A 451384-nucleotide genomic window follows, 5' to 3' on the forward strand; every position below is an offset into this window, starting at 1 on the left:
CGCATTACCGTGAGACACGAGGACCTCCTTGGGTCAGAGCGAAGTGGTAGCAGCTCCACTCTGCCGAGGAGGTCCTCGTCACATCACGAAACCCAGATCAAACAACGTCCCTGGGCACTACAGCTAGACCGGCATTCTCACGGTCAGTTGTGGAGGTAGTGGTGGGAAGCATCGAGGGATACGAATCTCGCAGTGGCCGTCGGTACCGGGTTCGTTATCGCAAGCCCGACCGTAGCCAGACCGACAAACGTGGGTTCCGGTCTAAGCGGGAGGCAGAGCTCTTCCTCGCCTCGGTCGAGGTCGCCAAGCAAACCGGCCGTTACATCGACCTGAGCCGGTCGCGGGTCACGATCGGCCAGTGGACGATTTCGTGGCTCGCCACGCGAACCGACCTTCGAGCTTCGACCCTCGATCGTGTGAGCGGCGTCGTCCGCAACCACATCGTCCCGACGCTCGGCCCGATCCCTCTCGCTGACTTCGGCCGGCTCCGCGCCCAGCAGTGGGCGTCGCAGCTGAGCGCGACGCAGAGCCCGGGATCCGTCCGCAAGATCGTCAACGTCTTGTCGAGCGCGCTGCAGCTCGCCGTTGACGACGGGCGCATCCCGGCGAACCCGGCGGCTCGACTCAAGCTCCCGAGGCAGATCAAGTCGCAGAAGCGCTTCCTCACCCACCAGCAGGTCGCCGAGCTTGCGGCGGCAGTCGACGCGAAGGAAGCCGGCGACGGCTTCGGGCTCCTCGTCCTGGTTCTCGCGTACACGGGCTTGCGATGGGGAGAGTTGGCCGGCCTCCGGGTGCGCGACCTCGACTTCCGTCGAGGACGCCTCGAAGTGTCGAGCACCATGATCGAGGTCAACGGCTACATGGAGGAGTCGACGCCCAAGGACTACGAGGCGCGCAGCATCCCGGTTCCCGCTTTCGTCCTCAGCCAGCTCGCCGAGCATGTCGACGTAAAGACCCCGAGCGAGTTCGTCTTCGTCAGCTCGAAGGCCGGCGCAGTACTCCGCAACCGGACGTTCAGGCGTGGATGGTTCGACGAGGCCGCCACGAGCATCGGCGTTCCTGGCCTGACGCCGCACGAACTGCGCCACACGTGCGCGAGCCTCGCGGTCTCGGCCGGCGCCAACGTGAAGGCCCTTCAGCGGATGCTTGGACACAGTTCTGCCAAGGAAACCCTCGACACTTACAGCGACCTCTTCGACGATGACTTGGATGCCGTTGCCACCGTTCTGAATGACATGGCGGCGGTTTCAGTTGTGGGCAAATCGTGGGCAAAACGGCCAGAGCGGGCCGTGCGGCAGTCGCTTCGTTCGAAGAAGCAGGCCTCTGACCGGCCATTCTCAACGAGCCCCGTGTCGGATTCGAACCGACGACCCCCGCTTTACAAGAGCGGTGCTCTGGCCAACTGAGCTAACAGGGCGGGCCCCGGAATCCCGGGCTTTCAGACTACTTTGCCCCGCCTTCCGAGGAGAACCGCGATGCGATCAGGGGCGTAGCCGTTAAGACCGTAGGAGCCCAATCCGCCACCGGTGCTGACCGTCGCGGCCAGTTCGACGGAGGAGAGCCCGCCGAACGGCCCGAGGAGGATGGGGGACTCGATGCCGAGTCGACTGGCGGCTCGATGGGTCATGCGTCCTCCGGCGATCGGCTGATTCCGCAGCGCCAGCAGGTGGCGGCATCGTTCTCGTTGAGGGCACCATGACTAATCCGTCCGATCGCCGTGCGGCAGGAGGTAGTCGCGGAGCACCGCGGCGTGGTTCACGTGCGGGTCGCGTGCCGCGTACACCAAGGTCACCCGCGGATGCTGCAGCAGCGATTCCCGCAACTGGTCGACGGCAGGATTGCCGTTCAGCTCGGCGCGATAGCGGCGGGCGAACTCATCCAGTTCGGCCGGGTCGTGTCCCCACCACGTGCGCAGTTGCGGACTCGGCGCGACATCCTTGAGCCAGGCGTCCAGCTCGGCACGGTCACGGGAGACCCCGCGCGGCCAGAGCCGGTCGACGAGTACCCGGTACCCGTCGTCCGGCGACGGCGGGTCGTAGGCCCGCTTGATCAGGACTTCCCCCACCTTCGCCACCTCCTGGTGATAAACCGGACAATACTCCTGTTAAGTGATCGGCGGTCCGACGGATGCCGGGTGTGCGTGCAGCGCGACCATGCAGAGTTCCGGCTCGACGAACGGGAGGAGCCGGACATCGGACGCAGCGCCGGCGAGCTGTTCGATGAGGCCGCGGTGGACAGCGCACACGACTTCGGGATGTTCGCGGGCCGCATCGCGGAACGGGCAGGCTCGCAGCATGATCGCGTCGGAGTCCGCGGCGGTTTCGGGTTCGAATCCGAGTCGTTCGAACACCTCGACCAGCCCCGGCACCGGGTCGTCCGGGTCGGGCAGTGCGAAGGCCTCGGCCCAGCGCCGCCCCGCGCGGGACGCGTCGGACTCGGCCTCGTCCTCGAGCGCCAGGGCCGCCGCGAGGACGTGGATGAGCTGCTCGCGGGCATCCTCGTCACGCACTCGGCCGGCGGGGGCGTAGAGCAGGCGGGGACGACCGCGGCGCTTCTCCACCCCGACCCGGCGTTGCGCGAGGCCCGCCGCAGCGAGCTGGTCGAGGTGGAAGCGGGCGGTAGTCACATGCAGCCCGAGACGGTCGGCGACGGCGGATGCGTCCAGCGGCTCGGACGAGGCGAGGAGGGAATCCAGAACCTGCCGGCGGCTGGTCGATGCCAGCGCGGCGTGGTATTCCTCGCTGCGGTCGATCATCACGCGCCGACTCTACTCGAATAAACAGGATGATGATACTTTCTATGCATGGACGACGCCACCGTGAATCCGGGCTACGAGGTGCTGATCGCGGACGCGGAGGCACTGCTGCGTGCCCTGCCGATCGAATCGGGGCGGGTGCGATCGCATCGGCTGTTCAAGTCCGCGGCGGTCACCGTGCTGGGGGTGGCGATCGATGGCGGTGCCGTCATGCACGAGCATGTCGTGGCGGTGCCGATCCTCATCCAGGTCGTCGAGGGCCGGGTCGCGCTCGAACTGCAGCAGCAACGGATCGAGCTGTCTGCCGGTGCCATCGTCCACGTCGACGGCAATGTTCGGCACGAGGTCGAGGGGCTGGAGCCCACCCGGTTCCTGCTCCTGTTGTTGGGAGGATCGGCGGACGCGTCGCATCCCTCGGGAACCGAGTGACAGCCGACCGCGCCACGACCACCGCACATCGGGGACGGCACACGCGACCCGCGCGCTAGCGTTGCGGTGATGCCCACTCCCGCCGATGACCTTCCGCCGGTGGTGGAGACGCAGCCCAAACCCGACGGGGATGCGGCAGAGGACTCCGCGCTCGTCCCGGTCGAGGCCGCCGCGCATCCGCTGCGCACCGCGCTCCTGCTGCTGGCGGCGTTCGGCACGGGGGTGCTGGTCGCCCTGCAGTCACGCATCAACGGCGAGCTCGGGCAGCGGCTCGGAGACGGCTTCGTATCTGCGCTCATCTCCTTCGGGTCGGGCCTCGTCATCCTCGCCGTTGCGAGCCTGTTCTGGCGGCCGGGCCGCCGGGGCATCGTGCGGGTCGCGACCGCGGTGCGGACCCGTCGGATCCCCTGGTGGTACGTGGTCGGTGGCTCAGCCGGTGCGTTCTTCGTGCTCTCGCAGTCGCTCGTCGTCGGGCTGGTCGGCGTCGCCCTGTTCACGGTCGGGGTGGTGGCGGGGCAGACCGTCAGCTCGCTGCTCGTCGACCGGCGCGGCCTGGGAACCGCGCGGCCGAAGCCGGTGACCCCGCAGCGCCTGCTCGGCGCGGTGCTCGCGCTCGTCGCCGTCGTGCTCGCGGCCTCGTCGGAGTTGCGTCCCGGCATCCCGCTGTGGGTTCTGCTCGTGCCGTTCGGCGCGGGGCTCGCCGTCGGTTGGCAGCAGGCGGTCAACGGCCAGGTCAAGGCGGTCGCCGGCTCGGCCTTCACCGCGACCTTCGGCAACTTCCTGGTCGGCGCGATCGTCCTGCTGGTCGCGGCCGTCATCCACACCGCGATCGTCGGATGGCCCACCCACTTCCCGGTGACGCCCTGGCTCTACCTGGGCGGCACGGTCGGCACGGTCTTCATCGCCGGGCAGGCGGCCATCGTCCGCAGCACCGGGGTGCTGCTCATGGGCCTCGCGGTGCTCTCGGGTCAGTTGGTGACGGCGGTGCTCTTCGACCTGCTGGCGCCGGTGCAGTCGCATGCGGTCGCGCCGGTCACGATCGCGGGGGCGGCCCTGACCCTGCTGGCCGTCGTGATCGCGGCGATCCCGCGCCGCCGTCGCAGCGCGCCGTTCACAACGAGCTCAGGTGATCCCGCGCCTTGACCGGTTCGCGGCGTCCGCTCTTGCCGTCGGGCTTGGCCCCCACGTAGAGCCAGCCCATCAGCCGCTCGCCGGGAGCCAGCTCGTGCGCCCGCGCGACGGCATCCGACCGCAGCTGCAGCCCCGTGCGCCACATGACGCCCCAGCCGGCCTCGTCGAGCAGCAGGCTCAGGGCGTGGGCGACACCGGATGCCGCGGCCTCCTGCTCCCACTCCGGCACCTTGATGCTCGGCTTCGGCGAGAACACGATCGCGAGCAGCAGCGGAGCCCGCAGCGGCTTGGCGGCCAGCTTCTCGGCGGCCGGCCCGGTCAGTCCCGAGGCCTCGGCGATCGCCGCACCGACCCGCTCGCGCGCCGGGCCGCGCACCGCGATGATCCGCCACGGGCGCAGCGAGGCGTGGTCGGCGAGCGATCCGGCGCTCGCGATCAGCGGCAGCAACTCGCGGGTGGTCGGTGCCGCATCCCCGACCGCGGGATACGAGCGGCGTGCGCGCAGAGCCGCCGCGACCGGACCGCGGGGCGAGGTCACCTGCAGACGCCGGTCACTCGCGGGCGCTCGTCATTCGGCCGCGGCATCCTGCTGAAACCCCAGCGACAGCGAGTTCATGCAGTAGCGCAGGCCGGTGGGCGTGCCGAAGCCGTCGTCGAACACGTGGCCGAGGTGCGAGCCGCAGTTCGCGCAGCGCACCTCGGTGCGCACCACCCCGAGCGAACGGTCCTCGATGAGCTCGACGGCATCCGGGTTCACCGAGTCGTAGAAGCTCGGCCAGCCGCAGCCGGAGTCGAACTTCGTGCCGCTCTTGAACAGCTCGGCCCCGCAGGCCGCACAGGTATAGAGGCCGGCGCGGCTCTCGTCGAGCAGTTCCCCGGTCCAGGCGCGTTCGGTCGCCGAACGGCGCAGCACCTCGAAGCGTTCGGGGCCGAGCTCGGCCTGCCACTCGGCATCGGTCTTCTCGACCGCGTAGTGCGAGGCGGCCGGGCTGCCGGGACCGGCCTCGGCCGGCGGGGTGGCGGGGGTGCTCATGAGGATCTCCGTTCGGGAGGATGTCGTGTTCCCCTATTCAACCCGAGTCGCGTCGCGAACGTTCCCACGCGGGTCGCCGCGACCGGGGAGGATGGCCCCATGAGCGCAACAGCGGACTGGTACCGACGTGCCGCCGTCGAACTCGCCGTCACCTCGGAGCGTCAGGTCGACTGGGCGCTGGGTGTCACGGGCGACCCCGAACTGCTCGCGCTCATCGAGGCGCTGCCGCGCGAGCACCGGCAGCCCTCGCTGCTGTTCGCGGCGGCGGCGTGGTGCGGCGCACCCGCCGCCGACTATCCGCGATGGCGCGACTGGGTCGTGGCTCATTGGGACGACGTCGCGGATGTCGCACGCACCCGTCGCACGCAGACCAACGAGGTCGGCCGCTGCATCCCGCTGCTGGTCGCGCTCGACCGCATCCCGGGGCCGATCGCCCTGCTCGAGCTCGGTGCGGCGGCGGGGCTCTGCCTCGCCCTCGACCGCTACTCCTACCGCTTCGACGACGACCCGCCGCTCGGGTCGGGCGAGCCCCTGCTCGCGACCACAACGACGGGCGTCGGCACCGCCCCGACCCGGATGCCCGAGATCGTCTGGCGCCGCGGTATCGACCTCCATCCGCTGTCGCCGACCGCGCCCGACGATCGGCGCTGGCTCGAGGCCCTGCTCCCGCCGGACCGTCCCGCTCGCCTCGCCCGGCTGCGCGCCGCGCTCGCGGCGGTGGCCGACGATCCTCCGCTCGTGGTGGCGGGCGATGCGCTGAGCGCCCTGCCCTCCGTCGCGGCGGTCGCGGCGGAGGAAGCCCCGGGGGCGAGCCTGGTCGTCGCCTCGCTCGGCACCCTGGTCTACCTTCCCCCGGCGGATCGCGCGGCGCTGGCCCCTGCGGTCCGGGAAGCGGGCGGGCGACTGGTCACCTTCGAAGCGGCGGGCGCCCTGCCCGGGGTGCTTGAGCGGATGCGCGGGCTGAGCGCGCCGCATCCGACCCCGTTCGTCCTGGCCCTCGACGGCGAGCCACTCGCCCACGCCGCGGCGCACGGCGACCGGATCTCGTGGTTGTCTCAGATCGGCCCCGCGGGGCAACCGGAACTCCCAGCCACGGGCACCTAGGATCGGCGGGACGCCGGAAGACCGGTGGGATGCGCCGGCTCGGCGCTCAACGGAAACGACGGAGGTGACCCGTGTCGGCTGTGCAGCACCACGTGGACGCCCCGCTCGACGAGCTCGAACTGCGCGTGCTCGACTTCGAGCGCGCCTGGGCCTCCCGTGTCGGCGCCAAGGAGGCCGCGATCCGCGCGGAGTTCGGCCTTCCCGCCGCCCGGTACTATCAGATGCTGTACGCGCTGATCGATTCGCCCGCCGCGCTGCAGCAGGATCCTCTGCTCGTGCGTCGTCTGCAGCGTCTGCGTGACGCTCGCGCGCGATCCCGTGCCGCTCGAACCTTCCGCTCCGACACCGCGACGACTCAGGACACGACCGACTAGATGGCCAGTTTTCCTCCCGATCAGTTCGACGAGATCCCCGGCGACCTCGCGCGCGTCGGCGCACATCGCGCCCCGCCCAAGGCCGGCCGCGGCTGGATCCGCGTCGGCTGGGCGGCGCTCGCCACGGTCGTGCTCGTCGTGGTCGGCCTCTTCGTGCTGTCGCGCCTGTACCCGGCGTTCAAGCTCGACCTTCCATTCGCCGGAACGTCGGCATCGGCCACCCCGACGCCCACGCCGAGCAAGACGGCCGATGCGGTGACCGACCCGACGAAGGTCGACCCCAAGCTCAAGCTGTCGATCTCGGTGCTCAACGGCTCGCCGACCGACGGTCTGCAGAACAAGGCCGGCGACGTCATCAAGGCGGCCGGCTGGCCGGATCCGGCGCGTGCCGACGCGTCGACCCGCGCCGAGAAGACGACGGTGGTCTACTACCGCTCCGCCGATTTCGAAGGCATCGCGCGCGGACTCGCCCAGTTGATCGGCGCCAAGCAGGTGCAGTTGTCGGATGCCTACCTCGGCGCGCCCGTGACGATCGTCCTCGGGTCCGACTACAAGCCCGCCGGCTGACCCCGCGTCCGTCGTCCCCCTCGGTCGCCGGGCCGCCGCCAGGACGCCCGCCGTTCCGCACCCCTCATGGCCCCCGAAAAGACGAACGTGTTACGCCCGCGTTTAATCTTTGTTGAAAGGCCGTCATCTGCCGCTCTGAGCGTGGCCTGGCGACGTTTTCGGGCTTTTCGCGACAGTACGATCGCGTCAGTCGTTTGCGCGACGGGTCGACACAGCGAGGAGCAACACCATGACGAACGGCACCGTCAAATGGTTCAACGCGGAGAAGGGCTACGGCTTCATCACGATCGACGGTGAGGGTCAGGACGTCTTCGTTCACTACTCCGCGATCGACATGACGGGCTACAAGGTCCTCGAGGAGGGTCAGGCCGTCACCTTCGAGGTGGGCACGGGAAGCAAGGGGCCGCAGGCCGAGGGCGTCCGACCCGCCTGACCCCCGTGGCGAGTCCGGGCACGCCCCTGCGCGCCGTCCGCGGCCTCTCGCTACCCGCCCGGTAGTCTCGCCGGCAGACGGCCCGTGGGCGGGGCGGTTCATCGTCAGGCTGCGGGCGCGGCATCCGGATCATGCGCTCGACGGATGCCGCACCGCAGCCGCCTTCTCGTCGCACCGCGGCTCACGATGGCTCTCCTCGTTCTGCCGAGGAGGTGCGCGACCCTGGTCGGCTCGCGCAGCTTGCACTCCCTCATGTCGAGTGCCAGAATGAGCTCTGGCACTCACACGTCGTGAGTGCTAAAGAACGCGTGGCGCGATCGAACGATCCGGGTCGCCGCGTTCGACTCTGCTTGGAACACGTCCGGGAGGGACGACACACACTTATGGCTAAGATCATCGCTTTCGACGAAGAGGCCCGTCGCGGCCTCGAGCGCGGCCTCAACATCCTGGCTGACGCCGTGCGCGTCACGCTCGGCCCGCGCGGTCGCAACGTCGTGCTGGAGAAGAAGTGGGGCGCCCCCACGATCACCAACGACGGCGTCTCCATCGCCAAGGAGATCGAACTCGACGACCCCTTCGAGAAGATCGGCGCCGAGCTGGTCAAGGAGGTCGCGAAGAAGACGGATGACGTCGCCGGTGACGGAACGACCACCTCGGTCGTGCTCGCCCAGGCGCTCGTCCGCGAGGGCCTGCGCAACGTCGCGGCCGGCGCCGACCCGATCAGCCTGAAGCGCGGCATCGAGAAGGCCGTCGAGGCCGTCATCAAGGAGCTCGTCGCCAACGCCAAGGAGATCGAGACCAAGGAGGAGATCGCGGCCACCGCCTCCATCTCCGCCGGCGACACCGAGATCGGTGCGCTCATCGCCGAGGCCATCGACAAGGTCGGCAAGGAGGGCGTCGTCACCGTCGAGGAGTCGAACACCTTCGGCACCACGCTCGAGCTCACCGAGGGCATGCGCTTCGACAAGGGCTTCCTGTCGCAGTACTTCGTGACCGACCCCGAGCGTCAGGAAGCGGTCTTCGAAGACCCGTACATCCTGATCGTCAACTCGAAGATCTCGAACATCAAGGACCTGCTGCCCGTCGTCGACAAGGTCATCCAGGCCGGCAAGCAGCTGCTCATCATCGCCGAGGACGTGGATGGCGAGGCTCTCGCGACCCTCGTCGTCAACAAGATCCGTGGCATCTTCAAGTCGGTCGCCGTCAAGGCCCCCGGCTTCGGAGACCGTCGCAAGGCGCAGCTGCAGGACATCGCGATCCTCACCGGCGGCCAGGTCATCAGCGAGGAGGTCGGTCTCAAGCTCGAGAACGCCACCCTCGACCTGCTCGGCCAGGCCCGCAAGGTCATCGTCACCAAGGACGAGACCACGATCATCGAGGGCGCCGGTGAGGCTTCGGCCATCGCCGGTCGCGTGAAGCAGATCCGTGCCGAGATCGAGAACACCGACAGCGACTACGACCGTGAGAAGCTCCAGGAGCGCCTCGCGAAGCTCGCCGGAGGTGTCGCGGTCATCAAGGCCGGTGCCGCAACGGAGGTCGAGCTCAAGGAGCGCAAGCACCGCATCGAGGACGCCGTGCGCAACGCGAAGGCCGCCGTCGAAGAGGGCATCGTCGCCGGTGGTGGCGTCGCGCTCATCCAGGCGGGCAAGAACGCCTTCGAGGGCAAGATCATCAAGGGTCTGACGGGAGACGAGGCGACCGGTGCGAACATCGTGCGCGTCGCGATCGACTCGCCGCTCAAGCAGATCGCGCTCAACGCCGGCATGGAGCCGGGCGTCGTCGTCGATAAGGTGCGTCACCTCCCCGTCGGTCAGGGCCTCAACGCCGCGACCGGCGAGTACGTCGACATGCTGGCCGCCGGCATCAACGACCCGGTGAAGGTCACCCGCTCCGCGCTGCTCAACGCCGCGTCGATCGCCGGGCTGTTCCTCACCACCGAGGCCGTCGTCGCCGACAAGCCGGAGAAGTCCGCGGCTCCCGCGGGCGACCCGACGGGCGGCATGGACTTCTAATCGCCGATGGCGATTCGACGTCGCATGCCGGCGTGAGCGCGGCAGCGTCCTGCGAACACTGAGCGCCGACATCACCGCCGAAATCGCAAGCGGGCGGTTCCTCTTCGGAGGGGCCGCCCGCTTCGCCGTGTTCGGGGTGCGCGTCGCGACTCGAACCGGATGGCGGGGGCCTCGAACCGGCCCGGTGGGCAGCCGGGGCGACCCGGCTCAGAGCGCGGGAGCCGGCGCGGTCGTCGCCATGACCCGAGTGCCCGCGACCCGGTCGTGCAGGGCGCGACCGGTCACGACGAGCAGCACGATCGAGACGGCCGGCACGGTGTACGCCCCGACGAGCGCGACCGTGGCCCAGATGGGCGGGCCGGCCGGTGCTCCCCAGAGCGCGAAGACGGCGGTGTGCGCGAGTTCCCACGGCAGCGCGTACTTGACCGCGTTGCGCGCCAGAGCCCGGGCGAATCCCGTTGCAGGTTCGCCGGGGCGCGGTCTCACCTCGAGTCGAAGCAGTCGCTTGCCCGGAGTCGCATGGCGGGCGGCGCTCTCGAACCCCGCGGCCACGATCGTGATCGGGGCGATCAGGGCGATGAACCCGACCAGGTTGCCCGCCACGGGGCCGACCGCGTGGGTGACTCCGCTGACCCACAGCACGGCGCCGGCGGCGGCGACCACTCCGATCCACGGGAGCATGCAGGCGATGTCGACCAGGGTCGCCAGCACTCGGGCCCCCGCCGTCCGCCTGGTCATGTCGCGATGCTATCGGCGCCGCGTCGCTCAGCAGGCGCCCGCGCCGCGCGGCTCGGCGACTCAGCCGTGGAACAGTCGTGCGTTCTGCTGCTCGACGTCGGCGTAGAGCTGACCCGCCTGAGCGAGCGCGGCGTTGATGTGCGCGAGGCTCTCTTCCACCCGCTGCTGCGTCGCCTTCCAGTCGCCCACGACCCCCTGGAAGGCGGTCGCCGCTTGACCGGACCAGCTCGACTGGAGGTTGACGAGCTGGCTGTGCAAGCCGCTCACCTCGGCCTGGATGCGGCCGACGGCCGCTCGCACGTTGCCGGTCGCCGCGACGACCGCTTCACTGTCCACCTGATATCGCGTCATGCCAGTCAGGCTAGGAGCGCGGCGCCTTCTCCTCGGCGGCCGCGGGCGCATCCGTTGACGACTCGGTGTCGGGCTCGCGGGGGAGGAGGGGAATGCTGACCCGGAAGGTCGCGCCGCCGCCCGGCGTCTCGACGACCTCGACGTGCCCATGGTGGTTCGCCACGATGCCGGCCACGATCGCGAGGCCCAACCCGCTGCCGCCGGTGTCGCGCGTGCGCGAGGTGTCGGCGCGCCAGAAGCGCTGGAAGATCTTCTCGCGCAGCTGGGGCGGGATGCCCTCGCCGTGGTCGACCACCGAGATCGCGCCGTAACCGCCCACGCGATCCACCTCGACCGCGAGCTCGATCGGGCTGTCGGGCGGGGTGAAGCGCATCGCGTTGCCGATCAGGTTGGTGATGACCTGACGGATCTTGTCCTCTTCGGCGAGCACGATCGGGCCGACATCGGGAATCGGCAGCGAGGCGGGGGCCGCGGTCTCGACCGAATTCGCTGCGGGCCGGCGTCGGCGCAGACGGGCAAGGGTGGCCCCGGCGAACGAGATCGGTCGCGGGGCGGCGGTGCCAGCCGGCGCGGGCGGCGCACCCTCCGACGGGGGCGTCTGCTCGGCGGGTGCCGGCGCGTCGAGCGACTCGGGCACGACGACCGTGATGCGGCGCAGCGGCGCCGAGGCGGTCGCGTCGAGGGCGGCATCCCGGGCGATCGGCAACAGGTCGACGGGGGCGAGTCGCAGCGGCTTCGCCTCATCGAGCCGGGCGAGCTCGAGCAGGTCTTCGACGAGGGTGCCCATGCGGATCGCCTCGCGCTCGATGCGATCCATCGCCTGGGCGACCTCTTCGGGGGTCTGGAGGGCGCCCATCCGGTACAGCTCGGCGTAGCCGCGCAACGAGACGAGCGGGGTGCGCAGCTCATGGCTGGCATCGCCGACGAAGCGCCGCATCTGCTCGACCGTGCGCTGCCGATCGGCGAACGCCCGATCGATGCGCGCCAGCATCGTGTTGAGGGAACGGTTCAACCGCCCGACCTCGGTATTCGGCGTGGCGCCGCCCAGCCGTTGGGTGTAGTCGCCCGCGGCGAAGCGCGCGGCCGTGGCTTCGACCTCGCGCAGGGGGGTGAAGGTGCTCGTCACGAGCAGCTGGGTCGTCGCGGCACCGAACACGATCACGGCGAGGGCGAAGCCGAAGAAGATCAGGATGAAGCGGGCGACTGAGGAGTCGACGTTGCTGAGGCTGAGTCCGATCAGCAGCGTCGCCGCCGCCGATCCGTTGTCGACGCGGATGGGGTAGGTGATCACCCGCCACTCCTGGGTGTGGCTGGCGTTGCTCAGGGTGATCGCGCCGTCGAGGTCGATCACATGGCTGAGCGTGAGCGACGAGGTCACCGGGCGCAGGCTCGCCTGGCTGGTGGTGAGGTTGTCGTCGATGATCTTGCCCGAGGCGTCCACGGCCGCGACGTAGTACGGGATCAGTCCCGCGCTCTGGTCGCCGAAGGTCTGGATGTCATCGATGCTGATGTTCGCCGGGAGGGCCTTGTAGGCGGCCGCGATCTGGGCATCCGTCTGATCGATGAGGTAGCCGCGCAGCACGCTCATCGTCCCGGCACCGGCGACGGCGAGCCCGAAGGTGAGCAGCAGCACCGTGACACCGGTGATCTTGGCGCGCAGCGAGATGCCGTTCCACCAGCGATCGAACGAGGCAGGCATGGTCGCCACGGGGAGCCTCCGGATCGGGCGTCGAGTGCGGCGCGTCAGGTGAGCCGCGTCAGACCTTCGCGGCCTTGAGCATGTACCCGAATCCGCGCTTGGTCTGGATCATCGGCTCGCTCGAGTGCTGATCGAGCTTGCGGCGCAGGTACGAGATGTAGCTCTCGACGATACCTGCGTCGCCATTGAAGTCGTACTCCCAGACGTGGTCGAGGATCTGCGCCTTCGAGAGCACGCGGTTCGGGTTCAGCATCAGGTAACGCAGCAGCTTGAACTCGGTGGGGCTGAGCTCCACCTGCTCGTCGCCGACGGTGACCTCGTGGGTGTCCTGGTCCATGGTGAGTTCGCCGGCGCGGATGACCGCGTCCTCCTCGTCGTGCATCGTGCGGCGCAGGATGGCCTTGATGCGGGCGACGATCTCGTCGAGGCTGAACGGCTTGGTCACGTAGTCGTCGCCGCCGACGGTGAGGCCGGTGATCTTGTCCTCGGTGTCGTCCTTGGCGGTGAGGAAGAGGATGGGCGCCGTATAGCCGGATGCCCGCAGCCGCTTGGTCACGCCGAATCCGTTCATGTCGGGCAGCATGACGTCGAGGATGATGAGGTCGGGTTCTTCTTCGAGCACGGCCGAGATGGCCTGAGCGCCGTTGCCGACCGCACGGACGGCGAAGCCGGCGAAACGCAGGCTGGTCGTGAGCAGGTCGCGGATGTTGGGTTCGTCGTCGACGATGAGGATCTTCGGGCCGTCGGTCATGGCACTAGTGTCTGCGCGTTCGCTGGGTGAATCCTGGGAACAACGGCTCGTGCGCTTCGAAAGTCGTCCGCGGGTACCGTCATCGCGACATGACGATATGATGGAAACGTGAATCCGCAAGATGCGCAACGTCCCCTCTACGAGGTCAAGGCGAACCTCTTCAAGGGGCTCGCGCATCCGGTGCGGGTCCGCGTGCTCGAGGTGCTCTCGGCCGCCGGCGAGGTCTCGGTGACCGAGTTGCTCGCCGACACCGGGCTGGAGCCCTCGCATCTCTCCCAGCACCTCGCGGTGCTCCGCCGCCACAACCTCGTCGTGGCCGAGCGCCGCGCCAGCCAGGTCTACTACCGGCTGGCATACCCGCAGGTCGCCGAGATGCTGCGGTCGGCCCGCTCGCTGCTGCTCGACATCCTCGAGCACACCCACCGACAGCTGGTCTCGACCACGAGCCTGCCCGAGCTATGAGCATCCGCAGTTACCTCCAGCCCCTGCTGCCGAGCACGCAGGACTATCGGCCCGTGGCACGCACCTGGCGCGGCGATCTGATCGCGGGCGTCACGGTCGGCATCGTGGCGCTGCCGCTCGCGCTCGCCTTCGGGGTGAGTTCGGGTGCCGGCGCCGAGAGCGGACTGATCACGGCCATCGTCGCCGGGATCGTGGCGGCCGTCTTCGGCGGCTCCAACATCCAGGTCTCGGGTCCCACCGGAGCCATGGTCGTCGTGCTCGGCCCGATCGTCGCGGCGCACGGCCCCGGTGTGGTCGCGGTCGTGAGCGGGCTCGCCGGCGTCGTCGTGCTGCTGGCGGGGGTGTTCAAGATCGGGCGGGTGGTGTCGTACATCCCCTGGCCGGTGATCGAGGGCTTCACCCTCGGCATCGCCGTGATCATCTTCCTGCAGCAGGTGCCCTCCGCGATCGGGGCGAAGGCCGGGCCGAGCACCAACGCCTTCGTCTCGGCGATCCAGTCGTTCTCGACGGTGTCGTGGCCCTCGGCGGGCTGGGCGCTGCTGACGGTCGCCGTCGTCGCGGCCATCATGCTGCTGGCACCGCGCATCCACCGGCTGGTGCCCGGGTCGATCATCGCGATCATCGTCGTGACGGTTCTCGCCTCGCTCCTTGCTTTGCCGTTGAGCCGCATCGGGCGGCTGCCCTCATCGCTGCCGGCGCCCCACCTGCCCTCGGTGGCCTGGGATGCCCTGCCCGGGCTGGCCGGCGCCATCTTCACGGTCGCCGCGCTCGCCGCCATCGAGTCGCTGCTGTCGGCGCGGGTCGGGTCCACGCTGGCCGACACCGGACCGTATGAACCGGATCGCGAACTGGTCGGGCAGGGCCTCGCCTCGATCGCCTCCGGCTTCTTCGGCGGGATGCCGGCCACCGGCGCGATCGCCCGCACCGCCGTGAACGTGCGCTCGGGCGGTCGCACGCGGGTGGCCGCGATCGTGCACGCGCTCGTGCTGCTCGGGATCGTCTACCTCGCGGCGAGCATCGTCTCGCTCATCCCGCTGGCCGCGCTCTCGGGCGTGCTGATGGTCACGGCGACCCGCATGGTCTCGGTGGCGACCGTGCGCAGCGTGGTCGGGTCGACCCGCTCCGACACGATCGTGTTCCTCATCACCGCACTGATCACGGTGTCGTTCGACCTCATCATCGCGGTGGGCATCGGCATCGTGGTCGCCGGGTTCTTCGCCCTGCGGGCACTGTCGCGCTCCGGCGGCGTGATCCGCGAGACGCTCCCCGGCACCACGCGGCCGGGAGACGAGCACATCGCGCTGTTCCGGCTCGACGGCTCGCTCTTCTTCGGCGCGGCCGAGCGCATGCTCGCCGCCATGAGCGGGGTGCGCGACGTCGACGTCGTGATCATCCGGATGTCGCAGCTCCAAGCCCTCGATGCGACGGGTGCCCGGGTCATCGCCGAGCTCGTCAACGCGCTCGAGCGGCGGGGGATCACGGTGCTCGTGAAGGGCATCCAGCCTCGTCACCTGCAACTGGTCACCAGGGTCGGGGTCATCGACTCGCTGCGGCACCAGAAGCATCTCTTCACCGACCTGGATGCCGCGGTCGAGCACGCGCGCGACCACGTGCGCCGAGCTGCCGAGTCCGCCGGCCGCACCGCGCCGTCGGCGCCTCCCGCCGCGTCGCCGGAGTAAGTCCCGGACCCGCACTCCGGGCGGAGCCCCCTAGGCGTCGCGGCGCTTGACCAGGATCGCGCCCACCACGAACGCCACCGCGAACCACCCCAGGAGCACGAGCAGGCCCTGCCACGAGTCGAGCGTGATGTTCTGGATCGCGGTTCCCGCCGCGCCCCCCGCACCGCTCCGTGACGTGACGGTCTGGGCGGCCGCCGGGTACGCGTACAACTTGCTGCCCGCGTCGCTCGGCAGGAAGGCCGCGATGTTGCCCGGCCATTCGGCCTGGGTGACCCGGGCGAGCACCTGCAGGATGATCGGCACCACCAGCACGAGGCCGAGCGAGGCCGCGATGCTGCCCGCGCTGTTGCGCAGGATGAGGCCGATCCCGAGCGAGAGCACGCCGATCAGGGCGAGGTACCCGGCGCCGCCGATCAGGGCGAGCCAGACCGCGCCGTCGCCGAAGTCGGGATGGACCCCCTTGGCGGGCAGCAGCGGGGCGGTGACCAGGGCGGCGGCGATCAACGACACCAGCCCGACGACGAAGGTGCTGACCCCGAACACGAGCACCTTGGCGATGATCGCGGGCAGGCGCTTGGGCACCGCCGCGAAGGTCGAGCGGATCATCCCGGTTCCGTACTCGCCCGTGATCACCAACGCGCCGAGCACGGCGCTCACCAGCTGACCGAACCCGATGCCGAGCGTCGCCGCGGTCACCCACGTGCTCTGCTGCGAGTCGTGACTCGCGACTCCCTTGATCGCGGGGACCGCCGCGGCGATCAGCAGGCCCAACCCGACCGTGAGCAGCACGATGATGATGTAGCACCACATCGTCGAGCGCAGGCTGCGCAGCTTGATCCACTCCGAGCGCAGCACGCCGGCGAAGGTCAGCCCTGACGCACCGGTGCTCTTCGCCGTGGCCGCCGCGTTCGTGGTCATCGTAGTCATGACTGCACCGCCCCTGCGTGGTATTCGACTTCGTCCTGGGTGAGGGCGAGGTAGGCGTCTTCGAGCGATCCGGAAACCGGCGAGAGCTCGTGCAGCACGACGCGTTCCTGGGCCGCGAGTTCGCCGATGCGCGGCGCCGGAAGCCCGGTCACCTCGAGCAGCTCGGGTTCGGGGTGCTCGACGGTCGCCCCGTTCTGCGTGAGCAGCGGGGCGAGGCGTGCGACGTCGGGGGTGCGGACGCGGACCGCGGTGCCGGTGGCCATCGCCTCGATGGTGGCCACCGGGGCGTCGGCGATCACCCGACCGCGACCGAGCACGATGATGTGGTCGGCGGTCTGCGCCATCTCGCTCATCAGGTGGGAGGAGAGGAAGATGGTGCGGCCCTGCTCGGCGAGATGCCGGGTGAGCTGGCGGACCCAGATCACGCCCTCGGGGTCGAGGCCGTTGACCGGCTCGTCGAGGATGAGCACCGCGGGGTCGCCCAGCAGCGCCGCGGCGATCCCGAGCCGCTGCCCCATCCCGAGCGAGAAGCCGCCGACCCGCTTGCGCGCCACCGATTCGAGCCCGGTGAGGGCGATCACCTCATCGACGCGCTGTCGCCGGATGCCGTGAGTCGCCGCCAGCGCGAGCAGATGGTTCTCGGCGGTGCGCCCGGTGTGCACGGCCTTCGCGTCGAGCAGAACGCCGACCTCGCGCAGCGGGGCCCGCAGCTCGGAGTATTCCCGGCCGTTCACCGTGACGCGGCCGGCCGTCGGGCGGTCGAGCGCCACGATGAGCCGCATCGTCGTCGACTTGCCCGCGCCGTTCGGACCGAGGAACCCGGTGACCATCCCGGGCTTGACGGTGAAGGTCACCTCGTCGACGGCGGTCTTGGTGCCGTACCGCTTGCTCAGACCAACGGCCTCGATCATGACATCTTCCTCATGATCTCAACGCTATGCCGTGGATCGCGCCGGGTCGTCATCCCGAAGGAGTACGCGCGATGTCTCCGAGCCGCCCTCCGCGTCAGGCTGCCGCGAGCGCGTGGGCGTCGAGGATCGTGTAGCTGTAGCCCTGCTCGGCGAGGAAGCGCTGTCGGTTCTGGGCGAAGTCCTGATCGACCGTGTCGCGGGCGACGAGCGTGTAGAAGTTGGCGGGCAGCCCGCTCTCCTTCGGGCGCAGCAGCCGGCCGAGGCGCTGGGCCTCCTCCTGGCGGGAGCCGAACGAGCCGGAGACCTGGATGGCGACCGTCGCCTCGGGCAGGTCGATCGAGAAGTTGGCGACCTTCGAGACGACCAGCACCGTGGTCTTCCCCTCGCGGAAGTCCTGGTACAGCCGCTCGCGCTCGTCGATCGGGGTGGCACCGGTGAGCTTGGGGGCGTCCAAGGCGAGCGCCAGTTCGTCGATCTGGTCGAGGTACTGGCCGATCACCAGGATGCGCTCGCCGGCGTGCTTGGCGACGAGTTCCTTCACCACGCCGAGCTTCGCCGGCGCGGTCGCCGCGAGCCGGTAGCGCTCGTCGTCGGCGGATGCCGCGTACTCCAGTCGCTCCTGCTGCGGCAGGTCGATGCGCACCTCGTAGCACGAGGCGGGGGAGATGAAGCCCTGCGCCTCGATCTCCTTCCAGGGCGCGTCGAAGCGCTTGGGGCCGATGAGCGAGAACACGTCCGACTCCCGCCCGTCTTCGCGCACCAGGGTCGCGGTCAGCCCGAGGCGGCGGCGGGCCTGTAGATCGGCGGTCAGCTTGAACACGGGGGCGGGCAGCAGGTGCACCTCGTCGTAGACGATGAGTCCCCAGTCGAGCGCGTCGAGCAGCGCGAGGTGGGCGTACTCGCCCTTCCGCTTCGCGGTGAGGATCTGATAGGTCGCGATGGTGACCGGCCTGATCTCCTTCACCTGGCCGGAGTACTCGCCGATCTCGTCCTCGGTGAGGCTGGTCCGCTTGAGCAGCTCGGCCCGCCACTGCCGCGCGCTGACCGTGTTGGTCACGAGGATGAGCGTGGTGGTGTCGGCGCGCGCCATCGCCCCGGCGCCGACGAGGGTCTTGCCCGCGCCGCAGGGCAGCACGACGACGCCCGAGCCGCCCGTGAAGAAGTTGTCGATCGCCTGCACCTGATACGGGCGCAGGCCCCAGCCGTCGGCCGCATTGAGGTCGATCTGATGCGGGGTGCCGGGGGTGTACCCCGCGTGGTCCTCGGCGGGCCAGCCGAGCTTGAGCAGCTCCTGCTTGACCTGGCCACGGGCCCACGGCAGCAGGGTCCACTCCGTGGAGCTGCGTCGCACGCCCAGGAACTGGCCGACCTTGGGGCTGCGGGTGATCTCGGCGAGCACCGCGGGATCCGTCGCCGTGATGATCAGCTCGCCGCTCTGACCGTCGGGGCTCGCGTCGCGCTCGATGACGAGCCGACCGTAGCGGCCGACCGTCTCGGCGATGTCGATCGAGACCGACTGCGGCACCGGGAACTTGGCGTAGTCCTCGAGGGTCGCGAGCATCTGCTCGGCGGTGTGCCCGGCCGCGCGCGCGTTCCACAGTCCCAGCCGCGTGATGCGGTAGGTGTGCACGAACTCGGGAGCCCGCTCCAGTTCGGCGAAGACCGCCAGCTCGTGCCGGGCCTCCTCGGCCTGCGGGTGCGCCACCTCGAGCAGCACGGTGCGGTCGCTCTGCACGATGAGGGGGCCGTTCATGCGGTGCCTTTCCTGCGGTCGGGTTCTGCTGCCGATCCTGTTGCCGGGGATGCTGCACCGCGACAACGGGCGACCTGCAAGCCTAGCGGCCCCGCCTGTGGGCCGCCGCGTCGGCTCAGGCCGGACGGACCGCCGTGATCGACGACAGGGGGAGGGTGCGCTCGATGTCCGCGCGGCGGTCGCGAGCGCGAAGGCGTCCGCTCGCCATCGAGGCGGGCTCGAGGTGGTAGTCGACGTCCGAGCCATCGGGCAGCCGCACGCTCACGACCACCGCCATCTTGTTCTTCACCGCGGTCTCGAGTTGGCGCGCGAGCCAGGCCTGCCCGGTCTCCTCGGGGGTGACAGCCGACCCCGAGCGCACTCGCGCCACGAGGATCGCCGCCGTGTCGTCGCTCAGCGCGCCGCCGGCGCCGACCCGACGCTCGCGACGCAGTTCGATGATCCGGCCCTCCGCGTCTTCCGCCACGACCGGGTACCGCGCATCCGCGAGCGCCCAGTAGACCGGCGCCATGTCGATGCGGCTGAGCAGCCGATGCTCGTCGTCGGCCCGCAGCGCGAGCGGGGCGAGGTTCTGGTCGACCGCGAGCTGGTGCAGCAGGGCGGTGTCGTTCGAGTGCACGTAGCTGGCCATGCCGAAGCCGCCGCCCGACGTCGCCCCCGGGTCGAGCGCACCGACCCGCAGGGTGCCGAAGCGGGCCGCCGTGTCGGCCAGCAGGTAGTCGAGGGGCTGCGGGATGCCGGTGAGCGAGATCCCGGTCAAGAACTCGGTGATGCTGGCGGAGGTCTCGCCCGCGATCATCGCGCGGGTCAGGCTCGCGCCGGTGACCCGGTAGGTGGATGCCACCCCCCGCGCCTCGACGTCGGCCAGGCCCCGCAGGCGGTTGTCGACCGCCGCGACGAGCGGACCGGGCGCGATGATCGACAGGTCGTGCTGCACGTACACCTGCTCCACCTCGGCCGGAAACAGGTCCGCCATCGCGGTGGATGCCGCCTCCACCCCGTCCACGAGCAGCGCGGTCCCCGGAGTGGACGGGGTCGCCCCGCCGACCAGCCCGAGCAGCTCGGCTTCGTGCCCGACCGTGCTGAGCCGCTGGCGGATCCAGTCTCCGCCGGCCGGGTACAGCCAGGTCACGAAGTCGGCCAGCCGCTCGCCCCAGACGGCGTGCGCGAGTTGGCGCAGCACCAACCGCAGCTCGTCGGGCAGGCGCTCGAGCCAGCCGGAGGCGAGCGCCGCCCAGCGCTCGAGGCGGGCTCCGGCGAGCCAGGCTGCGGCTGCCCCGCTCGGCGACCAGCTGCCGCCCTCGAGCGTGGCCAACCCGGCCCGGCTCGCGATGTCGAGCAGCACGTCCACCTGGTCGCTCTCGACTCCCGCGAGGGCGGCGAGCCGCCGACCGTCGGGTAGCGCGACACCGCCGCGGGCGAGCTGTCGAGCCGGCTCGTCCCGCAGGGCGAGCAGCAGCTCGGTCACGGCGGTGACGGTCGCGAAGGCGCGGTCGCCGGCTCCGCGGTCGACGAAGCGGGCATCCGACTCGCTCACCGGCTCGAGGGCGGGTGGCGGGGTGCCTCCGACCAACTCGGTGCGGGAGGGCAGGCCGAAGGCCGGCCAGGCGGTCAGCTGCTCGACGACGGCATCCCAGGGGGCCACGCGCCCGGACTCCTCGCCCAGCAGGCCGGCGGCGACGCCGGTCGCGATCCGCTCGTCGACCTCCTGCCGCGTCGCGCCGAGGGCGTCGGCGAGCTGGCCGGCGGTCGGGGCGCCGGTCGTCGCGGCGAGTTCGCCGGCGACCGCGAGCAGGGCGAGCGTCGGCCGATCGAGACGCTGCAGCGCCGTCTGCACCGACGCACGGTCGAGCAGGGCCTCCGCCAGGTCGAAGAAGTCGCGGATGCCCTGCTGCCGCACCCCGCGATCCGTCACCAGGCGGGTCAGGGCGTCGTCGTCGAGCGCGCGCAGCCGGGCCGCGAGCGCGAGAGCGGAACCGCTAGTTGCCGGCATCCCGCGCGAGTCGAGCGCGCCGCGTGACCGTCAGCACCAGGAAGATCAGCAGCAGAACGACGGCGAGGGGCAGACCGATCAGGGGCAGCGCCGCCGCTGCGGGCCAGACACCCACCGTGAAGTCGGCGCGCATCGCGCGACCCACGAAGATCGCAGCGATCGCCACGATCGAAATGCCCGCGACAGAACCGATGACGAACGCCAGGATGCGTTCGATACGATTGAGGGGCACACGGGTGTTCTCTGCCACGACACCAGGATAGGGCCAGCGGACCGGCCCCACGCCCCATGCATCACGAGGAAGAGGTCCCCATGCCCACCGGCAAGGTCAAGTTCTACGACGAAGACAAAGGCTTCGGCTTCATCGCATCCGATGACGGCACGGAGGTGTTCCTGCACGCCTCCGCCCTCCCGGCGGGCACCGTCGTGCGCGCGGGCAGCCGGCTCGAGTTCGGCATCGCCGACGGCAAGAAGGGCGCGCAGGCGCTCTCGGTGCGCGTGCTCGACGCTCCGCCGAGCCTCAGCAAGCTCACCCGGCGCTCCGCCGACGACATGGCGATCGTGGTCGAAGACCTCGTGAAGCTGCTCGACGGCATCGGGGCGGGTCTGCGGCGCGGCCGCTACCCCGACAAGCAGCACGGCTCGAAGATCGCCGCCGTGCTTCGCAAGGTCGCCGACGACCTGGATGCGTGAGCTCGTGAGCGACACCGAGCTGGTCGATCTGGCGCGGGCGGGGTTGCTCGAGGTGACCCCGGCATCCACGGTGGGCGAGATGCTCGAGCAGTCGACCGACGACCAGGGCGTCACGACCGTGCTGTTCGCGGCGACGATGCTCGGCTATCCGGGCTGGCACTGGACGGTCAGCCTCGCCCGGGTTCCGGGCGAGAGCCCGACCGTGCTCGAGGCGGAACTGCTGCCCGGCGAGGGCGCCCTGCTGGCCCCGGACTGGGTTCCGTGGTCGGAGCGGCTCGACGACTACAAGGCCGCGCAGGCGGCGATCGCCGCGGGCGAGCTGGCGGCGGGCGGAGCGTCCGACGAGAGCGCCGAGCTCGACGACGAGGACGATGACCTCGGCGACGACCTCGACGAGCTCGACGATGATGATGACGACCACGACGAGCACGGCGACGACGATCTGGGCGACGACCCGGACGACGGCATCGACTTCGAGTCGGATGCCGTGCTGGCCGAACTCCCGATCGAGGAGTTCATCGAGGGCGAGCTAGCTGTGCCGGCGTCGATGGGTGACGACGAGCAGGATGAGGCCGATCCCGAGTCCGACGAGGACGGTCCAGAGCCACCAGCCGCGCCCGTCCGCAAGCAGCGGGCGAAGAAAGAGCAGTAGGCCACCGAGGGCCACAAGCCAGAGCACCAGCCCGACCAGCACGGCCTTGCGGTCATCCGTCTTCACGGGTGCTGGATCGGGGCGACGCTCCGAGTCCTTCAGCCACAGGCGCATGCTGCCAGCCTAGCGACGCCGTCATCGCGCCGAGAGCGCACAAACGGTCGCTTTGGCGGCGGGTATTGCGACGCTTTGTGGACTTTCGGCGGCGGGCGTCAGGCGGCGGTGTGCTCGACGACGAAGTCGATCGCGCGCGTCAGGGTGCGCACGTCCTCCGGTTCGATCGCCACGAAGGTCGCGATGCGCAACTGGTTGCGGCCGAGCTTGCGGTACGGCTCGGTGTCGACGATGCCGTTGGCGCGCAGCGTCTTGGCGACCGCGGCCGCGTCGATGCTGTCGTCGAAGTCGATCGTGACGACGACCTGCGAGCGGTGCTCCGGCACGGCGACGAACGGCGTCGTGAACGCGGTGCTCTCGGCCCAGTCGTAGAGGATGCCCGACGACTGCTTCGTGCGGGCGTCGGCCCAGGCGAGCCCGCCGTTGCCATTGATCCAGTCGATCTGGTTCTCCATGAGCAGCAGCGTCGACACCGCGGGGGTGTTGAGGGTCTGCTCGAGGCGCGAGTTGTCGACCGCGTTCTTGAGGCTCAGGAACTCGGGGATGTAGCGGTCCCCGGCGGCGATGCGCTCGATCCGCTCGATCGCCGCGGGCGACACCAGCGCGAACCAGAGGCCGCCGTCGCTGGCGAAGTTCTTCTGCGGGGCGAAGTAATAGACGTCCATCTCGGCCGGATCGAAGTCGACCCCGCCCGCGGCGCTCGTCGCGTCGATCACGGTGAGCGCTCCCTCGTCGCCGTGCACGCGGGTCACCGGAGCCATGACGCCGGTCGAGGTCTCGTTCTGGGGCCACGCGTAGACGTCGATGCCGGGGAGCACCTCGATCGCGCTGCGCGATCCGCCCGGCGCCGAGATGACGTGAGGCGCCTCGAGGAACGGCGCCGCGGCCGCGCCGGCGAACTTCGAGCCGAACTCGCCGAAGGTCAGGTGCTCGCTGCGGCGTTCGATCAGCGAGAAGGCCGCGGCATCCCAGAATGCGGTCGATCCGCCGTTGCCGAGCAGGATCTCGTAGCCGTCGGGCGCGTGGAACAGCTCGCCGAGTCCGGCGCGCACCCGGCCGACCAGGTTCTTCACCGGGGCCTGCCGATGGGAGGTGCCCAGCAGCTCCGCGTGTGCGGAGAGGTGCGCGAGTTGCTCGGGGCGGACCTTGGAGGGCCCACAACCGAACCGGCCGTCGACGGGAAGCAGGTCGCGGGGGATCTCGAGCGTCACGGGTCAATCGTACCGACTGCGGGGCGCCCCTCCGCGCGGCCGGATCCGTCGTCCGATGCGCTCCGCCCGGCCCAGCGAGGCCCGGCGAACGGGAGGTGGCCCCGGTAGGCTTGGCCGGTCCGCTGCCACCCGGGGAGTCCACGATGACAGATCTCGTCGACACGACAGAGATGTACCTGCGCACGATCCTCGACCTCGAAGAAGAGGGGATCGTTCCGCTGCGGGCACGCATCTCGGAACGGCTCGGTCACTCCGGCCCGACCGTGTCGCAGACCATCGGACGGATGGAGCGCGACGGCCTCGTCACCGTCGAGGGCGATCGGCACCTGGCTCTCACCACGCAGGGGCGCTCCCGCGCGGTGCACGTCATGCGCAAGCACCGCCTCGCCGAGCGACTGCTCGCCGACGTGATCGGGCTCGACTGGGCCTATGTGCACGACGAGGCATGCCGCTGGGAGCACGTCATGAGCGAGCAGGTCGAGCGCCGGCTGCTGGTGCTGCTCGACCACCCGACCGAGTCGCCGTACGGCAACCCGATCCCCGCCCTCGACGAGCTGGGCGATCCGCTCGCGGCCCCGTTCCTGCACGGCGTCGTCAACCTGGTGAAGCGCGTCGAGGGGGTCGAGGGCCCCGTCAGCGGCGTGATCCGCCGCCTCGGCGAGCCCGTGCAGTTCGAGCCGGAGTTGCTGCAGCAGCTGCTCTCGGCCGGGGTCGTGCCGGGAGCTCAGGTCACCATCTCGGCGGCCGGATCGTACGTGCTCGTGCAGGTCGACGGCCACGGCGAGGGGCTCGAACTGCCCGTCGAGGTCGCGACGCACGTGTACGTCGCGAGCTGAGCATCCGCGTCTCCTCCCCAGGCCGACGCGCCACAGGATCCCGCCTAGACGGCGCGGTCGACTGGCGGCACGGCATCCCGTCGCGTACAGTTGCGAAGTCCTCTCGGCCACGCAAACCGGTCGGAGGCCGCACTGCAGGGCGTCTCGTTCACCCATCCTCTGCCGCGCGACGTGACATACGACAGGGATGGGGCGGCACACCTAGCCGGCCGAGACGCAGGAGATTACCTCTTGTTCTCAGGTACCACCCGCCGCTCGGCGAACCCGACAGAAGTTCCCTCGACTGACCTCTCGCCCGTTGACGCCTCGCGCCGCCGCCGGCCGAACGGGCGCAGGCCCGCCTTCGTGAACCTGGCCGTCATGGCCATCGCGGTTCCCGCGATCTTCTGCACCGTCGCCTTGCCGGCCTACGCCGCCCGCCCCGCGCCCTCGACAGCGGGAGCGGATGCCACGGCCGAGCTGCAGCACATGAAGTCGACCGACGCGCAGGCCGTCGCCGTCGCGAGCGACGTGCAGGTCGACGTGTCGACCCGTGACTCGTTCACCGCCACATCGGTCGCCGAATTGAAGCGCGCCCAGCTGCGGGCCGCGCTCGCCACCTACAGCGGCCCCTCGGTGCGCGCCCTGCTGGCCAACCCGCCCTACCCCAACTTCAGCCTCGACCAGGTCGTCGCGGTCGCCAAGCAGTACGTGGGCGTTCCCTATGTCTATGGCGGCAACACTCCCGCCGGTTTCGACTGCTCGGGCTTCACCCAGTACGTCTACGCCCAGTTCGGCGTCTCGCTGCCGCACTCCGCGTCGCATCAGGGCTCGGGCGGAACCGCGATCGCGCCATCCGCTGCGCTGCCGGGCGACCTCGTGGTCATGGATGGCGGCGGGCACGTCGGCATCTACCTGGGTGGCAACATGATGATCGATGCCCCGTACCCGGGCCTCAACGTCGAAATCCGCGCGATCTACACACCGAGCCACTGGTTCGTCCGCTACGGAATCTGAGCGTCGCAGACTCGTCGCCCCGCCCGTTTTCCGTGTCGTCACCGCACGGTGCCAGAACTGTGCTCGTTTTCGGGTTAACCTGGTGCTCTCGGTATCAACGGATTTCGGGAGAGCCCATGTGGAACTCGAGCAGCATCCCCACCACGGATGCGCGCGCGATCTTCCGCATACGGCACAGCATTCGTCCGGTCGTGCACTGTCACGTCCGGAGTGACTAGGCGCTGTCGTTCGCGACGGCGCCTTTTTCGTGTGCTTCTCCTGAAATCCGGCGAACCGGGGGATCGAATGCCCGCAAGCCGTGCGGGCGTCTTCGAGAGGAGCCCCTGTGCGAACCCTGGTACTCAACGCCGGCTATGAGCCGCTGGCCGTCGTGTCTTTCAAGCGGGCCATCGTGCTCGTGCTCGACGGCAAGGCGTCGATCGTGGCGAGCGATGACGAGCACCCCGTGCTGAGCGCATCGGGGGAGTGGGAGCGGCCGTCGGTCATCCTGTTGCGCCGCTATGTGCGCATCCCCAGCGGGCGGGCCGTGCCGGTCTCGCGTCGTGGGGTGCTGCGCCGCGATTCGCAGCGGTGCGCCTACTGCGGCAACTCCGCCTCGACGATCGATCACGTCATCCCGCGTTCACGCGGAGGCGCCGATAGCTGGGAGAACCTGGTCGCGTGCTGCCTGCGCTGCAACAACATCAAGGGCGACCGGACGCCGCACGAGATGGGTTGGTCGCTGCGCTACGTGCCACGGCCCCCGCACGGCACGGCCTGGCTGGTGCGCGGGGTCGAGCGTACCGAGCCGAAGTGGGAAGAGTTCCTGGCGCCTGCCGCGTGAATCCGGGTCTCCAGGCGCCTCGGTACCGCACCCAGGTTGCGGGTCGTTATCTCAACGTGACATTCGGCATGAACTCGCGTAACCTCGATCGGGTCGCTTACCCGGAGGATTTATGACGGAACGCGAGATCCCGGACGGATTGGGATTTCTCTTCAGCGGTATGACGGACGAATCTTCTCCCTCGTCTGCACCGCCCGCCGTCAGGGGACCCGAAACCGTGAGCCCTGTCTTTCCCTCACGTCGTGAGCTTCGCGCCGCCGGCGCCTACCGGGTCGAGGCGGATGTCGCGGCTCCCGTCGTTCCCGTCAACACCGTTCCGCCCGTGCCCCGGCCGACCCCGGAGCTCGAGGCCACGCAGGCGTTCGACGTCGTGGCCGCCTTCGGTCTCACTCCGAAGACTTCGAAGACCCCGACGACCGCGGGTTCCCCGAACTCGGCGAACTCGGCCGTGCTCGGCTCCGGCGTCACCGGTGCTGCCCCGACGCGACGGGACCTGCGCCCCTCCGCCCAGCTCCCGTCGGCTCGCGAGGCGCACCGCAACCGTGAGAAGCGCGCTCACCAGGACTCCGCACGGCGCACACCTCGGTTGTCCGACGAGCGCAAGTCGCTCCGCCAGCGCCTCACCGGTGTCGGCGTCATGGTTCTCGTCGGCGGTCTGTTCGCCGTTCTCGCGCTGCCGGCGTACGCCGACAACAACGCGACGTCGCTGACCACGGCCGCGCAGCTGTCATCCCAGAAGCTCTCGGTCAACTCCGCCGCCGCCGCCGAGGTCACGGCCGACGTGAAGCGCGATGGCTACACCGCCACGAGCGCAACGGATCTCAAGAAGCTGTACGCCGACGCGATCCGCCAGCGCAACCTGGCCGACTACCTGCAGTCGGGCGCGAAGGCGCAGGGTGACGACTACCCCTGGTTCGCCGAGCTCTCGCGCAACCAGGGCGGCGGGCTTTCGCCGCTCAACTACTACTACCGCGAGTGCGTCGACTTCGTCGCCTGGCGCATCAACCGCGACCAGGGCTCGACCTCCGCCCCGTTCAAGTGGACCTGGAGCAACCTGACCCCGAGCGGCGGCAACGCCAGCCAGTGGAAGTCGGCATGGCTCAACCACGGCTGGGCCACTGGTTCGACTCCGGTCGTCGGGTCGGTCGCCTGGTTCCCCTACAACCATGTGGCGTACGTCAGCGGCATCCTCAACAACGGTCAGGTCATGATCGAGGAGTACAACTGGCAGGGCCAGCACGTCTACGGCACTCGCGTGATCAACGCCGACGACGCGTACTACCTCTACGCCCCGCCCGCCTGATCCGGCGGTCGTAGAGTCGGAGGCGTGGACCTCCAACTGAACGGCAAGCGCGCGATCGTCTCCGGCGGCAGCAAGGGCATCGGGCTCGAGATCGCCCGGGCGTTGACCCGTGAGGGGGCGGATGTCGCCCTCTCCGCCCGGGGCGCCGAGGTGGCCGAGGTGGCGGCGCAGTTGGCGTCCGAGTCGGGGCGTCGGGTGATCGGGGTGCAAGTCGACACGGGCGACGACGCAAGCGTGCACGCCATGGTCGCCCGGGTGGTCGCCGAACTGGGAGGCGTCGACATCCTGGTCAACACCGCTGCGACCCCGTGGTCGCCCGACAAGAACGTTCCGACGATCGAGACCAGCGACGAGCTGATGCGCGGCGAGTTCGAGATCAAGGTGCTCGGCTACCTGCGCACCGCCCGCGCGACCGCCCCGCACATGGTCGAGCAGGGCTGGGGCCGCATCATCAACATCAGCGGACTGGGTGCCCGCTCCGCGGGCTCGGCCGCCCAGACCGTGCGGAACGTGGCGGTCTCGGCCATCACGAAGAACCTGGCCGACGAGCTGGGACCGCAGGGAGTCAACGTGACGGTCGTGCATCCGGGACTCACCCGCACGCCGGCCCTCACTGCACGCCTGGCCGAGCGCGCCGCAGCGGAGGGCACGACGGTCGACGCGCTCGAAGCGGCTCTCGTGCGCAACTCGATCCACCGCATCGTCGACGCCTCCGAGGTCGCGGATGTCGTGGCCTTCCTGGCTTCGCCCCGCAGCATCGCGATCACCGGCGATGCGATCGCCGTCGGCGGCGGCGTGCCGGGGCCGATCTACTACTGAGGCGCGGCGGGGGCGGCGGCCGGATCGGCGCGGCACCCGTGCTGCCGCCGCGACGTCGCGCGCTCGTTAGACTCGATCGGTCAGCCTCTGTAGCTCAATGGAAGAGCAGTTCCGTCCTAAGGAAAGGGTTGGGGGTTCGAGTCCCTCCAGGGGCACCATGAGGGTGCGACGGAACTGAAACCGGCCCTTCCCGCTGTCGGCGACGCAACAGGGTCCGCGACTCATGCGTATCGCGGGCGACCGCCGACTCGGTAGGTCAGCCCCACGATCCCGGTGGGGAAGACGCGAGAGTCCTCCAGGTCCAGGGCGAAGTCGCGGCCTTCGCGCGGGAGGAACGGCTCGCCCTGGCCCACGATGACCGGGAACTGGATCAGGTTCAGCTCGTCCACCAGTTCGTTCTCGAGAAGCCAGCGCGCGAGGGCGACACTGCCCACGAGGAGGAGGTCCCCATCGGAACCGGCCTTGAGCGCACCAAGACGTGTTGCGAGGTCACCCGAGATCACGGTCGAGTGCTCCCAGGCCGGCTCGGTCACGGTGTTCGATACGACGTACTTCGGTTTCGAACTGATCGCCTCCCCGAACCCGCCATCGTCGTGACGCGCGCCCCAGTACGTTTCAAACAAGTCGAACGTCTTGCGCCCGAGCAGGAATGCGTCGGGCCGTCGCCACGTGTCGAGGATGTAGCCGGCGCACTCGGGGTCGCCCATCCCTATCGCCCAGCCGCCGCGCGTGAAGCCGGGGTCCATCTCTTCGTTGTTGCCACCGTTCGCCTGGGCGACGCCGTCGAGGGTGACCTGCAAACTGACGGTCAGTTTCATGCCGCGTTCCTTTCGACTAGATCAGTTCAGCTAGATCAGTTCACCTGGATCAGTTCACCCAGATCAGTTCACCCTGATCAGTTCACCCTGATCAGTTCAACCAGATCGGGGGAAGTGTTTCAGTTCAGTTCGACGAGTCAGCGGGTACCACCGGCTTCCGGACGAAGAGGGCGAGAACGATGACCGCCAGTGACAGGATGCCGCCCGCCACGAACGCGAGGTGGGCGCCCGACGCGGCGGCGGCGGGCGAAGGCAGGTCGGGGTTCGCCGCACCGGTCGATGCCACGCCTGTCGCGTAGAGGGCGACGAAGATCGCCGTGCCCGCAGCGCCGGCGACCTGTTGCAGTGTGGCGATGGTGGCGCTGCCGTGCGAGTACAGACGCGGAGTCAGCGAGCCGAGCGAGGCGCTGAATGCCGGCGTGAAGAGGAACGCGAGCGACAGCATGAGCACGATGTGGGCGGAGAGCAGGACCACCCAGGACGAGTCCTCGCCGAGGCTGAGCGCCATGGTCCACAGCGCCACGGTCAGCGCGATCGCGCCGGGGACCACCAGGGGTCGCGGACCGAAGCGGTCGAAGAGCCGGCCGACGGTCGGCCCGGCGAGACCCATGAGCAGGCCGCCCGGCAGAAGGATCGCTCCGACCCAGAGCGGGTCGAGTCCGAGCGTGTAGCGGGCGAACTGGGGCAGCACGATGAAGGTGCCGAACAGGGCGACCATCGCCATTGTCATCATCGCGACCGAAACCGCGAAGTCGCGCGAGAGGAAGGTGCGCAGGTCGAGCAGTGCCGAGTCCTTGCGCTGCAGGACGAGCTGCCGCCAGATGAAGAAGCCGAGCGTTACGAGCCCGACGGCGATGGCAATCCACGGCCGGACGGCCACCTCACCGACCGCGGCTGCGCCGATCTGGCTGAGCCCGAAGACGAGGGCGGAGAACGCGAGAGCGGACAAGACGACGGACAGGGTGTCCAGCGGGACGTTGCGGGTCTCCGACACGTTCGGCACCCGACGCATCCCGATGACGAGCATCGTGAGCCCGATCGGCAACATCACCCAGAACAGCCCCTGCCACGGCAGCACCTGGATGAGCGCACCCGAGACGATGGGGCCGACGGCGGGTGCCAACGACATGACGATCGAGACTCGTCCCATTACTCGCCCGCGCTTCTCCATGGGGATGGTGGTCATCACCGTCGTCATCATGAGGGGCATCATGATCGCGGTGCCGACGGCCTGGACCACGCGTCCAGCGACCAACACCTCGAACATCGGCGACAACGCGGCGATGAGCGTGCCGGCGACGAAGCTTGACATCGCGATGGTGAAGACCGTGCGGGTGCGCAGACGCTGCATCAGCCACCCGGTGATCGGGATGACGACCGCCATCGTGAGCGCGAACGCCGTCGTCAGCCACTGCCCCTTGGTCGCATCGATGTGAAGCGACTCCTGGATGCGCGGCAGCGCCACGGCCATCATGGTCTCGTTCAGGAACACGACGAAGACGGCCGCGAGCAGGAGCCGAAGGGCGGTGCGGTTGCGAGGTGCGAGGTCGTCTACCGGCTGGCCTGCGGTCTGCTGGGCGGGGGCCGGGGCGGCATCCGTCTCGGTACGTGCGATGGTGTCGGTCATGTCCTTCTCCCTCGGCTGCGCGCTGCATAAAATGAAGTGGCCTGCTTCACAAAATAAAGCACACTGCAATTAATGAAGTCAAGTGCTAATCTGAGGTTCATGACGAACCAGCACTACGACCAGTTCTGCGGGCTGGCGCGCGCGGCCGAGATCGTCGGCCAGCGTTGGACGCTTCTGATCCTGCGCGATCTGAGCGTGGGTCCCCGGCGCTACACGGAGCTGGTAGCCGGACTGCCCGGCATCCCGACGAACACCCTGGCTTCTCGACTCAAGGAACTCGAGGACGAGGGAATCGTCGAGCGGACGGCGCCGAGCGGAGCGGAGCGCTCGATCGTCTACGCGCTCACGCCGCGCGGCGAGGAGCTCCGCCCGGCGCTCGACGCCCTCTCCCGGTGGGGCGCAGGTGGAATGCGTATGCCCCGTGACGGCGAGATCGTCACCACGGCATCCATCACCGCGGCGCTGCGGGTGGCCGCGGGCGACGGCGTCGTGCCGAGAGAATGGGACTCGACGTACGAAGTGCACGTCGGCGAGGTGACGGCGCACGTGATCATGCGCGACGGCGTCATCGTGGTCGGTTCGGGTCCGGTCGAGAACCCGCAGCTGGTCATCACGGCGGGTCCGCAGATTCGCGACGTGCTGGCGGGCGAGCTGGATGCGGCGACCGCGATCGCGACGGGCGCCGTGCAAATCGAGGGCGACCCCGCGCTGTTCGAACGGTTCGCCGACACGCTACGCGTCCCGTTCAGCGTCAACGTGCCCGCCATCGCCTGATCCGGGCGTCCCGGGCGTCCCGGGCGTCCCAGGCAGCGCAGCAGGGATGGGCGATTGGTCGGATGAGGCCGCCCCGATTTCTCGTTGGGGGTCCGTCTCAGGAGCGGAGGCTCCTCAGCCCGGTGCGGATCTCGCTGACCATGATCTCGGGCTGTTCGAAGGCCGCGAAGTGCCCGCCCTTGTCGGCCTCACCGTAGTGGATCAGCTCGCGGTAGGTGTCGTCGATCCAGCTTCGGGGCAGGCGGGGGATGTCGGCGGGGAACACCGTCACCGCGACCGGGAGCGACAGCTTCGGGCCGGCCATGCTGCTCCCTTTGTTCTCCCAGTAGATGCGGGCGGACGACGCGGCGCTGTTGGTGAACCAGTAGGTCGAGATCGCGTCCAGGATCTCGTCGGTCGTGAGGGTGTCCTCGGCGAGGCCGTGATTGTCTGTCTTGGACTGGAACTTGTCGTAGATCCAGGCGGCCTGGCCGGCCGGCGAGTCCGCCAGAGCGATTCCGATGGTCTCCGGCTTCGTTCCCTGAAGGTGATTGGCTCCCCCCAGCTCGCCGGCGTAGAGCGCGAGGCCGTCCACGGCGCGACGCTCTTCGGGCGACAGCGTCTCGGGGATCTGCTCGGGGAAGGCGTACGGGCTGTTCAGGTGGATTCCGAGCAGGCCGTCGGGCCGCATCGCCCCGAGAACGGTGGTGACGACGGAGCCCCAGTCACCGCCGTGGGCGGCCCACTTCTCGTAACCCAGTCGCCTCATGAGCTCCACCCAGACGGTCGCGATCCGGGTCACGTTCCAGCCGGTCTCGGTCGGTTTGCCGGAGAAGCCGAATCCCGGGAGCGACGGGACGACGACGTCGAAGGAGTCCTCGGCGTCTCCGCCGAAGGCGACCGGGTCGGTGAGCGGCCCGATCAGCTTCAGGAACTCCACGATCGACCCAGGCCACCCGTGCGTCAGGATGAGCGGCATCGCATTCGGATTCCGGGACCTGACATGGATGAAGTGGATGTCGACTCCGTCGATCCGCGTCAGGAACTGCGGGAAGCGGTTGAGCTCCGACTCGAATCGGCGCCAGTCGTATTCGCGCTCCCAGTAGCCGATGAGCGCCTCGGCGTTCTCCCGACGGACGCCCTGCGACCAGTCGGTGACCGTCTCCCGATCCGGCCAGCGAGTTCTCGCCAGTCGCAGCTTCAGGTCGTCGATCTCGGAGTCCGGGATCGCGACGGTGAAGGGGCGGATCAGGGGGGAGGCTTCGGGCGCGGATGCGGTCATGGTCGTGTTCTCCTGAGCAGTGAAAGTGCAACGATCGATTGCACAGTCGTGTGCAATGCACACAGCTGTGCAATCTACTTCATTGCACACTGTTGTGCAATGATCTAGTCATGCCGATCGAATCCGCCCGGGCGCGCTCCATGAACGAGACACGCGATCGCATCCTCGATGTGGCGCTCGAGGTCCTGGGGCAGAACCGTGACGCAGGGATGGGCGACATCGCCGCCGCCGCGGGCGTCGTCCGCCGTACCGTCTACGGGCACTTCCCGGCCCGGGCCGACCTCGTGCGATCGCTCACGCAACGTGCGGTCGACGAGATCGCCGCCGTGCTCACCGAGGTCGACACCCCCGAGGGTGCAGCCGATGCGGCGTGGGTCGATTTCGTCCGCCGGCTGTGGCCGTTGACTCGTCGCTACCGGGTCATCCTGGCGTTGCGGCGCGGCGAGTACGGCCGAGAGATCCACGCTCTGCTCGGCCCGGTCGACACGACCCTCGCCGACCTCGTGCGACGGGGTCAGGACAGCGGCGTGTTCGGGCGGCACCTGCCCGCGGAGGTCCTCAGCCAAGTCGCTTTTGCCGCGGTCTTCTCCATCGCCGACAACGACCTCTCGAGCGGGAGTCTCGGCGCTCGGGCAGCTGCCATGACGAGTCTGCTCATGCTGGGGGTCCCCGAGGCGCGCGCCACGACTCTGGTGGAGGGCCGACCGTGACGTTGGGACGCTGACGTACGGACACTGACCTTCGGACACTGACGTTCGGACACCGAGGCTCGGCCTTGGGGTGAGGCACGGCGAGGACCTGCTGGGCTGCGAGGGTGTCGCCCGAGGGTTCCATGGGGTCGGGCTGTTCTTGTCGCGCGCCGCTACGACGACAGGAACCCGCCGTCGACCGGGATCGCGGCGCCCTGGACGTAGCTGGCCAGGTCGCTCGAGAGGAAGAGCACGACCTTGGCCACGTCATCCGGGTACCCCCAACGGCGGTTGGCGAGGCGCTGCTGAAAGGCGTACCCGGTCTGGGCGAGCTTGAAGCTCAGCCGCAGCACGGCGTTGCGCACGAGGGCCTGGGTGCCGGGGGTCGTGATCGCGCCGGGGATGACCACGTTGGTACGGAACCCCTTGCTGCCGTAGTCGCGCGCGAGCGAGCGGGTCAGCGCGAGCACTCCGGCTTTGCTGATCGAGTAGTGCACCATGTCCTCTTTGAACGGGAGGATCGCCTCGACCGAGGAGGTGTTGACGATGACGCCGCCGCGTGAGCCACGCCGTTCGATGAATCGCTGGCACATCCAGAACGTCGCGTTGAGGTTGATGTCGAGCGTGCGGCGCAGGTAGGCCTCGTCGACTTCGAGAAAGTCCCTCATCGGGTAGATCCCCGCGTTGTTGACGAGCACGTCGGGCAGTTCGTCCCGTTCGAAGTGCCGCCAGAGGGTGTCGATGTTGAGCTTGTGCTCCAGGTCGACCACCTGCAGCTCGTGTTCGGTGCCGGTCAGGGTGGCGAGGGTCGCGTCGAGGCCCCGGCTGTCGGAGTCGACCATCACCAGCCTGGCGCCCGCCTCGTCGAACCGGGCGCAGATCGCCCGTCCGATTCCCGAGCCGGCGCCGGTGACCATGACCTTCTTGCCCGTGAACAGGAGTTGATCGATCAAGGGTGTCTGTCTGCGAACCATCAGATGCCCACGACGCAACTCATCTGGAGACTCCCGCTCATATCGAGGATGCCGAACTCGAGGTCGATGCTAGGTCGCGGTGGGTGGCGGGCGAGAGGGTCTTTGGTCGCGTCTGGTCGCGTCGATGGTCGCATCGATGGTCGCGGCGCTGGTCGCGGCGCTCGGATGAGCGCGATCATGGGGCGAGCCCGGTCAGGCGCCTGAGGTCACGCGCACCCTCGTGAGCCTTGAGCTGAGCCCCGTCGTCCGGATACTGGGTGCATGCGAAAGATCGTCGTCATCTCCATGATCAGTCTGGACGGCGTGCTGCAGGCGCCCGGCGCCCCGGACGAGGACCCCTCGGGCGGTTTCGAGTACGGCGGGTGGAGCGCCCCCTACGGCGACGACGCGTTCAACGAGCTGTTCGCGCCGCTGATGGAGCCGAGCGACCTGCTGCTCGGCCGCAAGACCTTCGACATCTTCGCCGGCTACTGGCCCCAGCACGCCGACAACTGGCCCGGCATCAACGAGGTCACGAAGAACGTCGTGTCGCGCACCACGACGGCGCGATCGGCGCGATCGGCGTGGTCGGCGCGATCAGTGCGTGTGATCGCGTGGTCGCGCGGTTGTTAGAGGCGCGTCGCGACGTAGACCGTGTTGGATGACGTGCCGCCGGTGAGCGGGTTGTCGAAATCGACGACGTGCGCCTCAACCCGAGCGAACGCGGAGCCCGCGATCGCGACGAACTCGTCGTCGGGGGGATCGTCCGACCAGAGGGCGAACACGCCCTCGTCCGCGAGGTGCCGGGTCAGCGCTCGCAGCCCGGATGGGGTGTACAGGTCTGCGTGACTGGGGTCGAGCTGGTGGCGTGGGGAGTGATCCACGTCGAGCAGGATCGCGTCGTAGCGGATGTCGGACGGTTCGGGTGCGCGTCGCATGACGGCGAAGAAGTCGTCCAGCACGAGGCGCGTTCGCGGGTCGCCGGTGAGCGACTCGGAGACGGGCAGCAGGCCACGCTCGTGCCAGTCGATGACGGCCGGCATCGTGTCGATCACCGTCATCACGCTCACTCGCGGGTCGCGCAGGGCGGCGATCGCCGTGTAGCCGAGTCCGAGGCCCCCGACCAGGACCTGCAGATGGTCGCCCCGGACTGCCGCGAGGCCGAGGCGGGCCAGCTCCTCCTCCGCCACGGTGAACAGGCTCGACATCAGGAACTCGTCGCCCAGCTTCACTTCGAAGATCTCGACGCCGAGCGACGCGTCGGTGCGCCGCCGCAGTGTGAGGTCGCCCATGGGGGTGGGCTGCCAGTCCAGCTCTTCGAATCGCGCGCTCACCGGCTGCAACTTGTCATGCCCCCACGGTAGGCCGGATGCCTGCCGCCGACGACCAGTTTCTGGCGCGGTGGTGCGTGGCGGCCCTGGTCAGGCGTGCTGCGGCGAGCCAGCGTGACGTGGCGAGCCGACGTTGAGCGGTGACCGCACAGGTGCTCAGTTCGTGCCGGCGCGCCCGCGACGGTAGACGGCGTTCTTCGGGATCAACGGGTGCGCCTCGCGATGCAGCCCGTCGCCGGGCGGCGGCTCGAAGCGATAGTCGCCGCCGAGCCGTCGGATGCGCCAGCCATTGTTGTGCACGAGGAGATGATGATGGCGGCACAAGAGGATCCCGTTGCTCACGTCGGTGGCTCCGTGATTTCGCTGCCACTCTTCGATGTGGTGGGCTTCGGTCCACGACGGTGGCCGGTCGCAGCCGCCGACCGCGCATCCGCCCCAGATCGCCGCGAGAGCGGTGCGCTGAGCGTCGGAGAAGGTGCGGCGGCTTCGTCCGAGCCGGAGCGCCGACCCTGCGACGTCGAACTCGATCGCGAGAAAACCGTCGGCGCACGCGAGGCGCTCGACCGTGGCGATGGAGACGGCCTCGGTCTGACCCTCGATCCGCCCCGCGCCGGCACCCCGGGCCAGGTCGGAGGCGGTGACGTGCACGCGCACCGCGGGCTTGCGGGTGCCGAAGACACGGCCGGAGTCTGCGCACGCGGCGATCCGGACCATCTCGACCAGGGCATCCACTGCCAGCTGTTCGGTGGTGCGCTCGTCGCGGATCACGGCGTCGGCACGTGCTGCAACCTCCGGGTCGACGAAGCGCGGCCCGCCGCGGCGCGGCGAGGTCACGGCATCGACGGCGTCGGTGACGAGAGCCGCCGATTCCGGGTCGAGGAGGCCGACCAGCCGCGTCATGCCGTCGGGCTGGCGAGTCAATCGCAGGAAGCGCTTGTCGCGCAGCGCCGCCTCGCGATCGATGATGCCCGCCTCATCGAGTTCGTCGCGCAGCTCGCGAGCCTGTCGGGCGACCTTCTCGGGCGGCAGGGAGGCCGCGGATTCCAGCAGCGAGTGGGCGGCATCCGCGAGGTCGTCGGCCGCGACGGTGGGGGAGGGCGCGCCGAGCCCGGTCTGAATGGCGGCGGCCGCTCCGATCGAGAGGGAGCCGGTGGTGACGTGGGTGGCGACCTCGCCGAGCCAGGGCGCCGGGTCGCTCATCATGGTGCCAACGGCGGTGATCGCGCGGGCCTCGGTGCCCGAGGTGCCGGTGAGCTGCGACACCAGCGCGTCGGCCGTGCGCGCTCCCGCCCGCTGCGCGAGTCCGTCGTAGCCGAGCTCGAGGGTGGACCGCGCGGCCACCACACCTGCCAACATTGCCAGCCCGGCATCCACCTCGCGGCGCGCCTGCGCCCACGCCCGCATCACCTCGATGAGTTCGAGATCGTCGGCGCGCGCGATGCCCTCGAGGGCGGGAACCTCGAGGGAGACGGTCGCGGTGATGGTCACGAGATCATTCTCCCAGAGAGAGAACAAAGATTCTAGAGGTTACGCCATAGTAGTGGATAAGTATAGAAGAAATATTCTATGAAGGAATCGAGACGAGCCACCATCGGTAGCGTCATCCACATGAATGCCCTGCCCGCAGCCCCGAGCGCCGAACCGCTGCAGGTCGTGGCCGCGGTCCTCATCCGCGATGCCGCGGTCCTGGCCTGCCGCCGTCGCCCCGGCACGTCGGCGGCAGGCCTCTGGGAGTTCCCCGGCGGCAAGGTCGAAGCCGCCGAGTCGCCCGAGCAGGCGCTGCGCCGCGAGCTTCGCGAGGAGCTCGGCATCGACGTCGACGTGCTCGAGCTGATGCATCGCGAAACCACTCGCGTGGGCGAGCTGGATGTCGATCTCGCCTGCTACGCGTGCAGCACCGTTGCGCTGGGTCCGATCGCGAGCACCGACCACGACCGAGTCGTGTGGCATCCGCTGGACCGACTCGACGAGCTGAACTGGGCCCTGCCGGACCTCCCCACGGTCACCCTGCTGAGCCGGCTGATGTGATGGTCGGCGGGCAGCGCGCCTCGAACGCTTGAACACTCGAACACTCGAACACTCGAACACTCGAACGCTCAAGCGCTCAAGCGCTCAAGCGCGGGCGCCCACCCGCCCCAGCTCGTCGAGACGGGCGACGATCTCGTCATCCAGGCGGATGTCGCCCGCGGCCACGTTCTCGACCAGGTGATCGAGGTTGCTGGTCCCGGTGATCAGCAGGATGCCGGGCGCGTGCTGCAACAGCCAGGCGAGCCCGATCTGGGCGGGCGTCGAGCCGAGGGCGGCCGCGGCATCCTGCACCACCCGCTGATCCGCCACCTTCGCGAATCCGTCGAACGCCGAGCCGAGAGGGAAGTACGGCACCCACGCGATGCCCTCGCGCGCGCAGAGCCCGAGCAGATCCTCGTGCTCGCGGTTGAGCAGGTTGTAGTAGTTCTGCACGCAGACGATCGCCGCCGGCAGCGCCTGCTGCAGCTGGTCGAGCCGGACGTTGCTGAGCCCGATCCCGTCGAGCTTGCCCTCGTCGCGCAGGGTGATGAGCTCGGCGAGCTGGTCGTCGAGGTCGACGATCTGGTCGCCTGTGGCGATGATGCCCGGCGCGTTGTCGGTTCGGCGCAGGTTGACGACACCGAGGCGGTCGACCCCCAGTTGCGCGAGGTTGCTCTCGACCTGCGCGCGCAGTTCCGCGGGCTTCTGGGCGGGCACGAGTCGCGCGCTCGCCTCGTCGTCGACCGCGCCGATCTTGGTGGCGAGCACGATGTCATCGCGGTCGGCGTAGGGAACGAGCGCCTCCCGCAGCCGCCGGTTCGCCTCGCCGTCGCCGTAGAAGCTAGCGGTGTCGAAGTGGGTGATCCCCAGGTCCACCGCGTGGCGCACGATCGCGATCGCGTCGTCGGCGGGGATGGCGGGCCGCCCGCCCCGCTCGGCCAGCTGCATGACGCCGAAGCCGATGCGCGCCACGGGGGTGCCCGCGAGCGTCCAGGTGCCGCCGGGCCGGGGGATCGTGGTGTCGGTCATGCGCGTCTTCTCTCTGCCATACTCTTCAAAAGCGGAGGTTCCTCCGCATCTCGACGATAGCAGAAACGGAGGTGCCTCCGCATGGCCCGAGTGGATGCCGAGCGCAACCGCGAGCGCATCCTCGAGATCGCGACGCGCGCCTTCACGACCGGCGACGGTTCGGCACCGGTCCCGCTCGAGGCGATCGCCCGCGACGCCGGGGTCGGCATCGGCACCCTGTACCGGCACTTTCCGACCCGCGACGCCCTCGTGCAGGCGGTGCATGCGACCGAGCTCGCCGCCCTGCTGGCGAAGGCCGACGAGCTGCTGGCGCGGCACGAACCCGACCGCGCCCTGCGACTCTGGATGGACGACTACGCCGCGTTCGTCGCCGGCAAACGCGGCATGGCCGAGAGCCTGCGCGCCCTGACGCAATCCGGCGCGGTGTCACCGATGGACACGCGAGCCCGGGTGACGAGCACGATCGGGCAGCTGCTGGATGCGGGCATCCGGGCGGGCACGCTGCGCGACGACGTGCGGGCCGAGGATGTCGCGGCGAGCCTGGTCGGCACCTTCCTCTCGCTCGACCGCTCGGCGCCGACCGCCGAACGCGATGCCCAGGCGACGCGGATGCTCGACCTGCTGTTCGACGGCATCCGCGTGCGCGGCTAGCCGGGCGCCAGCGCAGACCCGACCTCCTCGCGGTACTGCGGCGCTAAGCGCAGATCGACGTCGCGCTCTTCACTCCGGTCAGCCCCAGTCCACGCACATGGACGCCGCTTCGCTAGAACCACACCGCCACACCGCCGTGATGGGAGCAGGTGCCCTGCCGATGCGCCGAGTAAGAGAGGGAGCCATCCTTGCACTGAGCGGTCGCCCCGCCATGGTCGGCGGGTGCCGCGGGTGCCGCGGGTGCGGCGGGTGCCGCAGGCGCAGCCGGCGGCGCGACCGGTGGCGGCGAGAGGTAGAGCACCACGGTCGAACCCGCGTAGAGGGGCGTCCCCGCCGCCGGGCTCTCTCGGCTCACCGTCCATCCCGTCCAGTCGGCCGGAGCCGGCTGGCCATCGGCGGTCTGCAGGGTGACGGCGAATCCCGCCGCTTGAAGCGCGGCTTGAGCGGTCGCGGCGGCGGAGGTCGAAAAGTCGGTCAGCTGCGCGATGACCGGTGTGGGTGTGGGGGTGGGTGTGGGAGTCGGCGTGGGACTGGCCGTCTCAGGCTCGCTCGTCTCGCTGCTGGCCGGCGCTGAACTGCGGGTGTCGCTCGCCGACTCTGTGCTCGGGCTGTGCGGGACGATCGCACCTCCGACGATCAGAAGCACCACCGACGCGGCGATGACGAGAGCGCGGATGCCCGACGACGCCGGGATGTTCAGCCAGGTTCGACGCTTGGTTGCGACGGCGATGATCCCGGTGATGAGCCCGGCCAGGCTGACGACGAGCAGGAAGCCTCCGAAACCGGCGCTCAGTCCGATGAGTGCAGCCAGCAGAACGAGGCTGCCGACGATCCAGAAGAGGGTGGTCGGACGCCAGGCGTTGCCAGAAGGGGCGGGGGCTGGGTCCACCGCGACAACCACAGCCGGCGCCGCATCCGCGACCGCCGCCGCGCCCGCGGCCGGAGTCGCACCCGCAGCCGCCGCGGCACCCACCCCGGCTTCGCTGAGCGGCACGCTCATCTGGCTCCACCGGGCTCCGTCCCACCAACGAAGTCGGGTCGGGTCGTTCGGGTCTGCGAGCCAGCCTGCAGAGGGAAGGGACATGGTCAGCTCGATTCGTCGAGGTCGATGGCTGCGACCAGATCGGCCACGTCCGGCTCTTTGCTGAGGTCGATCGGCGCGACCGTGAGAGCGGCGCCTCGGTAGTTGACGACGAGATCGGTCGAGGCGTCGTGCAGGATCGACGTCGCCGACGCCTGATCCCACGCGACCCCGTTCAAGGTCGTCCGGTCGAACGCGGCTGCGGCCAGTGCCTCCGCGGCGACGGCACCGAACCCGTTCGGGGCAGCGGTGCGAACCGCCACGATCCGCGCGGAGGTCAGGCCGGGCGCCACCGCCAAGGCTTCGCGAACCGTCACCAGCAGATCCCCCGCGACGAGCTCGCGGTAGTAGGCGTCGCGATCCTTCTTGGTCATCTTGCGGATGCTGAGGTTGCCGGCATCCGTCGTGGTCGGAAAGCGGTCGGGTACGACGGTGTCGTCGGGCACCATGACCACGAGGGAGGCCTCGGGCCCGTCGATCGAGAGCACCGCGGCGGCGGCGTCGTTGTCTTCGAATGCCCGAGTGAGCAGCTCCTCGGTGACATCGGGGTCGTTGCGCAGCAGCTTGGCCCACCAGTCGCTGAGAAACGCGGCACGCTCATCCCGCTGCCGCACCCTCTCCCGCGAACTGCAGAGCGGCGAGCGCCTCGGCGGCCCGATCGGCTTCCGCCTTGGCGGCTTTGCGCTCCGTTCGCGCGAAGACGCGGATGCCGACGAGGTTCTGCTTGCGCAACTGCACACGAAGCGGCGCCACGTCGATCGGTTGAGGGTCCGGCTCGGTGGGTTCGGTCATCTCGGCGAACGAGTGACGATGCAGGGAGAGGATGCCGTTCAGCGTCGCCCGCAGCTCCTGGGCCGTCTGCAGTTTGCTCGCCTGCAACGGTGTCATTCCGGTGACCGATCTGACGCCGCGGGACGAGGCCGAGCCTCGCCCCCCGCTCAGGCTGGAGTAGTAGCTGACCGGCCCGAGTCCCGTCGAGAAGCCGGCCCGGCCGCCACCCACATGGACTCTGGCGATTCGCGGCCCCACGCTGGTTCGTATGCCGCGGCTCGACGCGCGGACCCTGATCCCGGGCGCAACACGAATTGAGAACCCCATGACGACGACGTCCTCTCGGAAGGGGCGGTGTGCACCTCGGTGCAGCACCGAGGCTAACGAGAACGGTCGTTGGCCGCGTCCCCCGGTGTACCCCGCGACGTTCTGATCGACCTGATCGACGACGTCGAGGTCCTACGGCCGAAGAGCGGGCGCAGGATGAGCGACGTCACCGAGTAGCGGGATGCCGCGGGTGCGAACGCGGCGACGGCCACCGAGAGAGCCATCATGATCGGGTACTGGGTGATCAGCTGGTCGGCGAACCAGTAGTTGCAGAGTTCGGCCACCGAGACGAGCGCGACCGGGAGGGTCAGGATGCCGAGCACGAGCGCCACCCCGAGGGCGGTCTCCACGAGCGGCACCGCGAACCCGAACAGGTCGGGGACCCGGCCGAGGGCGTTTGCGGTGAAGAACCTGTAGAAGTCCGGAACCCGCGGGTTCTGGGCCGTCGACTGCACGACGAGAAGGATGTCGGCCCTGCCGAATCCGGCGTGATATTTCAGGACGCCCTCGTTGATCCACAATGCACCGAGCGCGACCCGGGCGAGGGTGGCGACGATCGCCGCCACCCTCGCCCCTCTCATCGAGGCCGCCATCACGACAGCGGCGCGGCACCGAAGACGGCGAGGGCCTTGTCGCAGTGCTCGACGAGGTCCGTGTACTTCGAGGCGTCCACACCGGAGGGAAGGGTGAAGGTCTGTGTGGGCTTGTCCCACGCCACGGTCGCGATCTCGATCCCGGCTGTGGTGTCGGATTCGCTGGTCCCGTTGGCGAGGTAGAGGTGAAGGTCGGGTCCCTGATCGGAGGAGAAGCCGGTCAGCGTGATCGTGTCGCCGGTGATGGTCACGGTTCCCGAGGCCTTCTTGCCGTTGAGCCCGGCGAAGGTTCCGGTGAGGTTCACCGTGGAGTTCGCCGCGGCGGTCGAGGAGTCGGCCGAGCCGGCCGCCGGAGCGCTGGACGGGCTGCTGCAGCCCGCAAGGGCCGAGACCAGGGCGATTGCGATGGCGCCGGTGGCGAGAAGGGTCTTGGTACGCATGAGGAAGATGTCCTGTTCTGGTGTCGTCTGGCTGCCGCGGCTGCGGCGACAACCGCAAGACAATCAACCGGAGCGGGGCCGCCGGCCGAAACTTTCAACGACGTAATCGCACATTTCAGAGCCGTAATATCCATCCGCGGAATCGATCGGGGTTCGCGTCTACGCTCGAAGTCATGCGCGCCGGAGCCCGGATCATGGTCATCGAGGATGACGCCACCGTGCGCACGGTCGTTGCCGATCATCTTCGTGCCGCGGGATGCGAAATCGCGCAGTATGCGGATGGCGCGAGCGCCCTCGCCGCTGTTCGGGCACGGATCCCGGACCTGATGATCCTCGATCGCATGCTGCCCGTGCTGGACGGGGACGAGGTGTGCCGCCAGGTGCGGGCGTTCTCCGACGTGCCGATCATCATGTTGACCGCGCTCGACAGTGTCGACGACCGAATCGCCGGCCTCGAGGACGGCGCGGACGACTATCTCTCCAAACCGTTCTCCCTGCGCGAGCTGCAACTGCGGGTCAACGCCCAGCTGCGTCGCGCAACGGCGGCAACAGCCCCCCTGGAGTTCACGGCCGGCCGCTTTCGCGTCGACCCCGCCCATCGCCGCGTCTGGGTGGGAGGGCGGGAAGTGGCACTCACGGCCCGCGAGTACGAGCTGTTCCTCTACCTGGTCCGCAACGCCGAGCGCGTCGTCAGCCGCGAGGAGATCCTTCGCGAGGTGTGGCAGTGGGCGTTCGGTGACGAATCCACCGTCACGGTCCACGTGCGAAGGCTCCGCGAGAAGATCGAGACCGACCCCCGTTTCCCGTGCTTCCTCACCACCGAGTGGGGTGCCGGGTACCGGCTGACCGTCGCGGAAGGTGTCCGATGCTGAACGCATCCGAACTGGTCCTCGTCGCGGTGACCACCCTGACAACGACCGCCGTGGTGGCGACCTTGACTTTCGTGCTGCTGCGCGTGCTGCACCGGGCGGGTGCTGCGGCCAAGCTGGCCATGGTGCTCAGCGGTGCCGTGATCTCCATCGCCGCGTCGACGGTCGCCGTCGCGCTCGAGATGTACCTCTCCGGCCACGATGTGATCGTGCTCGCCTGGGTGATCGGAATCTCCGCCGTCATGAGCACCGCAGCGGCATGGCTGATCGCCCGCTCGGCCGTGAGGTCATCGGTCGCCACCCTCGTCGCGTCCACCCGCCGAGTGGGCCACGGCGACGTCGTGGAACCGTCGACCACCGGTCTGCCCGAACTCGACGCTGTCTCGGCGGAGCTGGCCGAAAGCTCCCAGCGCCTGGCCGAGGCGCGCGCCCAGGTGGCCGAGCTCGACAACGCACGCACGCAGTTGTTCGCGTGGATCTCGCACGATCTGCGAACCCCCCTCGCCGGGATGCGCGCCATGGCCGAGGCGATCGAGGAAGGCACGGCAGGCGACCCCGATGAGTACATCCGCCTGATCCGCGCGAAGATCGACACGGTCACCCAGATGGTCGGCGACCTCTTCGAGCTCTCGAGACTCCAGAGCGGCACTCTCGAACTGCATCCCGAACCCGTCATCCTTCTCGACCTGGTCTCTGACGCAGTGTCAGACGTGCACGCCATCGCCTCCTCGCGCGGGATCGCGATCGCACAAGACGGCGTCGATGGCCACATCATCTGGGCCGACGCGAGAGAACTCACCCGCGCGATCGGAAACCTGCTGGCCAACGGGGTGCGACACGCGCCCGACCACAGCACCATCCTGATCCGCGCCGACACCCTCGAGAACGACCAGCTCATCCTCAGCGTCATCGACCAGGGCGAAGGCGTGACGGCCGAGAACCTGGGTCACATGTTCGACGTCGGGTGGCGGGCGGACGCCTCCCGCACGACCCACACCGGCGGAGCGGGGCTGGGTCTCGCCATCGTGCGCGGCATCGTCGAAGCCCACGGCGGTCATGTGCAAGCGCGACGCACGGATGAGGGGTTCCAACTCGACCTCATCCTCCCCGCAGCCGGCTAGGGTTCTGCTCCAGCAACCGCCGATTCGTCACCCGGACCCGCGCCGCAGCCTCGCCACCGGCGTCGCCGCGATCCCTGCATCCCCCCGCCGGCCTCGCCCCGCCGGCCGCACGGCAACCCCTTACTGCAACCCCGCGCTCGCCTCCCGCAGCTGCTCGAGCTCCTCCAGTGCCAGCCGCGCGAACTCCTCCGAGGTCGCGCGGTCGCCCTCCAGCCAGCGGGTGAAGCCGCGCCCGAAGGCGAGCACGCCCAGTCCGCCGGCGACGGTCGCGGTCGGTTCCGGCACCCCGCGGCTCACGAGGGAGCCCGTGATCGCCGCGGCGAGGCCGAGGCTCTTCGCGGCATCCCGTTGCTGCAGTTCGGCGCTGGCCGCGATGACCGCCCGCACCTTCGGGCCGAGCTCGCGGTTGACCGGGCCGAGCGCCGTCGACATCTTGACGAGACCCGCGGCGACCGCCTCCATCGCGGTGGCGCCGGCGGGCGCCTCGGCGACCCCCTCGGTGAGCAGCCGGCTCAGGGTCTCTTGCCCGGCGGCCAGCACCTCGCGCTTGTCGGAGAAGTAGCGGAAGAAGGTGCTGCGCGTGACCCCGGCACGCTCGGCGATCTGCGCCACGGTGGTGTCGTCGTAGCCGTGCTCGGTGAAGAGGTCGACGGCGGCGAGCACGAGGCGTTCGCGCGCGCCCTCTTCCCATCGACCCATGCGATCAGTCTAGGTGATGCGACACGTGTCTCATCAGGATGCTATGGTGATGAGACACGAGTCCCATCACTCAGGCAACGGCCTCGACACGCGACCGTCCGACATCGAAAGAAGCACCCATGCACGTCTTCATCACCGGCGGCAGTGGCTGCATCGGCTCCGCCGTCGTTCCCGAACTGCTGGCTCACGGTCACAGCGTTCTGGCGCTGGCCCGCTCCGACGCATCCGCCTCGGCGCTCGAGGCTGCGGGCGCGCAGACGATCCGCGGCAGCCTGACCGAGCTGGATGCCATCCGTGAGGGCGTCGCGCAGGCCGAGGGCGTCATCCATCTGGCGTTCGGCAACGACTTCAGCAGCGCCGAGGCCCTCGCCGGCAACATCGCCGACGAGACCGCCGCCGTGACGACCACCGCCGCCGAGCTGGTGGGCAGCGACCGCCCGTTCGTCGTCGTCTCTGGCACCCCGCTCGCCCAGGGCCGGCCGTCGACGGAGGAGGATCCGCTTCCGCTCGAAGGCCCGGTGGCGGGGCGCGGCGTGACGCTCACCGAGGTGCTCGGGATGGCATCCCAGGGTCTGCGTGTCAGTGCGGTGCGCCTGCCGCGCACGGTCCACAGCGACGGGGACGGCGGATTCGCCGGCCTGCTGACCCGGATCGCGCGCCAGAGCGGCGTCTCGGGGTACATCGGCGACGGGTCGCAGCGCTGGCCCGCGGTGCACGCGGCCGATGCCGCGGTGCTCTTCCGCCTCGCGCTCGAGCAGGCGCCCGCCGGCACCTCGTGGCACGCGGTCGCCGACGAGGGCGATGCGGTGCGCGACATCGCCGAGGTGATCGGACGGCGGCTGGGCGTGCCGGTGCAGTCGGTGCCGCCTGAGACCTACGGCCCGCTCGGCCCGGTCTTCGCCGCCGATCAGCCCGCGTCGAGCGCCCTCACGCGCGCCCGGCTGGGCTGGCAGCCGACGCATCCGAGCCTGCTCGAGGATCTGGAGAGCATCCAGCCCTGAGCCGCGGCGTCATCCCGCGAGGAGTTCTCGCAGAGCGAGGCTCTTGCTCGCCAACAACCGTGGGGTGTCATCGGGCGCATCGGGCGGGGGAATCAGCCAGTACTCGGAGCGCGCCGGCCCGCGACGCTCGATCTCCCAATGATGGTCGTGCAGCAGCAGGTGATGGTGCTTGCACAAGAGGATTCCGTCGGCGATGTCGGTGCGGCCGCCATCGCGCGCCCAGTGCTCGATGTGGTGGGCCTCGCACCAGGACGGTGGGCGCTCGCAGCCGGCCCAGCGGCATCCACCGTCGCGTTCGGCGAGGGCGATGCGCTGGCGGAGGGTGAAGAGGCGCTGCTCGCGGCCGACGTCGAGCGGCTGGCCGTGCTTGTCGAAGACGACGGTCACGGTGCCCTGGGTGCACGCGAGGCGCTCGACGGTCTCGATCGAGACCGGCTGCTGGGTGCGCTGCAGGCGGCCGTGACCCGAGCGGGCGATCAGCTGCTTCTCGGTGATCGTGACGCGCACCGCGGGGGCCCCGTGCCCAAGCAGACGGGAGGGCTCGACCTCCGCCCCGGCGGTGACCAACTCGAAGAACACATCGGACGCGAGCTGTTCGGTGGTGCCCGGATCGTCGACGATGCGCTGCGCCCGTTCGGAGTCGCTCACGAAACGCGGCCCGCCACGCCGCGGCGAGGTGGCTCGATCGTAGATCTCGTTGACGACGGACCCCTCGATCGGGTCGAGCTGCCAGACGATGCGCACGCTGCCGTCGCGCAGCCGCTGCAGCCGCAACTCACGCGCCTGCCTGGCCGCGCGTTCGCGGTCGACGATGCCGGCGGCATCCAACTCGTCGCGTGCCTCGCGAGCGAGGACGAACAGGCGATCTGCGTCGACGTCGGCAGACTCGGCGAGCAGTCGTTCGGCGACGTCGGCGAGCGCCCCGCTCGAGACGTCGTCACTGGGCGCCCCGAGCCCGGCGCGGATCGAATCGGCCGCGTCGGTCGACAGCTGCTGATCGGCGACCGCGCGCGCGACCGAGCCGAGCCAGGGATGGGTCTCGGCGAGCCCACCGATGCGCACGGCTGCCGCCGCCTCGCGAGAGGTGACGCCGGTCGTCGCCTGGATCAGCTTCTGCGGCGTGCGGTGCCCGCTCTTCTGTGCCATGCCGTCATGGCCGAGCTCGGGCGCCGAACGCCGCACCAGCTCACCGGCGAGCAGAGCGGAATGCGCACGCGCGAGGCGTTCATTCCGGGCCGACGCCGCGATGAGTTCGAGCAGCTGCGCGTCGCTCGCGTGCCCCAGATCTTGCACCCGGACGGCCTCGAGGGCACGCGCCGCAGCGGCGAGGTGCGCCGCGAGCTGCTGATCGAGGGGGGCCATGCATCCATTTTCCCGGATCGAACACACATTCGAAAGTAGAAGATCTTTGGATTCTGACGGCTGTGGAGGAAGGGATGCGCCGCACGCGCCCCAGCATCCGCTGAGAGCCGCCTCCCGATGGCAGTCCTCGCGAATCGACGGCGCGAGATGGCAGGCATCATGGACCCATGAAGATCTTCACGCCACCGCAGACCGCCCTGAACGCTTCCGACGTCATCCTCGGCCTGATGCGCATCTCCGAGCTCGACGACGAGCAGATCCGCACCCTCGTCGGCGCGGCCCGAGACGCGGGCATCAACTACTTCGATCATGCCGATGTCTACGGCGGCGATCACGGATGCGAGCGCCGCTTCGGCGACGCGATCACGTTCAGCCCGGCCGAGCGCGAGTCGGTGATCATTCAGAGCAAGGTGGGCATTCGCGACGGCTTCTGGGATTTCTCGAAGGAGCACATCCTCGAATCGGTCGATGAGAGCCTGGCCGCCCTGCGAATGGACTACCTCGACGTGATCCTGCTGCACCGTCCCGACACCCTGATGGAGCCGGACGAGATCGCCGCCGCCTTCGATGAGCTCGAGACGGCCGGCAAGGTGCGCAACTTCGGCGTCTCGAATCAGACTCCCGGCCAGGTGGAGCTGCTGAAGCGCTCCGTGCGTCAGCCGCTGGCCTTCAACCAGGTGCAGCTCAGCATCACGCACGCCCCGATGCTCGCGCAGGGCGTGGCCGCCAACATGGCGGGGCTCGACCAGTCGATCGACCGGGACAACGGCATCCTCGACTACGCCCGCCTGCACGACATGACGCTGCAGGCGTGGTCGCCGTTCCAGAAGGGATTCTTCGACGGCGTCTTCATCGGCGACCGCGAGAACTACGCCGAGCTGAACGACGCGCTCGACGAGATCGCGGCCGCGCACGGCGTCACCCCCACCGGCATCGCGGTGGCCTGGATCACGCGGCACCCGGCCCGGATGCAGGTGGTGCTCGGCACCACCAAGCCCGAGCGCGTGGCCGAGTCGGCGGCGGGGTCGGATGTCGTGCTCTCGCGCGAGGAGTGGTACCGGCTCTTCACGGCGGCCGGGCACCTGCTGCCGTAGCCGCGCCGGTACGATCGGCGACCGAGGGGGACATGATGTTCCCGTGACTGACCCGCGTCGTGGTCACGCTCGGTCATCGAAAAGACGTCTACGACGCCTGAGTCGACCGGGCGCTCACCCCAACTCATGCACGTGGATGGCGCTGCTCACCGACGTCCCGTTGATGTCCAGGTAGAGCTGCCCATCCGTCCGCGTCACCGTCATCACATTGCGCCGCTCGAGCGCCGCGACCGCGGCATCCACGAAGCCCGGGTCGAAGCTTTGCACGGTGATCTGCTCGAGCTGATGGATGCGCTTGCCGGCCCACGCCGCGATCACCTTCTCGGGATCGCGGTGCGTGTAGACCGTCGTGCGGTCGGCCAGCTTGCTGCCGTAGTGCAGCCGGTCTGCGTCGGGGGCGCCCACCTCGATCCACGTGGTCAGCCTGCCGGTGAGGTCGCGGACGAGCACGGCCGGCTCGGTCGCCGTCGACGAGATCCCCTCGCTGAACGCGATCCCCGCCACATATTCGAGGCAGTACGCGAGCACGCGCGTCATCATGTACGCGTCGGTCTCGGAGGGATGCCGCGCGGCCCGCAGCGTGACCTCTTCGTAGACGCCGCGATCGACATCGGCGAGCTGCACGGCGAAGTTGTACATCACTGCGCCGGTTGCCATGGGGGTGAGCTTATGGTGCGGGAGCTGGTCGAGTAGCGCGAAGTGCGTATCGAGACTCCGGATGCTGCGCGCCCCTGGCATGGAACGGTCGCCGCTCCGCAATCGACCTTCTGTCATGATGACTCGACGGATGGCGGACTCGATGCGGAGAGATTCTTGACCGAGTTGGATGACTCAACCCCGCTGAGCAGGGGTGTTCTCGACCCACCCGAGGTCACTCTTGTCGCCGAGCTCCCCGGCGCGAACGCTGATCAGGAAATCGACAAAGCTGTCCGCGGCCGTCGAGGGGTTGCTCGCAAATACGTGAAGTGGGTTCGTCGGCGCAATCCCACGGCGACCCCGGCCCAGGTCATCACGATCCTCGAACGTCACTACGTGACCGCGATCAGCACAGCAGGCGGGGCGATCACGGTGGGGACCATCGCGGCCGAGATCGGCATCGCGATGATCCCGGTCGTCGGGCCGGCGGCCGCAGGAGGAAAGGCGATCGCGAAGGAAGCTGCGAAGTCCGTCGCACTGAGCGGCGCGAAGATCGCGTCGCAGCGAGCCGTATCTTTGTTGCCTGCTGGCGACCAGCAACTTCAGTTCGAGATCACAGCGATCTTCGCGCTCGCTCTCGCCGAGATCCACGGGATGGATCTCGATCAGAATCAGGCCCATGCCCTCGTCTACGGTTTGTCGAACGATCGAGTCAGCCAGGTCCAGATCGCAACGATGGCGAAAGACCTGGCTCGGTCCTCCGACTCAGAGGTCGTTAGTATCGGCCACAAGATCGCCAGCGGGAGCAACGACTGGGCTCACTGGGCGAATACCCTCGCTGATTCACTTCCCGGGGGAGCCGCGCAAACCCTCGTGCGGGGCGTACAGACGGGCGTTCTCGAGGACGTTCGTGGAACGCTCGGAAGCAAGCAGCAGAAGGCAGTCGAGTACGGGGTCGGAGCTGTGGTGGGCGGCGTCACCCGATTCGCTTTCGGCCGACAGGTGGTCGACGCCTCGCGAACAGCCTTCGCGGAGGCCCCGAACGAGTTCCCTGAACACCTGACCGTCAAAACGGAACTCAGGGCCCAGAAGAAGGACGCTCAGCCGAATCGCGCTCTTGAGGCTCTTCAAGATGCGGGTAACAAGGTCAGTGCAGGGCTGGCCACAGGGGCCTCGGCGGTGGGTGCAGGTGTCGCGACAGCTGCCGGCGTCGCCTCCCGCCCGTTCCGGAGTGTCGATCTCGACGGCGACGGGATTCCCGACGAGGCCCAGGCGCTCACAGCGGCGAAGAGCGTTGGTCACGGGATCACCCGCGTTGCTCGAGGGCTCAAGGCGAAGCTGGCGCGCGGCGACAAGCCGAAGAGCTGAGCGGCTGTTGTGACCGGGCGCGACCGTAGGGCCCCCATCGATGTGACCTTTGACGTTAGGACCGACGCAGGGGCAGGCGATCCTGACACTACGAGTGCGACCCTCCGTCGTTACCACCAGCTGCTGTGGAGCAAGGAGCTTCCGATTGGAGGTCGCTTCGACTTGGTCACCACGAAAACCAGGACCTACTTGCACCACAGTTCGGGCCTCGGCGAGTTCTTTCCCACGAGTGACACGGTCATTCCTGGATTCTTCCGATACAAGCGGATGACTCACATCATCGATCAGCTCTCGCGGCGAGAGATCGACCGATTCCTCGTCGCCAATCACACCATCGGCGCAATGATGATCTTCCCGGGCGATCGTCGGCCCGGTGTCGTCACGATCAACGGCGCGCGAGGATTCAATCCGAACATCGCCGATCGATTCGACTTCACCGTCGAAGCGATCAGGAGGCACTACCTAGATCTGCCCAGCCCTCTGTCGAGCACCATCGCCGCCTACGGCGACTTCTTCCGCCTGTTCGTCGACTTTCGTGGCTATGCCGATTTCTTTCTCTTGCAGGACATGATCTCGACAAGCTACGAATCGGTCCGGCTCTTTAATCCCTTCGAGGACTTCGGCGTCACGTCCCCGCTCCCGAGGACCGTCCAGGAGTGGAGGTCATATCGAGACCGAGCGCTCCATTTCATAAAGCTTCGCAACCGCCGAATCGACGCATGGGTGCGAGCCAACATCGCGGCCTCGAAGGTGTGAAGAAGGTCCTTACATCGTTCCTGGTAAGCCCAGCATCTCGTGCCATGCCTCGTCGAAACGTGCCGTGAGATCCACGCCTAGAGACCGCCGCCGGATCTGCCCGATTCGCAGGACGGTGCCGTTGGTGTGTTCGCGGTACTTGCCGACCTCTTGAACCTCCGCCGCGGACAGTTCCATTGCAGTTTCGACCCTTCCGGACTCGTCGTTCACGAGCAGAAAGACGGCGGCGTCGAAACGAAACGAGCGAAGGGGCGAGAACGCCGCGGTCGGGCGGGTGTCAGATCGAATCACTCGCACCTTGACCTGGATCCGGCGGCCGTCCTCGGCGACAAGGTCGTATGACTTCTCGGAGTTGGGAGCGAGGAGACCGTCGTAGACGATCGCGGCGCAGTACTCTGCGAGGTCTCCGATCGGCGCGTTGTTCGTTCGGACCATTCCCCGAGCCCGCAAGGACGCGAGGACATGACGATAGGTCGTCAAGAGCTCGCCGATCGACAAACCGGGCAGTGGGTCGCCGTCCGCGACCGCGAGGACGATTTCATCGTCAGCGGCCTCAAGGGCGAACCGGCCCCTCAGCTCCCGTACCTGACTCGGAGAAAGCAGCCAAGGTTGCCCGTGCTCGACAACGGAGCGCCAGTTCTGTTTCCTCATCCATGCCCGGATGCTCTTTGGTGATACGGCCAGTTCGTCAGCGAGTTCGCGAACCGAAATAGAGGCGGGATTCACAAGCGCCACCCTAAGGCTGGCCGCCGTCCGTCGGCGCCTTGTTGCGGCCGAGTTAGTTCGAGTTCATCCCGTGCGCGCGACTGTCGAGGGCCAGCTTCCAGAACGATTCGCGGAGGAGAACGGCCTCGGCCTTCGTCTTGGGATCGAAGATCTCGAGGATTGAGTACTGAAAGTTGTCAATGATGTGCTCACTACCGAGGTCGATTCTCAGCCTTTCGAGTTCCTGGTTGCCGCCGGTCAGATTTCGGAGATGTGCGTATCCGGACCATCTCTGCCATAGCCCGCTTGCTTCACCCGATGCGGACCCAACCTAGACGTGCCCATCGCTGAGGTCGGTGATCACGTAGACACCTTTCACGCGGGAGAGGGCGTCCTTCCAACTGGGTTCCTCGTTCGCGATGATGCGTTGAAGATCCCGGTGGCGAAGCCTAACGTTCTGATATCCAGGAAATGTGCCGAGCTTCACGTCGGGCGCCAGTTCGTACACCTCAGGGCGGAGGCTGCTTTCTTGCAGCTTGTCGTATTTCCTCAGATACAGGTCGCGACCAACTGGCTTGTTGAGTTTGATGATGAGCCGCTTGATGTAGTCGGAGTACTGCTCCATTGGCTCCAGCCCATAGCCGACTCCGCCCAACACCTCGGGCACGATTGTGCTGACACGAAATGGTCCGCCGTAAATGAAGTACTGAGGGCCGTAGGGGTAGTACTGGGCGAAAGCCATGAGATATCTGGCGTTGCCGAGGTTGTTGTTCTGATGCCGCTCGCGATGGCGGCTCATGTTGAGCCACTCTTCCGGATCATCGGCCAGCAGAAGGTCCCAGGCCGCTGCACCCTCTCGACCCGCCCTAATGTTGAATTTCACTTTCGTCAGAGCTGGTTCGGGGGCAGGCATGAAATCGGTGAATGTGATCAACTTTGCTGCCTAAGCGCGAAGGCATGTCGAACCTACCTAACCCTCCGGCGCGCATTGGCTCTTCAGTAGAATCACCCAGTCAGCCTCTGTAGCTCGATGGAAGAGCAGTTCCGGTTAAGGAAAGGGTTGAGGTTCGAATCCCTCCCGCGGCCCGGCAAAGGACTTGCGGGATCTCCAGCTTCAGTTGACGTGGTTTCTATTGATGTCTCGACGTTCCGCCAAGATAAGAGAACTTCACCGTTGGTGATTGAACGCGATCGGCGAAAGGGTTGCTCGATGTCGATGGACGCTCTCGCCGATCCGGTGATCAACTCTCCGTACGATGAGCCGACTCGCCATTTTGCGCTCGACGAGCAGGGTCGGCCTACGGGCACGATCACCGAATCACGGCGCGCGAGCGAGTTCTTCGTCCCGATTCCAAAGCCCAAGAAAGGCGGCCAGAAGGCCGCAGCGCCGACTCTCGATTTCGGCAGTCTGACTGACGAACGCGTCACGAAGAACGACACGATCGATCAGCTCCGCGACGCGCTTCGCACTTGGCGCCTACAGGAATACCCGGGCGCAACGGCGATCAGCCGCAAGCTCCTGCTGTACTGGTCTGCCAAGGATCGCGAGGATCGCATCCTCTTCGCACAACGAGAGGCGGCCGAGACCGCGATCTATCTCGCGGAAATCGCCGGCCGCGACAAGTACGAGAGCCGGGTCACGATCGACTGGCGTGAGACGCTCTCGCAAGCCAATGCCGAGCACAACGCAGGGCTCCCTCGTGTGGCTCTCAAGATGGCGACGGGTGCCGGCAAGACCATCGTCATGTCAATGCTGATCGCCTGGCAGACACTCAACAAGGTCGCTTCCCCCCAGGACTCCCGGTTCGTGAAGCGGTTTCTCATCGTGACGCCGGGTATCACGATCAAGGATCGCCTCCGCGTCCTGCAGCCGACCGAGCCGCGCGATATCAACTATTACGACGTACGTGGGGTGGTGCCGCAGGATCTTCGCGTCCAGCTCAATCAGGCCGAGATCCACATCGTCAACTACCACCAGTTCCAGCCGCGCACGACTGCGCAGGGGAAGGGGATCAGCGCGAACACTCGCAAGCTCCTCCTCCAGGGTCGACCTGATCAAGGCGCCTTTTCCGAGACACCCCAAATGGTCATCACCCGAGTGCTCGACAAGCTGGGTAGGGACAAGGGGGAGATCGTCGTCTTCAACGACGAGGCCCACCACTGCTACCAGCCCAAGACGATGGATGAGAAGGAGACTGCCGAGGAGAAGGAGGCCAACGAGGACGCCCGGGTCTGGTTCAAAGGACTCGTCGACCTCCGCAGGTTCGGCAACAAGAACAAGGACGGAGTCAAGACCGTTTACGACCTCTCGGCGACGCCGTTCTACCTCTCCGGCACGGGTTACGGTGCGGGCACGATCTTCCCGTGGGTTGTCAGCGACTTCGGGCTGATGGACGCCATCGAATCGGGGATCGTGAAGGTGCCGCGCCTTCCCGTCGACGACAACGCTCAGGGCAAGGAAGTCACCTACCTGCACCTCTACGACGCCCTCCAGTCCGACGACAACTGGCCGCGCAACGCCCGTGCGGCGGCGCTCATAGAACCCGGTTGGAAGAACATCCCCGGCATCCTTCAGGGTGCGCTCGAGTCGCTCTACGCGAGCTACGAGAAGTCCTACGTCGAGTGGGAGCAAGGACTACGGGATCTAGGCGAGCCGCCGCCTGTGATGATCGTGGTCACCGCAAACACCTCAGTCTCCAAGCTCATCTACGAGTGGATCGCCGGCCACGAAGTTGAACGCGAGGGCGCCACACGCCAGATCGCCGGCAACCTTCGGCTGTTCAGCAACGTTGTCGACGACCACCCAGTCGCGATCCCCCGAACGATCATCGTCGATTCCCGCCAGCTCGAGTCGGGCTCGACGATGAAGGACGATTTCAAGAAGGCCGCAGCCGATGAGATCGCGGCGTTTAAGCAGGCCTACCGCCGCTCGAACCCTGGGGCTGACGTTGACCAGCTCGATGACTCCGATTTGCTTCGCGAAGTCATGAACACGGTCGGCAAGAAGGGAATGCTCGGCGCAGAGGTCCGCTGCGTGGTCTCAGTCGCGATGCTCACCGAAGGGTGGGACGCGAACACGGTCACCCACATCCTCGGGGTGCGCGCCTTCGGCTCGCAGTTGCTCTGCGAGCAGGTCATCGGCCGCGGGCTCCGCCGGCGCAGCTACGCACCCGACGACCGCGGATTCTTCCCCGCGGAATACGCCAACGTCTACGGCATCCCCTTCTCGTTCATCCCGAGCGACGTCACCGGGCCGCCGCCGACCGCGCCCGAGCCGAGCATCCGCGTTAAGGCTCTCGACGAGCGCCGGCATCTCCGAATCGAGTTCCCTCGTGTCACCGGATATCGGATGGAGTGGCCAGAGTCGCCGATCGATTTCGATCTCGAGAACACAAAGTCGTTCACGCTCAACGGTGAGACGGTTCCCAGCCGTGTTGAAATCGAGGGCATCGTCGGCGCATCTGAGACGATCCGGGCGATCGAAGATGCTCGTCCGCGATCGATCGCTTTCGCGATCTCGAAGCGGATCATGGACACCTACGTCAACATCGATGACAACTGGCGCCCCTGGGTCTTCCCCCAGTTGGTCGCAGCCGTCGGGCAATGGATTGCGCATCGCGTTCACGTGGAGCCGGGCTTCTCGCTCGGGCACCTGCGCATCGCGGAACTGCAGCAGAAGGCGGCCGAGCACGTGTGGCATGCAGTGCAGCAGATCACCGGCGACGAGTCCGGCTCGCCGCTCATTCGCCCGATCCTTAACGTGGGCAACCCCATTGGTAGCACCGACGAGGTCTTCTTCGATACTCGCAAGAAGGTATGGGAGACAACGAACTCGCACGTCTCGCACGTGACGCTTGACGGCAAGGATGGCAACTCCTGGGAACGGCGGGTCGCGCAGGTGTGCGACGCCCTCGCAGCCGAAGGCACCATAGATAGCTATGTGAAGAACGACCACCTCGGACTGACGATCCCGTACGTCCACAAGGGAAGGCGGCACGAGTACTGGCCCGACTTCGTTGTCCACTTCGACGACGACCGCTACCTCATCGTCGAGGTCTCCGGCAGCCAGAAGAGCCCCGGGCCGACGATTGAGAAGGCGCGGACGGCACGCGACTCGTGGTGCGCGAGTGTCAACAACCACGGTGCCTTCGGGCGCTGGGGCTACCTCGAACTCGGCAAAGCAGGCGTCGAGAACGCGGATTACGAGATCCGCCAGGCGCTCGACCAGCATCGCGCCGGCGCGCCCATCATCGGCGACCCCGACCTCCTGTCCCACTTCATCACCGAGGGAGCCTAATGGCCCGCGTTGCCAAGCCGAAGGGCCCGACCGAGGTCACGGCCTACGACCACGAGGAAACTCGCCGGAACATCCCGACAGCGGATGCAGCCGCAGCCTTCTACGACGAGACCAGGGATGTGCTGCCCCCGCTCCGGTACGCTCGCAACCCGGACCTTGACCCGCAACTTGTCTGGAAGGGTAAAGACGAGCAGGACGGGGATGACCTCATCGTCGACGCACCGCCCATCTACATCCAGGAGAAGATCGCGCCGCAGGTCCTCATCGAGAATCTTCGGCGTGAGACTTCCGGGCGCGGAGGCGTGACTGGAACCCTCGACGCCCCGTCGCTCTTCGACTTCGAAGACTTCGACACGCTCGACGACCTGAGCCAGGTGGAGTTTTACCAGCACGAGGAGTCTTGGAAGAACCGGATGATCCTCGGCGACTCGCTTCAGGTCATGGGCTCGCTGGCGGAACGCGAGGCACTCCGCGGGAAAGTCCAAATGATCTACATCGACCCGCCGTACGGAATCAAGTTTGGTTCAAACTGGCAGGCGCGCACGAACAAGCGGGACGTGCGGGACGGCAATCTCCAGGATGCCGCTCGAGAAGCCGAGCAAATCCGTGCGTTCCGCGATACTTGGGAGCTCGGCATCCATTCCTACCTGAGTTACCTCCGCGACCGACTTCAACTGGCGCGAGATCTCCTGACGGATTCTGGCAGTGTCTTTGTGCAAATCGGTGACGAAAACGTCCATCTCGTGCGAAGCGTGATGGATGAGGTGTTGGGCGCCGAGAACTTCGTCAGCCAAATCGTTCTCAAAACCACAAGCGGGGCCGGAAGCCCCTCTGGCGGAACGCTGACATTGGCCGGAGTCAACGACTATGCACTCTGGTTCGCCAAGGATCGAGGCCGTGTTAAGTATCGACAACTGTTTGCCGACAAGTCTGAATCGTCGAGCGCCGCTCTTTATCGACGAGTCCTGCTGACTGATGGATCCGAGCGTCTCGCAACTTCGGAAGAAATGGCGGATCCAGCGCTCCTGCCCACGGGAGCCCGCCTGTTTCGGCCCGACAATCTGACAAGCCAAAGCTCGCCCGACTCGGCCACCTACCCGGTAGAAATCAATGGAAGGAACATAACGCCTGGCAAAGGCGGCTGGAAAACGAATCCCTCGGGGATGGCAAAGCTGAAACTGGCAGGGAGGCTCTACGAGACGCGAAATCATTCGCTTCAGTACGTGCGCTTCATGGATGACTTTCCAGCGATGCCGTTGAACAACGTCTGGACGGATGTCGGGACCGGCTCGTTCACCGAGGACAAGGTCTACGTCGTCCAGACAAACACCAAGATTGTTCAAAGATGTGTGCTGATGACGACGGACCCGGGCGACCTGGTGCTCGACCCGACCTGCGGGTCCGGCACCACGGCACACGTAGCGGAAGCATGGGGACGCCGTTGGATCACCATTGACACATCGCGAGTCTCGCTCGCGCTGGCGCGACAGCGGATTATGGGTGCTCGGTACAGCTATTACCTTCTCCGGGACAGCGATGAGGGGAGACGGGCTGACCGGCTCCCGCCGGCGCCGACTTTCGGCGACGTGCGCCAGGGCTTTCTGTATCAGCGGGTACCGCACGTGATGTTGAAGTCGATTGCGAATAACCCCGACATCCGAGCGGGAATGACTCGCGACCAGATCGACGCCGCGATCAAGCTGCATGCCGATTTCGAATTTCTCTACGACCAGCCGCTGGAGGACAAGAGCAAGGTGCGGGTCGCCGGTCCGTTCACGGTCGAGTCGCTCTCTCCGCACCGCAGCGTCTCGTTCGAACACGCAGACGATCTCCGCCCGGGCGCGGTCGATGCGGAGCAGCCTTCCTTTGATCAGTCGATCCTCGCCAACTTGCGCGCTGCGGGCATCCAGAACGGACGCAAGTCCGAACGGCTCGAGTTCGGATCCATCGACGACTACCCCGGGGTGTACGTCCAGGCGATTGGTACTCAGAAAGACACGGACGATCAACCGATCGCGATCTCGATTGGCCCGCAGTACGGCACGGTGTCGGCAGCCTTTATCAAGTCGGCTGCGAGGGAGGCCATCGAGACCGGAGCCCCGCTCGTCGCGGTCCTCGGCTTCGCTTTCGATCCGCAGCTCGGTGTCGAGACGGACGAGGAGGGCTTCGCGGTCGTCGCGGGCGTACACGATCTCGGCCGTATCAAGGTGCTTGTCGTCCGGATGAACGTCGACCTGCTGATGGGCGAGGAGCTGAAGAAGACCGGGTCAGGCAATCTGTTCACTGTCTTCGGCGAGCCGGATCTGGCGATCGAGCGGAGTGGCGACCAGTGGACCGTGAAGGTGAGCGGTGTCGACGTGTACGACCCAACATCAGGTGAGGTGCGGTCGAACTCAACGGCCGAGATCGCGCTATGGATGGTCGACACCGACTACGACGGTGAATCTTTTTTCGTCCGTCATGCCTACTTCCTCGGCGACAATGACCCATATAAGTCGCTCAAGACTGCCCTCAAAGCAGAGATTGACGCGGAGGCATGGCAGACGCTTTACCGCTCGACCTCGGTGCCATTCGACACCCCCGCTTCGGGACGCATCGCGGTGAAGGTGATCAATGATTACGGTGACGAGGTCATGAAGGTGCTCGAGGTCAGATAGGCGGCGCGCATGTCGATGTACACGGTGGCTCAGCAGGCCGCGATCGAGGAGCTGGATGCACCGCTACAACTAATCGCGTGCGCCGGCTCCGGCAAGACGCAGGTGATCTCTCAGCGCATATCGCGCATTCTCGGGCGTCCCGACGTCGCGCCCGGAAACATTGTGGCTTTCACATTCACAGAGAAGGCAGCGGCGGAGCTGAAGGAGCGTATCCACCGGATCGTGCGCGAGGAGCACGGTGACGTGACGGGCCTCGCAGAGATGTACATCGGCACGATGCACGGATACGCATTGAACCTTTTGCAAACGTATGTGCCCGAGGCTTTCAAGTACGGGGTGCTGACCGATGTGACTCAGCGACTTCTGATCGACCGTGAGAGCACGAAGTCGGGGCTGACGACTTGCCCGACGACCGCACCTAGCCGGCCGACGCTCTGGAGATACGTCGACTCGAAGCTGTACATGCAGGTTCTCTCGATCTTGCAGGAGGATCAGGTCGACTTCGACCTCGTTCCCGAGGGCGTCAGCGACAGCCTCCAGTCGTACGTTGAGCTTCTGACACGTCGTAAGTACTTCGACTACACCGCGATGATCGCGAACGCGGTCGCGTTTCTAGAATCCGATCCCGACGACGATGACTTGACCATCCCGGAGCGCGAGCTACTCCGTCATATTCGTACCGATATCAAGTACGTCGTCGTCGACGAGTACCAGGACGTGAACCCACTCCAGGAGAAGCTCATCGCGGGACTGGTCCGGTGGGGCGCAAATCTGTGCGTGGTCGGCGACGACGATCAGACGATCTACCAGTGGCGGGGGTCCGAGGTGTCGAATATCTTGACCTTTGCGAACCGTCACGAGGCCGTGCGCACGATTGAACTTTCTGACAACTTCCGGTCGTCGAAGGGCATTGTTCGGCTCGGCCGGACCATCGCGGAATGGCTGCCAGACGCCGAGCGGCTACCAAAGGCGATGGAGTACGCGTCGCACCAGCAATGGGCGCTCGGCGACATCCTCGCCCTCGAGTTTCAGGACCCTGACGCAGAGGCGAATTGGATCGCCGATCGCATTCATGCGCTGAGAGGGATGCCGTTCACGGATACACCCGACGCCTCGCCGCGAGGGCTGTCGTGGTCTGACTGCGCCGTGCTGTTCCGCACCGTCAAGGATGCCGAGCCGCTCGTCGACGAGCTCCGACGGCGAGGGGTTCCGTACATCATCAAAGGGCTTGCGCGCCTCTTCGAGGCTCCGGAGATCCAGGCCTTGGTCGGCATGTTCCGATTCATGGTGGGCGAGATTACGGAGGCGGACCTTGTCGGCTTTTTTGACACCGCGGATCTGCTCGCGGACAAGAATCTGCTTCGTCGCGGGATCCGAATCCTGACGGAAGGCGCCAACTTTGACCGCGGCGGCCGCTGGGGCACTTACAACATCCAGCGTCTTTACCTGGACGTGCTCGAGGCGCTCGATGTCAACGAGGCGACCATCCCTGGCGCTCCCGCCCGGGCCGAGCTTGTGATGTATCAGCTCGGTAAGTTCTCGCAGGCAATCTCGGACTTTGAGGCGATCTACTTTGCCTCAGATCCGGCCCGCAAATACGAGGCCTTCGTCCGATTCCTGACCGACGAGCGCCAAGCGCCCTCCTACTACGAGGAAGCGGACGACGACTCCGGATATGCGACGCCCGACGCTGTCACCATTACGACAGTGCATCGTTCCAAGGGAATGCAGTGGCCAGCAGTCTTCGTTCCCTGCCTGCGGAAGAACCGTTTCCCGATGCGGACTATGGGGGGCATCAATCCATTCCACGTCATCCCTGTCGAGGCCGTCCCGAATGGAGCCCGCTACAGAGGTGGGCTGTCCGAAGAGACTCGCCTCTTCTATGTGGCGGTAACTCGCGCGCAGAAGTACCTGGCGCTTTCCTGGGCGCCGATCGCGGCGAACCAACAGGCGCGCCGGCAGTCCGACTTCTTCCGCGATATTTCTGGATCCGATTGGGTCGTGACAGCCGACCCTGGGCTACCAGATCGAGAACGCCTGGAACCCTCCCCTAAGTCCGAGACTCCCGCGATCACGATCTCGTTCTCGGAGCTCAAGTACCTGCTCGAGTGCCCGTATTCGTTCAAGCTCCGCTTCATGTATGGGTTCAATCCGCCCATTCATGAGGCCCTTGGATATGGCAAGGGCCTCCACGATGCGCTCGCCGAGATGCACAAACGTGCGCTCGCTGGTGACCTCCCCTCGAAGGCGGAGGTGGTAGATCTGGTCGATCGTCACCTCCACACTCCGTACGCGTATCCCGCGCTTCGCGAGCAGCTGCATGCTGCCGCGGTGAAAGCGCTAGATCGCTACTTCGACGAGCACGGCGAGGATCTGACCCGTACGGAACATTCCGAGAAGCAGATCGAGGTCGTAGTCGCTCCGGGAGTCACCATCGACGGTCGCATCGATTTGATCAAACGACTTGAGACGGATGAGATCGCGATCGTCGATTTCAAATCGACGGAGGACGCGCAGAAGACCTCGATGACCCGAGACCAGCTCAGCGTGTATGCCCTTGGTTATGAGGAACTGACCGGCCATTCAGCCGACCGGATTCAGGTCTTGAATCTGGACGACAAAGGCGATCATCTGAATGAGGCCGTTAGCCCTGCGCTGCTGGCAGCGATTCAGTCGAAAATAGAGATTGTCGCGTCCGACATTCGGGGCAATCACTTCGCGTGCGGACACGATCACTCGCGAGACACGGCTTATAACGACCTGGCCTGGCTTGCTACGGGAGCGCCTGCGGAAGCCTGACGAGCGTCTGGCAATCTCGAGCGCGTCGCAGCTCCGAAATTGGCAAAGCATCTTCGTGCTTGGGGTACGCATCCCCGCTTGTGGGGGATTGTCACCATCGGTGCGATGTGGGAGCCTGCGGCGAGCGCGCTGGGAGCTAACCAATGGACGATCGCATATTTTCGATGGACGGGTGGCTAGTTCCTGGCCGCCACGAAGTCGAGATGGACGACATCTTTGAGGAGTTCGCTCCTGCAAGTGATAACCGTCGCGTGGAGATCTGGAAGGCGCTCGAGATCCTCCGTTCTGTGTGCAATGAGTACTTCGAAGGCGGGGTGCTGCTCCTCGCCGGAAGTTTTGTCTCGCGCGCAGCAGGTCCGGTGTTTCTCCCGACCATCGCAATAGTTCCCGAGAATCAAAGCGACCTGACGAATTGGTCCGACGCGATGGAAGAGCGCTTCATGGGCTTCCTCTCGTTACACGACATCATCGTCGGCGCCTTAGGCCCCACTTATGTCCCAGTGCTCCATCCTCTGTCTGGATGCATCGAGGTTCTGTACTGTGAGCCTCAAGACGCTGACCAGCTGGTCTTGTGGATGGGCACGGTAACGATGTCGTCGGGCGAGGATATTGTCGGGGCCCGCGGAGTCCTGGAGGTGGCGTGGTGATCCTCGAAGATATCGACGCGGCCATCGCAACCAAGGACCTGGCCAGCCGTGCTGGACGACTCGCTCGAAACTCACTGTTGGTGCTGCGGGAGCGCTGGGCCCCGACGATGCCGCCGCTTCGCGTGGAGCTTGGCGAGAGCCGCCGTCTGAGCGCATCCGAGCTGGCGCGCATCACGCAGGCGGTCCAGGATGCCACGGCCAAAATCGCCATGCTGATCATCCGTCCCAGCAAGGATCAAATTCGGGTGACGCAGTCGGCGCGAGAGCGTGCAGAGTTGATTCCGCGTTCGCAATCGGGAAATGTGATGTATTTCGACTTCCCAGCGAACGTCGTCTCGGGCGCGGATACCCCTCTTCCGATGGGCCCAATACCCCACCTCGCAGAGCAGGCTGTGCGCGAGTTGATCGAGAACATGCCCGAGACGACTCAGGATCAGCGAGCACTTAGCCTCCTGCCGAGTCGACGACTCGCGATCCGATCGGCCGTCAGTACCTTGGCCGGAGCCGTCAAGTCGACGAGCAGCCTGACCTTGACGCTTGCAAATCATCAGGGTGAGTTCGATACATCCGTTCTTACGGTTGACCAGGCACGCGAAGTGCCGGATCTTCTGTCTGCGACCTCGGTGGAGACCGAAGTGTTCTCCGTCGACGGAGTAATGGATGGCATGCGTACTCGTCGAAGGCTCTTTTACCTGATCGAGAGCGAGGCCACTGGAGGCCGAGAGTTCGAAGGGTCTGTGAGCCTTGATCAACTCGATGACCTCCAACGGGCCATGGGCCATCCCGTCACAGCGCGCATTCGCAGGACCGTAAACGTTCGTGCCGACGGCGCTCGAACTCAGCCCAGCTACAACCTCGTCGACTTCACGGTCCCGCAGACTCTCGCTTAGTTATCGGTGATGAAACGCGGGTGCACAGTGGCAGGCGCGGTTAGCGCGACCCGAGGCGATCGAGTTGCAGGAGTGTTTCCTCAACGGCGGCGATGTTCGCCGGCACGGCAATTGGTTCGGCAAGCCGGACCGGAGAGTGGGGACTGACGGCCGCGATGCAACTCGCGAACACTCGGTCTGCTGTCACAAAAACATCACTCTCCGGGAGGTAGGTCGCAATCTGGTTATCGACTGGGGTTCCAGCGTTCGTGGCCCGCGTCGACTGCACGTGACCAAATGCCCAGCGCAGCCAGTTGAGTGGCACGCGTTCCTGGTCTACATCGCGCATCCAAAACGTGGCCCAGTCGCTGCGATCAATTTCGTCGACCTTTAGCCAGGCAGCCAGCCAGTCGTTGTCTGGACCCCTTTGCGAGAGCGCTGCGAACCATCGGTTCATCGCCTCACCACGCCAGGACTCGAATGGATCGCCCGCCCACCCCGTTTCTTCGACATACAGACGCGCCGACTGAACGAAATCGATGCGCTCGAAGGTTCGACCGTCTTGCATTGCCTCACTCCGCGCGCGGCGCGTATCAGCTTGGGCTCGCGCCGTCCTCCCTTCGGACAGCTCCTCGTGGACGCGGGCCGCCTCATCCGGGGTTTGTCGGACGAAGTCCCACCACTTGCCCTGCCAATCAAGCTTGTTACGGTTCCAGTCGCGCAAACGAGGCAATGGGTCAATCCATTGGGGACGAAGGCGCGCGACTTCCTGCTGCACCTCTGTTGCCTCTTTGTAGGCCTCCGGCATCAGCCGGACCCATGCCGAGCTTGTCATGGCGGTGATGCGTCGATGCTTCGCATCGAGATCCGGCTTGGTAGTCGGACGTGCTTGTAGCGCCTCGATAACGATCGCGGGCGGCATTACGATGTCCACGCGTTGGCTCCAAGCCTCGAGCCGCAGCTCGTCGACCGAGTTTGCCTCGACCAAGTAGGTCCAGATGTTGTTGTCCAGCATCAAGCGAGGAGCCACCGTCCGATTCTTGCGATGGTTGTCGCCGCGAATCAAGTTGCCCTTTGTCGACCGTCAGAGTGAATGGAGACGCGACAGCTTCTTCGCCGATTAGCGTCGAACCATGGCCACCACCCTGCTTTCGTGTCGCAGCAGTGGGCGTCCGCGTGCTGCATGATCGCCGCATCCCGGGATCGAAGGCGAACATCGACCACATCGCCATCGGGCCGCGCGGGGTGTTCGTCATCGATGCGAAGCACTACAAAGGCGGGCCGACGCTGCGCACGAGTGGCGGGCTGTTCTCGCCGCGGGTCGAGAAGCTCATGATCGGATCGCGTGACCACACCGCGCTGGTCGCCGGCGTCCACAAGCAGGTGCGCCTGGTCCACGCCGCGCTCGAGAGTGCTGGCTTCGCGCACATCCCGACGTTCGGGATGCTGTGCTTCATCGAGGCGGAGTGGCCGCTGCTCGGTGGCGACTTCGTGATCGGCGGCGTCGAGGTGCTCTGGCCGCGCAAGGCGGTCGCGCGCGTGATGAGCCCGGGCTCGCTCGGGGGCGACGAGGTCGAAGCGGTGTTCCGCTCGCTGGCTGTAGCCTTCCCGCCCGCCTGAGCCACCGGTGGCGTTGATATCGCCGCGCTATCATGGCGGCATGACGATCACGCCCATCGCAGACGCGCTACGGAAGCGCCGGCTGAATGCCGGCCTCTCGCAGCGAGTGCTTGCGCTGCGCTCGGGCGTGCCTCAGCCGAATATCGCCGCGTACGAGAGCGGGCGCCGCATCCCATCGGCCACCACACTCGACCGCCTTGCCGCCGTTCTGGACGTGCCCACCTTGGATAGGCTCCGCGCCGCGAGGGTGCCGATCGTCGAGGCCGCGCTCGGCCGGCGGCTCAGCGACGTGCGGGTGTTCGGGTCGGTGGCACGCGGACAGGCCGGCTCCGGCTCCGACGTCGATCTGCTCGTGCACCCGGCTCCGGATGCGTCGGTCTTCGACCTGGCCGGCTTCATGTCCGAAATCGAGCAGTTGCTCGGCGTCAGCGTGGACGTGGTGTCAGACCGCGGCATCGGGCCGGTGATGGATCGGATCCGCGCGGAGGCCGTGCCATTGTGACCGACGAGCTCGGGGCCGACGAGCTCGACCGCACTCCCGCGATCCTCTCCGACATCGCCCGCTTCGCCACCAGCGCACGCCGGGTCGTGAACCGCGGTCACGAAGCCTTCACCGACCCGGATGATGACGACCAGCGTCGCATCGCGCGGTCCCTGATCGTCGACCTCTCGGCCGCCGCCGGCCGGTTGCCCGAGTCGTTCCGCGAGCAGCATCCCGAGGTCGACTGGCGTGGCATCCGGGCTGCACGCAAGTTCATCGCTCACGACTATGACGGCACCGATGAGGAGATCCTGTGGCAGGCGATCGCGGTGCAGTTCCCGGCGATCGCCGCGGCGCTCCTCGCCTGAGTCTGCGCAGCCTGGCGTAACCTCCCGGCACCCACCGCGCCGGTCTTGGCAGACTCGACTCATGCCCCTCACCTCCCTCCCGATCCTCGACATCTCCGAACTCGACGCCGGCGCCGCCGAGGCGGCGGCGTTCCGTGAGCAGCTGCGCCAGGTGACGCACGACGTCGGGTTCTTCTACCTGGTCGGGCACGGCATCCCGCAGCGGCTCATCGACGAGGTGCTCGACGTGTCGCGGCGGTTCTTCGAGCTGCCCGAGGCCGACAAGCTCGCGATCGAGAACATCCACTCGCCGCAGTTCCGCGGCTACACCCGCGTCGGCAAAGAACTCACCAACGGCGACGTCGACTGGCGCGAGCAGATCGACATCGGCGAAGAGCGGCCGACGCGCGAGGTGGATGCCGCGGCCCCCGACTTCTGGAGGCTCGAGGGTCCCAACCTCTGGCCGGCCGCGCTGCCCGAGCTCGAGCTCGCGATCACTGAGTGGAGGGCCCAGCTGGGCGCCCTCGCGCTCAAGCTGCTGCGCACCTGGGCCGTCGCGCTCGGCGCGCCCGAGGACGTGTTCGATGCGGCCTTCGCCGATCGTCCCTTCTCGCTGATCAAGATCGTGCGCTACCCGGGCACGAGCGATGCGGATGCCCCGGAGGCCGCGCAGGGCGTCGGCGCGCACCGTGACGGGGGAGTGCTCACGCTGCTGCTCGTCGAACCGGGCAAGGGCGGGCTCCAGGTGGAGCACGAGGGCGACTGGATCGACGCGCCGTCCCTCCCCGGAGCCTTCGTCGTCAACATCGGCGAGATGCTCGAGCTGGCCACCGACGGCTACCTCAAGGCCACCCTGCACCGCGTGCAGTCGCCGGCGATCGGCACCGACCGCATCTCGATCCCGTTCTTCTTCAACCCCGCCCTCGACGCCCGGATGCCGCGGATCGAGCTCGACCCCGCCCTCGCGCGCGAGCGTCGCGGGTTGTCGGTCGACCCCACCGACGCGCCGATCCTCGAGACCTATGGAGACAACGTGCTGCGCTACCGGCTGCGCGCCCACCCGAACGTGGCGGCGATCCACCACGCCGAGCTGCTGAACGGCTGACCCGGCCGCGCCGCGGAGCACCCCCGCAGTGCGATGATGAACGAATGGATTCTGGGGAGGAGACCACGGCCGACGCACGCGACCCGCTGGTGCTGGTGCTGATGGGGGTCTCCGGATGCGGCAAATCGACCGTGGCCGCGTTGCTCGCCGGCGAGCTGGGCTGGCCGTTCGAAGAGGGCGACTCGCTGCATCCTCAGGCCAACGTCGACAAGATGGCCGCCGGCCATCCGCTCGATGACGACGACCGCTGGCCCTGGTTGGAGAAGGTCGCCGAGTGGGTCGAGGAATGCCTCGATTCCGGGCGCAGCGGTGTCATCACCTGCTCGGCCCTGAAGCGCTCGTATCGTGACGTCATCGATCGTCGCGGTCACGGGGTCGAGTTCGTCTATCTCGCCGGCTCGAAAGAGCTGATCGCCGCCCGGCTGGCGGCCCGGCGGGGCCACTTCATGCCGCCCGAGCTTCTGGACAGTCAGTTCGCCGCGCTGGAGGAGCCGACGCCCGACGAGCCGAGCATCCGGGTCGACGTCGGTCCGTCGGCTCCCGTGATCGCCGACGAGATCCGGCACATGCTTCGGCTCGATCCCACAACCGGAAGGGAAACGTCATGATCACCCTCGCTCAGCTGACGACGATGGCGGCCGCGGCGCCGAACCCGGCGGCCCAGCCGTGGGCGCCGCACGACACCCAGGCGTTGATCGTCGCCGTGATCGGCATCGCCATCGTGGTGACCCTGATCGTCTGGCTCAAGGCGCACGCCTTCCTCGCGCTGACGATCGGCGCGCTCTTCGTGGGAATCGCCTCCGGCATCCCCCTGGACAAGGTGACCGCGTCGTTCGAAACCGGGGTGGGCGGTGTTCTCGGCTACGTCGGGGTGCTGATCGGCCTCGGCGCGATGCTCGGAAAGCTGCTCGCCGATTCGGGTGGAGCCGACCGGGTCGTCGACACCCTCCTTCGCGGGCGACCGGCGACGCTGCCGTGGAAGATGGCGCTGATCGCCGCGATCATCGGCATCCCGATGTTCTTCGAGATCGGCCTGGTGCTGTTGATCCCGGTCGTCATGCTCGCGGTGCATCGTTCGAAGGGTCCCGCGATGCGCCTGGGGATCCCGGCCCTCGCGGGGCTCTCGGTGCTGCACGGCTTCATCCCCCCGCATCCCGGACCGCTCGCCGCGATCGGCATCCTGCACGCGAACGTCGGGATCACTCTCGCGCTCGGGCTCCTCGTCGCGATCCCCGTCGTGATCGTCGCGGGTCCGCTGTTCGGGATGCTCGCGGCCCGCTGGGTGCCGGTCGGCGCGGCCGGTGCCGGTCTGGCCGTGATCGGAGCATCGGCGGATTCCTCCGATCCGAAGGCCGCCAGCGGCAAGGCTCAGGATCCGGATGCGAAGCGCACGCCGTCGTTCGCCATCACCCTCGTCACGCTGCTGTCGCCGCTCGTGCTCATGCTGATCAAGGCCGCCGCCGACATCTGGATGCCGGCCGGCGCCCCCGGGCGAGCGTTCCTGGACTTCATCGGCGACCCCGTGTTCGCGCTCCTGTTCGCGGTGCTTCTCGCCATGGTGACCTTCGGTCTGCGCGTCGGGTTCAACGCCGCGACGCTCAGCAAGAAGATCGGGGCGAGCCTGCTTCCGATCGTGAGCGTGCTCTTCATCGTTGGCGCCGGCGGAGGATTCAAGCAGGTGCTCGTCGACGGCGGCACCGGCACCGCGATCGCCAAGATCGCGATCGCGACCGGCCTGACCGCGATCGCGCTCGGCTGGATCGTCGCCGCCCTCATCCGGCTCGCCACCGGCTCGGCCACCGTCGCCACCGTCACCGCGGCCGGCATCGTCGCGCCCCTGTCGACGCACCTGTCGCCCGTGCACCTGGCGCTGCTCGTGCTGGCGGTCGGGGCCGGCTCGCTGATCTTCTCCCACGTCAACGACGCGGGATTCTGGCTCGTGAAGGAGTACTTCGGGCTCACCGTGGGGCAGACCCTGAAGACCTGGTCGGTCATGGAGACGATCATCTCGGTCATGGGCCTGGCGCTGACGTTGCTGCTGTCGACGTTCCTGAGCTGAGATCGCCGGGGATGCGATTGCGGGACGAAGAGCCGCCACGGTCTCCGTCCCGCAATCAGGTCGATCAGCTCTTCGCTGCGGTGATGGGGGCGAGGGTCGCCTCCGTCGAGCTTCCCGACCCGTCGAACACCACGGTCAGGGTCGTTGTGGCAGAGGGGAATGTCGATGACGGCACGTCCCACTTGTAGAGCCCGCCACTGCTCGAGGTGAGCGGTCCCGAACTGAGCGTGATCGGCGTCCAATCCCAGGCGTTCGCGCCCGAGGTGCTCCGATAGAGGGTGCCGTTCTCGATCAGGTAGTCCGCCCCGATGCCGCCGATCTGGTATCCGGTCGATGTGCTTCCGTCGGTGTCGATGAACACGTTCTGGAAGGTGTAGCTCAGGTTGTACTGGGCTTCGAAGTGGGCGTTCGTGGCCGTGAACGTCACAAGCGCGTTGGTGATCGGCGTCGGCGTCGGCGTCGTCACGCTGACGGTCGACGAGGCGGCCGACGGAGTGTCCGATGTGACCCGGGCGATCACGTAGAACGAGTACGTGGTTCCGGGCGACAGGTAGCCGAGATGCACCGACGTCACGGTGGGCTGCAGGGAGAGGATGCGGGTGCCGTTCTCATAGACGTCATAGAACGCAACGGCGTCGTTGGTGACGGTGGATGCCGTCCACGACAGCTGCACACCGTTGGCCGTCAGATTGGAACTGGCCAACGATCCCGGTGCGCTCGCCGCGGTGCCCCATTCGACATCCGTGGTGATCGTCTTGGCACTGCTCGCCGCCGACAGCACGCCGGCCAGGCTCCTGGCCCGGATGGTGTAGCTGTAGCTGGTCGACGCGGTCAGGCCGACCGGGGTGTAGGTGGTGTCGTTCGGGGTGAAGTTGCCGACCGAGGCGACGTGGAGTCCGTTGCGATACACCTCGTACCCGGCCACCGACGACGACGAGGCCGAGGTCCAGCCGAGGTCGGCCCCGGTGGTGTAGACGCTGATGGCGTACGGCTGGGCGGGGGTCGACGGCACGGTCGTGCTCGTCCCCTGCGATGCCGTCTGCTCGCTCGTCCAGTAGCTGCCGGTCGGGGCGGTGTCATACGGGTTGGGAAGGGTGTCGGCGGTCGCGTAGACGTATCCGGCGTTGTCGGACTTGGACTGGTTCATGACCGAGGTCAGTTGGGCCGAGCTGACGTTGTAGATGATGTTCCAGAACTTGTCGGGGTCGGCATTGAGCTGCCACGGCAGCGGCCCGACACCGGTGGGCGGGCTCAGGTACGTCGTCGCGTCTCCCTCGAAACTCACGATGACATCCGCCGCGTCTTCGTAACACTGCGGCACCGAGATGCCGGGGTTGACGACGGTCAGCGATCCGGCATGGTTGGCGTGGATGTAGTTGTTGAGGTTGATGTACAGGTTCGCGTAGGCGTTGCTGCCGGTCGTCGGACCGCAGGTGTTCATGCCGTCGTCGACGAAGATGCCGTCGATCGACGAACCGTAGAAGCTGTACCAGCGGTTGACATCCTGCTGGGCCTGGACGGTCCAGGATGTCGCGTCGGTGTCGCCGAGCACGGTCGCGCGGGCGGGCGACGACGCCCCGAAGTAGCCGCTGTCGACATACCCGAGCACCTTGGTGCCGTGCGCGTGTGCGGCGTCGATCACGGTCTTCCAGGAGGAGTCGACCGCGGAGCCGGGACCGTTCGACACGTTGACGACGATGAACCCCAGCTGGGAGGTCGAGGAGTTGAGGCTGCTCCACGACGTCGTGTCGGAAGGCGGAATATATGCCGGGACCGCGATGTGCTGACCCAGGTCGGGCACCGTGGCACTGGCGGACTGCGCGCTGAGCGCGACACCCCCCAGGCCGAGAGCGAACGCCGCGAGCACCGCGACGTTCCGGCGAGATGTGTTCTTCATGACGACCTTTCGATGAGAAGAGGAAGCCGGGGGCGACCCCGGTTCGAGCTGATCACCGCGCCGTCGTCGGGTGGCTTGCATCAACGGAACGCTGTCTGGGCGCGAGCTTAGCTGATCGAAACTGATTAATCGAGGGTTAAATACAGCAATATCGATCAATTTGGCTGAGCGAGAAGCTCGAGCAGACGGGCGGTCTCGGTCGCGATCGCGTCTCGGCCCCGGCGGACGTACCGTCGAGGGTCCACGGTCTCGGGCTCCTCGTCGAGGACCTCGCGGATCGAGTTCGTGAACAAGCCGTTCAGGTGGGTTGAGATGTTGATCTTCGTCATGCCGCTGCGCACCGCGGCCCGGATTTCGTCATCGGGCAGACCGGATGACCCGTGCAGCACGAGAGGAACGGGGACGGAGGCGCGAAGCGCCGCGATGAGTCCATGGTCGACGGCCGCGACCCGGTCGCGCATGGCGTGCGAGGTGCCGACCGCGACTGCGAGGGCGTCGACGCCGGTCTGCTCGACGAATCGCGCGGCCTCCGACGGATCGGTGCGGGCTCCGGCGGCGTGAACCCCGTCCTTGCCTCCGACCTCGCCCAGTTCCGCCTCGATCCCGACACCGCGAGCGTGACAGTAGTCGGCCATCTCCCGCGTCGCGACGATGTTGTCGGCGTAGGGGAGCCTCGAGGCGTCGAACATCACGCTCTGCACGCCCAGTTCGATCCCCTCCTTGATCAGCTCGGCATCCTCGATGTGGTCGAGGTGCACGAGCACGTCGACGGAGGCGGCGCGGGCGATCTCCCGTGACGCCAGCGCGATCGGCGCGAGACCGCCGTGATACGCGATGCAGTTCTCGCTGATCTGAAGGATGACCGGGAGCGATACCCGTTCGGCCCCTGTGACGATTGCCTCCGCGTGCTCGAGCAGCACGACGTTGAAGGCGCCGATGCCCTGATGATGGGCCTGGGCGGCGGCGAGCAAGCTGACAAGGCTGACGTCGGTGATCATGTTCCTGCTCCATCGTCGAGTGTGCTGGCATGAAGAAAGCGGTCGAATGCGGCGCGGTCGACCTCGCCCGCGACCGGGCGGAGGACGGCGGCGGCGCCGAGCGCGGCAGCCCAGCGCAGGGCCTCGTGAATCGGTCGGCCGTCGATGAGGGCGGCGGCGAGGCCCGCCGTCGCCGCGTCGCCCGCGCCGGTCGGGTTACCCGAGATGCCGGGGACGGCATCGACGGCATCGTCGCCGTCGGGGCGGTACGCGGTGATCCCCTGGCTGCCATGGGACACCACGACCAGACCCGCGCCGAGATCGAGAAGCAGGCGGCTTCCGCGTTCCGCGGTCGGCTGCCCCGTGGTCTCGAGCACCTCGGAGAGATTGGGTTTCAGGATGTCGGCGCCGGCGCGTGCCGCGGCCAGGAGTGCGTCCCCGGCCGCATCGACGACTACACGGACGCCCGCGTCGCGCGCGGCGTGCACCCAGGTCTCGATCAGACCGGCGGAATCGGCTTCGGGGGGCATCGAGCCGGAGACGACCAGCAGGGCAGCATCCGGGAGCAGACGGCGCAGCTTCTCGGTGAGCAATCGCCATTCGTCAGACGAGACGACGGGGCCGGCCTCGGCGAACAGCGTGGGATGGGTCGTTTCATCCGTCACGGTGATCGTGGTCCTGGTCTCGCCGGACACCTCCACCGCGGCGACGGCGAGGTCGAGCGCGGCCAGCTCGTCGAGCATCCACCGCCCGGTCTCGCCGCCCAGGGGAAGCAGGCTCACGGTCGAGACGCCGAGCGATTCGAGCGCCCGTGCGACGTTCACGCCCTTGCCCCCCGGCTGACGCGTGGCAGTGATGACGCGGTGGGTGAGACCAGGCGTCTGCGAGGCGACCCGGTATGTCACGTCAATGGCCGGGTTCGGGGTGATGACGACTACCTGAGCCATTCGCCCCGCCTCATGACGCGGGTGACGCCGCCGTCGCCCAGCAGGAGAAGGTCGGCAGCCGCGCCCGGATGGATGCCCGAATGCGGAAGGCCGATCGCCTGCGCGGCGGTGGTCGACGTGGCGGCGACGGCCTCTCTCAGGGTCACGCCTGTCGTCGAGAGCAGGATCGCGAGTCCGACGCCGAGCGTCGACGTGCTCCCGGCGAGCGACGAGCCGTCGGCCGTCGTCGCGACTCCGTCGCGCACTCGCACCGGGGAACCCGCGATCGTGAAGGCGCCGTCCGGGCACCCCGTGGCAGACATGGCGTCGGAGACCAGCGCGATCCGGCCCGGCGCCGTTCGCCGAGCGATCTCGACGGCCTCGGGGCCCACATGCTGACCGTCGAGGATGAGTTCCAAGGTGACCCGCTGGTCCACCAGGGCCGCTCCGACGAGTCCCGCCGCGCGATGATGAAGGGGCGCCATGCCGTTGAAGAGATGAGTGACGACGCGTGCCCCCCAGCCGAACGCGGCACGCGCCGTGTCGGCGTCGCACTCGCTGTGGCCGAGCGCGACGGTGACGCCGTTGGCCGCCAGCCACCGCACGACGACCTCCGCCCCGTCCAGCTCGGGTGCGAGGGTCACCATGCGCACCGCACCGCCGCCGGCGCCGACGAGGCGCCGCATCTCACCGAGATCCGGTGAGCGGAGCATCCCGAGGTCGTGGGCGCCGCGTCGGCGGGGAGAGAGGTATGCCCCCTCGAGATGGATGCCGGCCAGCGTGCCGTCCTCGACGAGCGGCCGCAGAGTGCGGATGCCGCGTTCGAGTGCGCCGATCGGCGCCGATGCCAGCGAGGCCAACAGGGTCGTTGTGCCGAGGGAAGCGTGGTGGGCAGCGACGCGACGCGCTGCCAAGGCATCGGCCGCTCCGAAATCCACACCGAGCGCACCGTGAGCATGGATGTCGACGAGCCCCGGAATGAGCGTCCCGCTCAGCCGCTCGAGGCGGGCGGACCCGCGATCTCGGCCGGCGTCAGGGGTGATACCGGATCCGCAGTCGCGGATACGTCCGTCGGCGATGGTGAGCCAGCCCGGCGACCAGTCGCCGGATGCGGAGACGACGCGGTCCGCCGCGAGAGTGAGAACCTCAGCCATCAGGGATCGCCAGCGCCGAGTCGACGCCGGGCCAGGTAGCCCGCGCCGATCATGGCGGCGGCATCGCCGTGGCGTGCCCGGGAGAGCGCGGGAATCCGGGTGGACGGCAGCCGCCGCACGAGGGCGCGTTCGAGCGGGCGGGTCAACAGCTCCCCGGCCTCCGCCAGGCCGCCGCCCAGCACGATCATCTCGGGCGCGACGATCGCATCGATCCAGGCGAGTGCGTCGGCCAGCACATCGATCCCCTCGTCCCACGCCGCGGTGGCGACGGCGTCTCCCGCGGTCACGAGTTCGGCGACAGCGAGCGCGTTCGGCTGTCCCGCTCGCCGGGCGATCCCGGTCGCGGACGCGATCTCTTCGACGCGGTGGCCGGCGTGCGGGCCGGAGTCGAGGATGACCTGCCCGATCTCTCCCGCCCAGCCGCCCGAGCTGATGACCGCGCCATCGATGATGAGCGCGCTGGCCACGCCGGTCCCGATGGGGATGAACACCACGGGACCCACCACCCCCGCGGCGGCACCGGTGAGGGACTCGGCGAGGGCGCCGGCCCGCACGTCATGACCGAAGGCCATCGGCAGGTCGACGCGCCGCTGAAGGATGTCGCGGATCGGGAGGTCGTGCCAGCCCAGATTGACCGAATGGATGCAGACGCCCGCATCGTCGTCGACGATCCCGGGCACGACCACTCCGACCGCGCCGAGGGGAGCGGTGCGGCGCGCCCTCTCGACCATCGCGCCGATGACCTCCGCGGTTGAGGCGCCCGAAGGGTCTTGAGCCGGTGTCGGCTCGCGCCATGTTCCCAGAGTCAGGTCGTCGCCATCCGCCAGACGAGCCTTGATGCTCGTGCCGCCGATGTCGATTCCGAGAACGGGGAGGCTCACGAGGTCAGGATCACCGATCGAGTGAGCGACCGCGGGTTGTCGGGATCCAGGCCGCGGAGTTCCGCCAGCGCGACGGCGTAGCGCTGCGCGACAATGAGCCCCGCGAGCGGGTCGAGATCGTGATGGACGAAGCGGGCACCGGTCAGGGCGACCTCAGCTGCGAGGTGCTCGGGTGCGGGTCCGAGCGACCAGACGAGCCGTCCCGGCTGGGCGATGGCGATGGGGCCGTGCCGGTAGTCCATCGCCGGATAGGACTCCGCCCAGAACTGGGCCGCCTCGCGCGTCTTCAGCGCCGCCTCGGAGCACAAGCCGACCGCGGGCCCCAGGCCGACGAACGTCACCTGCTCCGCATCCATCAGATCGTCGATGGGGATCTGCAGCGCCTTCTCTGCGTCGCGGGCGAGCCCCTCGATATCGTGACCGAGACCGGCCCGGAGAAGCGCGAGGGTGGTCGTCGCGAACCGGGTCTGGACGACGGACTGTTCGTCAGCGAATGGCAAGACGATCTGATGGCTCGCCTTCGCGCCGGCGGGAGAGTCGTGGACGGCGGTGATGACGACCGTGATCGCCGGCGCCAGTTCTGCCAGGAGCGCCACGATCTCGCTGGTCGTTCCCGAACGTGAGATCGCGATGACGCGATCGTACGTTCGGTCGATCGGGTACTCGGAGCCGGCGAACGCGTCGGTGATGCCGTGTCCGGCCCGCTCGCGCAGCACCGCGTAACTCATCGCCATGAACCAGCTCGTTCCACAGCCGACGACGGCGACCGTCTCCCCCTTCTGGGGCAGGACGTTCTCGAAGCTCGGAGCGAGACGGGCGACGGCCCGCCAGGAGACGGGCTGAGAGTTCAGCTCCGCGGCGACAAAAGTGTCTGGCATCAGTGCCTTTCGATTCGCGGAGCCGGCACGGTCTCCGACAGCGAACGTAGAAGATTGGTTCTGATTGATACTAGCCGAAAACGTCAACCTCAATCAACATAGATCACGTTGCTCGATCTAAGATGAGCAGACAAGCGCACTCCTGACAGAAACGCGGGTCGACGTCCCATGACACAGCAACAGCGACTGAACGCCCTGCTGGAGCTGGTGAGCGACCGCGGAAACGTGACGATCGCCGAGATCAGCGATGCACTGAATGTCTCGGCGGCGACGGCGCGCCGCGATCTGACCATGCTCGCCGAGCAGCGTCTCGTCACGCGGACCCACGGTGGAGCCTCGGCGCTCGGCACTGGATACGAGTTGCCCCTGCAGTACAAGATCGCGCGACAGGCCGACGCGAAAGTCGCGATCGCGCGGGCCGCCGCCGAGCTCATCTCCTTGGGCGACACCGTCGGAATCAACGGGGGGACGACCACGAGCGAGGTCGCTCGTACCCTCGGACGCAGCGAGCGCTTCAACCGCGACGACAACGAACCCGGCGTGACGATCGTCACCAATGCGTTGAACATCGCCTACGAACTCTCGGTACGCCCGCACGTCAAGATCGTCGTCACCGGGGGGATCGCGCGCCGCCAGTCCTACGAATTGGTTGGGTCTCTGGTCTCGAGCACGCTCGCGGAGGTCGTTCTCGACGTGGCCATCCTCGGCGTGGACGGGCTGAGCGCCCAGTACGGTGCGACCACCCTGCACGAGGGCGAAGCGGATGTCAGCCGGCAGTTCGCGAGCGTGGCCAAGCGGGTCGTGGTGGTCGCCGATTCCACCAAGATGATGAAGTCCACCTTTGCCCGGATCTGCCCCCTCGACCAGATCGACGTGCTGGTGACCGATGCTCCGCTCTCGCCTGCCTTCGCCGCCGATCTCGCGGCCGCAGCCGTTCAGGTCATCGTCGCCGGTTAGAGGCGTGGCCGGCTGGCCTCGTCATCTGGGTGCCGCGTGATGCGCCGGAGTCATGCTCCACGGAGTCGGTGAACGCTGCGACGTGTTACCGCTGTGTAACAACTCGCGGCGGATTCGTGATTCCAGTTTCGATCATTGCGCGGATCACCTATTGTCAATTCATGATTGATTTGGCATCATATAAATCAAGTTCACGCAAAGAAGCGAGCAGAGCGGTATGACGAATCACGCAGACCACGTCCCCGGGGCATCCCTCCGGGTGGCCGTCGTCGGAGTGGGGCAGCGCTCCGTCATCGCGGGACACGTCACCACGTCGCCGACCGCGGCCGCGCTCGTCGCGGCGGTCGATCCGACCGAGGAGGGACGCTCGCGTGCCACTCAGATGTTCGGAGCCGACATCGAGGTCCACCGATCCGTCACCGAGCTGATTGCGCGGGGCGGCATCGACGCGGCGATCGTGACGACCCCCGACTGGACTCATGCGTCCATCGCCATCGAGTTGCTGCGTGCGGGAGTCGCCGTATATCTCGAGAAGCCCCTCGCGATCACCGTCGAAGAAGCCGACGCCGTTCTGATGGCGGCCGCCGAGACCGAGACCCCTCTGTACGTCGGACACAACTTCCGGCACTCGGGTGTGGTGCGGCTCATGCGCGAGATCATCGCCCGGGGCGAGATCGGCACGGTCAAGACGATCTGGGTCCGTCACTTCGTCGGAAACGGCGGCGATTACTACTACAAGGACTGGCACGCCGACCGCAGCCGCGTCAACTCCCTCCTGCTGCAGAAGGCAGCCCACGACCTCGATGTCATCCACCTCCTCGGCGGCGGCTACACCCGCAGGGTCGTAGGAATGGGGCAGCTCATGGTCTACGGCGACATCACCGACCGTCGCGAGCGCAGCGGGCAGACCATGCCGGACTGGTTCTCGTTCGAGAACTGGCCGCCCGAGAGTCAGACCGGTCTCAACCCCGTCGTCGACGTCGAAGACGTCTCGATGGTCATGATGACGCTCGACAACGGCGTTCTGGCCAGTTATCAGCAATGCCACTTCACTCCCGACTACTGGCGCAACTACACCGTGATCGGCACCCAGGGTCGTCTCGAGAATTTCGGCGACACCGGCGGGGGCGTCGTCAGGGTGTGGAATCGCCGGTCGAACTACCGAGAAGCCGGCGACAAGGAATACCCGATCGCCGGCGTCGAGGTCGGGCACGCCGATGCCGACGAGTTGACGGTGAACGAATTCCTCGACCACGTATCCCGCGGCACGCCCAGTTCGCTGTCGCCTGTTGCCGCGCGTCAGGCCGTCGCGGCCGGCGCGCTGGCGACCACATCGCTTCGAGAGGGCTCGAGACCGCTCGATGTTCCACCGCTCCACCTGAGTGTCGAAAGCTACTTCACTCCCCGTGCTGCCGATGGGCAGCGACCATTCGAAAGGACACAGCTATGAAATTCCTGTCACCACGACCGCAGGCGCGGCGTCGACATGTCGCGGCCGCCGCCGTCAGCACGCTGGCCGTCACGGTCATGCTCGCCGGTTGCGCCTCCGCGAGCACCTCCGCCGGAACCGGCGGATACTCCGCGCCGAGTAAGACCCTGTCGGCGAACATCACCTACGCGCTGTGGGACCAGACGCAGGTGAAGGCCATCAACGCGAACATCGCGGGCTTCAACAAGCTCTACCCCAACATCCACGTCAACGTCGACGTCACTCCGTGGGCGGACTACTGGACCAAGATCCAGACGGAGGCGACGAGCAACACCCTTCCCGACCTCTTCTGGATGAACGGGCCGAACGCCAAACTGTACGAGGCCAACGGCAAGATCGAACCCATCACGGGCGAGGTCGCGGCCGGAGCGATCAACCCGTCGAACTACCCGAAGTCGCTCGACGAGCTGTACTCCCTCAACGGGGTCGCCTACGGCGTGCCCAAGGATTTCGACACCATCGGCCTCTGGTATAACGCGGCGATCTTCAAAGAAGCGGGGGTCGACGTGCCCACCAAGGACTGGACCTGGAGCGACTTCTCCACCGCGGCCACCGCGATCTCGACCAAGCTCGCGTCGAAGGGAATCTACGGGGCGGCCGCCGGCATGGACGGGCAGACCACGTACTATGACACCATCTTCCAGGCCGGCGGCGGCGTGATCAGCGCCGACGGCAAGAAGTCGATGTACGACTCGACCGCCACCGCTGCTGGCATCAAGTTCTGGACCGACCTCATCGCGTCGAAGGCGTCGCCGAGCATCCAGCAGCTCACTGATACCCCGGCGGATCAGTGGTTCGTCTCGGGAAAGGTCGCCATGTACCAGGGCGGTGACTGGGCACGGAGCGAGATCGCCGCAGCGCCGATCGCCAAGGACGTTCAGGTCGCCCCGCTGCCCAAGGGCGTGAAGCGGGCAACGGTCATCCACGGCGTCTCGAATGTCGTCGCCGCTGCCGGCAAGAACAAGCAGGCCGCGCAGGCGTTGCAGGTCTACCTCGCCAGCAAGGCTGCGCAGCTGCAGCAGGGCAACATGGGAGCGATCATCCCCGCGTTCAACGGCACGCAGTCGGCGTTCGCAGCGTCGATGCCGGGAGTGAACCTGCAGACCTTCTTGGATGCGGTCGCCTACTCGGTACCGCTGCCGTCGTCCAAGAACACCGCGGCTTGGAACGCCTTCGAGTCGGCTCTGCTGCCGGCAGCGTTCTCTGGCGAGAAGCCGGTCGACAGTGTCCTGAGCGACCTCGCCACCCAGATGAACGGCGCCCTGGCAAAGGAATGACCATCAAATCGGAACGTGTCCGCTCCGTCTCGCTGACGCCTGCTTCACTCGGGCGTCGGCGGGGCGGGGCGGCCGCTCGCCGTGACGGCATCTGGCCGTGGCTGTTCGTGGGCCCGCTGCTGTGCGGCGTGGGGATGTTCTACATCTGGCCCATTCTGCAGACGGCGTTCTACTCGTTCACGACGTCGGGGGTCTTCGGCGGTTTCACCTGGTCCGGAACGGCGAACTACGCCGAGCTGTTCGCCGACCCGAAGCTCTATCAGGCGCTCGCGAACACTCTCGTCTACACGGTCATCGTGTTGCTCGGGATCCCCCTCGCGGTGTGGCTCGCGAGCCTTCTCAATACGCCGGGCCTGCGGTTCGCCGCGTTCTATCGCGTGCTGTTCTTCCTCCCGTACATCGCGATGCCCACGGCGGTCGCGCTCGTCTGGAGGATCATCTTCAACGGCGACTTCGGCATCCTCAATCACGCGCTCGCGCTCGTCGGAATCAAGGGGCCGTACTGGATCAGCACCCCCGGGTTCGCGCTCCTGGCGGTCTCGATCGTCGGGCTCTGGTCGTCGATCGGATTCGCGATCATCATCCTGAGCGCCGGACTCAAGAACATTCCGGTCGAGCTCTACGAAGCGGCTGAACTCGACGGCGCATCCCGGTCTCGGCAGTTCCGGTCGGTGACGGTTCCCCTGCTCACCCCGAGCATCTTCTTCGTCTTCATCATCACGATCATCTCGAGCTTCCAGCTCTTCGACCTTCTCTACGCGCTTCTGGGAAGCAAGAACCCCGTGCTTCCCCAGACGATGTCGCTCGTCTTCTACTTCTACAGCCAGGGTTTCGTCAGCAACAACAAGGGCTACGCCGCTGCCATCGCCATGTTCATCTTCGTGCTCATCGGGCTGGTCACGATCTGGCAGTTCCGCCTGCAGCGCAGATGGGTGAGAAATGACTAGTGCGAGCAACAGGATCGGTGCGACCCGTGTCGCCGCGGTCGGGGCGGTGCGCCGATCCGAGGTGGCGCGGGCGCGACGGGGCAGCCACGTCGGCGCCCACCTCGTCCTCGGCGTCGGCGGTCTGCTCATGGCGTTCCCGTTCGTGTGGCAGATCATCATGTCGCTCTCGACCAACGTCGAGGTGCAGAGCGTGGTGCCGACCTTCTGGCCGGCGCAGCTCCAGTGGCAGAACTACGCCGAGGTCTTGACCCGGTTGCCGTTCCTCTCCCAGCTCGGCACGTCGATCCTGATCACCGTGATCCGCACCGCGGCGCAGATCGTGCTGTGCACGATGGCCGGCTACGCCTTCGCGAGGATGCGTTTCGCCGGTCGCTCGCCTCTGCTCGCGGTCGTGCTGTCGATCCTGCTGGTGCCCGCGCAGGTGTATCTCATCTCGCAGTATCAGATCATCCAGAGTCTCGGTCTGCTCAACACCTTGCTCGGCCTCGTCGCCCCCGGCCTGTTCAGCGCCTTCGGCACGTTCTTGATGAGGACGGCGTTCCTGAACCTGCCGGCCGAACTCGAAGAAGCCGCCCGCATGGACGGCGCGAATCCGTTCCAGACCTTCTGGCGGATCATGCTCCCCCTGGCGAAGCCGAGCATCAGCGTGCTGGCGATCACCACCGTGCTCTGGTCGTGGAACGAGCTGCTCTGGCCTCTCGTCGTCTCGACCTATTCCAATGCCATGCCGTTGTCGGCGGGGCTCGCCACCATCGCCGGCGACGTGACGGTCAACTACCCCGTGCTCATGGCGGCGAGTCTGATGGCGATGGCGCCCGTGCTGATCCTGTTCATCGCGCTGCAGAGACGGGTCATCGACGGGCTGGCGTCCTCGGGCCTCAAGTAGCGTCGCGCGAGCTTCCGAAGCAGGCGATCAGGCCAGCATCCCCAGTTCGCGCATGCTGTCGACGGTCTCGACGATCGTCTGCTCGGCCGGGCGGTAGCTGAGCCCCAGCTCGCGCTTGCCGCGCTCGTTGTGGATGACGAGCGGCGCCAGCTCCTCACCCTCCACCTCCGCGGTCGGTGCCTTCTCGGCGAACGCGCCGAAGTGCTCGCGCAGCAGCTCGGCGACCCCGAGCCAGCTGATCGTCGGACCGTCGGCGAGGAGCAGGTAGCGCTTGCCCGCCGCGTCGGCAGCGGCCATCGCCGCGATGTGCGCCGCCGCGACATCCCGCACGTCGGCGATGCCGAAGCGCTGTCGCGGCGCGAGCGGCATGTGACCTCCGAGCATCGCCGAGAAGAGCTGCAGCGACGACCGCGCCTCGGATGTCAGGGTCGGCCCCGCGATCCAGGTCGGGTTGAGCACCACCAGCTCGGTGTCGCCGCCCTCCCGCTCGATGAAGTCCCAGGCCGCGCGCTCGGCGACCGCCTTCGACAGCGGGTACACGGGCAGCCCGGGGGTGTCGGGCGAGGTCCAGTCGGTCTCGTCGTATTCCCGCGTCGTGCTCCCCGGGTTGGCGGGTTTGGGGGAGTAGCCGACCGCCGCGAAGGAGGAGGTCAGCACGGCGCGGCGGGCTCCCGCGTCGCGCGCGGCCCGCAGCGCGCGCATGGCGCCGTCGCGGGCGGGGGCCACCACCTCATCCGGGTTCTGGGATTGGATCATCGGCGAGGCCACGTGGTACACCTCGTCGATGCCGGCTGCGGCATCCGCCCAGCCGGCGTCGTCGGTCAGCGTCGCCACGGCGAAGGAGAGGCCGGCGTCGTCGGCTCCGCCGCGCCGCACGGCCGCGCGCACGGCGCCGGCGCGGTCGAGGGAGCGGACGGTCGTGCGCACGGGCGTGCCCTGCTGCAGGAGGTCGGTGATCAGGCGGGTGGCGAGGTATCCCGTGCCGCCGGTGACGAGCGCGGGGGTCGAATTCGTTGTCATGCGATCAGCACAACATCCCTCAAGCGCTTGAGGTCAAGCCCGCATGGCCGCCTCGAGGCTCGGCAGCACCGCGTGCACACGCAGTTGCGCCTCGGCCTCGTCGGCGACGTCGCCGCGATCGCGGGCATCCCAGAGCTCCGCCTTCGCCTGCAGGTAGTCGAGATGCACCCGCAGCGTCTCGATCTCGTCGCGCACCCGGTCGGCATGCCGCAGCAGCAGCTCGCGCTGCTCGCCGGCCGCGATGTTCCCGCGCGCACGGTTGCCCTGGTAGCTGCGCATGTCCTGGATGCCGACCCCCATCGCCCGAAGACACGCCAGCGCCTGCAGGGCGTCGAGGTCGCTCTCGCGGTACCGCCGATGGCCGCTGCTCGCATCGCGGGGGATGGGGCCGATCAGCCCGATCTCCTCGTAGTAGCGCAACGTCGGCTCGCTGAGCCCGGTCTGCCGGGCCACCTGCTGGATGGTGAGCATGGTCATGCGACCAGTCGAGCACACTTCACGCGCTTGAGGTCAAGCGGTCGCCAAGACGTGCCGAGGCTGCTTCCCGTACAGTTCATGCCATGGAAGCTCGACGCAGCCGGAGGCCGGAGGCGATCGTCGCGTTCTCCGATCTCGTGCGGGTCGAGACGCGCCTCTACAACGCGCTGGATGCCGTGCTGCGGGAGGCTCACGGCGTGACGCTCGGCGCATTCGAGTTCCTGCGGTACATCCGCGCGCACGACTCGGCTCGCGTCGCCGACCTCGCCGCCGCGTTCGCCATCGGCGTCGGGGCGACGAGCAAGGGCGTCGACCGGATGGAGGCCAACGGCTGGGTGGAGCGCCTGGCCAACCCCGCCAACCGGCGGTCGTCCCTGCTCGCCGTGACGGCAGCGGGGGAGCGGCTCATCGACCTCGCGACCCCGACCTTCGACACCGAGTTCGCGCGGCTCACCTCGAGTGTCGACCCGGCGGCTCTCGCCGCTCTTGTGCAGACACTCGGGGTTCTGCGCGGTGAGCTGGAGAGCCGCGGGGTCGGTCAACCCGCGGGGTGAGCGGGCTCGGCCCGCCCGCGTTTCAGGCTGCGATCCTCGCTGAGAGGAACTGCGCTGCCCGGTCGAGGGCGGCATCCGCCTCGTCGAGCACCCCCACCAGCGCCTGGAACACGTGGGACGCATCCGCGGTGACGTCGAGGATGACGTCGACCCCGGCCGCCGCGGCGCGCACGGCAAGGCGGGTCGAGTCGTCCAGCAGCACCTCGTTGCTGCCGACCTGCAACAGCATCGGGGGGAACCCGGCGAGGTCGGCGCGCGTCGCGGGGCTCAGCAGCTCCTGGTCGGGATCCTGCCCGGCCAGGTAGAGGCTCCCCGACGCCTCCAACGCCGCGCGAGTGAGGAGCGGATCGGCGTCGGCCTTCGACTCCATGCTCTCGCCGCTGCGGGTTGCGTCGAATCCACCCGAGAACGCGACGATCGCGCCCGGCAGCGGGAGTCCGGCCGCTCGGGCGGCGAGGGCGGTCGTCACGCTGAGCCCGCCCCCGGCGGAGTCGCCGGCGAAGGCGATCTGCGCCGGATCGAGCCCGCTGTCGAGGAGCGCGCGATACGCCTCGACTCCGCTCTCGATCCCCGCGGGGAACGGATGCTCGGGCGCGAGCGCGTAGTCGAGCGAGAACGCCGACATCCCGGTGCGGGCGACCAGCTCCGAGGTCAGCCCGAGCGCGGTGCGCGGCGAGCCGACGATCCACGAGCCGCCGTGGAAGTAGAGGATCGTGCCGCGCCGCTTCCCATCGAGCGGCTCGACGCGAAGGGCGGGAATGCCGGCGAGTTGCTCGTCCGTCACGCTGACGCGATCACTGACGCGCCATCCGCGGCTCATCCGCTCGAATGCGGAGCGCTGCTCCTCGATCGTGGTGCCGCCGAACGACGTCTGCCGCAACTGCTGGTCGATGAGTCTCAATTGCTGCTTGCTCACGGGTGCTCCCTGGTCGTGTTGATTGCTCTGGAAAATCATTCCTGAACATATACTTCCTCAACCCACCGACATCGGACCCGTTGCGGAGCGCGGTCGGCCCCTAGCGGGCCCGCCAGGTCGCGACCACGTGCAGCAACGGCGCCGCCGACGCCGCGATCAGCACCCACCCGAGCACCTCGTCGGTCGGCCGCGTCAGCACGCCCGCGAACAGCAGTCCCGCGAAGACGATCGCCGACACGAGCCGGCCCAAGGACCGTTCGAGCGACCGCAGTCGGCGCTCCACGTCAGGGGCGCGCACGGCGAGTTGACCGCGCTCGATGCGCGTCGTGAGCTCGTCGAGGCGGCGCGGCAGGCGGGCCACGGTCGTCGCGAGAGCGAGCGCCCGCTGGGGGAGGTCGCGCAGGGCGCCCATGCCGCCCGAGCTGAGCACGGTGCGCGCGAAGGGGTCGACGGCATCCCACATGTTGAAGTCGCGATCGAGTGCGCTCGTCACGCCCGAGGTGAGCGAGATGGTGCGGATGAGCAGCAGGAAGCTCTCGGGCATCTGGAACGGCAGCGCGCGCACCGTCTCGCCGAACTGGACGGCGAACCTCTCGAGCTCACGCGGATCGACGCGTTGCAGCTCGGCGATCCCCATGCCGCCGAAGCGATCGAAGAGGGCGGTCATGGCGCGCTCGAGCTCTTCGGTGTCCGACACGGTCAGCAGCACGCCGAGCCGTTCGAGGGAGGTGACCAGGCCGCGCGAGTCGCGGGCGACGGCGGCGAGGATGAAGTCGCGCAATCCGGCCCGAAGGGTGTCGGAGATCTCGCCCATCATGCCGAAGTCGACGTAGGTCAGGCGCCAGCCCGGGTGGGCGCCGGGGGCGGCATCGGCGTCCGAGCTCGGGTCGTCTGCGATCGGCAGCGGGGTCACGAAGATGTTGCCCGGATGCGGGTCGGCGTGGAAGAACCCCGCCACGAAGATCTGCTGGAAGGCCGAACGCGCGAGCGCCTGTGCCACCTGCGCCGGATCGATGCCGGCCGCGTTCAGGCCCGCGACGTCGGTGATCTTGATCGCCGTCACATCCGACAGCGTCAGGGTCCGCAGCGAGGTGCGCTCCCAGACGACGAGGGGCGAGCTCACGCTCGGGTCGTCGGCGAAGTCGGAGGCGAAGCGCTCGGCGTTCGCGGCCTCGTGCAGGTAGTCGATCTCTTGGAGGGTCGTCGTGGCGAACTCCTCGACGAGGGCGGGCGCGTCGACGCGCGACGAGACGACCCGCACCCGCGAGAGCCAGCGCGCGACGCGACGCAGCGCCGAGAGGTCGACCGCGACGACCTGCTCGATGCCGGGGCGCTGCACCTTGACGACGACATCCGCGAATCCGAGATCGCCCGCGACCCCCGGCGAGAGACGGGCGCGATGGGCTTGACCGAGGGATGCCGCGGCGATCGGCACCGGATCGAAGGAGGCGTAGGCCTGCTCCAGCGGCATCCCGAGCTCGGCCTCGGTCTGAGTCCGGATGCCGTCGAACGCCTCGGGGGCGACCTCGTCCTGCAGCCCCTCGAGCTCGTCGGTGATCTCGGGCGGGAGCACGTCGAGACGCGACGACATGAACTGCCCGACCTTGATCATCAGCCCGCCGAGCTCGACCGCGAGATCGTGGAAGCGCCGGGCCAGGCGCCGCAGACGCACGGTCCTGCCGCGCGCCGCGAGGCGACGCAGGCCGATGCGCGGCAGCACGAGCTCGAACCACCAGGCCTGCGCCAGCGCGACCGCGGCGAACCGCATGATGCGCCGGTAGCGCGCGCGGAACACGTGGTCGGCGCGCGGTGCGGTGGTGCCGCTGGTTCGCGGCATCCCCGCCTGCGACATCCGGTCAGTCCTCGGCGAGGATCGCGTAGAGCTTGCGGCGCGTCTCGTCGACGATCGCGACGGCACGCGCGGCCTGCTCGGGCGTGCCGTTGTGCGTCACCTGCATCAGGGCCTGGGCGAGCTTGGCGCCCGCCTTGGGCAGAGCGGCGCGTTCGGCGTCCCAGCCGCGGCGCGACTCCGAGGGGTGGGGCGTGTCGGCGGCCTCGGCGGCGGCCTCGGTGCCGGCTTCGGTCAGCGAGTAGACCTTGCGCTCACCGTCCTGTGTCGCGCTGACGAGCCCCTCGTCGGCGAGCAGCTGGAGGGTGGGGTAGATCGAGCCGGGGCTCGGCCTCCACGTTCCGCCGGAGCGGGTCTCGATGGCCTGGATCAGCTGGTAGCCGTGCATCGGCTTCTCGGCGAGCTCGACCAGGACGGCGGCGCGGATGTCGCCGCGCCCCATGCGACCGCCCATGCGGGCAGCCATATGCCCGGCGAGGTGGGGGGCGAACGCCTCGCGAAGGCCGTCGACGGCCTCTCGCAGGTCGAAGCCGGTGGGGGATGAGTTGTGCATGACGGTGTCCTCTCGCAACGGAGTAGCGATAGCTAACGATACGTCGTTCACGTCTGGACGTCAGCGGGCGGCACCGATCGACGGGATGATTTTTGACTCTGGCTCATCGACGCCATCGGTGTCACCATTGAGGTATCTGAACCGGTGCGGGGCCTGCCCTCAACCGGGGAGTTGGGAGTCGGATGATGGACGCGTTCGCGCCCCTGCAAGACCTTCTCAGTTCGCACCGCCCGCGCACAGGCACGCTCACCCGGGACGGCGAGCGTCTCGCCGTGCTCTGCCAGTACGACTGGGAGTCGGGCACCTGGTGCGCGTGTTTCATCGGCCCCGACGGGTTGGAGCGCGAGCAGTGGAGCGGCCCGCTGATCAGGAGCGAGGTGCTCGACGAACTGGACGACGAGGGGATCGTCTGGACCCCGGTCGGTGAGATCGCCGCGTTCATGGATCGCTGGTTCCCCCTGGCCGAGCTCGAATCGACCGTCTCCTCGATGCCGTCGTCCGGCCTGGGTGCCGGCCGTCGCTAGCGCTCGGGGCGCGGGCGTTACTTCGCCGGAGGGTGAGGCGGCTTCGGATGCACGACCCCGTCGCTCGGGGCGGGCAGGCCCTTGCCGTCTCTCGTGACCAGCGCGGGCATCGGCTGATCGAGGCCCCCTGCCCAGGGCTTCGGCTCGACCGGCTTCGGCCGCGGCGTGGGCGGGGTCGGCTGGGTGACGGTCGAACCCGGCGCCGGTGGCGGAGTGCGCTTCACGGTGGCGTGCACGTGTCGGGCGAGGCTCGGTGCCGTGTCGACTCGGGGGACCCCCATGTCGGGCAGCCCCAGCAGCTCGATGGCAGTCTTGGGAATCGACGCGTGCGAGTGCCACTCGGGATCGATCTGCTGCGCGACCATGCCGCCGAACATGAGCAACGGGATGCGGGAGCCGCCGATCGCCGCGAACCCCTCGGGATGCAGGGCGTCGGGCAGCGTCTCGATCACCGGCGTCCGCACCGAGTCGGCGTAGCCGCCCCAGTCGTCCCAGGTGAGGATGAAGGTGGTGTTCTGCCAGCCGCCGCCGTCGATGACGGCCTGGACGCGATCCCAGACCAGGTTCTGCCCCTTGCTGATGTACTCGGGATCGCTGACGAACGGCGGGTGCTCGTCGTGTCCCGCCGGAGACCAGACGTAGACGAGCCGAGGCAGCAGGCCGGCCTTCGCCATCGGGATGAACTCGTTCGGATGGTGGACGTTGGCCGATCCCGGAGCGGTCGTGAGGCTCTGGTAGAACTTCGTCGGGTAGCCGCCGGCGTCGGGGAACGCCGCCCACGACACCTGCCCGGCGTCTGCCGCGGTGAAGACCGACGGGAGGTCCCACACCGGGTGCGGCCCGACGAACGGCGGGTTCTTCATCGTCGGCATCTGCCCGCCGATGGCGAGCATGTGCCCGGGGGTCGAGTTCGACCCCGAGCCGAAGTGGTGATCCGCGAAGACGAATTCCTTGGCCAGGTAGCTGTAGAAGGGGATCACGCTGTCGTTGTCGATCTGCACGGCGAGGGCCGGGTAGTCACCCATCGAGTAGTGCACCCACGCATTGCGGTCGTGGGGTTGATCGAAGTTGGGCGGCGCCGTCAGCAGGGCGCCGTGGTTCGCGACCGCGGCGCCCCACGCCGCCATGGTCGGAAAGTAGAAGTCGGTGGTCTTGTTCTCTTGCAGGAACACGATCACCCGATGATCCGGAATCGCCGTCACGGTGCACCCCCGTCGAGCGGTCGGTCGCGACCGCCAGGCCCACCCAAGCACGCAGGCTTCGACGAGACAAGACCCCGGCCGGCACGAAAGTGACGGGCCGACGCGGGGCACGCGCCCGCGCCGGCCGAGCGCTTTCGAAGCGGCTCCGGCTAGCGGGCCGCCGTTTCGATGACCGCGGCGACCTGACGCCACTTCGAGATCAACGACAGGTGCGACCCGCCGACGAGCGTGATCTCGGAATGCGCGCGACGGGCCTCCTGCAGTTGGGTCGCCTCGGGCAGTACCAGGTCGTGCGTGCCGATAACGGAATACGTTTTGATCGACTTCCACGCGGGGATTCCGGATGCTTCGGAGACCGCACCGAGGGCGATCGGGAGCTGGTCGGCGATGACGGTCTGCTGCTGCAACGGGGAGAGATCCGCAGCGACGTCCTCTTGCATCACGGTCGGCTTCAGGTACGCCTCCGCGGAGCCGTCGGAGAGACCGACCACGTCGTACACCGAGCTCGGATCGGCTACGTTGAGCGCCGACGTCGACGATCCGACGATCGATCCGACACTCTCGCCGCTGTCCGGCATGAAGGCGTCGACGTAGACCAGCGCCGTCACGTGGGGATCGGAGAGCGCGGCGTTGGTGATCACGGCGCCGCCGTAGGAGTGGCCGACCAGCACGACCGGACCGGTCGTGCGCTGCGCGAGATACGTCGAGAGGTACCCGGCGTCACTGCTCAGCCCGCGAAGCGGGTTCGGCGGCACGAGCACGGCATACCCGTCATGCTGGAGTTGCTGGCGTACCAGGTCCCAACTCGACGAGTCGGCCCACGCGCCGTGCTCGAGCACGATCGTCGGTCGAGACGACGGGTCGGTGGCGTGTGCCGGCGCGCTCGCCAGCGCGGGGGAGGCGAGCGCGGTGGCGGCGACCGCGGCGACGCCGAGGCCGAGCGCAGCCGTGCGGAGGGTTCTGGTGTTCTTCATGATGGGACTCCTTTGATTCTCGGTGTGGTGTATTCGGTACCCGGTCGTGCAACCGGGAGGTCTCTCAGAGCGATTGCGACTTCAGCCAGGCCAGGGAGGCGTTGGCGACGGCGCGCCATCCCGAGTCGAAGACCAGGGAGTGGCCACGGTCGGGGAAGACCCGAAGGTCGGTGACGGCGGTGGACTCGGCGTAGAGCTTGTAGGCGGCCTTCACCACCACCTCCGGGACGGTGTGGTCCTTGCCTCCGGCGATGAAGAGAAGCGGACCGCGATCCGACTTCTTCGTGTCGACGGCTGCGGGTGACGTCGTGTTGAAGTTGGCGGTCGACGCCTCGAACAGTGGACGTCCGGGTCCCGGGATGGTCCATGCGGCGTGGAGCCGATCCGACTCCGTCTGGCTGATGGCGTTGCCGAAGCCGTACCGGAACTGCTTCGCCGTGAGCGAGACCGCCTTCTTCCGATTGGCGGGACTCTTCAACACGGGAAGGCCCGATCGGATCTGAGCGAACGGGACCGGCTTCACCCCCTTGATCTGACCCGGGTCGATCGCGATCGCGGCGATCGCGTCACCGGAGGCGAGCAGCTTCTGGGCGATGAGTCCGCCGAAGGAATGCCCGATGACGATCGGCTTCGACGGCAGCCCCGCGATGAACGAGCGGTAGGCCGCGGTGATGTCGTCGATACCGACACCCGCCAATGCGTCGGCGTTGTGACGCGTCGCTTGGACGGACGGCAGGTCTCCCGGCCAGCCGGGGGCGGATGCCTCGTAGCCGGCTTCGCGGAACAGGTCCTGCCAGGGCTGCCAGGCGGTGGAGTGGATCCACAAACCGTGGATGAACACGACGGGGGTGGACGAGGACATTTCGTTCTCCTAACTCGAAGGTTTGTATGTAGACTGACTAGTAACGCTACCGAGCATGCACCAAGTCCGTCTGCAGCGCAAGCGGGGATTCCGGCGGTGAAGAAACGAGCAGGAAAGTAGGGTGATGAAGACCATGTCGACACCAGAGCCACAGGCACGCGTCACGCGCACGGGACCGGCGACACGGGAGCGGATCCTCGACGCGGCGACCCAGTTGTTCTATGCGAACGGTCTGCGCTCCGTGAGCGCGGACCGGATCGTCGCGCAGGTCGGGATCACCAAGGTCACCTTCTACCGGCACTTCCCCACGAAGGAAGACCTCATCGTGGCCTACCTCGAGCGCCGGGCCCGATGGGAGCGGGACGCCGTCGAAGCGGCTCGCGCGGCGGCCCCGGGCAAGCCCGCAGAAGCCCTGCGGATGATCGTGGATGGAATCGGCCAAGAGAGCTGCTCCCCCGGTTTTCGGGGCTGTCCCTTCATCAACGCGGCGGCCGAATACCCCGACCCCGAGCATCCGGTCCGGGTGGTGGTCGGCGTCCACCGTGCATGGTTCAAGGGCGCGATCGAGGAGTTCCTGATCGAGCTGGGCGTGAGCGACTCGTCACGGATCGCGGATCAGCTCGTCATGCTGCGCGACGGTGCGATGGTCAGCGGATACCTCGGTGATCCCGCGACGGTCGCCGATGCGCTCTACTACGCCGGATTGGCCGTCATCGAGCAACGCAGTCGCACCGAGGACAGCCGCTATGTCTGGGAGAGCACGTTCGTCGACCCCGGGGTCTCGAGGCCCCGACCGCGCTAGCGCGAGCCCAGGGCCTGCGGCCCGTCGGGCGAGGCCTCGTCCTCGATGATCGCGACGGCGGCCTCGGGCTCGGCCGGTATCTCCGCGCTCGCGCGGTGGCGGGTGACCAGGTAGGCGCCGCCGAGCACGAGCACGAATCCGATGACCGTCCACACGGTGACGCGCTCGCCCAGCACGAGCGCACCGGCGATGATCGCGACCGCGGGGTTGAGGTAGGTGATCGTCGTGGTGCGCATGGGCCCGACCTCGGCGACCAAGGCGAACATCAGCAGGAAGGCGACGGCGCTGCAGACCACGGCCAGGGTGACGATCGACGCGATGACCGGGGCTGAGGGCCACCGGGTCGGCCATCCGCCGGTGAGCGAGACGACGGGAACGTAAAGGACGGCGGTGACGGCGAGTGAGAGGGCGACGACGCCGACACCGGGGAGGTCGCTCATCCAGCGTGAGAGGATCGCCGGTCCGAATGCGTAGCCGACCACCACGACAGCCAGTTCCGCGACGCCGAGGAGGTCGGACCCCGCCACGTCGAACCCGACCAGCGCGGCGACTCCGAGCATGCCGGCCAGGATGCCGAGCCAGTTGATGAGCGTGAGCTTCGCCGGCCGGCCGAACAGCACGGCGACCGCGACACCGACGAGCGGGATCGCGGCGAGCAGCAGCCCGGCCGTCGAGCTGGGCAGCCGCTGCTCGGCCGAACTCAAGAAGTACCAGGGCACCACGATCTCGACGAGCGTGTAGGCGAGCAGCGGCACCCATCGGCGCAGCACGGGGAGCACCTGCCGCCGGGCCAGCGCAAGCGGGAGCAGCAGCAGTGCTCCGAGGGCGCTTCGAGCGAAGACGACCATCGCCGGATCGAGTTCACCGACCGCGACCTTGATCAGCAGGTAGGGGATGCCCCACGCGACTCCGAGCGCCGCGAACAGGATGATCGCGCGTCGAGTCACCGGGCGATCTTACCGACTCATCACGCCCGAGCCTCGAGTCGGCAGCCTCCGAGTTGACAGACACACCTGAGCGACTTAGGTTACTTCTAACTCGCGTGACGCCAGTTCTAACATTGAATGTCACATAGCGAAGTTGAGGGCAGGGAGCTCCGCGGGGCGATTGCTCGCCGAAATGATCGAAATCTCACGTGACGGTGAGAACACAAAGGAGTGAGACGCCAGTGCGAGCAGTGGTTTTTGAATCCAAGGGATCCCTCACGCTGGTCGACCGACCCGAGCCGGTTCCCGGCTTCAAGGAGGTTCTGATCGAGACCGCCGCGGTCGGGATCTGCGGCACCGATACCCATGTCCTGGACGGCGAGTTCGAAGGCACGATCTTCCCGCTCGTTCCCGGCCACGAGGCCACGGGCACGGTCGTCGCGCTGGGCGACGGCGTGAGCGACGGGGTCAACTCCTTGGCCGTCGGCGACCATGTCGCCATCAACCCCAGCACGGTCTGCGGTGAGTGCGAGTTCTGTCTCAACGGCAAACAGAACCTGTGCCGCTTCTGGAACGGTCTCGGCGTCGTCGCGTCTGACGGAGCCTCGCAGCAGCGGTTCACCGCTCCGGTCGCCAACGTCTACAAGCTGAAGCCGGAGACCGATGTGTACCTCGCCGCCCTCATCGAGCCGCTGGCCTGCGCCATCCGCGGGTGGGACATCCTTCCCCGGCGCATCGGCGATCACGTGCTCGTGTACGGCTCGGGCACCATGGGGTTGCTGATGGCCCAACTCGCCACGCGGGCGGGCGCGGCATCGGTGACCATCGTCGATCTCAACCAGGAACGCCTGAGGACGGCGGCCGAGGTGGGCGTTCAGCACCGGTTCACCAGCGCCGACCAGTCGGAGCGCTCGAACTGGGATGTCGTGATCGACTGCACGGGCAACGTCCGGGCAATCGAGGACGGGCTCCCGCGCGTGAAGGCGGGCGGCACCTTCCAGCACTTCGGCGTGGCGCCGACCGAGGCGAAGGCGAACTACTCGCCGTTCCGCGTCTACCGAGACGAGATATCCATCGTCGGCACGATGGCGGTGCTCAACTCATTCGGTCGCGCGGTGGAGATGTTCGAGGCGGGTGCGATCAACGCCGAAGCGATGGTGAGTCACTCCTTCACCCTCGACGACTACGTGCAGGCTCTCGACATGTTCCGGGCGGGATCGGGGCGCAAGCTCCAGATTCGTCCCAACGACACCGAGTCGCGGGTCTTCCGCTCATGACCGCCCCGACGACAGCCAGGTCGGCTCGACGTGTGACGCCGCGCATGCGGCAGGTGATCACCGGCGCCGTCATCATCGTGCTGCTGATCGTCATGGCGCTCAGCACCCGAGTGGTCAGCACCGTGTCGGCGGCGGGCCAGCAGACGGGAGCCTTCTCGGCGGACAGCTATGGCAAGACGGAGTTCCCCAAAGTCCAGGCGGCTATCGAGAAGAAGGCGACGGACGCGCGCACCTTGGCGGCCGCCATCGCCGCGGACCGGACTGCCGCGGCCAAGAAGTACGGCGTGCCGGCGGGCACCGGCCCGGAGTTCTCGGTGAAGTTCACCGGCGTCGTCGGCGCGGGGAGCCTGGGGGTCTACCCGGTCACCGTCGCCGGGATGCCGGCGTCGGTCCTCATCCGTATTCAGACCGGGCCGGCAATCAACGGCACCGACCTCCGCGACGCCCCCGGCACGATCCAGTACGGACAGTTCGTCAACCAGATCGACTACCAGAACGCGGCGTCAGCGCTCAACAAGCAGATGAAAGCCAGCGTGCTGGCCTCGGTCGACACCGCCAACCTCGTCGGTAAGACGGTGACGGTGATCGGCGCGTTCCAGTTGATCAACCCGAACGGTTGGCTCGTCACCCCGGCGAAGCTGAGCGTGCAATGAGCGACACGGCACTGCTGACGGCGCGGGACATCGTCAAGACCTACGGCGGCACTCACGCGCTCAAGGGCGTCAATTTCGAGATCCACAAGGGAAAAGTGACGACGCTGTTCGGTGAGAACGGTGCGGGCAAGTCGACGCTGATGAAGATCCTGTCCGGGGTCGAGGCCCCGACGTCGGGCCAGATCATCCTCGACGGCGCTCCCGTGGCGTTCTCGTCGACCGTCGAGGCGCGGGAGCGCGGGATCTCGATCATCCATCAGGAGCTCAGCCTCGCCCCCAACCTCAATGTGCGCGACAACATCTTCATGGGGCGCGAGATCCGCACCCCGTACGGCGTGGACTTCGCTGAAGAGGCACGGCAGGCGAAGGCGATCATGGCGGAGCTCGAAGAGAGCATCGATCCCCTTCGGCTGCTGCAAGACCTCCGCCTCGGCCAGCAGCAGATCGTGGAGATCGCCCGGGCCCTCTCTGTCGACTCGCGCATCCTGATCATGGATGAGCCCACTTCCGCGCTCAGCGCCTCCGAGGTGGAGGTGCTCTTCACGGTGATCCGCGACCTCACCTCGCGGGGCGTCTCGATCGTCTACATCTCGCATCATCTCGAAGAAGCGCTGCAGATCACCGACTACGCGGTCGTGCTGCGCGATGGCTCGATCACCGCGACCGCGGAAGCCTCCGACATCAATCTCGAGTGGATCGTACGGAACATGGTCGGCGAGAACTTCGACCTCGGTTCGCCGCCCCGCGGGTACCCGTTCGGCGATGTCGTGCTTTCGGCGCAGGACGTCAGCGTCGCCGATCAATCGAGTGCCGACCGTTCGGTCGTCGACCACCTCTCCCTCGACGTGCGTGCGGGAGAGATCGTGTGCATCTACGGCCTGATGGGTGCAGGCCGCACCGAGTTGCTCGAAGCAATGGCCGGCCGGGTTCCCGTCTCCGGCGGACGGGTGGTTCTGAAGGGCGTCGACATCTCACGGATGTCGATCGCCGACCGCATCGCTCATGGACTCGGCCTGGTTCCGGAGGATCGGCAGCGGGACGGGCTCGTGCAGTCGATGAGCGTCGGAGCCAACCTGTCCCTCGCCAGCATCGCGGCGTTCCTGCGGGGAGCGTTCCTCTCCCGAGCGCGCGAGCAGGGGCTGGTCGACAAGATGATCGGCGAGGTCCACGTCAAGACCGCGGGCGGGTCCGCGCCGATCGGATCGTTGTCCGGTGGCAACCAGCAGAAGGTCGTCATCGGCAAGATGCTGGCGACTCAGCCCGACGTGATCCTTCTCGACGAGCCCAGCCGCGGTATCGACATCGGCGCGAAGGCCGAGGTCTTCCGGCTGCTGGCCGAGCGCGCGGAGGCCGGTCTCGCGGTCGTGTTCTCGACCTCTGAGGTCTCTGAATGCCTCAGCATCGCCCATCGCATCGTCGTCATGCGGCGCGGAAAGATCTCTGCGGAGCTCGGCCCCGACGTCACCAAAGAAGAGATCATGGCCGCCTCCGGCGAAGCCGTGATTGCCTGAAAGAACGGAAGACCCATCATGACGTCTGCGGCCCCGCAACGACAGAAACCGAAGTCCAGCCCGCTATCGGGTGGCTTCAGCATCACCAAGCTCGTGCTCGAGGGGCGTGCGTTCTTCGCTCTGATCGCCATCATCGTGATCTTCTCGCTGCTGTCGCCCTTCTACTTCTCGGTGAGCAACTTCCTCACGATGTCGTCGCATGTCGCCGTTTACGCGATTCTCTCGGTCGGCATGCTGTTGGTCATCCTGAACGGCGGCATCGACCTCTCGGTCGGGTCGACCCTCGGTCTCTCCGGCGTCGTCGCCGGCTACCTGATGCAGGGCATCCGGATCGACTTCCTGGGAGTCGTGCTGATTCCCCCGGTGTGGGTCGTCGTGGTCATCGCGTGTGCGCTCGGCGCCTTCGTCGGCTTGGTCAACGGTGTCCTGATCTCGAGGTTCAAGGTGCCCCCGTTCGTGGCGACTCTGGGCATGCTCTATGTCGTGCGGGGTGCGGCGCTCCTCATGACGAACGGGCTCACCTACAACGACCTGGGCGGCAAGCCGGAGCTGGGCAATACCGGATTCGATTGGCTGGGTTTCAACCGCATCCTGAATGTGCCGATCGGCGTGCTGGTGATGGTCGTCATCGCGATCATCGGCAGCGTCGTGCTGACACGCACGGTTTTCGGTCGCTGGCTGTATGCATCCGGCGGCAATGAGCGTGCGGCCGATCTCTCGGGCGTGCCGGTGAAACGTGTTCAGCGACGGGTGTACGTGCTCTCGGGCGTGTGCGCGGCCATCGCCGGATTGATCCTCTCCTCCGAGCTCACCTCGGCGAGCCCGACCGCCGGTACCAGCTACGAGCTGACCGCGATCGCCGCCGTCGTCATCGGCGGCGCGGCGCTCACCGGCGGGCGAGGCAACATCCGCGGCACACTGCTCGGCGCGTTCGTCATCGGCTTCCTGTCCGACGGCCTCGTCATCGTCGGGGTGTCTGCCTACTGGCAGACCGTCTTCACCGGCGCGGTGATCGTTCTCGCTGTCCTCCTCAACGCGGTGCAGTACCGCCGCCGTGGCAAGCGCCCCCGTTCCGGAGACGACTCCACTGCTTCCTCGACGCTGTCGGAATCGGCCGGCTCGGCCGAACCGGCTGTCGAGAAGAGCGCCGGCTGACCGGCATCCCTACCGAAAGGAAAATGCACATGTCTCGCAAAGCAATGGCTGCAGCAGCGACGCTCGCGACCTTCGCACTGGCGACAGTGGCTCTCGTTGGCTGCTCGTCGACCGGCTCCGGGGGCTCGACTTCGGGCTCGTCGTCGAAAGGCGGCTTGATCTCGATCATCGTCAACGATCCCGCGAACCCGTACTGGTTGACAGAAGGCAACGTCGCCGCGGCCGAAGCGAAGAAGCTCGGATACACCTCGACCGTCGGCGCATCGAAGGGTGACACCAACACCGAGAGCAACCTCATCGACACGGCGATCACCAAGAAGTCGGTGGCGATCATCCTCGACCCGGCGAACGCGAGCGGCTCGGTCGGCGCGGTGAAGAAGGCCACCGCGGCGGGCATCCCCGTCTTCCTCGTCAATGCCGAGATCAACACGGCCGGCGTGGCCAAGGCGCAGCTGGTCTCGAACAACGCCCAGGGTGCGGCCCTCGGTGCACAGCAGTGGGTTGCCGGCATCGGACAGACTGCGGACTACGTCGAACTCCTCGGAGCGCCCTCCGACAACAACGCCGCAACCCGGTCGAACGGCTACCAGACGGTGATCAGCCAGTACCCCGGCCTCAAAGAGGTCGGTAAGGAGGTCGCCAACTGGGACCGCACCCAGGGTCACGACAAGATGCAGAGTCTGCTTCAGGCTCACCCCGGCATTACCGGCGTGATCAGCGGAAATGACGAGATGGCGCTCGGCGCGATCGCGGCTCTCAAGGAGGCGGGCAAGCTCGCCACCGTGAAGGTCGGCGGATTCGACGGTTCGCCCGACGCGGTGGCCGCGATCAAGGCCGGTGAGCTGCAGTACACCGTGCTTCAGCCCGTTGCGACCTTCGCGGCCAAGGCTGTGGACGAGGCGGACTCGTTCATCCGCACCGGCAAGACCGGGGCGTCGGCCGAGAAGCAGTCGTTCGACTGCATCCTGATCACGAAGGACAACGTGGACAAGTACACCGCGCCCTTCACGCTCTCGCAGTAGTTCAGACGGGGGTGGGAGCCTCGGCGTTCCCACCCCCGCACCACCCGTCAGCACCGTCTGAGAACCCCTGAAAGGAGCGACTCGAGTGAGTTACCTTCTCAACGATCCGGCCGACTTCACCGATGAGATGATCACCGGCTTCGTTGACGCGAACTCCGACATCGTCCGCCGGGTGTCCGGCGGCGTGGTGCGCACCGGTCGCACTCCGGCCGGTCAGGTCGCCGTCGTCATCGGGGGCGGCTCTGGTCACTACCCGGCATTCGGCGGTCTCGTCGGACGCGGCCTCGCACATGGTGCCGCGATGGGGAACGTCTTCGCCTCTCCCTCGGCTCAGCAGGTGTACTCCGTCGCCAAGTCCGTGGCAACCGACGCGGGAGTGCTGTTCAGCTACGGCAATTACGCCGGCGACGTTCTGAACTTTGATCAGGCGCAACAGCGGCTCATCGCCGAAGGCATTCCCTGCCGCACCGTCGTGGTCACCGATGACATCTACAGCGCAGAGGTCAGCGAGATCCACAAGCGGCGCGGGATCGCCGGCGATCTGGCCGTCTTTCGCGCCGCGGCATGGGCGGCGGAGCGGGGCGGCACCCTCGATGAGGTCTTCGAGTTCGCGACTCGTGCGAATGAGCGCACCCGCTCGGTCGGCGTGGCCTTCACCGGGTGCACCCTCCCGGGTGCCGCCGCCCCGCTCTTTACCGTCACGCCGGGCCGAATGGCCGTCGGCATGGGAATCCATGGCGAACCCGGAATCGAGGAGCAGGATCTTCCCACCGCCGAGGCGCTGGGGCGGCAGCTCGTCGATCGACTCCTCGATGCTCGGCCACTCTCGGTCGACCCGTCGCCGACTTCGCGGGTCGCCGTCATCCTGAACGGGCTCGGCTCGGTGAAGTACGAGGAGTTGTTCGTGACGTACGCGACCGTGGCAGCGAGGCTCCGTGAGTCGGGGATGGTCATCGTGCAGCCCGAGGTCGGTGAGCTGGTCACGAGCTTCGAAATGGCCGGAGTCTCGTTGACCCTCGTCTGGTTGGACGACGAGCTCGAACGTGCGTGGCTGTCTGCGTGCGAGACCTCGGCCTATCGCCGGGGCCGGGTGATCGGGGAGCCGGATCCGGTCGGCATTGCGGAGGAGGTGGACGAGAAGTCGGCCGCCCTCTCGCCCGGCACGCCGGAGTCGCGGGCCTGCGCACAGCTCGTGGTCGACGTGCTCGGCGCGATCAAGCGCGTCATCGACGAGAACGTCGACGAGCTCGGCCGCCTCGATGCGATCGCCGGAGACGGCGATCACGGGATCGGGATGCAGCGAGGAGCGACCGCCGCGCTCGCCGCAGCCCGGAAGACCGAACAAGCGGATGCGGGCGCCGGAGCCACGCTCGCTGCGGCCGGAGACGCCTGGGCCGATCGGGCGGGGGGCACGTCGGGCGCCCTCTGGGGTCTCGCGCTCCGCGCCGTCGCCGACTCGATCGGCGATGAGAATGCGCCGGATGCCGCGACCGTCAGTGCGGGGATCTCGGCCGCCGCCGATGCCATCGCCCGAGTCGGCAAGGCGGAGCTCGGCGACAAGACGATGCTCGATGCCCTGATCCCCTTCGCCGAGGCCCTCGCCTCGCGAGTCGTTGCGGGGTCATCGTTGACGGCCGCCTGGAGGCAGGCCGCCGAGGTGGCGACCACCGCGGCACAGGCGAGCGCCGATCTCATCCCCCGCATCGGCCGTGCGCGACCGCACGTCGAGAAGAGTCTCGGCACGCCGGACCCCGGTGCGGTCTCACTCGCTCTGGCGGCGACAGCTGTCGCCGTTCTCCTCGAAGACAAGAAAGAGGTCGCCCCATGACCCGCAAGCTTCGCATCGTCGTCGGGTCCGATGACGCCGGATTCACCTACAAGGAGGCTCTGAAGGCCGACTTCGAAGCCAACCCCGATGTCGAGCTCGTCGCCGATGTCGGGGTCGACGCGAATGGTCACACTCCCTACCCGACGGTGGCCATCGCGGCTGCCGAGCTCATCGCATCCGGGGCGGCGGACCGCGCGCTCCTGGTCTGCGGAACCGGGCTCGGGGTCGCGATCTCGGCCAACAAGGTCGCCGGCATCAGAGCCGTCACGGCCCACGACAGCTACTCGGTCGAGCGTGCTGTGTTGAGCAACAACGCCCAGGTTCTGACTTTCGGCCAGCGGGTCATCGGGCTGGAACTGGCCCGTCGGCTCGCTCAGGAGTGGCTCGGTTATCGATTTGACGAGGCGTCGGCATCGGCCGAGAAGCTGGCCGTGCTGAGCGACTACGAAACGCGGTCATGAGAGCCGGCTCCGGCGCCCGGCGCGAATCGACCTGAGTATGGATTCCTCAGCAAGAAGTTCTGCCATCTTGTTGATGGTGAGCTTCAAGATGTACTTCACCACCGCACAGGCCGTCGCCTGGAGCCGGGCGGTCGGAGAGCTCGCGTCGACCCATTCCGCCGTCGTCGACCGTCGCGTCGAACTGGTCGTCCTGCCGTCGTTCCCTGCACTCGGGGGGGTCATCGATGCCTTGGCGGGGACTTCGCATTCGGTCGGCGCTCAGGACCTGTTCTGGGAGGACAGCGGTCCATACACAGGAGCAGTCAGCGGGCGGGATCTTCGCGGGATGGGCTGTCGGTATGTCGAGATCGGGCATGCGGAGCGCCGGGAACTGTTCGGCGATGACAGTCATGCCGTGCGGCTGAAGGTCGGTGCGGCCATCAGGAACAATCTGATCCCGGTGCTGTGCGTCGGGGAGCCGGAGCACAGGGGCATCGACGCGGCGATCCTCTGGTGCACGGAGCAGCTGGAATCCGCACTCGGCTGGTTGGAATCCACAGGACTGTCGACACCCCTCGTCGTGGCGTACGAGCCTGTCTGGGCGATTGGTGGCGAACAAGCCGCATCATCCGCGCATGTGGTAGCAGTCGCCTCGGCACTTCGAGCGTGGCTCTCGGAGCGCCCAGCCGTCACGAGCGCGTCGATTCTCTATGGCGGGAGCGCGGGGCTGGGAACCCTGACGGAACTCGGGGGTGCTGTTGACGGAGTCTTTCTCGGCAGGTTTGCTCATGATCCGGAAGTATTCGTGTCGATTCTCGATGAGGCAGGAGGGCAATCGTGACGTCCAATGACGTGCGATCCGACCAGGGGTCGGATGGAGGTTTGCTGCAGTCGACGCCTCCGGTGGGTGATAGCAGACAGCTCCGTCAGGTCGCCCGGCAACTCGCGATCAGCGAGGCGGTGATGGCCGAGGGCTCGGTGCGCATCGAGCAGCTGGCGGAACGTTTCGAGACCAGTGTCATGACGATTCACCGGGATCTCGACGAGCTGGAGAGTCGTGGGATCCTGCGGAAGTCGCGGGGGGTCGCCTCCGCGACGTCGACCAGCCTGGTCGAATCGAGCGACGTCTACCGCGCGAACCGGCAGTCCCAGGAGAAGGCCGCGATCGCGGCGGCCGCGATGCGTTTCATCGAACCGGGCCAGGCCATCTTCCTCGACGACTCGACGACCGTCCTTCACCTCGTGAAGCACCTTCCGTCGAAGACGCCGATCACCGTGATCACGAACGTCGTGACCGTGATGAACCAGCTGACGGGCGTGCGTGACCTGACGCTCCTCGGGCTCGGGGGACAGTATTACAGTTGGTGCAGCTCTTTCATGGGGCGGATGACGACCCAGTCGATCTCCCAACTGCGGGCGGACACCGTGATCATGTCCACGTCGGCGATCACCGACGATGTCACCTTCCACCAATTCCCCGAGACCGTTGACACCAAGCGCGCCATGTTCGACGCGTCGAAGACACGCATCCTGCTCGTCGATCACACCAAGTTCGAGCGCAGGGCGCTGCACGCACTCGCACCGCTGTCTGACTTCGACATCGTGATCGTCGATGACAAGACGCCGGAAGGACACGTCACGCGACTTCGGTCGCAGGGGATCAACGTCGTCGTCGCACCCACCGGATCACGGTCGAGCGGCGGCGTCGGACACGAGGAGCACGCATGACCGTACTGCCTGAACACATGACCGCAAGCGTTCTGAAGGGGGTGCGCGAGATGGCCGTCGAGCAACGGCCGCTTCCGGTGCCCGAGCGCGACGAGGTGCTCGTCAGAGTGTCCTCGGTCGGCGTCTGCGGCTCCGACGTGCACTTCTGGGCCGAGGGCAGTCTGGGCGACTGGGTGGTCGACGCACCACTCGTCCTCGGGCACGAGTCCTCGGGCACGATCGTGGCGGTGGGGGCGGATGTCTCCCCGTCTCGCATCGGAAGCAGGGTGTCGATCGAGCCACAGCATCCGGACCCGACGTCGTCGGAGTCCATGGCCGGGCACTACAACCTCGACCCGGGAATGCGATTCTTCGCCACCCCGGGAGTGGATGGGGCGTTCGCCGAGTTCGTCACCATCCAGTCGCATTTCGCCTGGGACGTACCCGACACGATCAGCGATGACGCTGCGGCCCTCATGGAGCCGTTGTCGGTCGCCGTGGCGACGATCCGCAAGGCGGGCATCACGGTGGGAAGCCGGGTGCTCATCACCGGAGCCGGACCGATCGGCGTCGTGATCGCCCAGACGGCGCGTGCCTACGGCGCACGCGAGATCATCGTCTCCGATGTCAGCGCTGCCCGCCGGCAGCAGGCCATGACATTCGGCGCGAGCGAGACGATCGATCCCATGGTCACCGACATCGCGTCGCTTGGCCTCGACGTCGATGCGTTCATCGATGCATCGGGCGCGGCGGCCGCGGTGCAGTCGGGCATCCACGCCGTTCGGCCCGGCGGGAGGGTGGTCCTGGTCGGGATGGGCGCGCCCACCGTCTCGATCCCGGTTCCGCTGATTCAGAACCGCGAGCTGATCGTCACGGGAGTCTTCCGATACGCCAACACCTGGCCGACGGCCATCGAGCTGGTCGCGAGCGGACGTGTCGACCTCGATGCGCTGGTCACCGGGCACTTCGGCATCGACCAGGTCGAAGCTGCCCTCGCGTCGACCACGGAACCCGGCGTGCTCAAGAGCATCGTCAATCCCGGTCGGTAGGAGCGAGCAGCGGTGCATCGCTCGAACGCCATTCTCAACCCCCGACTCCTGGCCGCAGTGGCCGGGCTTGGACACGGCCAGTCCCTGTTCATCGTGGATCCCGGGTTTCCCATCCCCGACGGCCCCGAACTGATCGACCTGTCACTTCACGCAGGCACCCCCTCGTTCGCCGACGTCCTGACCACGATCGTCGCCGAGCTGTCGGTCGAATCGTCGGTGGCGGCCGGCGAGACCGAGGAACACAGCCCGCCTGCCTACGCCGCGATGATCGGAGCGGGTCTCGCTCCGCGGATCGTCGCGCACGATGAGTTGAAGCTGATGGCCGCGAACGCCCGCACGATCGTTCGCACCGGCGACGTGGTTCCCTTCTCGAACATCGCGCTGATCGGCGGAGTCACCTTCTAAGACGAATCCGGAGGCCTCGCCGCAGCATCGGGCTCCAGCGAAGAGTCGCGCTCGAGGGCATGATGAACTCATGGACGAGCCGGCGGACTTCTGGGAGCAGCGTTACGCGAGCAGCGACAGGGTCTGGTCAGGTCACGCCAACCGGGCCCTGGTCGACGTGGCGCTCACCCTGACCCCGGGTCGCGCCCTCGACCTCGGGTGCGGCGAGGGCGGGGACGCCGTCTGGCTCGCCGAGCACGGCTGGCAGGTGACGGGCATCGACATCTCCCCGTCGGCGATCGCGCGCGCCCGCGGGGCGGCCGAGGCGGCCGGCATCGCCGCGGACCGCGTCCGCTTCGTGGTGAGCGACCTCGAAAGCTGGGCGGATGACGGGCCGTACGACCTCGTGAGCGCCTGCTTCCTGCATTCCCCGGTCTCGCTCTCGCGCGAGCAGATCCTCCGGCGCGCCGCCGAACGGGTGAGCTCGGGCGGGCGTCTGCTCATCGTCTCGCACGCGGCCCCGCCGCCCGGGTCGAGGTTCGCGGAGCATCACCCCGAGGGCCTGCCGCAACCCGACGACGAGGTGGCCGCCCTCGACCTGCCCGCGGATCAGTGGGAGGTCGAGATCGCCGAGGTCCGCCGGCGACCGGCGACCGGGCCCGACGGCGAAGAGACCGTGCTCGACGACGGGGTCGTGCTGCTGCGGCGTCGCTGAGTCAGCGGTCGGCGCGCAGCCGCTCCGCGATCCGTGCGACCGCGGCGGTGTAGCCGGGCAGATCCGGTTCGTGCGCGCGCGACTGCAGCAGCACCGTGGTCGCCCCGGCGGCGTACATCTGCCGCACCATCGATTCGACGGCCTCGTCGCTGCCCGTCGCGGCGAAGCGACGCTCACCGCTCAGCTGCCAGTCATCGAACTCGCGCTCGATCCGCTCCGCGGCGCCCGGCCCGAACTCGGCCATGAGGAACACGACGACCTCGAAGGCCTCGGGCAGCCCGGCATCCGCCCGAGCGCGCCGGATGCCGTCCACCGCGGTGCGCACCATCTCTGGCGACGAACCCGTGGTCATGACGAGGCCGTCGGCGACCTCGCCGACCAGCGCGATCGTCTTCGGGCCCTCGCCGGCCGCCAGCACGGGGACGGGACCGGGGGGCGGCCACTCGAGCTGCACCTCGTCGAGGTGCACATAGCGCCCGTCGACGTTCAGGCGCTCGCCCGCGAGCAGCGCACGCAGGGCGGGCACGTATTCGCGCATCAACGTCAAGGGGGAGGCCACCCTGGCCCCGACCTGGCCCATCCAGTCGAGCACGCCGTGGCCGACGCCGAAGCGAGCCCGGCCGGGGAACATCCGCTCGATCGTGGCGAGCTCCATCGCGGTGACGGCCACGTTGCGCAGCGGCATCGGGAGCACTCCCACGCCGACCCGGATCCGTTCGGTGGCGGAGACGGCGCCGAGGAGCGAGGCGAGCCCGCTCTGTTTGAAGCAGTCCTCGAACATCCACAGCTCGTCGATGCCCGCCCGCTCGACCGCGACCGCGGTGTCGCGCAGCTGCTCGGGCGGGAAGGTCGGTTGGAAGATCATTCCGAAGGACGTCATGCGGTCTCCTTAGCTGCCGACCATCAGTGTGCCCCGAACCCCCGACCATGCCGTTCCCCGGCGCGGATCACTGCGATCCGGCGATGACCACCTGGCCGTCGTGGTACACCAGCGGGACGGCGTCCTCGAGGCTGCTGGCGCCGAGCACTTCGAGCACCACGAGGGTGTGATCGCCCAGGGGCTGCTGCGAGACCAGCCGGCACTCGAGCCAGAGCCGGGCGCCGGCGACGAACACGGCGCCGTCGCGCGAGCGGGTGATGCCGACGCCCTCGAAACGGTCGCCGCGGCGCGAGGCGAGGCGTCGCACGGCGGCGGCGTTCGTCTCGGCGAGCACCGAGACGCCGAGCCGGCGGGCGGCGGCCAGGCGGGGCCAGGTGCGTGAGCCGGCGTGCGCCGAGAACAGCACGAGCGGCGGATCGAATGACGCCCCCACCGAGAACGAGGTCGCCACCATCCCGTGGGGACTCCCCTCGGCCTCGGCGCAGATCGCCGCGATCCCGGTCGGATGCTGGGCGAACATTCCCCGCAGGGCAGCCGGATCGAGGGGCGCCGGCGGCACCGACACGAACGGCACCGAGCCGTCGTCGGGCTCGAGTTCGAACTCCGACCAGGGATGGGTCCAGCCGGTCGCGCGCTCGATCATCGGGGGCCGCCGTCCGCGGCATCCGCAGCGGCGGGCCGGCCGACCGCGTCGAGCAGCGGCGCGAGTCGTCGCAGCCCGAGAAGCTGTTCGGACGCCCAGGCTCCCACCAACTCGTCGAGCTCGTCCATCCTGCTGGTCACGAAGTAGAGCGCGCGCGTCGGCACGGTTGCTCCCAGCTCGACCAGGAGGGGGCGCAGCCCCGTCTCGGCACCAAGGGCGTGCCCGGTGTCGGCCCCCGTCATCACAGGGATGGCCGGGACCCCGGCGAGACCGTTGCCAGGGTAGCCGTCGAAGAAGGCTTTGAGCAGACCTGTGTATGTGGCCTTGTACGTGGGCGAGGCGACCACGAGCAGTTCGCTCTCGGCCACGGTGCGCCGCAGGGTCGGCAGCGGCTCCGACGCCGGATCGAACAGCACGCTCGCATGCTCGCAGAGCTCGACCACACTCAGAGAGGGCTCCGTCGGGGCGTCCGCGAGCAGATGCCGCACCGCCGCTTCGGCGACCTCGCGAGTACGGGACGCCGGGCGCGGATTGCCCACCAGGACCGTGACCCTCATCGGGTGCCGCCGACCGAGAGCTCTCCTGGGCGTGCCGTGCCCGCCCGATACTTGGCGCCATGGTGGCTCTCGGGCAGGTGGGCGTTCCCCACCCCGAAGATGCGCTCCCGGAGGGTGTCGCCCACGTACTCGTCGCGAGCCAACCCCCGCGCGCGTAATTCGGGCAGCAGGTGCTCGATGACGTCGTCGTAGGTGCCCGGCGTGAGGTGCGGCTGGATGAGGAAGCCATCGGCATCCGTGATCCGAACGAACTCCTCGACCTGGTCGGCGATCTCGACGCCACTGCCCACGAAGACGCTGCCGTTGATCCCCGTGACGCGGAAGTCCTCGATGATCTCGCGCACGGTGGGCGCCGGCGTGCCGTTGCCGCCGAGGTAACGCTGGAGGTTCGAGAGGCCCTGTTCGGTGTGCTGCTCGGTGAGCGGCTTGTCGGGGTCCATCGACATCAGGTCGACTCCCGTGTTGCCGGCGAAGATCGCGGCCGCCGCCTCGGAGGTCGACATGGCGAGCATCCGCTCGTGGGTGAGGCGGGCGTCCCCGCTCGTGGCCCCGGCGAGGAAGAGCGCCCCCACCAGGATCTTGATCGAGTCGGGGGCGCGCCCCGCCTCGACCGCGGCCTGCCGGATGGCGGCGATGTTGCGTGCTACCCGCTCGGGGTCGCCGCCGGCGACGAAGACCACCTCGGCGTGCTTGCCCGCGAACTGCATGCCGCGCCCGGAGGTGCCGGCCTGCACGAGCAGCGGTGTCCGCTGCCTCGACGGTGGCATCGTGAGCACCCCGTCGGCTCGGAAGTACGGCCCCTCGTGGTGGATCATGTGCACCTTGGCCGGGTCCGCGTACACGTTGCGTTCCTTGTCGAGGACGAGCGCGTCGTCGTCCCACGAACCCTCCCAGAGCTTGAGGCTCAGCTCGACGTAGTCGTCGGCCATGTCGTAGCGCTCGTCATGGGCGATCAACGGCTTGCCCATCAGACGCGCCGCGGTCGCCCCCGACGAGCCGGTGACGATGTTCCAGCCGATCCGGCCGTCGGTGAAGTGGTCGAGAGTGGAGAAGCGACGCGCGTTGGCCGCCGGCGGTTCCACCGTGGTGGATGCTGTGACGATGAAGCCGAGCCTCTCCGTCGCTGCCGCGACGGCGGCGATGACCGCAACCGGGTCGCCCTGCGGGATGCCGCGGCCCTCACGCACCGCCGCAGGGATGAGCTCGTCGTCGATCACGGGGAAGCCGTAGCTGTCGGCGAAGAACAGCAGGTCGAACTTGGCCTGCTCGAAGCGCTGCGCGAGTCTCGTCCAGTGTTTGACGCTGGTGAAGTTCGCGGACTCGTCGTCGGGGTGCTGCCAGGCCGAACCGATCGTGCCGTTCGGGCCGATGTACTGGAAGATGCCGAGGATGAGCGGGTCCATTTGATATTTATTGCATAAATATTGTTACGCTCGCGTGAACACTCCTCGCGTGAACAGGGGTCGGGATGGCACGACGCGCAGCCTCGCCGAAGTCGACGGCGCCGCTCGACGACGAGGCCGTCTTCATGGGGGAGCGGCTGCGCGCCCTCCGCACCGCACGCGGATTGACCATGGTGCAGTTCGCCGAGCTGATCGGGATGTCGCAACCGTTCGTCTCGCTGGTCGAGCGCGGTCATGCCCGGCTCAGCCTCACCTCCATGGCGCGGGTCGCCGCGGCGCTCGGCATCCGCTCGGCAGCGCTGCTCGCGCGCGAACCCGTGCACCGCGAGGTGCGGGAGGGGGCGGATGTCGTGCGCGCGGGGCACCGGATCAGCCCAGTCCCGGGGGCAGCACCGGGATCGCGGATGACGTGGCAACTCGCCCAACTGCCGGGCGGGCTTCTGGGCACCGAGTTCGCCAGCACCGATGTCGAGCCCGAGTTCACTGTGCACGCGGACGAGGACGAGTTCGTCTACGTGCTCGACGGCGAGCTCGAGTTGGAGCTCGACGACGGCACCGCGCAGCGGCTCACCTGCGGCGATTCCTTCGCGCTCGCCGCCGGTCGTTCGCATTCCTGGCGCGCCGTCGATCAACGTGGGTACCGCGTGCTCGCGGTGGTGACGCCGGCACTCGCCCTCGCCGAGGTTCCGCCGCGGATCGGCTAGCATCCGGTCATCACCCGTTCTCGCCCGACGCCGTGCGACCCCCGGCGAAAGGTCGCGCCCATGCCCAAGCAGCTCGTGCTCGGAGCCTTCGAGGAGTTCACGCCCAACTTCATCGGCAACTCGTGGCACCACGAGCGCGGTGACACGAGCGCGTTCGCGACGCTCGGCTTCTGGCAGGAGCTGGTGGGCGCGGTGGAGGCGGCGGGGTTCGACTTCTTCTTCATGGCCGAGGCGATCGGCTACCCGATGAACGACGCGGGCGAGGTGCCCGAGGCGGTCATCCGCGAGGCCGTGCAGTTCCCGGTGCACGACCCGATCGCGATCATGTCGGCGCTCGCCGCCACGGTTCCGCGCATCGGTCTCGTCGTGACGGCGTCGACCACGGCGCAGAAGCCCCTGCTCAACGCGCGCACCTTCACCACGCTCGACCATCTGACCGAGGGCCGGATCGGCTGGAACATCGTCACCAGCGACAACCAGCAGGCGATGGTGCGGCTGCTCGACCTCGGCTCCATCACCCCGCACGACGAACGCTACGCCCGCGCCGAGGAGTTCGTGGAGCTCGAGCTGCAGCTCTGGGAGGGCGCGTGGGATGACGGGGCGGTGCTCGCCGACAAGGCCACGAAGACGTGGGCCGACCCGGCGAAGGTGCATCGCATCCGGCACGACGGCAGGTACTTCCACTTCGACGGCTACTACCAGGCGATCCCCTCGCCGCAGCGCACGCCCACCCTGTTCCAGGCGGGCGCGTCGGCGGCCGGGTCCGCCTTCGCGGCGAAGTACGCCGAGTGCGTCTTCACCCAGGACCGCGACCCGGCGCGGCTCGCCGCGACCGTGGCATCCCTGCGCGAGAAGGCCGTCGCGGCGGGCCGCCCGGCCGCGTCGGTCAAGATCGTGAACGGCGCGAGCTTCGTGATCGCCGAGAGCGAGGCCGAGGCGGCGCGGCTGCGCGACGAGCTCAACCACACCCCGACGCGCGAGGCGGCCGCGGCCCTGTTCCTCGGCTGGTCGGGGGTCGACCTGGGCAAGCTCGATCCCGGGGCGACGCTCGACGACGTCTCGACCGAGGTCGGGCAGACCATGCTCGCCCTCTGGCGCAACCCGGACGGCACCAGCCCGACGATCGGCGAGGTGCTCGACTCGCTGCCCTCGACGATCGGCGGCGTCAAGTTCACCGGGACCCCCGACGCGGTCGCCGCGGAGGTCGAGGCCTTCGTCGAGCAGACGGATGTCGACGGCTTCCTGGTCGAGAACTGGTACGGCGGGGCCGAGGGCTATCGCGACTTCATCGAGCTGCTGATGCCGAAGCTGCGCGAGCGTGGGCTGCTTCCCGAGACCGCCCGGGCGGGCACCCTGCGCGAGATGCTCACGGGCACGCCGACCCCGGCGCTGCCGGACTGGCATCCGGGGCGTCGTTACCGCAACGCCTGACGATTCGTCCTGCATGGACGGGACGAGGGGCGGGATTCCGGGCCCTCGCGGGGGTCGCCGACGGCATGAGTCACGTCGGCGCGCGTTAACGGCATGTTTCAGCTGGGGCGCGCATCTTGACGCACCCCGGCGTCCACCCACTAACGTCTATCGCGTAACGCAATAACGGCGTTGCATATGTTGATAAACGAGGACTCGAAGATGACTGTTACCCCGTCGCGGCACGCTGAGATCTCCGGTGCCGGATTCGCAGGCCTCACCGCCGCCATCGCCCTCGCCCGCCGAGGGTGGTCGGTGAGGGTGCACGAACGGGCGGATCAACTGCGCGAGCAGGGCGCCGGCATCGTGTTGTGGCACAACACCCTCAAGGTGCTCGAGGACTTCGGCCTGATCGACGAGATCAACGCCGGCTCGATGACTCCGCCGTTCTACGAGACCCGGGTGCAGAACAAGATCGTCTCCGACGAGGGGATGCCCGGCATCTGGTGGCGAACGATGACGCGACCGTTCCTTCACTCCGTGCTCGCCGGGGCGGCCCGTCGCGAAGGCGTCGAGATCGTCGCCGGGTCGGAGGTGGTGGGCGCGACGGAGGAGGGCGTCATCCGGCTGGCGAGCGGTGCCGAGCTCGAAGCCGATCTGGTCGTCGGAGCCGACGGCGTCGGCTCGTCGGTGCGTGACTCCCTCGGCATCGACTACGAGCGCCAGCGCAGCCGTGACGGCATCTCGCGCTTCCTGGTGCCGCGGCGCAAGGCCGATCTGCAGAAGATCGAGCCCGGCACCGACTGGGACAACATGATCGACTTCTGGAACTTCGATCCGCGGGTGCTCCGCGTGCTCTACACCCCGGCCAACGACCGCGAGCTCTACCTGGCGCTCATGGCGCCGGCCGACGACGTCGAGGGTTCGGCTGTGCCGATCGACCTGGATGTCTGGACGTCGATCCACCCGCAGCTCACCCCGGTGCTCGAGGAGGCCGCCAAGGTCGAGGGCAAGTACTTCGGCTACCAGACCACGCGCCTGGAGGAGTGGACCCGCGGCCGGGTCGCGCTCGTCGGCGACGCGGCGCACGCCATGTGCCCGGCCCTCGCGCAAGGCGGAGGCTGCGCCATGGCCAACGCCTACACGCTCGCGCAAGCCGCATCCGACGCCCCGTTGAGCGAGCTCCCCGATGCGCTCGTGGAATGGGAGCGCCTCGAGCGGCCCTACACCGACCGCTGCCAGACACGGTCGCAGCACTACGCCGACACGCGTGGCATGTCGCAGGGCAACCAGTTCGTCGGCGAGAACAACGAGACGACCCTGTACGACCCCACCGACCCGCACCGCCACGACGTGGCCGCGCGATAGCAGAAAGAGCGAGGAACAGAAGATGCCAGAGATCGACGCCTTCTACGAGGTCCGGCAGTGGTTCGGTTTCGTGCAGGAGGTCGTGCACGAGGGCGGCCCCGCGCCCGAGCAGCCCCTGCTCAAAGCGGCCGCCGGCGTCGTCATCAAGAACCCGTTCGCCGGCCGGTACGTCGAGGACCTGTCGCCGCTGACCGCGCCGAGCGCGAGCATCGGCACCGCGCTCGGTGCCCGCGTCGCCGCGCTCCTCGGCGGGCGTCCCGTCGAGGGCTACGGCAAGGGCGGCATGGCCGGCACGAACGGCGAGCAGGATCACGTGGTGGCCTGCGTCACGACCGTCTTCGGCGATGCCTTCCGGGCGGCCGTCGGCGGCGGCGCCGCCTGGATCTCGTCGGCGACCAAGACCGTCGGTGCCGGCGCGCAACTCGACATCCCCCTCGCGTTCAAGGACGAGCTGTACGTACGCTCGCACTACGACGCCGTGACGATCGCCATCCCGGACGCGCCCCGGCCGGACGAACTGCTCATCTGCGTCGCCGCATCCACCCGGGGTCGCATCCACCACCGCGTCGGCGGATTGACCCGCGATGAGGCCATCACCCGACTCGGCGAATAAGCCTCCCGCCGAACTCTCGAAAGGCAAGTCATGGCATACACCCCCGGTCAGTTCCATCAGGACCAGTCGATCGCCAACGTGCTCGACGATGTCGCCCGAGCCCACCGCATCCTCGAACTCGAGGGTCACGGCGACATGTCGATGGGGCATCTGTCGTATCGCGACCCCTTCGGACGCGGGCTGTGGCTCAAGCGCGGGAACCTCGCGCTCTCGGAGGTCGTCGGCGACGACTTCATCCTGATCGACTTCGACGGCAACGTGCTCGAGGGCACCGGCCTGCGCCACCTCGAATGGCCGTTGCACGCCGAGATCATGCGGGCCCGACCCGATGTGAACGTCGTAGGGCACTCGCACGCGCACCACTCGACGGTCTTCGCCGCCACGGATCAGGAGCTCGGCCCCTACAACAACCACGGGGTCTGGTTCGCCGAGCACGGCGTTCCGCGCTTCACCGACACCAGCCACATCATCACCACGGTGGAGCTGGGCGTCGAGGTCGCGAAGCAGCTCGGTGACGCCGAGGCGATCCTGCTGCGCAATCACGGCATCGCCTTCGTCGGAGACGACGTGATCGAAGCCACCCTCGCCGGCATCTTCCTCGAGAAGGCCGCGCGGTTCCAGCTCGACCTGCTCTCGGCCGGTGTCGCCTACGAACTGCCGGATCCGGCGGAGAGCATCGAGAAGCGCCGCCGCATCTACCCGCCGAAAGCGCAGCAGAACTACTGGATGTACTTCAACCGCAAGCTCGAGCGCGTCGAGGCCCTGCAGGGCATCGGCATCGCGCAGCTCTGACCCCCTCGCCACCGCACTCAACCCACCCTTCCCTAGAAAGCGAGAACGCCATGAGCACTCTCCCCGCCATCGCCACGGTCATCGGATCGGGCACGATGGGCCCCGGCATCGCCGCCACACTGGTGCGCGCCGGCGCCCAGGTACGCGTCTACGACATCAGCGCCGAGGCCCGCGCCCGCGCCGAGAGCAGCTTCGCCTTCGCCTCGACCGTGCTCGATCAGCTCGACAGCGCGAAGACCGAGGGCGGATCCGTGAGCTTCACGAGCGACATCGCCGAGGCTCTGAGCGGGTCGCTCTTCGTGATCGAGGCCGTTCCGGAGCAGATCGAACTGAAGAAGAAGGTGCTCGCCCAGATCGAGGGCCTGGTGGCCGATGACGTCATCATCGCGACCAACACCTCGGGCATCCCGATCACGGCCATGGCCGAGTCGATGACGGTGCCCGCACGGTTCGTCGGCATGCACTGGTCCAACCCGCCGCACCTCATCCCGATGATCGAGGTCATCCCGGGCGAGTCCACCGACCAGGCCGTCACGGATCAGCTCGTCGAGATCGTGAAGGCCTTCGGCTACCACCCCGTGCTCGAGAAGGAGATCGCCGGGTTCGTCGAGAACCGCGTGCTGTACGCGATCCTGCGCGAATGCGTCGCCCTGCTCGAGGAGGGCATCGTGACCGCCGAGGGGCTCGACACCTGCGTCAAGTGGGGCATCGGCTACAAGCTCTCGGTGATCGGGCCGACCCGCCTGCTCGACATGGCGGGGATGGACATCTACGCCGCCGTCTCGGGCTACCTGAACAAGGAGCTCGACGCCAGCACCGAGACCCCCAAGGTCATCACCGACATGATCGCCGCCGGCAAGCTCGGCTTCAAGAGCGAGGGCGGCATGTACGAGTACGGTCCGGGCGAGGTCGACGCCAAGCGGCGCGACATCGTCGCCGGGCTGGTCGCGGCCCGCAAGACGCTGTCCAGCATCGCATCGGTCTGATGCCGCCGGTCTCGGTCGAGGAGCTGGACGGGCTCGAGCGCACGCGGGGGGCGATGGTCGACATCGCCTTCCGCGTGCGCGGCGACGGCCCCGCCATCGTGCTGCTGCACGGCACCTCGGCCAACCACGCCGTCTGGGAGCCCGTCGCCGAGGCGCTCGCCGGTTCGGCGACGGTGATCTGCCTCGACCAGCGCGGCCACGGCCGCAGCGACAAGCCGGCATCCGGGTACACCGGCAAGGACTTCGCCGGCGACGTGATCACCGTGCTCGACGCGCTGGGCATCGACCGGGCGATCGTCGGAGGTCACTCCCTCGGCGCCCGCAACGCCTGGCTCGTCGGCGCCGCCCACCCCGAACGCACCCGCGCCGTGCTCGCGGTCGACTACACGCCGTACGTCGAGACCGCGGTCATCGACGAGCTCGCGTCGCGTGTCGCCGCGGGCGATCGGGCCTTCTCGACCGTGGGCGAGATCGAGCAGTACCTGCAGGAGCGCTATCCGCGGATGCCGGCGGACGCCGTCGCGCGCCGCGCCCGCTGGGGATACCGGCGCCTCGACGACGGCAGCTGGCGTCCGCTCGCGGACCCGGCCGCGATGGCACAGCTGATCGAGGGACTGCGGACCCCCTGGGCGGAGGAGTTCGCGGCGGTCGCGGTGCCCATGACCGACCTCCGCGGCGCGGACAGCCGGATCGTCAGCGAGGCCGCGTGGAACGCCGCGATCGCTGCGCGCCCGCAGGACCGCTGGGTCGTCGACCCCGGCTCCGACCACTACGTGCCGGAGGAGAATCCCGGCCTGATCATCACCGAACTCGAGCACCTGCTCGCCACTACCGTCTAGCCGTATCCGTCTTCACGACCAGAAAGGCCCGTCATGGCTCTCTTCATCGATCGCCTCGCGATCTCCAGCCCCGACTTCCCCCCGCTCGGAGCGATCCCGCCGCGGCTCACCGCCGACGGCGGAAACGAGACCCCCCGACTGGAGATCTCCGGCGCACCGGAGGGGACCGTCGAGCTCGCGCTCATCTGCCACGATCCCGACGCCCCGCTGCCGCACGGCTTCACGCACTGGGTGGTGTACGGCATCCCCGCCGATGCCACGACGGTCGACCCGACCGCGCCCGGCGTGCGGGTCGCGCCCAACGGCACCGGCGGATCGACGTGGTTCGGTCCCCAGCCGCCGGCCGGGCACCAGCTGCACCACTACTACTTCTGGCTGTACGCGCTGAGCCGCCCGGTCGAGGGCACGCCGACCCGTGAGGAGTTCCTCGCGGACTACGGCGACGCGATCATCGAGCAGGCGCGCACCGTCGGCACCTTCGAGAACTGAGAGTGCCGGCATGATCACGGACGCCCACATGCACGTCGGGGAGTTCCCGCTGTTCGACGTACGCCTCGACCGGCACAGCCTGCCGGAGTACCTGGCCGAGAACGGCATCGACGTCGGCATGATCTTCAACCCCGACAACGCCCTCGTGCGGCAGACGGTGCAGGAGGTCGAGGGCGCCTACGGGCTGTACTGGGCCAACCCCAAGAACCCGGATTGCGTGGCGGAGCTGCGGGACTACCTGGCCGACCCGAAGTTCCGCGGCGTGAAGATGCACCCGCTGCTCGACGGCTACCACCCGGACGAGCCCTTCGTGTGGCCCGTCATCGAGCTGCTGATCGAGCACGATCTACCCGCGCTGATCCACTGCGGGCATCCGATCTTCACTCTGCCGTGGAGCATCGAGGAGCTGGTCATCCGCTTCGAGGAGGCGAAGATCATCCTCGGGCACATGGGCCACGGCAACATCGTCTACATCGACGGGGCGATCGGGGTCGCCGCGCGGCACCCCAACGTCTGGCTCGAGACCTCGGGGATGCCGATGAGCTCCAAGATCCTGGAGGCGGTGCGGCGGGTCGGCAGCGATCGCGTGCTCTACGGCTCCGACGGGCCGTTCCACCAGCCCAAGGTCGAGCAGCTCAAGGTGCAGCTGGCCGGACTCGAGGAGCAGGATCTCGCCGAGGTCATGAGCGGATCGTCGCAGCGGCTGTTCTTCGGAGCCACAGCCTGACGACTGCGTCGCTCAGGCGGTGAAGCGGGCGGAGAACGATTCGGCGATCGCCAGCACCGCGGCGTGCACCGGTCCCGCGGTGATCGCCGGGATGACGGACGCGTCGACGACGAACAGGTTGTCCATGCCGCGCAGCCGTAGTTCCGGGGTGACGGGCGCCTCATCGGATGCGCCCATCCGCAGCGTCCCCACCGGGTGATGGTGGGTGATGACCGATTTCCGGATGAAGTCGTCGATCTCGTCCTCGGTGTCGACCGACGGGCCGGGCAGCAGCTCGGCGGCGCGCCAGGGGGTCATCCCCTCCGAGCCTCCGACCAGGCGGGCGTGCTCCAGGGCGACTCGGAACAGCGAGCGGTCGTGCTCGGTGTCGAGGTAGTTGGGGTCGAAGATCACGGCATCGTCGACCTCCGGCCCGGTGATGCGCAGCGACCCGCGGCTCGTGGGGTTCGTCACGCCGAACAGCATGCTGTATGCCCGCCCGGGTGCCGTCTCGTCCACCTCGGAGCGGAGCGAGTCCGAGACGCTGGGGCCGACCACGCAGCCGACCACGATGTCCGCCGGGCCGGCCGCGGCATCCAACCGGGACGCGGACAGGTAGGTCATCGACTCCGACAGCTGCAGGCGAGTGGGCGGCACCGGCTGCGCGGCCGCGTACAGATTGCTCGCACCGAGCAGGTGATCGTGCAGGTTGCGTCCGACGCCGACCAGCTCATGCCGCGTCTCGACGCCGGCCGCGGCCAGCACGGCCGGGTCGCCGATGCCGGAGCGCATCAGGAGCATCGGATCGGCGAGTGACCCGGCGGCAAGGATGACGACGTCCGCCTCGATGGTCTCGAGTCGGCCCCCGAGCTCGTAGACGGCGCCCCGCACACGATCCCCTTCGAGAAGAAGACGATGCACGGTCACCCCGTCGACGAGGTCGAGGTTCTCGCGGCCGAGGACGGGGTCCAGGTACACGTCGGCGACGGTGACCCGCTGCCCGTCGCGGATGGTGAGCGAGTTCGGGGTGGCGCCCAGCATCTCGCCGCCGTTGTGGTCGGGGATCCGCGGGACGCCGAGCGACTCCCATGCGGCCAGGTAGCTCTGCACGAGCGGGCTCAGCAGCTCGGGACCCGGCAGCAGCACGGGCAGCGGGCCGTCGGTGCCGTGGACCGCGTCCGCCCCTCCCGAGAACGCCTCCATTCCGCGGAAGAACGGCAGCAGTCCGTCCCAGCTCCATCGCGGATCGCCGGTCTCCCGCGCCCAGACCTCGAAGTCGGCTCGGCAGCCCCGCATGTGCGCCATCGCGTGCAGCAGGCTCGAGCCGCCGATGCCCCTGCCGCGCGGCCAATCGAGGCGGCGTCCGTCGAGACCGGATTGCGGCGTCGTCCAGTAGGCCCAGTCGTACGACCTGCCGTAGTTGAGCGGCCACCGTTCCGGCCGGCGCATGTCGGGGTCGGTCACCCGAGTACCGGCTTCGAGCACGGCGACCCGCCTCGCGGGATCGGCACTCAGCCGGTTGGCCAGTACGGATCCGGCCGATCCGGCGCCGATGATCAGGACGTCGTAGCTCGCCACGATTCAGTTGCGGGTGTGGCCGCCGTCGACCACGAGGGTCTGACCCGTGATCCAGCCGGCCTTCTCCGAGGCCAGGAAGGCCACGGCCGGGGCGATGTCGGAGGGCAGCCCCTTGCGGTTGAAGGCCTGGGCCGGCAGCACGTAGCCGAATCCGTCGTTGTGCGGGCTGGCGAGCACGCCTTCGGTCTCGGTGAGGCCGGGCGCGACCGCGTTGATCGTCACCCCGTACTGACCGATCTCGCCGGCGAGCGCACGCACGAAACCGATCGAGCCGCCCTTGCTTGCGACGTAGTGCGCGAAGTTCGGGGTGCCGGCCATGAAGGTGTTGGAGGCGATGTTGACGATGCGCCCGTAGCCCGCCTTCGTCATGAGGTCGCAGAGCGCGCGTGTCATGAGGAACATGCCGTCGAGGTTGACCGACATGATGCGCCGCCACTCCTCGAAGGTGAGGTCGCTCCACGGCACGAAGGGCACCAGCGAGGCGTTGTTCACGAGGATGTCGACCCGGCCGAAGTCCGCGATCAGGCTCTCGGCGAAGGCGGCCACGGCGGCCTGGTCGCTGACGTCGAGCGCCCGGGCGACCCCGCCGATCTCGCCGGCGACCTTCTCCGCTCCCGCGAGGTTCAGATCCGCCACGATCACCTTGTGTCCCTCGGCGGCGAGTTCGCGGGCGATCCCGGCTCCGATGCCCTGTGCTGCGCCGGTGACGACCGCGACACGTTGTTCGCTCATGATGCGTGTTCCTTCGATTCTCTGTGGATGGGGATGGCGGCGTTCAGTTGCCGCCGTAGAACGCCGGCGCGAGGTTCCACTCCTGGTACGAGGCGAGCTCGTGCGAGGGGTAGATGTCGGCGTTCCTGGTCCGTGCGAGGTAGTTGAGGCGTCGGATCGCCTCGACCGATTTGGTGGGGTCGAGGTGGAACCCCGCGATCCACTCCTTCTCGAGGGTGGTGCGGGTGTATCCGGCGTCGCCGCAGAACAGCATGTTGCGCTCGTTCTGGAGCTCGACGAGCAGCGAGTAGTGGCCGATCGTGTGCCCCGGGGTCTCGAACAGCCAGACCCCCGGCACGATCTCGTAGTCACCCGAGATCGGCTTGTAGCTGACGTCGGGGTGGTCGAATGAGAGATCGGAGTAGCCGAGGCGCTCGAACGGCTCGGGGACCTTGGCGTGACGCAGCTCCTCCTTGTGCACGAGGGTGGTCGCCTTGGTGAGGTACTTGTTGCCGCCGACGTGGTCGAAGTGGAAGTGCGAGTTGACGACGATGTCGACGTCCTCCGGCGTGAAGCCGCACAGTGCGAGCTGGGCCGGGATGGTCTGCTCGGGGGTCTGGATCGGCTGCTCGAACGGCAGCACCTTGTTGACGTGATCCAGGTCGAAGCCCGTGTCGTACAGGATCAGGGCGTCCTCGTGCTCGATCAGCACCGAGTAGACGGGGAAGCGCACCGGGGTCCCGGCGTCGATGTGCCAGTGGACGTCCGATGCATCGATGACCAGCGTGCCGCCGTCGAGCAGGTACACCTTCGGATCTGCCATGTCGTCTCCCGAGTTTTTTTACATGACGTGAATTGAAAGTCACGCTATGAGAAGACGACGGGAGACGTCAAGAGTGCGCCGGGAGCGTTTACACGTCCGAAACAGTGCCGTCAGGGTAGCGGGGTCGGCGCCGCCGAGGCGAGACGGTCGCCGTCGCTGAAGCGGGCCTCGTAGCTGTAGTACTCCCAGACGTAGCAGTGGTCGAGCATCGGGGTCGCCGCGAAATCGCCGATGCAGGTCGCGTCCTGATAACGGCTCGTGCCCTTGAGCGTGTAGTAGACCCGGCAGATGACCTTCCAGGTGCCGGCACTCGCGACGGTCGGGTCGTTGAACAGATGCTCCGACGGAGTCCAGCAGGCTGTCGAGGTCACGGTGCCGCCCTCGAGCTTCAGCGCCGTGGGGGCCACGCGCTCGAGCGCGGCGAAGGCCGCGGCATCCTGCGGGACCGCCACCCGATTGCTGGCGATCGGGGAGGGGGAGGCGCTGACCGGCGAGGCCGGGGTGGACGTGACCGCCGCCCCGCTGCACCCGGAGAGGGCCCCCACCGTCATCGCGACGGCGACCCAGCTGAGAATTGCTCTGCCCATCGGCCTTCCCTTCCCTCTCTCACGGGGGTACCCGAAGCAGGTTTCGGCTTTGTAAAACCCGTCGACACCCGTTGACCGAGATCCCATTCTTCTCATAGTGTCGCCTACCACCTGCACATTGTGAGAAAGGCGACGACGCTTCGTGGCCGATCTCCTGCTCGAGAGGAACGCTTAGCGATGCATAGCTCCACATCTGCACCACCTCGCGCCCGCGCGTTTCGCCGCGCGATTCCGGCGGTCGGCGCCCTGACCCTCGCGGTCATGCTCGCCGCCTGCTCCGGTCGTGGCGCGACCACGACGACCGCCAGCGCGAACGGCGACTTCACCACCGTCACCATCGTGACACCTGCGACCGAATCCGATCACGGGTGGAACCAGATGGGTCTGAAGGGCGCCCGCGCCGCCGCCAAGGCGAGCGGGCTCACTCTCACCGAGGACGTCAACGTCGGCTACGACAACACCGAGACGATCCTGACCCAGGCCGCGCAGAAGAAGGGCGTCGGACTCGTCATCGCTCACGCGAGCGGCTTCGCCCAGGCCGCCGACCACGCCAACCAGAGCACCGGCGTTCCGGTGCTGATCACCGACTTCCCCAAGCAGCAGATCAAGGGCAAGATCGGCATCATCACCTTCAACGCGCAAGAGGGCGGATACCTGGCCGGCATCGCAGCCGCGATGAGCTCCAAGAGCGGCAAGCTCGGCGTCGCGATCTCGGCGGATGACATCAACTGGTACACGATGTCCGGTGGATTCGTCGCCGGTGCGCGCAGCGTGAACCCGTCGATCAAGGTCGACGTCGCCTACATCGGCGCCGCGTCGTACGACGACTCGGCCGGTGGCAAGAAGGTCGTGCAGCAGCTCATCGCGAGCGGTGACGACGTGATCTTCGGCATGGGCGATGGCGCGACCATCGGGTACGTGGCCGCGGTCGACGAGGCCAACCAGGCCGGAACCGCGGTCAAGTACATCGCCGACATCGGGGATGTCTCCGACCTGGTCAAGAACAAGGACGAGGTGCTCACCTCGGTGCTCTGGGTGTTCGACAAGACCTACGAGCAGGCCATCAAGGATGTCAAGGCGGGCACCTTCGCCCAGACGCCCTACAACCTCAACCTGAAGAACGGTGGGATCAAGCTCGAGGACACCGCGACGCTGACCTCCGACATGAAGGCCGCGACGAAGAAGGCGGCATCGGGGATCGAGGACGGCAGCATCACGGTGCCGAACACCACGACGAAGGATCTGCTGACAGCCCTGCTGAACCAGTAGTCGATCGCGCGGGTTGGGCGGCATCACCTGGGATGCCGCCCAACCCCGCTTCCCCCCATTCCTTCGAGAGGATCATCACAGCTGCGATGGCGACACACAGCACCCCTCAGCTCACACCCGGTGTGATCTCGCTGAAGGGGATCACCAAGCGATTCCCCGGCGTGATCGCCAACGACGACATCTCGCTCGATGTCTACGACGGACAGGTCCATTGCCTGCTCGGCGAGAACGGCGCGGGCAAATCGACCCTGATCAGCATCCTGGCCGGGATGCAGCAGCCGGATTCCGGCACGATCGAGATCGACGGGACCCCCGTCGTGATCGGCTCGCCGAAGGCGGCGATGAAGCACGGAATCGGCGTCGTGCACCAGCACTCGACCCTCGTGCCGACCCTCACCGTGATCGAGAACCTCATGCTGGGCGAGCGGGGTCTGCTGCTCCAGGAGAAGCGGGCGACGGCGCGCCTGGAGGAGCTCTCGGAGCTGCTCGGCGCCCGGATCGACCCCCACATCATGGCCAGCGATCTCGCCCTCGGGCAGCAGCAGCAGGTCGAGATCGCGAAGGCGATGTGGACGGGGACGCGGCTGCTGATCCTCGACGAGCCCACCTCGATGCTGACGCCCTCGGCGATCGAGAACCTCAGCGAGAGCATGTCGCGGCTGACCGCGCAGGGCCTCGGGATCATCTTCATCACCCACAAGCTGCGTGAGGCCTACTCGATGGGCGACTGCGTCACCGTGCTGCGCGGCGGGCGCCGGGTCGGATTCCTCTCACCCGAGCGCATGAAGGAGTTCACCGAGGAGCAGGCCCAGTCCGAGATCCTCCGGGCGATGTTCGGTGAGGACCTCAGCTCCCGGAGTGCCCTCGAAGACGCCGCGGAGCTCGCTGGCGCCAAGGAGGCCGAACGCGAGACCGAGGCACTCGATCTCTCGTCGCGTCCGATCCGGCTCGAGCTCACCGACGTCTCGAGCGCGCGGGGAGGGATGGAGGTCTCGATCGCCGACATCTCGCTGGCCCTGCACGAGGGCGAGATCTTCGGGATCGCTGGGATCGACGGTCACGGTCAGGCCGGACTCGCCGAGGTGGTCGCCGGTCAGCGGCCCGCGAGCCGCGGCACGATCGCGCTCGACGGCGTCGACCTCAGCAAGCTGGGGGTTCGCGCTCGACAGGAGCGCGGCATCCGCTACGTGACCGATGATCGCCTGCACGAGGGAACCGTGGGCAGCCTGAGCGTCGCCCTCAACCTGCTGCTCAAGCGCATCGGCAAGCGGCCGTTCTGGCGCTTCGGGCAGATCGACAAGGCCGCCGTCAACCAGGAGGCGAAGCGGCTGATCGACCAGTACACGATCCGGACCCCCTCGCCGAGCACGCGGGTCGGAACGCTCTCCGGCGGCAACATCCAGAAGGTCCTCCTGGCCCGGGAACTCGGCGAAGGCGCCCGAGTCGTCGTCGTCAACAAGCCCACGTACGGGCTCGACCTGAAGACGGTCAAGCTCGTGCACGAATTGCTGCGCGAGTTCGCGGAAGGCGGCGGTGCCGTGTTGCTCATCTCGACGGAACTCGACGAGCTCATCGAGCTCTCGCATCGGATCGGCGTGATGTCGCACGGCCGCATCGTGGGGGTCGTCGAGAACCGGGGCTCCGATGTCGCCGAGCGGGTCGGCCAGTACATGATCGGAGGTGCGCCCGATGGCCACTGAACGCACCCCCCAGCGTCGCGCGGTCGACACGGTCATCCGCTCGATCCTGCCGATCGTCTTCGCCCTGATCGTCGCGGCGCTGATCCTGCTGGTGCTCGGCAAGGATCCGCTCAAGTTCTATTCGGGCGTGTTCGAGAACGGCGTCGTCGGGCAGAACTGGCAGCACAGCCTCGTCATGATGACGCCGCTCCTGCTGATCGCGATCGCGCTGATCGTCGTGTTCCGCGGGCAGCTCTGGAACCTCGGCTACGACGGGCAGTTCCTGCTCGGCGCGGTCACGGTCGCGGGCCTCGCCCCCCAGCTGATCCAGGCGACCTCGCCCGGCGTCGCCTACCTGGTGCTCACGATCGCCGCGATCGCGGTGAGCGCGATCTGGACGCTGCTGCCGGCCTGGCTCAAGGCGCGCTTCGGCACCAACGAGATCATCACGACCCTCGTCATGTCGACCATCGGCGTCGGCTTGACGAACATCCTGATCGTCTACGTCTTCCAGGATCCGGCGGTCTCGTCGCCGCAGACCCGCTCGATGAAGCTGAGCGACATGCTCCCCTACATCCCCGGCACGCAGGTGCACATCGGGTTCCTGGTGGCGATCGTGGTGGCGATCGTGTTCCAGTTCATCCTGAGCAGGACCTCGTTCGGGCTCCGGCTGGACGTGTTCGGCTCGAGCCCGAAGAGCGCCCGCCACGTCGGCATCAACTCGCGGGCGATGGTCGTGGTGCTGTTCCTGATCAGCGGCGGCCTGATCGGACTGGCGGCGGCGATGGACATCTTCGGGCAGTTCGGCTACATGCGCACCAACTGGAATCCCGCCTACGGCGACACGATCATGCCCTTCGTCTTCCTCGCCCGGCTGAGCCCGGTGGGGTCGATCCCGTTCATCGCGTTCTACTCGATCTTCGCCACGGGCGGGACGATCGCGGCTCAGGAGTCGGGTCTGTCGGTCGACTTCCTCAAGGTGATCGTCGCGCTGATCCTGATTTTCATGACGATCACGGAATATGTCGGAACCAAGCGCGATCTCGGCCAGAGCTATCTGCCCGACGAACTCAAGGAAGCGATAAGAAGGCCGCTCGCGGCCCTGACCGGAAGGAGTGCCCGGTGACCGATCTGCTGACGCCCGCGTTCATCTCGGCATTCATCGTCGCCTGCATCGCGGGGGCGGTCCCGCTCATGCTGGCCGCGGTGGGGGAGACCATCGGGGAGCAGTCCGGGGTGCTGAACCTCGGCATCGAGGGCATGATGCTCATCGGCGCCTACGTCGGATACGTCGTGGCCCTCGACACCCACTCGGTGTGGCTCGGCATGCTCGGTGGTGCGCTCGGAGGCGCCGTCATCTCACTCGTCCTGCTCGTTCTCAACGTGTGGTTGGGCCTGAACCAGATCGTGCTCGGCATCGCGATCACGCTCGCGGGTGGCGGAGTCACGAGCGTGCTCTACGACCAGAAGTACGGCGCGACCGCCCCTCGCGTCGAGGTCGACCGCTGGAGGATCCCGGGCCTGTCGAGCATTCCGGGCGTAGGCACCTCGCTGTTCAGCCAGTCGGGGCTGTTCTGGATCGCCCTCGCCCTCGCGGCGCTCGTGGCCTGGTTCCTGAGCAAGTCGAACTGGGGGCTCAGCATCCGGGCCGCGGGCCAGAAGCCCTCGTCGCTCGACGCCGCGGGCGGAAGCGTGATGCGCACGCGCTCGCAGGCCGTGCTGTTGGGCGGGCTCTTCTCGGGGCTCGGCGGGGCGTACCTGGCGCTGCTCGGCACGAGCGCCTTCACCCCGTTCATGACCAACGGACTCGGCTACATCGCGATCGTGGTCACGATGCTGGCCCGCGGTCGCATCCTCTGGGTGGGGCTCGTCTCGCTGCTCTACGGCGTCACCGTCGCCGTCGGCACCGTGCTGCAGCTGACCAGCCTCAACATCCCGACCGACATCATCACGATGCTGCCCTACATCGTCGTGATGATCGTGCTGCTGATCTTCGCCCGCAGCGTCTACATCTCGCCGGTCCTCGGCGCTCCATACACCCGCGGCGCGCGCTGACCCGGCGACCGCACGACACGACCGAAAGGCACTGCACCATGGCTCAACTCGATTTCACCCTGTCGGCGGGGCCGACGGTCGCCTCGGCGCGCACGCTGGCGGCGCTCGGCGCCCCGATCACCTACCACTACGACCCCGACTTCCTCGCGCTGTTCCGGCGCACCCAGCAGAAGGTGGCCACGCTCTTCGAGACCACGAACGACGTGGTGTTGATGCAGGGCGAGGCCATCGTCGGCCTCGAGGGCGCCGCCCGCTCGCTGGTCCGGCCGGGAATGCACGTTCTCAACCTCGTGCAAGGTGTCTTCGGCAAGGGGATGGGCTACTGGCTCACCGATTTCGGAGCCGTGCTGCACGAGATCGAGGTGCCCTACGACGAAGCGGTGTCGCCGGAGTCCGTCGAGCAGTACCTCGACGCGCACCCCGAGATCGAGTTGCTGACGGTGGTCGCATCTGAGACACCCTCGGGTACCGTGAGCGACATGTCCCGCATCGGACCGATCTGCCGGTCCCGCGGGGTGCTGACCCTCGTCGACACGGTGTCCGGGGTCGGCGGCATGGAGTTCCGCACCGACGAGTGGGGGCTCGACGTCTGCGTGGCCGGAGCGCAGAAGTGCCTCGGAGGCCCTCCCGGAGTGGCCATGGTCACGGTCAGCCAGGCCGCCTGGGACGCCATAGAGAAGAACGAGCGAGCGCCGCGCGCCTCCTACCTCTCCCTTCTGGACTGGAAGGAGAAGTGGCTCATCGGCGGAGTCTTCCCCTACACGCCCTCGGTCTCCGACATGCACGGGCTGGAGGCCTGCGTCGATGCGATGCTCGAGGAAGGCGTGGATGCCGCGATCGAGCGGCACCGCAAGTCGGCTCTGGTGACCCGCGCGGGAGTGCGTGGTCTCGGCATGGAGATCTGGCCGGCGCGCGACGAGATCGCGGCCTATTGCGTGACATCCGTTCGACTTCCCGACAGTATCGATCATCTGGAACTGCGCAAGTACGTGCGAGAGCGTTACGGTGTCATGCTGTCGAGCGGGCAAGGTGCGGGCAACCTCATCCGGATCGCCCACATGGGACCGACCGCGAGCGGCCTGTATCCGGTGGTCGGCATCGCGGCCCTCGGTCGGGCGCTCGTCGATCTCGGACATCCGGTCGACATCGGAGCCGGTGTCGAGGCGGCGCTCGCGACGATCAGCAGTCAGAGTTGACCGGCCTCGCACCGCACGGTGCGATGGGACCACGAGGAGCACGAGCAGAGGGGGCACGCGATGGCGGTGCAGCGGACTAAGGGGGTCGACAGCGCGCGCCGGGCGCTGCAGATCCTGCTCCAGTTCAACCAGAACAAGCCGGAACTGACGGTCGACGAGATCCTCGAGACGCACGACATCTCGCTGCCGAGCGCCTACCGGTACCTGTCGCTTCTGCGCGAGATGTACCTCATCGAGGAGCGAGGCAAGGGATCGTACGTCCTGTCGCCCGAGATCCTGCAGCTGGCCCAGGCCGCCGAACGCACGCTCGACTACCGGGTGGAAGCGCAGCCGGTGCTCGACCAGTTGCGGGACGCGACCGGCGAGACCGCGCTCTACCTGCGACAGCTCAACGACGCGGCGGTATGCCTCGCGATCTCGGAGCCGGACAGGACCATCAGCATCTCGTTCCAACCCGGTCATGTCATGCCCCTGCACGCCGGAGCCGCGGCCAAGACCCTGCTCGCCGGCTTCGCCAAGGCGCGACGCGCCCAGTATCTCGACCGGGTCGAGCCGCCGCTCTCGGCAGAGGCGCGCGAGCGGCTCTCTGCGGATCTCGACCGGCTTCGCGAGACCGGTTTCGCGGTCAGCGAGGGCGAGGTGGACGAGGGCGTCTGGGCCTGCGCCGCCCCGGTGCGGGTTCGCAGCCATCTCGTGGGCGCGATCTCGGTCGTCGCCCCGGCGTATCGGGTCGACGACGACAAGCGCGAGGCGATCGGCGCGGCCGTCCGGGCTGCCGCGGTCGAACTCGAGACGGTGCTGGCGAAGGCGCGCTGAACGATCGGGTGAGCGATCCGCGGCTAGTCTCGGCTGCGTGACTTCCGCCTCCGAGCGCCGCCCCGGCTGGCCCGCCATGTACGACGGCCAGCGCAGGGTGCTGCGCGACCTGATCGTGCACGGCGATCGATCCAGGGTCGAACTGGCGCGGCGCATGGACGTCTCACGGGCCAGCCTCAGCCGCATCACGCGCGAACTCATCGATCTGGGCCTCGTCGCGGAGGGTGCGATCCAATACAGCGCGACCCGGGGGCGACCGTCGGAGCTGGTGCACGTTCGAGCCGGCGCCGCATCCTTCGCCGGATTCAAGCTCACCGGTACCGATCTGTACGCGGTGGTCACCGACCTGAGCGCCACCGTGATCGCCGAGTACGAAGAGCCGCTGGCCTCGACCGAGCCTGAGGCGGTGGCCGACCAGATCGCCGCCGTGGCCGGGCGCATCCTGGACGGCGTTCCCCTGGCCGCCGCGATCGGTGTCTGCCTGGCCGGCGACGTGTTCGAGCGCGACGGGGTGCAGTTGGTCGAGCGCTCGTCGTTCCTGGGCTGGAGCAGCACCCCCCTTCGCGACCTGGTCGAGTCCCGGGTGGACCTCCCCGTCACCGTCAGCAACGACGTGGTCTCGCTGACCGCAGGCCACCACTGGTTCGGCGCGGGCGTCGGCGCCGAGACGCTCGTGGTCTACGGTCTCGGTGCCGGCATCGGTGCGGGGGTGGTCGTGCACGACGAGGTGCACACCGGCGCGCACGGGCGCTCCGGGCACGTCGGACACTCGCGGGTGGAGGGAGAGGGGCGCCCCTGCGCGCTGGGTCACGTCGACTGCATCCACAGTTTCGTGACGATGGGATCGATCTGTTTCAACGCCGGCGTCGACGACACCGAATACGACGCCGTGCTGGCTCGGGCGCGCGCGGGCGAGCCGACTGCGCTCGCGGCTTTCGCCCTCGCTGCCGAGGCGCTGGGAGTCGTCATCGCCGACGCGGTGAACACGATCGATCCAGAGAAAGTGCTGATCACGGGTGAGGGCGTCGACATGGTCGGGCTCGCGCCGGAACGATTGCGGCAGGGCCTGCGCGCCGAGTTGGAGCAGGTCGACCTGGACTCCGTGGTCATCGAGCTGCCCGGGTTCAGCTTCTCGGACTACGCGCGCGGCGCGGCGGTTTCGGCGATGCGGGAGCTCATCTGACGGCGGAGTCCCGGCGGATCTATTTTGTTGCAGCACTTGACAAAATGGACGAGGGCACGGATTCTGTTATCCGCACGCGTCTTTCGAGCGCGGCATTGCACCCCCGGATTCTCATCAAGGGAGAAGAGAAATGCGTTCACGATTCATCGCGACCGGCGCCGCCCTGGTCGCGGCGGCGCTCGTGCTTGCCGGTTGTTCGACCGGTGGAAGCTCGACTGGTTCCGCTGTCAACACGAAACCCGACGGAAAGGGCCAGACCCTCACGCTCTGGGACTACGAGGGCGACACGAGTGCCATGGGCATCGCCTGGAAGGCCGCCATCGCCGAGTTCGAGAAGGAGACCGGCGCCAAGGTGAAGTTCGAGGCGAAGAGCTTCGAGCAGATCCAGTCGACCGCGAGCCAGGTGCTGAACTCCAATTCCGCACCCGACATCATGGAGTACAACAAGGGCAACGCGACCGCCGGACTGCTCTCGTCGGAGGGTCTGCTCACCAACCTCGACGCGGCCGTCAAGGCCTACGGCTGGGACAAGGACCTCTCGTCCTCTCTCCAGACGACCGCCAAGTACAACGCCAAGGGCGTCATGGGCTCCGGCAACTTCTACGGGATCCCGAACTACGGCGAGTTCGTCATGACCTATTACAACAAGGACATGTTCGACAAGTACGGCGTCAAGGTCCCGACCTCCTTCTCGGAGTTCGAGGATGCCCTCGCCACCTTCAAGAAGGCCGGCATCACGCCGCTGGGCGAGTCCGCCGTCGAGTACCCGCTCGGCCAGCTCTGGTACCAGCTCGCGCTCTCGCACGCGGACCGCACCTGGGTCACCAACTACCAGACCTACGCGGGCAAGGTCGACTTCCACGACTCCGACTTCACCTTCGCCACGCAGACCCTCAAGAGCTGGGTCGACAAGGGGTACATCAGCAAGGACGCCACGGGCATGAAGGCCCAGGACGTCGGCGACGCGTTCCAGGCCGGCACCTACCCGATGTTCTACTCGGGCAGCTGGTGGTACGGAACCTTCACGGCGGGCATCAAGAACTTCCAGTGGGGCACCTTCCTGTTCCCGGGTTCGAAGATGTCGCCTGGCTCCTCGGGCAACCTGTGGGTCGTGCCGAGCAAGTCGAAGAACAAGGATCTGGCCTACAAGTTCATCGACATCACGATGAGCAAGAAGATCCAGAACCTCATGGGCAACAACGGCGGCATCCCGGTCGCGGCCGACGACTCCGCCATCACGGATGCCAAGAGCAAGGAGCTGATCGCCAACTTCAACACGCTCACGGCTCGTGACGGCTTGGCGTTCTACCCCGACTGGCCCACGCCGAGCTTCTACGACCAGATCAACACCGCCCTGCAGAAGCTGGTCAACGGGTCCGAGACGCCGAGCGCGGTGCTCGACGAACTGGGCGGCGAGTACGCCACCGGTGTGAAGTCCATCACCGGCTGACACGCCGCCCGCACCATCCGAGGCCCGGCGCGTGGCCGGGCCTCGGATGTCCCACGAAAGGATCACGCCGATGGCGACCTTGCCTGTGATCGGGCCCCGGCCCCGCACTCGCGACATGGGATCCGAGAGCCTGCTGCCCAGGGCGGGCGGCCGGAGCTTCTGGATCTACCTGCTGCCCGGTTCGGTGCTGCTGACGGTCATCGTGATCATTCCGCTGCTCTGGAACGTGTACCTCAGCTTCACCAGCTGGCGCGGCGTGCTCGCGCCGGTCTGGGTGGGCGGCGACAACTGGGCGCGGCTCATGCAGGACCGCGACTTCTGGACATCGTTCCTCAACAGCATCGCGATGATCGTGGCCATGGTCATCGTGCCGACGCTGCTAGGACTCGTGGTGGCCGCGATCCTGTTCGACCTGATCGGGAAGAAGTTCGGGGCGCGCCTGGCGAGCTTCCTGCGGGCCACCTACTACCTGCCGCAGCTGCTGCCCGTCGCCATCGGCGCGGTCGTGATCGGCTGGATCCTGCGCCCGCAGAACGGGGCGCTCAACACGGTCCTCGAGGCCGTGGGCCTCGGCGCGTGGCGGCACAACTGGCTGGGCGATCCGAGCACCGCCCTGCTCAGCATCATGTTCGTCATGGTCTGGGTGCAGATCGGCTACCCGGTCGTCATCTTCATGGCGGCCCTGCAGCGGGTCGACCCCGAGCTCTACGAGGCGGCCGAACTGGACGGCGCGGGCTGGTTCCAGCGGTTCCGCTCGATCACGGTGCACATCATCCGACCCGAGATCTTCGTCGTCACGCTGACCTGCACGATCGCGGCGCTCAAGGTCTTCGGCCCCATCTTCACGCTGACGCGAGGCGGCCCCGGCAACGCCACGATCGTGCCGAGCTACTACTCGTACAACGAATTCTTCAACGTGCAGCAGGTGGGGTACGGCGCGACGATCGCGACCGCCCTCACGGTCGTGATCGTGCTGCTGACCATCGGCTTCATCAAGGCCCAGCAGCGCGCCGAACAGGAGGACCGCTGATGACCGCGCTCGCCGACAGGGGAGGGGCTCACGAGAGCACCTTCAAGGTGCGCCGTCGGGCCACACGCCGGACCGTCGCCGACTGGGTGCTTCTGATCGGGATCGCGGTCATCGCGTTCCTGGTCGCGGTTCCCTTCCTGATCATCCTGGTCAACTCGTTCAAGTCGCCCAGCGACTACGCGGCGTCGGGGCCGCTCACCCTCCCACGGGCGCTCTACTTCGACGGGCTCGCCAAGTTCTGGAACTACGTCGACTTCCCGCTGAAGCTCTGGAACAGCTTCTTCATCAGCGCCTCGGTGGCGGTGCTCGCGGTGCTCGTGTCGATCCTCAACGCCTTCGCGATCGGCATCGGCCGCGTGCGCGGGCGGACCTGGATCATCGTGCTGTTCCTGCTGGCGAACACGGTGCCGCAGGAGGCACTGCTGTACCCGCTCTATTACATGTTCAAGCAGGTGAACCTCTACGACACCACCTGGGCGGTCATCATCATCTTCACCGTCATCCAGAGCGCGTTCGGCACCTACCTGCTCTCGTCGGTGTTCGGCACCTTCCCGCTGCAGGTGCTCGAGGCGGCGGCCCTCGACGGGGCGAGCCGGTGGCAGATCCTCTGGCGGGTCATCGTGCCGATCAGCAGGCCGACGCTCTCGGTGATGCTCATCTTCTTCTTCATCTGGACCTGGAACGAGTTCCTGATCCCGCTGACCTTCCTGATCAGCAATGACAACCAGACGGTGCCCGTGGCGATCAGCCTGCTGCAGGGCGACAAGATCATGGATGTCACCACCACGAGCGCCTCGGCGCTGCTCGGCCTGCTGCCGACCCTGGTGTTCTTCCTGATCTTCCAACGGACCCTGGCTCGGGGCATCACGGCGGGAGCGGTCAAGTGAAGTTCACCGATGGGTTCTGGCAACTCCGTCCCGGGGTCGACGCGCTGTACGCACAGGAGGCGCGCGACCTCGTCGCGGGCGAGGGGACGCTCTCGATCACGGCGCCGACCAAGGTCATCGAGCGCCGGGGCGACGTGCTCAACCGTCCGGTCATGATGGTCACCCTGAGCTCGCCGCTCGAGGGGGTCGTGCGGGTCCGCATCGAGCACCACCGCGGCTCTGTCGTGCGCGATGGATTCGAGCTGGTCGGCGCGACCGCAGGCGCGGGCGAGGTGATCATCGAGGACGAGGCGGGCGTGCTGCGCAGCGGATCGCTCGAAGCGCGGGTACGGACCGGCGGGCCCTGGAGCCTCGAGTTCCGGCGCGACGGTCGGCTGCTCACCGGCTCCGGACACAAGTCGGTCGGGTACCTGCGACTGGACGCCGACGCCGAGGTCGACCGCGGGATCCCGGCCAACGCGCGCACGGGGTCGCCACCCCCGGCCGGATCCGCCTACCTGCACGAGCAGCTCGAGCTCGGTGTCGGCGAGCTGATCTACGGGCTGGGGGAGAGATTCGGGCCGGTCGTCAAGAACGGTCAGTCGGTCGAGGTCTGGAACGCCGACGGCGGCACCTCGAGCGAACAGGCGTACAAGAACGTGCCCTTCTACCTGAGCAGTCGCGGTTACGGCGTGCTCGTGAACTCGTCGCGCCATGTGTCGTTCGAGGTGGGATCCGAGGCGGTGGAGCGCGTGCAGTTCTCCGTCGCCGGAGAGGCCCTGGAGTACCTCATCATCGATGGGCCGACCCCGGCCGACGTGCTCGAGCGCTACACCCGGCTCACGGGACGGCCCGCCCACGTGCCGGCGTGGTCGTACGGGCTGTGGCTCTCGACCAGCTTCACCACCGACTACGACGAGGCCACCGTCACCTCCTTCGTCGACGCCATGGCCCAGCGGGAGCTGCCACTCAGCGTCTTCCACTTCGACTGCTTCTGGATGCGCGAGTTCAACTGGTGCGACTTCGAATGGGACCCGCGGGTCTTCCCCGATCCACCGGGCATGCTGCGTCGGCTGCATGCCAAGGATCTGCGGATCTGCGTCTGGATCAATCCCTACATCGCCCAGCGGTCGCCGTTGTTCGACGAGGCGGCCGAGGCCGGGTATCTGGTGCGGCGTCCGGACGGAACCGTGTGGCAGTGGGATCTCTGGCAGGCGGGCATGGGCATCGTCGACTTCACCAACCCCGACGCGGTGACCTGGTTCCAGTCGAAGCTCCGCCGGCTGCTCGACCAGGGGGTCGACTGCTTCAAGACGGACTTCGGCGAGCGCATCCCCACCGACGTGGTGTGGCACGACGGCTCGGATCCGGATCGCATGCACAACTGGTACACCCAGCTGTACAACCAGGCGGTGTTCGAGGTGCTCGAGGAGGTCCGCGGCGCCGGTGACGCCGTCCTCTTCGCGCGCTCGGCGACGGTCGGCGGGCAGCGGATGCCCGTGCACTGGGGCGGGGACTCCACCTCGACCTTCGCGTCGATGGCCGAGACCCTGCGGGGCGGGCTCTCGCTCGCGCTCAGCGGGTTCGGTTTCTGGAGCCACGACATCGGGGGCTTCGAGGGCACTCCCGACGCCGGCGTCTACAAGCGATGGACCGCCTTCGGGCTGCTCTCGAGCCATTCCCGTTTCCATGGGTCGGGCTCCTACCGCGTGCCGTGGGCCTTCGATGAGGAGGCCGTCGAGGTCACGCGCCGCTTCACCCGGCTCAAGCTGCGACTCATGCCCTACCTCTACGCCGCGGGCCTCGAAGCGAGCGGCTCGGGTACGCCGGTCATGCGTCCGCTGCAGCTCGTGTTCCCCGAGGACCCGGCGGTCGGTCATCTCGACCGGCAGTACATGCTGGGCTCGGAGCTGCTGGTGGCCCCGGTGATGGACCCGGAGGGCGAGGTCGAGTTCTACCTGCCGGCCGGCCGGTGGACGAGTCTGCTCGATGGTCGCGTGGCAGAGGGCGGACGGTGGCACCGCGAGCGGCATGGCTACCTCTCGCTTCCGCTCTACGTGCGCGAGGGCGCCGTTCTGGCGATGACCGACCGGGTCGACCGCCCCGACCACCCGTATCTCGATGCGCTCGTGCTCGAGGTCTACCCCGGCCCGGCGGGATCGCGGAACATCACGGTCACCGACCCGGACGGCCGCTCGGCCGAGTTCGAGGTCGAGCACAGCGACTCCGGTGTCCGAGTGCATGGTGAGGCCGGTCTCGCCTGGCGGCTGAGGGCGCCGGGTCTGCCCGAGGTCACGGCGGTGGACCGGGTCGCCGAACTCCTCTGGTAGCCGCCGCGGTGCCGGGCCGTCGACCCGCGATGCGGGCCGTCAGCGCGGGCCGTCAGCGCAGGCGGTCAGCGCAGGCGGCTGCGGATCCGGGCCGCGGCGAGGGCCGTGAACACCACGGCCATCGCGGCGAGCACCGCCAGCACGTAGGCCGTCGGAACCTGCCAATCGCCGACGCTCGCGGTGATGCCGTAGACCGCCGAGAGGCGCTCGGTCGCCTGGGGCTGGCCCGCGGTCAGCTTCGCCAGCGTCCCCTCCGACAGCTGCTGGCGGATCAGGGTCGCGAGCTGTCCGAAGGGCAGGGCGTTGATCACATTGCGCACCCCCTCCGGGAAGGCGCCGACCGGCACGTAGGCTCCCGCGATGAATCCGAGCACGGTGCCCACGATCGTCGACAGGGCAGCGAAGGCCCCCTGGGTGCGCACGAACGAGATGCCGAATGCCGACAGCGCCGCGAATGCCAGGCAGCTGAGGGCGATCTCGCCCACGACGATGGCGATCGTCGCCACGCCGAGCAGCAGGCCGTCGACGAAGAACAGGTAGGCGAGGCTCAGCACCAGCACGATGATGCTCATCGTCATGGCGATGACGAAGCTCGAGATCAGGTAGCCGAGGCTCAGCTGGCTGCGCCGGATCGGCGACACCAGGAAGTCGCGGAAGCGCGCCGTGACGGCGTCGTCGACGAAGCTGCTGAAGGCGCCGAGTCCGGTCGTGATCGTGGTGATGCTGATGATGCCGGCGAACATCCAGGTGTCGACGAAGGCCGAGACGCTCGCCGAGCTCGCCGCGGGGAAGCTGTTCGCGAGGTCGCCGGTCTGGAGGGTCCGCAGGAAGAGCATGTAGAGCAGGAAGAGCACGAGGGCGCCGAGCAGGGAGAAGAAGACGCCGAGGCGGTCTCGGAAGTAGATGCGGAGGTTGCGCCCCACGATGTCGGCGATGACCCTCATGCGCGAGGCTCCTCACGGTCCGCGGAGGCGGTCACGGCGAGGAACACGTCGTCCATGGTGCCGTGCCGGAACTCGAAGTCGACGACCTTCGCGCCGTGCTGTTCCAGGATCCGCATGGCGGTGTGCGCGTCGGGCACGGTGATCCGCGCCGGTTCCTCCTCCGTCAGGGAACAGCCGGCCGCCGTCGCCAGGGCCGCGAGCGCCGGCAGGTCGGTCGTGGTCACGCTGAGCACGCTGCTGCTGTACCGCGCCCGCAGCTCGGCCGGGGTACCCGCGGCGACGATGCGGCCGCGATCGATCATGCAGACCTGATCCGCCTCCTCGGTCTCCTCGAGGTAGTGGGTGGTGAGGAAGACCGTGAGACCGTGTCGTTCACGCAGGGTACGGATGGTCGACCAGACGGATGCCCGCCCGGCCGGGTCGAGGCCCGCCGTCGGCTCGTCGAGGAAGATCACCGACGGCGAGGCGAGCAGGGCACGTGCGATGTCGGCGCGTCGGCGCTCGCCGCCCGAGATCCGGCCGTAGCGCCGGGTCAGCAGGTGGCTCAGGCCGATGAGCTCGCCCAGCTCGGTGATGCGCGCGTCGACCGCCTCCGGCGCGCTGCGATAGAAGGCGCCGCGCACCCGGAGGTTCTCGCGCACGCTCAGCAGCGGATCCATGATCGACTCCTGAAAGACGACACCGATGCCGCGCCGGACCTCGTCACCTTCCCTGCGGACGTCGTGGCCGAGCACCGTCACCTCGCCGGCCTCGAACCCGAGCAGGGTCGTGAGGCAGGCGATCGTGGTCGACTTGCCCGCACCGTTGGTGCCGACGAAGGCGAACACGCTGCCGCGTTCCACCTGGAACGAGACGTCGTCGACCGCGACGGTCTGCCCATAGCGCTTGGTCAGGCCGTGAACCTCGATCGCCGTCACCATGACGTCTCCTCGGTCTCTGCTCCGCATCCGGATCACCACGACCCTACCGACCCCTCGGCACGTCGGCGAGCGCCGCTCAATCTTTCGAGCGCCGCGCTCAGCGGGCGCGCGCTCGCGAGAAACGACGGCGCTCGCGCGGGGGAGAGGCGGGAGGGGGTCAGACGGCGGCGAGCGCCTGCTCGGCGGCGACCCAACCGAGCATCGCGCACTTCACGCGAGCCGGATACCGTGAGACCCCGGCGAGCACGGAGGCATCGCCGAACAGCTCCTCGCTCGGCGCGATCGCCCCCCGCGATCGCATCGCGTCGCGGAAGGCGTCGATCCGCGAGGCCAGCTCGTCGACCGTCAAGCCGGATGCCAGATCGCTCAGCAGCGAGGCCGACGCCTGCGAGATCGCGCAGCCGTGTCCCTCCCAGTTCGCCGAGACGACGCGCGCGACTCCGTCGGGGCCCGGCTCGAGATGCAGTTCGACGGTGAGCTCGTCGCCGCAGGTGGGGTTGATCTGGTGCGAGGTCGCGGCGGTTCCGCCGAGTAGGCCGTACCCGTGCGGACGCCGGGAGTGGTCGAGGATGACCTCGCGGTAGAGCTCTTCCAGTTCCGAGGAGGTCATGTGTGCGCTCCGAAGAATGCGGCGGCGCCCTCGACCGCCTCGAACAGGCGATCGATCTCGTCGCGGGTCGTGTAGAGGTAGGTGCTCGCCCGTGTGCTGGCGGTCGTGCCGAGTCGGCGATGCAGGGGCTGGGCACAGTGGTGCCCGACCCGCACCGCGATCCCGCGGTCGTCGAGGAACTGACCGAGGTCGTGCGCGTGCACCCCGTCGAGGGTGAAGGCGGCCAGGCCCACCCGCGGCGCCGACGAGTCCGCGCCGAGCACGCGGATGCCGGGGATCGCCCCGAGGCCGGCGACGAGAGCTGCGCCCAGTTCCGCTTCGTGCAAGGCGATGCGCGGCATCCCGATCGCGTCGAGGTAGTCGATCGCGGCGGCGAGCGCGATCGCCTGCGAGACGGGCTGCGTGCCCGCCTCGAAGCGCTGCGGCGCGGGCAGGAACTCGGCGGACTCCATCGTCACGGTCGTGATCATCGATCCGCCCGTGAGGAACGGCGGCATCGCGTCGAGCAGCGCGCGACGACCGTAGAGCACGCCGATGCCGGTCGGGGCCAGCATCTTGTGACCCGAGAAGAACGCGAAGTCGACGTCGAGGGCCTTCACGTCGAGGGGCAGATGCGGAGCCGACTGACAGGCATCGAGGGCGACGAGGGCGCCGACCTGCCGCCCGCGCCGCACCAGCTCGGCGATCGGCGTGACGGCGCCGAGCACGTTCGAGACGTGCGCGACCGCGATGAGGCGGGTGCGCTCGGTCACGATCGAGTCGAGATCGTCGAGCCGCAGCTCGCCCTGGTCATCGATCGGGATGTAGCGCAGGGTGGCTCCGGTGCGCGCCGCGAGCTGCTGCCACGGAATGAGGTTGGCGTGATGCTCGAGCTCGGTGACGACGATCTCGTCGCCCGACCCGAACGCGAGGGGGGACCCGGCCGGAAGGTTGCCGAGCGAGTACGCGACGAGGTTCGCCGCGGCGGTCGCGTTCGAGGTCCAGACCACCTCGTCGTCGAGGGCACCGATGAACCGGGCGACGCGGGAGCGGGCGTGCTCGAAGAGCTCCGTCGCCTCGGCGGCGAGGGTGTGGGCGCCGCGGTGCACGGCGGCGTTCTGGTGCTCGAGGTAGGTGCGTTCGGCATCCAGCACCTGGACGGGCTTCTCGGATGTCGCCGCCGAGTCGAGGTAGGCGAGCGGATGACCGTTCACCGATTGCGCGAGCGCCGGGAAGTCGCGACGGAACGCGGCGACCTCGTCGTCGGTGAGGGGCTGGACCGTCGCGACCGTTGACATCCCTCCCATGGTACGCAGGGCGCCACCGGACGGCCGGGTCGCTGTTCCGAGCGGGACCCGGGATGACCCATGATGGAGCCACCACGTGAGGAGCCCTCGATGACCGATGCCACCCCGACCCCCGCCGGCTGGTACGCCGACGCGAGCGCTGCCGGCCAACTGCGCTGGTGGGATGGCACGGCGTGGACCGAGCACGTCGCCGCGGCGAACCCGCTCGAGCGACCCACGCTGCCCGCCGGCGCCAAGATCTACAGCCCGTTCATCTGGCTGGTCGTATTCCTGCCGCTGCTGACCCTGCCGCTGCTCTTCACCTGGCAGCCGAGCTTCCGATTCATGACCGGACCGGACGGCACGATGACGGTGGATCGGACCTCGATGTACGGCCCCGGCTACTTCCTGATGGTCGCGGCCGGCTGGATCCTGTACGGCCTCAGCGTCTTCTTCGCGTACCGCGACTGGCGGGCGCTGCACGCCGCGGGCGTGGTGCGGCCGTTCCACTGGGCCTGGACGTTCCTGAACCCGCTGGTCTACATCATCGGCCGATCGGTCATCGTGCGCCGGGTGGCCCGGCCGCGCGGACTGGCGCCGATCTGGGCGTACATCGGCGTGGTCGTCGTCTCGCTCGTCGTGACGTCGATCTGGACCGTGCAGCTCGTGAGTCAGATGCTGAGCAACCTGCCGCAGAGGTAGCACCGAGGTGTGGGGCGGCCGGGTCCGCCCTGATCGCGGACCCGGCCGAAGGTCGCACGGCGGTTACTCGTGCAACGCCTGGTGCAGATTCGAGTAGCTGATGGAATCGGCGGTCGTGCCCACGAGCCCGAGGTTGACGCGCAGGAGCGACGACGGCAGCTCGTTGCCGGGTGGTGGGGTGGCATCCGTTCCCAGGGTCAGGCCGAGCCCACCGAGGGTCGTGCCGGTCAGGGAGTCGAGGTAGACCTGCACGTGCCCCTTGAGCTCCATCCGGTCGGCCGACGACACCAGCGACGGTCCCGTCGCGCGGCGGACGTCGAGCAGGAAGCCCGTGATGGTGACATCGTCGGCGACGAGCTTGATCACCGGGAACCGGCTGCCGTCGATGCGCGACACCGTGACGAGGCCGAGCTGATGGATGCCGCTGATCGAGATCGACGACCCGCCCAGCTGCCCGGCCGGCAGGGTGAAGACCGGGGCACCGTTGTCGGGCCCGATCACGAGCGGGGCCGTGCTCGACGCCGACGGCGTGCCCGGGATCCCCTTCGTCGCCCCGCCGAGCAGGCCGCCGACGAGCCCCCCGAGCGGGCCGCTCGGGCTCGGGCTCGGGGTCGGCGTCGGGCTCGGACTGGGCGTGCTGCAGTTCATCAGCAGCGGAATGCAGAACGCGGTCGGTGCCGCCGGGGCCTTCGCTGCGCCGATTCCGCTGAGCGCCGCGATGAGCAGAAGGGCCGCGGCTGCGGCACCCGGCCTACGCGACGTGCCGACCTTGGTCGGCGCTGCCGAAAAAGGGGGCGGCTCCGCGGGGGAGTCCTCGCGGCCGAGCGGCTCGGTGATCTCGGTGCCCTCGGCCTCGGCACTGCCGACGGCCTCGGCTCTGCGCGCCAGCTCGGCGGTCCATCCGGGGCGCAAGACCTCGAACGGGACCGCTTCGGCGTGGGACCCGCGATCGCCTGTCGCCCCGCCCACCGCGAACACGAGCTCGCGCTGGTGTTCGGGGGCTTCGACCGCGGCGAGCGCCTCGGTCGACTCGGCGGGCGCGGTCGACTTGGGCAGCCATGACACGGCGAGGATCCCCCCCACGGCGCTCAGCAGCATCCCGACGAAGAATCCCCCCAGGTTGACGCCGACGATCGAGTAGATCGACAGGGCAAGGGCGATCACGCCGTAGAAGATCCGATGCTGCGGCATCGCCATGATCAGAGCCCCGAGCAGGGCGAGACCGAGGGGGATGATCGTGGCTTGGAAGCCCTCGATCCCCATCTGGATGTGCAGCTTGCCGAGGTCCAGCTGCGTGGAGAAGAACATCTCCACGCCCGCCAGGATCAGAAGCAGGCCGCCCACGAAGGGTCGTTGTCGGCGCCAGGCGCCGAACCCTCTGCTCTTCACGTTCACGTTCCTCAACTCCTTCACGAGTGCTTCACGACCGATGCGGCGCCGGTCTAGAAGCATTCGTCGCCGTTGGTGAGTTGCACGTGCATGCCGTTGAGGGTGAACACGGCGGCGGTCGTCGACCACGCGGTCTGCTGAAGGCTGGTGATCTTGATGCCCTGGGAGTCCTGCGAGAAGTCGCCGGGCGAGCCCTTCGCGTCGGTGCGCACCGTCGAGGCATCGAGGCCGATGCGGATGTCGGTGAACGTCGCGTCGCCCTTGAGGTCGGTCATGCCGATCTGGAGGCCCTTCGCCTGGACGGGGTTGCCGCCGCCGCCCGCGGTGATCTTGACCCCGACCTTGCCGAGGGGGGTGTCGGACACGACCGACTGGCACATGTTGGTCAGGGTCGCGTCACCGATGTTCGCGATCGCCACCTGGTGCGCGCCGCCCTTGTCGTCTTTCGTCACGCCGGCGTACTGCGAGAAGCTCGTTCCATCGAGTTCGCTCGCGCTGATCTTGAACTGGCTGCCCGAGATCGCGAACGAGACCGGAACGGCTCCGTTGGCGACGCCGCCCAGCACGACGGTCGCGGCGATGGCCACGGGCACCGCGGCGAGCACGATCCGTCCTGCCCGCTTGGCGGTGAATTTGTGCGGATCCGCTGCTGCCGAACCTTGCTTCTTCATTGAATCCTCCTTGATCCAATCCGGTCCCGCGAGCGGGATCCCGGCTGTTCCGAGGAGCGTCATGAGTGACGTCCCACCAGAAGAGACGTGGAGGTGCCCGAGTTATGACGCCGATTCCCGATCTTTTTTGACGGGGCGTCAATAGCGAGCGCCGGGGGTAATCTGCCGGACATGGCCAGCGATCATCGCACTCGCTTGACCCCCGAGAAGCGGCAGGCTCAGCTGACCGCCCTCGGCGTCGCCGCGCTCGTGGATCGCCCTCTCGACGCGCTCACGATCGAGTACCTGGCGGCCCAGGCCGGGGTGTCGCGCGGCCTGCTGTTCTACTACTTCGGCTCGAAGCAGGGTCTGCACCGGGCGGTCGTGCAGGCCGCGCGCGACGGCATGCTGCGGGCGACGGAGCCCGCCCTCGACCTCGCCCCCCTCGACCGGCTGCGTGACACCCTGACCCGGATCGTGCAGTTCGTGCGCGGGCACCGCGGGACGTTCTACTCGCTGGTGCGGGGGGCGGCATCCGGCGACCCGGAGGTGCGCGAGGTCGTCGAGCAGGCGCGCGGACTGCACGCCGACCGGCTCATCGCGGTGTTCCGCGAACTCGGTGCCGCCGACTCCGAGCTGCTGCGCATCGCGCTGCGCTCCTGGGTGGCCTTCGCCGAGGAGGTGCTGGTCGAGAGCGCGCTCAACACCGACATGCCCGATGACGAGATCGTCGCCTTCCTCGAGCGGAGCGCGACCTCGGTCGCGGGATCGGTCGATCCGGCGGGGTCGCGGTCCGGCTGGCTCTGAGCGTCATCCACCGATCGCCTGGGCGAGCAACCAGGCGGCGAGCCCGAATCCCAGCAGCGCGATCGCGATCCGCAGGGCGTTCCTCGGGGCGCGTCGCATCAGGTGCGGTCCGATCAGGCCGCCGCCCAGCGCACCGAGGCCGAGGGGCAGAACCGCTGCCCAGACGACGGGTCCGGCGAGCGCGAACAGCACGGCGGGCAGCAGATCGGCGATGAACAGCAGCACGTTCTTGAGGGCGTTCGCCCTCGCCAGTTCGTGGTCGATCAGGATCAGGATGACGGCGATCATGAGAACGCCCGAGCCGGCTCCGAAGTAGCCGTCGTACACGGCGACCCCGAACACGGCGGCGAGGATCGACCACCCCGCGATCGGGCGGTCCCGCGCCGTGTGCCAGCGCGTGATCCGCGGCTGGAGCAGCAGCAGCGCGGCGGCGGAGGCGACCAGGAACGGCACGACCCAGGCGAACACCCCGGGCGGGGTCGCGAGCAGCAGCACGGCGCCCGCGACGGCACCGATCACCGCGATCGGCGCCCAGCGGCGCACCGTGGCGCCGTGCTCGCGCAGCTCCGGCCGCGATCCGAGGCTCGAGCCGAGTCCGCTGCCCAGCAGGGCGATCGAGTTGGTGACGTTCGCGGAGAGTGGCGGGATGCCGACCGCGAGCAGAGCCGGATACGCGACGAGCGAGGTGATACCGCCGGCCGTTCCGATGATCCCGGCTGCGACGCCGGCCGCGGTGAGGAAGGCGAGGTGCAGGGCGGTCGGGTCCACGCCCCCAGTCTGGCGGGCCCGGACGGGGTGACGTCGCCGGTTCGGGGTCGGGGCTACCGGGTCGTCTCGGCGGTCGGCGTGCGGCCGTTCGCGATCGCGCGCAGCAACGGCGCGGTGCGATACGGGACCATCTCGCGGACCGAGAGCGACACCTCGGTGCGTTCGATGCCGGGAACGGTCAGGATGAGGCCCGCGATCCGGTAGAGGTCGTCGGCATCCCGGGCGACCACCCGGATGATGACGTCGTCCTTGCCGGCGATGCCGTGCACCTCGACGACCTGGGGGATCGCGGCGAGATCGTGCTCGATCGACGCGAGGCGATGTTGATCGGCCCTCGCCGTGACGAAGGCGGTGAGGGGGTAGCCGAGGGCCCGATGATGCACGCGGCGATCCACGGGACCGAGCAGGTCGCTCGACTCGAGGCGAGCGAGCCGGGATTGCACGGTGTTGCGGGAGAGGCCCAGCCGCTGGGCGAGTTCGACCCCCGAGAGGCGGGCGTTCTCGCGCAGCGCGAGCAGGATGCGCGCGTCGGTGCTGTCGAGTTCGGGCATGTGCGCAGTATGGCACGGTTTCGGCGGCGAGTTTTGGGCATTCTGCTCTGTTCCGCGCGTTGGCCTTGTGCGATCGGCCCGTCGGGCGCACGATTGCCAGCGTCGGAGAGGACACGCAATGACGCTCGCCCCCAGCTATTCACCGCAGCTTCCGAACCTGAGCGACCGGCGGATCGCGGAGTCGTTCGCCGTCGAACAGGCTGTTCCGCTTCCCGGCGTCCAGTTGGCGACGGTGGACGTCACCGCTCTCGTCGAGCTGTCGGAGCGCCTCGACCGGCACGCGCGGCGCGACGGGGGGCGCGTGTCGACCCGGGCTCTCGTGGCGCGCGCGTTCCTGGCCGCCGCGGTGCGGCATCCGCGCGCCGATGCGCTGTGGGACGTGCCGGGTCTCGCGGGCGTGTCGGGTGCCGGGCTGCGGGTGAGCGAGCTGACCGCCGCGCTCGATGGGGCGACCGCCGCTCGGGCGGTCAACGCCGGGCGCGCCGGCCAGGCGTCGTCGCTGAGCGTCGGCGAGCTGCGCCGGCAGCCCGCCGAGTTCGAGGGACGCATCGAGTTGCGCTGGCTCCTGACCCTCAGCCTGTCGTTCGCCCCTGACGCGATCGACGCCGTCGAGGTCCGGATGCTGCTCGACGAGCTGGCGGCGATGCTCGCCGATCCGTTCGAGCTGGTCGCCCGGGTCTAGGCGCTCGGGCCTGGGGCGGGTCTAACCGCCCGTGTCGTAGCGCGCGAGGGCGTCCGCGTCGCGGGCGTCGGTCTGCGCCCGCCGGGCGATGTCGAGCGCCGCGACCGGGTCCGCCTCGTTCTGGGCGAGCACGAGCTGGCGTTGGGCCTCGGCGAGCCGGGTGCGCGCCTGCGCTCCGACGCCGCCGCGGTGCCCGTCGATGTAGTCGGTCACGGCGGCGATCTGGCTGCGGGCCGAGACCAGCGCGCCGCCAAGGGCCGAGCGGGCCCCGTCGAGTCGGCGCTGCTGGTTCTGGGCCGACGCGACGGCGATGTCGAGCTTGTCGCTCGCGTCGACGAGGCGGTCGAGCCGGGCGGCCGGATCCACGCGTCCGGATGCGGCCGCAGCGCCCAGCTCGCCCTGAAGCGCCGCGATCGCCGCATTCACCTCGTCCGCCGAGTCCGGGTCGGGCGGGGCATCCCGCAACGACCTGGCCGCCGCGATCGCGTCGGAGGCGTGGCGCACCAGCTCGGCGATGCTCGCCTCGGCGGCCGCGAGTTCGTCGCGGCGATGGTCGATCGCGTCCAGCCGCCGGGTCGCCGTGCCGAGTGCGGCGTGGGCGGCGGCGAGCTGGTCGACGACGTTGGGCACGGTCGAGGCGGCGAGGGCGGCATCCGCCTCGTCCACCGCCGTGGTCGCGGAGGACAGCGCGGCGTCGGCGGCCGCGAGATCGGCGTCGACCGTGCCGATCGCCGAGTCGAGGTATCGGGTGCGCAGCTCGGAGATCGTGTCCGCGCCGGCCGCCCGGCGAGACGCGAGAGCGACCAGGGAGGCGCGCAGCACCGCGAGGGTCTCGGGGGCTCCCGCCTCGCTGCGGCGCAGTTCGTCGAAACTCGCCGTCATGGCGGTGACCGACTCGCGCGCCCCGTCGGCGAGCGACCGGATCTGCCGGGTCCACTCGGTGCGCTGCTGCTCCGAGTCGGGCGTTCCGTCGTCGAGCTGCTGCTGCAGCCGGAAGGCGCGGGTCAGATCCGCTTTCGCGCGGGCGAGCACGGTCGCGAACTCCCGGGTGCGCTCCTCACCGAACTGGGCCAGCGCGAAGTCGAGTTCGTCGTCCCCGGCCTTGATCGCGTCATCCGCCTGCACCAGCGAGACGCCGGCCGAGGTCCGACCAGGAGCGGGCGAGGAGGCCTCGCGGCGCGCGCGTCGGGCGAGCAGGACGAAGCCGGCGACCGTGAGCCCGACGAACGCGACGACGACGATGCCGATCACGAGGCCGACGACGGTCGGCAGATCGGCGCGCATGTCGGTGATCCTAGTTCGCGAAACCCCGCGGGGGTCCGGGGAATACGGAGGCCTGACCCGTAACCTGACCGCGTGTGGCCTGCCAACCGACGGGATGAGGATCTCGTGACCGAGGACGGAACCCCGAGCGCTGAGCGCCCGGTCTCCGCCCCCCGAGTCGTCCCCTCGACCCCGCGAGGCGCCGGGGACATCGCCGATCCGGTGCGTTCCCAGTGGCGCGCCGAGCTCGGGGCCGTCGGCGGACGATCGCCCCTGCTGCACTTCGTCGACGAGGCGAGCACGCGCATCGAACTGAGCACGACGCATCCCGGGGGCCTCGCTCGATTCATCACGGGGCAGACCACCCTGCTCTCGCAGTTGATCCGCGACGACATCGCCCTGCGTTCGGCACGGCTCGCCGCCGACCGGATCGCCGCCAAGGGTCTCGAGCTGTCGACCACCCGCGGGATCGACGCGGTCCGGCTCGGCATCGGCCTGGCGCGATGGAGCTCGGCCGACGAGGAGTACACGGCGCCGATCCTGTTGCGCCCGCTGGCCATCCGTCGGCACGGCCGCGACTTCGAGCTCAAGCTGCGCGGCATCCCCGAGCTGAACCCCGCCTTCGCGCTCGCCCTCGAGCGCCAGTTCGGCATGGTGCTCGACGCGGACAGCTTCGTCGCCCTCGCCGACGCCGACGGCACCTTCAGGCCCAACGCCGTCATCGACCAGCTGCGCGCCCTCACGGGACACCTTCCGGATTTCGCGGTGCAGCCGCGTCTCGTCGTCTCGTCGTTCGCCGAGGTCGCCCCGCGTCTCGTCGCCGACGCCTGGAACCTCGAACATCCCGTGCTCGACGCGCTCGCCGGCAACGCGACCGCCAAGTGGGCCATCGACGAGGCGTTCGCCCCGGTCGAGGCCATCGGCTCGGATCACCGCGACCCGTCGACCGACGTGCTGCTGCTCGACGCGGATGCCGAGCAGGAGCAGGTGATCGCCCAGATCGCCTCGGGCAACTCGCTCGTCGTCCGGACCATGCCGGGAACCGGCGGAACGCAGACCATCGTCAACGCGCTGGGCGCCCTGGTCGGGCAGAACAAGCGCGTGCTCGTCGTCAGCCCCCGGCGGGCGACGCTTCGCGGCATCTCGCAACGCTTCGCCGACATCGGCCTCGCCGGCCTCGCGGTCGCGCCCTCCACGCTGCGCCGTGACGTCGTCCGCGCCATCGCGCGCAACGAGAAGGCGCATCAGCCGCAACTGGCCGAGGTCGACGAGGCGCTCGTCCGGCTGCGCCGCGTGCTGCTCGACTACCGCGAATCCCTGCAGCGCCCCGATGAGAAGCTCGGCGTCTCGGTCGTGGACTGCGTCACGGAACTGTCCCGCCTGGCACTGCTGCCGATCCCGCCGTCGACGACCGCGCGCCTGGACCGCGAGACGGTCGAGCGCATGGCGAACGACCGCGCCTCGGTGGCCGCGACCATGCTGCAGGCCGCGAAGCTCGGCGAGTTCCGCTACGGACCGGGCGACTCGCCCTGGTACGGCGCCCAGTTCGCCGACGGCGAGGAAGCGCACAAGGCGCACGCCCTCGCCCAGAAGCTGCACGGCGAAGAGCTGCCCCGGCTGCTGGTCCGCGCGCAGCAGCTGATCGGGTCGACCCGGATGCGGCCCTTCGAGACCATCGGAGAGCTGGGCATCTACCTCAAGCTGCTCACCGACATCCGCGACACGCTCGACCGCTTCGTGCCCGCGGTCTTCGACCGCTCGCTGAGCGAGCTGATCCTCGCCACCGCGCCCCGCCGCGACGCCCCGGAGATGTCGTCGACGAACCGCCGCCGGCTCAAGAAGCTCGCGAAGGAGTACGTGCGGCCCGGCATGCACGTGGGCGATCTGCACGAGGCGCTCGGCGGCATCCAGCGTCAGCGGATCATGTGGCAGCGCTTCGTCGCCGCCGGCGTCGTGCCCGAGGTGCCCGTCGGAATCTCGGATGTCGCCGTCGCCTGGCAGCAGGTCGCCGCCGATCTCGCCGCGCTCGACGTTCCGCTGGGCCACGTCACGCGCGAGACCCAGTTCGCGTCGCTCCCGCTGCACCGGCTCGGGGAACTGCTGGCCGGGCTCGCGGCCGAGTCCGACGTGCTGCAGAACCTGCAGGAGCGCAGCGAGCTCGTCGCGACGATGCGCACCCTGCACCTCGACCCGCTGCTGACCGACCTGGCGGCCCGGCACATCCCCGACGACCAGATCGCCGCCGAGCTCGAACTCGCCTGGTGGCGGTCGGCGCTCGACTCGCTGCTCGCGGGCGACCGGGCGCTGCTGGGGGCGAAGACCGAGGTGCTCGAGCGGCTCGAGGCCGACTTCCGGCTCGTCGACGAGGCGCACACCTCGGGCAGTGCCCAGCTGCTGGCCTGGCAGCTCGCCGAGAACTGGAAGATCGGGCTGGTCGACTGGCCCGACGAGGCAGCCGAGCTCAAGCGGCTGCTCTCGGTCGAGGGCATCACTTCGACCGCGCTGCAGAGCGTCGCCCCCCACCTGTCGCGTGCCGTGGCTCCGATCTGGTTGGCGTCGCCGTACGAGATCGACGCGGTCACCGACGCGATGGCCTTCGACACCGTGCTGCTGATCGATGCCGGAGCGACCACCGTCGCCGAGAACGCGGGAGCGATCCGCCGGGCCAAGCAGGTGGTCGCGTTCGGCGATCCCGTGACCCAGACGCCGTCGGCGTTCGAGATCGCCGTCTCGGATCCGGATGCCGCGTCCGCCGCCCCGAGTGACGCGGACCTCGCGCTGCAGGGCGCGCGTGCCCTCGACGAGCTGCATTCGCGGTCCGCGCTGGCCCGTCTCGGCGAGCTGCTGCCCGGTCTCAGCCTCACCCGCAGCTACCGCGCGGGTGGGGAGGATCTCGCCGAGCTCGTCAACCGCCGCTTCTACGGGGGGCGCATCGACTCCCTGCCCTGGGCCGGCTCCTTCCTCGGACACGGCAGTCTCGTGCTGGACTACGTGGAGAACGGCACGGGCATGCCCGACGCCGACACGGGAGCGGTCGAAAGCGTCGACGCCGAGGTCAACCGGGTCGTCGAACTCGTGCTCGAACACGCGGCGGCCCGCCCGCACGAGTCGCTCATGGTCGTCACCGCGAGCGAGAAGCACGCCGTGCGGGTGCTGCAGGCGGTGCTCGCCGCGATGACGTCGCGCCCCGAACTCACGGAGTTCGTGCTCGGCGACCGTGCCGAGGCGTTCGCCGTGCTGCCGATCGATCGGGCCGTCGCGCAGAGCCGCGACCGCGTGATCTTCTCGATCGGATACGGACGCACGCCGCATGGACGGGTGCTGGCCGACTTCGGGCCGCTCGGCCAGCCGGGCGGAGAGCGTCTGCTCGCGGTCGCCATGACCCGGGCCCGCCGCTCGCTCGTGATCGTGACCTGCTTCCGGCCCTCCGACATCGACGACGGCCGGCTCAAGCACGGAGCGGTCGCGCTCGCCGAGATCCTCGACGAGGTCGCCGCGCGTCGGGCCGAACCGCCCCTGCCCGACGACAGCGACCCGATGCTCGTCGACCTGTCGCGTCGGCTGGCGACGCGGGGCCTGCGCACGGCGCTGGGTCATCGCGGCAAGCTCGGTCTGGTGGCGGCGAACGGCGGCACCTGCATCGTCGTCGACACCGACAGCGTCTTGGCCGGCCGCAGCCTGCGCGAATCGTTGCGGCTGCGACCCGAGGTGCTGCGCCGGCTCGGCTGGCACTACGCCCGGGTGCACGCCTTCGAGTTGTTCAGCGACCCGGACGCGGTCGCCGATCGGATCGCACGGCTCGGCGGACTCGCCGCCGGTCCGATGACGCAGGAGATCCCCGTCATTGCCTCGGCACAGCGCGGCTGACGACGGGACCGACAGTCCTCGGCGCGAGCCGGAGCGGGACGCGCCCGCGCCGAGGACCCCCGGACGGCATGCCACGGATCCACTGGCCGAGGCGCCGCGCCGTCATCGCCGTGTGACGACGCCGCCGCCGCAGGGCACCGACCCGACGCCCGCGGCCGAGCCGCCGCGGCATCCGCGGGGCGAGAACGACGAGCGCATGCGCGCCGACAAGCCGCCGCACTACTGACGCCGCCCGCGCCGCGCCCGGCGCCGCGTAGGTGAGCCGTGAGCCGTGCCGCTCTGCCTGCGCGTGTCCGGCGCCGACACGATGTCGGGCCAGTGCCGCCCTCGGACGCTCTGCGTGCCCGAGGGGTGCCCCGACCCGACGTTGTGCAGGGTGCCGGGCACCGCGACGCACCCCGCACCGGCGCCCGGCGGGTCAGTCCGCGGGTCGCTGCGCCTTCAGCAGGTCGCGGATCTCGCCGAGCAGCTCGAGCTCGGTGGGAGGAGTGTCGACGTCTTCGACGACCCCCTCCTCCTTCTTCTTGAAGGAGAGGCGCTTGAGGTAGTTGATGGGCACGATCAGCGCGAAATAGACGACGACCGCGACCAGCAGGAACTGGAGGACGGCGGCGATCACCGCGCCGAAGTGCAGCGTCGCCGTCCCGCCGGAGGTGGTGGGGATGGCGACGGGCAAGGCGTCGGCCAGGGTCTTGGCGTTGAAGAGCGCGCCGATCGCGGGGTTGAACACCTGTTCGACGACGGCGTTGACGATCCCGGTGAACGCGGCGCCGATGACCACGGCGACGGCCAGGTCGATCACGTTGCCACGGAGGATGAACTCCTTGAAACCCTTCAGCACGGTTACTCCTTGCTCGTGGTCTTGCTCGGGGGCGACGCTGTCGTCGCGCCGGAGGTCACGGCAGGCGCGGGCGCCCCCGATCCGCCCGACCCCGACCCGCCCGACCCCGACGACTCGGACGACCCCGAGCTCCCCGAGTTCTCCGACGGCGGCGCCGCCCGGCTGTCGTTGCGGTAGAAGCCCGAGCCCGTGAACGACACCCCGACGTTGTTGAACAGCTTGCGCAGCTTTCCGCCGCAGTTCGGGCAGACACTGAGCGCGTCATCCGTGAACGCCTGCTGGATGTCGAAGGCCTCGCCGCACTCGGTGCAGCGGTACGAATATGTGGGCATGGGAAAGCGGATCCTCAGAACGAGACGATGCCGCTCGGAGTCACGACGCCGTTCACCGGCATGTCGTGACGCTCCCGCGGCACGGAGTCGACGAGTTCGTCGTCGAAGATCACAGCATAAACCGGCGGGCACGCTTCCATCGAGCCGAGGGTCTTGTCGAAGTAGCCCATGCCCCAGCCCATGCGCATTCCGCTGTGGTCGACGCAAGCGGCCGGGACCAGGATGAGGTCGACCCCGTTGATCGCGATCGGTCCGAGCAGTTCGCTGGTGGGCGTCGGCATGCCCAGCAGGTCGGCCTCCTCGTCATCGCCGTCGTAGGGCGCCCAGTCGAGCAGGCCGTCCTCGCGCGACACCGGCAACAGCACGCGGATGCCGCGCTCCGCCGTCCAGCGCAGGAACTCACGGGTGGGCGGCTCATCCGGGGTCGAGAGGTAGGCGGCGAGATATCCGACCTTGAGGTCGCTCGTCAGGTCGATCAGATTCTGGGTGATCCCGGCGGCGTCGGCACTGCGCTCGGTCGCGGTACGGATGCGACGGCGCTCGCGGAGTTCGGCCCGCAATGCGCGCTTGCGGTCATCCATATCATCGGCCACGCGACGAGTCTAGGGCGGCGCTTGCACGCTGCCAGGCGAAACCTCAACCGAACCCGGTTAGCCTGAACCATGGCCTCCATGATCACGAAAGCCGTCATTCCCGTCGCGGGTCTCGGCACGCGCTTCCTGCCCGCCACCAAGGCGATGCCGAAGGAGATGCTCCCCGTCGTCGACAAGCCCGCCATCCAGTACGTCGTCGAGGAGGCCGTCGCCGCCGGACTCAGCGACGTGCTGATGGTGACCGGCCGCAACAAGACGGCCCTCGAGAACCATTTCGACCGCGTCGGGGAGCTCGAAGACATCCTGCGCAACAAGGGCGATCTCGAGAAGCTCGAGAAGGTCAAGTACGCCACCGACCTCGCCGACGTGCACTACGTGCGCCAAGGCGACCCGAAGGGGCTGGGCCACGCCGTGCTCCGTGCCAAGATGCACGTCGGACGCGAGCCGTTCGCCGTGCTCCTCGGCGACGACATCATCGACGAACGCGACCCGCTGCTGACCCGGATGCTCGATGTGCAGCTCAGTCGCAACACCACGGTCGTCGCCCTGCTCGAGGTCGATCCCTCGGTGGCGCACCTCTACGGCATCGCGACCGTGGAAGCCACCGACGAGGATGACGTGGTCCGCATCACCGGACTGGTCGAGAAGCCCTCCGCCGGCACCGCTCCGTCGAACCTGGCCATCATCGGGCGCTACGTTCTGCGACCCGAGATCTTCGACATCCTCGAGACCACGGCGCCCGGCAAGGGCGGCGAGATCCAGCTGACCGACGCCCTGCAGAGCCTCGCGACCGGGCCGGCGTGGAGCGGCGGCGTGCACGGGGTGGTGTTCCGCGGCCGCCGGTACGACACGGGCGATCGACTCGACTACCTCAAGGCGATCGTGCAGCTGGCCAGTGATCGCGACGACCTCGGGCCCGACTTCCGCCCGTGGCTGCAGCAGTTCGCCGCTACGCTGGCGAGCAATGAGCATGAGCATTCCGACGCTCCGTGACGGAGCCGTCACGATCCGCCCCATCCGGTTGCGCGACGCGCGCGCGCTCGAGCAGGAGCTCATCTCGAACCGCGCCTGGCTCCGCACCTGGGAGGCCACCAATCCGCACGGTCCGATCGGGTTCGACTCGCGGGCGAGCATCCGGTCGCTGCTGGCCAACTGGCGCTCCGGTTTCGGGGTGCCGTTCGCGATCGAGTACGAGGGCGAGTTCGCGGGCCAGCTGAACGTCTCGGGGATCAGCTACGGCTCGCTGTCGTCGGCATCGATCGGATACTGGGTCGCCGAGCGGTTCGCGGGTCGAAACATCACCCCGACCGCCGTCGCGTTGGCCACCGACCACTCGCTGTTCTCGCTCGGGCTGCACCGCATGGAGATCTGCATCCGACCCGAGAACGCGCCGTCGCTGCGGGTCGTCGAGAAGCTGGGTTTCCGCTACGAGGGGCTGCGTCGGCGGTTCATCCACATCAACGGCGACTGGCGCGACCACTTCTGCTTCGCGCTCACCGTCGAGGAGCTGCCGATGGGCGTGCTGCGCCGCTGGCGGGACGGCCGCGTGCCCGCCGGCGTCGGCTCGGTACCCGAGGCCGACCGGGCGATCGCCGCGCATCCGCTGCGTCTGGGCTGAGACTTCGGGGCCCTCACGGACCCTCGCCAGGCGCGCCTCCGCGTGCTTCGAGTCGGCGTCCGTACCTTAGCGGTATGGAGACGACGGGAGCGGGCACGGTCGTCATGGTCGCGATCGCCGCGGGCCTGTGGTTCTTCTACTTCGTGCCGACCTGGATGCGCCGCCGCGAATACCTCGCCACCGAGCGCACGGCGACCCGGCTTCAGCAGACCCTTCGGATCATGGCCGAGACCGCCGAGCTGCCCGAGCAGGTGCGGGTCGAGGTGAACGCCCGCGATGCGGCGAGGCAGGAACGTGTCCTGCAGGCTCGGGAACGGCGTGCCGACGCCCTCGCGGCGCGGCAGGCCGCGGCGCTGCTCGCCGCGATGCCGCCGGCACCGCCGGTGGTGCCGTCATCCCGATCCGCCGCGGTGCGCGTCGCGTCCGCGGGCGCCCCGGTCTCTGCGCACCTCCGCGCCCGCCGACGACGCGCCCGGGTGCTCGCCAGCACCCTGCTCGCCGCGGGCACCGTCACGATCGGCGTGCAGCTCTGGCTCGTGGTGACCAGCGGAGCGGTGCTCGGCTCATGGTTCGTCGTGGCGGGGGGGGCCGCGATCGGCTTCGCCGGCGTCGGGGTGCGGCGTCGGCTCGACGCCCGGCGGGCTCCGGTCGCCGTGGCGAGCCCGCGCGCGGCGCAGCCGGTCGTCGAACGAGCGCCGCAGGCGGCCGTGGAGCGGTCGTCCGGCTGGACCCCGGTTCCGGTTCCGGCTCCGCTGTACCTGTCGCGGCCGGCGACCCAGCGGCTCGAGCCCGCCCCCGATCTGGTCGCGCAGCTGCGCGCCGCCGCGCTCGCCTCCGAACGTGCGCTGCGCGACGCGCACGACGCGCCCGAGGTCGTGCCGTTCCGGCCGCAGCGTTCGCAGCCCTCTCACGGCCCGGCCGAGACGCCCGCGTCGCGTCCCGCCACCGCGAGCCCGGCCGTGAGCCGCTGGGCCTCGATGGGTCGCGTCGAGGGGTCGGATGCCGCGGCACCCGACCTGGACGAGGTGCTCCGCCGCCGTCGCAGCGCGGGCTGAGTCGCACCCGGTGGCGCCGAGCCGCGCCGGTTGGGAGTGCGCGGTGCCGGGGTGATACCGTTGACAGGTTCACGGGCCCATGGCGCAGTTGGTAGCGCGCTTCGTTCGCAATGAAGAGGTCGGGGGTTCGAATCCCCCTGGGTCCACCGTGTCGTGTTCTCGCCGCAGTCGGCGTCGCGCGCCGTCGTCTTTTGTGGATGGCGCGCGTCAGCTGAGGTCGCGACTCGCCTGAGCGAGTCGCGCTCGCTGCGCGCGGTCCGGCGAAAATCGCCTGTCCCCCGGTTCCGATGAGGATCCGTCCCCCATATGGCGGATACGTGCCCTGTAGTGGGGTACGCGCCGCCCTCCCTTGGGGGTCGCCCATCGTTCGGCGGCCCCGTCAGGCTCGGAGGTGGCGCCGATCGTTCATCGGTGCCGACCGACGACGACCCGATGGTCGCCGGAATCCGTGGGGGAATCATGAACAGCACTACCGCCGCACGTCGCCGTGGGGTCATCGCCGTTGTCGCAACGCTGAGCGCGATCGGCGCCCTGCTCGTCGCTCTGCCGCAGGCGGCAGCGGCCGGGCCGACGACGGTCACGCAGACCTTCTCCTACACCGGGTCGACCTCGACCTTCACCGTGCCGTCGGGCATCTCAGCGCTGACGCTGACCATCGTCGGGGCCGAGGGCGGCAACGGCGGCGCGGACGCCACCCCCGCCCCGCCGCCAGGAGGTTACCGCGGCGTCGTCACCGGTACCATCGCGGTGACCCCGGGGCAGCAGCTCACGGTCGCGGTCGGAAGCCACGGCGCCACCGGCCCGAGTCAGCGCAACTCGGGCAACGCCTCGCGTCCCGTCGGCGGCAGCAACCCGCTCAGCGCGTACCAGGGCGGCCTCGGCGGCGCGGCGGGGGCGAACGGATCCTCCGGATTCGGCGGGGCGGGCGGTGCCGCGAGCGTCGTGCGCGTCTCGGGTTCCGACGTGGTGGCCGCCGGAGGCGGCGGCAACGGCGGCAGCGGTCAGTACGCGTCCACCCAGGGCCACGACGCCACGTCGACGTACACCGGACGCACCGACGTCACCACGACCAAGGGCCAGGACGGCATCAACGCCAACGACATCTGTTCGGCGACCAGCTGCAGCAACAACGACGGCGGCGGCAGCGGCGGCGGCGGTGGTGGCGCCCAGGGCGGTGCCCAGGGCGACATCCAGTTCGGCGCGGGCACCTCGAACGAGTGGTACGGATTCGGCGGGTCGGTCGGCCAGAACTCCACGGCCGCCCTGCCCGGCCTCTCGACCTCGTACCAGTACTACTCCGACAACGTGACCGACGGCTCGGTCGTCATCTCGTACACCACCGGATCGCCCGCCGCGCCGACCGCACTCAGCGGGACCGCGGGCAACGGCTCGGTGAACCTCATCTGGACGGCTCCGACCGACCCGGGTCAGTCGGCGATCAGCGACTACCTCGTGCAGTACAGCAGCAACGGCGGGTCGAGCTGGAGCGTGCCCGTCGACCTGGGATCGACCGACACCGCGGGCACCGTCACGGGGCTGAGCAACGGGACTGCGTACATCTTCCAGGTCGCCGCAGTGAACTCCGTGGGCACCGGCGTGTATTCGTCGTCGTCACCGTCTGTCACGCCCGTCGGACCGCCCTCGGCCCCGACCATCGGCCTCGTGGCCGCCCAGGACGGCGCCCTGGCGTTCACCGTGACGGCCCCGGGTTCCGGTGCCGCCGTGACCGGCTACGACTACCGCGTCGACGGCGGACCGTGGGTGACGGTGGCGTCCCCGTCGACCAGCCTGGTGATCCCCGGCCTGATCAATGGCACCAGTTATTCGATCGAGGTGCGGGCCGAGAGCACCGTCGGTCCCGGCGCGATCTCCGCACCGTCCTCGGGCACGCCGCAGGCGGTTCCCGGCGCACCCACGATCACGGCCCTCGGCGTGGGTAACGGCTCCGTCGATGTGTCGTTCACCCCGGGCTTCAACGGGGGCGGCGCGGTGACCTCGTACCAGTACCGGTTGAACGGCGGGGCGTGGACCACCGCGAGCGGCACGTCCAGCCCGATCACGATCGGCGGTCTCGGCAGCGGCGTCAGCTACGCGATCGAACTCCGCGCCGTGAACTCGGCGGGTCCGGGCGCAGCGTCCACCCCGGCGAACGCCGCGACGCCCGGTGCTCCCGGCGCTCCGTCGGTCTCGTCCGTCACCGCAGGCGATGGCACGGCCACGGTCGTCTTCACCCCGGGAACCACGGGCGGTGCACCGATCGACTCGTATCAGTACCAGACCACCGTCGGCGGAGCATGGTCTCCTGTGGCCGCGACCTCCAGCCCGATCGTGATCTCGGGACTCACCAACGGCACGGGCTACTCGGTGAGCATCCGGGCCGTCAACGCGGTCGGAACCGGCCCGGCGTCGGCCCCCGTCGACGTGACCCCGGCCACGATCCCCGGGGCGCCGACCATCGTGGGCGACACCGTGGCGGGCTCCAACGCCCAGTTGTCGGCCGCGTTCACCGCCCCGAACTCCGACGGCGGAGCGACGATCGCCGGCTACCAGTACTCCACCGATGGCGGGGCCACCTGGCGGAATCGCGCCGACGGCCGCGGCACGGCCAGTCCGCTCGTCATCACCGCGCTCTCCAGCGACGGCGCCACGGCGCTGGTCAACGGGACCACCTACTATGTCGAGTTGCGCGCGGTGAACGCCGTGGGCGCGGGCACCGCGTCCGCGGTCGCGGTCGGGATCGCCACGACGACGCCGAGTGCTCCCGTCATCACCCATGTCAGCGCGGTCCCCACGGCGCTCGCTGTCGAGTTCACACCGGCAGCGAACGGTGGCTCGACGATCACCTCGTACGAGTACAGCCTCGATGGCGGTCACAGCTGGAGCAGCACGGGCACCCTCGGTACCTCGTTCACGATCACCGGACTGATCAACGGCACCGGCTACCCGGTGCAGGTTCGAGCGAGCAACTCGGTGGGCGACGGAGCGGCGTCGGCCGCAGTGAACGGCACACCGGTCGATCTGCCGGGGCAGGCGGTGATCCATTCGGTGGTTCGCAGCGACCGGACCCTGACGGCGTCCGTCGTGGTGACGGACGACGGCGGATCCCCGATCACGGCCTGGCAGTACTCCACCGACGGGGGGGCGACCTGGGCGACGGTCTCCGGTACCGCGAGCCCGCTCGCCCTGACCGTGCAGTCGTCCGACGGAACGACCCGCTTGTCGAACGGCACCGGCTACGCCCTCGCGGTGCGAGCTGTGACCGCGATCGGCACCGGTCCGGCCTCGGCGACCACGACGGTCGCGCCGGCATCCGCCCCGGCGGCTCCGGCGATCGCCCTGACCGCCGGCGACGCCCGCGTCACGGTGGCGTTCACGCTCGGCGCCGACGGGGGGTCGCCGGTCGACCGGATCGAGTACACCCTCGACGCGGGATCGCACTGGATCGACCCGGGCACCCTCTCGAGCCCCTTCACCATCACCGGACTCGGCAACGGCACCGGCTACGGCGTGCAACTCCGCGCCCACAACGCGATCGGCGCGGGCGCCGCGTCGGTGACGGCGTCGACGACCCCGCGCACGGTGCCCGGTGCCCCGGCCGCCGTATCGGCGACCTCGAACAGCGCGTCGGCCGACGTCGCCTGGTCCGCGCCGTCGTCGACGGGCGGGGCCGCGATCAGCGGCTACACCGCGACCGCCTACGCCAGCGGCACGGCGACCACCGCGATCTCGTCGTGCACGACCTCCGGTGCTCTGCTCTGCACGATCCCCGGTCTGAGCAACAACACGGCCTACTACGTCGCGGTCTCGGCGGGCAACGTCGCCGGCACAGGGGCGGAATCCGCGCCGCGCGTGCTCGTCACGCCGCTGGCTCGCCCCGCCGCACCGACCCTGACCGGCCTGACGATGGGCGATGGCTCCATCGGCGTGGCTTTCACGGCGGGCAGTTCGGGCGACCGGGCGATTTCGAGCTACCAGTACTCCGTCGACGGCGGATCCACCTGGGCCGCGGCGAGCGGGACCTCCAGCCCGATCCTGATCACGGGGTTGACCGACGGCACCCGCTATACGGTCGCGCTCCGCGCGGTCAGCGCGGCCGGCACCGGCGTCGCCTCGAACACCCTGAACGGCACGCCGTACACCTACCCGTCCGCGCCGGATGTCTCGACGATCGTCGCGAACGGCGGCAACGGTCAGATCACGGTGAGCTGGGCCGCAGCGAATCTCAACGGCGGAACCCTGCAGAACTACACCGCGACGGCGTTCACCGGACTCACCAGCGGATCGACGGCAGCCACCTGCACGACGACCGGGCTGAGCTGCGTGATCACGGGGCTGAGCAACGGCACGACCTACTACGTCTCGCTGCAGACCCAGAACACCGCCGCGATGTACAGCGTGCGCTCGGCGCCGCGCGTGCCCGCGACACCCTCGCTGCAGCCCGGCGCCCCCACGGCGGTCACTGCCGTCGCGGGTGACGCTCAGGCGACCGTGAGCTGGACCGCGCCCACGAGCACGGGCGCCAGCGCGATCACCGGGTACACCGTGTGGTATTCCGTCGGCGGGGGCAGCTACAGCCAAGTGGCTTCGGTCACCTCGACATCGACCGTGCTGACGGGACTCACGAACGGGTCCGCGTATACCTTCGAGGTCTTCGCGATCAATGGCAACGGGACGGGACCGGCCAGTTCGCCCTCGTCCTCCGTCACGCCGCTCGCACCCGGAACGGTTCCGACGCTGAGCAGCGCCTCCTCGACGGCAAGCGGATTCACCAGCTCCATCACCAACTTCGCCGCCGGCACGAGTTACTCCGCGACGGCGAACAACGGCGCGACCGTGACGCTGAGCGGCGCCACGATCACGGTGACCGGGCTGAGCAATGGGGCGGCCTCCCACGTCACGGTCACGGCGACGAAGGCCGGGCAGACCACGACCTCGGCCGCGCTGGATGGCACCGCCCTCCTGGCCGGTATCGCCCCGACCTTCTCGGGCAACGTGGCGACCTCGACGGGCTTCGTCTTCACGATCACGAACTACGACGCCGCAGCGACGTATGCGCTTTCGGCGAGTGGCGGGGCCTCGGCCACGCGCTCCGGCGCCACGGTCACCGTGACGGGCTTGCCCCTCGGTGGCTCATCGTCGGTCACCGTCGTCGCGTCGAAGGCGGGATCCACGACGGTGTCGGCGATCGATGCCGGCGCTGCCATGGTGTCCGGAACCGCCCCGACCTTCACGGGACTGGTGTCGACCGGCTCGGGGTTCCAGTTCCGGATCGCGAACTACGACGCCGGCCTCAGCTACGAGCTCGGTGCGACCGGAGGTGCGGTGGTCGGCAGGTCCGGTGACACCGTCACGGTGACCGGCCTGATCGACGGTGCGTCGTCTGACGTGACCGTCACGGCGACCGATCCGGGCGTCAGCACCGCGGTGGCGGTCGAGACGGGCGCCGCCCTCTTCCGCGGGACCGCGGCGACGGTCTCGGCGGTGACCGCCACGGTCGACGGTTTCGCCTTCGACATCACCAATCCGGATGCCGGCGCCGACTACTCCGTCGTCGCCTCGGCGGGCACCGTCACCCTCAGCGGTACGACGATCACCGTCAGCGGACTCACCCCCGGCGAGGCGTCGGTCGTGACCGTGACGGTCGCGAAGACGGGGCACGTCTCAATGGCGACCGCGGTGACCGCGAGCGCGCTGCAGACCGGCATCACGCCCGTGTTCGGCGCCGCCACCCGCACCATCGACGGCTACGACTTCGCGATCACGAACTTCGACGCGCTCGCCGGATACGGTTTCGTGGTTCCGGGGGGCACGGCGAGTCTCTCGGGCGACGTCGTGACCGTGACGGGTCTTGCTCCCTCGGCGACCGCCGAGGTGACCGTCACCGTGACGCGCCCCGGGTTCACCGACGCCGTCGCCACCCAGAGCGGCAGCGCCCTCGCGGCGGGAACCGCGCCGGTGTTCAGCGCGGTGACGGCCACGGCCGACGGGTTCACCTTCACGATCTCGAACTACGACGCAGGACTGGTCTACAGCTCCGTGCTCGATCCCGCCTCGGGCGTCGTGGTCATCGCGACCGACGGCACGGGCGTCGTGTCCGGCGAGGCGCCGGGGGTTGCCGTGACCCTGGCCGTGACCGCCACCGATCCGGGCGTGTCGGCGGCCGTGGCCTCCACGGGCGCCACGGTACTGCTGCCGGGCGCCGCACCGATCCTCTCTGCGTCGACTCCTCTGGCAGGTGGGTACCGTTTCACGATCTCGAACTACGACGCCGGAGTGAACTACAGCTTCGCTCAGTCCGTGGGCGGCACGGTTCTGCGCAGCGGCGACACGGTGACCGTGAGCGGGGTGGGCGCGGGCCTGTTCTCCGAGACGGTGGTCACCGCGAGCTCCGCCGGGCGAACCAGCGAGTCGGCCACGGCGGGCGGAACGTCCTTCCCGAGTGGGTCGGCGCCGACTATCTCGGCCGTCACGCGGACGGATGACGGCTTCGTCTTCACGATCGGCCTGCTGCCGTCGACCACCTACCGTGTGAGCTCGGACGCCGGAACGGTGACGCTCGTCGGTTCCACGGTGACCGTGACCGGGCTCGGCGCGGGAGCATCGACGACGGTGCACATCACCGCCTCCGTTCCGGGAGTGCTCGACGAGACGACGGATGTCGCGGGAACCGCCATTGCGAACGGTGTCGCGCCCGTGCTGTCGTCGCCGACGGCGGCACGCGGCGGGTTCGTCACGACGATCGCCAACTACTCCGCCGCGGTGAGCTACCGCCTTGCGAGCTCGGCGGGAACGGTCACGCGCAGCGGCGCCCGGATCACCGTCACGGGACTCGCTGCCGGGGCCTCCGCAACCGTCACCATCACGGCGGGGCGCGGGGGATACCACGACGCCGCGGCGTCCGTGACCGGTCGGGCCTCGAGCCCGGAGCCCGCGGCACCGCCCGCGTCCCCCTCCGCCCCGATCCCCGATGCTCCCAGCGTGACCACGACGCCCATCGCCGGCGGGACCTCGGCGGTACCGCAGGGCCTGACGGACTCGGCACCCGGGTCCGGCTCGGCGACAGCCGGCGGGTCGTCGGTGGCCTCGCACCTGCATGGGGCCGGCAGCACCGTCACGCTCAGCACGGACAGCGGCCAGGCCTTCACGGTCGCGGCGCGTCGCGGCGTCCAGAACCTCCCGATCGGCGCGGACGGGGTCGTCGAGGTGGTTCGCGGCGGCCAGGTGTGGATCACGGTCTCCGGCCTCGCGCCGGGCTCGGGGATCACCCTGTGGAGTCGCTCGGAATCGGCTCGGCTGGCGTCCGGTACGACGGATGTCGCGGGTCACACCGCTCAGCTCGTTCTGCTGCCGGCGTCGCTGAAGCCGGGAGCGCACACGCTGATCGTCACGGGTGTCGATGCCGCCGGCAAGCCGGTGACGCTCCAGATGGGGATCCGCGTACTCGACGCCCGCACGGTGTCGGCGGTCACGCCCGACGACTCCTGGTGGTGGCTGCTGATCGTGCTGGCGATCCTGCTCCTGCTTGCCGGATGGTTCCTGGTGGCGCGTCGGCGTCGCCGTCGCGACGACCGGACGGCCTGAGCCGCACGCCCGCGGGCGCGGGTCGGGTTTCCCGGGATTCCGGCCATGTGACCGTTTCACATCTTTATCGAACTGTTACCGGTCTGGGTGTTCTCGAGGGCGTGCACACGGCAAACTCTGTACGCCACCACTCATAGCCGAGTGTGGACACCGAGGAGTGTTCTCCTTCACCACCACAGAAAGGGAGTGACGTGAAGACTTCTTCATCGATCTCGATCGCCGTCGCTGTGGCCGCGTCAGCATTGCTGCTGGCAGGCTGTTCATCAGGCGGAGGCGGAGGTTCCACCGCTTCGACCCGCGCATGCGTCATCCTTCCCGACTCGGCGTCATCGCCGCGCTGGGAGAGCCTCGACCGTCCGGCTCTCGACAAGGCGTTCACCGACGCGGGCTTCACGGCCGACATCCAGAACGCGCAGGGCGACACCAACAAGTACTCCACGATCGCCGACCAGGAGCTCACCAAGGGCTGCGGCGTCATGGTGCTGACCGACCTCAACGGCGCGGCCCTCGCCGTGACCCAGAAGGCCCAGAAGCAGGGCATCCCGGTCATCGCCTACGACCGCCCGATCACCACCGGTTCGGCCGACTCGCCGAAGATGGTCGCCGACTACTACGTCTCGTTCGACAACGAGAAGGTCGGGGCGCTCGAGGGTCAGATGATCGTCGACGGCCTCAAGAAGGCGGGCAAGGACCCGGCCAAGGCGATCGTCGTCTACATGGGCGGCGACCCGACCGACGGCAACGCCAAGCTGTTCCACGACGGCGCCGTCAAGGTCATGAGCGCGGCGGGCATCAAGCCGGCCGCCGAGCCGACCGGTGTCTGGGACGGCGAGAAGTCCGCGACCAACTTCGAGCAGGCGCTGACCTCGCTCGGTGGCAAGGTCGACGCGGTCTGGGTCGCCAACGACACCAACGCGGCGGGCGTCATCACGGTTCTGGACAAGAACGGCCTGAAGGTCCCCGTCTCCGGACAGGACGCCTCGGTCGCCGGTCTGCAGAACGTGCTGCTCGGCAAGCAGACCGGCACGGTCTACAAGCAGGTCAGCCTCGAGGCCAAGGCCGCGTCGGATCTCGCGATCCAGCTGCTCAAGGGCCAGAAGCCGACCGCGAACAGCTCGCTCTACGGCAAGCCTTTCATCGCGGTGACCCCGGTCTCGGTCGGACCGGAGCAGGTCGAGACGGTCGTCACGAACGGTGACGCGAAGGCGTCGGACATCTGCACCACGGATGTCGCTGCCGCCTGCACGCAGTACGGCGTCAAGTAACCCGATCACCACTGAAGGGGCTCCGCGTTCGGTCCACGACCGACGCGGAGCCTCTTCGTCGCCCGCGAGACCACGCGCGCGTAGTCTGAGGCCACGTGCCGCAACGACGAGGCATCCGGGACCAAGCCGTCCCGGAAGGAAAGGAACCTGGCATGGACATGCCGATCATCGAACTGAATGACGTCAAGAAGAGTTTCGGGCCGGTGAGCGTCCTGAAGGGCGTCGGCCTGAAGGTCTATCCGGGCAAGATCACCGCTCTCGTCGGTGACAACGGAGCCGGCAAGTCGACCCTCATCAAGGGACTCGCCGGAGTTCAGCCCTACGACGAGGGCGAGGTGCGCTTCAACGGCGAACTCGTCAATCTGCACAACCCGCGCGAGGCCTCGCGGCTCGGCATCGAGGTGGTCTACCAGGACCTCGCGCTGTGCGACAACCTCGACATCGTGCAGAACATGTTCCTCGGTCGCGAAGAGACCAAGTGGGGAACGTTCGACGAGGGCGAGATGGAACGTCAGGCATCCGACACGTTGCAGTCGCTCTCCGTGCGCACCGTCAAGTCGGTGCGTCAGAAGGTCTCGTCCCTCTCCGGAGGACAGCGTCAGACGGTCGCGATCGCGCGTTCGGTGCTCAAGTCGGCCAAGGTCGTCATCCTCGACGAGCCGACCGCCGCGCTCGGCGTCGCCCAGACCGAGCAGGTGCTGAATCTCGTCAAGCGCCTCGCCGACCAGGGCGTCGGGGTCATCATGATCAGTCACAACCTGGTCGACGTCTTCCAGGTCGCCGACTACATCAGCGTGCTCTACCTCGGCCAGATGGTCGCCTCGATCGAGACGAAGAACACGAACAGCGACGACGTCGTCGGCTACATCACCGGCAGCAAGACCTACACAGGAGAGGCCGCATGAGTTCCCCCAGAGTCCCCGAGGCGCCCGTGCCCGCTCCCACCGTCGACACCTCGCACCTGCCCGCCCAGGGCGGCGCGATCGGCTCCGGCATGGAGGGCGGCGTCGTCGACCAGACGAAGGCCTACCTGCTCCGCGTGCGCAGCGGCGAGATGGGCGCACTGCCCGCCGTCGCCGGCTTCATCGTCTTGAGCATCCTGTTCACCGCCCTCAGCCAGTACTTCCTCACCGAGCGCAATTTCGCGAACCTGCTGACCCAGGCCGCCCCTCAGGTGATGCTGGCCATGGCGCTGGTGTTCGTCATCCTGCTCGGCGAGATCGACCTCTCGGCCGGTACGACCTCGGGTGTCGCCATGGGCCTGTTCGTCGTGCTGTCCGATCCGGGCGGCATCAACATGAACTGGATCCTCGCACTGCTGATCGCGGTCGTCGCGGGGGTCGCGATCGGCATGTTCATCGGATTCTTCGTCGCGAGGGTCGGCATTCCGTCGTTCGTCGTGACGCTGGGTCTGTTCCTCGGATTCCAGGGCCTCGAGCTGCTCATCATCGGCACCGGCGGACTGTATCGCGTCACCCAGCCGGAGGTTCTGGCGATCCAGAACAACAACCTCCCCACCTGGGGCGGCTGGGTCATGCTCGCCGTCATGCTGCTGATCTCGTTCGGCACCGCGATGCTCGACCGTCGTCGTCGCGCCCGCGCCGGGGTGCCGAATCGCACGATCGTGCTGGTCTGGGCCAAGCTCGCCGTGATCCTCATCATCGGCGGAGTCGTCGTCTACCTGCTCAACCAGAACCGGGGGACCGGCTTCCTGGCGGTCGCCGGGGTCCCCATCGTGGTGCCGATCACGCTGGTGATCCTGTGGGCGGGCACCTTCCTGCTCGACCGCACTCGCTACGGCCGCTACCTCTATGCGATCGGCGGCAACGCCGAGGCCGCTCGTCGCGCGGGCATCAAGGTCATCGGGATCAAGTGGGCGGCGTTCGCGATCTGCTCCACCCTCGCGGTGCTCTCGGGCCTGTTCAGCGCGTCCAAGGTCGGTTCGGTGGATGCCTCGTTCGGCCATGACACCGTGCTGAGCGGTGTCGCGGCGGCGGTCGTCGGCGGCGTGAGCCTCTTCGGTGGACGCGGGCGTCTCATCCACGCCGCCATCGGCGCGCTGGTGATCGCGGTCATCACGAACGGACTCGGACTGCTCAACCTCGGCGGAGGCATCAACCTCCTGGTCACCGGCGGCGTGCTGATCCTCGCGGCCACCGTCGACGCGGTCTCCCGCGTCCGCGGGGGCGGGTCGCTGATCCGAAGGTAGGGCTCTCCACGTGCCCACGACGCGCCCCGCGATGCCCTCGGCTCGCGGGGCGCGTTCTTTCGTCGGTGCTGGGTCGGTGCCGGCGGGGTGTGCGGTCAGCGACCGACGCGCCCCCCGAGTCCGGCGAGCTGGGCGAGGATGACCGGCCGGGCGGCGAACCAACCGCCCACCATGAGCACGAGGGAGCCCGCGAAGAAGGCGAAGCCGACCCAGTTGACATCGTCGCTGCCGCCGTACATGTGATTGAGGTTGCGCAGGGCGCCCGTCGCGAGCACGAGAGCGACGTGCACGATGATGAATGCGACGAAGAAGATCATGATCGGGTAGTGCATCGCCCGCGCGGCCTTGAGCGGGTAGAGCTTCTCGATCGGTCGGAAGCGCGCGGCCAACCCGGGCACCATGCGCAGTCCGGTGAGGATCGCCAGCGGCGCGGCGACGAAGACCACGAGGAAGTAGCTGAGCAACTGCAGGGCGTTGTAGTTGGTCCAGCCGTCCTCCGTGGGCCATTCCAGGGAGGCGTACTGCAGGCCGGCCGAGACGGCGTTGGGGAACACGTCCCAGCGGGTGGGGATGATGCGCACCCACTGTCCGGTGACGAAGATCAGCACGTAGAAGACGATCCCGTTGAGCACCCACAGGCTGTCGACCGTGAGGTGGAACCAGAGGTGCAGCGGGATCCGCACCGGCTGCCCCTTCGTCTTCAGCAGCCCGGCGTTCTTGCGGGTCCAGTACGCCGCGGCGCGCTGAGTGGTGTGCACCTGCCAGCCCGTGCGGATGATGAAGAGCATGAAGAACGAGCTGAGGAAGTGCTGCCACTCGAGCCACGCCGGGAACCCGACCGGCGCCCAGGACGGCAGGGCGGACTGTCCGGGATAGTCGTGCAGGAACGACTGCACGGCCGGCAGCCCGCGGATCCCCTTGGCCGCGAGCACGATCAGGAACGCCCCGACGACCACGATCGGGATGATCCACACCAGCTTGAACCATCTGCTGCGGGTGGGGGTGGTGGTCGCTGCCATCGGATGCCTCTCGCCGTCGTCGGTGTCGCCTCGATCGAGAGTACCGAGTCGAGACGTCGGGTCAGTTCAGGTGGGCCGAGACGGCCGCGCCGACCCGATCCAGGTCGTTCAGCCACGGCGCGTGCCCGCCGTGGATCTCGAGCAGCTCGGCGTGTGGAATCGCCGCGATGTCGGCGTCGGCCCGTTGGGGAACGAGCAGGCTGTCGGCATCGCCCCAGACCAGCAGGGTCGGTGCGCTCAGGGCGCTGAGTTCTTCGCGGCCGATCGCGACTCCCGCGCGAGCGGCGAGGGGAGTCATCATGGCGCGGAACAGGCTCGCCACGCTCGGCCCGAAGGAGGGGCGCTGCGAGCACAGATGGGCGATCTCGATGATCTCGGCGGGGTAGCCGTCGAGGGCGCCGGCTCCGAGGGTGCGGGCGAAGCCGCGTCGTGTGGTGTTCTGCGAGGTCGAGAGCCCGAGCAGGGCGGTGCCCAGTCCCGGAACGGCGACCAGCCGCATCCGGAGGCCGGGTCGGGCCTCCGCGAAGGCGGCGCCCGGCGCCCCCAACAGCACGAGGCGACGCACCCGCTCGGGATGGGCCAGGGCCTCGTACACTGCGAATTGCCCGCCCAGCGAGTGCCCGACGACATCGACGATCGTCAGATCGAGGCCCGCGATGACGGCGTCCAGCACCGCGACGGCGTGGGCGCGCAGATCGCCGCCGCGGGGGAGCACGGCCGCGCCCGACAAGCCGTGACCGGGCCAGTCCACGGCGAGTACGCGGCGTCCCTCCAGCCGGCCGATCAAGGGCACAGCGAGAGCCGTGACCGAGGCGATGCCGTGCAGCAGCAGGACCGGCGGCCCCGAGTGAGCTCCCGCGTAGTCCACGACCCGCACGCGCAGCCCGTCAGTCGTGCGTACCTGGTGCTCGGTGATCGTGCGCCCGTACCGTGCGGCGAGAGCGGCCTCAGCCGATCTGACCCGGGCATCGAGTTCCGCCGGATCGGCGGTCGCCATCAGCCCTTCCGCGCTTTCACAGCCTCGATCAGCTGCGGCACGACCGTGAACAGATCGCCGACGATGCCGAAGTCGGCGACCTCGAAGATGGGCGCGTCGGCGTCCTTGTTGATGGCGACGATCGTCTTGGCGGTCTGCATTCCGGCCTTGTGCTGGATCGCGCCCGAGATGCCCACCGCGATGTAGAGGTTGGGCGAGACCGTCACGCCGGTCTGCCCGACCTGGTAGCTCTGCGGGACGTATCCGGCATCCACGGCGGCGCGCGACGCGCCGACCGCGGCGCCGAACGCGTCGGCCAGCTGCTCGACGAGGGCGAACTTCTCCTGCGAGCCCAGCCCGCGACCGCCGGAGACGACGATCTCGGCGGCTTTGAGGTCGGGGCGGTCGGAGGTGTCGGCCTGCTCGTGGCGTGCCGTGATGGTCGTCGTGGGCGCGGTGTCCCCGCTCACGTCGAGGGGGACGAGCGTGCCGGCCGCGGCGGGGGCGGAGCCCTCGACCGAGTGCGGGCGCAACGAGATCACCGGGATGCCGCGTGCCGCTGTCGAGACGACGGTGTACGCGCCGCCGAACGCCTGCTGGGTCGCGGTGATGCCGTCAGGGTCCGCGCTCAGTCCGACGGCGTCGCTCAGGTAGGCGCCGCCGATCCGGATGGCGAGCCGTGCCGCGGCCTCCCGGCTCTCCACTCCGGTGCCCACGAGCACCGCGGCGACATCGCCGGCGGCGGTCACGGCGGCCGCCAGCGCGGCGACGCGCGGCGTGACCAGCAGCGAGTCCGCACCGGGGACGGTCGCGGCGTAGACGGTTGCGGCGCCGAGCGCGCCGAGTTCGGCGGCGAGTGCGCCGGCATCGGTCTCGCTCACGACCACGGCGGCCGGCTCGCCGAGCACCGCGGCAGCGGTCAGGAGTTCTGCGGTGCTGCTCGCCAGTGCGCCGGCGTTGTGCTCGACGAGCACGAGGACCTTCGACATCGTGTGTTCCCTCTCCAGTTCGCGGTGCCGGCTCAGATGAGCTTCGAGGCGGCGAGGTAGTCGGTGAGCTGGGCGGCGGCGGTGCCGTCGTCCGTGATGATGGTGCCGCCGCTGCGGGGCGGTCGCGGGGTCACTTCGCGCACGATCGACCAGGAGTGCTCGGCCCCGGTCTCGGCGGCATCCAGTCCGAGGGCGGCGACGCCGAGCACCTCGACGGGCTTCTTCTTGGCCCCCATGATCCCCTTGAAGCTGGGGTAGCGCGCCTCGGCGATCTGCTCGTTGACCGAGACGACCGCGGGGAGCTCGGTCGACACCTCGAGGTAGCCGTCGTCGGTGACCCGCTCGCCGGTCACGGTCGAGCCGCTGACCGTCATCGCCCGCAGGAAGCTGAGCTGGGCGACGCCGAGGCGCTCGGCCAGCATCGCCGGCACCGCGGCGGTGCGGCCGTCGGTCGACTCGTTGCCCGCGATGATCAGGTCGTACCCGCGCGGGGCGAGCGCCGCCGCCAGGGCCGCCGAGGTCTGAACCGCATCGGAGCCCACGAGGCCGTCGTCGACGAGGTGGATCGCGTTGTCGGCTCCCATCGCGAGGCCCTTGCGAATGCTGTCGAGGGCCGTCTTGGGCCCCATCGTGACGATGGTCACCTCGCTGCCGGGGTGGGCCTCCCGCGTCTGCAGGGCGACCTCCACGGCCTTCTCGTCGACCTCGTCGACGACCGCATCGGAACGACGGTCGACCCGCTTGGTGGTCGGGTCCAGGTGGCGGTCACCCCAGGTATCGGGGACTTCCTTGACCAGAACGGCGATCTTCATGAGCATCCTCTTCGTCGAGCGGGCCGAGCCCGGTTTGCCCCTCCAGACTACGTCCTTCGTATTGCCTGAAAGTAGTAGGACTTCCTAGTAATTAGTAGGATGTCCACGTATTCTGGTCAGGACACATCCGAGTCCCACAAGGACGAAACCGGAGGTTCCCGATGTCCACCATGACCCAGGATCAAGCCGCCCTCATCGACGCCGTGCGTCACTTCGCCGCCGACGAACTGGCCCCGCACGCCGCCGAATGGGACGAGACCCATCACTTCCCGCTCGAGGTGCTGCGCGACGCCGGCCAGATGGGCCTCGGCGGCATCGTGATCGACGAACGTTTCGGGGGCTCCGGCCTCAGCCGCGCCGACGCGGTGCGGGTCTTCGAGCAGTTGGCGATGGGCGACACGACGATCGCGGCATCCATCTCGATCCACAACATGGTGGTCGGCATGATCGACCGCTTCGGCGACGACCGCCAGCGGGCGCTCTGGGTGCCCGAGCTCGCCGCGCTCGAGACCCTCGGCGCCTACTGCCTCACCGAACCGGGCATGGGGTCGGATGCCGCGGCCCTGCGCACCCGCGCCGAGCGCGTCGGCGACGACTACGTGATCAACGGCGTGAAGCAGTTCATCTCGGGCGCCGGAGCCGCCGCGGTCTACGTCGTGATGGCTCGCACCGCCGAGACCGGCAGTCACGGCATCAGCGCGATCGTGGTGCCCGCCGACGCCGCCGGGCTGGGATTCGGCCCGCTCGAGAAGAAGATGGGCTGGCACGCTCAACCGACCCGCCAGGTCATCTTCGACAACGTGCACGTGCCGGTCGGCAATCGACTGTCGGCCGAGGGCGACGGCTTCGGCATCGCGATGAGCGCGCTCGACGGCGGCCGGCTCAACATCGGCGCCTGTTCGATCGGCGGAGGCCAGGCGGCGCTCGATCAGACCGTCGCCTACCTGAAGACCCGCGAGGCATTCGGTTCGCCGCTCATCGAGAAGGAGGCGCTGCTCTTCCAGCTCGCCGACATGGACACCGAGCTCGAGGCGGCCCGCACCCTGCTGTGGCGCGCCGCCGACGCCCTCGACGATCACGATCCCGGCGCCGTCCGGCTGTGCGCCATGGCGAAGCGGGTCGCGACGGATGCCGGATTCACGGTCGCGAACGCCGCCCTCCAGCTGCACGGCGGCTACGGCTACCTCAGCGACTACGGCATCGAACGCATCGTGCGGGATCTGCGCGTGCACCAGATACTGGAGGGGACGAACGAGATCATGCGACTCATCGTGGGTCGCGAGCTCGCGGGAGCCTGATGGAGCCGATCGACCGCCTCGACGACGAGGTTCTGGTGCGGCGCGACGGCGTGCTCGGCCACGTCCAGCTCAACCGGCCGCGCGCCCTCAACGCGCTCACGCAGGCGATGGTCGAGCGCCTCACCGAGGTGCTCGCCGAGTGGCTCCATGACGACGGCGTGCAGACGGTCGTGCTCTCGGGGGCCGGCGACCGCGGGCTGTGCGCGGGTGGAGACATCGTCGCGATCGCGCACTCGATCCGTTCGGGCGGGGCGGAGGCGGCACGCTTCTGGCGGGACGAGTACGCCCTCGACGCCGTGATCGCCCGGTATCCGAAGCCGTTCGTCGCGCTCATGGACGGACTCGTGCTCGGCGGCGGGGTCGGACTCTCGGCCCACGGCGGCACCCGGGTCGTCACGGAACGCACCCGGATCGGGATGCCCGAGGTGTCGATCGGCTTCTTCCCGGATGTCGGGGGGACCCTCCTACTCGCCCGCGCGCCGGGCGAACTCGGCACCCACCTGGCGCTGACCGGCGGCACGGCGAGTGGCGCCGACGCGATCGCGCTCGGGCTCGCCGATCACCTCGTGCCGAGCGAGCGACTCGCCGAACTGGTCGCTGCTCTGGGCTCGGCGCCGCCCGCCGAGGTGATCGCGCGGCTCGCCGTGGCCGCCGGCGCCTCGGAGCTGGTCGCGCAGCGCGACTGGATCGACGAGGCCTATTCGGGCGACGACCCCCTCGCGATCGTCGAGCGGCTCGAGGCATCGCCCGTTCCCGCGGCCCGCGAGGCGGCGGCGACGATCCGGACGAAGTCGCCGACCTCGGTCGCGGTCACGCTGGCCGCCGTGCGGCGGGCGCGCGAGCTCGCGAGCCTCGAGGCGGTGCTCGAGCGCGACTTCCGCATCGCGATGCATTTCACGCAGGGCCACGAGACCCTCGAGGGGGTTCGGGCGCAGGTGATCGACAAGGACCGCACCCCGCGCTGGGATCCGGCCCGCCTCGACGACGTGACCGCCGAGGCGGTCGAGCGCTACTTCGCGCCCCTCGAGGGGCGCGAACTGGGCCTGGCGCAGGCCGGGCCATCATCACGAGGAGAGTGACATGACGAACATCGCGTTCATCGGCCTGGGGAACATGGGCGGGCCGATGGCAGCCAACCTCGTCAAGGCCGGCCACGCCGTCCACGGCTTCGACCTCGTCCCGGCCGCCCTCGACCATGCCAGGGCGAACGGGGTGACCGTCGCGCCGGATGCCGCGACCGCCGTCGCCGGCAGCGAAGTCGTCATCACCATGCTGGCGAGCGGGCGGCAGGTGCTCGACGCCTATCGCGACGGATTGCTCGCGGCCGCCCGACCCGGCACGTTGTTCATCGACAGCTCGACGATCGACGTCGCGGATGCGGTCGCGGCCCGCGAGCTGGCCGTCGCGGCGGGCCATCGCGGTATGGACGCTCCGGTCTCCGGCGGCGTCGGGGGTGCGTCAGCGGCGACCCTCACCTTCATGGTGGGGGCGGAGGCGGCCGACTTCGAGGCGGCGCGTCCGATCCTCGAGGTCATGGGCGGCCGCATCGTGCACTGCGGCGGGTCCGGAGCCGGCCAGGCCGCGAAGATCTGCAACAACCTGATCCTCGGCGTCTCGATGATCGCGGTGAGCGAGGCGTTCGTGCTCGGCGAGAAGCTGGGGCTCAGCGATCAGGCGCTCTTCGACGTGGCGTCGGCGGCATCCGGTCAGTGCTGGGCGCTCACCACGAACTGCCCGGTGCCGGGGCCGGTTCCCACCAGCCCGGCGAACCACGACTACCAGCCGGGCTTCGCGGGCGCCCTGATGGCGAAGGATCTCGGTCTCGCGCTCAACGCCCTCGAAGCCACGGGGGTCGCGGCCGAACTGGGGCCGCTCGCGGCGCGCATCTACCGGCGTTTCGCCGACGAGGGTGGAGCCGGTCGCGACTTCTCGGGCATCATCACGGTGATTCGCGACAACTCGGCCGGAGCCTCGGGGAGGATGGCGAAGTGACCGACTTCGAGACCATCCTGATCGAGCGCCGCGAACGGGTGGGGCTGATCACCCTGAACCGTCCGGAATCGCTCAACGCGCTCAACACGACCCTCATGACCGAGGTGGTCGCGGCTGCCGGCGAGTTCGATGCCGATCCGGGCATCGGCGCGATCGTCGTGACCGGGTCATCGCGGGCCTTCGCGGCCGGGGCCGACATCAAGGAGATGGCGGAGGCGCGCTACCCGGAGTTCTACCTCGCCGACTGGGGCGCGGGCTGGGATCGCTTCGCCGCCGTGCGCACCCCGACGATCGCGGCGGTGGCCGGGTACGCCCTCGGCGGCGGCTGCGAGCTCGCGCTCATGTGCGACATCGTGCTCGCCGCCGACACCGCCGTGTTCGGGCAGCCCGAGATCAAGCTCGGCACGATCCCCGGGCTCGGCGGTTCGCAGCGGCTCACCCGCGCGGTCGGCAAGGCGCTCGCCATGGACCTCGTCCTCACCGGACGCAACATGCACGCCGACGAGGCGCTGCGGGCCGGGCTCGTGGCGCGGGTGGTCGCCGCCGATGCGCTGCTCGACGAGGCCCTGCGAACCGCGACGACGATCGCGTCGATGTCGCTGCCGATCGCGATGCTCGCGAAAGAGGCCGTGAACGCCGCCTTCGAGACGGAACTGACGGCGGGGCTGCGGTTCGAGCGACGCGTGTTCCACTCGACCTTCGCCACCCGCGATCAGAAGGAGGGGATGCGCGCCTTCATCGAGAAGCGCGCTGCGACGTTCACGAACGACTAGTCGCCCGCCTCCGGCTCGGCGAAGTCGCCGGCATCCCGCCGGAAGCCGTGCAGCAGCTGGTTGAGTTGCGCCACCTCGTCGGGGCTGAACCCGGTCTGCTCGAAGACCGACGCGTTGAGCACCGCGGTCGCCGCCCTCACGCGTTCCCGCCCCTCGTCGGTGATCTCGACGAGGGTGGCGCGGCCGTCGGTGGGATGCGCGACCCGCCGCACGAGCCCGGCGGCCTCCAGCCGGTCCACCGCGTTGGTCACGCTCGTCGGATGCACCTGCAGGCGCGCGCTCGCCTTCGCCATCGGCAGCGACCCGCGTCGGGTGAAGCTCAACAGCGCGAGCAACTCGAAGCGGGCGAAGGTCAGCTCGAAGGGCTTGAGGGCGCTCTCGACGCGGGCCGAGAGGATCTGCTGGGCCCGCATGATCGAGGTCACGGCGGCCATGCCGTCGGCGGCATCCGCCCAGCCGTGCTGCTGCCACTGCCGGTGCGCCTCGGCGATCGGGTCGGAGGCCAGCGGGGTCGGATCGGCCACGGCACCTCCTGTTCGTGACGGCGTGAGCGGTCGTGGGGTCATCATGTCATGCGAGGCGGATCACCGAAGGCGTCGCGCGCGATGATGGAGCGATGATCTCGACGGCACTCGCCCGCGAGCTCCGCGAGGCGGGGCTGCGCTGGACGCCCACCTCGGGTGACGCGTTCCAGATCGCGCTGCCCGACTTCGAGGGCGACCAGTTCACGGTGAGCGACATGACGATCGAGGCGCACGACTACCCGACCGGCGCCGTGCTCGGCTTCAACGGCACGACCGAGTGGGCGCTCGACTCGGTCGCGCTCGGCGCCGCGCTCTGGCTGCCGCGCGAAGACCAGCTGCGCGAACTGCTGCGCGGGACCTTCCGCTCCCTGCTGCGTGCGGTGGACACGGAGGGGCGTGTCAGCTACACCGTCACGGTGCGGATCGGCGAGGTGGATGCCGCCTACAGCCGGGACGACCCCTCGGAGGCCTACGGCGTCGCGGTCCTCGCGCTCATTCGTTCGGCGGCGTAGCGGCCTTTCGCGCGGCCACTCGACGGCGCCGCACTCGGCGGATTCCGAACACGGCCAGCAGGGCGAGACCGGCGAACGCCAGCCAGGGGATCAGCACTCCGAGCACGACGAGCGCGGTCGTCCAGAACGAGACGAACGCGGCCCAGCCGGTGCCGAGTCCGGCCCAGAAGTCGGCCGGCTTCACGGGGGGAGCGGCGGCATCCGAGCGCAGCGTCAGGGTGATCGTCGACATGCTGATCTGGTCGTTCAGGCCGCGCTGCTGCGCCTCGAGGCTCTCGAGTTCACCCTGCCGCTCGCTGAGGGCGTTCTCGATCGCGACGAGGTCGGTCGTGGTCGTCGCCTTCGCCTCGAGTTCGAGCAGCCGAGCCGTCGATGCCTTCAGGGCATCGATGCGGGCGCCCAGATCCTGGGTCTGCGCCGTCACATCGGCCGAGTTGGTCGCGAGCTGATCGACCCGGCCGAGCTTGCGCAGCGCGTCGAGCGTCTGGTTCAGGACCCTCGCCGGGATGCGCAGCACGAGGGTCGCGCTTCCCCGGTCGCCGTTGCTCGCCGCGTTCTCGGTGCGGCCATCGATCCGGCCGCCCGCGCCCTCGACGATCGCGACCGCCTTCGCGGATTCGGTGAGCGGTGCGCCGGTCGTGATGGTCATCGTGCCCGTCACCACGACCGAGCGATCGGCGGTCGCCGCGCTGCCGGACCCCGACGTGCCGCCGGATGCCGCATCCCCGACCGCGGGTGCCTTGCCGATCGTGCCGGACTGCGATCCGCCCGGGGATGCCGAGTTCGAGCCTCCTCCCGCCGAGCATCCCGCGAGGGCGAGACCGGCCGCGAGCAGAACGGCGGCGAGCAGGGCGGGGCGCGACCGCGAGGTCGCCGTCGACATGGTCTTCATGCTGACGACGCTAGGGAACGGCGGGTCGCCGCACATCCCAACGTTCATCACGATTCGAACGTCGTCGATCACGATTCGGACACAGGGGAGCCCTACCCTGGAGGGCATGGGGCGAGGATACGGACTATTTCGGCGGCCGCCCCTGCTGCACGTCGCGGTCGACGAGGGGGTCGGTCCGGCTGTCCTCATGATCCACGGCATCGCCTCGTCATCGGTGACCTTCGAGAACGTCATCCCGCTGCTCACGGGCGCGCACCGGGTCATCGCCATCGACCTGCTGGGGTTCGGCGGCTCCCCGTCGCCCGAGGATGCCGAGTACACCATCGAGGAGCACGTCGCCGCGCTGGCCCGCACGATCTCGTCCCTGCGGCTGCGCGAGCCGTTCGTGCTGGTCGGGCACTCGATGGGCTCCCTGATCGCCGCCCGCTACGCGGCGGCGCGGCCCCGCCTGCTGAGGCGGCTGGTGCTGGTGAGCCCGCCCATCTACCTGCCGCCCGGCGCGATGGGCAACCGGGTCGACCGCACGACGATGGATCTCTACCTGCGCGCCTACGAATACCTGCGAACCAACAAGGAGTTCACGATCCGGACCGCCGCCGGGCTCGCCCGGCTGTCGCCGATCAAGAACCTGCTCGACGTCTCGGAGCAGAACTGGCGCGCCTTCGTGCTGTCACTGCAGAACTCGATCGAGTCGCAGACCTCGGTGAGCGATCTGGCGGCCGTCGAGGTGCCGGTCGTGGTGGTCTACGGATCGCTCGATCCGCTGCTGACGCCGTCCGGTCTGCGGGTGATCGAGAAGCTCCGCGGGGTCGAGGTGCACCGGGTCGACGGCGGCGACCACGTCATCCGCCCCCGCATGGCCCGGGTCATCGCGACCGCGATCGGCCGGGCGTAGGGTCGAGCCATGGAGCATCGCACCCTCGGACGCACCGGCCGGCAGGTCTCGGTCGTCGGACTCGGAACCTGGCAACTCGGCGCCGACTGGGGCGATGTCTCGGAGCTGGAGGCCCACGCGGTTCTCGGCGCCTCGCTCGAGGCCGGGGTGACGATGATCGACACCGCGGACGTCTACGGCGACGGCCGTAGCGAGACGATCATCGGCGGCTGGCGCGCCGCGCTGCCGGAATCCGACCGCGCGCGGATCACGGTGGCGACCAAGATGGGCCGCCGGCTCGAGCAGGTGCCGGGCAACTACACCCTCGAGAACTTCCGGCTGTGGACGGATCGCTCGCGACGCGGCCTGCAGATGGAGACGCTCGACCTCGTCCAGTTGCACTGCCCGCCGAGCGAGGTGTTCGGCAGCGACGCCGTGTTCGACGCTCTGGACACGCTGGTGGCCGAGGAGGCGATCGCCGCCTACGGGGTCAGTGTCGAGACCACCGACCAGGCGCTCACGGCGATCGCGCGTCCGGGCGTCGCGACCGTTCAGATCATCCTCAACGCCTTTCGGCTCAAGCCGCTCGACGCCGTTCTGCCCGCGGCCTCGGCGGCGGGGGTGGGGATCATCGCCCGCGTCCCGCTCGCGAGCGGTCTGCTCTCGGGGCGCTACGACCACTCGACCGCGTTCGCGGCCAACGACCACCGCACGTACAACCGCCAGGGAGAGGCCTTCGACCGGGGCGAGACCTTCTCGGGAGTGGACTTCGACGAGGGCGTCGACGCGGCCCGCGAGTTCTCGGCGCTCGCAGCGACCGTCGGACTCGCTCCCGCGACCGCGGCGCTCGCCTGGGTGGTGCAGCAGCCCGGCGTGAGCACCGTCATCCCCGGCGCGCGCAACATCGAGCAGGCGAAGGCCAACGCGACCGCGGGCTCGGTTCCCCCGCTGGGGGAGGACTTCTTCGCGAGCGTGCGCGAACTCTACGACCGCCGCTTCCGGGCGGCGATCCACTCGCGGTGGTGACGCGGCCGTTCCTCGCGGAATGAGCCGGAGCATCCGGCGGTTGTGGCCTGCGAAGATTGACGTGTCAACTATTTCGCGAGGAGTCCCATGACCACCCGTCTCATGATCATCATCGGCAGTGTCCGCCCCGGTCGGGCCGGCCTTCCGATCGCCACCTGGGTGCGGGGGCGCGCCGAGGCGCACGACGGGTTCGAGGTCGATCTGGTGGACCTGGCCGAGCTCGCCCTGCCGTTCATGGACGAGCCGGCGCATCCGAGGCTTCACCAGTACACCAAGCCGCACACCCTCGCCTGGAGCGCCCGGGTCGCGGCCGCCGACGCCTTCGTCTTCGTCACGCCGGAGTACAACCACAGCTACGCGCCGGCGCTCAAGAACGCGATCGACTTCTTGAACCTGGAGTGGTGGCGCAAGCCCGTCGGCTTCGTCAGCTACGGCGGCGTGTCGGGTGGCACCCGCGGGGTCGTCGCCCTCGACCAGGCGATCAACGGGCTCGGGCTCGTGAAGGTCGGCGCGAACGTCGAACTGAGCTTCGCCGGACGGATGATCGCCGACGGGGTGTTCACCCCGAGCGAGAAGGACCTGGCCGTGCTCGACAAGGAGCTCGCCGAACTGATCGACCTCTCCGAGGTGCTCAAGCCCTCTCGGCTGAAGGGGTGAGCCGCGCCGCGCATTCCGGTCGGCGCGGGCCGCCTCTCGCGCCGGAGCCCTGCGAAATGTGAAGATGGGCAGGTTGCGTGATCAGGCGCGCAATGGAACGAGGCGAACATGTCGATGCTGAGCGCCGCGGGCGGTCCCGACGCGATCCGGACGGCCGTCGACATCTTCGATGCCCGGATGACCTCCGATCCGGTGCTGGCCCACTATCTGGCCTCGATCGACATGTCCCACCTCCGCGCCCACCAGAAGGCGTTCCTGCTCGCCGCACTCGGGGGTCCCGATCTCTACACCGGACGCGACATGCGTGCGGCCCATCAGGGGCTCGGCATCAGCGACACCGAGTTCGACCTCGCGATGGGGCACCTCGCGGTGGCCCTGCGCGAGGCGAACGTCTCGGACGACGTCATCTCGGGAATCGCCCGGCGCCTGGCTTCGCTGCGCCAGCAGATCGTGGTCTGAGACTCAGCTCGGCTGCACCGGGACGGGTTCCGTGTCGGGGAGGGGGCTCGCGTCGCGTCCGCGCAGATCGGGCAGCCGTCGGCGGAAGATCAACGGCACGAGGGTGCCGACGGCGGCGAAGGCGACGGCCACCAGGAAGCCGCCATCGCCGGGCCGACCGCCGTGGCTCGCACTGACGAAGTCGATCAGGAAGCCGGCGACCGCCGAACCGGCGGCGGCGCCGATCAGCTGGCCGGTGCCGACCCAGCCGTAGGCCTCCGCGGTGTCGCTGAAGCGCACGCTCGACGACACGATCGCGAACATGACGGCCAGCGCCGGTGCGATGCAGAGTCCGGCGATCAGCAGGGCCGCGCTGAGCGACCAGAACTCCCAGGCGAGCGCCGCGAGCACCGAGCCCACGAGCACGACCACCATCCTGCGGGCCAGGGCCCACGGCCCCACCGGGAGGTGGCCGAGCAGCAGGCCGCCGACGAGCGAGGCGACCGCCCAGATCGCGAGCACGACCCCCGAGGTGGAGTTGCCCTGGCCGAAGGTCGCCACGACCCCGGCCTCGGTCGCCGCGCAGGTGCCGACGAGCAGAAAGCCGACCAGGGTCGTCAGCAGCACCGGCCCGCGCCTCAGCACGCTGCCGAGCTTGCGCTTGCTGCGCGGGATGCGCACCCGGCCGACCTCGGGGGAGAGCAGGAACCACAGCCCTCCGCCGATCAGGAAGACGACCGAGACGAGGATGCCGACGACGGTGGAGATCTGGGTCGCGACGAAGGTCACGGCGACCGGGCCCGCGATCCAGATGATCTCCTGGGCCGAGGCGTCCAGGGAGAACAGCGGGGTGAGCTGCCGTGAGTTGACCATCTTCGGGTAGATCGTGCGCACGGCCGGTTGCACGGGTGGATAGCTGAGCCCCGCGATCAACCCCGCCACCATGAAGCCGACCAGGGGCAGGGGTGCAAGTGCGACGGTGAGCAGCGAGGCGGCGCAGACGGAGGTCGTCAGGATCAGGACCGGGCGCATGCCCCACTGCCCCATCCACCTGCTGGTCAGCGGGCCCGAGACCGCCTGGCCGACGCTGGTCGCCGCGAGGACGAGGCCGGCCGCGCCGTACGAGCCGAAGATGTGCTGCATGTGCAGCAGGAATCCGAGCGAGAGCATGCCGCTCGGAAAGCGCGCGGTGAGCTGCGCGGCGATGATCCGGGCGACCCCGGGAGTGCGCAGCAGGCTCACATAAGCGTTCACAACCTCACAACTCTAGTGATGACGGATGACGCGCGGTCCCTCGCCGACGCTGTGGAAACTGTGGAGAAGTCGGCGGAGTTATCCACAATTGGGGACGACACGCCCACTAGATGTAGTGGTTGCTCGTCTGTCGGCGCCCCGATATATAGTGGTGAAACTTCCCGGCCGGGGGATGGGACAACGGTCGAAGAACGTTGCATCAATTGGGATTGGAACGCGCCGTCTCCGCAGTCGGAGGGTGTCGTGGGGAACGTGTCGCAGGGCACAGAAGGAGCAGGTCAAGTGGCCATCACGGTCGTGAAGCGCAACGGTGAGCGCGAGGCGTACGACGCCAACAAGATCAACATCGCGATCGAACATGCGAGCCAGGGTCTCGACGAGAACATCACCTGGGTCACCCAGATCGCGAGCGAGCTCGAACTCACCCTCTTCGACGGCATCACGACCCAGCAGCTCGACGAGGCCGTCATCCAGGTCGCCCTGCAGAACGTCAAGGACGACCCGCAGTTCGACACCGTCGCCGCGCGCCTGCTCCTCAAGACCATCTACAAGGGCGTCCTCGGCGACTACACGACGGCCGACGAGCTCAAGACGCTGCACGTGGCGCACTTCCGCTCCTCCGTCGAGCGCGGCGTCGCCGAGAACCTGTTCGACTCGCGCTTCACCGAGCTGTTCGACCTGGAGCGCCTCGCGGGCGCCCTCGAGCCCTCGCGCGACGAGCTGCTCAAGTACATCTCGGTCGTGACGCTCAACAACCGCTACGGCATCAAGGCGCGCAACGGCGAACCGCTCGAGGTGCCGCAGTACTTCTGGATGCGGATCGCCATGGGCCTCTCGCTCAACGAGGCCGACCCCACCGGCGTCGCACTCGGCTTCTACGACAAGATGTCGAAGCTCGAGTACATCGCCGCCGGCTCCACACTGGTGAACGCGGGCACCTCGTACCCGCAGCTGTCGAACTGCTTCGTCATGGAGATGCAGGACGACATCGAGAACATCGCCAAGAGCGTGCGCGACGTCATGTGGCTCACCAAGGGCACGGGCGGCATCGGCCTCAGCGTCACCAAGCTGCGGGCGCAGGGCTCGCCCATCCGCTCCAACAACACCACGAGCACCGGCCCGATCCCGTTCATGCACACCATCGACTCGGTGCTGCGCGCGGTCAGCCGCGGCGGCAAGAAGTTCGGCGCCCTCTGCTTCTACATGGAGAACTGGCACATGGACTTCCCGGAGTTCCTCGACCTGCGTCAGAACTCCGGCGACCCGTACCGCCGCACCCGTACCGCCAACACGGCGGTCTGGATCAGCGACGAGTTCATGAAGCGCGTGCAGAACGACGACGACTGGTACCTCTTCGACCCGCTCGAGGTCAGCGACCTCAACGAGCTGTACGGCAAGGCGTTCTCGGAGCGCTACGCGTTCTACGTGGGCGAGGCCGAGGCCGGCCGCCTGCACATGTTCAAGAAGATCGGCGCGCGCGAGCAGTTCAAGTCGATCCTGATCTCCCTGCAGACCACGAGCCACCCGTGGCTCACCTGGAAGGACACGATCAACAACCGCGCTCTCAACAACAACACGGGCACGATCCACCTCAGCAACCTCTGCACCGAGATCTGCCTGCCGCAGGACGAAGAGAACATCTCGGTCTGCAACCTGGCCTCGATCAACCTCTCCACCCACCTCGCGGTCGACGCCAACGGCACGCTCGGCTTCGACTGGGCCCGGATCGACGAGAGCGCCCGCAGCGCGGTGCGCCAGCTCGACAACCTGATCGACATCACCGTGTCCTCGGTGCCCGAGGCCGACCACGCCAACATCAACAACCGCGCGATCGGGCTCGGCGTGATGGGCTTCACCGACGTGGTCGAGCGCCTCGGCCTCAGCTACGAGAGCGAAGCGGCGGCGGCCCTGATCGACGAGGTCATGGAGCACGTCTCGTACGCCGCGATCGACGAGTCGGCCGATCTCGCCCGCGAGCGCGGCACCTACGCCAACTTCGAGGGCAGCCGCTGGTCGCAGGGCCTCGTGCCCTTCGACTCCATCGCGCTGACCGAGGCCGACCGCGGCATCCCGATCAAGGTCGACCGCACCACCCGGCTCGACTGGGACGCGCTGCGGGCGAAGGTGAAGGGCGGCATGCGCAACGCGACGCTCATGGCGATCGCGCCCACGGCATCCATCGGTCTCGTCGCGGGGACGACGCCCGGGCTCGACCCGCAGTTCTCGCAGATCTTCAGCCGGGCCACGAGCAACGGCAAGTTCCTCGAGGTCAACCGCAACCTGGTGAACGACCTGCAGAAGCTCGGAATCTGGGGCTCGGTCAAGGAGCAGATCCTGCGGTCGCAGGGCGACATCCAGGGCATCGACGCGATCCCCGACTCGGTCAAGGCGATCTACAAGACCAGCTTCCAGCTCTCGCCGTACTCCTTCCTCGAGGTCGCGGCGCGAGCGCAGAAGTGGATCGACCAGTCGATCAGCCGCAACATGTACCTCGAGACGCGCGACCTCGGCGACATGATGGACATCTACTACGCCGCGTGGGAGCGGGGCGTCAAGACGACCTACTACCTGCACATGAAGCCGCGGCACACCGCCGAGCAGTCGACGGTCAAGGTCAACAAGGCCGAGGACATCAACGCGGCAGCCGCAGCTGTGGCGGTCGCGGGCGCGGCGAACGAGTCGGCCGCTGCGGCGCCGGCTCGGCGCGGATTCGGAGGGCTGTCGAAGTGAACCAGAACGCCGACACGATCGACGGCTACGCCGTCCCGGTCGATCCGATGGACGACCTCCAGTGCGAGAGTTGCCAGTAATGGGGATCCTGGGTACCGGCATCGCCGAAGGGCTTCTGCTGAAGCCGGTCCGCTACAAGTGGGCCATGGACCTCTACGACCAGGCCGTCGCCAACACCTGGTTCCCCAACGAGATCCAGCTGGGGGAGGACATCGCCGACTTCAAGAAGATGACCGACGAAGAGCGTCACGCGATCACCTTCCTGATGAGCTACTTCAACCCGAACGAGCTGCTCGTCAACAAGGCGCTGGCCTTCGGCGTCTACCCCTACATCAACGCCCCCGAGGCGCACCTCTATCTCGCGAAGCAGATGTGGGAGGAGGCGAACCACTGCATGTCGTTCGAGTACGTGCTCGAGACCTTCCCGATCGATCGCAACGAGGCCTACAACGCGCATGTCGACATCCCGTCGATGGCGCGCAAGGAGGAGTTCGAAGTCGCCTTCATCAAGCGGATGACCGAGCAGACCCTCGACATCACGACGACCGAGGGCAAGCAGGACTTCATCCGCAACCTGGTGGCGTACAACGTCATCCTCGAGGGGATCTGGTTCTACTCGGGCTTCATGGTCGCCCTGTCGTTCCGGCAGCGCAACCTGCTGCGCAACTTCGGCTCGCTCATGGACTGGGTGGTGCGCGACGAGAGCCTGCACCTCAAGTTCGGCATCAACCTGATCCTCACGGTGCTCGACGAGAACCCCGAGCTGCAGACGCCCGAGTTCGCGGCCGAGATCAAGAAGATGATCACGGACGCCGTGGCGATGGAGGAGGAGTACAACAACGACCTGCTCCCCGGCGGCATCCTCGGCCTCAACGCCAGCTACATCAACCAGTACGTCAAGTACCTGGCCGACCGCCGGCTCGAGGAGCTCGGTTTCGACCCCGAGTACAACGTGACGAACCCGGCCAAGTGGATGGCGACGGCCAACGACACCCTGCAGCTGGTCAACTTCTTCGAGTCGACCAACACCTCGTACGAGTCGAACGCCTCGGCGTCGTCGGGCGGCACGAAGAAGGAGTAGTCCGGCCCGGTTCGCGAACGATTCGGAACCTGCGGCCCAGGCTCTCGGCTGGCGATCCGGGTGGGTTCGTGGACTCCTCCTGCGGATGGGTGTACAACCGAGGGAGGGGTGTGTCGCACATCAGTGCGCACTGATCGCAGTGTGGTCTGGCCCCGGAAGGCAAGGGGCGTTGCCGAATGCACGAGCGGATCACTTCGCGAGCACGACGAACTGCGATCACCTCGGGGGTGGGCCTCGTCGTCTGCTTGACCTTGTTCGTCGCGGGGCGCGCCTCCGCGGCGACCACCATCGACGGGCCGGTGGACCTGGGAACTGCGGCGACTTTCGGGGTGCTCGCCGGGTCCACGGTCACCAACACCGGCACCTCGGTTATCAACAACGGCGACGTGGGCGTCAGCCCCGGCACGAGCATCACCGGGTTTCCGCCGGGAGTGGTGACGCCGCCGGGGGTCGTCCACGCCGCCGATGCGCAGGCCGCGTCGGGTCAGGCGGACCTCACCACGGCGTACGGCGTCGCCGCGAGCCTCACTCCCACGACCACCGGGCTCTCCGACCTCGTGGGCCTGTCGTTGGTGCCCGGTGTCTACTCGGGTGGCGCGCTGTCGCTGTCGGGAACCCTCACTCTTACGGGAAGCGCGTCGTCCGTCTGGGTCTTCCAGGCGGCGAGCACCCTCGTGACGGCCTCCGCCAGCAACATCCTCGTGACGGGCGGGGCGAGCGCCTGCAACGTCTTCTGGCAGGTCGGCTCGTCGGCGACGCTGGGAAGCGGATCGAACTTCGTCGGCACGATCATGGCCGACCAGTCGATCACCGCGACCACGTCCGCCGTGATCACCGGACGCCTCCTGGCCCGTACGGGCGCCGTCACCCTCGACACCAATACGCTGACGGCGCCGACGGGCTGCGGCGCCTCGGGCACCGTCTCGGTCAGCCCGACGATCACCTCGGCGGCGCCGCCGGCCGGTTCCCCCGGGACGCCCTACGCCTTCACGGTGACGAGCACCGGGACCCCACCCGCCAGCTACGCGATCGGCTCGGGAGCGCTGCCGCCCGGGCTCGTGCTGAACTCCGCGACCGGAGTCATCTCGGGCACGCCGACGACCGCGGGGTCGTTCAGCTTCACGATCGTGGCGAGCAACGGAACCGCTCCGTCGGCGACCGCGAGCTACACGATCGTGATCGCGCCGACCCTCGCCGAGAGCGGAACGCAGCCGTTGCCCGCGCTGCTGACCGGGGCCGGGCTGCTCGGGTTCGGCGTCGCCGCCGTCATGATGGCGGCGGTGGGCGGCCGACGCCGCAGGAGGTCGAGCTAGCCGGCGGAGTGCTCGTGCGGTCCGGCGAACTTGAACGCCAGACGGCCATGGGCGAAGCCACCGCCGGCGCGGATCGCGGTGGCGACCCAGGCGGCCTCGGCGAGTTCGGCATCCGTCGCCCCCGCCTTCCTGGCCTGCCTGCTGTGCCAGTCGATGCAGTAGACGCACTGGGTGGTGATGCCCACGGCGACCGCCATGAGCTCGCGGAACTTGAGCGGGATCTCGCGCCCCTCCTCGGCGAACACCAGGTGATCGAACGCGTCGAAGGCCTCGAGGATGTCGGGCGTGTGCTTCTTGTAGTCGGTGGTGTGCTTGCCGTCTTCGGCACGGTCGAAGTAGTGGTCGTGGGCCATGCCTCGACGATATCGGCGCCCGGGGTCGGCCGTGCGCTGGGGCCGGCCGCCGGGCCGCCGCCCGTTGCGCCCGCCACCGAGATGCCAGAAAGTGTCGGTTTGGCCGGGGCTAAGCGACCGAATCTGGCATCTGGAGGCAAGGGAATATATTGGGGTAGACAGATCATTCGCCCAATGACACGCCGTCAGATCACCCCCCATTCGGGGGCGATTCACACGGCATCTCGCCTGTTTACGCGCCGCGTCGATCCAAAACCCCGACATGACGGGCTGAACCTGTCTTGACCTCAGGTCGTTGTCAGGGATATTCTCAGTTCGCCCCGGAAAACCCGCCCGAGGCGTCAGCAGCTACCCAAGCCTTCTCAGCTGGCTCATGTTCCACCTGTCCCCCACAGGCACTCAAAAATGCACACGTTACCCGACGTGTTTCTTGCGCAACCCCGACGCGATGAACACGATTTTTGCTCGTACATGCGAGCGTTCGTTTGTCCTCCATTCGAGACGAGCGAGCAATGAGCGGCGTCGTCCGCGGCGTTCCGCTCGCCTACGGACATGCCCGCGATCTGATTGCGAGCCCCCCCCCGCGAGCCACGGATCGTGTCGCAGGCGTGGACCAAGCCCGCAAAGACGTCTTCCCCAACTGGGCCCGCCGCCAAGTTCTCGCTCGCCGCCTCACTGATCTGGCTGCCGTGACCCTCGCTAGTGCCTCGTCGGTCGGCGTTGCGGTTGTCTTCGGCCTCCGCTCCGACCTACTGTCGACCACCGACGTCGTCGTATCGATCGTGGTCGCCCTCGGTTGGTTCGCCGCCTTGCGGGTACGCAAGGCCTCAGAGCTGCGCACCGCGGGTCGAGGTGCCGAACTCGACCGCGCCATAGTGTCGACGCTGGTCGCCTTCGGACTTCTCGCAGTGATCAACGGTTTCGTTCGGATCGACGGGTTCCAGGCCTATCTCGTCGCCGGTCTGCCGATCGGAGTACTGCTGCTCGTCGTGTCGCGGGTCTTCTGGCAGCGACGGTTGGATGCGGATCGGGCGGCCGGGCTGAGCCTCCCGCGTGCGCTCATCGTGGGCGCGGGCCCAGACATCGACTTCGTCGCCGAGCAACTCGCCCGCGCCGCGGTTCCGAAGTACGTGGTCGCCGGGGTCGTGTTCTCTGATGGCCTGCCCGAATCCGACTCGATGACTGCGGCTGGATTCCCGGCCTTTGATGGAATCGCCGCCGTGACCGACGCGATCGCCATCGCGAACGCCGACGTCGTGATCCTCGCTGGTCAGCCAGGTGATGGCGGGGAGTTCGTGCGAGCACTTTCCTGGCGGCTCGAGACGAGCTCGGCCGAACTCGTGCTCGCGTGGTGCCTGGACTCGATCGACCGTCCGCGCTTGACCTTCGACACGGCGAATGGCATGCCGCTGATGCACGTCGCTGCCCCACGGTTCTCGGGAGCCAAGCATCACGCCAAGCGGGCGATGGACGTCCTGCTTGCTGGAGGCGCTCTTCTTGCTCTGCTGCCTCTCTTCGGCATCATCGCCCTTCTCGTCCGACGCGACAGCGAGGGGCCGGTCTTCTTCCGTCAAGAGCGGGTCGGGCTCGGCGGCCGCACCTTCTCGATGATCAAGTTCCGCTCGATGGTGGTCACTGCCGAGGCTGACCTGGCCGCACTCGCCGACCAGAACGAGGGCAACGGTGTGCTGTTCAAGCTCCGGGCCGATCCCCGGGTGACCCGCATCGGCGCCGTCCTGCGGCGGTACTCGCTCGACGAACTCCCGCAGCTCTGGAACATCTTCGTGGGCGACATGAGCCTTGTCGGGCCTCGTCCCCCGCTGGTCCGTGAAGTCGAGCAGTACGACAGCCCGGCCGAGCGTCGACTCTATGTCAAGCCGGGTCTCACCGGCGCATGGCAGGTCGGGGGACGATCGGACCTGAGCTGGGAGGAGAGCATCCGGCTCGATCTCCACTACGTTGAGAACTGGTCCCTTCTCGGTGACATCCGCATCATGTGGCGCACCGTCGGGGTCATGATCAAGCCCGTCGGGGCGTATTGAACCGGGCGGTACTGGTGCCGACGGATGATGAGGTTCGCGTTGTATCTCATGATCTTCCGCGCGAGATCCGATCGCATCTGCCGGGAACTCGTCGTCGCCGCCTTCCTCGGTCGCGGGGAGGTTGCCCGCGTCACTGAACGGTCGGCGACGACCGGTACGGGCCTAGTCGGAGCCGGCCGCATCGAGACCGTCGTTGCGTCGTCGCGTCAGGAGACCTCCCGATGAGGGACTCGCTCATTCTCGCTGCTCAGCGCGCCGGTCGGCTCCTTCCCGGGCCGCTGCGTCGTTGGGCGGGACGCCTCGTGCGTCCTGGTGACGCTGCGCCCCCGAGGCTGCCGGACTGGTCCACGCCGTTGCTCGGGGACGGGTCGAAAGAGCTCATGTGGCCCGCACGGCGGGTCGAACCACGGGCGGAAGAACGGCCGGATCACGCTCCCGTTGACATCCGTTGCCTCCTCGTCACCGAGTCGCTCGACGCCGGCGGGATGGACGAGTTCGTTGCGTTCCTTGCACGAGGGCTGCGTGAACGCGGTGCTGAGGTCGCGATCCTGCTCGTCCCGGTCGGGGTCGCGCGGGGCGTCGGCCCCATCGGCCAAGATCTGCTCGCCGAGGGGATCGAGGTGGTCGACGGTGACGCCGTGAAGGTGGATGACTGGATCGAGGGCTGGGCACCTGCGGTCATCTCCGTTCACGGCAACGCGCGTTCCCCGATCGACGCAGGACATCGGCTGGGCGTTCCTGTTGTGCTTGTTCTCCACGGAATGCATGACCTGTTCGGACTGTCCGACTCGGAAGTACTCGATCGGTACGCACGCCTGACTGGTGTCATCAGCGTCAGCGAGTTGGTTCGACGGCAGTACCTGTCCCGATCGCCGCTCATCGACCCGGCGCGCGTGCTCACCATCCCGAACGGCATCGATCCGCATCGGACAGTCGGCGTCGATCGTGCCGCAGCTCGAGCGGCGCTGGGGCTTGACGACGAGTTCCTCTTCCTTTCGCTTGCCCGGCACAGCATGCAGAAGAACACTTATGGCCTGGTGAGCGCTTTCGACGAACTCGCTCGATCGCATTCCTCGGCGCAGCTCCTGATCTGCGGCCGGGTGGACGACCCTGCCTACGCGCGTCAGGTGATAGCGCTCCGTGATCGCTCATCGTTCGCGAATCGGATCCATCTGCGTAGCGGCAGCCGCCGTCCTGATGCGCTCCTTGCTTCGGCGGATGCGTTCGTCTTGGATTCGTTCTTCGAGGGCTGGCCCCTTGCGCCCATGGAGGCGCTTCTCGCCGGGGTCCCGGTCATCACGAGCGATGTCGGGGGCGCCCGCGAGCAGCTCGCCGGCGGCCCATCACGGGGGGTCGTCATCGCCAACCCGCTCGGTGACCCGCTTGCCGTCGGGTGGGAGAGCATGGCGCGTGCGAGGTTCGCTCCCCAGGTCAATCGTGCCGAGCTGATCGCTGCGATGAACGCCTTCGCCGGCCACGAGATCGAACTCGCCTCTGCAGAGGAGATCGCGACCGACGCACGTGCGCGCTTCAGCGCTGATCGGTGTCTCGACCTCCACGCGAACGCCATCCGGGTTGTGGCAGCGGGAATGCCCCTGTCGGAGTTGTCGGACTCGAAGTGACCTTCAGGGAGCGACCGGCGGTGGCATCCGGAGCCCGGGTCTTCCTCAGGCGGGCTGGCTCGACGCTGCATGCCCCTCTTCGGCCTGCTCACGCCGTTGGCGGCGTGCCGTCAGCGCGGAGCCGAGGGACACCGAGCCGAAGATCAGGATGACGCCGCAGACGGCGACGATGATCACGGTGCGCAGTCGGCTTGAGATCTTCTCGGTCGCCCGATCCGGGGCGGATGCAACGATTGCCGTGTAGAGGTAGCGGTCGTCCGCCCCATTCACGGTCTGGATCTGCCGCAGCGTCGAAGTGAACATCGACCCGAGTTCCTTGGTCGTCGCGAGAGACTGCGCTGGGGTGTTTCCCGTGCCGGTGATCGTCGCAATGAAGCCGGACCCGCTCACGCTCGGCTCGACGGTATACGTCTTGCCCAGGCCCTTCGCCGCCAAGGCGTCGGCCGTGGAAGGTGCGTTCAACTGAGTCATCACGACACTCGCGACGAGGCTCGGATCCGAGGACCGCAGATACGGATTGTTCGAGTTGAGCTTGCCGAGGGTCGGGTCGGCTTGGATTTGCGCGTCGGTCGGGATGTCCGGGTTGACGACCGCGTAGGACGCGGTTGATTCGTAGTCGCGCGGCCCATATGCGAACACAAGAACGGTGGCGACGATGGCGATCAGGAGTGCGGGGAGCATGAACCACCTCTGCCTCCAGATTCGTTTGAGGACCTCGATTGGATCCATATTCATGCGCCTCTCTCGAAGGGGATGGGGCTTGAGCCGGGGATTCCGGACTCTGCTTTGCAGATCTTCCAGACCGCACCCGCCAGGGCGACCATGAGTGGGTAGGTCAGCGCGAACACCGGGAAGGACAACGAGTCGAAGCCCACGGAGCAGATACCCGCGGCGGCGAGACCGCCCGCCAGCGCGCCGGCGAGAGCCTTCGTGTTCGGATCGCTTGTGTGCCGCGCCGCGACGACGGTCATGACCGCGGGGGCCAGGAGGTAGAACGCGACGCAGATCAGGCCGATGATTCCAGTCGTGACGGCGGAAGTCAGGTACTGGTTGTCGAGGACGTATACCAGGTTGCTGGTGTCGTAGGTGCCGGGGCCCGTGCCCAACAAGGGGCGCTGGTCGATCATCAGCTCGACGCGAGGGTAGTTGTTGAGGCGATTCGCGATCGAAGGGTCCGAGGCGTTGGCGGTCAGCGCACTCGTGAGCGTACCGACGAAGCCGGGGACGAGTGCGAATGCGATGACGATCAGGATCGGCACGATCACGAGCGTCCAACGGCGCACCAGGCGTGGCATGAAAGGAAGAGAGATGATCAGTGCGGTCGCCACGCCCAAGGCGCCGGACCTCGAGACGGTCAAGATCACCGCCGACCCGAGGAAGAGGGTCTGGGCCCAGTGGAACCAACGGGCACCCCGCGGGTCGAACATCGAGCGCCAGATCGAGAGCGGCAGGAGCATCGAACTCGTCACGGCGAACTCGATCGAGTGGAAGGTGCTTCCCGCGACTCGGATCAGGTTGCCTCGTGCCTGGTACGAGTCGACTCCGCCGTTGTAGGTGAACCCGGGCATCGCTGACTGGATCCATGCCATGGGGTCGACGTGGAAGGTGAACTGCACGACGCCGACCAAGCTGCTGAAGAATCCGCCGGCGATGAGCCAGCGGGCCACGCTCAGGACCTCGTCTCGCGTGTTCAGCGCGTCACCGACGCACAGGATCAGCCCGAGGCTGGCGATCACCAGCACCACCCAGCGATCCGCTGCGGCGAGCCCGGTGACAGTCGCCTCTCCGACCCAACCGCCGTACAGCGAGATGTACGAAGCCATGATCCCCAGGGCGAACACTGCTCCGGCGAGGCGACCGGGGTGTCGCAAAGGGATCGGGTCATGAAGGCCCCACAACCATGATGCGAGCCAGAACAGAAACAGCAGGCACGACAGGATCATCGAGACGGTGCCGACGGCTCCAAGCGGCGCGATGATCATGCTGGATGGGAAGAAGAAGATCGCGAAGGCCGTGAAGCGCAGGAGAAGGGGTGCATTCGATCGTCCCGCGGCGTCCAATCGGTGCGTGGTGCGAAGCGGAAGAGGGCGGGGGGCGCTGACGGATGCCTCGGCGGTCACTCCGCGTCCTCTCCGTGATCGGGCAGGGTAGAACGTGACGATTCTACGGTGTCGCATTCGGAGATGGACCTGGGAGGGGCGCCCTCGCGTGTCCTCGCGGCCAACTCCTGGAGGCGTGCAGCGCGCGCGTCCCAGGTATGGTTCCGCGCGAACGCGTGACGCTTGCGGTCGCCGTCGGAGGTGCGGCCCTCCGCGATCCGTCCTCGCACGCGTGCCACGAAGTCCACCGGGGAGTCGGCGATGTCGACTCCTTCGGCATTAAGCCAATGTGCTGCCGGGATGTCAGTCGAGACGACCGGCAGCCCCGCGCCGAGATACTGGAGGGTCTTGAGGGGGAAACTCGAACGGTTGAAGGGCGAGTCCGCATACGGCGTGACGCCCACCGAAGCCGATGCCATCAGGTCGGCCAGGTCGTCGTAAGGACGGGCGCCGAGCCAGTCGACCTTCGGGGCCGCCAGCACGGCGTCGAGGCGACGCCCGAAAGTGGGATCTCGATCGGCACGGGGCCCCACGACCATCAGGGGGACGTCGGCCCGCGCGAGCTCCTCCAGGATCCCGATGTCGAGCCGTTCGTTGAGTTGGCCGATCAGGATGGCAGGTGATCCAGCGGGCGCGGGCGCGAAAAGGTGTTCGACGGGCTCCGTGCCGTTGGCCAGGACGTCGACGCGGCGCGCCCCGGTCTGTGTCGCGACCACGTCCGCGAGGGCGGGCGAGATGGCGAGAATGAGATCGGCTTCGTGGGCGTTCCGCCTCAGGGTCTTCTCGGTATCGGTCGGCGAGAGCCCCATCAGCCCGGCGCCGCCGACCCAGTCATCGGTGACATAGAGCACGCGTAGGCCAGGGACCTCACGGGGGAACCTTCGGTTCGAAGCAGCGAGGACGACGATCTCGGGGATGACGCCCAGGTTGTGGAGCGCGCTGCGGATGCGCCTGGCCACGATCAGCCGGCTGAGAACTCTGACGATCGGTCGTGTCAGTCCAGGCGGGCCGAAGGTCTGGATGCGAGTGACACCATCCTGGGGTTGGGAGATGAAACCGGGAAGAGCGTTCCGGCGCCGCCGTAGCACCGAGACCGGAGGATCGATCCACACCACCCGCCCCTGGCGAGCGAGTGCCGCGACGAGGCGTCGGTCGGTGCCGGGGATGTCGTCCCAGGTTCCGCCCGCGAGGTAGACGACCGGGCCGGAGCCCGCACCCGACCGGACGGCCGTGCCCGTCGGGCCGGGGAGCCGTGCCCACGACCTTTCGCGCATGACCGACCGGAGGGCAAGCGCGTGTCCGGGTATGCCGAGCCGCAACAGCTCTCCTAAGACGACGAGGCCCCGGTAGACGGCGGCGTACGGCCTCGAGTGATGCTTGCGGACATAGCGGATCCGGTTCACAGCCATCAGCGCGTCCAGGCGAGGAGAGGATCCGGATCCGCCTTCCGAATGCCGGATCACCGCTTGGGGCGCGTATGTGACTCGGAAGCCGGCGTCGCGCACACGGCGAAAGTAGTCGGTCTCCTCGGAGTAGAGGAAGAACCGTTCGTCCCATGGACCGACTGCCGCGATCGCGGCGGGACTCAGCAGAAGCGCGGCTCCCGTCGCCCATTCCACAGCCTGGGGCGCTTCGTACCGCGCGGGCTCGAAGACCGTCTCGGCGAACCGCCCGGGGCGAGAGCGGAACCGCGCCCCGACGAGTGCGTCGCCGAGCGCGGTGCTCACGGATGGTTCTCGTCGAAGGGAGAGGGACGTCGTGCCGTCGTCGCCGACGAAACGGGGGACAACGGCACCGACGTCACCCCCGAGTCCACCGAGCATGATTGCGATGGCCCCCGGCGCCACCTCTGTGTCTGGGTTGAGGATCATGACCGGACGAGAGCCGTCGAGCTGCGCCAAGGCCTTGTTGATCGCGGCGGCGTACCCGATGTTTCCCCCGGTACCGAAGACGAGAGCCTCCGGGGCATGCGCGCGCGCCACCGCAACAGTGTCGTCGGCGGAGGAGTTGTCGGCGACCAAGACGGCAACGGAGAGCGTTCCCGCGTCCTCGCGAAGGCTGTCAAGAAGCTCGCCGACATCCTCGGCACTGTTGTAGGTCACGACGACCACCGCGAGGTCGTGCGGGGCGTCGGGCGACGTAAGGGCCAGGACGACCTCCGCTGATCGGATTCGGGCGGAGCCCAACTCAGTTCAGGGCGATCCGGTAGATGTGGTGATTGTATTCGTTGGGAAAGGTGTCAGTGAAGGTCCCGTTTGTGGGGGTGACGGTGCGGTTCTCACCGACAACCTGGATCGTACCGGTGACGCCCTGCGGGAGGGTGAAGGTCTTCGAACCGGTGGAGCCATCGGTCATGGCGAAGATGTAGGCGGAGCCGCTGGAGACCTTCAGGCTGGTCTCCAGCCCAGGCCCGAAGTCCCACTTGTACGAGGGTGTATTGATCACTGGAGCCAGCGACTGCACCTGCTGATCGATCGAGGTGATCTTGGCGGTCAGCGCAACTCCGCACTGCAGGATCGAGTAGGTCCCGCAGGCGCCATTGTTGTTGTGCTGGAAGTACGCGATCCCGGCGGCCCCGTGGATGATCGCGTTCCACACTGCGCCCTCGATCTGGTCCGGGGCGATCGTGCGAGCGCCGGCCTCGGTCAGGAACGGCTTTGCGGTCTCTACGAACACCCAGTTCGGGGTGGCGGCGCCGGAGAACGTCTCCATCCGGTCCTGTAGCCAGCCGTATGCGGACGAGGTGGCCGGATTCTTGCCCTTGGACCAGTTCCACGACTGGGTGATGACGCCGTCCACAGCCGGCGACGTGTAGGCGTACTTGTCCACGCTGGTGACATCCACAGAGCTCACGAATTGCGGCATGGTGTTGGGTGCCCAATACGTGCCCAGTACCCCATTTCCGAAGTTCGATTGAAGAAAACGACCATCGTTCTGACTGCGGAATGTTGCGGCGAGTTGCTGCTGCTCCCGGAGTCGCGCCGTCTCCGTGGTGCCGTCGCAGCCGCTGGAGCCCATCTCGCACTCATCCGACACGTGCCAGCCCACTACCCGGGGATCGTTCCCGATCTCAGCCGGGGTCCACTCGTTCTGGGCGATCACGTTCATTCCCGTACCGGTGATCGTGCTAATCGGCGAGCCGTCATGCTCGGCGCCCATGTAGGTGTTGATGCCCGCGGCCTTCAGCGCGGGCGCATCACTTGGCTTGCCGAAGAAGACCGCAATCGGGAAGAATGATGAGCTCGTCCAACCGGCCGCCGCTGCTTTCGAGAACTTCGCGTAATACGACGGCCCACCCCACCACGCCGTCGTCGACAAGGAGAGACCTTTCGTGGAGCCGCTCGCCGCGGACGTGGACTGAGCGGGTGCCGGAGTCGGAGACGGCGAAGCGGTCGAGTACGAGATGTCAACGAAGTAGTTTGAGTTTTGCCGGACTTGTTTCGGCATCTTTCCCACGGTCCCGGAGTAGACACCGGCTCCGCGAGGGTACGTGACGACGCCGTCGCTCACGGGGCTGTCGAATCCGTAGGCGTCGTCCGCGTAGTGGCCATGGGGCGCGACGTAGGACGCTACCAGCTGGGTGCCTGCGGCCACGCGGAGCGGGGTATCGAGGGTGGCAGTCGACCAGCCGGGATGCCGCACCGTCGGGAACGTGCTCGTCGCGAGAACCCGGCCGCTCGCGTCCCAGATCCGCCCCAGATGCGTGCCGGTGTTCTGGGGGCCCGCGTAGAACCGGATCGCAGTGATCGTGATGTCGACGGAGGCCGAGAGGCGGACGCCGAGTTCTGCAGAGTGCCAATCCGAGCTGGTGGGAACGGTCGGTGTCTCGTCCGCTGCGAAGACGGTCGCGGAGTCCGGTCGCGGAGCACCGAGGGTCATCGCGAGAGAGGCCACCACGGCAACAGCGGCGATGGCCGCGATCGGTGGGAGCATGGTCTTCCAGCGCCCCCGCAACCGAGAAGGTCGTCGCGGTGACGGCACGTCGTCTCTCAGCATTCGTGCCTCCGAACGGATCCGAATCCCCGCGCACAACATAGCAAAACCGACTCAGGGGGCGGCGCTCTCTCGGCATTCTGTGTGCTTCGACGCGAGCTGATGCCTCAGCGCTGGCCGTCGAAGTGCTCCGCCACCCAACGCAGCACATCCTCCGGTGTCGCGGAGTTGGACTGGATGTGGATCGCCAGATCATGGGGGTCCAGCGCCTCGAGGAAGGCCCGGGCAGTTGTGAGATCGAGCGGACGCGGATCCCAGTGGCTGTGGCAGAGGCTGCGATCGGAGGTGAAGGTCCTCCCGTCGTTCTCCGCCGACGCGAACGAGCCGATGAGCATGAACTCCGAGAAGTCCAGGGTGCTGCCCACCGCGCGGCTCCATGGAATGCCCGTGACGTCGGAGACCCGGTCGAGCGCGGCTCGTACCACCACCGGCGACCAACTGTTGAACGGGGCGATGTAGTCGGGTGACTCGGCTTCCGCGCCGGGCAACCCGAGCAGTCGCGCGCTCTCAGCGAGCCAACGACGGTGCCGTGGCATCCCGTCATCGACCCCGTGCGGCAGCCGATACAGCCGAACTGCGTCGCCATGCCGGAACACGGTCTCGTCGAGCGGCGCGATCGCGAGGACGTCGGAATCGATGAGCAGCGTCACGTCGTGATCGAGCTTCGAGACGAGCGCGAGCTTGACGATCTGTTGCAGCATCCAACCGCGGATCGGGGGCCAGGGCCGGCGGGCGTTCACGGCCCCGATCCGGTAGCCGCGCGGGAGACCCTTCAGGCGCGCGAGCCGCGTTGTCTGGAGGAACTCGCGCGGGAGCAGGCCGCGGTACCCGACGACGTCGAGTCGTTGATCGCCGACGGCGCGGAAGAGGGGCACGTCGATCTCGGGGACGGCGACGATGTGACGGACTCCCGGATCGCTCCAACGCAGCACCGACGCGTGGAGCCGACGGAAACTCGCCAGATCAGGGGCGTGAGAGGGCGTGACGACGACGAGACTCATGGGCGCCCGGCCTCATCGGCTCGAGTCATCTCGCCCCCATCGCTCGTCTCGGCGTGCCCCTGGACCCTGGCGGGCCCACACGACGACCGCGGCGTACGCGAACGCGTCGACGGCGGTTCGCGGCCCTCGGATGGTGCGGACGAGCTCCCTTGCCGTTCGGCTCGAGGTCGCCTCGCCCTGCGCTGCCCCCGCGCGCAGCCCCCGGCGTAGGATCCGCAGCAGGCTCCGCAGATTCTTGGGGGTGCGCACGACGACCGGGTCCGTCGGGATGACCGCGCGAGAGGCTGCGGGGAACAGCCCGTCGACGAACAGGTCGTCTGCCAGGTCTGCGGGAAAAGCTGCGAAACGGCGGTGCCCGCGCTCCGTGACCGCATACGCCCCGGCGCCCCAGAGAGCCGTTCGGAATGATGGGATGCGGACACGGGCTCGGTAGTAGGCCCGAACCAGCGCCGAAGCCCCGGTGGTGTCGTATTGAGCCAAAGGTCGCGCGGCCTCAAGGCGCTCGTCATCGTGGACCAGCGCTCCGAGCACCCCCGCGACTGCTGCCGCCGAAGCTTCGATGTCGGCATCGAGATAGATGCGCGGCCACGCGGTCGCGATCCGGTCGCCTTCGTTGAGGGCGGCGGGCTTCGACGCCTCGTCGAGTTCGACAACGCGGACGCCAGGAAACCTCCGAGCCCGATCCACGGTGTCGTCGGTGATCCCGTTGCAGACCACGATGACCTCCACGCCCGGATGCCGCAGGAGCGGCTCGAATCCGGTGAGGGTCCGCTCGATGACGGACGCCTCATTGTGGGCCGGGATGATGACCGCACCTCGGACGCTCGACGGAACGGGCGCCTGGGATCCAGGAAGCATGACCGCGCTTCGTGACGCCAGGTAGGCGAGGGGCCCGTGACCGAGATAGCGCTTGGCCAAGCGCCGGGGCTCGCGAACGAGACGCCACGCCCACTCGAATCCGGCGCGCGAGATCCATTCCGGTGCACGTGACACGCGGCCTGCGAGGAAGTCGACGACCGCACCGAAGGCGAGCAGCACCCGTGCGCCCGTCTCGGGAGCCCAACGATCGATCCAGATCTCTTGGCGCGGCTTGCCGAGGCCGACGACCAGCAGGTCGACAGAGGCGGCTCGGACCTGTTCGGCGAGCATTCTTGCCGCCTCCTCGTCGAGGATCTCGTGGCGGGAGGGCGACCACGACCCCGCGATGGTCAGGCCGGGTCGTTCACGTGCGAGCCTCTTCAGCAGCAGCAGCCTGGTCTCGTCCGACCCGCCGAGGAAGCCGATCCTGATGCCGTCGCGCTCTGCCTGGTCCAACAACGGTTCGATCAGGTCGCTGCCCGCGAGCCGCGGCCAGGCCGAACCGGTCAGGCGCCGCGCGGCAGCGGCGATCGGAGCACCATCGATGAGGTCGAGCCATTCCACCCGGCCCGAGTTGCGCAGCCGATGCGAGGCCCCTGCCGCACCGAAGTGGTGGACATGGTCCAGATTGATGGAGGCGACGCCGAGAGGCGTCTCGTCGTCGCCTCGCCAGCGCCCAGCGATCGTGACGAGGGCATCCTGCTTGTCCAGCAGGTGCACGGAGAAGCCAGCCACGGACATGCGCGGTGGACTCGTCATCGCTTGCGGGCCATGGTGAGCGATTCGAGGGCGTTCGGCACGGTAGTTCCCCGGGTCGGATGCGCCGGTTCCCCGCGATCGGGGGACGGCTAGGACACCCGTAGGCTACGGGAATTCCTCTTGAGGCGGATAGCCACCTGACCTGGAGTCGGTCCCGCTCAGAAGGGTCAGCACCGTGCGTGGTCCCATGAAGTGGGGTTGGCCACCGGATGCCGCCGCCGATAGTGTCGCCGTCAGAAGAAGCAGAGAGAGTTCTGAGGTCCGGAGATGATGGCAGAGCCCGATGTGGAATCGCTTCCGAAACTGGCCTACGTGTACCACTCTCAGTCGTTCGCGCCGCTCTCGATCGCGGAGGCCTCGGACGGGCTGTGCCGCATCATCTGGGTCATCGATTCGTCCGATGCGGCCTCCGCGGCGATGGAGCGTCTCCTCCGACGGCTCGGGCCGGTCGTCGACGCGTCCGGCCTCACCGTTGCGGAGGTCGCGGTGCTGGTAAACCAGCATGATCCCGAGGGTGTGCTCTCGATGCACGACAGTGACCTCGTGTGGACGGCACAGCTCGCTGCCGTGCTGGGCCGGCGGTTCCACAGCATCGACGCGGCGACCAAACTCACCGACAAGTATCAGCAGCGTTCGGCACTCGAGGCAGCGGGCCTTGCGGTGCCGGCCTTCGGCACGATCCCGGCGAACGCAGACGATGCTGCCATCGCGGCGCTCGCCGAGGAGTTCCCCTACCCCGCAGTGCTGAAACCCCGGCGCGGCCAGGCGAGCCGTGACACATTCCCGATCCAGTCGTATGACGAGCTCACGACGGCCATGGCGGAACTGAGGGCGAGGCCGGGCCAGGCGATCGAGGAATACATCCTGGAACAGTTCGTGCCGGACCCGAGCGAACAACTCGGTGGTGAGGGGTTCGCCCCGTTCGTCTCCGTGGAGAGTGTCGTGGAGGGCGGTCGTGTCGCGCACGCCGCGATCAGCGCTCGAACGCCGTTCCGCTGGCCGTTCCGGGAGACCGGGTACTGCACGCCGACGGCGGTCTCGCCTTCGCTGCAGGTCGAGATCCTGCGCGTTGCGGGCGAGGCGGCCCTGGCGCTCGGGGTCACTCAGGCGTGTCTGCACACCGAGATCAAACTCACCGACGACGGACCGGTTGTGATCGAGGTGAACGGCCGCCCGGGCGGGGGCATGTCCGAGATGCTCGAGCGCGCATCGGGTTTCAGCCTCTTGCGGACTGCCTTGCGTCTCGCGTTGGGGATGCCGGTCGAACTCGACGGACCCGTGCCGTGTAACCGGATCGGCTACCTTCTCTACGTGTTCCCCGAATCGGACATGACGTGGATCGATGCTGTCGAGGGGTTGCCCGAACTGCGCGGCGAAGAAGGCGTGGATGAGATCGTGCTCGTACGCGGTCCGGGTCGGCGCATCGACTGGCGCGAGGGTTCCGAAGCCCACGTCTTCCATCTCACGGGGACAACCCGCGACCACGACGAGCTTCGTCGCCTCATCGCGGCGACCACCACGCTCGTCCGCATCGATGGGCATGTCGAGCCGACTCCTGCGCCCGAGAAGGGATAGTGCAGATGGATCTCAGCGTCTTCGAGGAATGGGAGTCGGAGGTGCGCGGCTACATCCGCTCGTTCCCTGTCGCCTTCGATACCGCGCACGGGTCGTTCCTGGTTGCCGAGGACGGGGCCGAATACCTCGACTTCTTCGCCGGGGCAGGCACCCTCAACTACGGGCACAACAACCCGCAGCTCAAGACGGCCCTACTCGACTATCTTGGACGCGACGGCATCGTCCATGGCCTCGATCTCGCCACGACGGCGAAGCGCGAGTTCATCGAGACCTTCCGCGACCTCGTGCTCGAGCCGCGTGGGCTGCGATACAAGCTGCAGTTCACGGGCCCCACCGGAGCGAATGCCGCCGAGGCCGCGATCAAGCTCGCGCGCCAGGTCACGGGGCGCACGAACGTCATCGCGTTCACGCACGGCTACCACGGACTGAGCCTCGGCGCACTCGCGGCGACCGCGGCACGGAAGTACCGCCTCGCCGGAGCGGTACCTCTCGCCGGTGTGACCTTCCTGCCGTACGAGGGGTACTACGGTCCGGACGTCGACACCATCGCCATGCTCGAGAAGCAGCTCGATGATCCCTCGAGCGGCCTGGATCTGCCGGCGGCGGTCATCGTCGAATGCATCCAGGGAGAGGGTGGCGTCAACGCCGCGAGTCCGGAATGGCTCCGCGCGGTCGCCCGACTCGCTGCCGATCGCAACATCCCGCTGATCGTCGACGACATCCAGGCCGGATGCGGTCGTTCGGGCGACTTCTTCAGCTTCGAGGAATCTGGCATCCGGCCTGATCTCGTCCTCCTCTCGAAGTCGCTGTCCGGCTACGGCCTCCCGATGGCGATCGTGCTGATCAGACCGGAGCTGGATGTCTGGGCTCCCGGGGGCCACACTGGCACGTTCCGCGGCAACAATCTGGGGTTCGTCGGAGCGACGGCGGCGCTTCGCAGCTACTGGTCCGACGCCGTGTTCAGCGCCGAGGTGCGACGCAAGGGCGAATTACTGCGCGAGCGCCTTGCGGCGATCGTCGCGCGCCACCCCGCCGAACTCGAAGTGCGCGGTCGCGGACTCTTCCGTGGCCTCGCCTCGACCGTCGATCCGGAGTTCGGCGCTCGGGTCTCCCGCTGGTCGTTCGCGCACGGCCTGGTGGTCGAGACCGCGGGTGCTTACGACGAGGTGGTGAAGTTCCTGCCCGCGCTCACGATCGACGACGCCGATCTGCTGCGCGGCGTCGACCTCGTCGAGCAGGCGGTCGAAGCGGCATTGGTCTCCGCTTGACTGGGAGAGCGCGCCGCTGTGCGACTTTTCATCACACCTACACTTGACTTTGGAGGACGAACAAAAATGTCTGCAATCACCGACGGAATCCGTGAGGTTCTGAACAGCAACGCTCGACTTGCCGTCGACAGCGTCACCCTCAGCGACGACGACAACCTCTATCAGCAGGGACTCACATCGCACGCCGTCGTCAACGTCCTGATGGGCATCGAGGACAAGTTCGATGTCGAGTTCCCCGACGCGCTCCTGCGCCGGGACACCTTCGAGTCGGTCAGTTCGTTGCGGACGGCGCTCGCCTCGGTCGGGGTCACGGACGAGAGCGCCGACGCAGCGTCTTGACATGAGCGACCCCGGCGACAACTTTCAGAACAGCGCCCGTCCGGCCAGAGTCGCGGTGGTGGTGAAACCGCACCACGCGTCCTACGCCGAACTGCGTGCCGCCGCGGTGGCGGCTGATGAGGCGGGTGCCGACGTGATCTTCGGCTGGGATCACTTCTTTCCCCTCACCGGAGATCTCGGCGGTCGGACCCTCGAGGCATGGACTCTTCTCTCGGCGTACGCGGAGGTCACACACCGCGCCGAGCTCGGCATCCTCGTCGCCTCGAATGGGTATAGGAACCCTGATCTGCACGCCAACATGGCGCGCACCGTCGATCACATCAGCGCGCGCGAGGGCGGGACGGGTCGTGTGATCTTCGGGATCGGTGCGGGCTGGAGCGATCTTGACTATGCCGAGTACGGATACGACTTCGGGACGGCACCGGACCGGCTGCGGAAACTCGGCAACGACCTGCCGCGGATCAAGGCCCGCTGGGAGAAGCTGAACCCGCCGCCGACGCGGCGCATTCCGATCCTCATCGGCGGCGGGGGGGAGAAGGTGACACTCCGCCTGGCAGCGCGCCACGCCGACATCTGGCATGCGGGCGGGTCCATCGAGACTCTCGCGCACAAGCATCAGGTGCTGGACGAATGGTGCGCGACGGAGGGGCGGGATCCTTCCGAGATCGAGCGAAGCGCGGACGTTCCATTGCGTGCAATGAGCTATCCCCAGCGACAGGGCGAGGACTACATCGCGAGGGCGACCGCGTTGTACGACATCGGCACGCGCCTGTTCGTCGTCGGTCTCGAGTCGGAGATGCACTGGGATCTCGGCCGAGTCCGCGAGCTCCTCGCCTGGCGCGACGACGTGAACGCTCGGGCCGCGACATGACCCACAGCGGCGGATCCCTCCCGCTGCTCGCGGTCGTGTACGGCCCGCTCGCGCACGAGCAGCCGATCGACCGCATCGCGGAGGCGGCCCGGGGGCTCTGCCGCCTGCTGTGGGTGCTTCCTGACGGCGATCGGTCGACTCGCGCGGCGCTCCGCTACCGGAAGGCGGCGGGCGAGGTCGAGGGCGACGTCCTCGACGCGTCCAAGCTCTCCGTCGCGGAGGCCGCCGACGCCGTCCGATCGCATGCGCCGGATGGCATCACTTGCTTCACCGACGAGAACATCGTCTGGACGGCAGAACTCGCCGAGCTGCTCGGCCTGCCGTACCACAGCCGACGAGCGGCGGTTCAGCTCACCGACAAGCTCGAGCAGCGCAGCGCGTTCGCGGCGCACGGGCTGCCGACCCCCGCGTTCTGGGACGCCGACGACCTCGCCGAGGACGCCGCACTCGCGGCCGTCGCTGCCGCCGGATTCCCGCTCGTGCTCAAGCCCCGGCGCGGCTTCGGCAGCGTCGACACGGAATCGATCCGGTCCATCGAGGCGCTGCGCTCCGCCGTGGCCGCGCGGGTCCCCGGACGGATGGTCCTCGAGGGCTTCATCCCCGATCCAACGGGACCGGCGTTCGGCGTTGGCAGCGCCCCGTACGTATGCGTCGACCTCGTCGTGAGCGGCGGTTCGATCGGGGTCCTCGGCATGACCGGTCGTACCCCGCTCGCCGAGCCGTTCCGCGAGACCGGCTCGTTCTTCCCGGCGGACGTCCCCGAGTCAGCCCGGCCGGGCCTGGTCGACGCCGCGATCGCGGCGGCCCGGGCGCTCGGCGTCGAAGTCGGCGTGCTGCGCGCCGAGGTCAAGTGGACCGACTCCGGTCCGGTGGTCATCGAGGTGAACGGCCGGCCGGATGGCGGTCACACGAGGGAGTTCCTGAAGCGCGCGCTCGGCGTGGATTCGTTCCAGGTGGCGATGCGGGTCGCGCTCGGCGAGCAGTTCGCCCTCGAGGCGCTCCCGGCCTCGCAGGATGTCTATTTTCGCTTCGATCTCCTGCCGGCGGCGCATCTGAAGCGCATCGATTCGGTGCACGGGCTCGACACCGTGCGGGCGATCCCGGGTGTCGAGGACGTCATCCCCGGACTCAGGGCCGGCGACGAGTTCTCGTGGCGCGATGGGGCCTTCGCTCTCGTCGCCACCGTCCTCGGGAGTGCGCCGGATCACCCCGGCGTCCAGCGCATCCGCGACGAGGTGTACGCGGCCGTCGTCGTCTCGGGGACGCCGTAGCCGTGGTCGCGAGCGCGAGGTAGCGCTCCTGGACGCCGCCCGGTCGATGCGTTTTGCCGAGGCCGCCGAGGGCGTCCGCGAGCTGGCGCCGGACGGGATCACCTGCTTCGTCGGCAGGCAGCTTCTCATCCTCGCGAAGCGACAGGGGACGCGTAGCGGGTGCATACTGAGCGCGTGGTGCCCGATACCCCGGATCGAAGCGGTCCCGTGCTCGCCGTCGTGCTCGACAGCCCGTCGAAGGAGTTCTTCCCTCTCGGGTACGTGCAGGCGGCCGCCGGGGTGTGCCGACCGCTGTGGGTGGTGCTGCGGCCTGACGAGGAGACGGCCCACTGGCTCCGACTGCTTCGGCGATCCGGTGACGTCGTCGACGTCGCCGCCCTCACGGCGGCGGCGGCCGCCGCGGCGATAGGGGTATTCGCCCCGGCGGGGATCGTCTGCTTCGGCGAGGCCAATGCGCAGTGGACCGCGCAGGTCGCCAAGGAGCTTGGCATCCGCTACCACAGCCCGCGCACGGCCGCGCTGCTGACCGACAAGCTGCAACAGCGCGCGGCGCTTCGCGATCACGGGCTGCGCACGCCGCAGGCCTGGGATCCGGGCCCGCTGAGGGACGATGCGGCTGCGATCCGCGACGTCGAGGCGGCCGCAGCCTTTCCGCTCGCCGCCAGACCCCGCTTGGGCCGGAGCCGGGGTGGTTGCGATCCGCTGCGCACGCCAGCGCAGCTGCGCGCGGCCGTCGCCGCGGACCGGCTGGAGCCCGTGCTGCTCGAAGAGCTCGTCGCTACCGCGTCGCAGCCCGTCACCGGGGCGGGGAATGCGAGCCGCGTCTCCGTCGAATTCCTCGTGAGCCGCGGGGAGCCCGTCCTGCTCAGCGTGACGGGTCGGTATCACGTGGCGGATCCCGTCCGGTGGGGCGTATTCGTCCCGGCCGAGATCGCGGAGGAGATGCGCGACGAAGTCGTCGCGGCGGCGGCGGCGGCGGTGCCCGCGCTCGGGATCGAGGATGGCCCGCTCCAGGTGGAGGTCGCGATGACGGACGAGGGCCCGGTGCTCATGGACGCGAACCCCTGGCTCGGCAGCAGCGCACTGCCCGTGCTCCTCGACCACGCCCTCGGCATCGACGTGTTTCGGGTGGCGATGCTCGCCGCGATCGGCGAGCATCCCGTGCCGGTTGCCCTTCCCTGGCCGACAGATGTCGCGTTCTCGTTCTGCGTCGCGCCGCCCCCCGACGGGCGGGGGCGCACCGCGACCGATCGGATCGATGCGCTCGGCGGCATTTCTGGGATAGTAGAGGTCATGTCATGTCTGAGTCCCGAGGAGACGTCGACGGCGTCAGTCATTCAGGTCTCCGGCATCGCGCCCGATCACGACGCCCGTCGCCGCATGGAGCAACGGATCCGTTCGGTGATCGCAGCGCCCGAGGCGTCATGAGCCCGCTCGATGACGTCCCCGGGGACGCGCCGGCCGAAAGCGATGCCTCCGCCGGGCGCGGGCGCGTCATCGAGATCGCCGAGCGGATCGCGCACGAGGTCTCCGGTCCGGCCGCCGCCGCGGTCGACGCGGAGGCCCGGTTCCCCGTGGAGTCGGTCGAGGCGTTCAAGCGGGAGCGCCTGCTGTCAGCGCTCGTGCCGGTCGAGCGCGGCGGCCTGGGCGCGACCGTCGCCGAGCTGGCCGATGCGGTGCGCACGATCTCGAAAAAGTGCACCTCAAGCGCGCTGGTGCTCGCGATGCACTCGATCGAGGTGTACAACCTTCTGCGCTACGGCGATACGCCGTGGCTGCGCGGGCTGCTGGCGCGCGTGGTCGACGAGCAGATCCTGTTCGCGAACGGGACCAGCCAGCGCGTCGGCCCCGACGGCGGAGCCTCCCTCATCGACGACGGGGGAGTTCTGCGCATCGACCGACCGACCGTCGCATGCTCGTACGGCCTCGAGGCAGACGCGATCTTCACGAACATGCGCCGGTCGCCCGAGGCGGATCCGGACGACCAGGTGTACCTCGCCGTGCTCGCGACCCAGTCGGAGCTCGAGCTGACCACTACCTGGGACACGCTCGGCCTCCGGGGCACGTGCAGTTACGGCATGCGGATCCTGGCCAAGGTCGATCACGGCGCCGTGTTCCCAACGGGCGCGCCGGCGGTCCTCGGCAACGGCGGGATCCAGGTGCGACACCTGCTCGCCGGGGCGGCATACGTCGGTCTCGCCGAGGCGGCGCTGCGCGAGGCTCACGCGGTCGTCCGCGCCGAGGCGCGGCGTTCCGGGGGAGTGGCGCCCAAGAGCGCGATCCGGCTCGCGGAGCTGCTCCTCGAGGTCGAGAAGGCGCGCGGTCTCGTGGCGATGGCCGCCGCCCGCTTCGAGCGCCTCGAAGCCGCCTCGAAGCTCGACGACCTTTCGTTCATCGTCAGCCTCCGCAACCTCAAGGTCGCCAGCACGGCCATCGCCGTTGAGACGGCGATGAAGGCGCTGCAGATCTGCGGCATCGACGGCATCCGCAAAGACGGGTCGATCGCCATCGAGCGGATCATCCGCGACGCCCACGCGGCCCTGGTCATGTTCGGCAACGACGGCTTGCTGCGGGACAACGCGTCCACGCTCGCCATCCGCAAGAGCATCTGAGCGGCGGTCAGGCCGCGGACGTCGCGCGTCGTCGGGCGAATCAATCGAGGATGCTCCTCGCATGTGCGCGAGATCGGCGCGGTGCACGGTTTGGATGCCGTTCGGCAGATTTCCGGCGTCGATCAGATCATCCCCGGGCTGCAGGTCGGCGATGAGTTCTCTTGGTGGGAGAGGCCGTTCGTCCTGGTCGCCACGGTTCTCGGAGCCGCGCCAGATCACGAGCCCGCCCATCGCGTCCGCGACGGATACGACATGATCGTCGTGTCAGGAAGCCAGCAGCAAGGGACTGAGAGTGAATGGTGATCGAGTGACATGCACACCGGATGAGACGCTTCCCCGGTTGGCGCTCGTGTACGGGGGGTCGGGCGACGATCACTCGCCGATGCGTTTCGCCGAAGCCGCCGAGGGCGTGTGCTCTCTGGTGTGGGTGATCCCTCCGCACGGGGCCCGAGAGGATCGCGCCACCCTCCGGTTCCTAGGACGGCTGGGCGACGTGGTCGACGTCGCGGCCAAGTCGCCGGCGGACGCGGTGACCGCGATTCGCGCCCAGGCGCCCGACGGGATCGTTTGCTTCGTCGACAAGCACTTGCGCTGGACGGCCGAGGCCGCAGAGATGCTCGACCTCGCCTTTCACAGTCGGGCGACCGCCGACCGGCTGACCGACAAACTGGCGCAGCGCACCGCGCTCCGGGACCACGGTCTGCGGACTCCCGGGTTCTGGAACGTCGACGAACTCGCGGAGGAGTCCGTACTACGCGGTGCGATCGACAGCGGATTCCCGCTTGTACTCAAGCCACGGAGCGGAACCAGCAGCCGTGACACCGAGAGCATCGGTGACGAGGATCAGTTGCGCGCCGGAGTCGCAGCGAGCGAACCCGGACGGATGTTGCTCGAGGGCTACATCCCCGACCCGACAACGCCGCAGACGGGCGCGGGCAGCGCACCGTACGTGTCGGTCGAGCTCGTAGTGAGCCGGAGCATCGTGAGCGTGCTCGGGATCACCGGGCGTACCCCGCTGGCGCCGCCGTTTCGCGAGACGGGCTTCCTATTCCCGGCGGACGTTCCTCCGGAACTGGCCGATCAGCTGGCCGCGACCGGTGTGGATGCCGCGGTGGCGCTCGGCGTCAGCGACGGCGCCTTGCACGTTGAGATCAAGTGCACGGATGACGGTCCTGTTGTGATCGAGGTCAATGGTCGCCCGGGCGGCCATGCCGTTCATCCTCTTCTACGACGGGCGCTCGGCATCGACACAGTGCGACTGGCCATGCGTGTCGCAGTTGGCGAGGACGTGGTGCTCGGCGCTTTGCCCTCGCCCGACGAGGTCGTCTTCCGGTTCGATGTGCAACCGGATGTCGGTCTCCGCACGATCACCGCGGTGGAGGGTCTCGATGTGGTCGTCCAGATCCCCGGCGTGGAGCAGGTCATCCAGGGTCTCGGACCCGGCGACGCCTTTTCGTGGCGCAACGGCACACTCGGCTACGCCGCAGCGGTCCTCGGCGCGGCACCCGACCATCAGGCCGCGCGTCGCATCCGGAATGAGGTGCTCGAGAGAGTCGTCATCTCGGGCATGCCCTAGGTCGGTGAGGACGGCCGCCCTCGTGCGCCGGTAGCCTGGCAGGGGAGGGACGGATGATGACCGGTGCGCAGCGAGAGCGTGATTTGCCGCTGCTCGGCGTCGTCTACGAAGGACTGGAGCGCGAAGATCCGCCTCTGCTGTTCGCCGAAGCGGCGGAGGGCGTGTGCCGACTGCTGTGGGTACTTCCGCATCGCGATGAGGCAGGTCGGGCGACGCATCGCTTTCTGAGGGGTCTGGGCACGGTCGTCGACGTATCCGGGCTGACAGTAGCCGAGGCCGCTTCCGCCGTCCGGGAGCATGCGCCGGAGGGGATCGTCTGCTTCAACGACGGGAACCTCGTCTGGACGGCGGGGATCGCGGAGCGACTCGGCCTGAGGTTCTTCAGCGTTTCGACTGCCGAGCGTCTGACTGACAAGCTCCTGCAGCGCACCGCGCTCCGGGACGGCGGGTTGCCGACTCCCGAATTCTGGAACCTCGACGACATCGTCGCAGACCCGTCGTCCGCTGGTTCCCTCGGAACCGCGTCCTATCCGCTTGTCATGAAGCCTCGGACCGGGCGGGGCGCGATCGACACCTTGGCGATCGGCTCGCTCGACGAACTCACGGCGGCAATGACCGATATCACTCAGGGACGCATGTTGCTGGAGCGCTACATCCCCGACCCCACGACACCGATCACCGGCGCAGGCAGCGCCCCGTTCGTGTCTGTCGAGCTCGTCATGAGCGACGGGTTGGTAAGCGTGCTCGGCGTCACCGGCAAGCCGCCGCTCGCCCCCCCGTTCCGCGAAACAGGCCACCTCTTTCCGGCCGATGTGCCGCCCGATGTGGAGGAGCACCTCATCGAGGCCGCCGTGGGGGCGGCACGGGCCCTGGGTGTCGAGACCGGTGTACTGCACGTCGAGGTGAAATGCACGGATGCTGGCCCGGTCATCATCGAGGTCAACGGCTGTATGGGCGGGGGTGCCATCCGCGGACTTATCCTGCGATCGCTGGCGATCGATGAGATCCAGGTGACGATGCGACTCGCGCTCGGCGAGCATGTGGTCTACAGGAGTGTCCCTCGCCCCGCGGACGTCGGCTTCCGTTTCGACATCCAGCCGGATGCGGCCTTCCGCCGCATCACGGCGGTCGAAGGACTGGAGACTGTACCGGACATCCCCGGCGTCGAACGGGTCTTCCGGGGCGTGGGCCCGGGCGATGAGGTCTCGTGGCGGACGGGGAGGCAGGGATTCGTCGCGGCGATTCTGGGTGCTGCGCCGGATCATGCCTCGGCGCGGCGGATCCGGGACGAATTCTTCGCACGCGTCGTGGTGTCCGGAACGCCGTGAGGACAAATGCACCTCGGGGCCAGCAGAATCACGAGGCTCGATCGTGACTGACGAGTTGACGCCCTCCCCGGGAGCCGGCGGCGTTGAGGGTGGTCTCGCACGCACAGCTGCCGCTGGTGCGGTCTGGTCCATAGCGCAGAACCTTCTCACACGTGTCACGGCCTTCGTGACGGTTCTGATCCTCGCTCGATTGCTGTCACCGGCGGATTTCGGCATCGTCACGATCGCGGCCACGCTGATCCCGATCCTGCAGGTCCTCGCCGATCTGGGGATCACGATGTACGTGCTCCAGCACCCGGCTCCGACGAAACTCATCTATCACACCTACTTCTGGGTCTCGTCCTCGATCGCCTTGGTCGGCGGCGGGGTGCTGTTCTTCGCGGCGCCGCTCGTCGCCCAGCTGTTCGGGGAGCCATCTGCCGGTCCAGTGATGCAAGGGCTGGCACCGACGGCGCTCCTCGTGACGCTCGGCGCCGTCCCGCAGACGATCCTTCGCCGGGGCCTTCGCTTCCAGGCGATCGCCGTGCAGGGTGCGATTGCCGCGGTCGTCAGTCAAGCAGTTGCGGTCACGGCGGCCTTCGCCGGACTCGGCGTCTGGTCGCTCGTTCTGCAGACCCTGACGCTGCAGTTCCTCGCCACTCTTCTCGCCTGGGTTGTCGCGCGATACCGACCCTCCTTCCAGTTCTCCGGGGCGGAGCTGAAGCAGATGGTCAGATTCGGTGGCAACTACGTCGTGAGCACCGGAATACAGACAGCTGCCCAGTTGCTCATCAACTTCATCATCACGAGCGTGCTCGGCGTGGCCGCGCTCGGCTATCTGAACATCGTCCAGCGCCTCATCAGGGTGGTCACCGACGTCGTGCTGTCGGCGGTTCTCCAGGTTTCGACTGTGGCCTTCGCGATGATCCGTGATTCGGCCGAGCGGCTGAGGTCGGGCTACTTGCGCTCGTTCTCAACCCTCTACACGCTTCTCGTCCCCGTGATGGTGTTCATCGCCGCGTCCGCCACGCATCTGGTGCCTTTCATGTACGGCAACCAGTGGGGGCCGAGCATCGCTCCCGGAGAGGTACTCGCCGTCACCGCGATCTTCTTCATCGATTCCCTGGATCATGCTCTGTATGCCGGGATCGGACGGCCGGTGCTCTGGACGCGCTACGCGCTCTACTCCTCCGTGGTGCTCGTCGCCGCGACCTGGATCGGATCGTACGGTGGCCTTCTCGGCGTGGTCTGGGCGGGACTCGTGGGGGAAGGGATCGTAACGTTCATCCGCTGGTCCGTGACGTCAGGGCAGATCCGTGCCAGTCGATGGGCGCTCGCTGGAGCGTTTGCACGGGTCGGCGTCCCCGGTGCGATGGCTGCGGGCGCGGGTTATCTGGTGGCCTGGCTCACAGCGGGTCTTCCGGACCTGGTCGGCGTCATCCTGGTCTGGATCGCCGTCGTCGCCGTGTATCTTCCGATCTTCCGATTCACAGCCCGGAGCACCTGGCTCGAGCTCGAGGGACTTCTACGGCACGGAATGCGGCGGATCTTCCGTCGCGGTGCTGCGACCCCCTCCTGAGACGACCGCCGAGGCCTCGGCTCAGGCTAACGTGGCGTCGGCGGGGGCCGTTGGCACTCGCAGCCCGAACTCGCGGTCGAGCAGCTCGAGGTACGACTCGAACCCTGACGCGGACATGAGCGAGTGGTCGGTCCGCGGGTCGTACTCGATGTCGATCCGACGGCCACGGCGGATCAGTCGGCGCATCGAGACGGGTCCGCGCGACGCCTCCCAGTGCTGCTGGTCGCCGCCTGGACCGAGCAGCACGCTGATGCTGGTCTGCTCGGGCATCTGCCGGAGAAGCATCTCCGGCACCTCGTCGAGTCCCAGCGGCGAGAAGATCCGGTAGCGGATCTGGTACGGGGAGCGGAACCGGAGGAGGAGCTTGAGCCGCCGCTTGAACCCGGCCGTCGTCGGCGACATCGTATCGACATCGATGTCGGAGTCCACCACTCCCATCCTTCTCAGGCCGCTCAGGACACGCAGCTGCCGGTCCCAGTAGCGGCGCGACGCGGTCCACGCTTTGTTGTTGACCATGATCACTCGCTGGAACGGGGTGGCGGTCGCGGCGCGTGCGATGAGCCACGCACCTGAGCACAGTCCGATCCCGACGATCGCCTTGCCCGTGCGCTCCGCCAGCCATCGCGCGAACTGCGCGATGTCGTCGCCTCCGGCCTCGACAAGGGTAGGCCCCTCTCCGAGGTCACGTGGGTCTGCGCCGTCGCCGATTCCGCGCCGGTCTGCGCGCAGAGTGGGGATACCTCCGCCCCCGAGGCGGAAGGCGGTCGCCCGGCCGATTCGACCCATGCCCTTCGGATCGTTGGCGAACGTGACGAACAGGGCGGCCGTCGATGCCGACGGGCCCTCGACCGGCTCCGTGAAGATCCCCGGCAGCTGGTCGGGTCCCACAGTGAGCAGTGTCTGGCGGATCCTTCGGCCGCTGTCGAGGTCTACGGAGACCAGTTCCCGTTGTGGATCCCATCCGGGAAGAGCGGCGGCCGGCATCGGATCGAGTGCGTCGAGTATCCTCGCGATGGTGCCGAACGGCACCCGCGCGTCCTGGGGCGAGCGGTCGAAGAGGTCGGCCGACGCCTGCGGGTCGTCTTCGATGATGACTCGCGATGCGTCCATGGCGTCGCCCGATCCCGCCGAGCGGGGGTCGGAGACGGCCCGCAATGAGAGCGCTGCATTCTCGTCGAGCGTGTACCCGCAGAGCTCGACGCGGTCGGCACTGAGGGGGAACCCCACCGGAAGCTGCATCTTGAGCAGGCTCGATTGCATGCGCAGGAACGCCCGTCCGCCGAGCGGTTCCCAGAGCACACGCTTGTGCAGGGGGATGTCGGCCGCCGCGACGACGGCGGCGCCGAATCGGATGCCGATGGCATCGACCTGCTCGATGCCGGACGACACACGAGCGAGTTCGGTTGCTGCTGCTAAATCCTCCTGCCATGCCGTCGCGAGATCGGCCTGCTCCGGCGCCGGTTCGGAGTCGCCGGTGCCGGACCAGCTGAATCGCACTGCGACGAAGCCGCGGCGCGCGGCCTCCACAGCGAGCACTCGGCTCGCTCTGTAGGTGACCAGCGCCTCATGCGCGAACGGGCCGGCGATCACCACGGTGCCGACGGCGTGGCCGTCGTCGGGCCGGTGGACCCAGCCTTCGAGGGAGCGGTCGCCGCTGCGGAACCAGGTCTGCTCACCCAGCGAGCTCATGACCTGATGCCCAGCAGCGTCAGAACCCCCGACGGCCAGTCATCCAATTCGAAGCCGTGGCGATTGGCGAGCGCCAGCACGATGCGTTCCATCCCGAATCCGACGCAGGCACTCTGCGCGACCCCGCCATCAGGGAGCGAAAGGGCGAAGTCGCCACCGAAATGCTCGCCGTGGAAGTTGGCGGACGCGATCGCCGTCTGTGTTCCCTCGTACACGTCAGTCACGACTTCGAACTTCGCTTCTGCCTCGATCTGGTTCGCCGCGAGCAGCACCCCCCCTCTTCCGAAGAACGGGTCGTTCGCCGGGACGATCCTCACCGGCAGGTCAAGTTTCGCGAAGAGTTCCTGATCGATCTCAAGCCAGCGGCGTCGATGTTCCTTCGCTTGCTCTTCGGTGCCCAGCCGGACGTATTCGCGCATTCGGAAGCTGACGAATCGCATCGGATCCTCGGAAGGCTCGTGCCGGAAGCACTCGCCGGTCAGCTCGTAGAGCTTGCCCGCGTCGACCGTCGTGCCCTCGAGGTGCGCGTAGAGCGGGTGGCAGGCCGCGGGGATGAGAGCGAGGCCTGTCGTGTCGAGCATGGCCTGCCACGCGCCGCCCCGATCGAATTCGGCGATGAGCTCACGGTATTCCGATTGGCCTCCGAGGAAGGAGTTGATCGTGCCGAGTAGTTGCGGGAACGACGCGACGTATCCGGTCTGCTCGAGCATTCCGACCGCGAACACTGGCGGAAACCGCACGGGGGTGACCTCGGTAGTGAAGACGTCACGCGCAGCGCCGGCGATGAGTGCCGAGAGTCCGTCATAGACGGCGATGGCCTTCGAGCCCAGGCCTGGGAGCACCGCGGTCTGCGAGGGCAGGAGCCACTCGTGCTCGACGAGTCGTTCGTGGAAGGCGCGGCGCTGCGCCGTGAGCGGGTCGGTGGTCTCGGAACTGGTCATCGGGATCCCTTCAGCGGCGCGCGAGCGGACAAGGTGCGCGACCGGACCTCAACGACCGCATAAGCGAGGCTCGGTCACACCTTTCTATCGGTCGGCTGCAAGGAAACGCTAGCCCACGAGTGGGCTACAGACGGTCGCGGTCGTGCTCCCGCTGGTCGGCCGTCGTCATGCCGGCGTCGCGATCGCGGTCGCCACGGCGAACGCGAACGAGGCAGCGTGACTGATCGAGATCGCGATGTCGTCGATGCCGGCGGCAGCCGACAGCTCGGCCGCCGCGCCGCGAAGGCGCACTCGAGGTGCTCCCGTCTCATCGGCGATGATCTCGATCTGCGGCCACCCGAGCGGCATGTCCGGTCGGCCGCGGAGCGCCTTGTACACCGCCTCCTTCGCGGCGAAACGACCGCTCGCGTAACGCGCGACGAGTTCCGGATTCGGCAGACGCGCTGCTTCGGCGCGTTCGCCGTCGCCCAGGATCCGGCGCAGGTATCGCTCGCCGGCGGCGTCGATCGAGGCACGAACGTCGTCGATCGATTGCACGTCGCAGCCGACGCGCACCTCGAACGCGGTCGTCGTCGATCCCGGCATCTTGCCTACTCACTCTCTTGTGGGAAGGATACCTGGGGTTGCCGTGGCGCGCTTTCGACGGCTAGGCGAGGGCCTTGCGGATGCGGGCGACCGACACCGGACCGGCGGCGCCGATCTGCTGGGCGAAGAGCGACAGGCGCAGCTCCTCCAGCATCCAACGCACCGCGACCAGGGAGGGCGGCGTCTCGCGCGTCAGGGGCAGCCGTCCGCCCGCCGCGCGGTACAACTCGGTCGCCTGCTCCACCTCGGTGAGCCAGACCCGGTCGCGGCCGGGGTTCTCGGCGAGCTTGCCGACGCGGTGCACGATCCCGGCCAGGTAGACCGGCACCCGGCGCAGCTGCCTCACGCCGGTCAGCCGCAGGAAGCCCGGATGCACGAGCGCGTCGAGCTGCGACCGCGCGTCGGCGAGCGGCGCCATCAACCCCAGGCTCGAGTTGTTCGAGATGGCGCGATCGGCCTCCCGCGCCGCACCGAGCACCTTCGCCGCCAGCGCGACCGTCGCGAACAGCCCGTCGACGAGGCCGCCGCTGACCTCGTCGCGCAGGGCCTCGAAGCCCGCGCGGGTGAACGGTGCGTGTTCAGCGGTCGCGGCATCCACCAGCTCGTCGATCGTGGCCAGCAAGGCATCGTCGAGCAGCGCGGCGGTCGAGCGATACGGGCTGGTGGCCAGCTGCAGCTTCTCGGCGCCGGTCAGGTGCTCCTGCACGTACGAGAGCGGGCTCGGCAGCGTCAGGGCGAGCAGGCGGCGCACCCCGAGCGCATGCTCGCGCTGCTGATCGGCCGCCGTGCCGAACACGCGGATCGCGACGCTCGCGCCCTCGTCGACGAGTGACGGATAACCCGTGATCGAGCCGGAGGAGATGCGGGTGTCGAGCGTCGACGGCAGCTCGTCGACGTCCCAGGTGGTCAGGCCCGAGCGTTCGAGGGCGCTCCTGGGGGCGGCCGCGACCGTCACCTTCGCGACACTCTGCCGCGAGCGCTCGCCGAGCCGTGCCTGGAGCTCGGCGAGACTCTTCGAACTCGCCACGCGCCTGCCGCGCTCGTCGACCGCCGCGAAGGTCATGCGCAGGTGCGGGGCGAGGCGCTCCACGTCGAAGTCGGATGGCGCGACGACGGTGTGCGTCGCGGTGCGGATCGCCTGCGCGAGGAGCTCGAGGAGGGGCGAGCCGGCGTGCTCCGGCAGCTCGGACAGCAGCCGCCGCGCCCAGTCGGCCGCGGGGACCACGTTGCGCCGGATCGCCTTCGGCAGCGTCTTGAGCAGGGCGGTGACCAGCTCTTCGCGCAGGCCGGGGACGAGCCAGTCGAAGCCGCGGGGCTCCAGCCGCGCGAGCAGCGCCAGCGGGATCTCGACCGTCACCCCGTCGTCGTCGGCACCGGGTTCGAAGCGGTAGCGCAGCGGCATCCGCTGTTCGCCCTGAATCCACTCGCCCGGAAAGGCGTCGCCGTCGAGCTCGGCGTCGGGCACCTCGTCGAGAAGGTCGTCGCGCGCCATGGTCAGCAGCCCGGGCGTCGCGGCGCGGGCGGCCTTCCACCAGGTCTCGAAGCGGCGCACGTCGGTCACGTCGGCCGGGATCCGCCGGTCGTAGAACTCGACCACGGCCTCGTCGTCGATCAGGATGTCGCGGCGCCGCGTCCGCTCCTCCACCTCGCTCAGCTCATCCCGGAGGGCCCGGTTCGCGCGATCGAAGTCGAACAGGCCGTTCCGTTCGATGGAGTACGGCCAGTCGCCGTCGACCAGGGCGTGCCGGATGAACAGCTCGCGTGCCTGCTCCGGGTCGATGCGTGCCAGCTGCAGGCGTCGCTTCGGCACGATCGGCACCCCGTAGAGGGTGACCTTCTCGTCGGCGACGGCCGAGCCCTGCCGCTTCTCCCAGCGCGGCTCGCCGTAGCTGCGTTTCACCAGGTCCCCGGCGAGCGGCTCCGCCCAGGCCGGGTCGATCGCCGCCGCGGTGCGGGCGTACAGCCGGCTGGTCTCGACGAGCTCGGCGGCCATCACCGCCGGCGGGCCCTTGCGGGCGAGCGCCGAGCCGGGGAAGATCGCGAACCGCTGGTTGCGCGCGCCGAGGTACTCACGGCTCCGCGACTCGCGCCCCTCGCGCGCCTTCTCCTTCGGGTTGGTCTTCGTGACGCGCTCGTCGCGCAGGCCGATGCGGCTGAGCAGCCCGGCGAGCAGCGACTTGTGGATCGCATCCCCGTCCACCTTCGCCTCACCCGGCTTGATGCCCAGATTGTGGCCGGCCCGGATGAGTTGTCGATCGAGATCCTGCCACTCCCGCACGCGCAGGTAGTTGAGGAACTCGGCCTTGCACAGCCGCCGGAACGCGCTGCTCGAGAGCGCGCGTTGCTGTTCCTCGAGATGGTTCCACAGCTTCAACAGCCCGAGGAAGTCGCTCGTCGGGTCGGCGAACCGCGCGTGCAGCTGGTCGGCCTGGGCGCGCTTCTCGAGCGGACGCTCGCGCACGTCCTGGATCGAGAGCCCGGCGACGATCGCGGCCACCTCGCGCACGACGCCGTTCCGCTTGGCCTCCACGAGCATCCGGCCGAAGCGCGGATCGAGCGGGAGGGCGGCGAGGTCGCGACCCACCGGCGTGATGCGAGTGTGCCCTGTGGTGCGATCGACCGAGATCGCGTTCAGCTCGCGCAGCAGGTCGACGCCGTCCTGGATGCCGCGCGAGTCGGGCGGCTGCAGGAACGGGAAGGCCGCGATGTCGCCGAGCCCGATCGAGATCATCTGCAGGATGACGGCGGCCAGATTGGTGCGCAGGATCTCGGGGTCGGTGAAGGCCGGTCGCTTCGTGAAGTCCTCTTCGGAGTACAGCCGGATCGCGATCCCGTCGCTCGTGCGTCCGGCTCGCCCCGAGCGCTGGTTCGCGCTGGCCTGGCTGATCGCCTCGATCGGCAGGCGCTGCACCTTGGCTCGCGCGCTGTAGCGCGAGATGCGCGCCGTGCCCGCGTCGATCACGTACTTGATGCCCGGCACCGTGAGGCTGGTCTCGGCGACGTTGGTCGCGAGCACGACACGTCGGCGGATGCCGGGTGCGCGCCCCGTCTCGAACACCCGGTGCTGGTCGGCGGTGCTCAGCCGTCCGTACAGGGGCAGCACCTCGGTGCCGGTCGCCGGGCCGAAGCGTCCGCGGATCGCGTCTTCGGCATCCCGGATCTCGGTCTCGCCGCTGAGGAACACCAGCACGTCGCCCGGTTCCTCGCGCGCGAGTTCGGCGAGGGCGTCGGTGATGCCGTCGAGGTAGTCGCGGTCGTCGCTCGGCACGTCGTCGGGGTCGTCGGACTCGTCCAGTCGCTCGGCCACGAGGGGTCGGTAGCGGATCTCGACCGGGTAGGTGCGCCCGCTCACCTCGACGATCGGGGCGGGGGTGCCCGCGGCATCCGCGAAGTGCTTCGCGAAGCTCTCGGGGTCGATCGTCGCGCTGGTCACGATGACCTTCAGCTCGGGACGGCGGGGCAGCAGCTGCTTGAGGTAGCCGAGCAGGAAGTCGATCGTGAGGCTGCGCTCGTGCGCCTCGTCGAGGATGATCGTGTCGTAGCGGCGCAGCTCGCGATCGCGGTTCAGCTCGGCCAGCAGCACGCCGTCGGTCATGAGCTTGATGCGGGTGTCGCGCGTGCTGCGGTCGTCGAAGCGCACCTGGTAGCCGACGAGGGCGCCGAGTTCGACGCCCAGCTCCTCGGAGATGCGGGCGGCGATGCTGCGCGCGGCGATGCGGCGCGGCTGGGTGTGACCGATGCGCTCGCGGCCCAGCTCGAGGCAGATCTTGGGCAGCTGGGTGGTCTTGCCCGAGCCGGTCGCCCCGGCGACGATCACGACCTGGTGGTCGCGGATGGCGCGCGCCAGCTCTTCCCGGGCCGCGCTGACGGGCAGCTCGGGCGGGTAGGAGATGGTGATGGGGAGGCCTTGCGACATGAGCCCTCCAGAATACTGGGCCCGCGGAGCGGGCTGCGGGCAGCCGGCAGCGTCAGCCGGCCGGGGGTGCGAACCGCAGGGCCAGCACGGGGCACAGGGCGACCGCGTCGCGGGCCGCCTCGTCGAGATGGGCCGGGATCGCGACATCCGACCCGCCGTCCTTGGCCAGCGGGTAGCCCCACTTGTCCTGACGCAGCAGCTCGGGCAGCAGCTCGGTGCACGAGCCCCGCGCGTCGCAGCGCGTCCAGTCGATGTGCAGCGTCGGTGCCGCCGTCCGGATCGTGGAGCTCATGCGGCGACCTCCTGGCACAGGCCGAGCGCGTGGGCTCGCACGTCGTGGTCGAAGGCGTCGAGGGCGCTCATGACCATGCGCGCCGTGCCGTCCGGATGGTGGCAGGCGCCGCGGCCCGTGACGAGCCCGGCGAGCTCGCGCAGCTGCCGCGGCAGCGAGGCATCGCGATCGCGCCGCGCGACCCGGGCCATGACATCCGAGATCTCGGGGAGCCCGTTGGCGCACGGACCGCACTGCCCGGCGGACTGCCCGGCGAGGTATCGGGCGATCTCGGCCGTGCGGGTCAGCCCGCATTGGCCGCGGGAGAGCACCATCAGGATGCCGGCCCCGGGACCGGCCCCGAACGGTGCGAGCCCCGCGGCCGAGAGGGGCGCATCGAGCGCCTCGCTCGCGACCCAGGCACCGTGGTAGCCGCCGACGAGCAGCGCCCGCACCGTGGTCGGGTCGACGCCGGCGGCCCGCAGCGTCGTGCGCAGGGTCGTGCCGCCCGCCGCCTCGATCACGACGCTTCCGTCGGGGCCCGTCACGGTCAGCAGGCGCGTGCCGGGGTCGTCGTCGCTGCCCGCCGAGCGGAACCAGCTCGCACCGAACCGGAGGATCAGGGCCAGGTGCGCCAGGGTCTCGACGTTGAGCACGAGGGTGGGACGGCGCCCGATCCCCGACACCGTCAGCCGCACGACGTGGTCGCGGGGGATGGCGCGTCCGCGCTCGATCGCGTTGACGACCGCCGACGCCTCGCCCGAGACGAAGCGGTCCTCGGTCTGTCGCAGCCGGATGCCGCCCGCATCACGACGCTCCGAGATGGCGCGTTGCACCGGCGGCAGTTGCGCCGCGGTCGTGACCAGCTGCATCTCGGACGCGCCGAGGGCCCGGGCGACCAGCAGCAGCCCGTCGATCACGAGGTGCGGGGCGTGATGCAGCAGGGTCGCATCCTTGGCGCTGAGCGGTTCGCCCTCGGAGCCGTTGGCCACCACGACGCCGGCGCGGCCCGACTCGGCGGCCGAAGCGATCTTGCGCCAGGTGGGGAAGGCGGCGCCGCCCCGCCCGGCGAGTCCGGAGCGCTCCAGCTCGCCGATGATCGCCTCCGCGTCGCGCACGGCGGGCAGCGGTCCGAACCGCGCGAGATGGGTCGCCAGCGTCGGGTCTCCCGCGGCGAGCAGGCGCGGGAGACCTTCGGGTGGGGCGACGGCGGACTGCTCGCGTCGGGCGGGAACGTCGAGCACGGTCATCGGAGTTCCTTCACGTTCGGGTCGACGGGGATCCGCGCGGGATCGATGCGGCGGTCTGCGGTGGCGCGTTCGCGCAGCTGGAAGCCGGTGGTCAGCCGCCAGATCACCGACCCGGTGACCGCGGCGATGCAGACGACGGCGAGCAGGATGAAGGGGGCGCTGCCGGCATCCGTGCCCGTGCCGATCGAGTGGAACAGGGCGATCGGCCACAGCGCGTAGGTGGCCCAGTGCACGGCGCGGAAGGCGCGCTGACCCAGGCGGTGCCGCAGCAGGGAGGTGACCACGACCGCGATGAGCAGGTCGGCCGCGACGGTGCCCAGTCCGAGCCAGAACGGCCGGTAGCTGCCGAGGAACGGCACGAAGAAGTCGAGGACCTTGAGCTGCGCGTAGGGGTCGAACAGCAGCGAGATCACGTGGATCGCGATGAAGACCGTGCCGATCAGGGCGCTGTTGCGGTGCACCAGGGTCACGGCGAAGCGGGGCATGCCGAAGGCGGGGCGCCCGGAGCGGGTCAGGATGCCGAGCACCACCGTGATCGTCATGAGCACGAGCGCCACGACGCCCGTGCCGCGCCCGAGGGCCCACAACGCCTCGCTCATCGCCAGACCTCCCACTCGGTGGAGCCCTCTTCGGCGGGCCAGCCGCCGAGCACGATCACGCTTCCCTCGGCCGAGACCAGGCGCGCCGGAAGGCGGTGCGCGGCAAGCCGCTGCGGCGCCGAGGAACCCCAGACGATCGCGGCCGTGCTGAGGGCGTTCGCGACCAGGCAGCTGGGCCCGGCGACGGTGGCGCTGCGCCACAACGAGGCGGCCGACATCCCGGTCAGCGGGTCGATGATGTGGTGCAGGGTCGTGGCTCCGCGCCGCCAGGTGCGGCGCTGGGTGCTCGAGGTCGCGACGGCGGTGCCGGCGCCGACCGAGATGCGGCAGGCGGGATCGGCGGGAAGGTCCTGCACGTCGATCTGCCAGTTGCCGCGGGGAGCGGGGCCCGCGGTGGCGATGTCGCCGCCGAGGCTGACGAGCACGCCGATTCCGAGTTCCTGAGCGACCGCGGCGGCCGCGCGGTCGGCGGCGACCGCCTTCGCGGTGGCGCCGAGGTCGAGCGACAGGCCCTCAGGGACCGTGAGGCGCGAGCCGTCGAGCCGGACGTGCTTCCAGCCCGGCCGCTCGGTCGCGACGGCGCGCACCGGTCCATCGTCATCGAGCACGAGGCGGATGTCGCGGTCGTAGCCGAGCGCGTTGATCGCGCGGCCGAGGCTCGGGTCGACGGCGCCCTCGGTGAGCTGGGCCGCCATCAGGGCTGCGCGGATGAGGGAGGCCAGCACGTCGCTGACGACGACGCCCGTCGGCAGCTGCGGCGCGATCCGGGCGAGTTCGGAGTCGTCGCGGAAGCGGCTGCTCGCCTCCTCGACGAGGGCGGTCTCGCGATCGACGATGCGCCGGGCGGCGTCGAGCTGCTCCGCGTCGGTGACGACGAGGCGCCCCGTGGTGCTCCACAGCGACCAGTCGGCCGCCGCGAGCCCGCGGTCACGATCCGTTCGAGTTGCCATGGCTGCCGCCTCCCTGTCCGGGCGCCACGAAGCCGTTCGAGGTGCCGAATCCGTTCGTGCCGCCGTTGACGTTGCCGCCATCGACCGCACCGTCGTCGTCGCCCCTGCCGCCGTCGTCCCCCTGCACGATCGTGGCGTGGGACGAGGCCGCGGCCGTGCCCGCCCAGATCGAGAGCCCCAGGATCGACGCGACGGCCGCGGCGGCGACGCCGATCGTCGCGGTCAGGCGACGGGCGCTGCGTGCCCCTGCTTCGCGGATGTTCATCGGGCTTCCCTTCCGTTCGTCTGATTCGAGTCTTTCGAGGGGCGATTCGTTCTTCCTATGAGGAAAGTCGGAGCCCCCTGGGCAACATCCCGGCGATGATGTGAGAACTCACACCTCGCCGAGCGGGGGAGGTCAGGAACCCGTCGAGGTCGCGTTGCTCGACGAACTCGTGCTGGATTGCACGTTGGTCGACCCGGTGCTCGAGGTGGTCGAGCTCGTCGAGCCCGCCGTCGAGCTCGTCGAGGTCGAGGCCGTCGTGCTCGAGCTCGAGGCGTTGGTGGCGAACAGCGCGCCGAGGGTTCCGGCGCTGATCAGCCCGAGGGCGCCGAGGACGGTGGTGACGCGCCGGGCGCTGACCCGGCCCGCGTGGCGGATGTTCATGGCGAGTCCTTTCGTCGGTGCTGCCAGCCTCGGACCGTCCCCTTGGTGAAATCTATGAACCGGCCGTGAGCCTCCGGCATGGACGCTCGCGCGTAGGCTCGAAACCATGACGGTTCCCACGGTTCGACTGAACGACGGCCACGACATCCCGCAACTCGGCTTCGGAGTCTTCCGGGTCGACCCCGACGAGACCGAACGGATCGTGACCGACGCCCTCGAGGTCGGCTACCGCCACATCGACACGGCCGCCGTCTACGGCAACGAGGTCGGCGTCGGGCGCGCGATCGCCAAGTCCGGAATCCCTCGCGACGAGCTGTTCATCACCACGAAGCTCTGGAACAGCGACCAGGGCACCCGGTCGGCGTTCGACGCGATCGACCTCAGCCTCGAGAAGCTCGGGCTCGACCGGGTCGACCTGTACCTCATCCACTGGCCGCGCCCCGATCTCGACAAGTACGTCGAGACCTGGCGGGCCCTCGAGCAGATCAAGGCGGACGGCAAGACCGCGTCGATCGGGGTCTCGAACTTCCACGTTCCGCACCTCGAGCGCCTGCTCGCCGAGACCGAGACCGTGCCGGCGGTCGACCAGCTCGAACTGCACCCCGCCTTCGCCCAGCGTCCGCTGCGCGCGTTCGGGGCATCCCACGGCATCGCGATCGAGGCCTGGGGTCCGCTCGGGCAGGGAAAGTACCCGCTGTTCGAGATGCTGCCGATCGTGGATGCCGCTCGAGCCCACGGGGTCAGCCCGGCTCAGGTCGTGGTGCGCTGGCACCTGCAGAGCGGCATCATCGTCTTCCCCAAGTCGACCTCGCGGGAACGCATGAGCCAGAACTTCGACGTCTTCGGATTCGAACTCAGCGCCGACGAGATGGCCGCCATCGACGGTCTGGACCAGGGGATGCGGGTCGGCTCGGACCCCGACACCGCGACCTTCTAGAGCTCGACCCGCTCGCCGCGCGGCGTGGGCACCAGCCGGTCGCCGATCCCGGCGCGCTCGAACGCCGACTCGAGGTCGGTGCGATTCTCGCTGAAGTGCTCCCAGTCCTCGACGTGGAGGCCGACGATCTGCGGCGCCCCGAGCAGCTCGGCGGCGCGCGCGGCATCCTCCGAGGTCAGGGTCAGGGCGGCGTCGAGACCGGGAACCCGCGCGGCGCCGGCGAACAGCAGAGCGACGTCGATCGCGGGGAACCGCCCGGCGATCTGCTCGACAAGGGCCAGCGAGGCGTTGTCGCCGCTGACGTAGACCGTCGGCTCGCCGGGCTTCTCGAGCACGAAGCCGACGACCGGTCCGACGAACGGCAGCGAGCCGGGAGGACCGTGCAGCGCGGGAACGATCGTGACCGTCGCGTCGCCGATCGTCTGCTGCTCCCAGTCGTCGAAGCCGAGCACCGATCCGCCCCAGAGCTCGGATGCCGCGAGCTGGGTGCTGAGGGTCATCGGCCCCTGGGCGATGAGCTCGAGGCCCTCCCAATCGAGGTTGTCCTTGTGACCGTGGTGCGAGAGCAGCACGAGATCCACGGGCTCGATGTCACGCCGGGGGATCGCGGGTCCTGCGGTCTTGGTCAGGGTCGACTCGTCCGGATCGTCGTAGCGCTGGGGAGCGTCGAACGTCGGATCGGTGACGATGCGCAGTCCACCCCATTCGAGCAGGGCGGTCGGTCCTCCGAGATACGTCACGGTCGTCGTCGACATACCCTGACCCTATGACGAACCGGCTGGCAGATGCTGCGAGTCCCTACCTGCGTGCTCACGCCGACAATCCGGTCGACTGGTGGCCGTGGAGCGAGCAGGCGCTCGCCGAGGCCGAGGCACGCGACGTGCCCGTGTTCGTCTCGATCGGCTACGCCACCTGCCACTGGTGCCACGTGATGGCCCGCGAGTCGTTCTCCGACCCCGAGCTGGCCGCGTACCTCAACGCGCAGTTCGTGTCGATCAAGGTCGACCGCGAGGAGCATCCCGAGGTGGATGCCAGCTACCTCGCCGCCGCGAGCGCCTTCACCGGCAATCTGGGCTGGCCGCTGTCGGTCTTCGCGACCCCCGACGGCGCGGCGTTCTTCGCGGGCACCTACTTCCCGCCGCGCCCGGTCGGCGACACACCGTCGTTCCGCATGGTGCTCGAGGCGATCGTCGAGGCCTGGCAGCAGCGGCGCGACGAGGTCGAGGGGGCGGCGGAAGCGGTGCTCGACGCCCTCGCGCAGAGCCGGGCGGAGGCGGTGTCGGCGTTGCCGACTCCGGCCGAACTGACCGTCGCCGTCGAACGGCTCGCCTCGCTCGAAGACCCCGAGTTCGGCGGGCTCGGCCGCGGCTCGAAGTTTCCGAACGCCCCCGTGCTCGCGTTCCTGACGGAGCGCGGGGCGGCCGGCGACGCGCGGGCGGCCGGTTTCGCGGCGCGGATGCTGGCCACGCTGGCATCCTCGCCGCTGCGCGACTCCGTGGTAGGCGGCTTCTTCCGCTACGCGGTCGAGCGCGACTGGAGCCAACCGCACTACGAGCGGATGCTGAGCGACAACGCGCAGCTGCTCGCGCTCGCGGCGACGACGCCGGCGGGGCGCGAGTTCGGCACGGGCATCGCCCGGTTCCTGCTCGACGTGCTGAGACTGCCCGCGGGGCCGGCCGCGGGGGCGTTCGCCTCGGCGCTGGACAGCGAGAGCCCGATCGACGGGGTGCGCAGCGAGGGCGGCTACTACGCGCTGGATGCCGCGGGCCGTGCCCGTCAGCCGCGCCCGGCCCTCGACGCGAAGGTGCTCACGGGGCTGAACGGCATGGCGATCGGGGCGCTGGCCGTCGCGGGATCCCGCTGGGGGCAGCGGGAGTGGGTCGATGCGGCGCGCGTCGCGGCGGATGCCGTTCTCGGCATACATCTGCCGGGCGGCGCCGCCGGCCCGATCGCGCGCGCCTCGCTCGACGGTCGCCTCTCGGATGCCGTCGCCACCCTCGAAGACATCGGCGGCCTGGCCGGCGGGTTGCTGCGCCTCGCCCTCGCGACCGGCGAGGCGCGCTACGCCGTCATCGCCCGCACCCTGGTCGAGCGCACCCGCGACGGCGACGCGGTCGCCGCTCCGGGCGGAATCGACCCCGTGCTGGCCCGCCACGGCCTCGCGGTCGCGCCCGACCTGGATGACGGGGCCACGCCATCCGGTGCCGCCCTGCTCGCCGATGCCGCCGTGCTGCTGTGGAGTCTGAGCGGCGACGACGCGCATCGCCGGATCGCGGAGGACGCGATCGCGCCCGCGCTGGCGCGGGCGCTCGACCAGCCGAGCGCGTTCGGGGCGGCGCTCGCGGTCGCCTCCCGGCTCGCCGGGCCGGTGCGGCAGCTGGTGGTGGTCGCCGACGATCCGGCCGATCCGCTCGCGGAACTCGCCCGCCTCGACGGGCCGGAGCCGACGTGCGTCGTCAGCGTCGCCCAGGCGGAGGCGTTCGCGGCATCCGGATTCGGACTGTTCGAGGGCCGTTCACTGCGCGACGGCCGCGCGGCCGCCTACCTCTGCGAGCACTTCGTCTGCCGCCTGCCCGTCACCACCCCGGCTCGCCTCGCCCCGCTCCTCACCCCCTGACCCCGCACCTCTGCCGGCGAAATGCCAGTTGGGGCGAGAATCTCGTGCCGATGCCGCACCAAGTGGCATTTCGGCGGCTGGCGGGCGGGTCAGCGGACGGTTTTGCGGGAGGTGATCACGCCGGTGTCGAAGCCGAGCAGGTGCAGGCCGCCGTGGAAGCGGGCGTGCTCGATCTTGATGCAGCGGTCCATCACGATCGTCAGGCCCTTGGACTCGCCGTAGATCGCGGCATCCTGATTCCAGATGCCGAGCTGCACCCAGACCGTCTTGGCGCCGATCGCGATCGCCTCGTCGATGACCGAGGGAATGTCGCTGGCCTTGCGGAACACGTCGACGATGTCGGGCACGACCGGCAGCGAGGCGAGGTCGGGGTAGGTCTTCTGACCGAGGATCTCGTCGACCATCGGGTTCACGAAGAACAGCTCGTAGTCGCTCGACTGCTGCAGGTAGGTCGCGACGAAATAGCTCGAGCGCGTCGGGTTCGGCGAGGCGCCGACGATCGCGACGGTCTTCGCCTTCTGCAGGATCCTGAGCCGCTCCTTGGCGCTCGGCCCGACCCAGGTGCGCTGCGACTTGAGCAGCTTGGCCAGCGGGGAATCCGCCGGCATCTCGCAGGTGAGGCCGTTCGTCAGGGTGACGGTCTCGAGATCGGGGGTGGCAGAGGATGCGGTCGCGGTCGCCATGGTGCGATTATCCCTTCACGGCCTGGTCGAGTGCTTGGTCGAGATCGTCGATGATGTCGTCGAGGTCTTCGATCCCCACGCTGAGTCGCACCAACCCCGGCAGCACGCCGGCATCGAGCAACTGCTGCTCGCTGAGCTGGGCGTGGGTGGTGGACGCCGGATGGATGACGAGCGTCTTGGCATCGCCGATGTTGGCCAGGTGGCTGGCCAGGTTCACACTCTCGATGAAGCGCTGACCGACCGCGCGGCTGGAGTCGGATGCCGTGCCCTTCACCCCGAAGCTGAACACCGATCCGGGGCCCTTCGGCAGGTACTTCGCGGCACGCTCGTGGTGCGGATGCGAGGCGAGCCCCGCCCAGTTCACGAACTCGATGCGCGGGTCGGCGTCGAGCCACTCCGCGACGGCCTTCGCGTTGTCGACGTGCGCCTGCATGCGGAACGGCAGCGTCTCGACGCCCTGCGCCAGCAGCCACGCCGAGTGCGGCGCCAGGGTCGGGCCGATGTCGCGCAGCTGCTCGGCCCGCAGCCGGGTGAGGAAGGCGTACTCGCCGAAGTTGCCGTGCCAGTTCAGGCCGCCGTAGTGCGGCACCGGCTCGTCGAACAACGGGAAGCGCTCGTTGGCCCAGTGGAACCGGCCCGACTCGATGACGACGCCGCCGAGCGTGGTGCCGTGGCCGCCGAGGAACTTGGTGGCCGAGTGGATGACGACGTCGGCGCCCCACTCGATCGGCCGGTTGAGGTAGGGGGTCGCCACCGTCGAGTCGACGATGAGCGGCAGGTGATGGGCGTGCGCCACCTCGGCGAGCCCTTCGAGGTCGGCGATCTCGCCGGAAGGGTTGGCGATCGTCTCGACGAAGATGAGCTTCGTCTTGTCGGTGATGACCTTGGCGTACTCGGCCGGGTCGGAGGAGTTGACGAAGGTGGTCTCGACCCCGAAGCGCCGCAGCGTCACGTCGAGCTGCGTGACCGTGCCGCCGTACAGGCTCGAGCTGGCGACGATGTGGTCGCCGGCCCCGGCGAGCGAGGCGAAGGTGATGAACTCGGCGCCGAGCCCGGATGCCGTCGCCACCGCGCCGATCCCGCCCTCGAGCGAGGCGATCCGCTCCTCGAAGCTCGCGACCGTCGGGTTCGCGAGGCGGCTGTAGATGTTGCCGTACTTCTGCAGGGCGAAGCGGGCGGCGGCGTCCGCGGTGTCGTCGAAGACGAAGGCGCTGGTCTGGTAGATCGGGAGGGCGCGGGCACCGGTGACGGCATCCGGGATGTTGCCGGCATGGATGGCACGGGTGCGGAATCCGTACTCGCGGTCTGCGCTGCGTTCTGGCATCTTGCCAGGCTACCGGCGCGGTCGATCGTGTTGCGTTCCGTGACGAGCGGCCGTCGGCGAGGCGTCAGCCGACGATCTCGCGCTCGGGTTCGGGCGTGACGATCGCCGCCTTCTCGGTGATGCGGAAGGCCAGCCAGACCCCGAGTGCCAGTGCCGAGAATCCGACCAGCACCGCGATCCACACCCAGAACGAGGCGCCGGGCCCCTCCTCGGTGAAGGCACGGGGAAGCACGAGGAGGGCGAACAGGAAGCCGACCGGCAGGGCGATCGCGGCCCAGGTCCGCTTCGATCCGTCGAACAGCTGCTTGCCCTCCATGAAGGTGATCGGCAACAGGGCGACCACGAGCCCCGTGAGGCCCTCGTCGGTGGCGGCCACCAGCGACTCGCGGGTGAGAAGGCCGGCGAAGTCGGTGGGATGCGGATTGCCCGCGTCGAGAAGCGAGTAGACCAGCCAGGCGGCGGTCGCGACGGCGGCCGTCGACGCCATCCGGAGCGTCACCGCGCGCCTGCGGTGCTCGGAGCGGGCGTCCGAGGCGAGTTCGAGTCCGATGACGAGTCCGATCAGCAGCCCCGGGTGGAACCCGAAGATCCGGGATGCCACCACGCCGATCAAGGAGAGGACGAGAGCGCCGGGCTGCGTCACGACACGGGCGCGCGCCGACCACCGTCGGGTGAGCACGGTCGAGGCCACCAGGTTGGGCACCTCCATGACCAGCAGGAGCCCGGTGGCGAGGGCGAGCGTCGTGCGCAGCGACACCAGGTCGAAGCCGAATTGCGGGTCGGCGAAGCCGAACGCCACGCTGGCCAGGATGATGACGACCGGGCCCGAGAACGGCAGCTTCGGCAGCGCTGCGCGCCACCGGCGCACCCGGCCGGTGAGGGGGGCGAACCGTCGGAACCACCCCGCGATCCGGTGCGAGTTGGCCTCGATCGTGTCGTCCAAGAGGTGGGCGGGGATGGCGATGAGCAGCAGCAGGAGCGCGCCGAATCCTCCCGCCTCGGCGAAACTCGCCGGGGCGGCCAGGATGTCTTCGAGGGTCGGCAGGCCGTGGGAGAGCGCGCTCGGCGTCGAGGGCTCGTTGCGCGAGGCGGGTGGAGGAGTGGTCGCCTTCCGGGCGTGCGGTGCCGAGCCGGCGGGCTCGGGGGCGGGATCGGACGTGGCGGGCAGGGCGAGGGTCGCGAGTTGCACGTCGGGAGCCGCCTTGCCGCTCTTCGACGTCGTCACGGGGTGGGCCGCGGGCGGGGAGGCGGGTGGCGCGGAGGCCGGGGGCGCCGTGGCGGGCGGGGTGACGGCCGGCACCGTCGGTGTCGGTGTCGGTGTCGGTGTGGCTGTGGGGCCGGGCAGCGGCGGGGTGGGCGCGGGATTCGGCCCCTTCACCGCCGTCGGCACGACGACGAAACGGCCCGTGGCGATCGCGTCACTGGTTCCGCCGCTCTGCTGCGCACGCACCTCGTGGTCGCCGTGCGCCCACCCGGCGCCGGGGGCGACCCGGCAGGACCAGGATGTCGATCCGACCGCGAGCCCCGAGCAGGACGCGTCCTCGTTGAGCCAGGTGTTGCCGGGAGGTCGGATGGAGACGTCCAGACGGGCGTCGGCATCCTTGCTCCCCGAGATGATCACGGCGGTGTCCGGATGGACCGGGGCCGGACCGATCCCGATGCCCACGTCGGCCGCGGCGGGCACGGCGAGGGCGAACACGGCGACGGCGGGCACGCCGAGGAGGATCGCGAGCGCCAGGGCGCGCGCGACAGCACGGGTCAAGCGAGATGTGGGCACGGGGGTACACCTTCGGGTTGGCGATAGCTTGCTCGCCCCCCGGCCCGCCGGTGTTACGGGTCGGTTTCGATCAGATGAGAATCTTCAAATCCAGCTCGGGAACCAGTAGTGCAGTCGCACGTACCACGACGGGATGGGCTCCCCGGTCCACATCGGCAGGAAGAAGATGCTGAGCACGACGCACAGGGCGAGGAAGATCCCGACGACGCGCAGACCGATCACCCGCCGCGATTCCGGATCGGATGCCCGCCCGAGCAGCAGGCCGAGCGCGAGGGTCAGCCCGAGGATCAGGGAGGGCTCGAAGGCGATCGTGTAGAACTGGAACACCGTGCGGGTCGAGTAGAACAGCACCCACGGCAGGTAGCCTGCCGCGAGTCCGGTGAGGATGAACCCCTCCCGCCAGACGCTCCGCCGGTGCCAGGCCCCCCAGACCACCCGGAACAGCAGGAAGAAGGCCGCCGCGGTCGCCGCCCACCAGATCAGCGGGTTCGCGATGTCGAGGATCTGCGACGAGCTGCCGTTGTGCAGGTCCTGGTAGTACATGCTCGTCGGCCGCACCAGGAAGAGCCAGGTCGCCGGGTACGCCTGGTAGGAGTGCGGGGTGTGCAGGTTGACGTTGTAGTTGTAGATCTCGGTCTGGAAGTGGTACCAGCTCTGCAGCGAGATCGGCACCCACGACAGCGCGCCCTTCCACTGGTTCTGCGCCAGTTCGGCCCAATGCCGGTCGTAGCCGTTCGAGGTGACGAACCAGCCGGTCCAGCTCGCGACATAGACCGCGGCGGCGAGCGGCACCGTGATCAGGAAGGTGGCGGCTCCCTGCCGGAGCACGGTGGCGGCGAGCCACAGGGGGATCCCCGCCTTGCGGCGCGCGAGCACATCGGTCACGAGCGAGTAGAGGGCGAACACCGCGAGGAAGTAGACGCCGCTCCACTTGACGCCGGCGGTCAGCCCGAACATGGCGCCGGCCGCGATCAGCCACGGGCGCCACCACAGGACGGGGCCCCAGGTGATGGAGCGTCCGGATGCGGTGCGCCGCGACATCCAATCGTCCAGTCGCCGTCGGCTCCAGCTGCGATCGAGCAGCACGAAGATGACGCCGACCAGCGCCAGCAGGGCGACCGCGCCGTCGAGCAGCGAGACGCGGCTGAGCACGATCGCGTTGCCGTCGATCGCGAGCAGGCCGCCGGCGATCACGGTGAGCAGGGTCGAGCGGAACAGCATCCAGGCGATCACCATCGTGAGGATCACGAGCAGGATGCCGCACAGCGCGATCGAGATCCGCCAGCCGAAGCTGCTGCCACCGCCGAAGATCGCCAGCCCGAACGAGATGATCCACTTGCCGATCGGCGGATGCGCGAGGAACTCGGCGGTCGGGGAGTAGGTGTTCGGGTCGCCGAGGTTGAACGAGGTGTTGGCGTCGGCGCCCCAGCTGCCCTCGTAGCCGAGGTGCATGAGGGTCCAGGCGTCTTTGACGTAGTAGGTCTCGTCGAAGACCAGCTCGTGCGGGTAGCTCAGGCCGACCAGGCGCAGCAGCGTCGCGACGACGATGACGACCAGCGGGCCGCCCCACATCCAGAGCGGGCGCGCGTAGCGCCGATCCAGCTGTCGCTGCCACCAGTCGTCGAGGCGGGAGCCCGTCAGCTCGGCGATCGTCACCGGGCCATGCTATTCGGCGTTGCCTTGTCGCCTCGGCAGGACGCCGCGCCGGTCCGCCGCTTCCGCCGCCACGGGGCGCGGCCGCCGCGACGCCCGCCCCGCCCACCCCTGCCAAATCAATGCCCGCCTGCCGAGTCAATGCCCGCCCTCTGCCAAGTCAATACCCCCCTGCCAAATGAAGGAGATTCGGCGGATGCCACCCGCGCCCCCCGCGAACCAGGCGCCCTCGCGCGCGGATCTCCTTCATTTCGCAGGGGGGGCATGGGGGCATGGGGGCATGGGGGCATGGGGCGGGCGCGGTCGCGGGGGCGCGGAGGCGCGGGCCAGAAGCCGGGCGCGGTGCGGGTGACGACGGGCGGGCGACGGGTCGGGCGACGGGCGGGCGCGCAGACGGGAGAATGGCGGGGTGATCATCCTCGCGGCGACGCCGATCGGCAACCTGGGCGACGCCTCGCGTCGGCTGATCGAGGCGCTCGGCACCGTCGAGGTGATCGCCTCGGAGGACACCCGCACCACGATCCAGCTGCTCAACGCGCTCGGCGTCGAGAACCGGCCCCGGCTGATCCCGCTGCACGAGCACAACGAGAGCGCGAAGGCCGCCGAGATCGTCGAGCTCGCGCGCACCACCGACGTTCTCGTGCTCAGCGACGCCGGGATGCCGACCGTGAGCGATCCGGGCTACGCGCTCGTGGTCGCGGCGGCGGCCGCCGGCGTCACCGTGACCGCCCTGCCCGGTCCGAGCGCCGTGCTCATGGCGCTCGCCGTGAGCGGGCTGCCGACCGATCGTTTCGTGTTCGAGGGCTTCCTGCCGCGCAAGGGCCGGCTCGCGGCGTTGCGCGCGCTCGCCGCCGAGCCGCGCACCCTCGTGTTCTTCGAGTCGCCGCACCGCATCGGGGATGCCCTGGCCGACCTGGCGACGGCGTTCGGCCCCGAGCGGCGGGCGGCCGTGTGCCGCGAGCTGACCAAGCTGCACGAGGAGGTCGCCCGGGGCACGCTCGCGGAGCTCGCCGAGCGCTTCGCGGACGGGGCCCGCGGCGAGATCGTGATCGTGGTCGAGGGTGCGCCCCCGGCATCCGCCTCGCTCGAGGACGGGGTCGCGCGCGTGCTCGCCCTCGTCGCCGAGGGCTCACGGCTCAAGGAGGCGTCGGCCGAAGTCGCCGAGCTCACCGGCCTCGGTCGGCGCGAGCTCTACGAGGCCGCCCTCAGACTCAAGTGACCCGACGCCCGAGACGGGCGTCGGCGCTGGCGTCGCCATGGAGGCCAGAAACGGCCTCCATGTAACAGGCTCCAGCGCGCCTCTAGAATCGAGCCATGGCTTCCGGTGACTCGTTCTATGTCACGACGCCCATCTTCTACGTCAACGATGTGCCGCACATCGGCCACGCGTACACGGAGGTGGCCGCCGACGTTCTCGCCCGCTGGCACCGGCAGGCCGGTGACGACACCTGGCTGCTGACGGGCACCGACGAGCACGGCCAGAAGATCCTGCGCACCGCGACCGCCAACGGCGTGAGCCCGAAGGAGTGGGCGGACCGGCTGGTCGAGTCGGCCTGGAAGCCGCTGCTCGAGACCGTCGACATCGCCAACGACGACTTCATCCGCACCACCGAGCCGCGGCACGAAAAGGGTGTGGCGGCCTTCATCCAGCAGCTGCGCGATGACGGGCACATCTACGAGGGCGTCTACGAGGGCTACTACTGCGTCGGCTGCGAGGAGTACAAGTCGCGAGACGAGCTGATCGAGACCGAGACCGGGGATTACGCGGGCGAGCTGGTCTGCGCCATCCACTCCCGGCCGGTCGAGGTGCTCAAGGAGAAGAACTACTTCTTCCGGATGAGCGACTTCCAGCAGCAGCTGCTCGATCTCTACGAGTCGCAGCCCGACTTCGTGCAGCCCGAGAGCGTGCGCAACGAGATCATCCAGTTCGTCAAGCAGGGCCTCGAAGACCTGTCGATCTCGCGCTCGACCTTCGACTGGGGCATCCGGGTGCCGTGGGATGACACCCACGTCGTCTACGTCTGGTTCGACGCGCTGCTCAACTACATCACCGCGGCCGGCTACGGCGACCCGGAGCGACGCGACGAGTTCCGCCGCCGCTGGCCGGCTACGCACATCGTCGGCAAGGACATCGCCCGCTTCCACGCCGTGATCTGGCCGGCCATGCTCATGGCGGCCGGACTTCCGGTGCCGACCCGCGTGTTCGGGCACGGCTGGCTGCTCGTGGGCGGCGAGAAGATGTCGAAGTCGAAGCTGACCGGCATCGCGCCGCAGCAGATCACCGAGGTGTTCGGCTCCGACGCGTTCCGCTACTACTTCCTGCGGGCGATCTCGTTCGGCCAGGACGGCTCGTTCAGCTGGGAGGACCTCTCGGCCCGCTACCAGGCCGAACTCGCCAACGGCTTCGGCAACCTCGCCTCGCGCGTGGTCGCGATGGTCACGCGGTACTTCGACGGTGTCGTGCCGGCGCCGGGGGAGTACACGGATGCCGAACTCGCCATCCAGCGCACGGTCGCGGCCGCCGCATCCACTGCCGACGCCGCGATCGACCGACTCGCGATCCACGAGGCGATCCACTCGGTGTGGACGATCGTCGACGAGCTGAACGGCTACATCACCGAGCAGGAGCCGTGGGTGCTGGCCAAGGACCCGGCGACGGCGGAGCGACTCGGCACGGTGCTGTACACCGCGGCCGAGGGCCTGCGCGCGCTCGCCGTGCTGCTGAGCCCGGTGATCCCGAAGGCGACCGCGAAGCTGTGGGATGCCCTGGGGGCCGAAGAGGGTCTCGGCGCACTCACCGCGCAGCCGATCCGCGCGGTGGGCGAGTGGGGCCGGCTGCCGGCTGGCAGCGCCGTGTCGGCGCTCGAGCCGCTCTTCCCGCGCATCGAGGAGGCCCCGACCGCGGCGATCTCCGGAGCCGCGTGAGCGAAGCGTTCCTGCGGGCTCGCGAGGTCGGATCCGAGGATCCGTCCCGGGGCGGCGGCGAGCAGACCGGTCGCGACTGGCCTCCGCTGCCCGAGGCGCTCGTCGTGCCGGTGTACGACAACCACACCCATCTCGAGATCGCCGACGGGGCGACTCCGCTCGATTACCGAGAACAGCTCGACCGCGCGTCGAGCGTCGGGGTCCGCGGGGTCGTACAGGTCGGCACCGACCTCGAGACCTCGCGCTGGAGCGCCGAGATCGCATCGCACGAGCCGCGCGTGCTCGCTGCGGTGGCGCTGCATCCGAACGAGGCCCCGCAACTGCTGGCGAACGGAACCCTCGGCGAGCATCTCGCGGGGATCGCCGAACTCGCCGGGCGGCCCCGGGTGCGCGCGATCGGCGAGACCGGCCTCGACTTCTTCCGGACGACGGATGACGCGGGTCGCGACGCCCAGTACCGCTCGTTCGAGGCGCACATCGAGCTGGCGAAGCAGCACGATCTCGCGTTGCAGATCCACGACCGCGACGCGCACCAGGAGGTCGTCGAGACCCTGCGCCGGGTCGGGGCCCCCGAGCGCACGGTCTTCCACTGTTTCAGCGGCGATCGCGACTTCGCCAAGTACGTCGCCGACCAGGGCTGGTACCTCTCCTTCGCGGGCACCGTCACGTTCAAGAACGCCGAGCCGCTGCGCGAGGCACTCGAGGTCATCCCGCGCTCGCGCATCCTGATCGAGACGGATGCCCCGTACCTGACTCCGACGCCGTTCCGCGGGCGCCCGAACTCCGCATACCTGATCCCGCACACCCTGCGGGCGATGGCGGCGCGGCTCGGAACCGACGCGTCGATGCTCGCCGCGCAGATCTCGTCGAACACCGAACTGGTCTACGGGCACTGGGACGACGAGCCGGTCGCGCCGCCGCCGGGGCCGTTCGAGGCGCATCCGTGAGCGGCGCCCCATGACCCTGCTCGGTCCGGCCGAGATCCGCGACCTCGCCGAGCAGCTCGAGCTGCAGCCCACCAAGAGGCTCGGTCAGAACTTCGTCGTCGACGGCAACACCGTGCGCCGCATCGTGCGCACGGCGAAGGTCGAGGCCGGCGACGAGGTGCTCGAGGTGGGTCCGGGCCTGGGCTCGCTCACGCTCGGGCTGCTCGAGGCGGGCGCGCGCGTCACCGCGGTCGAGATCGATTCTCGGCTGGCGACGCAGCTGCCGCTCACGGTCGCCGCGCTCGCGCCGGAATCCTCCGAGCGGCTGACCGTCATCACCGACGATGCGATGAAGGTCGCGAACCTCCCCGGCGCTCCACGCCGGCTCGTCGCCAATCTGCCGTACAACGTGTCGGTGCCCGTGCTGCTGCACCTGCTGCAGAGCGTCGACTCCCTCGAGACCGCCCTCGTCATGGTGCAGGCGGAGGTCGGCCAGCGGATCGCAGCAGCCCCGGGATCGAAGGTCTACGGATCGCCGAGCGTCAAGGCGGCCTGGTACGGCCGCTGGGCGACGGCGGGCCAGGTGAGCCGGCAGGTCTTCTGGCCGGTGCCCAACGTGGACTCGATCCTCGTGTCCTTCGAGCGCGGCGAACGGCCGGGCTCGGAGCAGGAGCGTCGCGCGACCTTCACGCTCGTGGACGCCGCCTTCGCCCAGCGCCGCAAGATGCTGCGGCAGGCGCTCGCCGAGCTGCTCGGGGGGTCGGCCGCGGCATCCGCTCGTCTGGAGGCGGCGGGCGTCGACCCCACCCTGCGGGGCGAGCAGCTGAGCGTTGGGGACTTCCTGGCGATCGCCCGCGCCGCCTGAGCCCGACTCGGATCGGCGCCTCTTCGAGGTTGGTTAGGGTGGTGGGATGATCTCCCGGGGGACCTCCCGCACGGTGCACGCGAAGGCGCCGGCCAAGATCAACGTGTTCCTCAAGGTCGGCGCGCGGCTCGACGACGGCTACCACGATGTGGCGATCGCCTACCAGGCCGTCTCGTTGTACGAGGAGGTGCGGGTCGTCGAGGCGGACGACTTCTCGGTCACGGTGTCGGGAAGCGTCGAGCTGAGCCGGGTGCCCACCGACGGAGCGAACATCGCGATCAAGGCGGCCCGCCTGCTCGCGGCGAAGACCGGATACCGCGGTGGCGCCGCGATCGAGATCTCGAAGCATGTTCCCGTCACCGGCGGCATGGGAGGCGGGTCGGCGGATGCCGCGGCCACCCTTCTGGCCTGCGATGCCCTCTGGGGAACCGAGCTGCCCCGCGAGGACATGCTCGATCTCGCCCGCAAGCTCGGAGCCGATGTGCCGTTCGCCTTCACCGGCGGCACCGCGATCGGCACGGGGCGTGGCGACGACCTCTCGCCCGCGCTGGCCCAGGGCACGTTCCAGTGGGTGCTCGCCCTGGCCGACTTCGGACTGTCGACGCCCGAGGTCTACCGCGAGCTCGACCTGCACCGCGAACGGCACGCCCAGGACATCTATCCGGTCGACCCGCGCCCCTCGGTCGACACCGACGTGCTCCAGGCGCTGCGGGCCGGCGACCCCGTGATGCTCGCGGCCGCCATGCACAACGATCTGCAGGCTCCCGCCCTGCACCTGCAGCCGTCGCTGACCGAGGTGATCGAACTCGGCGAGCAGAACGGGGCGCTCGCGGGCATCGTCTCGGGGTCCGGTCCGACCGTCGCCTTCCTGGCGGCGGACCTCGACGCCGCCCTCGAACTGCAGGTCGCCCTCTCGGCGGCCCGCCTCAACGTCGTGCGCGCCACCGGCCCGGTGCACGGCGCCCGCATCGTCAGCGACTGAGCCGCGCCCGCCACTGCGTGAGCCGCCTCCGCGCCCGCCGCGGCCCGGCATCCGGGTGCGCCGCCTGCGCCGCCCCGCCATGCCACCGTGCCAAACGAAGGAGATCCGCCCCGTAGTCGCCCGTATTCTCGCCATCCACGCGCCCGAGGTCGTGGATCTCCTTCATTCGGCATGCAGTCGGCAGCCGGGGAGGTGCATGCGCGGTGCGGGATGTCGCGGCGCGGAACGCGGCGCGCGGTGCGTCCGCGTCAGGCGCGCAGGCCCGCCTTGCGGAACGCCGTCTGCACCGCGGCGTAGATCGCGAGCTGGCCCGCTGCGGTCGGGTGCACGTCATCCGACTGCATCCACTCGGTGTGACCGCTCAGCGGCTGCCCGATCTCGAGAAAGCGGCCGCCCACCTTCTCGACCGCCGTGCGCACCTGCTGGTCGATGTCGGCGAGCTGCGCCGGCACGGCGGTGTCGTTCCAGACGGTGCTGAGTCCGATGATCTGCACGTCGGGCAAAGCGGCGCGCAGCTGGGCGAGCTGCTTGATCGTCTCGGACTTCAGATCCCGGTCGCTCTTGCCGACGTCGTTGCTGCTGCCCTCGATGACGATCGTGCGCGGATGCAGGGCGACGGCCCGGGCGACGAGGCCCGCGAAGGTCTCGCCGCAGTCCGCATCGTCGCCGATCGCCAGGAATCCGGCTCCGTCGCAGGCGAGGTTGTCGAGACGCCAGCCGTTCTGCTGCGCCATGAGGGCGGGCCACGCCTCGTCGGCGTTCAGCCCGTGGCCTTTCATGATCGAGTCGCCGATCGCGACGACGGAGGGGTAGGCGTGAATGGCGGCGGTCGCATTCTTCGAGTCGGAGGTGCATCCGCTCAGCGCCATCCCGAGGGTCGCCAGGACGGCGACAGCCGCACCGGCAGCGAGCCGCCGGCGAGAGCGCTCGCGAGCGCGCTCGCCGCCCCGCCCTCGCCCTCGCATCGCGCGCTTCGGTCCCATGCCTACAAGGGTAGGCGCGTCATCCGTCGAAGCGCCTGGGTGTTCGACCGTAGGCTCGGACCATGGCACACCTACTCGGCGCAGAGAACATCTCGCTCGAGTACCCCACGAAAGTGGTCTTCGAGAACGTCACGGTCGGCATCGACGAGGGCGACCGCATCGGTGTGGTCGGCCGCAACGGCGACGGCAAGTCCACGCTGCTGCGCCTGCTCTCCGGCCGGCAGCAACCCGACTCGGGTCGGGTGACCCGGCGCGGCGGCGTGACGATCGGGATGCTCGATCAGTCGGACGCGCTCGTGACCGGTCTCACGGTGGCGCAGAGCGTCGTGGGTGAGCGTCCGGAGCACGAGTGGGCGGGCGATGCGCGCGTTCGCGAGGTGATCGCGGGACTCGTGGGCGACATCCCGTGGGACGCCCTGGTCGACGACCTGAGCGGCGGGCAGCGTCGGCGGGTCGCCCTCGCTGCGCTGTTGACGCACGACTGGGATGTGGTGTTCCTCGACGAGCCCACCAACCACCTCGACGTCGAGGGGGTGGCCTGGCTCGCCCAGCACCTGAAGAAGCGCTGGCCCGCCAGCCAGGGCGGACTCGTGGTCGTGACCCACGACCGCTGGTTCCTCGACGAGGTGTCGACCGACACCTGGGAGGTGCACGACGCGACGATCGAGCCCTTCGAGGGTGGCTATGCGGCGTACATCCTGCAGCGGGTCGAGAGGGATCGCATGGCGGCGGCGAGCGAGTCGAAGCGGCAGAACCTGCTCCGCAAGGAGCTGGCCTGGTTGCGCCGCGGGGCTCCGGCGCGATCGACGAAGCCGAAGTTCCGGATGGATGCCGCCGCCGCCCTGATCGACGACGTCCCGCCGATCCGCGACAGCGTCTCACTCGCGCGCCTCGCCGTGAACCGGCTCGGCAAGGACGTGGTCGATCTGCTCGACGTCTCCGTCGCCTTCCCCGTCGTCGAGCCGGACGGCGGAATCGGCACGCACGAGGTGTTGCGCGACATCGAGTGGCGCATCGCTCCGGGGGAGCGCACCGGCATCCTGGGGGTCAACGGGGCCGGCAAGTCGACGCTGCTCGGGCTCGTGGCGGGCACGGTCCAGCCCACCACGGGGCGGGTCAAACGGGGCAAGACCGTCAAGCTGGCGATCCTCGACCAGCGTCTCGACGAGCTCACCTCGATCGCCCACGAGCGGGTCAGTGCCGTCATCGCACGCCAGCGCTCAAGCTACGTCAGCGGCGGCGTCGAGCTCACTCCGGGTCAGTTGCTCGAACGGCTGGGGTTCTCGAGCGCCCAGCTGTCGACTCCCGTGAAGGATCTCAGCGGAGGCCAGAAGCGCCGGCTGCAGCTGCTGCTGATCCTGCTCGACGAGCCGAATGTGCTGATCCTTGACGAGCCGACCAACGACCTCGACACCGACATGCTGGCGGCGATGGAGGACCTGCTCGACTCGTGGCCCGGCACCCTGCTGGTGGTCTCGCACGACCGTTACCTGCTCGAGCGGGTCACCGATCAGCAGTACGCCGTGCTCGACGGGCGGTTGCGGCACCTCCCGGGCGGCGTGGAGGAGTACCTCAAGCTGCGGGCGCTGGAGCAGAAGGCCGAGGCCGGTTCGTCCGCCCGCCGCGACGCCGGCGCCGAGGCTCGGCCGTCGCAGGGCTTGACGGGCGCCGAGCGCCGAACCGCCGAGAAGGAACTCGCGGCCGCTGACCGACGGCTGGCCAAGCTCGCGGATGCCATCACCGCCAAGCACGCCGCGTTCGCCGCCCACGACCAGGGCGACTACCGCGGACTGGCCGGTCTGCAAGCCGAGCTGGACGCCCTCGAGACGGAGGCGGCTCGACTGGAGGAGCGCTGGCTGCAGCTGAGCGAGCAGCTCGAGAAATAGCTATTTCAGTATTGCGTTATATAACGTGAGACTGATATTCTCGCCGGCATGGACACCCTGGAGGCCCTCGCCGACCCGGTCCGGCGTCGCATGGTGCAGCTGCTCTCGCACGGGGCGAGTACCGCGGGCGAGCTGGCGCGCGCGGTCGGCGACGAGTTCGCCATCAGCCAGCCGGCGGCATCCCGGCATCTGAGGGTGCTGCGCGAGGCCGAACTGGTGACGAGCCAGGTCGACGGAACACGGCGCATCTACCGCCTGCAGCGGGCCCCGTTCGACGAGCTGGACGGCTGGTTGCGCGAGGTACGGGCGTTCTGGGACCAGCGGCTCGACGCCCTCGAGACCGAGGTCGCTCGCGGCGTCCGGTCGAAACGGCGGACGGATGCCACCCCATCGAGCCAGCCACTGACAGATCACGAAGGAGACCGCTGATGGAACGCTGGGCCACGATCGAAACCGACGGAGCACGCCGATTGATCACACTGGAACGGGAGTTCCGCACCGACCCCGCCGATCTCTGGGACGCGATCACCGATCCGGAGCGGGCGGGGCGCTGGCTGGGCTCGCTGACCCTCGAGGAAGACAGCGTGACACTCGGCTTCGCGGGCGGATCGACCCGCTCGGGTCGCGTGCTCGAGTGCGAGGCGCCGCGCCGGCTGCGGGTCGTGCTCGATCCCGACACGGCGGAGGAGTCGTTCCTGCTCGCGACGCTCGCGCCCACCAACGCGGGTACGAAACTCGTCATGCAGCAGGACGGCCTCCCGCCCCTGCGCGCCGCCCTGTTCACGGCGGGCTGGCAGCACCAAGCCGAGAAGCTGGATGCCGTGACCGGCGGGAGCGCGCCGGCCAGCCCGATGCCCGAGCTGCTGGCCGCCTACCGCGAGTCGGAGGCCCGTGCCGTCGCCGGCTGGATCACCGTCGTCGACGAGGGCTCGATCGTCGAGCTCGAGCGGGTGATCGGCGCGACGCGCGACGAGGTCTGGGACGCCGTGACGAGTCCGGATCGCATCGCCGCGTGGTGGTGGCCGGTGCGCGAGTGGCCCGACGATCCGGCACGCCGACGCGCATTGCAGGCGGGGGATCGCTTCGCCCTCGGCGACGAGAACGCGACGGAGCCGCAGCGCTTCGAGGTGGTCGACCTCCAGCCCGGAGTCGAGCTCACCCTGCGCTGGCTCGGGCCGGCCGCCGACGACGCCGTCGTCGACCTCACGATCGCGCTCAGCGATCATCGCGCGGGCACGCGCCTGCGCCTGCGCCAGTCGGCCACGCCCGATCGACCGGCCGCGGGACGGCTGCGCTCCGGCGCCGACTACGCGGCCGGATGGCACGCGATCGTCGACGGTCTCGTCGCGTACCTCGCGGGCATCCCGCTGCCCGAGGGGGACGCCCTGTGGCAGGCGGCGTACGCGGTCTATCGCCGGCCGCGCGCCTAGTCGTAGTCGAGGCTGAGTTTGCGCAGCAGGGCGCTCAGGCGCTCCTGGTCGGCGTGCGACAGGGTCTGCAGCAGGCGCGCCTCGTCGGTGAGCAGCTCGCTGATGGCGTCGTCGACCGCGCGGCGTCCGCGTGGTGTCATCACGACGAGCACCCCGCGGCCGTCGTGCGGGTCGGTGTGCCGTTCGACCAGCCGCCGCTCCACCAACCGGTCGATCCGATTCGTCATCGTGCCGCTCGAGACCAGCGTCTGCTGCAGCAGCGCCTTGGGGCTGAGCTGATACGGAGCACCCGCGCGCCGCAGGGCGGCGAGCACGTCGAACTCCCACGGCTCCAGGTCTGAGGCCTCGAACGCGGTGCGTCGCGCGCGATCCAGGTGCTTCGCCAGCCGGGCGACTCGCGACAGCACCTGCATCGGCGAGAAGTCCACATCCGGCCGCTCGCGCGACCAGTCGTCGACGATGCGGTCGACTTCGTCGGAGGCGGGCATCCGTCCATTATCGCCGAGTCGGCTTCTGGCAGACTTGGGGGGCGAGGGATGCCGCGGCACCCGAGCGATCCGCTGTGGTGTAACGGCAGCACTTCGGCCTTTGGTGCCGTAAGGTCCGGGTTCGAATCCTGGCGGCGGAGCTTGCTCGGAGGAACCGATCGCGACTCCAGCGGCTGCGTAGAGGCACTCACGGTCACTCGACGGGGCGCCGTTCTCCATCGCGTATGCGAGCGTCCGCGAGACGACCAGCGGGCCGCTAGGTGGATTCGCGCACGACGAGACGTGGCGAGAAGGGCTGCACCGTCGCGACCGGATAGTTCGGGGAGAGAGCGAGTTCCGCGGCCTGGTGGCCCAGGTCGTATCGCGGTTGGTGGACGGTGGTCAGCGGAATCGGGGCGATCGCGGCGCCCTCGATGTCGTCGTAGCCCACGATCGCGAGGTCGGCAGGGATCCTGAGGCCCGCACGGATTGCCTCCGCCTCGAGGGCGAGGGCGATCACGTCGTTCGCGCAGACGATGGCGGTCGGGCGGGGGTCGAGCGCCAAGATCGCGCGCGAGGCCGCGGAACGCGCGGTGGGGGAGTTGAGGTCGGCGTCGACCCTGAGCAACTGGGAGGCGTCGAGGCCGGCATCGGTATAGGCCGCGACACACCCCGCATACCGTGCGCGGATCTGCGACTCGGCCTCCGGTGCGCCCAGGAACGCGACCCGGCGGTGCCCGCGCTCGAGGAGATGCCCCATGGCGATGAATCCGCCGCGCAGGTCGTCGACATCGACGGCGGGATAGGGGCTGCCCGGCAGCTGGCGTCCGAGGGTCACGACTCGCACGCCGGATTGCTGCAGCGTGCTCAGCAGATGCTCGTTCGTCGCCGAGGCGACGGCGATGACGGCCTCGACACGCATCTCGGAGAGGGCCTTGGCGTAGTGCTTCTCGCGTTCCAGCTCGCCCTCGGTGTTGCACGACACCACGACTCGGCCGTTCTCGATCGCGAAATCCTCGATACCGCGTGCGACTTCCAGGAAGAACGGGTTGCCACCATCAGGCACGATGAACGCGATGACGTGGCTCCGGCCGCCCTGCATGACCCGCACGGCCGCATTGCGCACGAACTGCAACTCGTCGATCGCCGCATCGATGCGCTGACGGGTCGCATCCGAGATCCGCTTGTTGCCGTTCAGGTAGTTGGACACGGTGCCCAGCGACACGTTGGCGACGCGGGCCACGTCGCGAATCGTGCTCTGAGCCATGCGATCTCCTGCATTCTGTGTGAAGCAGTTCAATCTACTCCGAGCGCGGCGCATGGGCTCACATCGGCGCGAAATACGCCGGTCGGACAGGTGATCTGGAAAGGAATGGCTGTGGAGCAGCTTGACAGAGTTCTGCCCGTCGTCTAGCTTTCAGCAGAGATGAAGTGAACTGTTTCACTTTCACAGCAAAGGAGCCTGACAATGACGTTGCGCACTCGCATGAGGGTCGTCCTCCCCCTCATCGCCCTCGCGGCCTCGGCCGCTCTTCTCGCCGGCTGTTCCGGCGCGAGCCCCTCTTCCGGCAGCACTGGCACCCAGACCGTCAAGTGGTGGGCGTGGAACGCCTTCAACCCGGACAAGACGGTCAAGGACTTTGAAGCGGCCAACCCGAACATCAAGATCGACTACAAGCAGTACAGCTACGACGACTACGTGACCGCGGCTCGCACGGGCCTGACCTCCAGCAGCGGCCCCGATGTCTTCCAGGTGCAGCCCGGCGACCTCGTCACCAACCTCGGCCCGCTGGCCGTGCCACTCGACAGCTACCTGGCGAAGAACGGCGGAACCAAGAACATCAACCCCGAGGGCCTCAGCCAGCTGAAGCTCAACGGGAAGCAGGTCGCGCTGCCCGCTTACATGAGCGCGGCCGGCCTGATCTACTACAACGACACGATCCTCAAGCAGCTCAACGTGGCCGTGCCGAAGGACTTCGGCGAGTGGAAGACGGCGTGCGCGACGATCGAGGCCGCCGGCTACGAGTGCCTCGCCCATGGCGCGAAGGACGCCTGGGTGAATACGGATGTCTACCTCTCCCTGATCAACAGCATCGACCCCGGGGCCGTCTACAAGGCGATCGCGGGGAAGGCCAAGTGGACCGACCACGCCTTCGTCCAGGCGATGCAGAGCTGGAAGGACCTCTTCACGAGCGGCATCATCCCGGCCGGCGCGACGGCTCAGGCGGAGTATCCGGATGCGTTCGGAGCCTTCCTGGAGAAGAAGGCGGCGTTCATCGCACTGGGCACCTGGAACACTCCGGGCACCATGACCGCCACCGGAATCGCGGTCTCGCAGAAGACGGTCACGACCAAGATCGACAGCGTCTACCTGTCGGCGCCGTTCCCGGCGCCCGTCGCGGGCGACAAGCCGACCGGCCTCTTCGGGGGACCGGACAATGGATGGGCCGTCTCGGCGAAGAGCGACGCCCGTGACGCGTCGCTCAAGTTCCTGAACTTCCTGTCGCTGGGTGACGGGCAGAAGATCCAGGCTTCAGGAGGCAACATCCCCGCCGTGCTCAACGTCGCGGTCTCGACCAGTGATGTCGTCGACAAGTCGCAGGTCGCCGACATCGAACGCCAGCAGGCGGATCTCAAGAAGCTGATCGGCGAGCGTCAGATCCCCTATGGTGACCTGGCAACGGCACTCGGCGACGCACTATCGGCCGTCGCAGCGGGAACGTCGACGCCAGCTGATGCGATGGCACAGGTGGAGGCCGTCTCGGCTCCGCTGAGCCGCTAGCCACCTTCGGGAGGGGCGCTCGGGCGCCCCTCCCTCCAGCTCGAAAGCACCCCCATGTCAACGATCGCCGCCACTGTCCCACCGTCCCGCCGTCGCCAGCGCCGAAGGATCGCACTCTCGTCCTACCTCTACCTGGTACCTGCGCTCATCCTGGTCGTCGGGGTCGTGCACATCGGCATCGTCGCGAACGTCGCCTACTCGACCCTGGACTGGAACGGCATCTCCCCGGACAGCACCCCGGTCGGCGGCGCCAACTACGCGAAGCTCATCAACGACCCGATCTTCTGGACGTCGCTGCGCAACACCTTCCTCTTCGCCGTCGCCACCATCGCGCTGCAGATGGCGCTCGGCTTCTCGCTCGCGGTGCTCGTGCGCACCCGTGCCGTGCTGCGCGGGCTCCTTCGCGCGCTGGCGTTCGTTCCGGTCGTGCTCGCTCCTGCGGTCGTCGCGACCTCGTTCCGCTTCCTCCTGACGCCGGACGGCAGCATCAACCAGCTGCTCTCGACGGTGACCGGGCAGGACATCCATCAGGCATGGCTGGCCGACCCGAACACGGCGCTCGGCGCGATCATCCTCATCAACGTCTGGCAGTACACCGGGTACAGCTTCCTGATCTACGACGCGGCCATGGGCCAGATCGACCATTCGGTGATCGAGGCGGCCCGAATCGACGGGGCGTCGACCGGCCAGCTCCTGCGACACGTCGTGGCGCCGCTGCTGTCGGGATCCCACCTCGTCCTGATCGTCCTCGGCATGATCAGCGCGCTCAAGACCTTCGACCTGGTCTATCTCACCACCGCCGGAGGCCCGGGTACGGCGACGCAGGTGCTGACCGGCTACATCTACCGCCAGGTGATCGGCCAGTTCCATGCTGGCTACGGCGCTGCCCTGTCGGTGGTTCTCGTGGCGATCGCCCTGGTCTTCAGCGTGCTGCAAGTGCGTCTGTCATCGAGGGAGGCGAGGTAGCACCGTGTTCCAACATCAACGACCGTTCGGCCGTGCGATCAGCCAGATCCTGGTCGTCATCGCGCTGGCCCTGCTCGCCGCACCGCTCGCGATGATCGTGCGCAGCTCGCTCGACGGTCAAGGCCTCGAGAACTACGTCGTGGTGGTGACGACCACGCCGTTCCTGAAGTTCCTGCTGAACAGCGTCGTCATCTCCGTGGTCACCGTCGGGCTGGTGCTGATCTGCTCGATCTCCTCCGCGTATGCGGTCGCCACCCTCCGCCCCACCGGATCGCGCATCGCGATGGTGGCGATCCTGGCCGGGATGTCCCTCCCGGGCATCGCACTGGTGGTCCCGCTCTTCTACGTCATCCAGGCTCTCAACCTGCTCAACACCTACTGGGCGGTGATCGTCCCGTTGACGGCCATCTCGATTCCGTTCGGGGCGCTCGTGGCCACCAATTACATCCGTGCGCTCCCGGTCGAGTTGTACGAGGCAGCCCGCATCGACGGGGCAAGCAATTGGGCGTTCTTCGTGCGCATCCTGATTCCGGTCGCACGCCCGATCCTCGCCGTCATCACGATCTTCACCTTCCTCGCCGCATGGAACGAGTACACGCTGCCGCTGGTCTTCATCCAGGACACCGACCTGCAGGTGCTGACGCAGGTGCCCACTTACTTCCAGAGCCAGAGACTGGTCGACACTCCGAAGATCTTCGCCGCGAGCGTGCTGATCAGCCTGCCCATCGTGCTGGCTTACGTGCTCATGCAACGACTGTTCCGGCAGGGCATGTCGGCCGGCGCCGTCAAATAGCCATCACCTGGAGACCCATGCCCCGCCCCACGATCCTCGCCTACTACTTCCCCGACTGGCACAGCGACCCTCGGAACACGGCGTGGTTCGGCGACGGCTGGGACGAGTGGAAGCTCTTGGATGCTGCTCGGCCGAGATTCGTCGGGCACCGCCAACCGCGTGTGCCGGCCTCCGGTCATGTCGACGAATCCGATCCTGCTGTCGCTGCGGCGGAGATCGAGCTCGCCGCGAGCCACGGCGTCGATGGATTCCTCGTGGACTATTACTGGTACGACGACGGCCCGTACCTCTCCGGTGCGCTCGACAACGGACTGCTCAAAGCCCCGAATCGGGACAAGGTCACCTTCGCCCTCATGTGGGCGAACCACGAGCTGGTCGACATCTTCCCGTATACGGATCCCGCAGACTCTCGAGCCCGTCGCCTGAAGGACGGCGCGATCAGCCGACCGGTGTTCGAGCAGATGGTCGAGCACATCGTCGAGGCGTACTTCCGCCAGCCCCACTATCTGACCGTCGACGGCAAGCCCTGGTTCTCGCTGTACGAGATCGGCAACTTCATCGCGGGGATGGGAGGGGTGCGCGAGGCACGCGAGGCGCTCGACTGGTTCCGGAACCGGGTCGTCGAGGCAGGCTTTCCCGGGCTGCACCTCGACGCGGTCGTCTGGGGATTCGGCGTGCTGCCCACCGCGGTCGCGGTCGACGACCCGGCGACCCTGGTCACGACCCTGGGATTCGACTCGGCCACGTCCTACGTCTGGATCCATCACGCCGATCTGCAGAGCTTCGGGTTCCCCCGGGGGGACGCCGGGCAGTTGCGGGAGGAGGCGTTCGCCGACTACGAGCGGCTGGCGAAGACCCTCCCGGTGCCCTTCCACCCCAACGTCACGGTCGGCTGGGACTCGACCCCCCGCATCTCGCAGGATGTGCCATTCGTCCGGGGGCAGTATCCGTTCCTCCCGGTCTTCGATCAGACGCCCGCGGAGTTCGCGGCGGCGCTGCGCCGCGCGGCGACGTTCATCGACGACCATCCGACCGAGCATCCGATGATCACGATCAACGCGTGGAACGAATGGACGGAAGGATCGGCTCTGCTGCCCGACGTGGCCAACGGCCTCGGCTTTCTCGAAGCGCTCCGAGCCGAGTTCGGCGTCCGCGCCGAGCGCCTCGCCATGCTCGGCGTGGACGGCGAAACAGGGGAGACCGAATGAGTGCGATGCGGCCGGCCGTGGCGGTGCAGCAGTGGAATCGGGTGGAGCTCGGGCTCGAGAGCTCGCGGCGGTACCCGCACCCCGATACGGACGTCGCCATCCACGCGGTCTTCACCGGGCCGAGCGGCCGCACGATCGCGCTCCCCGGTTTCTGGGACGGCGGTGACGACTGGAAGGTGCGCTTCGCGCCCACCGAGCTCGGCCGGTGGAGCTACCGCGTGGAGGCGACCGACGAGACCAACCCGGGCCTGAACGAGGTGACGGGCCTCATCGACGTCACCCCGTACACGGGAGACCTCGACATCTACCAGCACGGCTTCGTCCGCGTCTCCGCGAACCGCCGCGCCTTCGAGTACGCCGACGGCACGCCGTTCTTCTGGCTCGCCAACACCCATTGGCAGGCCCCGAACTACGAGCGCCTGCACGAGTGCAACAACCCCTACGAGCCATGCGACAGCCAGTTCCGCTGCTCGGCCGACAACGACCGGGCGCGGGGGTTCTCGGTCTATCAGACCTATCCGGATGCCGCCATGAACGACGGCGGCGGCAACGTCTCGCAGGTGGACTGGTGGACGACGAAATACACCCACCTGAATCCGCGTGCGTTCGCCGAGCAGTTCGACGTCATGATGGACTACCTCGCCGACCAGGGCACCGTCATCGCGCTCGGCATGGGGGTGCACACCCAGACCGGTCAGATCGGTCCCGCCGCCCTCACGCACTTCGCCCGATACGTGACGGCTCGGTATGCCGCGCACCCGGTGGTCTGGATCACCGGGCAGGAGGTGGACATCGAGAACGAGCACGGCAAGCTCTCGACATGGAAGGCGGTCGCCGAGACGATCGCCGCGAACGACGGCTACCGCCATCCGCTCGGAGCCCACATGTACACCGAGGGGGAGCCGAAGACCTTCGGCGAGGAGCCCTGGCACGACTGGTTCCCGACCCAGGGTGGGCACGAGTCCATCCGCACCCAGGCGCACTACAAGTCGTACTGGGACTTCTCGCCGACCAAGCCCTACCTCGAGACCGAGGCGAATTACGAGGGGATCTGGACCGTCCCCGACGCCGCGCCCCGGCAGTCGGCCTGGAAGGCCCTCCAGAGCGGCAGCTACGGCTACAGCTACGGCGTCGCCGGCGTGTGGGCGATGAAGTGGGACTACGACGTGCCCGGCTGGGACAGCTTTCAGAACGGGACCCCGTGGTTCGACGGCCTTCGCCGACCCGGTGGGGCGCAGATGACGATCCTCAAGGAGTTCTACGAGAGCCTCGGCGACTGGCAGCGCCTGGTGCCACGATTCGGCGACCCGGCCTACGCGGTCTTCGACCGCCCGGAGCAGTCCGTGCTGTCGACCGACGGCAACACGAGGTACGTCGTCTACTTCTACGATGCCGAGCGGACGACCGGTGCGCTCGCGGGCATGGACGACGCGCAGAGCTACCGCGCGGAATGGCTGGACCCGCGAACCGGTGGCCGCATCCTCATCTCCGAGACGATCACCCCGGTCGCCGGCGCCTGGCAGATCCCCGACAAGCCGGATGCCGATGACTGGGTGCTCCACGTCACGTATTCGGCCTTCCGCCCCGCCGTGCTCTCTGCTACGGTGAAATAGTTCACCTGATGTCCGTCACGACTCAATGTGGAGTTGAAGAATGACGCAACAGCCAGGTCCATTTCGCCGCACCATCCGACTCGGAGCGGCCGCGCTCCTCGCGATCGCCATCGCGATTCCGCTCTCGCTGGTCACCGCCGGCTGGGAGGCCGGCCCCGCGAGAGCGGACACCGTCGTCGGCAACGATGACGACCCGCAGATCGCCTACTCGGGATGGACGCACACCCCGAAGGCCGGCTACTACCGCGCAGACGCCCACTACAGCTCCACCGCCGGCGCGACCGCGACGGTCGGGTTCTTCGGCACCTCGATCAGCTGGATCGGCGGTCGCGCCAGCGACCACGGCCGCGCCGACGTCGCGATCTGCGACGCGAGCGGCGGCGCATGCGGCACTGTGACGACCGTCGATACCTTCTCGGCGACCGCCCAGGCGCAGCAGACGCTCTTCACCGCATCCGGCCTCGCCAGCGGCGCCCACACGATGAAGATCACGGTGCGATCGGACAGCAGCGGCAGCGGCCACTTCACCGACCTGGACGGCTTCACGTTGGTGACCCCGGCCCTGACGGGCACCCACTACATCGACAACGGGACCGGATGCTCGAATGCGGGCGCGGGATCGACCACGGCAGCTCCGTGGTGCGATTTCACGAATCTGAAGGGACGATCGTTCGCGGCCGGATCGCAGATCCTCCTCAAGCGCGGCGACACCTTCGGCGCGGGGCTCGGGCGGCTGTACGGGATCGGGACGGCGAGCTCGCCGATCATCCTCGGCGCCTACGGCACCGGCGCCCGCCCGCGGATCATCGGAGACGCCTCGGCCTCCTCGCGAGGGGTGTGGATCGAGGACGCCAGCTACTGGCAGGTGCAGAGCCTGGAGATCGGCAGCGTCGGCGCGGGACTGGTGTTCTGGTACAGCTCGAACGGGCATCAGGGCCTCGTGGTCGACGACCTCTACACGCACGACGTCACGGGCGTGTTCGCGGGATCCCCCGCTCAGTCCGATCTGCCCGGCATGTACCACTCTGCGGGACTCCTGATCACGGGCAACGTGCCGGTCACCGCGAGTGCGACGGCGGTGGATGGCGTGGCGGTCAGCAACATCGAGGGCTACGCGGACAACGACGACTTCGACATCTCCGGATTCAACGCCAACAGCGGCGGCCAGCAGGGATTCCTGAGCACCGATCTGGGCAACCACAGTGTCGCCGACGTCAGCCTCACCAACGCCTACTTCCACACGGCGCTCTCGGGCGAGAACTTCGACAACATGCACAACCTGACCATCACCGGGATGCGGCTGAGCGACACCGGGCACGGCGGCAACACCTCGGGCACCACGGCGTTGTTCTTCTGGTCCACCTCGAATGCCAACGTGACGAACAGCATCCTGGATGGGGAGGTCAGCACGGGCTCGCCCGACCAGACGGAGTCCGACCTCGAGGCGTTCGACGACAACATCCACTACCGGGGCGACTACTTCGGGCACAGCGCAGGGCCGGCGCTCGAGGTCCTCGAGATCAACGGATACACCGGCAACTTCCAGAGCAACCACGAGGTGTCGAGCAGCCTGTTCGATTCACCTGGCGGATCGGACCTGATCCAGGTCGGCGCCACGGCCGGTTTCAGCGGCTCAGCGTTCGACAACCTCTCGGTGCCTACGACGACCGCCTTCCAGCAAGGCGACTTCTCGGGGTGGACCTCGAGCAACAACACCCGGGCCGCGGTCGCAAGCTCCTACAACGCGGGCCGGGACTTCTCCGCGACGCAGGGCGCGTCGGGCTGGCGCGAGCAGTACTACACGCCGGCAGGCGGGTGGCTCGACATCACTCCCTACGATTCCGCGAACCAGCGCTGGGGGAGCAACGGCTACGTCGCGCGACTGCTGCTGACCCCCGATTCCTGCGGCTCGTGCGTGATCGCCCGTGCCTGGACCGCCCCGTCGGCCGGAACCGTCGCCCTCCGGGGGCAGGTGGTGAAGGCTGCTGCGGGTGGAGATGGGATCACCGCCCGCATCACCAAGAACGGCACCCAGATCTGGCCGGTCAGCGGTGGGAGCAAGGTCATCGCGGCCGGGGACACCACCGGATTCACGACCAACGTGAACACCACGGTCTCGGCCGGCGATGTCATCCGGTTCGAGGTCACCAACGGGGGCGCGAGCAGCTCGACCGCCGACCTCACCGGGTGGTCGCCGTCGATCGCCTACGTCGACCCGACCCTCATCAACGACGACTCATCCGGGGTCTCCTACTCGGCGGGCTGGCCGTCCACCGCGAAGTCGGGGTACTTCTGGGGCGACGCCCACTACAGCTCCACCACGGGGTCGACATCGACGCTGGCATTCTCGGGCACGGGGGTGTCGTGGATCGGGGGCACGGCTCCCGACCATGGCCGGGCCGACGTGCAGATCTGCGATTCGGCCGGGACGAGCTGCGGCACGGCGACTCTGGTGGACTCGTATTCCGCGAGCGCACTGGCCCAGCAGACGCTCTACTCGGCGAGCGGGCTGGCAGCGGGCACTCACACCCTGAAGATCACCGTGCGCTCGGACTCCAGCAGCACCGGTCACTACACGGATGTCGACCGGTTCATCGTCACACCCTGAGCGTCGCGACCGGAGTGACGGACGGGATCGCGACCGAGGACGGGGGCGGGGGATCAACCCGCCCCCGTCGTTCGGTGTCTCGCCCGCCCTCGACGACTCGTCCGCTCGAACCCTACGCCAGGGGCCGCGGGCCCTGGCCCAACGCTCGGTCGGCGGCCACATGGAAGAACCAGCAGCCGGCGACGAAGGCGAGCGGCCACATCGTGAGCCCGAAAAGCAGGAGCAGCCCGTAGAGGGCCAGCAGCACCGCCGGCACCGCGTAATTGTGCACGCTGTTGTAGACGATGGCACCTACCCGGTTGCCGGCGACGAAGCCGACCATCGACAGGTCGAACAGGATGAAGAGGGCGAGCAGCCACCACCAGGCGAATCCGAGGAGGAGGAACAGCACCACCGAGGCCGCTGCGATCGCTCCCCCCTCGAGTCGCTCGAGCAGGGTGACCGGCCTCTTGGGCGGTTCCGATCTGCCGTGCGGGCTGGTGTTCCTCAGCGCAGCATTCGTCATTTCACAGCCTTTGTCGGTGTTGGAGGACATCCGAATCGGAGGGGACCCATGGACATCATCCCCCGGCCAGCGGCACGATCCGGATGACGTCGGCACACGGTCACGCCGAGACCCCGACCATCTTGCTCGCGGCCGACCACAGCGCGGCGCCGTTGGCGTTGTCCAGTCCGGCCTTTCCTGGCTTGCGCACCTTCGGATAGCCCTTGATGCCGCCCAGGCCGTCCGGACCGACGTACGCGTTGCGTGCCACGTTCTGCGTGGCGGCGAACAGGGTGGGGAGGGCGCCGTGCTCGGGATCGTTCATCAGGAACGAGAACCGATTGATGGCGTTGGACGACGAATGCGCGGCCAAGGGCGTGGTGGCGATGCCGGGATGAGCGAGAACCGAGCGAACCGCAGACCCGGCGGCGTCGAGCCGGTGCTGCAACTCCAGCGAGAAGAGCACGAGCTGCAGCTTGGAGTCGTTGTAGGCGTCCATGGACTTGTACGGGCGCACCTCCCAGTTGAGGTCCTCGATGTTCAGGTGCCCCATCCGGTGCAGTTGGCTGGTGACCCAGACGACCCGGTCCGTGATGTTCGGCAGCAACAGATTGGTCAGCAAGAACGGTCCGAGCGAGTTCGTCGCAGTCTGCACATCGAGACCATCACGGGTGCGGGTCAGCGGGATGTCCATGACACCGGCGTTGTTCACGAGCACGTCCAGTGGTCCCGCCCAGTCGGCGGCGAACGCTCGCACGCCGGCCAGATCCGAGACATCGAGGTGGCGTACCTCGACATCACCCGCCATCCCTTGTCGAACCGCGGCACCCTTTGCGACGTCACGCACGGCCAACACCACATGAGCTCCCACACGAGCCAATTCGCGAGCGGCGATCAGGCCGATGCCGCTCGATGCTCCGGTCACCACCACCGTCTTGCCCGACATGTCCGGCAGATCCGCCGCGGTCCACTTGGCCATCGTTCTCCCCCTCCTGATGCCGCCCGTGCGGCCACTTGTCCAGTCAGCCTCCGCAGCCCGCCGATGAACAGGGCACGTTCATCCACTGCACGACATGCACCGGCTCCCCACGCCGGCGCGGAACGGGAGCAACGGCTGCCGATCGACTGCATGACAGGCCATGGATAGGGTCAGGCCGACACGCGATACTCGGGACATGGACCTCCAGGCGATGGCTGACTTCTTGCGAACGCGCCGCGAGGCGCTTCAGCCGGAGGATGTGGGCCTGAGCCGCGGACCGCGACGTCGTGCCAATGGACTGCGGCGCGAAGAACTCGCCGAACTGTCCGGAATGTCCGCCGACTACTACGCACGCCTCGAGCGCAACGGCGGACCCCAGCCGTCGGAGCAGATGGTCGCCGCGATCTCGCGCGGGCTGAGGTTGTCGCTCGCCGAGCGGGACCATCTCTTTCAGCTCGCCGGGCACAGCAGCCCGAAATCCATCCAACGCAGCGACCACATCAATGCGGGCCTGATGCGGGTGCTCGATCGACTGACCGACACCCCCGCGCAGATCATGAACAACCTCGGCGAAACGCTGACGCAGACGCGGCTCGCCATCGCGCTCCTCGGCGACCAGACCCGCTACGAGGGGCCCCGCCGAGCCAACATCTATCGATGGTTCACCGAACCGGAGTCGCGATCGATCTACGCCGAGGCCGACCACGAGCACCTCGGACGGGTCTTCGTCGCGCAGCACCGCTATGTCGTCACGAAATACGGCCCGGAATCACGGGCCGGGTCGATCACAGGGCTGCTGCTGGATGAGAGCAGTGAGTTCGCCAACTTATGGGCGGATCACGAGATCGGACTGGTGCACTCGGAGGAGAAGCACCTCGTGCACGCCGAGGTCGGCGACATGTACCTGCACTGCCAAACGCTTCTGGATCCCGAGCAGGAACAATCCCTCCTCGTCTTCACCGCCACGCCCGGGTCGGCGAGCGCCGAACGGCTGCAACTCCTTGCCGTGATCGGCAGTCAACGGCTCACCGGCGCGCTCGGGTGAGCCGCCGCATTCGAGCGACGGCTCACCCGAGATCTGTTCAGCGTTAGACGGTGAGGAGGTCGGCGAGGTCGACGCGAGCGAGGAACTCGCGCCGAACACGGTCGGCGATCTCGGAGACTTCTTCCGAGCCGTCGTCGACGGGATCGATGTGCACGCGGTACGGGCGCTGCCCCACGGGCAGTGCGACGATGCGTGCGATCTCATCGGACACCATCGACGCATCGGCTCCGTCGGGGGCGAGTGCGGCGAGCTTCTCTCCGACCTGCTCCATGAGTCCGGCGTACTTGGTCTCGTAGTCGGCCTCGACCGCGGTGTCGGCGGGGTGGCCGGAGTGGGCGAAGTGGTTGGTGCCGCTGGTGAACGATCCGGGGACCACGATGGAGGTCTCCACGCCCCAGCGGGCGAGCTCGGCGGCGTAGCTGACGGCGAGCGAGTCCATGCCGGCCTTCGCCGCGAAGTACGGCGCCAGGTACGGTGGGGTGCCGCCCTTGACGGAGCTGCTGGATACCCACAGAACCAGACCTTCTCCACGGTGGCGCATGCCCGGCAGCGCAGCACGGTTGACGCGCTGGGTCGACAGCACGTTGACGTTGTACAGCTCGGCGAGCTGTTCCGGCGTGAACGCCTCAGCGGGCCCGACGACCATGTGCCCGGCGTTGTGGATGAGCACGTCGATCCGGCCGTGCTCGGCCTCGATCGCGGTGATGGCGGCGTCGACGGACGCCTGCGAGTTCACATCCATCTCGATCGCGCGCAGGTCGACGCCCCGCTCGGCGGCGTAGTCCGCGGCGGCCTGCACCTGCGAGGCGTTCCGGCCGGTGGTTTCCCGCATGCCTGCATAGACGGTGTTGCCCGTGTCGGCGAGGGCGCGGGCGGTGAGGGCGCCGAAGCCGCTGGAGGCGCCGGTGATGACGACGATGTTGCTCATGATGTTCTGCTCTCTTCTTCGATGTTCTCTGGTGGGGGACGGATTCACTCAGGCGAGTCCGCCGTTGGCGAAGACGGTCTGGCCGTTGACCCAGCGGCCGGGGCCCGCGAGGAATGCGACCGTCTCGGCGATGTCGTCCGGCTGACCGAGTCGCTCCAACGGCACGGCCTTGGCCAGGTTCGCGATGGTGGCCTCGTCTTTGCCGTCGAGGAACAGCGCGGTCGCGGTGGGCCCGGGGGCGACCGCGTTGACGGTGATGTTCTTGCCGCGCAGCTCACGGGCGAGGATCAGCGTGATGCTCTCGACGGCCGCCTTGCTTGCGACGTATGCGCCATAGCCGGGGAACTGAGTGCGGGTGACCGAGGTGGAGAAGTTGATGATCGCCCCACCGTCGCGGACTCGGCGGGCACCCTGCTGGGAGACGACGAAGGTGCCGCGGATGTTGGTGCGATGCATCCGGTCCAGGTCGTCGAGGTTCAGGGTCGAAATGGGGGACAGGATCATGATGCCCGCCGTGTTCACCACGACATCGATCCCGCCGAACTCGGCCTCCACCGCATCGAACGCAGCCGACATCGCGTCCTCGTCGGCGACATCGCCGCCGACGGCGAATGCGCGGCCTCCAGCGGCGACGACCGCGGCGACGGTCTCGTCGGCCCTGGCCTGGTTGCCGGAGTAGTGCACGCCGACGGCCATCCCGTCCTTCGCAAGTCGTTCGACGACAGCGCGGCCGATGCCGCCGGAACCTCCGGTGACCAGGGCGACTCGCGACGTGGTGACTCGCGGATCGATGTCGATGTTGCTTGTCATGGTGTGCTCTCTTTCACTGGGGTTCCGTGGTGGTGCGCCCCGGCTGAGGGCGCGCCGGATGACGCCCCCGTCCTGCGGGTGGCGAGCTTCGGTCGGGTCGGTGTCAGCCGGCGGGTGGTTGGGATTGGATGCGGTTCAACCATTCATCCAGCAGCCCGGCCTCGCGATCGGTGAAGAGGGTGTCTGGCATCGAGATGAGCGCACCTCGCAGGGTGGTCGCCGCGATGCGACTCGATTCGCCTGCGTCCGAGGCCGGCGCGGCATCGGAGACGAGAGCGCCGTGGACGATGTCGCGCATCATGGTCGACAACGCGAGGTCCGGATACAAAGCGGGGCGGAGGATCAAGGCCAGGGCGACTCCGGTGTTGGCCGCCATGACCACCCGTGCCCCGACCTCCGGATCGACGCGCAGCCGTCCTTGTGCGGCGAGCCGGTCGAGCACGGCGCGCAGCAGCCGCATCGCCTCGTCGGCGGACTCCGCCCGGTCGACGGCATTCGAACCGAAAAGCAGCCGGTAGGCATTCGGGTGAGCGATCGCGAACGCGGTGTGGCTGTCCCACCCAGACCGCAGATCCTTCAGGGGATCATCGGATTGCTCGGCTTGGCGTTTCATGCTCAGGTACTCGTCCCAGACATGGTCGACCGTCGCCGCGAGCAGGCCCTCCTTGTCGCCGAAGAGCCGATAGATGACGGGCTGCTGTACCCCGGCGGCCTCACACACCGCGCGAGTCGAGATGTCGCCGCTCGACGACTGAGCCAACAGCTCGGCTGTCGCGGTGATGATCGTCGATCGCATGGTCACGGTACCAACGATAACACATTTTGGTTATCGTTGATCTGGTGCGGAAATGCCTGCTCGGCTACCCCTCCTGCGTGACGGGTGCGAGCGCCTAAGTCACCGTCCGGGTGCATCTGCGGCGGCATTCGCGATTTGGTTCAATCCACGAAGCAGAGGGCGCCTGGGTGATCCGCATCATGAGCCATCGGGTGTCGGGTCATCGCGCTGCGAGGTCATGATCCCTTGCTCGTCACCGCGTCGTGCGCGCCGTTGACCGCCATCGGATACCTCTGATATACCTGGGGTATCCCAAAGGAGGGTTCATGAAGATCAGACAATGGCGTCGGTCGGTGTTGGCAGCTGTGGCGATCACAGCGACACTCGTGTCGATTTCCGCTTGCTCATCGAGTGCGACGACTACTTCATCCAGCGGTCCGATCACCATCGGGATGTCTCTCCCGCTGACCGGACCTGTTGCCGATGTGGCGTTGGGCGGGTACCAGGGCTATCAGCAGTGGGCCGCCGACGTGAACGCGTCGGGCGGGCTCCTCGGCCGCAAGATCCAACTCAAGGTCCTCGACGACGGTTTCAGCGAGAGCGCCGTCGTGACCAACTACACGAAGCTGATCAGCCAAGACAAGGTCGATCTTCTTCTTGGTACCTTCTCGTCGCTTCTCAACGGACCGGCCTCTGCCGTGGCTGCACGGCAGAACATGGTCTACGTGGAGCCGTCGGGCGGCAACGAGGCGCTGTTCACTCGCGGTTTCAAGAACTTGTTCTTCGCGCAACCCGCGACGACAGCGACCCTGCCCGATCAGTTCGTCGCCTATATCAAGTCGCTCTCGACCAACGAGCGCCCGAAGACGGCGGCCTACCTGGCTCAGGACGACCCGGCCACCGGTCCCGCCGTCGACACCTTCCAGAAGAAGCTTGAGGCGCTTGGTGTCAAGACGGTCTACAAGGACGTGTACTCGCCAGATACCTCGTCGTTCGACCCGATCGCGTCGGCGGTGGTTCAGGGTAAGCCCGAGCTGATCATCCACGGAGCCATCGCCGACGACGGCATCAGCTTCATCCGCTCTTTGCAGAAACTGAACTACAGCCCCAAGCTGTTCTTCCAGACCGGAACCCCTTCCGGGCCGGGATTCGCCGAAGGAATCGGCGCGACGAACACCGAGGGGATCTTCACCGCGGTTGGATGGAGCGCGGCGGCCTCCTACCCCGGCAACGCGGAGTTCGTCGCGGCATACACCAAGAAGTTCGGTTCGGCGCCCACCGAGGACGCGGCGAACTCCTACACGGCAGGGCAGGTGCTCGCCGCCGCGGTGAAAGCCGTCGGGAGCATCGCCGACCAGAAGGCATTGTCGAGCTGGTTGCACTCGCACACGGTCGACACGATCGTGGGGCCGTTGAAGTGGGACAAGACGGGGGTGCCCCTCGGCACGCTGCTCTTGGCCCAGTGGCAGAACGACAAGCTCGAGATCCTTCGGCCGCAGCCTGCAGCGACGACCAAGACCGTCGTCTTCCCCAAGCCCGCCTGGCAGGGGTGATGACGACACTCCTGCAGACGCTGGTGTTCGGGCTGCTCATCGGAGGCGTCTACGCACTGATGTCGACGGGGCTCACACTGGTCTTCGGCGTCATGAAGATCGTCAACATGGCCCAGGGAGCCTTCCTCGTCCTCGGTGCCTACCTGTCGTACAGCCTCTGGCATTTCGCCGGAATCGACCCCCTGATCGGCGCGTTCATCGGCGCGCCGATCATGGCGGGGATCGGCGTTCTGCTCTACAAGACGGTCATCGAGAGAGCGCAGCGCATCGATCGAGGGCTCGCCATCGTCGCGACCTTCGCCCTCGCCCTGATCCTCGAGAGCATCATCGCTCTCATCTGGGGTCCGGATCCTGTGAGCGCGACGCCCACTTACTTCAACCAAGCACTGACCGTCGGCGCGATCGTGATCCCGAAAGCGCAGCTGTACGCGTGCATCCTGGCGGTGCTCATCACGGCGGGTTTGACCGTATTGATCCGACTCTCATGGCTCGGGCGCGCGATCACGGCGGCCTCGGAGAACCCGGAGGGCGCGAAGCTGGTCGGTGTCGACCCGGCAAAGGTCGGCACCTGGATCTTCGCGATCGCGATCGCGACGACGTCGTTCGGGGGGGCCGCGTTGAGCTTCCTCTATCAGTTCGTTCCCGACACTCAGGACTCGTGGATCGGCCTCACCCTCAGCGTGGTGATCCTCGGCGGCCTGGGGAGCATTCCCGGGGTCGTCGCGGGCGGAGTGGCCCTCGGTCTGGCCGAGGCGTTCACCTCCACCTACCTCTCGATCCAGTGGACGACGGCGGTGCCGCTCATTCTGATTCTTCTCGTTCTGTTGGTCCGGCCTCAGGGTCTTGTGGCTTTCCGCAGCCGTGAGGATGTCGCCTCATGACGTCGGTTGGCCGGTCCCGGGCGATTCGGGTGGTGTTGCCACTGGCAGGCTTCGTGCTGCTCGCCCTGTTCCCGGTGTTCTCGAACAACCTCTACCTGCAGAACATGCTTATCCTGACCTTCCTGTTGGCCATCGGGGCAAGCGGCTGGGATCTGATGGGCGGATTCGCCGGATACATCTCCGTCGGCAACAGCATGTTCATCGGGCTCGGGGCCTATACCACCGGGATCATCGCCCAGCGGTGGGGGATCTCACCGTTCATCGCCTGCTTTGCAGGCGGTCTGGTCGCCGCCATCGTGGCGGCTCTGCTCAGCCTGGTCACGCGCCGCACCCGTGGCATGTACTTCGTCATCGTCACCTTCGCGGCACTGATGCTGCTCAAGTGGGTCGCGCAGACCTGGACCCCGATCACCGGGGGAAGCGGCGGGCTTCCGATGCCCATTGCCACCTGGGATCTCGCCTACCAGAACTGGCCGTTCTACTACGCGTTCCTCGCCCTCCTCGCGGTCGTCATCCTCGTCTCGATGAAGGTGCGCAGCAGCAAGCTGGGCCTCGGACTGCTGTCGATCCACGACGATGAGGACAAGAGCACGGGGCTGGGCATTCGCACCGCGGTGTACAAGATGATCGCCTTCGTTCTTGCGAGTTTCTTCACCGGCATCGCGGGCGGACTCTACGGGTTCTACATCTCGTACCTCAACCCGAGCGCGATGTTCGACATCGTCATGAGCATCCTGATCGTGCTCGCCGCGCTGCTCGGCGGCCGGGGCAGCGTGTGGGGGCCTGTTCTGGGGGCTTTCATCATCGAGCCGCTGGCCGAGGTGACGGCGACGACGGTCGGCGGTGCCAATTCCGGCGCCATCCGGTTACTGCTCTTCTCGGGTGTTCTGATCCTCGTGGTGCTCTTCCTTCCGCGGGGAGTGCTGCCGACCATCCGCGGCTGGATCTCTCGGACGGGCGACGCCGAGCGCCTGCGGATCGCGCGGGCCTTCCGCCCTCGAGACACCGAAGCCCGCGGCGCGACGGCGCCCATCTCACGAGCCGAGAGCACTGGAGCCATCCTGGTGGTGAGCGGTCTGGCGAGATCCTTCGGCGGGGTCAAGGCTGTTCAGGGAGTCTCGCTCGCGGTGGGGGAGGGCGCCGTCACGGGCCTGATCGGCCCGAACGGTTCCGGGAAGACCACGCTGTTCAATCTCATCGACGGCACCGTGTCCCCGGATGCCGGCGCGGTCGTCCTCGCGGGTCGAGCGTTGCGGAACGGCGACCGACCGGGGAGGGCCCATGCGGGCCTGGCCCGCACCTATCAGCTCCCCAGATTGTTCCCTTCGATGACCGTGCTCGAGAACGTCGTGCTGCCAGAGCGACGGTTCTCGCTACGGCGGATCTTCGCTGCCCGTGTCACCGTTGCCGAGCGTTCGGAAGCGCACTCTCGACTGGAGAAGTTCGGTCTCGCCGGATACGCCGACATCGGCCCCGCCGAACTGAGCTACGGCCAGCGGAAGCTCGTGGAGCTGGCGCAGGTGCTCACACTCGAGCCGCGCGTGATCATGCTCGATGAACCGGCAGCAGGAATCAGCCCAGCGCTCTCCGCGCGCCTGTCCGAGATCATCCGTGAGGTGAACAGCAAGGGGGTATCGGTATTGCTGGTGGAGCACGACCTTCCGTTCATCGAGGCCCTCTGCGATGACGTCTACGTCATGGACGGGGGCGTCGTCATCGCTCATGGAACCGTTCAGGAGTTGAAAGACGACCCGCTCGTCGTCGAGGCATACCTCGGCCGTTCAGAACCTCTCGAGGTCAGAGGGGCGGCGTCGGCATGATCTCGCTGAGCGATGTGTACGGCGGCTATGGCGGCTTGGATATTCTGTCGGGCTTCGGCATCCAGGTGGAGAAGGGCTCGATCAACTGCATCGTCGGTCCGAACGGTGCGGGAAAATCGACGGTGCTGAAGACCCTCAGCGGAGTGCTCCGCCCCCGGCGCGGATCGATCGTCGTCGATGGGATCGACCTGACCGGAATGTCCCCGACGGAGATCATCCGGACGGGAGTCGTCCAGGTGCCGCAGCGGCACGGTCTGTTCGCGACGCTCACGGTGAGACAGAACGTCATGATGGGCGGCTATGTGGATCGCCGAGCCGCCGGGCGCCTTCGGGCGCGCTATGAGGAACTCGCCGGCATGTTTCCTCTGATCGCGAAGCGTTCGGCCGAGCGGGCCGGGTCGCTCTCGGGCGGGCAGCGGCGCATCGTCGAGTTCGCCCGCGCGATGATGCTCGACCCCAAGGTCATCCTGCTCGACGAACCCACCCTGGGGCTCGATCCCCAAAGCCGCGCAGTCATCCACGAGAGCACCCGAGCCATGAATGCGATGGGAACGACGATCCTGATGGTCGAGCAGAACGTCCGTTTCGGCCTGAGCCTGGCGGATCGAGTGACGGTGATGAGCGCGGGGGCCGTCGTGCTGGAGGGCACGGCCTCAGAGATCGCGGATCATCCGGATCTCATGGGCCTCTTCTTCGGCCACGCTCCCGAGCCACGGGAGTAGGTGACTCGCGTGTCGCAACGTGAGATCGCCCGATCGAACGGCTCGCTGTTCGCGGATGACGGCGCCGATGGATTCCTCCATCGCGCCTTTCTCAGAGGAGAGGGCTTCAACCACGAAGCGGTGCGTCGGCGCCCCGTGATCGGAATCTGCACCAGCTGGAGCGAGCTGAGCCCATGCAATGCGGGCTTGCGCGACGTGGCAGTGGAGGTGAAGAAGGGCATCGCCCAAGCGGGCGGGATCGGGCTCGAGTTCCCCACGATCTCGCTCTCCGAGCCATTCATCCGGCCGACCAGCATGCTGCTGCGCAATCTGATGTCCATGGATGTCGAAGAGATGATCGCCTCCTCCCCGATCGATGGCGTCGTGCTCCTCGGCGGCTGCGACAAGACCGTGCCTGCTCAGTTGATGGGGGCCATCAGCGCGGGCAAGCCCGCCATCATGGTGACGGCCGGACCGCGTCCCGTCTCCTGCTGGCGGGATGCCGCCCTCACCATCGACGAGGTTTGGCCGCTCATCGACGAGCGTCGTCTCGGACGACTTGACGATGATGACTGGGTCGAGCTCGAGGGCAAGCTCAACGTTGGAGTCGGAACCTGCAATGTGCTGGGAACGGCCGTCACCATGGCCGCGATCGCCGAGGTGCTGGGCTTCGCGCTTCCCGGCTCCTCCTTGCACGCCGCCGGCAGCGACGAGCATCTCGGCGCCGCGGTTCGTGCCGGCGCGGCCATCGTCGACGCGGTCGGTCGGGGCGCGGCGCCTGTTTCGCTGGTGACCGAGGAGTCCCTGGAGAACGCGGTCAGGATGGTCTGCGCTCTCGGTGGCTCGACCAATGCGCTCATCCACCTCGAGGCGATCGCCGGCCGGGCGGGTGTCGGGTTGGGGATCGAGCGGATCCGCGAGTGGGCGCGGACCACGCCGCTGCTGGCGAACGTTCGCCCGTCGGGATCCCAGCTCCTCAGCGACCTTCAGTCGGCCGGTGGAGTTCCCGCCGTCGCGCGGGAGCTCGGGGAGTTGTTCCATGCGGGCACGGCGACGGCCGAAGGGCTGAGCTGGGACGTGGCGCGGGCGCGCACGGCGCCTGTTGAGAGCGCCGCCCTTCGAGCGGCCGACGCATCACCCGTCGGGGAGGCCATCGCGGTGCTTTCGGGCAACCTCGCTCCCGGCGGCGCGGTGGTCAAGCCCGTCGCCGGCGGCCTGCGGCATGCCCGCGGGCGGGCGGTGGTCTTCGACGGCGTCGCGGATCTCAATCGCAGGATCGACGACGAGGGCCTCGACGTCGACGCGGACAGCGTCCTCGTGCTCAGGGGGGTCGGTACCCGGGGTGCTCCCGGGATCCCCGAGGTCGGGCACATCCCGATCCCCGCTCGCCTGGCGCGGGCGGGAGTGGTCGACATGCTGCGGGTGACCGATGCGCGCATGAGCGGCACCGCGACGGGCACCGTGGTGCTGCACGTCACTCCCGAGGCGGCGGTCGGCGGCCCCCTGGCGCTGGTACGGGACGGCGACATCATCGAGGTCGACATCGAGCACGGCACGATCGAGTTGCTCGTGCCGGAGGTCGAGCTGGCCGAACGCGACCCGGGCGCCCCACCGGATGCCCCGCGCCGCGGATACGGCTTGCTGTACGACCGGCACGTCCTCCAACCCGACCAGGGATGCGATTTCGACTTCCTCCGGGCGGTGCCTGATGAGTGAGGCCGTCGGTCTCGTGGGGCTCGGGGCCATGGGCGCCCGGATGGCTCGGCGTCTCGTCGCGGCCGGGCATCCGGTCACGGCGTGGGCCCGCGATCCGGCGCGGGCCGCGCTTCTCGCCGGCGACGGGGTCGTATTCGTCGCAACCCCCCGGGATGTCGCGGAGGGGTGCAGCACGGTCGTCGGCTGCCTGCTGGACGACGAGGCGATCCGGAGCGTCTACGGGGGTGGCGACGGCCTGATCGCCGGCGCTGGACCGGGGCAGGTCTTCGTCGAGCATGGGACCTTCAGCCCCGACCTGGCCCGGGAACTGAGCGCGCTGCTCTCCGCCGCGGGGGCGGCCTTCATCGACGCCCCGGTCACCGGTGGTCCGGAAGGTGCCGAAGCGGGGACCCTCGTGGCCATGGCCGGAGGAGACCGGCATACCGTGGATTCCCGCAGGACGCTCTTCGCCGACTACCTCGCATCGGTGCACCACATCGGCGCATCGGGATCGGGACTGCGTCTCAAGCTCGTCAACCAGTTGCTCGTCTCGGTGCACATGGCCGGTGCGGTCGAGGCGGCAGCCCTCCTTCGGTCGGAATCCATCCCGCTCGATGCCGCGCTGCCGGTGCTCATGGGAGGGTGGGCGGCGAGTGCCATGCTGGAACGAGAGCTGCCCCGCGCCATGCGGGAGGATTTCGCCTCGACCGGCGCCGCCATCCAGGGCCTCGTCCCGGTTCAGGATCTGGTAGCGCGGCAGTTCGAATCCGCCGGCATCTCGTCGCGCGTATTCCCCGCCGTCCGCGAGATGTTCCGCGATGCGGTCGCGTGCGGTTTCGGCGCGGACGATCCGGCGCGACTGCTCGACCTCTACCGTCGGGACGGCTCATGAGCGAACGGTTCTCGCTCTCGATCTCCGCGCTACTCCCCGGCGTCCCGCCTCTGGAGCGCGCGGGTCGCGCGGTCGACCTCGGCTATCGGACTCTCGAAACGTGGTGGCCGTGGCCGCAGCCTGTCCCCGGTCCCGTCGCCATGGGCGAGTTCGTCTCCAGCTTCGTCGAGGCTGGGGCTCGACTGCATCTGCTCAACCTCTGGGAGGGCGACGCCTCCCACGGGGGACGAGGCCTGGCCGGACTCCCTGACGCGGGCGAGGTCTTCTGGGCGAACGCCGCGGCGGCCGTCGAACTCGGCTCCGCGCTCGGGGCACGCTATCTCAACGTGCTCGCGGGGAACGTGGGCCCCCGAGGGCGGGCAGCCGGGTTGGAGGTGCTGGAGAGCCGACTCGTGGCGCTTGCGGCTCTCGCGCAGCCGGCCGCGCTCGGCCTGGTCGTCGAGCAATTGAACGCGACCGATCATCCGGACTATCTGCTGACCGAGCCGGACGAGGTGCTCGCGGTCGTCCGCCGAGTCCGGCCCCAGGTAAGCGTCGACATCGGAATGCTCGCCGACGTTTATCACCTGGCCCACTCCGGCGTCGACCCCGCCGGATTCATCGCCGCGAACGAGGCCGATATCGGTCATGTGCAACTCGCCGACTATCCGGGCAGGGGACGACCGGGCACCGGAATGCTCGACATGGCGGGCATCCTGGACTCCGTCAAGGTCGGCGGGTACCGGGGGTTCCTCGGTCTCGAGTTCTTGCCGGCGACCGACGACCCACTGCAGTTGGAGAGCCCCGATCGACTGTGGTTGCAGCTCACCGCCCCCCTCATGAAGGATGTGCCGCGTGAATGACGAGCCCCTCGATGCCGACGTCGTGATCATCGGGGCGGGACCGGTCGGTCTTGCCGCGGGTCTTCTGATGTCGCAATACGGCATTCGCGCAACGGTCCTGGAACGGCGGGCCGAGCGCAACCATCATCCCAAGGCGCGGGGGATACGGCTGCGAGCCAGCGAGCTCGCGAGGCTGTGGGGTCTCGATGACGAGTTGCGCGCCATCGCGATGCCCGCGGAGACGCATCGGTTCATCTACACGGAGACAGTGGCAGGGGGTGAGATCGCGCGCACGGAGTCGATGACCTCCTTGGACAAATCGTGGAGTTCGGTGCGGCCGTATCGTGTCTCGCAGGACCTCCTGGAACAGGCTCTCGAGCGGCATCTGGTCGCCGCGCCGCTCGTGCGCCTGGAGAAGGGCGTGACGGTCGAGTCGATCGCGCAGGACGACGACGGGGTCGAGCTGGCCGTGCGAGATGCGGCACGCGGGCCGGCGCGCATCCGAGCCAAGTACGTGATCGCCGCCGACGGCGTGGGCAGCTCGATGAGGTCCGCGCTCGGGATCGCCTTCGGATCGGATGCCCCGACTCCGTTCTGGCAGAGCATCTACTGGCACGGCGATCTCCGCCCGTACACCGCCGAACGCCCGGCGATCATGTACTACACGCGCTCCGGCGGATCGGGGGGGCTGGTGGGTGTCGCTCCCGCGGGTGGGGAGGATCGCTGGGTCACCATCATCCAGAACGCGCCGACCCGGGAGCGCCCCCCTGCGCTGAGCGAGGAGGAGGCCATCGCGGCCGTGCGCCGTGCGGTGGGCGTCGATGAGCTGAAGGTCGACGTCCTCAGCAGCGAGACCTTCCGGATCAGCGCCGACGTCGCCAGCTCGTACCGGGTTGGCCGCGTCTTCCTGGCCGGTGATGCCGCGCACTCCCTGCCGCCGACCGGCGGATTCGGGATCAACACCGGCTTCGCCGACGTGCACAACCTGGCATGGAAGCTCGCGATGGTGCTCACCGGCAGCGCCCCCGAGTCCCTGCTGGCCAGCTACGAGACCGAGCGCAGACCGGTCGCGCTTTCGAACGCGGCGTGGTCGGTCGGCAACGCCCAGCGGTTCGTGAAGGTGAAGGCGGCGCTGATGGCGGATGACCGCGACGAGCTCCGTCGCCTCCTCGATGATCAGCACAGGCACGTGGATCCGATCGAACAGGATCTCGGGTTCAGCTATGCCCCTGGCTCGGAACCATCCGAGATCGCGGTCGGCACCATTACCTTCGGGGCGAGGGCTCCGCACGCCCCCGTGCTAGTGAACGGAAGAACCGTGTCGACATTGGATGTCTTCGACGGAAGAATGACCGTTCTGCTCGGCGCAGCGGATTCCGTCTGGCTGTCCGCGATCCCGAAGGGGACGACCGTGCGGGTGCTCGGTGAGCCCGGGTTCGAGGGGGCCGACCAGACGCTGGCGGAGCGCTACTCGCTGGGAGAGCAAGGGGCCGCGATCGTGCGACCCGACGGACACGTGGGCTGGCTCACCCACTCGGTAGCGGGTGATCTGCGCCAGCGCTTCGCGGCAGCGTGGGACGCCACGGTCAATGGAGGCCTCGCCGCCGAGAAGGCTTAGTCGGTCGGCACCTGGGCGAAGCCGTTCACCATGGTGCGCGCGACTTCGTTTAGGTGCTCCCGCATGAGTCCCGCCGCCTTGTCGGCGTCGCCCGCACGCACGGCGTTGAGGATGCGTTCATGGGCGGTGATCTCAGCCTGGGAGTTGATGTGCGCTTCGACGTTGGGCATCAGGTAGTGCAGTCGCCGAACCTCGGCGAGCAGGCGTTCGAGCATCCCTTCGGCGCGTCGGTTGTTCGCGAGCTGCGCGGCGGCCAGGTGGAAGCTGCTCGCCGCGTCAAGTGATGCGTGCAAGTCGCCCTCGGCGCCGCGCTGGTCGGACACTCGTGCCGCGAGGATCTCGGCTGCGCTCGGTCCGGACATGCGCGCGATCTCGGCGATGAGGGTGGGCTCGATCATGCTCCGCAGGCCGAAGACCTCCCCGATGTCGTCGAGGCGCAGCGGGCGGACCAGATACCCGCGCCGCGGGAGGTTGACGACCCAGTCCTCTTGCACCAGCAGCCGGAGCGCCTCTCGCACCGGGGTCTTCGACACCCCGTAGGCGGCGGCGAGCTCGGGTTCGAGAAGGATGCGGCCGGGACGCCACTTCGCCTCGATGATCTCTCGGCGGGCGCGCTCATAGATCTGGTCGGTGAGCGACAACTGGGGCGCGGCCGAGGGGGAGGCCTCCGGAGCCTCGACAAGCTTGCGGTACTGCATCTGGAACCCCCAGCCGAGTGTGATGCAACAGTATCAAGCGCGGAGACCTGGTCGCACGAAAATATAGTTGAGATATTCCACCGGTATGGGTAGTTTGAATCGCGCGTGCTCGACGACGAGCAACGGTGAGGAACACAATGCGAATCGTCAGTTTCGGTCCCGTTCGTGCGGAGCAGCCCGGTGTCTTGTTGGAGGATGGGTCGATCGCGCCGCTGGCGCCCCTGCTGCGTGGGATCGGACTCACCGAACTAGGGACGAACGAGTTTCTCGCCCTCTTGGACCACCTCCAGCCCCTGGTAGAAGCGGCGCTGAAGAAAGGTGGCGTCGAGACCGTCGCCGCGGGGTCGGTTCGCCTCGGTCCGCCGGTCACCCGGCCGGAGAAGATTCTCGTCGCGGGGGGCAACTACCAGTCCCATGTGGATGAGGCCATGGGCAGAAAGGACGCCCCCTCCCCGTCTGAGCCGATCATCATCTTCAAGCCGTCCAACACCGTCATCGGACCGAACGACGCGCTTGTGCGCCCCCTGCAATCACAACAACTCGACTATGAGACCGAGATCGGCGTCGTGATCGGTCGGGGAGGCCGCAACATCCGTCGAGAAGATGCCTACGAGCACATCGCGGGTTACATGATCTGCAACGACGTCACCGCTCGTGACCTCGCGTTCAAAGACGTGGCGCTGCACCCGATGTACGCGCAGATGACGCGTGCCAAGGGGATACCGACCGGGGCGCCGTCCGGGCCTTGGATCGCGACCAAGGACGAGATCCCGGACCCCCACGACCTGCGCCTCAGGTGCTGGGTGAATGGGGAGCTGCGTCAGGACGGGCGCAGCGATGAGATGATCGTCGACATCCCTGGCTTGATCGAAGACTTCAGCAAGGTCATCGAGTTGTCGCCAGGGGACTTCATCATGACGGGCACGACGACCGGATGCGGTGCATTCCAGGATCCGCCGACCTTCCTGTTCGAGGGGGACATCGTGCGCATGGAGATCACGGGGTTGGGCGTGATGGAGACGCCGATCATCGATGAGAAGGCCGCGCTCTAGCCTGCCGGCGCGGGAATCAGCAGGTTCGTGATCCGAATAGTGCTGATCAGCGCGCCGCTCTCATCGGTGAGCACCACCTCGTGGCTCGCGATCGTGTTCCCCAGGTGAATGGCGGTGGCGACCCCTGTGATGACGCCGGATCGGACGCCCCGAACGTGCGTTCCGTTGATGTCGAGGCCGACCGCGCTCTTGCCGATCGTCGAGGCGTGAATGACCGCCGCCCATGAGCCGAGCGCCTCGCCGAAGGCCATCGAGGCGCCGCCGTGGAGCAGGCCGAACGACTGGGTGTTGCCGGCGACCGGCATCGTTGCCACGACGCGCTTCGCCGACTGCTCGAGCACCTCGATCCCCATCTTGCGATCGAGGTCACCGAGTTCGATCGTCCATGGCGAGTTGGTCATCGGCGCATCCTCTCGACCCGACGGGGTTGGGGTTTCACGCATGATGTCGAGGTCTGCTCAGCGCGACAACCACGAAAACCTCGCACCGAGCAACTCGCGCCATATGTTCCAGCACCCCTCCGTTTGACTCCCGCCGATTAGGAAGCTTACCGTACGTTCAGTAATCTATCTTTCTGATGAGTGAGGTGACGATGACAGACGTCGGGGCGCACAGCGCCGCATCACCTTCGGTGCGCCTCATGCTCGAACGTGACCGGGCTTCGGAGGCATTGGGTATCACACTGGTCAGCACGGCCGGAGGCAGGGCTGTCACGACCATGACGGTCGGCCCTCAGATGCTCAACGGCTTCGACGTGGTGCACGGCGGTCTGATCTTCGCTCTCGCCGACACCGCCTTCGCCGTCGCCTGCAACGAAGACGACTCCATGACGCTCGCTGCCGGAGCGGAGATCTCATTCCTCCGGCCTGCTCGACTCGGCCAGGTGCTCACCGCGACCGCCGAACTGCGGGCCCGGTCCGGTCGGTCGGGCATCTACGACGTCCAGGTGGTCGACGAGACCGGTGCCGTCATCGCCGAGTTCCGCGGCAAGAGCCGCACTGTCCATCGCTAGGCCTCGCCGCTACGTCATCCGGCTCGAAGGAGAGTCTCCATGTCAGTTCTCAGCACCTCGCGTGCCCACGCGCCGGCCCCCGCCGAACTCGATCCCGAGGAGCGGATGTCGCGCGATGAGCTCGAGGCACTGCAACTGCGCAGGCTGCAGGCCACTGTTCGCCTCGCCTATGCCAAGGTGCCGCTGTACACCAGCAAGTTCGATGAGGCCGGTGTGCATCCCGATGATCTCCGGTCTCTCGAGGACCTGCAGAAGTTCCCCTTCACCACGAAGGAGGACCTGCGCCTCAGCTATCCCTTCGGGATGTTCGCCGTGCCACGCGCCGAGGTCGCACGCATTCACGCGTCCTCGGGCACGACCGGGCTGCCGACCGTGGTCGGCTACACCCAGAACGATCTCGACAACTGGGCCACACTGATCGCGCGCTCCTTGCGCGCCAGTGGTGTGCGTCCGGGGCAGATGGTACACAACGCCTACGGCTACGGGCTGTTCACCGGGGGACTCGGCGCACACGCGGGTATCGAACGACTCGGCTGCACGGTCGTTCCCATGTCCGGTGGCAACACACCGAAGCAGGTGCAGCTGATCCGGGACTTCCGTCCTGACGCGATCATGGCAACCCCGAGCTATCTCCTCACGATCATCGACGCCATCGCGGCGAGCGGCGAGGATCCGCGTCTGAGCTCGCTCGCGGTCGGCATCCTCGGCGCCGAGCCGTGGACGAACGAGATGCGGGACACGATCGAGCGCAGCCTCGGGATCGACGCCGTCGACATCTACGGCCTGAGCGAGGTCATGGGTCCGGGGGTTGGCAACGAGTGCATCGAATCGAAGGACGGCCCGCACATCTGGGAGGACCACTTCCTTCCCGAGATCATCGATTCCGAGACCGGCGCGAGTCTTGCCGACGGGACGCAGGGGGAACTCGTGTTCACAACCCTCACGAAAGAGGCGTTGCCGGTGATCCGTTACCGGACTCATGACATCTCGAGTCTTCTTCCCGGCTCGGCCCGACCGAATATGAGGCGCATGAGTCGGATCGCGGGTCGCAATGACGACATGATCATCCTGCGCGGCGTCAACCTCTTTCCCAGCCAGATCGAGGAGATCGCCCTCGCGATCGAGGGCCTCTCACCCCACTTCTCCCTCGAGCTGACGACGGCCGGGCGCATGGACAGCCTGACCGTGCACATCGAGTCCCGCGAGGGGTTGAGCGCGGCCGAGGGGCAGGCGGCCGCGGACCGGTTGGTTCGAGAGGTGAAGTCCCGCATCGGCAGCTCCGTCGCCGTCGAACTGGCTCAACCGGGATCCCTGCCGCGGAGCGAAGGCAAGCTCAAGCGCCTCCATGACAACCGCTGAGTCGCCGGATTGACGGGCGTCGATGGCGCGTGACATTCTTTTACAGAACGAACGGTCAGTAAGTGACCGCGACGCAGGGTGATGGAGCCATGGCAGAGGCATTGATAGTAGGCGGCGTTCGGACGCCGATCGGACGCTATGGCGGCAGCCTCGCACAGGTGAGGCCCGATGACCTCGCGGCGCTGGTCATTCGTGAGCTGGTCGAGCGCACTGGGATAGCTGCGGAAGCCATCGACGACATCGTCTTCGGCGACGCGAATCAAGCCGGCGAGGACAACCGGAACGTCGCCCGGCTCTCGGGCCTGCTCGCGGGACTCCCTGTCAGCGTTCCCGGCATCACCGTCAACCGGCTGTGTGCGTCTGGCCTCTCCGCCGTGCACATCGCGAGCGCGATGGTGAAGTCGGGAGAGGCCGATGTCGTCATCGCGGGCGGGGTGGAATCCATGACCCGAGCACCGTGGGTCATGGCGAAGCCCGAGAAGGCGTTCGGCAAGCCCGGTGAAGTGGCGGACACCTCGATCGGCTGGCGCTTCGTCAACCCGGCTTTTCGCGAACGCAAGTTCACCTTCAGCATGCCCGAAACCGGTGAAGAGGTCGGCATCCAGGAGGGGATCACGCGCGAGGATGCTGATGCCTTCGCGCTGCGCTCGCATCAGCGCGCCATCGCCGCGGCGGCGGCAGGTCGATTCACCGAGGAGATCGTCGCCGTTCCCACGCCCACCGGTCCGGTGTTCGACGATGAGGGCCCGCGCGCCAACACCTCGATGGAGGTGCTGGCGGGTCTACGTCCGGTGGTCCGGAATGGATCGCTGGTGACCGCCGGCAACGCCTCCCCGCTCAACGACGGCGCCGCGGCCGTGCTGATCGCCAGCGAGGCCGCGGTCGAGCGCTTCGGGCTGACGCCGAGGGCACGTGTGATCGGGGGGTCCTCCGCCGGGGTGTCGCCCGAGGTGATGGGACTCGGTCCCGTGCCCGCGGTCCAGAAACTTCTCGCTCGCACTGGACTGGATCTCGCGCAGCTCGGCGCGATCGAGCTCAACGAGGCGTTCGCCACCCAGGCTCTCGCGGTCATGAGGCGCCTAGGACTCGATGAGCAACTCGTCAATGCCGATGGCGGCGCGATCGCCCTCGGTCATCCGCTGGGGGCGTCCGGCACTCGCATCCTCGTCACCCTTCTCGGGCGCATGGAACGAGAAGAGGCGCGGCACGGTCTTGCCACGATGTGCGTCGGAGTCGGCCAAGGCGCGGCGCTCGCGGTGGAGCGTCTCGCATGACCGCGTCCGTGCTCCGGGTTGATGCGACGCGCCCCGACCGCCTTCACGTGACGCTCGATCATCCCCAGACCCGCAACGCGATCTCCGCGGCGATGGTCGCGGACTTGCACGAGATCTGCCTCTCGCTCGAACGAGACCCGCGGATCCTCCTACTCAGCGGTGCGGGGGGCGTCTTCGCCTCCGGTGCCGATATCGCGGAACTCCGAGAGCGTCGACGCGATGACGCTCTGGCCGGCATCAACTCGGGAATCTTCCAACGGATCGCCGCTCTTCCGATGCCGGTCATCGCCGTCATCGACGGCTGGGCACTCGGCGGCGGCGCGGAGCTCGCCTATGCGGCCGACTTCCGGATCGCCAGTACCTCCGCGAAGATCGGAAATCCCGAGACGAGCCTCGGCATCGCCGCAGCCGCGGGCGCCACCTGGCGGCTCGTCGAGCTGGTCGGCGAGCCGCTCGCCAAGGAGATCCTGCTGGCGGGGCGCGTGCTCACCGCCGAGCAGGCGTTGGCGGTCCGGCTTGTTACGGAGGTCCATCCTCCTGAAGCGCTCTCGGCGGCGGCAGACGACCTGGCCGATCGGATCGCCGCACAGGACCCGCTGGCGGTGCGAATCACCAAATCTCTGATCCACGCTCCGCGTTCCGCTCATCCCGCGATCGACAATGCCGCCCAAGCGGTGCTGTTCGAGTCGGAGCAGAAGTTCGCTCGAATGACCGCCTTCCTGGATCGGAAGAAGAAATGACCTCATCGGCGGTGCCGCAGACCGTCGGCGTCATCGGCGGCGGACGGATGGGCGTGGGCATCGCGCACGCCTTCCTGCTCGCCGGCGCTCGAGTCGTCATCCTCGAACGCGACTCGGCATCCGCCGAGGTGGCAGAGGTCGGGTTGACCGACGCGATCACCCGCAGCGTGGAGCGTCGCAGCACCCAGGAGAGCGAGGACGACCTTCTGGCTCGCACCGGCACGACGACCGACGCCGCCGATCTGGCAGGGACCGAGCTCGTCGTCGAGGCGGTCCCCGAGGACTTCGCGCTCAAGTCGACGATGCTCGCGCGAGTCGAGCGTGTTCTCGAGCCGACCTCGTACCTGGCCTCGAACACCTCGTCGCTGTCGATCGACGAGTTGGCGAGCAAGCTGGAGCGCCCGGATCGCTTCCTGGGCCTGCATTTCTTCAATCCGGTGCCGAGCTCCACCTTGGTCGAGATCGTCCGAGGCGAACGGACCGGGCCGGGTCTGGTCGCCGAAGCACGCGGCTGGGTGGAAGCCATCGGCAAGACGCCCATCGTCGTGCGCAACTCGCCCGGTTTCGCCAGCTCCCGGCTCGGCGTCGCCATCGCACTCGAGGCGATCAGGATGCTGGAGGAAGGCGTCGCATCGGCCGAGGACATCGACACCGCCATGGTGCTCGGTTACAAGTTCCCGGTCGGCCCATTGCGGCTCACCGACATGGTCGGGCTGGACGTGCGGCTAGGCATCTCGGACTACCTCGAGTCGACTCTCGGCGAGCGGTTTGCGGCGCCTGCCCTGCTTCGCCAGCTGGTCGAGCAAGGTCACCTGGGCCGGAAGAGCGGTCAGGGCTTCTTCACGTGGACCGAATGAGTCACCGACGAAAGGACACACGATGACTTCGACGACCCAGGCCAGAGTCGGCACCCGCGGGGACAGCCCCCGGCTGCTCCCCAGTTACGTGGCCGGAGCGTGGTGGACGCCGGAGCGCGGGGCACCGGTTCTCGACGCGTCGACCGGCGAACCGATCGCGCTCGTCGGGTCGGAAGGCCTCGATCTCGCGGCGGCCGTGGACTATGCCAGAACCGTCGGGCAGAAAAGCCTCGGTGCGCTCACCTTCCATCAACGCGCGCTCGTGCTGAAGGCGCTGGCCAGCGTGCTTTCCGAGCAGAAGGACGCGCTCTACGAACTCAGCACGCGCACGGGTGCGACGCGGCGCGACTCCTTTGTGGACATCGACGGCGGAATCGGCGTTCTCTACAGCTATGCCAGCAAGGGCCGTCGGGAACTGCCGAACAGCACCCTCTTGATCGATGGGCCGCCAGAGGGCTTGTCGAAGGACGGCTCATTCGGCGGCCAGCACATCTATTCGCGCGTGCCGGGAGTCGCCTTCCAGGTCAACGCCTTCAACTTCCCGGTCTGGGGGATGCTGGAGAAGTTCGCGCCGGCGTTCCTCGCCGGAGTTCCGAGCATCGCGAAACCTGCCACGCCGACCGCATACCTGACCGAGGCGTGCGTCCGCATCATGGTGGATTCCGGGCTGCTTCCCGAGGGCGCGTTGCAGTTGGTCTCCGGCTCGGTCCGTGGCTTCCTCGACCACCTCGACGTGCGTGACCGTGTCGGCTTCACCGGGTCGGCGTCGACGGCGACGGCGCTGAAGGTGGACGACGCCGTCATCTCGAGAGGAGTCGCTCTCGGCTGTGAGACCGACTCGCTCAACTCGGCGATCCTGACTCCGGATGCCGTCGAAGGGACGCCGGAGTTCGATGCCTTCGTCGCATCGGTGGTTGCTGAGATCACCTCCAAGGCCGGCCAGAAATGCACCTGCGTCCGCCGGGTCATCGTGCCCGTCGAGATGGCAGATGCGGTGATCTCGGCTTTGAGCGTCCGCCTTGACGCCAGGACCGTGGTCGGCGACCCGCGGGCCGACGGCGTCACGATGGGCCCCCTCGCCAGCATCGACCAGCGCGACGACGTGCGCTCCAGTATCGAAGCGCTCATCGCGGGTGGTGGGGAGATCGTCTACGGGAGCCTTGCCGAGCCCGAGGTGGTCAACGCCGACGGGTCGGTGTCGGCTTCCGTCGGCGCATTCCTGGCCCCGGTGCTGTTGCGGTTCGCCGATGCCGATGCCGATGCCGTGCACCGGATCGAGGCGTTCGGCCCGGTGGCGTCGATTCTGGGCTACCGGGACTTGGATGACGCGATCCGCCTGGCGAATCGAGGTGGCGGCTCTCTCGTCGCAACGATCGCCGGGGCGGACCCGGCTGCGGTGGCTGCGGTCTTCGCCGGAATCGCGCCGTTCCACGGGCGCGTGCTCGTGCTCGACCGTGACGACGCCCGCTCGAGCACGGGGCACGGCTCGCCGATGCCTCAACTGGTGCATGGCGGCCCCGGGCGCGCCGGCGGCGGCGAGGAGCTCGGCGGCATCCGGGCCGTAAAGCACTTCATGCAGCGGACCGCCGTGCAGGGCTCTCCGGCCGCCCTGACCGGGTTGACCGGGGAGTGGCGGGCCGGAGCGCCGTCGGTCAGCACAGGGGAGCACCCGTTCCGAAAGCCTCTGTCGCGGCTGCGGATCGGCGATGCCGTCGAGTCCGGGTCGAGGGAGATCACCCTGGATGACATCGAGCACTTCGCCGAGTTCACGGGAGACACCTTCTACGCTCACATGGACGAGGAGGCCGCCGCGGCCAATCCGTTCTTCCCCGGTCGCGTCGCTCACGGGTATCTGCTGCTGTCATGGGCGGCGGGACTCTTCGTTGACCCGGCCCCCGGCCCGGTCCTCGCCAACTACGGACTCGAGAACTTGCGTTTCGTGACGCCCGTCTCCCCGGGAGACTCGGTGCGGGTCATCCTGACCGCGAAGCAGATCACGCCCCGAGAGACGGAAGACTACGGCGAGGTGCGGTGGGATGCGGTGTTGCTCAATCAGCGCGATGAGCCGGTCGCGAACTACGAGGTCCTGACACTCGTCAGTAAGGAGTGACTCAGCTGTGCGGCGAGACGATCAGCCCGTCGAAGGCGACGGCGATCACGTCATCGGCAAGCTGATCGACCGTGAGCCCCTTGCCGGGTTTGTACCAGTCGACGATCGAGTTGACCATTCCGAAGAGCAAGCGGGTGATCGTCCCGGAGTCGACGTCAGAGCGCACCGCGCCGGCCGAGACCCCCTGGTCGACGAGCTGCGCGACCTGATGATCGAACTCCCGCCGACGACGAAGCGCGTCGCGTTCGATCGCGGTGTTCCCGCGAACACGCAACAAGACCGTGACATAGGGAAGATCGGCGACGAGAACCGCAACCGCGGCGCGGACCACGAAGCGCAGCCGCTCCACGGGGTCCCCATTCGTCGCCCCCGGCAGGGTGAGTACGTTCTCGAGGCTGCCGAGAGCTCGGTCCAAGGCCAACCGAAGCAGATCCTCCTTTCCGGTGACGTGATAGTAGACCGCGGACTTGCTCGTGCCGAGTCGCTCTGCGAGCAGGCCCATCGAGGTGGCGTCGTAGCCGAAATCGTTGAATGCCGAGACGGCGATCTCGAGAACCGTCTCGAGATCGTAGGGGTCTCGACCGACGCGACCGTTGCCGACGGTACTCGACGGTTTCGCGCGCGCTGAAGGGGTCATGACCACCGACTCTAGCCGACGAGTGGCCTTGTTCCGCGGCGATCCGCGTGGTATTTTTACTGAACGATCAGTAAGTTGGCGAGTCGATGACGGCTCGGGAAGGAGAGCCTCGTGGCCTTAGTGACGCCCGGCATCAGGCCCGGAGCCGTGGATGATGCGGCCGGTGAAGAGCGATTCCTGGAGCTCATCACAAGCGACAGCCGGGTCGAGCCCACCGACTGGATGCCGGAGGCCTACCGCAAGACGCTCGTGCGGCAGATCTCGCAGCATGCGCACTCCGAGATCATCGGCATGCAGCCGGAGGGCAACTGGATCACCCGAGCCCCCAGCCTGAAGCGCAAAGCGATTCTGATGGCCAAGGTGCAGGACGAGGCGGGTCATGGGCTGTACCTCTATTCGGCAGCGCAGACCCTGGGCACCGATCGCGACACCATGTTCGAGCAGCTCATCACCGGCGCCGCGAAGTACTCGTCGATCTTCAACTACCTCACTCCGACCTGGGCTGACATGGGCTCGATCGGCTGGCTGGTCGATGGCGCCGCGATCTGCAACCAGGTGCCCCTCTGTCGCGCGTCCTATGGCCCGTATGCACGCGCGATGGTGCGCATCTGCAAGGAGGAATCGTTCCATCAGCGCCAAGGCTTCGAGATCCTCCTGGCACTCATGAACGGTTCGGAGTCGCAACGGGCCATGGCTCAGGAGTCGGTCAATCGCTGGTATGCGCCGGCGTTGATGATGTTCGGTCCCCCCGACGCGGACTCACCCAACTCGCGGCAGAGCATGGACTGGAAGATCAAGCGCTTCAGCAACGACGAGCTGCGGCAGCGGTTCGTCGACATGCTCGTTCCGCAGGCGGAGGCGTTGGGCGTGACCCTGCCGGATCCCGACCTCAAATGGAACGAGGAGCGGGGTCACTACGACTTCGGTGAGCTGGACTGGTCGGAGTTCTACGACGTACTGAAGGGCAACGGTCAGGCGAATGCGGTTCGGCTCAACACACGCCGGGCCGCCCACGAAGGCGGCGCGTGGGTGCGAGAGGCGGCCCGGGCTTATGCCGACAAGCAGGCGGCGGCCGCCGCGGATTTGGAGCTGGCATCGTGACGAGCCCCGGTGACTCCGGTACCCGCGAGCAGTGGCCGCTCTGGGAGGTCTTCATCCGTTCGTCGCGCGGTCTGTCGCACGTCCACGCCGGATCGCTGCACGCACCCGACGAGACCATGGCGGTGCGGAACGCGCGAGACCTGTACACCCGCCGAAGCGAAGGCGTCTCCATCTGGGTCGTGCGGGCCTCCGACATCACTGCCTCGGATCCCGATGCCAAGGGCGCGTTCTTCGAGTCGCCGCGCGGCAAGGAGTTCCGTCACGCCAACTACTACACGAAGTCTGAGGGGGTGCCGCACCTGTGAGCGTGACCAGCAAACGGGCGGCGTCGCCGGTGATCACGCCGGAAGCGCTGGCCGAGCAGATCTCGGCCGCGAAACTGGTCGCATCCGAGCCCGTCGCGCGCTACGCACTCGGGCTGGGGGACGACGCCCTCATCCTCGCTCAGCGCCTCGGTGAGTGGATCGCCCATGCGCCCGAGCTCGAAGAGGACATCGCCCTGGGCAACATCGGGCTCGACCTGCTCGGTCACGCGCGGAGCCTGCTGAGCTACGCGGGATCGGCGTGGGGTATGGCCGAGGACGACCTGGCCTACTTTCGCGACGAGCCGGAGTTCCGCTGCCACCAGTTGTTCGAACAGCCCATCGGGGATTTCGCCCAAACCATCGCGCGTCAACTGATCGCCTCGGCGTATTTCCACGGGCTCTATCGATCACTGGGGCGGTCCGCCGATCCAACCCTCGCCGCAATCGCGGCCAAGGCGGTCAAAGAGATTGACTACCACCTCGACCACTCCTCGCAGTGGTTGCTGCGGTTGGGGCTGGGCACAGAGGAATCGGCTCGTCGGATGCAGCGCGGACTCGACGCGATGTGGCCGTTCGTGGACGAGTTGTTCCGCCGGCAGCCGGAAATCGAGGAGCTCGACGGAATCGCCGTTGACCCCGCTTCGCTTCGGCCGGCCTTCGACCAGCTCGTACCGCGGCTGATCGTCGAGGCCGGATTGTCGGTTCCGACGACCGGCTCCGCCCGCGGGGGTGGTCGTCAAGGAGTGCACTCCGAGGCCCTGGGTCCCCTCCTCGCCGAGATGCAGGTGCTGGCTCGCGCCCACCCGGGGGAGGCATGGTGAGCGCCGTCGAGACCGAGGCGCGCCCGCGGCCGACGTCCGCCCGGGAGCGAGCGATCTGGGACATCGCGGCGACCGTCGTCGACCCCGAGGTTCCCGTACTCACGATCGAGGATCTCGGCGTTCTGCGCAGGGTGGTGCTCGACGGCGAGCAGGTCACCGTTGAGATCACGCCGACCTATTCCGGCTGTCCTGCCATCGATGCGATGCGGGACGACATCGTCGTCGCGCTGGCCCGGCACGGTTACCCTGACGCCACGGTGAACGTGGTCCTCGCTCCGGCGTGGACGACCGAGTGGCTGAGCGATGATGGCCGCGCCAAGCTCGAGGCATTCGGGATTGCGCCGCCGGTCCCGCGTCGAACCGACGGCGGTGTCGACCTCGGGCTCGGCATTCGGTGCCCGCATTGCGGATCTCTGCACACCAGGGCCATCTCGGCATTCGGATCGACCTCCTGCAAGGCGCTCTACGTGTGCCAGCGCTGCCAGGAGCCATTCGACTATTTCAAGCAGCACTGACTCACGCAGCCCCGACCTCAAGGATCACCGAGTGACCACCACCCCGACGCGACGCCGCGCCCGCTTCCACACGTTGACCGTGTCCCAGGTGCGCCCGCTCACCGACGACGCGATCGAGGTGACCCTGGCCGTCCCGCCGGAACTCGCGGGGAGCTACGACTACTCGCCCGGGCAGTACATCGCGATCCGGACCTCGTTGAACGGGGGTGAGGTTCGTCGCAGCTACTCGATCTGCCAGGCCCCCGTCGACGGAGAACTCAAGGTCGCCATCAAACGCGACCCCGGCGGCCTGTTCTCGACCTGGGCGGTGGAATCGCTAGCTGCGGGGATGGAGCTCGAGGTGATGAGCCCGGAAGGCCGATTCGTCTCGCAGATCGACCAGTCGGCCAGCAGCTTCGTCGGAATCGCAGCGGGTTCGGGGATCACCCCCATGATGGCTCTGATCGAGAGCACTCTGGGTGCGTCACCGGGCAACCACTTCTCGCTGGTGTATTCCAATCGCACCGCAATGGACACGATGTTCGTCGATGAACTCGCCGATCTCAAGGATCGCTATCCGGATCGGCTCGCGCTCTACCACGTGCTCACGCGCGAGCGGCGCAGTTCCGAGCTGCTCTCCGGAAGGCTGGACGCCGACAAGTTCCGGAACATCCTCAGTTCCCTGATCCGGCCGAGCGACATCGACGAGTGGTTCATCTGCGGTCCATTCGATTTGGTTCAGTTGTGCCGTGACACCCTCGTGGAACTGGGAGTCGATGTCTCGGCGATTCGCTACGAACTCTTCACGACCGGCAGGCCCGATCGGCCCTCGGGTCAGTCCGGGCGGCCCGTGGTCCCCGTCGATGAGCGGGAAGTCCATACCATCACCTTCCGGCTGGATGGGACCACGGCCACCGTGACCAGCCCGGTGCACAGCAACGAGAGCATCTTGAACGCTGCCCTCCGGGTTCGCAGCGATGTGCCGTTCGCCTGCGCAGGCGGCGTCTGCGGAACATGCCGCGCGGCGCTCACCGACGGCACGGTCGAGATGCTGGAGAACTACGCCTTGGAGCCCGATGAACTCGAACGGGGCTACGTGCTCACCTGCCAGTCTGTTCCGACGAGCGAGAAGGTGTCGGTCGACTACGACGTCTGATCGACGGATCAAGGAGAGACCATGACCGTGCACCTGACCGTGACCGACGGATATGCCGAGGTCGTACTTGATGACCCTGCCAAGCTCAACGCCCTTGACGAGATCGCCATCGGCGAGCTGTCGGCGGCGTATCGCGAGGCGGCGGAACAGGGGGTGCGGGCGCTGATGCTCCGGGGGGAGGGGAGGGCGTTCTCTGCGGGGCGGGACATCTCGCATCTCGATCCGGCCACCGACGATGCGTACGGCTATCTCGACGGCGTCGTGACGCCGTTGCTCAAGCAGATCGCCGGCTTTCCCGCGCCGACCTTCGCGGCTGCCCACGGGGCCTGTCTCGGAGTCGGGTTGGGGCTGCTGATCGCCACCGACGTGGTGTACGTGGCGGATACGGCCAAGATCGGCTCGCCCTTCGCACAGCTCGGCGCGACTCTCGACTCCGGCGGGCACGCACTCTTCTTCGAGCGGTTGGGCGCCCATCGCGCCCTCGACCTGATCTACACGGCAGAGCTCATGACGGGTGCTGAGGCGGTGGCGGCGGGTCTGTTCAGCCGGGTCGTGTCCGAGGCAGAGCTCGCCGAGTTCACCCGGGCGCGGGCGCAGAAGGTGGCGCTCGGCGCCACGGCCGCATTCCTCGCGAGCAAGAGGCTGATCGCTCAACTCAGGGATGACAGGGTCGGGTTCTGGACCTCCTTGGCTGCGGAGAACGCCGCGCAAGGCGAACTCTGTCTGAGCGACGACTACCGCGAGGGGTTCGCGGCGTTCCAGCAGAAGCGCGCTCCGGTCTTCGGATCGGCGCGGTAAGACGGCGTCGCCCTGAGGTTCCCTGCTGTACGCAGGTGCTGACTTCGTACTGTCTGCTAAAGGTTTCCGAGCAACAAGAGCGGCTCTTCGATGCAGCGTGCGACATAGCTCAGAAACCCTGAGGCGATCCCGCCGTCGCACACTCGGTGATCGAAGACGAAGGAGAGCGTGACCACCTTGCGCGGCACGATCTGGCCGTTAAGCACCCAGGGGCGATCGATGATGCGACCGATCCCGAGCATGGCGACCTCGGGGAAGTTGATGATCGGGGTCGACCCGTCAACGCCGAAGCCACCGTAGTTGTTGAGGGTGAACGTGCCCCCGCTCAGTGCCGAGGGGGCATATTCGCCCTTCTCGGATGCGGCGACGAGGGTTGCGACTTGGTCTCTGAGTTCTCGAGTGGTGAGCTCGTGGGCGTTGTGGATGACCGGCACCATGAGCCCGCGAGGGGTCTGCGCGGCGATTCCGAGGTTGATGGCGCCGTGCTGCACGATCTCGTTGCTCGCGTCATCGAGCGAGGAGTTGAGCACCGGAAACTGCTTGAGACCTGCCACGGTGAAGCGTGCGATCAGCGAGGTGAGACTGAAGCGCTCGCCGGTCGAGTTCTGCAGGCGCTCCTTGGCGGAGAACAACTCCGTCGCATCGACGTCGAGCCAGATCGTCGCCTCGGGAACGATCCGGCGCGACTCGCTCAGCCGGGATGCGATCAGCTTTCGCATGCCGGTGAGAGGAATGCGGATGTCGTGGGCCCCGAGCAGTTCGTGGGCCAATGCGGGGGCGGTCTCGGCCGCGGTCGGCGTAGCGAGTGCGGCGATGGCCGACTCGACGTCGTCGCGGCGGACGAGAGACCCGGGCCCGGAGCCCAGCAGGTGGCTGGCGTCGAAACCGTTCGATCGGGCAAGGCGTCGCACCAGAGGCGACACGACCGGGGAGCGCCGCGTGAGATCGAGAAGGCCGTCCCGGGCGGAACTCGCGGGATCGGAGGCAGTGCGAGCGCCGAACCGACCTCCCGCCGGGCGCTTCAGTCGCACGCTCGGCTCGCGGGTTCCGTAACCGACCAAGACGGCGCCGGACCCGGACGACGGTGCCTCCTCACGGAGCGCAGTGCCAGGGACCAGGTCGGCGAGTTCGGGGGACGGCTCGTGTTCGGAGGTCGGCCCAGAAGCCGTCGGCGGGATGCCCAGCGCCGCGTCAATGGAGCTAATGGTCAATAGGGGGGAGCCCTTCGCGACCACGTCGCCTTGCGCCGCGTCCAGTCGCTCGACCCGGCCTCCGTAGGGCGAGGGGAGCTCCACGACCGACTTCGCTGATTCGACTTCGACCACCAGCTGATCGATCTCGATGACGTCTCCGGGGGCGACCAGCCAGGTGACCACCTCGGCCTCGGTCAGCCCCTCGCCCAGGTCGGGAAGGAGGAACTGCTTCGACATGTCGTTCACCATTCCCAGGTGTCCAGCGCCGCCAGGACGCGCTCCGGGGTCGGCAGGTAGTGCTCCTCGAGTTTGGGCGACGGGTAGGGGATGTCGAACCCGGTGACGCGCAGGATGGGGGCCGAAAGATGAAAGAACTCGTGCTCGGTCAGACGTGCAGCCACCTCGGCGCCGTATCCGCCGAACTGGGCCGCCTCGTGGATGACCGCGGCTCGTGATGTCTTGCGGACAGACGCTCCCACCGTCTCGTCGTCGAAGGGCGAGAGGCTGCGGAGGTCGACGACTTCGATGGACAGGCCCTCGGCCGCTCCGAGTTCCGCTGTCTCGAGTGCGGTCTTCACAGTTGGCCCGTATGCGATCAGGGTGACGTCGGAGCCCGATCGAAGCACCTGTGCACGGCCCATAGGGGCGGTTGTCACCGGGAGCGCAACCTCGTCTTTCGCCCAATACCGGCTTTTCGGTTCGAGGAAGATGATGGGATCGTCGCTGGCGATGGCCTCTCGCAGCATCGAGTACGCGTCAGCCGGGTTGGAAGGGGTGACGACGGTGAGTCCCGGCGTGTGAGTCCAGTAGGCCTCCGAGGAGTCGGAATGATGCTCGACTCCGCCGATGGCTCCCGCGTACGGGATGCGGATCACGATCGGCAGCCTGATCCTGCCTTTCGTGCGGTTGGCCATCTTCGCCAGATGCGAGGTGATCTGTTCGAAGGCTGGGTAGCTGAAGGCGTCGAACTGCATCTCGACGACCGGGCGCAAGCCGTACATCGCCATGCCGATCGCCGTTCCAACGATTCCGGACTCGGCCAGCGGCGAGTCCCAGACGCGGGCTTCGCCGAACGCGGCGCTGAGCGAATCGGTCACCCGGAACACGCCGCCGAGCGGCCCGACGTCTTCTCCGAACACGACGACATTCGCGTCGTCGGCGAGGGCATCGCGGAGCGCTGCGTTGAGCGCCCCGGCGATGCTGATGGTGGTCCTGCGCTCGGTGGCCGGAGCCGCCGCGGCGCGCACGTCCTCGGTGATGGTCATGCCGCGCCCTCCGAATGGGCGAGCTCGTGCGCGAGGAAGGCGCGCTGCTCGCGAAGGGCTGGACGCTCCGCAGCGTAGACATGGTCGAAGAGTTCGAGCGGATCGAGCACCGCATCGGTGTTCATCGCGTCTCGAGTTCGTTCGGCCAGCTCCTCGGCGGCGTCCATGATCTCGGCGCGCACGGTATCCGTCAAGGCGCCGATCTCGGTGAGGTACGTCGCGAGGCGCTCGATGGGGTCGAGCGCCCGCCACTCTGCCTCCTCGGACTTTCCGCGGTAGCGGGTCGGGTCATCGGAGTTGGTGTGCGCCTCGATGCGGTAGGTCAGCCCCTCGATCATGGTGGGACCGTGCCCCGCGCGCGCGTTCTCGATGGCGGCGCGGACCACCGCGTACATGGCGGCGACATCGTTGCCGTCGACGTAGTAGCCGGGCATCCCATACCCGATGGCCCTGTCAGCCAAGGTGCGGGCATGCGTCTGCTTCGCGACGGGGACACTGATCGCCCAGTGATTGTTCTGGATGACGAAGACGGCAGGCGCGGCCCACACCGACGCGAAGTTGAAGGCTTCATGGGCGTCGCCTTCACTGGTCGATCCATCGCCCAGGAAGGTGACCGCGACCGCGTCGTCGCCCCGGAGCTTGGCCGCAGTTGCGAGCCCGACCGCGTGAAGAGCTTGAGTCGCGAGCGGGGTCGACTGCGGCGCGATCTTGTGGACGTTGGGATCGAATCCGGTGTGCCAGTCGCCCCGGAAGAACGCCAGGATCTCGACCGGGCTGACTCCGCGGCTGAGGAGGGCGATGGTGTCGCGGTAGGTGGGGAACAGCCAATCATTCCCACTCATGGCGGCGACCGTGGCGATCTCGCACCCTTCCTGCCCCAGCGCGGAGGGGTAGGTCGCGAGACGCCCCTGACGGGTCAAGGCGGTCACCTGAGCGTCGAAGCGACGCGCGAGCACCATGTCGCGGTACAGGCGAAGGAGGATCTCGACATCCGGAAGCGCGAAGCCAGCCGTCCGCTTTCCCTTCACCGCCGTGCCTTTCGGGTCGATCAGGCGAATGGGCATTTCCGTGGGACGGACCGGGCCGGCGACATCGCTCATGCAGTCATGTTCGTGGAACGCGACGGTGCGCGCGATGGACCGCGGGCAGGTCGGAACATATGGCTGCGCTCTCGTGAAAAGCGATCCATTCGTCCCGTTATCGGGCTAAGCGAAGGGCCAATGGTCCTGAGCCACACCGGGTGCTGTGCCGTCACGCGAGTCCAGCACGACGTGCGACCGCGTCGACAGCACACCCGGCATCGTGTTGATCTGGTGCATGATCACGTCGCTGAGACGGTCGTTATCGGGTGCGCTGACGGTGATCACGAAATCGATGTCGCCGCTCACGGCCAGAACGTTCTCGACAAACGGCAACTCCGCGAGTGAGCGGGCGATCTCGGGCCAGGGGATGCCCCCGACGGTGACGATGACAATGGCGGTGACGTTGAGGCCCAGGGCCTTCCGGTCCACCTTCGCCGTGAAGCTCGTGAGCACCCCGGACTCGATCAGGCGACGCATCCGCGTGTTCGCCGCGGTCCGTGAGATGTGCACGCGTTCGGCGATAGCGCGCACGGAGAGCCGCGAGTCCTGACTCAGCGCGGAGATGATCGCACGGTCAGTGCGGTCTAGTGGCATGGCTCACTCGGAGCCCCGGCAAGCTCTGCGAATCGACTCATGGTGGCGACTAGCCTACGGCGCATGGCGGCTCGTCAACCCACGTTTCGGCCTTCCCCTGTCTGCTCGGCGCCGGCCTCTGATTCCCGGGCGTCGATCCAGTGATTGCTCCATGACGCGATCGCCTCGAGGATCGGTGACAGTTCAAGGCCGACCTCGGTCAAGCCATAACGAATCTCCACCGGCCGAGCATTCGCCACCTCGCGGAACACGACCCCGGCATCCTCGAGCTCCCGGAGGCGCTGGGTCAGCATCGTGTCGGTGATCCCTGGGATTCCGCTTCTGAGTTCGGTAAATCGCGTGGTTCCGGCCAAGAGGGCCTGAAGGATGACCCCGTTCCAGCGCCGTCCGATGAGCTCGACGGCGGCGTGATAGCTCGGGCAGACGGCAAGACGCAGGTTCTTGGCGCCGCCGGAGTTCATTGGAGCTATAGTATTCATATCAACTACTAATTCCTTAGTTGCAATAGCGATTGGATCAACTATGCCTGTGGACAATGATACTGACGGAACCCCTGTCTCCCGCCTGCGCGAACTCGACTTCTTTCTCGGTCGATGGAGTGCGACCGGCGAATTCCATGCCACGCCGTTCGGGGCGCGCAAGCCCGTCGAGATGCGGATCACCGGCACCTCAGAGGACCGTGGCATGTGGACCGTGATCCGGACGGAGGAGTTGGCGACGGACGCCAACTCGGCGCCACTGACGGCACGGTATCTCTGGGGCTACGACGCGGTGGCTGACGAGTTCGTCGCGGAGTGGTTCGACAGCAACGGGGGACGGGCGACTCAGCGCTCGAGCGGATGGGATGGCGAGTCGCTGGTCTTCCTCGGCACGATGACGGTGGGCGGCTTCACGGTTCCACTTCGCGACAGTTTCAAGCGCAAGAGCCCGTCGGAGTACTCCCACTTCGGCGAGACCGACCTCGGGGAAGGCTGGATCACCGTCGACGACGAGGCCGTTGTCCGAGCGCCCGAGAAGTAGCTCTTCTGATAACGACAAGAATAGGGAAGGTACGAAGTTGAATCTGGAACCCCTCACGCCTGACGACACGACGATCATCATGATCGATCATGCGGTCGGCTTTGCGAACATCCTCCGGTCTCACGACCTGCCGCTGCACCTCAACAACGTAGTGGGGCTTGCGAAGGTGGCGGTCACCTTCGGCACAGGGTTGGTGGTGACGAACGGCGAACCCAGCAAGCCGTCCGGTGGCCTGTATCCGCAATTGCTCGAGGTCATCGGCGATCATCCGGTCATTGAACGCGGGGGCAACTTCAATTGCTTCCTCGACAAAGCATTCGCCGAGACCGTCGAGGCGACTGGTCGGCGCAGGCTCGCCATCGCGGGAATCTCGACCGAGGGATGCGTGCTGCAGACAGTGCTCGGCGCGCTGAGGCTGAGCTACGAGGTGTACGTGGTCGCCGATGCGTCGGCGAGTCTCACTCTCGAGACGCACAGCACGGCCGTGGCGCGGATGACGCAGGCGGGCGCAACGCCGGTGACCTGGTTCTCTCTCGCCGGCGAGTTCACGGTCGATCATCGGAGTGCGTACGGCCCCCTCAACCAGAGGCTGATGCGGGAGCACGTCCCGTCAATGGCGATGGGCGCGGCGGTGTATTTCGGCGCTCAGGCTGAGGCGCGCCGTGCCGACGCCGCATCGAATCTCTGATTGACTCTGACTCAAACTCAATGGTAATGTCCCCCTGTCGTCAAGGAGGTCGGCACCATGGAGCGCACTGTCACCGTTGTCGGGCAGGTCCGCGACGCGCTGGGCGATCTCGGCTTTCCCCTCGGGTGGCTGTCCTTCCCCCCGGCGCATGGGTCGCTCTCGTCGAACATCTCGAATACCGAGATTCGCGCGACACCACTGGTCATCGCGCGCTGCCACAGCGTCGACGACATCGTCCACGTCCTCATGGCGGCCGGGCAACTGAGCCTCCCCGTTGCGGTGCGGGGCGGAGGCTATTCGCCCGCCGGTCTCGGGACGGTTGAGGGAGGGATCGTCGCCGACGTCTCGGCGCTCGATGAGATCGTCGTCGATCCCGCCACCCGCACGGTGCGCGTGGGAGCCGGTGTACTGAGCGGAGACCTCGAGCAGGCATTGGCGGCCCATGGCCTCGCGATGACGATTCCCGTGCCCAGCCGGGCGGGGGTCGTCGGTGCCGCCCTCTCCGGCGGCGTGGGCGTGCTGGTTCGCAAGCTCGGGTATGTATCTGACGCGATCATCGGGGCGACCGTCGTGACCGGTCTGGCCGAGGTCGAAGTCGTGGACGAGCGGGACGTGAGCGGCCTGTTCTGGGGGATCAAAGGTGGAGGGGGCAATTTCGGCATCGTCGCCGAGCTGGAGTTTCGGTGCGTCGAACTGCCCGAGCTCGCGACCACACAACTCGTCTTCGGAGAAGAGTCGCTCGCTGCCGCGCTGGCCTTCTACCGCGACTGGACGGTCGGGCTGCCCGAGGACATCACCGCAGTTGCCATGTTGCGCGCCGTGCCCGCGATTCCCGGAGTCCCGGAGGACCGCGTCGGCCGGCCAGGGCTGGTGCTGACGGTCATCCATGCGGACCCAGCGAGGGCAGCGGTCGATCTGACCGGCCTCGCCGACGCTCCGACCGCGATCTTCGCTCACTCATTCACCGGGTCGCCAGGCGAGCTGAGGGTCGCGATGGAGCGAGGGTTCCCCCACGACACCTTCGGCGCCGTGATTCGCTCCGGCTGGACCGACACGATTGACGACGTCGGAATCGCCGACATCGTCGAGCTCGCGAGGGCTGTGCCGAGTCGGCATTCCCTCATCGAGGTCGTGCGGATGGGAGGAGCTGTCCGGACCATGGCAGACCCCGGGAGCGCTCCTGGCCGGGATGCTGAGTTCTTGCTGAACGCGATGGCGCTCTGGACCGAGCCCGACGATGCGAGCGCAAGCCGCGACTGGTCTGCCCGGAGTGCCGGCGTCGTCCACTCGGTCGCCGACAGCCCCGCTCTCGCTCCGGGCTTCGTCTCGCACGACGAGCTCGACCAGGCCGCGACGAGTTATGGAGCGCATTACGAGCGCCTTCGCGACCTCAAGACCAGCTTCGACCCGAGCAATCTCCTCCGCCGCAATCTCAACATCCAACCAAGGAGCACTCAATGACGAGCACCAGCCCGACCACATCCTTCGACGTCGCCATCGTCGGAGCCGGCCCTGTCGGCGTCTCCGCAGCGATCGACCTCGCACGCCGCGGACGCCGGGTCATCGTCCTGGAGCGCCGAGCCGCGCCGTCCGACCAGCCCCGCGCCCACGTGGTCAACGCCCGCACCATGGAGATCTTCCGAGGTTGGGGCGTCGCCGACGCCATCAAACGCGAGGGTCTGCATCCGGAGCTGGCGCGGGGTTTCTCCTGGCTGACCTCGATGTCCTCCGACGCGCTCGCGACCCTCGACTATGTCGACGAGGCGACCGCGGAGCGGCACTCGCCGGAGCGGCTCTGCTCCTGCCCCCAGGATCTGATCGAATCCGTCCTGCTTCAGCGCCTCGCCGAGGAGCCCACGGCGACGGTTCGCTTCGACCATGAGGTCACCGCGATCGAGCAGCGGGCCGGCGGGGTCGATCTCACGGTGCGCGCTGCCGACGACGAGGAGGTCGTCACCGCGCGCTTCGTCCTCGGGGCGGACGGGGCCAACAGCACGGTCCGCACCCTGATCGGTGCGGGGCTCTCGCGCTCCGATGCCCTGGGCCGCCGTGCCAACATCTACTTCCACGCTGATCTCAGCGAGGCTGCCCGGGATCGGCCGAACATCCTGTGGTTCATCCTCTCCCTCGAGACCTCCGGCATCTTCATCGCCCTCAACGGGCGCGATCGCTGGGTGTACAGCGTCGAGATCGACGCCGACACCGATGTCGCCGCGGAGTTCACCGAGGAGTACTGCCTCGAGCTGATCCGCACGGCGACGGGCGTTCCTGACCTCGTTCCGGAGATCCAGAGCGTGCTGCCCTGGCGGGTGGACATGGCGATCGCCGATCACTGGCGGGTCGGATCGGTGTTCCTCATCGGCGACGCCGCGCACCAGTTCCCGCCGATGGGCGGTTTCGGGATGAACAGCGGCATCCAGGATGCGCACAACATCGCCTGGAAGCTCGACGCCGTGCTGGCCGGAACCGCCGACGAGTCACTGCTCGACAGCTACGAGGATGAGCGGCGCGACGTGGCCGTGTACAACGCGAATCGTTCGATGGAGAACGCCAAGAATCAGCAGGAGGCGGCGGCATTCATGTCGAATCCCGAGGTGCTGCGCCTCCTCGCTGCGGCGGAGGGGGACGAGATGCGCGCCATCTTCGCCCAGGGTGTCGAGCAGCAGCGCGCCGAGTTCCACTCACAGGGTCAGCAGTTCGGGTTCGTCTACTCCGGTTCTGCCATCGTCGACGACGGAACGCCGATCGACGAGTCGACCGTCACCGAGTACGTGGTGTCGACCCATCCGGGCGCCCGCGCCCCGCATGCGCGTCTGGCGGCGCACGACGGCAGGGGCGTGTCGACGATCGACCTTTTCGACGGGGGATGGACGCTGCTCTCGAACGGGTCGGCGCAGTTCTGGGCCGAGGCGGCCGCCGAGGCGAGCTCCAACACCGGCGTGCTGGTCACGCCGGCGGCCGTGCTCCCCGTCGCGCAGGGAGCGAACGAGTACGTCGACGAGCGCGGCGACTTCGCGGAGCGCTACGCGCTCGCGCCGGGCGCCGCCGTTCTCATTCGCCCAGACGGTCACGTCGCAGCTCGTTGGCAGAGTACCCCCGTTGACGCGGGGCATGCCCTCGGTTCGGCCCTCGCTCTTGCCGGACTTCGCGGGGCAGCGGTCCCCGCGGAGTGAGGAGGGGGCGGCCTACGATGGAGCCATGGGCCGCCCTCCAACCGCGGGAGCCGTTGACCGGCGTGAGCGGCTTCTGATCGCGGGCATCGAGGCGTTCGGGGCGACGCCCTACGACGAGGTGCGGATCTCGACGATCGCGGCGCAGACCGGAGTGGCGGCGGGTCTCCCGTTCCATTACTTCGGATCCAAGCGCGGATACTACCTGGAGGTGCTCAGGTACATCGGCGTGCAGCTGCGCGAGGTTCTGACGGTGCCGCCCGGCTTGGATCCGGGCGCGTCGGTCCGCGCGGTGCTGCTCGCGCATTTCGACTGGCTCGAGTCCCATCCGGTGGCTCTCCGCGAGCTGCTCCGCGGACCCATGGGCGCCGACCCGGAGGCCCGCGTCGTGTTCGAGGCGGACCGCTGGGACGGGATGTCGCAGCTCCTCACGGCGCTCGGGGTGGCTGCCCCGGACGCGCGGACGCGGATGATGGTCGAGGGCTGGATCACCATGAAGGATGACGTAATGATGCGATGGATCGATAATCCGAGCGTGCCCCGGGACGAAGTGATCGAGTTCCTCGTGCGCGTGCTGGGTGACATCTTCGACGGGCTGGGGGAGCACGGCGCCGGTTATCCGGACCTGAGTCATTCCTAGTCGACGGCTCGCGCGCGTCCCGATCGGGTGGTGGCGCACAAGTCACTTGTTGACATTCTGGTGATGTGCCGGAATGATCATCCCTACACGCGGTCTTCTGGCTCGCGGTGCACGGATGGTGTTGAACAAGGAGGTTCGCGTGCGGTTGGTGAAGTACGTCAAGGACGGCTCGGAACGGGTCGGCGACCTCAACCCCGACGGAACGGTGACTCCGCTTCCCTGGGCGAGCCTGGATGAGCTCTACGCCACCGGCGACGTGCTCAAGGCGGTGCGAGGCGTCGTGCGGACCGGTGAGGTTCCCGTCCAGCCGGATCGGATCCTCGCCCCTGTCACGAGTACCAGCAAAGTCATCGGAACCGGCGGCAACTACGCGGACCACGCGGCCGAGGCGGCGTCACGGCTCCAGGTGCGCGAGCCGGTCTTCATGCCGTTCCTCACCGCCTCGGTCATCGGGCAGGATGCCGCGATCCGCATCCCCACCGAGGACACCTTCACCGACTACGAGGTCGAACTCTCGGTCGTCATCGGCAAGGTCGCGCATCGACTCACCGAGGCGAATGCCATGGACTACGTCGCGGGGTACACCATCGTCAACGATGTGAGCGCGCGGGACGTCATGGAGCGCGAGTTGCTGCAGGTGATGCTGAGCAAGTCGCCGGACACCTTCGTCCCGGTCGGCCCGGCGATCGTCACCGTGGACGAGGTCCCCGATCCCTATTCGCTCGAGATCTCGACACGACTCAACGGGGAGATTCGCCAGCACTCCAACACGGGCAACATGATGGTCCGGATTCCGCGCATCCTCGAGATGATCACGACCTACATCACGCTCAATCCCGGAGACATCGTGACCACAGGCACTCCGGGGGGAGTCGGGTTCTTCCGGGACCCGCAGGAGAGCATGCAACCCGGCGACACGATCGAGGCGGTCGTCGAATCGATCGGGGTGCTCTCGAACCCGGTCGAAGCCGGGTGGACGTAGAGCGATCCCCGCACTCCCGGCGCAGCGGGCTCAATCAATCTGCGCGATGGTTCAAAGGAGAATCACAGTGAACACCAGTGTCCGTCGAATCTCGGCGCTCGCGATCGCGATGATCGCCGCCACCGCACTCGCAGCCTGCTCGACCCCTTCGACCCCGACGACGCCGACCGCGAGCAAGCCCGGCGCGGTCACCGACATCGCGGTCAGCTCCAGTCCGTCATCGGGGAATGCCTCGCTGTACCTTCCGATCCAGGACGGCTCATACAAGGCGGCCGGGCTCAACGTCACGCCGCAGGTGCTGCAGAACGGTGCCCAAGCGGTCCCGCTGCTGCTGAACGGCCAACTGCAGTTCGCGGCATCCGACCCGCTGTCGGCGCTCGCCGCCATTTCACAAGGGACGCCGATCTCGATCGTCGCGGCCGGGGCTATCGTGCCCACGGATGCGTCGAAGGACCCGAACGGGGCAATCGTCGCCGCGGATTCCACCATCACCTCGCTCAAGGGCCTCAACGGCAAGACCGTGGCCGTGAACGGGCTCAACGGCTTCGCGGCTGTCAGCATGAAGGCCGCGATCGATGCGGCGGGCGGTGACTCCTCGTCGATCAAGTGGGTGGAGATCCCGATCCCGCAGATGCAGACCAGCGTGGCGAACCACACCGTCGATGCGGCCGTGACCACGGAGCCGTTCATCACGGCGGCGGAGGCTGCCGGCTCCGGGGTGAAGCCGCTGCCCGGTGGCGGCATCGCGACCGCGACGGGCGGGTTGCCGCAGCTTGTCTACCTCGCATCGGACGACTACATTGCCCAGCACAAGGACACGGTCTCGGCGTTCGTCTCCGCGGTGAATGCTGCCGCGAAGAAGCTCACCGGCGACCCCAGCCTCATCCGCACGGTCGCCAAGACCTCGACGACCGTGTCGGCCGACGTCCTCGACAAAATGACACTTCCTGCATTCGGGCCGCTGACGCTCAAGGCGATGACGAAGCTCCAGAGCCTCGCCGTGAAGTACCACGTGCTGAGCGGGCCGGTGGCCGACCTCCCCAAACACGTCTTCACCAACTAGCAGGGACGTGAACACGATTCACAGGGATTCCGAGACACGGGGGTCGGCGATGGTCATGGACGTGACCGCCGCCGGCCTCCCGGCCGCAGCCCGCATCACGGCCCGTGGTGTGCGGCGGCGCCATTGGCGTCCGAGCCGGGGTGTGCTGCTGGCTCTCCGCCTCGGCTTCATCGTGCTGGTGCTCGCGCTGTGGGAGCTCGGGGTCGACCTGGGCATCATCCCGCGATCCGCGGTTGCCGCCCCCTCGCAGATCGCCCTTGCTCTCGGTGAGGTCGTGCCCACCACTGCATTCTGGACGGCGATCGGCCTGACCCTGTTGACCTGGGGGATTGGGCTCGGCATCTCGGTGGCGGTCGCCGTGCCGCTCGGCATCGTGTTCGGCATCGGGACCACGGCGTATCTCATGTTCCGCAACACGATTGACTTCCTCCGGTCCATCCCGCCGGTGGCGCTGGTGCCGCTCGCACTGCTGCTCTATGGCGCGACCATCAACATGGCCGTGGCCCTGATCGTCTTCGGCTCGGTCTGGCCGCTGCTGCTGCAGACAATGTACGGCGTGCATCAGATCGATCCGGTCGCGCGCGATGTTGCGCGCTCCTACCGCCTCACCGCCCGGTCTACCTTCTTCTCGCTGATCCTGCCCAGCGCCGCGCCATTCATCGCGACCGGGTTCCGGATCTCCGCGACGATCAGCCTGCTGCTTGGGATCGGCGCGCAGGTGATCGGCGGAGCGCCCGGAATCGGCGTTCAACTCAACGTCGCCGAGGAGAGCAACCAGATCGCGACCGTGTACGCCTACATCCTCGTGGCTGGCGCTCTCGGGATGCTGATCAACCTCGGCCTGCAGGCCCTCGAGAGGAAGGTGCTGAAATGGCATCCGTCCTACCGCTGAGCGTCCAGAGCGATCCGGCCCCGTGGCGGCGTGCGCTGCTCGAAGCGATCGTGCCGTTGGTACTCATCGCGGCCTGGTGGTTCACGAGCGCGGGCAGCACAGCGCTGTACTTCCCGGCACTCTCGCGGATCCTCGATTCCTTCGTTCAGGACTGGTTCTCGGCCGCCTTCGTCACGGATGTCCTCCCGACCCTGGGCCGCCTCTTCATCGGCTTGTTGATCTCGGCCGTGCTCGGGATCGGGATCGGGGTCGTGCTCGGGCTGCTGCCCGTGCTCAGCGACATCGTCGCACCGGTCACCGAGTTCTTCCGAGCGATCCCCGGCGTCGCGCTGCTGCCCGCGGCCCTGCTGCTGTTCGGGATCGGGCCCGGCATGCCGATCGCCCTGATCGCCTACGGGACCGTGTGGCCGATCCTGTTGAACACGATCGACGGAGTGCGAGGCATCGAGCCCGGCGTCCGGGATGTCGCGGCGAGCTACCGGATCCGATTCCGCGAACGGCTGTTCATGATCATCCTGCCCGCCGCAAGTCCGCAGATCATGGCCGGACTACGGACCGCGCTGGCGATCGGCGTGACCGTCATCGTGTTCGCCGAGATGATCGGCTCGACGAACGGCATCGGCTTCCAGATCCTGCAGGCGCAGCGGAGCTTCGCGGTGCCGCGAATGTGGGCGGGAATCGTGTTCCTCGGCATCCTGGGCTTCGTTCTGAATCTGCTGTTCTGGGCTCTCGAATCATCCGTCCTCCGCTGGCACCGCAACATGCGTGCTGTGAACCGTTAGGGAGCCAAGAGTGAGTGCTACCGAAACCCCGGCAGGCGTGAGCGCTGTCGCCGAGCAACCGACCATCTCGATCCGCGGCTTGTCGAAGAGCTACGACACCCCGAGCGGGCGCAAGCAGGTGCTCGAGGGGATCGACCTCGACGTCGCCCCCGGCTCCTTCGTGTGCATCGTCGGCCCCTCGGGCGCGGGGAAGACCACCTTGCTGCGCTGCATCTCCGGGTTGATGCAGCCGACCGAGGGCGCGGTGTACCTCGAAGGGGAGCTCGTCGATCGCCCCCCGGCGAAGCTGGCCGTCGTCTTCCAGGACTACAGCCGCTCGTTGATGCCTTGGCTGACCGTCATCTCGAACACGGCGCTGCCGCTGCGCTCGCAGGGAATGCCGAAAGCGGAGCGCCTCGAGCGCTCCCGCGCGGCGCTCGCAGCAGTCGGCTTGGCCGGTAACGAATCCCGCTACCCCTGGCAGCTCTCCGGCGGCATGCAGCAGCGCGTCGCGATCGCCCGTGCCCTCGCCTACCAGCCCGATGCGCTCGTCATGGACGAGCCGTTCGCCTCGGTCGACGCGCAGACGCGTGCGGAACTCGAGAGCCTCATGCTCGAGGTCCGCAAGGAGTTCAACATGACCGTGCTGTTCGTGACCCACGACATCGACGAGGCGGTCTATCTCGGCGACGAGGTCGCGGTGCTCTCGGGCGCGCCGACGCGCGTGCGCAAACTCATCCGGGTCGATCTCGGCCGGGACCGCAGCCACCTGACGACGAAGTCGTTGCCGGCATTCGCGAAACTGCGCGCCGAAGTGCTCCAGCTGATCCAGGAGGCACGAAAGGAGCCGCAGGCATGACTGCCGTGACCGACGCGGCGACTCCGGTCGCAGAGAGCCCCTCTCTAGTCCGCACGGTGCGCGACGCGTGCTGGGAGGTGTTCAGGACGCTCGGATTGACCCGGTTCTTCGCCAATCCGGGTTCGACGGAGGTTCCGCTCCTCGCCGGCTTCCCCGATGATTTCGACTTCATCCTGGGCCTGCACGAGACCTCGGTCGTAGGCATGGCGACCGGATGGGCGCTTGCCCGATCCGCGCCTGCGCTCGTGCTCCTGCACACGACGGCCGGGCTGGGCAACGCCGTCGGAGCTCTCGCGACCGCTCGCGAGAACCGGGTTCCCCTCGTCGTGCTTGTCGGGCAGCAGGACCGCCGACACCTGGTCTCGGAGCCGTTCCTGACCGGTCGACTCGAGGATCTCGCGGGGGACTATCCGGTGTGGGTCGGGACCCCGCCGCGCGCGAAGGACCTGCCTGACATCATCACGCGGGCCTATCACGAGGCCGAACTCCGCCGTGGACCGGCTCTCGTGATCGTCCCCATGGACGACTGGCTGGAGTCCGCGCCGACGACCCGTTCGGCGAGCCCGGTCAAGATCGAGGCCGGTGTGGAGCTTCCCGGCACCGCGGCCACGCGGCTCGCGACCGCGTTGGGCTCGGCGGCTCGGCCGGTGATCGTCGCGGGTTCCGGGGCAGCGACGTTGCGGTCGTGGGCAGCGCTTGAGCAGATCTCGGCCAAGCTCGGTGCCCCGGTCTGGCAGGAGCCGTTCGGCGCGCGCCCGGGATTTCGTCAGAACGCCGCCAGCTTCCGCGGACTGCTCTCGGCGGGCCGGGCCGGCGTGCGGGATCAGCTTGCCGGCCATGACCTCGTCTTCGTCGTCGGCGCCCAATCGCTACGCCAATACGGCTACGAGCCGGGGCCGCTCTTCGCCGAAGGCACCCGCGTGATCGTGCTCTCGGACGAGATCGGCAAGGCCGTCGTGTCGACCGCCGACCTCGCAGTCGTGGCGTCGGTGGATTCCACTCTCGAGGCGCTCGCCCGGCATCTGCCCGGAGGTCCCGACGGCGTCGGTGACACCCCGCTCCCGGCACCCCCCGCGAGCGACGTGTTGACCCCGCCGCAGGTGTACGGGGCGCTCGCCCGACGGCTCGATGCAGATGCCGCGGTGTTCGAAGAGACGCCGTCGAGCCGTGACGACCTCGTCCGCTACTGCCCTGCTCGCAGTCCGCTCGGATACATCAGCGCGGCGATGGGCGGGCTCGGCTTCGCGATGCCGACGGCCGTCGGTCTGCGGATGGCGTCGCCGAAACGTCAGGTCGTCGCGATCGTCGGCGATGGTTCGGCGATCTATTCCATCCAGGCGTTGTGGAGCGCCCAGCGCTACGAGGCAGGAGTCCTCTTTGTGATCCTGGCCAACGGGCGGTACGCCATCATGGACCGCCTCGCGAGCCTTGCCGGCGGCATGCGTCCCTGGCCCGGATTCGGGGACCTGTCATTCGAGCAGCTCGCCGCGGGGTTCGGGTGCCGGTCTCAGCTCGTGACGACGGTCGACGAGCTGGACGAGGCTCTCGATGTCCTCGTGCCGCTACTCCGTGAGGGCACGGAGCCGATGGTGCTGATCGCGGACGTTGCCGCCGATGCGGAGGCGGTGCTCGAATGACAGAGCAGCTGGCCGAGTACCAGGACTTCCACGCGCTCGACGAGTTCGCGGCCGCAGCCGACTCCCGCTGGACTCCGGCGGCTCGCGACTTCATCGGCCTCGGAGCGGGGCGCGGCCTCGGCATCCTGGCCAACGAATCGGCTTTGCAAAGCTGGGCGCTGCGCACCCGCGTGCTCCGTGACGTCAGCTCGATCGACACGTCCACTCATGTGCTCGGCGCTCAGCTCGCGATGCCGGTTCTCCTCGGGCCGTCGGCGTTGCACGTCCTGTCCACCGCGGAGGGGGAGGCCGCCACGGCTCGGGCGGCGGCGCGGACGGGCACGGTTCTGGTGCTGTCGGCGAGCACCAGCCGGTCCATCGAGGACGTGGCGGCGGCCGGCGCACGGATGTGGTTCCAGCTCTACTGGGGACGCGACCGAGAGCGGGTGACGCAACTCATCAGGATGGCGGAGGAGCACGGGTGCACCGCACTCTGCGTCACGGTCGACATGTCGGTGCCGGGGGTGCTCGGCTCCCGGATGGCGGTGGCACTCCGCGGACTGGGCGATGCCCGGCCGCTCTACGTGCTTCCGCGGGACACCCAACTGGACAGCGGGGAATGGGATCACGACTCCCGGCTGACGTGGCGTGACCTCGAGTGGATGCGGGCCACCACGACGCTTCCGATCGTGCTCAAAGGCATCATGACCGCCGAGGATGCCCGGCTCGCGGCGGAGCACGGCGTCGACGCGCTCGTCGTGTCGAATCACGGCGGACGGGCGCTCGACACCCCACGGGCCACGATCGACGCGCTTCCTGAGGTGGTCGACGCGGTCGCCGGCACCTCGACGGAGGTGTACGTGGACGGGGGATTCCGCACCGGCACCGATATCGCCGTCGCGCTTGCGCTCGGCGCGCGGGCGGTGCTCATCGGGCGACCGGTGCTGTGGGGGCTCGCCACGGGTGGAGAGGGCGGTCTCGTCGCACTGCTGTCGCTGCTGCGTGGGCAGCTGACGAGCGTCATGGGAATGGTGGGGGCGGCATCCGTGGCAGAGATCGATCGTGCGCGCGTGTGCCGAACAGGAGCAGGAGATGGGAGCCGTCATGACTCAGCTGGAATGTGATGTCGTCGTCATCGGGTCAGGAGTCGCCGGTCTCGCTGCCGCGCTCGAGGCCGGGTCACGCGGGGCGAAGGTGATCGTGCTCGAGAGTGCGCCGACCATCGGAGGCGCGTCGGCGATGAGCGGCGCCGCCTGCTGCATCGTCGGGTCGCCCGAACAGCGCGCCGCCGGTGTCGAGGACAACGTGGAACTCGCGCTGCGCGACTGGGTCTCGTTCGGCGGGGAGACCGTTGACCTGGTGTGGGCGAGGGATTACCTCGAGCACAGTCTGGTGGATGTGCACGACTTCTGCGCGGAACTCGGCATCACCTGGGGGACGCCGCAGCGGCAAGAGGGTAACAGCGTCGCCCGCTGGCACCTTCCGGAGCAGTACGGCGTCGGGATCGTCGGGGCGCTGCTCGAGCAGGCCCGCCGTCACGACGTGACCGTGGTCACCGGCGCCCGCGCCACCGATTTGGTCACCGTGAACGGAGCGGTCGTCGGGGTGACGGTCGACGGGCTCGCGGGCGTCGATACAGTGCGAGCCGCGGCGACGGTGGTCGCGACCGGTGGCTTCGTCAACAACCGTGAGCGGCTCGAGCGGGTGAGCGAACGGCTGCGGTCGGTTCCGCGCTGGCTGCAGGGCGGATCGGCGACGGCCCGGGGGACGGGGCACGAGCTGCTCGAGCACGTGGGAGCGCAGTTCGCGCACCTGGAGAACGTCTGGATCTACCCGGTGGGGACTCCGGATCCCCAGGACCCGACGGGGCGTCGCGGCGTCGGTCTGCGCAACGTGGTGACGGAGTTGTGGTTCAACCTCGAGGGCAAGCGGTTCCACGACGAGTCGCTTCGAGGCGGCAAGTCGGGCACCGATGCCCTCCTCGCGCAGCCCGGGCAGAGCATCTGGGCCGTGTTCGACGGTGCAGAGGCGGCCTCGGTTCTGCTCATCGACAACGAGTACTGGGCATCGCCATCCGGACCGCTTCCGGACCGGATGCGCCGCTTCTGGACCGAGTCCGACTTCGCCGTGCGCGCCGAAACGGTGAGCGAGCTGGCGAACCGGACGGGGCTGCCGGAGCAGCCGCTCGCCGACGCGCTCGTTCGCTTCAACGACGCGCTGGGTCGAGGCCTCGAGACCGACCCGGACACCGGCCGCTCGCTCCGAGGACTCGCCGAGGTCGGACCGGGCGGCTTCGCGGCCGTTCGAATGTTCCCGATGGCGCAGAAGAACTTCGGCGGCGTGGTCACCGACTTGAGCGGCCGGGTGCTCCGCTCGGACGGCGGTATCGTGCCCGGGCTCTACGCGGCAGGGGAGGTCGCGGGCATGGCGGGTGGCTCGATCAACGGAGCGGCCGGGCTCGAGGGCACCATGTTCGGCCCGTGTCTGTACTCGGGCCGGGTCGCCGGCCGGAATGTGCCGGTGCCCGCCCTGAGTACCGGAGTCTGACCGCCTCCAGCTCGTCGAGCTCCCGACTCCGGGTTGACTCGTTTCGAAAAACCCATCACGCTAAATACACCAAGTCACTAGGAGAAACCGATGTCAAGCGGAACTTTGCCGATCGGCGCGCTCACCACGTCCGTGGACGCTCGGGAGGTCGCCGGCGCCTGGCTGGAGCGGTTCGAGCGAGCCATGACCGGCCGCAACGCCGCGGAGATCGGCGAGCTGGTGCTGCCCGACGGCTGGTGGCGCGACCTGCTGACGACCGGATGGGACTTCCGCAGCATCCACGGTGCCGCCGAGATCGCGAAGCTGGTGGCGTCATCCGAGCGGATCGGTTACCACTCCCTCGATCTCGATCCCGACATCGCCCCGCGGATCGAGCAACTCGATCCCGAAGGCGAGTGCATCGTGGCGTTCATCCGGGTGACCACCGAGGTGGGCGTCGGACGCGGAATCCTCCGGCTGCGGCCCGACGGCGACAGCTGGAGGGCCTGGGTGATCATGACGGCACTCCAGGACCTGACCGGCCACGAGCAGGCGCGTGGGGCGCGTCGGCCGTTCCGTCCCAGCGGCGCGGACGTGGACGCCCGGGTGAACTGGCTCGATGCGCGTCGGCGCAAGGAGGAGTTCCTCGACGGCTCTCCCGAGGTGGTCGTCATTGGCTCCGGACACGGTGGCCTGATGACCGCGGCGCACCTCGGATTCTGGGGTGTCGACACCCTGGTCATCGAGCGGAACAACCGGGTGGGTGACAACTGGCGGAACCGGTATCGCTCGCTCGTGCTGCACGATGCCATCTGGGCCGACCACCTGCCGGGACTGGCTTTCCCCGACTCCTGGCCGGTCTACACACCCAAGGACAAACTCGGCGACTGGCTCGAGTTCTACGCCTCCGCGCTCGAACTCAATGTCTGGACAGGATCCGTCGTGGCATCGGCCGACTACGACGACGCGACCGGACGCTGGACGATCGTCGTACGGCGATCCGACGGCAGCACGCGCACCGTCTTTCCGGCACACGTGGTGATGGCCACCGGGATCCACGGCACGCCCAGAATCCCGGACCTCCCGGGACTTGACGCGTTCCGTGGCCCGATCGTGCACTCGAGCACCTATACGGGCGAGGAGGCGGTCGACGGCATTCGGGCCCTGGTCATCGGCGCCGGCAACAGCGCGCATGATGTCGCGCAGGATCTCGTCCGACGCGGTCTCGACGTCACCATGGTGCAGCGCTCGTCCACCTATGTCATCAGCCAGAAGAACAACTTCGAGCTCATGATCGGCAAGCTCTATCGCGAAGGAGGGATGCCGACCGACGACGCCGACCTTCTCGGCAGCTCGTTCCCGTACCTGCTCGCGCTCCAGCGCTCGGTCGGGCAGACGGAGGTCGCGACCGAACTCGACCGGGACCTTCTCGACGGCCTTGATCGGGCGGGATATCGCACCGACTCCGGCATCGCGGGCGGCGGAGGCCTCTCCAAGATCCTCTACGGTCCGGGGGGCTACTACATCGACGTGGGCTGCGCGCAGATGATCGCGGAGGGCCGGATCGCGATCACGCACAGCGAGGTGACGGGCCTCACCGAGCGCGGGGTCGAGTTCGCCGACGGGACTTCGGCCGAGTACGACATCATCGTGATGGCGACGGGCTATACGTCCCCCCGGGAGACGGCACGCGCGATCCTCGGCAGCGAGGTCGATCGCACCGGTCCGGTGTGGGGACTCGATGAGAGCGGCGAACTCCGCGGGATCTGGCGGCCGACCGGTCATCCCGGATTCTGGTTCATGGGAGGGCCGTTGTACATCGCCAGGACCTACTCGCGCTATCTGGCGCTTCAAGTGCACGCCAGCATCCGCGGCATCCGACCGCTCGAGACGTAGCCGCTGGCGGGCTACCGCGCTTCCCGGGCGTCGAGGATGCTCGGCAGGCTCGACAGGCGAGCGTTGATTCCATCGTGGAACGCCTCGACCGCGGCGCGGAGCCGGGGGAGGTCTCGTGCTTTGAGCGCGTAGGCGACGGCAAGACGCAGCTCGGCCGTGTCATGGGCGAACTGCCGCCAGTAGGCCTCCGTTTCCTCGGCTTCGTACTTGAGCTCATGGTCAATGAGAACGCCCGTGAGGAACCCGCACATCGCGTCGAGCAGCGGCTGGTGCGCGCATTGCACGTACGCCTGCAGGAACGTGGAGGCCGAAGTGGCCAGTGCCCTGTTCCCGATCCTGGTCCGCGTCTCCTCCCCGCGGATCACGAGAGCGTCGACCTCGTCCTCGGTCGCGACGTTGACCGCCAGGTCGGCGACGTACAGGTGCAGCACACGAAGCAGGCCCATCAGGTCGTGCACCCCGATCTGCTCCCACTGGACCAGCACCGAAAACGAACTGTCGAGTATTCCCCGAGAGCTCTCAGCGACATAAGCGCCGCTTCCGTGTCGGACCTCGATCAGACCCATCGAGCTGAGAGCGCGGATCGCCTCGCGGATGGTCGGGGCGCTCACTCCATACTGCGCGGCGAGTTCGCGTTCGGTCGGGAGTCTGCCGCCCCGCGGTAACGTCCCGTCCGCGATCAGTCGCTTCAGGGCGAGGATGATCTGGTCTGCCACCCTGGCTCGAGTCACATGATCGGAGCCTGGCTCGACGTCACTGCTAGCCACGTCGCCTACCCATTTGATTCCTACTGTCGCCCACTGCGGAAGGCATTCCCGCGGTGGTGCCCGGTGTGGAGCAGTCTCCCGATCTTGCATTTAGGACTGCAGCGACCGTACTACGACGCGGACTCTGGGGCTTGGAGGCGCGCCATGCCAGAAGGCTGGGCGGCTAGGGCCCATACGTCGTCCGACTTCGAAACGCGGCTCAATAGAACTCGATGGTGTTGACGATGTTCTCCAGAGGGCGGCCGTCGAGAAAGGCGGTCGCGTTCCGGGCGAAGAGCTCGGTGATCAGGCGCGGCTCGTGCAAACTGGTCGCCGCCGTGTGCGGGCTGATCAGCACGTTGGGCATGTCCCAGAGCGGGCTGTCGCCGGGCAGCGGCTCGACCGCGGTCACGTCGAGCGCGGCGAAGCCGACGCGGCCGTCCGAGAGGGCCTGGATGAGCGCGGGTTCGTCGACAGTGCTGCCGCGTCCGACGTTGACGATGGAGGCGCCGGGTTTGATCGCAGCGAGGACTTCGCGGCTGAGCATTCCCTCGGTCTGGGCGGTGCCGGGAAGTGCCAGCACGACGGCATCCGCCGTGGCGGCCACCTCGGCGAGTCTCTCGACCGGATGCACGCGCTCGACCCCCGGTGCCTCGACCGTTCGGCGATGCACTCCGACGACGTGGTAGCCGAGCGCCGCCAGCTTGGACGCCGTGAGCCTCCCGATCGAACCAAGCCCGACCACGGCGACGGTCATGTCGAGGGCCAGTCCGAACGGCACCCGCGGCAACCACTCGTGCCGGATCTGCGCGGCATGCAGGCGGGGCAGCAACTTCGCCCCGGCGAGCACTCCGAACACGGCGAACTCGGCGAGCGGCTCGGCATGGACGCCTGCCGAGGTGGTGAACAGGATGCGCGTCAGGGAGTCTTGATCCAAATGAGCGGCTTTGACCTGCTGGCCGCCACCGGCCGGAATGGTGTGCACCCAGCGCAGGCCGGGATTCGCGGCCACGGTGCGAGCCAGGCTTTCCCCCGAGTTGTCGGGCACACCGAAAAGGGCCTCTGCGGTGTCGATGATTGCGTCGAAACGGGCCTGCTCGTTCCTTGTTCTCAGATGACGGACCGTCCAGTCTTCCGAGGGGGATCCGAGCAGTCCTGGCTCGTACACGACGTCGAGTCGTGGCTCGCGATCACGTAAGAGCTCGACGTTCTCGGTCGTTTGCGGAGTGGCGACGACGACGCGCAGTCGATCAGGCATAGGGCTCCCCTGATTGAGTTCGATGAGACCCCAGCCTACAGAACGAACGATCAGTAAGTCATCCCGTCGGCGATCGAGGATCTACTCCCCGGCCGCGGATCACGGAGGCGAGTCGACCGCGCCGCACGATGGCGAGGAACGCCGTCGTGCGGCGCAGTTGCTCGAGATCATCGGAAAGCGACGGTCGGGTCTCATCCAGCTCGCCATCGCGCGCGGGCGGGTTCATCAATCGCCTCATCACGCCCACGATGCCGTGTCCATCCGCTATCGACTCATTGACCAGGGACGTGACCTTCTCGCGTCGCCGCAGCCGATCGCCGGCTCCGCGCGTCGGTGCGGTGGACGTCACGCGTGGAGTGAGGTGCGTCGCTACGCGGCCTCGAACAGGGGCGACTCGACGATGACCTCATCGGTTGGGACGTCGGCGCCGGGCTCGGGCGGCATCCGGCGCAGCAGCGGCAGGATCGCACCGGCCAGCACCGCGCCGAGTGCGATGATCGCGAGCACCAGGTAGCCATCGGTGTAGCCGGACTCCTGCGGGAGGCCGCTCGGCTCGAGCGAACTCGTGACAATCGCCGCCATCACGGTGGAGCCGAGGGCGCCGCCGATCGTGCGGATGTTCGCGTTCATCCCGCTGGCGACACCGGTCTGTGAGGAGGGGACCGCCTGCACGATGAGGCTCGTCATCGCGGCGTAGGCGATGCCGAGGCCGAGGCCCGAGACGCCGGCCGCGATCGAGATCTCGAATGTGGTGTCGTGCAGGAAGGCGAAGCCCAGAGCCGACAGCGCGATGAGCGCAGCTCCTCCCGAGAGCTGAGCGGTGTACCCGATCCGTCGCGCGATCGGGCCGCTGATGAATCCGGCGACGGCCATCGTCACGAGCATCGGCACCATGAGCAGGCCGGACTCGCCGATGGTGGCGCCGAAGCCGTAGCCCGCCGCGGTCGGGGTCTGGGCGAAGCGCGGGAAGAAGGCGAAGATGCCGAACATACCGGCGCCGACGAAGAGGGCGGCGAGGTTGACAGTCCAGACTCCGGGAAGACGCATGATGCGCATGTCGATGAGCGGGTTCTGCGATCGCACCTCGACGACGATCCAGGCCGCGAGCAGAACGCCGGCAGCGACGAACAGCCCGACCACGAGCAGCGAGCCCCAGCCCCAGGTCGCGCCTTCGCTGAGGGGGAGCAGCAGGGCGAGCAGCCAACCCGAGAGTAGGGCCGCGGCGCCCCAGTTGATCCGTCCGCCGGCACGCGAGACTGACTCGGGCACGACGATCGCGGCGAGGACGCTGCCCACCAGGGTGGCGATCATCGGGATCCAGAACAGCCACTGCCATCCGAAGGCCGACTCGATGGGGCCGGCCAGCACGGTGCCGAGCCCGCTGCCGATGGCGATGACGGCCGAGAGGGCGCCGATCGCCCCGGGTACGCGCGCGGCCGGAAGGTTGTCTCGGATGATGCCGAAGGCGAGCGGGAACATCGCGCCACCGAAACCCTGCAGCACCCGTCCCACCAGCAGCACGCCGATCGTCGGGGCGACTGCTGAGATAAGGCTGCCGGCGGCGAGGGCGGCGAGCACGGTCAGCAGAGTGCGGCGCTTGCCGAACATGTCGCCGATCTTTCCGAGGATCGGCGTCGCAACAGCCGCCGAGAGCAGCCAGGCGGTGAGCGCCCAGGTGATGACGTTGGGGGTGGTGTGGAACTGCTCCTGGAGCTCGGGGAGGACGGGCACGACCAGCGACTGGAGCATGGTGAGTGAGACGAGGCTGATGGCCAGCACGCTGAAGATGACGAAGGGAGAACGACGAAGCACGGGATTCCGTTCGATCGGGGAGGGATTTCGGAGGTGGCCTCCGGTATACTGGAGGCTGGCTCCATTCGGAGGGAGCCTCCGTCTGATACGGTAACGGAGGGTTCCTCCGGTTGCAAGTTGAGTTCCGTTTCGTCCCCACACCCCGAAAGGTCCGACGATGTCCGTCGAGATCGCGCCGCAGATCACGGTGCCCACCGGTACCGTGCAGCGACCGCATCGCGCGGATGCTCGGCGCAACTTCGACGCGCTTCTGACCGCCGGTCGTGCCGCCTTCGCCGAGAACGGGGCCGAGGCCTCGCTCGAAGACATCGCGCGCCGCGCTGGCGTCGGGATCGGCACCCTCTATCGCAACTTCCCGACGCGCGATGCGCTCATCGAGACGCTCTACCTCGACGAGATCGCCGCGCTCGTGCGGGTCGGCGCCGAGTCGACGACGCTCGAGCCGTGGCAGGCGTTGACCTCCTGGTTACGCCGTTTCGTCGAATACGCCAACACCAAGAAGGCGCTCATAGAAGGGCTCAACAAGGAGTCCGAGGTGCTCAAGCAGTGCCGCGTCGTGCTGTACGGAGCCGGCGAGCCGGTGCTTCGGCGCGCTCAGGCGGCAGGGGCGGCGCGCTCCGACACCGACATCACCGATGTCGTGCACATGGTGTCGGGGATCGCCGGGGTCACCTACGCGGACGATGCCCAACGCGAACGCGTGCTGCTCATGGCGATCGACGGACTTCGGGCCTAGCGGCATTCGTCGCGGCTCGCGAACCGGCCGGGCTGCGAGAATGGCGGCATGACCGACCCCCGTCTCGCCGTCATCGTCCTCGCCGCCGGGCAGGGCACCCGCATGAAGTCGTCCCGGGCGAAGGTGCTGCACCCGCTCGCCGGTGTTCCGCTGATCGGGCACGTGCTCGCCACGGCCCGTGAGCTGTCGGCGGCGCACATCGTCACCGTGGTGCGGCACGAGCGCGACGCGGTCGCGACCGCGATCCTCGACCTCCTGCCCGAGGCGATCGTCGTCGACCAGGACGAGGTGCCCGGCACGGGCCGCGCCGTCGAACTCGGGCTCGCCGCGCTGCCCGTCGACTTCGAGGGCGACGTGGTCGTCGTGAGCGGCGACGTGCCGCTGCTCGACGCGGGCACGCTCGGCGACCTCATCGCGGCGCACCGTGCCGAATCCGCTGCGGTCACGGTGCTGAGCGCCGTGGTCGACGATGCCACCGGGTACGGCCGGATCGTGCGCGATGCCTCGGGGTCGGTGCTGCGCATCGTGGAACAGGAGGATGCGGGCGCCGACGAGCGCGAGATCCTCGAGATCAACTCCGGCACCTACGTCTTCGCGGCGGGCGCCCTCCGCTCCGGACTGCCCCGGATCGACGTGGCCAACGCGCAGGGGGAGAAGTACCTCACCGACATGATCGAGCTGCTGCGCGCGGCCGGCTCGGTCGTCGAGGCGGTCGCCGCTCCGGATTCCTGGATGGTCGAGGGCGTGAACGATCGCGTCCAGCTGGCGCGCACTGCGGCCCGGCTCAACGCGATGATCGTGCGCGGCTGGCAGCTCGCCGGGGTGACGGTGCAGGATCCCGCGACGACTTGGATCGACATCCGCTCGACCCTCGCCGAAGACGTGGAGCTGCTGCCCGGCACCCACATCGCGGGGGCGACGACCGTCGCACGCGGCGCGCGGATCGGACCGCAGACCACGCTCACCGACTGCGAGGTGGGGGAGGATGCGACCGTGAGCCGCAGCGACGCGACGCTCGCGGTGATCGGGGCCGGGGCATCCGTCGGTCCGTTCGCCTACCTGCGACCGGGCACCGAGCTGGGTGATAAGGGGAAGATCGGAACCTTCGTCGAGACCAAGAACGCCAAGATCGGCGCCGGCAGCAAGGTGCCCCACCTGAGCTACGTCGGTGACACGACGGTCGGCGAGGGCTCGAACATCGGCGCCGGGACGATCACGGCCAACTACGACGGCGTCAACAAGCACGCGACCGTCGTCGGCTCGCACGTGCGCACCGGATCGCACAACGTGTTCGTGGCCCCGGTGCGCATCGGCGACGGCGCCTACACGGGAGCCGGGACGGTCGTGCGCAAGGATGTGCCGGCGGGGGCGCTCGCCATCAACGTCGCTCCGCAGCGCAACATGCCCGGCTGGGTGGCGCAGAACCGGGCGGGCACGGCGGCCGCCGTGGCCGCCGACGCGGCGGGGTCCGAGGCGACCGACTAGGCGCTTCGGCGCCCGCACTCGAAGCCCCGGCGCGGTCGATAGACTTGACCTCCAACGACGGAGGGCGAAGCGTGGCGGCGATCACCAGTAGCGGTGGCAAACGACTCGTCCTGGTCTCCGGCCGGGCGCATATGGATCTCGCAGAGGCGATCGCGCGGGAACTCGAGACCGAGCTCGTGCACACCGATGCCCGCACCTTCGCGAACGGCGAGATCTACGCCCGCTACAGCGAGAGCATCCGCGGCAGTGACGTGTTCGTCATCCAGTCGCACTGCCCGCCCCTCAACGAGTGGCTCATGGAGCAGCTCATCATGGTGGATGCCGCCAAGCGCGCCAGCGCCAAGCGCATCACCGTGGTCGCGCCCTTCTACCCCTACGCCCGCCAGGACAAGAAGGGCCGCGGCCGTGAGCCGATCAGTGCCCGCCTGATCGCCGACCTGTTCACCGCGGCGGGGGCGGATCGCATCATCAGCGTCGACCTGCACGCCGCGCAGATCATGGGCTTCTTCGACGGCCCCTTCGACCAGCTGTTCGCGATGCCGGTGCTGATGGAGCACTTCCAGGCCCAGCTCGACCCGTCGACCCTCACCGTGGTCAGTCCCGACATGGGGCGGGTCAAGGTCGCCGACGTGTGGAGCGACAAGCTCGGAGCGCCGCTCGCGATCATCCACAAGCGTCGCGATCCGAAGGTGCCCAACCAGGTAAGCGTGCACGAGATCGTCGGCCAGGTCGAGGGCCGGGTCTGCCTGATCGTCGACGACCTCATCGACACCGGGCGCACGATCGTCAAGGCGGCCGAGGCACTCAAGGCGCACGGAGCCACCGGAGTCGTCGTCGCGGCCACGCACGCCGTGTTCTCCGACCCCGCCGTCGAACTGTTGCAGAGCGAGTTCATCGACTCGGTCGTCGTCACCGACACCCTTCCGGTGCCGGAGTCGAAGCGCTGGGACCGCCTGACCGTGCTCCCGATCGCGCCGCTCATCGCGCGCGCCATCCACGAGGTCTTCGACGACGGGTCGGTCACCTCGATGTTCGACGGCGCCGCCTGACGTCACCGCCGCGCGGCCATCCCTCCGTCCGCGGATCAGGATGGCGCGCCGTCGCTGTCCGCGAATCAGGTCGGCTGACCGGGGCGGCGGGCGCCGCATCCTGATCCGCGGACGGTGGGGTAGGGGTAGGGGTAGGGGAGGGGTGCAGGGGCTGGCGGCTCAGGCCGGCGTGCCCGACGGACGGTAGCTCAGGCCCGGGATCAGCCCGAGCGGGCGCAGCATGATCTCGGTTCCGTCGAAGGCGCGGGCGTAGCAGTACCAGCCCGGGCCATTGCTGCCCCAGGCCTCGAGCCGGACCTCGGCGGCGACCGCCTGCGGGTCCCTCGCGGCGACGACGATGCGGCACGCCGCGTCCGCGGTCTGGACCTGCATGCCGATCGTCGAGATCACCCCCGGCAGGATCAGCCCGGCGATGCCGATCACGATGACGATCCGCAGGACCCTCCTGGCGACCGGATGCCGCAGCGAACTCCCGCGGCCAGGCACGTACTCCGCGAGCTCGGGGTGGTACTCCTCGTCGGACATGGCTCCGCCAGTCTCGCACGGTGGGGCGCCTGCCGGCCCGGCGGATGGTCCCGCCGGGCTCGCGACTCAGCGCCGCCGGTAGTAGTCGCGCCAGACCAGCCGGTGGATCGGGATCCACTTCGGGATGGTGCGCAGCCCCGGGATGAACGGGACGAGCACGAGCAGCAGGGTCAGCAGCGCGACCATCACGACGACGAGGATGTCGGCGTTAGGCGCGGACTTAAACGGCTCGATCTGGTAGAAGAACGAGAACAACCACAGCCAGGACTGGCCGGGGTAGTTGCCGGTCTCGTTCATCATCCCCCACTGATCGCCGCTCAGATGCAGCCCGGTGGCGAGGTCATTCAGGTAGGCGCCGTCGCCGAGGAACAGGATCGCCCGGGTGTAGTCGAGGTTGTAGAAGTCGCCCTTCGACGACAGCACGCTGTCGAGCGAACCCTGCTTCGCCATCACCAGCAGATCGTTGGTCAGGGCGGGCACGGGGCCGTAGTCGCCCTTGGCCACGTTGGCCGGATCGTTGTCCTTCGCCTTGTCGAGCGCCTTGCTGTAGGCGTCGGTCCACGCCGTCTGTTGCTTGGCGCCGGCGGAGGTCCAGGTCGAGATCTCGGCCGGGGGCTGCGGCAGGGTCGAGAGCGGGCCGATCACGAAGTCCTTCGCCGTGTCGATCGGGATCGCGACACCCGCCATGCTCTGCAGGTCGATCGGGCCGAGGGTCTGGGTCGCGCCGGCCGTGGAGTTGTACGGGGGCCCGTAGCCGGCCGTGTCGCTCGTGCCTCCGAGCTCGGCGGTCGCGGTGGCGACGAAGTCGGCGGATTGGGCGTTCGCCCACGACTTGAGGGTGACGCTGGCGTCGTCGGGCGAGCTGAACGCGGCCGCGGCGGCGAGCACCAGAACGGTCACCGCGATCACTCCGACCGTCAGCTCCTTGAACAGGTCGTACTCGCGCTTCGCTCCGGCCCAGGGGCGGCCGGCGATTCCCGAGCCGCGGCGCCACGACATCGGGCTGGGTTCGCGCTTGGTGCTCTTGTCCGTGCTCATTCCGACGCGACCCCCTTGGCATCCCGCAACTGCGCATCCGTCTCGGCCGCATCGATCGGCGATACGACGCCGTGCACGCGCACCAGGATGACGTGGAAGGCCGCGATCGCGGCCACGCCGAGGGGCAGCAGGATGATGTGCCAGGTGAACATCTGACCGAGGTTCGCGACGTTGAACCAGGCTCCGATCCCCGACGCGTTGAGGGCGTCCTTCGCCTCGAACGAGATCCACTCCGATTCGAAGTTGGTCTGCAGCAGGTAGCCGGTGAAGGCCGCCGCGATCGAGATCGCGAAGGCGACGACGCCCGTGATCCAGGTGAGCACGCGTCCTCCTCGCCATGCCGCCATCCAGTACTTGCCCCAGAGATGCACGACCATGAAGAGGAAGAAGAACTCGACGCTCCACAGGTGGGTGCTGTTGACGAAGTGCCCGAGTGCCGAGAGGTGCCACCAGCTCGGCCCGTTCAGGCTCAGGACGAGGCCCGAGATGATCACGATGGCGAGCGAGGCGAGCGTTCCCATGCCGAACACGTAGATCCACGAGGCCACGTAGCTCGGCTGGTCCTCGGGCAGGAGCTTCTCGGGCGGGAGCACCTTGAGCACCCAACGCCGGGTCTTGCCGGTCCACGTGGTGAACTGCTCGGAGTCCTCCTCCTCGGAGGCCCCGCCCGCCTTCGGCGGCTCGGTGGTCGTCATGAGCGCTTCCGTCCCTTCGGGAACGGCAGCACGAGGGCGAGCACGAACAGCACGATCATGGCCGAGATGACGATGAAGTTGCCGAGCTGAATGGTGAAGGCGCCCCATCCCAGATAGATGGTGCCCCCGCCCTCTGCGGCTCTCACGAGAAGCGATTCCATGATGTCCTCTCCCCGTCGGCGGGTTCAAGGGGAACGCTAGGGTGACGGGAGCTGCCGGGTCGAGGGTCGAAGGTCCCGTGGCGGGATCAGGCGCGGATCACGGGGCCGGGTGTGCCGTCGCGGCGACGAAGTCCAGCGACTCGGCCGCCAGGGCGCTCCAGTCGGCCTCCGGAGTGGCGACCGCCCACTCGTGCATCACCCGACCGCCGCCGCCGCGGAACTCGCCGGCCTCACCCCGCCGGATCAGCTCGTCGACGCGCTCCTCGCTCACCTTGATGAGCAGTCCACGCGGTCCCGCGGAGGCGAACAGCTTGCCGTGGATCATCAACGACATGCGTCCGAAGGCGCGATCGAGGGTGACGCCCGGCTCGCCGAGGAACTCGGCGGTCAGCGCCTCCCAGCGCAGCTCGATCGGGTCGCTCATGCGGACATCCGGGAAGCCAGCACCGGGCGCGAGCTAGTGGCTGCTCGGCTCGGTCTCGATCTCGGTGCGGTCGCCCGACCAGAGCGTGTGGAAGATGCCGGGCTTGTCGACGCGCTTGTAGGTGTGGGCGCCGAAGAAGTCGCGCTGACCCTGGATGAGCGCGGCGGGCAGACGCTGGGCGCGCAGGCCGTCGTAGTAGGCGAGCGACGACGAGAACGCGGGGGAGGGCAGCCCGGCGTGCGCGGCCATCGCGACGATGCGCCGCCACGATCCCTGGGCGCGGTCGAGCGCGTCCACGAAGTACGGGGCCGTCAGCAGGGCCACGAGACCCGGGTCGCTCGCGTAGGCCTCGGTGATCCGGTTGAGGAACTGCGCCCGGATGATGCAGCCGCCGCGCCAGATCTTGGCGATCTCGCCCTTCTTGATGTCCCAGCCGTACTGCGCCGCTCCCGCGACGATCTCGTCGAAGCCCTGCGAATAGGCCACGATCTTCGAGGCGAACAGTGCCAGCCGCACGTCTTCGATGAACTCGTCGGCGTCTTCGACCGTCCAGGTGTCGACCGGTCCGGGCAGTTCGGCGGCGGCCGCCCGCTGCTCCGGCTTGGACGACAGGCTGCGGGCGAAGACGGCTTCGGCGATGCCTGAGACGGGAACGCCCAGGTCGAGCGCGGTCTGCACGGTCCAGGCGCCGGTGCCCTTGGCGCCCGCCTGATCGAGGATGACGTCGACCAGGGGCTTGTCGGTCTCGGCGTCGACCTGGCGCAGCACCTCGGCGGTGATCTCGATGAGGTAGCTCTCGAGCTCGCCGTGGTTCCACTCGGCGAAGACCTCTGAGATCTCGGCCGGGCTCTTGCCGGTGCCGCGCCGGATCAGGTCGTACGCCTCGGCGATGAGCTGCATGTCGGCGTACTCGATGCCGTTGTGGACCATCTTCACGAAGTGGCCGGCGCCGTCGGTTCCGACGTGGGTCACGCACGGCTCGCCCTCGGCGACCGCGGCGATGGATTTCAGGATCGGGCCGATCGTGGCCCAGGCCTCGGCCGATCCACCGGGCATGATCGAGGGGCCGGTCAGGGCGCCCTCCTCGCCGCCCGAGATGCCGGCACCGACGAAGTTGATGCCGGTCGCGCGCACCGCCTTCTCGCGGCGGATGGTGTCGGTGAACAGGGCGTTGCCGCCGTCGATGATGATGTCGCCCGGCTCGAACACCTTGACGAGCTCGTCGATGACCGCGTCGGTGCCCTTGCCGGCCTGCACCATGATGAGCGCGGTGCGCGGTTTCGAGAGGGATGCCGCGAACGCCGCGTAGTCGGCGCTGGGCACGAACCCGGCCTCCGGATGCTCGTCCATGAGCGTCTGGGTCTTCTCGTAGCTGCGGTTGAAGATCGCGACCGTGTTGCCCGGGCGGCTGGCGAGATTGCGCGCCAGATTGGAGCCCATCACCGCCAATCCGACGACGCCGATGTTCGCGTGCGGGGACTGAGTTCCGTCGGAGGAGGCCATGCGTCCAGGGTACCGTTGGCTCGATGGCCTTCCGTTATCCCGTCGTCGTCGTGGGGGTCGCCGACCGCGCTCGGTGGTCGGCCGCGGTCGACGTCGCCCAGCCGTTCGCCGACCCCGTCGCCGGACTGACCGCAGAACTGGAGACCCCCGATGCCTGATCGTCTTCGCGTGGTGGTCGCGACCGCCCAGACCCCCGAGGACATCGAGATGCTGCGGGCCCGCGAGCCGCGCCTCGACGTCGTCTACGAGCCGGAGCTGCTCGGGGTCGCGTCGCTGAACTGGATGGTGCGCCACCGTCGCACCCCCGAGGAGCAGGAGCGCTTCGAGGCGCTCGTCGACTCGGCGGAGGTGCTGTTCGGGGTTCCCGAAAACTCGGGGGCGGCCCTGGCGCGCACGGTCGCGGCCAACCCCGCTCTGCGCTGGGTGCACACGATCCCCGCCGGCGGCGGTCAGCAGGTCAAGGCCGCCAAGCTCGCCCGTGCCGATCTCGACCGGATCGTGTTCACGACTTCGGCGGGGGTGCACGCCGAGCCGTTGGCCGAGTTCGCGGTCTTCGGCGTGCTCGCGGGGGCCAAACTGCTGCCCTACCTGCACACCGCGCAGATCCGGCACGAATGGGCCGAGCGCAGGCCGATGGGACTGGCTCCCGACATGACGGTCGCCGTGGTCGGGCTCGGCGCCATCGGGCGGCTGACGGCGGCGAAGCTCTCGGGGCTCGGCTATCGCGTGGTCGGGGTGCACCGGCATCCGGTCGACGACGATCACCTCGCGCAGGTCTATCCGGTCGAGAGGCTGGCGGAGGTGGCCGCCACTGTCGATGCGATCGTGCTCGCCCTGCCGGGAACCGAGCAGACCGAGAGGATGCTGAGCCTCGAGGTGCTCGAGGCGATCCGGCCCGGGTGCACCGTCGTCAACGTGGGGCGCGGTTCGACCGTCGACGAGCCGGCCCTCATCGAGGCCCTCAGCGACGGACGCGTCGGCTTCGCGGCGCTCGACGTGACGCAGGTCGAACCGCTGCCGGGCGACAGCCCGCTCTGGGACCTGCCGAATGTGCTGATCAGCCCGCACACGGCGGCGATCAGCGAGCACGAGCCCCGCCTGATCACCGAGCTGTTCGCCGAGAACGCGCGTCGGTTCCTCGACGGCGAACCCTTGAAGAACGTCGTCAACACCCTCGAGTTCTACTGAGTCCTTGGTGCGCCGCCACTCCGGCGGCGCACGGCGGCGTGGATCCGCACGAGCGCGGTCGCGCCGATCCACGCATCCGAGTTCTCCTCGACGCGCGAACTCGGCTAGACTCGGCCACTGAACTTCGGCGAGGGATGCGGCGCGAGCGGCATCCGTGATCGACGCGGTGGGCGGGCCCTGTGCCATCACGGCACCATGTCTTTCCTCACGCAGTTGCGCGTTCGAGTTGAATCCATACGACAGGGGCCGACGCCCCACAACCTCAGGAGTGCAGCCATGGCTGACGACAACAAGCTGACCGCCGAACCGCGCGAGCAGTTCGGCAAGGGCGCGGCGCGCAAGATCCGCGCCGCCGGCAAGATCCCCGCCGTGATCTACGGCCACGGAACCGATCCCCAGCACGTGACCCTCCCGGGCCACGAGGTGGCGCTCATCCTGCGCAAGGCGAACCAGGTGCTCGACCTCGACATCTCGGGCAAGAGCCAGCTCGCCCTGGTGAAGGACGTGCAGAAGGACCCGGTGCGTCAGATCATCGAGCACCTCGACCTCATCGTGGTCCGCAAGGGCGAGAAGGTCACGGTCGACGTGCCCGTGCACGTCGAGGGCGAGTCCGCTCCCGGCACGATCGCCGCGCTCGACGCCAACACCCTCTCGGTCGAGGCCGAGGCGACCCACATCCCGGAGCGCATCGTCGTCGACATCGAGGGTCTCGAGGAGGGCACGCAGCTGTTCGCGAAGGACATCACGCTGCCCACCGGCTCGACGCTGGTCAGCGACCCCGAGACGCTCGTCATCAACGTGACGGTGCCGGGCGCTGCCGACCTGGGCGAGGCCGCCGAGGGCGCCGAGGCAACTGCTGCCGAGACCACCGAGGCCGCCGAGGGCGAGTCGTCCGAGGCCGCGGCCGCGGAGTAGTCGCTCCTTTCGTGGCGGACGATACCTGGCTGGTGGTCGGGCTCGGGAATCCCGGGCCCGGCTACGCCGGTCATCGTCACAACGTGGGCCAGATGGCGCTGGCCGAGCTCGCTCATCGGGTCTCGGCCGGCTTCAAGAGCCACAAGGCGAATGCGACGGTCGCCGAAGCGCGCCTGTCGCCGGGCGGCCCGCGACTGGTGCTCGCCAAGCCGAACAGCTTCATGAACCTGTCGGGTGGTCCCGTCGCGCAGTTGCTGCGGTTCTACGACCTCGATGCCTCGCGCCTGATCGTGTTGCACGACGAACTCGATCTGCCGTTCGACACCGTGCGTCTGAAGTCGGGCGGAGGGCACGGCGGTCACAACGGCGTGCGCGACATCGCGGCGGCGATCGGCACCCCGGACTTCGTCCGGGTGCGGATCGGGATCGGCCGCCCGCCCGGTCGGCAGGACGCCGCCGATTTCGTGCTCAAGCCCTTCTCGGGCGCCGAGCGCGAGGTGTTGCCGAGCCTGCTGTCGGATGCGGTGGATGCGACCGAGCTGGTCATCACCGAGGGGCTGCTCGCCGCCCAGACGAAGTTCCACGCGCCCCGCGAACGGTGATTGCCCGATCGCATATCTCTGACTAAAGTCAGAGAATGCGGGATGAGATCGCGGCCCTCCGCCGGTTCAACCGCGCCTGGTCGCAGCGACTCGGCGTGCTCGACGACTCGTTTCTCGGCTCGGGGCGACCGCTCGGCCCCTCGCGGGTGCTCTTCGAGATCGGGCCCGGCGGCGTCGGGGTGCGCGAGCTTCGCGAACGGCTGGGCCTCGACGCCGGCTACCTGAGCCGACTGCTGCGCGGGCTGGAGCGCGAGGGTCTCGTCGCGACCGTGTCCGATGCGACCGACGCGCGGCGACGACTGGCCACCCTGACCGCCGAGGGGCTGGCGGCGTGGCGCGAGCTCGAGGAGCGTTCCGACGAGATCGCCGAGCGCATCGTCGCGCCGCTGTCGCCCGCGCGACGCACGCAGCTCGCCGATGCGCTGTGCCTGGCCGACGGCCTCGTGCGGTCGGCCACCGCCGAGCTGGTCGAGGTGGATCCGGCCTCCGAGCGGGCCCGAGCCGCGCTCGCGGCGTACTTCGCCGAGCTGGACGCTCGCTTTCCCGGCGGATTCGAGCCCGGCATCCAGGACCCCGATGACTACCGGCCGCCGCGGGGCCGCTTCGTGCTCGCCCTGTCGGATGGCGAGGTCGTCGCCTGCGGAGCGCTGCAGCGTCTCGCGGGGCAGGAGACCGCAGACCCCACGGGCGACACCGCGACGGCCGAGGTCAAGCGGATGTGGGTGCATCCCGCGTGGCGGGGCTGGGGCCTCGCCGGGCGGATGCTCCGGCACCTCGAGGGCCTGGCCGCGGCCGACGGATTCCGCGCGGTCCGTCTCGACACCAATCCGACGCTCGTCGAGGCGATCGCCATGTACCGAGGCAGCGGGTATCGCGAGATCGAGCGGTACAACGACAACCCGTACGCCGGTCACTGGTTCGAGAAGGCCCTGGGCTGAACGGGATGCCGGCCGCCGGCCGTCCCGCCGCCGGTCCAGTGCCGGTCGGGGGTCGTGCGTAGACTCTTCCGAGTGGCACTCGAGCGTTTGATCACGGAGCTGTCGCACGCCCGCACCCTCGAGACGGCCCTGCATGAGGCAGGCCATTCGGCCGATTTCTCCCTCATCGACGGGATGCGCGTCCCCCTCCTCGCGGCTCTGATCGAGCGCCGCGCCGCCCGGACCGGCGACGCCGGCGGACCGCAGACCCTGCTCGCAGTCACGGCGACATCCCGGGAATCCGAAGGGGTGCGCGACGCCTTCCACAGCTACCTCCCCGATGCGACCGTGCTCGCCCTTCCGGCCTGGGAGACCCTGCCGCACGAGCGGCTGAGCCCCAGCGCCGAGACCGTCGGAGCCCGGCTGAAGGCCCTGCGCACGCTGGACGCCTGGCGACGGCAGCGGCCGGCCGAGCGCGCCGGGCATCTCATCGTGGTGGCGAGCGTGCGGGCCGTGCTGCAGCCCCTCGCCGCCGGGCTCGCGGCCGTCGAACCGGTCGTGCTCACGGTCGGGCAGCGCGGTTACGAGCTGTCGGCGATCGCCACCCGGCTGGTCGAGCTCGCTTACGTGCGCGTCGACCTCGTGACGCGCCGCGGCGAGTTCGCGCTGCGGGGCGGCATCCTCGACGTGTTCGCCCCCGACGCCGAGCATCCGGTGCGCGCCGACTTCTTCGGCGACGAGCTCGAACAGCTGCGCGCCTTCTCGGTCGCCGATCAGCGCTCGCTGCCGGGCGAGCTCACCCGCGCCGAGCTGGCGCCGAGCCGCGAGCTGCTGCTGACGGATGCCGTGCGCCAGCGCGCCCGCGAGATGCAGAGCGAGTTCCCGACGCTCGCCCCACTGCTCGCGAAGGTGGCCGAGGGCATCCCGGTCGAGGGCATGGAGGCGCTCGCTCCCGCGCTGCTCGACCGGCTGGTGCCGCTGACCGACTACCTGCCGTCGGATGCCGCGATCGCCATCCTCGGCCCCGAGCGCGTCTCGACGCGCGCCGTCAACCTCGCCGAGACCAACGCCGAGTTCCTCGACGCCGCCTGGAACGCCGCCACCGCGGGCGCGCAGGCCCCGATCGACCTCGGGTCCGGCGACTTCCTCACGGTCTCCGGGCTACGGCGGGCCGCGGGGGATCGCGCCTGGTGGACCCTGAGCCCCTTCGATCCGAACGACGAGGAGGTGATCCGGCTCGACGCCGAGGCGGTGCCGAGCTTCGTCGGCCAGCCGGACGGCGCGGTCGACCACGTCGCCGAACTGTTGCGCCGTGGCTGGACCGTGGCGATCGCCGCCGCCGGTGCCGGTCTCGTCGAGCGCGCGGCCGACGTGCTCGCCGCCCGCGAGGCGGCGGCGCGCGCGGTCGACGAGTTCCCGACCGATCCGGAGCCCGGCGTCGCCTACCTGCTGCGGGGGTCGGTCGAGGCCGGCTTCGAGATCCCCGCTCCCCGCCCCGGCGTCGTCGGCCTGGCGATGCTGAGCGAGGCGGAGTTCTACGGTCGGGCCGCCGGCATCGATTCGCGGCAGGTCAAGCGCCTCGCGAGCCGGCGCAAGAACGTCGTCGACCCGCTGCAGCTGCACGCGGGCGACTACGTCGTGCATCAGACCCACGGCATCGGCCGCTTCGTCGAGCTCGTGCAGCGCGAGGTCGCGAGCGGAACCCGCACGCCACGTGGACCGCTCGGCACGAGCGTGACCGCCGACAAGGTGCTGCGCGACTACCTGGTGATCGAGTACGCCCCGAGCAAGCGCGGGCATCCGGGCGACAAGCTCTACGTGCCGACCGACCAACTCGACCTGCTGACCCGGTACGTCGGCGGCGAGGCGCCCGCCCTCAGCAAGATGGGCGGATCGGACTGGGCCGCCGCCAAGGGCAAGGCCCGCAAGGCGGTGCGCGACATCGCCGTCGAGCTGGTCAAGCTCTACAGCGCGCGGATGGCGAGCAAGGGGCACGCCTTCCCGCCCGACACGCCATGGCAGCGCGAGCTGGAGGAGGCGTTCCCGTTCGCCGAGACCCCCGACCAGCTCGCGACGATCGACGAGGTCAAGGCGGACATGGAGCGCGCCATCCCGATGGACCGGCTGGTCTCGGGCGACGTCGGCTACGGCAAGACCGAGATCGCCGTGCGCGCCGCCTTCAAGGCCGTGCAGGACGGCAAGCAGGTCGCGATGCTGGTGCCGACCACGCTGCTCGTGCGGCAGCACATGGAGACCTTCGCCGAGCGCTTCGCCGGATTCCCCGTGCATCTGCGCGCGCTCAGCCGCTTCCAGACCGCGAAGGAGTCGAAGGAGACGATCGAGGGGCTCGCCCGCGGCGAGGTGGATGTCGTGATCGGCACCCACCGCCTGCTGAGCGAGGGGATCGCCTTCAAAGACCTCGGGCTCGTCATCATCGACGAGGAGCAGCGCTTCGGCGTCGAGCACAAGGACGCGCTCAAGAAGCTGAAGACCAACGTCGACATCCTGGCGATGTCGGCCACGCCGATCCCGCGCACGCTCGAGATGGCGGTCACCGGCATCCGCGAGATGTCGACGCTGGCGACGCCGCCGGAGGACCGGCATCCGATCCTCACCTACGTCGGCCCGTACAGCGACAAGCAGGTCGCCGCCGCGATCCGCCGCGAGCTGCTGCGCGAGGGGCAGGTGTTCTACGTGCACAACCGGGTGTCGTCGATCAACCGCGTCGCGGCGCAGATCGCCGAGCTGGTGCCCGAGGCGCGGGTCGCGGTGGCCCACGGTCAGCTGGCCGAGAGCGTGCTCGAACAGGTCATCGTGGACTTCTGGGAGGGCAAGTTCGACGTGCTCGTCACGACGACGATCATCGAGACCGGCATCGACATCGCCAACGCCAACACCCTCATCATCGATCGGGCCGACAAGTACGGGCTGAGCCAGCTGCACCAGATCCGCGGTCGCGTCGGCCGCGGTCGCGAACGCGCCTACGCCTACTTCCTCTACGACGACGACAAGCCGCTCAGCGAGCTCGCGCAGGACCGCCTGCAGACCATCGCCGCCAACAACGAGCTCGGCGGCGGCATGCAGATCGCGCTCAAGGACCTCGAGATCCGCGGCGCGGGCAACCTGCTCGGCGGTGAGCAGTCCGGGCACATCGCGGGGGTCGGATTCGACCTCTATCTGCGCATGATCGGTGAAGCCGTCTCGACCTTCCGCGGGGATGTCGCCGAGGGGCAGACCGAACTGCGACTCGAGCTGCCGGTGGATGCCCACATCCCCGAGGAGTACGTCGAGAGTGAGCGGCTACGGCTCGAGGCCTACCAGAAGCTGTCGTCCGCGGCGGCTCCGGCCTCCCCGGACGACGCGATCGACTCGGTCGTCGAAGAGCTCACCGACCGCTACGGCGAGCCGCCGGCACAGGTGGTCAACCTGGTGGCGATCTCGCGGCTGCGACGGCTCGCGCAGAAGGCGGGCCTCAGCGACGTCGTCGCGATGGGCGGCAACCTGCGCATCGCCCCGGCGGAGCTGCCCGACTCCCTGCAGGTGCGGCTGCAGCGGCTCTACCCGGGTGCACGGCTGTTCGCCCAGCAGAAGGCGGTGAGCGTGCCGCTCTTCGCCGGGATCGCGAATCCCGAGCACACCGATGCCGAGCTGATCGAGTGGGCGACGGGGCTGCTCACCGCGATCTTCCCGGCGCCGAAGCCCGAGCCGGTCGTCGAGGTCTGAGGCCGGCCCGGGTCGGCTCAGCCGACGAGCGGGGCGACGAGGCAGAACACGTGGCCGTCGGGATCGTGCAGCACCGACTGGCGCTCGCCCCACGGCTGATCGGCAGGGGAATCCACGACCGAGGCGCCCGCGAGCAGTGCGGCCTCGGTCACCTGGTCGACGTCGTCGACACGGAAGCTCGGGGCGACACCGAAGTCACCCGGAGTCGGGGTGCGCTCGTGCAGCAGCACCTCGACGCCGTCGTCGGTCGCCAGCATGACGAGGCCGGGCACGGCGTACCGGCGGGCCAGGCCGAGGGCACCCTCGTAGACGGGAAGCGCTCGGTCCAGCGCCTCCACCGAGATGGTCACACGTGAGATCGCGGTCATGCCGCCAGAGTAGAACGGTCACGCACGCACGCGCCACGCCCCGCCCAGCGCGATCGGGATGAGCACGAGCGAGCGCAGGTCCACGAGCACGTGCAGCACGATCGGCGCGGCGATCGAGCCGGTCAGCACGTAGAGGGCCGCGAAGACGAGCCCCAGGAGCGTGGCGAACAGGATGCCGAGCGGGCCCTGGTAGATGTGCAGCATCCCGAACAGCACCGCCGCGATCCCGAACGCGAGCGGTCCGCTGCCGACGATCCCGAACAGCAGAGCGGGCAGGGCGAGACGGAACAGCAGCTCCTCGAACACCCCGGCCGAGACGCCGAGGCCGACGCCGTACTTCAGCTCGGCACGGCTGCGCGGAAGCAGGGCCCGGATGTCGCCCACGGCCGGGATCTCGTCGAGGTCTCCGCGCAGCAGGAACGCCGGGGCGACGAGCAGCGTGGCGACGACCAGAACGCCGCCGATCCACACCACGGCGCCGGCCGGAGTGTCGAGGAATCCGCGCAGCGCGCGCGGAAGGTAGGGCCAGGCCGCGAGCAGCACGGCCCCGGTGAGGCCGGCCAGCACCAGCGCCGACTCCAGCAGCCAGCGCGCGTAGACCCGCTGCCGTGCGTGCGTCGAGGTGAGGCGCTTGAACCGGCGGTATTGCCCGCGCTCGCGGGTGACCGCCCGCCAGCCGAGCAGGCCCAGCACGACGAACAGGAGGGCGAGCAGGGCGGGTTGCACGCTGCCATTCTGTCCGGTCGAACTGCCGGGCCCGGGAATGTTGTGACGCGCAACGGTCTTAGAGTCCAGTGTGACGAATGAGATCAGTGCGGTCGGTCTGAGGTCGGAGCGCGGCCCGGTCCTGCTCGCGATCATGGTCAGCACGGCGCTCATCGCGATCGATGCGACGATTCTCGCGACCGCGGTGCATCCGCTCGTTCAGGATCTCGGTGGCTTCGCGGCGTTCCCATGGCTGTTCTCGATCTACCTGCTCGCGCAGGCGGTGTCGGTGCCGATCTACTCGAAGCTGGCCGACACGATCGGCCGCAAGCCGATCATCCTGATCGGGATCGGCCTGTTCCTGCTCGGCTCGGTGCTGAGCGGGTTCGCCTGGAGCATGCCGGTGCTGATCGCCTTCCGCGCGCTGCAGGGCATCGGCGCGGGAGCGGTTCAGCCGATGTCGATCACGATCATCGGCGACATCTACACGGTCGCCGAGCGGGCCCGGGTGCAGGGCTACGTCGCCTCGATGTGGGCGATCTCGTCGGTCGTCGGACCCACCCTCGGCGGCCTGTTCTCGCAGTTCGCCTCGTGGCGATGGATCTTCTTCGTGAACGTGCCGCTGTGCGTGCTCGCCTTCGTGCTGCTGCTGCGCGGATTCCACGAGAAGGTCGAGAAGACGCAGCGTCGCATCGACGTGCCGGGCGCGGCGCTGCTCGCGGCATCCACCGCCCTGATCATCCTGGGCATCCTCGAGGGCGGCGTGGCCTGGCCGTGGGATTCGCCCATCAGCATCGCGGTCTTCGTCGTCGGCGCGGCTCTGCTCGTGGCCTTCCTGCTCGTGGAGAGGCGAGCGCGCGAACCGGTGCTGCCGCTCTGGGTGTTCCGTCGGCGGTTGCTGCTCACGACCTCGCTCTCGGCGTTCGCGGTGGGCGCGGCCCTCGTCGGGCTGACCTCGTACATCCCGACCTACCTCCAGGTGTCGCTCGGGGTGACGCCGCTCGTGGCGGGGTTGGCGCTCGCCGCACTCACGATCGGGTGGCCGATCTCGGCGACCTTCGCGGGCCGGATCTACCTGAGGATCGGCTTCCGGCTGACCGCGATCCTCGGCGCGGCGATCGTCGTGGTGGGTGCCGTGCTGCTCGCCGCCGTCGGGCTCACTCCCTCGATCGTGCTGGTCGCCGTGTTCTGCTTCGTGATCGGTGCCGGTTTCGGCTGGGCGAACGTCTCGACCCTCATCGCGGCGCAGGCGAGCGTGGAATGGAACGAGCGCGGTGTGGTCACGGGCGCGAACATGTTCGCCAGATCGATCGGCAGCGCGGTGGGTGCCGCGGTCCTCGGAGCCATCGCCAACGGCGTGATCGCGGCGAACGGGGGCAACGAGAGCGACCCGGCGAGCGTGACGCTCGCCTCGACCGCGGTGTTCGTCGGGGTCGTCGCGGTCGGCATCATGTTGCTGGTGTCGGTCGTGGCCATGCCGCGCACGCCGGTCTCGCGGGCCCCGCTCGTCGCACCGGGCGCGGTCGAGGAGCAGCCGACGACGACCGGCCCGATCGGCACCGCGGGACACTGATCCCGCGACCGGTGGGTCCAAGATGGGCGCATGAGCGCCTTCATCGCCCCGCCGCGGCGCATTCCCTTCCTGCTCCGTATCGGCCTCTGGATCTCTCGCCGCGTCACCGGCGATGACCTGCTGCCGCCGCGGCTGCTGACCTGGTATCCGCGGGCCGCCATCGGGATCGGGGTGGTCGAGTCCCTGGTCGCCCACGACGAAGGACGGGTCGATGCGCGCATGCTCCAGTTCGTGCGGATGGCGGTGTCGTTCGCGGTGGAGTGCCCGTTCTGCATGGGCTTCAACTCGCGCGATTGGCAGAAGCGGATGACCGAGCAGGAGCTGCCCGGCGTGCAGGGGCTGACGCCGCTCGAGCAGATCCCGAGCTTCTCCCCGCGGGAACGACTCGCGATCGAGTACGCGCGCAGGGTGTCCGAGACGCCACTGCGCTTCACGCCCGAGTTCGGCGCCCGGCTCACCGAGCTGTTCACGGAGCGCGAGATCGTCATCCTCGCGACGACCGCGGCTCAGGTCAATCTCTGGGCGCGCACCATCCAGGCCCTCGGCTGCCCGCCGCAGGGCTGAGCGCGGGTGCGAGGATGGCGGCATGACCGCGCCGCATCCTGAACTCGATCAGCTGATCGCCACGCTCGAGCGGCTGCGCGCTCCGGGTGGCTGCGTCTGGGACCGCGAGCAGACCCACGCCTCGCTCGTGCAATACCTCGTGGAGGAGACCTTCGAACTGGTGGAGGCGATCGAGGTCGGATCGCGCGAGGAGCTCATCGAGGAGCTCGGCGACGTGCTTTACCAGGTCATCTTCCACGCCGACATCGCGGCGGAGGCCGGCGAGTTCACCCTCGAGGACGTCGCCGCCCACATGCGCGCCAAGATGGTCGCGCGGCATCCGCACGTCTTCGGCGACGTGACCGTCGAGACCTCGGATGACGTGGTCGCCACCTGGGAGGCCGTCAAGAGCGTCGAGAAGGCGCACCGCACGAGCGTGCTCGAGGGGGTTCCGCAGGGGATGCCCTCACTCGCGCTCGCCGACAAGCTGCTCGGCCGCGCGGCGAAGGTGGGGGTCGAGCGCGGGCCGGCCGTCATTCCGGCGAGCGAGCAGCAGCTGGGCGCAGAACTGCTGGCGATCGTCGCGGGCGCCCGCGCCACCGGGCTCGACGCCGAGCGGGCGCTGCGGGAGGCGCTGCGGACGCTGCAGGACGAGGTGCGCGCGGCGGAGGGCGCCCCGCGAGCGGGTTCCGCGGAGGGCGTGCGTCGTGGCTCCGACGGCGCGCCAGACTAGTCGCATGGCGAACCAGGTCACCCCCCCGCGCGGCATGCGCGACTTCCTCCCCGCCGAGAAGGCGCGTCGCGAACGGCTGCTCGCCGTCATCCGCGCCAGCTACCGGGCGCACGGCTTCGACGAGATCGAGACTCCGGTCATGGAAGACAGCGATCGCCTGCACGCCGGCCTCGGCGGCGACAACGAGAAGCTCGCCTTCGGGGTGCTCAAGCGCGGCCTCGGATTCGACGACCTGCAGGCCGCGAGCGAACCGCTCGACCTCGTCGACCTGGGCCTGCGCTTCGACCTGACGGTGCCGCTCGCCCGGTTCTACGCGAGTCACCGGGCCGAGCTGCCGACCGTGTTCCGGGCGATCCAGATGGCTCCGGTCTGGCGCGCGGAGCGGCCGCAGAAGGGCCGGTACCGGCAGTTCGTGCAATGCGACATCGACATCATCGGCGAGCCGGGCATCCGGGCCGAGGCCGAGCTGCTGCTCGCCACGCTCGCCACGGTCGATGCGCTGGGACTGCGCGACAGCGTCATCCGGATCAACGACCGGCGTCTGCTGATCGGCATGCTCGACGCCTTCGGCTTCGCACAGGACGAACAGGATGCCGTGCTCATCACGATCGACAAGCTCGACAAGATCGGTCAGGAGGGGGTGGTCGCCGAGCTCCGCGAACGCGGCGTCACCCCGACCGCGGTGGACGCGCTCGAGCAGTTCTTCGGCCGCCCGATGACGATGGAGTACCTGCCGTTCGGCGAGCGGGCGATCCGCCGCGCGCTGCCGCAGGGGGCGGACGAGTCGGTCATCGCCGAGCTCGCGGCCCTGGGCGACGCGGTGCGTTCGGCGCGGCCGTCGCCGAGCACACCGGAGGGCATCGAGGCGCAGTCGGCCCTGCTCGAGTTCGACCCGTTCCTGGTGCGCGGCATGGGGTACTACACGGGTCCGATCTTCGAGCTCGCGCATCCGAGCGTTCCCTACTCGCTGGGCGGGGGCGGTCGCTACGACGGCATGATCGGCCGCTTCCTCGGCACCGACGTGCCGGCGACCGGCTTCTCGCTCGGCTTCGAGCGTCTGGTCGACCTGCTCGAACTGGAGGCCGACGACGCCTCGCCGGCGACCGCACTGCTGTACGACGCGGATGTGCCCCTCGCGACCCTGCTGACGCTGAAGACCGAGCTCCTGGCGGCGGGGGGACGGGTGCGCCTCGTCGCGCGCCCCAAGAACACGAAGTCGCTGCTGGAGGCCCTCGAGGCGGAGGGATTCCGTCGCTTCGCCTTCGTCGACGCGGGCGTCGCGGGTGCCGCGGGGCTGGAGCTTCGCACCCTCGGGGCCTGATCGGTGGCGCGCTAGGATTCCCGAGGACCCCACCACCTTCCGAAGGAGAATCCATGTCTGCCATCGAGGCCGTCGGCGCTCGCGAAATCCTGGACTCGCGGGGCAACCCCACGGTCGAGGTCGAGGTGCTGCTCGACGACGGAACCGTCTCGCGTGCCGCGGTGCCGTCGGGCGCGTCCACGGGAGCCTTCGAGGCCTACGAGCTGCGCGACGGCGACAAGGGCCGCTACCTCGGCAAGGGAGTGCTCAAGGCCGTCGACAGCGTGCTCGACGTGCTCGGTCCCGCCATCGAGGGCTTCGAGGCCAGCGACCAGCGCCTGATCGACGCGGAGCTCATCGCGGCCGACGGCACCGACAACAAGTCGAAGCTGGGCGCCAACGCGATCCTCGGCGTCTCGCTCGCCGTCGCCAAGGCCGCCGCCGACTCGGCCGACCTTCCGCTGTTCCGCTACCTCGGCGGCCCGAACGCCCACACCCTGCCGGTGCCGATGATGAACATCATCAATGGTGGGGCGCATGCCGACAACGGCATCGACGTGCAGGAGTTCATGATCCTGCCGATCGGCGCCGAGAGCTTCTCCGAGGCGCTGCGCTGGGGTGCCGAGACCTACCACGCGCTCAAGGCGAACCTGCACCAGAAGGGCTTCTCGACCGCGCTCGGCGACGAGGGCGGGTTCGCCCCCGACCTGAAGTCGGCCCGCGAGGCGCTCGACTTCATCGTCGAGTCCATCGGACTGGCGGGATTCACGGTCGGCACCGACATCGCCCTCGGCATGGATGTCGCGTCGACCGAGTTCTTCTCCGACGGCAAGTACCACTACGAGGGTGCTGATTACGACGCGGCCGGGCTGACCGCCTACTTCGAGGGCCTCGTGAACGACTACCCGCTGGTCTCGATCGAAGACCCGCTCGCCGAGGACGACTGGGAGGGGTACCAGGCGCTCACCGCCGCGCTCGGCTCCAAGATCCAGATCGTCGGCGACGACCTCTTCGTCACCAACCCGACCCGCCTGCAGAGGGGCCTCGACCTCGGGGTCGCCAACTCGATCCTGGTGAAGGTCAACCAGATCGGCACGCTCACCGAGACCCTGGATGCCGTGGCCAAGGCCCAACGCCACGGCTACACCGCGATCCTGTCGCACCGCTCCGGCGAGACCGAGGACACCACGATCGCCGACCTCGCGGTCGCGGTGGACGGCGGCCAGATCAAGACGGGCGCCCCGGCGCGTTCCGAGCGCGTCGCGAAGTACAACCAGCTGCTGCGCATCGAGGAGGAGCTCGGCGACGCCGCGGTCTACGCGGGCGCGAGCGCCTTCCCCCGCCACAAGTAGCCGCGGCCACCCCTCGAGCGCCGTCGTTTCTCGCGAGGGCCGCCCGCATTCCGCGGGCGCCCGCGAGAAACGGCGGCGCTCACCGCGTCGCGGGGTGGGTGCGGGGCGCGCGGTTAGTCCGCGTCGAGGGCGCGCACGATCGCGGCGCCCAGTTCGGGCGCGGCCGGGTAGCTGAAGGCGAAGGCGAGCCGGGTGACGAGCCCGGCGAAGCGCTCGCGCAGCTGCGCGGCGACCTCGGACGGGCTGCCGACCGCGGCGAATGCGGCGAGCATGTCGTCGTCGATCAACTCGGCCATGGCATCCCATTCGCCGCGGCGCGAGCCCGCGTTGAGCTTCTCGTGCACTCCACCCCAGCCGTGCAACTCGAGCACCGGCGCGTAGGCGGGCGTCGAGCCGTAGAAGGCGATCTGCTTGCGGGTGGCGAGGATCGCGGCATCCAGCGCGGCCTGATCGGTCCCGGTGGCGACGAAGGCCGGAACGCTGACCTCGACGGCGCTCGGCTCGCGACCGGAGGCCTCGATGCCGCGCCGCAGTGCGGGCAGGCTCACTTCGGAGAGGTAGCGCGGAGTCGTGAAGCTGTGACTCAGCCAGCCGTCGGCCACCTCGCCGGCGACCTCGGTCATCCGCTGTCCGACGCCCGCGACGGCGATGCGCGGCGCCCCGTGCGGGTTCGGCTGCGGCGCGAACATCGGCGTCATCAGGGTGTGCTGGTAGAACTCGCCGCGGTAGTCGAGCTTCTCGCCCGTCTGCCAGGAGTGCTGGATCGCCCGGATCGCGAGCACGAAGTCGCGCATCCGCTCGGCCGGATGCGACCAGGGCATCGAGAAGCGGCGCTCGATGTGCGGCTTGATCTGGGACCCGAGACCCAGCGTGAACCGCCCGCCGGAGAGAAGCTGCAGGTCGTTCGCGGTCTCGGCCACGACCATCGGGTTGCGCGCGAAGGCGACCGCGATCGAGGTGCCGAGCTGGATCGTCGATGTGCTGCGCGCGGCGACCGCGATCGAGATGAACGGATCGTGCTGCAGCTCGGTCGCGCCGATCCCGTCGTAGCCGTCGGCCTCGGCCCGCAGCGCGGTCGCCTCGAACTCGATCGGGCCCGCGTGCACGTCGCCCGCCGTCTCGAGGGCGAAGGGGCGGGTGCGTTCTGCGGATGTCACGAAGGTCCTCCTCGACGTCGTCCTCCCAGGCTACGGCTTCACGCCGCCGCGACGGGCGCGTCTTCGTGCGCCCCGCGTCACCTCGCCTAGCCTGGATGCATGGCTCCCCGGCAAACGCGGCAGACGCGGCAGAAGCGTGAGAAGACGGTGCGCGTGCCCGTCGCCATGCCCGAGGAGAGCCGGCCTGCCGCCTGGCTGCGCAACTTCCGGCTGTCGGGCTTCGCACTCTCGCTGCTGCTTCTCGTCGTCGCCGGGCTGGTCGTGCTCGCGCCCAACCTCAAGACCCTCGTCGAGCAACGTCAGCAGATCGCCGAACTGCAGGCCCAGCTCGACGACGCGAAGAACTCGGTCGACCAGCTCAAGGGCGAGGTCGATCGCTGGAAGGACCCCGCCTACATCGAGTCGCAGGCGCGCAACCGGCTCTACTACGTGTTCCCGGGCGACATCAGCTACCTCGTGATCGGCGAGTCCAGCGGCCAGGCGACCGGGGACGCCCAGCCGATCAGCGACAAGATCCAGACCACGAAGGTCGACTGGATGCGGTCGTTGCTGTCGTCGGTCTACACGGCGGGGCTGACGCAGCAGACCCCCAGCCAGCTCGACAGCCCCACGCAGTCGACGACCGCCCCGCCGACGTCCGGCTCCGGCGGATGACCCGCCCGCCCTTCGAGCCGCCGAGCGACGCCGACATCGCCGTGGTGAGTTCGCAGCTCGGTCGCCCGGCCCGCGGCGTCGTCGGGATCGCGGCGCGCTGCATCTGCGGCAACCCGACCGTCGTCGCCACCCGCCCGCGACTGGATGACGGCACCCCTTTCCCGACGCTGTACTACCTGAGCCATCCAGCGGCGACCTCGGCCGTGTCGACCCTCGAGGCGACCGGCGTGATGGCCGAACTCGCGGCGCTGCTCGACGGCGACGACGGCGACGAGCTGCGCGCGGCGTACCGGCGGGCGCACGAGAGCTACCTCGCCGACCGCGACAGCATCGAGGTCGTCGACGAGATCGCCGGATTCTCGGCGGGCGGCATGCCCGAGCGCGTCAAGTGCCTGCACGCCCTCGTCGCCCACTCGCTGGCGGCCGGCCCGGGGGTGAACCCGATCGGCGACCTCGCACTGCAGCGCGCCGCCTGGACGCCGGAGCGCTGCGAGTGCGCGCGGCCGGGCCCCGGAGCCCCGGTGTGACCCGTCGGGTGCGACTCGCTCGGGCTGCGCTGGCGACGCTTCTCCTGGTCGGCGCACTGACGCCCGCGCTGTCGGCCGGGCCGACCGGGTCGGCGGCAGCGGCACCCCGCGCGGGGGTCCCCGCGCCGCACGGTGCGAGCAGCGACTCGATCCGGTCGAGGGAGTACTGGCTGGATGCAGACGGCATCCGCAGCGCCTGGACGACAACGCGGGGCGCCGGCGTCACGATCGCGGTCATCGACACCGGGATCGACGGCACCGTCGCCGAACTGCGCGGCGCCGTCACGGGCGGCACCGACTTCTCCGGACTCGGCGCAGCCAACGGGCAGACCCCGGTCGGTGAGGACAACGGGCACGCCACGATGGTCGCCTCGCTCGCCGCGGGCCGCGGCACGGGGTCGAACTCGGGCGTCATCGGCGTGGCCCCCGAGGCGTCGCTGCTGTCGATCTCGGTCGGATTCGGGGCGGGAGCCCGCGACTCCGACGCCCAGATCGCCGAGGCCGTGACCTGGGCCGTCGACCACGGCGCGAAGGTCATCAACATGTCGTTGACCCGCAACACGCTGGACTGGCCGACGAGCTGGGACACGGCCTTCCTCTACGCCGAGGACCACGATGTCGTGGTCGTCGCCGCGGCCGGCAACCGCGGCAGCGGCACCGACGAGGTGGGGGCGCCCGCGACGATGCCGGGGGTGCTCGCGGTCGCCGGGGTGACGCAGAGCGGGGTGGCGAGCGGGCAGGCCTCGGCGCAGGGCATCACGCTCGGCGTCGCCGCGCCCAGCGAGAACCTCGTGGGCGTGATCCCGGGAGGCGGCTACGTGCTGTGGGACGGCACGAGTGGGGCGGCACCGATCGTCGCCGGCGTCGTCGCGCTAGTGCGCGCCGCGCATCCGGAGCTCAAGGCACCCGACGTGATCAACCGCATCCTGGCGACCGCCCACGACAAGGGCCCGGCCGGCCCCGACGCCCTCTACGGCCATGGGATCGTGGATGCCGCGGCCGCGGTGCGCGACGACGTGCCGCATGTCGCGGCGAACCCCCTGGGCGACCTGCACGAGTGGGTGCGGGTGAACCGGCGAGCGACCCCGGCCCCCGCGCCGGAGGGCAGCATCACGGTGCCCGCCCCCGTCGACTCGACGCCCGTGATCGCGCAGCCGAGCGATCCGGTCGGAGTGCTGCTGCCGAGCATCCCCCTGCTGCAGTTGGTGGGCGTGCCCGTGCTGATCGTCCTGCTGCTGTTGTTCGCCCTCGGCGGGCTGGTGGTGGGAGCGGTCGTCCAGTTCAGGAGCCTTCGCCGCACCGGGTAGATTAGGGGTGCCACTTTCCAGCGAGGAGACCCCCACACGTGCGCAAGATCCTGATCGTCGGCGGCGGTTATGCCGGTTTCTATACGGCGAAAAAGCTGGAGAAGTGGCTGCGGCGCGGCGAGGCACAGGTCACGATGGTCGACCCGCTGCCCTACATGACCTATCAGCCGTTCCTGCCCGAGGTCGCGGCCGGCACGATCGAGCCGCGGCACGCCGTCGTGGCGCACCGCCGTCACCTCAAGAAGACGACGGTCATCACGGCTGCGGTGTCGAAGGTCGACCACGCGGCCAAGACCGCCGAGATCACGCCGGCCGTCGGCGAGCCCTGGACGGTCGACTACGACGTGCTCGTCATGACGGCAGGAGCCGTGTCGCGCACCTTCCCGATTCCCGGTGTCGCCGACGAGGCGATCGGTCTCAAGAACATCGAAGAGGCCATGGCCATCCGCGACCGGATGACCGACAACTTCGCCAAGGCATCCAACCTTCCCCCCGGCCCCGAGCGCGACCGTCTGCTCACGACCGTCGTGGTCGGTGGCGGCTTCGCGGGCATCGAGGTGTTCGCCGAGTTGCGCAGCTTCGCGAGCGCGCTCGTGGGTAGCTACCACCAGCTCGAGATGGATGACACGCACTTCCACCTGATCGAGGCGATGGGGCGCATCATGCCCGAGGTGTCGCTCAAGTCGAGCCTCTGGGTCATCAAGGATCTCGCCCAGAAGGGTGCCGAGATCCACCTCAACACGCAGCTCGCGAGCGCGGTCGGCGGCAAGATCGAGCTCTCGAGCGGAGAGAGCTTCGAATCCGACCTCATCGTGTGGACGGCCGGCGTCATGGCGAACCCGGTCGTGCGCAGCACCGACCTCCCGCTGGAGGAGCGCGGTCGTCTGCGAGTGCAGGCCGATCTGCGGGTCATCAACGATGACGGCGTCGTCGTGGATGCCTGGGGCGCCGGCGATGTCACGGCCACCCCGGACCTGACCGGGGCCGGAGTCGGCGGCTTCACCGTGCCGAACGCTCAGCACGCGGTTCGTCAGGGCAAGCTCTTGGCGCGCAACCTGGTGGCCGACCTGCGGGGCGAGACGCCGCGCGAGTACATCCACAAGAACCTGGGCGCGGTCGCCGGTCTCGGCCTCTACGACGGCGTGTACCAGAACGGCCGGCTCGCCGTGCGCGGGCTGCCGGCGTGGTTCATGCACCGCGGCTACCACGGTCTGGCGATCCCGTTCTGGGACCGCAAGGTGCGCGTCTTCGGCAACTGGATCTTCAGCTTCTTCCTGCGCCGCGACCTGGTCGGCATCCCGGATCGGGATGTGCCTCGTGCGGCGTTCGAGCGCTGGGCGTCGCGCCCCAAGGCCTAGTGCCCATGGTTTAGCAGCCCAGGGTGTCGCAGCCCAGGGTCTGGCGCCGCCGCTCCCGTCGGAGCATGATCGCAGGATGAGTTCGAGCGATCCGGCGTTCTCCGGCTCCATTCCGGAGTTGTACGAGCGGCTCATGGTGCCCATGCTGTTCGAGCCGTACGCCCGCGACCTGGCGCGGCGGGCGCGCGAGGTGGCGCCGGCTTCCGTGCTCGAGCTCGCGGCGGGCACCGGGGTCGTCACCCGACAGCTTGCCGAGGTGCTTTCGCCGGATGCCGCGATCGTCGCGACCGATCTCAGCCAGGCGATGCTCGACGAGGCGGCGTCGCGAGAGATCGCGCGTCCGGTGGAGTGGGTCGCGGCGGACGCGATGAGCCTGCCATTCGCCGATGCGAGCTTCGATCTCGTCGTCTGCCAGTTCGGCGTGATGTTCTTCCCCGACAAACCCACGGCGTTCGCCGAGGCTCGGCGTGTGCTGCGCCCGGGCGGCTCGCTGCTGTTCAACGTCTGGGATGAGGTCGCCGCCAACGACTTCGTCGCCGTGGTCCAGGCGGCGCTCGCCGAGTTCTTCCCCGAAGACCCGCCGTCGTTCATGGCCGAGTTGCCGCACGGCTACCATTCCGCGGACCGGATCCGGCGCGACCTCGAGCTCGGCGGTTTCACGCGCCCGGTCGCGATTGAAACCCGGCCCGACGAGAGCCGAGCCTCGAGCGCCGAGGCGGCCGCCATCGCCTACTGCCAGGCCAATCCGAACCGGCTCCAGATCGAGCGTCGCGGTTCCCTCGATGCGGCGACCCGGCACGTGACGGCGGCATTGACGGCGCGGTTCGGCAGCGGTCCCATCAAGGGCCGGATGCAGGCGCTGGTGGTGAGCACCACGCGGTGACGCGCGGGCCGGCATCCTCCCTTCGTGACGACTCGGGCCGCTGGGAGCCGTAATCTCGATGCGCAGGCTCCCGTAGCCCAATCGGCAGAGGCAGGCGACTTAAAATCGCCGCAGTCTGGGTTCGAATCCCAGCGGGAGCACGTCAGAAGCGCTAGTTCAGACGACGTTCTGAGGTTGCGCTTCGATCGGATCCGGTGCAATGGACATGGGCTCGTTCTCATCGTCTTGCGACGACAGCGCGGCTGATGGCAGATCGCCTCGGACCTCGAGGTCGACTTCGACCTCGTCCGGCTGACGCAGGCGAGGAGGGGCAGCCGACCAATCCTTCAGGCGCTGGCCGATGTCTTCGTAACTTGCCAGTACGGCATCCATCACGGAGTCGATAAAGCCACCGCGACCAGCGGCGCGGTTGGTTCCGAGCTTCCCGAGGTAGGCGATGGTGAAGGACTTCAGCTCCCTGCTCGGGTCGCCGATCAAGACGCTCGGGTTCTCACGCACGGTGCGCAACAACTCGGCGTTGCCGCCCCGCTGTCGCGCAGCGAATGCTTCGACACGGAGGCTTCCAGGCGATTCCTTCAACTGACGGAGCATCCAGTTGATTCGAGTGAGGGACTTTCCCTCCCCCGGTGCGTCGAGCCTGAAGGATCCGGTCACCTGGCCGGCACGAAGATCCGCTGTCAGTATCAGCGGGGAGACGGTGTTGGGGATGCGGATCTCACCTCGAAGGAGGCCCTCGGTAACGAGCATCTGCGTGAGGGTGGCCGCTCTCGCCGATGGGTTTGCGAGTTCGGCTCGCGAGAGGATTTGAGTGACCTCTGCGCCGAGTCGAAGGCCCAACTTCAAGGACGCGTAGCGAATGAGAGCGTCGAATCGTCGCGCGACCTGTGGTACCTCCTTGTCGGTCTTCCTCAAGGTGCCCGAAGCGACCGCATCGCGCACGGGGACCCAGCTCGCGCCCATGTCGGTGAACTCCAGAGCTCCGGACTTGGGGTGCTCGAGGTAGCGGATCAACTCGCCGAGGATCCACGCCTGATCAGGGTCCGCGACGCCGTGAAACTCGCGCTGCATGACGGCGATCGACAGAACTTCTGCCCAAGAAAGGTGATGGAGTGAGACCGTCTTCAACTTGCGCCTGTCGACGTCGGTCGGGTGCATGCCGGGCGCGGGCGCGATCTCGTTCGAGATCGTCAGCAGGGCATCGAACTTGTGCTCGCGCGCGACATCCAGGTAGTTCTCGAGTTGCTCTCTCTGCAGCTCGTTGGTGCCGGTCTTGACCTCGACGAGTGCGGTCCAGACCTTCTTGCCCCACTTCACACGGATCAGACCATCCGGAAACACCCTCTTGCCGTTCAAGTCGAACGGAACCTCGATGAACGTCTCCATCGCGCCTGCGGGAGCGCCGAACGGCGTCGTGATGGCGCGTCCGTACTCACGGACGGAGTTCATCACCGCGAGCAGTGCGGACGTTCCCCGGCGCTCCTGCTCGTCGGCCCCACTGATCCCCGACGTCGGGATCAGTCGAGCGGCGTTCCAGGCCTTCTCTTCCGCCATAGCCACTCCAGATCTTCAAGGGTTCCTCGGAGATTAGTGGTGTTCGGGAAGGAAACGGCGGATTGCCGACGACGAATCGGGGCGGCGCGGGTCTTGTGCCGCGCCGTCCCGCCACCGGTCACCCCCGTCGAACCCGCCGGCGCCACACCAGCGCCGCGCCGCCGGCGATGATCGCGAGCAGGGCGATGCCGAGGCCGACGCCGACGGTCTGCACGCCGGTCAGCGCCAGTCCGTGCGGGCTGAGGGGCACCGTGAGATCGGCACAGGCCGCGGCCGGGTCGGTCGAGCAGGGGTCGGTGACGATCGCAGGGGAGTAGCCGGCGGGGTCGGTCACCGTGGCCGAGTTCGTGATCCTGGTGGCGTTCTGCGTCGCATCGACGGTGGCCGTGACCGTGAGGTCGAGGTGCGTGTCGCGCGCGAGGGCCGGAACCGGCCACGTGACGGTGCGGCTTGCGGCGTCGTAGCTGCCGCCGTGGTCGGCGGACACGAAGGTCAGGCCCGACGGCAGGCGGTCCTGCGCCGTGGTCGCGTCACCGGTCGAGGTGCCGACGTTGCCGACGGTCACCGTGTACGTCACCGTGTCGCCGAAGCCCGCCGAGGGGGTGGCGACGGTCTTGCCGACGGAGAGGCGGTGATCGGATGCCGTGATGCCGACCTTGGGGGACTCGGCCGGCAGCAGCGCGGTTCCGCTCGTCGTCCGTGCGAAGGCGGCGACGCTGTTCCACGCGATCTGGTCTTTGGAGACCGTGGGCACGCTCTGCCGGAAGCCGATCGTGATCCCTGCGCCGGTCGCGTACGCGGCGGTCGAGGTGACGCGGACCGCGAGTACCTTGCTCAACCCCCCGAGGGACGCCGCGTCGGCCGTCCAGTCGTTGGTGCAGCCCGGGCCTTGAGCCGGGTACACCTCGGGCCGGCACGGATTCGCGGATGCCGAGTAGGAGATGGTCACTCCGGCCGGGGCCGCATCCATCGAGGCGAGGATCGGCTGGAACTGGCTGCCCCGGCTCTCGCCGGCCTGGGCCCCGCTCACTCCGGTGTCTCCCACGTGCGGGAAGATGTCGTACAGCGTGACACCCTGCAGGCTCGGAGCCCCGGTGTTTGTCCAGTTGATCGCGTATTGCGCCGTGCCTCCGTCGAGTTTGACGTGGGCGACGTTCGGGAACTCCTGCGGGCTCGAGTCATAGTCGCCCTGAACCGTCTTCGTCAGAGCGAACTGACCCGACGACGAGGTGGCCGTGCGGAAGGTGGCGTCGGCCGAGCAGTTGATCTGCTGTGTGGCCGGATCGTCGCGGCTGCCCTGCGGGTCGAGCGATTCGTACTGTCCGGCCGTGCATCGCGTCGACAGATCGGGGTCGTCGTAGAACACGCGTGCCGTGTTGCTGTAGACCCCGGGAGCGGACGGCTTGGTGACGGTCAGCTGCTTGATGGTCAGGGTGAAGGTGCCCGACTCTCGCGGGATCTCGGATGCGGGCAGCACGATCCTCAGCAGCTCCTGGCCGTTGCTGTAGTCGGGCGTCAGCTCGACCTGCAGCGCCGGCGTGCTCTTCGACGGGCTCGGCACCCCCGACCAGGTGAGCGTTCCGGTGACGGCGGAGGTCGCGGTCGCGAGGGTCGTGCCCGGCGGCAGCAGGTCGGAGATCACGAGATCGTGGGATGCCGCCCCGGGCACGATGAGGGTGGCCGCGAGGTCGAGACTGCTCGTGGTTCCTGTGACGCCGCCGATGTCGGCCATCTTCTTGGTGATTCCGATCTGCGACTCGTCGAGGATGTGCAGCTCGGCGCTGTGGCTTCCGGTCGCGGCGACCGCGCCGGTGGCCGGGATGAACCAGCTCGCGGCGGCGGTGTTGCTGAGGATGTCGCCACGGGTGGTGGAGGCATCCGCGTACCCCAGCACCTTCACCTGGGCCGAGCTGGTGTCCTGCTGCTGGGCGAGGCGCGGGATGTCGATCTCGGCCACCTTGCCCAGATCGGCGGTCGGGATCACCCAGCCGTTCGCGGTCTGGTTCACCATGTCGTGCAGGGCTCCGCTGGTGTCGCGGTACTGCGGCAGGTAGCCCGAGGTCGGTGCGGCACCCCCGAACGTCACGACGACGCCGAGCACGTGGAAGGCCGGGTCGGCGCAGACCGCGGGAGAGGTCAGCGAGCTGTAGCTGACCCCGCTGCGGTTGTCGAGACAGGGGACCGGGTCGACGATCGAGTACTCGAAGCCGTTGTTGTCGCTGCGCAATCCGATCGTGTAGCTCGCCGGAGCCGCGTCCAGCACCGAGGCGGGGCGCGTGCTGTTGTCGCCGCTCGGCAGCCAGCGGCCGGGATAGGTGCCCGACATGTCGGCCTGCGCCGACGCGCTGATGTTCAGCGGACCGCTCGCCGTCTTGCCGACGCTCGTGTTGCCCGGGAATGGATCGTCGGTCGGGCCGAGCACGACGATGTCGCGGGTCGCAGTCGAGGTCACCTTCTGGCCGCCGCCGACCGGATCGGCGCTGGCCGTCACCGAGTTCGTCAGCTTGGTCTTCGGGGCGATCTCACCCGGGCCGCTGCCGACCGGGCCGACCTGCACGGTGATCGTGCGCGTGCTCGGGGTGGCGGTTCCCGCGGTGCCTCCGCAGGGGGTCGGCACCTCGGACGCGTCGGAGTAGGTCCAGGTCACGGTCTGACCGTTGACGACGCCGTCGGCGGGCGACACCGAGACGACGATCAATCCGCTCGGCACGGTGTCGGTGACCACGAGGTCGGCCGCATCGACGGAACCGACCGGCGGGGTCGCCGGGCAGGTGGCGGTGATCGTGTAGTCGAACTGGTCGCCCTCGCGGTAGAAGGTCTGGGGCGCCGACTTCGAGACCGTGAGGGGGACGGTGGCGGTGGCGGTGCCGGTGGCCGCCGCCGGCGCCGTGGTCGCATTCATGTTCGGATCCGTGCTCGACACCGACGGGAGCAGAGACCAGGTCGTGCCGTTGGGGGTCGTCCGGTTCGGCGGGGTCAGCTTGAGGATGATGCTCTGCGATCCGCCGGCCGGGATGGAGTCGGCCAGGGTGACGACGATCTCGTGCGTCGTCGTGTCGACGTGCCACTCCTGGATGAACCCGGCCGGTCCGCCCGACACGTCGTAGGCCCAGGAATCCATGCCGATCGTGGCATCGAGCGGGATGTGGATGATGGCGGCGTTGCAGGTCGGCGAGTTCGTACCCGAGCACGCGAGGTTGACCTGGTAATCGAACTCGGATCCCGACTTCTGCGTCGTCACATTCGTGGCCTGGATGCTCACGGCCACGGCGACCGCCTGGGCGGCCGTGGCCGTGCCGAACACGAGCGCCCCGACGGCGATGGCGAACGCGGCGGTGGAGGCGAGGATGCGGCGGGAGGTCGTGCGCGCACGTGCGCGTCGCGATCGGGTAGACACGAGGGAGAACTCCAAGGGTGGCTCGAGTGGTGGGCGGGCGAGGTGCCCACCGACAAGAGATCCGGCTCGTCGTCATTCATGACGCGACTTCGTGAAAAAAAGTCCTCGACCGGGGGCCGTGGGACTTTCGGCCCCGATCGCGCCGCGACGGCGGGAGAAGCATGGAGTGATGGTGAGGCAGGAGGGCGGCAGGAACCGCCACGAACCCGTGTATTCGCTCGCCGTCGTAGTCGGCCGGGTGCTGTTCGGCGGGCTGCTGCGGCTCAAGCCCGTGGTGTCGGGGATCGAGCACATCCCCCGTTCCGGTGGGGCGGTGCTCGCGATCACGCACTTCGGCTACCTCGACTTCGCGCTCACCGAATGGGTGACCTGGACGCATACCCGGCGCCGCATCCGGTTCCTCGCCACGAAGAGCGCATTCGACACCCCGGTTGTCGGATGGCTGCTGCGGGCGATGCGGCACATCTCGGTGGACATGAAGGCGGGGCGTGACGCCTATACCAACGCCGTCGACGGGCTTCGCTCGGGCGAACTGCTCGGGGTGTTCCCGGAGGCCGGCGTGAGCGCGTCGTTCACGGTCCGCGAGCTCAAGACGGGCGCCGTGCGCATGGCGGCCGAGGCCGGGGTTCCGATCATCCCGATCGCCGTCTGGGGCGGGCAGCTGCTCAGGACCAAGAACCGCCCGACCCGTCTCAGGGAGGCCTTCCACGCGCCGATCCTGGTCGGCATCGGAGAGGCGATCGAAGTCCGCGCCGACGAAGACCCGACGGCGGCGACCGAATGCCTGCGCGCGAGCATGAAGTCGTTGCTGGATTCGGCGCAGGCCTCATACCCGCGCTCCGGCCACGGGCACTGGTGGCAGCCCGCGCACCTGGGAGGCACCGCTCCAACCCCCGAGGAGGCCGCGATCACCGAGGCGGAGCGGCAGCGCCGCAAGGCGGCCGCGCATGTCTAGCCTCGGACCGGAGTACCCCGCACCCTACGGTCTGCGACCCTGGTTGACCGCCTACGCCGAGGGCGTGCCTCAGGCCGTCGAGCCGCCGCAGGAGTCGTTGGTCGGCCTGATCGAGCGCTCGGTCGAGCGCTATCGATCGCGAGTCGCCCTGCAGTTCTTCGGGCGCACCACGAGCTACGGCCGGCTCGGCACCCTGATCGAACGCGCCGCCGAGGGGCTGCGTCGGCAGGGGGTCGCTTCCGGCGACCGCGTCGCGCTCGTGCTGCCGAACAGCCCGCAGCACGTCATCGCGTTCTACGCCGTGCTGCGCCTCGGCGCCATCGTCGTCGAGCACAACCCGCTGTACACGCCGGCCGAGATCGAGCACCAGTTCGCCGATCACGGTGCGCGCCTCGCGATCGTCTGGAACAAGGTCGCGGCGACGGTCGCGGCTCTGCCCGAGGGAGTGCGCCCCGCGAGCATCGTGACGGTCGACCTCGCGCGCGAGCTGCCCATGCGCTCGCGGATCGCGCTTCGCCTGCCTCTCGCGACAGCCCGCTCGGCGCGGGCCGAGCTGACGACGCGGGATTCGCCCGCCGGAGCCCTTCCGTGGCACCGCCTGGTGCGCGGCCCGCGGCTCGCCCGCGACTTCCCGCGGCCCACCATCGAGGCGACCGCCGCGCTGCAGTACACGAGCGGCACGACCGGCGCTCCCAAGGGGGCGATCCTGACCCACGGAAACCTCGTGGTCAACGCGTCGCAGGGCAGGGCCTGGGTTCCCGGTCTGCGTCCCGGGGAGGAGACCTTCTACGGGGTGCTGCCTCTGTTCCACGCCTACGGCATGACCCTCTGCCTGACATTCGCCATGAGCATGGGCGCCCGGCTGGTGCTGTTCCCCCGCTTCGACGAAGAGCTCGTGCTGGATGCGATGAGGCGCACGCCCGCCACGTTCCTGCCGGCCGTCCCCCCGATCTACGACCGCCTGGTGGTCGCGGCGACCCGTCGCGGGGTCAGCCTGGGCAGCATCCGGTTCGCCCTGTCGGGCGCCATGGCGCTGCCGATCGCCACCGTGAAGGTCTGGGAGGAGGTCACCGGGGGATTCCTGGTCGAGGGCTACGGCATGACCGAGACCTCGCCGGTCGCGCTCGGCAACCCGATCGGCCCGAGCCGCCGCCCCGGAACCGTGGGGGTGCCGTTTCCGAGCACCGACATCCGGGTCGTCGATCCCGACGACCCGACCCAGGATCGCCCGGTCGGCGAGGCGGGCGAGCTGCTGATCCGCGGTCCGCAGGTCTTCGCCGGATACTGGGGCCGCCCCGACGAGACGGCCGCCACCCTGCTTCCCGGCGGCTGGCTGCGTTCGGGCGACATCGTCACCATGTCGCCGGACGGCTACGTCACCGTGCACGACCGCATCAAGGAGCTGATCGTGACCGGAGGCTTCAAGGTGGCGCCCTCGGAGGTCGAGGAGCACCTGCTCGAACATCCGGATGTCGTCGCGGCGGCCGTCGTCGGCATCCCCTCGGCCGCGGGCGAGGACGTGGTCGCCGCCGTTGCCCTGCGTGACGGAGCCGTGTTGGACGTGGACGGCATGCGGGACTTCTGCCGCACCCGTCTGACGCCCTACAAGGTGCCCCGGCGGATCGTCCGCATCGACGAGCTGCCGCGCTCCCTCATCGGCAAGGTCATCCGGCGCCAGGTGCGCGACATCATCGTGGCCCAGGGCGAGCCGGCCCGCGGCTGAACCGGCTGCCACGTCCGGTCGGCGATGGCTGATCGACCTTCTCCGCGAACACCGCTCACGCCGGGCCGTCGCCGGGGTGGCTCAGTGCTGGTGGGGACTGCGCGCGAGCGTCGCCTCGGCGAGTTCGATGCCCCGGGCCTGGATCGACTCGACGTTCATCTCCTCGAGGATGGCGGGGTCGAGCTTCGGCGGGGTGCCTCCGTCGAACTTGTAATGCAGATCGCAGTGCGGGTGGATCCAGACCGAACTGCGACCGTGCCCGACCTCGGCGGAATCGGTCCAGGAGAGCAGGAAGCCCTCGCCGCGACGCAGCTTGGCCGTCGCCACCGCCTTCAGGTGGGCGAGCACGCGATCGTCGATCCGGATCGGCGTGCGCCCGGAGCCATAGAACAGCGTTCCCACTGGAATCTCCCGCTCAGGTGCGGCCACCCACGTGGACCGGTCTGCGGCAACCCTAGCGCAGCGCCCATCGGCCTCAGCAGGACCGCATCGCGAGCTCGAGATACGCCGCTGCGGTGCCCCCGCCGTAGTGAGGCGGCGGTGCGATCCGGGCGAGTCGGATGCCCGACGATCTCAGTTGCTCGAGCAGGTCCCGATCGATGCTCGAGGAGCCGACGAGGATCGACGCTCCCGGGCGGAGCCGGCTCGCCGCCGCGCGGATGAGGGTGGTCCACGGCGCGACCGGGGCACGGGACACGCGCTCGACCACGACCAGGGCATCCAATCCGCCTAGAAGCTCCGCGGAGCGGTCGATGAGCCGCTCGCAGACGCCTCGGTCGATGGTGTCGCCGGGAACCAGGGCCACCAGCGTCCCCGCCGCCCGGGCCAAGGCTCCCGTGACTTCGGCCGCGTCGGGCTGATCGGCCGGATACGAGATGGCGACGTCGGCTCCTTCGCGGACGAGCGCGAGAATGACCTCGCGAGAGGCGATCGAGTCGCCCGCCGTCACCAGGAGACGGCACCCCCGCAGTCTCGGGACCCGCGCGCCCGCGCTGACCGCTGCGTCCCTCTCCATGGGCCTCCTGCCGCGATCACGCGGAGAGCCAGCGCTCCCACTCCGGAGGCAGTCGCAGGGCGGGATCATCGCTCGACAGCTCGTCGGTGCGCTGAGCGTAGATCGAGACCAGCGGCCAGCGCTGACCCTTCTCGTCGTGATAATCGAGCTGCGACTGCAGTTCGACGCCGGCCGCCAGATGCCGTGCGATTCGCTTCAAGTAGCGCGCGAGGTACTCCTCGTCGGCCGGGAAGGTCGTGCCGTCGGGCGACTCGGTGGGAATGGTGTCGCCGCGCGACCCGAGGAACCGGGCGCCGCCGCTCGCCTCGGACATCCGATCCCGCACCTCGATCAGTCGAGTGGCGGCAACGGCCCAGGCCCGCACGTCGGCGGCCTCGATCGTGCTCCATGGCGGCACGGCGATCGCCGAGTCCGACAGCACGGCAAGAGCCGAGCTGGCCGAGTCGGTCGGGTCCGCCGACTCGGCGGCGATCTTCAGCCTGAGCTGCTGCGCGATTCCGGCGGCCAGGTGCTCGATCCGTGACGCGAGCACCGTCACCTCGCCCAACTGCTTGAGCATGACGTCGTTGAGGTGACCGGAGCCGGGACGCTGCGAGGGGATCATGGTCCCCATCATCCGGGGTCTCGAACCGGCGCTGGTAGGCCATTGACGCCGATGGCCGGCGGGCCATAAGCTCCGCCGGCCATCCGTTCCCTGTCTCAGACGCTTCGGCGACCCGAGATGAACCGGGCGAGCCAGACGATCACGGCGATCACGAGGAGCACCAGTCCCACCCAGAGCAGGAAGTTCAGTGCGGGCACGAAGCCGCCGGTCAGCAGCAGGGCGATCGCGATGATCGCGATGATGATCAGAAGGATGTTCATGGTGTCCTCGTTTCTTCGATGTGACCCTTCATCCGACACCCGGAGGTCCGACCAGACCATTTCTGTCAGGCAACGTTCAGATTGCGGAAGTGCTGCGCGTCAGTGGATGAGCACCTTCAGGGCGTCGTGCTGCGCCGCGTTGCCGAAGGTGTCGTAGGCGTCCAGGATCTGGTCGAACCCGAACTCGTGGGTGACGAACTTCTCGACCGGAAGCTGGTGCGCGGCGACCAGTTTCAGCAGCATCCCGAGGGTGTTGGTGTTCACCAGCCCCATCGCGATGTCGATGTTCGAGATCCAGAGCTTGTTGAGGGCGAGCTCCACGGGTTTGCCGTGAACGCCGATGTTGGCGACGTGGCCGCCGGGCCGCACGATCTCGGTGGCCATCGTGAAGGTCTGCGGAATGCCGACCGCCTCGATCGCGACATCGACCCCGAGCCCGTCCGTGTGCGCGAGCACCTGATCCTTCCAGTCCGCATCGCCCGAGTTGACGGTGGCCGACGCGCCGAAATCCTGGGCGCGGGCCAGCCGTGCGGCATCCAGGTCGATGGCGATGATCTTCGACGGCCCGTACAGGCGGGCGGTCATGACCGCCGAGAGCCCCACCGGCCCTGAGCCGATGACCGCGACGACATCGCCCGGCGTGACCTGGCCGTACTGCACGCCGATCTCGAAACCGGTCGGCAGGATGTCGGAGAGCAGGATGCCCTCCGCGTCGGTGACGCCCTCGGGCACCTTGTAGACCGAGTTCTCAGCGAAGGGGACCCGCACGTATTCGGCCTGCGTTCCGTCGATCATGTAGCCGAAGATCCAGCCGATGCCGGCGATGCCCTCCGGGTCGAGGCAGTGGCTGTAGAGACCCTGCCGGCAGTTGGAACAGCGGCCGCACGAGCTCACGCAGGCCAGGATCACGCGATCGCCGACGGCCAGCTGGGTGACGCCGCTGCCGACCTCGGTGATCACGCCGATTCCCTCGTGACCCAGGATGCGGCCGGGCGTCACCTCGGGAACGTCGCCCTTCAGGATGTGCAGGTCGGTGCCGCAGATCGTCGTGGCGACCATCTTGACGATGACGTCGGTCGGATGCTGGATGACCGGATCCGGCACCTCCGTCCAGCTCTTCTGACCGGGGCCCTGGTAGACGAGTGCCTTCATGATGATCCCTCCCGTTGTCGGTGATCGCGTCCCTTCAGCAAACGCACGCCGCCGCAGCATGCCTAGAGGCCAAAGTCCCGCCTTCGAGGGGCTTGCGACTGAGACGCTTGTCTGGGACGCTTGACCAACTTTTGACGGAAGGCCACACTCACCGTGTCCCGCATCCCCGCGACGGAGCGCCGCGCCGCATTGGCGCGGGCGGCGCTGGCGGTCATCTCGCGCGACGGGGTCACGGCGGCCACCACCCGGGCGATCGTCGCCGAAGCGGGGATGCCGCTGGCGAGCTTCCACTACGCCTACTCCTCGCGCGACGAGCTGCTCAGCGACGTCATCGAACTCGTGGTGGCCGACCAGGGCAGCGCAACCTTCGCCTCCCTCCTGCTCGACACCTCCGATCTGCGGTCGGCGGTGCGGGCGACGTTCCGGGCCTACCTCGACGTGGTCCGCGCCGATCCGGCCCGCGAGCAGGCCATGTTCGAGCTGACCCAGCACGCCCTGCGCACCCCCTCGCTTGCCGCCCTTCCGCGGCGGCAGTACGAGAGCTATCGCGGGCTCATCGGCCAACTGCTCGCCGCGGGAGCCGCCGGACACAACGCCCAGTGGGACATCCCCGTCGACGAACTCGCCGCGTTCGTCCTCGTGATCACCGACGGCATCACCCTGTCGTGGCTCGCCGACCGCGACGACGCCGCCGCCGAACGCCTGCTCGAGCTCGCGACCGAAGCCGTCATGGCACACACCCTGAATGGAGCACACGCATGACCGCTGCACCGCCCGCCGCTCCCGCCCCGCGGATCTCCGCGTTCGCCGAGCCCACGCGCCGGGTGCCCGCCGCCTGGATCGCGACCTTCGCGACCGCGTGGTTGGGGATCTGGATGGCGCAGCTGACGCCGATCCAGCTGCTGCTGCCCCTGCAGGTGCAGGCTCAGCTGCCCGAGCTGAAACCGGACGACTGGGTGAAGAGCGTCGTGGCGTTCGGTGTCATCTCGGGCATCGCCGGCCTGTGCGCCCTCATCGCCTACCCTCTTGCCGGCGCGCTCTCCGACCGCACCGTCTCCCGATTCGGGCGCCGGCGGCCGTGGATCCTCCTGGGGGCCCTGATCTTCGCCGTCGGCCTGCTGCTGCTGGGCCTGCAGAGCTCGCTGATCGGGGTCGGGATCTTCTGGTGCGTCGCCCTCATCGGCTTCTGCGTGCTCAGCGCCGCGCTGACCGCGACGATCTCGGACCAGGTCCCGGTGGGCCAGCGCGGGCTCGTCTCGGGTTGGATCTCGGCACCTCAGGCGATCGGCACCATCCTCGGGCTGCTGTTGGTGACCTCGCTGGGCCTCAGCCAGTTCCTCGGCTACGCCGCGGTGGCCGGTCTCGTCGTGCTGCTCGTGCTGCCGTTCCTGATCCTGGTGCCCGACGCCGTGCTGCCGGTCGAATCGCGTCAGCCGTTCACCATGTCGCACCTGATCGCCGGGTTCTGGGTCAGCCCCCTGAAGTACCCGGACTTCGGCTGGACGCTGTTGGGCCGCATCCTGGTCAACCTCGGCAACGCGCTCGGGACGACCCTGCTGCTCTACTTCATCGAGTTCGGCCTGCACCGTGAGAAGACCGCCCAGGACGATCTGATCACCCTCACGCTCGTGTACATGGTCTTCGTGATCCTCGCCTCGATCGTGCTCGGCTGGGTGTCGGATCAGCTCGGGCGCCGCAAGGTCTTCGTGATCGTCTCGGCGATCCTGCAGGCGATCGCCGCCACCCTGCTGGCGTTCGTGCCCGACATCGGGGTCACCTATCTCGCGGCAGGGCTGCTGGGCCTCGGTTACGGCTGCTTCCTCTCGGTCGACCAGGCGCTCGCGACGCAGGTGCTGCCCGACCCGCACAACCGCGGCAAGGACCTCGGCATCATGAACATCGCCAACGCCGTGCCGCAGGCGGTCGCGCCCCTGCTCGGCGCCTGGGTGGTCGCCGCCCTGCTCGGGTTCACGGGGCTCTTCGCGCTCTCGGCGATCGTCGCCGTGCTGGGTGCGATCGCGATCGTGCCGGTGAAGGGCGTGCGGTGATGCGACTGGATCGCCCGGGGTCGACCCCGTGGCTCGACCCGTCGCACTGGTGGCCGATGCTGGACGCGGCCACGGCCGAGCTGGATCCCCCGATCGGCGTGATCTCGCTGGACGCCCTCGCCTGGAACGCGCACTCGCTGCTCGACCGGGCGGCCGGGACGCCGATTCGGGTGGCCAGCAAGTCGGTGCGGGTGCGGGCCGTGCTCGATGCGGTGCTCGCGCTGCCCGGGTACCGCGGCATCCTCGCCTACACGCTCGCCGAGGCCCTCTGGCTCGCGGAGACGCATGACGATGTCGTCGTGGGCTACCCGAGCGCCGATCGGGCGTCGCTTGCCCGGCTCGCCGCCGACGAAGGGCTCGCCCAGCGGGTCACGATCATGGTCGACGACATCGCTCAGCTCGACCTCGTGGATGCCGTGGTCGCGCCGGCCGCGCGCGCCCCGATCCGGGTCTGCCTCGAGCTCGATTCCGCGTACCGCTCCGCCCTGCTCGGCTACGTGGGGGTGCGCCGCTCCCCGGTCCGCGAGCCGGCGGCGGCGCGCGCGCTCGCGGAGGCCGTCGTCGCGCGGCCCGGCTTCCGGCTCGTCGGCATGATGGGCTACGAGGCTCAGATCGCCGGACTCACCAACCGCGGCGCGGGTCGCGGCACGATCATCCGCGCGATGCAGCGCGCCTCGGCGAGCGAGCTGGCCGAGCGCCGCGGGGCGGCGGTCGCCGCGGTGCGCGAGGTCGCCGAGCTCGAGTTCGTGAACGGCGGAGGCACTGGCTCGATCGAGTCGACGCACGCCGATGCCTCGGTCACCGAGATCGCGGCCGGGTCCGGCCTGTTCGGCCCGCGCCTCTTCGACGGCTACGTGCACTTCCGTCCCGCACCCGCGGCGTCCTTCGCGCTCAGCGTGGTGCGGCGCCCGACCGCCGAGATCGCGACCCTGCTCGGCGGCGGTTGGATCGCCTCCGGCCCGCCCGGCCCCGACCGTCTGCCCGAGCTGGTCTGGCCGCAGGGCTTGCGGATGCTGCCTCGCGAGGGCGCCGGCGAGGTGCAGACCCCGGTCACCGGCCTCGCCGCGCGCGAACTCGCGATCGGCGACCGGGTGTGGCTGCGTCACACCAAGGCCGGCGAGCTCAGCGAGCACGTCAACGAGTTCGCGGTCGTGCACGACGGCGCCGTCGTCGAGACGGTGCCGAGTTATCGAGGTGAAGGAAGGGTGTTCCTGTGAGCGAGACGGTGCGACCCACCTCGCCCGAGTCCACGGAGCTGCTGCGTCCCGGCGGGGTCTGGCGCAACTGGGGCCGCTCGGAGCAGACGACACCGGCCTTCCGTGCGACGCCCACGAGCGTCGACGAGGTCGTCGCCGTGATCCGTGCCGCACGGGATCGCGGGCTGACCGTCAAGGCGGTCGGCGCGAGTCACAGCTTCACCGGAATCGCGGCGACCGAGGGCGTGCTGCTCGACCTCGGCCGGCTCGACGGTCTGCTCGCGGTCGACGTCGAGCGCGGCCGGGTCACCCTGGCGGCCGGCACCCACCTGCACCAGCTGCCGGCGCTGCTGGCCCCGTACGGCCTCGCCCTCGAGAACATGGGCGACATCGACCGGCAGACCATCGCGGGGGCGACCTCGACCGGAACCCATGGCACGGGGGCGCGCTTCCGCGGACTGGCGGCCCAGCTGGTGGCGGTCACCCTGGTCACGGCCGACGGGTCGATCCTGCGGGTCAGCGAGACCGAGAACGCCGAGCTGCTGCCCGCCGTCCGGCTCGGGCTCGGATCGCTCGGCATCGTGGTCGAGGTCACGGTGCAGTGCGTGCCGGCCTACCTCCTGCGGGCGGTCGAGCATCCGGAGGGCTTCGACGAGGTGCTCGACGCCTTCGAGCAGCGGGTGAGCGAGTCCGACCACTTCGAGTTCTACTGGTGGCCGCACACCGACCGCGTCATGACGCGCACCAACACCCGCCTACCCGGCGACGCCGAGCTGCGGCCGGTCGGGCCCGTCGCCAACTGGGTCGAAGAGACCCTGCTGCAGAACCGCGTCCTCGCCGTGAAGTCGGGACTCGGGCGTATCGCGCCCGCGCTCACGCCGGCGGTCAACCGTCTGGCGACCCGGGTCTACGGCGATCGCGATTTCACCGACAAGTCGTACGAGGTGTTCACGAGCCCGCGCACCGTCCGGTTCCGGGAGTCGGAGTACGCGATCCCGCGCGAGGCGGTGCCGCAGGCGGTGCGCGACCTCCGTGGGCTCGTGGAGCGCATGGGCTGGCGGCTGTCGTTTCCGGTCGAGGTCCGGGTCGCCGCCGGCGACGAGAACTGGATGTCGACGGCGTACCGGCGCGACTCCGGCTACATCGCCGTGCACCAGTACTTCCGCGAAGACCACCTGCCGTACTTCCGGGCGGTCGACGCCCTGCTGCGCAGCTACGACGGTCGCCCGCACTGGGGCAAGATCCACTTCCAGGAGGCCGAGGAGCTGGCGTCGCGGTACCCGCGCTTCGGCGACTTCGTGTCCGTCCGGGATCGCCTCGATCCGGATCGGGTGTTCGCCAACCCCTATCTCGAGCGGGTGCTCGGCGCGTGAGCTCCCCGGCGGAGCCGTTGCATCCGGCGCTGCCGGGGTCGACCGATCCGCAGCGGATCGCGGGGCTGCTGCCCGCCGGATTCACCGTCGGCACCGCGACGGCGGCATTCCAGATCGAGGGCGCGGTGGACGAGGACGGCCGCGGACGCTCGACCTGGGACGAGTTCGCCGAGCGGCCCGGACGCATCCTCGACGGCTCGACCGCGCGGGTGGCGACCGACCACTATCACCGGATGGACGAGGATGTCGCGCTGCTGGCCGCCCTCGGCGCCGATGCGTACCGCTTCTCGATCTCGTGGCCGCGCATCCAGCCCGAGGGATCGGGGCCGGTCAACCCGGCCGGGCTGGCCTTCTACGATCGCCTGCTCGACGCGCTGCTCGCCGCCGGCATCCGGCCGATGGCGACCCTGTTCCACTGGGACACGCCCTCCCCCTTGGAGCGGCGCGGTGGATGGTTGCGGCGGGACACCGCCGAGCGCTTCGCCGAGTTCGCCGCGATCGCCGGTCGGGCGTACGGCGATCGGGTCGCCGACTGGGTGACGATCAATGAGGCGGCGACGGTCGTGCTCGACGGCTACGCCCTCGGTCTGCACGCCCCGGGCCGCAGCCGGCTGTTTCGCGCGATCCCGGCGGCAGGCCAGCTGCTGCGGGCGCACGGCCTGGCAGTGCAGGCACTGCGGGCGGTCCCGGTGCGCGGCCGGATCGGGATCACGAACGTGCACTCCCCGGTCTCGGCAGCCAGCGACTCCGCCGCCGACCGCGCGATGGCCGGCGTGCTCGACTTCGTGCACAACCGGCTGTTCGCCGATCCCGTGCTGCGCGGTCGGCGCCCCGAGGTGCCGGCCGACGCCCCGCCGATGCTGCGGCTTGCGCTGCGCGTCCTGTCGCGCATGAGCCCACGCGATCTCGAGACCATCGCGCAGCCGCTCGACTTCTACGGCGTCAACTACTACTTCCCGTCGCGGGTGGCGGCCGGCGCCGACGTCTCGGGCGCGTCGTCGCCCGACGGCGAGACGGCCGCCATGCGCTCGGTGCCGTTCCATCTCGCCCCGTGGCCCGGTCATCCGGTCACCGGATTCGGCTGGCCGGCGGTGCCCGAGCAGCTCGGAGTGATGCTCGATCAGCTGCAGGCGCGATATGGCCGCGCCCTGCCGCCGGTCGTGATCACCGAGGGCGGTGCGAGCTTCCCCGACCCCGTCGGCCCCGACGGTCGCGTCGACGATGCCGAGCGGGTGGCCTACCTCGCCGCGCATCTCGCGGTCGCCGCCGAGGCCGCCTCCCGCATGGAGGTGCAGGGGTACTACGTGTGGTCGCTTCTGGACAACTGGGAGTGGGCCGCCGGATTCACCCAGCGCTTCGGCCTCGTGCACGTCGACTTCGACACGCTCGTGCGCACGCCGAAGCGCTCGTTCGACTGGCTGCGCGAGGTGCAGCGGCGCCGATCGCGCTGAGAGCGTCGCGGCGATCGCCTCGCGGCGGCGGCGGGCCTAGACCTGTTGGAGCGTCGCGAACGGTACTCCGCCGATGCGCGGACGACCGTTCAACTCGGTGAGTTCGAGCACGACCGACACCCCGGCCGCGACCAGGCCGGCGTCATCCAGAAGCCCGAGCGAGGCCTCGAGCGTCCCGCCGGTCGCGAGCACGTCGTCGACCAGCAGCACGCGGGCCCCGGGCGGCAGCTCGTCGGAGTGCAGCTCCAGAGTCGCCGTGCCGTACTCGAGGCTGTAGTGCCGGCTCACCGTGGGGCGCGGCAACTTTCCCGCCTTGCGGATCATGACGACCCCCGTGTCGGCGAGAACGGCGGCCGCGGCGGCGAGCACGAAGCCGCGCGCCTCGACGCCGGCGATCACGTCGAACGACCCGGCGAAGGGGGCGATGAGCTCATCGATCACCGCGCGGAGAGCCGCGGCATCCGCGAAGACCGGGGTCAGATCGCGGAACAGGATGCCCGGAGTCGGGAAGTCGGGCACGACGGCGGTCAGGCGGTCGAGGGCATCGGTCGCGGCGGTCACCCGCCGATCATGCCACGGTCGCGGCGGGCCGCTGTTCACGGCAACCGTCGAGCATTCGCATAGGTTTACGCTGCGACGCCGCTCTAAGATCAATCGCATGAACGCACTCGTCGTCGTCATCATCGTCATCGTCGCCCTCGTGGTGATCATCGGCATCTACCTGCTCGCCACCTACAACGGACTCGTTCGTTTCAACGTGCGCGTCGACGAGGCGTGGAGCGACATCACGGTGCAGCTCAAGCGGCGAGCCGACCTGATCCCAAACCTGATCGAGGCGGTCAAGGGCTACGCGGCGCACGAGAGCTCGGTGTTCGAGAACGTCACGGCAGCGCGTGCCGCCACGATCAACGCCACGACGCCGGCCGAGGCATCCGCCGCCGAGAACCAGTTGCACAGCGCCCTCAAGAGCCTGTTCGCGGTCTCGGAGGCCTACCCGCAGCTGCAGGCGAACCAGAACTTCCTCCAGCTGCAGGCCGAGCTGGTCGACACGGAGGACAAGATCCAGGCCTCGCGCCGCTTCTACAACGGCGGGGTTCGCGAGCTCAACACGAAGATCAAGACCTTCCCGAACACGCTGTTCGTGCGCAGCCTCGGGTTCAAGGAGCGCGACTTCTTCGAGGTCGACGACGCATCCTCGGTGGCCGAGCCGCCGAAGGTGCAGTTCTAGTCGACACCCCTCAGTGACCTGCAGAACGGGATCGCATGTATAGCGCGATCGCGCAGAACAAGCGCAACACGATCTTCATCATCGCGATCTTCCTGATCATCATCGGCGGCCTCGGCGCGCTCGCCGCCTGGGTGTACCAGAGCTGGAGCATCGCGGTCGTCGTGTTCGTGATCGCGGCCGCCTATGCGACCTTCCAGTACTTCATGGCGGCTCGCGAGACGCTCGCGCTCAGCGGCGCTCAGCAGATCCAGAAGTCCGACAACCCGCGGTTCTACCGCATCGTCGAGAATCTGGCCATCACCGAGGGGCTGCCGACCCCGGCGGTCTACATCATCAACGACCCCGCGCCCAACGCCTTCGCAACCGGTCGCGACCCTCAGCACGCCTCGGTCGCGGCCACCACGGGACTGCTCGACATCATGACCGACCGCGAACTCGAGGGCGTCATGGCGCACGAGATGGGGCATGTCAAGAACTACGACATCCGGGTCTCGCTCATCGTGTTCGGGCTCGTCGTCGCGATCGGCATCATCTCGGACATCATCTTCCGGATGATCGCCTGGGGCGGTCGCAGCCGCGACAACAACCTGGGCGGCCCGGCCGTGCTCGTCGTGATCGCCATCGGCCTGATCGCCGCGATCCTGGCTCCCATCACGGCGGCGGTCGTGCAGGCGGCCGTGTCGCGTCAGCGCGAGTACCTCGCCGACGCGACGAGCGCGATGACCACCCGCGATCCGGAGGGACTCGAGAGCGCCCTCGCGAAGCTCGAGGCCAACGCCCGGCCGGTGGCGCGCACCAACACGAGCATGTCGCACCTGTGGATCGCCGATCCCAACAAGCCCGGCGTGCTCGCCCGGATGTTCAGCACGCACCCGCCGATCGCCGACCGCATCGCGCGCCTGCAGAGCAACGCGACCAAGTTCTAGCCGGGGCGGCCCGGGTCTGGGTCGGGGGTCGCCCACCGGGCGCCTTCCACCCACCAGTTGCCACCCAGCTGCCAGGAGTCGGCCGTTCAGGAACCCTTGCCGCCCGCGCGCGGCATCCTGCCGAAACCCCTGGGTGATCCTGATCCGCCTGCGGGGTTGGGGCCCAATTCGAGGCCGGCGGCGAACCCGGGGCGGCGGCCGGCTACGGGCCGGCTACGGGGCCGGCCGCGAGTCCGGGTCCGTGACCGTGGTGCCGAGTTCCGCGGCGAGCGACCGGGCGCGGTCGCCGCGATCCATCACCTCGATGTCGCCGAGCCCCTGCCACGCCGCCGCCTGCCGCAGCACGGGGGCGATCCGCTCCTCCATGCCCGCGGGCGCCCCCGGTTCGTGCCAGGCCGACTGCACGCGGAGGACGCCGTTCTGCCGGTCGCTCTTGAGGTCGATCCTGCCCACGAGGGCCTCGTCGACCAGCACGGGCAGCGTGTAGTAGCCGAAGATCCGTTTCGGCGCGGGCGTGTAGAGCTCGATCCGGTAATGGAAGCCGAACATCGTCAGGGCCCGGGTGCGCTCCCAGACCACGGGGTCGAAGGGCGACAGCAGGGCCGCCGTCTCGATGCGACGCGGAATGCGCGCCGCGCCGTGCAGGAAGGCCGGCCGCGGCCAGCCCGGCACCGTCACCCGTCGCAGCTCGCCGGCATCCACCAACTCGTCGATCGCGAGCCGCGTCGCCGCGCTGCTCAGCCGGTAGTAGTCGGCGATGTCCTTGGCGGTGCCGATGCCGAGGGCGCGGCTGCCGCGACGGACCAGTTCGCGCACGGCCTCATCCGCGGGGATCTCGGCCTCGAGCAGCGCCGAGGGGATCACCTGCTGGGGGAGGGCGTACACCCGCTCGAAGTTGCGGCGCCCGGCCGACACGACCTCGCCCCACGAGAACAGGTACTCCAGGCCGAGCTTGACGTCGCCCCAACCCCACCACGGGCCCTTGCGCACGTTCTCGACGTGCTCGAAACGGCTGGCCGGCATGGGGCCCTTGTCGGCGAGCTCGGCCAGCAGCCAGTCGAGCATGGGACGGTTCTCGGCGACCCACTCGTCGCGGGAGTACTTCTCGCGCAACCGCGCCCGGCGGAAGCCCCACAGCGGATAGTCGGCGACCGGGACGAAGGCGGCGACGTGAGCCAGGTACTCCGTGTACGGACCGCGGCGGGCGAAGGTGAGTCTGTCGAGCAGTGCCTTGTCATAGCCGCCGAGGCGAGCGAACACCGGCAGGTAGTGGCTGCGCTCGAAGACGTTGACCGAGTCGATCTGCAGCAGGCCGAGGCGTTCGAACAGCTGCTTGAGCTGCCGGGTGCCCACGGACTCGGGATGCGATCGACCGAAGCCCTGCGCGGCGAGCGCGATCCGTCGGGCTGCGGCGGGCGTAATCGTGTCGGGCATCGGCATGACCCTAGCGAGAGCCACCGACGGCGGCCGGAGGACGACAGGCTAGACGCGCGCCTCTTCGAGTTCCGGGATCTCGGCGACGCTGCGCAGCACGTAGTCGTGCGGATGCCGCTCCAGCTGCTCGCGGGTGAGGGCACCGGTCTCGACGCCGACGGCGATCGCGCCCGCATTGCACGCCGCCTGCAGGTCGACGATCGTGTCGCCGGCCGCGAGCACGCGGCGCACGTCGTCCACTCCGGTCAGCTCCATGGCGTGATGGATGAGGTAGGGGGCCGGTCGACCGGCCTTCACCTGCGAGGTGGTCACCACGGCGTCGAGCAGTTCGCCCTCGCCGACCTTCCAGCCGAGCGACTCGAGCAGGGCGTTCGCGACGCTGTCGTCGAATCCGGTCGTGAGGGCGATGCGCACGCCGCGATCGCGCAGCGTCGCGAGGGCATCCCGTACCCCGGGCAGCGCGACCGGCGGCGACTCGAGGTAGAACTCGTCGAGCAGAGCGCGGAAGCGGCGGTAGGCCGTCATCACGGTCGTGGTCTCGGCGGGAACCCGGCCGAGGCGCATGAGAGCCGAGATCGCTTCGATCTTGTCGGTTCCCATCCAGTGCTGGAGGTCCTCCGCGGCGACGGGCGCCCCGGTCTCCTCCACCGCGCGGCGCAGCGCGAGGTAGACGGACCCGTGGTCGTCGATGGTGGTTCCGGCCATGTCGAGGGCGACCAAATCGATCATCAGGCGATCGTGACGGACCCCGGCAACGGGAGGATGAACATCCGGCGACAAGGCGGCGATCGGGCGGCGAGCAACTTGCGGCGGCACCGCGACCCGCAGCAGAGTGCCCAGCGATGAGCACACCAGCGCACCCCTCGATCCCGGCAGACGGCCCCGGCGATGTCGTCGACGGTCGCGTCGACACCGACGTGCTCGTGGTCGGAGCCGGGATCGTCGGCCTCGCCCACGCGATCGCCGCCGTCGAGCGCGGCCTGACGGTGACCATCATCGACCGCGACGCGCGCGCCGTCGGCGCGTCGATCCGCAACTTCGGGCACGCCTGCGTCACGGCGCAGTCGCACGAGTTGCTGCAACTCGCGACGGTCGCCCGCGAGAAGTGGCTCCGGTACGCCGACCGCGCGGGGTTCTTCGTCAGCCGGGCCGGCGCGATCGCGATCGCCCGGAGCGCCGCGGAGTCGGCGGTGCTCGAGGAGCTCGCGGGCTCGCGCGACGCGGAGCAGCTGCGGCTGCTGGGCGCGGCGCAGGTGCGCGAGCATCTCGGATCCGCCTCGGATCCGACGATCCGCGGCGGCGCCTGGCTGCGCGACGACCTGCGGGTCGATCCGCGTGAGGCGGTCGGGGCGCTCGCCGCCTGGCTCGCCGAGCAGCCCGGGGTACGGTTCGCCTGGCGCACGACCTTCCTCGGGGCCTCCGGCGGGGTCGTGCGCACGAGCCGGGGCGACATCCGCGCTGCCCGCACGATCGTCTGCGTCGGGCACGACCTCGACCTGCTCTACCCGCAGTTGGCCGCCGAGTACGAGGTCGAGCGCTGCGCGCTCCAGATGGCGCGGGTCGAACCCCCGGCGGGTCTCGAGCTCGGTCCGGCCGTGCTGACCGGAACCTCGATGATCCGGTATCCCGCGTTCGCCGAGACGGATGCCGCCACCGCCCTGCGCGCAGAACTGGCCGCCGAGCATCCCGAGCTGGTGTCGATCGTGGCGAACGTGATGTTCACGCAACGGCCGGACGGGACCCTCATCGTCGGCGACAGCCACCGCTACGGGGTCACGCAGGATCCGTTCCTGGCCGAGGCGACTAGCGGCATCCTGCTCGAGGCGGTCGCCCGCATTCTCGGCGTACCGGGCCTGCGTGTGCTCGAGCGCTGGCAGGGCGTGTACGCCTCGAGCGCACGTCAGCCGTTCCTGATCGCCGAACCCGAGCCCGGCGTCACGGTCGCGGTGGTCACGTCCGGCGTGGGCATGACGATCGGCCTGGGCCTGGCCGAGAAGACGTTCGGCACGTTCGTCTGAACCGCCCCCATCGTTCACCTGACTTTGCCCGCCTGGTAACCCGCGACGCTCAGTCTGAGCCCGGATCGTCCCCGGGATCCCACAGTCCGCCCCACAGCGCGGACGACCGCGGGCGATGCCATGGGAAGGGATACATTCCATGAAGACCCGTTACCTCGCTGGTGCCGCCCTGGTGGTCACCGCCGCGTTGGCGCTCACGGGCTGCGCCGGCACCGCCGGCAGCGGCAGCAGCAGCACGCCGGGAAGCCTCAGCCTCGCCGAGGCGCAGAAGGCCACGAGCGCCGAGGCGTTCGGCGGCCAGGCCGGCCTCGTCGCGGCGGCCAACGCCGAAGGCGCTCTGAACGTCATCACGCTTCCGCCGTCGTGGGCGAACTACGGCGCGATCATCGCGGGCTTCGAGAAGAAGTACCCGAAGATCACGATCAACTCGGCGAACCCCGACGGATCGAGCGCCGACGAGGTCTCGGCCGCCAAGTCGCAGAAGGGTCAGGACACCGCGCCCGACGTCTTCGACATCGGCACCGCCGTGCTGCAGCAGAACCTCGACCTGGTCGCGCCGTACAAGGTCGGGAACTGGGCCGACATCCCGACCGACTTCAAGGACGCCTCGGGCAAGTGGTACTACGACTACACCGGCCTGATGTCGATCGGCTACGACAGCAAGGTCATCAAGACCGCGCCGAAGTCGATCGACGACCTGCTCGGCTCGGCCTACCAGGGCAAGGTCGCCATCAAGGGCGACCCGACCCAGGCCAACGAGGCCGCCAGCGCCGTCTACCTGGCCGCGCTGCAGAACGGTGGCTCGGCCGACAACATCCAGGCCGGTGTCGACTTCTTCGGCAAGCTCAAGAAGGCCGGCAACTACCTCGGCGTCACGCCGACGCAGGCCACCGTCGCCTCGGGTGAGACCCCGGTCGTCATCCAGTGGAGCTACAACAACCTCGCGTGGGGTGCCGCCGGCGGCAGCGCGGGCAACCCGGACTTCAAGACCGTGGTCCTGCCCGGCACGGCTCTCGGCAGCTACTACAACCAGGCCATCAACGTGGACGCCCCGCACCCCGCGGCCGCCCGCCTCTGGGAGGAGTGGATCTACAGCCCCGAGGTGCAGAACCTGTACCTCGCGTCGGGCGCCTACCCGGCGACGCTGCAGGCCATGATCAAGAACAAGACGGTCGACCAGAAGGTGCTCAAGAGCGTCGGCGAGCCGCCGAAGGACTTCGTGCAGCTGACCGCCGACCAGGCGAGCAAGGCCGCGACCGTTCTGACGTCCAAGTGGGCTGCGGCGATCGGCTGAGCCGGACCCGCTGAGACACACCGATGACTGCCGCCACCGTGCCCACGCGCACGACCACGGCGACGGCCACCACGACGCGCGGCGCCGGGACCTCGTCCCGGCGCCGCAGCGCCGTCTGGTTGGGCCTGCTGCCGTTTCTCGTCTACGTCGTGCTCTTCCTCGCGGTGCCCGCGGTCCTCGCCGTCGGCAGCGGGTTCTTCACCAACGCGGGGGCCTTCACCTTCGACAACCTGAAGGCCCTGGCCGACCCCCAGATCCAGAGTCAATTCCTCGCCTCGTTCGGCGTCTCGGCCGTCACCGCGATCATCGGCGCGATCGTCGGTGCGGTGATCTGCTTCGCCCTGATGGGGACCAAGCCGGATGGCATGCTCCGCTCGGTGGTCGACTCGGCGAGCAGCGTTCTGGCCCAGTTCGGCGGCGTCATGCTGGCCTTCGCCTTCATCGCCCTGATCGGGTTCAACGGCATCCTCACGAAACTCCTCGTGCAGGCCGGGCTGACCTCGAACATCTTCAACAGCTTCGGCCACAACGGCGCGCTGCTGTACCAGATCCCCGGACTGGTCATCCCGTACCTCTACTTCCAGGTGCCGCTCATGGTGCTGACCTTCATGCCCGCCATGGAGGGGCTCAAGGCCACCTGGGGCGAGGCGAACGCCACCCTCGGCGGCACCCGCTTCACCTACTGGACCCGGATCGCCATGCCGATCCTGGCTCCGGCCTTCTTCGGCAGCCTGATCCTGCTGTTCGCCAACGCCTTCTCGTCGTATGCGACGGCGGCGGCGCTCATCTCGCAGGGCGGCATCATCACCCTCTCGATCAAGCAGCAGCTGACCAGCGAGACGGTGGTCGGCGTCGCCAACGTGGCGGGCGTGCTCGCGCTCGGCATGGTCATCGTCATGGTCGTGCTGATGGGGCTCTACGCCCTGCTGCAGCGTCGCGCCTCGAGGTGGCAGCGATGAGCGCGCCGCGATTCGGGGCGATACCCAGCCCGGTGACGCGCGTCGTCATCCTGGTCGTCACCGCGGTGCTCTTCCTCGCGCCCATCGCGGCGCTCGTGGAGTTCTCGCTGCGGGTCGGGCAGCCCGTCAAGGGCGTGCAGGGCTATGGGCCCGCGCACTACATCGCGATCTTCGACCCGAAGAGCGCCTCGACCTATCAGGAGCTGTTCCAGGGCATCGGCAACTCGCTCGTGATCTGCGCGATCACCGTGCTCATCGTGCTGCTGCTTCTGCTGCCGACGATGATCCTCGTCGAGTTGCGCTTTCCGAAGCTTCGGCGCGTGCTCGAGTTCATCTGCATCATCCCGATCACGATCCCGACGATCGTGCTCGTGGTGGGCTTCGTGCCGGTCTACTCGACGGTCGTGCGGATCTTCGGCAGCACGCCCTGGACGCTCGCCTTCGCCATCGGGGTCATCGTGCTTCCGTACGCGTACCGGCCGATCGCGGCGAACATCGCGGCGCTCGACATGGTGATCCTCAGCGAGGCGGGCCGCTCGCTCGGCGCGGGCTGGGCCGACGTCGTCGGTCGCATCATCCTGCCGAACCTGCGCCGCGGCATCTTCGCCGCCTGCTTCATCACGATCGCGGTCGTGCTGGGGGAGTACACCATCGCCTCCTTCCTCAGCCGCAACGTGTTCCAGACCGCGCTCGTCCTCCTGCAGCGCACCGACCCCTACGTGGGCGACATCTTCGCGGTCTTCGCGCTGGTCTTCGCCTTCGCCCTCCTTCTCATCATCGGTCGCGTCGGTTCGGCGACCCGGAACAGGAAAGCAGCATGAGCCTCCTCGAAACCTCCCCCATCACGATCGGCGCCCCCGGCGCGACCGTCGAACTCCAGGATGTCGTCAAGGACTACGCCGGCCACCGCGCGTTGACCGGCGTCAACCTCTCGATCAAGCCGGGGGAGTTCATCGCGCTGCTGGGGCCGTCCGGCTGCGGCAAGACGACCGCTCTGCGCACCCTGGCCGGCCTCGAGCAGGTGAACGGCGGCCACATCCTCATCGACGGCAAGGACGTCGTCGACGTGCCCGCCAACAAGCGCGACATCGGCATGGTGTTCCAGGCGTATTCGCTGTTCCCGCACATGACCGTGCGCGAGAACGTGGAGTTCGGACTCCGGATGCGCAAGGTCGACGCCGTGAAGCGCAAGGCCCGTGCCACCGAGGCCCTCGAGCTCGTCGGCCTCGAGCAGCTGGCGAAGCGGTACGCGCATCAGCTCTCGGGCGGCCAGCAGCAGCGCGTGGCCCTCGCCCGTGCCCTCGTCACCCGCCCGCGCGTGCTGCTGCTCGACGAGCCCCTGTCGGCGCTCGACGCGAAGGTGCGGGTACAGCTGCGAGACGAGATCCGGCGCATCCAGACCGAGCTCGGCATCACGACCCTGTTCGTCACGCACGACCAGGAGGAGGCGCTCGCGGTCGCCGACCGGGTCGCCGTCATGCGCGACGGCAACATCGAGCAGATCGGCACGCCCGAGGAGCTCTACACCTCGCCGGTCTCGGCCTTCGTCGCCAACTTCGTCGGGCTCAGCAACCAGGTGCCGGCCGAGCTCGACGGCGGGCTCGTCACCGTGCTCGGCAAGCGACTCGAGCTGATCAACGCACCGCTGCCCGATGGACCGGTGACGGCATTCGTGCGGCCCGAGGATGTCGTGCTCGATCCGAAGGGGATCGCCGCGACCGTCATCACCTCGAGCTTCCTGGGCTCGCTGCGCCGCACCCAGCTGCGGCTGGACGACGGCTTCATCCTCTCGATCCAGCACGATGTCGCCGAGGCGCTCCAGCCGGGCGAGCTCGCCCACCTGCGTCTCAAGGGAAAGCGGGTCCTCGCGAGCCCGCGGGAGGCCTGACCACGGCACGAACGGCCCGTCGCCGCCGCCTAGACTGTGGCAGTGGCAATCCGTTCCGGTGACGAATCGTCCGAGTCGCTGACCCCGGGCATCCGGATCGCCGCGGACTGGTCGTGGCGCATCCTGGTCGTGGCCGGGGTGCTGGCCCTCATCGGCTTCCTGTTCGTCCAGCTGAGGCTGATCGCCATCCCGTTCCTGATCGCCCTGCTGCTCGCGGCTCTGCTCGTCCCGTTCTCGCAGTGGCTGCAGCGCCGGCACCGCTGGCCGAAGTGGGCCGCGGTCGCGGTCAGCGAGGTCGGCCTGCTCGTCGTGATCGGCGGGCTGCTGACCCTCGTCGTGATCTTCATCGTGCGCGGCTATCCGGCCCTGCAGGCGCAGACCGTCGCCCGCTACGCCGACCTCAAGGCCTTCCTGCTCGATTCGCCGCTCGGCCTCACCGAATCCGACATCAACGGCTACCTCGGCCAGTTCGTCACCGCCATCCAGCGGGACGGCTCCGGTCTGCTCAACGGCGCGCTCTCGGTGGGCAGCACCGCCGGGCACGTGCTCGCGGGCTTCCTCATCACCCTGTTCTCGACGCTGTTCCTGTTGATCGACGGGCGCGGCATCTGGCACTGGGTCGTCCGGCTGTTCCCGGTCCGTGCCCGAGCGGCCCTGATCGGGGCGGGCGAGGCCGGCTGGATCACGCTGACGAGCTTCGTCAAGGTCCAGATCTTCGTCGCCTTCGTCGACGCCGTCGGCATCGGTCTCGGCGCCTTCGTGCTCGGACTGTTCACGGGCGGCTTCCCGCTCGTGATCCCGATCGCGATCGCGGTCTTCCTCGGCTCCTTCATCCCCGTCGTCGGGGCGGTGCTGACCGGCGTCATCGCGGTCTTCGTGGCACTGGTCTACCTCGGCCCGATCCCGGCCGTCATCATGCTCGGCATCGTGATCCTCGTGCAGCAGCTCGAGGGTCATGTGCTGCAGCCCTTCGTCATGGGCAATGCGGTCAAGGTGCACCCGCTCGCCGTCGTGCTCGCGGTCGCGACCGGCGGTCTGGTCGGCGGCATCCCCGGTGCCCTGTTCGCGGTTCCCCTCGTCGCGGTGCTCAACGTCATGGTCGGGTACATCGCCCGCGGCGACTGGCGCAGCAACCCCCACCCGAGCGTCAGCGATGTCGTCCCGTCTACGAAAGGTCGCCGCGGTGCCCGCAGCCACGCCCCGTCCTGAGCGGTACGCCGACAACTCACCGCTGCCCGGTCCGACCCTCGCCGAGATCCGCGAGGCGCGCGTGCGGATATCGCCCGTGGTGTCGACGACGCCGATGGAGGACTCGCGGTTCCTCTCCGACACGGCGGGGCATCCGGTCTATCTCAAGGCCGAGAACCTGCAGCGCACGGGGTCGTACAAGATCCGTGGCGCCTACAACCGGCTCGCGCAGCTCAGTGACGACGAGAAGGCCCGGGGCGTCGTGGCCGCCTCGGCGGGCAACCATGCCCAGGGTGTAGCGCTCGCGGCCCGCGAGCTCGGCATCGCGGCCACCATCTTCATGCCGTTGGGCGTCGCCCTGCCGAAGCTGCAGGCGACCCGCGGTTACGGGGCCGACGTCGTGCTGCACGGCAACATCGTCGACGAGACCTTCCAGGCGGCGGCGGAGTTCGCGGCGCGCACCGGCGCGGTGCCGATCCCGCCGTTCGATCATCCGGACATCGTGGCCGGCCAGGGAACGCTCGCGCTCGAGATCCTCGAGCAGGTTCCGGATGTCGCGAACGTCGTCGTGCCGATCGGCGGCGGCGGTCTCGCCTCGGGTATCGCGAGCGCGTTCGCCCAGCTCGAGCCGGAACTCGGGCGTCGAGTGCGCATCATCGGAGTTCAGGCGTCGAACGCGGCGGCGTACCCGACCTCGCTGTCGGCGGGCGCGCCCCAGGTGATCGCGACCCTTCCGACCATCGCCGACGGCATCGCCGTCGCGCGGCCCGGCGAGCTCAACTTCGAGATCGTGCGGCGCACGGTCGACGAGGTCGTCACGATCGAGGACGACGAGACGGCGAAGGCGATCGTCGTGCTGCTCGAGCGGGCCAAGCTCGTCGTCGAACCCGCCGGTGCGGTCGGCGTCGCCGCCCTGCTCGCCGGCAAGATCGAGCTCGACGGCCCGACGGTGGTGGTGCTGAGCGGCGGCAACATCGACCCGATGGTCATGGAGCGGGTCATCAGCCGCGGTCTCGCGGCCTCGGCGCGCTACCTGATCGTGAGCATCCCGCTGCCCGACCGTCCCGGGCAGCTCGCCCGCATCGCCGAGATCATCGCGGAGGCGAACGCGAACGTCGTCGAGGTGCTGCACACCCGGCACGGCACCGGTCTGCAGATCAGCGAGGTCGAGATCTCGATCCACATGGAGACCCGCGGGGCCCAGCACGCCGAACTCGTGCTGCAGCACCTGCGCGACGAGGGCTACCGCCCGCAGGTCGAGCTGTAGCGCGTCAGCCCGTGTAGGTGTCGACCTTCGTCACCTTGACGGCGATGACCTTGCCGTTGGGCGCCGTGTAGCTCGTCGACTCGCCGACCTTGAGGCCGAGGATGGCCTGGCCGAGGGGGCTGGACTCCGGGTACACCTCGATGTCGCTCGAGTCGTCGGCGATCTCGCGGCTGCCGAGCAGGAAGGTGCTCGTGTCGCCGGCGATCCTGGCCGTGACGACCGTCCCGACCTCGACGACCCCGTGGCTCTGCGGGGCCTCGCCGACGGTGGCGGAGCGCAGCAGCTGGGTCAACTGACGGATGCGGGCCTCGATCTTGCCCTGCTCGTCTTTGGCGGCGTGGTATCCGCCGTTCTCCTTGAGGTCACCTTCTTCACGGGCCGCCTCGATCTTCTTGGCGATGTCGGCACGCGCGGGACCGCTCAACTCCTCGAGCTCGGCGGACAGCCGATCGTAGGACTCCTGGGTCAGCCAGGTGGTGGCGGACGTGTCGGTCATGGGAAATTGCTCCTCGAATTGTGGGCGACTGCTCAGCTTAAGGCAGCCAGCAACTGCCGATCAAGCCGTTGACAGCGGGCTCGGAGGTTCGGAGTCTCTCGGTGAGCACCCGGGTGCGGTTCGTCGCGGCCGGCAACTCGACCACCTTCCAGCCCACGATGGCGTGCTTCTCGTTCAGCGCCTGGATGCTGCAGTTCACCCGGGTACCCGGATCGGCGCTCACCTGCGAGGTCACCTCGATCTCGTGAGCGCTGACGATCCGGTAGCCGACATCGTTGGTCTCGATCGACGCCCCCACTCCGAACAGACCGACCCATACGACCCAGGCGACCACCACGACGACGACCGCCGCGCCCGTTCCGATCGCGATCCAGCGCTGGCGCAGTCGGCGCCCGGCGGTGCGACCGTAGCGGGCATCGAGTTCGGTGCTCATCGATCCTCCGTGCGGTTACCCTTGAAGGCAAGGCTATTCGGTTCATCCTGACCGTCGGCCCGCGATCGGAGAGGCTCAGATGATCTGGCGGACGTTCGCGCACCTCGTCGACGCGACACCGTCGCCGTCTCCGTCCACGGTGAACGACGACCTCGTCACCCCCGGGGTGTGGGGTTTCGCCATCACCGCGATCATCATGATCGCCGTCATCCTGCTGATCATCGACATGGTGCGGCGGCTTCGCCGGGTGAACTACCGCGCCGAGATCCGGGCCCGGCTCGAGGCCGAAGCCGCGGCCGGCCCCGACGGCACAGGCGCCGAGGCGACCGCATCCGGTACGCCCGCGTCACCCTCCCCGCGCGCCGACTGATCGGTCCCGTGGGTCGGCCCGGACTCGCCGAGCTGAGCGGACGTCGACCTCAGACGACGGGGTGCAGCACGAGCAGCAGGATCGCCGTCCAGTGGCAGAGGAATGCGATCACGGTGCACGAGTGGAACAACTCGTGGAAGCCGAACACCCCGGGCACCGGATTCGGCCGTTTGAGGGCGTAGAACACCGCGCCGACCGTGTAGGACACTCCGCCGACCAGCACGAGCACCATGGTCGCCACGTTCGCGTTGACGAGGTCGACGATGTACATCATCGCGGCCCAGCCGAGGGCGATGTAGAGCGCCACGTAGAGCAGCCGGGGAGCCTTGAGCCAGAAGATCCGGAAGGCGATGCCGACCACGGTGCCGCCCCACACGATCGACAGCAGGATCGCGTTCTTCGGGAACGGGAGGGCGTTGATCGCGAGCGGGGTGTAGGTGCCGGCGATCAGCAGGAAGATGTTGGAGTGGTCGATGCGGCGGAAGGTCGCCAGTGTCGAGGGCTTCCAGTTGAAGCGGTGGTAGACCGCCGAGATGCCGAACAGCAGCAGCGAGGTGGCCATGAAGACCGCCGAGCTGACCTTCGCCGCGACGCCGTCGGCGAAGACGATGAGCACGATGCCCGCCGCGATCGCGAGGGGGAAGGTGCCGGCATGGATCCAGCCGCGCCAGCTCGGCTTGACGTCGTAGGCCGGATGCGCGATCGCGTCGGCGAGCAGGGGCACGTTGGGCAGGTCCACGTGGGCGTCCTCGTCGACGGCCGGAGCCGTCAGGGCGGCGATCGGCCGGTCGGCGGGCGACGCCGATCCCTTGGCGCTCCGAGCGTTCATGGCCCGATCTTAGGGGCGCTCCATGGCGATCCCGCTGAGAGTCGTCCGGCGGCGGGAGCCCGGTTCCGGTGGACTAGCCTGAACCCCGTGGCGGAGAGGACGAGACCCAGTCGACCCGGACCTCTGTACGGTCTCTACCAGGCGCGGCTGCGTCGCCAGATCGCGAACGCCCCGCGCCCGCATCACGTCGCCATGATCATCGACGGCAACCGCCGCTGGGCCCGGGAACGCGCGCTCGAGACCGCCGCGCACGGGCACCGCGCCGGCGCCGAGAAGATGCGGGAGTTCCTGGGGTGGTGCGACGCCCTCGGCATCCGGGTCGTCACGATCTACCTCCTCTCGGCCGACAACCTGGTCGGGCGTTCGAGCGAAGAGCTCGAGCAGCTCTTCGAGATCATCGGCGACCTCGCCACCGATCTCGCCGCCGAAGGCGACTGGCGCATCCAGCACGTCGGCACGAGCGAGCAGCTGCCGGTCGAGCTGGTCGATCGGCTGCGCGCGGCCGAGAGTCGCACGGCGGGCAACACCGGCCTGCACATCAACCTCGCGGTCGGGTACGGCGGCCGGCGCGAGATCGCGGATGCCATGCGCAGCATCGTGCGCAGCCACGGCAAGGGGGGCGGCACGATCGACGACCTCGCTGAGATCCTCACCCCCGAGCTCATCGCCGAGCACCTCTACACGCAGGGGCAGCCCGACCCCGACCTCATCATCCGCACCTCGGGGGAGCAGCGCCTCTCGGACTTCATGCTCTGGCAGAGCGCGCACAGCGAGTTCTACTTCGTCGACGCGCTCGGACCGGACCTGCGCGAGGTCGACTTCCTGCGCGCGCTGCGCAACTACGCCACTCGTGACCGGCGTTACGGGCAATGATGTCGTGATGGACATCAACGCCTACGCCGCCCGTTTCGAGGACGAGCCGGGTTACCTCGACTTCGCCCGGGTCGGCCCCATCGGCCGTACCGTGCACGAGGAGCTCGCCGCGCAGTACTCGGTTCTGGCGCACGCGCGCTTCGGCTCGCTCGACGACGTCATGGATCAGGGGGAACGGCTGCAGACGGCGGTGTCTGCGCTCACCGGCTTCCGACCCGAGCAGGTGGTGTTCCAGCCCAACACGAGCCAGGGCCTCATGCACGCGATGTTCGGGATCACCGGGACCGTGGGCGTCTCGCCGGCCGAGTTCCCCAGTCTCACCTTCGCCGCGGTGCGCGCCGCGCAGTCGCTCGGCGTGCTGACCCCGAACTGGCTCGACACCGATCACGGTCGGGTGACCCCGGGCAACCTGCGTGAGCAGCTGGGCTCGAGCGTCGTCGCGGTCGCGGTCAGTCTCGTCGACTTCCGCACCGGGTACCTGGCCGACCTGGAAGGCATCCGACAGGTCATCGGCGACCGCATGCTCATCGTCGACGCCTCGCAGTGCTTCGGCGTGGTCGACGCTCCGTACGCGCTCGCCGACGTCGTCGTCGCCGGGGGCCAGAAGTGGCCGCGTGCCGGCTGGGGCACGGGATTCCTCGCGCTGAGCGATCGCGCCCTCGAACACCTGACGCCGGTCTGGTCGGGGTTCAACGCGACCGATGTCGAGGGGACGCCCCTGGATGAGGTGCCGCAGCCCACCCGGGGCGCGGCAGCATTCCAGGTCAGCAATCCCGACCCGATCGCGCAGGCGCGTTTCGCCGCCGCCCTCGAAGAGATCGCGCAGTTCGGAGTGCCGGCGATCAACGCGCGCATCGCGCAGCGGGTGTCGGCCATCATCGACATCGCCGACGAGTTCGGCCTTCCGATCGCCTCGCCGCGTGCCGAGCCGGAACGCGCGGGCATCGTCGTGCTCGAGCCGGCACCCGACCAGCTCACCGTGCTCGTGGCCTCGCTGCACAACCACGGGGTGAGCGCCACGATGCGCGAAGGCAGGGTGCGCCTCAGCGCCCACGTGTCGACCGACGACGAGACCCTCGCGATGCTGCGGGCGACCCTGGTGTCGTTCGGCACGGCCACGAGCGTCTGAGATCCCCGCCGATACCGCGAAGGCGCACCTTCTTCATCTGCGCGTAACGCGGCACGGGCGTGTCGAAACGTACCCGTCATCGCGACGGGCTTAGCTTCGAGGCATCGGACACGGAGTCCGATCGGAGCGGCCACATAAGTTCGCCCCGCGACCATCCGGCCGTTCCGCCAACTGGATCCGGGTTGCACCTGTGCCGCTCGGGGATGGAGTGGTAGTGCCAGCGCTCAACGAACCCCAGCAGAAGTCCACCGTCACCGCGACTCAGAAGCAGGGGGAGCGCACCTACGTGCTCGACACCTCCGTTCTGTTGAGCGATCCGAAGGCGATGTTCCGTTTCGCCGAGCATGCGGTGGTGCTCCCCGTCGTCGTGGTGAGCGAGCTGGAAGCCAAGCGACACGACCCTGAGATCGGGTTCTTCGCCCGCCAGGCGCTGCGCAACCTCGACGAGCTGCGCGTGCAGCACGAACGCCTCGACTTCCCGATCGCCGTCGGCGACGGTGGCGGCAGCCTGCGCGTCGAGCTCAACCACTCGAACATGTCGGTGCTGCCCTCGGGCCTGCAGCTGGGCGACAACGACTCCCGCATCCTCGCCGTGGCGCTCAACCTGTCCAACGACGGGCTGGATGTCGTGGTCGTCTCCAAGGACCTCCCGTTGCGAGTCAAGGCGGCCTCCATCGGCCTCGCCGCCGAGGAGTACCGCGCCGAGCTTGCCGTCGACTCGGGCTGGACCGGCATGGCCGAGATCGATCTCTCGAGCGAGCAGATGGCCGAGCTGTACGACAACGAGACCATGTCGACCCGGCTGGTGCAGGACCTGCCGGTCAACACGAGCCTCGTCATCCACTCGGAGCGGGGATCGGCGCTCGGGCGCGTGTCGGGCAAGGGTCAGCTCAAGGTGGTGCGGGGCGACCGCGACGTGTTCGGCCTGCACGGCCGCAGCGCGGAGCAGCGGCTCGCGATCGACCTGCTGCTCGACCCCGAGGTCGGCATCGTCTCGCTCGGCGGCCGGGCAGGCACCGGCAAGAGCGCCCTCGCCCTGTGCGCCGGGCTGGAGGCCGTGCTCGAGAAGCAGCAGCACCGCAAGATCATGGTCTTCCGTCCGCTGTACGCCGTCGGCGGCCAGGAGCTCGGCTACCTGCCGGGCGACAAGGACGAGAAGATGAGCCCGTGGGGGCAGGCGGTGTTCGACACCCTCGGAGCCCTGGTCAGCGAGAACGTGCTCGAGGAGGTCGTCGAGCGCGGCATCCTCGAGGTGCTGCCATTGACGCACATCCGAGGCCGGTCGCTGCACGACGCCTTCGTGATCGTCGACGAGGCGCAGTCGCTCGAGCGCAACGTGCTGCTGACGGTGCTCTCGCGGATCGGGCAGAACTCCCGCGTGGTGCTGACCCACGATGTCGCCCAGCGCGACAACCTGCGGGTCGGCCGCCACGACGGGGTCGCGAGCGTCATCGAGACCCTCAAGGGGCATCCCCTCTTCGCCCACATCACCCTCACCCGCTCGGAGCGCAGCGCGATCGCCGCCCTGGTCACCGAGCTTCTTGAGGGCAACGAGCTGGCGTAGCGCGACCGCGCACGTCTTGAGGGCCGGGAGCCCGTCGCCGGAGAAGAGCGGCGCGGCGCCCGGCCCGTCCAGCGGCGCTCGGCATGGGACGCCCCCGCGTCACGCGGACTCGGCGAGCCCTCGTCCCCGCACCAGCACGTTGAGCGCCGTCGACCCCGCCATGAGTGCCGCGGCGGCCAGCGGGACCCACAGCCCGCCGTAGATGTGCGCACCGTCGATCGCGGCTCCACTGAGCGCCGCCCCGATCGTGACGCCGACCGACATCGCCACGCTGGGCCACGACATCGCGACCGTGATGTGCTCACGAGCCGCGAGGGTCTCGATCAACGAGCTCGATGCGATGAGGATGGGGGTGGTCGCGAGCCCCGCGCACAGGCTCACGATCGCGAACCCGATCGGGCTGCCCGCGATGGCGAACCACGGCATCACGATCGCGAACAGGGCGCCGGCGACGGTGAGCCGGCGCAGTGGTGTGCAGGCGGCCCCGATCGCGCCGAACAGGAACCCTCCGCTGACGCTGCCGATGGCGAAGATGGCGAGCAGGATACCCGCAACCGCCGTGCTGCCCACGGCGCGTGAGACGCCCACGGCCGTCAGATCGACGGATCCGAAGATCAAGCCGACGGCCACGTAGCCGGGCAGCAAGCCGAGCACCCCGGCAGGGAGCCACGAGCGGACACCGCGGGTCGCCCTTGTGGCGCCGGTGCGATCGGGCACGGGGGCCGTCCTCCGCTGGATGAGCAGGGCCAATCCGCCGAGCAGCGATGCTCCGACTCCGACGGCGAAGCCCGCCACGGGGCTCGCGGCGGCAGCGATGATCGTGACGAGCGGCGGCCCGATCACGAAGGTGAACTCATCCAGCACCGCCTCGAAGGCGAAGGCGGTGTGCCGCTCGCGGGGTCCGCTCAGCAGATGGACCCAGCGCGCTCGCACCAGCGCGCCCGCGTCGATCGCCGACGCGCCCACCAGGAACGCGGTGACGATCCAGGTCCAGGGGGCGAGGGCGAACTCGATCGAGAGCACGAGCATCGCCGACGAGATCGCGGATGCCCCCAGAGCGAACGGCAGCACGCGCGTCTGGCCGCTGCGGTCGGCCGCGCGCGACCAAAAGGGCCCGGCGAGGGCCGAGCCGATCACCACGGCACCGGATGCCGCCCCGCCGACCGCGTAGCCCTGCCCCTGGGTGGCGATGAGCAGGATCGTTCCGATGCCCGCTGTCGAGCGCACCAGGCGAGCGAACCAGCCGGCGAGTGAGAAGCGCCACGCACCGTCGCGCACGAGGATCGCGGCATAGGGCCGCGTGAAGGGCAGCTGCACGTGCCTGTCCCGTTTCTGGCGGCATCGAAGACGGGAAAGCCCGTCGGCTGCTCGGGCCGCGTCGCCAGTTTACGGGTCGCCCGCGGTGCGGCGGCAGGTCTGGGCAGCAGCGGTCCGGGCGGCAGCGTCCAGGAGGCGGGGTGTGGATGGCCGCGGTCGCGTCGCGACCCCGTGCACTACGGTCGCCGCATGATCGCGATCTCGATCGTCCTCGCGGCCCTGGCCGCGCTCGGGTTCGGCGCGTCCCCCGCTCTGCTGGCGGCGTTCGCGATCGCCGCGGTCACCCCGCCCCTGTTCCGCACGGATGTCGCGGAGCACCGCCTGCCGAATCGCCTCGTCGTCCCCGCTCTCCTGGCCGGTGTCGCGGGCCTCGGCGTCGGCTGGCTCGCCACCGGATCGCCGCCGCAGCTTCCCCTGCTCGCCGCGGCCGGCTACGCCGGCCTGCTGTTCCCGCTCGCCTGGTTCGGCGGAATGGGGATGGGCGACGTGAAGCTCGCCGCGGCTCTGGGCCTCGCCGCACCGATCCCGACGGTCGCCGTGCTGTCACCCGTGCTGGCGTTCCTGCTCGGCGGAGTCGCCGCCGCGATCCAGCTGATCCGCCGCGGTCGCGGTGGCCGCATCGCGTTCGGGCCGTTCCTGCTCTCGGGCTACTTCGGCGCGATCCTGATCGCGTGCGTGGCGCGCGGGCTCTGAAGTCAGACCGTCTGCGCGACGCCGGCCACGTCGACGGTCGCGGTGACCAGGATCGGCAGGTGATCCGACTTGCCCTGCGGCAGGGTCTCGACGCTGTGGATGCGCATCCCCACCGAGGTCGCGAAGTCGAAGTGGCCGCGCACGAACTTGTATCGCGTGTAGGTGCGCTCGTCGCTGAGGGTGAGGTCGTGGCCGGTCCTGCCCACGCGGGTGCTCAGGCGGTTCTTGAACAGCGGGTAGTTGTAGTCGCCCACCATGAGCTCGGGGTTGCCCGAGCCGAACTCGGCGAGCTGCTCGTGTGCGAGCGCGATCTGGGCGCGCCGCAACGAGTTCAGCGCGGTGAGCGGCGAGGCGTGGAACGACGCGACCGTGAACTCCTGGCCGGTGGCGAGGTCGCGCAGTCGGCTCGCCAGCAGCCGCTCGTGGGCGGGAGCCGCGATCCGGTCGTGCCACGACTTCTTGAGCGCGAAGGCCTGCGTCGCGACCGAGGTGTAGCGGGTGCGCTGGTAGTAGATCGCCAGCCCCAGCCGATTCCCTTTGGTCGAGTCGGCGAGGTGCAGACCGCCCAGTTCGGCTGGAAGCTGCGAGCTGTCGCACTCTTGAAGGCATAGCACGTCGAGGTTGAACCTCTCGGCCAGGTCGATGAGCTCATCGGTGGCCTTGAACTTCTCGAGGTTGTAGCTCAGGACGCGCATCGGGGTCAGCCGGGGTGGGTCATCGAGAGCACGTCGAGCGCGCGATCGAGCTGCTCGAGGGTGACCTCGCCGCGCTCGACGAAACCGAGATCGATGACCGACTCGCGGATCGTCAGGCCCTCGGCCACGGCGTGCTTGGCGATCTTGGCGGCGTTCTCGTAGCCGATGATCTTGTTGAGCGGGGTGACGATCGAGGGCGACGACTCGGCCATGGCGCGGGCGCGGTCGAGGTTGGCCTCGAGCCCGTCGACCGTCGTGTCGGCGAGCAGTCGCGTCGAGTTCGCGAGCAGGCGGATCGACTCGAGCAGCGCCGTGCCCATGACCGGGATCGCGACGTTGAGCTCGAAGTTGCCGCTGGCCCCGGCCCAGGCGATCGTGGAGTCGTTGCCCATGACGCGGGCGGCGACCATGATCACGGCCTCGGGAACCACGGGGTTCACCTTGCCGGGCATGATCGAGCTGCCCGGCTGAAGGTCGGGGATGTGGATCTCATTGAGGCCCGTGTTGGGGCCGGACCCCATCCAGCGCAGGTCGTTGCAGATCTTGATGAGCGAGACCGCGAGAACGCGCAGGGCTCCGGATGCCTCCACGAGTCCGTCGCGTGCGCCCTGCGCCTCGAAGTGGTCGACCGCCTCGGTGATCGGCAGGGTCGTCGACTCGGCGAGGATCGCGATGACCTTCTGCGAGAAGCCCGCGGGGGTGTTGATCCCGGTGCCGACCGCCGTGCCGCCCAGCGGCACCTCGGCGACGCGGGGGAGCGCGGCCTCGACCCGCTCGATCCCGAGACGGATCTGGCGAGCGTAGCCGCCGAACTCCTGGCCCAGGGTGACCGGGGTGGCATCCATCAGGTGGGTGCGGCCCGACTTGACGGCGCCGGCCCAGAGCGTCGCCTTCTTCTCGAGCGAGACCGCCAGGTGGTCGAGGGCCGGAACGAGGTCGTTGATGAGCGCACCCGTGACGGCGACGTGCACCGAGGTGGGGAAGACGTCGTTGCTGGACTGCGAGGCGTTGACGTGGTCGTTGGGGTGCACCGGCGCGCCCAGCTTCTGGGTGGCGAGGGTTGCGAGCACCTCGTTGATGTTCATGTTCGAGCTCGTGCCCGAGCCGGTCTGGTAGGTGTCGATCGGGAACTGATCGTGGTGCGCGCCCGCGATGACCTCGTCGGCGGCCGCGACGATGGCGTCGGCGATGGGAGCCGACACGGTGCCCAGCTCTTTGTTGACGAGGGCCGCGGCCCGTTTGATCCGCGCCAGGGCGACGATCTGACCCGGCTCGAGGCCGGAACCCGAGATCGGGAAGTTCTCGACCGCGCGCTGGGTCTGCGCCCCGTAGAGCGCGTCGAAGGGGACCTTCACCTCGCCCATGGTGTCGTGCTCGATACGGAACTGCTGCGGGGCGCTGCTCACGGTGAAGGGCCTTCCTACGGGTGCTCTGTGCTGGATGGAATGGTCAGCTGGTGGCGAGCTCACCGATCATGACGTCGGGAACCACGCGGCCTTCGAGCAGCCGGTAGTTCGCGCCGACGACAGCCAGCGTACCGGCGGCGACGGCGAGGCTGATGAGTTCAGAGCTCTCGAGCAGTTCGGCGACCGTGTCGCGCAGGTGCTCGCGCACCACCTCGCCGATGTCGGGGGAGTGGTCATGGTCGATCGGACCGTCGAAGCCGTCGTGGTGCTCGGACGCGATCACGCGCTGCACGGCGGGCGCGATCGGGGCGATCAGCTGGGCGATGTGCGGGGGCAGCGGATCGGCATCCGGTCGCGTGGAGTCGATCGCGGCGCGCACCGCGCCGCACTGGTCGTGACCGAGCACCACGATGAGGGGGACGTGCAGCACGGCGACCGCGTACTCGAGCGACCCGATGACGGAGTCCGAGATGACCTGGCCCGCGTTGCGCACCACGAACAGGTCGCCGAGACCCTTGTCGAAGATGATCTCGGCCGCCAGTCGCGAGTCGCTGCAGCCGAACAGGGCGGCGATGGGCTCCTGCGCCGCCGCGAGCTGCTCGCGGCGCTCCACATCCTGACGCGGATGCAGCGGCTCACCCGCGACGAACCGCTCGTTGCCGCGCGCCATCTCGTGCCAGACGCGGGCCGGAGTGCGGGTCATCCGTTCAACTCCTTGGTGATCTCGGTGGCCAGAGTCGCGAACTCCGAGTCGGAGGCCGTCCCGGCCAGCACGACCGTGCTCGCGCCGACCGTCGTGACGAGGGCGTAGGCCAGGTTGCCGGGGTTCGAGTCGGCGCGGTGGTCGTAGACCTGCCAGCGGGACCCGTCGAAGCTCGTCTGGCCGGTCGCCTTCTTGTCGTGAAGCTGCGAGGCGATCCAGCTGGCGTTGGCGTCGAGACCCTGAACGAGTCCGATGTACTGCGTGCTCGGGGTCAGCAGACCGATCTGCCAGCTGGCGATCCCGTCGGACGAGGATGCGGCGTCGACCAGCTCGGCGCGATTGGCCGACCAGCCCTTCGGCAGGGTCGGCACGAGAAGCGGAGTCGACACCGACGGCTGCGCGTCTCGCGCCACAGCCGCGTAGTCGACCGCCTTCGGAGCGCCCGCCTGATCGGGTCGCACCACCACGACCACGATGACGAAGACGACGAGCAGCGAGGCGGCCAGGGCGATCACCAGGTTGAGCACGGTCTGGTTGCTGCGGTGCGCGACGGTCGCCGCGGCCTTGCGGTCGGCCGTCTCCTGCGGGGTCTCGGCGCGGCCGAGTTCGGCGACGATCGGGCGTCCGCTGTCGTCGAGGCCCTTGCGGTCGTTCACGACTCGGCGGGCGGGGCGCCGGCGGAGGTGGTGCTGCCCGCGCCGCCGGTGGCCGCGTTGCGGGCGGCGTCGAGGCGCTCCTTGGCGCCCATCAGCCACTGCTCGCAGCGTCGGGCGAGAGCCTCACCGCGCTCCCACAGGGCGAGCGACTGCTCGAGGGTCACCGACCCCTGCTCGAGTTCGTTGACGACGCGGACGAGTTCGTCACGCGCCTGCTCATAGCTGAGTTCGGCGATGTCGGCGGGGTTCTGGATGCCGGATTCGGCCATGGTGTCGAGTCTACCCGCGGCTCGGAACCGGCTCGTCGGCCGTCGTGCCGACGGGGGAATCCGCGTCGCCGACGGTCACGGGGAGGGATCCGTCGGCCAGCGTGAGGCGCAGCGGCTCGCCGGTCTCGGCGTCGGCGGCCGCACGCAGGATGGCGCCGTCGGCGCGCTGCGCGATGGCGTAGCCGCGTTCGAGCGTGCGCTTCGGCGAGAGGGCACGCAGCTGCCCGGTCAGCTCGGAGATCCGCAGGCTGGCGCGGTCGATCCGGTGGTCCATCAACTCGGAACCGCGGGCGACCCAGCGGGTGAGTTCCTCGGAGCGGGTCTGGATCAGCCAGCTCGGATCGGCGAGGGCGGGACGGGAACGGATGTGGCCGATCCGGTCGATCTCGGCGGTCACGAACCCCGTGACCCGCGTGAGCATGCGCGCGCGAGCCTGCCGAACGCGAGCCAGCTCGTCGGCGACGTCGGGGACGACCCGCTTCGCGGCATCCGTCGGGGTCGAGGCGCGCAGGTCGGCGACCTCGTCGAGCAGCGGGCGGTCGGCTTCGTGCCCGATCGAGCTTACCAAGGGGGTCACGCAGGCGGCTGCGGTGCGTACCAGCTGCTCGTCGCTGAAGGTCAGCAGGTTCTGGAAGTCGCCGCCGCCCCGGGCGACGATGATGACGTCGACCTCGGGATCGGCATCCAGTTCGCGGATCGCGGCCGAGACGTCGGCGGCCGCCCTGTCGCCCTGAACGGCGGCATGCCGCACGCGGAAGCGCACCTCGGGCCAGCGGAGCTGTGCGTTGCGCAGCACGTCTTTCTCGGCATCCGAGTCCTTGCCGGTGATCAGGCCGATGCACCCCGGCAGGAAGGGCAGCGGCACCTTGCGGTCGAGCGAGAAGAGCCCCTCCTCGGCGAGCTGGCGGCGCAGCCGCTCGAGCCGCTCGAGGAGGTCGCCCAGCCCGACGTGGCGCAGTTCGTAGACCTGCATCGTGAGCGTGCCGCCCTTGGGCCAGAAGTTCGGCTTGAGCAGCGCGATCACGCGATCGCCCTGCTTGAACTCCTCGCTGAACTTGGCGCGGGTCGACGACCAGACCGTGAACGAGAGCGTCGCGTCCTGTTCGAGGTCTTTCAACTTGCCGTAGACGTTGCCGCCCGAGACGCCCCACTGGGTGATCTCGCCCTCGGTCCAGACGGTGCCGAGCCGGTCGATGTAGCCCTTCAGCTTGCCGGCGAGCAGGGCGACCGGCCAGGGCGAGTCGGGGGTCGAGGGCGCGCTGCCGTCGGCCGGCGCTGACGCGGTGTCGGTCATGCCGTCAGGCTACGGGATGCCGCGGACGCCCGTCCGGCGACGAGTCACCGTGCCGGCTCACCGGACGACGCGCAGCCGAAGCCAGGCGGCGAAGCCCTCGATCTGTTCGTGCACCGCGTCGCGCACGGACGGGGCGAAGGGCTCGTCCTGGTGCACCGCATTGACCGTGAAGGTGCCGGCCCTGCGGTCGGCGCGCGCATCGACCTTGCCGATGAGGCGCTCCCCGTGCAGGATCGGCAGCGCGAACGGCCCCCAGCGTCTCGTGGTCGCGGGCTTGTACATCTCCAACGCGTAGTCGAAGTCGAACAGCGAGGAGAGCCGCTCGCGGTCGAACACCAGTCGGTCGAAGGGCGACAGGATCGCCGTCCGGCCCTGGAACGGCCGGCCGATGGCGGCAGGATCGACCCGCCAGCGCCCGGGGACCCCGTCGATCTCGGCCGGTTCGCCCAGGTCCGCCATGGTGCGGTGCAGCTCGAAGGGCTGAGCGGACGCCCCCTCGCGTGCGACGCCCAGCGCGGCCAGCAGACGCTCGCCACGGATCCGTCGCGCCTCGTCCTCCGGCACCTCGACGGTGTCGGCCGGATAGACGTGTTCGGCGAGGTCCCAGACCCGCAACCGGCCCTCGTGCGCCACGACGGCGAGTTCGCCGCGCATGTGCATCATCTCGAGCATCTGGGTCACGTTGCGGTCACGGGTCCACCCGCTCGACTCCCACGGCACGATCGCCTCGTCGGGGATGTCGCGCGAGGTCAACGGCCCCTCGTCGGCGATGCGGTTCCGGATGCCGCGACGGAACGGTTCGTTGGCCTCGAGCCATGCGCCACCGCCGGCTCGTTCGGTCCAGCTGCGCATCCCCGCGAGGAACAGCGGGAGGTCGCTCATCGCCCTCAGCATCCAACCGCGCTCGAACAACCGGCCGTCGGCCAGCGCCGTCCAGGTGTGGCCGGGGCGATGTGCAGCCCCGAGCCTGGTCCAGGCGATGTGGTCGGCGGCGGGGGCGACGATGCCCGTCAGCTCGACGCGCAGCATCCCGAGATCGCGGACCATGGTCAGCAGATCGGCCGGACGTCGGTCGTCGAGCAGCGCCGCGCGCACCGCGATGCGCCGCGCCTCGTCGCGATCGAGCCGGTGGACTGTCACAGCGCCACCCTAGAGCGCCGCCGAGAGTCCACCGAATGTCGTTTTCGCGAACGGATTCCGACCGCTTCTGGACTCTCGGCGCAGAAAGCGGCCGCTCGGCCCGAACCGTAGACTCGAGCCGTGGCCGGAATCACGAACGGCGCGCTCGGCGTCACGCTCGACCTGCCCCGTGTTCCCGCGGAGCGCGGGCGTCTCGTCGACCGTCCGGTCGCGGGCGAGAAGCACGTGCTGCTCGCCGCCCCGCGCGGCTACTGCGCCGGGGTCGACCGCGCCGTGGTCGCCGTCGAGAAGGCCCTGGACCGCTTCGGATCGCCGGTCTACGTGCGCAAGCAGATCGTCCACAACGTGCACGTGGTGAGCGAACTCGAGAAGCGCGGCGCGATCTTCGTGGACGAGGTCGACGAGGTGCCGACCGGGTCGCACCTCGTGTTCAGCGCGCACGGCGTCTCGCCGATGGTCGTGCAGGCGGCAGCCGATCGCCAGCTGCTCGCGATCGACGCCACCTGCCCGCTCGTGACCAAGGTGCACCGCGAGGCGACCAGGTTCGCGGGGCAGGACAAGCACATCCTGCTGATCGGCCACACCGGCCACGAGGAGGTCGAGGGCACGATGGGTCACGCCCCCGATCGCACGACGCTCGTCACGAGCCCGGCGGATGCCGACACCATCGAGGTGGCCGATCCCGACAACCTGGTCTGGATCTCGCAGACCACCCTCAGCGTCGACGAGACCATGGAGACCGTCCGCCGCCTCCGTGAGCGCTTCCCCGCGCTGCAGGATCCGCCGAGCGACGACATCTGTTACGCCACCCAGAACCGGCAGGTCGCGATCAAGAAGGTCGCACAGGATGCCGATCTGGTGATCGTCGTCGGCTCCGCGAACAGCTCGAACAGCGTGCGCCTCGTCGAGGTCGCCCTGGAGCACGGCGCGCGCGCGGCGCACCGCGTTGACTACGCGAGCGAGATCCAGCAGGAATGGCTCGACGGAGTGGTCTCGGTCGGCGTGACGAGCGGCGCGTCCGTGCCCGAGGTGCTCGTGCAGGAGGTGCTCGCCGATCTCGCGGATGCCGGCTACAGCACGGTCCACGAGGTGACGACGGCCGAGGAGGACCTGATGTTCTCGCTCCCCAAGGAATTGCGCACCGACGTGACGGGGGCGACGGACGACCGCGCACTGGGCGGCCGAACGTCCAGCGGCCCCGCGGTGGCCGGCACCGCACGAGACGGCGGCCGACCGTGACCGAGCCGGGCCGCGATCCTCGCCCCGCGCCCCAGTACGGCGAGTACGCCACCCCGGAGGAGGTCGCGGCGGCCCGCGGTCCGCTTCCCGTCGAGCACCCCGAGGAGCACGGCACCGTGGGGCCCTCGACCCTGGCGCAGCGCTTGAGCACGGCACCGCCGCCCCGCGGTGACCGGGTGGCATCCCGTCGCCCCGCGGGACGCTGGAACGCGCCGATCACGGCCTTCCTGCTGACGCTCGGGGCGTGGTTCACGATCAGCTCGATCCCCGGATTCCTGCGATTCGGCTCGGTGCTCAGCCAGGCTCTGGCGATGTACGGCATCACGGGGGTGAGCTTCGGCCCGGTCGCGCAGACGGCGGGGGTCGTGCTGCTGGTCGTGTCACTGTTGCTGCTGATCGGCGCCATCGGGCTGTCGGTGCTCATGATCCGGCGCGGACGCCGCTCGGTGTGGATCCCGCTGCTTGCGGGCATCCTGATGTTCCTCGCCTACCTCGTCACCATCTATCTCGTCGTGGCGAACACGCCCGGGGCGACCGACCTCCTGCAGAATCGCTGAGGAGCCGGAAGGAGGCCACGTGCGCGTCCCCGTGCTGCCCCGCGATGTCGCGGCCGGAATCATCACCGGCTCGGTGGCCATGCTCGGCTGGGCGATCGGCGCCGTCACCCTCGTGCTGGCGTTCCCGGTGCTCGTCGAGACGCTCGTTCGCGCGGGACGGGCCGCCGACATCCCACTGCCGGCCGCCCTGCTGCTGATCATGCTGGTGAGCCTCGGCCTCGTCGTGTGGCGGGAGCGCCCGTGGGCCGTCGCCGCCTACCTCGTCGTCGGCTTCGTGGCGAGCGTCAGCTACGAGCTGAACCTGCTGAGCGTTCTGCCGGGATCGATCGAGACCCAGGTCTATGTGTTGAATCGGCCGGCGGCCGCGCTCGTCCTCGTGGGCCTGGCGGCTCGGCGGCCGATCGTCGGAATCGCATGGTCGACCCTCGGTTTCGTCGTCTCGACCCTCTCGACCGTCGTGGTGGCCGCGATCGCCGGCGTGCCGTTCCGCCCCGGCTACGCCCCCATTTTCGCGCTCGTGGTCTCGCTGGCGGCCTATCTGACCCTCTGGGGCGTGCAGGTTGCGCAACGGCGCCGGGTGCCGAACATCGAGGAGCTCGAAGCCGAGAATGCGCGGCTCAGTCGCGGTGAAGACCTGGCGCGTCGCACCACCGCGGCCGTGCACGACACCCTGTTGAACGATCTGTCCGTGGTGATGAACGCCCCGGACGAACTGGATGCCCGCGCACGCGCGCGACTGGTCGAGGACCTCGAGACCCTGCGGGGGGCCGAGTGGCTGCAGGAGTCGTCCCGGCTCACGATGACCGACGAGCAGGACACCCTGCTGCGCAACGAGGTCGGCAGGCTGATCAGCGAGTTCCAGTGGCGCGGTCTCAGCGTGCATGTCACAGGATCCGGCGACGGGATCTACCGCCTCGACCCTGCAGTGGCCACGGCCCTCGTCGAGGCGTTGCGGGCCGCGTTGGAGAACGTCGCGCGGCATTCCGGCGCCTCGGTCGCCGAGGTCGAACTGGTCTACACGCCCGACTCGGTGACGATCATGGTGACCGACGAAGGCGTCGGGTTCGACCCGGCAACGGTGCCCGACGACCGGCTCGGTCTGCGAGCCTCGATCAAGGACAGGCTCTCAGCCGTCGGAGGCGAGGTGCAGATCTGGAGCTCGCCGGGCTCGGGAACCTCGATCGTCATGACCAGCCCCGTGCGGGCGATGGTCCGTCCGAACGATCCACCGCATCACCAGGAGTCCCGATGATCGAGCGTCGGTCGCTGACCGTTTCTCCGCAGCAGATCGACCCGCTCAGCTGGTTCACGGGTCGGGTCGTGCCGCTCGTGTTCGCCGGGCTGATCGTGCTCTACGGCGCGTTCCGCATCCCCACCTGGTTCACGACGCCGCTGCCGTGGGTGCAGCCGCTCGCGGTGCTGTTGTGTGCGACCGCCTGCGTCTTCGTCTACGTGATGACCCGTCCCCTGCGCGGGGAGCCCGGGTGGATCGTCGGAATCGTGACGGTCGCGATCGGGGGTGCGGGATTCGTGCTGTCGGCGATCGGGTACGCCGGGACGAACCAGTCGATCGAACTGATGTGGGGCCCGTTCGGCCTCGCACTCGCGATCTCGAGCCTCGCGCCCTACCTGAGCGCGCGACGGGTGCTCGTCCTCGGTGGCGTCGGCACGCTCGTCTTCACCCTGCTCGCGTACTGGTTCATCCAGGGCGATGCCCGGCCATGGGGACCGCTCACGACCATGGTCATCATCGCGTCCCCGGTCATCTGCGGCCTGGTTGCCGCGGTCACCTTCTCCTACGCCCTGGTGAACCGGATGCTGCCGGTGATCGAACAGCGCTCCCAGCGGGTGCTGACCCGGCTGCCCTACGACGAGGAGGCGGAGCGCACCGAGCGCCTGCGCCTCGCACGGCTCTCGGCGCGCGCCGTGCCGTTCCTGGAGGGGATTGCGGCGAGCGGCGAAATCACGCCGCAGGATCGCGGGCTCGCGGGACAACTCGCCCGGCGGTTGCGCGACGACCTCGTGACGCAGTCCAATCTGAGCTGGCTCGACTCGATCGCCAGCGAGTCGCGTCTGGTGGTCGTCGATCCCGAGCGCCGGGCGGAGCGGATGCGCCCCGCGCAGCGCACGGCCCTGCGCGCCATGCTCCGGGCGGTGCTCGCGACACCCGGAGCCGACCGGGGCTCTCTGCTGATCGACCTCCGCGGCCGGCCCGACGGCGCGACCGCCGTCGCCATCAGCATGGACGTCGACCTCCCCGAGGGGCGGCGCATCATGCACCTCGCGCCGTACTACCTGACCCTGCGGGCCGCCGTCGACGAGATGAACTGGGATACGCGCACCCTGAGCTTCACCGTCACGGGCAGCTGAGTCAGCTTCGGCTGATCGAGTGCCCCGCCGAGCCGAGCTGCGTGGTCGCCTCGGCGACGCGGGCCGCCATCGCGGTCTCGGCGAGCTTGCCCCAGGCGCGCGGGTCGTAGACCTTCTTGTTGCCGACCTCGCCGTCGACCTTGAGCACGCCGTCGTAGTTCTTGAACATGGTGTCGGCGATCGAGCGGGTGAAGGCGTACTGGGTGTCGGTGTCGATGTTCATCTTCACGACGCCGTTCGCGACCGCCTCGGCGATCTCGGCATCCGACGAGCCCGAGCCGCCGTGGAAGACGAGGTCGAGCGGCCGTGCATCCGTTCCGAACTTCTCGGCGAGACCGGCCTGGATCTGCCCGAGCAGTTCGGGCTTGAGCACGACGTTGCCCGGCTTGTACACGCCGTGCACGTTGCCGAAGGTGAGCGCGGCCATGTAGCGGCCCTGTTCGCCGAGGCCGAGCGCCTCGACGGTCTGGATGGCATCCGCGAGCGTCGTGTACAGGTGCTCGTTGATCTCGTGGCTGACGCCGTCCTCCTCGCCGCCCACGACGCCGATCTCGACCTCGAGGATCGCGTGGATGGCCTTCAGTCGCGGCAGCAGCTGCGCCGCCTGCGCCAGGTTGTCGGCGAGCGGGATCGCGGAGCCGTCGAACATGTGCGACTGGAAGATCGGGTTGCCGCCGGCCTTGACCTGGGCCTCGGATGCCGCGATGAGCGGCTCGACGAAGCCGGCCAGTGCGTCCTGCGGGCAGTGGTCGGTGTGCAGGGCGATCGTGATCGGGTAGTTCTTGGCGACCTCGGTCACGAAGCCCGCGAAGGCCAGGGCGCCCGAGGCCCGCGCCTTGACGGTCTGGCCGGCGAAGTAGTCCGCACCGCCGGTCGTGACCTGGATGATGCCATCCGACCCGGCCTCGCTGAGTCCCTGGAGCACGGCGTTGATCGTCGACGACGACGACACGTTGACGGCCGGGAACGCGAACCCCTTCGCCTTGGCCGTGTCGAGCATCTCGGCGTACTGATCGGGCGTGGCGACGGGCATGTGATCTCCTTGCGAGGGTGTGGTGGTCCGCCGCCGAGTCTACCGACCCGCCGATCCGGCGACGAAGGCGGGCTCGGGCCGGCTCGGCTAGGCTCGACCGTGCGCTGCCGCCACCTCGGCGCATCCGTTCCGTCATCGATCGACAGGATGCTTCTCGCATGGTGAGCACCGAAACCGGCACCCTCTTCCTCCACCCCGACCGCAACCTCGCGCTCGAACTCGTGCGGGCGACGGAGGCCGCGGCCATCCGCGCCGTGCCCTTCATCGGGCGCGGCGACAAGCTCGGCGCCGACGGGGCGGCGGTGGATGCGATGCGCAAGTTCCTGGGAACGGTGAACTTCGCCGGCACGATCGTCATCGGCGAGGGCGAGAAGGATCAGGCGCCGATGCTGTTCAACGGCGAGGTGGTCGGCAACGGTCACGGTCCGGAGTGCGACATCGCCGTCGATCCGATCGACGGCACCTCGCTGACGGCCGCCGGACGGCAGAACGCGATCTCGATGATCGCCGCCGCCGACCGCGGGGCGATGCTCGACGCGCACTCCGTCTTCTACATGGACAAGATCGTCACCGGCCCCGAGGGCGTCGGCGTCGTCGACATCCGCCAGCCGATCGGCGAGAACATCCGGGCCCTGGCGAAGGCCAAGGGCAAGGCGGTCGGTGAGATGTACATCGGCGTGCTCGACCGGCCGCGGCACGAGCAGCTCATCGCCGACATCCGGGCGGCGGGGGCGGGCACGCGCCTGCTGCTCGACGGCGATGTCGCGGGCGGCATCAACGCGGCCAGCTACGAGGGCCGGCTCGACATGTGCGTCGGCATCGGTGGAAGTCCCGAAGGGGTGGCGACGGCCTGCGCGATCAAGGCGCTCGGCGGTCTCATCCAGACCGTGCTCGAACCCAAGACCGACGACGAGAAGCAGCGCGGGCTCGACGCCGGCCTCAAGTTCGACCACGTCTACGAGGCCGACGAACTCGTGAAGGGCGACAACACCTTCTTCGTCGCGACGGGCGTCACCGACGGGATGCTCGTGCGCGGGGTGCAGCGCAAGGGCCCGATCATCCGCACCGAGAGCATCGTGCTGCGCGCCCGCTCCGGCACGATCCGCCGCGTCACGGCCGATCACCAGACCTCGAAGTGGCTGGGCGACGACTTCGGCTCGCGCTGAGGCGTTCGCTCACAGCGATCCGCCGTTGCGGAGTGAGTGCTCACTCATTTAGTATCCCGGGGTGACCCACCTCCCCGCCGACTTCCTCGTGGTGCGCACCCGCGCCCCGCGGATGACGCCGGAGGAGCGACGCGACGCCATCATCGACGCCGTCATCCCGCTGCTCCGCGAGCGCGGGCGCGAGGTCTCGACCAAGCAGATCGCCGAGGCCGCCGGCGTCGCTGAGGGGACCCTGTTCCGGGCCTTCGGCGACAAGGAGAGCATCTTCTCCGCCGCCTTGGTGCGCTACTTCGATCCGCAGCCGTTTCGTGATGCGCTTCGCGCGATCGATCCCGAGGAACCGACCGAAGACAAGCTCCGCCAGGTCTTCGTGCTCTTCCGGGAACGGTTCGAGGGCGTCATCGGGTTCATGTCGGCAATGCGCATGGAGTCGGGCGCTCCGTCGCAGGTGGTGAAACGCGACGAGCCCCCGTTCGAGGTGCTCGATCAGGTGTTCCGGCCGGATGAGCTCACCGTGTCGCCCCGAATGCTCGGTTACTACCTGCGGATCATCGCGTTCTCGACCTCCCTCCATCCGTTCAACGACATCCACCGCTTCTCGATCGACGAGCTCGTCCAGTTCGTCGCCCATGGCGTGCTTCCGCCCGCCGCCCCCGCCACCGCCCCGCCCGGAAAGAAGGACTGACCATGCTCGGTCGCCTGCTCGTGCGCTTCCTCCGCCCCTACTGGCCTCTGCTCATCGGAGTCGTCGTCTTCCAGTTGGGGCAGTCGATCGCTTCGCTCTACCTGCCGACGCTCAACGCCGACATCATCGACAACGGCGTGGCCAAGGGCGACACCGGCTACATCATGCGGGTCGGCGCCCTGATGCTCGCCATCACGCTCGGACAGGTCGTCTTCTCGGTCGTCGCGGTCTACTTCGGCGCGCGCACGGCCATGTCGCTGGGTCGCGACCTGCGTGGCGCGATCTTCCACCGCGTCGGAGAGTTCTCGGAGCGGGAGGTGTCGAGGTTCGGCGCTCCCTCGCTCATCACCCGCACCACCAACGACGTGCAACAGGTGCAGATGCTCGTCCTGATGACCTGCACGCTGCTCGTCTCGGCGCCGATCCTCGCCGTCGGCGGCGTGGTCTTCGCGCTGCAGCAGGATGTGCCGCTCTCCGGCATCCTGGTCGTCGCCGTCCCCGTGCTGCTGGTCGGCATCGGCCTCATCATCAGCCGGATGGTGCCGCAGTTCCGCAAGATGCAGACCCGCATCGACACGATCAACCGGGTGCTGCGTGAGCAGCTGACCGGCATCCGGGTCATCCGCGCCTTCGTCCGCGAGCCGGTCGAGATCGATCGCTTCGCCGACGCGAACGCGGCGGTCACCGAGACCGCGGTCAAGGCGGGGCGCCTGTTCGCGTTGATGTTCCCGTTCGTGCTGCTCGTGCTCAACGTCTCGAGCATCGCCGTTCTGTGGTTCGGGGCCGGTCGGATCGACAGCGGCGCCCTGCAGGTCGGAGCGCTCGTCGCGTTCCTGAGCTACCTCATCCAGATCCTCATGGCGGTCATGATGGCGACGTTCATGGCCGTGCTGCTGCCTCGTGCCGCGGTGTCGGGCGACCGGATCGGCGAAGTCCTGAGCACGGAGCCCTCGGTCGTCTCGCCCGTCTCGCCCGTGACGACCTTGCCGTCGACGGGACGGATCGAGCTGCGCGCGGCGACGTTCTCGTACCCCGGCGCCGAACAGCCGGTGCTTCACGAGGTCAGCTTCACGGCGCAACCGGGCACGACCACGGCGGTGATCGGATCGACCGGCGCCGGAAAGACCACGCTCGTGAACCTGCTTCCGCGGCTCTTCGACGTGACCGGCGGGGCCGTTCTGGTCGACGGAGTCGACGTGCGCGAGGTGGACCCCGAGTTGCTGTGGAGCCGGATCGGCCTGATCCCGCAGCGCCCCTACCTGTTCTCGGGCACCGTCGCCTCGAACCTCCGCTACGGCAAACCGGATGCCACCGACGACGAACTCTGGTCGGCGCTCGAGATCGCCCAGGCCAAGGACTTCGTCTCGGCGATGCCCGAGCAGCTCGAGGCGCCGATCGCGCAAGGCGGCACGAACGTCTCGGGAGGACAGCGACAACGCCTGGCGATCGCCAGAGCGCTCGTGAAACGGCCCGAGATCTATGTCTTCGACGACTCGTTCTCGGCCCTCGACACCGGCACGGATGCCCGGCTGCGTGCCGCACTCGACCGTCAGGTCGCGAATGCCACCCGCATCGTCGTGGCACAGCGCGTGTCGACCATCCTCGACGCCGATCAGATCGTCGTGCTGGACAAGGGCCGGGTCGTCGGCCTGGGAACCCATGACGAGCTGCTCCTGAGTTCGCCGGAATACGCGGAGATCGTGCAGAGCCAGCTCTCGATCGAGGAGGCGGCATGAGCACCGCGACGTCCAAGCCGACCACTGCTCCCGGCGAGAGCGTCCCGCGTCCCCCCGTTCGGCGGGGGCCGGGTGGGGGCGGCCCATTCGGCGGCATGCAGGGCCCGGTCGAGAAGGCGATGAACTTCGGGCCCTCGGCGAAGCGTCTGCTGGGCCGTCTGCGCCCGGAGCGCGCGATGATCGTGGGCGTCGTCCTGCTGGGTGTCGTCAGCGTCGTGCTCAGCGTTCTCGGGCCGAAGATCCTGGGGCAGGCGACCAACCTGATCTTCGAGGGGGTGATCTCGAAATCCCTCCCTGCCGGCACCACGAAGGCGCAGGTCATCGCGGGCCTGCGTGCCCAAGGTCAGAACCAGCAGGCGGAACTCCTCAGCGGCATGGACCTGCATCCGGGTCAGGGCATCGACTTCTCGTCGCTGCAGCTGGTGCTCGGTATCGTGCTGCTGCTCTACGTGTTCTCGTCGGTGTTCAGCTGGCTGCAGGCGTACCTGCTCAACGGGGTGACACAACGCACGGTGTATCGACTGCGTCGTGATGTCGAGGCCAAGATCCACCGGCTGCCGCTGACCTACTTCGACAAGACCCCGCGGGGCGAGCTGCTGAGCCGGGTCACCAACGACATCGACAACATCTCGCAGAGCCTCCAGCAGACCATGAGCCAGCTGATCGTCTCGCTGCTGACGGTGGTCGGCGTCCTCGTCATGATGTTCGTCATCTCGCCGATCCTCGCCGTCATCGCCGTGGTCACGGTGCCGATCACCCTCGGCATCACGGTCGTGATCGGCAAGCGCTCGCAGAAGCAATTCGTGGCGCAGTGGACGCACACCGGGGCGCTGAACGGACAGATCGAGGAGGGCTACACCGGTCATGCCCTCGTGAAGGTGTTCGGCCGGCACCAGGAGGTCGAGAAGCGGTTCGCCGAGAAGAACGAGGAGCTCTACAAGGCCAGCTTCGGCGCCCAGTTCGTGAGCGGCCTGATCATGCCGTCGGCCACCTTCGTGGGCAATCTGGTCTACGTGGCGATCGCGGTCGCGGGTGGGCTTCTGGTGGCCAACGGGTCGATCCGGATCGGCGATGTGCAGGCGTTCATCCAGTACTCACGTCAGTTCACCCAGCCGCTGGCGCAACTCGGTTCCATGGCGAATCTGCTGCAGTCGGGGGTGGCGAGCGCCGAGCGGGTGTTCGAGCTGCTCGACGTCGAGGAGCAGACTCCGGATGCCGATCCGGCATCCTCGCCGACTGCCCACACCGGTCGCCTCGAGTTCGAGCACGCCTCCTTCTCGTACGACGCCCAGAAGCCGTTGATCACTGATCTGTCGCTCGTGGCGAGCCCCGGACAGACCATCGCCGTGGTCGGACCTACGGGTGCGGGCAAGACGACCCTCGTCAACCTCATCATGCGGTTCTACGAGCTCGACGGCGGGCGGATCACGCTCGACGGAGTCGATATCGCCCGGATGACGCGCGCCGACCTGCGTTCGCGCACGGGCATGGTGCTGCAGGACACCTGGCTGTTCGGGGGGACGATCCGCGACAACATCGCCTACGGGCGTCCGGATGCCACTGACGAGGAGATCTTCGACGCCGCGCGGGCCTCGTACGTGGACCGGTTCGTGCACTCGCTGCCCGACGGCTACGAGACGGTTCTCGATGACGAGGCGGGCAACATCAGCGCCGGCGAGAAGCAGCTCATCACGATCGCCCGCGCCTTCCTGGCGCGACCGAGCGTGCTGATCCTCGACGAGGCGACGAGCTCGGTCGACACCCGCACCGAGTTGCTCGTGCAGCGCGCGATGAGCGCTCTCCGCAAGGACCGCACGAGCTTCGTGATCGCACACCGGCTCTCGACGATCCGGGATGCCGACCTGATCCTGGTCATGGAGTCGGGCTCGATCGTCGAGCAGGGCACGCACGACGAGCTGCTCGCCGCGAACGGGGCGTACGCGCGCCTCTACGCGGCCCAGTTCGCCGCCCCGATCGACGACGAGTCCGGGGCGCAGGCCGACCCTCGTGCTCTCGTTCCCTCGGCTGCGGCACTCGCCCGCGAGGCGATCGACGCCGAACTCGACCCCGACGCCGCGGACTGAGGCCGCGCGCGGCCGCGGGCGCCCGCGCGCCCGTCGGGGTGGCGCGCGCCCCGTCGGGCCGGCGTGCCCAACGTGTCGCCGAGAGTCCAAGATCGGTCGGAATCCGGCCCCCCAAACCGGCGATTCTTGGACTCTCGGCGGGCTGCGATGGGCGGCGGGGCGACCGCGGGGCGGGCGCGCCGGCCGGCCGTCGCGCGCGGGCCGGCCGCGCACGGCCGTCGCGCGCGGCGGGCCGTCGCGCGTGCGTGGCGTGGGCGCAACGTGTCGGCGAGAGTCCAAGATCGGTCGGAATCCCGCCCCTCAAGCCGGCGATGTTTGGACTTTCGGCGAACTTGTGGGCACCCGCGAGGCCGGCGGCGCTAGGCCGACTTGGCCGCGGTCGGCGGGTCGATCAGCTCGAGGTCGAGCTCGGGCCTCGCGACGCCGGTCTCGTCCAGTGCGGCCATCTCTTTCAGCACGGTGTCTTTCGACGCGGTCCGCTTCGAGACCGTCTCGTTCGACGCGGTCTCCGCGACCACGGCCTCGGGCGTCGTCGCCTCGCCCCGCACCAGTTCGGGCTGGCTCAGCTGCTTGGGCTGCTCGTCGACGTGACCCGGCGTGCCGATGACCTTCGACTCGTCGAGGGCGTCGAGCTTGCGCGCGGTGACGAGCACGCGCTGCTCGAGCGAGCTGGCGAACTGGTTGTAGCTCGTGACGGTCGACTCGATCGAGCGACGCAGCTTGTCGGCGTGATCGGACAGCGTCGCGAGCCGCGAGTAGAGCTCCTTGCCGAGGTCGAACAGCTTCTTGGCGTCTTCGGTCAGCACGTCCTGCTGCCAGGTGAACGCGATCGTCTTCAACAGCGCCCAGAGCGTGACCGGATTGGCCAGGATGATCCGCTTCGAGAACGCGTACTCCATGAGGCCAGGGTCCTGTTCCATCGCCGCGGCCAGGAGGGGCTCGTTCGGGATGAACGCGATCGTGAAGTCGGGGCTGGCCGCGAGGCCGGTCCAGTAGCTCTTGCCGGCCAGGGCATCCACGTGGCTCTTGACCTGCTTGGCGTGCTGGGCCAGCAGCTGGGTGCGGCGCGCCTCCTGCTCGCCGGTGGCGGTCGAGGGGATCGCGCTCGCCTCGATGTACGCGTTGTACGGAACCTTCGCATCGACCGGGATCGACTTGCCGCCGGGCAGATTGATCACCATGTCGGGGCGGCGCGTTCCGCTCTCGGACTCGATGGTCGATTGCACGGTGAAGTCGACCCGGTTGATCAGCCCGGCCGACTCGACCAGGGTGCGCAGCTGCGTCTCGCCCCAGACCCCGCGGGTCGCGTTGTTGCGCAGCGCGGAGGCCAGCGATTCGGCGGTCGCGCGCAGTCGCTCCTCGGATTCGGTGGCCGTCTTCAGCTGCTGAGCCAGCTCGCCGTGCTGCTGGGAGCGCTGGGTCTCGAGGTCGGCGACCTTCTGCTGCATGCTCGACAGCGTCTCTTTCACGGGCGCGAGCGCCTGCAGCACCTTGCTCTCGTCGCGCTCGGCCTCGGCCCGCTTGAGCGCGTCGAGCCGTTCGCGCTCCATCAGGTCGCGGTACTGCTGCTGGGCCGCGCCGAGCTGTTCGCGAAGCCCCGCGAGGCTGGCATCGGCCGCCGCGAGCTGCGAGCCGACTTCGGCACGCGCCGCCGCCTCCTGCGCCCGGATCTCGGCCACGAGCTGAGCGTGACGCGCCTCGAGCACGGCCGGGTCGGCATCCACCCCCGGAATCGCGCGCCGCGAGCGGAGCGCCCCGACGACGACGCCCATCACGGCGCCGAGCAGCACGCCGACGGCGAGTCCGATGAGAAGGGCGACGATGGGATCCATGCGGCCAGTGTCTCAGCGGCAGCCGACAACGTTCGGATGCCGCGCCCCGCCTGCCGGTTCGCCGAGAATAATGTGCGGGAAATGTCCAAGGATTAGCCTTCGAACATGGCAAAAGACATCCTCGAGCACTGGGTCGGCGGCGCCGCGTTCGCGGGCGCCTCGACACGCACGTCACCCGTCTACGACCCCGCGCAGGGGGTCGTGCAGAAGCAGGTCCGCCTCGCCAGCACCGCCGACGTCGATGTCGCCGTGCAGGCGGCGAAGGCGGCCTTCCCCGCTTGGGCCGACGCGTCCTGGGCGAAACGGCAGACCGTGATGTTCGCCTTCCGCGAGATCCTCAACGCGCGCAAGGGCGAGCTCGCCGCGATCCTCACGAGCGAGCACGGCAAGGTCACCTCCGACGCCCTCGGCGAGGTTGCTCGTGGCCTCGAGGTCGTCGAGTTCGCCTGCAACATCGCCCACCTGGCCAAGGGCGAGTACAGCGAGAACGTGTCGACGGGGGTCGACGTGTACTCCCTCCGGCAGCCGCTCGGCGTCGTCGGGATCATCTCTCCCTTCAACTTCCCGGCGATGGTGCCGCTGTGGTTCTTCCCCCCGGCGATCGCGACCGGCAACGCCGTGGTGCTCAAGCCCAGCGAGAAGGACCCGTCGGCCGCGATCTGGCTCGCCGAGCGCTGGAAGGAGGCGGGCCTCCCCGACGGAATCTTCAACGTCGTCAACGGCGACAAGGAGTCGGTCGACGCCCTGCTCGAGCACCCCGACGTCGCCTCGATCAGCTTCGTCGGCTCGACCCCGATCGCCCGCTACGTCTACGAGAACGGCACGAAGGCCGGTAAGCGCGTGCAGGCCCTCGGCGGCGCCAAGAACCACATGCTGGTGCTTCCGGATGCCGACCTCGACCTGGTCGCCGACTCCGCCGTCAACGCGGGGTTCGGTTCGGCGGGCGAGCGCTGCATGGCCATCTCGGTCGTCGTCGCCGTGGAACCCGTGGCCGACGAACTGATCGCCAAGATCACCTCGCGGATGTCGGGCCTCACCGTCGGCGACGGCACCCGCGGCTGCGACATGGGTCCGCTCATCACGAAGGAACACCGCGACAAGGTGGCGGGATACCTCGACGTCGCCGTGGCCGACGGAGCCAGCGTCGTGGTCGACGGCCGCGGGGTCGCGGCCGACGGTGCGGCGGACGGGTTCTGGCTCGGGCCGACCCTCATCGACAAGGTGCCCACCTCATCCCGGGTCTATACCGAGGAGATCTTCGGTCCCGTGCTCTCGATCGTCCGGGTCGCCAGCTACGACGAGGGAGTCGCCCTGATCAACGCGAGCCCGTACGGCAACGGCACGGCGATCTTCACGAACGACGGCGGTGCCGCGCGGCGCTTCCAGCACGAGGTCACCGTCGGCATGATCGGCATCAACGTGCCCATCCCGGTTCCGGTCGGCTACTTCTCGTTCGGAGGCTGGAAGGACTCGCTGTTCGGCGACACCAAGGCGTACGGCGCCGAGGCGGTGCACTTCTTCACCCGGGAGAAGGCGGTCACGAGCCGCTGGCTCGACCCGAGTCACGGTGGCATCAACCTGGGCTTCCCGCAGAACGGGTAGCAGCGGCATCCGCCGGGTCGCAGCTGCGGAGTGTCGGATTCAGCGTCCGACGGCGTAGCCCTGCGCCCCGCGCGGGTTGGCTGCGGCGTACAGCAGCCCGGATGCGCGGTCGATCCCGACCGCCGAGAGCCGTCCGAGCGTCCAGTCGCCCGAGCGCGTGACCCGGTGGCCGCGCACGACGAGCTCGGCCAGCACCTGCCGGTCGACCCGGTTCTCGACGACCAGTTCGCCCGCCGATGCGACGCGGGGCTCGAACGAGGCGACCATGCCCTCGGTGTGGAACATCGGTGCGTCGATCGCCTGCTGCGGGCTCTGCCCTCCGACCAGGCGGCGGAGCAGATAGACGAGCTGCCACTGATCCTGCTGATCGCCGCCGGGAGTGCCGAGGGCTTCGATCGGCAGCCCGTCGCGGAGCAGGAGGGTCGGAGAGAGCGTCGTGCGCGGCCGGCGACCCGGGGTGAGCGCCGAGGGGGATGCGGCATCCAGCCAGGTCATCTGCGCGCGGCTGCCCAGCGGGAATCCGAGCGCCGGGATCATCGGCGACGACTGCAGCCAGCCGCCGGAGGGCGTGGCCGAGACGATGTTGCCGAAGCGGTCGATCACGTCGAGGTGGCAGGTGTCGCCGCGGGTGACACCGGCCTTCGTGACCGTCGGTTCCCCCGTGCCGGCCGGTGCGCCCCGGTCCCTCGTCGACTCGGCGGGCGCCGGCGGAAGCCACGGCTCGCGGCCGCCGGGGCGTCCGGGCCGCACCTCGAGCGAGGCGATATCGCCGATGAGGGCGGCGCGCTCGGCGGCGTAGTCGGGCGAGAGCAGCTCGGAGATCGGCACGCCGGCGGCGCCGTCCGGCCCGGCGTCGCCGTACCAGGCGTCGCGGTCGGCGAGCGCGAGCTTGAGCGCCTCGGTGATCGTGTGGATCCCGATCGCGGTCGACGGGTCGAGGCGTTCGTCGGGGAAGGTGTCGAGGATCGCGAGGGCCTGCAGCAGAACCGGCCCCTGACTCCACGGGCCGGCCTTCGCCACCGTGACGCCGCGGAACTCGAGGGTGACGGCGTCGTCGTCGCGCGCCTCGAAGGCGGCGAGGTCGGCGGCCGAGATGACTCCGGGCACGGCGCGGTCGAGGCTCGGCTGGTGATGTGGTTCGGCGGCGAAACGCTCGATCTCGGTGGCGACGAACCCCGTGCTCCAGGCGCCACGGGCGGCACGGATCCGGGCCTCGCGAGACGACGCGCCCTCGCCCGCCGCGAGCAGCCCCTCGAGGGTGCCCGCGTACGCCTCGTTCGTGACGAGGTCGCCCGGCTGCGGCATCCGTCCCTCGGGCAGCCAATGCGCGGCCGAGGTGGGCCAGTGCGTCTCGAACAACTCGCGCACGTTGTCGAGGGTTCGCACGGCCGCTGCGAGCAACGCGTGTCCGTCGCGCGCGTAGCCGATGGCGAACTGGAGCACGTCGGCGAGCTCCCAGCTGCCGCGGGACTCGAGCAGGTGCAGCCAGGCCACCACGGCTCCCGGGACGGCGGCGGCGAGCACTCCGCTGCCCGGCACCTCGGTGAACCCGGTGGCGCGGTAGTGCTCGATCGTGGCCCCCTCGGGGGTGTGCCCCTGGCCGACCAGCACCCGGGGCGTCGGCTCGTCGGCGGTCGCGTAGATCGCGCAGAGGTCGCCGCCCGGGCCATTGAGGTGCGGTTCGACGACGTGCAGCACGAAGGCCGCGGCGACGGCGGCGTCGAAGGCGTTGCCCCCGCGCTCGAGCACGGCCTGCGCCGTCGCGCTCGCGATCCAGTGCGTCGACGCGGCCATTCCGAAGCTGCCCTGGAGCTCGGGACGAGTGGTGAACGCAGGTGCTGGTGAGCCGGTCATCGTTTCACGGTAGCGTGCCCGCTCGTGCGCCCGGCTCCGCTCGGGAGCGCGCACGGGGTCGGGTCCGGGGTCGACCCCGACCGCCGAGCCGCCGCGATGCGAGTCGCACAAGGGGGTTGTCGACGAGGTCCGCGACCCGCGTGCTTCCCCGGCACAGCGCCAGGAACAGCCGACGCCCCAGGGCGGTGTGCGCCAGGAAGCGATGCAGCGACGAGGGGGAGACCTCGAGCCAACGCAGCATCACCGCCCCCGTTTCGATGGTCGGAGCCAGCCCGCCCCGCACCGCATCGACATAGCCCTCGAGGGCCGCATCGCGTGCGCTGGTGTCGCCCGTGCGAGCGGCGGTCGTCGCCGACGCGGCCGCGGCCCCCGCCATCGCCCCCGAGCGCAGCGCGAACGAGATGCCCTCCCGCGTCCACGGCTCCAGCAGGCCGGCGGCCTCACCGGCCACCAGCACGGATCCGCGCCGCAGCGGGGAGCGGCGGGAGCGCCACCGGGTCAGATGCCCCGACTCGCGCAGCCGGGTCGCACCCGCGAGACCGAGCTGCCGGAGCCAGAGTTCGAGATAGGCGCGCGTGGCGTCCGGCAGGCCGGTGCGCTGGATGACGCCGATCGTGAGGGTGTCGTGTTTCGGGAAGAGCCAGGCGTAGGCCCCGGGGTCGGCGCCCCAGTCGAACAGGGCCGTTCCCGCCCACTTGTGCTCGGGTACGGAGAGCTCCACCTCGAGCCCGAGGTCCGAGCCGGCGAACTCGACGCCGACGTAGCCCGAACTGCGACCGCTCGATCCGTCGGCGCCGATCACGACGCGGGCGCGTAGCGCCTCCCGATCGGCGGTGCGGACGACGACTCCGTCGGCCCCCTCGTCGAAGCCGCGCACGGCGACCCCGTCGCGGAAGACGGCGCCCGCCGCGACGGCCCCGTCCACGAGCAGCTGGTCGAAGCGCTCGCGCTGCACCATGCCCAGGAACGGCTCGTCGGCGTGCAGCATCATGCGGTCACGACCGCGACGGCTCAGCCCGAAATCGGTGATCTCGCTCTCGAAGGTCGCGCGCGCGGCATCCGGCATCGCTCGCAGCGAGAAACCGGTGATGCCGCCGCCGCAGGTCTTGTACCGCGGAAAGCGCGCGCGATCCAGGATCAGGACCCGCGCCCCCGCCTGGGCGGCGATGCGAGCGGCGGTCGACCCGGCCGGGCCGGCGCCGACGACGATCACGTCCCAGATCTCGGGCATGACGGGAGACTAACCCGCGCGGCTTGGAACGGCGATTCAGCCGGCCGCGGCCGCGACCAGCGGAACCGTCGAACTCACGCGCACGCCCGACATCGCCGCGAGTTCCACCAGATCGATCGCGCCGTAGCGCTCGGCTGCGTGGATCATGATGGCGGCGCAGGCCTCCGAGTCGGCGACGGCGTCGTGGTGTGCGAAGTCCTCGAATCCGGCGGCCATGGCGACCACCGGCAGGCGGTAGGAGTCGAGCGTGTAGGTCTTGCGGGCCACCTGCAGGCTGCAGACGTACGAGTAGCCGGGCGTCGCGATCTCGGTCGCGGTGCAGGCCGCCTTGATGACGCCCATGTCGAAGCCGGCATTGTGCGCGACCAGGATGTCGTCCTCAGCGAACGCCATCAGGTCGACCAGCTGCTCGGTCCAGCTCGGGGCGCCGACGACCATCTCGGGCGTGATGCCGTGGATGCGGATGTTCCAGTCGACGAAGTGGTCGTGCCCGAGCGGCGGCTGGATGAACCAGCCGATCCGATCGACGATCTGACCGTCGCGCACCTTCACCAACCCGACGGAGCAGGCGCTGGCCGGAGAGCCGTTGGCCGTCTCGAAGTCGATGGCGGTGAAATCGAGGGGCACATGCCGACTCTCGCACGCGCGACCGACAGCGGGCCGAGGCTCGCCGCGCAACGCCGGTACTCTTGACCCTCGTGGCTCTCACCATCGGCATCGTCGGACTGCCCAACGTCGGCAAATCAACGCTCTTCAACGCCCTCACCAAGAACGACGTGCTCGCGGCCAACTATCCGTTCGCCACGATCGAGCCCAACGTCGGCGTCGTGAACCTGCCCGACCCGCGGCTCGAGGTGCTCGCCGGCATCTTCGGCAGCGAGCGCATCCTGCCCGCCACCGTCAGCTTCGTCGACATCGCCGGCATCGTGAAGGGTGCGAGCGAGGGGGAAGGGCTGGGCAACCAGTTCCTCGCCAACATCCGCGAGGCCGACGCGATCGCCGAGGTCGTGCGCGGATTCGCCGATTCGGACGTCGTGCACGTCGCCGGCGAGGTGAACCCGGCATCCGACCTCGAGACCATCACGACCGAGCTCGCGCTCGCCGACCTGCAGACCCTCGAGAAGGCCATCCCGCGCATCGAGAAGGAGGTGCGCGGCAAGAAGACCGACCCCGCCGTGCTCGAAGCCGCCCTCGCCGCGCAGGCCGCCCTCAACGCCGGCACTCCGCTCCACTCGCTGGCCGGCAGCGCGAAGGGCGTCGACCTCGACGCCATCAAGGAGCTGGGCTTGCTGACCGCCAAGCCGATCATCTACGTCTTCAACGTCGACGAATCCGTGCTGACGGATGCCGCCCGCAAGGCCGAGCTCGCAGCCCTGGTCGCCCCGGCTCATGCCGTGTTCCTCGACGCCAAGATCGAGTCGGAACTCAAAGACCTGGATCCGGCCGACGCCGCCGAGCTGCTCGCCTCGACGGGGCAGGAGGAGAGCGGTCTCGACCAGCTCGCCCGCATCGGCTTCGACACCCTCGGACTGCAGACCTACCTGACCGCCGGGCCCAAGGAATCGCGGGCCTGGACCATCCACAAGGGCTGGAAGGCGCCTCAAGCGGCCGGCGTGATCCACACCGACTTCGAGAAGGGCTTCATCAAGGCCGAGGTCGTCTCGTTCGCCGACCTCGTCGAGACCGGCTCGATCGCCGAGGCCCGCGCCAAGGGCAAGGCCCGCATCGAGGGCAAGGACTACGTCATGCACGACGGGGATGTCGTGGAGTTCCGCTTCAACGTGTAGCGGTCGACCGCCTAGCCGAGGAACCCAACGGTCATCCCGACCGCCTTGGCCTGCCGTCGGGCTTCGCCCACGACGCGGAAGTACCGGCTCGCTGGCGGGAGCCACGCGAGGATGACGGGAACAGCTACGGTCAATAGCAGGAACAAACCGATCGGGTCGAGTCCGTTGAGGGCCCCGATCACCATCGAGTAGGCACCGACGACGGTGAGATACACGCGGGCCGGCCCGTATCCGCGACGCAGGACCACCGCGATCCCGATCCGGATCAGCACACCGAGTGTCCCCCCGAGCATGGCTGCGCTGAGAACGGGGGCGTCGCCGCCCGAGCTCGTTGCCGCGATCCGGATGGTGGCGGTGACAAGAATGATCCCAGTTAGGACAGCGCCGACCACGAGGATCCAGAAGGCGGCGTTGACAACGGCGGGGACAGGCTCGTTGCGCCGGAAGCGCCCGCCGACCTGAACCGGAGGACTGGAGGGTGGGGTCGGTCGCGTCATAATCGCAGGCTAGCTCGCGGTTAAGTCCGTGAGGATCACCCGTTCGGGGCGGCAGACCCAGGAACCCGCGGACGACCTGACGTTGATGCCATGATCTCCCCATGACCAATGGGCTCCAGCGGGCCACCGCGGCACTGACCAGCGATGAGCGGATCCTCTGGTCCGGTGTTCCGGACGCTAGCGTCCTCCTGTCTCCGGTGGACGTCCTGCTGATCCCCTTCAGCCTGCTGTGGACGGGCTTCGCCGTGTTCTGGGAGTACACCGCCCTGGCACAGTCGAAAGCACCGGGATTCTTCCCGTTCTTCGGCGGCGTTTTCGTCGCCATCGGGCTGTACTTCGTCTTCTTCCGATTCGTGGTGGGGAACTATCGACGCCGGACGACCTCGTACGTCTTGACGAACCGGCGAGCAATCGTCGTGGGCGCGCGGACTCTCAGGAGTGTGAGTGTCGATCCGAACACCCTCAGCACCTCTTGGTCACGAGACTCCCGGCGCGTCTCGGTGAACTTCGGATTTCAGCAAGGGCAGACCATTCGCGGCGTCTTCGGGCGGTCGACCCTCTCTATGTCGGCGATGACGGGGCCGTTCACGGGGTGGGACCCCCTCAACCTGAACCCGACTCCCATCGTGTTCCAGGATGTCGTCGACCCAGCAGGGCTTGAGGGGGCTCTCGCTGAGCTCGCGGCAGGCTGACCCTCCTGGGATGACGATCGTGCTCCCTCTTGACGACTCCGGTGCCGAAGTCGAAACCATCAGGGCACCCGGCGAATGATGCCGATTCAACACTGATACCAAAGTGATACCATCCACCCCATGGCCATGACCCTTCGCCTCAACGAACAGCAGGAGCGGGCGCTCGCCGCGCTCGCCGAGGCCGACGGCGTGAGCAAGCAGGAGGCAGCACTCCGCGCGATCACGGATGCCGCCGCGCGCCGCGGACACGAGACGCGCGTGCGCGAGGCATCGGCATCCGGCCGCGAACGCTACGCCGCGCTGCTCGACCGTCTGGCGCAGTGACCGTCGAGCACCTCCAGCTCGAGGATCTGCTGCAGCTGGCATCCGATCTCGGCGACCTGGCCGTGCGCGACCTCGGACTGCTCGAGGCGGCGGTGCAGCGTCCCCAAACCACCCTCTACGGGCAAGAGGCCTACCCGTCCATCCATGACAAGGCCGCCGTGCTGCTCGAGTCCCTCGCGCGCAATCATGCGCTGGTCGACGGCAACAAGCGGATCGCCTGGCTCGCGACCGTCGTGTTCTACGAACTGAATGAGCTGACGCTCGACGCGCCCGATGATGAGGCCTACGACCTCATCATCGCGGTGTCGACGAGCGCGGCGGAGTACGCGGACGCCGCTCGGGACCTCGACGGCTGGGTCACTCCCCGGAGGCGCGCGTGAGGGATTCCGCATCTGCCGCCGCCATCGACTCGGCGATCGCGCGGCTGACGGCGGCCTCGGCCCGCACCGAGATCCTCGCCGAGTTGCACCCGCCGCGAAAGTTCGGTCCCTTCCGTCGCGCCCCGCGGATGACGCGGCTCGGGTCCGTCTGGCGGCTCGGCGTGCTGCTGCTCGCGCCCGACGGGCGGCTGTACGCGACCGGGCAGGTCATCCGGGCGGCGGACCCGCGGCATCCCAACTTCACCTCGGCGTCGGGGGAGGTGCGACGCGAGATCCGCGAGGCGGCCCGTGCGGCGGGGCTGCCGCCGGGGGAGACGGTGGATTTCGACGCGGCCCCGATCGAACTCGACGCCGACACGCCGGGCGGCCCGGTCGTCCGCGTGGGCGACGAACTGCGCGTCAGTTGGAACGGCAGCCGCAGCCTCGATTCGCTCGTGCCGTTCGGGCGCTACCTGACGGAACGGGTGGAGCTTCTCGCCGATCCGCCCGAGGGGGCGTAGCGCCTCACGGCGCGGTCGTCGTCCCGTCGCCGACGCCGACCCGGTCCAGCAGCCCACTCAGGGTTCGGCGCTCCGCCTCGCTCATCCCCCCGAACGACCGCTGCAGCACGGTGTCGATGACCACGTTCCCCGCCTCCAGCATCGCGCCGCCGGCATCCGTGAGGGTGTGCTCGACTCGGCGGCCCCGACCCGGCGAGCGCACGATGAGCCCTTGGGCGATGAGGCGGTTCGCCAGCGCCCCGAACGCCTGGTCGCTCATGAAGGTCTCGCCCGCCAGGGCGTGGGCCGACCAGCCGGGATGCCCGGCGATCGCCCGCAGGGCGTCCCACTGGGGCAGCGTCGTCCCGATCGCGCCGAGTGCACGCTCCGCGGCCAGATGGTGCCGGTACTGCGCGGCCTTCACGGCGCGGCCGAGTTGCTGCAGGGAGTTCATGGGGCCAGCCTATCGCAACTTGCATATATAAACATGTTGATATAGCCTGCCGTCATGACCGAACACACCATCCCCCTTCCTTCCCAGCTCGCCCTCACGATCGACGAGACGGGACCGGCGGACGCCGCTCGCACCGTGCTCGTGCTCCACGGCGGCGGCGGTCCGTTCACGGTCGCGCCGATCGCCGCGCACTTCGCCGTCGACTCGCGTGTGCTCGTGCCGACCCACCCGGGCTGGAACGGTACGCCGCGACCGGAATGGCTGAACGACATCCCCGCGCTCGCGGCCGTCTACCTTCAGCTGCTCGCCGACCGCGGGCTGAGCGACGTGCTCGTGATCGGGTCCTCGCTCGGCGGCTGGATCGCGACTCAGCTCGCGGCGGCTGACACCGAGGGCCGGATCGCGCGGATCGTCATCATCGACGGTGCCGGCATCGAGGTACCCGGCGAACCGGTCGTCGACTTCGTGAAGCTGAGCCCCCGCGAGCAGGCGGAGCACTCCTGGCACGACCCCGAGAGGTTCTTCGTCGACCCCGCGGCGCTGCCGGCGGAGCGCATCGCGGCGCAGCGGGCGAATATGCAGACCATGGGTGTGCTGACCTCGCAGCACGGGATGTCCGACCCGGGCCTGCAGGCGAAGCTCGGCGGCATCCGCATCCCGGCCCTGGTGCTCTGGGGTGAGAGCGACGGCATCTTCACCCCCGGCTACGGACGCGCCTACGCGGCCCAGCTCGGCAACGCACGCTTCGAGCTCGTGGCCGAGGCCGGCCACCTGCCGCAGCTCGAGCAACCCGAGCGCACTCTCGGGGCGATCGATCGCTTCCTCGCCGCATGACCCCGGGGCGGATGCCGGAACAGCCGGCAACGAGCCGTCGCCATCGGTGCCTCTCGCTACGCTGAACGCATGAGCGCAGCATCCTGGTGGCCCCTTCTCGACGCCGACACGCAGCACTGGCTGAAGCATCACCACAACGAGGCCCTGACCGAGGAGGTGCTCGACGCGGTCGTCACGGCCGGCGGCGAGCCCGAGGGTGAGTTCACGCCCGGTACCGGCCAGGAGTCGCCCGATCGCTACGACCTCAGCCAGGACGACTGGCACTGGATCCGCGACAACGCCTGACGCCCGGGCGCCGGCTCCGGGTCAGCGTGCCGGGACCGGCTGGGGTGCCTCGGGCCCGGTATAGCGCGCCGACGGCCGGATGATCTTCGGATCGGCGGCCTGCTCGAGCACGTTCGCCGTCCAACCGAGCACGCGCGCGGCCGCGAACGTCGCGGTGAACAGCGAGCGATCGATCCCGCACAGCTCCATCACGATCGCGGCGTACCACTCCAGGTTGGTGTGCAACTCCCGTCCTGGCTTGAGCCGCTCCAGTAGAACCGGGATGCGTTCCTCCACCTGAATCGCGAGGTCGACGCGCGGACCGCCGAACGACCGGGCGACCTCCTTGAGCAGGGCGGAGCGCGGATCCTCGGTGCGGTACACGGGATGCCCGAAGCCCATGATGCGGTCGCCTGCGAGCACACGCGCCGTCACCCACTCGTCGATCCGGTCGGGCGAGCCGATGGCGTCGAGCGTGTCGAGGGCGCGGCTCGGCGCCCCGCCGTGAAGGGGACCGGACAACGAGCCGAGCGCGCCGAGCAGACAGCTCGCGGCATCCGCCCCGGTCGATGCGATCACGCGCGCCGTGAACGTGGAGGCGTTGAAGCCGTGGTCGATGGCCGCCACGAGGTACGTCGACAGCGCGTCGACGTGCCGGCTCTCGGGCGCACTGCCCGTGAGCTGGAACAGGTAGTCGGCGACATAGCCGAGGTCCGGCCGAGGTTCGACGCTCGGCAGCCCCGCGCTCGCCCGGGCGAAGGTGGCGATCATCGCCGGCACTTTCGCGGCCAGCCCCAGCAGGCCGGAGCGCCGCTCGGCCGGATCGAGGTCGAACAGCGGGCGCAGGCACCGGCGGGCGCCCTCGGTGGCGATGCCGACGCGCAGTGCCGCGAGCGGATCGGCGGCGGGCACCGTGCGTCCGAGTTCGTCGAGCGCGGCGCGGGTGGCGTCATCGAGACCGGATGCCGCGGCGACCTCGTTCCCGAAGGCGAGGCGCTCGACCGGATCCGGCAGGCTGCCGTCGAGCAGGAGCCGCCACACCTCCTCGACCGACCGGGTGCGCGCGAGCTCCACGGCCGAGTACTGGCGGTAGTGGTAGAACCCCTCGCGCCCCCGCACCCCGCTCAGGCCGGTGTCGGTGACGATCACGTTCGCGAGTCCGCGGGGCACCTCGATCGGGGCGTCGTCGAGACGGTCGATGGTCTTCATGGTGTGAGATCATCACCAAGATTGATCATTCGCAAATCAATGTTGATCGAATCAATGAGGCCAGGAATGACTCACGACTCCACCGTGCCGCGTCTCACGACGGCCCAGGCGGCGGCGCGCCTCGGCGTGAAGCCGGCGACCCTCTACGCCTACGTCGCGCGCGGACTGATCGCCAGCATCCGTGCCGACACCGGCGGATCCACCTTCGACGCCCTCGAGGTCGAGGCGTTCGCCCGGTCGCGCCGTCGCGCCGGTGAACGGCCCGGGCGGCCCCGGGCGACGGGCGGCACGGGACGTCCGCTCATGGTCGTCGACTCCCCGCTGACCCTGCTCGACGGTGACCGGCTGTACTTCCGGGGCGTCTCGGCCGTCGACCTCGCCCGGCGCGCGACCTTCGAGGAGGGGCTCGAGTTCCTCTGGAACTCCGGTGAGACGCCCGGGGTCGTGCGTTCCGGCCCCGAGCTCGCCTCCCGAGTGGCGAGCGCCGGCGAGCTGCTCGGGCCGGCATCCCGTCCGCTCGATCGGATGATGCTGGCGGTGGTGCTGGCGGGCTCGTGCGATCCGCTTCGCGACGAACTCTCCCCGGCCGTCGTGCGTTCGGCCGGCCGCCGCATGATCTCGGCGATGGTCGACGCGCTTCCCCGGCTCCAGCAGCCCCTCGACCACTCCGAGGCGGACTCCCCGTTGGCCCGCAGACTCTGGGCCCGCCTGACGGGGGAGTCGCCGAGCGAGGCCGAGATCGCCCTCCTCGATCAGACGCTCATCCTGTGCCTCGACCACGATCTGGCGGCGGCCACCATGGCCGCGCGGATCGCGGCATCGGCGCGCGCGCATCCCTATGCCGCCGTTCAGGCCGCACTCGGTGCATTCGACAGCAGTCTGCACGGCTCGGCCAGCATCGCGGCGGCAGACATGATCGCGTCCGCACGGAACTCGGGGCACCCCGAGCGCGCCCTGGCAGAGCAGCTCCGCGCCGGTCGCGCGATCCCCGGGTTCGGCCATCTGATCTACCGTGAGCACGACCCGCGGGCGGAGGCCGTCTTCGCCGCCATGCGCGGCATCCCCCGGTACCACGACGTGCTGCGCACCGTCGATCGTCTGGATGCGATCATGGCGTCGCGCTCGCCGCGGCCCGCCAACATCGACCTCGCGCTCGCCGCTTTCGCGCTGGGGGCGGGCATGGGCCGCGGCGCCGGGCAGCTCATCTTCGCGATCGCCCGCACCGGGGGCTGGATCGCGCACATCGTCGACGAGTACGGTCAGGCTCCGATGCGGCTGCGGCCGGAGTCGCGCTACACCGGCCCGGCCCCGCAGGGGAGCCTCCCGCCGACGACACCGGACCTCCGTAGGCTCGTGTCATGACCATGCCGGCGGTCCCGCTCACGAACACGCCCGACGTGCGACGTTGGACGGGGATCGCGGCGATCGTCGTCGCCGTGCTGCTGACCTTCGAGTTCCTGCTGCACCTGCTGATCGGTCCGCGACCCGAACTCGACGAGCGTGCAGCCCTGGTGACGTTCTTCGTCGAGCATCACAACCAGATGCTGCTGATCGTGCTCGTCGACACCGTGCTGATGGCGAGCATCGTCGTCTTCCTCGCCGGGTTCCGTCAGATCATCACCCACGCGCGGCACGACCTGCAGTGGATCTCGGACGTGGGTTTCGGCGCCGGCCTCGTCTTCGTGGCCGTGACCCTGGTCGGCGACGCGATGGAGGCCGGCTCCGCTCTGGACGTGGTCAACCTGGCTCCCGACGCGTCGGCGATCCGGGCCCTCACGGAGGGGCACGCCGTGATGTTCGGCGCCACGGGGTGCGTGCTGCTGGCGGTCGTCTCGGCCTCGTCCGGTTACGTGGTGCTGGCGTCGCGGGTGCTGCCGCGGTGGAGCGGTGTCGTCGCCTGGGTCGTCGCGGGCCTGCAGGTCTTCGGGCTGGCGACCATCTTCGGCGGCACGAGCGACCGGGACTGGTTCTCGTCCGGCGGCGTGGGGGTCACCGCGACCGCGACCTTCCCCTGGGTGGCGTGGGTCGTCGTCGTCGGGATCGTCACGATCCAGGGGCACGCCGGCTTCGGGAGGCATCGCGGCCGTGTTGCCGCCCGCCCGGATGCCGCAGCCCCCTGAGCGGCCGGGCGACCTCTCGACCGCTGCGCCCCCAACCCGTCACGCATCCGAAACACCGCGTTGCTAGGCTGGCCCCACAATCGAATACCGGGCCGCACGCGATGCGGGAGAGCCGGAGCGCGCCGAGGGGGCACCCCCGCGAGGCGCGCCGCCGGCACCGAAGGAGCAAGCCTCCCCGCCAATCTCTCAGGTACGTGTACCGCATCGACCAGGCCGCTCTGAAAAGAGGACCACCGCGCACCACGGTGGTCCCGCCCACGGTGAAAGCCCCGACGACGCTCGGGCGCGAAGCTCTCAGGCACCATGACAGAGGGGGAGTTCCACCGCAGCCCGCGCGCCCAGGAGAGAACTCGCCGTCATGACCGATTCAGCCCAGACCTCAGGCTCGCACGACAGTCCCGAACTGCTGAGCCCCCTGCACCAGGTGCACGTCGACGCGGGCGCCCTGTTCACCGACTTCGCCGGATGGCAGATGCCGGTGCGCTACAGCTCCGACCTCGCTGAGCACCACGCCGTGCGCACCGCGGCCGGTCTCTTCGACCTGAGCCACATGGGCGAGATCCTCGTCGTCGGCCCCGAAGCGGCCGCCGCCCTCGACTACGCGCTGGCGGGCAAGCTCTCGGCGATCGCCGAGGGGCAGGCCAAGTACTCCCTGCTGCTGGCGCGCGACGGCGGCATCCTGGACGACCTCGTGGTCTACCGCACCGGCGAAGACCGCTACCTGGTCGTGGCCAACGCGGCCAACCGCGCGCTCGTCGCCGAAGAGCTGCGCGACCGTTGCTCGATCTTCGACTGCCTGGTCGAGGACGAGAGCGACGACATCGCGCTCATCGCCCTGCAGGGGCCGATCTCCGAAGAGATCCTGCGCAACGTGGAGGGCTTCGACCTGCCCGGTCTCGACGGCCTCGGGTATTACCGCTCGATCGCGGCCGACTTCCGCGGGCATCCGGTGCTCGTCGCGCGCACCGGGTACACGGGCGAGGACGGCTTCGAGTTCTACCTCGCTCCCGACCGCGCCCCCGAACTGTGGACCGCGCTGATCGAGACCGGCGGCGGCTCGGGTCTTGTCCCCGCCGGGCTGGCCGCCCGCGACACCCTGCGCCTCGAGGCGGGCATGCCGCTCTACGGCCACGAGCTCAACGCCTCGACCTTCCCCGTGCAGGCCGGACTCGGCCGGGTCGTCGCGCTCGGCAAGGAGGGCGACTTCGTCGGCCGTGAGGCCATCGAGCAGGGTCCGCCCATCGACGCGCGGGTGCTCGCCGGACTCGTCGCCGAGGGCAAGCGCGCGGGGCGTGCCGGCTACGCGATCGTGGTGCCGGATGGGGCCCAGATCGTCGGAGAGGTCACCTCGGGCGCGCTGTCGCCGACCCTCGGCGTCCCGGTCGCGATGGCCTACGTCGATCCGGCCTTCGCCGCCGTGGGCACCCGCCTCGATCTCGACGTGCGCGGCACCCGCGTCGCGGCATCCGTCGTGGCGCTGCCCTTCTACTCGCGCCGCTCCACCCCCTCGACCTCGACAGAAAAGAAGTGACCATGACCGAGCCCGCCGCCGACCTCAAATACACCTCCGAGCACGAGTGGGTCGCCGTCGACGGCGACATCGCGACCGTCGGGATCACCGCCTACGCGGCCGAGAAGCTGGGAGACGTGGTCTACGTCGACCTGCCGAAGCCGGGGGCGGCCATCGCCGAGGGCACCGTGGTCGGCGAGATCGAGTCGACCAAGTCGGTCGGCGAGCTCTTCGCGCCGCTCGCCGGTGAGGTCGTCGAAGCCAATCAGGCGGTCGTCGACCGACCCGACCTGGTCAACGCCGATCCCTTCGGCGACGGATGGATGATCAAGGTCCGCTTCACCGAGCTGCCGGCCTTGCTGACGGCCGCCGAGTACGCCGCGCTGACCGGCGAGTAGGAGCGCACCGCTTTCATGACCGACCAGTTCGCCGATCGTCACATCGGCACGGATTTCCTTGCGCAGTCGACCATGCTCGAGGCGGTCGGCTACGCCACCGTCGACGAGCTGATGGATGCCGCGGTCCCCACCGCGATCCGGGTCGCCGAGGGCGCCCCCACCAGCATCCCGGCCCCCGCGACCGAGCGCGAGGCCCTCGCGGAGCTGCGCGCGCTCGCCGCCCACAACACGGTGCGACGCTCGATGATCGGGATGGGCTATTACGGCACCATCACCCCCGCCGTCATCCAGCGGAACGTGCTCGAGAACCCGAGCTGGTACACCGCGTACACGCCCTATCAGCCCGAGATCTCGCAGGGCCGGCTCGAGGCGCTCATCAACTTCCAGACCATGGTCACCGATCTGACCGGACTCGCCACGGCGAACGCCTCGATGCTCGACGAGGGCACGGCGGTCGTCGAGGGGATGCTGCTGGCGCGCCGGGCGTCCGGCTCGGCTTCCCGGGTCTTCGTGGTCGACAGCGACCTCTTCCCCCAGACCCGCGCCGTGCTGCGCGGTCGCGCCGAGGCGGTCGGCATCGAGCTGGTGGAGCTGCCCCTGGCGTCGACCCCGGCCTGCGAGCTGCCCGAGAGCTTCGGCGTCGCCATCCAGTACCCGGGCGCCTCCGGCCGGGTCTGGAATCCCGCGGCCGTCGTCGAGGCGAGCCACGCGCACGGCGGCCTTGCCGTCGTCGCGGCCGACCTGCTCGCGCTCACCCTGCTCACCGCCCCCGGCGAGTTCGGCGCGGACGTCGCCGTCGGCACCAGCCAGCGCTTCGGCGTCCCGCTCGGATTCGGCGGGCCGCACGCGGGATACATGGCGGTCGCGGCCGGTCTCGAGCGTCAGCTCCCCGGTCGCCTGGTCGGCGTCTCGCAGGATGCGGACGGCTACCCCGCGTACCGGCTCTCGCTGCAGACGCGCGAGCAGCACATCCGCCGCGAGAAGGCGACGAGCAACATCTGCACGGCGCAGGTGCTGCTGGCCGTCATGGCCTCGATGTACGCGGTCTACCACGGCCCCGGCGGCCTCACCCGGATCGCGAGCGAGGTCGCTCAGCGCACTGCGGGCTACGCCGAGCGGCTGCGCGCCGTGGGCATCGAGCTCGAGTGCGACAGCTTCTTCGACACCCTGACCCTGCGCGTTCCGGGCCGGGCCGCCGAGCTGGCGGCCGCCGCCCGCGAGCGGGACGTGCTCGTGCGGCTGGTCGATGCCGACCGGCTGTCGATCAGCTTCGACGAGGTGAGCGCCGAGCGCACCAGCAGCGGAGCCCTGCCGCCGGTCGAGGCGGTGCTCGACGCCGTCTTCGGCACGAACGGGGGAGCGGGGTTCGCCGACGCGGCCATCCCCGTCGAGCTGCGGCGCACGAGCGACTTCCTGACGCATCCGGTCTTCGCGACGCATCACAGCGAGACCGCCATGATGCGCTACCTGAAGTATCTGGCCGACAAGGACTACGCCCTCGACCGCGGCATGATCCCGCTCGGCTCCTGCACCATGAAGCTCAACGCGGCGACCGAGATGGCGGCCGTCAGCTGGCCGGAGTTCGCCGACATCCACCCGTTCGCTCCCGCTGCGGATGTCGAGGGCTACCTCGTGATGATCTCGCACCTCGAGACCTGGCTCGCCGAGGTCACCGGCTACGACACGGTGTCGCTCCAGCCCAACGCGGGCAGCCAGGGCGAGCTGGCAGGCCTGCTGGCGATCCGCGGCTATCACCGGGCCCGTGGCGACCTCGGACGCACCACCTGCCTGATCCCCTCGAGCGCCCACGGCACCAACGCCGCGAGCGCCGTGCTGGCCGGCATGAAGGTCGTGGTCGTGGCCTGCGACGAGCTCGGCAACGTCGACCTCGACGATCTGCGCGCCAAGATCGCGGCGCACGCCGACGATCTCGCGGCGCTCATGGTCACCTACCCCTCGACGCACGGGGTGTACGAGCACGAGATCCGCGCGATCACGGATGCCGTGCACGAGGCGGGCGGGCAGGTCTACGTCGACGGCGCCAACCTCAACGCCCTGCTCGGCTATGCGCGCTTCGGCGACTTCGGCGGGGATGTGTCGCACCTGAACCTGCACAAGACCTTCTGCATCCCGCACGGCGGGGGTGGCCCGGGGGTGGGACCGGTCGCGGCGAAGGCGCACCTGGCGCCCTACCTGCCGGGGCATCCGCTCGCGCAGTCGAGTGCGCACCCGGCGTTCGACCTCGCGACCGGTGCGGCGGGGGACTACGAGCACCTCGGAGCCCCGGTCTCGGCCGCGCCCTATGGCTCGCCCTCGATCCTGCCGATCAGCTGGGCCTACGTGCGCATGATGGGCACCGACGGCCTGCGCCGTGCCACGGGGGCCGCCGTGCTGGCCGCCAACTACGTCGCCGCCCGCCTGCGTGCGCACTTCCCGGTGCTCTACGCGGGCGAGAACGGGCTGGTGGCGCACGAGTGCATCCTCGACCTGCGTCCGCTGCGCGACGCGACGGGGGTGACCGTGGATGACGTGGCCAAGCGACTCATCGACTACGGCTTCCACGCGCCCACCATGTCGTTCCCCGTCGCGGGCACCCTGATGGTCGAGCCGACCGAGAGCGAAGACCTGGCCGAGCTCGATCGGTTCGTCGAGGCGATGATCGCGATCAAGAGCGAGGCGGATGCCGTGGCATCCGGAGTCTGGCCGGCCGACGACAACCCGCTCGTGCACGCACCGCACACCGCGGCCTCGGCGATCATCGGCGAGTGGACGCACGACTACACCCGCGAACAGGCCGTGTACCCGCTGCCGGGGCTCGTCCACCGCAAGTACTGGCCCCCGGTGCGACGCATCGACCAGGCCTACGGCGATCGCAACCTCGTCTGCGCCTGCCCGCCCGTGGAGGCCTTCGCCTGACCGCCGCCTGACATACCGGCCGCGCCCGAGACGGGTCAGGCGGGAGGTGTGAAGGCGAAGGCGTCGCCCGCAGGTGCCGGGAAGAGGCGCAGGATCTGGTCACGGATCTCGGACGCCCGGCGGTAGGTGAAACCGATCATGGCGACGTGCTTCCACCGGATGATGCCGTCGCCGTCGATGATGAAGACCGCGCGTCGCAGCATCCCGCCCAAGGCGACACCGTACGCCGAGCCGACGCCGTCGCGGTGGTCGGCGAGCAGCGGGAAGGTCAGTCCGTTCTTGCGCGCGAACTCCTCGTGGCTCTCGACGCCCTGCAGACTGATGCCCCACACGTCGGCGCCGAGCGACTCGAAGCCCTCGAAATCGTCCTGGTAGCTGCACAACTGCTCGGTGCACACCTTGCTCGAGTCGAGCGGGTAGAAGGCCAGGACGACAGGCGCTCCCCGGCGGCCCGCGAGCGAGTACTCGGCGTGCTCGTATCGCCCGTCTGCGAACCGGATGCCCGGAAGCGTGAACTCCGGCGCCCGGTCACCGATTTCCAGTGCCCCCACATCGTCATCCTAGGTCGCCGGAACCCGCCACGTCGTACGTGAGGGCTACTTCACCACCCCGAAGAGCTCCGGGAACGTCGCGACCGCCCACGGATACCCCACGAAGATCGCCGCATCGATCACGAAGTGGGCGATCACGAAGGGGAGCACCCGCTTGCTCCGAGAGAACAGGTAGCCGAACAGCAGCCCCATCAGCACATTGCCGACGAAGGCGCCGAAGCCCTGATACAGGTGGTAGCTGCCGCGGAGGAGGGCGGCGGCGACGATGATGCGCCAGCGTCCCCAGCCGAGCTCGCGGAGGCGCTCGAAGAGGTAGCCGAGCACGATGACCTCCTCCAGGAGACCCGCCCGGAACGCGGAGAGCAGCAGCACGGGCACCGTCCACCAGTGCGAGCTCAAGCCCGCGGCGTCGACGGTGACGCCGAGATCGAGCGCCTTCGCAGCGAGGTACACCCCGATCCCGGGGATGCCGATGACCAGCGCGAGCGCCAGCCCGCGCCAGGCGTCCCCGAAGGGTCGTCGGGCGTCGATTCCGAGTCGAGCGAGATGCGGCCGGCCGCGGTTCCAGAGCAGGAAGCACACCAGCAGTACGGGGACGACGTCGAAGACGAGCCCGAGCAGCTGGTAGATGAGGTCGAAGACCTCGCGATCGTTGAGGCTCGGATTGAGCGTCGCGGTCTGCTGCGAGAGGGGCTTGGAACGGGTCAGGCTGTCGGCGAGCGAGACGATGGCGTACACCGCCGACTGGCCGAGCGACAGCCCGAGCACGAGGGCGATCTCCCACCAGAGGCGTCCGCGATCCGGTCGCAGGTCGACGCCGACCGACGTGGGGCCGATCGCCTCGCCGTTGGAGGATATCGACAACCCGGATGCCCGCACCCGCCCGATGCTACGCCGCGCGCCCCGGCCGTTTTCGCGGCTCCGTTGCGATTCGCCGCACGATTCCGTCTTATCGCGCGCTATTCATGCAAAGAATCAGCGCGAACGCAACAATCCTCAGACCTCGTTTCCGCCGTGTAACGATTCCCCCTAGGGTTTTGCGAGGCCGTCGCCCCCTCTTTAGGGTCGAGGTATCCAGCGCGGCGCGGGAGCCTGCTCGCGCGCCGTCACATCTTGCACAGGAGGAACATTGAAACTCAGACGGGTTTCTCTCGTCGGCGCAGTCGTCGCCGCGGGAGCTTTGGTACTGGCGGGTTGCGCCGCAGGCGGAGGCTCCGAGGTTGTCAGCGGTACTTCGATCAGCGTGGCGCAGAACTCGGCGATGAACACGATGAACTCCTTCACCGCCACCAACTACGCGACGTACAACTCGAACGTCTCGTACCTCTACCAGGGCGTCGGCTTCAACTACTACGACAACAGCCCGAAGCTGGTGAAGAACCCCGCGTTCGGCACCTACAAGAAGCTGTCGGACAGCCCACTCACGGTTCAGTACACGATCAACGATGGCGTCAAGTGGACTGACGGCACCCCTGTGGACGCGGCGGACATGATCCTCGCGTGGGGCTCGAGCATCACGAAGTACAACGACCCCAAGGGTGTGAACTTCGGCTCGATCAACGCCGGCTCCGGGTTGGACTACGTCACGAAGATGCCGAAGATCGGCAGCGACGGGCGCACGATCACGCTCACCTACGACAAGCCGTACGTCGACTGGGAGATCCTGCCGGCCATCACGCCGAACATCCCTTCGGCGGTTCTGTGGGAAGAGGCCGGGATCGACAAGAAGACCGGCAAGGACGCTCAGGATGCCGTCGTCAAGGCCTTCAAGGACGACGACACCTCGACCCTGACCAAGCTCGCCAAGATCTGGAAGACGGGCTTCGACATGACGTCGACCCCGAAGGACGCGAAGCTGCTGACGACCTACGGCCCCTACAAGGTCCAGAGTCTGACCAAGCAGTACGTGACCCTGGTCTCGAACCCGGACTTCACGTGGGGACCCAAGCCGAAGATCGCCAAGATCACGGTGCGCTTCATCCCCGACCAGACCGCACAGGTTCAGGCCCTCCAGAACGGTGAGCTGAGCGTGCTCTACGGTCAGGCCACCGCCGACACCGTGTCGGCGCTGAAGGGTGCATCGGGCATCAAGTCGACGACCACGCCGACCGCCACCTTCGAGCACGTCGACCTGACGTTCAACAACAACGGCCCGTTCGACCCGGCGACCTACGGCGGCGACGCTCAGAAGGCTCTCGAGGTTCGCCAGGCGTTCTTCAAGGTCATCCCGCGTCAGCAGATGCTGGAGCGCCTCATCACGCCCATCTCGCCCAACGTGAAGCTCGACGACTCGTCGCTCTTCCTCCCGGGTCAGCAGGGCTATGACGAGTCGGTCAAGAACAACGGTTCGTCGGACTACCAGACCGTGGATGTGGCGGCCGCCAAGGCGCTTCTGGCCAAGGCCGGGGTGACCGGACCGGTGACCGTGCGCTTCGCGTACGCGAACGACAACCCGCGTCGTCAGGGCGAGTTCCAGTTGATCCAGGCCTCGGCCAAGGACGCCGGATTCAACGTGGTCGATGTCGGCAAGCCCGGTGCGGACTTCTTCGGACCGGACGGAATCGGCTCGGGCAAGTACGTCTACGACGCCACCGTCTTCGCCTACCAGCTCTCCTCGGGCTCGGTGACCCAGAGCCAGGCGAACACGACCACGGGCAACGCGTACAACTACCAGGGCTACTCGAACACCAAGGTCGACGCGCTGTGGCAGAAGGCCGCGACCGTGACCAGCTCGGCGGATGCCATTCCGCTGCAGCAGCAGATCGATGGGTACCTGTGGAAGGACGCGTCGACCCTGACGCTGTTCCAGCTGCCGGACGTGTCGGCATGGTCCTCGAAGATCTCGAATGTGTCGGATGCTCCTTACAGCCCGAACATCTTCTGGAACTTCTGGGAGTGGACTGAATCCAAGTAGTCACGTGACGGTTTGACCGTCGCTGCGGGTCGGGGTCGTGCGTTGAGCACGGCCCCGACTCGCGACGTGCTCCACTTGCGGGTATCGTCCCGTCCACCAGCCGAACAGAAAGCCGTTACGTGGTCTCGTTCATCGTCCGGCGATTCCTGGCATCCCTCGCGGTGCTGCTCGTCGCCTCCTATCTCGTCTACATCTTGGCCGCCAACGCCGGCGACCCTCTCGCCGACATCAAAGAGACGAGCCTCCCCGCGGCGCAGAAGGACGCTCTGATCCAGCAGCGGATCGCGCAGCTGCATCTCGATGTGCCGCCCTTCTTGCGCTACTTCATCTGGCTCGGCGGGGTGCTCGGCGGATTCCTCGGCCGCTTCACGCTCGGCGACACCATCGATGGCCAGCACGTCACCGACGCCCTCGGCTCGGCCATGGGACAGACGCTGCAGCTCGTCACCACCGCGTTCATCATCGGCATCATCGTTGGGGTCACCGTGGGCATCGCCACGGCTCTGCGCATCTACTCGACGTTCGACTACGTGACGACCTTCATCGCGTTCCTCTTCTTCTCCCTACCCGTGTTCTGGGTCGCCGTGATGCTCAAGCAGTTCGCGGCCATCAACTTCAACGACTTCCTCGCGAGCCCGGAGATACCCCCGCTCTGGATCGGTGTCATCGCGCTGGTCTCGGGGATCGTCTGGATGGGCATCATCGGAGGCGGGTGGCGACGGCGCCTTCTCGTCTTCGGCGTCGCGGTGCTCGCCGCGGTCGGCGTGTTCACGTACACGAACCTCACCGGATGGTTCAACAACCCGTCGCTGGGCCCGGTGGTCACCCCGGCACTCGCGGTCGGCGCCGCCGTGATCGTGACCGTGCTGTCGACCGGATGGTCGAACAAGCGGGCGCGGTGGACCTCGCTGAGCGTGGCGGTCGGCATCTCTCTGGTGCTGTACTTCCCGCTGCACCTGTTGTTCGAGCAGTTCGGCCTCGTCAACCTCCCATCCGTGATCGCCCTCGTCGTGCTCCTCGTCGTTCTGGGAGGGCTCGCCGGCTGGCTGTGGGGCGGTAACGACCGACGTCCGCAGATCCGCACGGGTGCCCTCACGGCCCTGTTCGCGACGCTCATCGTCCTGCTGGACCGCTTCATGGGCTCGTGGGGCATCTACTCGAGTCAGGTGGCCAACGGCCGCCCGATCTCCACGGTGGGGGCGGGCACGCCCGACCTCCAAGGATCGTTCTGGATCACCGGAATCGACAGCTTCACCCACCTGCTCCTGCCGACGATCGCCCTGGTGCTCATCTCGGTGGCCAGCTACAGCAGGTACGCCCGCTCGAGCCTGCTCGATGTCTTGAACCAGGACTACATCCGCACGGCCCGCGCGAAGGGTCTTACCGAGCGCACCGTCATCATGCGGCACGCCTTCCGCAATGCGCTGATTCCGATCACCACGGTGATCGCGCTCGATCTGGGTGCTCTGATCAGCGGCGCGGTGCTCACCGAGACGGTGTTCGCCTGGTCGGGCATGGGCGCGCTCTTCGTGCAAGCGCTTCAGCGGGTCGACCTCAACCCGCTCATGGGCTTCTTCCTGGTGACCGCGGTCACCGTCATCGTGTTCAACTTCCTCGCCGATCTCGTGTATTCGGCTCTCGACCCACGGATCCGGGTGACCGCATGACCCTTGGACAGCTCAACCCAGGCGGAAGCGACGCCGGCACGCCCGGTGGCGAAGACCCGCGCAACGTCGCCAACCTGCAGGCGGCCGGCGTGCTGGACAACGCGGAGGCCTCGATCGAGATGCGTGAGGTCGAGGGCCTCAGCCTCGGCCGCATCGTATTGCGGCGTTTCCTCCGTCATCGTGCGGCGATGGCGAGCCTCATCCTGCTGCTGATCGTGATCGTGTTCGCGTTCAGCTCGGAGGGCATCGACGCCTTCGGCATCCGTCTGCCCGGGTGGTGGAGGTGGGACTACGCCGCGGTGCCCGACGTCATCAACCAGGGCCGGCCCACGCTGTCGCTCGTTCCGCTGAACTGGGGCATCCACCCGTTCGGCCAGGACTCCGTCGGGCACGACATGTTCGCCCAGGTGATGCGCGGTACTCAGCAGTCCCTCATGATCGTCTTCGTCGCGGGGATCGTCTCCACCGTCATCGGGGTCACCCTCGGTGCGGCTGCCGGATACTTCGGCGGCTGGATCGACTCGCTCCTGATGCGCGCCACCGACATCTTCATCATCGTGCCGCTCTACCTGATCGCCGCGATCGTGGGGCACACCCTGGTGGGTGCCGGGTCGGTCGTGCTCGCGATCTTCCTGGGAGTCCTCGTCTGGACCACCCTGGCCCGACTCGTGCGCGGCGAGGTGCTCGCCCTGCGAGAACGGGAGTTCGTCGAGGCCGCGAAGGTGGCGGGAGCCTCCGACTTCCGCATCGTCTTCCGGCACATCCTGCCCAACACGGTGGGCGTCATCGTCGTGTCGGCGACCCTCACGATGTCGGCGACGATCCTGACCGAGGCGGCGATCAGCTTCCTCGGCTTCGGGGTCCGCGCCCCCGACACCTCCCTCGGACTCATCATCAGCAACTACCAGTCGGCGTTCTCGACCCGTCCCTGGCTGTTCTGGTGGCCCGGTCTGTTCATCGTCATCATCGCGCTGACGATCAACTTCATCGGTGACGGGCTTCGCGATGCCTTCGATCCGCGGCAGCGTCGCGGCCTCAACCGGCGAGCACGTCGCGAGCGCGCGCTCGCGGTCGACCACGTCCCAGAGCCGGTCGGGAGCGAGTCGTGAGGCTCCTAGGGCCAGAGCGCGCCGGTCAGGGTCGCGACCGTCAGCGCACCGACGACGGCAACCGCGGGCCAGTTCCAGCTGGTCGTGACACCGGCACCCTCGACCGCTCCCAGCACGCCCTCGTCGCGGTAGGCCTCCCACTGACGCACGACGAGGCTGCGCGCGAGCTCGTTGCCTCGGCTCACGCCGCGATCGTTGATCGACACGCGGTTGTAGGCGTCGCGACGCATTCGTCCCAGCTGGCTGGCTGGGCCGGGCGCCGGGGCGGCCCAAGCCGTCACCCGGCCCCCGGCGGTGTCGATCGTCAGCGACCACCGCGTCTCGATGTCCACGATCGCGGGCCAGGAGATGCGCCGGGTTCGCAGGGGATTCACGATGCGAAGGTCCGCGGGACTCAACTCGACCCGCGGCATCCAGAACAGCACGAATGCGCCCGCGCCCACCAGCATCACCGCCGGGGTTGCGCGGAGGGCCACGTCCCATCGCGCCGACACGAGCAGCGAGACTTCGATGAGCACGCAGATGGCGATGATCACCGCGGCGAGAACGCGCGACGCCACGGGATAGAGCACGGTCTGCTGGGGCCCGACGGTCATCCTGACATTCTCGCCCGCCCGGCCGCCCGCTTCGACCACCCGACAGGATCCATTCGATGACCACCACCCCCGCAGCGCAGCCCGCCGCGCCGATTCTCGAGGTATCGGAACTCAATCTCGACTTCTGGGTCGACGGCAGTTGGTACCCCGCTGCCAAGCGATTGAGCTACGACGTCAAGGCCGGCGAAGTGCTGGCGATCGTCGGCGAGTCCGGCTCGGGCAAGAGCTCCAGCTCGATGGCCCTGCTCGGCCTCACCCCGCAGAACGGTCGGGTCAGCGGCAGCGCCAAGCTCGGAGGCCGTGAGCTGATCGGAATCCCGGAAGGCCGGCTGCGCGCCATCCGCGGTAAAGACGTCGCGGTGATCTTCCAAGAGCCGATGACGGCGCTCAACCCGGTGTACACGATCGGCTTCCAGATCGCCGAGAGCCTGCGAACCCACCTCGACATGACCCCGGCCGATGCGCAGCGTCGGGCGATCGAATTGCTCGAGATGGTCGAGATCCCGAACCCCGAGGGCACGATCCGCAAGTACCCGCATCAGCTGTCGGGAGGACAGCGGCAGCGGGCGATGATCGCGATGGCGATCTCCTGCGATCCGCTGCTGCTGATCGCGGACGAGCCCACGACGGCCCTCGATGTGACCGTCCAGGCCGAGATCCTCGACCTGCTCCGCAACCTCAGGACACGCCTGAACAGCGCGATCATCATCATCACCCACGACATGGGGGTCGTCGCCGACCTGGCCGACAAGGTCATCGTCATGAAAGACGGGGCGATCGTGGAGTCCGGCGACGTCAACGCCATCTTCACGGCGCCGACGCAGCCCTACACGCAGGAGCTCCTCGCGTCGGTACCGCACCTGCGCATCGGTGCGACCGACATCGCGCCGACCACGCGGTCGGGTGAGCCCGTCCTGCGGCTGTCGGACGTGGTCATCGAGTACCCGAAGCGCGGCCGGGTGCCCGCCTTCCGCGCCGTCGAGGACTTCAACCTCACGATCCATCCCGGCGAGGTCGTTGGGCTGGTCGGGGAATCGGGTTCCGGCAAGACGACCGTGGGTCGCGCCTCCGTCGGACTGCTCCCGATCGCGGAGGGGTCGCTGATCGTTCAGGGAGCGGATCTGGCGACCGCGTCACGGGCGAAGATGCGCGAGATCCGACGCACGATCGGCATCGTGTTCCAGGATCCGGGTTCCTCCCTCAACCCGCGGTTCCCCATCGGGCAGTCGATCGGTGAGCCGCTCCTGTTGTCGGGAAGGGCCGCGGGTGCGGAACTGAACGCGCGCGTCGAGGAGCTGCTCGACCAGGTCGAGCTGCCGCGGAGCTTCCGCAACCGCTACCCGCACGAGCTCTCGGGCGGTCAGCGTCAACGCGTCGGCATCGCGCGGGCGCTCGCCCTCCGGCCGTCGCTGCTGGTGGCCGACGAGCCGACCTCGGCACTCGACGTGTCGGTCCAGGCCCGCTTCCTCGATCTGCTCCAGAACCTGCAGAAGCAGTTGCAGTTCGCCTGCCTGTTCATCAGTCACGATCTCGCGGTGGTCGACATGCTCTCCGACCGCATCGCTGTGATGAACAAGGGGCGCCTCGTCGAGGTCGGAACGCCGGACCAGATCCTGCGCAACCCGAAGGATCCGTACACCCAGCGGCTCATCGCCGCCGTGCCGGTTCCCGATCCGCACGAGCAGCGCGAACGTCGGGAGCAGCGCCGGGCGAGCTGATCCCGGCCGGCCCTCGCCTAGGCTCGAACGAGTGACCGGTCGACGCAGTTTCGTGGTGCTGGGGGTCGCCGCCCTCATCTCGGCGGCGCTCGTCGGGTGCACGCCGCAGACCATCCTGGTGGCCGGCAGCGAGGTGCGCGTCGCGGTGTCCGACCCGTTCACCTCGCTCAATCCGGCGACCTCCTACGGGCGCGGCTCGGTCACGAACGGCCAGCTGGCGCAGTTGACGACGACCGGATTCGCCTACCCGGACGACCACTACGGCACGGTCGTCGACGGCTCGTTCGGTTCGGCGACTCTCGTCAGCCGCGATCCGCTCGTCGTCACCTACCGGGTGAACTCGGGCGTGACCTGGTCCGACGGCGCGCCGGTCGACGCCGCCGACCTGCTGCTCGCCTGGGCGGCGAACTCGGGCGCGCTCAATACGCCCGGATTCGACGACTCGAGGTACGTCGACCCGGCCACCGGGCGCTACACACGCTCGTTCCCGAAGAACGTCGTGTTCTTCGACGGGGCGATCGGATCCGGCCTCGAGAAGGCGCGCGCGGCCCCGCTGGTCGGTTCCGACGGGCGCTCGATCACGGTGACGTTCGGCTCCTTCGATCCGGACTGGAAGACCGCGCTCGACCCCGGGGTGCCCGCGCACGTGCTGGGCTCCGAGGCCCTGGGAGTCGCGGCATCCGATCCGAAGGCGGGCAAGAGGGCAGTGCTCGACGCGATCGAGAAGAGGGATGCCACCAGGCTCGGTGCGCTCGCCCGGTTCTGGAACGACGGCTTCAATCTCGACGCCACGCCGAAGGACCGTCGCCTGCTGGTGTCGGACGGGCCGTACACCGTGTCCCGTATCGTCGCGGACCGGGTGACCCTGAGCGCGAATCCGCGCTACGCGGGCGACCGCCGACCCGCCTTCGCGAAGGTCACCGTGCGCGTCTCGACGGATCCGCTCGAGACGGCGAAGCTGCTCGCGTCCCGAGCCGTCGACATCGCCACCGTGCAGCCGAGCGCGGCGACCGTGAGCGCCCTCGGAGCGATCTCGGGCGTCACGGTGACTCCGGGTACCGAAGCGCGCTTCGAGCACCTCGACCTGCAGTTCGCCGACGGCAGGAACGGCACCTTCGGCGACGCGAGGGTGCGCGAGGCCTTTCTCAAGGTCGTTCCGCGCGCGCAGATCCTGCGGCAGCTGGGTTCCTCGGGCGGGGGCCGAGCGACCCTGCTGGACTCGTTCTCCCTGCGTCCCGGCGCGTCCGGCTACGCCGCCTCGGTCGCCCGTAACGGATCGGCCGCCTACCGTTCGACCGACATCGATACGGCGAAGCGGCTGCTGGCCCAGGCGGGGGTGTCGAACCCGCAGGTGTGCGTGCTCTACGACCCGACGAACCCGCGACGCGTCACCGAGTTCCAGCTGATCCAGCGCAGCGCCGCCCGCGCCGGATTCGTCGTGACCGACTGCTCGAGCGGCGACTGGCAGGGGCTGCTGGGCGTCGCCGGCGCGTACGACGCAGCCCTGTTCGCGTGGGACACCACGCGGCTGGGCCCGGCGGCGCAGAGCCTGGTGTTCCGCAGCGGATCGCGCCTGGCCAACTTCAACCGCTACTCCGACCCGAAGGCCGACGCGCTGATCGACCGGGCGGTGGCGACGGATGATCCGGCGACGCAGACCTCGCTGCTGAGCGAACTCGACGCCCGGATCTGGGCGGCCGGCTACGGGGTCCCGTTGTACGCGTATCCGACTCTCACCGCCGTCGACGACCGCGTGACGGGGGTGACACGCTCGCCCTTGGCCGGATCGATCTTCTGGAATGCCTGGACCTGGAAACCCGCTGCAGTGACGACGTCCCACCCCGGCGGCGGAGCCTCTCCCGGGCCCTGATCAGGTGTTCCCGCCCTTGGTCGGCTAGAATGAAGGGTCCGCGGCCCGCTGTCGCGCCGCATCTCATCTTCCCCGGTGCATTTCGGGGCCCTCCTTCCTTTCTCGAGGTATTCCCATGGCCAGCGCCACCCGTTCTGATCTGCGCAACGTCGCGATCGTCGCCCACGTCGACCACGGCAAGACGACCCTGGTCGACGCCATGCTGCGGCAGACCAACTCCTTCGGCGAGCATGCGCACGTCGACGAGCGCGCCATGGACTCCAACGACCTGGAGCGCGAAAAGGGCATCACGATCCTCGCCAAGAACACCGCGGTCACCTACAAGGGCCTGCACGCGACCGAGGGTCCCGTCACGATCAACGTCATCGACACCCCCGGCCACGCCGACTTCGGCGGCGAGGTCGAGCGCGGGCTGAGCATGGTCGACGGCGTCGTGCTGCTGGTCGACGCGAGCGAGGGCCCCCTGCCGCAGACCCGCTTCGTGCTGCGCAAGGCGCTCGAGGCGAAACTGCCGGTCATCCTGCTGGTGAACAAGACCGACCGACCGGATGCCCGCATCGACGAGGTCGTCGAAGAGAGCCATGACCTGCTGCTGGGTCTGGCGAGCGACCTGTCAGACGACGTCCCCGACCTCGACATCGATGCCCTGCTCGACGTGCCCGTCGTCTACGCTTCAGGGCGCAACGGCGCTGCGAGCTGGAACAAGCCCGAGAACGGCACGCTGCCCGACAACGACGACCTCGAGCCGCTGTTCGAGGCGATCCTCAAGCATGTGCCGGCGCCCGAGTACGACGACCAGGCCCCGCTGCAGGCCTGGGTGACCAACCTCGACGCCTCGCCGTTCCTCGGCCGCATCGCGCTGCTCCGCGTCTTCTCCGGGACCCTCAAGAAGGGCCAGACTGTCGCCTGGGTGCGCCACGACGGCTCCCACTCCAACGCCCGCATCACCGAGCTGCTGAAGACCCGCGCACTCGAGCGATACCCGGCGGAAGAGGCTCACGCCGGTGACATCGTCGCCATCGCGGGTTTCGAAGACATCACCATCGGCGAGACGATCGCCGACCCAGACGACGTGCGGCCGCTTCCCGCCATCACGGTCGACGAACCGGCGATCTCGATGACCATCGGCACCAACACCTCGCCGATCGTCGGCAAGGTCAAGGGACACAAGCTCACCGCGCGCATGGTCAAGGACCGTCTCGACCGCGAACTCATCGGAAACGTGTCGCTCAAGGTCGTCGACATCGGTCGCCCGGACCAGTGGGAGGTGCAGGGGCGCGGCGAGCTGGCCCTCGCGATCCTGGTCGAGAACATGCGCCGTGAGGGCTTCGAGCTCACCGTCGGCAAGCCGCAGGTCGTCACCAAGAAGGTCGACGGCAAGACGCACGAGCCGTTCGAACAGTTGACCGTCGACACCCCCGAGGAGTATCTCGGCGCGATCACGCAGCTGCTCGCCGCCCGGAAGGGCCGCATGGAGGGCATGACCAACCACGGCACCGGCTGGGTCCGCATGGAGTTCATCGTCCCCTCGCGCGGCCTGATCGGCTTCCGCACCGAGTTCCTGACCATCACCCGCGGCGCCGGCATCGCCAACGCGATCTCGCACGGCTACGAGCCGTGGGCCGGCGCCATCACGACCCGCGTGAACGGATCGATCGTCGCCGACCGTGCCGGCGTCGCGACACCGTTCGCCATGGTCGCTCTGCAGGAGCGCATGTCGTTCTTCGTCGAACCGACGCAGGAGGTCTACGAGGGCATGGTGGTGGGCGAGAACTCGCGCGCCGACGACATGGACGTCAACATCACCAAGGAGAAGCAGCTCACCAACATGCGGCAGTCGACGGCCGACAACTTCGAGCGGATGACCCCCTCGCGGCGGCTCACGCTCGAGGAGTGCCTCGAGTTCGCCCGTGAGGACGAGTGCGTCGAGGTCACACCGGAGGTCGTGCGCATCCGCAAGGTCGAGCTCGATCAGAGTGCCCGCGCCCGCTCGGCGTCGCGGATGAAGCGGCAAGAGGCCTCCGTCTGACGGCTCTCCTGCGGCTCCGGAGTGCGGAGTCGTCGTTGTCGACGGGGCATCTCGGCAATACACTGTGCGCGTATCGCCACGCCGAGAGATGAGGACCTCATGACCACGTCGCGTACCCGCGCACGCCTGCCCATGATCGCCACGGCGGTGTCCGTCGCCCTCGCGGTTCCCCTCCTGCTCTCGGGCTGCAGCCTGATCCACCTCCCGGGGTCCGGCGGCGGAGGGGTCTCGATCCCCGGAGTGGGCTCCGTGGGCAGTGGCAAGCTGCCGAGCGATTTCCCGTCGGACGTCCCCGTCATCAAGGGAGACATCGTCTCGGGACTCTCGGTCGGCAGCGGCAAGGACAAGGTCTGGAACGTGACGGTGAAGGTCTCGGGCATGAACGCCTTCGACGACATCAAGAAGGCGTTCGGCGACGCCGGCTTCACCGACGGCGGACTGTCCGGCACCACCAGCGACAGCGCGACCGGCACCTTCACCAAGGGCGACTTCAGCGCGCTCGTCGTCGTCTCGAAGGCCGACGAGAAGACCGGCTGGGTGGCGAACTACACCGTCTCGAGCACGACCAAGAGCAGCGGCTAGGCGAACAGGGTCGCCCCGATCGATTGCCCGGCCCGCGCGCCGGGCGGGACCGCGAAGATCGCCGAGCCGACGTGCTTGATGTACTCGTTCATGGCGTCATCGGCGAGGTTGTGCTGCACTCGGATGAACTGCTCGGGTGAGCGCTGGAACGAGATGAAGAACAGCCCGGCATTCAATCGCCCGAGCTCGTCGTTGCCGTCGACGAAGTTGTAGCCCCGCCGCAGCAGCCGGGTTCCCTTGTTGAAGTCGGGGTGGGCGAGCCGGACGTGCGACTGCGCGTCGATCTTCGTGCTGCCGTCGGCCCGCCTGGCGTGGAAGTCGGGTTCGGTGAACTCCGTTCCCCCCGAGAGCGGTGCTCCCTCTCCCTTGTCGCGGCCGATCACGCGCTGCTGCTCCCCGAGTTGGGTGTGATCCCAGTTCTCGATCACCATGCGGATCTTGCGGGCCACCAGGTAGCTGCCGCCGGCGAGCCAGGCGGGCCCGTCGCTCGCCGACACCCACACGTCGTCGTCGACGGCGGCGGTCTCTTCGGCCTTGATGTTGGCGGTGCCGTCTTTGAATCCGAACAGGTTGCGGGGGGTGGTCTGCGCCGTCGAGGTGGACGAGGTGCGCCCGAACCCGAGCTGCGACCAGCGCAGAGCCGCACGACCGAAGGCGATGCGACTCAGATTGCGGATCGCGTGCACCGCAACCTGGGGGTCATCGGCACAGGCTTGAACGCACAGGTCGCCGCCGCTGGCGGCCGCGACGAGCAGATCCCCGCGGAAGTGCGGTAGCTCCCTGAGCAGCGGGGGAGTGCGCGCGGCGATACCGAAGCGGTCGGTGCCGGCGGCATCCCGGAACAGCGTGGGTCCGAACCCGAAGGTGATGGTGAGGCCGCTCGGCGGCAGCCCCAGGGCTTCCCCGGTGTCGTCGGGGGGCGCGAGCAACTCGCCGTCGACAGCACCGTCGCCGATCGTCGAGCCCTGGGTCAGTCGCGCGGCCGCGGCGGTCCAATCGGACAGCAGCGAGATCAGGTCGGCGCGGGTCGCGGTCGACGACATGTCGAACGCCGCGAAGTGCAGCCGATCCTGACTCGGCGTGACGATGCCCGCCTGATGCGCGCCGTGGAATGGATAGCGATTCGACGAACCGGATGCACCGGACAGCGCCGCGGCCGTCGTCAGGGCCCCCGCGCCGCCGCCGAGCGCGAGACCGGCGACGCCCGCGCCGGCGAGACCGAGCAATCCCCGGCGGCTGAGCGCCGCCTTCGTGTCGGATGGGCCCGTGTCGGGGAGCGTCGTGTCGGGGGTGCTCATCCGGCGGCAACTCCGAGCACGGTGTGCGTCAGCCGCGAGAGGGGCTCGGCGAGCGCGTTCACCTGGTCGGAGAGCTCCTTGCGCTGGGCGTCGGTGACCTGGTCGTACGGCGTGAAGCCGGCGTCGATGCTGCCGTAGCGGGCCAGCAGCCCGTCGAGCGCGGCGAACTCCTTCGTGATCGTCGCGACCAGCTTCGTCCCCGCGGAGCCCGACGCGGTGGCCAGGGCCGTGACGTTGCCGAACGCCACCTGGGCGCCCTGCACGTTGGCGGCGAAGTCCGAGAGGTCGGTGTGCGACCACCAGTCCTCCTCGCCCGTGATCTTGCTCGAGGCGACCTCGTCGAGCAGTCCGATCGCTCCGTTGCTGATGTCGGCGAGCGTCACAGAGAAGCTCTTGGCCGAGACCAGCGTCGAGAGCTTCTGCACGTCGCGGATGAGCCCTTGCCCGAAGACGGTGCGCTGCGCCGGGGTGGATGGCGACCAGCCGGTGGCTGCGTCGGCCCCGTCGGCGTTGAGCGCACCCGCCGTCGGCGGCCAGAGGTCCTTCTCGATGCGGTGGAATCCGGTCCACGAGAGGCCGTCGGCGGTGGCGTCGACCTCCCGGTAGTCGATCTTCGGGTCGAGGTCGCCGAACGCCTCCGCGGTCGGCTCGATCCGCTCGTAGTGGGCGCGCGTCGACGCGTAGAGGGCTCGTGCGGCGCTGTCGTCCCCCTTCTCGTACGCGGCGACGAAGGTCGTGACGGCGGGCAGCAGCTCGGCCGTCTGCGAACGGACGTAGGCGACGTAGCCGGTCACGGCCTTCGCCGTGAGCTTCTTGGTGTCGCCCGTGACCGCGACCTTGTCGCCCGTCACCGTGAACTCCGCGAGCCCGACCGGCGCACCCACCTGCTGGAATTTGCACGCCGTGTAGTAGGTGCCGGGCTCGAGCTGAGCGACGAACGAGACCGTCTGGCCGGGCGTCACGTTCTCCTTCTCACCGACGATGCGGAGCTTGTCGTCGGCGAGGATCTCGAACTCGTTGACGTCGGTGCCCGCGTTGGTGAGGGAGAAGGCCACGCTGCCCGAGGTGGCGGTCGCGGCCGAGACCGCGCAGCCCGTGTCGGTCATCTTCACGCTCAGGGCGCGTGCGGATCCCGCGTTGGGCACGCACCCGGCGAGGGCGAGGGTGACGAGGGCGGCGGCAGCGGCGGCTGCGCCGGGGCGCGGGCGAAGGCGGGGGCGGCTGGGCATGGGTCTCCTGGGGAAAGGGGGTGTGACGGCGAGGAGGACTAGGCGCGGGGGACGGCACGCACGGCGTGGGCGTCGTCGGCGACGGCATCGATTCCGTCGGATGTCGTGATCGGGGGCGTCGACGCACCGCGCGGTGAACGTGTGGCGAAGCTGACGCGCAGGAAGAGCGTGAGCACGACCGCGATGTAGAGCAGCCACACGATGACCCGGGCCCAGCTCGGCTCCGGGGTGAAGTTGAACACTCCCGAGAGCACGATGCCGTACCAGCTGGTGCTCGGAATGACCCCCGACAGGTTGTAGGCCACGGCGTCCGCACCCGGGATCCAGCCGGCCTCCTGCAGGTCGCCCACGCCGTAGGCGAGCACCCCGGCGGCGACCACGACGAGGAAGGCGCCGGTCCAGAGGAAGAACTTGCTCAGATTGATGCGCACGAGCCCGCGATAGATCAGGTACGAGACCACCACCGAGAGGGCCAGGCCGATCGCGGCCCCGATCGTGCCGAGCACGGCGCTGCCGCTGGAGGTGATGCTCGCCCAGACGAACAGGGCGGTTTCGACGCCCTCGCGCCCGACGCTCACCACTCCGAGTACGACGATGCCGAGTGCCGACCCGGTGATCGCGGAAGCGAGCCGGGACTGAAGCTCACCCTTGAGGTGCCGGGCGTGGCGCGCCATCCAGAAGATCATCCAGGTGACCAGGCCGACCGCGACGATCGACAGCGAGCCGCCGAGCGCCTCCTGAGCCTGCGAGCTGAGTCCGTACGGGCCGAAGGTCAGCAGCGCCCCGACCCCGAGCGAGATCGCGATCGCGGCCGCGATGCCGATCCAGAGCTTCGGCAGTACGTCGGTGCGGCCGATCTTGCGCAGGTAGGCGACGAGGATGCCGACGACGAGGCCGGCTTCGAGGCCTTCGCGCAGGCCGATCAGTGCGTTCGCGAGCACGGGATGCTTTCTGTGGAGTGGTTCGGGAGGGGTTGGCGCCTTTGGTGAGGCTAGCCTAACTAATCCAACCCTAACCGCGGCGGGCTAGTGTTGTCCACCGGAGGATCCCGCCATGCAGCAGATGTCCAGCCCCGCCGATCCCGAATCACTCGGGTTCGGTGCCACCGCGCTCAGTTGCGTCTTCGCGGGCCTGGCCGGCGTCGTGGTGGGTGTGATCACGACGTTCACCCACGAGCAGCTCGCGCCGTGGGGGCTCGTGGCGGGGCTGGCCATCGTCGCCGCGCTCGTCGGGGGATTCCGGTTGGTGTTCGACAGCCGCGTCGTCGGTGCCGCTGCCGCACTCGGGGTGATCGGCGCGAGCTTCGTGCTCACCCTTCCCGGTGCGGGCGGCGCGGCCCTCGCCCTGAGATCGGCGCTCGACTGGGCGTGGCTCGCGGGACCGGCGATCCTGTCGGCGATCGTGGTGGCTTCACCGCGCCGGCGTTCCCGCGGCCCTCTTCCGAGCGCGGAGTGACGCGCTGAGCTCCACCTAGAATGGGGGAGTGACCTACGTCATCGCTCTCCCCTGCGTCGATGTGAAAGACCGTGCCTGCATCGACGAGTGCCCCGTCGACTGCATCTACGAGGGCGATCGGATGCTCTACATCCACCCCGACGAGTGCGTGGACTGCGGGGCTTGCGAGCCGGTGTGCCCCGTCGAGGCGATCTACTACGAAGACGACCTCCCCGAGAAGTGGGCCGATTACTACAAGGCGAACGTCGAGTTCTTCGCCGAGGTCGGCTCGCCCGGCGGCGCCGCGAAGGTCGGCGTGATCCCGGGCGACCACCCGATCGTCGCGGCACTTCCGCCTCAGGGCGCGTAGCCGACGACGCCGGTCCGACCCCGTGGCCCTCGACCTACCCGACTTCCCCTGGGATTCGCTCGTTCCCTACGCGGAACAGGCGCGCCGGCATCCCGATGGCATCGTCGACCTGTCGGTCGGCTCGCCGGTCGATCCGACCCCGTCGATCGTCCGTGATGCTCTCGTCGCGGCGGCGGATGCCCACTCCTACCCCCTGACCGCCGGGTCGCCCGCCCTGCGCGAGGCGATCGTCGACTGGTACGCGCGCCGTCGGGGCGTGACGCTCGGGGTGGCGAACGTGCTGCCGACGATCGGATCGAAGGAGCTGGTGGCCTGGTTACCGGTGATGCTCGGTCTTCGACCGGGAGACGTCGTCGTGCATCCGTCGGTCGCCTACCCGACCTACGCGGTCGGAGCGGCCCTCGCCGGTGCGACCGCCCTGGCCTCCGATGATCCGGATGACTGGCCCGCCGAGACGAAGCTGATCTGGCTGAACAGCCCCGGCAATCCCGACGGCCATGTCGACGATGTCGAGGTGCTGGCGCGGGCGGTCGCCCGCGCGCGGGGACTCGGCGCCGTGATCGCGAACGACGAGTGCTACGCCGAGCTCGACTGGACGAGCGAGCGTCCGAGTCCCTCGATCCTCGATCCACGGGTGATCGGCGACAGCAGGCGCCTGGTGCTCTCGGTCTACTCGCTCAGCAAGCAGTCGAATCTCGCCGGCTATCGAGCTGGATTCGTCGCCGGCTGCTCCGAGCTCATCGCCGAGCTGCTGACGGTGCGCAAGCACGCGGGCATGATGCCGCCGGCTCCCGTTCAACAGGCGATGATCGCCGCGCTGGGCGACGACACTCACGTCGCGGTGCAGCGCGAACGCTATCGTGCGCGACGCGGATTGCTGCGCTCCGCGTTGGAGGCGGCCGGATTCCGCATCGACGAGAGCGGTGCCGGCCTCTACCTCTGGGCGACCCGCGGAGAGGACGCCTGGGCGACGGTCGCGGCGCTCGCCGGGCTCGGCATCCTGGTCGCGCCCGGTCCGTTCTACGGCGCCGGCGGGGCCGGGCACGTGCGGGTCGCGCTCACGGCGAGCGACGAGCGGATCGCCGCTGCGGCGGCCCGATTGGGCGGACTCTCCAAAAGCTGAGCCCGGCCTTTGGCGGGTGCGGCAGTGGTGTCTCGCACCGAATAGGCTGTATCCGTGAACGACGCGATCGGCGATCCCGAGAAGGTCACGTTCTCCCATAAGGGGACGACGGCCGAGTTTCCCGTGTTGGCCGCAGTCGACGGCAAGGACAGCGTCGACATCGCGAGCTTCACGAAGCAGACGGGTCTGACCACACTCGACCAGGGGTTCGTCAACACCTCGTCGACTCGCAGCGCGATCACCTACATCGACGGCGACGCCGGAATCCTGCGCTATCGCGGGTATCCGATCGAAGATCTGGCCCGCAACTCGACCTATCTCGAGGTGGCCTGGCTGCTGATCTACGGCGAGCTGCCCACGGCGAGCGAACTGGCGGAGTTCGAAGAGAAGATCCGCCGTCACACTCTGCTGCACGAAGACCTGAAGCGCTTCTTCTCGGCACTGCCGCACACGGCGCACCCCATGTCGGTGCTCTCGTCGGCGGTGTCGGCGCTCTCGACCTACTACGAGGACTCGCTCGACCCGCACAACCCCGAGATGGTCGAGATGTCGACCATTCGCCTGTTGGCCAAGCTGCCGGTGATCGCGGCCTACGCGCATAAGAAGGCGCTCGGGCAGGCCTTCCTCTACCCCGACAACTCCCTGAATTTCGTCGACAACTTCCTCAAGCTCAACTTCGGCAATCTCGCCGAGCTCTACGAGGTGAACCCGGTGCTGTCGACGGCGCTCGAGCGCCTGCTGATCCTGCACGAGGATCACGAGCAGAACGCGTCCACCTCGACCGTGCGACTCGTGGGATCGACCGAGGCCAACATGTTCGCCTCGATCTCGGCCGGCATCAACGCCCTGTACGGCCCGTTGCACGGCGGAGCGAACGAGGCAGTGCTCTCGATGCTCGCCAAGATCCGCGACTCGGGCGAGACCGTGCAGCAGTTCGTCGACCGGGTCAAGCGCAAAGAGGACGGCATCCGGCTGATGGGCTTCGGTCACCGGGTGTACAAGAACTTCGACCCCCGAGCGCGTCTGGTCAAAGAGAGCGCCGACGAGGTGCTCGCCGACCTCGGAGTCAAGGACCCCCTGCTCGACATCGCCAAGGAGCTCGAGCAGGTCGCCCTGGCTGACGACTACTTCGTCGAGCGCAAGCTCTACCCCAACGTCGACTTCTACACCGGCGTCATCTACAAGGCGATGGGCTTTCCGCCGCGCATGTTCACGGTGCTCTTCGCGATCGGCCGGCTTCCCGGTTGGATCGCGCACTGGCGCGAGGCGAATGACGATCCGGCGACCAAGATCGGCCGTCCCCAGCAGCTCTACGTGGGGCCGCCGGAGCGCCGCTGGCCCGAGGGGCGCTGACGGGCCTCTTCGCGCGACTCCGTCGGCGGCTGTGGCCGCCTCGTGCCGATGTCGGCACCTTCGTGCACCCCGTCGATCGGCCGATGCCGTCGGCGGATGAGCAGATCGATGACGGCCTGCTCGTCTGCCTGTCGGCGGTGCGACTCGCGGTGACCAACCGGATCATCGTCGACACGGTGCGCGACGGCATGGATCATGACGACGATCGACTCATCGAGTCGGCGCGGGCGGAACTGCTGCGGCTCGCCGCCGAGAAGCGCGACGAGACCCGACGGGTGGTCGAGATGCGCTCAGGGGCGGTGCAGAAGTGGGGTCAGCCGAGTTCGTCGGCCGACTATCGGATGGCGGATGCCGATGCTCTCGCCCGCCGCGCCGAGGTGTCCACGGGCCTGGCCGAGCGTCTGGAGGCGATGGCGGGCGACCCGGTGGCGGTGCGTTCGCTCGCCGACCGCGCCCACCAGGCGGCTCTCGACGAGTTCGCGACCTCGGTCGAGCTGCTGGCGCAGCGGATGGGTGCTCACGACATCCCCGTCACTCAGGACGACCGGCGCATCCGCAACAACCGGCTCGACGAGCTGCGCGACGACCTCAAGGAGCTGCGGCGGCAGCGCGCCGAGCGGTAGGCGGCGGCGCAGGGCGACCGTTCCCCGGATCAGGCGTGCAACTGGGCGTTGAGCACGACGGCTCCGCCGGAGCGCGGGAGGGCCTCGACGGCGCCCGTGAGCGAGTTGCGCCGGAAGAGCAGGCCGGCCACGCCGCTCAGCTCGGCGGCCTTCACATGACGCGGTTCGGCGTCCGGAACCAGCAGGGTCACCTTCGTACCCGCGGTGACGTAGAGCCCCGCCTCGACAACCGAGTCGTCGCCGATCGAGATGCCGACCCCCGAGTTCGCCCCCAGCAGGGCGCGTTCGCCGATCGTCACGCGCTCGGTCCCCCCGCCGGAGAGGGTTCCCATGATCGACGCGCCGCCGCCGACATCGGAGCCGTCGCCGACGACGACGCCCTGCGAGATGCGGCCCTCGACCATGGAGGTGCCGAGCGTTCCGGCGTTGTAGTTGACGAAGCCCTCGTGCATCACGGTCGTGCCGGGGGCGAGGTGCGCTCCGAGCCGCACGCGCGAGGCGTCGGCGATGCGCACCCGCTGCGGGACGACGTAGTCGAGCAGGCGCGGGAACTTGTCGATGCCATGAACCGAGATGCCGGCGCGCTGCAGGGCCGGACGCAGCCGGGCGTAGGCCTCGGGCAGCATCGGCCCCGCCGTCGTCCAGGCGACGATCGGCAGGCAGCCGAAGATGCCCTCGAGGTTGATGCCGTTGGGCCGCACGAGCAGGTGGCTCAGCAGGTGCAGGCGCAGGTACGCGTCGGCCGTGGATGCCGGAGGGGCATCCAGCTCGATCACCGGCGTCACGATGTCGACGGCGACCTCGCGCCGGTCGTCGGCGCCCACCCAGCGCTCGAGCTCGGCGGGGGCGAGGTGCTGGCTATTGGCGGGCGGTGCGCCGAGCTCGGGGGAGGGGAACCAGGTGTCGAGCACGGTTCCGTCGGCGGCGATGGTGGCGAGCCCGTGGCCCCAGGCGGTGGTCATGCACTCAGGGTATCGGCGTGCGCAGACCATAGGCTTGCATGGTGGCCGCTCCGGAACCGACCCTCCCCCTCGAGCTGGGCAGCCTGGAGCTGACCCGGCGTCTCGTCGACATCGAGTCGGTCTCGGGCGGCGAGACCGCGATCGCGGATGCCGTCGAGGCCGCGCTTCGCCCTCTCGCCCATCTCGAGGTGATCCGCGACGGCGATGCGGTCGTCGCCCGAACCCGCCTCGCTCGCGAACGACGCGTCGTGATCGCGGGGCACCTCGACACGGTGCCGGTCAACGGCAACCTGCCGTCACGCCTCGAGGGCGACACGCTCTGGGGGCGCGGCACCGTCGACATGAAGGGCGGATGCGCCGTCATGCTTGCGCTCGCGGCGTCGATCACCGAGCCCGTCGTCGACGTCACGTGGGTGTTCTACGACCACGAGGAGGTCGAGTCCAGCCTCAACGGGCTCGGTCGCCTCGCCCGCAACCGACCGGAGCTGCTCGCGGCCGACTTCGCGATCCTCGGTGAGCCGTCGAACGGCGAGGTCGAGGGCGGATGCAACGGCACGCTCCGCGCCGACATCACGGCGCGCGGCCGGCGCGCCCACTCGGCACGGGCCTGGATGGGCGAGAACGCGATCCACGCGCTCGCGCCCGTGCTGACCAGGCTCGCCGCCCATCAGCCCGAGTCGATCGAGGTCGACGGGCTCGTCTATCGCGAGGGCCTCAACGCGGTCGGCATCTCGGGCGGGGTGGCCGGCAACGTCATCCCCGACGAGGCCGTCGTGCACATCAACTACCGCTTCGCCCCGAGCCGGGATGCCGCCGAGGCCGAGGCGGTGGTGCGCGGTCTCTTCCCCGACTTCCAGGTCGACATCGTCGATCTGGCCGAGGGGGCCCGCCCCGGCCTCGACGCCCCGCTGGCCCGGGCCTTCGTGGCGGCGGTCGGTGGCGAGGCCCGCCCCAAGTACGGGTGGACCGACGTCGCACGCTTCTCGGCGCTCGGCATCCCCGCGGTCAACTACGGCCCCGGCGACCCGTCGCTCGCGCACGCCGACGACGAGCGGGTGCCGGTGGAGCAGATCGAGCGCTGCGAGCGGGGCCTGCGGGCGTGGCTGACCGCCTCGTGAGCGACCCGACGTCCGAGACGGACGTCGGCGCTGGCGTCGCAGCGAAGGCCAGACCCGGCCTTCGCTCACAGCTCCGGTGCGCGTGGTGGGTCCAGGTGATCGTCGTGTTCGCGCTCTCGCGGGTCGTCACGACGGTGATCATGCTGGCGTTCGCCGGCATCCAGGACCGCACCTATTGGACGGGACCGAAGCCCGACTACTTCTCGTTCGCGGCGATCTGGGACTCCGACTGGTACCGGATCGTCTCGATCGTCGGCTACCCGTCGCAGCTGCCGCTGACCTCCGACGGCCATGTCGCTCAGAACGCCTGGGCATTCCTGCCCGGGTATCCGGCCGTCGTGCGGGTGTTCCTGTTCTTCGGCATCCCGTTCCAGTACGCCAGCGTGATCGTGTCCGTGGCGTTCGCCCTCGGCGCAGCCCTGCTGCTGCACCGCCTGCTCTCGCGGGTGCTGCCGAGCGAGACCGCCATGTTCGCGGTGGTGCTGTTCTGCGTCGCCCCGCTGTCGCCGATCCTCCAGGTCGGCTACGCGGAGTCGATGCAGCTGTTCTTCCTCATGCTCGCCCTGCTGTTCCTGCAGGATCGGCGCTACTACCTGCTGATCCCGGTCGTGGGGATCGCGGCCCTCACCCGACCGAGCGGCCTCGCCTTCGCGGCGATGCTGCTGCTGCACGCGATCCATCGCTTCGTGACCCGGCACCGGGATCCCTTCCCGCGGGCGGAGCGGGTCGGCGTGATCGTCGCGGGCCTGTCGAGCGGGCTGTTCGGGGTGCTCTGGCCGATCGTTGCCTGGATCGGCACCGGATCGCCCGCCGCGTACACCGATACCGAACTGGCGTGGCGGGTCGGCTACATCGGTTATACCGAGCTCGTGCCATTCGGAGCCTGGTTCCAAGGAGCGGATTGGTGGCTGCGCTGGATCCAGGTTCCCGGCGCGACGATCCTCGCACCCGTGTTGGTGGTGCTGTTCGTGGGCCTGTTCGTCATCCTGCTGTTCTCGCCACCGGTGCGGCGGCTGGGGGTCGACATCCGGTTCTGGCTGGCCGGGTACGGCATCTACCTGTTCGCCGTCTTCTTCCCGCAGTCCAGCACCTTCCGTCTGCTCATGCCGTTCGCGCCCGCACTCGGAGCCATCGCGATCCCCCGCTCGGTGACGTACCGCATCACGCTGGTGCTGCTGGGCATCGCGGGCCAGGTGGGATGGATGGCGATCTGCTGGTGGGTCAACGGCCTGGACTGGACCCCGCCGTGACCAGTGGGGCGCCGTGGACAGGGCGTGGTCTCTGCAGTCCCGAACAATGCGGGATAATGGTCGAGTATCCATCGAAAGGGGACACCACATGGCAGCCATGAAGCCGAGGACCGGTGACGGACCGATGGAGGCTGTTAAAGAAGGTCGCCTGATCATCGTGCGGGTTCCGCTCGAGGGTGGCGGTCGCCTCGTCGTGTCGGTCAACGACGCCGAGGCCAAGGAGCTGCACGACGCGCTGGCCGGAGTCGTCTCCGCCGCCTAGGGGCGTCCAGCGGCGGTCCGTGATCGCCCTCGGGCGATCAGTCGGCGGTCCGTGATCGCCTTGGGGCGATCAGTCGGCGGTCTTGACGAGCTGCAGCAAGCCGTCGCCCGCCACGCTCAGCGCCGCGACCACCGCAGACGAGTCCTGGATCGCCTTCAGCAGCGTGCGGAAGTCCTCCGCGGTGTGGTCCCGCCGAGCCGGATCCGCAACGCGTCCGCGCCAGAGCGCGTGCGCGACCAGCACGAGCCCGCCCCGGCGCGCGATCCGCAGGGCGTGTTCGACGTAGTCGAGCACGGATCCCTCGTCCGCATCGACGACCACGAGGTCGTATGCCCCGTCGTTCATGCGTGGCAGCACTTCCGACGCGCGTCCTGTGATCAGCCGGATGCGGTTGGCGGGCACCCCCGCCGACGCGAAGGCGGTGCGAGCGGTCTGCTGGTGGTCGAGTTCGATGTCGATCGAGGTGAGCACGGCATCCGGGGCGCCGGTGAGCAGCCAGAGCCCGCTGACGCCCGCGCCCGTTCCGATCTCGAGGATCGAGTGGGCCGAGCTGGCCGCCGCGAGAACGGCGAGTTGCGCGCCGGTGGCGGGGGAGACCGGGTCGATCCCGAGCTCCAGCGAGTGCTGCCGGGCGGTCGCGATCGCCGGGGCCTCGACCACGAAGTCTTCGGCGTACTTCCAGCTCAGTTCCTTGTCGGCCACCGCCCCACTCTAGTTCCGGGCGGGGAGATATCCTGAGCGGGTGTCCTTCGGGTTGACCTTCGACAAGCTGATCATCATCGGGGTGATCGCTGTCTTCCTGATCGGTCCGGATCGACTGCCCGGCTATGCCGCCCAGCTCGCCAAGGTGGTCAGGTCGCTGCGCTCGATGGCCGACGGTGCGAAAGACCGGATGCGCGAAGAGATGGGCCCCGAGTTCGACGAGGTCGACTGGAAGAAGCTCGACCCGCGGCAGTACGACCCGCGGCGCATCATCCGGGAGGCCCTGCTCGAGGATCCCGTTCCCACCCCGCCAGCGGCGGCCACCGCGGTCGGCGAGGCGGTTGACGCCGAGGATGCCGAGAAGCCCCCGTCGGAGCCCGCCGCGGCGCCGCGCTACGTCGAGACGGCCTATGAGATCCGTCAGCGCCGGCTCGGCAAGGGGCGCCCGGCGCCCTACGACGCCGAAGCCACCTGACGGTCGCCCCTGTCAGCCCGGGTGCGCGGCGACGAACTGCTGGGCCTCCGCCCGTAATTCCTCCACCACGAGGCGCACGGACGGTCGCACGGCACGCTCCGGCCGCATGATGGCCCAGATGACCCGCTCCGAGCGCACGCCCGTCAGAGGGCGTGTGACGAGCCCGTTCTCGCGGTCGCGCGTGGTGAAGCGGGGCAGGATCGAGATGCCGTGCCCGGCGGCCACGACCGCCTCGACGATGCTGTTGTCGACGAAGCGCTGCACGACCTCCGCCTCGCGTCCCGTGATGGCTTCGATGCGGCTCAGGATGCGGTCGTAGGGGAAGCCGGCGGGAACGCCGATCCAGCGTTCGCCGATGACGTCCGCGGGCGACAGCTCGGTTCGCGCGGAGAGCGAATGCCCCTCCGGCAGCACGATGTCGAGCGGCTCGCGCATCAGCTCGACGGTGACGAGGTGACGCTCGCGCCAGCTGGGCAGCACTCCGGGGGCGTCGGCCACGACCACGTCGTGATCGGGGGTGAGATCGGCGAAGTCGGGCACCAGCGGGTCCTGGTCGGTGCACACCACGCGGAGCCCGGTGATGCCGCTCATGCGGGTGAGGAATCCCGGCAGCAGCATCTCGCCTCCGGTGGGGAAGAAGGTCAGGCTGACCTCGCCGCGGGGTTGCTCGAGGAACTCCGACCACGCGGCCTCCGCGCGTTCCAGGGCGATCGCGACGTCCTTCGCCGTCTCGGCCAGGGCATGCCCCGCCGTGGTCAGGGCGAGCCCACGTCCGACCCGTTCCGTGAGGGGGACGCCCGCCTCGCGCTCGAGCGTCTTGAGCTGCTGCGAGACGGCGGAGGGGGTCAGATGCAGGGCGTGGGCGACCGCGGTGACACTGCCGCGCTCGGAGAGCTCGCGCAAGAGCTCGAGTCGGCGGACATCCATGTCCACAGGGTAGCTTGTTGAAGCAGAACTACAACGACATTGCAGAATCATTCGATTGTGCTACATGATTGAGTCCGCTCTAATGGGGACATGATCTTCTTGCTCATTCTCGTCGCCGCGGCTGTCGCGGCCATCGCCGGAACCGGCGTCGTCGCGGCTCGCGACGGCTACCACCGCGTTCCCACCCGTCGCGCCTGAGCGCAGCAGTACGGGCTCACCGACCCGCGTAGATCCGATCAGGATCACGCGGGTCGATCCATATCGGGATCTCCCGTCCCGGTCGCCAGCGCCGGGCGGTCGCGGGGCCGAAGAGGTGTTCGTACACGATCTTGCGGCCCGCCCCGGAGCCGTCCGGGTCGTCGGGATCCATCACGATCAGTTCGACCACGATGATCTGCGCACCGTTGAAGCGGCGATCGCTGGTCTCACGGCTGACCACGATCGCGCTCGCCTCGCGCCCGGTCTCGACCAGCGCGATGGCCTCCTCGACCCGCGCCAGGTACTCGCGCTTCTCGGCCGGCGTGCCGGCGCCCTCGAGGCTCGCCCGCGGCGCCAAGGCGGCTCGGCCCGATGCCTCACGACCCTGCATGGCTCCGACGATACCTCGCGAATCGGTGCGTTCAGCGGACATCGAGGGGCAGGCTCCGGCCGGCGAGGCCGCGGGCGCGCGACCCCAGCGTCGCGGCGAGCGACTCGATCGCGCGCGCGGCCGGGTCCGCGGCATCCGTCAGCACGATCGGCGTGCCGACGTCGCCTCCCGCGCGCAGTGCGACGCTGAGCGGGATGCGCGCGAGCACGGGCACCCCGAGCCGCCCCGCCAGCTCGTCGCCGCCGCCGCTGCCGAACAGCTCGAGCACCGACCCATCGGGCTGGGGCAGCCCGGTCATGTTCTCGATCACGCCGATGACCGTCTGCCCGGTCTGCCGGGCCACGAGTCCGCTGCGCTCGGCCACCTCGGCGGCAGCCGGCTGCGGTGTCGTCACGACGAGCACCTCGGCCTGGGGCAGCAGCTGCCCGAGCGAGATCGCGATGTCGCCCGTTCCCGGAGGAAGGTCGACGAGCAGCACGTCGAGGTCGCCGAACCAGACATCGGTGAGGAACTGCTGGATGGTGCGATGCAGCAGCGGCCCGCGCCACGAGACGGCCGCCTGCCCGTCGACGAACATCCCGATCGAGATCACCTTCACGCCGTGCGCGATCGGCGGCAGGATCATCTCGCCGACCTGGGTGGGCTTGGCCCCCGCGATGCCCAGGATGCCCGGAATCGAGAAACCGAAGACATCCGCATCGACAAGCCCCACCTTGAGGCCGCGGGCGGCGAGCGCCACCGCGAGATTCGCCGTGACGGTCGACTTGCCGACGCCCCCCTTGCCGCTCGAGATGGCGTAGACCCGGGTGAGCGAGTCGGGGCCGAACTGCTGCGTGCGCGATCCCCGCAGACGTGTCGTCAGGGCCTCGCGTTCGGAGACCGTCATCACCCCCACGTCGAGATCGACGCGGACGACGCCCTCGACCGCGGATGCGGCCGCGCGTACCTCGCGCTCGATCGTCGCGGCGGCGGGGCATCCGACGATCGTCAGCTTGAGCTCGATCGTCGCGACCCCGTCGGAGACGGTCGCCGAGCGCACCATGTCGAGTTCGGTGATGGGGCGTCGGATCTCGGGGTCCTGCACCCGGGCCAGTGCTGCGAGCAGCGCTGCCGTGCTCACCCCTCGCTCGCCCGCTTCGGCGGCTTCTCGCCGCCCTTCGGCACCCCGTCGAACTCCTCGAGCAGGGCGCGCAGCTCGGCTCGGATGAAGTCCTTGGTCGCCACGTCCTTCATCGCCAGCCGCAGCGCTACGACCTCGCGTGCCAGGTACTCCGTGTCGGCGAGGTTGCGCTCCGCGCGCTGGCGGTCCTGCTCGATCTGCACGCGGTCGCGGTCGTCCTGCCGGTTCTGCGCGAGCAGGATCAGCGGGGCGGCGTAGGAGGCCTGCAGCGACAGGATCAGGGTGAGCAGGGTGAAGTTCTGCCCGCGCGGGTCGAACTGCCACCGCTCCGGGGCGAGCGAGTTGTAGACCAGCCAGACGATGACGATCACCGTGAGCGCGAACAGGAACCAGGTCGTGCCCATGGCGCGCGCGAACGCCTCCGAGAACCGGCCGAAACGATCGCCGCTGCTGAAGCTGGGCACGAAGGTGGTGCGGAGCCCCTTCGGGCTGTCGAGGTGGGACTCGCGACGGGTGCTATTTGCGCGTGCCATGCGATGTCCTCCTCCTGGTGGGGATGGCTGCGGTCGAGGTGCTTACGGGGTGGGGTTCGTCGCCGGAGGAACTTCGCCAGTCGTCGGGCAGCAGATAGTCGAGGACATCGTCAATGGTCACCACCCCGACGAGTCGGTGGTTCTCGTCCACGACGGGCAACGAGACCAGGTTGTAGCTGGCCAGGATGCGCGACACCACGGCCGCGCTGGTGTGCGCCGTCACGGGCTCGAGACTCGGGTCGAGCAGCGTGCCGAGCCGCTCGTTGGGCGGGTAGCGCAGCATCCGCTGGAAGTGCACGACGCCGAGGAAGCGGCCGGTCGGCGGCTCGTACGGCGGCAGGGTGACGCAGACCGCGGCGCCGAGCGCGGGCGCCAGTTCGTGTCGCCGGATGAGGGCGAGCCCCTCGGCCACGGTCGCGTCGGCCGAGACGATGATCGGCTCGGTCGTCATGAGGCCGCCGGCCGTGTCGGGTGCGTAGGAGAGCAGGAAGCGCACGTCGTCGGCCTCCTCGGGCTCCATCAGCTCGAGCAGGGCCTCGCCGCGCTCGGTCGAGAGCTGGGCGATGAGGTCGGCCGCGTCATCCGGTTGCATCTGGTCGAGGACGTCGGCGGCGTGGTCGTCGTCGAGCTGGTTGATGATGTCGACCTGGTCTTCTTCGCTCATCTCCTCGAGCGCGTCGGCGAGGCGGCCGTCGGGCAGCTCCTCGGCGACCTCGAGCCGCCGCTCCTCGGGCAGGTCGAGCAGCGTGCTGGCGAGGTCGGCGGGCAGCAGGTCGGAATAGGTGGCGATGAGCTGCTCGGCCGACTGCGCCTCGCCTCCGGTGTTCTTCTCGCGGATCTGGTCCCAGGCGGCGAAGACCGTCGGGCCCTTGCCGAAGGGCGAGGCTCCTGCGCGCGGGCGACGCAGGAAGAGATCCGAGACGCCCCACTCGCCGGGGCCGGTCTCTTCGATCGCGACGTCCTCGATCGTGGCGTCGCCCGATCCGTCCCTGAGCGCGACCTTGCGGCCGAGCAACTCGGCGATGACCCGCACCTCGCCACCGCGCTGCTCGAAGCGGCGCAGGTTGATCAGGCCGGTCGTGATGATCTGACCGGCGCCGATGCTGGTGACCCGGCCGATCGAGACGAACACCCGGCGCTTGCCCGGGATCTCGACGATGAGGCCGACCACGGTGGGGGAGCCGGTGCTGCGATAGACGACGAGCACGTCGCGCACCTTGCCGACCTTGTCGCCCGCGGGGTCGAAAACGGAGCACCCGGCCAATCGGGCGACGAAGACTCTCGTGGCGCTCACAGGGAAACCCTACCCGCGTGCGACCTGCCGAGCCGCAGGCCCGAAGGCTAGGATGACGCGCGTGAGCTCATCGAACCCCACCCCTCGCCCGGACCTGCAGCGTGTTCCGAAGGGGGATGTGCTCGGCACCTACGACACCTACCTCGAGGCGCAGGCCATCGTCGACCATCTCGCGAAGGCCGACTTCCCCGTTGCGCAGGTCTCGATCGTGGGAAACGACCTCAAATCTGTCGAGCGGGTGACGCGCAAGCTCACCTGGAGCCGCGCCGCCCTCGAGGGCGCCCTCAGCGGCGCCTGGTTCGGGTTGTTCCTCGGACTGCTCTTCAGCTTCATCACGCCGGCGCTGAACACCGGGTTGTTCGTCGCCGCGATCCTGATCGGCGCCGCCTTCGGGCTGTTCTTCCGCCTGGTGACCTACGCGGTCGCCCGGCGCAGCCGCGACTTCGACTCGACGAAGCAGGTGCTCGCGTCGAACTACCAGATCCTGGTCGACCCCTCGCTCACCTCGCGCGCGCAGCAGATCATCGCGACGCCGCCCGCCGCCCCCTGACCCGCGCCGAGCGCCGTCCGCAGACCCGGGTCATGCGCCGGCGAGCCAGGCCTCGACCTCGTCCGCCGTTCGCGGGATGCCGATCGACAGGTTCTCGGCCCCGGTCGCGGTCACCAGGATGTTGTCCTCGATGCGCACGCCGATGCCGCGGTACTCCTCCGGCACGGTCAGATCGTCGGGCTGGAAGTAGAGGCCGGGTTCGATCGTGAACACCATGCCCGGCTCGAGGATGCCCTCCAGGTAGAGCTCGCGCCGCGCCTGGGCGCAGTCGTGCACGTCGAGCCCGAGGTGGTGCGAGGTTCCGTGCACCATGTAGCGGCGGTGGTACTGGGCCTCGGGGTCGAGCGACTCCGCCGCACCGACGGGCAGGAAGCCCCACTCCGCGGTCTTCGCCGCGATGACCTTCATGGCCTCGGCGTGGATCTCGCGGAACCGGATGCCGGGGCGCACGATCGCGAATGCCGCATCGGCCGCCTCCCGCACCGCCTCGTAGACGCGGCGCTGCACTTCGCTGTAGGCGCCGTTGATCGGCAGAGTGCGGGTGATGTCGGCCGTGTAGAGGCTGTCGAGCTCGATGCCGGCATCGAGCAGGATCAGGTCGCCCGGGACGACGGGACCGTCGTTGCGGGTCCAGTGCAGGATGCAGGCGTGCGGCCCGCTCGCCGCGATGGTGTCGTAGCCGACCTGGTTGCCCTCGGCGCGCGCCCGGCGGTTGAAGGTCCCCTCGACGAGGCGCTCGCCGCGCGGGTGGGCGATGATCGCCGGGCGGTCGGCGACGACGTCGTCGAAGCCCTGCTTGGTCGCGGCGACCGCGGCGCGCAGCTGCGCGATCTCCCACTCGTCCTTGACGAGGCGCAATTCGCTGAGGTCGCGCAGCAGCACGGCATCGGGATCCGTGTCGATGCTCTCGGCGGCGTCGGCCGGCAGCTCGGCGTTGAGCAGCCGTCGTCCGTCGACCTGGTCGGTGAGCTCGCGATCCGCGTCGCGCACGATGCGGGTCGTGGCGTCGGTGGCCTCGAGTACGTCCTCCAGCGCATCGAGCGGCTTCGTCGGCAGGTCGAGGTCGGCGGCGACGTGCGCGAGGGAGGGGCGTGGGCCGGTCCAGAACTCGCCGATCGCCGCGTTGGCGTAGAACTCGTCGGAGTCGCGTCCCGCCGTGGGCCGGAAGTAGAGGGTCGCCTCGTGTCCGGTCCCGGTCGGCTCGAGTACGAGCACGCTCTCGGGCACGGCATCCGCGCCCCACCCGGTCAGGTGCGCGAAGGCCGAGTGCGCGCGGTACGGGTAGTCGGTGTCGTTGGACCGCACACGGGCGGGTCCCGCCGGGACGATCAGACGCTCGCCGGGATGCATCGCCGAGATCCGCTGGCGGCGTGCGGCTGCGAACGCGGCGGCTTGCCGGGGCGCCGGGGTCGGCTCGACCCGGTCGGCCCACTGCGTCGCGATGTACTCCCGGAACGCGTTCGACACCGGGGTGGTGGAACGGTTCGCATTCGGGTTGGGGCTCGGCGCGGCGGAGGTGGAGGAATCGGCCATGGCATCCATCCTCGCACCCGTGGCAACGCGGCGCGCCGCCCGGTCAGGCGCCGGGACGCAGCTGTGCGACCACGGGGCGATGGTCGCTGCCCGCGCCGTCCTCCGAGCCGACGACCCGGAATCCGACGAAGGTCCAGCCCTCGCTCGCCATGACGTGGTCGATCGCGGCGCCCAGTTGTTCGGGCAGGGAGGTCGGCCAGCTCGCGGCCGCGGCCGAGCGCATCGCCCGTGCGCCGTCGTGGCAGGCGCCGAGGTCTCCAGGGCCGGTCGCGGTCGTCACCGACAGGCCCGCGTAGTGGTCGAGCGTCGAGTTGAAATCGCCCGCCATGATCGTGTCGCCCCCACAGCGTTGCGAGAGCCAGTCGAGCCCCTGCCGCCAGTTGCCCATCTCGCCGGGAACCGGGGAGACCGGATGCGCGGCCACGATCGTCGGCCCGCTGCCGTCGACCGGCACGGCGACGACGCTCGGAAGGGTCGGCGTCGAGCCGTGCGAGTCGTCGCGGCGGTACTCGCCGAGCTTCGTGCTGATCAGCAGCGACGTCGTGCGCGACTTCGAGACGTGGTCGTAGCTCAGCGAGAGCAGTTGCATGGGCGATCCCGCGGACCGCATCAGCCCGCCGACGGCGTCGGCCGTCGCGGCGCTGGTCTCGGGCAGGGCGACGACGTCGGCATGCTGGGCCAGAGCGAGCTTCGCGATCGCCGCGGCTCCCGGCGCATCGCCCAGGGTGTTCCAGCTGAGCACCGTGAGGTCGCCCGGGGCCGTGGTCTGGAATCCCGCCGGAGTGGATCCGCGGGTCGCGAGCACGGCGACGTTGACTCCGGCGAATGCCAGCAGCAGCAGGGCGACGGTCCCGGTCAGGCGGCGGGCACGGCGCGACACCAGTGCGATGAGCAGGAGGGCGACCACGCCGACCCCGGCGACGGCCGCGGCGAGCCCGCGCAGGGCGACCAGCTGCGCGACCCCGGCCTGCCGCTCGAGCCCGAACGGCTGCGGCCATGCCGCGACCAGCAGCGCGGCCGCCACGATCAGCACGGTCGCGGCGGCGAGAAGTCGGCGGGCCATCCCGGGAGCCTAACCGCGGCGGCCGGTCATCTGCCCGGGACCCGGCCTACGATGAGGGGATGTCCGGCCCCATCGACCTGCACGCGCACAGCAGCGTCTCCGACGGCACCGAGACGCCCGCTCAGCTGATCGGGGCGGCGGTGCTCGCGGGTCTGGACGTCATCGCGATCACCGACCACGACTCGACGGCCGGCTGGGTCGAGGCGTTCGACGCCGCCCGGGGAACCGGCATCACGGTGCTGCCCGGGCTCGAGCTCAGCACCCAGCTCCAGTACGCGAGCGTTCACGTGCTCGGCTACCTGGTCGATCCCGGCAACCCGGCCCTCGTGGCCGCGACGGCCGAGATCCGCGAGGAGCGATTGCAGCGCGCCGAGAAGATGGTCGCGCGGATCACGCGCGACTATCCGCGTCTGGGCTGGGAGGACGTGCTCGCCCAGACCACTCCGGGGGCGACGGTCGGGCGCCCGCACATCGCCGATGCGCTCGTGGCGCGCGGGTACGTGACGGATCGCAGTGCGGCCTTCCAGAGCATCCTGCACTGGCGGGGCGGCTACTACCAGCCACACAAGGCCCCCGAGCCGGTCGTCGGCGTGCGCCTCATCGCCGAAGCCGGCGGCGTGCCGGTGATCGCGCATCCGGGCGCCCGCGGCCCCGAGGGGTTGCTCAACGACTCCCGGATGCGCGAGCTGGTCGACGCCGGTCTGTTCGGCCTCGAGGTGCATCACCGCGACAACCGCGAGGGCAGCGCCGAGGCGTGGACGAAGACCGCTGAGAAGTTCGGCCTGGTCGCGACGGGCTCGAGCGACTACCACGGCGAGGGCAAGCCGAACCGGCTCGCCGAGAACACCACGAGCCGGGCGGTCTACGAGCGGATCGTCGCGGCCGGCACCGGCGCCGTGCCCTTCCGCGGCTGACCGCCAGCCGGCGGACTAGGCGACGGGAGGCGTCGGGGTGCTGCCGCCACCGGTACGCCGGCGCGTGCGTCGGCGTCGGGTCGGCGCAGTTCCGTCGTGGGCCCCGCCACCGGCTTCGAGGTGGGCGGGCTTGCCCTCCGTGCGCTGCTGACCGCCCGAGCTGCCGGAACCGCCGCGATTGCGCTGGCGCGGGGGCCGCGATCCACCGTCGGCGGAGCCGCCGTTCGATCCGCCCGTCGAGCCGGCCGTACGGGCGCGCGGTTCGTGCACGATGGTCGAGGCCCGCAGCCGTCCCTTGACATCGGTCGGGATGTCGAGGTCGGTGAACAGGTGCGGCGACGAAGAGTACGTCTCGACCGGCTCCTGCGGCCCGAACTTCAGCCCGCGGTGGATGAGACCCCACTTGTGCAGGTCGTCCCAGTCGACGAAGGTCACGGCGATGCCGGTCTTACCGGCGCGGCCGGTGCGTCCCGCGCGGTGCAGGTAGGCATCCGGGTCGTCGGGCACCGTGTGGTTGATCACGTGCGTGACGTCATTGACGTCGATGCCGCGAGCCGCGACATCCGTGGCGATCAGGATGTCCTTCTTGCCGGCCTTGAACGCCGCCATGGCGCGCTCGCGCTGCTCCTGGTTCAGGTCGCCGTGCACGGCGGCCGCGTTGAAGCCGCGGTCGTTGAGCTCTTCGACGAGCTTCGCGGCGGCGCGCTTGGTGCGCGTGAAGATCACGGTCTTGCCGCGGCCCTCGGCCTGCAGGATGCGGGCGATGACCTCGTCCTTGTCGAGCGAGTGGGCCCGGTAGATGACGTGCTTGATGTTCGCCTGGGTGAGGCCCTCATCCGGATCGGTCGCCCGGATGTGGATCGGCTTGTTCATGAAGCGGCGCGCGAGGGCCACGACGGGCCCGGGCATCGTCGCGGAGAAGAGCATGGTGTGACGCGTGGGATCGGTCTGCGCGAACAGCTTCTCGACGTCGGGCAGGAAGCCCAGGTCGAGCATCTTGTCGGCCTCGTCGAGCACCATGACCTTGACGTTCTTCAGGCTCAGCAGATGCTGGCCGGCCAGGTCGAGCAGGCGGCCGGGCGTGCCGACGACGATCTGCGCGCCGGCCTTGAGCTGCTCCACCTGACCCTCGTAGGCCTTGCCGCCGTAGATGGCGACGATCTTGGTCTCGCGGTTGGCCGCCGCGATCTCGAGGTCTTCCGCCACCTGCACGCACAGCTCGCGGGTCGGCACGACGACGAGCGCCTGCACGCCGGGCTCCGGGTGGAGGCCGAGGGCCTGGATGAGGGGGAGGCCGAAGCCGAAGGTCTTACCCGTTCCGGTCTTCGCCTGGCCGATGATGTCTTGCCCGTCGAGGGCGAGCGGGATGGTCTGGCTCTGGATCGGGAAGGGTTCGATGATGCCCTTCGAGGCGAGCGCGTCGACCATGTCCTGGTCGATATTGAGGTCGGTGAAAGTCACAAATTACCTGTCTGAAGTCGTTAAACGTCCAGTCTACCGGGCCCGGCGGGCCGGGGCTGGGCAGCGGATAGGGTTGAGGCGTGCTGAGCCTGTTCCGTCGTCGGCGCCCACGGGCGGTTGCGCCGCAGCTGACCCCGCGATCGGACGCGATCGCCGTCGCCCGGGTGGAGCTCGCAGAACTGACCCCGCCGACCCCGGTCTACCTCGGTCGGCTGGGCTACCTCACCCTCGTGCTGTTCGAGAACCTGAGCCGCGCCGTGCTGCTGGCGCCGACCACCTCGGCCAAGACGGCGCTCAGCGCCGCGGTCGCCGAGGTGCTCGAGGCGCACGAGGGGGTCGTCACCGAGATGCGCGGGGCGGGCATCGACCCGGTCGCCGCGATGGAGCCGTTCCGCGCCGAACTCGACGACTTCCGCCGTCGCATCCAGGGCGCCGACTGGCCGGAGAGTCTCGTGACCTGTTACCTGACGGGCGGATTCCTCACCGACTTCTTCACCGGCCTCGCGGCGGGGCTGCCCAGCGGTTTGTCGTCGCGGGTCTCGCTGCTGCTCGACATCGACAAGGGTCAGGCCGTCCTGGTCGCACAACTGCGCACCGCGATCGAGGGCAGTTCGCGCCTCGCCTCGCGTCTCGCGATGTGGGGACGCCGCCTGGTCGGCGACACGATGCTCGTGGCCAGGTCGTCGTTGGCCATCGGCGGTCAGCTGCCGGGTGAGGAGCGCATCGAGCCGGTCTTCACCGAACTCATCTCGGCGCACACCCGCCGCATGGACGTGCTGGGTCTGACCGCGTAGTCCGGACGCGGGCGGGCGATGCGCGCCCCGGCAGGCTAGGCGCGGCCGCCCGAAAGGGTGTGCAGTCGGCGCTGGTCGGACAGCCGACGACCGCGCGCGAGCAGCACCGCCGCCAGGATCGCGGCGAGGCCGCCGATCACGAGCGCGGCCACCCAGATCCAGCCGCCGTCGAACTTCCAGCCCGCCCAGACCAGCGCGGCCCAGACCGCCGCCGTCACCGCCGCATCCACCGCCGGCAGCAGCAACAGCCCGTAGGACTGCCGACCGGGCAGCACGTAGCGCGCTGCGAGGCCGATGAAGGCGCCGATCACCGTGACGAAGAGCAGTTCCACGGGAGAAGCTTAACGACCCGGGTGGATCAGGCGACGAATCCGACGCGACGGGACTCCTCGCCGCCCATCTCGAGGTACGAGAACGAGGCGACCGGGATGATGTAGAGCTTGCCCTTGGTGTCGGTCAGGGTGAGGAACTTCGCGTCGGAGTTGAGCGCGGCCGACACGATCTTCTCGACCTCGGCAGGGGTCTGCGACGACTCGATGTTGAGCTCACGGGGGCTGTTGGCGATACCGATGCGAATGTCCACACCCGAAGATTACGGGATGCCGTGAGCCCGTCGTCGCGGGGTTCACCCACAGCAGAACGGACCCCGTCGGCACCGCCCGCTACGGTGGGCGCATGAGCGGGATCCGGTTCGAGCGCACGCCCCCGGCGGGCTCGCATCCGGTGCAGCTCGATCCCGGGCAGCGCGTCGTCGTCGAGCTGCCCGACGGCGTCTGCGCCGCGGTTCTCGGGGCTCCGGGGTCGGGCAAGACGACGACGATCGTCGAGCTGGTGGCACAACGGATCGCGCCGGTCGGCGAGGGCGGACGCGGCTGGTCGCCCGACGACGTGCTCGTGCTCACCTCCTCGCGGGCGGCCGCGACCCGCCTGCGTGATCGGCTCGCGCTGCGCATCGGGGTGCCGAGCAACGGTCCGCTCGCCCGCACGGTGTCGTCGTTCGCCTTCGAACTCGTCGGCGCGGCCGCCAGGGCGGCCGGGGCCGAGCCGCCGCGCCTGGTGACCGCGGCCGAGCAGGATGCCGACATCGCCGCGATCCTCGACGGTCACCTCGAGAGCGGCACAGGTCCGACGTGGCCCGCCCCCCTCGACCCGGCGGTGCGACGCCTGCGCGGGTTCCGCACGGAGCTGCGCGAGTTGATGGCCCGCGCCACCGAATACGACGTGACGCCCGAGCGCTTGCGCGAACTGGGCGTCTCCACCGGGCGTCCCACCTGGGTGGCGAGCGCGGATTTCATCGCCGAGTACCTCGAGATCGTGGCATCCAGCCGTGCCCGGCAGCTCGATCCGGCCGAGCTGGCCCGCTTCGCGGTCGCGGCGATCCGCGACGGCGGGTCGGGGGCGCAGGCCGACGACCGGGTGTCGCGGCTGCGACTCGTCATCGTCGACGACCTGCAGGAGGCGACCGAGTCGACCCTCGCGATGCTGCGCGCGCTCACCGGTCGCGGCGTCGCGGTGATCGCGTTCGGCGATCCGGATGTCGCGGCCAACGCCTTCCGCGGCGGCGAGCCCGACGCTCTCGGCCGCTTGAGCACGGTGCTCGGTGTCGCGGGGCTCGAGAGGATCGTGCTGCACACCGTGCACCGACAGCCCGGTCCGCTGCGCGCGCTGACGAGCGCGGCGACCGAGCGGATCGGAACCGCCGCGGCGGGAACCCAGCGGCGGGCGGACGCGGCGCGGGCGGCATCCTCGTCTCCGATCCCGCTGGCCCGCATCGAGGCCACGAGCCCTGCGCGGGAGTGGGCGGCGATCGCCCGGCTGCTGCGGGAGGAGCACCTGGGGCGGGAGGTGCCGTGGAGTCAGCTGGCGGTCATCGTGCGCAGCAGCGCGCACGCCCCCGGCATCGCCCGCGCGCTCGCGCTCGCCGAGGTCCCCACGCGCACGGCGGGCGGCGGGGTCGCGCTGCGCGACGAGACCGCGGCACGCAGTCTGCTCTCGCTCGTCGAGGTGGGCCTGGGGCGGGTCGAGCTGAACGCCGAACTCGCGGCCGATCTGCTGCTCTCGCCCTTCGGTGGGCTGGATGCCCTGGCGCTGCGCCGGCTCCGTCTCGCCCTGCGCGCCGAGGAGCTGGCGCACGGCGGGTCGCGCACCAGCTCGGAGCTGCTCGTCGAGGCGCTCGCCGCCCCTGGCCGGTTCGTCACGATCGACAGTCGCCCGGGCCGTCAGGCCGAGCGGCTCGCCGACACGTTGGCCGCGCTGCGCGCGAGCGAGGGGTCGATCGAGGATCTGCTCTGGCTCGCCTGGGACCGCAGCGGGCTGGCCAAGCCGTGGCACGATCAGGCGCTCGGCAGCGGGCCGGTCGCGGCCGAGGCGAACCGCAACCTCGACGCCGTCGTCGCGCTCTTCACGGCGGCCAAGCGCTTCGCCGAACGGCGACCGGATTCTCCCGCGGGGGAGTTCTTGGCCGAGGTGATCGACGCCGAGGTGCCCGAAGACGTGCTGACCCCGCGCCGCAATGACGACGCAGTGCTCGTGACGACGCCGTCCGGAGCGGTCGGCCTCGAGTTCCGCACCGTCGTCGTGGCGGCCCTGCAGGACGGGGTCTGGCCGAACCTGCGCGCGCGCGGATCGCTCCTGCAGCCGCAGAAGCTCCTGCGCGCGCTGGGCCACGATCGCGCCGCCGGCGAGGGCACGATCGACGATCGCAAGCTCGTGCTCGACGACGAGCTGCGCATGTTCGCGCTCGCCGTCTCCCGGGCGAGCGAACGGGTCGTACTGGCGGCGGTGGCCAACGACGACGAGGCGCGCAGTGTGTTCTTCGGGCTGCTGCCGCCCGAGACGCCCCTACTGGACTCGTCGACCCGGCCGCCGCTGTCGCTTCGCGGCTTCACCGGGCGGTTGCGTCGCACCCTCGCCGACCCGCGGTCGAACCGGGCGGATGCGGCGGGTGCGGCATCCTCGCTGGCGGCGTTGGCGAGCCTGGGGTTGCCGGGCGCCGATCCGGCCGACTGGCACGGGCTCGAACCGATCTCGTCGACCGGTGCGCTCTACGAGGGCGAGACCATCCCGGTGTCGCCGTCCCGCATCGAGCGGCTCGAGGATTCGCCGCTCGACTGGTTCCTCGAGACCATCGCGGGCAGCGACTCGGGCGTCGTCGCGGGGGTCGGCACGATCCTGCACTGGGCGATGGAGACCACCGACGACCCCGTGGTCGAGAACCTCTGGAGCGCGGTCGAATCGCGCTGGGGGGAGCTCGTGTTCGAGTCGCCGTGGCTGGCCGAACGTCAGCGCAAGCTGGCCCGGGTCTTCACCGAGGCGCTCGCCGACTACCTCGCCGACTTCCGGCGTGAGGGCAAGATCCTCGTCGCGGCGGAGGGCCGGTTCCGCCTCGAGTACGGCGAGATCGAGGGGGCCGAACCGCGGGACGACGGCACGCCCAAGCCCCGCGTGGTCGTGAGCGGGTCCATCGACCGGGTCGAGCGCGCCGCCGACGGGACCGTCGTCATCGTCGACCTCAAGACCGGGCGGCCGATCACCGCGGCGGCGACGATCGCGGCGCACCCGCAGCTCGGGGCGTACCAGCTCGCCTACGCCGAGGGTAAGTTCGACGAGGCGCTCGGCCCGCACGGCGAGCACGCCCCCGGCGGCGCGAAGCTGCTGTACGTGCGCGAGGGCAAGGACGGCAGGCGCTACCGGGACGGGCATCAGCCACCCCTGGATGCCGAGGGGCTCGAGGCGGTGCGGGAGCGCATCCAGCAGGCCGCGGTGCTCATCGCGGCCGCCGAGTTCGAGGGGCGTCTCGAGCTCGAGGCCTTCGGCGGCTTCGGTACGACGCCGCGGCTGCGGCTGCACCGCGTGAAGGCGGTGTCGAGTGACTGAGCAGGAGCAGCCGGTCGCCGACCACGCCGAGGCGGCGCCCGCGCGGTACTCCGCGGTCGACATCGCGCGCGCCCTCGGCCAGCCCGAGCCGACGCCGCAGCAGCAGGCCGTCATCCAGGCGCCCCTCGCGCCCGCACTCGTCGTGGCGGGTGCGGGCAGCGGCAAGACCGAGACGATGGCCAACCGCGTGCTCTGGCTGCTCGCCAACGGGCATGTGCTGCCCAGCGAGGTGCTCGGGCTGACCTTCACACGCAAGGCCGCGGGCGAGCTGGCCGTGCGCATCCGGGAGCGGATCGAGCAGCTCGCGGCGGCCGGCCTGACCGTCGACGACCACGATCCGTTCCAGGCGCCCGTGGTGGCGACCTACAACTCCTTCGCCAACACGATCTTCCGCGACAACGCGATCCTGGTCGGGCGCGAGGGCGACGGGGCGGTGCTGGGCGAGGCGGGGGCCTGGCAGCTGGCGCGGGCCACGGTCATGCGGTCGAGCGACCCGCGGCTGCCCGGCCTCGATCGCAATCTCGATCCGGTGACCACGGCGGTGCTCGGCCTGAGCCGTGCCCTCGCCGAGAACGTGGCCGACCCCGACGAGGTGCGCGACTTCGCGCGCCGGTTCGCCGCCGTCGGCGAGCTGCCCGCCGGCGGGCGGGGTGCCTACGCCGACGTGGATCGCATGGTCGCCGCGGTCGGCGCGCTCGACGTGCTCGTCGACCTGGTCGGCGAGTACGACGCCGCCAAGCTGGCGCGCAGCGCCGTGGAGTACTCCGATCAGGTCGCGCTCGCCCTGCGGATCGTGCGCGCGCAACCGGTCGTCGCCGAGGAGCTCCGGGCGAGATACCGGGTCGTGCTGCTCGACGAGTACCAGGACACCTCGGTGGTGCAGACCTGGTTGCTCGCCGAGCTGTTCGCCGGGCATCCGGTCATGGCGGTCGGCGACCCGAACCAGTCGATCTACGGATGGCGCGGCGCCTCGGCCTCGAACCTCGAGCAGTTCGCGGCGCAGTTCGGGGCGAGCGGGCCGGTGTTCGCGCTGTCGACCAGCTGGCGCAACGGGCGGCGCATCCTCGACGCCGCCAACCAGCTCGTCCGGCCGCTCTCGGCGGCGTCGCGCGTCCCCGTCGAAGAGCTCGTGCCCTCGCCCGTCGCGAGCGCGTTGCCGATCGAGGTGCTCTTCGCCGAAGACCTCGAGAGCGAGGCGGATGCCGTCGCGGCCTGGTTCGCGGCGCGCGTGGGCAGGCCCAAGCGCGACGGCGAGCTCCCCGGCGCCGCGATGCTGTTCCGCGCCCGCAAGACGCAGCCGGTGTTTCTGCGCAAGCTGCGCGAGCACGGCGTGAAGTACCACGTGCTCGGCATCGGCGGACTGCTCGCCGAGCCCGAGATCGCCGACCTGGTGTCGATGCTCTCGGTGCTGGTCGATCCGGGGGCGGGGCTCGAGCTGGTCCGGGTGCTCGCCGGATCGCGCTGGCGCATCGGGGTGCGCGATCTGCACGCGCTGAACCGGCTGGCATCCTGGTTGCGCGATCGCGACCACGCCCAGCAGGTCTTCGCCGACGACGTGCGCGAGCAACTGCGCTCGAGCCTGACCGAGGGGGAGGGCGGCTCGATCGTCGACGCGCTCGACTTCCTCGCCACGGCCCGCGAGGGGCACACGGCGCTCGCGCACTTCTCGGAGCTCGGGCTGGCCCGGCTGCGCGACGCCGGGCAGGTGATCGCGCGGCTGCGATCGCGGGCATCCCTCTCGCTGCCCGATCTGGTCTCGCTGGTCGAGCAGGAGCTGCGGCTCGACATCGAGGTCGTCGCCAACGAGGATCGCCCGCTCGGCGGCGCGCCGATGGAGGCCCTGTTCGACGCGATCGACGGCTATCTGGCCCTCGACGACGTCTCGACGCGGGTGGGGTCGGAGCTCAACGGATTCCTGGCCTGGCTGCGGGCCGCCGAGGAGCGGGAGGACCTCTCGCCGCGCCCCGAGGACCCGGAGCCCGGCACGGTGCAGATCCTGACGATCCACGGTGCCAAGGGCCTCGAGTGGGACCTGGTCGCCGTGCCGCGACTGGTGGCCGAGGAGCTGCCGTCGCGGCCGATCGAGGGAACGAACGGGTGGCTGGCCTTCGGGCAGCTGCCGTGGCCGTTCCGTGGGGACTCGACCGACCTGCCGGAGTACGACTGGATGTCGGCGACCACCCGCAAGGAGCTCGTCGACGAGCGCGGTCGCTTCAAGGCCGCGGTCGGCCGCCGCGCCGAAGACGAGGAACGCCGGCTCGCCTACGTCGCCGTCACCCGCGCGCGCCACGAGCTGCTGCTGAGCGGCGCGTTCTGGGCGACGCAGAAGGAGTACCGCGAGCCGAGCGTCTTCCTGCGCGAGCTCGCGATGGCGGAGGTCATCCCCGAGCTGCCGGCCGCTCCCGAGAACCTCGAGAATCCGCTCGGCGACGATCAGGAGCGCATCGTCTGGCCTCTCGACCCGCTCGGGCGGCGTCGGGCGGCCGTCGAGGCCGCGGCGGAGGCGGTGCGCGCGGCCGAGCCCGCGATCGCGGGACGGTGGGCCGACGAGCTCGAGCTGCTGCTCACCGAGCGCACACGGCGTCTTGCGGGGGCCGGGGCGGTGCCGTTGCCGACGCGAGTGCCCGCGTCGCGGTTCAAGGACTTCGTGAGCGACCCGGGCTCCGTCGCCTCCTCGCTGTTGCGTCCGATGCCCGAGCGCCCCTTCACGGCGACCCGGCTGGGCACGCTGTTCCACTCCTGGGTCGAGAACCGCTACGGTCTCGGCTCGGGGGCGGATGAGCTCGATGCCGGTGCCATCGAGCTCGACGACGGGGGAGACGGGGTCGACGCCGCGGATCTCGCGCGGCTGCAGGCGATCTTCGAGGCCTCGCCGTGGGCGACGCGACGTCCCGTCGAGGTGGAGCGCGAGATCCACCTGCCGTTCGGCGATCGCATCGTGATCTGCAAGATCGACGCGGTCTACCGGACCGAGGGGGACCGCTTCGAGGTGGTCGACTGGAAGACCGGCAAAGCCCCGAAGGATGCCGACGACCTCGAGCGCAAACAGCTGCAACTCGCGCTCTACCGGCTGGCTTATTCGCGGTGGGCCGGCATCGACCCGGCCCGGATCGACGCCGCCTTCTATTTCGTCGCCGACGACCTCGTCATCCGGCCGGCGCACATCGACAGCGAAGACGAGCTGCTCGCCCGCTGGCGCGCCGCCTTCGCCTGACCCGCGCCGCCCGCCGCCGCCCGCCGCCGCCCGCCTCCCGTCAGTCGTCGAAATGCCACTTGGTGCGGGATTTCGGCCAGGTGGCCGCGCCAAGTGGCATTTCGACGGCCGGGGGGCGGGAGCGGGGGCGGGGGACGGGCTATGCGTTCACGCCGAGGGAGGAGCGGGCCACGATGGCCGCGACCAGGGCATCCACCGGTTCGCGCGTCGCGCGAGGGTTGTCGAGCAGGGTGAAGTCGATCTCGCCGAGCATGGGGAGCCCGAAGGTGGTCGTGACCGGCACGAGATCTCCCGGGATGAGGTTCTGCGGAAAGACCGCCACCCCGATCCCGGCCCGCAGCGCCGCCAGCACGCCGTTGATCTCGCGCACGTTGCAGGTGATGCGCCAGGTGCGCCCGGCATCCTCGAGGGCATGGATCGCGGCGGTGCGAGACAGCGACGGCGCCTGGTAGGCGATGAGCGGCACGGGCTGGTCGGCCTCGAGCTGGAGCGACTTGTGGGCGACCCACACCAGCCGCTCGCGGCGCACGACGCGCCCGTCGGGCTGGTCGGGCTCGCGCTTGACGAAGACCAGGTCGAGCTGACCCGCGTTGAGCCGCCGGGTCAGCACGCCGCTCTGGCTGACGGTGAGCTCGAGGTTGATCTGCGGGTACAGCTGCCGGAAGTCGCGCAGGATCTGTGGCAGCTGGGTGAGGGCGAGGTCGTCGGCCGAGCCGAAGCGCAGGCGACCTCGCATCGCCGATCCGGTGAAGTAGGAGGCGGCTTCGTCGTGTGCGGCCAGGATGCTGCGCGCGAAGCCGAGCATGGCATCCCCGTTGTCGGTCAGCGCGACCGCACGGGTGTCGCGCGCGACGAGCTGCCGTCCCGCGGCGATTTCGAGCTTGCGGACCTGCTGGCTGACCGTCGGCTGGCTCAACCGCAGTCGCTCGGCCGCACGCGTGAAGCTGAGCGTCTCGGCGACGGCGACGAAGGTGCGCAGCAGGGTCGGATCGAACACGTCGCCTCTTTCATTCGAGAATGCAATGGGACTTATAGTCAGGATTCCACAATCGAATGGATGCCGCGAGCGTAGCGTTGGGGAACGTGACGAAGACGACCGGAATCGATCCCTCGGCCGTCACCCAACCGATCCCGGTGCTGGCTCAGGCCCCGCGCTGGCGCGACACCTTCATCGCCCTCCGCGCCTACAACTACCGGCTCTACGTCGTGGGCCAGCTGTTCGCCAACATCGGCGGCTGGATGCAGCGGGTCGCGATCGATTGGCTCGTACTGGAGCTGACGGGCAACGTCGCCCTCGTCGGGCTCACCGTCACCCTCCAGTTCGCGCCCACCCTGCTGATCGGCCCATGGGCGGGCGTCATCTCCGACCGTTACCGCCGCCACCGGACCCTGATCATCACACAGACCGTCGGCACGGTCTTCAACGGACTGCTCGCCGTGCTCGTGCTGCTCGGGGCGGCCGAGGCGTGGCAGGTCTTCCTGGTCGCGGCCATCACAGGGTGCTCGATGGCCGTCGACTCGCCGTCGAGGTCGGCCTTCGTGACCGAGATGGTCGGATCGCACCGGCTGCGCAACGCGATCACGCTGAACGCGAGCATCTTCCACCTGGGCGGCCTGCTCGGCCCCGCGATCAGCGGCGTGCTGATCACGCTCGTCGGCTCTGGCTGGTCGATCGCCATCAACTCCGCGACCTCGGCGGTGGCCGTCGTCGCGCTGGTGCTCATGCGCACCCACGAGCTGGGGCGCTCACCGCGCAAGGCCGCCGCGAGCGGTCAGATCCGCGAGGCCCTGCACTACGCCCTCTCGAAACCCACCATCTTCTGGCCGATCGTGTTGATGTTCTTCGTCGCCACCTTCGGCATGAACCTCCCGGTGCTGTTCACGGCCTCGGCGAACACGACCTACGCCACGGGCGCGGCCGGGTACGGCCTCTACAGTTCGCTGGCGGCGACCGGTGCGTTGCTCGGCGCCCTGATCTCGACCCGACGGCGCCACCTCCGACTGCGGTCGATGGTGATCTCGGTCATCGTCTACGGGGTCGTCACCGCGGTCGCGGGGGTCGCGCCGTGGTACTTCGTGTTCCTCGGCGCCCTGGTGGGCATCGGGATCTCGCGGCTGGCGTTCGCGACCACCTCGGAGTCGTTGACGCAGCTGTCGACCAATCTCGGCATCCGGGGTCGGATCATGTCGTTCTACATCATGGTGAACGTGGGCGGCCAGGCGGCCGGCGGCGTCATCATCGGATGGATCGCGCAGAACCTGGGCGCCCAGGCGGCGTTCCTGGTGGCGGGCGGCGTTCCCGCGTTGGCGGGCCTCGTGGTGGCCGTGATCCTCGCGCGTCGCCACCAGCTCACCCTGCAGCTCGACCTGCGCCGTCCCCGGAGGCTCGTACGGATCGTGAAGCGCGCGCCCGCGGCCCCCTGAGCGCTGCTCCCGCCGAGCGCCGTCGATTCTCGCGAGCGCGCCGCGATCCGCGGCGGCGGCGGCGGGAAAGCGCGGCGCTCGGCGAGTTGCACGAGGGCCGAGGGCGACGGCGAGGGCGAGGCGGAGCCGCCCCGCGAGCTACGCGCGCGCCCGCTCGGCCCGGTCGAGCAGGGCTTCGACCTCGTCGACGGCCAGCACCGGCGCGGTACGGGCAGTGAGCGGGCTCATGACGTCGAGGTTCGCGTCGTCGGTGAGGGCCGAGAGCATCTCGACGGCGTCGTCGACGATCTCGGTCGAGCGCACCTCGGTGCCGTGCAGCAGCCAGCGGGCCACCTCGAGTTCCGCCAGCAGGGTCGCGCGCTGGCGCAGGTGACGGTCGATCTGGCCGCGGGCCGCCGAGTAGGCGTCGAACGCGGCATCCGTCGCACCGGGGACCGTCGCACCGAGCAGCCACTGCAGGTCGAGGGCGGGGTCGCCCACCCGCAGACCGTGCCAGCCGAGCACACCGGTGACCTGGTCGGATGCCGCGAGCAGCGAGTCCGATCCGAGCGAGCCGTTGATCACCGTCGGGGTGTACTGCCAGAGTGCGGAGTCCTCGCTCGCGCGCTCCCAACGCTGTTGCAGCGCGATCGGGACGAGCCCGGTGGCGGCGGCGCGATCCATCAGCGTCATCGCGGCGCGCAACCCCTCGACCGCGCTGTGCGCGGGAAGCCCGGCGTCGATCGCGAAGCTCGTGGGCAGGGCGTGGATGGCGGCGATCGCCTCGCCGATCGACGCGGCGAGCTCGGGGGTGATGTGTGCGAGCGAGATCTTGGCGCCGTAGACGAACTCGTAGACCACGGCCCGGGTGCCCGCGACGGGCACCTGCCCCGCGAAGCTCGAGACGGCGAAGGGCAGACGGGTGCGCACGCCGGTGCTCAGCGCGCGGAGCGCCACGAGGTCGGCGGATTGCTCCGCCTCGGCGCTCTCGCTTCGCGGAACCCGCACGATCCAGTGGCGACCGTCGCGCCCGGTGAGCAGGGCGGCATCGAAGTCGCCGTGCCCCATCGAGCCGAAGGCCTGGGCCCCGACGACGTCGAGCTCGGCCACGGCCGAGGTGGCGAGCGCCGCTAGAGTGAGATGGGATCTGGCCATGACGACAGGGTAGGTCGGCGGATGCCCGCCTCGGCCGCACGCCACGCCCTTCTCCATTGCTTCCGGAGGTTGCTCTGAACGACTCCTTCGGTTCCCGGTTGCCGCTGGCGCGGGCATCGATCGACCGCGACCATCTCTCGCGCACCCTCGGGATCGAGGCGCTGCTGGCCGATCCGCTGGCGCGCGTCGTCGTGCTGCACGATCGCCTGGCCCTTCTCGCCGAACCGGGCCGGCTCGCGCTGCTGTCTCCGGGCGAGGTTCCGTCGCACGACCTGGCGCTCTATCTCGGTCGCGCCGTCGCCGACGAGCCGGGACTCGCGGTCGGGGCGCCGGTCGTCGCGCTGCTCGTCGACGACGAGGTGGCGGCGACCCTGTCGGAGGGATCGGCGTCGGCGGCCTGGGGCGATCTGCGCCTGCTCGGCAGCGAGCTCAGCACGCGCGACGCCGGCCTCTTCACCGAGGCGCTGGCGCTGGCGAACTGGCACGCCTCGTACGGATTCTCGCCGCGCACCGGCCGCCCGAGCGCACCGGATGCCGCGGGCTGGACCCGCCGCGACATCGAGTCGGGCGCCGAGCTGTTCCCCCGCACCGACGCGGCGATCATCGTCGGGATCACGGACGACGACGACCGGTTGCTGCTCGGCTCGAATGCGCTGTGGGAGAAGAACCGCTTCTCGCTGCTCGCGGGCTTCGTCGAGCCGGGGGAGTCGCTCGAGGCGGCGGTCATCCGGGAGGTCTACGAGGAGTCGGGGGTGCGGGTCACCGATCCCGTCTACCAGGGCAGCCAGCCCTGGCCGTTCCCCGCGTCGCTCATGGTCGGGTTCCGCGCGAGGGTCGCCGACGGCGCGTCGACGATCGGGCGCCCGGACGGCGAGGAGATCCTCGAGCTGCGCTGGTTCACCCGCGACGAACTCGCCGCCGCGATGGGCGAGATCCGGCTTCCCGGCTCGACGTCGATCGCGCGGGCGATCATCGACGACTGGTACGGCGGGGAGCTGCCCGACCGCGGCCGATGGTGAGCCGACGGTGACCGGATGAGCGGCCTCGACGACGAACTGCTCGCGGGCCTCGACCCCGAGCAGCGCGAGGCGGCGACCCGTCTGCTCGGGCCGGTCTGCATCCTCGCCGGCGCCGGAACCGGCAAGACCCGGGCGCTGACCTACCGGATCGCACACGGGCTGCGCAGCGGAACCTACTCGCCAGGCAGTGTGCTGGCCCTGACCTTCACGACCAAGGCCGCGGGCGAGCTGCGCGAACGGTTGCGCCAGCTCGGGGCGAGTGGGGCGACGACGCGCACCTTCCATTCGGCGGCGCTGCAGCAGCTGACCCAGTTCTGGCCCGATCTCGTCGGCGGCCCGCCGCCCAAGCTGGTCGAGAACAAGGCGCGGCTGATCTCGGAGGCCGGGGATGCCGCCCGCATCCGCCTGGGCGGAGCTGTGCTGCGCGAACTCGCCACCGAGATCGAGTGGCGCAAGACCTCCGAGCTGAGCATCGCCGGCTACGCGGTCGCGGCGCAGCAGCGGGCCATGCCGGCCGGACTCGACGTGGATGCCGTGGTCGACATCCAGACCCGCTACGAGGGCCTGAAGGACGAGCGCCGTCGCCTGGACTTCGAGGATGTGCTGCTCGCCACCGCGGGGATGCTCGACGCCGAACCGCGGGTGCTCGCCCAGGTGCACGCCCAGTTCCGCTTCTTCACCGTGGACGAGTACCAGGACGTCTCCCCGCTGCAGCACCGCCTGCTCGAGCTCTGGCGCGGCGACCGCACCGACGTCTGCGTCGTCGGCGACGCCAGCCAGACGATCTACTCGTTCACGGGCGCGAGCAGCTCGTACCTGCTGCAGTTCGAGCGCGAGTTCCCGCAGGCGAGCGTCGTGCGCCTGGAGCGCAACTACCGTTCGACGCCGGGAGTGCTCACGCTCGCCAACCGCCTGATGCGCGACCGTCCGGGCGCCCTCCAGCTGCGGGCGACGAGTTCGGTCGCCGAACCGGTTCCGGGCGTCGCGGCGTTCGACGACGATGCCGCAGAGGCGAGCGCGGTCGCGGATGCGGTGGTCAAGGAGCTGGCATCCGGCATCCGGCCCGAGCAGATCGCGGTGCTGTTCCGGGTGAACGAGCAGGCCGCCGCCGTCGAGGCGGCGCTGCGGCAGCGCGGGGTCGCCGTGCGTCAGCTCGGGGCGAGCAAGTTCTTCCAGCTCTCGTCGGTGCGGATGGTGACGTCGGCCCTGCGGGTGCAGGCACGCAGCCACCCCGACGAGTCGATGCTCAAGGTCGTCTCGGAC

Annotated in this window: 423 protein-coding genes, 5 tRNA genes, 4 pseudogenes and 2 riboswitches (1 of these 434 cut by a window edge); of the genes and pseudogenes, 256 read left to right on the forward strand and 176 right to left on the reverse strand. The window is 68.9% G+C overall.

Going from position 1 to position 451384, the window contains the following annotated elements:
* Nucleotides 1–161 precede the first annotated feature (161 nt).
* A pseudogene (locus ACFPJ4_RS00005) lies at nt 162–1133 on the forward strand (tyrosine-type recombinase/integrase); the annotation flags it as partial.
* 210 nt (nt 1134–1343) lie between these two features.
* Here the strand turns inward: ACFPJ4_RS00005 and ACFPJ4_RS00010 are convergent.
* The 4 genes and pseudogenes from ACFPJ4_RS00010 to ACFPJ4_RS00025 all read right to left on the reverse strand — a co-directional run bounded on the left by ACFPJ4_RS00010 (nt 1344) and on the right by ACFPJ4_RS00025 (nt 2755).
* Nucleotides 1344–1417, reverse strand: a tRNA-Thr gene (locus ACFPJ4_RS00010).
* Between the two features lie 57 nt (nt 1418–1474).
* Nucleotides 1475–1627: pseudogene (locus tag ACFPJ4_RS00015) on the reverse strand (2-nitropropane dioxygenase); the annotation flags it as partial.
* Nucleotides 1628–1699: 72 nt separating this feature from the next.
* Nucleotides 1700–2065, reverse strand: coding sequence for a DUF488 domain-containing protein (locus ACFPJ4_RS00020; RefSeq protein ID WP_386738210.1), 366 nt, complete (start codon nt 2063–2065; stop codon nt 1700–1702).
* Between the two features lie 39 nt (nt 2066–2104).
* Complete coding sequence (locus tag ACFPJ4_RS00025) at nt 2105–2755, reverse strand: helix-turn-helix transcriptional regulator (protein ID WP_386739743.1); 651 nt, start codon at nt 2753–2755, stop codon at nt 2105–2107.
* Nucleotides 2756–2803: 48 nt separating this feature from the next.
* Between ACFPJ4_RS00025 and ACFPJ4_RS00030 the strand changes: the two genes are divergently transcribed.
* Complete coding sequence (locus ACFPJ4_RS00030) at nt 2804–3184, forward strand: cupin domain-containing protein (RefSeq protein WP_386738212.1); 381 nt, start codon at nt 2804–2806, stop codon at nt 3182–3184.
* A 69-nt stretch (nt 3185–3253) separates the two neighbouring features.
* Complete coding sequence (locus tag ACFPJ4_RS00035) at nt 3254–4327, forward strand: DMT family transporter (protein WP_386738213.1); 1074 nt, start codon at nt 3254–3256, stop codon at nt 4325–4327.
* Here the strand turns inward: ACFPJ4_RS00035 and ACFPJ4_RS00040 are convergent.
* On the reverse strand, nt 4296–4853 hold the full coding sequence (locus ACFPJ4_RS00040) for a nitroreductase family protein (protein ID WP_386738214.1): 558 nt from the start codon (nt 4851–4853) through the stop codon (nt 4296–4298). The two genes, ACFPJ4_RS00035 and ACFPJ4_RS00040, sit on opposite strands and share 32 nt — an antisense overlap.
* A 30-nt stretch (nt 4854–4883) precedes the next feature.
* Nucleotides 4884–5348, reverse strand: a complete 465-nt coding sequence (gene msrB / locus ACFPJ4_RS00045; protein WP_386738215.1) for a peptide-methionine (R)-S-oxide reductase MsrB — start codon at nt 5346–5348, stop codon at nt 4884–4886.
* Nucleotides 5349–5447: 99 nt separating this feature from the next.
* On the opposite strand from msrB, the gene ACFPJ4_RS00050 reads away from it, so the two are divergent.
* From ACFPJ4_RS00050 to groL, 5 genes are all read left to right on the forward strand, one after another.
* A complete protein-coding gene (locus ACFPJ4_RS00050) occupies nt 5448–6452 on the forward strand; it encodes a DUF2332 family protein (protein WP_386738216.1) in 1005 nt (334 codons plus the stop codon).
* 71 nt (nt 6453–6523) lie between these two features.
* Nucleotides 6524–6826 (forward strand): DUF3263 domain-containing protein, encoded by a 303-nt coding sequence (locus ACFPJ4_RS00055; RefSeq protein ID WP_386738217.1) that lies wholly within the window; start codon nt 6524–6526, stop codon nt 6824–6826.
* Complete coding sequence (locus ACFPJ4_RS00060) at nt 6827–7393, forward strand: LytR C-terminal domain-containing protein (RefSeq protein ID WP_386738218.1); 567 nt, start codon at nt 6827–6829, stop codon at nt 7391–7393.
* 229 nt (nt 7394–7622) lie between these two features.
* Complete coding sequence (locus tag ACFPJ4_RS00065) at nt 7623–7826, forward strand: cold-shock protein (RefSeq protein ID WP_386738219.1); 204 nt, start codon at nt 7623–7625, stop codon at nt 7824–7826.
* Between the two features lie 383 nt (nt 7827–8209).
* Nucleotides 8210–9838: a chaperonin GroEL gene (groL, locus tag ACFPJ4_RS00070; RefSeq protein WP_386738220.1), complete on the forward strand. Its 1629-nt coding sequence runs from the start codon at nt 8210–8212 to the stop codon at nt 9836–9838.
* 207 nt (nt 9839–10045) lie between these two features.
* On the opposite strand, the gene ACFPJ4_RS00075 is transcribed toward groL, so the two are convergent.
* The 4 genes from ACFPJ4_RS00075 to ACFPJ4_RS00090 are packed head-to-tail and all read right to left on the reverse strand — an operon-like array spanning nt 10046 to nt 13377.
* Nucleotides 10046–10576: an RDD family protein gene (locus tag ACFPJ4_RS00075; protein ID WP_386738221.1), complete on the reverse strand. Its 531-nt coding sequence runs from the start codon at nt 10574–10576 to the stop codon at nt 10046–10048.
* Between the two features lie 60 nt (nt 10577–10636).
* A complete protein-coding gene (locus tag ACFPJ4_RS00080; protein WP_386738222.1) occupies nt 10637–10927 on the reverse strand; it encodes a WXG100 family type VII secretion target in 291 nt (96 codons plus the stop codon).
* A gap of 10 nt (nt 10928–10937) precedes the next feature.
* Nucleotides 10938–12626: a sensor histidine kinase gene (locus ACFPJ4_RS00085; protein WP_386739744.1), complete on the reverse strand. Its 1689-nt coding sequence runs from the start codon at nt 12624–12626 to the stop codon at nt 10938–10940.
* A gap of 58 nt (nt 12627–12684) precedes the next feature.
* Nucleotides 12685–13377, reverse strand: coding sequence for a response regulator transcription factor (locus ACFPJ4_RS00090; RefSeq protein ID WP_386738223.1), 693 nt, complete (start codon nt 13375–13377; stop codon nt 12685–12687).
* 108 nt (nt 13378–13485) lie between these two features.
* Here ACFPJ4_RS00090 and ACFPJ4_RS00095 point away from each other — a divergent pair, with 108 nt between their 5' ends.
* Both ACFPJ4_RS00095 and ACFPJ4_RS00100 read left to right on the forward strand, forming a co-directional pair.
* On the forward strand, nt 13486–13839 hold the full coding sequence (locus ACFPJ4_RS00095; protein WP_386738224.1) for an ArsR/SmtB family transcription factor: 354 nt from the start codon (nt 13486–13488) through the stop codon (nt 13837–13839).
* Nucleotides 13836–15518 (forward strand): SulP family inorganic anion transporter, encoded by a 1683-nt coding sequence (locus ACFPJ4_RS00100; RefSeq protein ID WP_386738225.1) that lies wholly within the window; start codon nt 13836–13838, stop codon nt 15516–15518. Before ACFPJ4_RS00095 ends, ACFPJ4_RS00100 begins: the two co-directional genes overlap by 4 nt.
* 30 nt (nt 15519–15548) lie before the next feature.
* Here the strand turns inward: ACFPJ4_RS00100 and ACFPJ4_RS00105 are convergent, their stop codons facing one another.
* From ACFPJ4_RS00105 to ACFPJ4_RS00125, 5 genes are all read right to left on the reverse strand, one after another.
* Nucleotides 15549–16445, reverse strand: a complete 897-nt coding sequence (locus ACFPJ4_RS00105) for an ABC transporter permease subunit (protein WP_386738226.1) — start codon at nt 16443–16445, stop codon at nt 15549–15551.
* Nucleotides 16442–17356 carry an ATP-binding cassette domain-containing protein gene (locus tag ACFPJ4_RS00110; protein ID WP_386738227.1) on the reverse strand — a complete coding sequence of 305 codons (915 nt, stop codon included), beginning with the start codon at nt 17354–17356 and terminating at the stop codon, nt 16442–16444. The genes ACFPJ4_RS00105 and ACFPJ4_RS00110 overlap by 4 nt, the downstream gene beginning before the upstream one ends.
* A 94-nt stretch (nt 17357–17450) precedes the next feature.
* Nucleotides 17451–19109 (reverse strand): DNA repair helicase XPB, encoded by a 1659-nt coding sequence (locus tag ACFPJ4_RS00115; RefSeq protein WP_386738228.1) that lies wholly within the window; start codon nt 19107–19109, stop codon nt 17451–17453.
* A 115-nt stretch (nt 19110–19224) separates the two neighbouring features.
* Nucleotides 19225–21102, reverse strand: a complete 1878-nt coding sequence (locus ACFPJ4_RS00120) for a helicase-associated domain-containing protein (RefSeq protein ID WP_386738229.1) — start codon at nt 21100–21102, stop codon at nt 19225–19227.
* Entirely contained in the window at nt 21089–21352 is a 264-nt protein-coding gene (locus ACFPJ4_RS00125; protein WP_386738230.1) for a multidrug ABC transporter ATPase, read from the reverse strand. Before ACFPJ4_RS00125 ends, ACFPJ4_RS00120 begins: the two co-directional genes overlap by 14 nt.
* Nucleotides 21353–21414: 62 nt before the next feature.
* Between ACFPJ4_RS00125 and ACFPJ4_RS00130 the strand changes: the two genes are divergently transcribed.
* Together ACFPJ4_RS00130 and ACFPJ4_RS00135 are read left to right on the forward strand one after the other, a co-directional pair.
* Complete coding sequence (locus tag ACFPJ4_RS00130) at nt 21415–21795, forward strand: cold-shock protein (RefSeq protein ID WP_386738231.1); 381 nt, start codon at nt 21415–21417, stop codon at nt 21793–21795.
* A 4-nt stretch (nt 21796–21799) separates the two neighbouring features.
* The gene (locus tag ACFPJ4_RS00135) at nt 21800–22447 is read left to right on the forward strand and encodes a DUF3027 domain-containing protein (protein ID WP_386738232.1); all 648 of its coding nucleotides are present in this window, start codon (nt 21800–21802) and stop codon (nt 22445–22447) included.
* Here the strand turns inward: ACFPJ4_RS00135 and ACFPJ4_RS00140 are convergent.
* Both ACFPJ4_RS00140 and serC read right to left on the reverse strand, forming a co-directional pair.
* Nucleotides 22403–22561 (reverse strand): annotated as a pseudogene (locus tag ACFPJ4_RS00140) (DUF2530 domain-containing protein); the annotation flags it as partial. The gene ACFPJ4_RS00135 and the pseudogene ACFPJ4_RS00140 sit on opposite strands and share 45 nt — an antisense overlap.
* 98 nt (nt 22562–22659) lie before the next feature.
* Nucleotides 22660–23772: a phosphoserine transaminase gene (gene serC, locus ACFPJ4_RS00145; protein ID WP_386738234.1), complete on the reverse strand. Its 1113-nt coding sequence runs from the start codon at nt 23770–23772 to the stop codon at nt 22660–22662.
* Between the two features lie 143 nt (nt 23773–23915).
* Here serC and ACFPJ4_RS00150 point away from each other — a divergent pair, with 143 nt between their 5' ends.
* The 6 genes from ACFPJ4_RS00150 (at nt 23916) to ACFPJ4_RS00175 (ending at nt 28707) form a co-directional block, all read left to right on the forward strand.
* Nucleotides 23916–24608, forward strand: coding sequence for a metal-dependent transcriptional regulator (locus tag ACFPJ4_RS00150; protein WP_386738235.1), 693 nt, complete (start codon nt 23916–23918; stop codon nt 24606–24608).
* 360 nt (nt 24609–24968) lie between these two features.
* Nucleotides 24969–25604 carry a C40 family peptidase gene (locus ACFPJ4_RS00155; protein ID WP_386738236.1) on the forward strand — a complete coding sequence of 212 codons (636 nt, stop codon included), beginning with the start codon at nt 24969–24971 and terminating at the stop codon, nt 25602–25604.
* 325 nt (nt 25605–25929) lie between these two features.
* On the forward strand, nt 25930–26427 hold the full coding sequence (locus tag ACFPJ4_RS00160; RefSeq protein WP_386738237.1) for an HNH endonuclease: 498 nt from the start codon (nt 25930–25932) through the stop codon (nt 26425–26427).
* A 217-nt stretch (nt 26428–26644) separates the two neighbouring features.
* On the forward strand, nt 26645–27730 hold the full coding sequence (locus ACFPJ4_RS00165; protein WP_386738238.1) for a CHAP domain-containing protein: 1086 nt from the start codon (nt 26645–26647) through the stop codon (nt 27728–27730).
* Between the two features lie 24 nt (nt 27731–27754).
* On the forward strand, nt 27755–28549 hold the full coding sequence (locus tag ACFPJ4_RS00170) for an SDR family NAD(P)-dependent oxidoreductase (protein WP_386738239.1): 795 nt from the start codon (nt 27755–27757) through the stop codon (nt 28547–28549).
* 83 nt (nt 28550–28632) lie between these two features.
* Nucleotides 28633–28707, forward strand: a tRNA-Arg gene (locus ACFPJ4_RS00175).
* A gap of 63 nt (nt 28708–28770) precedes the next feature.
* Here the strand turns inward: ACFPJ4_RS00175 and ACFPJ4_RS00180 are convergent.
* Both ACFPJ4_RS00180 and ACFPJ4_RS00185 read right to left on the reverse strand, forming a co-directional pair.
* Nucleotides 28771–29367 carry a dihydrofolate reductase family protein gene (locus ACFPJ4_RS00180; protein ID WP_386738240.1) on the reverse strand — a complete coding sequence of 199 codons (597 nt, stop codon included), beginning with the start codon at nt 29365–29367 and terminating at the stop codon, nt 28771–28773.
* Between the two features lie 124 nt (nt 29368–29491).
* Entirely contained in the window at nt 29492–30994 is a 1503-nt protein-coding gene (locus tag ACFPJ4_RS00185) for a DHA2 family efflux MFS transporter permease subunit (protein WP_386738241.1), read from the reverse strand.
* 99 nt (nt 30995–31093) lie between these two features.
* Here ACFPJ4_RS00185 and ACFPJ4_RS00190 point away from each other — a divergent pair, with 99 nt between their 5' ends.
* Nucleotides 31094–31768: a winged helix-turn-helix transcriptional regulator gene (locus tag ACFPJ4_RS00190; RefSeq protein ID WP_386738242.1), complete on the forward strand. Its 675-nt coding sequence runs from the start codon at nt 31094–31096 to the stop codon at nt 31766–31768.
* Nucleotides 31769–31865: 97 nt separating this feature from the next.
* Here ACFPJ4_RS00190 and ACFPJ4_RS00195 read toward each other — a convergent pair whose 3' ends face one another.
* Complete coding sequence (locus ACFPJ4_RS00195; RefSeq protein WP_386738243.1) at nt 31866–33029, reverse strand: epoxide hydrolase family protein; 1164 nt, start codon at nt 33027–33029, stop codon at nt 31866–31868.
* Nucleotides 33030–33139: 110 nt separating this feature from the next.
* Here ACFPJ4_RS00195 and ACFPJ4_RS00200 point away from each other — a divergent pair, with 110 nt between their 5' ends.
* A complete protein-coding gene (locus ACFPJ4_RS00200) occupies nt 33140–33739 on the forward strand; it encodes a TetR/AcrR family transcriptional regulator (protein ID WP_386738244.1) in 600 nt (199 codons plus the stop codon).
* A 152-nt stretch (nt 33740–33891) separates the two neighbouring features.
* Here ACFPJ4_RS00200 and ACFPJ4_RS00205 read toward each other — a convergent pair whose 3' ends face one another.
* Nucleotides 33892–34671, reverse strand: coding sequence for an SDR family NAD(P)-dependent oxidoreductase (locus ACFPJ4_RS00205; protein WP_386738245.1), 780 nt, complete (start codon nt 34669–34671; stop codon nt 33892–33894).
* 282 nt (nt 34672–34953) lie between these two features.
* Between ACFPJ4_RS00205 and ACFPJ4_RS00210 the strand changes: the two genes are divergently transcribed.
* Nucleotides 34954–35304, forward strand: a complete 351-nt coding sequence (locus ACFPJ4_RS00210; RefSeq protein WP_386738246.1) for a hypothetical protein — start codon at nt 34954–34956, stop codon at nt 35302–35304.
* Here ACFPJ4_RS00210 and ACFPJ4_RS00215 read toward each other — a convergent pair.
* Nucleotides 35301–36005, reverse strand: coding sequence for a spermidine synthase (locus ACFPJ4_RS00215; RefSeq protein WP_386738247.1), 705 nt, complete (start codon nt 36003–36005; stop codon nt 35301–35303). The genes ACFPJ4_RS00210 and ACFPJ4_RS00215 overlap by 4 nt on opposite strands.
* Nucleotides 36006–36158: 153 nt before the next feature.
* Nucleotides 36159–37490 carry an HNH endonuclease signature motif containing protein gene (locus ACFPJ4_RS00220; RefSeq protein WP_386738248.1) on the reverse strand — a complete coding sequence of 444 codons (1332 nt, stop codon included), beginning with the start codon at nt 37488–37490 and terminating at the stop codon, nt 36159–36161.
* Between the two features lie 120 nt (nt 37491–37610).
* Between ACFPJ4_RS00220 and ACFPJ4_RS00225 the strand changes: the two genes are divergently transcribed.
* On the forward strand, nt 37611–38030 hold the full coding sequence (locus ACFPJ4_RS00225) for a (deoxy)nucleoside triphosphate pyrophosphohydrolase (RefSeq protein WP_386738249.1): 420 nt from the start codon (nt 37611–37613) through the stop codon (nt 38028–38030).
* An 84-nt stretch (nt 38031–38114) separates the two neighbouring features.
* Here ACFPJ4_RS00225 and ACFPJ4_RS00230 read toward each other — a convergent pair whose 3' ends face one another.
* On the reverse strand, nt 38115–39038 hold the full coding sequence (locus ACFPJ4_RS00230) for an aldo/keto reductase (protein WP_386738250.1): 924 nt from the start codon (nt 39036–39038) through the stop codon (nt 38115–38117).
* Between the two features lie 81 nt (nt 39039–39119).
* Here ACFPJ4_RS00230 and ACFPJ4_RS00235 point away from each other — a divergent pair, with 81 nt between their 5' ends.
* Nucleotides 39120–39689: a TetR/AcrR family transcriptional regulator gene (locus ACFPJ4_RS00235; protein WP_386738252.1), complete on the forward strand. Its 570-nt coding sequence runs from the start codon at nt 39120–39122 to the stop codon at nt 39687–39689.
* Nucleotides 39690–39801: 112 nt separating this feature from the next.
* Here the strand turns inward: ACFPJ4_RS00235 and ACFPJ4_RS00240 are convergent, their stop codons facing one another.
* The 5 genes from ACFPJ4_RS00240 to ACFPJ4_RS00260 form a co-directional block, all read right to left on the reverse strand.
* Nucleotides 39802–40773: a DUF3761 domain-containing protein gene (locus tag ACFPJ4_RS00240; RefSeq protein WP_386738253.1), complete on the reverse strand. Its 972-nt coding sequence runs from the start codon at nt 40771–40773 to the stop codon at nt 39802–39804.
* A 2-nt stretch (nt 40774–40775) separates the two neighbouring features.
* Nucleotides 40776–41384: a hypothetical protein gene (locus tag ACFPJ4_RS00245; RefSeq protein ID WP_386738254.1), complete on the reverse strand. Its 609-nt coding sequence runs from the start codon at nt 41382–41384 to the stop codon at nt 40776–40778.
* A complete protein-coding gene (locus ACFPJ4_RS00250) occupies nt 41368–41799 on the reverse strand; it encodes a hypothetical protein (RefSeq protein WP_386738255.1) in 432 nt (143 codons plus the stop codon). Before ACFPJ4_RS00250 ends, ACFPJ4_RS00245 begins: the two co-directional genes overlap by 17 nt.
* Before the next feature lie 122 nt (nt 41800–41921).
* Nucleotides 41922–42434, reverse strand: coding sequence for a DoxX family membrane protein (locus ACFPJ4_RS00255; RefSeq protein ID WP_386738256.1), 513 nt, complete (start codon nt 42432–42434; stop codon nt 41922–41924).
* Nucleotides 42435–42460: 26 nt separating this feature from the next.
* A complete protein-coding gene (locus tag ACFPJ4_RS00260) occupies nt 42461–42901 on the reverse strand; it encodes a DM13 domain-containing protein (RefSeq protein ID WP_386738257.1) in 441 nt (146 codons plus the stop codon).
* 173 nt (nt 42902–43074) lie between these two features.
* Here ACFPJ4_RS00260 and ACFPJ4_RS00265 point away from each other — a divergent pair, with 173 nt between their 5' ends.
* Nucleotides 43075–43773 carry a response regulator transcription factor gene (locus tag ACFPJ4_RS00265; RefSeq protein WP_386738258.1) on the forward strand — a complete coding sequence of 233 codons (699 nt, stop codon included), beginning with the start codon at nt 43075–43077 and terminating at the stop codon, nt 43771–43773.
* Nucleotides 43767–44891 (forward strand): sensor histidine kinase, encoded by a 1125-nt coding sequence (locus ACFPJ4_RS00270; RefSeq protein WP_386738259.1) that lies wholly within the window; start codon nt 43767–43769, stop codon nt 44889–44891. The genes ACFPJ4_RS00265 and ACFPJ4_RS00270 overlap by 7 nt, the downstream gene beginning before the upstream one ends.
* A gap of 120 nt (nt 44892–45011) precedes the next feature.
* On the opposite strand, the gene ACFPJ4_RS00275 is transcribed toward ACFPJ4_RS00270, so the two are convergent.
* Nucleotides 45012–45590: a TetR/AcrR family transcriptional regulator gene (locus ACFPJ4_RS00275; RefSeq protein ID WP_386738260.1), complete on the reverse strand. Its 579-nt coding sequence runs from the start codon at nt 45588–45590 to the stop codon at nt 45012–45014.
* 119 nt (nt 45591–45709) lie between these two features.
* On the opposite strand from ACFPJ4_RS00275, the gene ACFPJ4_RS00280 reads away from it, so the two are divergent.
* Complete coding sequence (locus ACFPJ4_RS00280) at nt 45710–46591, forward strand: SDR family oxidoreductase (RefSeq protein WP_386738261.1); 882 nt, start codon at nt 45710–45712, stop codon at nt 46589–46591.
* Nucleotides 46592–46600: 9 nt separating this feature from the next.
* On the opposite strand, the gene ACFPJ4_RS00285 is transcribed toward ACFPJ4_RS00280, so the two are convergent.
* Nucleotides 46601–47953: a DUF222 domain-containing protein gene (locus tag ACFPJ4_RS00285; protein WP_386738262.1), complete on the reverse strand. Its 1353-nt coding sequence runs from the start codon at nt 47951–47953 to the stop codon at nt 46601–46603.
* A gap of 167 nt (nt 47954–48120) precedes the next feature.
* Here ACFPJ4_RS00285 and ACFPJ4_RS00290 point away from each other — a divergent pair, with 167 nt between their 5' ends.
* Nucleotides 48121–49047 (forward strand): aldo/keto reductase, encoded by a 927-nt coding sequence (locus ACFPJ4_RS00290; RefSeq protein WP_386738264.1) that lies wholly within the window; start codon nt 48121–48123, stop codon nt 49045–49047.
* A gap of 114 nt (nt 49048–49161) precedes the next feature.
* Here the strand turns inward: ACFPJ4_RS00290 and ACFPJ4_RS00295 are convergent, their stop codons facing one another.
* Complete coding sequence (locus ACFPJ4_RS00295; protein ID WP_386738265.1) at nt 49162–49704, reverse strand: YaeQ family protein; 543 nt, start codon at nt 49702–49704, stop codon at nt 49162–49164.
* A gap of 156 nt (nt 49705–49860) precedes the next feature.
* Between ACFPJ4_RS00295 and ACFPJ4_RS00300 the strand changes: the two genes are divergently transcribed.
* Both ACFPJ4_RS00300 and ACFPJ4_RS00305 read left to right on the forward strand, forming a co-directional pair.
* Nucleotides 49861–51051 (forward strand): hypothetical protein, encoded by a 1191-nt coding sequence (locus ACFPJ4_RS00300; RefSeq protein WP_386738266.1) that lies wholly within the window; start codon nt 49861–49863, stop codon nt 51049–51051.
* A 42-nt stretch (nt 51052–51093) separates the two neighbouring features.
* A complete protein-coding gene (locus tag ACFPJ4_RS00305) occupies nt 51094–51807 on the forward strand; it encodes a DUF6994 family protein (RefSeq protein WP_386739745.1) in 714 nt (237 codons plus the stop codon).
* A gap of 9 nt (nt 51808–51816) precedes the next feature.
* Here ACFPJ4_RS00305 and ACFPJ4_RS00310 read toward each other — a convergent pair whose 3' ends face one another.
* Nucleotides 51817–52533 carry a DUF6998 domain-containing protein gene (locus ACFPJ4_RS00310; protein ID WP_386738267.1) on the reverse strand — a complete coding sequence of 239 codons (717 nt, stop codon included), beginning with the start codon at nt 52531–52533 and terminating at the stop codon, nt 51817–51819.
* Nucleotides 52534–52843: 310 nt separating this feature from the next.
* Nucleotides 52844–53446, reverse strand: coding sequence for a GIY-YIG nuclease family protein (locus ACFPJ4_RS00315; RefSeq protein ID WP_386738268.1), 603 nt, complete (start codon nt 53444–53446; stop codon nt 52844–52846).
* Nucleotides 53447–53722: 276 nt separating this feature from the next.
* Here ACFPJ4_RS00315 and ACFPJ4_RS00320 point away from each other — a divergent pair, with 276 nt between their 5' ends.
* From ACFPJ4_RS00320 to ACFPJ4_RS00340, 5 genes are all read left to right on the forward strand, one after another.
* A complete protein-coding gene (locus ACFPJ4_RS00320; protein ID WP_386739746.1) occupies nt 53723–56809 on the forward strand; it encodes a BPTD_3080 family restriction endonuclease in 3087 nt (1028 codons plus the stop codon).
* Complete coding sequence (locus ACFPJ4_RS00325; RefSeq protein WP_386738269.1) at nt 56809–59466, forward strand: site-specific DNA-methyltransferase; 2658 nt, start codon at nt 56809–56811, stop codon at nt 59464–59466. The genes ACFPJ4_RS00320 and ACFPJ4_RS00325 overlap by 1 nt, the downstream gene beginning before the upstream one ends.
* Before the next feature lie 9 nt (nt 59467–59475).
* Nucleotides 59476–62265 (forward strand): ATP-dependent helicase, encoded by a 2790-nt coding sequence (locus tag ACFPJ4_RS00330; RefSeq protein WP_386738271.1) that lies wholly within the window; start codon nt 59476–59478, stop codon nt 62263–62265.
* 143 nt (nt 62266–62408) lie between these two features.
* Nucleotides 62409–62912, forward strand: a complete 504-nt coding sequence (locus ACFPJ4_RS00335; protein ID WP_386738272.1) for a DUF6932 family protein — start codon at nt 62409–62411, stop codon at nt 62910–62912.
* Nucleotides 62906–63802 (forward strand): hypothetical protein, encoded by an 897-nt coding sequence (locus ACFPJ4_RS00340; protein WP_386738273.1) that lies wholly within the window; start codon nt 62906–62908, stop codon nt 63800–63802. The genes ACFPJ4_RS00335 and ACFPJ4_RS00340 overlap by 7 nt, the downstream gene beginning before the upstream one ends.
* A gap of 40 nt (nt 63803–63842) precedes the next feature.
* Here the strand turns inward: ACFPJ4_RS00340 and ACFPJ4_RS00345 are convergent, their stop codons facing one another.
* Nucleotides 63843–64796, reverse strand: a complete 954-nt coding sequence (locus tag ACFPJ4_RS00345; RefSeq protein ID WP_386738274.1) for a hypothetical protein — start codon at nt 64794–64796, stop codon at nt 63843–63845.
* Between the two features lie 161 nt (nt 64797–64957).
* Here ACFPJ4_RS00345 and ACFPJ4_RS00350 point away from each other — a divergent pair, with 161 nt between their 5' ends.
* The 6 genes from ACFPJ4_RS00350 to ACFPJ4_RS00375 all read left to right on the forward strand — a co-directional run bounded on the left by ACFPJ4_RS00350 (nt 64958) and on the right by ACFPJ4_RS00375 (nt 69393).
* Complete coding sequence (locus ACFPJ4_RS00350) at nt 64958–65401, forward strand: nuclease-related domain-containing protein (protein ID WP_386738275.1); 444 nt, start codon at nt 64958–64960, stop codon at nt 65399–65401.
* 40 nt (nt 65402–65441) lie between these two features.
* On the forward strand, nt 65442–65903 hold the full coding sequence (locus ACFPJ4_RS00355) for a helix-turn-helix domain-containing protein (RefSeq protein WP_386738276.1): 462 nt from the start codon (nt 65442–65444) through the stop codon (nt 65901–65903).
* Entirely contained in the window at nt 65900–66250 is a 351-nt protein-coding gene (locus tag ACFPJ4_RS00360; protein ID WP_386738277.1) for a HepT-like ribonuclease domain-containing protein, read from the forward strand. The genes ACFPJ4_RS00355 and ACFPJ4_RS00360 overlap by 4 nt, the downstream gene beginning before the upstream one ends.
* Nucleotides 66251–66311: 61 nt before the next feature.
* Nucleotides 66312–67334 (forward strand): isopenicillin N synthase family dioxygenase, encoded by a 1023-nt coding sequence (locus ACFPJ4_RS00365; protein ID WP_386738278.1) that lies wholly within the window; start codon nt 66312–66314, stop codon nt 67332–67334.
* Nucleotides 67335–67378: 44 nt separating this feature from the next.
* Nucleotides 67379–67942 (forward strand): gluconokinase, encoded by a 564-nt coding sequence (locus ACFPJ4_RS00370; protein WP_386738279.1) that lies wholly within the window; start codon nt 67379–67381, stop codon nt 67940–67942.
* Nucleotides 67939–69393, forward strand: a complete 1455-nt coding sequence (locus ACFPJ4_RS00375; RefSeq protein ID WP_386738280.1) for a GntT/GntP/DsdX family permease — start codon at nt 67939–67941, stop codon at nt 69391–69393. Before ACFPJ4_RS00370 ends, ACFPJ4_RS00375 begins: the two co-directional genes overlap by 4 nt.
* 64 nt (nt 69394–69457) lie before the next feature.
* Here the strand turns inward: ACFPJ4_RS00375 and ACFPJ4_RS00380 are convergent, their stop codons facing one another.
* The 6 genes from ACFPJ4_RS00380 to ACFPJ4_RS00405 form a co-directional block, all read right to left on the reverse strand.
* Nucleotides 69458–71290 (reverse strand): spherulation-specific family 4 protein, encoded by a 1833-nt coding sequence (locus tag ACFPJ4_RS00380; protein ID WP_386738282.1) that lies wholly within the window; start codon nt 71288–71290, stop codon nt 69458–69460.
* Between the two features lie 155 nt (nt 71291–71445).
* On the reverse strand, nt 71446–72288 hold the full coding sequence (locus ACFPJ4_RS00385) for a class II fructose-bisphosphate aldolase (protein ID WP_386738283.1): 843 nt from the start codon (nt 72286–72288) through the stop codon (nt 71446–71448).
* Nucleotides 72285–73214, reverse strand: a complete 930-nt coding sequence (locus tag ACFPJ4_RS00390; RefSeq protein WP_386738284.1) for a hexose kinase — start codon at nt 73212–73214, stop codon at nt 72285–72287. Before ACFPJ4_RS00390 ends, ACFPJ4_RS00385 begins: the two co-directional genes overlap by 4 nt.
* Nucleotides 73202–74347, reverse strand: coding sequence for an N-acetylglucosamine-6-phosphate deacetylase (locus ACFPJ4_RS00395; RefSeq protein WP_386738285.1), 1146 nt, complete (start codon nt 74345–74347; stop codon nt 73202–73204). Before ACFPJ4_RS00395 ends, ACFPJ4_RS00390 begins: the two co-directional genes overlap by 13 nt.
* Nucleotides 74347–75228 (reverse strand): ROK family protein, encoded by an 882-nt coding sequence (locus ACFPJ4_RS00400; RefSeq protein ID WP_386738286.1) that lies wholly within the window; start codon nt 75226–75228, stop codon nt 74347–74349. The genes ACFPJ4_RS00395 and ACFPJ4_RS00400 overlap by 1 nt, the downstream gene beginning before the upstream one ends.
* Nucleotides 75225–76106: an SIS domain-containing protein gene (locus ACFPJ4_RS00405; protein ID WP_386738287.1), complete on the reverse strand. Its 882-nt coding sequence runs from the start codon at nt 76104–76106 to the stop codon at nt 75225–75227. The genes ACFPJ4_RS00400 and ACFPJ4_RS00405 overlap by 4 nt, the downstream gene beginning before the upstream one ends.
* 168 nt (nt 76107–76274) lie before the next feature.
* Here ACFPJ4_RS00405 and ACFPJ4_RS00410 point away from each other — a divergent pair, with 168 nt between their 5' ends.
* The 5 genes from ACFPJ4_RS00410 to ACFPJ4_RS00430 all read left to right on the forward strand — a co-directional run bounded on the left by ACFPJ4_RS00410 (nt 76275) and on the right by ACFPJ4_RS00430 (nt 81662).
* On the forward strand, nt 76275–77063 hold the full coding sequence (locus ACFPJ4_RS00410; RefSeq protein WP_386738288.1) for a DeoR/GlpR family DNA-binding transcription regulator: 789 nt from the start codon (nt 76275–76277) through the stop codon (nt 77061–77063).
* A 217-nt stretch (nt 77064–77280) separates the two neighbouring features.
* Entirely contained in the window at nt 77281–78513 is a 1233-nt protein-coding gene (locus ACFPJ4_RS00415) for a Gfo/Idh/MocA family protein (protein WP_386738289.1), read from the forward strand.
* On the forward strand, nt 78510–79829 hold the full coding sequence (locus tag ACFPJ4_RS00420) for an ABC transporter substrate-binding protein (RefSeq protein ID WP_386738290.1): 1320 nt from the start codon (nt 78510–78512) through the stop codon (nt 79827–79829). The genes ACFPJ4_RS00415 and ACFPJ4_RS00420 overlap by 4 nt, the downstream gene beginning before the upstream one ends.
* Nucleotides 79826–80776 (forward strand): carbohydrate ABC transporter permease, encoded by a 951-nt coding sequence (locus ACFPJ4_RS00425; RefSeq protein ID WP_386738291.1) that lies wholly within the window; start codon nt 79826–79828, stop codon nt 80774–80776. The genes ACFPJ4_RS00420 and ACFPJ4_RS00425 overlap by 4 nt, the downstream gene beginning before the upstream one ends.
* Nucleotides 80769–81662 (forward strand): carbohydrate ABC transporter permease, encoded by an 894-nt coding sequence (locus ACFPJ4_RS00430; RefSeq protein WP_386738292.1) that lies wholly within the window; start codon nt 80769–80771, stop codon nt 81660–81662. The genes ACFPJ4_RS00425 and ACFPJ4_RS00430 overlap by 8 nt, the downstream gene beginning before the upstream one ends.
* 27 nt (nt 81663–81689) lie before the next feature.
* Here ACFPJ4_RS00430 and ACFPJ4_RS00435 read toward each other — a convergent pair whose 3' ends face one another.
* Together ACFPJ4_RS00435 and ACFPJ4_RS00440 are read right to left on the reverse strand one after the other, a co-directional pair.
* Nucleotides 81690–82682 carry an NAD-dependent epimerase/dehydratase family protein gene (locus tag ACFPJ4_RS00435; RefSeq protein WP_386738293.1) on the reverse strand — a complete coding sequence of 331 codons (993 nt, stop codon included), beginning with the start codon at nt 82680–82682 and terminating at the stop codon, nt 81690–81692.
* A 33-nt stretch (nt 82683–82715) separates the two neighbouring features.
* A complete protein-coding gene (locus ACFPJ4_RS00440; RefSeq protein WP_386738294.1) occupies nt 82716–83159 on the reverse strand; it encodes a MerR family transcriptional regulator in 444 nt (147 codons plus the stop codon).
* Between the two features lie 83 nt (nt 83160–83242).
* On the opposite strand from ACFPJ4_RS00440, the gene ACFPJ4_RS00445 reads away from it, so the two are divergent.
* Nucleotides 83243–83713, forward strand: coding sequence for a MarR family winged helix-turn-helix transcriptional regulator (locus tag ACFPJ4_RS00445; RefSeq protein ID WP_386738295.1), 471 nt, complete (start codon nt 83243–83245; stop codon nt 83711–83713).
* 22 nt (nt 83714–83735) lie between these two features.
* On the opposite strand, the gene ACFPJ4_RS00450 is transcribed toward ACFPJ4_RS00445, so the two are convergent.
* The 3 genes from ACFPJ4_RS00450 to ACFPJ4_RS00460 form a co-directional block, all read right to left on the reverse strand.
* Nucleotides 83736–84629, reverse strand: a complete 894-nt coding sequence (locus tag ACFPJ4_RS00450; RefSeq protein ID WP_386738296.1) for an alpha/beta hydrolase — start codon at nt 84627–84629, stop codon at nt 83736–83738.
* 100 nt (nt 84630–84729) lie between these two features.
* Nucleotides 84730–86466, reverse strand: a complete 1737-nt coding sequence (locus tag ACFPJ4_RS00455) for an ABC1 kinase family protein (RefSeq protein WP_386738298.1) — start codon at nt 86464–86466, stop codon at nt 84730–84732.
* Between the two features lie 19 nt (nt 86467–86485).
* On the reverse strand, nt 86486–87031 hold the full coding sequence (locus tag ACFPJ4_RS00460) for a PadR family transcriptional regulator (protein ID WP_386738300.1): 546 nt from the start codon (nt 87029–87031) through the stop codon (nt 86486–86488).
* Nucleotides 87032–87213: 182 nt separating this feature from the next.
* Here ACFPJ4_RS00460 and ACFPJ4_RS00465 point away from each other — a divergent pair, with 182 nt between their 5' ends.
* Nucleotides 87214–87555, forward strand: coding sequence for a hypothetical protein (locus ACFPJ4_RS00465; protein WP_386738301.1), 342 nt, complete (start codon nt 87214–87216; stop codon nt 87553–87555).
* 17 nt (nt 87556–87572) lie between these two features.
* Here ACFPJ4_RS00465 and ACFPJ4_RS00470 read toward each other — a convergent pair whose 3' ends face one another.
* The 3 genes from ACFPJ4_RS00470 to ACFPJ4_RS00480 form a co-directional block, all read right to left on the reverse strand.
* On the reverse strand, nt 87573–88757 hold the full coding sequence (locus tag ACFPJ4_RS00470) for an alkaline phosphatase family protein (protein ID WP_386738302.1): 1185 nt from the start codon (nt 88755–88757) through the stop codon (nt 87573–87575).
* Between the two features lie 149 nt (nt 88758–88906).
* Nucleotides 88907–89731: an alpha/beta fold hydrolase gene (locus ACFPJ4_RS00475; protein WP_386738303.1), complete on the reverse strand. Its 825-nt coding sequence runs from the start codon at nt 89729–89731 to the stop codon at nt 88907–88909.
* A gap of 64 nt (nt 89732–89795) precedes the next feature.
* On the reverse strand, nt 89796–90593 hold the full coding sequence (locus ACFPJ4_RS00480; protein ID WP_386738304.1) for an alpha/beta hydrolase: 798 nt from the start codon (nt 90591–90593) through the stop codon (nt 89796–89798).
* 133 nt (nt 90594–90726) lie between these two features.
* Between ACFPJ4_RS00480 and ACFPJ4_RS00485 the strand changes: the two genes are divergently transcribed.
* On the forward strand, nt 90727–91395 hold the full coding sequence (locus ACFPJ4_RS00485) for a TetR/AcrR family transcriptional regulator (protein WP_386738305.1): 669 nt from the start codon (nt 90727–90729) through the stop codon (nt 91393–91395).
* Here ACFPJ4_RS00485 and ACFPJ4_RS00490 read toward each other — a convergent pair.
* Nucleotides 91392–92342, reverse strand: coding sequence for a DMT family transporter (locus tag ACFPJ4_RS00490; RefSeq protein ID WP_386738307.1), 951 nt, complete (start codon nt 92340–92342; stop codon nt 91392–91394). The genes ACFPJ4_RS00485 and ACFPJ4_RS00490 overlap by 4 nt on opposite strands.
* A 230-nt stretch (nt 92343–92572) precedes the next feature.
* Between ACFPJ4_RS00490 and ACFPJ4_RS00495 the strand changes: the two genes are divergently transcribed.
* The 12 genes from ACFPJ4_RS00495 to ACFPJ4_RS00550 all read left to right on the forward strand — a co-directional run bounded on the left by ACFPJ4_RS00495 (nt 92573) and on the right by ACFPJ4_RS00550 (nt 104062).
* Nucleotides 92573–93598 carry an alcohol dehydrogenase catalytic domain-containing protein gene (locus ACFPJ4_RS00495; protein WP_386738308.1) on the forward strand — a complete coding sequence of 342 codons (1026 nt, stop codon included), beginning with the start codon at nt 92573–92575 and terminating at the stop codon, nt 93596–93598.
* A gap of 32 nt (nt 93599–93630) precedes the next feature.
* On the forward strand, nt 93631–94251 hold the full coding sequence (locus ACFPJ4_RS00500; RefSeq protein ID WP_386738309.1) for a DUF2291 family protein: 621 nt from the start codon (nt 93631–93633) through the stop codon (nt 94249–94251).
* Complete coding sequence (locus ACFPJ4_RS00505) at nt 94248–95762, forward strand: sugar ABC transporter ATP-binding protein (protein WP_386738310.1); 1515 nt, start codon at nt 94248–94250, stop codon at nt 95760–95762. The genes ACFPJ4_RS00500 and ACFPJ4_RS00505 overlap by 4 nt, the downstream gene beginning before the upstream one ends.
* An 18-nt stretch (nt 95763–95780) precedes the next feature.
* Complete coding sequence (locus ACFPJ4_RS00510) at nt 95781–96917, forward strand: ABC transporter permease (RefSeq protein ID WP_386738311.1); 1137 nt, start codon at nt 95781–95783, stop codon at nt 96915–96917.
* A gap of 29 nt (nt 96918–96946) precedes the next feature.
* A complete protein-coding gene (locus ACFPJ4_RS00515; protein WP_386738312.1) occupies nt 96947–97939 on the forward strand; it encodes a D-ribose ABC transporter substrate-binding protein in 993 nt (330 codons plus the stop codon).
* 85 nt (nt 97940–98024) lie between these two features.
* On the forward strand, nt 98025–99767 hold the full coding sequence (locus ACFPJ4_RS00520; RefSeq protein ID WP_386738313.1) for a dihydroxyacetone kinase family protein: 1743 nt from the start codon (nt 98025–98027) through the stop codon (nt 99765–99767).
* Complete coding sequence (locus ACFPJ4_RS00525; protein ID WP_386738314.1) at nt 99764–100228, forward strand: ribose-5-phosphate isomerase; 465 nt, start codon at nt 99764–99766, stop codon at nt 100226–100228. Before ACFPJ4_RS00520 ends, ACFPJ4_RS00525 begins: the two co-directional genes overlap by 4 nt.
* Nucleotides 100229–100301: 73 nt before the next feature.
* Nucleotides 100302–101048, forward strand: a complete 747-nt coding sequence (locus tag ACFPJ4_RS00530; protein WP_386738315.1) for a triose-phosphate isomerase family protein — start codon at nt 100302–100304, stop codon at nt 101046–101048.
* 62 nt (nt 101049–101110) lie between these two features.
* Nucleotides 101111–101935 carry a DeoR/GlpR family DNA-binding transcription regulator gene (locus ACFPJ4_RS00535; RefSeq protein ID WP_386738316.1) on the forward strand — a complete coding sequence of 275 codons (825 nt, stop codon included), beginning with the start codon at nt 101111–101113 and terminating at the stop codon, nt 101933–101935.
* A complete protein-coding gene (locus tag ACFPJ4_RS00540) occupies nt 101932–102963 on the forward strand; it encodes an NAD(P)-dependent alcohol dehydrogenase (protein WP_386738318.1) in 1032 nt (343 codons plus the stop codon). The genes ACFPJ4_RS00535 and ACFPJ4_RS00540 overlap by 4 nt, the downstream gene beginning before the upstream one ends.
* A 12-nt stretch (nt 102964–102975) precedes the next feature.
* Nucleotides 102976–103368 carry a D-ribose pyranase gene (rbsD, locus tag ACFPJ4_RS00545; protein WP_386738319.1) on the forward strand — a complete coding sequence of 131 codons (393 nt, stop codon included), beginning with the start codon at nt 102976–102978 and terminating at the stop codon, nt 103366–103368.
* Between the two features lie 70 nt (nt 103369–103438).
* Entirely contained in the window at nt 103439–104062 is a 624-nt protein-coding gene (locus tag ACFPJ4_RS00550) for a class I SAM-dependent methyltransferase (RefSeq protein WP_386738321.1), read from the forward strand.
* A gap of 1 nt (nt 104063) precedes the next feature.
* Here the strand turns inward: ACFPJ4_RS00550 and ACFPJ4_RS00555 are convergent, their stop codons facing one another.
* From ACFPJ4_RS00555 to ACFPJ4_RS00570, 4 genes are all read right to left on the reverse strand, one after another.
* Nucleotides 104064–104942 (reverse strand): LLM class flavin-dependent oxidoreductase, encoded by an 879-nt coding sequence (locus ACFPJ4_RS00555; protein ID WP_386738322.1) that lies wholly within the window; start codon nt 104940–104942, stop codon nt 104064–104066.
* 67 nt (nt 104943–105009) lie between these two features.
* Nucleotides 105010–105585 (reverse strand): flavin reductase family protein, encoded by a 576-nt coding sequence (locus ACFPJ4_RS00560; RefSeq protein WP_386738324.1) that lies wholly within the window; start codon nt 105583–105585, stop codon nt 105010–105012.
* Nucleotides 105582–106142 carry an NADPH-dependent FMN reductase gene (locus ACFPJ4_RS00565; RefSeq protein ID WP_386738326.1) on the reverse strand — a complete coding sequence of 187 codons (561 nt, stop codon included), beginning with the start codon at nt 106140–106142 and terminating at the stop codon, nt 105582–105584. Before ACFPJ4_RS00565 ends, ACFPJ4_RS00560 begins: the two co-directional genes overlap by 4 nt.
* Nucleotides 106139–107545: an NtaA/DmoA family FMN-dependent monooxygenase gene (locus ACFPJ4_RS00570; RefSeq protein ID WP_386738327.1), complete on the reverse strand. Its 1407-nt coding sequence runs from the start codon at nt 107543–107545 to the stop codon at nt 106139–106141. Before ACFPJ4_RS00570 ends, ACFPJ4_RS00565 begins: the two co-directional genes overlap by 4 nt.
* Before the next feature lie 65 nt (nt 107546–107610).
* Between ACFPJ4_RS00570 and ACFPJ4_RS00575 the strand changes: the two genes are divergently transcribed.
* The 9 genes from ACFPJ4_RS00575 to ACFPJ4_RS00615 all read left to right on the forward strand — a co-directional run bounded on the left by ACFPJ4_RS00575 (nt 107611) and on the right by ACFPJ4_RS00615 (nt 115473).
* Entirely contained in the window at nt 107611–108249 is a 639-nt protein-coding gene (locus ACFPJ4_RS00575; protein WP_386738328.1) for a helix-turn-helix domain-containing protein, read from the forward strand.
* 60 nt (nt 108250–108309) lie between these two features.
* Nucleotides 108310–109680, forward strand: coding sequence for an NtaA/DmoA family FMN-dependent monooxygenase (locus ACFPJ4_RS00580; RefSeq protein ID WP_386738329.1), 1371 nt, complete (start codon nt 108310–108312; stop codon nt 109678–109680).
* 201 nt (nt 109681–109881) lie between these two features.
* Nucleotides 109882–111027 carry an FAD-dependent oxidoreductase gene (locus tag ACFPJ4_RS00585; protein WP_386738331.1) on the forward strand — a complete coding sequence of 382 codons (1146 nt, stop codon included), beginning with the start codon at nt 109882–109884 and terminating at the stop codon, nt 111025–111027.
* Between the two features lie 22 nt (nt 111028–111049).
* Nucleotides 111050–111640, forward strand: a complete 591-nt coding sequence (locus ACFPJ4_RS00590; RefSeq protein ID WP_386738333.1) for an amino acid synthesis family protein — start codon at nt 111050–111052, stop codon at nt 111638–111640.
* 30 nt (nt 111641–111670) lie between these two features.
* Nucleotides 111671–112432 carry a class II aldolase/adducin family protein gene (locus ACFPJ4_RS00595; RefSeq protein ID WP_386738334.1) on the forward strand — a complete coding sequence of 254 codons (762 nt, stop codon included), beginning with the start codon at nt 111671–111673 and terminating at the stop codon, nt 112430–112432.
* Between the two features lie 50 nt (nt 112433–112482).
* Complete coding sequence (locus ACFPJ4_RS00600) at nt 112483–113418, forward strand: 3-hydroxyacyl-CoA dehydrogenase NAD-binding domain-containing protein (RefSeq protein WP_386738335.1); 936 nt, start codon at nt 112483–112485, stop codon at nt 113416–113418.
* A complete protein-coding gene (locus ACFPJ4_RS00605) occupies nt 113418–114257 on the forward strand; it encodes an alpha/beta fold hydrolase (protein WP_386738336.1) in 840 nt (279 codons plus the stop codon). Before ACFPJ4_RS00600 ends, ACFPJ4_RS00605 begins: the two co-directional genes overlap by 1 nt.
* Nucleotides 114258–114290: 33 nt before the next feature.
* A complete protein-coding gene (locus ACFPJ4_RS00610) occupies nt 114291–114746 on the forward strand; it encodes a YbhB/YbcL family Raf kinase inhibitor-like protein (RefSeq protein ID WP_386738337.1) in 456 nt (151 codons plus the stop codon).
* A gap of 10 nt (nt 114747–114756) precedes the next feature.
* Nucleotides 114757–115473, forward strand: a complete 717-nt coding sequence (locus tag ACFPJ4_RS00615; RefSeq protein ID WP_386738338.1) for an amidohydrolase family protein — start codon at nt 114757–114759, stop codon at nt 115471–115473.
* A gap of 12 nt (nt 115474–115485) precedes the next feature.
* On the opposite strand, the gene ACFPJ4_RS00620 is transcribed toward ACFPJ4_RS00615, so the two are convergent.
* The 4 genes from ACFPJ4_RS00620 to ACFPJ4_RS00635 all read right to left on the reverse strand — a co-directional run bounded on the left by ACFPJ4_RS00620 (nt 115486) and on the right by ACFPJ4_RS00635 (nt 119151).
* Nucleotides 115486–117030, reverse strand: a complete 1545-nt coding sequence (locus ACFPJ4_RS00620; protein ID WP_386738339.1) for a GMC family oxidoreductase — start codon at nt 117028–117030, stop codon at nt 115486–115488.
* Between the two features lie 3 nt (nt 117031–117033).
* Nucleotides 117034–117762, reverse strand: a complete 729-nt coding sequence (pldH, locus tag ACFPJ4_RS00625) for a pyridoxal 4-dehydrogenase, SDR-type (protein ID WP_386738340.1) — start codon at nt 117760–117762, stop codon at nt 117034–117036.
* Between the two features lie 43 nt (nt 117763–117805).
* Entirely contained in the window at nt 117806–118564 is a 759-nt protein-coding gene (pldA, locus tag ACFPJ4_RS00630) for a 4-pyridoxolactonase (RefSeq protein WP_386738341.1), read from the reverse strand.
* A gap of 110 nt (nt 118565–118674) precedes the next feature.
* Complete coding sequence (locus ACFPJ4_RS00635) at nt 118675–119151, reverse strand: hypothetical protein (protein ID WP_386738342.1); 477 nt, start codon at nt 119149–119151, stop codon at nt 118675–118677.
* Nucleotides 119152–119328: 177 nt separating this feature from the next.
* Between ACFPJ4_RS00635 and ACFPJ4_RS00640 the strand changes: the two genes are divergently transcribed.
* The 11 genes from ACFPJ4_RS00640 (at nt 119329) to yicI (ending at nt 133025) form a co-directional block, all read left to right on the forward strand.
* The gene (locus tag ACFPJ4_RS00640) at nt 119329–120420 is read left to right on the forward strand and encodes a putative B6 ABC transporter substrate-binding protein (RefSeq protein ID WP_386738344.1); all 1092 of its coding nucleotides are present in this window, start codon (nt 119329–119331) and stop codon (nt 120418–120420) included.
* Between the two features lie 86 nt (nt 120421–120506).
* Nucleotides 120507–122120 carry a putative B6 ABC transporter ATP-binding protein gene (locus ACFPJ4_RS00645; protein WP_386738345.1) on the forward strand — a complete coding sequence of 538 codons (1614 nt, stop codon included), beginning with the start codon at nt 120507–120509 and terminating at the stop codon, nt 122118–122120.
* Complete coding sequence (locus tag ACFPJ4_RS00650) at nt 122110–123225, forward strand: putative B6 ABC transporter permease subunit 2 (protein WP_386738346.1); 1116 nt, start codon at nt 122110–122112, stop codon at nt 123223–123225. The genes ACFPJ4_RS00645 and ACFPJ4_RS00650 overlap by 11 nt, the downstream gene beginning before the upstream one ends.
* Complete coding sequence (locus ACFPJ4_RS00655) at nt 123222–124154, forward strand: ABC transporter permease (RefSeq protein ID WP_386738347.1); 933 nt, start codon at nt 123222–123224, stop codon at nt 124152–124154. The genes ACFPJ4_RS00650 and ACFPJ4_RS00655 overlap by 4 nt, the downstream gene beginning before the upstream one ends.
* A 38-nt stretch (nt 124155–124192) precedes the next feature.
* A complete protein-coding gene (locus ACFPJ4_RS00660) occupies nt 124193–125350 on the forward strand; it encodes a pyridoxal-phosphate-dependent aminotransferase family protein (protein WP_386738348.1) in 1158 nt (385 codons plus the stop codon).
* A gap of 60 nt (nt 125351–125410) precedes the next feature.
* The gene (locus ACFPJ4_RS00665) at nt 125411–126166 is read left to right on the forward strand and encodes an IclR family transcriptional regulator (RefSeq protein WP_386738350.1); all 756 of its coding nucleotides are present in this window, start codon (nt 125411–125413) and stop codon (nt 126164–126166) included.
* Nucleotides 126167–126203: 37 nt separating this feature from the next.
* A complete protein-coding gene (locus tag ACFPJ4_RS00670; protein ID WP_386738351.1) occupies nt 126204–127349 on the forward strand; it encodes an ROK family transcriptional regulator in 1146 nt (381 codons plus the stop codon).
* A gap of 130 nt (nt 127350–127479) precedes the next feature.
* A complete protein-coding gene (locus ACFPJ4_RS00675) occupies nt 127480–128799 on the forward strand; it encodes an ABC transporter substrate-binding protein (protein WP_386738352.1) in 1320 nt (439 codons plus the stop codon).
* Nucleotides 128800–128869: 70 nt separating this feature from the next.
* Entirely contained in the window at nt 128870–129829 is a 960-nt protein-coding gene (locus tag ACFPJ4_RS00680; RefSeq protein ID WP_386738353.1) for a carbohydrate ABC transporter permease, read from the forward strand.
* Nucleotides 129829–130716, forward strand: a complete 888-nt coding sequence (locus ACFPJ4_RS00685) for a carbohydrate ABC transporter permease (RefSeq protein WP_386738354.1) — start codon at nt 129829–129831, stop codon at nt 130714–130716. The genes ACFPJ4_RS00680 and ACFPJ4_RS00685 overlap by 1 nt, the downstream gene beginning before the upstream one ends.
* On the forward strand, nt 130713–133025 hold the full coding sequence (gene yicI, locus ACFPJ4_RS00690; protein WP_386738355.1) for an alpha-xylosidase: 2313 nt from the start codon (nt 130713–130715) through the stop codon (nt 133023–133025). The genes ACFPJ4_RS00685 and yicI overlap by 4 nt, the downstream gene beginning before the upstream one ends.
* 65 nt (nt 133026–133090) lie before the next feature.
* Here the strand turns inward: yicI and ACFPJ4_RS00695 are convergent, their stop codons facing one another.
* From ACFPJ4_RS00695 to ACFPJ4_RS00710, 4 genes are all read right to left on the reverse strand, one after another.
* Nucleotides 133091–133969: an ABC transporter permease gene (locus ACFPJ4_RS00695; protein WP_386738357.1), complete on the reverse strand. Its 879-nt coding sequence runs from the start codon at nt 133967–133969 to the stop codon at nt 133091–133093.
* Nucleotides 133966–134889: an ABC transporter ATP-binding protein gene (locus tag ACFPJ4_RS00700; RefSeq protein WP_386738358.1), complete on the reverse strand. Its 924-nt coding sequence runs from the start codon at nt 134887–134889 to the stop codon at nt 133966–133968. Before ACFPJ4_RS00700 ends, ACFPJ4_RS00695 begins: the two co-directional genes overlap by 4 nt.
* 157 nt (nt 134890–135046) lie before the next feature.
* Complete coding sequence (gene sufU / locus ACFPJ4_RS00705) at nt 135047–135499, reverse strand: Fe-S cluster assembly sulfur transfer protein SufU (RefSeq protein ID WP_386738359.1); 453 nt, start codon at nt 135497–135499, stop codon at nt 135047–135049.
* Entirely contained in the window at nt 135496–136785 is a 1290-nt protein-coding gene (locus ACFPJ4_RS00710) for a cysteine desulfurase (protein ID WP_386738361.1), read from the reverse strand. Before ACFPJ4_RS00710 ends, sufU begins: the two co-directional genes overlap by 4 nt.
* A 90-nt stretch (nt 136786–136875) precedes the next feature.
* Here ACFPJ4_RS00710 and ACFPJ4_RS00715 point away from each other — a divergent pair, with 90 nt between their 5' ends.
* Entirely contained in the window at nt 136876–137466 is a 591-nt protein-coding gene (locus ACFPJ4_RS00715; RefSeq protein ID WP_386738362.1) for a DUF2510 domain-containing protein, read from the forward strand.
* 63 nt (nt 137467–137529) lie between these two features.
* Here ACFPJ4_RS00715 and ACFPJ4_RS00720 read toward each other — a convergent pair whose 3' ends face one another.
* Together ACFPJ4_RS00720 and ACFPJ4_RS00725 are read right to left on the reverse strand one after the other, a co-directional pair.
* Nucleotides 137530–138861, reverse strand: a complete 1332-nt coding sequence (locus ACFPJ4_RS00720; protein WP_386738364.1) for a DUF6114 domain-containing protein — start codon at nt 138859–138861, stop codon at nt 137530–137532.
* A 47-nt stretch (nt 138862–138908) separates the two neighbouring features.
* Nucleotides 138909–139526 carry a DUF6230 family protein gene (locus ACFPJ4_RS00725; protein WP_386738365.1) on the reverse strand — a complete coding sequence of 206 codons (618 nt, stop codon included), beginning with the start codon at nt 139524–139526 and terminating at the stop codon, nt 138909–138911.
* Between the two features lie 171 nt (nt 139527–139697).
* Here ACFPJ4_RS00725 and ACFPJ4_RS00730 point away from each other — a divergent pair, with 171 nt between their 5' ends.
* Nucleotides 139698–140312, forward strand: a complete 615-nt coding sequence (locus tag ACFPJ4_RS00730) for a TetR/AcrR family transcriptional regulator (protein ID WP_386738366.1) — start codon at nt 139698–139700, stop codon at nt 140310–140312.
* A 3-nt stretch (nt 140313–140315) separates the two neighbouring features.
* On the opposite strand, the gene ACFPJ4_RS00735 is transcribed toward ACFPJ4_RS00730, so the two are convergent.
* Together ACFPJ4_RS00735 and ACFPJ4_RS00740 are read right to left on the reverse strand one after the other, a co-directional pair.
* The gene (locus tag ACFPJ4_RS00735; RefSeq protein ID WP_386738367.1) at nt 140316–141080 is read right to left on the reverse strand and encodes a sulfite exporter TauE/SafE family protein; all 765 of its coding nucleotides are present in this window, start codon (nt 141078–141080) and stop codon (nt 140316–140318) included.
* A 53-nt stretch (nt 141081–141133) separates the two neighbouring features.
* A complete protein-coding gene (locus tag ACFPJ4_RS00740) occupies nt 141134–141631 on the reverse strand; it encodes an Lrp/AsnC family transcriptional regulator (RefSeq protein ID WP_386738369.1) in 498 nt (165 codons plus the stop codon).
* Between the two features lie 118 nt (nt 141632–141749).
* Between ACFPJ4_RS00740 and ACFPJ4_RS00745 the strand changes: the two genes are divergently transcribed.
* Nucleotides 141750–142313 (forward strand): hypothetical protein, encoded by a 564-nt coding sequence (locus tag ACFPJ4_RS00745; protein WP_386738370.1) that lies wholly within the window; start codon nt 141750–141752, stop codon nt 142311–142313.
* Nucleotides 142314–142334: 21 nt separating this feature from the next.
* Here ACFPJ4_RS00745 and ACFPJ4_RS00750 read toward each other — a convergent pair whose 3' ends face one another.
* A complete protein-coding gene (locus ACFPJ4_RS00750) occupies nt 142335–143597 on the reverse strand; it encodes a hypothetical protein (protein ID WP_386738371.1) in 1263 nt (420 codons plus the stop codon).
* Between the two features lie 72 nt (nt 143598–143669).
* Here ACFPJ4_RS00750 and ACFPJ4_RS00755 point away from each other — a divergent pair, with 72 nt between their 5' ends.
* On the forward strand, nt 143670–147443 hold the full coding sequence (locus ACFPJ4_RS00755) for an AAA family ATPase (protein ID WP_386738372.1): 3774 nt from the start codon (nt 143670–143672) through the stop codon (nt 147441–147443).
* 418 nt (nt 147444–147861) lie between these two features.
* On the opposite strand, the gene mscL is transcribed toward ACFPJ4_RS00755, so the two are convergent.
* From mscL to ACFPJ4_RS00770, 3 genes are read right to left on the reverse strand one after another with little or no spacing between them, the layout of a single operon-like run.
* Nucleotides 147862–148281, reverse strand: a complete 420-nt coding sequence (gene mscL / locus ACFPJ4_RS00760) for a large conductance mechanosensitive channel protein MscL (RefSeq protein WP_386739747.1) — start codon at nt 148279–148281, stop codon at nt 147862–147864.
* Nucleotides 148282–148286: 5 nt separating this feature from the next.
* Nucleotides 148287–148616, reverse strand: coding sequence for an FmdB family zinc ribbon protein (locus ACFPJ4_RS00765; protein ID WP_386738373.1), 330 nt, complete (start codon nt 148614–148616; stop codon nt 148287–148289).
* Between the two features lie 14 nt (nt 148617–148630).
* Nucleotides 148631–149209, reverse strand: a complete 579-nt coding sequence (locus tag ACFPJ4_RS00770; protein WP_386738374.1) for a 5-formyltetrahydrofolate cyclo-ligase — start codon at nt 149207–149209, stop codon at nt 148631–148633.
* A 69-nt stretch (nt 149210–149278) separates the two neighbouring features.
* Here ACFPJ4_RS00770 and galU point away from each other — a divergent pair, with 69 nt between their 5' ends.
* The 8 genes from galU to ACFPJ4_RS00810 all read left to right on the forward strand — a co-directional run bounded on the left by galU (nt 149279) and on the right by ACFPJ4_RS00810 (nt 162937).
* Nucleotides 149279–150202 (forward strand): UTP--glucose-1-phosphate uridylyltransferase GalU, encoded by a 924-nt coding sequence (gene galU, locus ACFPJ4_RS00775; RefSeq protein ID WP_386738376.1) that lies wholly within the window; start codon nt 149279–149281, stop codon nt 150200–150202.
* Nucleotides 150174–150827: a GNAT family N-acetyltransferase gene (locus ACFPJ4_RS00780; protein WP_386738377.1), complete on the forward strand. Its 654-nt coding sequence runs from the start codon at nt 150174–150176 to the stop codon at nt 150825–150827. The genes galU and ACFPJ4_RS00780 overlap by 29 nt, the downstream gene beginning before the upstream one ends.
* Before the next feature lie 74 nt (nt 150828–150901).
* Nucleotides 150902–151882 (forward strand): hypothetical protein, encoded by a 981-nt coding sequence (locus tag ACFPJ4_RS00785; RefSeq protein WP_386738379.1) that lies wholly within the window; start codon nt 150902–150904, stop codon nt 151880–151882.
* A 73-nt stretch (nt 151883–151955) separates the two neighbouring features.
* Nucleotides 151956–152028: transfer RNA gene (locus tag ACFPJ4_RS00790), tRNA-Ala, on the forward strand.
* Nucleotides 152029–152293: 265 nt separating this feature from the next.
* Nucleotides 152294–159463 (forward strand): fibronectin type III domain-containing protein, encoded by a 7170-nt coding sequence (locus ACFPJ4_RS00795; protein ID WP_386738380.1) that lies wholly within the window; start codon nt 152294–152296, stop codon nt 159461–159463.
* Between the two features lie 191 nt (nt 159464–159654).
* Nucleotides 159655–160728: a sugar ABC transporter substrate-binding protein gene (locus ACFPJ4_RS00800; RefSeq protein ID WP_386738382.1), complete on the forward strand. Its 1074-nt coding sequence runs from the start codon at nt 159655–159657 to the stop codon at nt 160726–160728.
* Nucleotides 160729–160880: 152 nt separating this feature from the next.
* Nucleotides 160881–161633, forward strand: a complete 753-nt coding sequence (locus tag ACFPJ4_RS00805) for an ATP-binding cassette domain-containing protein (RefSeq protein WP_386738384.1) — start codon at nt 160881–160883, stop codon at nt 161631–161633.
* Nucleotides 161630–162937 (forward strand): sugar ABC transporter permease, encoded by a 1308-nt coding sequence (locus tag ACFPJ4_RS00810; RefSeq protein ID WP_386738385.1) that lies wholly within the window; start codon nt 161630–161632, stop codon nt 162935–162937. Before ACFPJ4_RS00805 ends, ACFPJ4_RS00810 begins: the two co-directional genes overlap by 4 nt.
* Nucleotides 162938–163032: 95 nt before the next feature.
* Here ACFPJ4_RS00810 and ACFPJ4_RS00815 read toward each other — a convergent pair whose 3' ends face one another.
* The 4 genes from ACFPJ4_RS00815 to ACFPJ4_RS00830 all read right to left on the reverse strand — a co-directional run bounded on the left by ACFPJ4_RS00815 (nt 163033) and on the right by ACFPJ4_RS00830 (nt 166733).
* Nucleotides 163033–163956 carry a cytochrome b/b6 domain-containing protein gene (locus ACFPJ4_RS00815; protein ID WP_386738386.1) on the reverse strand — a complete coding sequence of 308 codons (924 nt, stop codon included), beginning with the start codon at nt 163954–163956 and terminating at the stop codon, nt 163033–163035.
* Between the two features lie 61 nt (nt 163957–164017).
* Nucleotides 164018–164953, reverse strand: coding sequence for an alpha/beta fold hydrolase (locus tag ACFPJ4_RS00820; protein ID WP_386738387.1), 936 nt, complete (start codon nt 164951–164953; stop codon nt 164018–164020).
* Complete coding sequence (locus ACFPJ4_RS00825; RefSeq protein WP_386738388.1) at nt 164953–165921, reverse strand: electron transfer flavoprotein subunit alpha/FixB family protein; 969 nt, start codon at nt 165919–165921, stop codon at nt 164953–164955. The genes ACFPJ4_RS00820 and ACFPJ4_RS00825 overlap by 1 nt, the downstream gene beginning before the upstream one ends.
* A gap of 32 nt (nt 165922–165953) precedes the next feature.
* Nucleotides 165954–166733, reverse strand: a complete 780-nt coding sequence (locus tag ACFPJ4_RS00830) for an electron transfer flavoprotein subunit beta/FixA family protein (protein ID WP_386738389.1) — start codon at nt 166731–166733, stop codon at nt 165954–165956.
* A 161-nt stretch (nt 166734–166894) separates the two neighbouring features.
* On the opposite strand from ACFPJ4_RS00830, the gene ACFPJ4_RS00835 reads away from it, so the two are divergent.
* Genes ACFPJ4_RS00835 through ACFPJ4_RS00850 form a run of 4 tightly spaced genes read left to right on the forward strand, consistent with a single transcriptional unit; the run spans nt 166895 to nt 170796 of the window.
* Nucleotides 166895–168031 carry an acyl-CoA dehydrogenase family protein gene (locus tag ACFPJ4_RS00835; RefSeq protein ID WP_386738390.1) on the forward strand — a complete coding sequence of 379 codons (1137 nt, stop codon included), beginning with the start codon at nt 166895–166897 and terminating at the stop codon, nt 168029–168031.
* The gene (locus ACFPJ4_RS00840) at nt 168031–169110 is read left to right on the forward strand and encodes an enoyl-CoA hydratase/isomerase family protein (protein ID WP_386738391.1); all 1080 of its coding nucleotides are present in this window, start codon (nt 168031–168033) and stop codon (nt 169108–169110) included. The genes ACFPJ4_RS00835 and ACFPJ4_RS00840 overlap by 1 nt, the downstream gene beginning before the upstream one ends.
* Nucleotide 169111: 1 nt before the next feature.
* The gene (gene mmsB, locus ACFPJ4_RS00845) at nt 169112–170023 is read left to right on the forward strand and encodes a 3-hydroxyisobutyrate dehydrogenase (protein ID WP_386738392.1); all 912 of its coding nucleotides are present in this window, start codon (nt 169112–169114) and stop codon (nt 170021–170023) included.
* Nucleotides 170020–170796: an enoyl-CoA hydratase gene (locus ACFPJ4_RS00850; RefSeq protein WP_386738393.1), complete on the forward strand. Its 777-nt coding sequence runs from the start codon at nt 170020–170022 to the stop codon at nt 170794–170796. The genes mmsB and ACFPJ4_RS00850 overlap by 4 nt, the downstream gene beginning before the upstream one ends.
* On the opposite strand, the gene ACFPJ4_RS00855 is transcribed toward ACFPJ4_RS00850, so the two are convergent.
* Nucleotides 170793–171362 (reverse strand): MarR family winged helix-turn-helix transcriptional regulator, encoded by a 570-nt coding sequence (locus ACFPJ4_RS00855; protein WP_386738394.1) that lies wholly within the window; start codon nt 171360–171362, stop codon nt 170793–170795. The two genes, ACFPJ4_RS00850 and ACFPJ4_RS00855, sit on opposite strands and share 4 nt — an antisense overlap.
* 50 nt (nt 171363–171412) lie before the next feature.
* Between ACFPJ4_RS00855 and ACFPJ4_RS00860 the strand changes: the two genes are divergently transcribed.
* Nucleotides 171413–171832, forward strand: coding sequence for a pilus assembly protein CpaE (locus ACFPJ4_RS00860; protein WP_386738395.1), 420 nt, complete (start codon nt 171413–171415; stop codon nt 171830–171832).
* Here ACFPJ4_RS00860 and ACFPJ4_RS00865 read toward each other — a convergent pair.
* Nucleotides 171813–172724: a DUF4349 domain-containing protein gene (locus ACFPJ4_RS00865; RefSeq protein ID WP_386738396.1), complete on the reverse strand. Its 912-nt coding sequence runs from the start codon at nt 172722–172724 to the stop codon at nt 171813–171815. The genes ACFPJ4_RS00860 and ACFPJ4_RS00865 overlap by 20 nt on opposite strands.
* Before the next feature lie 106 nt (nt 172725–172830).
* Here ACFPJ4_RS00865 and ACFPJ4_RS00870 point away from each other — a divergent pair, with 106 nt between their 5' ends.
* From ACFPJ4_RS00870 to ACFPJ4_RS00885, 4 genes are all read left to right on the forward strand, one after another.
* Nucleotides 172831–173619, forward strand: coding sequence for an alpha/beta hydrolase (locus ACFPJ4_RS00870; RefSeq protein ID WP_386738397.1), 789 nt, complete (start codon nt 172831–172833; stop codon nt 173617–173619).
* 9 nt (nt 173620–173628) lie between these two features.
* Nucleotides 173629–174624, forward strand: a complete 996-nt coding sequence (locus tag ACFPJ4_RS00875; protein ID WP_386738398.1) for an aldo/keto reductase — start codon at nt 173629–173631, stop codon at nt 174622–174624.
* Nucleotides 174625–174711: 87 nt separating this feature from the next.
* A complete protein-coding gene (locus ACFPJ4_RS00880; RefSeq protein ID WP_386738399.1) occupies nt 174712–175281 on the forward strand; it encodes an NADPH-dependent FMN reductase in 570 nt (189 codons plus the stop codon).
* A 108-nt stretch (nt 175282–175389) separates the two neighbouring features.
* Complete coding sequence (locus ACFPJ4_RS00885) at nt 175390–175740, forward strand: group I truncated hemoglobin (RefSeq protein WP_386738400.1); 351 nt, start codon at nt 175390–175392, stop codon at nt 175738–175740.
* Nucleotides 175741–175743: 3 nt separating this feature from the next.
* On the opposite strand, the gene ACFPJ4_RS00890 is transcribed toward ACFPJ4_RS00885, so the two are convergent.
* On the reverse strand, nt 175744–176973 hold the full coding sequence (locus tag ACFPJ4_RS00890) for an MFS transporter (RefSeq protein ID WP_386738401.1): 1230 nt from the start codon (nt 176971–176973) through the stop codon (nt 175744–175746).
* Nucleotides 176974–177255: 282 nt separating this feature from the next.
* Here ACFPJ4_RS00890 and ACFPJ4_RS00895 point away from each other — a divergent pair, with 282 nt between their 5' ends.
* From ACFPJ4_RS00895 to ACFPJ4_RS00905, 3 genes are all read left to right on the forward strand, one after another.
* Nucleotides 177256–179703, forward strand: a complete 2448-nt coding sequence (locus ACFPJ4_RS00895; protein WP_386738402.1) for a ribonucleoside-diphosphate reductase subunit alpha — start codon at nt 177256–177258, stop codon at nt 179701–179703.
* 79 nt (nt 179704–179782) lie between these two features.
* Nucleotides 179783–180784 (forward strand): ribonucleotide-diphosphate reductase subunit beta, encoded by a 1002-nt coding sequence (locus ACFPJ4_RS00900; protein WP_386738403.1) that lies wholly within the window; start codon nt 179783–179785, stop codon nt 180782–180784.
* Nucleotides 180785–181029: 245 nt separating this feature from the next.
* Nucleotides 181030–182097, forward strand: coding sequence for an ice-binding family protein (locus tag ACFPJ4_RS00905; protein WP_386738404.1), 1068 nt, complete (start codon nt 181030–181032; stop codon nt 182095–182097).
* Here ACFPJ4_RS00905 and ACFPJ4_RS00910 read toward each other — a convergent pair.
* Complete coding sequence (locus tag ACFPJ4_RS00910) at nt 182094–182450, reverse strand: carboxymuconolactone decarboxylase family protein (protein ID WP_386738405.1); 357 nt, start codon at nt 182448–182450, stop codon at nt 182094–182096. The genes ACFPJ4_RS00905 and ACFPJ4_RS00910 overlap by 4 nt on opposite strands.
* 512 nt (nt 182451–182962) lie before the next feature.
* Here ACFPJ4_RS00910 and ACFPJ4_RS00915 point away from each other — a divergent pair.
* Together ACFPJ4_RS00915 and ACFPJ4_RS00920 are read left to right on the forward strand one after the other, a co-directional pair.
* Nucleotides 182963–184492, forward strand: a complete 1530-nt coding sequence (locus ACFPJ4_RS00915) for a sugar transferase (RefSeq protein WP_386738406.1) — start codon at nt 182963–182965, stop codon at nt 184490–184492.
* A gap of 485 nt (nt 184493–184977) precedes the next feature.
* Nucleotides 184978–186114 (forward strand): glycosyltransferase family 4 protein, encoded by a 1137-nt coding sequence (locus ACFPJ4_RS00920; RefSeq protein WP_386738407.1) that lies wholly within the window; start codon nt 184978–184980, stop codon nt 186112–186114.
* A gap of 45 nt (nt 186115–186159) precedes the next feature.
* Here ACFPJ4_RS00920 and ACFPJ4_RS00925 read toward each other — a convergent pair whose 3' ends face one another.
* From ACFPJ4_RS00925 to ACFPJ4_RS00950, 6 genes are all read right to left on the reverse strand, one after another.
* Nucleotides 186160–186795: a hypothetical protein gene (locus tag ACFPJ4_RS00925; protein ID WP_386738408.1), complete on the reverse strand. Its 636-nt coding sequence runs from the start codon at nt 186793–186795 to the stop codon at nt 186160–186162.
* Nucleotides 186796–186845: 50 nt separating this feature from the next.
* Nucleotides 186846–188234, reverse strand: a complete 1389-nt coding sequence (locus tag ACFPJ4_RS00930) for an O-antigen ligase family protein (protein ID WP_386738409.1) — start codon at nt 188232–188234, stop codon at nt 186846–186848.
* Nucleotides 188231–190324 (reverse strand): glycosyltransferase, encoded by a 2094-nt coding sequence (locus ACFPJ4_RS00935; RefSeq protein WP_386738410.1) that lies wholly within the window; start codon nt 190322–190324, stop codon nt 188231–188233. The genes ACFPJ4_RS00930 and ACFPJ4_RS00935 overlap by 4 nt, the downstream gene beginning before the upstream one ends.
* A 76-nt stretch (nt 190325–190400) precedes the next feature.
* Nucleotides 190401–192248 carry a DUF4082 domain-containing protein gene (locus ACFPJ4_RS00940; RefSeq protein WP_386738411.1) on the reverse strand — a complete coding sequence of 616 codons (1848 nt, stop codon included), beginning with the start codon at nt 192246–192248 and terminating at the stop codon, nt 190401–190403.
* 65 nt (nt 192249–192313) lie between these two features.
* On the reverse strand, nt 192314–193207 hold the full coding sequence (locus tag ACFPJ4_RS00945; RefSeq protein ID WP_386738412.1) for a DUF6492 family protein: 894 nt from the start codon (nt 193205–193207) through the stop codon (nt 192314–192316).
* Between the two features lie 12 nt (nt 193208–193219).
* A complete protein-coding gene (locus tag ACFPJ4_RS00950; RefSeq protein WP_386738413.1) occupies nt 193220–194806 on the reverse strand; it encodes a WecB/TagA/CpsF family glycosyltransferase in 1587 nt (528 codons plus the stop codon).
* A gap of 288 nt (nt 194807–195094) precedes the next feature.
* Between ACFPJ4_RS00950 and ACFPJ4_RS00955 the strand changes: the two genes are divergently transcribed.
* The 11 genes from ACFPJ4_RS00955 (at nt 195095) to ACFPJ4_RS01005 (ending at nt 207222) form a co-directional block, all read left to right on the forward strand.
* Nucleotides 195095–196399: an ATP-grasp domain-containing protein gene (locus tag ACFPJ4_RS00955; RefSeq protein WP_386738414.1), complete on the forward strand. Its 1305-nt coding sequence runs from the start codon at nt 195095–195097 to the stop codon at nt 196397–196399.
* A 5-nt stretch (nt 196400–196404) separates the two neighbouring features.
* Entirely contained in the window at nt 196405–197667 is a 1263-nt protein-coding gene (gene ectB / locus ACFPJ4_RS00960) for a diaminobutyrate--2-oxoglutarate transaminase (RefSeq protein WP_386738415.1), read from the forward strand.
* A gap of 66 nt (nt 197668–197733) precedes the next feature.
* Nucleotides 197734–198006, forward strand: coding sequence for an acyl carrier protein (locus ACFPJ4_RS00965; RefSeq protein ID WP_386738416.1), 273 nt, complete (start codon nt 197734–197736; stop codon nt 198004–198006).
* Between the two features lies 1 nt (nt 198007).
* Nucleotides 198008–198877 (forward strand): LLM class F420-dependent oxidoreductase, encoded by an 870-nt coding sequence (locus tag ACFPJ4_RS00970; protein WP_386738417.1) that lies wholly within the window; start codon nt 198008–198010, stop codon nt 198875–198877.
* Nucleotides 198874–200148, forward strand: coding sequence for an ATP-grasp domain-containing protein (locus ACFPJ4_RS00975; RefSeq protein ID WP_386738418.1), 1275 nt, complete (start codon nt 198874–198876; stop codon nt 200146–200148). The genes ACFPJ4_RS00970 and ACFPJ4_RS00975 overlap by 4 nt, the downstream gene beginning before the upstream one ends.
* Before the next feature lie 207 nt (nt 200149–200355).
* Nucleotides 200356–201576, forward strand: a complete 1221-nt coding sequence (locus ACFPJ4_RS00980) for an ATP-grasp domain-containing protein (RefSeq protein ID WP_386738419.1) — start codon at nt 200356–200358, stop codon at nt 201574–201576.
* Nucleotides 201573–202760: an acyl-CoA dehydrogenase family protein gene (locus tag ACFPJ4_RS00985; protein ID WP_386738420.1), complete on the forward strand. Its 1188-nt coding sequence runs from the start codon at nt 201573–201575 to the stop codon at nt 202758–202760. The genes ACFPJ4_RS00980 and ACFPJ4_RS00985 overlap by 4 nt, the downstream gene beginning before the upstream one ends.
* Nucleotides 202761–202823: 63 nt before the next feature.
* A complete protein-coding gene (locus ACFPJ4_RS00990) occupies nt 202824–203063 on the forward strand; it encodes a hypothetical protein (RefSeq protein ID WP_386738421.1) in 240 nt (79 codons plus the stop codon).
* Nucleotides 203064–203142: 79 nt separating this feature from the next.
* Nucleotides 203143–204336 carry a hypothetical protein gene (locus ACFPJ4_RS00995; protein WP_386738422.1) on the forward strand — a complete coding sequence of 398 codons (1194 nt, stop codon included), beginning with the start codon at nt 203143–203145 and terminating at the stop codon, nt 204334–204336.
* A 56-nt stretch (nt 204337–204392) separates the two neighbouring features.
* Complete coding sequence (locus tag ACFPJ4_RS01000; RefSeq protein WP_386738423.1) at nt 204393–205664, forward strand: ATP-grasp domain-containing protein; 1272 nt, start codon at nt 204393–204395, stop codon at nt 205662–205664.
* 43 nt (nt 205665–205707) lie between these two features.
* Complete coding sequence (locus ACFPJ4_RS01005) at nt 205708–207222, forward strand: lipopolysaccharide biosynthesis protein (RefSeq protein WP_386738424.1); 1515 nt, start codon at nt 205708–205710, stop codon at nt 207220–207222.
* A 21-nt stretch (nt 207223–207243) separates the two neighbouring features.
* On the opposite strand, the gene ACFPJ4_RS01010 is transcribed toward ACFPJ4_RS01005, so the two are convergent.
* The 10 genes from ACFPJ4_RS01010 to ACFPJ4_RS01055 all read right to left on the reverse strand — a co-directional run bounded on the left by ACFPJ4_RS01010 (nt 207244) and on the right by ACFPJ4_RS01055 (nt 218069).
* Nucleotides 207244–208911 carry an alpha/beta hydrolase family protein gene (locus ACFPJ4_RS01010; RefSeq protein ID WP_386738425.1) on the reverse strand — a complete coding sequence of 556 codons (1668 nt, stop codon included), beginning with the start codon at nt 208909–208911 and terminating at the stop codon, nt 207244–207246.
* Nucleotides 208908–209621 carry a class-II aminoacyl-tRNA synthetase family protein gene (locus ACFPJ4_RS01015; protein ID WP_386738426.1) on the reverse strand — a complete coding sequence of 238 codons (714 nt, stop codon included), beginning with the start codon at nt 209619–209621 and terminating at the stop codon, nt 208908–208910. The genes ACFPJ4_RS01010 and ACFPJ4_RS01015 overlap by 4 nt, the downstream gene beginning before the upstream one ends.
* A 396-nt stretch (nt 209622–210017) precedes the next feature.
* Nucleotides 210018–210437: a holo-ACP synthase gene (gene acpS, locus ACFPJ4_RS01020; protein WP_386738427.1), complete on the reverse strand. Its 420-nt coding sequence runs from the start codon at nt 210435–210437 to the stop codon at nt 210018–210020.
* Nucleotides 210438–210498: 61 nt separating this feature from the next.
* Nucleotides 210499–214353: an ATP-dependent RNA helicase HrpA gene (hrpA, locus tag ACFPJ4_RS01025; protein WP_386738428.1), complete on the reverse strand. Its 3855-nt coding sequence runs from the start codon at nt 214351–214353 to the stop codon at nt 210499–210501.
* Nucleotides 214354–214405: 52 nt separating this feature from the next.
* The gene (locus ACFPJ4_RS01030) at nt 214406–214645 is read right to left on the reverse strand and encodes a ferredoxin (RefSeq protein WP_386738429.1); all 240 of its coding nucleotides are present in this window, start codon (nt 214643–214645) and stop codon (nt 214406–214408) included.
* Entirely contained in the window at nt 214642–215874 is a 1233-nt protein-coding gene (locus ACFPJ4_RS01035) for an NADH-ubiquinone oxidoreductase-F iron-sulfur binding region domain-containing protein (protein WP_386738430.1), read from the reverse strand. Before ACFPJ4_RS01035 ends, ACFPJ4_RS01030 begins: the two co-directional genes overlap by 4 nt.
* The gene (locus tag ACFPJ4_RS01040; RefSeq protein WP_386738431.1) at nt 215871–216473 is read right to left on the reverse strand and encodes a ferric reductase-like transmembrane domain-containing protein; all 603 of its coding nucleotides are present in this window, start codon (nt 216471–216473) and stop codon (nt 215871–215873) included. Before ACFPJ4_RS01040 ends, ACFPJ4_RS01035 begins: the two co-directional genes overlap by 4 nt.
* Nucleotides 216470–217423 carry an FAD:protein FMN transferase gene (locus tag ACFPJ4_RS01045; RefSeq protein ID WP_386738432.1) on the reverse strand — a complete coding sequence of 318 codons (954 nt, stop codon included), beginning with the start codon at nt 217421–217423 and terminating at the stop codon, nt 216470–216472. Before ACFPJ4_RS01045 ends, ACFPJ4_RS01040 begins: the two co-directional genes overlap by 4 nt.
* Nucleotides 217401–217688 (reverse strand): hypothetical protein, encoded by a 288-nt coding sequence (locus ACFPJ4_RS01050; protein WP_386738433.1) that lies wholly within the window; start codon nt 217686–217688, stop codon nt 217401–217403. The genes ACFPJ4_RS01045 and ACFPJ4_RS01050 overlap by 23 nt, the downstream gene beginning before the upstream one ends.
* A 132-nt stretch (nt 217689–217820) precedes the next feature.
* Nucleotides 217821–218069, reverse strand: coding sequence for a hypothetical protein (locus tag ACFPJ4_RS01055; RefSeq protein ID WP_386738434.1), 249 nt, complete (start codon nt 218067–218069; stop codon nt 217821–217823).
* 106 nt (nt 218070–218175) lie between these two features.
* Here ACFPJ4_RS01055 and ACFPJ4_RS01060 point away from each other — a divergent pair, with 106 nt between their 5' ends.
* Nucleotides 218176–219006 (forward strand): aldo/keto reductase, encoded by an 831-nt coding sequence (locus ACFPJ4_RS01060; RefSeq protein WP_386738435.1) that lies wholly within the window; start codon nt 218176–218178, stop codon nt 219004–219006.
* Here the strand turns inward: ACFPJ4_RS01060 and ACFPJ4_RS01065 are convergent.
* Nucleotides 219003–219761 carry an MBL fold metallo-hydrolase gene (locus tag ACFPJ4_RS01065; protein ID WP_386738436.1) on the reverse strand — a complete coding sequence of 253 codons (759 nt, stop codon included), beginning with the start codon at nt 219759–219761 and terminating at the stop codon, nt 219003–219005. The two genes, ACFPJ4_RS01060 and ACFPJ4_RS01065, sit on opposite strands and share 4 nt — an antisense overlap.
* An 11-nt stretch (nt 219762–219772) precedes the next feature.
* Between ACFPJ4_RS01065 and ACFPJ4_RS01070 the strand changes: the two genes are divergently transcribed.
* Nucleotides 219773–221623: a thioredoxin domain-containing protein gene (locus tag ACFPJ4_RS01070; protein WP_386738437.1), complete on the forward strand. Its 1851-nt coding sequence runs from the start codon at nt 219773–219775 to the stop codon at nt 221621–221623.
* Nucleotides 221624–221712: 89 nt separating this feature from the next.
* Here the strand turns inward: ACFPJ4_RS01070 and ACFPJ4_RS01075 are convergent, their stop codons facing one another.
* From ACFPJ4_RS01075 to ACFPJ4_RS01090, 4 genes are all read right to left on the reverse strand, one after another.
* Nucleotides 221713–222231 carry a CoA-binding protein gene (locus tag ACFPJ4_RS01075; protein ID WP_386739748.1) on the reverse strand — a complete coding sequence of 173 codons (519 nt, stop codon included), beginning with the start codon at nt 222229–222231 and terminating at the stop codon, nt 221713–221715.
* An 82-nt stretch (nt 222232–222313) separates the two neighbouring features.
* Nucleotides 222314–223630 (reverse strand): O-acetylhomoserine aminocarboxypropyltransferase/cysteine synthase family protein, encoded by a 1317-nt coding sequence (locus ACFPJ4_RS01080; RefSeq protein ID WP_386738438.1) that lies wholly within the window; start codon nt 223628–223630, stop codon nt 222314–222316.
* 64 nt (nt 223631–223694) lie between these two features.
* Nucleotides 223695–225407: a hypothetical protein gene (locus tag ACFPJ4_RS01085; RefSeq protein ID WP_386738439.1), complete on the reverse strand. Its 1713-nt coding sequence runs from the start codon at nt 225405–225407 to the stop codon at nt 223695–223697.
* 84 nt (nt 225408–225491) lie between these two features.
* Nucleotides 225492–227063: a dolichyl-phosphate-mannose--protein mannosyltransferase gene (locus tag ACFPJ4_RS01090; protein ID WP_386738440.1), complete on the reverse strand. Its 1572-nt coding sequence runs from the start codon at nt 227061–227063 to the stop codon at nt 225492–225494.
* Nucleotides 227064–227469: 406 nt separating this feature from the next.
* On the opposite strand from ACFPJ4_RS01090, the gene rsmI reads away from it, so the two are divergent.
* The 5 genes from rsmI (at nt 227470) to ACFPJ4_RS01115 (ending at nt 232758) form a co-directional block, all read left to right on the forward strand.
* Complete coding sequence (rsmI, locus tag ACFPJ4_RS01095; RefSeq protein WP_386738441.1) at nt 227470–228279, forward strand: 16S rRNA (cytidine(1402)-2'-O)-methyltransferase; 810 nt, start codon at nt 227470–227472, stop codon at nt 228277–228279.
* A gap of 95 nt (nt 228280–228374) precedes the next feature.
* A complete protein-coding gene (gene metG, locus ACFPJ4_RS01100; RefSeq protein ID WP_386738442.1) occupies nt 228375–229985 on the forward strand; it encodes a methionine--tRNA ligase in 1611 nt (536 codons plus the stop codon).
* Between the two features lie 11 nt (nt 229986–229996).
* A complete protein-coding gene (locus tag ACFPJ4_RS01105; RefSeq protein WP_386739749.1) occupies nt 229997–230932 on the forward strand; it encodes a TatD family hydrolase in 936 nt (311 codons plus the stop codon).
* A gap of 10 nt (nt 230933–230942) precedes the next feature.
* Nucleotides 230943–231776 (forward strand): 16S rRNA (adenine(1518)-N(6)/adenine(1519)-N(6))-dimethyltransferase RsmA, encoded by an 834-nt coding sequence (gene rsmA / locus ACFPJ4_RS01110; protein WP_386738443.1) that lies wholly within the window; start codon nt 230943–230945, stop codon nt 231774–231776.
* A 46-nt stretch (nt 231777–231822) separates the two neighbouring features.
* On the forward strand, nt 231823–232758 hold the full coding sequence (locus ACFPJ4_RS01115) for a 4-(cytidine 5'-diphospho)-2-C-methyl-D-erythritol kinase (protein WP_386738444.1): 936 nt from the start codon (nt 231823–231825) through the stop codon (nt 232756–232758).
* A gap of 248 nt (nt 232759–233006) precedes the next feature.
* On the opposite strand, the gene ACFPJ4_RS01120 is transcribed toward ACFPJ4_RS01115, so the two are convergent.
* Nucleotides 233007–233741, reverse strand: coding sequence for an SGNH/GDSL hydrolase family protein (locus ACFPJ4_RS01120; RefSeq protein WP_386738445.1), 735 nt, complete (start codon nt 233739–233741; stop codon nt 233007–233009).
* Between the two features lie 62 nt (nt 233742–233803).
* On the opposite strand from ACFPJ4_RS01120, the gene ACFPJ4_RS01125 reads away from it, so the two are divergent.
* The 3 genes from ACFPJ4_RS01125 to ACFPJ4_RS01135 are packed head-to-tail and all read left to right on the forward strand — an operon-like array spanning nt 233804 to nt 237057.
* Nucleotides 233804–235627, forward strand: a complete 1824-nt coding sequence (locus ACFPJ4_RS01125; RefSeq protein WP_386738446.1) for an ABC-F family ATP-binding cassette domain-containing protein — start codon at nt 233804–233806, stop codon at nt 235625–235627.
* 48 nt (nt 235628–235675) lie between these two features.
* A complete protein-coding gene (locus ACFPJ4_RS01130) occupies nt 235676–236056 on the forward strand; it encodes an ArsR/SmtB family transcription factor (protein WP_386738447.1) in 381 nt (126 codons plus the stop codon).
* Nucleotides 236056–237057, forward strand: a complete 1002-nt coding sequence (locus ACFPJ4_RS01135) for an SRPBCC family protein (protein ID WP_386738448.1) — start codon at nt 236056–236058, stop codon at nt 237055–237057. The genes ACFPJ4_RS01130 and ACFPJ4_RS01135 overlap by 1 nt, the downstream gene beginning before the upstream one ends.
* Here ACFPJ4_RS01135 and ACFPJ4_RS01140 read toward each other — a convergent pair.
* A complete protein-coding gene (locus ACFPJ4_RS01140) occupies nt 237054–237545 on the reverse strand; it encodes a MarR family winged helix-turn-helix transcriptional regulator (protein ID WP_386738449.1) in 492 nt (163 codons plus the stop codon). The genes ACFPJ4_RS01135 and ACFPJ4_RS01140 overlap by 4 nt on opposite strands.
* A gap of 68 nt (nt 237546–237613) precedes the next feature.
* Between ACFPJ4_RS01140 and ACFPJ4_RS01145 the strand changes: the two genes are divergently transcribed.
* Nucleotides 237614–237685: transfer RNA gene (locus ACFPJ4_RS01145), tRNA-Gln, on the forward strand.
* A 116-nt stretch (nt 237686–237801) separates the two neighbouring features.
* On the opposite strand, the gene ACFPJ4_RS01150 is transcribed toward ACFPJ4_RS01145, so the two are convergent.
* Complete coding sequence (locus tag ACFPJ4_RS01150; RefSeq protein ID WP_386738450.1) at nt 237802–238791, reverse strand: LacI family DNA-binding transcriptional regulator; 990 nt, start codon at nt 238789–238791, stop codon at nt 237802–237804.
* A 201-nt stretch (nt 238792–238992) separates the two neighbouring features.
* Here ACFPJ4_RS01150 and ACFPJ4_RS01155 point away from each other — a divergent pair, with 201 nt between their 5' ends.
* The 6 genes from ACFPJ4_RS01155 to ACFPJ4_RS01180 are packed head-to-tail and all read left to right on the forward strand — an operon-like array spanning nt 238993 to nt 247494.
* Nucleotides 238993–240306, forward strand: a complete 1314-nt coding sequence (locus ACFPJ4_RS01155; protein ID WP_386738451.1) for an ABC transporter substrate-binding protein — start codon at nt 238993–238995, stop codon at nt 240304–240306.
* 54 nt (nt 240307–240360) lie between these two features.
* Nucleotides 240361–241272 (forward strand): carbohydrate ABC transporter permease, encoded by a 912-nt coding sequence (locus ACFPJ4_RS01160; RefSeq protein WP_386738452.1) that lies wholly within the window; start codon nt 240361–240363, stop codon nt 241270–241272.
* A gap of 4 nt (nt 241273–241276) precedes the next feature.
* A complete protein-coding gene (locus tag ACFPJ4_RS01165) occupies nt 241277–242065 on the forward strand; it encodes a carbohydrate ABC transporter permease (protein WP_386738453.1) in 789 nt (262 codons plus the stop codon).
* 17 nt (nt 242066–242082) lie between these two features.
* Nucleotides 242083–243273, forward strand: a complete 1191-nt coding sequence (locus tag ACFPJ4_RS01170; protein ID WP_386738454.1) for a glycosyltransferase WbsX family protein — start codon at nt 242083–242085, stop codon at nt 243271–243273.
* Nucleotides 243270–244886, forward strand: a complete 1617-nt coding sequence (locus ACFPJ4_RS01175; RefSeq protein ID WP_386738455.1) for an apiosidase-like domain-containing protein — start codon at nt 243270–243272, stop codon at nt 244884–244886. Before ACFPJ4_RS01170 ends, ACFPJ4_RS01175 begins: the two co-directional genes overlap by 4 nt.
* A gap of 40 nt (nt 244887–244926) precedes the next feature.
* Nucleotides 244927–247494 carry a hypothetical protein gene (locus ACFPJ4_RS01180; protein ID WP_386738456.1) on the forward strand — a complete coding sequence of 856 codons (2568 nt, stop codon included), beginning with the start codon at nt 244927–244929 and terminating at the stop codon, nt 247492–247494.
* Nucleotides 247495–247606: 112 nt separating this feature from the next.
* Here the strand turns inward: ACFPJ4_RS01180 and ACFPJ4_RS01185 are convergent, their stop codons facing one another.
* Complete coding sequence (locus ACFPJ4_RS01185) at nt 247607–247999, reverse strand: DUF4260 family protein (protein ID WP_386738457.1); 393 nt, start codon at nt 247997–247999, stop codon at nt 247607–247609.
* A 100-nt stretch (nt 248000–248099) separates the two neighbouring features.
* Nucleotides 248100–248957, reverse strand: coding sequence for an SDR family NAD(P)-dependent oxidoreductase (locus ACFPJ4_RS01190; protein ID WP_386738458.1), 858 nt, complete (start codon nt 248955–248957; stop codon nt 248100–248102).
* Nucleotides 248958–249153: 196 nt separating this feature from the next.
* On the opposite strand from ACFPJ4_RS01190, the gene ACFPJ4_RS01195 reads away from it, so the two are divergent.
* The gene (locus tag ACFPJ4_RS01195) at nt 249154–250002 is read left to right on the forward strand and encodes a helix-turn-helix transcriptional regulator (protein WP_386738459.1); all 849 of its coding nucleotides are present in this window, start codon (nt 249154–249156) and stop codon (nt 250000–250002) included.
* A gap of 43 nt (nt 250003–250045) precedes the next feature.
* On the opposite strand, the gene ACFPJ4_RS01200 is transcribed toward ACFPJ4_RS01195, so the two are convergent.
* From ACFPJ4_RS01200 to ACFPJ4_RS01210, 3 genes are all read right to left on the reverse strand, one after another.
* The gene (locus ACFPJ4_RS01200; protein WP_386738460.1) at nt 250046–250930 is read right to left on the reverse strand and encodes an SDR family oxidoreductase; all 885 of its coding nucleotides are present in this window, start codon (nt 250928–250930) and stop codon (nt 250046–250048) included.
* A gap of 48 nt (nt 250931–250978) precedes the next feature.
* The gene (locus ACFPJ4_RS01205; RefSeq protein ID WP_386738461.1) at nt 250979–251740 is read right to left on the reverse strand and encodes an SDR family oxidoreductase; all 762 of its coding nucleotides are present in this window, start codon (nt 251738–251740) and stop codon (nt 250979–250981) included.
* A gap of 103 nt (nt 251741–251843) precedes the next feature.
* On the reverse strand, nt 251844–252536 hold the full coding sequence (locus tag ACFPJ4_RS01210) for a TetR/AcrR family transcriptional regulator (protein ID WP_386739750.1): 693 nt from the start codon (nt 252534–252536) through the stop codon (nt 251844–251846).
* Between the two features lie 305 nt (nt 252537–252841).
* On the opposite strand from ACFPJ4_RS01210, the gene ACFPJ4_RS01215 reads away from it, so the two are divergent.
* From ACFPJ4_RS01215 to ACFPJ4_RS01250, 8 genes are read left to right on the forward strand one after another with little or no spacing between them, the layout of a single operon-like run.
* Nucleotides 252842–254068: an amino acid ABC transporter substrate-binding protein gene (locus tag ACFPJ4_RS01215; protein WP_386738462.1), complete on the forward strand. Its 1227-nt coding sequence runs from the start codon at nt 252842–252844 to the stop codon at nt 254066–254068.
* On the forward strand, nt 254068–254949 hold the full coding sequence (locus tag ACFPJ4_RS01220) for a branched-chain amino acid ABC transporter permease (RefSeq protein WP_386738463.1): 882 nt from the start codon (nt 254068–254070) through the stop codon (nt 254947–254949). The genes ACFPJ4_RS01215 and ACFPJ4_RS01220 overlap by 1 nt, the downstream gene beginning before the upstream one ends.
* A complete protein-coding gene (locus ACFPJ4_RS01225; protein ID WP_386738464.1) occupies nt 254946–256769 on the forward strand; it encodes a branched-chain amino acid ABC transporter ATP-binding protein/permease in 1824 nt (607 codons plus the stop codon). Before ACFPJ4_RS01220 ends, ACFPJ4_RS01225 begins: the two co-directional genes overlap by 4 nt.
* Nucleotides 256766–257491 carry an ABC transporter ATP-binding protein gene (locus ACFPJ4_RS01230; protein ID WP_386738465.1) on the forward strand — a complete coding sequence of 242 codons (726 nt, stop codon included), beginning with the start codon at nt 256766–256768 and terminating at the stop codon, nt 257489–257491. The genes ACFPJ4_RS01225 and ACFPJ4_RS01230 overlap by 4 nt, the downstream gene beginning before the upstream one ends.
* A 9-nt stretch (nt 257492–257500) precedes the next feature.
* Nucleotides 257501–259186: a dihydroxy-acid dehydratase gene (locus ACFPJ4_RS01235; protein ID WP_386738466.1), complete on the forward strand. Its 1686-nt coding sequence runs from the start codon at nt 257501–257503 to the stop codon at nt 259184–259186.
* Complete coding sequence (locus ACFPJ4_RS01240) at nt 259179–260057, forward strand: NAD(P)-dependent oxidoreductase (protein ID WP_386738467.1); 879 nt, start codon at nt 259179–259181, stop codon at nt 260055–260057. The genes ACFPJ4_RS01235 and ACFPJ4_RS01240 overlap by 8 nt, the downstream gene beginning before the upstream one ends.
* The gene (locus ACFPJ4_RS01245) at nt 260054–260899 is read left to right on the forward strand and encodes a TIM barrel protein (RefSeq protein WP_386738468.1); all 846 of its coding nucleotides are present in this window, start codon (nt 260054–260056) and stop codon (nt 260897–260899) included. Before ACFPJ4_RS01240 ends, ACFPJ4_RS01245 begins: the two co-directional genes overlap by 4 nt.
* Nucleotides 260892–262496: an FAD-dependent monooxygenase gene (locus tag ACFPJ4_RS01250; RefSeq protein ID WP_386738469.1), complete on the forward strand. Its 1605-nt coding sequence runs from the start codon at nt 260892–260894 to the stop codon at nt 262494–262496. Before ACFPJ4_RS01245 ends, ACFPJ4_RS01250 begins: the two co-directional genes overlap by 8 nt.
* On the opposite strand, the gene ACFPJ4_RS01255 is transcribed toward ACFPJ4_RS01250, so the two are convergent.
* Entirely contained in the window at nt 262493–263194 is a 702-nt protein-coding gene (locus ACFPJ4_RS01255) for a GntR family transcriptional regulator (protein WP_386738470.1), read from the reverse strand. The two genes, ACFPJ4_RS01250 and ACFPJ4_RS01255, sit on opposite strands and share 4 nt — an antisense overlap.
* Before the next feature lie 275 nt (nt 263195–263469).
* On the opposite strand from ACFPJ4_RS01255, the gene ACFPJ4_RS01260 reads away from it, so the two are divergent.
* The gene (locus ACFPJ4_RS01260; RefSeq protein ID WP_386738471.1) at nt 263470–264246 is read left to right on the forward strand and encodes a fumarylacetoacetate hydrolase family protein; all 777 of its coding nucleotides are present in this window, start codon (nt 263470–263472) and stop codon (nt 264244–264246) included.
* Here ACFPJ4_RS01260 and ACFPJ4_RS01265 read toward each other — a convergent pair.
* A complete protein-coding gene (locus ACFPJ4_RS01265; RefSeq protein WP_386738472.1) occupies nt 264243–264647 on the reverse strand; it encodes a PaaI family thioesterase in 405 nt (134 codons plus the stop codon). The two genes, ACFPJ4_RS01260 and ACFPJ4_RS01265, sit on opposite strands and share 4 nt — an antisense overlap.
* Before the next feature lie 239 nt (nt 264648–264886).
* On the opposite strand from ACFPJ4_RS01265, the gene paaI reads away from it, so the two are divergent.
* From paaI to paaZ, 6 genes are all read left to right on the forward strand, one after another.
* Nucleotides 264887–265258, forward strand: coding sequence for a hydroxyphenylacetyl-CoA thioesterase PaaI (paaI, locus tag ACFPJ4_RS01270; protein WP_386739751.1), 372 nt, complete (start codon nt 264887–264889; stop codon nt 265256–265258).
* A gap of 39 nt (nt 265259–265297) precedes the next feature.
* Nucleotides 265298–266617, forward strand: coding sequence for a phenylacetate--CoA ligase PaaK (gene paaK / locus ACFPJ4_RS01275; RefSeq protein ID WP_386738473.1), 1320 nt, complete (start codon nt 265298–265300; stop codon nt 266615–266617).
* A gap of 89 nt (nt 266618–266706) precedes the next feature.
* Complete coding sequence (locus tag ACFPJ4_RS01280) at nt 266707–267891, forward strand: acetyl-CoA C-acyltransferase (protein WP_386738474.1); 1185 nt, start codon at nt 266707–266709, stop codon at nt 267889–267891.
* A complete protein-coding gene (locus ACFPJ4_RS01285; RefSeq protein WP_386738475.1) occupies nt 267888–268631 on the forward strand; it encodes an enoyl-CoA hydratase/isomerase family protein in 744 nt (247 codons plus the stop codon). The genes ACFPJ4_RS01280 and ACFPJ4_RS01285 overlap by 4 nt, the downstream gene beginning before the upstream one ends.
* Entirely contained in the window at nt 268628–269488 is an 861-nt protein-coding gene (locus ACFPJ4_RS01290) for a 3-hydroxyacyl-CoA dehydrogenase family protein (RefSeq protein ID WP_386738476.1), read from the forward strand. The genes ACFPJ4_RS01285 and ACFPJ4_RS01290 overlap by 4 nt, the downstream gene beginning before the upstream one ends.
* Before the next feature lie 22 nt (nt 269489–269510).
* Nucleotides 269511–271598, forward strand: a complete 2088-nt coding sequence (paaZ, locus tag ACFPJ4_RS01295; RefSeq protein WP_386738477.1) for a phenylacetic acid degradation bifunctional protein PaaZ — start codon at nt 269511–269513, stop codon at nt 271596–271598.
* Nucleotide 271599: 1 nt separating this feature from the next.
* On the opposite strand, the gene ACFPJ4_RS01300 is transcribed toward paaZ, so the two are convergent.
* On the reverse strand, nt 271600–272235 hold the full coding sequence (locus ACFPJ4_RS01300) for a TetR/AcrR family transcriptional regulator (protein ID WP_386738478.1): 636 nt from the start codon (nt 272233–272235) through the stop codon (nt 271600–271602).
* A gap of 120 nt (nt 272236–272355) precedes the next feature.
* On the opposite strand from ACFPJ4_RS01300, the gene paaA reads away from it, so the two are divergent.
* Genes paaA through ACFPJ4_RS01330 form a run of 6 tightly spaced genes read left to right on the forward strand, consistent with a single transcriptional unit; the run spans nt 272356 to nt 276910 of the window.
* Complete coding sequence (gene paaA / locus ACFPJ4_RS01305) at nt 272356–273336, forward strand: 1,2-phenylacetyl-CoA epoxidase subunit PaaA (protein WP_386738479.1); 981 nt, start codon at nt 272356–272358, stop codon at nt 273334–273336.
* Entirely contained in the window at nt 273333–273641 is a 309-nt protein-coding gene (gene paaB / locus ACFPJ4_RS01310; protein ID WP_386738480.1) for a 1,2-phenylacetyl-CoA epoxidase subunit PaaB, read from the forward strand. Before paaA ends, paaB begins: the two co-directional genes overlap by 4 nt.
* A gap of 2 nt (nt 273642–273643) precedes the next feature.
* Entirely contained in the window at nt 273644–274462 is an 819-nt protein-coding gene (paaC, locus tag ACFPJ4_RS01315) for a 1,2-phenylacetyl-CoA epoxidase subunit PaaC (RefSeq protein ID WP_386738481.1), read from the forward strand.
* On the forward strand, nt 274456–274977 hold the full coding sequence (gene paaD, locus ACFPJ4_RS01320) for a 1,2-phenylacetyl-CoA epoxidase subunit PaaD (protein ID WP_386738482.1): 522 nt from the start codon (nt 274456–274458) through the stop codon (nt 274975–274977). Before paaC ends, paaD begins: the two co-directional genes overlap by 7 nt.
* 31 nt (nt 274978–275008) lie before the next feature.
* On the forward strand, nt 275009–276112 hold the full coding sequence (gene paaE, locus ACFPJ4_RS01325; protein WP_386738483.1) for a 1,2-phenylacetyl-CoA epoxidase subunit PaaE: 1104 nt from the start codon (nt 275009–275011) through the stop codon (nt 276110–276112).
* 21 nt (nt 276113–276133) lie between these two features.
* Nucleotides 276134–276910 carry an enoyl-CoA hydratase/isomerase family protein gene (locus tag ACFPJ4_RS01330; RefSeq protein WP_386738484.1) on the forward strand — a complete coding sequence of 259 codons (777 nt, stop codon included), beginning with the start codon at nt 276134–276136 and terminating at the stop codon, nt 276908–276910.
* Nucleotides 276911–276966: 56 nt separating this feature from the next.
* Here ACFPJ4_RS01330 and ACFPJ4_RS01335 read toward each other — a convergent pair whose 3' ends face one another.
* The 5 genes from ACFPJ4_RS01335 to ACFPJ4_RS01355 all read right to left on the reverse strand — a co-directional run bounded on the left by ACFPJ4_RS01335 (nt 276967) and on the right by ACFPJ4_RS01355 (nt 281505).
* Entirely contained in the window at nt 276967–278340 is a 1374-nt protein-coding gene (locus ACFPJ4_RS01335) for a dihydrolipoamide acetyltransferase family protein (protein ID WP_386738485.1), read from the reverse strand.
* A 5-nt stretch (nt 278341–278345) separates the two neighbouring features.
* Nucleotides 278346–279368 carry an alpha-ketoacid dehydrogenase subunit beta gene (locus ACFPJ4_RS01340; RefSeq protein ID WP_386738486.1) on the reverse strand — a complete coding sequence of 341 codons (1023 nt, stop codon included), beginning with the start codon at nt 279366–279368 and terminating at the stop codon, nt 278346–278348.
* Complete coding sequence (gene pdhA / locus ACFPJ4_RS01345; RefSeq protein ID WP_386738487.1) at nt 279365–280468, reverse strand: pyruvate dehydrogenase (acetyl-transferring) E1 component subunit alpha; 1104 nt, start codon at nt 280466–280468, stop codon at nt 279365–279367. The genes ACFPJ4_RS01340 and pdhA overlap by 4 nt, the downstream gene beginning before the upstream one ends.
* Before the next feature lie 105 nt (nt 280469–280573).
* Complete coding sequence (locus ACFPJ4_RS01350) at nt 280574–281044, reverse strand: Lrp/AsnC family transcriptional regulator (RefSeq protein WP_386738488.1); 471 nt, start codon at nt 281042–281044, stop codon at nt 280574–280576.
* Between the two features lie 74 nt (nt 281045–281118).
* Nucleotides 281119–281505 (reverse strand): winged helix-turn-helix transcriptional regulator, encoded by a 387-nt coding sequence (locus ACFPJ4_RS01355; protein ID WP_386738489.1) that lies wholly within the window; start codon nt 281503–281505, stop codon nt 281119–281121.
* Nucleotides 281506–281572: 67 nt separating this feature from the next.
* On the opposite strand from ACFPJ4_RS01355, the gene ACFPJ4_RS01360 reads away from it, so the two are divergent.
* From ACFPJ4_RS01360 to ACFPJ4_RS01425, 14 genes are all read left to right on the forward strand, one after another.
* Nucleotides 281573–282064 carry a hypothetical protein gene (locus tag ACFPJ4_RS01360; RefSeq protein ID WP_386738490.1) on the forward strand — a complete coding sequence of 164 codons (492 nt, stop codon included), beginning with the start codon at nt 281573–281575 and terminating at the stop codon, nt 282062–282064.
* Nucleotides 282042–282752, forward strand: a complete 711-nt coding sequence (locus tag ACFPJ4_RS01365) for an isochorismatase family protein (RefSeq protein ID WP_386738491.1) — start codon at nt 282042–282044, stop codon at nt 282750–282752. Before ACFPJ4_RS01360 ends, ACFPJ4_RS01365 begins: the two co-directional genes overlap by 23 nt.
* Before the next feature lie 57 nt (nt 282753–282809).
* On the forward strand, nt 282810–284213 hold the full coding sequence (locus tag ACFPJ4_RS01370; RefSeq protein ID WP_386738492.1) for an FAD-binding oxidoreductase: 1404 nt from the start codon (nt 282810–282812) through the stop codon (nt 284211–284213).
* Complete coding sequence (locus ACFPJ4_RS01375) at nt 284210–285925, forward strand: FAD-dependent oxidoreductase (RefSeq protein WP_386738493.1); 1716 nt, start codon at nt 284210–284212, stop codon at nt 285923–285925. The genes ACFPJ4_RS01370 and ACFPJ4_RS01375 overlap by 4 nt, the downstream gene beginning before the upstream one ends.
* A 25-nt stretch (nt 285926–285950) precedes the next feature.
* On the forward strand, nt 285951–286562 hold the full coding sequence (locus tag ACFPJ4_RS01380; RefSeq protein ID WP_386738494.1) for a TetR/AcrR family transcriptional regulator: 612 nt from the start codon (nt 285951–285953) through the stop codon (nt 286560–286562).
* Nucleotides 286563–286701: 139 nt separating this feature from the next.
* Nucleotides 286702–287544 carry a fumarylacetoacetate hydrolase family protein gene (locus tag ACFPJ4_RS01385; protein ID WP_386738495.1) on the forward strand — a complete coding sequence of 281 codons (843 nt, stop codon included), beginning with the start codon at nt 286702–286704 and terminating at the stop codon, nt 287542–287544.
* Nucleotides 287545–287611: 67 nt separating this feature from the next.
* On the forward strand, nt 287612–288607 hold the full coding sequence (locus ACFPJ4_RS01390; protein WP_386738496.1) for an ABC transporter substrate-binding protein: 996 nt from the start codon (nt 287612–287614) through the stop codon (nt 288605–288607).
* 55 nt (nt 288608–288662) lie between these two features.
* A complete protein-coding gene (locus tag ACFPJ4_RS01395; RefSeq protein WP_386738497.1) occupies nt 288663–289499 on the forward strand; it encodes an ABC transporter permease in 837 nt (278 codons plus the stop codon).
* Nucleotides 289478–290281: an ABC transporter permease gene (locus ACFPJ4_RS01400; protein WP_386738498.1), complete on the forward strand. Its 804-nt coding sequence runs from the start codon at nt 289478–289480 to the stop codon at nt 290279–290281. Before ACFPJ4_RS01395 ends, ACFPJ4_RS01400 begins: the two co-directional genes overlap by 22 nt.
* A gap of 10 nt (nt 290282–290291) precedes the next feature.
* Nucleotides 290292–291119: an ABC transporter ATP-binding protein gene (locus ACFPJ4_RS01405; RefSeq protein WP_386738499.1), complete on the forward strand. Its 828-nt coding sequence runs from the start codon at nt 290292–290294 to the stop codon at nt 291117–291119.
* Nucleotides 291116–292756, forward strand: coding sequence for a thiamine pyrophosphate-dependent enzyme (locus ACFPJ4_RS01410; protein WP_386738500.1), 1641 nt, complete (start codon nt 291116–291118; stop codon nt 292754–292756). The genes ACFPJ4_RS01405 and ACFPJ4_RS01410 overlap by 4 nt, the downstream gene beginning before the upstream one ends.
* Nucleotides 292753–293859, forward strand: coding sequence for an alpha-hydroxy-acid oxidizing protein (locus ACFPJ4_RS01415; protein ID WP_386738501.1), 1107 nt, complete (start codon nt 292753–292755; stop codon nt 293857–293859). Before ACFPJ4_RS01410 ends, ACFPJ4_RS01415 begins: the two co-directional genes overlap by 4 nt.
* A complete protein-coding gene (locus tag ACFPJ4_RS01420; RefSeq protein ID WP_386738502.1) occupies nt 293840–295282 on the forward strand; it encodes an FAD-dependent oxidoreductase in 1443 nt (480 codons plus the stop codon). Before ACFPJ4_RS01415 ends, ACFPJ4_RS01420 begins: the two co-directional genes overlap by 20 nt.
* Nucleotides 295283–295372: 90 nt before the next feature.
* On the forward strand, nt 295373–297157 hold the full coding sequence (locus tag ACFPJ4_RS01425; protein WP_386738503.1) for a flavin-containing monooxygenase: 1785 nt from the start codon (nt 295373–295375) through the stop codon (nt 297155–297157).
* An 11-nt stretch (nt 297158–297168) separates the two neighbouring features.
* Here ACFPJ4_RS01425 and ACFPJ4_RS01430 read toward each other — a convergent pair whose 3' ends face one another.
* The 3 genes from ACFPJ4_RS01430 to ACFPJ4_RS01440 form a co-directional block, all read right to left on the reverse strand.
* Entirely contained in the window at nt 297169–297873 is a 705-nt protein-coding gene (locus ACFPJ4_RS01430) for a FadR/GntR family transcriptional regulator (protein WP_386738504.1), read from the reverse strand.
* A gap of 250 nt (nt 297874–298123) precedes the next feature.
* A complete protein-coding gene (locus ACFPJ4_RS01435) occupies nt 298124–299161 on the reverse strand; it encodes a D-2-hydroxyacid dehydrogenase (RefSeq protein WP_386738505.1) in 1038 nt (345 codons plus the stop codon).
* A gap of 369 nt (nt 299162–299530) precedes the next feature.
* Nucleotides 299531–300973: an MFS transporter gene (locus ACFPJ4_RS01440; protein WP_386738506.1), complete on the reverse strand. Its 1443-nt coding sequence runs from the start codon at nt 300971–300973 to the stop codon at nt 299531–299533.
* Between the two features lie 157 nt (nt 300974–301130).
* Between ACFPJ4_RS01440 and ACFPJ4_RS01445 the strand changes: the two genes are divergently transcribed.
* From ACFPJ4_RS01445 to ACFPJ4_RS01455, 3 genes are all read left to right on the forward strand, one after another.
* Nucleotides 301131–301709 (forward strand): TetR/AcrR family transcriptional regulator, encoded by a 579-nt coding sequence (locus tag ACFPJ4_RS01445; RefSeq protein WP_386738507.1) that lies wholly within the window; start codon nt 301131–301133, stop codon nt 301707–301709.
* 48 nt (nt 301710–301757) lie between these two features.
* Entirely contained in the window at nt 301758–303194 is a 1437-nt protein-coding gene (gene glmU, locus ACFPJ4_RS01450; protein ID WP_386738508.1) for a bifunctional UDP-N-acetylglucosamine diphosphorylase/glucosamine-1-phosphate N-acetyltransferase GlmU, read from the forward strand.
* A gap of 71 nt (nt 303195–303265) precedes the next feature.
* On the forward strand, nt 303266–304243 hold the full coding sequence (locus tag ACFPJ4_RS01455; protein WP_386738509.1) for a ribose-phosphate diphosphokinase: 978 nt from the start codon (nt 303266–303268) through the stop codon (nt 304241–304243).
* 159 nt (nt 304244–304402) lie between these two features.
* Here ACFPJ4_RS01455 and ACFPJ4_RS01460 read toward each other — a convergent pair whose 3' ends face one another.
* From ACFPJ4_RS01460 to gndA, 6 genes are all read right to left on the reverse strand, one after another.
* The gene (locus tag ACFPJ4_RS01460) at nt 304403–304768 is read right to left on the reverse strand and encodes a hypothetical protein (protein WP_386738510.1); all 366 of its coding nucleotides are present in this window, start codon (nt 304766–304768) and stop codon (nt 304403–304405) included.
* A 66-nt stretch (nt 304769–304834) separates the two neighbouring features.
* Complete coding sequence (locus ACFPJ4_RS01465; protein ID WP_386738511.1) at nt 304835–305806, reverse strand: hypothetical protein; 972 nt, start codon at nt 305804–305806, stop codon at nt 304835–304837.
* Entirely contained in the window at nt 305803–306501 is a 699-nt protein-coding gene (locus tag ACFPJ4_RS01470; protein WP_386738512.1) for a cytochrome b N-terminal domain-containing protein, read from the reverse strand. The genes ACFPJ4_RS01465 and ACFPJ4_RS01470 overlap by 4 nt, the downstream gene beginning before the upstream one ends.
* The gene (locus ACFPJ4_RS01475) at nt 306498–306662 is read right to left on the reverse strand and encodes a hypothetical protein (RefSeq protein WP_386738513.1); all 165 of its coding nucleotides are present in this window, start codon (nt 306660–306662) and stop codon (nt 306498–306500) included. The genes ACFPJ4_RS01470 and ACFPJ4_RS01475 overlap by 4 nt, the downstream gene beginning before the upstream one ends.
* Before the next feature lie 97 nt (nt 306663–306759).
* On the reverse strand, nt 306760–307086 hold the full coding sequence (locus tag ACFPJ4_RS01480) for a hypothetical protein (RefSeq protein WP_386738514.1): 327 nt from the start codon (nt 307084–307086) through the stop codon (nt 306760–306762).
* Between the two features lie 33 nt (nt 307087–307119).
* The gene (gndA, locus tag ACFPJ4_RS01485; RefSeq protein WP_386738515.1) at nt 307120–308589 is read right to left on the reverse strand and encodes an NADP-dependent phosphogluconate dehydrogenase; all 1470 of its coding nucleotides are present in this window, start codon (nt 308587–308589) and stop codon (nt 307120–307122) included.
* Nucleotides 308590–308612: 23 nt separating this feature from the next.
* On the opposite strand from gndA, the gene ACFPJ4_RS01490 reads away from it, so the two are divergent.
* From ACFPJ4_RS01490 to mfd, 6 genes are all read left to right on the forward strand, one after another.
* Nucleotides 308613–308747 (forward strand): hypothetical protein, encoded by a 135-nt coding sequence (locus tag ACFPJ4_RS01490; RefSeq protein WP_386738516.1) that lies wholly within the window; start codon nt 308613–308615, stop codon nt 308745–308747.
* Nucleotides 308748–308757: 10 nt separating this feature from the next.
* The gene (locus ACFPJ4_RS01495; RefSeq protein WP_386738517.1) at nt 308758–309777 is read left to right on the forward strand and encodes a D-2-hydroxyacid dehydrogenase; all 1020 of its coding nucleotides are present in this window, start codon (nt 308758–308760) and stop codon (nt 309775–309777) included.
* A gap of 276 nt (nt 309778–310053) precedes the next feature.
* Nucleotides 310054–310692, forward strand: coding sequence for a 50S ribosomal protein L25/general stress protein Ctc (locus tag ACFPJ4_RS01500; RefSeq protein ID WP_386738518.1), 639 nt, complete (start codon nt 310054–310056; stop codon nt 310690–310692).
* 11 nt (nt 310693–310703) lie between these two features.
* Complete coding sequence (pth, locus tag ACFPJ4_RS01505; protein ID WP_386738519.1) at nt 310704–311294, forward strand: aminoacyl-tRNA hydrolase; 591 nt, start codon at nt 310704–310706, stop codon at nt 311292–311294.
* 35 nt (nt 311295–311329) lie between these two features.
* A complete protein-coding gene (locus ACFPJ4_RS01510) occupies nt 311330–312232 on the forward strand; it encodes a bifunctional helix-turn-helix transcriptional regulator/GNAT family N-acetyltransferase (protein ID WP_386738520.1) in 903 nt (300 codons plus the stop codon).
* Nucleotides 312233–312304: 72 nt separating this feature from the next.
* On the forward strand, nt 312305–315934 hold the full coding sequence (mfd, locus tag ACFPJ4_RS01515; RefSeq protein WP_386738521.1) for a transcription-repair coupling factor: 3630 nt from the start codon (nt 312305–312307) through the stop codon (nt 315932–315934).
* 17 nt (nt 315935–315951) lie between these two features.
* Here the strand turns inward: mfd and ACFPJ4_RS01520 are convergent, their stop codons facing one another.
* Both ACFPJ4_RS01520 and ACFPJ4_RS01525 read right to left on the reverse strand, forming a co-directional pair.
* Nucleotides 315952–316302, reverse strand: a complete 351-nt coding sequence (locus ACFPJ4_RS01520) for a VOC family protein (protein WP_386738522.1) — start codon at nt 316300–316302, stop codon at nt 315952–315954.
* Between the two features lie 18 nt (nt 316303–316320).
* Nucleotides 316321–317028 carry a CPBP family intramembrane glutamic endopeptidase gene (locus ACFPJ4_RS01525; protein ID WP_386738523.1) on the reverse strand — a complete coding sequence of 236 codons (708 nt, stop codon included), beginning with the start codon at nt 317026–317028 and terminating at the stop codon, nt 316321–316323.
* 133 nt (nt 317029–317161) lie between these two features.
* Between ACFPJ4_RS01525 and ACFPJ4_RS01530 the strand changes: the two genes are divergently transcribed.
* Genes ACFPJ4_RS01530 through eno form a run of 5 tightly spaced genes read left to right on the forward strand, consistent with a single transcriptional unit; the run spans nt 317162 to nt 322508 of the window.
* Nucleotides 317162–318580 (forward strand): MFS transporter, encoded by a 1419-nt coding sequence (locus ACFPJ4_RS01530; RefSeq protein ID WP_386739752.1) that lies wholly within the window; start codon nt 317162–317164, stop codon nt 318578–318580.
* 30 nt (nt 318581–318610) lie between these two features.
* Nucleotides 318611–319144: a carboxymuconolactone decarboxylase family protein gene (locus tag ACFPJ4_RS01535; RefSeq protein ID WP_386738524.1), complete on the forward strand. Its 534-nt coding sequence runs from the start codon at nt 318611–318613 to the stop codon at nt 319142–319144.
* 22 nt (nt 319145–319166) lie between these two features.
* The gene (locus ACFPJ4_RS01540; RefSeq protein ID WP_386738525.1) at nt 319167–319856 is read left to right on the forward strand and encodes a MazG family protein; all 690 of its coding nucleotides are present in this window, start codon (nt 319167–319169) and stop codon (nt 319854–319856) included.
* A 4-nt stretch (nt 319857–319860) separates the two neighbouring features.
* Nucleotides 319861–321177, forward strand: a complete 1317-nt coding sequence (locus ACFPJ4_RS01545; RefSeq protein ID WP_386738526.1) for a histidine--tRNA ligase — start codon at nt 319861–319863, stop codon at nt 321175–321177.
* Nucleotides 321178–321230: 53 nt separating this feature from the next.
* A complete protein-coding gene (eno, locus tag ACFPJ4_RS01550; protein WP_386738527.1) occupies nt 321231–322508 on the forward strand; it encodes a phosphopyruvate hydratase in 1278 nt (425 codons plus the stop codon).
* A 113-nt stretch (nt 322509–322621) separates the two neighbouring features.
* Here eno and ACFPJ4_RS01555 read toward each other — a convergent pair whose 3' ends face one another.
* The gene (locus ACFPJ4_RS01555) at nt 322622–323665 is read right to left on the reverse strand and encodes a TIGR03617 family F420-dependent LLM class oxidoreductase (RefSeq protein WP_386738528.1); all 1044 of its coding nucleotides are present in this window, start codon (nt 323663–323665) and stop codon (nt 322622–322624) included.
* Nucleotides 323666–323764: 99 nt separating this feature from the next.
* On the opposite strand from ACFPJ4_RS01555, the gene ACFPJ4_RS01560 reads away from it, so the two are divergent.
* The 6 genes from ACFPJ4_RS01560 to ACFPJ4_RS01585 all read left to right on the forward strand — a co-directional run bounded on the left by ACFPJ4_RS01560 (nt 323765) and on the right by ACFPJ4_RS01585 (nt 328534).
* Nucleotides 323765–324319 carry an FtsB family cell division protein gene (locus ACFPJ4_RS01560; RefSeq protein WP_386738529.1) on the forward strand — a complete coding sequence of 185 codons (555 nt, stop codon included), beginning with the start codon at nt 323765–323767 and terminating at the stop codon, nt 324317–324319.
* The gene (locus ACFPJ4_RS01565) at nt 324316–324846 is read left to right on the forward strand and encodes a DUF501 domain-containing protein (RefSeq protein ID WP_386738530.1); all 531 of its coding nucleotides are present in this window, start codon (nt 324316–324318) and stop codon (nt 324844–324846) included. Before ACFPJ4_RS01560 ends, ACFPJ4_RS01565 begins: the two co-directional genes overlap by 4 nt.
* On the forward strand, nt 324843–326153 hold the full coding sequence (locus ACFPJ4_RS01570; protein WP_386738531.1) for a S8 family peptidase: 1311 nt from the start codon (nt 324843–324845) through the stop codon (nt 326151–326153). The genes ACFPJ4_RS01565 and ACFPJ4_RS01570 overlap by 4 nt, the downstream gene beginning before the upstream one ends.
* Nucleotides 326154–326191: 38 nt before the next feature.
* Complete coding sequence (locus tag ACFPJ4_RS01575; RefSeq protein ID WP_386738532.1) at nt 326192–327511, forward strand: NAD(P)/FAD-dependent oxidoreductase; 1320 nt, start codon at nt 326192–326194, stop codon at nt 327509–327511.
* Nucleotides 327512–327587: 76 nt separating this feature from the next.
* Nucleotides 327588–328394 (forward strand): class I SAM-dependent methyltransferase, encoded by an 807-nt coding sequence (locus ACFPJ4_RS01580; protein ID WP_386738533.1) that lies wholly within the window; start codon nt 327588–327590, stop codon nt 328392–328394.
* A 66-nt stretch (nt 328395–328460) separates the two neighbouring features.
* Nucleotides 328461–328534 (forward strand) — tRNA-Leu (locus ACFPJ4_RS01585).
* A 16-nt stretch (nt 328535–328550) separates the two neighbouring features.
* Here the strand turns inward: ACFPJ4_RS01585 and ACFPJ4_RS01590 are convergent.
* The gene (locus tag ACFPJ4_RS01590; RefSeq protein ID WP_386738534.1) at nt 328551–329945 is read right to left on the reverse strand and encodes a hypothetical protein; all 1395 of its coding nucleotides are present in this window, start codon (nt 329943–329945) and stop codon (nt 328551–328553) included.
* A 118-nt stretch (nt 329946–330063) separates the two neighbouring features.
* Nucleotides 330064–333342, reverse strand: coding sequence for a hypothetical protein (locus ACFPJ4_RS01595; protein WP_386738535.1), 3279 nt, complete (start codon nt 333340–333342; stop codon nt 330064–330066).
* A gap of 169 nt (nt 333343–333511) precedes the next feature.
* Here ACFPJ4_RS01595 and ACFPJ4_RS01600 point away from each other — a divergent pair, with 169 nt between their 5' ends.
* Together ACFPJ4_RS01600 and ACFPJ4_RS01605 are read left to right on the forward strand one after the other, a co-directional pair.
* Nucleotides 333512–334297 carry a lysophospholipid acyltransferase family protein gene (locus ACFPJ4_RS01600; RefSeq protein WP_386738536.1) on the forward strand — a complete coding sequence of 262 codons (786 nt, stop codon included), beginning with the start codon at nt 333512–333514 and terminating at the stop codon, nt 334295–334297.
* Nucleotides 334290–336020: a long-chain-fatty-acid--CoA ligase gene (locus tag ACFPJ4_RS01605; RefSeq protein ID WP_386738537.1), complete on the forward strand. Its 1731-nt coding sequence runs from the start codon at nt 334290–334292 to the stop codon at nt 336018–336020. Before ACFPJ4_RS01600 ends, ACFPJ4_RS01605 begins: the two co-directional genes overlap by 8 nt.
* 81 nt (nt 336021–336101) lie before the next feature.
* On the opposite strand, the gene ACFPJ4_RS01610 is transcribed toward ACFPJ4_RS01605, so the two are convergent.
* The 5 genes from ACFPJ4_RS01610 to ACFPJ4_RS01630 all read right to left on the reverse strand — a co-directional run bounded on the left by ACFPJ4_RS01610 (nt 336102) and on the right by ACFPJ4_RS01630 (nt 339051).
* Nucleotides 336102–336422: a DUF7882 family protein gene (locus ACFPJ4_RS01610; RefSeq protein ID WP_386738538.1), complete on the reverse strand. Its 321-nt coding sequence runs from the start codon at nt 336420–336422 to the stop codon at nt 336102–336104.
* A gap of 73 nt (nt 336423–336495) precedes the next feature.
* Nucleotides 336496–337035 (reverse strand): hypothetical protein, encoded by a 540-nt coding sequence (locus ACFPJ4_RS01615; RefSeq protein ID WP_386738539.1) that lies wholly within the window; start codon nt 337033–337035, stop codon nt 336496–336498.
* Between the two features lie 16 nt (nt 337036–337051).
* Nucleotides 337052–337639 (reverse strand): hypothetical protein, encoded by a 588-nt coding sequence (locus tag ACFPJ4_RS01620; protein ID WP_386738540.1) that lies wholly within the window; start codon nt 337637–337639, stop codon nt 337052–337054.
* A gap of 95 nt (nt 337640–337734) precedes the next feature.
* Nucleotides 337735–337899, reverse strand: coding sequence for a hypothetical protein (locus ACFPJ4_RS01625; protein WP_386738541.1), 165 nt, complete (start codon nt 337897–337899; stop codon nt 337735–337737).
* A gap of 99 nt (nt 337900–337998) precedes the next feature.
* Entirely contained in the window at nt 337999–339051 is a 1053-nt protein-coding gene (locus ACFPJ4_RS01630; RefSeq protein ID WP_386738542.1) for a zinc-dependent alcohol dehydrogenase family protein, read from the reverse strand.
* A 153-nt stretch (nt 339052–339204) separates the two neighbouring features.
* On the opposite strand from ACFPJ4_RS01630, the gene ACFPJ4_RS01635 reads away from it, so the two are divergent.
* From ACFPJ4_RS01635 to ACFPJ4_RS01655, 5 genes are read left to right on the forward strand one after another with little or no spacing between them, the layout of a single operon-like run.
* A complete protein-coding gene (locus ACFPJ4_RS01635; RefSeq protein WP_386738543.1) occupies nt 339205–339813 on the forward strand; it encodes a TetR/AcrR family transcriptional regulator in 609 nt (202 codons plus the stop codon).
* Nucleotides 339810–341099: an MFS transporter gene (locus ACFPJ4_RS01640; RefSeq protein ID WP_386738544.1), complete on the forward strand. Its 1290-nt coding sequence runs from the start codon at nt 339810–339812 to the stop codon at nt 341097–341099. Before ACFPJ4_RS01635 ends, ACFPJ4_RS01640 begins: the two co-directional genes overlap by 4 nt.
* A complete protein-coding gene (locus ACFPJ4_RS01645) occupies nt 341099–342316 on the forward strand; it encodes an alanine racemase (protein ID WP_386738545.1) in 1218 nt (405 codons plus the stop codon). Before ACFPJ4_RS01640 ends, ACFPJ4_RS01645 begins: the two co-directional genes overlap by 1 nt.
* Nucleotides 342317–342354: 38 nt before the next feature.
* Complete coding sequence (locus ACFPJ4_RS01650) at nt 342355–343668, forward strand: D-arabinono-1,4-lactone oxidase (RefSeq protein WP_417498505.1); 1314 nt, start codon at nt 342355–342357, stop codon at nt 343666–343668.
* Nucleotides 343665–345119 (forward strand): GH1 family beta-glucosidase, encoded by a 1455-nt coding sequence (locus ACFPJ4_RS01655; protein WP_386738547.1) that lies wholly within the window; start codon nt 343665–343667, stop codon nt 345117–345119. The genes ACFPJ4_RS01650 and ACFPJ4_RS01655 overlap by 4 nt, the downstream gene beginning before the upstream one ends.
* Before the next feature lie 36 nt (nt 345120–345155).
* Here ACFPJ4_RS01655 and ACFPJ4_RS01660 read toward each other — a convergent pair whose 3' ends face one another.
* On the reverse strand, nt 345156–345680 hold the full coding sequence (locus tag ACFPJ4_RS01660) for an adenine phosphoribosyltransferase (RefSeq protein ID WP_386738548.1): 525 nt from the start codon (nt 345678–345680) through the stop codon (nt 345156–345158).
* Nucleotides 345681–345777: 97 nt separating this feature from the next.
* On the opposite strand from ACFPJ4_RS01660, the gene ACFPJ4_RS01665 reads away from it, so the two are divergent.
* Nucleotides 345778–346347, forward strand: coding sequence for a LemA family protein (locus tag ACFPJ4_RS01665; protein ID WP_386738549.1), 570 nt, complete (start codon nt 345778–345780; stop codon nt 346345–346347).
* A 35-nt stretch (nt 346348–346382) separates the two neighbouring features.
* Complete coding sequence (locus ACFPJ4_RS01670; RefSeq protein WP_386738550.1) at nt 346383–347273, forward strand: M48 family metallopeptidase; 891 nt, start codon at nt 346383–346385, stop codon at nt 347271–347273.
* 213 nt (nt 347274–347486) lie between these two features.
* On the opposite strand, the gene ACFPJ4_RS01675 is transcribed toward ACFPJ4_RS01670, so the two are convergent.
* Together ACFPJ4_RS01675 and ACFPJ4_RS01680 are read right to left on the reverse strand one after the other, a co-directional pair.
* Entirely contained in the window at nt 347487–348707 is a 1221-nt protein-coding gene (locus ACFPJ4_RS01675; RefSeq protein ID WP_386738551.1) for a winged helix-turn-helix domain-containing protein, read from the reverse strand.
* Nucleotides 348708–348755: 48 nt separating this feature from the next.
* Nucleotides 348756–349436 carry a phosphonatase-like hydrolase gene (locus ACFPJ4_RS01680; protein WP_386738552.1) on the reverse strand — a complete coding sequence of 227 codons (681 nt, stop codon included), beginning with the start codon at nt 349434–349436 and terminating at the stop codon, nt 348756–348758.
* A gap of 113 nt (nt 349437–349549) precedes the next feature.
* Here ACFPJ4_RS01680 and ACFPJ4_RS01685 point away from each other — a divergent pair, with 113 nt between their 5' ends.
* From ACFPJ4_RS01685 to ilvA, 7 genes are all read left to right on the forward strand, one after another.
* Nucleotides 349550–350725, forward strand: a complete 1176-nt coding sequence (locus tag ACFPJ4_RS01685; RefSeq protein ID WP_386738553.1) for a TIGR03364 family FAD-dependent oxidoreductase — start codon at nt 349550–349552, stop codon at nt 350723–350725.
* Nucleotides 350726–350864: 139 nt separating this feature from the next.
* Nucleotides 350865–352019 (forward strand): ABC transporter substrate-binding protein, encoded by a 1155-nt coding sequence (locus ACFPJ4_RS01690; RefSeq protein ID WP_386738554.1) that lies wholly within the window; start codon nt 350865–350867, stop codon nt 352017–352019.
* Nucleotides 352020–352042: 23 nt separating this feature from the next.
* Nucleotides 352043–352978, forward strand: coding sequence for an ABC transporter permease (locus ACFPJ4_RS01695; protein WP_386738555.1), 936 nt, complete (start codon nt 352043–352045; stop codon nt 352976–352978).
* Complete coding sequence (locus tag ACFPJ4_RS01700; RefSeq protein ID WP_386738556.1) at nt 352975–353799, forward strand: ABC transporter permease; 825 nt, start codon at nt 352975–352977, stop codon at nt 353797–353799. Before ACFPJ4_RS01695 ends, ACFPJ4_RS01700 begins: the two co-directional genes overlap by 4 nt.
* Complete coding sequence (locus tag ACFPJ4_RS01705; protein ID WP_386738557.1) at nt 353796–354866, forward strand: ABC transporter ATP-binding protein; 1071 nt, start codon at nt 353796–353798, stop codon at nt 354864–354866. The genes ACFPJ4_RS01700 and ACFPJ4_RS01705 overlap by 4 nt, the downstream gene beginning before the upstream one ends.
* Before the next feature lie 42 nt (nt 354867–354908).
* Nucleotides 354909–356075, forward strand: a complete 1167-nt coding sequence (locus ACFPJ4_RS01710; RefSeq protein ID WP_386738558.1) for an AI-2E family transporter — start codon at nt 354909–354911, stop codon at nt 356073–356075.
* Nucleotides 356050–357321, forward strand: a complete 1272-nt coding sequence (ilvA, locus tag ACFPJ4_RS01715; RefSeq protein ID WP_386738559.1) for a threonine ammonia-lyase — start codon at nt 356050–356052, stop codon at nt 357319–357321. The genes ACFPJ4_RS01710 and ilvA overlap by 26 nt, the downstream gene beginning before the upstream one ends.
* Before the next feature lie 4 nt (nt 357322–357325).
* Here the strand turns inward: ilvA and greA are convergent, their stop codons facing one another.
* Nucleotides 357326–357817 (reverse strand): transcription elongation factor GreA, encoded by a 492-nt coding sequence (gene greA, locus ACFPJ4_RS01720; RefSeq protein ID WP_386738560.1) that lies wholly within the window; start codon nt 357815–357817, stop codon nt 357326–357328.
* 37 nt (nt 357818–357854) lie between these two features.
* Nucleotides 357855–358250: a DUF4307 domain-containing protein gene (locus tag ACFPJ4_RS01725; RefSeq protein WP_386738561.1), complete on the reverse strand. Its 396-nt coding sequence runs from the start codon at nt 358248–358250 to the stop codon at nt 357855–357857.
* 79 nt (nt 358251–358329) lie between these two features.
* Between ACFPJ4_RS01725 and ACFPJ4_RS01730 the strand changes: the two genes are divergently transcribed.
* Complete coding sequence (locus ACFPJ4_RS01730) at nt 358330–358620, forward strand: hypothetical protein (RefSeq protein WP_386738562.1); 291 nt, start codon at nt 358330–358332, stop codon at nt 358618–358620.
* A gap of 49 nt (nt 358621–358669) precedes the next feature.
* Here the strand turns inward: ACFPJ4_RS01730 and trhA are convergent, their stop codons facing one another.
* Entirely contained in the window at nt 358670–359449 is a 780-nt protein-coding gene (gene trhA, locus ACFPJ4_RS01735) for a PAQR family membrane homeostasis protein TrhA (protein ID WP_386738563.1), read from the reverse strand.
* Between the two features lie 87 nt (nt 359450–359536).
* Here trhA and ACFPJ4_RS01740 point away from each other — a divergent pair, with 87 nt between their 5' ends.
* The 3 genes from ACFPJ4_RS01740 (at nt 359537) to ACFPJ4_RS01750 (ending at nt 363015) form a co-directional block, all read left to right on the forward strand.
* Nucleotides 359537–360322 (forward strand): isoprenyl transferase, encoded by a 786-nt coding sequence (locus ACFPJ4_RS01740; protein WP_386738564.1) that lies wholly within the window; start codon nt 359537–359539, stop codon nt 360320–360322.
* A gap of 7 nt (nt 360323–360329) precedes the next feature.
* Nucleotides 360330–361451: an aminotransferase class V-fold PLP-dependent enzyme gene (locus tag ACFPJ4_RS01745; protein ID WP_386738565.1), complete on the forward strand. Its 1122-nt coding sequence runs from the start codon at nt 360330–360332 to the stop codon at nt 361449–361451.
* Between the two features lie 214 nt (nt 361452–361665).
* On the forward strand, nt 361666–363015 hold the full coding sequence (locus ACFPJ4_RS01750) for a PhoH family protein (protein ID WP_386738566.1): 1350 nt from the start codon (nt 361666–361668) through the stop codon (nt 363013–363015).
* 99 nt (nt 363016–363114) lie between these two features.
* Here the strand turns inward: ACFPJ4_RS01750 and ACFPJ4_RS01755 are convergent, their stop codons facing one another.
* Nucleotides 363115–364332, reverse strand: coding sequence for an MFS transporter (locus ACFPJ4_RS01755; protein WP_386738567.1), 1218 nt, complete (start codon nt 364330–364332; stop codon nt 363115–363117).
* On the opposite strand from ACFPJ4_RS01755, the gene ACFPJ4_RS01760 reads away from it, so the two are divergent.
* A complete protein-coding gene (locus ACFPJ4_RS01760; RefSeq protein ID WP_386738568.1) occupies nt 364333–365025 on the forward strand; it encodes a prepilin peptidase in 693 nt (230 codons plus the stop codon).
* Nucleotides 365026–365027: 2 nt separating this feature from the next.
* Here ACFPJ4_RS01760 and ACFPJ4_RS01765 read toward each other — a convergent pair whose 3' ends face one another.
* The 7 genes and pseudogenes from ACFPJ4_RS01765 to ACFPJ4_RS01795 form a co-directional block, all read right to left on the reverse strand.
* The gene (locus ACFPJ4_RS01765) at nt 365028–365720 is read right to left on the reverse strand and encodes an endonuclease/exonuclease/phosphatase family protein (protein WP_386738569.1); all 693 of its coding nucleotides are present in this window, start codon (nt 365718–365720) and stop codon (nt 365028–365030) included.
* Nucleotides 365721–365725: 5 nt separating this feature from the next.
* The gene (locus ACFPJ4_RS01770) at nt 365726–367126 is read right to left on the reverse strand and encodes a class II fumarate hydratase (protein WP_386738570.1); all 1401 of its coding nucleotides are present in this window, start codon (nt 367124–367126) and stop codon (nt 365726–365728) included.
* A gap of 43 nt (nt 367127–367169) precedes the next feature.
* Complete coding sequence (locus ACFPJ4_RS01775; RefSeq protein WP_386738571.1) at nt 367170–367829, reverse strand: carbonic anhydrase; 660 nt, start codon at nt 367827–367829, stop codon at nt 367170–367172.
* The gene (locus ACFPJ4_RS01780; RefSeq protein WP_386738572.1) at nt 367826–368485 is read right to left on the reverse strand and encodes a DUF4245 domain-containing protein; all 660 of its coding nucleotides are present in this window, start codon (nt 368483–368485) and stop codon (nt 367826–367828) included. Before ACFPJ4_RS01780 ends, ACFPJ4_RS01775 begins: the two co-directional genes overlap by 4 nt.
* Nucleotides 368482–368754, reverse strand: coding sequence for an exodeoxyribonuclease VII small subunit (locus ACFPJ4_RS01785; protein WP_386738573.1), 273 nt, complete (start codon nt 368752–368754; stop codon nt 368482–368484). The genes ACFPJ4_RS01780 and ACFPJ4_RS01785 overlap by 4 nt, the downstream gene beginning before the upstream one ends.
* A pseudogene (gene xseA / locus ACFPJ4_RS01790) lies at nt 368736–370048 on the reverse strand (exodeoxyribonuclease VII large subunit); the annotation flags it as partial. The pseudogene xseA and the gene ACFPJ4_RS01785, both read right to left, overlap by 19 nt.
* Before the next feature lie 57 nt (nt 370049–370105).
* Nucleotides 370106–371188 carry a DNA glycosylase AlkZ-like family protein gene (locus ACFPJ4_RS01795; RefSeq protein ID WP_386738574.1) on the reverse strand — a complete coding sequence of 361 codons (1083 nt, stop codon included), beginning with the start codon at nt 371186–371188 and terminating at the stop codon, nt 370106–370108.
* 162 nt (nt 371189–371350) lie between these two features.
* Between ACFPJ4_RS01795 and ACFPJ4_RS01800 the strand changes: the two genes are divergently transcribed.
* The 4 genes from ACFPJ4_RS01800 to ACFPJ4_RS01815 are packed head-to-tail and all read left to right on the forward strand — an operon-like array spanning nt 371351 to nt 375354.
* Nucleotides 371351–372427 carry a 4-hydroxy-3-methylbut-2-enyl diphosphate reductase gene (locus tag ACFPJ4_RS01800; RefSeq protein WP_386739753.1) on the forward strand — a complete coding sequence of 359 codons (1077 nt, stop codon included), beginning with the start codon at nt 371351–371353 and terminating at the stop codon, nt 372425–372427.
* The gene (locus ACFPJ4_RS01805; protein WP_386738575.1) at nt 372424–372984 is read left to right on the forward strand and encodes a DUF6264 family protein; all 561 of its coding nucleotides are present in this window, start codon (nt 372424–372426) and stop codon (nt 372982–372984) included. Before ACFPJ4_RS01800 ends, ACFPJ4_RS01805 begins: the two co-directional genes overlap by 4 nt.
* 19 nt (nt 372985–373003) lie before the next feature.
* Nucleotides 373004–374236: a sensor histidine kinase gene (locus ACFPJ4_RS01810; RefSeq protein ID WP_386738576.1), complete on the forward strand. Its 1233-nt coding sequence runs from the start codon at nt 373004–373006 to the stop codon at nt 374234–374236.
* Entirely contained in the window at nt 374233–375354 is a 1122-nt protein-coding gene (locus ACFPJ4_RS01815; protein WP_386738577.1) for a hypothetical protein, read from the forward strand. The genes ACFPJ4_RS01810 and ACFPJ4_RS01815 overlap by 4 nt, the downstream gene beginning before the upstream one ends.
* Before the next feature lies 1 nt (nt 375355).
* On the opposite strand, the gene fbaA is transcribed toward ACFPJ4_RS01815, so the two are convergent.
* On the reverse strand, nt 375356–376387 hold the full coding sequence (fbaA, locus tag ACFPJ4_RS01820; RefSeq protein ID WP_386738578.1) for a class II fructose-bisphosphate aldolase: 1032 nt from the start codon (nt 376385–376387) through the stop codon (nt 375356–375358).
* A 158-nt stretch (nt 376388–376545) separates the two neighbouring features.
* Here fbaA and glpX point away from each other — a divergent pair, with 158 nt between their 5' ends.
* From glpX to ACFPJ4_RS01840, 4 genes are all read left to right on the forward strand, one after another.
* Nucleotides 376546–377553 carry a class II fructose-bisphosphatase gene (gene glpX / locus ACFPJ4_RS01825; RefSeq protein WP_386738579.1) on the forward strand — a complete coding sequence of 336 codons (1008 nt, stop codon included), beginning with the start codon at nt 376546–376548 and terminating at the stop codon, nt 377551–377553.
* A gap of 61 nt (nt 377554–377614) precedes the next feature.
* Complete coding sequence (locus tag ACFPJ4_RS01830) at nt 377615–378238, forward strand: TetR/AcrR family transcriptional regulator (protein WP_386738580.1); 624 nt, start codon at nt 377615–377617, stop codon at nt 378236–378238.
* 2 nt (nt 378239–378240) lie between these two features.
* Nucleotides 378241–379974, forward strand: a complete 1734-nt coding sequence (locus tag ACFPJ4_RS01835) for an ABC transporter ATP-binding protein (protein ID WP_386738581.1) — start codon at nt 378241–378243, stop codon at nt 379972–379974.
* Complete coding sequence (locus ACFPJ4_RS01840) at nt 379971–382058, forward strand: ABC transporter ATP-binding protein (protein ID WP_386738582.1); 2088 nt, start codon at nt 379971–379973, stop codon at nt 382056–382058. The genes ACFPJ4_RS01835 and ACFPJ4_RS01840 overlap by 4 nt, the downstream gene beginning before the upstream one ends.
* Before the next feature lie 359 nt (nt 382059–382417).
* Here ACFPJ4_RS01840 and ACFPJ4_RS01845 read toward each other — a convergent pair whose 3' ends face one another.
* Nucleotides 382418–383890, reverse strand: coding sequence for a DNA recombination protein RmuC (locus ACFPJ4_RS01845; protein ID WP_386738583.1), 1473 nt, complete (start codon nt 383888–383890; stop codon nt 382418–382420).
* 105 nt (nt 383891–383995) lie between these two features.
* On the opposite strand from ACFPJ4_RS01845, the gene ACFPJ4_RS01850 reads away from it, so the two are divergent.
* A complete protein-coding gene (locus tag ACFPJ4_RS01850; protein WP_386738584.1) occupies nt 383996–385492 on the forward strand; it encodes a CoA-acylating methylmalonate-semialdehyde dehydrogenase in 1497 nt (498 codons plus the stop codon).
* Nucleotides 385493–385531: 39 nt separating this feature from the next.
* Here the strand turns inward: ACFPJ4_RS01850 and ACFPJ4_RS01855 are convergent, their stop codons facing one another.
* Genes ACFPJ4_RS01855 through ACFPJ4_RS01865 form a run of 3 tightly spaced genes read right to left on the reverse strand, consistent with a single transcriptional unit; the run spans nt 385532 to nt 389204 of the window.
* The gene (locus ACFPJ4_RS01855) at nt 385532–387346 is read right to left on the reverse strand and encodes a gamma-glutamyltransferase family protein (protein ID WP_386738585.1); all 1815 of its coding nucleotides are present in this window, start codon (nt 387344–387346) and stop codon (nt 385532–385534) included.
* 4 nt (nt 387347–387350) lie between these two features.
* Nucleotides 387351–388577, reverse strand: a complete 1227-nt coding sequence (locus ACFPJ4_RS01860; RefSeq protein ID WP_386738586.1) for a geranylgeranyl reductase family protein — start codon at nt 388575–388577, stop codon at nt 387351–387353.
* A 36-nt stretch (nt 388578–388613) separates the two neighbouring features.
* Nucleotides 388614–389204, reverse strand: coding sequence for a 3'-5' exonuclease (locus ACFPJ4_RS01865; protein WP_386738587.1), 591 nt, complete (start codon nt 389202–389204; stop codon nt 388614–388616).
* A 71-nt stretch (nt 389205–389275) separates the two neighbouring features.
* Here ACFPJ4_RS01865 and ychF point away from each other — a divergent pair, with 71 nt between their 5' ends.
* Nucleotides 389276–390364, forward strand: a complete 1089-nt coding sequence (gene ychF / locus ACFPJ4_RS01870; RefSeq protein WP_386738588.1) for a redox-regulated ATPase YchF — start codon at nt 389276–389278, stop codon at nt 390362–390364.
* Nucleotides 390365–390375: 11 nt separating this feature from the next.
* Here ychF and ACFPJ4_RS01875 read toward each other — a convergent pair whose 3' ends face one another.
* Nucleotides 390376–390861 (reverse strand): hypothetical protein, encoded by a 486-nt coding sequence (locus ACFPJ4_RS01875; RefSeq protein ID WP_386738589.1) that lies wholly within the window; start codon nt 390859–390861, stop codon nt 390376–390378.
* A gap of 101 nt (nt 390862–390962) precedes the next feature.
* Here ACFPJ4_RS01875 and ACFPJ4_RS01880 point away from each other — a divergent pair, with 101 nt between their 5' ends.
* The 4 genes from ACFPJ4_RS01880 (at nt 390963) to ACFPJ4_RS01895 (ending at nt 392757) form a co-directional block, all read left to right on the forward strand.
* A complete protein-coding gene (locus ACFPJ4_RS01880; protein WP_386738590.1) occupies nt 390963–391553 on the forward strand; it encodes a hypothetical protein in 591 nt (196 codons plus the stop codon).
* A gap of 120 nt (nt 391554–391673) precedes the next feature.
* Complete coding sequence (locus ACFPJ4_RS01885; protein ID WP_386738591.1) at nt 391674–391877, forward strand: CopG family transcriptional regulator; 204 nt, start codon at nt 391674–391676, stop codon at nt 391875–391877.
* The gene (locus ACFPJ4_RS01890) at nt 391874–392257 is read left to right on the forward strand and encodes a type II toxin-antitoxin system death-on-curing family toxin (protein WP_386738592.1); all 384 of its coding nucleotides are present in this window, start codon (nt 391874–391876) and stop codon (nt 392255–392257) included. The genes ACFPJ4_RS01885 and ACFPJ4_RS01890 overlap by 4 nt, the downstream gene beginning before the upstream one ends.
* Complete coding sequence (locus ACFPJ4_RS01895) at nt 392254–392757, forward strand: hypothetical protein (RefSeq protein WP_386738593.1); 504 nt, start codon at nt 392254–392256, stop codon at nt 392755–392757. Before ACFPJ4_RS01890 ends, ACFPJ4_RS01895 begins: the two co-directional genes overlap by 4 nt.
* Nucleotides 392758–392761: 4 nt before the next feature.
* Here the strand turns inward: ACFPJ4_RS01895 and ACFPJ4_RS01900 are convergent, their stop codons facing one another.
* Nucleotides 392762–393190, reverse strand: coding sequence for a MarR family winged helix-turn-helix transcriptional regulator (locus ACFPJ4_RS01900; RefSeq protein WP_386738594.1), 429 nt, complete (start codon nt 393188–393190; stop codon nt 392762–392764).
* Nucleotides 393191–393244: 54 nt separating this feature from the next.
* On the opposite strand from ACFPJ4_RS01900, the gene ACFPJ4_RS01905 reads away from it, so the two are divergent.
* Both ACFPJ4_RS01905 and ACFPJ4_RS01910 read left to right on the forward strand, forming a co-directional pair.
* Nucleotides 393245–394024: an alpha/beta fold hydrolase gene (locus ACFPJ4_RS01905; RefSeq protein ID WP_386738595.1), complete on the forward strand. Its 780-nt coding sequence runs from the start codon at nt 393245–393247 to the stop codon at nt 394022–394024.
* A 69-nt stretch (nt 394025–394093) separates the two neighbouring features.
* Complete coding sequence (locus tag ACFPJ4_RS01910; RefSeq protein WP_386738596.1) at nt 394094–394309, forward strand: hypothetical protein; 216 nt, start codon at nt 394094–394096, stop codon at nt 394307–394309.
* 21 nt (nt 394310–394330) lie between these two features.
* Here the strand turns inward: ACFPJ4_RS01910 and ACFPJ4_RS01915 are convergent, their stop codons facing one another.
* Nucleotides 394331–395497 carry a citrate/2-methylcitrate synthase gene (locus ACFPJ4_RS01915; RefSeq protein WP_386738597.1) on the reverse strand — a complete coding sequence of 389 codons (1167 nt, stop codon included), beginning with the start codon at nt 395495–395497 and terminating at the stop codon, nt 394331–394333.
* 66 nt (nt 395498–395563) lie between these two features.
* Between ACFPJ4_RS01915 and ACFPJ4_RS01920 the strand changes: the two genes are divergently transcribed.
* From ACFPJ4_RS01920 to gcvP, 5 genes are all read left to right on the forward strand, one after another.
* Nucleotides 395564–396859 carry a citrate synthase gene (locus ACFPJ4_RS01920; protein ID WP_386738598.1) on the forward strand — a complete coding sequence of 432 codons (1296 nt, stop codon included), beginning with the start codon at nt 395564–395566 and terminating at the stop codon, nt 396857–396859.
* Entirely contained in the window at nt 396856–397617 is a 762-nt protein-coding gene (locus tag ACFPJ4_RS01925; protein ID WP_386738599.1) for a hypothetical protein, read from the forward strand. The genes ACFPJ4_RS01920 and ACFPJ4_RS01925 overlap by 4 nt, the downstream gene beginning before the upstream one ends.
* 94 nt (nt 397618–397711) lie before the next feature.
* Nucleotides 397712–397829, forward strand: a riboswitch (glycine riboswitch).
* A riboswitch (glycine riboswitch) is annotated at nt 397830–397937 on the forward strand.
* A gap of 38 nt (nt 397938–397975) precedes the next feature.
* Nucleotides 397976–399148, forward strand: a complete 1173-nt coding sequence (gene gcvT, locus ACFPJ4_RS01930; RefSeq protein ID WP_386738600.1) for a glycine cleavage system aminomethyltransferase GcvT — start codon at nt 397976–397978, stop codon at nt 399146–399148.
* Nucleotides 399149–399150: 2 nt separating this feature from the next.
* Nucleotides 399151–399525, forward strand: a complete 375-nt coding sequence (gene gcvH / locus ACFPJ4_RS01935) for a glycine cleavage system protein GcvH (RefSeq protein ID WP_386738601.1) — start codon at nt 399151–399153, stop codon at nt 399523–399525.
* Between the two features lie 15 nt (nt 399526–399540).
* A complete protein-coding gene (gene gcvP / locus ACFPJ4_RS01940; RefSeq protein ID WP_386738602.1) occupies nt 399541–402441 on the forward strand; it encodes an aminomethyl-transferring glycine dehydrogenase in 2901 nt (966 codons plus the stop codon).
* Nucleotides 402442–402476: 35 nt separating this feature from the next.
* On the opposite strand, the gene ACFPJ4_RS01945 is transcribed toward gcvP, so the two are convergent.
* On the reverse strand, nt 402477–402992 hold the full coding sequence (locus tag ACFPJ4_RS01945) for a peroxiredoxin (RefSeq protein WP_386738603.1): 516 nt from the start codon (nt 402990–402992) through the stop codon (nt 402477–402479).
* A gap of 45 nt (nt 402993–403037) precedes the next feature.
* Entirely contained in the window at nt 403038–403829 is a 792-nt protein-coding gene (locus ACFPJ4_RS01950; protein ID WP_386739754.1) for a CPBP family intramembrane glutamic endopeptidase, read from the reverse strand.
* Between the two features lie 424 nt (nt 403830–404253).
* Between ACFPJ4_RS01950 and ACFPJ4_RS01955 the strand changes: the two genes are divergently transcribed.
* The 3 genes from ACFPJ4_RS01955 to ACFPJ4_RS01965 all read left to right on the forward strand — a co-directional run bounded on the left by ACFPJ4_RS01955 (nt 404254) and on the right by ACFPJ4_RS01965 (nt 408682).
* Complete coding sequence (locus ACFPJ4_RS01955) at nt 404254–405906, forward strand: ABC transporter family substrate-binding protein (protein WP_386738604.1); 1653 nt, start codon at nt 404254–404256, stop codon at nt 405904–405906.
* 119 nt (nt 405907–406025) lie between these two features.
* Nucleotides 406026–407573 carry an ABC transporter permease gene (locus tag ACFPJ4_RS01960; RefSeq protein WP_386738605.1) on the forward strand — a complete coding sequence of 516 codons (1548 nt, stop codon included), beginning with the start codon at nt 406026–406028 and terminating at the stop codon, nt 407571–407573.
* The gene (locus ACFPJ4_RS01965; protein WP_386738606.1) at nt 407570–408682 is read left to right on the forward strand and encodes an ABC transporter permease; all 1113 of its coding nucleotides are present in this window, start codon (nt 407570–407572) and stop codon (nt 408680–408682) included. Before ACFPJ4_RS01960 ends, ACFPJ4_RS01965 begins: the two co-directional genes overlap by 4 nt.
* 5 nt (nt 408683–408687) lie before the next feature.
* Here the strand turns inward: ACFPJ4_RS01965 and ACFPJ4_RS01970 are convergent, their stop codons facing one another.
* Nucleotides 408688–409278: a PH domain-containing protein gene (locus tag ACFPJ4_RS01970; RefSeq protein ID WP_386738607.1), complete on the reverse strand. Its 591-nt coding sequence runs from the start codon at nt 409276–409278 to the stop codon at nt 408688–408690.
* A gap of 56 nt (nt 409279–409334) precedes the next feature.
* On the opposite strand from ACFPJ4_RS01970, the gene ACFPJ4_RS01975 reads away from it, so the two are divergent.
* The 4 genes from ACFPJ4_RS01975 to ACFPJ4_RS01990 all read left to right on the forward strand — a co-directional run bounded on the left by ACFPJ4_RS01975 (nt 409335) and on the right by ACFPJ4_RS01990 (nt 415477).
* Nucleotides 409335–410996 (forward strand): dipeptide ABC transporter ATP-binding protein, encoded by a 1662-nt coding sequence (locus tag ACFPJ4_RS01975; RefSeq protein WP_386738608.1) that lies wholly within the window; start codon nt 409335–409337, stop codon nt 410994–410996.
* A gap of 31 nt (nt 410997–411027) precedes the next feature.
* Nucleotides 411028–412866, forward strand: a complete 1839-nt coding sequence (locus ACFPJ4_RS01980; RefSeq protein WP_386738609.1) for an ABC transporter family substrate-binding protein — start codon at nt 411028–411030, stop codon at nt 412864–412866.
* A gap of 115 nt (nt 412867–412981) precedes the next feature.
* The gene (gene typA / locus ACFPJ4_RS01985; RefSeq protein ID WP_386738610.1) at nt 412982–414895 is read left to right on the forward strand and encodes a translational GTPase TypA; all 1914 of its coding nucleotides are present in this window, start codon (nt 412982–412984) and stop codon (nt 414893–414895) included.
* Between the two features lie 99 nt (nt 414896–414994).
* Nucleotides 414995–415477, forward strand: coding sequence for a hypothetical protein (locus tag ACFPJ4_RS01990; RefSeq protein ID WP_386738611.1), 483 nt, complete (start codon nt 414995–414997; stop codon nt 415475–415477).
* Here ACFPJ4_RS01990 and efeB read toward each other — a convergent pair.
* Genes efeB through efeU form a run of 3 tightly spaced genes read right to left on the reverse strand, consistent with a single transcriptional unit; the run spans nt 415474 to nt 418945 of the window.
* Nucleotides 415474–416775 carry an iron uptake transporter deferrochelatase/peroxidase subunit gene (gene efeB / locus ACFPJ4_RS01995; protein WP_386738612.1) on the reverse strand — a complete coding sequence of 434 codons (1302 nt, stop codon included), beginning with the start codon at nt 416773–416775 and terminating at the stop codon, nt 415474–415476. The two genes, ACFPJ4_RS01990 and efeB, sit on opposite strands and share 4 nt — an antisense overlap.
* Entirely contained in the window at nt 416772–418004 is a 1233-nt protein-coding gene (efeO, locus tag ACFPJ4_RS02000) for an iron uptake system protein EfeO (RefSeq protein WP_386738613.1), read from the reverse strand. Before efeO ends, efeB begins: the two co-directional genes overlap by 4 nt.
* Before the next feature lie 38 nt (nt 418005–418042).
* Nucleotides 418043–418945 (reverse strand): iron uptake transporter permease EfeU, encoded by a 903-nt coding sequence (gene efeU / locus ACFPJ4_RS02005; protein WP_386738614.1) that lies wholly within the window; start codon nt 418943–418945, stop codon nt 418043–418045.
* 112 nt (nt 418946–419057) lie between these two features.
* Between efeU and ACFPJ4_RS02010 the strand changes: the two genes are divergently transcribed.
* From ACFPJ4_RS02010 to ACFPJ4_RS02030, 5 genes are all read left to right on the forward strand, one after another.
* Complete coding sequence (locus ACFPJ4_RS02010) at nt 419058–419459, forward strand: hypothetical protein (protein WP_386738615.1); 402 nt, start codon at nt 419058–419060, stop codon at nt 419457–419459.
* 28 nt (nt 419460–419487) lie between these two features.
* Nucleotides 419488–419808 carry a ferredoxin gene (gene fdxA / locus ACFPJ4_RS02015; RefSeq protein WP_386738616.1) on the forward strand — a complete coding sequence of 107 codons (321 nt, stop codon included), beginning with the start codon at nt 419488–419490 and terminating at the stop codon, nt 419806–419808.
* 22 nt (nt 419809–419830) lie between these two features.
* On the forward strand, nt 419831–420931 hold the full coding sequence (gene dapC, locus ACFPJ4_RS02020) for a succinyldiaminopimelate transaminase (protein ID WP_386738617.1): 1101 nt from the start codon (nt 419831–419833) through the stop codon (nt 420929–420931).
* 54 nt (nt 420932–420985) lie between these two features.
* Nucleotides 420986–422284, forward strand: coding sequence for a citrate synthase (locus tag ACFPJ4_RS02025; RefSeq protein ID WP_386738618.1), 1299 nt, complete (start codon nt 420986–420988; stop codon nt 422282–422284).
* 83 nt (nt 422285–422367) lie between these two features.
* Entirely contained in the window at nt 422368–422907 is a 540-nt protein-coding gene (locus ACFPJ4_RS02030) for a hypothetical protein (RefSeq protein WP_386738619.1), read from the forward strand.
* Nucleotides 422908–422936: 29 nt separating this feature from the next.
* Here the strand turns inward: ACFPJ4_RS02030 and dapD are convergent, their stop codons facing one another.
* On the reverse strand, nt 422937–423869 hold the full coding sequence (gene dapD, locus ACFPJ4_RS02035) for a 2,3,4,5-tetrahydropyridine-2,6-dicarboxylate N-succinyltransferase (RefSeq protein WP_386738620.1): 933 nt from the start codon (nt 423867–423869) through the stop codon (nt 422937–422939).
* Nucleotides 423870–423910: 41 nt separating this feature from the next.
* On the opposite strand from dapD, the gene dapE reads away from it, so the two are divergent.
* From dapE to ACFPJ4_RS02050, 3 genes are all read left to right on the forward strand, one after another.
* Nucleotides 423911–424987 carry a succinyl-diaminopimelate desuccinylase gene (gene dapE, locus ACFPJ4_RS02040; RefSeq protein ID WP_386738621.1) on the forward strand — a complete coding sequence of 359 codons (1077 nt, stop codon included), beginning with the start codon at nt 423911–423913 and terminating at the stop codon, nt 424985–424987.
* Between the two features lie 95 nt (nt 424988–425082).
* Nucleotides 425083–426237 carry a hypothetical protein gene (locus tag ACFPJ4_RS02045; RefSeq protein WP_386738622.1) on the forward strand — a complete coding sequence of 385 codons (1155 nt, stop codon included), beginning with the start codon at nt 425083–425085 and terminating at the stop codon, nt 426235–426237.
* An 88-nt stretch (nt 426238–426325) separates the two neighbouring features.
* Nucleotides 426326–426499 (forward strand): DUF3117 domain-containing protein, encoded by a 174-nt coding sequence (locus ACFPJ4_RS02050; RefSeq protein WP_386738623.1) that lies wholly within the window; start codon nt 426326–426328, stop codon nt 426497–426499.
* A gap of 69 nt (nt 426500–426568) precedes the next feature.
* Here the strand turns inward: ACFPJ4_RS02050 and ACFPJ4_RS02055 are convergent, their stop codons facing one another.
* Entirely contained in the window at nt 426569–427201 is a 633-nt protein-coding gene (locus ACFPJ4_RS02055) for an O-methyltransferase (RefSeq protein WP_386738624.1), read from the reverse strand.
* 40 nt (nt 427202–427241) lie between these two features.
* On the opposite strand from ACFPJ4_RS02055, the gene ACFPJ4_RS02060 reads away from it, so the two are divergent.
* Nucleotides 427242–427676, forward strand: coding sequence for a twin-arginine translocase TatA/TatE family subunit (locus tag ACFPJ4_RS02060; protein WP_386738625.1), 435 nt, complete (start codon nt 427242–427244; stop codon nt 427674–427676).
* Nucleotides 427677–427688: 12 nt separating this feature from the next.
* On the opposite strand, the gene ACFPJ4_RS02065 is transcribed toward ACFPJ4_RS02060, so the two are convergent.
* The 5 genes from ACFPJ4_RS02065 to ACFPJ4_RS02085 form a co-directional block, all read right to left on the reverse strand.
* Complete coding sequence (locus ACFPJ4_RS02065; RefSeq protein ID WP_386738626.1) at nt 427689–428603, reverse strand: LysR family transcriptional regulator; 915 nt, start codon at nt 428601–428603, stop codon at nt 427689–427691.
* 214 nt (nt 428604–428817) lie between these two features.
* On the reverse strand, nt 428818–429192 hold the full coding sequence (locus ACFPJ4_RS02070; RefSeq protein ID WP_386738627.1) for a hypothetical protein: 375 nt from the start codon (nt 429190–429192) through the stop codon (nt 428818–428820).
* A gap of 31 nt (nt 429193–429223) precedes the next feature.
* Nucleotides 429224–430312: an Mrp/NBP35 family ATP-binding protein gene (locus ACFPJ4_RS02075; RefSeq protein ID WP_386738628.1), complete on the reverse strand. Its 1089-nt coding sequence runs from the start codon at nt 430310–430312 to the stop codon at nt 429224–429226.
* Nucleotides 430309–430845, reverse strand: coding sequence for a DUF1003 domain-containing protein (locus ACFPJ4_RS02080; RefSeq protein WP_386738629.1), 537 nt, complete (start codon nt 430843–430845; stop codon nt 430309–430311). Before ACFPJ4_RS02080 ends, ACFPJ4_RS02075 begins: the two co-directional genes overlap by 4 nt.
* Nucleotides 430829–432139 (reverse strand): magnesium transporter MgtE N-terminal domain-containing protein, encoded by a 1311-nt coding sequence (locus ACFPJ4_RS02085; protein WP_386738630.1) that lies wholly within the window; start codon nt 432137–432139, stop codon nt 430829–430831. Before ACFPJ4_RS02085 ends, ACFPJ4_RS02080 begins: the two co-directional genes overlap by 17 nt.
* Before the next feature lie 61 nt (nt 432140–432200).
* Between ACFPJ4_RS02085 and ACFPJ4_RS02090 the strand changes: the two genes are divergently transcribed.
* Nucleotides 432201–432689 carry a YflT domain-containing protein gene (locus ACFPJ4_RS02090; protein ID WP_386738631.1) on the forward strand — a complete coding sequence of 163 codons (489 nt, stop codon included), beginning with the start codon at nt 432201–432203 and terminating at the stop codon, nt 432687–432689.
* A gap of 30 nt (nt 432690–432719) precedes the next feature.
* Here ACFPJ4_RS02090 and ACFPJ4_RS02095 read toward each other — a convergent pair whose 3' ends face one another.
* Together ACFPJ4_RS02095 and ACFPJ4_RS02100 are read right to left on the reverse strand one after the other, a co-directional pair.
* Nucleotides 432720–434231: an aminopeptidase P family protein gene (locus ACFPJ4_RS02095; protein WP_386738632.1), complete on the reverse strand. Its 1512-nt coding sequence runs from the start codon at nt 434229–434231 to the stop codon at nt 432720–432722.
* Nucleotides 434232–434265: 34 nt separating this feature from the next.
* The gene (locus tag ACFPJ4_RS02100) at nt 434266–435285 is read right to left on the reverse strand and encodes an endonuclease/exonuclease/phosphatase family protein (protein WP_386738633.1); all 1020 of its coding nucleotides are present in this window, start codon (nt 435283–435285) and stop codon (nt 434266–434268) included.
* Between the two features lie 59 nt (nt 435286–435344).
* On the opposite strand from ACFPJ4_RS02100, the gene ACFPJ4_RS02105 reads away from it, so the two are divergent.
* Complete coding sequence (locus ACFPJ4_RS02105; RefSeq protein WP_386738634.1) at nt 435345–436199, forward strand: PHP domain-containing protein; 855 nt, start codon at nt 435345–435347, stop codon at nt 436197–436199.
* Nucleotides 436200–436214: 15 nt separating this feature from the next.
* On the opposite strand, the gene ACFPJ4_RS02110 is transcribed toward ACFPJ4_RS02105, so the two are convergent.
* A complete protein-coding gene (locus ACFPJ4_RS02110) occupies nt 436215–437660 on the reverse strand; it encodes a DEAD/DEAH box helicase (protein ID WP_386738635.1) in 1446 nt (481 codons plus the stop codon).
* 80 nt (nt 437661–437740) lie between these two features.
* Here ACFPJ4_RS02110 and ACFPJ4_RS02115 point away from each other — a divergent pair, with 80 nt between their 5' ends.
* Nucleotides 437741–438454 carry a ferritin-like fold-containing protein gene (locus tag ACFPJ4_RS02115; protein ID WP_386738636.1) on the forward strand — a complete coding sequence of 238 codons (714 nt, stop codon included), beginning with the start codon at nt 437741–437743 and terminating at the stop codon, nt 438452–438454.
* 35 nt (nt 438455–438489) lie between these two features.
* Here the strand turns inward: ACFPJ4_RS02115 and ACFPJ4_RS02120 are convergent, their stop codons facing one another.
* Together ACFPJ4_RS02120 and ACFPJ4_RS02125 are read right to left on the reverse strand one after the other, a co-directional pair.
* Nucleotides 438490–438786: a hypothetical protein gene (locus ACFPJ4_RS02120; RefSeq protein ID WP_386738637.1), complete on the reverse strand. Its 297-nt coding sequence runs from the start codon at nt 438784–438786 to the stop codon at nt 438490–438492.
* 26 nt (nt 438787–438812) lie between these two features.
* On the reverse strand, nt 438813–439037 hold the full coding sequence (locus ACFPJ4_RS02125) for a DUF3107 domain-containing protein (RefSeq protein WP_386738638.1): 225 nt from the start codon (nt 439035–439037) through the stop codon (nt 438813–438815).
* A 92-nt stretch (nt 439038–439129) separates the two neighbouring features.
* Here ACFPJ4_RS02125 and ACFPJ4_RS02130 point away from each other — a divergent pair, with 92 nt between their 5' ends.
* Complete coding sequence (locus ACFPJ4_RS02130; protein WP_386738639.1) at nt 439130–442330, forward strand: ATP-dependent helicase; 3201 nt, start codon at nt 439130–439132, stop codon at nt 442328–442330.
* Nucleotides 442323–445544 carry an ATP-dependent helicase gene (locus ACFPJ4_RS02135; RefSeq protein WP_386738640.1) on the forward strand — a complete coding sequence of 1074 codons (3222 nt, stop codon included), beginning with the start codon at nt 442323–442325 and terminating at the stop codon, nt 445542–445544. Before ACFPJ4_RS02130 ends, ACFPJ4_RS02135 begins: the two co-directional genes overlap by 8 nt.
* 139 nt (nt 445545–445683) lie before the next feature.
* Here ACFPJ4_RS02135 and ACFPJ4_RS02140 read toward each other — a convergent pair whose 3' ends face one another.
* The gene (locus ACFPJ4_RS02140) at nt 445684–446541 is read right to left on the reverse strand and encodes a LysR substrate-binding domain-containing protein (protein ID WP_386738641.1); all 858 of its coding nucleotides are present in this window, start codon (nt 446539–446541) and stop codon (nt 445684–445686) included.
* 86 nt (nt 446542–446627) lie between these two features.
* Between ACFPJ4_RS02140 and ACFPJ4_RS02145 the strand changes: the two genes are divergently transcribed.
* Nucleotides 446628–447968: an MFS transporter gene (locus ACFPJ4_RS02145; RefSeq protein WP_386738642.1), complete on the forward strand. Its 1341-nt coding sequence runs from the start codon at nt 446628–446630 to the stop codon at nt 447966–447968.
* 138 nt (nt 447969–448106) lie between these two features.
* Here the strand turns inward: ACFPJ4_RS02145 and ACFPJ4_RS02150 are convergent, their stop codons facing one another.
* Nucleotides 448107–449102, reverse strand: coding sequence for a phosphotransferase (locus ACFPJ4_RS02150; protein ID WP_386738643.1), 996 nt, complete (start codon nt 449100–449102; stop codon nt 448107–448109).
* A gap of 56 nt (nt 449103–449158) precedes the next feature.
* Here ACFPJ4_RS02150 and nudC point away from each other — a divergent pair, with 56 nt between their 5' ends.
* Nucleotides 449159–450121, forward strand: coding sequence for an NAD(+) diphosphatase (gene nudC / locus ACFPJ4_RS02155; RefSeq protein WP_386738644.1), 963 nt, complete (start codon nt 449159–449161; stop codon nt 450119–450121).
* Between the two features lie 15 nt (nt 450122–450136).
* Nucleotides 450137–451384, forward strand: the 5' portion of a protein-coding gene (locus ACFPJ4_RS02160; RefSeq protein WP_386738645.1) for an ATP-dependent helicase. The gene runs 462 nt beyond the window's last position; only the first 1248 of its 1710 coding nucleotides appear in the window; it begins with the start codon at nt 450137–450139; the stop codon falls past the right edge of the window.

The sequence above is a fragment of the Lysinimonas soli genome, assembly GCF_042655435.1.
Taxonomy (GTDB): domain Bacteria; phylum Actinomycetota; class Actinomycetes; order Actinomycetales; family Microbacteriaceae; genus Lysinimonas; species Lysinimonas soli.

Excerpts from the sequence above, each read along its gene's own strand:
- ACFPJ4_RS00025 (WP_386739743.1), bottom strand. The coding sequence starts at position 2,755 with ATGATCGACCGCAGCGAGGAATACCACGCCGCGCTGGCATCGACCAGC.
- ACFPJ4_RS00030 (WP_386738212.1), top strand. The coding sequence starts at position 2,804 with ATGGACGACGCCACCGTGAATCCGGGCTACGAGGTGCTGATCGCGGAC.
- ACFPJ4_RS00035 (WP_386738213.1), top strand. The coding sequence starts at position 3,254 with ATGCCCACTCCCGCCGATGACCTTCCGCCGGTGGTGGAGACGCAGCCC.
- msrB (WP_386738215.1), bottom strand. The coding sequence starts at position 5,348 with ATGAGCACCCCCGCCACCCCGCCGGCCGAGGCCGGTCCCGGCAGCCCG.
- ACFPJ4_RS00050 (WP_386738216.1), top strand. The coding sequence starts at position 5,448 with ATGAGCGCAACAGCGGACTGGTACCGACGTGCCGCCGTCGAACTCGCC.
- ACFPJ4_RS00060 (WP_386738218.1), top strand. The coding sequence starts at position 6,827 with ATGGCCAGTTTTCCTCCCGATCAGTTCGACGAGATCCCCGGCGACCTC.
- ACFPJ4_RS00065 (WP_386738219.1), top strand. The coding sequence starts at position 7,623 with ATGACGAACGGCACCGTCAAATGGTTCAACGCGGAGAAGGGCTACGGC.
- groL (WP_386738220.1), top strand. The coding sequence starts at position 8,210 with ATGGCTAAGATCATCGCTTTCGACGAAGAGGCCCGTCGCGGCCTCGAG.
- ACFPJ4_RS00075 (WP_386738221.1), bottom strand. The coding sequence starts at position 10,576 with ATGACCAGGCGGACGGCGGGGGCCCGAGTGCTGGCGACCCTGGTCGAC.
- ACFPJ4_RS00080 (WP_386738222.1), bottom strand. The coding sequence starts at position 10,927 with ATGACGCGATATCAGGTGGACAGTGAAGCGGTCGTCGCGGCGACCGGC.
- ACFPJ4_RS00085 (WP_386739744.1), bottom strand. The coding sequence starts at position 12,626 with ATGCCTGCCTCGTTCGATCGCTGGTGGAACGGCATCTCGCTGCGCGCC.
- ACFPJ4_RS00090 (WP_386738223.1), bottom strand. The coding sequence starts at position 13,377 with ATGACCGACGGCCCGAAGATCCTCATCGTCGACGACGAACCCAACATC.
- ACFPJ4_RS00100 (WP_386738225.1), top strand. The coding sequence starts at position 13,836 with ATGAGCATCCGCAGTTACCTCCAGCCCCTGCTGCCGAGCACGCAGGAC.
- ACFPJ4_RS00105 (WP_386738226.1), bottom strand. The coding sequence starts at position 16,445 with ATGACTACGATGACCACGAACGCGGCGGCCACGGCGAAGAGCACCGGT.
- ACFPJ4_RS00110 (WP_386738227.1), bottom strand. The coding sequence starts at position 17,356 with ATGATCGAGGCCGTTGGTCTGAGCAAGCGGTACGGCACCAAGACCGCC.
- ACFPJ4_RS00115 (WP_386738228.1), bottom strand. The coding sequence starts at position 19,109 with ATGAACGGCCCCCTCATCGTGCAGAGCGACCGCACCGTGCTGCTCGAG.
- ACFPJ4_RS00120 (WP_386738229.1), bottom strand. The coding sequence starts at position 21,102 with ATGCCGGCAACTAGCGGTTCCGCTCTCGCGCTCGCGGCCCGGCTGCGC.
- ACFPJ4_RS00130 (WP_386738231.1), top strand. The coding sequence starts at position 21,415 with ATGCCCACCGGCAAGGTCAAGTTCTACGACGAAGACAAAGGCTTCGGC.
- ACFPJ4_RS00150 (WP_386738235.1), top strand. The coding sequence starts at position 23,916 with ATGACAGATCTCGTCGACACGACAGAGATGTACCTGCGCACGATCCTC.
- ACFPJ4_RS00155 (WP_386738236.1), top strand. The coding sequence starts at position 24,969 with ATGGCCATCGCGGTTCCCGCGATCTTCTGCACCGTCGCCTTGCCGGCC.
- ACFPJ4_RS00180 (WP_386738240.1), bottom strand. The coding sequence starts at position 29,367 with ATGAAACTGACCGTCAGTTTGCAGGTCACCCTCGACGGCGTCGCCCAG.
- ACFPJ4_RS00185 (WP_386738241.1), bottom strand. The coding sequence starts at position 30,994 with ATGACCGACACCATCGCACGTACCGAGACGGATGCCGCCCCGGCCCCC.
- ACFPJ4_RS00190 (WP_386738242.1), top strand. The coding sequence starts at position 31,094 with ATGACGAACCAGCACTACGACCAGTTCTGCGGGCTGGCGCGCGCGGCC.
- ACFPJ4_RS00195 (WP_386738243.1), bottom strand. The coding sequence starts at position 33,029 with ATGACCGCATCCGCGCCCGAAGCCTCCCCCCTGATCCGCCCCTTCACC.
- ACFPJ4_RS00200 (WP_386738244.1), top strand. The coding sequence starts at position 33,140 with ATGCCGATCGAATCCGCCCGGGCGCGCTCCATGAACGAGACACGCGAT.
- ACFPJ4_RS00210 (WP_386738246.1), top strand. The coding sequence starts at position 34,954 with ATGCGAAAGATCGTCGTCATCTCCATGATCAGTCTGGACGGCGTGCTG.
- ACFPJ4_RS00225 (WP_386738249.1), top strand. The coding sequence starts at position 37,611 with ATGAATGCCCTGCCCGCAGCCCCGAGCGCCGAACCGCTGCAGGTCGTG.
- ACFPJ4_RS00230 (WP_386738250.1), bottom strand. The coding sequence starts at position 39,038 with ATGACCGACACCACGATCCCCCGGCCCGGCGGCACCTGGACGCTCGCG.
- ACFPJ4_RS00235 (WP_386738252.1), top strand. The coding sequence starts at position 39,120 with ATGGCCCGAGTGGATGCCGAGCGCAACCGCGAGCGCATCCTCGAGATC.
- ACFPJ4_RS00240 (WP_386738253.1), bottom strand. The coding sequence starts at position 40,773 with ATGTCCCTTCCCTCTGCAGGCTGGCTCGCAGACCCGAACGACCCGACC.
- ACFPJ4_RS00260 (WP_386738257.1), bottom strand. The coding sequence starts at position 42,901 with ATGCGTACCAAGACCCTTCTCGCCACCGGCGCCATCGCAATCGCCCTG.
- ACFPJ4_RS00265 (WP_386738258.1), top strand. The coding sequence starts at position 43,075 with ATGCGCGCCGGAGCCCGGATCATGGTCATCGAGGATGACGCCACCGTG.
- ACFPJ4_RS00270 (WP_386738259.1), top strand. The coding sequence starts at position 43,767 with ATGCTGAACGCATCCGAACTGGTCCTCGTCGCGGTGACCACCCTGACA.
- ACFPJ4_RS00275 (WP_386738260.1), bottom strand. The coding sequence starts at position 45,590 with ATGGGTCGATGGGAAGAGGGCGCGCGCGAACGCCTCGTGCTCGCCGCC.
- ACFPJ4_RS00280 (WP_386738261.1), top strand. The coding sequence starts at position 45,710 with ATGCACGTCTTCATCACCGGCGGCAGTGGCTGCATCGGCTCCGCCGTC.
- ACFPJ4_RS00285 (WP_386738262.1), bottom strand. The coding sequence starts at position 47,953 with ATGGCCCCCCTCGATCAGCAGCTCGCGGCGCACCTCGCCGCTGCGGCG.
- ACFPJ4_RS00290 (WP_386738264.1), top strand. The coding sequence starts at position 48,121 with ATGAAGATCTTCACGCCACCGCAGACCGCCCTGAACGCTTCCGACGTC.
- ACFPJ4_RS00295 (WP_386738265.1), bottom strand. The coding sequence starts at position 49,704 with ATGGCAACCGGCGCAGTGATGTACAACTTCGCCGTGCAGCTCGCCGAT.
- ACFPJ4_RS00320 (WP_386739746.1), top strand. The coding sequence starts at position 53,723 with ATGTCGATGGACGCTCTCGCCGATCCGGTGATCAACTCTCCGTACGAT.
- ACFPJ4_RS00325 (WP_386738269.1), top strand. The coding sequence starts at position 56,809 with ATGGCCCGCGTTGCCAAGCCGAAGGGCCCGACCGAGGTCACGGCCTAC.
- ACFPJ4_RS00330 (WP_386738271.1), top strand. The coding sequence starts at position 59,476 with ATGTCGATGTACACGGTGGCTCAGCAGGCCGCGATCGAGGAGCTGGAT.
- ACFPJ4_RS00335 (WP_386738272.1), top strand. The coding sequence starts at position 62,409 with ATGGACGATCGCATATTTTCGATGGACGGGTGGCTAGTTCCTGGCCGC.
- ACFPJ4_RS00345 (WP_386738274.1), bottom strand. The coding sequence starts at position 64,796 with ATGCTGGACAACAACATCTGGACCTACTTGGTCGAGGCAAACTCGGTC.
- ACFPJ4_RS00355 (WP_386738276.1), top strand. The coding sequence starts at position 65,442 with ATGACGATCACGCCCATCGCAGACGCGCTACGGAAGCGCCGGCTGAAT.
- ACFPJ4_RS00365 (WP_386738278.1), top strand. The coding sequence starts at position 66,312 with ATGCCCCTCACCTCCCTCCCGATCCTCGACATCTCCGAACTCGACGCC.
- ACFPJ4_RS00370 (WP_386738279.1), top strand. The coding sequence starts at position 67,379 with ATGGATTCTGGGGAGGAGACCACGGCCGACGCACGCGACCCGCTGGTG.
- ACFPJ4_RS00375 (WP_386738280.1), top strand. The coding sequence starts at position 67,939 with ATGATCACCCTCGCTCAGCTGACGACGATGGCGGCCGCGGCGCCGAAC.
- ACFPJ4_RS00380 (WP_386738282.1), bottom strand. The coding sequence starts at position 71,290 with ATGAAGAACACATCTCGCCGGAACGTCGCGGTGCTCGCGGCGTTCGCT.
- ACFPJ4_RS00385 (WP_386738283.1), bottom strand. The coding sequence starts at position 72,288 with ATGATCACCGACGTCAGCCTTGTCAGCTTGCTCGCCGCCGCCCAGGCC.
- ACFPJ4_RS00390 (WP_386738284.1), bottom strand. The coding sequence starts at position 73,214 with ATGGCTCAGGTAGTCGTCATCACCCCGAACCCGGCCATTGACGTGACA.
- ACFPJ4_RS00395 (WP_386738285.1), bottom strand. The coding sequence starts at position 74,347 with ATGGCTGAGGTTCTCACTCTCGCGGCGGACCGCGTCGTCTCCGCATCC.
- ACFPJ4_RS00405 (WP_386738287.1), bottom strand. The coding sequence starts at position 76,106 with ATGCCAGACACTTTTGTCGCCGCGGAGCTGAACTCTCAGCCCGTCTCC.
- ACFPJ4_RS00410 (WP_386738288.1), top strand. The coding sequence starts at position 76,275 with ATGACACAGCAACAGCGACTGAACGCCCTGCTGGAGCTGGTGAGCGAC.
- ACFPJ4_RS00415 (WP_386738289.1), top strand. The coding sequence starts at position 77,281 with ATGACGAATCACGCAGACCACGTCCCCGGGGCATCCCTCCGGGTGGCC.
- ACFPJ4_RS00420 (WP_386738290.1), top strand. The coding sequence starts at position 78,510 with ATGAAATTCCTGTCACCACGACCGCAGGCGCGGCGTCGACATGTCGCG.
- ACFPJ4_RS00425 (WP_386738291.1), top strand. The coding sequence starts at position 79,826 with ATGACCATCAAATCGGAACGTGTCCGCTCCGTCTCGCTGACGCCTGCT.
- ACFPJ4_RS00430 (WP_386738292.1), top strand. The coding sequence starts at position 80,769 with ATGACTAGTGCGAGCAACAGGATCGGTGCGACCCGTGTCGCCGCGGTC.
- ACFPJ4_RS00435 (WP_386738293.1), bottom strand. The coding sequence starts at position 82,682 with ATGACAACGAATTCGACCCCCGCGCTCGTCACCGGCGGCACGGGATAC.
- ACFPJ4_RS00440 (WP_386738294.1), bottom strand. The coding sequence starts at position 83,159 with ATGACCATGCTCACCATCCAGCAGGTGGCCCGGCAGACCGGGCTCAGC.
- ACFPJ4_RS00445 (WP_386738295.1), top strand. The coding sequence starts at position 83,243 with ATGGAAGCTCGACGCAGCCGGAGGCCGGAGGCGATCGTCGCGTTCTCC.
- ACFPJ4_RS00455 (WP_386738298.1), bottom strand. The coding sequence starts at position 86,466 with ATGCCGCGAACCAGCGGCACCACCGCACCGCGCGCCGACCACGTGTTC.
- ACFPJ4_RS00460 (WP_386738300.1), bottom strand. The coding sequence starts at position 87,031 with ATGCACAACTCATCCCCCACCGGCTTCGACCTGCGAGAGGCCGTCGAC.
- ACFPJ4_RS00465 (WP_386738301.1), top strand. The coding sequence starts at position 87,214 with ATGATGGACGCGTTCGCGCCCCTGCAAGACCTTCTCAGTTCGCACCGC.
- ACFPJ4_RS00475 (WP_386738303.1), bottom strand. The coding sequence starts at position 89,731 with ATGAAGAACACCAGAACCCTCCGCACGGCTGCGCTCGGCCTCGGCGTC.
- ACFPJ4_RS00480 (WP_386738304.1), bottom strand. The coding sequence starts at position 90,593 with ATGTCCTCGTCCACCCCCGTCGTGTTCATCCACGGTTTGTGGATCCAC.
- ACFPJ4_RS00485 (WP_386738305.1), top strand. The coding sequence starts at position 90,727 with ATGTCGACACCAGAGCCACAGGCACGCGTCACGCGCACGGGACCGGCG.
- ACFPJ4_RS00505 (WP_386738310.1), top strand. The coding sequence starts at position 94,248 with ATGAGCGACACGGCACTGCTGACGGCGCGGGACATCGTCAAGACCTAC.
- ACFPJ4_RS00510 (WP_386738311.1), top strand. The coding sequence starts at position 95,781 with ATGACGTCTGCGGCCCCGCAACGACAGAAACCGAAGTCCAGCCCGCTA.
- ACFPJ4_RS00515 (WP_386738312.1), top strand. The coding sequence starts at position 96,947 with ATGTCTCGCAAAGCAATGGCTGCAGCAGCGACGCTCGCGACCTTCGCA.
- ACFPJ4_RS00525 (WP_386738314.1), top strand. The coding sequence starts at position 99,764 with ATGACCCGCAAGCTTCGCATCGTCGTCGGGTCCGATGACGCCGGATTC.
- ACFPJ4_RS00530 (WP_386738315.1), top strand. The coding sequence starts at position 100,302 with ATGGTGAGCTTCAAGATGTACTTCACCACCGCACAGGCCGTCGCCTGG.
- ACFPJ4_RS00540 (WP_386738318.1), top strand. The coding sequence starts at position 101,932 with ATGACCGTACTGCCTGAACACATGACCGCAAGCGTTCTGAAGGGGGTG.
- ACFPJ4_RS00550 (WP_386738321.1), top strand. The coding sequence starts at position 103,439 with ATGGACGAGCCGGCGGACTTCTGGGAGCAGCGTTACGCGAGCAGCGAC.
- ACFPJ4_RS00555 (WP_386738322.1), bottom strand. The coding sequence starts at position 104,942 with ATGACGTCCTTCGGAATGATCTTCCAACCGACCTTCCCGCCCGAGCAG.
- ACFPJ4_RS00560 (WP_386738324.1), bottom strand. The coding sequence starts at position 105,585 with ATGATCGAGCGCGCGACCGGCTGGACCCATCCCTGGTCGGAGTTCGAA.
- ACFPJ4_RS00565 (WP_386738326.1), bottom strand. The coding sequence starts at position 106,142 with ATGAGGGTCACGGTCCTGGTGGGCAATCCGCGCCCGGCGTCCCGTACT.
- ACFPJ4_RS00570 (WP_386738327.1), bottom strand. The coding sequence starts at position 107,545 with ATGGACCCGCTCATCCTCGGCATCTTCCAGTACATCGGCCCGAACGGC.
- ACFPJ4_RS00575 (WP_386738328.1), top strand. The coding sequence starts at position 107,611 with ATGGCACGACGCGCAGCCTCGCCGAAGTCGACGGCGCCGCTCGACGAC.
- ACFPJ4_RS00580 (WP_386738329.1), top strand. The coding sequence starts at position 108,310 with ATGCCCAAGCAGCTCGTGCTCGGAGCCTTCGAGGAGTTCACGCCCAAC.
- ACFPJ4_RS00585 (WP_386738331.1), top strand. The coding sequence starts at position 109,882 with ATGACTGTTACCCCGTCGCGGCACGCTGAGATCTCCGGTGCCGGATTC.
- ACFPJ4_RS00590 (WP_386738333.1), top strand. The coding sequence starts at position 111,050 with ATGCCAGAGATCGACGCCTTCTACGAGGTCCGGCAGTGGTTCGGTTTC.
- ACFPJ4_RS00595 (WP_386738334.1), top strand. The coding sequence starts at position 111,671 with ATGGCATACACCCCCGGTCAGTTCCATCAGGACCAGTCGATCGCCAAC.
- ACFPJ4_RS00600 (WP_386738335.1), top strand. The coding sequence starts at position 112,483 with ATGAGCACTCTCCCCGCCATCGCCACGGTCATCGGATCGGGCACGATG.
- ACFPJ4_RS00605 (WP_386738336.1), top strand. The coding sequence starts at position 113,418 with ATGCCGCCGGTCTCGGTCGAGGAGCTGGACGGGCTCGAGCGCACGCGG.
- ACFPJ4_RS00610 (WP_386738337.1), top strand. The coding sequence starts at position 114,291 with ATGGCTCTCTTCATCGATCGCCTCGCGATCTCCAGCCCCGACTTCCCC.
- ACFPJ4_RS00615 (WP_386738338.1), top strand. The coding sequence starts at position 114,757 with ATGATCACGGACGCCCACATGCACGTCGGGGAGTTCCCGCTGTTCGAC.
- pldH (WP_386738340.1), bottom strand. The coding sequence starts at position 117,762 with ATGAGCGAACAACGTGTCGCGGTCGTCACCGGCGCAGCACAGGGCATC.
- pldA (WP_386738341.1), bottom strand. The coding sequence starts at position 118,564 with ATGGCAGATCCGAAGGTGTACCTGCTCGACGGCGGCACGCTGGTCATC.
- ACFPJ4_RS00635 (WP_386738342.1), bottom strand. The coding sequence starts at position 119,151 with ATGGGCAGAGCAATTCTCAGCTGGGTCGCCGTCGCGATGACGGTGGGG.
- ACFPJ4_RS00640 (WP_386738344.1), top strand. The coding sequence starts at position 119,329 with ATGCATAGCTCCACATCTGCACCACCTCGCGCCCGCGCGTTTCGCCGC.
- ACFPJ4_RS00645 (WP_386738345.1), top strand. The coding sequence starts at position 120,507 with ATGGCGACACACAGCACCCCTCAGCTCACACCCGGTGTGATCTCGCTG.
- ACFPJ4_RS00650 (WP_386738346.1), top strand. The coding sequence starts at position 122,110 with ATGGCCACTGAACGCACCCCCCAGCGTCGCGCGGTCGACACGGTCATC.
- ACFPJ4_RS00660 (WP_386738348.1), top strand. The coding sequence starts at position 124,193 with ATGGCTCAACTCGATTTCACCCTGTCGGCGGGGCCGACGGTCGCCTCG.
- ACFPJ4_RS00665 (WP_386738350.1), top strand. The coding sequence starts at position 125,411 with ATGGCGGTGCAGCGGACTAAGGGGGTCGACAGCGCGCGCCGGGCGCTG.
- ACFPJ4_RS00675 (WP_386738352.1), top strand. The coding sequence starts at position 127,480 with ATGCGTTCACGATTCATCGCGACCGGCGCCGCCCTGGTCGCGGCGGCG.
- ACFPJ4_RS00680 (WP_386738353.1), top strand. The coding sequence starts at position 128,870 with ATGGCGACCTTGCCTGTGATCGGGCCCCGGCCCCGCACTCGCGACATG.
- ACFPJ4_RS00685 (WP_386738354.1), top strand. The coding sequence starts at position 129,829 with ATGACCGCGCTCGCCGACAGGGGAGGGGCTCACGAGAGCACCTTCAAG.
- ACFPJ4_RS00695 (WP_386738357.1), bottom strand. The coding sequence starts at position 133,969 with ATGAGGGTCATCGCCGACATCGTGGGGCGCAACCTCCGCATCTACTTC.
- ACFPJ4_RS00700 (WP_386738358.1), bottom strand. The coding sequence starts at position 134,889 with ATGGTGACGGCGATCGAGGTTCACGGCCTGACCAAGCGCTATGGGCAG.
- sufU (WP_386738359.1), bottom strand. The coding sequence starts at position 135,499 with ATGACCTCCTCGGAACTGGAAGAGCTCTACCGCGAGGTCATCCTCGAC.
- ACFPJ4_RS00710 (WP_386738361.1), bottom strand. The coding sequence starts at position 136,785 with ATGGGAGGGATGTCAACGGTCGCGACGGTCCAGCCCCTCACCGACGAC.
- ACFPJ4_RS00715 (WP_386738362.1), top strand. The coding sequence starts at position 136,876 with ATGACCGATGCCACCCCGACCCCCGCCGGCTGGTACGCCGACGCGAGC.
- ACFPJ4_RS00725 (WP_386738365.1), bottom strand. The coding sequence starts at position 139,526 with ATGAAGAAGCAAGGTTCGGCAGCAGCGGATCCGCACAAATTCACCGCC.
- ACFPJ4_RS00730 (WP_386738366.1), top strand. The coding sequence starts at position 139,698 with ATGGCCAGCGATCATCGCACTCGCTTGACCCCCGAGAAGCGGCAGGCT.
- ACFPJ4_RS00740 (WP_386738369.1), bottom strand. The coding sequence starts at position 141,631 with ATGCCCGAACTCGACAGCACCGACGCGCGCATCCTGCTCGCGCTGCGC.
- ACFPJ4_RS00745 (WP_386738370.1), top strand. The coding sequence starts at position 141,750 with ATGACGCTCGCCCCCAGCTATTCACCGCAGCTTCCGAACCTGAGCGAC.
- ACFPJ4_RS00750 (WP_386738371.1), bottom strand. The coding sequence starts at position 143,597 with ATGCGCGCCGATCTGCCGACCGTCGTCGGCCTCGTGATCGGCATCGTC.
- ACFPJ4_RS00765 (WP_386738373.1), bottom strand. The coding sequence starts at position 148,616 with ATGCCCACATATTCGTACCGCTGCACCGAGTGCGGCGAGGCCTTCGAC.
- galU (WP_386738376.1), top strand. The coding sequence starts at position 149,279 with ATGGCCTCCATGATCACGAAAGCCGTCATTCCCGTCGCGGGTCTCGGC.
- ACFPJ4_RS00780 (WP_386738377.1), top strand. The coding sequence starts at position 150,174 with ATGAGCATGAGCATTCCGACGCTCCGTGACGGAGCCGTCACGATCCGC.
- ACFPJ4_RS00785 (WP_386738379.1), top strand. The coding sequence starts at position 150,902 with ATGGAGACGACGGGAGCGGGCACGGTCGTCATGGTCGCGATCGCCGCG.
- ACFPJ4_RS00805 (WP_386738384.1), top strand. The coding sequence starts at position 160,881 with ATGGACATGCCGATCATCGAACTGAATGACGTCAAGAAGAGTTTCGGG.
- ACFPJ4_RS00810 (WP_386738385.1), top strand. The coding sequence starts at position 161,630 with ATGAGTTCCCCCAGAGTCCCCGAGGCGCCCGTGCCCGCTCCCACCGTC.
- ACFPJ4_RS00815 (WP_386738386.1), bottom strand. The coding sequence starts at position 163,956 with ATGGCAGCGACCACCACCCCCACCCGCAGCAGATGGTTCAAGCTGGTG.
- ACFPJ4_RS00820 (WP_386738387.1), bottom strand. The coding sequence starts at position 164,953 with ATGGCGACCGCCGATCCGGCGGAACTCGATGCCCGGGTCAGATCGGCT.
- ACFPJ4_RS00825 (WP_386738388.1), bottom strand. The coding sequence starts at position 165,921 with ATGTCGAAGGTCCTCGTGCTCGTCGAGCACAACGCCGGCGCACTGGCG.
- ACFPJ4_RS00830 (WP_386738389.1), bottom strand. The coding sequence starts at position 166,733 with ATGAAGATCGCCGTTCTGGTCAAGGAAGTCCCCGATACCTGGGGTGAC.
- ACFPJ4_RS00835 (WP_386738390.1), top strand. The coding sequence starts at position 166,895 with ATGTCCACCATGACCCAGGATCAAGCCGCCCTCATCGACGCCGTGCGT.
- ACFPJ4_RS00840 (WP_386738391.1), top strand. The coding sequence starts at position 168,031 with ATGGAGCCGATCGACCGCCTCGACGACGAGGTTCTGGTGCGGCGCGAC.
- mmsB (WP_386738392.1), top strand. The coding sequence starts at position 169,112 with ATGACGAACATCGCGTTCATCGGCCTGGGGAACATGGGCGGGCCGATG.
- ACFPJ4_RS00855 (WP_386738394.1), bottom strand. The coding sequence starts at position 171,362 with ATGACCCCACGACCGCTCACGCCGTCACGAACAGGAGGTGCCGTGGCC.
- ACFPJ4_RS00860 (WP_386738395.1), top strand. The coding sequence starts at position 171,413 with ATGATCTCGACGGCACTCGCCCGCGAGCTCCGCGAGGCGGGGCTGCGC.
- ACFPJ4_RS00865 (WP_386738396.1), bottom strand. The coding sequence starts at position 172,724 with ATGAAGACCATGTCGACGGCGACCTCGCGGTCGCGCCCCGCCCTGCTC.
- ACFPJ4_RS00870 (WP_386738397.1), top strand. The coding sequence starts at position 172,831 with ATGGGGCGAGGATACGGACTATTTCGGCGGCCGCCCCTGCTGCACGTC.
- ACFPJ4_RS00875 (WP_386738398.1), top strand. The coding sequence starts at position 173,629 with ATGGAGCATCGCACCCTCGGACGCACCGGCCGGCAGGTCTCGGTCGTC.
- ACFPJ4_RS00880 (WP_386738399.1), top strand. The coding sequence starts at position 174,712 with ATGACCACCCGTCTCATGATCATCATCGGCAGTGTCCGCCCCGGTCGG.
- ACFPJ4_RS00885 (WP_386738400.1), top strand. The coding sequence starts at position 175,390 with ATGTCGATGCTGAGCGCCGCGGGCGGTCCCGACGCGATCCGGACGGCC.
- ACFPJ4_RS00900 (WP_386738403.1), top strand. The coding sequence starts at position 179,783 with ATGGGGATCCTGGGTACCGGCATCGCCGAAGGGCTTCTGCTGAAGCCG.
- ACFPJ4_RS00910 (WP_386738405.1), bottom strand. The coding sequence starts at position 182,450 with ATGGCCCACGACCACTACTTCGACCGTGCCGAAGACGGCAAGCACACC.
- ACFPJ4_RS00915 (WP_386738406.1), top strand. The coding sequence starts at position 182,963 with ATGAGCGGCGTCGTCCGCGGCGTTCCGCTCGCCTACGGACATGCCCGC.
- ACFPJ4_RS00920 (WP_386738407.1), top strand. The coding sequence starts at position 184,978 with ATGGACGAGTTCGTTGCGTTCCTTGCACGAGGGCTGCGTGAACGCGGT.
- ACFPJ4_RS00925 (WP_386738408.1), bottom strand. The coding sequence starts at position 186,795 with ATGCTCCCCGCACTCCTGATCGCCATCGTCGCCACCGTTCTTGTGTTC.
- ACFPJ4_RS00940 (WP_386738411.1), bottom strand. The coding sequence starts at position 192,248 with ATGTTGTGCGCGGGGATTCGGATCCGTTCGGAGGCACGAATGCTGAGA.
- ACFPJ4_RS00945 (WP_386738412.1), bottom strand. The coding sequence starts at position 193,207 with ATGAGTCTCGTCGTCGTCACGCCCTCTCACGCCCCTGATCTGGCGAGT.
- ACFPJ4_RS00950 (WP_386738413.1), bottom strand. The coding sequence starts at position 194,806 with ATGTCCGTGGCTGGCTTCTCCGTGCACCTGCTGGACAAGCAGGATGCC.
- ACFPJ4_RS00955 (WP_386738414.1), top strand. The coding sequence starts at position 195,095 with ATGGCAGAGCCCGATGTGGAATCGCTTCCGAAACTGGCCTACGTGTAC.
- ectB (WP_386738415.1), top strand. The coding sequence starts at position 196,405 with ATGGATCTCAGCGTCTTCGAGGAATGGGAGTCGGAGGTGCGCGGCTAC.
- ACFPJ4_RS00965 (WP_386738416.1), top strand. The coding sequence starts at position 197,734 with ATGTCTGCAATCACCGACGGAATCCGTGAGGTTCTGAACAGCAACGCT.
- ACFPJ4_RS00970 (WP_386738417.1), top strand. The coding sequence starts at position 198,008 with ATGAGCGACCCCGGCGACAACTTTCAGAACAGCGCCCGTCCGGCCAGA.
- ACFPJ4_RS00975 (WP_386738418.1), top strand. The coding sequence starts at position 198,874 with ATGACCCACAGCGGCGGATCCCTCCCGCTGCTCGCGGTCGTGTACGGC.
- ACFPJ4_RS00985 (WP_386738420.1), top strand. The coding sequence starts at position 201,573 with ATGAGCCCGCTCGATGACGTCCCCGGGGACGCGCCGGCCGAAAGCGAT.
- ACFPJ4_RS00995 (WP_386738422.1), top strand. The coding sequence starts at position 203,143 with ATGCGTTTCGCCGAAGCCGCCGAGGGCGTGTGCTCTCTGGTGTGGGTG.
- ACFPJ4_RS01000 (WP_386738423.1), top strand. The coding sequence starts at position 204,393 with ATGACCGGTGCGCAGCGAGAGCGTGATTTGCCGCTGCTCGGCGTCGTC.
- ACFPJ4_RS01010 (WP_386738425.1), bottom strand. The coding sequence starts at position 208,911 with ATGAGCTCGCTGGGTGAGCAGACCTGGTTCCGCAGCGGCGACCGCTCC.
- ACFPJ4_RS01015 (WP_386738426.1), bottom strand. The coding sequence starts at position 209,621 with ATGCTCGAGCAGACCGGATACGTCGCGTCGTTCCCGCAACTACTCGGC.
- acpS (WP_386738427.1), bottom strand. The coding sequence starts at position 210,437 with ATGCCGGGATCGACGACGACCGCGTTCGAGGTGCGCGTCGGCTGCGAC.
- hrpA (WP_386738428.1), bottom strand. The coding sequence starts at position 214,353 with ATGTCGCAAGGCCTCCCCATCACCATCTCCTACCCGCCCGAGCTGCCC.
- ACFPJ4_RS01030 (WP_386738429.1), bottom strand. The coding sequence starts at position 214,645 with ATGAGCTCCACGATCCGGACGGCGGCACCGACGCTGCACATCGACTGG.
- ACFPJ4_RS01035 (WP_386738430.1), bottom strand. The coding sequence starts at position 215,874 with ATGACCGTGCTCGACGTTCCCGCCCGACGCGAGCAGTCCGCCGTCGCC.
- ACFPJ4_RS01040 (WP_386738431.1), bottom strand. The coding sequence starts at position 216,473 with ATGAGCGAGGCGTTGTGGGCCCTCGGGCGCGGCACGGGCGTCGTGGCG.
- ACFPJ4_RS01045 (WP_386738432.1), bottom strand. The coding sequence starts at position 217,423 with ATGGCAACTCGAACGGATCGTGACCGCGGGCTCGCGGCGGCCGACTGG.
- ACFPJ4_RS01050 (WP_386738433.1), bottom strand. The coding sequence starts at position 217,688 with ATGAACATCCGCGAAGCAGGGGCACGCAGCGCCCGTCGCCTGACCGCG.
- ACFPJ4_RS01055 (WP_386738434.1), bottom strand. The coding sequence starts at position 218,069 with ATGAACATCCGCCACGCGGGCCGGGTCAGCGCCCGGCGCGTCACCACC.
- ACFPJ4_RS01060 (WP_386738435.1), top strand. The coding sequence starts at position 218,176 with ATGACGGTTCCCACGGTTCGACTGAACGACGGCCACGACATCCCGCAA.
- ACFPJ4_RS01065 (WP_386738436.1), bottom strand. The coding sequence starts at position 219,761 with ATGTCGACGACGACCGTGACGTATCTCGGAGGACCGACCGCCCTGCTC.
- ACFPJ4_RS01070 (WP_386738437.1), top strand. The coding sequence starts at position 219,773 with ATGACGAACCGGCTGGCAGATGCTGCGAGTCCCTACCTGCGTGCTCAC.
- ACFPJ4_RS01075 (WP_386739748.1), bottom strand. The coding sequence starts at position 222,231 with ATGCCGGCGGATTCCCCGCTGGCCAAGCTGCTCAAGTCGCAGCGCACC.
- ACFPJ4_RS01080 (WP_386738438.1), bottom strand. The coding sequence starts at position 223,630 with ATGCCAGAACGCAGCGCAGACCGCGAGTACGGATTCCGCACCCGTGCC.
- metG (WP_386738442.1), top strand. The coding sequence starts at position 228,375 with ATGGCTTCCGGTGACTCGTTCTATGTCACGACGCCCATCTTCTACGTC.
- rsmA (WP_386738443.1), top strand. The coding sequence starts at position 230,943 with ATGACCCTGCTCGGTCCGGCCGAGATCCGCGACCTCGCCGAGCAGCTC.
- ACFPJ4_RS01115 (WP_386738444.1), top strand. The coding sequence starts at position 231,823 with ATGATCTCCCGGGGGACCTCCCGCACGGTGCACGCGAAGGCGCCGGCC.
- ACFPJ4_RS01120 (WP_386738445.1), bottom strand. The coding sequence starts at position 233,741 with ATGGGACCGAAGCGCGCGATGCGAGGGCGAGGGCGGGGCGGCGAGCGC.
- ACFPJ4_RS01125 (WP_386738446.1), top strand. The coding sequence starts at position 233,804 with ATGGCACACCTACTCGGCGCAGAGAACATCTCGCTCGAGTACCCCACG.
- ACFPJ4_RS01130 (WP_386738447.1), top strand. The coding sequence starts at position 235,676 with ATGGACACCCTGGAGGCCCTCGCCGACCCGGTCCGGCGTCGCATGGTG.
- ACFPJ4_RS01135 (WP_386738448.1), top strand. The coding sequence starts at position 236,056 with ATGGAACGCTGGGCCACGATCGAAACCGACGGAGCACGCCGATTGATC.
- ACFPJ4_RS01140 (WP_386738449.1), bottom strand. The coding sequence starts at position 237,545 with ATGCCCGCCTCCGACGAAGTCGACCGCATCGTCGACGACTGGTCGCGC.
- ACFPJ4_RS01150 (WP_386738450.1), bottom strand. The coding sequence starts at position 238,791 with ATGGCTCAGAGCACGATTCGCGACGTGGCCCGCGTCGCCAACGTGTCG.
- ACFPJ4_RS01155 (WP_386738451.1), top strand. The coding sequence starts at position 238,993 with ATGACGTTGCGCACTCGCATGAGGGTCGTCCTCCCCCTCATCGCCCTC.
- ACFPJ4_RS01160 (WP_386738452.1), top strand. The coding sequence starts at position 240,361 with ATGTCAACGATCGCCGCCACTGTCCCACCGTCCCGCCGTCGCCAGCGC.
- ACFPJ4_RS01170 (WP_386738454.1), top strand. The coding sequence starts at position 242,083 with ATGCCCCGCCCCACGATCCTCGCCTACTACTTCCCCGACTGGCACAGC.
- ACFPJ4_RS01175 (WP_386738455.1), top strand. The coding sequence starts at position 243,270 with ATGAGTGCGATGCGGCCGGCCGTGGCGGTGCAGCAGTGGAATCGGGTG.
- ACFPJ4_RS01180 (WP_386738456.1), top strand. The coding sequence starts at position 244,927 with ATGACGCAACAGCCAGGTCCATTTCGCCGCACCATCCGACTCGGAGCG.
- ACFPJ4_RS01185 (WP_386738457.1), bottom strand. The coding sequence starts at position 247,999 with ATGACGAATGCTGCGCTGAGGAACACCAGCCCGCACGGCAGATCGGAA.
- ACFPJ4_RS01190 (WP_386738458.1), bottom strand. The coding sequence starts at position 248,957 with ATGGCCAAGTGGACCGCGGCGGATCTGCCGGACATGTCGGGCAAGACG.
- ACFPJ4_RS01195 (WP_386738459.1), top strand. The coding sequence starts at position 249,154 with ATGGACCTCCAGGCGATGGCTGACTTCTTGCGAACGCGCCGCGAGGCG.
- ACFPJ4_RS01200 (WP_386738460.1), bottom strand. The coding sequence starts at position 250,930 with ATGAGCAACATCGTCGTCATCACCGGCGCCTCCAGCGGCTTCGGCGCC.
- ACFPJ4_RS01205 (WP_386738461.1), bottom strand. The coding sequence starts at position 251,740 with ATGACAAGCAACATCGACATCGATCCGCGAGTCACCACGTCGCGAGTC.
- ACFPJ4_RS01210 (WP_386739750.1), bottom strand. The coding sequence starts at position 252,536 with ATGCGATCGACGATCATCACCGCGACAGCCGAGCTGTTGGCTCAGTCG.
- ACFPJ4_RS01215 (WP_386738462.1), top strand. The coding sequence starts at position 252,842 with ATGAAGATCAGACAATGGCGTCGGTCGGTGTTGGCAGCTGTGGCGATC.
- ACFPJ4_RS01220 (WP_386738463.1), top strand. The coding sequence starts at position 254,068 with ATGACGACACTCCTGCAGACGCTGGTGTTCGGGCTGCTCATCGGAGGC.
- ACFPJ4_RS01225 (WP_386738464.1), top strand. The coding sequence starts at position 254,946 with ATGACGTCGGTTGGCCGGTCCCGGGCGATTCGGGTGGTGTTGCCACTG.
- ACFPJ4_RS01230 (WP_386738465.1), top strand. The coding sequence starts at position 256,766 with ATGATCTCGCTGAGCGATGTGTACGGCGGCTATGGCGGCTTGGATATT.
- ACFPJ4_RS01240 (WP_386738467.1), top strand. The coding sequence starts at position 259,179 with ATGAGTGAGGCCGTCGGTCTCGTGGGGCTCGGGGCCATGGGCGCCCGG.
- ACFPJ4_RS01245 (WP_386738468.1), top strand. The coding sequence starts at position 260,054 with ATGAGCGAACGGTTCTCGCTCTCGATCTCCGCGCTACTCCCCGGCGTC.
- ACFPJ4_RS01255 (WP_386738470.1), bottom strand. The coding sequence starts at position 263,194 with ATGCAGTACCGCAAGCTTGTCGAGGCTCCGGAGGCCTCCCCCTCGGCC.
- ACFPJ4_RS01265 (WP_386738472.1), bottom strand. The coding sequence starts at position 264,647 with ATGACCAACTCGCCATGGACGATCGAACTCGGTGACCTCGATCGCAAG.
- paaI (WP_386739751.1), top strand. The coding sequence starts at position 264,887 with ATGCTCGAACGTGACCGGGCTTCGGAGGCATTGGGTATCACACTGGTC.
- paaK (WP_386738473.1), top strand. The coding sequence starts at position 265,298 with ATGTCAGTTCTCAGCACCTCGCGTGCCCACGCGCCGGCCCCCGCCGAA.
- ACFPJ4_RS01280 (WP_386738474.1), top strand. The coding sequence starts at position 266,707 with ATGGCAGAGGCATTGATAGTAGGCGGCGTTCGGACGCCGATCGGACGC.
- ACFPJ4_RS01285 (WP_386738475.1), top strand. The coding sequence starts at position 267,888 with ATGACCGCGTCCGTGCTCCGGGTTGATGCGACGCGCCCCGACCGCCTT.
- ACFPJ4_RS01290 (WP_386738476.1), top strand. The coding sequence starts at position 268,628 with ATGACCTCATCGGCGGTGCCGCAGACCGTCGGCGTCATCGGCGGCGGA.
- paaZ (WP_386738477.1), top strand. The coding sequence starts at position 269,511 with ATGACTTCGACGACCCAGGCCAGAGTCGGCACCCGCGGGGACAGCCCC.
- ACFPJ4_RS01300 (WP_386738478.1), bottom strand. The coding sequence starts at position 272,235 with ATGACCCCTTCAGCGCGCGCGAAACCGTCGAGTACCGTCGGCAACGGT.
- paaD (WP_386738482.1), top strand. The coding sequence starts at position 274,456 with ATGGTGAGCGCCGTCGAGACCGAGGCGCGCCCGCGGCCGACGTCCGCC.
- ACFPJ4_RS01330 (WP_386738484.1), top strand. The coding sequence starts at position 276,134 with ATGACCGTGCACCTGACCGTGACCGACGGATATGCCGAGGTCGTACTT.
- ACFPJ4_RS01335 (WP_386738485.1), bottom strand. The coding sequence starts at position 278,340 with ATGTCGAAGCAGTTCCTCCTTCCCGACCTGGGCGAGGGGCTGACCGAG.
- ACFPJ4_RS01340 (WP_386738486.1), bottom strand. The coding sequence starts at position 279,368 with ATGACCATCACCGAGGACGTGCGCGCCGCGGCGGCTCCGGCCACCGAG.
- pdhA (WP_386738487.1), bottom strand. The coding sequence starts at position 280,468 with ATGAGCGATGTCGCCGGCCCGGTCCGTCCCACGGAAATGCCCATTCGC.
- ACFPJ4_RS01350 (WP_386738488.1), bottom strand. The coding sequence starts at position 281,044 with ATGCCACTAGACCGCACTGACCGTGCGATCATCTCCGCGCTGAGTCAG.
- ACFPJ4_RS01355 (WP_386738489.1), bottom strand. The coding sequence starts at position 281,505 with ATGAACTCCGGCGGCGCCAAGAACCTGCGTCTTGCCGTCTGCCCGAGC.
- ACFPJ4_RS01370 (WP_386738492.1), top strand. The coding sequence starts at position 282,810 with ATGGAGCGCACTGTCACCGTTGTCGGGCAGGTCCGCGACGCGCTGGGC.
- ACFPJ4_RS01375 (WP_386738493.1), top strand. The coding sequence starts at position 284,210 with ATGACGAGCACCAGCCCGACCACATCCTTCGACGTCGCCATCGTCGGA.
- ACFPJ4_RS01380 (WP_386738494.1), top strand. The coding sequence starts at position 285,951 with ATGGGCCGCCCTCCAACCGCGGGAGCCGTTGACCGGCGTGAGCGGCTT.
- ACFPJ4_RS01395 (WP_386738497.1), top strand. The coding sequence starts at position 288,663 with ATGGACGTGACCGCCGCCGGCCTCCCGGCCGCAGCCCGCATCACGGCC.
- ACFPJ4_RS01400 (WP_386738498.1), top strand. The coding sequence starts at position 289,478 with ATGGCATCCGTCCTACCGCTGAGCGTCCAGAGCGATCCGGCCCCGTGG.
- ACFPJ4_RS01410 (WP_386738500.1), top strand. The coding sequence starts at position 291,116 with ATGACTGCCGTGACCGACGCGGCGACTCCGGTCGCAGAGAGCCCCTCT.
- ACFPJ4_RS01415 (WP_386738501.1), top strand. The coding sequence starts at position 292,753 with ATGACAGAGCAGCTGGCCGAGTACCAGGACTTCCACGCGCTCGACGAG.
- ACFPJ4_RS01420 (WP_386738502.1), top strand. The coding sequence starts at position 293,840 with ATGACTCAGCTGGAATGTGATGTCGTCGTCATCGGGTCAGGAGTCGCC.
- ACFPJ4_RS01425 (WP_386738503.1), top strand. The coding sequence starts at position 295,373 with ATGTCAAGCGGAACTTTGCCGATCGGCGCGCTCACCACGTCCGTGGAC.
- ACFPJ4_RS01435 (WP_386738505.1), bottom strand. The coding sequence starts at position 299,161 with ATGCCTGATCGACTGCGCGTCGTCGTCGCCACTCCGCAAACGACCGAG.
- ACFPJ4_RS01445 (WP_386738507.1), top strand. The coding sequence starts at position 301,131 with ATGTCCGTCGAGATCGCGCCGCAGATCACGGTGCCCACCGGTACCGTG.
- glmU (WP_386738508.1), top strand. The coding sequence starts at position 301,758 with ATGACCGACCCCCGTCTCGCCGTCATCGTCCTCGCCGCCGGGCAGGGC.
- ACFPJ4_RS01460 (WP_386738510.1), bottom strand. The coding sequence starts at position 304,768 with ATGTCCGACGAGGAGTACCACCCCGAGCTCGCGGAGTACGTGCCTGGC.
- ACFPJ4_RS01465 (WP_386738511.1), bottom strand. The coding sequence starts at position 305,806 with ATGAGCACGGACAAGAGCACCAAGCGCGAACCCAGCCCGATGTCGTGG.
- ACFPJ4_RS01470 (WP_386738512.1), bottom strand. The coding sequence starts at position 306,501 with ATGACGACCACCGAGCCGCCGAAGGCGGGCGGGGCCTCCGAGGAGGAG.
- ACFPJ4_RS01475 (WP_386738513.1), bottom strand. The coding sequence starts at position 306,662 with ATGGAATCGCTTCTCGTGAGAGCCGCAGAGGGCGGGGGCACCATCTAT.
- ACFPJ4_RS01480 (WP_386738514.1), bottom strand. The coding sequence starts at position 307,086 with ATGAGCGACCCGATCGAGCTGCGCTGGGAGGCGCTGACCGCCGAGTTC.
- gndA (WP_386738515.1), bottom strand. The coding sequence starts at position 308,589 with ATGGCCTCCTCCGACGGAACTCAGTCCCCGCACGCGAACATCGGCGTC.
- ACFPJ4_RS01490 (WP_386738516.1), top strand. The coding sequence starts at position 308,613 with ATGGCCTTCCGTTATCCCGTCGTCGTCGTGGGGGTCGCCGACCGCGCT.
- ACFPJ4_RS01500 (WP_386738518.1), top strand. The coding sequence starts at position 310,054 with ATGGCTGACGACAACAAGCTGACCGCCGAACCGCGCGAGCAGTTCGGC.
- ACFPJ4_RS01510 (WP_386738520.1), top strand. The coding sequence starts at position 311,330 with ATGCGGGATGAGATCGCGGCCCTCCGCCGGTTCAACCGCGCCTGGTCG.
- ACFPJ4_RS01520 (WP_386738522.1), bottom strand. The coding sequence starts at position 316,302 with ATGACCGCGATCTCACGTGTGACCATCTCGGTGGAGGCGCTGGACCGA.
- ACFPJ4_RS01530 (WP_386739752.1), top strand. The coding sequence starts at position 317,162 with ATGGTCAGCACGGCGCTCATCGCGATCGATGCGACGATTCTCGCGACC.
- ACFPJ4_RS01535 (WP_386738524.1), top strand. The coding sequence starts at position 318,611 with ATGAGCGCCTTCATCGCCCCGCCGCGGCGCATTCCCTTCCTGCTCCGT.
- ACFPJ4_RS01540 (WP_386738525.1), top strand. The coding sequence starts at position 319,167 with ATGACCGCGCCGCATCCTGAACTCGATCAGCTGATCGCCACGCTCGAG.
- ACFPJ4_RS01545 (WP_386738526.1), top strand. The coding sequence starts at position 319,861 with ATGGCGAACCAGGTCACCCCCCCGCGCGGCATGCGCGACTTCCTCCCC.
- eno (WP_386738527.1), top strand. The coding sequence starts at position 321,231 with ATGTCTGCCATCGAGGCCGTCGGCGCTCGCGAAATCCTGGACTCGCGG.
- ACFPJ4_RS01560 (WP_386738529.1), top strand. The coding sequence starts at position 323,765 with ATGGCTCCCCGGCAAACGCGGCAGACGCGGCAGAAGCGTGAGAAGACG.
- ACFPJ4_RS01565 (WP_386738530.1), top strand. The coding sequence starts at position 324,316 with ATGACCCGCCCGCCCTTCGAGCCGCCGAGCGACGCCGACATCGCCGTG.
- ACFPJ4_RS01580 (WP_386738533.1), top strand. The coding sequence starts at position 327,588 with ATGAGTTCGAGCGATCCGGCGTTCTCCGGCTCCATTCCGGAGTTGTAC.
- ACFPJ4_RS01590 (WP_386738534.1), bottom strand. The coding sequence starts at position 329,945 with ATGGCGGAAGAGAAGGCCTGGAACGCCGCTCGACTGATCCCGACGTCG.
- ACFPJ4_RS01600 (WP_386738536.1), top strand. The coding sequence starts at position 333,512 with ATGGTGAGGCAGGAGGGCGGCAGGAACCGCCACGAACCCGTGTATTCG.
- ACFPJ4_RS01605 (WP_386738537.1), top strand. The coding sequence starts at position 334,290 with ATGTCTAGCCTCGGACCGGAGTACCCCGCACCCTACGGTCTGCGACCC.
- ACFPJ4_RS01615 (WP_386738539.1), bottom strand. The coding sequence starts at position 337,035 with ATGGAGAGGGACGCAGCGGTCAGCGCGGGCGCGCGGGTCCCGAGACTG.
- ACFPJ4_RS01620 (WP_386738540.1), bottom strand. The coding sequence starts at position 337,639 with ATGATCCCCTCGCAGCGTCCCGGCTCCGGTCACCTCAACGACGTCATG.
- ACFPJ4_RS01625 (WP_386738541.1), bottom strand. The coding sequence starts at position 337,899 with ATGAACATCCTTCTGATCATCATCGCGATCATCGCGATCGCCCTGCTG.
- ACFPJ4_RS01630 (WP_386738542.1), bottom strand. The coding sequence starts at position 339,051 with ATGAAGGCACTCGTCTACCAGGGCCCCGGTCAGAAGAGCTGGACGGAG.
- ACFPJ4_RS01640 (WP_386738544.1), top strand. The coding sequence starts at position 339,810 with ATGACCGCTGCACCGCCCGCCGCTCCCGCCCCGCGGATCTCCGCGTTC.
- ACFPJ4_RS01645 (WP_386738545.1), top strand. The coding sequence starts at position 341,099 with ATGCGACTGGATCGCCCGGGGTCGACCCCGTGGCTCGACCCGTCGCAC.
- ACFPJ4_RS01665 (WP_386738549.1), top strand. The coding sequence starts at position 345,778 with ATGAACGCACTCGTCGTCGTCATCATCGTCATCGTCGCCCTCGTGGTG.
- ACFPJ4_RS01670 (WP_386738550.1), top strand. The coding sequence starts at position 346,383 with ATGTATAGCGCGATCGCGCAGAACAAGCGCAACACGATCTTCATCATC.
- ACFPJ4_RS01675 (WP_386738551.1), bottom strand. The coding sequence starts at position 348,707 with ATGCCCGACACGATTACGCCCGCCGCAGCCCGACGGATCGCGCTCGCC.
- ACFPJ4_RS01680 (WP_386738552.1), bottom strand. The coding sequence starts at position 349,436 with ATGATCGATTTGGTCGCCCTCGACATGGCCGGAACCACCATCGACGAC.
- ACFPJ4_RS01685 (WP_386738553.1), top strand. The coding sequence starts at position 349,550 with ATGAGCACACCAGCGCACCCCTCGATCCCGGCAGACGGCCCCGGCGAT.
- ACFPJ4_RS01690 (WP_386738554.1), top strand. The coding sequence starts at position 350,865 with ATGAAGACCCGTTACCTCGCTGGTGCCGCCCTGGTGGTCACCGCCGCG.
- ACFPJ4_RS01695 (WP_386738555.1), top strand. The coding sequence starts at position 352,043 with ATGACTGCCGCCACCGTGCCCACGCGCACGACCACGGCGACGGCCACC.
- ACFPJ4_RS01700 (WP_386738556.1), top strand. The coding sequence starts at position 352,975 with ATGAGCGCGCCGCGATTCGGGGCGATACCCAGCCCGGTGACGCGCGTC.
- ACFPJ4_RS01705 (WP_386738557.1), top strand. The coding sequence starts at position 353,796 with ATGAGCCTCCTCGAAACCTCCCCCATCACGATCGGCGCCCCCGGCGCG.
- greA (WP_386738560.1), bottom strand. The coding sequence starts at position 357,817 with ATGACCGACACGTCCGCCACCACCTGGCTGACCCAGGAGTCCTACGAT.
- ACFPJ4_RS01725 (WP_386738561.1), bottom strand. The coding sequence starts at position 358,250 with ATGAGCACCGAACTCGATGCCCGCTACGGTCGCACCGCCGGGCGCCGA.
- ACFPJ4_RS01730 (WP_386738562.1), top strand. The coding sequence starts at position 358,330 with ATGATCTGGCGGACGTTCGCGCACCTCGTCGACGCGACACCGTCGCCG.
- trhA (WP_386738563.1), bottom strand. The coding sequence starts at position 359,449 with ATGAACGCTCGGAGCGCCAAGGGATCGGCGTCGCCCGCCGACCGGCCG.
- ACFPJ4_RS01745 (WP_386738565.1), top strand. The coding sequence starts at position 360,330 with ATGGACATCAACGCCTACGCCGCCCGTTTCGAGGACGAGCCGGGTTAC.
- ACFPJ4_RS01765 (WP_386738569.1), bottom strand. The coding sequence starts at position 365,720 with ATGCGCGTCCTGAGCTACAACCTCGAGAAGTTCAAGGCCACCGATGAG.
- ACFPJ4_RS01775 (WP_386738571.1), bottom strand. The coding sequence starts at position 367,829 with ATGACCCGCACTCCGGCCCGCGTCTGGCACGAGATGGCGCGCGGCAAC.
- ACFPJ4_RS01785 (WP_386738573.1), bottom strand. The coding sequence starts at position 368,754 with ATGGCCGAATCCGGCATCCAGAACCCCGCCGACATCGCCGAACTCAGC.
- ACFPJ4_RS01815 (WP_386738577.1), top strand. The coding sequence starts at position 374,233 with ATGATCGAGCGTCGGTCGCTGACCGTTTCTCCGCAGCAGATCGACCCG.
- fbaA (WP_386738578.1), bottom strand. The coding sequence starts at position 376,387 with ATGCCCGTCGCCACGCCCGATCAGTACGCCGAGATGCTCGACACGGCC.
- glpX (WP_386738579.1), top strand. The coding sequence starts at position 376,546 with ATGGTGAGCACCGAAACCGGCACCCTCTTCCTCCACCCCGACCGCAAC.
- ACFPJ4_RS01835 (WP_386738581.1), top strand. The coding sequence starts at position 378,241 with ATGCTCGGTCGCCTGCTCGTGCGCTTCCTCCGCCCCTACTGGCCTCTG.
- ACFPJ4_RS01840 (WP_386738582.1), top strand. The coding sequence starts at position 379,971 with ATGAGCACCGCGACGTCCAAGCCGACCACTGCTCCCGGCGAGAGCGTC.
- ACFPJ4_RS01845 (WP_386738583.1), bottom strand. The coding sequence starts at position 383,890 with ATGGATCCCATCGTCGCCCTTCTCATCGGACTCGCCGTCGGCGTGCTG.
- ACFPJ4_RS01850 (WP_386738584.1), top strand. The coding sequence starts at position 383,996 with ATGGCAAAAGACATCCTCGAGCACTGGGTCGGCGGCGCCGCGTTCGCG.
- ACFPJ4_RS01855 (WP_386738585.1), bottom strand. The coding sequence starts at position 387,346 with ATGACCGGCTCACCAGCACCTGCGTTCACCACTCGTCCCGAGCTCCAG.
- ACFPJ4_RS01860 (WP_386738586.1), bottom strand. The coding sequence starts at position 388,577 with ATGCCCGAGATCTGGGACGTGATCGTCGTCGGCGCCGGCCCGGCCGGG.
- ACFPJ4_RS01875 (WP_386738589.1), bottom strand. The coding sequence starts at position 390,861 with ATGACGCGACCGACCCCACCCTCCAGTCCTCCGGTTCAGGTCGGCGGG.
- ACFPJ4_RS01880 (WP_386738590.1), top strand. The coding sequence starts at position 390,963 with ATGACCAATGGGCTCCAGCGGGCCACCGCGGCACTGACCAGCGATGAG.
- ACFPJ4_RS01885 (WP_386738591.1), top strand. The coding sequence starts at position 391,674 with ATGGCCATGACCCTTCGCCTCAACGAACAGCAGGAGCGGGCGCTCGCC.
- ACFPJ4_RS01900 (WP_386738594.1), bottom strand. The coding sequence starts at position 393,190 with ATGAACTCCCTGCAGCAACTCGGCCGCGCCGTGAAGGCCGCGCAGTAC.
- ACFPJ4_RS01905 (WP_386738595.1), top strand. The coding sequence starts at position 393,245 with ATGACCGAACACACCATCCCCCTTCCTTCCCAGCTCGCCCTCACGATC.
- ACFPJ4_RS01910 (WP_386738596.1), top strand. The coding sequence starts at position 394,094 with ATGAGCGCAGCATCCTGGTGGCCCCTTCTCGACGCCGACACGCAGCAC.
- ACFPJ4_RS01915 (WP_386738597.1), bottom strand. The coding sequence starts at position 395,497 with ATGAAGACCATCGACCGTCTCGACGACGCCCCGATCGAGGTGCCCCGC.
- ACFPJ4_RS01920 (WP_386738598.1), top strand. The coding sequence starts at position 395,564 with ATGACTCACGACTCCACCGTGCCGCGTCTCACGACGGCCCAGGCGGCG.
- ACFPJ4_RS01925 (WP_386738599.1), top strand. The coding sequence starts at position 396,856 with ATGACCATGCCGGCGGTCCCGCTCACGAACACGCCCGACGTGCGACGT.
- gcvT (WP_386738600.1), top strand. The coding sequence starts at position 397,976 with ATGACCGATTCAGCCCAGACCTCAGGCTCGCACGACAGTCCCGAACTG.
- gcvH (WP_386738601.1), top strand. The coding sequence starts at position 399,151 with ATGACCGAGCCCGCCGCCGACCTCAAATACACCTCCGAGCACGAGTGG.
- gcvP (WP_386738602.1), top strand. The coding sequence starts at position 399,541 with ATGACCGACCAGTTCGCCGATCGTCACATCGGCACGGATTTCCTTGCG.
- ACFPJ4_RS01955 (WP_386738604.1), top strand. The coding sequence starts at position 404,254 with ATGAACACGATGAACTCCTTCACCGCCACCAACTACGCGACGTACAAC.
- ACFPJ4_RS01965 (WP_386738606.1), top strand. The coding sequence starts at position 407,570 with ATGACCCTTGGACAGCTCAACCCAGGCGGAAGCGACGCCGGCACGCCC.
- ACFPJ4_RS01970 (WP_386738607.1), bottom strand. The coding sequence starts at position 409,278 with ATGACCGTCGGGCCCCAGCAGACCGTGCTCTATCCCGTGGCGTCGCGC.
- ACFPJ4_RS01975 (WP_386738608.1), top strand. The coding sequence starts at position 409,335 with ATGACCACCACCCCCGCAGCGCAGCCCGCCGCGCCGATTCTCGAGGTA.
- typA (WP_386738610.1), top strand. The coding sequence starts at position 412,982 with ATGGCCAGCGCCACCCGTTCTGATCTGCGCAACGTCGCGATCGTCGCC.
- ACFPJ4_RS01990 (WP_386738611.1), top strand. The coding sequence starts at position 414,995 with ATGACCACGTCGCGTACCCGCGCACGCCTGCCCATGATCGCCACGGCG.
- efeB (WP_386738612.1), bottom strand. The coding sequence starts at position 416,775 with ATGAGCACCCCCGACACGACGCTCCCCGACACGGGCCCATCCGACACG.
- efeO (WP_386738613.1), bottom strand. The coding sequence starts at position 418,004 with ATGCCCAGCCGCCCCCGCCTTCGCCCGCGCCCCGGCGCAGCCGCCGCT.
- ACFPJ4_RS02010 (WP_386738615.1), top strand. The coding sequence starts at position 419,058 with ATGCAGCAGATGTCCAGCCCCGCCGATCCCGAATCACTCGGGTTCGGT.
- ACFPJ4_RS02030 (WP_386738619.1), top strand. The coding sequence starts at position 422,368 with ATGCCGTCGGCGGATGAGCAGATCGATGACGGCCTGCTCGTCTGCCTG.
- dapD (WP_386738620.1), bottom strand. The coding sequence starts at position 423,869 with ATGACCACCGCCTGGGGCCACGGGCTCGCCACCATCGCCGCCGACGGA.
- ACFPJ4_RS02050 (WP_386738623.1), top strand. The coding sequence starts at position 426,326 with ATGGCAGCCATGAAGCCGAGGACCGGTGACGGACCGATGGAGGCTGTT.
- ACFPJ4_RS02065 (WP_386738626.1), bottom strand. The coding sequence starts at position 428,603 with ATGGATGTCCGCCGACTCGAGCTCTTGCGCGAGCTCTCCGAGCGCGGC.
- ACFPJ4_RS02070 (WP_386738627.1), bottom strand. The coding sequence starts at position 429,192 with ATGCAGGGTCGTGAGGCATCGGGCCGAGCCGCCTTGGCGCCGCGGGCG.
- ACFPJ4_RS02080 (WP_386738629.1), bottom strand. The coding sequence starts at position 430,845 with ATGGCACGCGCAAATAGCACCCGTCGCGAGTCCCACCTCGACAGCCCG.
- ACFPJ4_RS02095 (WP_386738632.1), bottom strand. The coding sequence starts at position 434,231 with ATGGATGCCATGGCCGATTCCTCCACCTCCGCCGCGCCGAGCCCCAAC.
- ACFPJ4_RS02100 (WP_386738633.1), bottom strand. The coding sequence starts at position 435,285 with ATGGCCCGCCGACTTCTCGCCGCCGCGACCGTGCTGATCGTGGCGGCC.
- ACFPJ4_RS02105 (WP_386738634.1), top strand. The coding sequence starts at position 435,345 with ATGTCCGGCCCCATCGACCTGCACGCGCACAGCAGCGTCTCCGACGGC.
- ACFPJ4_RS02130 (WP_386738639.1), top strand. The coding sequence starts at position 439,130 with ATGAGCGGGATCCGGTTCGAGCGCACGCCCCCGGCGGGCTCGCATCCG.
- ACFPJ4_RS02150 (WP_386738643.1), bottom strand. The coding sequence starts at position 449,102 with ATGGCCAGATCCCATCTCACTCTAGCGGCGCTCGCCACCTCGGCCGTG.